Annotated in this window: 395 protein-coding genes, 6 tRNA genes, 5 pseudogenes and 2 riboswitches (1 of these 408 only partly in view); of the genes and pseudogenes, 261 read left to right on the top strand and 145 right to left on the bottom strand. The window is 71.8% G+C overall.

All coding sequences use genetic code 11. The annotated features are described in order from the left end of the window. Nucleotides 1-681: the 3' portion of an endopeptidase La gene (gene lon, locus ACF07N_RS07505; RefSeq protein WP_392109548.1), read on the top strand. It extends 1,734 nt beyond the left edge of the window; the window shows 681 of its 2,415 coding nt (coding positions 1,735-2,415); its start codon lies off the left edge, out of view; its stop codon occupies nt 679-681. A 307-nt stretch (nt 682-988) separates the two neighbouring features. Further along, nucleotides 989-1,423 (top strand): MarR family winged helix-turn-helix transcriptional regulator, encoded by a 435-nt coding sequence (locus ACF07N_RS07500; protein ID WP_392111065.1) that lies wholly within the window; start codon nt 989-991, stop codon nt 1,421-1,423. 30 nt (nt 1,424-1,453) lie between these two features. Here the strand turns inward: ACF07N_RS07500 and ACF07N_RS07495 are convergent, their stop codons facing one another. Continuing rightward, nucleotides 1,454-2,236: a protein phosphatase 2C domain-containing protein gene (locus ACF07N_RS07495; protein ID WP_392109545.1), complete on the bottom strand. Its 783-nt coding sequence runs from the start codon at nt 2,234-2,236 to the stop codon at nt 1,454-1,456. Nucleotides 2,237-2,604: 368 nt separating this feature from the next. Here ACF07N_RS07495 and ACF07N_RS07490 point away from each other — a divergent pair, with 368 nt between their 5' ends. From ACF07N_RS07490 to ACF07N_RS07470, 5 genes are read left to right on the top strand one after another with little or no spacing between them, the layout of a single operon-like run. Further along, nucleotides 2,605-5,427: a nitrate- and nitrite sensing domain-containing protein gene (locus ACF07N_RS07490; protein WP_392109542.1), complete on the top strand. Its 2,823-nt coding sequence runs from the start codon at nt 2,605-2,607 to the stop codon at nt 5,425-5,427. After that, complete coding sequence (locus tag ACF07N_RS07485) at nt 5,424-5,948, top strand: roadblock/LC7 domain-containing protein (protein WP_392109539.1); 525 nt, start codon at nt 5,424-5,426, stop codon at nt 5,946-5,948. Before ACF07N_RS07490 ends, ACF07N_RS07485 begins: the two co-directional genes overlap by 4 nt. Further along, complete coding sequence (locus ACF07N_RS07480) at nt 5,945-6,367, top strand: DUF742 domain-containing protein (RefSeq protein ID WP_383323778.1); 423 nt, start codon at nt 5,945-5,947, stop codon at nt 6,365-6,367. Before ACF07N_RS07485 ends, ACF07N_RS07480 begins: the two co-directional genes overlap by 4 nt. Continuing rightward, nucleotides 6,348-6,995, top strand: coding sequence for an ATP/GTP-binding protein (locus ACF07N_RS07475; protein WP_362278597.1), 648 nt, complete (start codon nt 6,348-6,350; stop codon nt 6,993-6,995). The genes ACF07N_RS07480 and ACF07N_RS07475 overlap by 20 nt, the downstream gene beginning before the upstream one ends. A gap of 12 nt (nt 6,996-7,007) precedes the next feature. Further along, the gene (locus ACF07N_RS07470) at nt 7,008-8,270 is read left to right on the top strand and encodes a styrene monooxygenase/indole monooxygenase family protein (RefSeq protein WP_392109535.1); all 1,263 of its coding nucleotides are present in this window, start codon (nt 7,008-7,010) and stop codon (nt 8,268-8,270) included. Here the strand turns inward: ACF07N_RS07470 and ACF07N_RS07465 are convergent. The 10 genes from ACF07N_RS07465 to ACF07N_RS07420 all read right to left on the bottom strand — a co-directional run bounded on the left by ACF07N_RS07465 (nt 8,267) and on the right by ACF07N_RS07420 (nt 18,376). Then, on the bottom strand, nt 8,267-9,439 hold the full coding sequence (locus ACF07N_RS07465) for an NlpC/P60 family protein (RefSeq protein ID WP_392109532.1): 1,173 nt from the start codon (nt 9,437-9,439) through the stop codon (nt 8,267-8,269). The genes ACF07N_RS07470 and ACF07N_RS07465 overlap by 4 nt on opposite strands. A gap of 106 nt (nt 9,440-9,545) precedes the next feature. After that, the gene (locus tag ACF07N_RS07460) at nt 9,546-9,860 is read right to left on the bottom strand and encodes a hypothetical protein (protein WP_392109529.1); all 315 of its coding nucleotides are present in this window, start codon (nt 9,858-9,860) and stop codon (nt 9,546-9,548) included. A gap of 10 nt (nt 9,861-9,870) precedes the next feature. Continuing rightward, entirely contained in the window at nt 9,871-10,527 is a 657-nt protein-coding gene (locus ACF07N_RS07455) for a TetR/AcrR family transcriptional regulator (protein ID WP_383323763.1), read from the bottom strand. Between the two features lie 330 nt (nt 10,528-10,857). Next, nucleotides 10,858-11,796 carry a diiron oxygenase gene (locus ACF07N_RS07450; RefSeq protein WP_383337506.1) on the bottom strand — a complete coding sequence of 313 codons (939 nt, stop codon included), beginning with the start codon at nt 11,794-11,796 and terminating at the stop codon, nt 10,858-10,860. Nucleotides 11,797-12,055: 259 nt separating this feature from the next. After that, nucleotides 12,056-13,534 (bottom strand): penicillin-binding transpeptidase domain-containing protein, encoded by a 1,479-nt coding sequence (locus tag ACF07N_RS07445; RefSeq protein WP_392109525.1) that lies wholly within the window; start codon nt 13,532-13,534, stop codon nt 12,056-12,058. After that, the gene (locus ACF07N_RS07440) at nt 13,531-14,895 is read right to left on the bottom strand and encodes an FtsW/RodA/SpoVE family cell cycle protein (RefSeq protein ID WP_392109522.1); all 1,365 of its coding nucleotides are present in this window, start codon (nt 14,893-14,895) and stop codon (nt 13,531-13,533) included. Before ACF07N_RS07440 ends, ACF07N_RS07445 begins: the two co-directional genes overlap by 4 nt. Before the next feature lie 52 nt (nt 14,896-14,947). After that, entirely contained in the window at nt 14,948-15,355 is a 408-nt protein-coding gene (locus ACF07N_RS07435) for an SH3 domain-containing protein (RefSeq protein ID WP_383337508.1), read from the bottom strand. Between the two features lie 113 nt (nt 15,356-15,468). After that, on the bottom strand, nt 15,469-16,938 hold the full coding sequence (locus ACF07N_RS07430) for an ATP-binding protein (RefSeq protein ID WP_392109518.1): 1,470 nt from the start codon (nt 16,936-16,938) through the stop codon (nt 15,469-15,471). Next, nucleotides 16,935-17,753, bottom strand: a complete 819-nt coding sequence (locus tag ACF07N_RS07425) for a hypothetical protein (RefSeq protein ID WP_392109515.1) — start codon at nt 17,751-17,753, stop codon at nt 16,935-16,937. Before ACF07N_RS07425 ends, ACF07N_RS07430 begins: the two co-directional genes overlap by 4 nt. A gap of 119 nt (nt 17,754-17,872) precedes the next feature. Next, complete coding sequence (locus tag ACF07N_RS07420) at nt 17,873-18,376, bottom strand: dual specificity protein phosphatase family protein (RefSeq protein WP_383323739.1); 504 nt, start codon at nt 18,374-18,376, stop codon at nt 17,873-17,875. A 160-nt stretch (nt 18,377-18,536) separates the two neighbouring features. Here ACF07N_RS07420 and ACF07N_RS07415 point away from each other — a divergent pair, with 160 nt between their 5' ends. Next, on the top strand, nt 18,537-19,340 hold the full coding sequence (locus ACF07N_RS07415; protein ID WP_392109512.1) for a nuclease-related domain-containing protein: 804 nt from the start codon (nt 18,537-18,539) through the stop codon (nt 19,338-19,340). Nucleotides 19,341-19,704: 364 nt separating this feature from the next. Here ACF07N_RS07415 and ligD read toward each other — a convergent pair whose 3' ends face one another. Next, nucleotides 19,705-20,586 (bottom strand): non-homologous end-joining DNA ligase, encoded by an 882-nt coding sequence (gene ligD / locus ACF07N_RS07410; protein WP_392109509.1) that lies wholly within the window; start codon nt 20,584-20,586, stop codon nt 19,705-19,707. 54 nt (nt 20,587-20,640) lie between these two features. Here ligD and ACF07N_RS07405 point away from each other — a divergent pair, with 54 nt between their 5' ends. Further along, nucleotides 20,641-21,669, top strand: a complete 1,029-nt coding sequence (locus tag ACF07N_RS07405; RefSeq protein WP_383324994.1) for a Ku protein — start codon at nt 20,641-20,643, stop codon at nt 21,667-21,669. Nucleotides 21,670-21,751: 82 nt separating this feature from the next. Beyond that, nucleotides 21,752-22,630: an MBL fold metallo-hydrolase gene (locus ACF07N_RS07400; protein ID WP_392109506.1), complete on the top strand. Its 879-nt coding sequence runs from the start codon at nt 21,752-21,754 to the stop codon at nt 22,628-22,630. 32 nt (nt 22,631-22,662) lie between these two features. On the opposite strand, the gene ACF07N_RS07395 is transcribed toward ACF07N_RS07400, so the two are convergent. Continuing rightward, nucleotides 22,663-23,139 (bottom strand): Asp23/Gls24 family envelope stress response protein, encoded by a 477-nt coding sequence (locus ACF07N_RS07395; protein ID WP_383323727.1) that lies wholly within the window; start codon nt 23,137-23,139, stop codon nt 22,663-22,665. Between the two features lie 412 nt (nt 23,140-23,551). On the opposite strand from ACF07N_RS07395, the gene ACF07N_RS07390 reads away from it, so the two are divergent. Then, nucleotides 23,552-24,220, top strand: coding sequence for an esterase/lipase family protein (locus tag ACF07N_RS07390; RefSeq protein ID WP_392111062.1), 669 nt, complete (start codon nt 23,552-23,554; stop codon nt 24,218-24,220). 846 nt (nt 24,221-25,066) lie between these two features. On the opposite strand, the gene ACF07N_RS07385 is transcribed toward ACF07N_RS07390, so the two are convergent. The 4 genes from ACF07N_RS07385 to ACF07N_RS07370 form a co-directional block, all read right to left on the bottom strand. Beyond that, nucleotides 25,067-30,523 (bottom strand): DEAD/DEAH box helicase, encoded by a 5,457-nt coding sequence (locus tag ACF07N_RS07385; RefSeq protein ID WP_392109502.1) that lies wholly within the window; start codon nt 30,521-30,523, stop codon nt 25,067-25,069. After that, a complete protein-coding gene (locus tag ACF07N_RS07380) occupies nt 30,520-31,413 on the bottom strand; it encodes a hypothetical protein (RefSeq protein WP_392109499.1) in 894 nt (297 codons plus the stop codon). Before ACF07N_RS07380 ends, ACF07N_RS07385 begins: the two co-directional genes overlap by 4 nt. Beyond that, a complete protein-coding gene (locus ACF07N_RS07375; protein WP_392109496.1) occupies nt 31,400-33,445 on the bottom strand; it encodes a hypothetical protein in 2,046 nt (681 codons plus the stop codon). The genes ACF07N_RS07380 and ACF07N_RS07375 overlap by 14 nt, the downstream gene beginning before the upstream one ends. Nucleotides 33,446-34,474: 1,029 nt before the next feature. After that, nucleotides 34,475-35,335, bottom strand: coding sequence for a DUF7019 family protein (locus tag ACF07N_RS07370; RefSeq protein ID WP_392109493.1), 861 nt, complete (start codon nt 35,333-35,335; stop codon nt 34,475-34,477). A gap of 545 nt (nt 35,336-35,880) precedes the next feature. Here ACF07N_RS07370 and ACF07N_RS07365 point away from each other — a divergent pair. Both ACF07N_RS07365 and ACF07N_RS07360 read left to right on the top strand, forming a co-directional pair. Further along, entirely contained in the window at nt 35,881-36,261 is a 381-nt protein-coding gene (locus tag ACF07N_RS07365) for a hypothetical protein (protein ID WP_392109490.1), read from the top strand. Continuing rightward, on the top strand, nt 36,258-37,733 hold the full coding sequence (locus ACF07N_RS07360) for a caspase domain-containing protein (protein ID WP_392109487.1): 1,476 nt from the start codon (nt 36,258-36,260) through the stop codon (nt 37,731-37,733). The genes ACF07N_RS07365 and ACF07N_RS07360 overlap by 4 nt, the downstream gene beginning before the upstream one ends. A gap of 412 nt (nt 37,734-38,145) precedes the next feature. Here ACF07N_RS07360 and ACF07N_RS07355 read toward each other — a convergent pair whose 3' ends face one another. From ACF07N_RS07355 to ACF07N_RS07345, 3 genes are read right to left on the bottom strand one after another with little or no spacing between them, the layout of a single operon-like run. Continuing rightward, nucleotides 38,146-38,526 carry a hypothetical protein gene (locus ACF07N_RS07355; RefSeq protein ID WP_392109484.1) on the bottom strand — a complete coding sequence of 127 codons (381 nt, stop codon included), beginning with the start codon at nt 38,524-38,526 and terminating at the stop codon, nt 38,146-38,148. Beyond that, on the bottom strand, nt 38,526-38,951 hold the full coding sequence (locus ACF07N_RS07350; RefSeq protein ID WP_392109481.1) for an ATP-binding protein: 426 nt from the start codon (nt 38,949-38,951) through the stop codon (nt 38,526-38,528). Before ACF07N_RS07350 ends, ACF07N_RS07355 begins: the two co-directional genes overlap by 1 nt. A gap of 46 nt (nt 38,952-38,997) precedes the next feature. After that, nucleotides 38,998-39,405 carry an NUDIX hydrolase gene (locus tag ACF07N_RS07345; RefSeq protein ID WP_030851880.1) on the bottom strand — a complete coding sequence of 136 codons (408 nt, stop codon included), beginning with the start codon at nt 39,403-39,405 and terminating at the stop codon, nt 38,998-39,000. 107 nt (nt 39,406-39,512) lie between these two features. Here ACF07N_RS07345 and ACF07N_RS07340 point away from each other — a divergent pair, with 107 nt between their 5' ends. The 10 genes and pseudogenes from ACF07N_RS07340 (at nt 39,513) to ACF07N_RS07295 (ending at nt 46,691) form a co-directional block, all read left to right on the top strand. Next, a complete protein-coding gene (locus ACF07N_RS07340) occupies nt 39,513-40,301 on the top strand; it encodes a GntR family transcriptional regulator (RefSeq protein ID WP_392109478.1) in 789 nt (262 codons plus the stop codon). A gap of 165 nt (nt 40,302-40,466) precedes the next feature. Continuing rightward, nucleotides 40,467-40,823 (top strand): annotated as a pseudogene (locus ACF07N_RS07335) (hypothetical protein). Continuing rightward, entirely contained in the window at nt 40,823-42,199 is a 1,377-nt protein-coding gene (locus tag ACF07N_RS07330; RefSeq protein ID WP_392109475.1) for an FtsK/SpoIIIE domain-containing protein, read from the top strand. Before ACF07N_RS07335 ends, ACF07N_RS07330 begins: the two are co-directional and overlap by 1 nt. Nucleotides 42,200-42,283: 84 nt before the next feature. Next, nucleotides 42,284-42,955: a DUF2637 domain-containing protein gene (locus ACF07N_RS07325; RefSeq protein WP_392109472.1), complete on the top strand. Its 672-nt coding sequence runs from the start codon at nt 42,284-42,286 to the stop codon at nt 42,953-42,955. An 11-nt stretch (nt 42,956-42,966) separates the two neighbouring features. Then, entirely contained in the window at nt 42,967-43,158 is a 192-nt protein-coding gene (locus ACF07N_RS07320; protein WP_020274974.1) for a mobile element transfer protein, read from the top strand. A 14-nt stretch (nt 43,159-43,172) separates the two neighbouring features. Beyond that, nucleotides 43,173-43,367: a hypothetical protein gene (locus ACF07N_RS07315; RefSeq protein WP_392109469.1), complete on the top strand. Its 195-nt coding sequence runs from the start codon at nt 43,173-43,175 to the stop codon at nt 43,365-43,367. Nucleotides 43,368-43,391: 24 nt separating this feature from the next. Next, a complete protein-coding gene (locus tag ACF07N_RS07310; RefSeq protein ID WP_392109466.1) occupies nt 43,392-43,637 on the top strand; it encodes a SpdD protein in 246 nt (81 codons plus the stop codon). A gap of 158 nt (nt 43,638-43,795) precedes the next feature. After that, entirely contained in the window at nt 43,796-45,094 is a 1,299-nt protein-coding gene (locus tag ACF07N_RS07305) for a replication initiator (RefSeq protein ID WP_392111059.1), read from the top strand. Beyond that, nucleotides 45,070-45,264, top strand: coding sequence for a helix-turn-helix transcriptional regulator (locus ACF07N_RS07300; RefSeq protein ID WP_392109463.1), 195 nt, complete (start codon nt 45,070-45,072; stop codon nt 45,262-45,264). The genes ACF07N_RS07305 and ACF07N_RS07300 overlap by 25 nt, the downstream gene beginning before the upstream one ends. Then, a complete protein-coding gene (locus tag ACF07N_RS07295) occupies nt 45,261-46,691 on the top strand; it encodes a tyrosine-type recombinase/integrase (protein WP_392109460.1) in 1,431 nt (476 codons plus the stop codon). The genes ACF07N_RS07300 and ACF07N_RS07295 overlap by 4 nt, the downstream gene beginning before the upstream one ends. A 72-nt stretch (nt 46,692-46,763) precedes the next feature. On the opposite strand, the gene ACF07N_RS07290 is transcribed toward ACF07N_RS07295, so the two are convergent. Together ACF07N_RS07290 and ACF07N_RS07285 are read right to left on the bottom strand one after the other, a co-directional pair. After that, on the bottom strand, nt 46,764-47,060 hold the full coding sequence (locus ACF07N_RS07290; RefSeq protein ID WP_362505330.1) for a hypothetical protein: 297 nt from the start codon (nt 47,058-47,060) through the stop codon (nt 46,764-46,766). A gap of 356 nt (nt 47,061-47,416) precedes the next feature. Beyond that, a tRNA-Arg gene (locus tag ACF07N_RS07285) sits at nt 47,417-47,488 on the bottom strand. Nucleotides 47,489-47,621: 133 nt separating this feature from the next. On the opposite strand from ACF07N_RS07285, the pseudogene ACF07N_RS07280 reads away from it, so the two are divergent. The 26 genes and pseudogenes from ACF07N_RS07280 to ACF07N_RS07155 form a co-directional block, all read left to right on the top strand. Beyond that, nucleotides 47,622-48,083: pseudogene (locus ACF07N_RS07280) on the top strand (response regulator); the annotation flags it as partial. A 310-nt stretch (nt 48,084-48,393) separates the two neighbouring features. Next, nucleotides 48,394-49,713 carry an ArgS-related anticodon-binding protein NrtL gene (gene nrtL, locus ACF07N_RS07275; protein WP_392109457.1) on the top strand — a complete coding sequence of 440 codons (1,320 nt, stop codon included), beginning with the start codon at nt 48,394-48,396 and terminating at the stop codon, nt 49,711-49,713. A gap of 25 nt (nt 49,714-49,738) precedes the next feature. After that, entirely contained in the window at nt 49,739-51,130 is a 1,392-nt protein-coding gene (gene lysA / locus ACF07N_RS07270) for a diaminopimelate decarboxylase (RefSeq protein WP_383337530.1), read from the top strand. Between the two features lie 148 nt (nt 51,131-51,278). After that, nucleotides 51,279-52,571, top strand: a complete 1,293-nt coding sequence (locus ACF07N_RS07265; RefSeq protein ID WP_392109454.1) for a homoserine dehydrogenase — start codon at nt 51,279-51,281, stop codon at nt 52,569-52,571. 6 nt (nt 52,572-52,577) lie between these two features. Beyond that, nucleotides 52,578-53,636: a threonine synthase gene (gene thrC / locus ACF07N_RS07260; protein ID WP_383325154.1), complete on the top strand. Its 1,059-nt coding sequence runs from the start codon at nt 52,578-52,580 to the stop codon at nt 53,634-53,636. A gap of 360 nt (nt 53,637-53,996) precedes the next feature. Then, nucleotides 53,997-54,926: a homoserine kinase gene (gene thrB, locus ACF07N_RS07255; protein WP_383325157.1), complete on the top strand. Its 930-nt coding sequence runs from the start codon at nt 53,997-53,999 to the stop codon at nt 54,924-54,926. A 402-nt stretch (nt 54,927-55,328) separates the two neighbouring features. Beyond that, entirely contained in the window at nt 55,329-57,365 is a 2,037-nt protein-coding gene (gene rho, locus ACF07N_RS07250) for a transcription termination factor Rho (RefSeq protein ID WP_383325161.1), read from the top strand. Nucleotides 57,366-57,489: 124 nt separating this feature from the next. Further along, on the top strand, nt 57,490-59,286 hold the full coding sequence (locus ACF07N_RS07245) for a trypsin-like serine protease (RefSeq protein ID WP_383325987.1): 1,797 nt from the start codon (nt 57,490-57,492) through the stop codon (nt 59,284-59,286). Nucleotides 59,287-59,494: 208 nt separating this feature from the next. Next, nucleotides 59,495-60,631 (top strand): LCP family protein, encoded by a 1,137-nt coding sequence (locus tag ACF07N_RS07240; RefSeq protein ID WP_392109449.1) that lies wholly within the window; start codon nt 59,495-59,497, stop codon nt 60,629-60,631. A 186-nt stretch (nt 60,632-60,817) separates the two neighbouring features. Further along, on the top strand, nt 60,818-61,039 hold the full coding sequence (gene rpmE, locus ACF07N_RS07235) for a 50S ribosomal protein L31 (RefSeq protein ID WP_365087534.1): 222 nt from the start codon (nt 60,818-60,820) through the stop codon (nt 61,037-61,039). Between the two features lie 109 nt (nt 61,040-61,148). After that, the gene (prfA, locus tag ACF07N_RS07230; RefSeq protein ID WP_392109446.1) at nt 61,149-62,225 is read left to right on the top strand and encodes a peptide chain release factor 1; all 1,077 of its coding nucleotides are present in this window, start codon (nt 61,149-61,151) and stop codon (nt 62,223-62,225) included. A 217-nt stretch (nt 62,226-62,442) separates the two neighbouring features. Then, the gene (prmC, locus tag ACF07N_RS07225) at nt 62,443-63,288 is read left to right on the top strand and encodes a peptide chain release factor N(5)-glutamine methyltransferase (protein WP_392109443.1); all 846 of its coding nucleotides are present in this window, start codon (nt 62,443-62,445) and stop codon (nt 63,286-63,288) included. A gap of 88 nt (nt 63,289-63,376) precedes the next feature. After that, nucleotides 63,377-64,024 carry an L-threonylcarbamoyladenylate synthase gene (locus ACF07N_RS07220; protein WP_383325173.1) on the top strand — a complete coding sequence of 216 codons (648 nt, stop codon included), beginning with the start codon at nt 63,377-63,379 and terminating at the stop codon, nt 64,022-64,024. Next, on the top strand, nt 64,021-64,698 hold the full coding sequence (locus ACF07N_RS07215; RefSeq protein WP_383325176.1) for a protein-tyrosine-phosphatase: 678 nt from the start codon (nt 64,021-64,023) through the stop codon (nt 64,696-64,698). Before ACF07N_RS07220 ends, ACF07N_RS07215 begins: the two co-directional genes overlap by 4 nt. Nucleotides 64,699-64,766: 68 nt before the next feature. Further along, nucleotides 64,767-66,005, top strand: a complete 1,239-nt coding sequence (glyA, locus tag ACF07N_RS07210; RefSeq protein WP_392109439.1) for a serine hydroxymethyltransferase — start codon at nt 64,767-64,769, stop codon at nt 66,003-66,005. A gap of 129 nt (nt 66,006-66,134) precedes the next feature. Beyond that, nucleotides 66,135-67,481, top strand: coding sequence for an MraY family glycosyltransferase (locus ACF07N_RS07205; protein ID WP_392109436.1), 1,347 nt, complete (start codon nt 66,135-66,137; stop codon nt 67,479-67,481). Between the two features lie 298 nt (nt 67,482-67,779). Continuing rightward, nucleotides 67,780-68,217 carry a hypothetical protein gene (locus ACF07N_RS07200; protein WP_392109433.1) on the top strand — a complete coding sequence of 146 codons (438 nt, stop codon included), beginning with the start codon at nt 67,780-67,782 and terminating at the stop codon, nt 68,215-68,217. Nucleotides 68,218-68,490: 273 nt separating this feature from the next. Beyond that, nucleotides 68,491-69,258 carry a F0F1 ATP synthase subunit A gene (gene atpB / locus ACF07N_RS07195; protein ID WP_383325990.1) on the top strand — a complete coding sequence of 256 codons (768 nt, stop codon included), beginning with the start codon at nt 68,491-68,493 and terminating at the stop codon, nt 69,256-69,258. Between the two features lie 73 nt (nt 69,259-69,331). Beyond that, nucleotides 69,332-69,568, top strand: coding sequence for an ATP synthase F0 subunit C (gene atpE, locus ACF07N_RS07190; RefSeq protein WP_141313222.1), 237 nt, complete (start codon nt 69,332-69,334; stop codon nt 69,566-69,568). A 39-nt stretch (nt 69,569-69,607) separates the two neighbouring features. Next, nucleotides 69,608-70,156, top strand: a complete 549-nt coding sequence (locus tag ACF07N_RS07185; protein WP_383325191.1) for a F0F1 ATP synthase subunit B — start codon at nt 69,608-69,610, stop codon at nt 70,154-70,156. Next, nucleotides 70,153-70,968 carry a F0F1 ATP synthase subunit delta gene (locus ACF07N_RS07180; RefSeq protein ID WP_392109429.1) on the top strand — a complete coding sequence of 272 codons (816 nt, stop codon included), beginning with the start codon at nt 70,153-70,155 and terminating at the stop codon, nt 70,966-70,968. Before ACF07N_RS07185 ends, ACF07N_RS07180 begins: the two co-directional genes overlap by 4 nt. Nucleotides 70,969-71,092: 124 nt before the next feature. After that, nucleotides 71,093-72,682, top strand: coding sequence for a F0F1 ATP synthase subunit alpha (gene atpA / locus ACF07N_RS07175; protein WP_365087516.1), 1,590 nt, complete (start codon nt 71,093-71,095; stop codon nt 72,680-72,682). A gap of 20 nt (nt 72,683-72,702) precedes the next feature. Beyond that, nucleotides 72,703-73,617: a F0F1 ATP synthase subunit gamma gene (locus ACF07N_RS07170; protein ID WP_094055915.1), complete on the top strand. Its 915-nt coding sequence runs from the start codon at nt 72,703-72,705 to the stop codon at nt 73,615-73,617. 3 nt (nt 73,618-73,620) lie between these two features. Further along, a complete protein-coding gene (gene atpD / locus ACF07N_RS07165) occupies nt 73,621-75,069 on the top strand; it encodes a F0F1 ATP synthase subunit beta (protein WP_311679364.1) in 1,449 nt (482 codons plus the stop codon). Between the two features lie 132 nt (nt 75,070-75,201). Then, nucleotides 75,202-75,579, top strand: a complete 378-nt coding sequence (locus tag ACF07N_RS07160; protein ID WP_094055913.1) for a F0F1 ATP synthase subunit epsilon — start codon at nt 75,202-75,204, stop codon at nt 75,577-75,579. 130 nt (nt 75,580-75,709) lie between these two features. Continuing rightward, the gene (locus ACF07N_RS07155; protein WP_383325199.1) at nt 75,710-76,156 is read left to right on the top strand and encodes a DUF2550 domain-containing protein; all 447 of its coding nucleotides are present in this window, start codon (nt 75,710-75,712) and stop codon (nt 76,154-76,156) included. A gap of 100 nt (nt 76,157-76,256) precedes the next feature. Here ACF07N_RS07155 and ACF07N_RS07150 read toward each other — a convergent pair whose 3' ends face one another. The 3 genes from ACF07N_RS07150 to ACF07N_RS07140 all read right to left on the bottom strand — a co-directional run bounded on the left by ACF07N_RS07150 (nt 76,257) and on the right by ACF07N_RS07140 (nt 80,048). Beyond that, the gene (locus ACF07N_RS07150; RefSeq protein ID WP_383337538.1) at nt 76,257-78,083 is read right to left on the bottom strand and encodes a glycosyl hydrolase family 18 protein; all 1,827 of its coding nucleotides are present in this window, start codon (nt 78,081-78,083) and stop codon (nt 76,257-76,259) included. A 133-nt stretch (nt 78,084-78,216) separates the two neighbouring features. After that, nucleotides 78,217-78,858, bottom strand: coding sequence for a response regulator (locus ACF07N_RS07145; RefSeq protein WP_392109422.1), 642 nt, complete (start codon nt 78,856-78,858; stop codon nt 78,217-78,219). Beyond that, complete coding sequence (locus ACF07N_RS07140; RefSeq protein ID WP_392109419.1) at nt 78,855-80,048, bottom strand: sensor histidine kinase; 1,194 nt, start codon at nt 80,046-80,048, stop codon at nt 78,855-78,857. Before ACF07N_RS07140 ends, ACF07N_RS07145 begins: the two co-directional genes overlap by 4 nt. A 152-nt stretch (nt 80,049-80,200) precedes the next feature. On the opposite strand from ACF07N_RS07140, the gene ACF07N_RS07135 reads away from it, so the two are divergent. Continuing rightward, nucleotides 80,201-80,782 (top strand): hypothetical protein, encoded by a 582-nt coding sequence (locus tag ACF07N_RS07135; protein ID WP_392109416.1) that lies wholly within the window; start codon nt 80,201-80,203, stop codon nt 80,780-80,782. 28 nt (nt 80,783-80,810) lie between these two features. Here the strand turns inward: ACF07N_RS07135 and ACF07N_RS07130 are convergent, their stop codons facing one another. The 3 genes from ACF07N_RS07130 to ACF07N_RS07120 are packed head-to-tail and all read right to left on the bottom strand — an operon-like array spanning nt 80,811 to nt 82,939. Continuing rightward, nucleotides 80,811-81,383 (bottom strand): cob(I)yrinic acid a,c-diamide adenosyltransferase, encoded by a 573-nt coding sequence (locus ACF07N_RS07130; RefSeq protein WP_383337546.1) that lies wholly within the window; start codon nt 81,381-81,383, stop codon nt 80,811-80,813. A gap of 13 nt (nt 81,384-81,396) precedes the next feature. Continuing rightward, nucleotides 81,397-82,146 carry an ABC transporter permease gene (locus tag ACF07N_RS07125; protein ID WP_383325216.1) on the bottom strand — a complete coding sequence of 250 codons (750 nt, stop codon included), beginning with the start codon at nt 82,144-82,146 and terminating at the stop codon, nt 81,397-81,399. A gap of 10 nt (nt 82,147-82,156) precedes the next feature. Beyond that, nucleotides 82,157-82,939 (bottom strand): ATP-binding cassette domain-containing protein, encoded by a 783-nt coding sequence (locus tag ACF07N_RS07120; protein WP_392109412.1) that lies wholly within the window; start codon nt 82,937-82,939, stop codon nt 82,157-82,159. 81 nt (nt 82,940-83,020) lie between these two features. On the opposite strand from ACF07N_RS07120, the gene ACF07N_RS07115 reads away from it, so the two are divergent. The 4 genes from ACF07N_RS07115 to ACF07N_RS07100 all read left to right on the top strand — a co-directional run bounded on the left by ACF07N_RS07115 (nt 83,021) and on the right by ACF07N_RS07100 (nt 87,877). Next, the gene (locus tag ACF07N_RS07115) at nt 83,021-83,662 is read left to right on the top strand and encodes a TetR/AcrR family transcriptional regulator (protein WP_383587787.1); all 642 of its coding nucleotides are present in this window, start codon (nt 83,021-83,023) and stop codon (nt 83,660-83,662) included. A 126-nt stretch (nt 83,663-83,788) separates the two neighbouring features. Next, complete coding sequence (locus ACF07N_RS07110; RefSeq protein WP_383325226.1) at nt 83,789-84,637, top strand: 3-hydroxyacyl-CoA dehydrogenase family protein; 849 nt, start codon at nt 83,789-83,791, stop codon at nt 84,635-84,637. A gap of 151 nt (nt 84,638-84,788) precedes the next feature. Then, nucleotides 84,789-85,112 carry an STAS domain-containing protein gene (locus tag ACF07N_RS07105; protein WP_003993003.1) on the top strand — a complete coding sequence of 108 codons (324 nt, stop codon included), beginning with the start codon at nt 84,789-84,791 and terminating at the stop codon, nt 85,110-85,112. Between the two features lie 266 nt (nt 85,113-85,378). Beyond that, nucleotides 85,379-87,877, top strand: coding sequence for an ATP-binding protein (locus ACF07N_RS07100; protein ID WP_392109407.1), 2,499 nt, complete (start codon nt 85,379-85,381; stop codon nt 87,875-87,877). 61 nt (nt 87,878-87,938) lie between these two features. On the opposite strand, the gene nucS is transcribed toward ACF07N_RS07100, so the two are convergent. Further along, on the bottom strand, nt 87,939-88,610 hold the full coding sequence (gene nucS, locus ACF07N_RS07095) for an endonuclease NucS (protein ID WP_392109404.1): 672 nt from the start codon (nt 88,608-88,610) through the stop codon (nt 87,939-87,941). Between the two features lie 252 nt (nt 88,611-88,862). Between nucS and ACF07N_RS07090 the strand changes: the two genes are divergently transcribed. After that, entirely contained in the window at nt 88,863-89,255 is a 393-nt protein-coding gene (locus ACF07N_RS07090) for an SCO5389 family protein (protein WP_383325232.1), read from the top strand. 84 nt (nt 89,256-89,339) lie between these two features. Here the strand turns inward: ACF07N_RS07090 and ACF07N_RS07085 are convergent, their stop codons facing one another. Beyond that, complete coding sequence (locus ACF07N_RS07085) at nt 89,340-90,368, bottom strand: LLM class flavin-dependent oxidoreductase (RefSeq protein ID WP_383325235.1); 1,029 nt, start codon at nt 90,366-90,368, stop codon at nt 89,340-89,342. Nucleotides 90,369-90,643: 275 nt separating this feature from the next. Here ACF07N_RS07085 and ACF07N_RS07080 point away from each other — a divergent pair, with 275 nt between their 5' ends. Further along, a complete protein-coding gene (locus ACF07N_RS07080; protein ID WP_383325238.1) occupies nt 90,644-90,973 on the top strand; it encodes an ATP/GTP-binding protein in 330 nt (109 codons plus the stop codon). A gap of 6 nt (nt 90,974-90,979) precedes the next feature. On the opposite strand, the gene ACF07N_RS07075 is transcribed toward ACF07N_RS07080, so the two are convergent. The 7 genes from ACF07N_RS07075 to mce all read right to left on the bottom strand — a co-directional run bounded on the left by ACF07N_RS07075 (nt 90,980) and on the right by mce (nt 100,880). Further along, nucleotides 90,980-91,858, bottom strand: coding sequence for an ABC transporter permease (locus tag ACF07N_RS07075; RefSeq protein WP_383325241.1), 879 nt, complete (start codon nt 91,856-91,858; stop codon nt 90,980-90,982). Then, a complete protein-coding gene (locus tag ACF07N_RS07070) occupies nt 91,855-93,189 on the bottom strand; it encodes an ATP-binding cassette domain-containing protein (RefSeq protein WP_392109399.1) in 1,335 nt (444 codons plus the stop codon). The genes ACF07N_RS07075 and ACF07N_RS07070 overlap by 4 nt, the downstream gene beginning before the upstream one ends. A 125-nt stretch (nt 93,190-93,314) precedes the next feature. Next, nucleotides 93,315-94,085 (bottom strand): ABC transporter permease, encoded by a 771-nt coding sequence (locus tag ACF07N_RS07065; RefSeq protein WP_392109396.1) that lies wholly within the window; start codon nt 94,083-94,085, stop codon nt 93,315-93,317. A 2-nt stretch (nt 94,086-94,087) separates the two neighbouring features. Further along, nucleotides 94,088-95,053, bottom strand: coding sequence for an ABC transporter ATP-binding protein (locus tag ACF07N_RS07060; RefSeq protein ID WP_392109393.1), 966 nt, complete (start codon nt 95,051-95,053; stop codon nt 94,088-94,090). 86 nt (nt 95,054-95,139) lie between these two features. Beyond that, nucleotides 95,140-96,075, bottom strand: coding sequence for a cellulose-binding protein (locus ACF07N_RS07055; RefSeq protein WP_094055892.1), 936 nt, complete (start codon nt 96,073-96,075; stop codon nt 95,140-95,142). 184 nt (nt 96,076-96,259) lie between these two features. Then, entirely contained in the window at nt 96,260-100,207 is a 3,948-nt protein-coding gene (gene scy / locus ACF07N_RS07050; protein WP_392109390.1) for a polarized growth protein Scy, read from the bottom strand. A 232-nt stretch (nt 100,208-100,439) separates the two neighbouring features. Beyond that, a complete protein-coding gene (mce, locus tag ACF07N_RS07045; RefSeq protein ID WP_383325256.1) occupies nt 100,440-100,880 on the bottom strand; it encodes a methylmalonyl-CoA epimerase in 441 nt (146 codons plus the stop codon). Between the two features lie 148 nt (nt 100,881-101,028). Between mce and ACF07N_RS07040 the strand changes: the two genes are divergently transcribed. Both ACF07N_RS07040 and meaB read left to right on the top strand, forming a co-directional pair. After that, nucleotides 101,029-102,237, top strand: a complete 1,209-nt coding sequence (locus ACF07N_RS07040; protein ID WP_392109387.1) for an acetyl-CoA C-acetyltransferase — start codon at nt 101,029-101,031, stop codon at nt 102,235-102,237. A 33-nt stretch (nt 102,238-102,270) separates the two neighbouring features. After that, on the top strand, nt 102,271-103,227 hold the full coding sequence (gene meaB, locus ACF07N_RS07035) for a methylmalonyl Co-A mutase-associated GTPase MeaB (RefSeq protein WP_383325262.1): 957 nt from the start codon (nt 102,271-102,273) through the stop codon (nt 103,225-103,227). A gap of 368 nt (nt 103,228-103,595) precedes the next feature. On the opposite strand, the gene ACF07N_RS07030 is transcribed toward meaB, so the two are convergent. After that, nucleotides 103,596-104,252: a PepSY domain-containing protein gene (locus ACF07N_RS07030; RefSeq protein ID WP_392109384.1), complete on the bottom strand. Its 657-nt coding sequence runs from the start codon at nt 104,250-104,252 to the stop codon at nt 103,596-103,598. Nucleotides 104,253-104,368: 116 nt separating this feature from the next. On the opposite strand from ACF07N_RS07030, the gene ACF07N_RS07025 reads away from it, so the two are divergent. Next, nucleotides 104,369-105,037, top strand: a complete 669-nt coding sequence (locus ACF07N_RS07025) for a response regulator transcription factor (protein ID WP_383325268.1) — start codon at nt 104,369-104,371, stop codon at nt 105,035-105,037. Next, nucleotides 105,034-106,443, top strand: coding sequence for a sensor histidine kinase (locus ACF07N_RS07020; RefSeq protein ID WP_392109381.1), 1,410 nt, complete (start codon nt 105,034-105,036; stop codon nt 106,441-106,443). Before ACF07N_RS07025 ends, ACF07N_RS07020 begins: the two co-directional genes overlap by 4 nt. A gap of 10 nt (nt 106,444-106,453) precedes the next feature. Here ACF07N_RS07020 and ACF07N_RS07015 read toward each other — a convergent pair whose 3' ends face one another. The 4 genes from ACF07N_RS07015 to ACF07N_RS07000 all read right to left on the bottom strand — a co-directional run bounded on the left by ACF07N_RS07015 (nt 106,454) and on the right by ACF07N_RS07000 (nt 109,128). Continuing rightward, nucleotides 106,454-106,930: a MarR family winged helix-turn-helix transcriptional regulator gene (locus ACF07N_RS07015; RefSeq protein ID WP_383325274.1), complete on the bottom strand. Its 477-nt coding sequence runs from the start codon at nt 106,928-106,930 to the stop codon at nt 106,454-106,456. Nucleotides 106,931-107,046: 116 nt separating this feature from the next. Then, entirely contained in the window at nt 107,047-107,847 is an 801-nt protein-coding gene (locus ACF07N_RS07010) for an AIM24 family protein (RefSeq protein WP_392109378.1), read from the bottom strand. Next, on the bottom strand, nt 107,844-108,494 hold the full coding sequence (locus ACF07N_RS07005) for an AIM24 family protein (RefSeq protein WP_392109375.1): 651 nt from the start codon (nt 108,492-108,494) through the stop codon (nt 107,844-107,846). The genes ACF07N_RS07010 and ACF07N_RS07005 overlap by 4 nt, the downstream gene beginning before the upstream one ends. Before the next feature lies 1 nt (nt 108,495). Next, complete coding sequence (locus tag ACF07N_RS07000) at nt 108,496-109,128, bottom strand: AIM24 family protein (RefSeq protein ID WP_094055881.1); 633 nt, start codon at nt 109,126-109,128, stop codon at nt 108,496-108,498. A 169-nt stretch (nt 109,129-109,297) separates the two neighbouring features. Between ACF07N_RS07000 and ACF07N_RS06995 the strand changes: the two genes are divergently transcribed. From ACF07N_RS06995 to ACF07N_RS06980, 4 genes are all read left to right on the top strand, one after another. Next, entirely contained in the window at nt 109,298-109,642 is a 345-nt protein-coding gene (locus tag ACF07N_RS06995; protein ID WP_383325283.1) for a DUF3817 domain-containing protein, read from the top strand. After that, nucleotides 109,639-109,932: an MTH1187 family thiamine-binding protein gene (locus tag ACF07N_RS06990; protein ID WP_383325286.1), complete on the top strand. Its 294-nt coding sequence runs from the start codon at nt 109,639-109,641 to the stop codon at nt 109,930-109,932. Before ACF07N_RS06995 ends, ACF07N_RS06990 begins: the two co-directional genes overlap by 4 nt. Before the next feature lie 203 nt (nt 109,933-110,135). Beyond that, nucleotides 110,136-111,959 (top strand): glycosyltransferase family 2 protein, encoded by a 1,824-nt coding sequence (locus ACF07N_RS06985; protein WP_392109370.1) that lies wholly within the window; start codon nt 110,136-110,138, stop codon nt 111,957-111,959. 3 nt (nt 111,960-111,962) lie between these two features. Beyond that, nucleotides 111,963-113,918, top strand: a complete 1,956-nt coding sequence (locus ACF07N_RS06980; protein WP_383325292.1) for a galactose oxidase-like domain-containing protein — start codon at nt 111,963-111,965, stop codon at nt 113,916-113,918. A gap of 12 nt (nt 113,919-113,930) precedes the next feature. Here the strand turns inward: ACF07N_RS06980 and ACF07N_RS06975 are convergent, their stop codons facing one another. Then, entirely contained in the window at nt 113,931-114,917 is a 987-nt protein-coding gene (locus tag ACF07N_RS06975; protein WP_392109366.1) for a glycoside hydrolase family 6 protein, read from the bottom strand. A gap of 179 nt (nt 114,918-115,096) precedes the next feature. Here ACF07N_RS06975 and ACF07N_RS06970 point away from each other — a divergent pair, with 179 nt between their 5' ends. From ACF07N_RS06970 to ACF07N_RS06960, 3 genes are all read left to right on the top strand, one after another. Then, nucleotides 115,097-115,606 (top strand): MarR family winged helix-turn-helix transcriptional regulator, encoded by a 510-nt coding sequence (locus ACF07N_RS06970; protein WP_383325298.1) that lies wholly within the window; start codon nt 115,097-115,099, stop codon nt 115,604-115,606. A gap of 43 nt (nt 115,607-115,649) precedes the next feature. Next, nucleotides 115,650-115,988, top strand: coding sequence for a DUF3817 domain-containing protein (locus ACF07N_RS06965; RefSeq protein WP_383325301.1), 339 nt, complete (start codon nt 115,650-115,652; stop codon nt 115,986-115,988). A gap of 75 nt (nt 115,989-116,063) precedes the next feature. Next, the gene (locus ACF07N_RS06960) at nt 116,064-117,764 is read left to right on the top strand and encodes a methylmalonyl-CoA mutase (protein ID WP_392109362.1); all 1,701 of its coding nucleotides are present in this window, start codon (nt 116,064-116,066) and stop codon (nt 117,762-117,764) included. 182 nt (nt 117,765-117,946) lie between these two features. On the opposite strand, the gene ACF07N_RS06955 is transcribed toward ACF07N_RS06960, so the two are convergent. Beyond that, on the bottom strand, nt 117,947-118,555 hold the full coding sequence (locus ACF07N_RS06955) for a TetR/AcrR family transcriptional regulator (RefSeq protein ID WP_383325307.1): 609 nt from the start codon (nt 118,553-118,555) through the stop codon (nt 117,947-117,949). A gap of 237 nt (nt 118,556-118,792) precedes the next feature. Here ACF07N_RS06955 and ACF07N_RS06950 point away from each other — a divergent pair, with 237 nt between their 5' ends. The 4 genes from ACF07N_RS06950 to ACF07N_RS06935 all read left to right on the top strand — a co-directional run bounded on the left by ACF07N_RS06950 (nt 118,793) and on the right by ACF07N_RS06935 (nt 123,051). Further along, complete coding sequence (locus tag ACF07N_RS06950; protein ID WP_383325310.1) at nt 118,793-119,767, top strand: tetratricopeptide repeat protein; 975 nt, start codon at nt 118,793-118,795, stop codon at nt 119,765-119,767. A gap of 621 nt (nt 119,768-120,388) precedes the next feature. Then, the gene (locus ACF07N_RS06945; protein ID WP_094055872.1) at nt 120,389-121,021 is read left to right on the top strand and encodes a DUF6230 family protein; all 633 of its coding nucleotides are present in this window, start codon (nt 120,389-120,391) and stop codon (nt 121,019-121,021) included. Between the two features lie 118 nt (nt 121,022-121,139). After that, nucleotides 121,140-121,703: a DUF6114 domain-containing protein gene (locus ACF07N_RS06940; RefSeq protein ID WP_392109357.1), complete on the top strand. Its 564-nt coding sequence runs from the start codon at nt 121,140-121,142 to the stop codon at nt 121,701-121,703. Next, on the top strand, nt 121,693-123,051 hold the full coding sequence (locus ACF07N_RS06935; protein ID WP_392109354.1) for a hypothetical protein: 1,359 nt from the start codon (nt 121,693-121,695) through the stop codon (nt 123,049-123,051). The genes ACF07N_RS06940 and ACF07N_RS06935 overlap by 11 nt, the downstream gene beginning before the upstream one ends. Before the next feature lie 109 nt (nt 123,052-123,160). On the opposite strand, the gene pyk is transcribed toward ACF07N_RS06935, so the two are convergent. The 3 genes from pyk to pta all read right to left on the bottom strand — a co-directional run bounded on the left by pyk (nt 123,161) and on the right by pta (nt 127,964). Continuing rightward, the gene (pyk, locus tag ACF07N_RS06930) at nt 123,161-124,585 is read right to left on the bottom strand and encodes a pyruvate kinase (protein WP_392109351.1); all 1,425 of its coding nucleotides are present in this window, start codon (nt 124,583-124,585) and stop codon (nt 123,161-123,163) included. 74 nt (nt 124,586-124,659) lie between these two features. After that, nucleotides 124,660-125,874, bottom strand: coding sequence for an acetate kinase (locus ACF07N_RS06925; RefSeq protein ID WP_392109348.1), 1,215 nt, complete (start codon nt 125,872-125,874; stop codon nt 124,660-124,662). Beyond that, nucleotides 125,871-127,964: a phosphate acetyltransferase gene (gene pta, locus ACF07N_RS06920; RefSeq protein ID WP_392109346.1), complete on the bottom strand. Its 2,094-nt coding sequence runs from the start codon at nt 127,962-127,964 to the stop codon at nt 125,871-125,873. The genes ACF07N_RS06925 and pta overlap by 4 nt, the downstream gene beginning before the upstream one ends. 219 nt (nt 127,965-128,183) lie before the next feature. Here pta and ACF07N_RS06915 point away from each other — a divergent pair, with 219 nt between their 5' ends. Further along, on the top strand, nt 128,184-129,209 hold the full coding sequence (locus tag ACF07N_RS06915; RefSeq protein ID WP_383325329.1) for an ATP-dependent 6-phosphofructokinase: 1,026 nt from the start codon (nt 128,184-128,186) through the stop codon (nt 129,207-129,209). On the opposite strand, the gene ACF07N_RS06910 is transcribed toward ACF07N_RS06915, so the two are convergent. Continuing rightward, nucleotides 129,206-129,973 (bottom strand): helix-turn-helix domain-containing protein, encoded by a 768-nt coding sequence (locus tag ACF07N_RS06910; protein WP_383586231.1) that lies wholly within the window; start codon nt 129,971-129,973, stop codon nt 129,206-129,208. The two genes, ACF07N_RS06915 and ACF07N_RS06910, sit on opposite strands and share 4 nt — an antisense overlap. Before the next feature lie 499 nt (nt 129,974-130,472). On the opposite strand from ACF07N_RS06910, the gene ACF07N_RS06905 reads away from it, so the two are divergent. Continuing rightward, nucleotides 130,473-131,810: an enolase C-terminal domain-like protein gene (locus tag ACF07N_RS06905; protein ID WP_392109341.1), complete on the top strand. Its 1,338-nt coding sequence runs from the start codon at nt 130,473-130,475 to the stop codon at nt 131,808-131,810. Between the two features lie 41 nt (nt 131,811-131,851). On the opposite strand, the gene ACF07N_RS06900 is transcribed toward ACF07N_RS06905, so the two are convergent. The 4 genes and pseudogenes from ACF07N_RS06900 to ACF07N_RS06885 all read right to left on the bottom strand — a co-directional run bounded on the left by ACF07N_RS06900 (nt 131,852) and on the right by ACF07N_RS06885 (nt 135,589). Next, nucleotides 131,852-132,772, bottom strand: coding sequence for a zinc-binding dehydrogenase (locus tag ACF07N_RS06900; RefSeq protein WP_392109338.1), 921 nt, complete (start codon nt 132,770-132,772; stop codon nt 131,852-131,854). Nucleotides 132,773-132,854: 82 nt separating this feature from the next. Beyond that, nucleotides 132,855-133,222, bottom strand: a pseudogene (locus ACF07N_RS06895) (hypothetical protein); the annotation flags it as partial. Further along, nucleotides 133,155-133,853, bottom strand: coding sequence for a response regulator (locus ACF07N_RS06890; protein ID WP_392109335.1), 699 nt, complete (start codon nt 133,851-133,853; stop codon nt 133,155-133,157). The gene ACF07N_RS06890 and the pseudogene ACF07N_RS06895, both read right to left, overlap by 68 nt. Beyond that, a complete protein-coding gene (locus ACF07N_RS06885; protein ID WP_392109332.1) occupies nt 133,850-135,589 on the bottom strand; it encodes an ATP-binding protein in 1,740 nt (579 codons plus the stop codon). The genes ACF07N_RS06890 and ACF07N_RS06885 overlap by 4 nt, the downstream gene beginning before the upstream one ends. A 208-nt stretch (nt 135,590-135,797) precedes the next feature. Between ACF07N_RS06885 and ACF07N_RS06880 the strand changes: the two genes are divergently transcribed. After that, a complete protein-coding gene (locus tag ACF07N_RS06880; protein WP_383325346.1) occupies nt 135,798-137,192 on the top strand; it encodes a cation:dicarboxylate symporter family transporter in 1,395 nt (464 codons plus the stop codon). Between the two features lie 91 nt (nt 137,193-137,283). Here ACF07N_RS06880 and ACF07N_RS06875 read toward each other — a convergent pair whose 3' ends face one another. Beyond that, complete coding sequence (locus tag ACF07N_RS06875) at nt 137,284-137,901, bottom strand: TetR/AcrR family transcriptional regulator (protein ID WP_392109328.1); 618 nt, start codon at nt 137,899-137,901, stop codon at nt 137,284-137,286. A 107-nt stretch (nt 137,902-138,008) separates the two neighbouring features. Between ACF07N_RS06875 and ACF07N_RS06870 the strand changes: the two genes are divergently transcribed. The 4 genes from ACF07N_RS06870 to ACF07N_RS06855 all read left to right on the top strand — a co-directional run bounded on the left by ACF07N_RS06870 (nt 138,009) and on the right by ACF07N_RS06855 (nt 142,852). Then, nucleotides 138,009-139,682 (top strand): DHA2 family efflux MFS transporter permease subunit, encoded by a 1,674-nt coding sequence (locus tag ACF07N_RS06870; protein ID WP_392109325.1) that lies wholly within the window; start codon nt 138,009-138,011, stop codon nt 139,680-139,682. Nucleotides 139,683-139,724: 42 nt separating this feature from the next. Further along, nucleotides 139,725-140,138 (top strand): MerR family transcriptional regulator, encoded by a 414-nt coding sequence (locus tag ACF07N_RS06865; RefSeq protein WP_094055854.1) that lies wholly within the window; start codon nt 139,725-139,727, stop codon nt 140,136-140,138. Then, complete coding sequence (locus ACF07N_RS06860) at nt 140,132-140,449, top strand: thioredoxin family protein (RefSeq protein WP_392109322.1); 318 nt, start codon at nt 140,132-140,134, stop codon at nt 140,447-140,449. The genes ACF07N_RS06865 and ACF07N_RS06860 overlap by 7 nt, the downstream gene beginning before the upstream one ends. Before the next feature lie 171 nt (nt 140,450-140,620). Next, complete coding sequence (locus ACF07N_RS06855; RefSeq protein ID WP_392109319.1) at nt 140,621-142,852, top strand: HelD family protein; 2,232 nt, start codon at nt 140,621-140,623, stop codon at nt 142,850-142,852. A 12-nt stretch (nt 142,853-142,864) separates the two neighbouring features. On the opposite strand, the gene ACF07N_RS06850 is transcribed toward ACF07N_RS06855, so the two are convergent. The 7 genes from ACF07N_RS06850 to ACF07N_RS06820 all read right to left on the bottom strand — a co-directional run bounded on the left by ACF07N_RS06850 (nt 142,865) and on the right by ACF07N_RS06820 (nt 153,748). Beyond that, the gene (locus ACF07N_RS06850) at nt 142,865-143,275 is read right to left on the bottom strand and encodes a hypothetical protein (protein WP_392109317.1); all 411 of its coding nucleotides are present in this window, start codon (nt 143,273-143,275) and stop codon (nt 142,865-142,867) included. Continuing rightward, nucleotides 143,272-143,742, bottom strand: coding sequence for a hypothetical protein (locus tag ACF07N_RS06845; RefSeq protein ID WP_392109314.1), 471 nt, complete (start codon nt 143,740-143,742; stop codon nt 143,272-143,274). Before ACF07N_RS06845 ends, ACF07N_RS06850 begins: the two co-directional genes overlap by 4 nt. 125 nt (nt 143,743-143,867) lie before the next feature. Continuing rightward, nucleotides 143,868-146,843, bottom strand: a complete 2,976-nt coding sequence (gene glgB, locus ACF07N_RS06840; protein WP_392109311.1) for a 1,4-alpha-glucan branching enzyme — start codon at nt 146,841-146,843, stop codon at nt 143,868-143,870. Nucleotides 146,844-146,875: 32 nt separating this feature from the next. Beyond that, on the bottom strand, nt 146,876-148,318 hold the full coding sequence (locus ACF07N_RS06835) for a maltokinase (protein WP_392109308.1): 1,443 nt from the start codon (nt 148,316-148,318) through the stop codon (nt 146,876-146,878). Nucleotides 148,319-148,510: 192 nt separating this feature from the next. Next, a complete protein-coding gene (treS, locus tag ACF07N_RS06830) occupies nt 148,511-150,211 on the bottom strand; it encodes a maltose alpha-D-glucosyltransferase (RefSeq protein WP_383325373.1) in 1,701 nt (566 codons plus the stop codon). Continuing rightward, nucleotides 150,208-152,331, bottom strand: coding sequence for an alpha-1,4-glucan--maltose-1-phosphate maltosyltransferase (locus ACF07N_RS06825; protein WP_392109305.1), 2,124 nt, complete (start codon nt 152,329-152,331; stop codon nt 150,208-150,210). Before ACF07N_RS06825 ends, treS begins: the two co-directional genes overlap by 4 nt. A 214-nt stretch (nt 152,332-152,545) precedes the next feature. After that, nucleotides 152,546-153,748 (bottom strand): S8 family peptidase, encoded by a 1,203-nt coding sequence (locus ACF07N_RS06820; RefSeq protein ID WP_392109302.1) that lies wholly within the window; start codon nt 153,746-153,748, stop codon nt 152,546-152,548. A 276-nt stretch (nt 153,749-154,024) separates the two neighbouring features. Here ACF07N_RS06820 and ACF07N_RS06815 point away from each other — a divergent pair, with 276 nt between their 5' ends. Beyond that, nucleotides 154,025-156,643, top strand: coding sequence for a glycosyltransferase family 1 protein (locus tag ACF07N_RS06815; protein WP_392109299.1), 2,619 nt, complete (start codon nt 154,025-154,027; stop codon nt 156,641-156,643). Between the two features lie 7 nt (nt 156,644-156,650). Here the strand turns inward: ACF07N_RS06815 and ACF07N_RS06810 are convergent, their stop codons facing one another. The 6 genes from ACF07N_RS06810 to glgX form a co-directional block, all read right to left on the bottom strand. After that, nucleotides 156,651-157,187 (bottom strand): DUF1990 family protein, encoded by a 537-nt coding sequence (locus ACF07N_RS06810; RefSeq protein ID WP_392109296.1) that lies wholly within the window; start codon nt 157,185-157,187, stop codon nt 156,651-156,653. 62 nt (nt 157,188-157,249) lie between these two features. Continuing rightward, nucleotides 157,250-158,893: a M4 family metallopeptidase gene (locus ACF07N_RS06805; RefSeq protein ID WP_383325993.1), complete on the bottom strand. Its 1,644-nt coding sequence runs from the start codon at nt 158,891-158,893 to the stop codon at nt 157,250-157,252. Nucleotides 158,894-159,102: 209 nt separating this feature from the next. After that, the gene (locus tag ACF07N_RS06800) at nt 159,103-161,163 is read right to left on the bottom strand and encodes a M4 family metallopeptidase (protein WP_392109293.1); all 2,061 of its coding nucleotides are present in this window, start codon (nt 161,161-161,163) and stop codon (nt 159,103-159,105) included. A 380-nt stretch (nt 161,164-161,543) separates the two neighbouring features. Continuing rightward, a complete protein-coding gene (locus ACF07N_RS06795; RefSeq protein ID WP_392109290.1) occupies nt 161,544-163,394 on the bottom strand; it encodes an ABC transporter ATP-binding protein in 1,851 nt (616 codons plus the stop codon). Next, nucleotides 163,391-165,184, bottom strand: a complete 1,794-nt coding sequence (locus ACF07N_RS06790; protein WP_392109287.1) for an ABC transporter ATP-binding protein — start codon at nt 165,182-165,184, stop codon at nt 163,391-163,393. Before ACF07N_RS06790 ends, ACF07N_RS06795 begins: the two co-directional genes overlap by 4 nt. A gap of 132 nt (nt 165,185-165,316) precedes the next feature. Then, a complete protein-coding gene (gene glgX / locus ACF07N_RS06785) occupies nt 165,317-167,569 on the bottom strand; it encodes a glycogen debranching protein GlgX (protein WP_392109284.1) in 2,253 nt (750 codons plus the stop codon). Nucleotides 167,570-167,757: 188 nt separating this feature from the next. Here glgX and ACF07N_RS06780 point away from each other — a divergent pair, with 188 nt between their 5' ends. The 9 genes from ACF07N_RS06780 (at nt 167,758) to ACF07N_RS06740 (ending at nt 176,013) form a co-directional block, all read left to right on the top strand. Beyond that, nucleotides 167,758-169,002 (top strand): Ig-like domain-containing protein, encoded by a 1,245-nt coding sequence (locus tag ACF07N_RS06780; protein WP_392109281.1) that lies wholly within the window; start codon nt 167,758-167,760, stop codon nt 169,000-169,002. Nucleotides 169,003-169,159: 157 nt separating this feature from the next. Next, the gene (locus tag ACF07N_RS06775; RefSeq protein ID WP_392109278.1) at nt 169,160-170,392 is read left to right on the top strand and encodes an Ig-like domain-containing protein; all 1,233 of its coding nucleotides are present in this window, start codon (nt 169,160-169,162) and stop codon (nt 170,390-170,392) included. Nucleotides 170,393-170,472: 80 nt separating this feature from the next. Then, entirely contained in the window at nt 170,473-171,240 is a 768-nt protein-coding gene (locus tag ACF07N_RS06770; RefSeq protein ID WP_383586064.1) for an enoyl-CoA hydratase/isomerase family protein, read from the top strand. A gap of 168 nt (nt 171,241-171,408) precedes the next feature. After that, entirely contained in the window at nt 171,409-172,017 is a 609-nt protein-coding gene (locus tag ACF07N_RS06765) for an ATP-binding protein (RefSeq protein WP_392109275.1), read from the top strand. 81 nt (nt 172,018-172,098) lie between these two features. Then, nucleotides 172,099-173,274 (top strand): YncE family protein, encoded by a 1,176-nt coding sequence (locus ACF07N_RS06760; protein ID WP_392109272.1) that lies wholly within the window; start codon nt 172,099-172,101, stop codon nt 173,272-173,274. Between the two features lie 91 nt (nt 173,275-173,365). Further along, entirely contained in the window at nt 173,366-173,968 is a 603-nt protein-coding gene (locus ACF07N_RS06755) for an ADP-ribosyltransferase (RefSeq protein WP_392109269.1), read from the top strand. Between the two features lie 45 nt (nt 173,969-174,013). Further along, nucleotides 174,014-174,928, top strand: coding sequence for a MerR family transcriptional regulator (locus tag ACF07N_RS06750; protein WP_392109266.1), 915 nt, complete (start codon nt 174,014-174,016; stop codon nt 174,926-174,928). A gap of 47 nt (nt 174,929-174,975) precedes the next feature. After that, nucleotides 174,976-175,188: an EF-hand domain-containing protein gene (locus ACF07N_RS06745; protein WP_311685626.1), complete on the top strand. Its 213-nt coding sequence runs from the start codon at nt 174,976-174,978 to the stop codon at nt 175,186-175,188. A 126-nt stretch (nt 175,189-175,314) separates the two neighbouring features. Next, nucleotides 175,315-176,013: an NADPH-dependent F420 reductase gene (locus ACF07N_RS06740; protein ID WP_392111055.1), complete on the top strand. Its 699-nt coding sequence runs from the start codon at nt 175,315-175,317 to the stop codon at nt 176,011-176,013. A gap of 12 nt (nt 176,014-176,025) precedes the next feature. Here the strand turns inward: ACF07N_RS06740 and ACF07N_RS06735 are convergent, their stop codons facing one another. From ACF07N_RS06735 to gcvT, 6 genes are all read right to left on the bottom strand, one after another. Continuing rightward, nucleotides 176,026-176,583 (bottom strand): glycoside hydrolase family 25 protein, encoded by a 558-nt coding sequence (locus tag ACF07N_RS06735; protein ID WP_383337632.1) that lies wholly within the window; start codon nt 176,581-176,583, stop codon nt 176,026-176,028. A gap of 85 nt (nt 176,584-176,668) precedes the next feature. Then, nucleotides 176,669-178,081, bottom strand: a complete 1,413-nt coding sequence (locus ACF07N_RS06730; protein WP_392109262.1) for an MFS transporter — start codon at nt 178,079-178,081, stop codon at nt 176,669-176,671. Between the two features lie 102 nt (nt 178,082-178,183). Continuing rightward, the gene (locus ACF07N_RS06725; protein ID WP_383337636.1) at nt 178,184-179,551 is read right to left on the bottom strand and encodes an L-serine ammonia-lyase; all 1,368 of its coding nucleotides are present in this window, start codon (nt 179,549-179,551) and stop codon (nt 178,184-178,186) included. A 101-nt stretch (nt 179,552-179,652) separates the two neighbouring features. After that, the gene (gene glyA / locus ACF07N_RS06720; RefSeq protein WP_392109258.1) at nt 179,653-180,915 is read right to left on the bottom strand and encodes a serine hydroxymethyltransferase; all 1,263 of its coding nucleotides are present in this window, start codon (nt 180,913-180,915) and stop codon (nt 179,653-179,655) included. 14 nt (nt 180,916-180,929) lie between these two features. Beyond that, nucleotides 180,930-181,307: a glycine cleavage system protein GcvH gene (gcvH, locus tag ACF07N_RS06715; RefSeq protein WP_086562694.1), complete on the bottom strand. Its 378-nt coding sequence runs from the start codon at nt 181,305-181,307 to the stop codon at nt 180,930-180,932. 98 nt (nt 181,308-181,405) lie between these two features. Further along, a complete protein-coding gene (gene gcvT, locus ACF07N_RS06710) occupies nt 181,406-182,575 on the bottom strand; it encodes a glycine cleavage system aminomethyltransferase GcvT (protein WP_392109255.1) in 1,170 nt (389 codons plus the stop codon). A 98-nt stretch (nt 182,576-182,673) separates the two neighbouring features. Beyond that, nucleotides 182,674-182,773, bottom strand: a riboswitch (glycine riboswitch). A gap of 222 nt (nt 182,774-182,995) precedes the next feature. Between gcvT and ACF07N_RS06705 the strand changes: the two genes are divergently transcribed. The 9 genes from ACF07N_RS06705 to ACF07N_RS06665 all read left to right on the top strand — a co-directional run bounded on the left by ACF07N_RS06705 (nt 182,996) and on the right by ACF07N_RS06665 (nt 193,731). Continuing rightward, nucleotides 182,996-183,664, top strand: coding sequence for an AAA family ATPase (locus ACF07N_RS06705; protein WP_392109253.1), 669 nt, complete (start codon nt 182,996-182,998; stop codon nt 183,662-183,664). A gap of 913 nt (nt 183,665-184,577) precedes the next feature. Beyond that, nucleotides 184,578-185,366, top strand: coding sequence for an enhanced serine sensitivity protein SseB (locus ACF07N_RS06700; RefSeq protein WP_392109250.1), 789 nt, complete (start codon nt 184,578-184,580; stop codon nt 185,364-185,366). A 183-nt stretch (nt 185,367-185,549) separates the two neighbouring features. Continuing rightward, nucleotides 185,550-186,350, top strand: coding sequence for an enhanced serine sensitivity protein SseB C-terminal domain-containing protein (locus ACF07N_RS06695; RefSeq protein ID WP_383325442.1), 801 nt, complete (start codon nt 185,550-185,552; stop codon nt 186,348-186,350). 340 nt (nt 186,351-186,690) lie between these two features. After that, nucleotides 186,691-187,689, top strand: coding sequence for an ABC transporter permease (locus ACF07N_RS06690; protein WP_383325446.1), 999 nt, complete (start codon nt 186,691-186,693; stop codon nt 187,687-187,689). Between the two features lie 8 nt (nt 187,690-187,697). Further along, nucleotides 187,698-189,464 (top strand): ABC transporter substrate-binding protein, encoded by a 1,767-nt coding sequence (locus tag ACF07N_RS06685; RefSeq protein ID WP_392109246.1) that lies wholly within the window; start codon nt 187,698-187,700, stop codon nt 189,462-189,464. A 90-nt stretch (nt 189,465-189,554) separates the two neighbouring features. Then, nucleotides 189,555-190,565, top strand: a complete 1,011-nt coding sequence (locus ACF07N_RS06680; protein WP_383325452.1) for an ABC transporter permease — start codon at nt 189,555-189,557, stop codon at nt 190,563-190,565. Next, a complete protein-coding gene (locus ACF07N_RS06675) occupies nt 190,562-191,644 on the top strand; it encodes an ABC transporter ATP-binding protein (protein WP_392109243.1) in 1,083 nt (360 codons plus the stop codon). Before ACF07N_RS06680 ends, ACF07N_RS06675 begins: the two co-directional genes overlap by 4 nt. Continuing rightward, nucleotides 191,641-192,936 carry an ABC transporter ATP-binding protein gene (locus ACF07N_RS06670; RefSeq protein WP_392109240.1) on the top strand — a complete coding sequence of 432 codons (1,296 nt, stop codon included), beginning with the start codon at nt 191,641-191,643 and terminating at the stop codon, nt 192,934-192,936. Before ACF07N_RS06675 ends, ACF07N_RS06670 begins: the two co-directional genes overlap by 4 nt. A gap of 120 nt (nt 192,937-193,056) precedes the next feature. Next, complete coding sequence (locus tag ACF07N_RS06665) at nt 193,057-193,731, top strand: trimeric intracellular cation channel family protein (RefSeq protein ID WP_383325460.1); 675 nt, start codon at nt 193,057-193,059, stop codon at nt 193,729-193,731. Here ACF07N_RS06665 and ACF07N_RS06660 read toward each other — a convergent pair. Then, nucleotides 193,622-194,857, bottom strand: a complete 1,236-nt coding sequence (locus tag ACF07N_RS06660) for an alpha/beta hydrolase (RefSeq protein WP_392109236.1) — start codon at nt 194,855-194,857, stop codon at nt 193,622-193,624. The genes ACF07N_RS06665 and ACF07N_RS06660 overlap by 110 nt on opposite strands. Before the next feature lie 144 nt (nt 194,858-195,001). Here ACF07N_RS06660 and ACF07N_RS06655 point away from each other — a divergent pair, with 144 nt between their 5' ends. After that, nucleotides 195,002-195,862, top strand: coding sequence for a thioesterase family protein (locus tag ACF07N_RS06655; protein ID WP_392109233.1), 861 nt, complete (start codon nt 195,002-195,004; stop codon nt 195,860-195,862). A 112-nt stretch (nt 195,863-195,974) separates the two neighbouring features. Here the strand turns inward: ACF07N_RS06655 and ACF07N_RS06650 are convergent, their stop codons facing one another. After that, entirely contained in the window at nt 195,975-196,613 is a 639-nt protein-coding gene (locus ACF07N_RS06650; RefSeq protein WP_383337649.1) for a TetR family transcriptional regulator, read from the bottom strand. Nucleotides 196,614-196,728: 115 nt separating this feature from the next. Here ACF07N_RS06650 and ACF07N_RS06645 point away from each other — a divergent pair, with 115 nt between their 5' ends. From ACF07N_RS06645 to ACF07N_RS06630, 4 genes are all read left to right on the top strand, one after another. Then, nucleotides 196,729-196,893 (top strand): hypothetical protein, encoded by a 165-nt coding sequence (locus ACF07N_RS06645; protein WP_383337651.1) that lies wholly within the window; start codon nt 196,729-196,731, stop codon nt 196,891-196,893. A gap of 38 nt (nt 196,894-196,931) precedes the next feature. Continuing rightward, entirely contained in the window at nt 196,932-197,198 is a 267-nt protein-coding gene (locus ACF07N_RS06640; protein WP_383325475.1) for a DUF4190 domain-containing protein, read from the top strand. 140 nt (nt 197,199-197,338) lie between these two features. Next, complete coding sequence (locus tag ACF07N_RS06635; protein WP_392109228.1) at nt 197,339-198,508, top strand: cysteine desulfurase family protein; 1,170 nt, start codon at nt 197,339-197,341, stop codon at nt 198,506-198,508. Between the two features lie 177 nt (nt 198,509-198,685). Then, complete coding sequence (locus ACF07N_RS06630; RefSeq protein WP_392109225.1) at nt 198,686-199,060, top strand: DUF1304 domain-containing protein; 375 nt, start codon at nt 198,686-198,688, stop codon at nt 199,058-199,060. Nucleotides 199,061-199,076: 16 nt separating this feature from the next. On the opposite strand, the gene ACF07N_RS06625 is transcribed toward ACF07N_RS06630, so the two are convergent. Beyond that, on the bottom strand, nt 199,077-199,742 hold the full coding sequence (locus tag ACF07N_RS06625; RefSeq protein ID WP_383325484.1) for an N-acetylmuramoyl-L-alanine amidase: 666 nt from the start codon (nt 199,740-199,742) through the stop codon (nt 199,077-199,079). Nucleotides 199,743-199,802: 60 nt separating this feature from the next. On the opposite strand from ACF07N_RS06625, the gene mnmA reads away from it, so the two are divergent. After that, on the top strand, nt 199,803-200,933 hold the full coding sequence (gene mnmA / locus ACF07N_RS06620) for a tRNA 2-thiouridine(34) synthase MnmA (protein ID WP_383337657.1): 1,131 nt from the start codon (nt 199,803-199,805) through the stop codon (nt 200,931-200,933). 45 nt (nt 200,934-200,978) lie between these two features. Here the strand turns inward: mnmA and ACF07N_RS06615 are convergent, their stop codons facing one another. Continuing rightward, nucleotides 200,979-201,761 (bottom strand): alpha/beta fold hydrolase, encoded by a 783-nt coding sequence (locus ACF07N_RS06615; RefSeq protein WP_383325490.1) that lies wholly within the window; start codon nt 201,759-201,761, stop codon nt 200,979-200,981. Nucleotides 201,762-201,822: 61 nt separating this feature from the next. Then, complete coding sequence (locus ACF07N_RS06610; RefSeq protein ID WP_392109220.1) at nt 201,823-202,146, bottom strand: DUF427 domain-containing protein; 324 nt, start codon at nt 202,144-202,146, stop codon at nt 201,823-201,825. 81 nt (nt 202,147-202,227) lie between these two features. Between ACF07N_RS06610 and ACF07N_RS06605 the strand changes: the two genes are divergently transcribed. The 6 genes from ACF07N_RS06605 (at nt 202,228) to ACF07N_RS06580 (ending at nt 210,073) form a co-directional block, all read left to right on the top strand. Further along, complete coding sequence (locus ACF07N_RS06605) at nt 202,228-203,031, top strand: class I SAM-dependent methyltransferase (RefSeq protein ID WP_392109217.1); 804 nt, start codon at nt 202,228-202,230, stop codon at nt 203,029-203,031. Then, nucleotides 203,028-203,567, top strand: a complete 540-nt coding sequence (locus ACF07N_RS06600; RefSeq protein WP_392109214.1) for a TIGR00730 family Rossman fold protein — start codon at nt 203,028-203,030, stop codon at nt 203,565-203,567. The genes ACF07N_RS06605 and ACF07N_RS06600 overlap by 4 nt, the downstream gene beginning before the upstream one ends. Before the next feature lie 27 nt (nt 203,568-203,594). Further along, on the top strand, nt 203,595-204,284 hold the full coding sequence (locus ACF07N_RS06595; protein WP_392109211.1) for an SDR family oxidoreductase: 690 nt from the start codon (nt 203,595-203,597) through the stop codon (nt 204,282-204,284). 30 nt (nt 204,285-204,314) lie between these two features. Continuing rightward, complete coding sequence (locus tag ACF07N_RS06590; RefSeq protein WP_383325506.1) at nt 204,315-205,322, top strand: methionine synthase; 1,008 nt, start codon at nt 204,315-204,317, stop codon at nt 205,320-205,322. A 15-nt stretch (nt 205,323-205,337) separates the two neighbouring features. Further along, nucleotides 205,338-207,533 (top strand): NAD-dependent DNA ligase LigA, encoded by a 2,196-nt coding sequence (gene ligA / locus ACF07N_RS06585; protein ID WP_383325509.1) that lies wholly within the window; start codon nt 205,338-205,340, stop codon nt 207,531-207,533. Between the two features lie 257 nt (nt 207,534-207,790). Continuing rightward, a complete protein-coding gene (locus ACF07N_RS06580; RefSeq protein WP_392109207.1) occupies nt 207,791-210,073 on the top strand; it encodes a putative bifunctional diguanylate cyclase/phosphodiesterase in 2,283 nt (760 codons plus the stop codon). 74 nt (nt 210,074-210,147) lie between these two features. Here ACF07N_RS06580 and ACF07N_RS06575 read toward each other — a convergent pair whose 3' ends face one another. After that, nucleotides 210,148-210,735, bottom strand: a complete 588-nt coding sequence (locus ACF07N_RS06575) for a TetR/AcrR family transcriptional regulator (RefSeq protein ID WP_392109204.1) — start codon at nt 210,733-210,735, stop codon at nt 210,148-210,150. A gap of 84 nt (nt 210,736-210,819) precedes the next feature. Between ACF07N_RS06575 and ACF07N_RS06570 the strand changes: the two genes are divergently transcribed. From ACF07N_RS06570 to gatB, 5 genes are all read left to right on the top strand, one after another. Further along, a complete protein-coding gene (locus ACF07N_RS06570) occupies nt 210,820-211,191 on the top strand; it encodes a DUF4267 domain-containing protein (protein ID WP_392109201.1) in 372 nt (123 codons plus the stop codon). A gap of 103 nt (nt 211,192-211,294) precedes the next feature. Further along, nucleotides 211,295-211,591 (top strand): Asp-tRNA(Asn)/Glu-tRNA(Gln) amidotransferase subunit GatC, encoded by a 297-nt coding sequence (gene gatC / locus ACF07N_RS06565; RefSeq protein ID WP_031117542.1) that lies wholly within the window; start codon nt 211,295-211,297, stop codon nt 211,589-211,591. Between the two features lie 6 nt (nt 211,592-211,597). Further along, entirely contained in the window at nt 211,598-213,091 is a 1,494-nt protein-coding gene (gene gatA, locus ACF07N_RS06560; protein WP_392109198.1) for an Asp-tRNA(Asn)/Glu-tRNA(Gln) amidotransferase subunit GatA, read from the top strand. Continuing rightward, a complete protein-coding gene (locus tag ACF07N_RS06555) occupies nt 213,088-213,327 on the top strand; it encodes a hypothetical protein (RefSeq protein ID WP_086601598.1) in 240 nt (79 codons plus the stop codon). The genes gatA and ACF07N_RS06555 overlap by 4 nt, the downstream gene beginning before the upstream one ends. 15 nt (nt 213,328-213,342) lie before the next feature. Then, a complete protein-coding gene (gene gatB / locus ACF07N_RS06550; RefSeq protein ID WP_383337666.1) occupies nt 213,343-214,857 on the top strand; it encodes an Asp-tRNA(Asn)/Glu-tRNA(Gln) amidotransferase subunit GatB in 1,515 nt (504 codons plus the stop codon). Nucleotides 214,858-214,921: 64 nt separating this feature from the next. On the opposite strand, the gene ACF07N_RS06545 is transcribed toward gatB, so the two are convergent. Further along, entirely contained in the window at nt 214,922-215,725 is an 804-nt protein-coding gene (locus ACF07N_RS06545; RefSeq protein ID WP_392109194.1) for a methyltransferase domain-containing protein, read from the bottom strand. Between the two features lie 190 nt (nt 215,726-215,915). Here ACF07N_RS06545 and ACF07N_RS06540 point away from each other — a divergent pair, with 190 nt between their 5' ends. The 7 genes from ACF07N_RS06540 to ACF07N_RS06510 all read left to right on the top strand — a co-directional run bounded on the left by ACF07N_RS06540 (nt 215,916) and on the right by ACF07N_RS06510 (nt 223,963). Further along, on the top strand, nt 215,916-216,248 hold the full coding sequence (locus ACF07N_RS06540) for a hypothetical protein (protein ID WP_392109191.1): 333 nt from the start codon (nt 215,916-215,918) through the stop codon (nt 216,246-216,248). A gap of 168 nt (nt 216,249-216,416) precedes the next feature. Further along, nucleotides 216,417-218,663: an MMPL family transporter gene (locus ACF07N_RS06535; protein WP_392109188.1), complete on the top strand. Its 2,247-nt coding sequence runs from the start codon at nt 216,417-216,419 to the stop codon at nt 218,661-218,663. Then, the gene (locus ACF07N_RS06530; protein ID WP_392109185.1) at nt 218,641-219,213 is read left to right on the top strand and encodes a GNAT family N-acetyltransferase; all 573 of its coding nucleotides are present in this window, start codon (nt 218,641-218,643) and stop codon (nt 219,211-219,213) included. Before ACF07N_RS06535 ends, ACF07N_RS06530 begins: the two co-directional genes overlap by 23 nt. Nucleotides 219,214-219,248: 35 nt before the next feature. Beyond that, on the top strand, nt 219,249-219,773 hold the full coding sequence (locus ACF07N_RS06525; RefSeq protein WP_392109182.1) for a hypothetical protein: 525 nt from the start codon (nt 219,249-219,251) through the stop codon (nt 219,771-219,773). A 200-nt stretch (nt 219,774-219,973) separates the two neighbouring features. Then, a complete protein-coding gene (locus tag ACF07N_RS06520) occupies nt 219,974-220,159 on the top strand; it encodes a hypothetical protein (RefSeq protein ID WP_383325536.1) in 186 nt (61 codons plus the stop codon). A 455-nt stretch (nt 220,160-220,614) separates the two neighbouring features. Beyond that, nucleotides 220,615-223,725 carry an AAA family ATPase gene (locus tag ACF07N_RS06515; protein ID WP_392111052.1) on the top strand — a complete coding sequence of 1,037 codons (3,111 nt, stop codon included), beginning with the start codon at nt 220,615-220,617 and terminating at the stop codon, nt 223,723-223,725. Between the two features lie 49 nt (nt 223,726-223,774). Continuing rightward, nucleotides 223,775-223,963, top strand: a complete 189-nt coding sequence (locus ACF07N_RS06510) for a DUF6191 domain-containing protein (RefSeq protein WP_383325539.1) — start codon at nt 223,775-223,777, stop codon at nt 223,961-223,963. 23 nt (nt 223,964-223,986) lie between these two features. Here the strand turns inward: ACF07N_RS06510 and ACF07N_RS06505 are convergent, their stop codons facing one another. Together ACF07N_RS06505 and ACF07N_RS06500 are read right to left on the bottom strand one after the other, a co-directional pair. Next, nucleotides 223,987-225,156: a PQQ-dependent sugar dehydrogenase gene (locus ACF07N_RS06505; protein ID WP_392109179.1), complete on the bottom strand. Its 1,170-nt coding sequence runs from the start codon at nt 225,154-225,156 to the stop codon at nt 223,987-223,989. Between the two features lie 137 nt (nt 225,157-225,293). Then, nucleotides 225,294-226,292, bottom strand: coding sequence for an aldo/keto reductase (locus ACF07N_RS06500; protein WP_392109176.1), 999 nt, complete (start codon nt 226,290-226,292; stop codon nt 225,294-225,296). Nucleotides 226,293-226,369: 77 nt separating this feature from the next. On the opposite strand from ACF07N_RS06500, the gene ACF07N_RS06495 reads away from it, so the two are divergent. From ACF07N_RS06495 to serA, 6 genes are all read left to right on the top strand, one after another. Then, nucleotides 226,370-227,320, top strand: a complete 951-nt coding sequence (locus ACF07N_RS06495) for a 2-hydroxyacid dehydrogenase (protein WP_392109173.1) — start codon at nt 226,370-226,372, stop codon at nt 227,318-227,320. A 421-nt stretch (nt 227,321-227,741) separates the two neighbouring features. After that, nucleotides 227,742-230,750, top strand: coding sequence for a putative bifunctional diguanylate cyclase/phosphodiesterase (locus ACF07N_RS06490; protein WP_392109170.1), 3,009 nt, complete (start codon nt 227,742-227,744; stop codon nt 230,748-230,750). Nucleotides 230,751-230,981: 231 nt separating this feature from the next. Then, a complete protein-coding gene (locus tag ACF07N_RS06485; RefSeq protein ID WP_383337678.1) occupies nt 230,982-232,829 on the top strand; it encodes an acetolactate synthase large subunit in 1,848 nt (615 codons plus the stop codon). A 22-nt stretch (nt 232,830-232,851) separates the two neighbouring features. Then, nucleotides 232,852-233,376, top strand: coding sequence for an acetolactate synthase small subunit (gene ilvN / locus ACF07N_RS06480; RefSeq protein WP_358561389.1), 525 nt, complete (start codon nt 232,852-232,854; stop codon nt 233,374-233,376). Between the two features lie 122 nt (nt 233,377-233,498). Next, entirely contained in the window at nt 233,499-234,497 is a 999-nt protein-coding gene (ilvC, locus tag ACF07N_RS06475) for a ketol-acid reductoisomerase (protein ID WP_392109166.1), read from the top strand. Between the two features lie 220 nt (nt 234,498-234,717). Next, nucleotides 234,718-236,307: a phosphoglycerate dehydrogenase gene (serA, locus tag ACF07N_RS06470; RefSeq protein WP_383337682.1), complete on the top strand. Its 1,590-nt coding sequence runs from the start codon at nt 234,718-234,720 to the stop codon at nt 236,305-236,307. Between the two features lie 106 nt (nt 236,308-236,413). Here serA and ACF07N_RS06465 read toward each other — a convergent pair whose 3' ends face one another. Beyond that, complete coding sequence (locus ACF07N_RS06465; protein WP_392109163.1) at nt 236,414-237,949, bottom strand: MFS transporter; 1,536 nt, start codon at nt 237,947-237,949, stop codon at nt 236,414-236,416. An 86-nt stretch (nt 237,950-238,035) separates the two neighbouring features. Between ACF07N_RS06465 and ACF07N_RS06460 the strand changes: the two genes are divergently transcribed. Beyond that, nucleotides 238,036-238,614, top strand: a complete 579-nt coding sequence (locus ACF07N_RS06460) for a TetR/AcrR family transcriptional regulator (protein WP_383337685.1) — start codon at nt 238,036-238,038, stop codon at nt 238,612-238,614. Here ACF07N_RS06460 and ACF07N_RS06455 read toward each other — a convergent pair. The 6 genes from ACF07N_RS06455 to ACF07N_RS06430 all read right to left on the bottom strand — a co-directional run bounded on the left by ACF07N_RS06455 (nt 238,589) and on the right by ACF07N_RS06430 (nt 246,490). Next, the gene (locus ACF07N_RS06455; RefSeq protein WP_392109160.1) at nt 238,589-239,281 is read right to left on the bottom strand and encodes an ATP-binding cassette domain-containing protein; all 693 of its coding nucleotides are present in this window, start codon (nt 239,279-239,281) and stop codon (nt 238,589-238,591) included. The two genes, ACF07N_RS06460 and ACF07N_RS06455, sit on opposite strands and share 26 nt — an antisense overlap. Next, complete coding sequence (locus ACF07N_RS06450) at nt 239,278-240,246, bottom strand: ABC transporter ATP-binding protein (protein ID WP_392109157.1); 969 nt, start codon at nt 240,244-240,246, stop codon at nt 239,278-239,280. Before ACF07N_RS06450 ends, ACF07N_RS06455 begins: the two co-directional genes overlap by 4 nt. Next, nucleotides 240,236-241,999 carry an ABC transporter permease subunit gene (locus tag ACF07N_RS06445; RefSeq protein ID WP_392109154.1) on the bottom strand — a complete coding sequence of 588 codons (1,764 nt, stop codon included), beginning with the start codon at nt 241,997-241,999 and terminating at the stop codon, nt 240,236-240,238. The genes ACF07N_RS06450 and ACF07N_RS06445 overlap by 11 nt, the downstream gene beginning before the upstream one ends. Continuing rightward, nucleotides 241,996-243,489 (bottom strand): ABC transporter substrate-binding protein, encoded by a 1,494-nt coding sequence (locus ACF07N_RS06440; protein WP_392109151.1) that lies wholly within the window; start codon nt 243,487-243,489, stop codon nt 241,996-241,998. Before ACF07N_RS06440 ends, ACF07N_RS06445 begins: the two co-directional genes overlap by 4 nt. A 115-nt stretch (nt 243,490-243,604) precedes the next feature. Then, the gene (locus ACF07N_RS06435; protein ID WP_392109148.1) at nt 243,605-244,906 is read right to left on the bottom strand and encodes a vanadium-dependent haloperoxidase; all 1,302 of its coding nucleotides are present in this window, start codon (nt 244,904-244,906) and stop codon (nt 243,605-243,607) included. A 102-nt stretch (nt 244,907-245,008) separates the two neighbouring features. After that, a complete protein-coding gene (locus tag ACF07N_RS06430; protein WP_392109145.1) occupies nt 245,009-246,490 on the bottom strand; it encodes a PucR family transcriptional regulator in 1,482 nt (493 codons plus the stop codon). Nucleotides 246,491-246,681: 191 nt separating this feature from the next. Here ACF07N_RS06430 and ACF07N_RS06425 point away from each other — a divergent pair, with 191 nt between their 5' ends. The 4 genes from ACF07N_RS06425 to ACF07N_RS06410 all read left to right on the top strand — a co-directional run bounded on the left by ACF07N_RS06425 (nt 246,682) and on the right by ACF07N_RS06410 (nt 250,313). After that, nucleotides 246,682-247,608, top strand: a complete 927-nt coding sequence (locus ACF07N_RS06425; RefSeq protein WP_392109142.1) for a proline dehydrogenase family protein — start codon at nt 246,682-246,684, stop codon at nt 247,606-247,608. A 54-nt stretch (nt 247,609-247,662) separates the two neighbouring features. Further along, nucleotides 247,663-249,294, top strand: a complete 1,632-nt coding sequence (gene pruA, locus ACF07N_RS06420) for an L-glutamate gamma-semialdehyde dehydrogenase (RefSeq protein ID WP_392109139.1) — start codon at nt 247,663-247,665, stop codon at nt 249,292-249,294. Nucleotides 249,295-249,392: 98 nt separating this feature from the next. Then, a complete protein-coding gene (locus ACF07N_RS06415; RefSeq protein WP_383325594.1) occupies nt 249,393-249,926 on the top strand; it encodes a GNAT family N-acetyltransferase in 534 nt (177 codons plus the stop codon). Nucleotides 249,927-250,181: 255 nt separating this feature from the next. Continuing rightward, complete coding sequence (locus ACF07N_RS06410; RefSeq protein WP_311685510.1) at nt 250,182-250,313, top strand: hypothetical protein; 132 nt, start codon at nt 250,182-250,184, stop codon at nt 250,311-250,313. A 51-nt stretch (nt 250,314-250,364) separates the two neighbouring features. Here the strand turns inward: ACF07N_RS06410 and ACF07N_RS06405 are convergent, their stop codons facing one another. Further along, a complete protein-coding gene (locus ACF07N_RS06405) occupies nt 250,365-251,942 on the bottom strand; it encodes a purple acid phosphatase family protein (RefSeq protein WP_392109137.1) in 1,578 nt (525 codons plus the stop codon). A 144-nt stretch (nt 251,943-252,086) separates the two neighbouring features. On the opposite strand from ACF07N_RS06405, the gene ACF07N_RS06400 reads away from it, so the two are divergent. Beyond that, on the top strand, nt 252,087-253,130 hold the full coding sequence (locus ACF07N_RS06400) for a 3-isopropylmalate dehydrogenase (protein ID WP_392109136.1): 1,044 nt from the start codon (nt 252,087-252,089) through the stop codon (nt 253,128-253,130). A gap of 242 nt (nt 253,131-253,372) precedes the next feature. Further along, nucleotides 253,373-254,461, top strand: coding sequence for a branched-chain amino acid aminotransferase (locus ACF07N_RS06395; protein WP_383325604.1), 1,089 nt, complete (start codon nt 253,373-253,375; stop codon nt 254,459-254,461). 129 nt (nt 254,462-254,590) lie between these two features. Here ACF07N_RS06395 and ACF07N_RS06390 read toward each other — a convergent pair whose 3' ends face one another. Further along, nucleotides 254,591-256,045 carry a cytosine permease gene (locus ACF07N_RS06390; RefSeq protein WP_392109134.1) on the bottom strand — a complete coding sequence of 485 codons (1,455 nt, stop codon included), beginning with the start codon at nt 256,043-256,045 and terminating at the stop codon, nt 254,591-254,593. Nucleotides 256,046-256,160: 115 nt separating this feature from the next. On the opposite strand from ACF07N_RS06390, the gene ureA reads away from it, so the two are divergent. From ureA to cimA, 5 genes are all read left to right on the top strand, one after another. Next, nucleotides 256,161-256,865 (top strand): urease subunit gamma, encoded by a 705-nt coding sequence (ureA, locus tag ACF07N_RS06385; protein WP_383325610.1) that lies wholly within the window; start codon nt 256,161-256,163, stop codon nt 256,863-256,865. After that, nucleotides 256,862-258,574, top strand: a complete 1,713-nt coding sequence (locus ACF07N_RS06380; protein WP_392109131.1) for an urease subunit alpha — start codon at nt 256,862-256,864, stop codon at nt 258,572-258,574. Before ureA ends, ACF07N_RS06380 begins: the two co-directional genes overlap by 4 nt. Before the next feature lie 8 nt (nt 258,575-258,582). Continuing rightward, complete coding sequence (locus ACF07N_RS06375; protein ID WP_392109128.1) at nt 258,583-259,629, top strand: agmatine/peptidylarginine deiminase; 1,047 nt, start codon at nt 258,583-258,585, stop codon at nt 259,627-259,629. Between the two features lie 398 nt (nt 259,630-260,027). Further along, nucleotides 260,028-260,642, top strand: coding sequence for a TetR/AcrR family transcriptional regulator (locus ACF07N_RS06370; RefSeq protein ID WP_392109125.1), 615 nt, complete (start codon nt 260,028-260,030; stop codon nt 260,640-260,642). Nucleotides 260,643-261,020: 378 nt separating this feature from the next. Further along, nucleotides 261,021-262,625, top strand: a complete 1,605-nt coding sequence (cimA, locus tag ACF07N_RS06365) for a citramalate synthase (protein WP_392109122.1) — start codon at nt 261,021-261,023, stop codon at nt 262,623-262,625. 55 nt (nt 262,626-262,680) lie between these two features. Here the strand turns inward: cimA and ACF07N_RS06360 are convergent, their stop codons facing one another. Further along, nucleotides 262,681-263,340, bottom strand: a complete 660-nt coding sequence (locus tag ACF07N_RS06360; RefSeq protein ID WP_392109119.1) for an SLATT domain-containing protein — start codon at nt 263,338-263,340, stop codon at nt 262,681-262,683. 184 nt (nt 263,341-263,524) lie between these two features. Between ACF07N_RS06360 and ACF07N_RS06355 the strand changes: the two genes are divergently transcribed. Then, complete coding sequence (locus ACF07N_RS06355) at nt 263,525-264,880, top strand: hypothetical protein (protein ID WP_383325628.1); 1,356 nt, start codon at nt 263,525-263,527, stop codon at nt 264,878-264,880. Nucleotides 264,881-265,535: 655 nt separating this feature from the next. Here the strand turns inward: ACF07N_RS06355 and ACF07N_RS06350 are convergent. Together ACF07N_RS06350 and ACF07N_RS06345 are read right to left on the bottom strand one after the other, a co-directional pair. After that, a complete protein-coding gene (locus ACF07N_RS06350; protein WP_392109116.1) occupies nt 265,536-266,726 on the bottom strand; it encodes a Cmx/CmrA family chloramphenicol efflux MFS transporter in 1,191 nt (396 codons plus the stop codon). Nucleotides 266,727-266,896: 170 nt separating this feature from the next. After that, nucleotides 266,897-267,853: a DMT family transporter gene (locus tag ACF07N_RS06345; RefSeq protein ID WP_392109113.1), complete on the bottom strand. Its 957-nt coding sequence runs from the start codon at nt 267,851-267,853 to the stop codon at nt 266,897-266,899. Between the two features lie 72 nt (nt 267,854-267,925). Here ACF07N_RS06345 and ACF07N_RS06340 point away from each other — a divergent pair, with 72 nt between their 5' ends. Both ACF07N_RS06340 and ACF07N_RS06335 read left to right on the top strand, forming a co-directional pair. Further along, nucleotides 267,926-268,510 carry a TetR/AcrR family transcriptional regulator gene (locus ACF07N_RS06340; protein WP_392109110.1) on the top strand — a complete coding sequence of 195 codons (585 nt, stop codon included), beginning with the start codon at nt 267,926-267,928 and terminating at the stop codon, nt 268,508-268,510. Between the two features lie 71 nt (nt 268,511-268,581). Next, on the top strand, nt 268,582-269,145 hold the full coding sequence (locus tag ACF07N_RS06335; protein ID WP_392109107.1) for a YdeI family protein: 564 nt from the start codon (nt 268,582-268,584) through the stop codon (nt 269,143-269,145). Nucleotides 269,146-269,288: 143 nt separating this feature from the next. Here the strand turns inward: ACF07N_RS06335 and ACF07N_RS06330 are convergent, their stop codons facing one another. Together ACF07N_RS06330 and ACF07N_RS06325 are read right to left on the bottom strand one after the other, a co-directional pair. Then, the gene (locus ACF07N_RS06330; RefSeq protein ID WP_383337719.1) at nt 269,289-270,074 is read right to left on the bottom strand and encodes a S1 family peptidase; all 786 of its coding nucleotides are present in this window, start codon (nt 270,072-270,074) and stop codon (nt 269,289-269,291) included. Between the two features lie 219 nt (nt 270,075-270,293). Beyond that, nucleotides 270,294-270,899: a YceI family protein gene (locus ACF07N_RS06325; protein WP_383325645.1), complete on the bottom strand. Its 606-nt coding sequence runs from the start codon at nt 270,897-270,899 to the stop codon at nt 270,294-270,296. A 366-nt stretch (nt 270,900-271,265) separates the two neighbouring features. Between ACF07N_RS06325 and ACF07N_RS06320 the strand changes: the two genes are divergently transcribed. From ACF07N_RS06320 to ACF07N_RS06305, 4 genes are all read left to right on the top strand, one after another. Further along, nucleotides 271,266-272,117 (top strand): SDR family NAD(P)-dependent oxidoreductase, encoded by an 852-nt coding sequence (locus ACF07N_RS06320; RefSeq protein ID WP_392109103.1) that lies wholly within the window; start codon nt 271,266-271,268, stop codon nt 272,115-272,117. Nucleotides 272,118-272,234: 117 nt separating this feature from the next. Further along, nucleotides 272,235-274,604 carry a polysaccharide lyase 8 family protein gene (locus ACF07N_RS06315; protein ID WP_392109100.1) on the top strand — a complete coding sequence of 790 codons (2,370 nt, stop codon included), beginning with the start codon at nt 272,235-272,237 and terminating at the stop codon, nt 274,602-274,604. 154 nt (nt 274,605-274,758) lie between these two features. Then, nucleotides 274,759-276,342: an acyl-CoA carboxylase subunit beta gene (locus ACF07N_RS06310; protein WP_383325654.1), complete on the top strand. Its 1,584-nt coding sequence runs from the start codon at nt 274,759-274,761 to the stop codon at nt 276,340-276,342. Nucleotides 276,343-276,377: 35 nt separating this feature from the next. After that, on the top strand, nt 276,378-276,572 hold the full coding sequence (locus tag ACF07N_RS06305) for an acyl-CoA carboxylase epsilon subunit (protein WP_383325657.1): 195 nt from the start codon (nt 276,378-276,380) through the stop codon (nt 276,570-276,572). Between the two features lie 150 nt (nt 276,573-276,722). Here ACF07N_RS06305 and ACF07N_RS06300 read toward each other — a convergent pair whose 3' ends face one another. The 8 genes from ACF07N_RS06300 to ACF07N_RS06265 all read right to left on the bottom strand — a co-directional run bounded on the left by ACF07N_RS06300 (nt 276,723) and on the right by ACF07N_RS06265 (nt 287,368). Further along, on the bottom strand, nt 276,723-277,304 hold the full coding sequence (locus ACF07N_RS06300; protein ID WP_014675207.1) for an ATP/GTP-binding protein: 582 nt from the start codon (nt 277,302-277,304) through the stop codon (nt 276,723-276,725). After that, nucleotides 277,285-277,860, bottom strand: coding sequence for a DUF742 domain-containing protein (locus tag ACF07N_RS06295; protein ID WP_094056228.1), 576 nt, complete (start codon nt 277,858-277,860; stop codon nt 277,285-277,287). Before ACF07N_RS06295 ends, ACF07N_RS06300 begins: the two co-directional genes overlap by 20 nt. Before the next feature lie 94 nt (nt 277,861-277,954). After that, nucleotides 277,955-278,368: a roadblock/LC7 domain-containing protein gene (locus ACF07N_RS06290; protein ID WP_004983065.1), complete on the bottom strand. Its 414-nt coding sequence runs from the start codon at nt 278,366-278,368 to the stop codon at nt 277,955-277,957. A gap of 10 nt (nt 278,369-278,378) precedes the next feature. Then, a complete protein-coding gene (locus ACF07N_RS06285; protein WP_392109094.1) occupies nt 278,379-281,660 on the bottom strand; it encodes a nitrate- and nitrite sensing domain-containing protein in 3,282 nt (1,093 codons plus the stop codon). A gap of 378 nt (nt 281,661-282,038) precedes the next feature. Beyond that, the gene (locus tag ACF07N_RS06280; protein ID WP_020271455.1) at nt 282,039-282,614 is read right to left on the bottom strand and encodes an ATP/GTP-binding protein; all 576 of its coding nucleotides are present in this window, start codon (nt 282,612-282,614) and stop codon (nt 282,039-282,041) included. Beyond that, nucleotides 282,595-282,990: a DUF742 domain-containing protein gene (locus ACF07N_RS06275; RefSeq protein ID WP_031121441.1), complete on the bottom strand. Its 396-nt coding sequence runs from the start codon at nt 282,988-282,990 to the stop codon at nt 282,595-282,597. The genes ACF07N_RS06280 and ACF07N_RS06275 overlap by 20 nt, the downstream gene beginning before the upstream one ends. 112 nt (nt 282,991-283,102) lie before the next feature. Then, nucleotides 283,103-283,516 carry a roadblock/LC7 domain-containing protein gene (locus ACF07N_RS06270; RefSeq protein ID WP_005479910.1) on the bottom strand — a complete coding sequence of 138 codons (414 nt, stop codon included), beginning with the start codon at nt 283,514-283,516 and terminating at the stop codon, nt 283,103-283,105. Between the two features lie 9 nt (nt 283,517-283,525). Continuing rightward, nucleotides 283,526-287,368, bottom strand: coding sequence for a nitrate- and nitrite sensing domain-containing protein (locus ACF07N_RS06265; RefSeq protein WP_392109091.1), 3,843 nt, complete (start codon nt 287,366-287,368; stop codon nt 283,526-283,528). 599 nt (nt 287,369-287,967) lie between these two features. Here ACF07N_RS06265 and ACF07N_RS06260 point away from each other — a divergent pair. The 10 genes from ACF07N_RS06260 to ACF07N_RS06215 all read left to right on the top strand — a co-directional run bounded on the left by ACF07N_RS06260 (nt 287,968) and on the right by ACF07N_RS06215 (nt 294,297). Beyond that, entirely contained in the window at nt 287,968-288,159 is a 192-nt protein-coding gene (locus ACF07N_RS06260) for a hypothetical protein (RefSeq protein ID WP_392111142.1), read from the top strand. 172 nt (nt 288,160-288,331) lie between these two features. Beyond that, a complete protein-coding gene (locus ACF07N_RS06255; RefSeq protein ID WP_362281880.1) occupies nt 288,332-289,108 on the top strand; it encodes a fumarylacetoacetate hydrolase family protein in 777 nt (258 codons plus the stop codon). After that, nucleotides 289,101-290,585 (top strand): glutamate--tRNA ligase, encoded by a 1,485-nt coding sequence (gene gltX / locus ACF07N_RS06250; protein WP_392109088.1) that lies wholly within the window; start codon nt 289,101-289,103, stop codon nt 290,583-290,585. Before ACF07N_RS06255 ends, gltX begins: the two co-directional genes overlap by 8 nt. 170 nt (nt 290,586-290,755) lie before the next feature. Continuing rightward, the gene (locus ACF07N_RS06245; RefSeq protein ID WP_392109085.1) at nt 290,756-292,966 is read left to right on the top strand and encodes a hypothetical protein; all 2,211 of its coding nucleotides are present in this window, start codon (nt 290,756-290,758) and stop codon (nt 292,964-292,966) included. 29 nt (nt 292,967-292,995) lie between these two features. Further along, a complete protein-coding gene (locus ACF07N_RS06240) occupies nt 292,996-293,727 on the top strand; it encodes an HAD family hydrolase (protein ID WP_392109082.1) in 732 nt (243 codons plus the stop codon). A gap of 91 nt (nt 293,728-293,818) precedes the next feature. After that, a tRNA-Gln gene (locus tag ACF07N_RS06235) sits at nt 293,819-293,890 on the top strand. 21 nt (nt 293,891-293,911) lie between these two features. Then, nucleotides 293,912-293,984: transfer RNA gene (locus tag ACF07N_RS06230), tRNA-Glu, on the top strand. Nucleotides 293,985-294,031: 47 nt separating this feature from the next. Then, nucleotides 294,032-294,104 (top strand) — tRNA-Glu (locus tag ACF07N_RS06225). 20 nt (nt 294,105-294,124) lie between these two features. Further along, nucleotides 294,125-294,196 (top strand) — tRNA-Gln (locus tag ACF07N_RS06220). Nucleotides 294,197-294,224: 28 nt separating this feature from the next. After that, nucleotides 294,225-294,297 (top strand) — tRNA-Glu (locus ACF07N_RS06215). Between the two features lie 145 nt (nt 294,298-294,442). On the opposite strand, the gene ndgR is transcribed toward ACF07N_RS06215, so the two are convergent. Beyond that, on the bottom strand, nt 294,443-295,156 hold the full coding sequence (ndgR, locus tag ACF07N_RS06210; RefSeq protein ID WP_094055732.1) for an IclR family transcriptional regulator NdgR: 714 nt from the start codon (nt 295,154-295,156) through the stop codon (nt 294,443-294,445). A gap of 194 nt (nt 295,157-295,350) precedes the next feature. On the opposite strand from ndgR, the gene leuC reads away from it, so the two are divergent. The 4 genes from leuC (at nt 295,351) to ACF07N_RS06190 (ending at nt 298,669) form a co-directional block, all read left to right on the top strand. After that, nucleotides 295,351-296,781, top strand: coding sequence for a 3-isopropylmalate dehydratase large subunit (gene leuC, locus ACF07N_RS06205; protein ID WP_383325681.1), 1,431 nt, complete (start codon nt 295,351-295,353; stop codon nt 296,779-296,781). Between the two features lie 6 nt (nt 296,782-296,787). Then, entirely contained in the window at nt 296,788-297,381 is a 594-nt protein-coding gene (gene leuD / locus ACF07N_RS06200) for a 3-isopropylmalate dehydratase small subunit (RefSeq protein ID WP_392109077.1), read from the top strand. A 277-nt stretch (nt 297,382-297,658) separates the two neighbouring features. Continuing rightward, nucleotides 297,659-297,889: a hypothetical protein gene (locus ACF07N_RS06195; RefSeq protein WP_383325687.1), complete on the top strand. Its 231-nt coding sequence runs from the start codon at nt 297,659-297,661 to the stop codon at nt 297,887-297,889. A 135-nt stretch (nt 297,890-298,024) separates the two neighbouring features. Next, nucleotides 298,025-298,669, top strand: coding sequence for an HU family DNA-binding protein (locus ACF07N_RS06190; protein WP_392109073.1), 645 nt, complete (start codon nt 298,025-298,027; stop codon nt 298,667-298,669). A gap of 80 nt (nt 298,670-298,749) precedes the next feature. On the opposite strand, the gene ACF07N_RS06185 is transcribed toward ACF07N_RS06190, so the two are convergent. Then, nucleotides 298,750-298,965, bottom strand: coding sequence for a hypothetical protein (locus ACF07N_RS06185; protein ID WP_383337739.1), 216 nt, complete (start codon nt 298,963-298,965; stop codon nt 298,750-298,752). 9 nt (nt 298,966-298,974) lie between these two features. After that, nucleotides 298,975-299,613, bottom strand: coding sequence for a 2-phospho-L-lactate guanylyltransferase (gene cofC / locus ACF07N_RS06180; RefSeq protein ID WP_392109070.1), 639 nt, complete (start codon nt 299,611-299,613; stop codon nt 298,975-298,977). Between the two features lie 158 nt (nt 299,614-299,771). Here cofC and ACF07N_RS06175 point away from each other — a divergent pair, with 158 nt between their 5' ends. From ACF07N_RS06175 to ACF07N_RS06165, 3 genes are read left to right on the top strand one after another with little or no spacing between them, the layout of a single operon-like run. After that, complete coding sequence (locus tag ACF07N_RS06175; RefSeq protein WP_392109067.1) at nt 299,772-300,593, top strand: lysophospholipid acyltransferase family protein; 822 nt, start codon at nt 299,772-299,774, stop codon at nt 300,591-300,593. Next, a complete protein-coding gene (locus ACF07N_RS06170) occupies nt 300,590-301,600 on the top strand; it encodes an NAD(P)H-dependent glycerol-3-phosphate dehydrogenase (RefSeq protein WP_383325701.1) in 1,011 nt (336 codons plus the stop codon). The genes ACF07N_RS06175 and ACF07N_RS06170 overlap by 4 nt, the downstream gene beginning before the upstream one ends. 59 nt (nt 301,601-301,659) lie before the next feature. After that, on the top strand, nt 301,660-302,817 hold the full coding sequence (locus ACF07N_RS06165; protein WP_392109064.1) for a D-alanine--D-alanine ligase family protein: 1,158 nt from the start codon (nt 301,660-301,662) through the stop codon (nt 302,815-302,817). 28 nt (nt 302,818-302,845) lie between these two features. On the opposite strand, the gene ACF07N_RS06160 is transcribed toward ACF07N_RS06165, so the two are convergent. Beyond that, on the bottom strand, nt 302,846-303,370 hold the full coding sequence (locus ACF07N_RS06160) for a DUF3515 domain-containing protein (protein ID WP_383337743.1): 525 nt from the start codon (nt 303,368-303,370) through the stop codon (nt 302,846-302,848). Between the two features lie 20 nt (nt 303,371-303,390). Beyond that, complete coding sequence (locus ACF07N_RS06155) at nt 303,391-303,624, bottom strand: Lrp/AsnC family transcriptional regulator (RefSeq protein ID WP_003997603.1); 234 nt, start codon at nt 303,622-303,624, stop codon at nt 303,391-303,393. Nucleotides 303,625-303,833: 209 nt separating this feature from the next. Between ACF07N_RS06155 and ACF07N_RS06150 the strand changes: the two genes are divergently transcribed. Together ACF07N_RS06150 and thiD are read left to right on the top strand one after the other, a co-directional pair. After that, the gene (locus tag ACF07N_RS06150) at nt 303,834-304,799 is read left to right on the top strand and encodes a thiamine-phosphate kinase (RefSeq protein ID WP_383325711.1); all 966 of its coding nucleotides are present in this window, start codon (nt 303,834-303,836) and stop codon (nt 304,797-304,799) included. Beyond that, nucleotides 304,796-305,587, top strand: a complete 792-nt coding sequence (thiD, locus tag ACF07N_RS06145; RefSeq protein WP_383325714.1) for a bifunctional hydroxymethylpyrimidine kinase/phosphomethylpyrimidine kinase — start codon at nt 304,796-304,798, stop codon at nt 305,585-305,587. Before ACF07N_RS06150 ends, thiD begins: the two co-directional genes overlap by 4 nt. A 95-nt stretch (nt 305,588-305,682) precedes the next feature. On the opposite strand, the gene rpmB is transcribed toward thiD, so the two are convergent. Then, nucleotides 305,683-305,868: a 50S ribosomal protein L28 gene (gene rpmB, locus ACF07N_RS06140; RefSeq protein WP_003993230.1), complete on the bottom strand. Its 186-nt coding sequence runs from the start codon at nt 305,866-305,868 to the stop codon at nt 305,683-305,685. A 267-nt stretch (nt 305,869-306,135) separates the two neighbouring features. On the opposite strand from rpmB, the gene ACF07N_RS06135 reads away from it, so the two are divergent. Continuing rightward, nucleotides 306,136-308,004 (top strand): DAK2 domain-containing protein, encoded by a 1,869-nt coding sequence (locus ACF07N_RS06135; protein ID WP_392109059.1) that lies wholly within the window; start codon nt 306,136-306,138, stop codon nt 308,002-308,004. Here ACF07N_RS06135 and ACF07N_RS06130 read toward each other — a convergent pair. Continuing rightward, nucleotides 307,988-311,041, bottom strand: a complete 3,054-nt coding sequence (locus ACF07N_RS06130) for a tetratricopeptide repeat protein (RefSeq protein WP_392109056.1) — start codon at nt 311,039-311,041, stop codon at nt 307,988-307,990. The two genes, ACF07N_RS06135 and ACF07N_RS06130, sit on opposite strands and share 17 nt — an antisense overlap. Then, nucleotides 311,038-312,870, bottom strand: coding sequence for an HSP90 family protein (locus ACF07N_RS06125; protein WP_392109053.1), 1,833 nt, complete (start codon nt 312,868-312,870; stop codon nt 311,038-311,040). Before ACF07N_RS06125 ends, ACF07N_RS06130 begins: the two co-directional genes overlap by 4 nt. 188 nt (nt 312,871-313,058) lie before the next feature. On the opposite strand from ACF07N_RS06125, the gene recG reads away from it, so the two are divergent. The 8 genes from recG (at nt 313,059) to mutM (ending at nt 320,453) form a co-directional block, all read left to right on the top strand. Next, nucleotides 313,059-315,296: an ATP-dependent DNA helicase RecG gene (recG, locus tag ACF07N_RS06120; RefSeq protein ID WP_392109050.1), complete on the top strand. Its 2,238-nt coding sequence runs from the start codon at nt 313,059-313,061 to the stop codon at nt 315,294-315,296. An 86-nt stretch (nt 315,297-315,382) separates the two neighbouring features. Beyond that, nucleotides 315,383-315,970: a 16S rRNA (guanine(966)-N(2))-methyltransferase RsmD gene (gene rsmD, locus ACF07N_RS06115; RefSeq protein WP_383325729.1), complete on the top strand. Its 588-nt coding sequence runs from the start codon at nt 315,383-315,385 to the stop codon at nt 315,968-315,970. 26 nt (nt 315,971-315,996) lie between these two features. After that, nucleotides 315,997-316,476, top strand: coding sequence for a pantetheine-phosphate adenylyltransferase (gene coaD, locus ACF07N_RS06110; RefSeq protein WP_392111049.1), 480 nt, complete (start codon nt 315,997-315,999; stop codon nt 316,474-316,476). 122 nt (nt 316,477-316,598) lie between these two features. Continuing rightward, nucleotides 316,599-317,672, top strand: a complete 1,074-nt coding sequence (locus ACF07N_RS06105) for a cell division initiation protein (RefSeq protein WP_392109046.1) — start codon at nt 316,599-316,601, stop codon at nt 317,670-317,672. Between the two features lie 129 nt (nt 317,673-317,801). After that, nucleotides 317,802-318,446: a YceD family protein gene (locus tag ACF07N_RS06100; RefSeq protein ID WP_383325735.1), complete on the top strand. Its 645-nt coding sequence runs from the start codon at nt 317,802-317,804 to the stop codon at nt 318,444-318,446. Between the two features lie 2 nt (nt 318,447-318,448). Next, the gene (rpmF, locus tag ACF07N_RS06095) at nt 318,449-318,622 is read left to right on the top strand and encodes a 50S ribosomal protein L32 (RefSeq protein ID WP_007493396.1); all 174 of its coding nucleotides are present in this window, start codon (nt 318,449-318,451) and stop codon (nt 318,620-318,622) included. Between the two features lie 7 nt (nt 318,623-318,629). Next, complete coding sequence (gene rnc / locus ACF07N_RS06090) at nt 318,630-319,481, top strand: ribonuclease III (RefSeq protein ID WP_383325739.1); 852 nt, start codon at nt 318,630-318,632, stop codon at nt 319,479-319,481. Between the two features lie 111 nt (nt 319,482-319,592). After that, nucleotides 319,593-320,453 (top strand): bifunctional DNA-formamidopyrimidine glycosylase/DNA-(apurinic or apyrimidinic site) lyase, encoded by an 861-nt coding sequence (gene mutM / locus ACF07N_RS06085; protein ID WP_392109041.1) that lies wholly within the window; start codon nt 319,593-319,595, stop codon nt 320,451-320,453. Here the strand turns inward: mutM and ACF07N_RS06080 are convergent. Then, the gene (locus ACF07N_RS06080; protein WP_383325745.1) at nt 320,426-320,830 is read right to left on the bottom strand and encodes a winged helix-turn-helix transcriptional regulator; all 405 of its coding nucleotides are present in this window, start codon (nt 320,828-320,830) and stop codon (nt 320,426-320,428) included. The two genes, mutM and ACF07N_RS06080, sit on opposite strands and share 28 nt — an antisense overlap. 108 nt (nt 320,831-320,938) lie before the next feature. On the opposite strand from ACF07N_RS06080, the gene ACF07N_RS06075 reads away from it, so the two are divergent. The 3 genes from ACF07N_RS06075 to ACF07N_RS06065 all read left to right on the top strand — a co-directional run bounded on the left by ACF07N_RS06075 (nt 320,939) and on the right by ACF07N_RS06065 (nt 322,539). Continuing rightward, entirely contained in the window at nt 320,939-321,523 is a 585-nt protein-coding gene (locus tag ACF07N_RS06075) for a flavodoxin family protein (RefSeq protein WP_392109037.1), read from the top strand. A 154-nt stretch (nt 321,524-321,677) separates the two neighbouring features. Next, nucleotides 321,678-322,229, top strand: a complete 552-nt coding sequence (locus ACF07N_RS06070; RefSeq protein WP_392109034.1) for a hypothetical protein — start codon at nt 321,678-321,680, stop codon at nt 322,227-322,229. An 88-nt stretch (nt 322,230-322,317) separates the two neighbouring features. Beyond that, a complete protein-coding gene (locus ACF07N_RS06065; protein ID WP_392111046.1) occupies nt 322,318-322,539 on the top strand; it encodes a hypothetical protein in 222 nt (73 codons plus the stop codon). 180 nt (nt 322,540-322,719) lie between these two features. Here ACF07N_RS06065 and ACF07N_RS06060 read toward each other — a convergent pair whose 3' ends face one another. Next, complete coding sequence (locus ACF07N_RS06060) at nt 322,720-323,874, bottom strand: CAP domain-containing protein (protein WP_392109031.1); 1,155 nt, start codon at nt 323,872-323,874, stop codon at nt 322,720-322,722. A gap of 161 nt (nt 323,875-324,035) precedes the next feature. On the opposite strand from ACF07N_RS06060, the gene ACF07N_RS06055 reads away from it, so the two are divergent. The 5 genes from ACF07N_RS06055 to ftsY all read left to right on the top strand — a co-directional run bounded on the left by ACF07N_RS06055 (nt 324,036) and on the right by ftsY (nt 332,005). Continuing rightward, the gene (locus ACF07N_RS06055) at nt 324,036-324,317 is read left to right on the top strand and encodes an acylphosphatase (protein ID WP_356522618.1); all 282 of its coding nucleotides are present in this window, start codon (nt 324,036-324,038) and stop codon (nt 324,315-324,317) included. Between the two features lie 377 nt (nt 324,318-324,694). After that, nucleotides 324,695-324,898, top strand: coding sequence for a hypothetical protein (locus tag ACF07N_RS06050; protein ID WP_003993245.1), 204 nt, complete (start codon nt 324,695-324,697; stop codon nt 324,896-324,898). Between the two features lie 212 nt (nt 324,899-325,110). Continuing rightward, the gene (gene smc / locus ACF07N_RS06045) at nt 325,111-328,689 is read left to right on the top strand and encodes a chromosome segregation protein SMC (RefSeq protein WP_392109027.1); all 3,579 of its coding nucleotides are present in this window, start codon (nt 325,111-325,113) and stop codon (nt 328,687-328,689) included. 222 nt (nt 328,690-328,911) lie between these two features. Next, nucleotides 328,912-330,330, top strand: a complete 1,419-nt coding sequence (locus tag ACF07N_RS06040) for a sugar porter family MFS transporter (RefSeq protein WP_383337757.1) — start codon at nt 328,912-328,914, stop codon at nt 330,328-330,330. Between the two features lie 475 nt (nt 330,331-330,805). Continuing rightward, entirely contained in the window at nt 330,806-332,005 is a 1,200-nt protein-coding gene (gene ftsY / locus ACF07N_RS06035; RefSeq protein ID WP_392109023.1) for a signal recognition particle-docking protein FtsY, read from the top strand. Between the two features lie 109 nt (nt 332,006-332,114). Here ftsY and ACF07N_RS06030 read toward each other — a convergent pair whose 3' ends face one another. Beyond that, nucleotides 332,115-332,780, bottom strand: a complete 666-nt coding sequence (locus ACF07N_RS06030; RefSeq protein ID WP_392109020.1) for a bifunctional DNA primase/polymerase — start codon at nt 332,778-332,780, stop codon at nt 332,115-332,117. 445 nt (nt 332,781-333,225) lie between these two features. On the opposite strand from ACF07N_RS06030, the gene ACF07N_RS06025 reads away from it, so the two are divergent. From ACF07N_RS06025 to ffh, 5 genes are all read left to right on the top strand, one after another. Next, on the top strand, nt 333,226-334,716 hold the full coding sequence (locus ACF07N_RS06025) for a hypothetical protein (RefSeq protein ID WP_392109017.1): 1,491 nt from the start codon (nt 333,226-333,228) through the stop codon (nt 334,714-334,716). A 338-nt stretch (nt 334,717-335,054) separates the two neighbouring features. Beyond that, nucleotides 335,055-336,398, top strand: coding sequence for an ammonium transporter (locus tag ACF07N_RS06020; protein WP_383325776.1), 1,344 nt, complete (start codon nt 335,055-335,057; stop codon nt 336,396-336,398). Next, the gene (locus ACF07N_RS06015; protein WP_030231663.1) at nt 336,395-336,733 is read left to right on the top strand and encodes a P-II family nitrogen regulator; all 339 of its coding nucleotides are present in this window, start codon (nt 336,395-336,397) and stop codon (nt 336,731-336,733) included. The genes ACF07N_RS06020 and ACF07N_RS06015 overlap by 4 nt, the downstream gene beginning before the upstream one ends. A 28-nt stretch (nt 336,734-336,761) precedes the next feature. Beyond that, entirely contained in the window at nt 336,762-339,209 is a 2,448-nt protein-coding gene (locus tag ACF07N_RS06010; protein WP_392109013.1) for a [protein-PII] uridylyltransferase, read from the top strand. 83 nt (nt 339,210-339,292) lie between these two features. Continuing rightward, nucleotides 339,293-340,837 (top strand): signal recognition particle protein, encoded by a 1,545-nt coding sequence (ffh, locus tag ACF07N_RS06005; RefSeq protein WP_383325783.1) that lies wholly within the window; start codon nt 339,293-339,295, stop codon nt 340,835-340,837. A gap of 78 nt (nt 340,838-340,915) precedes the next feature. Here ffh and ACF07N_RS06000 read toward each other — a convergent pair whose 3' ends face one another. Then, complete coding sequence (locus ACF07N_RS06000; RefSeq protein ID WP_392109009.1) at nt 340,916-341,770, bottom strand: methyltransferase domain-containing protein; 855 nt, start codon at nt 341,768-341,770, stop codon at nt 340,916-340,918. A gap of 198 nt (nt 341,771-341,968) precedes the next feature. On the opposite strand from ACF07N_RS06000, the gene proS reads away from it, so the two are divergent. The 18 genes from proS (at nt 341,969) to ACF07N_RS05910 (ending at nt 356,618) form a co-directional block, all read left to right on the top strand. Beyond that, nucleotides 341,969-343,384, top strand: coding sequence for a proline--tRNA ligase (gene proS, locus ACF07N_RS05995; protein WP_392109006.1), 1,416 nt, complete (start codon nt 341,969-341,971; stop codon nt 343,382-343,384). 270 nt (nt 343,385-343,654) lie between these two features. Then, entirely contained in the window at nt 343,655-344,257 is a 603-nt protein-coding gene (locus ACF07N_RS05990) for a hypothetical protein (RefSeq protein WP_094055768.1), read from the top strand. 287 nt (nt 344,258-344,544) lie between these two features. Next, nucleotides 344,545-344,964: a 30S ribosomal protein S16 gene (gene rpsP / locus ACF07N_RS05985; RefSeq protein ID WP_365094391.1), complete on the top strand. Its 420-nt coding sequence runs from the start codon at nt 344,545-344,547 to the stop codon at nt 344,962-344,964. A gap of 2 nt (nt 344,965-344,966) precedes the next feature. Next, nucleotides 344,967-345,206, top strand: coding sequence for an RNA-binding protein (locus ACF07N_RS05980; RefSeq protein ID WP_003973401.1), 240 nt, complete (start codon nt 344,967-344,969; stop codon nt 345,204-345,206). An 84-nt stretch (nt 345,207-345,290) separates the two neighbouring features. After that, a complete protein-coding gene (gene rimM, locus ACF07N_RS05975; protein ID WP_383325793.1) occupies nt 345,291-345,833 on the top strand; it encodes a ribosome maturation factor RimM in 543 nt (180 codons plus the stop codon). Next, nucleotides 345,833-346,666: a tRNA (guanosine(37)-N1)-methyltransferase TrmD gene (gene trmD, locus ACF07N_RS05970; RefSeq protein WP_392109001.1), complete on the top strand. Its 834-nt coding sequence runs from the start codon at nt 345,833-345,835 to the stop codon at nt 346,664-346,666. Before rimM ends, trmD begins: the two co-directional genes overlap by 1 nt. 136 nt (nt 346,667-346,802) lie before the next feature. Beyond that, nucleotides 346,803-347,153, top strand: coding sequence for a 50S ribosomal protein L19 (gene rplS, locus ACF07N_RS05965; protein WP_030852073.1), 351 nt, complete (start codon nt 346,803-346,805; stop codon nt 347,151-347,153). Nucleotides 347,154-347,198: 45 nt separating this feature from the next. Continuing rightward, the gene (gene lepB, locus ACF07N_RS05960; protein ID WP_392108998.1) at nt 347,199-347,927 is read left to right on the top strand and encodes a signal peptidase I; all 729 of its coding nucleotides are present in this window, start codon (nt 347,199-347,201) and stop codon (nt 347,925-347,927) included. Next, a complete protein-coding gene (lepB, locus tag ACF07N_RS05955) occupies nt 347,920-349,011 on the top strand; it encodes a signal peptidase I (RefSeq protein ID WP_392108995.1) in 1,092 nt (363 codons plus the stop codon). The genes lepB (ACF07N_RS05960) and lepB (ACF07N_RS05955) overlap by 8 nt, the downstream gene beginning before the upstream one ends. Continuing rightward, nucleotides 348,899-349,861: a signal peptidase I gene (lepB, locus tag ACF07N_RS05950; RefSeq protein ID WP_392108993.1), complete on the top strand. Its 963-nt coding sequence runs from the start codon at nt 348,899-348,901 to the stop codon at nt 349,859-349,861. The genes lepB (ACF07N_RS05955) and lepB (ACF07N_RS05950) overlap by 113 nt, the downstream gene beginning before the upstream one ends. A 75-nt stretch (nt 349,862-349,936) precedes the next feature. After that, a complete protein-coding gene (gene lepB / locus ACF07N_RS05945) occupies nt 349,937-350,716 on the top strand; it encodes a signal peptidase I (RefSeq protein ID WP_392108990.1) in 780 nt (259 codons plus the stop codon). Beyond that, a complete protein-coding gene (locus ACF07N_RS05940; RefSeq protein ID WP_392108987.1) occupies nt 350,706-351,230 on the top strand; it encodes an NUDIX hydrolase in 525 nt (174 codons plus the stop codon). The genes lepB (ACF07N_RS05945) and ACF07N_RS05940 overlap by 11 nt, the downstream gene beginning before the upstream one ends. 56 nt (nt 351,231-351,286) lie before the next feature. Next, a complete protein-coding gene (locus ACF07N_RS05935; protein WP_003993268.1) occupies nt 351,287-351,595 on the top strand; it encodes a DUF2469 domain-containing protein in 309 nt (102 codons plus the stop codon). 87 nt (nt 351,596-351,682) lie between these two features. Continuing rightward, the gene (locus ACF07N_RS05930) at nt 351,683-352,075 is read left to right on the top strand and encodes a YraN family protein (protein WP_392108983.1); all 393 of its coding nucleotides are present in this window, start codon (nt 351,683-351,685) and stop codon (nt 352,073-352,075) included. Further along, nucleotides 352,075-353,700 (top strand): YifB family Mg chelatase-like AAA ATPase, encoded by a 1,626-nt coding sequence (locus ACF07N_RS05925; protein ID WP_392108980.1) that lies wholly within the window; start codon nt 352,075-352,077, stop codon nt 353,698-353,700. The genes ACF07N_RS05930 and ACF07N_RS05925 overlap by 1 nt, the downstream gene beginning before the upstream one ends. Continuing rightward, complete coding sequence (gene dprA / locus ACF07N_RS05920; protein WP_392108977.1) at nt 353,697-354,857, top strand: DNA-processing protein DprA; 1,161 nt, start codon at nt 353,697-353,699, stop codon at nt 354,855-354,857. Before ACF07N_RS05925 ends, dprA begins: the two co-directional genes overlap by 4 nt. A 272-nt stretch (nt 354,858-355,129) precedes the next feature. Continuing rightward, a complete protein-coding gene (gene whiG, locus ACF07N_RS05915) occupies nt 355,130-355,966 on the top strand; it encodes an RNA polymerase sigma factor WhiG (protein ID WP_383325825.1) in 837 nt (278 codons plus the stop codon). 94 nt (nt 355,967-356,060) lie between these two features. After that, complete coding sequence (locus ACF07N_RS05910) at nt 356,061-356,618, top strand: TetR/AcrR family transcriptional regulator (RefSeq protein WP_392111043.1); 558 nt, start codon at nt 356,061-356,063, stop codon at nt 356,616-356,618. Nucleotides 356,619-356,698: 80 nt separating this feature from the next. On the opposite strand, the gene ACF07N_RS05905 is transcribed toward ACF07N_RS05910, so the two are convergent. Then, nucleotides 356,699-357,394: a murein hydrolase activator EnvC family protein gene (locus ACF07N_RS05905; RefSeq protein ID WP_392108974.1), complete on the bottom strand. Its 696-nt coding sequence runs from the start codon at nt 357,392-357,394 to the stop codon at nt 356,699-356,701. Nucleotides 357,395-357,692: 298 nt separating this feature from the next. On the opposite strand from ACF07N_RS05905, the gene rpsB reads away from it, so the two are divergent. From rpsB to ACF07N_RS05855, 10 genes are all read left to right on the top strand, one after another. Continuing rightward, nucleotides 357,693-358,583, top strand: coding sequence for a 30S ribosomal protein S2 (rpsB, locus tag ACF07N_RS05900; protein ID WP_392108971.1), 891 nt, complete (start codon nt 357,693-357,695; stop codon nt 358,581-358,583). Between the two features lie 177 nt (nt 358,584-358,760). Then, on the top strand, nt 358,761-359,597 hold the full coding sequence (gene tsf, locus ACF07N_RS05895) for a translation elongation factor Ts (RefSeq protein WP_383325834.1): 837 nt from the start codon (nt 358,761-358,763) through the stop codon (nt 359,595-359,597). A 184-nt stretch (nt 359,598-359,781) separates the two neighbouring features. Then, entirely contained in the window at nt 359,782-360,540 is a 759-nt protein-coding gene (gene pyrH / locus ACF07N_RS05890; RefSeq protein WP_383325837.1) for a UMP kinase, read from the top strand. Between the two features lie 165 nt (nt 360,541-360,705). Continuing rightward, entirely contained in the window at nt 360,706-361,263 is a 558-nt protein-coding gene (gene frr, locus ACF07N_RS05885; RefSeq protein ID WP_006136598.1) for a ribosome recycling factor, read from the top strand. Further along, nucleotides 361,263-362,435, top strand: a complete 1,173-nt coding sequence (locus ACF07N_RS05880; protein ID WP_392108966.1) for a phosphatidate cytidylyltransferase — start codon at nt 361,263-361,265, stop codon at nt 362,433-362,435. Before frr ends, ACF07N_RS05880 begins: the two co-directional genes overlap by 1 nt. 124 nt (nt 362,436-362,559) lie before the next feature. Next, nucleotides 362,560-363,009 carry an SRPBCC family protein gene (locus tag ACF07N_RS05875; RefSeq protein WP_383326008.1) on the top strand — a complete coding sequence of 150 codons (450 nt, stop codon included), beginning with the start codon at nt 362,560-362,562 and terminating at the stop codon, nt 363,007-363,009. A gap of 56 nt (nt 363,010-363,065) precedes the next feature. Beyond that, a complete protein-coding gene (gene rlmN, locus ACF07N_RS05870) occupies nt 363,066-364,172 on the top strand; it encodes a 23S rRNA (adenine(2503)-C(2))-methyltransferase RlmN (RefSeq protein WP_392108963.1) in 1,107 nt (368 codons plus the stop codon). Nucleotides 364,173-364,196: 24 nt separating this feature from the next. Beyond that, nucleotides 364,197-364,301, top strand: a riboswitch (TPP riboswitch). 124 nt (nt 364,302-364,425) lie between these two features. Next, nucleotides 364,426-365,463: a thiamine ABC transporter substrate binding subunit gene (locus ACF07N_RS05865; RefSeq protein ID WP_383326011.1), complete on the top strand. Its 1,038-nt coding sequence runs from the start codon at nt 364,426-364,428 to the stop codon at nt 365,461-365,463. Then, nucleotides 365,439-367,103, top strand: a complete 1,665-nt coding sequence (locus ACF07N_RS05860) for an ABC transporter permease (RefSeq protein WP_392108960.1) — start codon at nt 365,439-365,441, stop codon at nt 367,101-367,103. The genes ACF07N_RS05865 and ACF07N_RS05860 overlap by 25 nt, the downstream gene beginning before the upstream one ends. Continuing rightward, nucleotides 367,104-368,138, top strand: a complete 1,035-nt coding sequence (locus ACF07N_RS05855) for an ABC transporter ATP-binding protein (RefSeq protein WP_392108957.1) — start codon at nt 367,104-367,106, stop codon at nt 368,136-368,138. A gap of 173 nt (nt 368,139-368,311) precedes the next feature. Here the strand turns inward: ACF07N_RS05855 and ACF07N_RS05850 are convergent, their stop codons facing one another. The 7 genes from ACF07N_RS05850 to ACF07N_RS05820 all read right to left on the bottom strand — a co-directional run bounded on the left by ACF07N_RS05850 (nt 368,312) and on the right by ACF07N_RS05820 (nt 375,469). Next, entirely contained in the window at nt 368,312-369,034 is a 723-nt protein-coding gene (locus tag ACF07N_RS05850) for an LAETG motif-containing sortase-dependent surface protein (protein ID WP_383584244.1), read from the bottom strand. A gap of 147 nt (nt 369,035-369,181) precedes the next feature. After that, complete coding sequence (locus ACF07N_RS05845; protein WP_383337795.1) at nt 369,182-370,303, bottom strand: LOG family protein; 1,122 nt, start codon at nt 370,301-370,303, stop codon at nt 369,182-369,184. A 24-nt stretch (nt 370,304-370,327) separates the two neighbouring features. Further along, nucleotides 370,328-370,735 carry a VOC family protein gene (locus ACF07N_RS05840; RefSeq protein WP_383325856.1) on the bottom strand — a complete coding sequence of 136 codons (408 nt, stop codon included), beginning with the start codon at nt 370,733-370,735 and terminating at the stop codon, nt 370,328-370,330. Nucleotides 370,736-370,860: 125 nt separating this feature from the next. Then, nucleotides 370,861-372,609 (bottom strand): hypothetical protein, encoded by a 1,749-nt coding sequence (locus ACF07N_RS05835; protein WP_392108953.1) that lies wholly within the window; start codon nt 372,607-372,609, stop codon nt 370,861-370,863. Continuing rightward, the gene (locus tag ACF07N_RS05830; RefSeq protein WP_311685291.1) at nt 372,591-373,340 is read right to left on the bottom strand and encodes an ATP-binding cassette domain-containing protein; all 750 of its coding nucleotides are present in this window, start codon (nt 373,338-373,340) and stop codon (nt 372,591-372,593) included. The genes ACF07N_RS05835 and ACF07N_RS05830 overlap by 19 nt, the downstream gene beginning before the upstream one ends. 208 nt (nt 373,341-373,548) lie before the next feature. After that, nucleotides 373,549-374,910 carry an aspartate aminotransferase family protein gene (locus ACF07N_RS05825; RefSeq protein WP_031120894.1) on the bottom strand — a complete coding sequence of 454 codons (1,362 nt, stop codon included), beginning with the start codon at nt 374,908-374,910 and terminating at the stop codon, nt 373,549-373,551. Nucleotides 374,911-374,929: 19 nt separating this feature from the next. After that, the gene (locus ACF07N_RS05820) at nt 374,930-375,469 is read right to left on the bottom strand and encodes an Lrp/AsnC family transcriptional regulator (protein WP_383337801.1); all 540 of its coding nucleotides are present in this window, start codon (nt 375,467-375,469) and stop codon (nt 374,930-374,932) included. A gap of 164 nt (nt 375,470-375,633) precedes the next feature. On the opposite strand from ACF07N_RS05820, the gene ACF07N_RS05815 reads away from it, so the two are divergent. Together ACF07N_RS05815 and ACF07N_RS05810 are read left to right on the top strand one after the other, a co-directional pair. Further along, nucleotides 375,634-377,073, top strand: a complete 1,440-nt coding sequence (locus tag ACF07N_RS05815) for a gamma-aminobutyraldehyde dehydrogenase (RefSeq protein WP_309096145.1) — start codon at nt 375,634-375,636, stop codon at nt 377,071-377,073. 120 nt (nt 377,074-377,193) lie between these two features. Continuing rightward, nucleotides 377,194-377,721 (top strand): hypothetical protein, encoded by a 528-nt coding sequence (locus tag ACF07N_RS05810; RefSeq protein WP_392108948.1) that lies wholly within the window; start codon nt 377,194-377,196, stop codon nt 377,719-377,721. Nucleotides 377,722-377,759: 38 nt separating this feature from the next. On the opposite strand, the gene ACF07N_RS05805 is transcribed toward ACF07N_RS05810, so the two are convergent. Both ACF07N_RS05805 and ACF07N_RS05800 read right to left on the bottom strand, forming a co-directional pair. Further along, nucleotides 377,760-378,503, bottom strand: coding sequence for a glycerophosphodiester phosphodiesterase (locus tag ACF07N_RS05805; protein WP_392108945.1), 744 nt, complete (start codon nt 378,501-378,503; stop codon nt 377,760-377,762). Beyond that, nucleotides 378,500-379,615 carry an adenosine deaminase gene (locus tag ACF07N_RS05800; RefSeq protein WP_392111039.1) on the bottom strand — a complete coding sequence of 372 codons (1,116 nt, stop codon included), beginning with the start codon at nt 379,613-379,615 and terminating at the stop codon, nt 378,500-378,502. The genes ACF07N_RS05805 and ACF07N_RS05800 overlap by 4 nt, the downstream gene beginning before the upstream one ends. A 258-nt stretch (nt 379,616-379,873) precedes the next feature. Here ACF07N_RS05800 and ACF07N_RS05795 point away from each other — a divergent pair, with 258 nt between their 5' ends. Next, nucleotides 379,874-380,503 carry a DUF4190 domain-containing protein gene (locus ACF07N_RS05795; RefSeq protein WP_383325874.1) on the top strand — a complete coding sequence of 210 codons (630 nt, stop codon included), beginning with the start codon at nt 379,874-379,876 and terminating at the stop codon, nt 380,501-380,503. A gap of 69 nt (nt 380,504-380,572) precedes the next feature. Next, nucleotides 380,573-381,037: a DUF4190 domain-containing protein gene (locus ACF07N_RS05790; protein WP_383325877.1), complete on the top strand. Its 465-nt coding sequence runs from the start codon at nt 380,573-380,575 to the stop codon at nt 381,035-381,037. Nucleotides 381,038-381,086: 49 nt separating this feature from the next. On the opposite strand, the gene ACF07N_RS05785 is transcribed toward ACF07N_RS05790, so the two are convergent. After that, nucleotides 381,087-381,662: an NADAR family protein gene (locus ACF07N_RS05785; protein WP_392108941.1), complete on the bottom strand. Its 576-nt coding sequence runs from the start codon at nt 381,660-381,662 to the stop codon at nt 381,087-381,089. A gap of 200 nt (nt 381,663-381,862) precedes the next feature. On the opposite strand from ACF07N_RS05785, the gene ACF07N_RS05780 reads away from it, so the two are divergent. The 7 genes from ACF07N_RS05780 to ACF07N_RS05750 all read left to right on the top strand — a co-directional run bounded on the left by ACF07N_RS05780 (nt 381,863) and on the right by ACF07N_RS05750 (nt 389,632). Continuing rightward, nucleotides 381,863-383,398: a gamma-aminobutyraldehyde dehydrogenase gene (locus ACF07N_RS05780; RefSeq protein WP_392108938.1), complete on the top strand. Its 1,536-nt coding sequence runs from the start codon at nt 381,863-381,865 to the stop codon at nt 383,396-383,398. 55 nt (nt 383,399-383,453) lie between these two features. Beyond that, nucleotides 383,454-384,701, top strand: coding sequence for a spermidine/putrescine ABC transporter substrate-binding protein (locus tag ACF07N_RS05775; protein WP_392108935.1), 1,248 nt, complete (start codon nt 383,454-383,456; stop codon nt 384,699-384,701). Continuing rightward, on the top strand, nt 384,698-385,852 hold the full coding sequence (locus ACF07N_RS05770) for an ABC transporter ATP-binding protein (RefSeq protein WP_392108932.1): 1,155 nt from the start codon (nt 384,698-384,700) through the stop codon (nt 385,850-385,852). The genes ACF07N_RS05775 and ACF07N_RS05770 overlap by 4 nt, the downstream gene beginning before the upstream one ends. Next, a complete protein-coding gene (locus ACF07N_RS05765) occupies nt 385,852-386,781 on the top strand; it encodes an ABC transporter permease (protein ID WP_383325893.1) in 930 nt (309 codons plus the stop codon). Before ACF07N_RS05770 ends, ACF07N_RS05765 begins: the two co-directional genes overlap by 1 nt. Further along, nucleotides 386,782-387,582 (top strand): ABC transporter permease, encoded by an 801-nt coding sequence (locus ACF07N_RS05760; RefSeq protein ID WP_383325896.1) that lies wholly within the window; start codon nt 386,782-386,784, stop codon nt 387,580-387,582. Between the two features lie 18 nt (nt 387,583-387,600). Continuing rightward, a complete protein-coding gene (locus ACF07N_RS05755) occupies nt 387,601-389,019 on the top strand; it encodes an NAD(P)/FAD-dependent oxidoreductase (RefSeq protein ID WP_392108927.1) in 1,419 nt (472 codons plus the stop codon). Between the two features lie 157 nt (nt 389,020-389,176). Beyond that, entirely contained in the window at nt 389,177-389,632 is a 456-nt protein-coding gene (locus ACF07N_RS05750) for a hypothetical protein (protein WP_383325901.1), read from the top strand. On the opposite strand, the gene ACF07N_RS05745 is transcribed toward ACF07N_RS05750, so the two are convergent. Beyond that, on the bottom strand, nt 389,629-390,309 hold the full coding sequence (locus ACF07N_RS05745; RefSeq protein ID WP_392108924.1) for a phosphatase PAP2 family protein: 681 nt from the start codon (nt 390,307-390,309) through the stop codon (nt 389,629-389,631). The genes ACF07N_RS05750 and ACF07N_RS05745 overlap by 4 nt on opposite strands. Nucleotides 390,310-390,381: 72 nt before the next feature. Here ACF07N_RS05745 and ACF07N_RS05740 point away from each other — a divergent pair, with 72 nt between their 5' ends. Further along, nucleotides 390,382-390,984 carry a DinB family protein gene (locus ACF07N_RS05740; RefSeq protein WP_392108921.1) on the top strand — a complete coding sequence of 201 codons (603 nt, stop codon included), beginning with the start codon at nt 390,382-390,384 and terminating at the stop codon, nt 390,982-390,984. A 26-nt stretch (nt 390,985-391,010) separates the two neighbouring features. Here ACF07N_RS05740 and ACF07N_RS05735 read toward each other — a convergent pair. Then, a pseudogene (locus tag ACF07N_RS05735) lies at nt 391,011-391,225 on the bottom strand (phosphoesterase); the annotation flags it as partial. 163 nt (nt 391,226-391,388) lie between these two features. After that, entirely contained in the window at nt 391,389-392,723 is a 1,335-nt protein-coding gene (gene gabT, locus ACF07N_RS05730; RefSeq protein WP_392108918.1) for a 4-aminobutyrate--2-oxoglutarate transaminase, read from the bottom strand. A gap of 257 nt (nt 392,724-392,980) precedes the next feature. On the opposite strand from gabT, the gene ACF07N_RS05725 reads away from it, so the two are divergent. The 3 genes from ACF07N_RS05725 to ACF07N_RS05715 all read left to right on the top strand — a co-directional run bounded on the left by ACF07N_RS05725 (nt 392,981) and on the right by ACF07N_RS05715 (nt 398,486). Next, complete coding sequence (locus tag ACF07N_RS05725; protein ID WP_392108915.1) at nt 392,981-395,113, top strand: ATP-binding protein; 2,133 nt, start codon at nt 392,981-392,983, stop codon at nt 395,111-395,113. Nucleotides 395,114-395,245: 132 nt separating this feature from the next. Next, the gene (locus ACF07N_RS05720) at nt 395,246-396,919 is read left to right on the top strand and encodes a PucR family transcriptional regulator (RefSeq protein WP_392108912.1); all 1,674 of its coding nucleotides are present in this window, start codon (nt 395,246-395,248) and stop codon (nt 396,917-396,919) included. Between the two features lie 121 nt (nt 396,920-397,040). Then, nucleotides 397,041-398,486 (top strand): aldehyde dehydrogenase family protein, encoded by a 1,446-nt coding sequence (locus ACF07N_RS05715; RefSeq protein ID WP_392108909.1) that lies wholly within the window; start codon nt 397,041-397,043, stop codon nt 398,484-398,486. A 112-nt stretch (nt 398,487-398,598) separates the two neighbouring features. Here the strand turns inward: ACF07N_RS05715 and ACF07N_RS05710 are convergent, their stop codons facing one another. Beyond that, on the bottom strand, nt 398,599-401,436 hold the full coding sequence (locus tag ACF07N_RS05710) for a glycoside hydrolase family 3 C-terminal domain-containing protein (protein ID WP_392108907.1): 2,838 nt from the start codon (nt 401,434-401,436) through the stop codon (nt 398,599-398,601). Nucleotides 401,437-401,762: 326 nt separating this feature from the next. On the opposite strand from ACF07N_RS05710, the gene ACF07N_RS05705 reads away from it, so the two are divergent. The 7 genes from ACF07N_RS05705 (at nt 401,763) to ACF07N_RS05675 (ending at nt 412,666) form a co-directional block, all read left to right on the top strand. Continuing rightward, the gene (locus ACF07N_RS05705) at nt 401,763-403,454 is read left to right on the top strand and encodes an extracellular solute-binding protein (protein ID WP_392108904.1); all 1,692 of its coding nucleotides are present in this window, start codon (nt 401,763-401,765) and stop codon (nt 403,452-403,454) included. A gap of 27 nt (nt 403,455-403,481) precedes the next feature. Then, a complete protein-coding gene (locus tag ACF07N_RS05700; protein WP_383325926.1) occupies nt 403,482-404,516 on the top strand; it encodes an ABC transporter permease in 1,035 nt (344 codons plus the stop codon). Further along, nucleotides 404,513-405,448 (top strand): carbohydrate ABC transporter permease, encoded by a 936-nt coding sequence (locus tag ACF07N_RS05695; protein WP_392108900.1) that lies wholly within the window; start codon nt 404,513-404,515, stop codon nt 405,446-405,448. The genes ACF07N_RS05700 and ACF07N_RS05695 overlap by 4 nt, the downstream gene beginning before the upstream one ends. 115 nt (nt 405,449-405,563) lie before the next feature. After that, nucleotides 405,564-407,756: a WD40/YVTN/BNR-like repeat-containing protein gene (locus tag ACF07N_RS05690; protein WP_392108897.1), complete on the top strand. Its 2,193-nt coding sequence runs from the start codon at nt 405,564-405,566 to the stop codon at nt 407,754-407,756. Then, a complete protein-coding gene (locus ACF07N_RS05685; protein WP_383325935.1) occupies nt 407,756-409,723 on the top strand; it encodes a beta-galactosidase in 1,968 nt (655 codons plus the stop codon). The genes ACF07N_RS05690 and ACF07N_RS05685 overlap by 1 nt, the downstream gene beginning before the upstream one ends. Further along, nucleotides 409,720-411,912 (top strand): glycoside hydrolase N-terminal domain-containing protein, encoded by a 2,193-nt coding sequence (locus ACF07N_RS05680; RefSeq protein WP_392108894.1) that lies wholly within the window; start codon nt 409,720-409,722, stop codon nt 411,910-411,912. The genes ACF07N_RS05685 and ACF07N_RS05680 overlap by 4 nt, the downstream gene beginning before the upstream one ends. Nucleotides 411,913-411,952: 40 nt before the next feature. Further along, nucleotides 411,953-412,666, top strand: coding sequence for a hypothetical protein (locus ACF07N_RS05675; protein ID WP_392108891.1), 714 nt, complete (start codon nt 411,953-411,955; stop codon nt 412,664-412,666). Between the two features lie 48 nt (nt 412,667-412,714). On the opposite strand, the gene ACF07N_RS05670 is transcribed toward ACF07N_RS05675, so the two are convergent. Both ACF07N_RS05670 and ACF07N_RS05665 read right to left on the bottom strand, forming a co-directional pair. Beyond that, nucleotides 412,715-414,757: a TIM-barrel domain-containing protein gene (locus tag ACF07N_RS05670; RefSeq protein ID WP_392108888.1), complete on the bottom strand. Its 2,043-nt coding sequence runs from the start codon at nt 414,755-414,757 to the stop codon at nt 412,715-412,717. Nucleotides 414,758-414,864: 107 nt separating this feature from the next. Continuing rightward, a complete protein-coding gene (locus ACF07N_RS05665) occupies nt 414,865-415,878 on the bottom strand; it encodes a LacI family DNA-binding transcriptional regulator (RefSeq protein WP_392111036.1) in 1,014 nt (337 codons plus the stop codon). 337 nt (nt 415,879-416,215) lie between these two features. Here ACF07N_RS05665 and ACF07N_RS05660 point away from each other — a divergent pair, with 337 nt between their 5' ends. The 7 genes from ACF07N_RS05660 (at nt 416,216) to ACF07N_RS05630 (ending at nt 425,517) form a co-directional block, all read left to right on the top strand. After that, nucleotides 416,216-418,156 carry an acyl-CoA dehydrogenase family protein gene (locus ACF07N_RS05660; RefSeq protein ID WP_392108885.1) on the top strand — a complete coding sequence of 647 codons (1,941 nt, stop codon included), beginning with the start codon at nt 416,216-416,218 and terminating at the stop codon, nt 418,154-418,156. A 92-nt stretch (nt 418,157-418,248) separates the two neighbouring features. Further along, nucleotides 418,249-419,505 carry a 1-deoxy-D-xylulose-5-phosphate reductoisomerase gene (gene dxr, locus ACF07N_RS05655; protein WP_392108882.1) on the top strand — a complete coding sequence of 419 codons (1,257 nt, stop codon included), beginning with the start codon at nt 418,249-418,251 and terminating at the stop codon, nt 419,503-419,505. A gap of 8 nt (nt 419,506-419,513) precedes the next feature. Further along, nucleotides 419,514-420,806 (top strand): M50 family metallopeptidase, encoded by a 1,293-nt coding sequence (locus tag ACF07N_RS05650; RefSeq protein ID WP_392111033.1) that lies wholly within the window; start codon nt 419,514-419,516, stop codon nt 420,804-420,806. A gap of 168 nt (nt 420,807-420,974) precedes the next feature. After that, nucleotides 420,975-422,132 (top strand): flavodoxin-dependent (E)-4-hydroxy-3-methylbut-2-enyl-diphosphate synthase, encoded by a 1,158-nt coding sequence (ispG, locus tag ACF07N_RS05645; protein WP_383325954.1) that lies wholly within the window; start codon nt 420,975-420,977, stop codon nt 422,130-422,132. 189 nt (nt 422,133-422,321) lie between these two features. Further along, nucleotides 422,322-423,170 carry a GNAT family N-acetyltransferase gene (locus ACF07N_RS05640; RefSeq protein ID WP_392108879.1) on the top strand — a complete coding sequence of 283 codons (849 nt, stop codon included), beginning with the start codon at nt 422,322-422,324 and terminating at the stop codon, nt 423,168-423,170. Nucleotides 423,171-423,213: 43 nt separating this feature from the next. Beyond that, nucleotides 423,214-423,744 carry a GNAT family N-acetyltransferase gene (locus ACF07N_RS05635; protein WP_383337841.1) on the top strand — a complete coding sequence of 177 codons (531 nt, stop codon included), beginning with the start codon at nt 423,214-423,216 and terminating at the stop codon, nt 423,742-423,744. Between the two features lie 72 nt (nt 423,745-423,816). Continuing rightward, nucleotides 423,817-425,517, top strand: a complete 1,701-nt coding sequence (locus ACF07N_RS05630; protein ID WP_383325963.1) for a proline--tRNA ligase — start codon at nt 423,817-423,819, stop codon at nt 425,515-425,517. A 45-nt stretch (nt 425,518-425,562) separates the two neighbouring features. Here ACF07N_RS05630 and ACF07N_RS05625 read toward each other — a convergent pair whose 3' ends face one another. Genes ACF07N_RS05625 through ACF07N_RS05615 form a run of 3 tightly spaced genes read right to left on the bottom strand, consistent with a single transcriptional unit; the run spans nt 425,563 to nt 427,544 of the window. Continuing rightward, complete coding sequence (locus ACF07N_RS05625; protein WP_392108874.1) at nt 425,563-426,501, bottom strand: aminoglycoside phosphotransferase family protein; 939 nt, start codon at nt 426,499-426,501, stop codon at nt 425,563-425,565. A 48-nt stretch (nt 426,502-426,549) separates the two neighbouring features. Beyond that, nucleotides 426,550-427,014 (bottom strand): DUF4439 domain-containing protein, encoded by a 465-nt coding sequence (locus tag ACF07N_RS05620; protein WP_392108871.1) that lies wholly within the window; start codon nt 427,012-427,014, stop codon nt 426,550-426,552. After that, nucleotides 427,011-427,544 (bottom strand): hypothetical protein, encoded by a 534-nt coding sequence (locus tag ACF07N_RS05615; protein ID WP_392108868.1) that lies wholly within the window; start codon nt 427,542-427,544, stop codon nt 427,011-427,013. Before ACF07N_RS05615 ends, ACF07N_RS05620 begins: the two co-directional genes overlap by 4 nt. Before the next feature lie 218 nt (nt 427,545-427,762). Between ACF07N_RS05615 and rimP the strand changes: the two genes are divergently transcribed. The 9 genes from rimP to ACF07N_RS05570 all read left to right on the top strand — a co-directional run bounded on the left by rimP (nt 427,763) and on the right by ACF07N_RS05570 (nt 439,561). Then, nucleotides 427,763-428,263 carry a ribosome maturation factor RimP gene (gene rimP, locus ACF07N_RS05610; RefSeq protein ID WP_392108865.1) on the top strand — a complete coding sequence of 167 codons (501 nt, stop codon included), beginning with the start codon at nt 427,763-427,765 and terminating at the stop codon, nt 428,261-428,263. A 2-nt stretch (nt 428,264-428,265) separates the two neighbouring features. Continuing rightward, a complete protein-coding gene (nusA, locus tag ACF07N_RS05605) occupies nt 428,266-429,252 on the top strand; it encodes a transcription termination factor NusA (protein WP_383325978.1) in 987 nt (328 codons plus the stop codon). A 122-nt stretch (nt 429,253-429,374) separates the two neighbouring features. After that, nucleotides 429,375-429,671: a YlxR family protein gene (locus ACF07N_RS05600; RefSeq protein WP_392108862.1), complete on the top strand. Its 297-nt coding sequence runs from the start codon at nt 429,375-429,377 to the stop codon at nt 429,669-429,671. Between the two features lie 147 nt (nt 429,672-429,818). After that, a complete protein-coding gene (infB, locus tag ACF07N_RS05595; RefSeq protein WP_392108859.1) occupies nt 429,819-432,905 on the top strand; it encodes a translation initiation factor IF-2 in 3,087 nt (1,028 codons plus the stop codon). Nucleotides 432,906-433,086: 181 nt separating this feature from the next. Continuing rightward, nucleotides 433,087-433,380 carry a DUF503 domain-containing protein gene (locus ACF07N_RS05590; RefSeq protein ID WP_356929477.1) on the top strand — a complete coding sequence of 98 codons (294 nt, stop codon included), beginning with the start codon at nt 433,087-433,089 and terminating at the stop codon, nt 433,378-433,380. A 44-nt stretch (nt 433,381-433,424) separates the two neighbouring features. Then, a complete protein-coding gene (rbfA, locus tag ACF07N_RS05585; protein ID WP_311688512.1) occupies nt 433,425-433,877 on the top strand; it encodes a 30S ribosome-binding factor RbfA in 453 nt (150 codons plus the stop codon). After that, nucleotides 433,874-434,779 carry a tRNA pseudouridine(55) synthase TruB gene (gene truB, locus ACF07N_RS05580; protein ID WP_383349700.1) on the top strand — a complete coding sequence of 302 codons (906 nt, stop codon included), beginning with the start codon at nt 433,874-433,876 and terminating at the stop codon, nt 434,777-434,779. Before rbfA ends, truB begins: the two co-directional genes overlap by 4 nt. 256 nt (nt 434,780-435,035) lie before the next feature. Then, the gene (locus ACF07N_RS05575; RefSeq protein WP_392108854.1) at nt 435,036-438,461 is read left to right on the top strand and encodes a trypsin-like peptidase domain-containing protein; all 3,426 of its coding nucleotides are present in this window, start codon (nt 435,036-435,038) and stop codon (nt 438,459-438,461) included. 146 nt (nt 438,462-438,607) lie between these two features. Further along, nucleotides 438,608-439,561, top strand: a complete 954-nt coding sequence (locus ACF07N_RS05570; RefSeq protein ID WP_383336472.1) for a bifunctional riboflavin kinase/FAD synthetase — start codon at nt 438,608-438,610, stop codon at nt 439,559-439,561. Here the strand turns inward: ACF07N_RS05570 and ACF07N_RS05565 are convergent. The 8 genes and pseudogenes from ACF07N_RS05565 to ACF07N_RS05530 form a co-directional block, all read right to left on the bottom strand. Next, the gene (locus ACF07N_RS05565) at nt 439,558-440,622 is read right to left on the bottom strand and encodes an ABC transporter ATP-binding protein (protein WP_392108850.1); all 1,065 of its coding nucleotides are present in this window, start codon (nt 440,620-440,622) and stop codon (nt 439,558-439,560) included. The genes ACF07N_RS05570 and ACF07N_RS05565 overlap by 4 nt on opposite strands. Next, nucleotides 440,619-441,638, bottom strand: coding sequence for an ABC transporter ATP-binding protein (locus ACF07N_RS05560; RefSeq protein ID WP_392108847.1), 1,020 nt, complete (start codon nt 441,636-441,638; stop codon nt 440,619-440,621). Before ACF07N_RS05560 ends, ACF07N_RS05565 begins: the two co-directional genes overlap by 4 nt. Continuing rightward, nucleotides 441,635-442,549, bottom strand: coding sequence for an ABC transporter permease (locus ACF07N_RS05555; protein ID WP_392108844.1), 915 nt, complete (start codon nt 442,547-442,549; stop codon nt 441,635-441,637). Before ACF07N_RS05555 ends, ACF07N_RS05560 begins: the two co-directional genes overlap by 4 nt. Beyond that, nucleotides 442,546-443,592: an ABC transporter permease gene (locus ACF07N_RS05550; protein WP_392108841.1), complete on the bottom strand. Its 1,047-nt coding sequence runs from the start codon at nt 443,590-443,592 to the stop codon at nt 442,546-442,548. The genes ACF07N_RS05555 and ACF07N_RS05550 overlap by 4 nt, the downstream gene beginning before the upstream one ends. A 10-nt stretch (nt 443,593-443,602) precedes the next feature. After that, nucleotides 443,603-445,453 carry an ABC transporter substrate-binding protein gene (locus ACF07N_RS05545; RefSeq protein WP_392108838.1) on the bottom strand — a complete coding sequence of 617 codons (1,851 nt, stop codon included), beginning with the start codon at nt 445,451-445,453 and terminating at the stop codon, nt 443,603-443,605. A gap of 306 nt (nt 445,454-445,759) precedes the next feature. Then, complete coding sequence (locus ACF07N_RS05540) at nt 445,760-449,029, bottom strand: AAA family ATPase (protein ID WP_392111031.1); 3,270 nt, start codon at nt 449,027-449,029, stop codon at nt 445,760-445,762. Between the two features lie 528 nt (nt 449,030-449,557). Continuing rightward, a pseudogene (locus ACF07N_RS05535) lies at nt 449,558-449,719 on the bottom strand (SCO5717 family growth-regulating ATPase); the annotation flags it as partial. A gap of 407 nt (nt 449,720-450,126) precedes the next feature. Next, entirely contained in the window at nt 450,127-450,423 is a 297-nt protein-coding gene (locus ACF07N_RS05530; RefSeq protein ID WP_383336466.1) for a DUF397 domain-containing protein, read from the bottom strand. 268 nt (nt 450,424-450,691) lie between these two features. Here ACF07N_RS05530 and rpsO point away from each other — a divergent pair, with 268 nt between their 5' ends. The 5 genes from rpsO (at nt 450,692) to ACF07N_RS05505 (ending at nt 456,151) form a co-directional block, all read left to right on the top strand. Continuing rightward, complete coding sequence (gene rpsO / locus ACF07N_RS05525) at nt 450,692-450,979, top strand: 30S ribosomal protein S15 (protein ID WP_010042739.1); 288 nt, start codon at nt 450,692-450,694, stop codon at nt 450,977-450,979. A gap of 327 nt (nt 450,980-451,306) precedes the next feature. Then, a complete protein-coding gene (locus tag ACF07N_RS05520) occupies nt 451,307-453,526 on the top strand; it encodes a polyribonucleotide nucleotidyltransferase (protein WP_383336465.1) in 2,220 nt (739 codons plus the stop codon). After that, nucleotides 453,523-454,902, top strand: a complete 1,380-nt coding sequence (locus ACF07N_RS05515) for a M16 family metallopeptidase (RefSeq protein ID WP_392108833.1) — start codon at nt 453,523-453,525, stop codon at nt 454,900-454,902. The genes ACF07N_RS05520 and ACF07N_RS05515 overlap by 4 nt, the downstream gene beginning before the upstream one ends. Nucleotides 454,903-454,930: 28 nt before the next feature. Beyond that, nucleotides 454,931-455,683 carry a 4-hydroxy-tetrahydrodipicolinate reductase gene (gene dapB, locus ACF07N_RS05510; RefSeq protein ID WP_383336463.1) on the top strand — a complete coding sequence of 251 codons (753 nt, stop codon included), beginning with the start codon at nt 454,931-454,933 and terminating at the stop codon, nt 455,681-455,683. Nucleotides 455,684-455,695: 12 nt separating this feature from the next. Further along, on the top strand, nt 455,696-456,151 hold the full coding sequence (locus tag ACF07N_RS05505; protein WP_392108830.1) for a hypothetical protein: 456 nt from the start codon (nt 455,696-455,698) through the stop codon (nt 456,149-456,151). 72 nt (nt 456,152-456,223) lie between these two features. On the opposite strand, the gene ACF07N_RS05500 is transcribed toward ACF07N_RS05505, so the two are convergent. Both ACF07N_RS05500 and ACF07N_RS05495 read right to left on the bottom strand, forming a co-directional pair. Then, nucleotides 456,224-456,778, bottom strand: a complete 555-nt coding sequence (locus ACF07N_RS05500; RefSeq protein WP_383336461.1) for a hypothetical protein — start codon at nt 456,776-456,778, stop codon at nt 456,224-456,226. A 113-nt stretch (nt 456,779-456,891) separates the two neighbouring features. Further along, nucleotides 456,892-457,131, bottom strand: a complete 240-nt coding sequence (locus tag ACF07N_RS05495) for a hypothetical protein (RefSeq protein ID WP_383336460.1) — start codon at nt 457,129-457,131, stop codon at nt 456,892-456,894. A 158-nt stretch (nt 457,132-457,289) separates the two neighbouring features. Here ACF07N_RS05495 and thyX point away from each other — a divergent pair, with 158 nt between their 5' ends. From thyX to ACF07N_RS05480, 3 genes are all read left to right on the top strand, one after another. After that, on the top strand, nt 457,290-458,027 hold the full coding sequence (gene thyX, locus ACF07N_RS05490; RefSeq protein ID WP_392108827.1) for an FAD-dependent thymidylate synthase: 738 nt from the start codon (nt 457,290-457,292) through the stop codon (nt 458,025-458,027). A gap of 211 nt (nt 458,028-458,238) precedes the next feature. Beyond that, nucleotides 458,239-459,138 (top strand): 4-hydroxy-tetrahydrodipicolinate synthase, encoded by a 900-nt coding sequence (dapA, locus tag ACF07N_RS05485; RefSeq protein ID WP_392108825.1) that lies wholly within the window; start codon nt 458,239-458,241, stop codon nt 459,136-459,138. Between the two features lie 153 nt (nt 459,139-459,291). Continuing rightward, nucleotides 459,292-460,977, top strand: coding sequence for a ribonuclease J (locus tag ACF07N_RS05480; protein ID WP_383336457.1), 1,686 nt, complete (start codon nt 459,292-459,294; stop codon nt 460,975-460,977). Nucleotides 460,978-461,373 lie beyond the last annotated feature (396 nt).

Genomic DNA, 461,373 nt, shown 5'->3' with positions numbered 1-461,373 from the left:
ACCGTCACCGAGGAGCACCTGCGGGACCTGATCGGCCGGCCGCACCACGTGCCCGAGTCCGCCCAGGACCCGGCCGAGCGCCGGACGTCCGTGCCGGGCGTGGCCACCGGGCTCGCGGTGACCGGCGCGGGCGGCGACGTGCTCTACGTCGAGGCGTCGCTGGCCGACCCGGAGACCGGCGCGGCCGGGCTGACCCTGACCGGTCAGCTGGGCGACGTGATGAAGGAGTCCGCGCAGATCGCGCTGAGCTTCCTGCGCTCCCACGGCGCCGAGCTCGAACTGCCGGTGGGCGACCTGAAGGACCGGGGCGTGCACATCCACTTCCCGGCGGGCGCGGTCCCCAAGGACGGCCCGAGCGCGGGCATCACGATGACCACGGCCCTGGCGTCCCTGCTGTCCGGGCGGCTGGTCCGCACGGACGTGGCCATGACCGGTGAGGTCTCGCTGACCGGGCGGGTCCTGCCGATCGGAGGCGTCAAGCAGAAGCTGCTCGCGGCGCACCGGGCGGGCGTCACCACGGTGATCATCCCCAAGCGCAACGAGCCCGACCTGGACGACGTCCCGGCGGAGGTGCTGGACAAGCTCGACGTCCACACCGTCACCGACGTCCGTCAGGTCCTGGAGCTGGCGCTCGCGCCCGCGACGAACGGCGCGGCGCCGGAGGTCCCGGTCGCGGCGTGACGGACGCGGCCGGCAGGGAAGGCCCGGGTTCCCGTGAGGGAGGCCCGGGCCTTCACCGTGTGGTGCCCCTGTGGACACGGACGCCCTGACCTGGGAATACTTGCCGGGCTGCGGCGCCGAGGGCGACCGGCGGACAATCTCAGTAGTGACGACCTAGGCAGGGACTGACGTGCACGAGGACGGCGACGACCACGGACACCGGGCCGGACCCGGTGGGTCCGCGGATGCCGGTGCGGCCGGAAGCGGCACGGCCGCCGAGGGCACGGCCGCGAACGGTACGGGCGGCGCCGCGGAGGCCGGCAGCGGTGTGGACCGGCCCGCCTTCCTCGCGCTGGAGCGGGAGCTGACCGTACTGCTGCGGCGGGCCCGGGCCAGCCAGGGCGAGATGGCCCGCGAGGTCCACCCCGACCTGGAGTCATCCGCTTACGGACTGCTCGTGCGGCTGGACGAGTGCGGCAAGCAGCGGGCCACCGAACTCGCCGCGTACATCGGAGTCGGCAAGGCCACGATGTCCCGCCAGCTGCGCGCCCTGGAGGAGCTCGGCCTGGTCGCCCGCGAGCCCGACCCGGCCGACGGCCGGGCCTGGCTGGTCGCCCTCACCCAGGAGGGCCACGACCGCGTCCGCCGGGTCCGCGAGGCCCGCCGCGCCCGCTACGCCGGCCGGCTGGCCGACTGGGAGACGGGTGAGGTCACGGAACTGGCCCGGCTGCTGCACCAGCTCAACCGCGGCATGGAGAAGTAGCACCCGTCCAGGGCTCCGCGGGGCGGGCCGTCAGAACTCGACGTACACGACCGTCGCGTCGTCGTGCCGCTTGCCGCGGCCGCCCGGCGCGGCGGCATCCGCCCGTTCCAGCGCGCGCACCCGGTCGACGAGCGCCTGCGGTCCCTCCTTGCGCACGAGAAGGAAGCAGTCCGTCCAGTCGCCCTCCTCGAACCGCTCCACCCAGCGGGTCGCCCCGTCCGTCAGGGCGGCCAGGGCGCGGACCTCCCGGCGGGGGAGGGCTCCGGTCACGGCCAGCCGGGCCACCGAGGGATCGGCCGCCGCCGTGAAGAAACCGCCCTCCTTGTTCCGCAGCGTCGCGTCCACCACCGCGTCCGTGGCCAGGGCCGAGCGGGGCAGCAGGGCCAGCCGGTCGTCCAGGACGGGCGTCACCGCGCCGTCCGGGGACTCCAGGAGCAGGGCCGAGTCCGACAGGACGAGGTACTCCACCGTGTCCGGATCCCAGCGGGCCACGACCACCGTGGCCTGCGGCGTGCGGGGGTGAGAAAGGTCACAGGTTGAAGCGTGCGCCGCGGCGGTACGCGCGATGGCGCTGGACAGGGCTTCGACCAGAGGAACATCCGGGAGTGAAACGGTCAGTTCGGTCAGTGCGCCCCCGAGGCGCGCGGTGTACCAGGGAACGGAATGCAGACAGCCCGTCCCGGCCTTCGGCGGCGTCACCCCGTCCAGGACGACGAGCGCGCCGCCCTGTCCTGAAGCCGGTAGCCCGACACTGGCGAAGTCCTCGTTGGGGCGGCCGGCGTCTCCCGGCTCCGAGGCGAGTTCCGTACGCATCCAGCCAGTCTGCACGAGCCCTTCACAAGGTCGGCAAAAGGCTGGCAATGGTTGCCCTGTGGGCGCACCCGCGCAGGTCAGGTGCCGGGTTTGGGGTGGAATGATGTGTTCCGGGAAGGCGTGGTGGCGAATATTGCCACCGCCCGCTCCCGGCGTCCAACCGGCGTGCCGCGCACGGCTGCTGCAAGAGCCTGCGGAACTTGCCCCTCAACTCCCGTCCGGGGTTCACTCCTTCGGGTGGCGGGTCAGGTGATGCGCGTGCGCTGCCCACCGGCGCTGGGAGGGTCGGGAAGTGTACCGGGAGTACGCGCCAGTTGACGGAGCGTCATCCGGGCCCAAGGGTTCACGAGTCAGGAATGCGAGCACCGGTGCAGAAGACGCGGCCTCGTCGCACAGGCAAGCAGACGGCCCCCGTTCAGGGCGCTGAGCCGACGCCCCCCACCGGCAAGGGCCGCCCCACACACGTACGCAACCGGCTCATCGTCGCCGTTGCCGTGGTCGCGGCGGCCATCGCCGGCGCCGGCACCCCCTCGGTGCTGGCCGCCTCCGGGGAACTGCACGACTCCCAGGAGCTGGTGACGCTCGCGCAGCAGACGCAGAACGCCCTCGCCCTCGCGCACTCCCTCGCCGACGAGCGCGACGACGTCACCGCCTACATCGCGGCCGGGCGCCCCAAGTCCAAGGCCCCCACCGAGCAGCACAGCGAACGCGTGGACCGGCAGGTCGAGGAGCTGCGGGCCGACACCGACACGCCCGCCGCGCTCCGCTCGGGCCTCGACGGCATCGCGGCCGTACGGCGGGCGGCGCTCACCGGCAAGAGCAGCGCCCTCGAAGCGCACCAGGCGTACTCCGCCGCCATCACCGAACTCCACCGGCTCGCCGAGCAGCTGGCGCAGCGGACGCCGCCCCGCGCGGGCGCCGGCGGTCACGCCCTGGCCGAGCTGGACTCCGCCGTCCAGCAGGCCGCCGCGGCCCGGGGACTGCTGCTCGCCGCCCTCAGCGTGCCGCGCGGCACCGAGACGGTCATCGACCCGGTCACCGGCCTGCCGACCGAGACGGCCACCTCCTCCGGCGCCGACGCCCGGCAGCGCGACGCCCTGAGCGCCGCCGCCCAGCAGGCCCGGCTGCGCTCCGACGCGGCCCTGGCCGACTTCCGCGCCACCGCCCCCAAGGCGGCCCGCACCTCCTTCGACAACACGGTCACCGGCACCGAGGTCAACTCCGCCGAGAAGTACCTCGCCACCCTGACCGACCAGCCGTCCATGACCGGCGGCGAGCTGAACACCGACACCAAGCGCCTGGACGCGGCCCTGTCCGCCCGGGTCGACCTGATGCGCGGCGTCGAGTCCGCCCTCTACGACCGCCGCACCAAGGACCTGGAGGCGCTGCGCGACGACGACGTCACCGCGCTGGAGATCCGCATCGCGATCCTCGGCGCCCTGATGCTGCTCGCCGTCGGTGTCGCCACGGGCATGGCCCGCAGCCTGACCCGCCCGCTCGCCGTGCTGCGCCTGGGGACCAAGCGCCTCGCCGAGGCCGAGGACCCGGCGGCCGAGGAACCGGTGAAGTTCACCGGCCGCAACGACGAGTTCGCGCAGGTCGTCCGCTCCGTGAACGCCCTGCACGCGCACGCGGCCGCCCTCACGGAGCGCGTCACCACGCTGGAGTCCGACCGCAAGCACCTGGTGGGCCAGCGCCAGAAGATGGCCGACGCGCGCGAGGAACTGCGCGGGGAACTCGCCGAGTCCGCCGCCCAGCTGGAGCGGCTGCGCACGGCCATCGGCAGCACCTTCGTCAACCTCGCCCTGCGCACCCTCGGCCTGGTCGAGCGGCAACTGGCCGTCATCGAGAACCTGGAGGAGCGCGAGCAGGACCCGGACCGGCTCGCCACGCTCTTCAAGCTCGACCACTTCGCGACCGTCATGCGCCGGCACAGCGAGAACCTCCTCGTCCTCGCCGGCACCGAGCACGTCCAGCACGCCGCCGGGCCCGTGCCCCTGGTGGACGTCGTGCGCGCCGCGGTCAGCGAGATCGAGCGGTACGAGCGGGTCCGGATCGCCGCGCTGCCGCCGCACGCGCACATCGCCGGGTTCGCCGCGGACGACCTGTCGCACCTGCTGGCCGAACTCATGGAGAACGCCACCTCGTTCTCCCCGCCCGACCTGCCCGTCGAGATCTCCGGCTGGCTGCTGGAGAACGGCGAGGTCATGCTCTCCGTCCAGGACGAGGGCATCGGCATGACCGAGGACCGGCTGGAGCGCCTGAACACCCGCCTGTCCGACTTCGACCCGGAGGCCTCCTACGACCAGGAGGGCGAGGACGGTCTCGGCCTCGGCCTGTACGTCGTGGCCCGGCTCGCGCACCGCCACGGCGTCCGCGTCCAGCTGCGCGAGCAGAAGCAGGGCGGTATCGCGGCGGTCGTCGTCCTGCCCAGGACCCTGCTGGCCGCCGCGGCGCCCGCCGCCGTCCCGGCCTCCGGACCGCTCTCCGGCACCACCCACTCCTTCTCCCTGCCGGGCGCCGACTCGGAGGCCAACTCCAACGTCCTGCACGGCCGCACCAGCGGCGGGGACCCGCTGGTGGCCCTGGCGGAGAAGGCCGTACGGCGGGAGGAGGCCGGCCGCGGCAGCACCGCGGCGGAGCACCCGGAGCCGGCCGGGACCGCGGCCACCGACGACGCGGCGGAACCGGCCGGGACCGCCGAGGGCACCACGGCACCGGCCGAGACCCCCGCCGAGACCACGATGGAACTGCTGGCCCCGATACCCCAGGAGGAGCCGGAGCCGACGCGGCACGAGACCGCGGCCGACGACGGCGAAACCGCCGCGCGGGGTCCGGCCGACCACGCTTCCGCGACCCGCACGGGGGGTGCGGGCGGGAGCGAACACGCCCAGGACGGGACCGAGCCCGACGCCGAGCACGAACGCGTCACCGACAAGGGCCTGCCCAAGCGCACGCCCAAGATCACCGCACCGGCCACCGCTCCGCGCCAGCGCAGCGGCTCGGTCGACGCCGAGGCCCTGCGCCGCCGCCTCGGCGGCTTCCGCCAGGGCGCTCAGGCCGGCTACCGCGAGGTGGAGGCGGAGATCGCCGAGCAGACGGCTTCGCACCAGCGGCCGGCCGCCGGCACATCTGGACCAGCTGATTCCGAAGAAGCCACGGGGGGCACAGTCGAGGAGGCAAGCAGTTGACCGCGCCCAGTACCTTCGGACTGATCGGACTGAGCAGTGAGGCCCGCAACCTGCACTGGCTGCTGACCAACCTCGTCGAGGAGGTACCCGGCATCCTCTCGGTCGCGGTCGTCTCCTCCGACGGACTGCTCCTGCTGTCCTCCGACGCAGACCGCAACAAGGAGGCCCGGGAGGCCCTGCAGACCAGCGGGACCCGGGCCACCGGCCCCCGCGGCTCCGCCGCCGACCTCGCCACCATCGTCTCCGGCATCGGCAGCCTCACCATCGGCGCCGCCAAGCTCATGGACTACGGCGGCGTCAAGCACACCATGATCGCCATGGAGGAGGGCAGCCTGTTCGTCATGTCGATCAGCGACGGCTCGCTGCTCGGCGTGCACGGCTCCGCGGACTGCGACATGAGCGTGGTGGCGTACCACATGGCCCTGTTCGTCGGCCGGGCCGGTCACGTCCTGACGCCGGAACTGCGCAGCGAACTCCGCAAATCCCTGGAGGAGTCCCAGACGACGGGGAGTGCCCGATGAGCAGTACGCCCAAGCAGCACCTCCCGGTCCGCGGCGGGGACCGCAAACCCGCCCGGGTCCGCCCCTACTCGCTCACCGGCGGCCGGACCCGCTTCGGCCACGTCCTCCTCGTGGAGACGTTCGTGGCCAGCACGGCCGCGCTGGACGCCCCGGAGGAGCGCAAGGAACTGACGAACGGCAACCTCTCCAGCCGCGTGATGCCGGAGCTGCGGGCCATCGTCGAACTGTGCCGCCGGATGCGTACGGTGGCCGAGATCGCCGCGCTGCTGAAGATGCCGCTCGGCGTGGTCCGCGTGCTCCTCAGCGACCTCGCGGACCAGGGAAAGATCCGTGTGTACGGAACGGGCACCGGCCACGGAACGGGCCGCCCGGACCGCGCTCTGCTGGAAAGGGTGCTGAGTGGACTCCGTCGTCTCTGACGCCGCTCACGGCGTCGCTGCTTCCTCCCCGCTCGCCCAGCCCGACGCGGGCATGCACGCCTGGGAGACGGACCGCACCCGGGCCCCCATAGCCACGAAGATCGTGGTGGCGGGCGGCTTCGGCGTGGGCAAGACCACGCTGGTCACCTCCGCCTCGGAGATCACGCCGCTGCAGACCGAGGCGCTGATGACCGAGGCGAGCGAGGCCACCGACGACCTCACCGCCACGCCGGGCAAGACCTCCACCACCGTCGCCATGGACTTCGGGCGCATCACGCTCGACGACGACCTGGTGCTCTACCTGTTCGGCACACCGGGCCAGCAGCGCTTCTGGTTCATGTGGGACGACATCGTGCGCGGTGCGATCGGCGCCGTCGTGCTGGCCGACACCCGGCGGCTGAAGGACTGCTTCCCGGTCCTCGACTACTTCGAGAGCTCCGGGCTGCCGTACGTGGTCGCGGTCAACCACTTCGACGGCGCCGAGCTGTTCGAGCCGGAGGACGTGCGGGAGGCCTTGACCATCCCGCAACACATACCTGTCATGATCATGGACGCGCGTCGCCGGATCTCCGTGATCGAGACCCTCCTGGCCCTCGTCGGCCACGCGCTGGACGAAACCCCCGAGTAGAGGACAGCCCGCATGCGGAAGATACTCGTCGTCGGAGCCGGCCAGTCCGGTCTCCAGATCGCCCTCGGCCTCCAGTCGCAGGGGTACGAGGTCACCCTGATGTCGAACCGGACGGCGGACGAGATCCGCACCGGCCGGGTCATGTCGACGCAGTGCATGTTCCACACGGCCCTGCAGCACGAGCGCGATCTCCAGCTGAACTTCTGGGAGTCCCAGGCCCCGAAGATCGAAGGACTCGGCGTCTCGGTCGCCGCCCCCGGCTCCTGGGCCGAGGGCCCCGCCGCGCGGGCCATCGACTGGCTGGGCCGCCTCGACGGGTACGCGCAGTCGATCGACCAGCGCGTGAAGATGGCCGGCTGGATGGAGACCTTCGCCCAGCGCGGCGGCCAGCTCGTCATCCACGGCGCGGCCGTCGGCGACCTCGACTACTTCTCCCGCACCTACGACCTGGTGCTGGTCGCGGCCGGCAAGGGCGAGCTGGTGCAGATGTTCGCCCGCGACCCGGAGCGCTCCCCGTACAGCGAGCCGCAGCGCGCGCTGGCCGTGGCGTACGTCCACGGCCTGGGCCCGCGCCCCGAGCACCCGGACACCGAGGCGGTCCGCTGCAACCTCGTGCCGGGCGTCGGCGAGCTGTTCGTCATGCCCTGCCTGACCACCTCCGGCCGGGCCGACATCCTCTTCTGGGAGGGCATACCCGGCGGCCCGCTCGACGTCTTCGCCGGAGTCAAGGACCCCGCGGAGCACCTCTCCCTGACCCTGGAACTCATGGAGCGGTACGTCCCCTGGGAGTACGCCCGGGCCACCAAGGTCGAACTGACCGACGCCGGCGGCACTCTGGCCGGGCGCTACGCCCCCACCGTCCGCAACCCCATCGGGCGCCTGCCCGGCGGCGGCCTGGTGCTCGGCGTCGCCGACGTGGTGGTGGCCAACGACCCGATCACCGGGCAGGGTTCCAACTCCGCGTCCAAGTGCGCCGCCGCCTACCTCGCCTCCATCGTCGAGCACGGTGACAAGCCGTTCGACGAGGAGTGGATGCGGGCCACCTTCGACCGCTACTGGAACACCGCCCAGCACGTCACCAAGTGGACCAACGCGATGCTCGCGCCGCCGCCCGAGCACGTGCTGAACCTCATCGGCGCCGCCGGGGAGATCCAGCCGGTCGCCGACCGCTTCGCCAACGGCTTCGACAACCCGGCCGACTTCGAGAACTTCTTCTACGAGCCGGAGAAGGCGCAGGCGTACCTGGTGGAGGCGTCGGGCGCGGGCGCCGCCTAGTCCTCGTCGCCCGTGTCGTCACTGGGGCCGTCGGGGCCGTCGTAGCCCTCGTCGGACCCGTCCGTCGCGCCCGCCGGGAGCTCCGGCGGCTCGTACCGCCGCAGGGGCTTCCCGTCCGGGTCCGGGCGTACGGCGCCCAGGACGGGGTTCGCCGCGATCGGTGACACCTTCACCTTCGCGCCCGGGCGCGGCGCCTGGACGACCTTGCCGTCGCCGAGGTACAGCGCCACGTGCGTGGCCTCCTCGAAGTACACGACCAGGTCGCCCGGGCGCAGCTCGTCCAGCTCGATCCGCTCCAGCCGCCTCCACTGCTCCTGGCTGGTGCGCGGGACGGGCGTGCCGGCCGCGGCCCAGGCCTGCGAGGTGAGGCCGGAGCAGTCGAACGACTCCGGGCCCTCCGCGCCCCACTCGTACGGCTTGCCGAGCTGCCGCAGGGCGTAGCGCACGGCCCGGTCGCCCGCGGCCGTCGGCCTGCGGACGGCGTTGGCGCTGCCGCCGGCGCCTAGCGCGCCGGACGCCAGGAGGCGCTTCTGCGCCTTCGCGACGCCGGCCTCCTCCAGCTCGGCGACGGCCGTGAGCTGGTCGTCGTCGAGGGAGGCGAGCAGTTCCTCGACGTCGTGCAGCCGCCCGCGCACGGTGTCGCGTTCCTCCTTGCGCCGCTCGGCGAGCACGAGCTGCTCGTCGAGGGCCGCGCGGGCCTTGCGGGCCAGGTCCCGGGCCTTGCGTTCGCTGCCGGTCAGCCGGCCGACGGTGCCGGCCCGCTCCCGTGCGATGCGGCCGATCACCCGGCCCTGGTCCACCGCGCGCTCCGGGTCGCGGGCCAGCAGCAGCCGGACGTACGGGGAGAGGCCGGTGCTGCTCTGGTACTGCTGCCGGGCCAGCCGGCCGGCCGCGCCCCGGCTGTCGTGCAGGGAGAGCCGGGCGCGGGCGAGGGCGCGCTCCAGCCGATCGGTCTCCGCACGCTGCCTCTTCAGCTTCTCCTCGGTGGCGTTGTACGCCTCGGTGGCCTCCTCGGCCTCCCGGTACAGGCGCTGAAGGTCGGTCAGGAGGCGGGCGACGGAGGGTGGTTGCTCGTCCGGTTCGGGAGCGGCCGCGGCGGGCAGGGGCGCGAGGGCCGTCCCGGCCGCCGTCGCCGCGACGCAGACCAGACGCAGCAGGCTTCCTGACATGGCGTCACCTCCGATGCGGGGGCGGCCCACTGCCGCCGGACACCGTGAGGATCGGGCGCGTGCGCGGGGTGCGCGCGGTGAGTGTGCGCGGTTCGGCGCAACGGCGTCACCCGTCGGCGTCGTCCCGCTTGCCGGGCGGCGTGGCGTCTGGCTTCGTGGCGTCCGGCTTCGACCACGGCCAGTTGAGCCGGCGGGTGGGGGCGCCCTCCGGGTCGTAGGCGTACTTCCAGCGGTTCGTCAGGCCCACCTTGCCCGGCCCGCGGGGCACGCGCCGGTAGACCAGCACCGTGGGCGGTCCGCCGTGCGGGTCAGGGACGGGGATGCGGTAGGTCTTGGGCGGGTGGCCGGTGATGCCGAGCAGGACGGGCAGCACCCTGCCGTCCATGGGGCCGCCCTCGAAGGGGGTGTCTTCGCTCTTCACGGGATCAGTGTCAGACATCCTCGGCGAGCGCCTGGACCAGGGCGTCCGTCTGCGGGTCGCGGCGGGCGGTCACCGTCAGCATGGCGACGAACTGCTCGACGAGCCAGTCGCGGAGCTCCTCCGCCGGGGGGTCCTTGTCCTCGTCGAGCCAGATCAGCGAGGACGCCTCGACGGCGGTGATCCACATGCGGATGGTCATGCGCAGCCGGGGGCCCGGGCCGGTGACGCCCAGGTGGCTGAGGATGTGCTCGGCCGCGACGCGGCGGACGCCGTCGACGATGGCGGTGGTGCGTGACGTCTCGACGACGCTGCCGCCCTGGAGGAGGGCGCTGAAACCGGCGTCGTGCTCGTCGACGAAGGCGAGGTAGCGGTCGAGGGCACGGGACAGGCGGGACAGGAGCGGGCCCTCGCGGGGTTCGTCGAAGCAGTGCTGGAGCTCGTCGGCGGCGGAGCGCAGGGCGGCCTCGTACAACTGCTGCTTGCCGCCGGGGAAGTACCGGTACACCAAGGGCCGGGAGACGCCGGCCGCCTCGGCGACGTCGTCCAGGGAGACCTCCTCCGGCGCGCGGTGCGCGAAGAGGCCCAGCGCGGCGGTGAGCAACTGGCTGCGGCGCTCCTCGACGCTGAGTCGCCGGTAGGCGGGGGTGGGGGCGGCGGCTGGTGTCATGCTCCGCAGCGTAATCGGGGGGTCGGAGGGCTGCGTAGCGGTGGGTGGGGGCGTGCGGTGGCCTGCGGCGGTGGGGTGGGGCGGCTGCGGTGGCTTGTCGCTGGTGGGGGGGTGGCTCTGGGCCTGGGCGTGATGGGTGGGGGTGCGCGTCCTTCGCTCTTCGCCGGTGGGAGGTCGGGGCCGCGCCGGGGGGGTGTCCGTCCTCGGAACGGCGCGATGGGGTTGCGGACCGGCTCGCTGTCCGTCGACGCGCCAACCGCTGCGGGCGCCCCCCGGCACGGCCCCTTCCGCGCGACGGCGGGTGCGGGGCCGTCGGGGCGTCCGCGGGTCTCAGGCCAGCAGCCCCGACGACTTCCACAGCCGGCGGCCCACGCCCCGCAGCACCCCGATGTCGTCGAGGAAGTCCGTGAGCCGCTTGGAGCCGGTCTGCATGACCTCGCGGCGGTGGCCGCTGGCCTTGACCTGGGCGAGGGCCTCCCGCTTGTCGAGGCCCACGTTCGTGTAGACCTCAGGGTTCACGAACGCCACCGAGAAGACCCGGGCGAACTCGCCCGAGGTGATGCGGGTGAACTCCTGGGACCACTTGGGGGCCGTCACCATCTGGCGGCGGAGTTCCTCGCGGGCGTAGCGGACGTGGCGGGCCTCCTCGACGACGTGGATGCGGGTGACGCCGCGGATCAGGGTCTGGACCCGCTCGTCCGGGAAGGTGAGGCGCTGCATCCAGTCGAGGACCTCCTCGCCCAGCAGGGTGGCCGTGAAGGAACCCGGGGTGGTGGAGATGGTCTTGAACAGGCGGCCCAGCTGCTGGTGGACGCGGCTGACCGGGTACCAGGGCGTGCCGCCGTGGGAGATCAGCCGGGCGAACATCTTGGAGTGACGGCACTCGTCCTCGATCTCGGTGAGGGCGTAGCGGACGTGCGCGCTGGTGGCCGCCTTGTCGTAGATGTGGCGGACCAGGAGCTGCATGAGGATGATCTCGAACCAGATGCCGAGGGAGGCGAGGGCGGCCGCCTCGTGCTGGGAGAGCAGGATGCGCTGCTCCTCGCTCATGCGCTTCCACAGCGGGGTGTCGTAGAGGGAGACCAGCTCCGGGGGCCAGAACCACTTGCCCTCCTCGAAGGGCGCGTCCCAGTCCAGCTCCTTGTCCGGGTCGAAGGAGTGCTTGGCGGAGGAGTCGAGCAGCCGCTGGGCCACCTGCTCCCGGTCCTTCAGCAGGCCCAGGGCGTCGCGCAGGCCGTCGAGCGCGTCGGCTTCCGTCAGGGTCGTCATCGCTGCCCACCTCGTTGTGCACACGTCACCGTCCCTTTTATGAGACTGCCTGTCAGTAACGCCGTCAATCCCTCGTGCGCGACTTGTTGACCCGGCGTCTACTTCGTGTGGGCCTGCGGGGCATGCCGTACCCGGGCATGCAGGTGCTGATCGAGGGCCTGGCGCCGGCCGCGTTCGGCATGAGGAGCGGGGGCGGGTGGCGCAGGTGTGCGACGCCGTCGACGCCGGGCGGGACGGCGACGGCCGGGCGGCGCCCGGGTCAGGAACCGGGCGCGCGCTCGCGTGACGTCAGCACCGCCTTCATCACCGCCCGCGCGATCGGCGCCGCGTCACCGCCGCCGCTGATGTCCCGGCGCTGCTCCTCCGCGTCCTCCACGACGACCGCGACCGCCACGCTCGGCGTCAGGTCCCGGGGGCCCTGCGCCCAGGAGACGAACCAGGCGTACGGCATGCCGGAGTTGGCGAGACCGTGCTGGGCGGTGCCGGTCTTGCCGCCGACCTTCGCGCCGCGGATCGCGGCCCGGCGGCCGGTGCCCTCCTCGACGACCTCCCGCATCAGGGCGCGCAGCCGTACCGCGGTCGAGGGGTACATCGCCTGGCGCACCCCACGGGAGCCCGCGGTCGCGAGGACGCTCCCGCCCGGCCGGGTCGTGCGCTCCACCAGATACGGCTCGCGCACCTGCCCGCCGTTGGCCACGGCCGCCGCGACCATCGCCATCTGCAGGGGCGTGGCGCGGGTGTTGTACTGCCCGATCGACGACAGCGCCAGCTGCGCCCGGTCGAGCGTGGTGTCGAAGGTGGAGCGGGCCACCGGGAAGGGGACGGCCAGCTCGGCGTCGTTGAAGCCGAAGGCGTGCGCCGTGGCCGTCATGTCCCGCACGCCCACCTCCACGCCGAGCTTGGCGAAGACCGTGTTGCAGGAGAGCCTGAAGGCCGTGCGCACCGAGGCGTTCGCGCAGCCCCGGGACGCGTTCTTCAGCCGGGTCCGCGTCCCGGGCAGGGTGTACGGGTCGGGGGAGTCGGTCCGCGCGTCGAGATCCGTGACCACCCCGGCGTCCAGCGCGGCGGCCGCGGTGACGACCTTGAAGGTGGAGCCCGGCGGATACGTCTGCCGCACCGCCCGGTTGAGCATCGGCCGGTCCTCGTCCGCGGTGAGCCGGGCCCAGGCCCGGGCCGCCGCCGTCCCGTTCCCGGACAGCGGCTGGGGGTCGTAGGAGGGCGCGGAGACCAGGGCCAGGATCCGGCCGGTCGCGGGTTCCACGGCCGCGACCGCGCCCTTGAGGCCCGCGAGCCCCTTGAACGCCGCCCGCTGCGCGGCCGGGTCGAGGGTCGTCTCGACATGGCCGCCGGAGCTGCGCGCCCGGGTGAAGTCGTTCCACAGCGGGAAGGGCGCGAGCATCGGGTCCGAGCCGGACAGCACCCCGTCCGCGGCGTCCTCCAGCAGCGTCGTGCCGTACAGCTGGGAGGCGAAACCGGTGACCGGGGCGTACAACGGGCCGTCGGCGTAGGTGCGTTCGTAGCGCAGGTGCTCGCGGGTGTCCTTCGAGCCGGTGACCGGCCGGCCGCCGACCAGGATGTCACCGCGCGGCCGCTCCCAACGGCTGATGTCGGGCCGCCGGTTGGCCGGGTTGCGGTCGTACTCCGGGGCCTGGACGACCTGGACGCGGGCGGCGTTGACCAGCAGGGCCACCAGCAGCAGGGCGCAGAAGTACCCGGCGTGCCGGATGTGCCGGGTCACGGCGCGTCCTGCCCGTCGTGCTGGCGCCGTGCCGAGTCGCTCACCCGGACCAGCAGCGCCACGATCGCCCAGTTGGTCACCAGCGACGAGCCGCCCTGGGCGAGGAACGGCATCGCCATGCCGGTCAGCGGGATCAGCCCGGTCACACCGCCCGCGATCACGAACACCTGGAGCGCCACGAGCGAGGCGAGGCCGACGGCCAGCAGCCGGCCGAAGGGCTCGCGCAGGGCGAGGCCGGCCCGGTAGCCGCGCTCCACCAGCAGGCCGTACAGGAGGATGACGGCCGACAGGCCGGCCAGGCCCAGTTCCTCGCCCGCCGTGGCCAGGATGAAGTCGGACTTCACGGCGAAGCCGATGAGGACGGAGTGGCCGAGGCCCAGGCCCGTGCCGAGCAGGCCGCCCTCCGCGAAGGCGAACAGCGACTGCGCGAGCTGGTTCGCGCCCTGGCCCGCCTCGATCGAGGCGAACGGGTGCAGCCACGTCTCGATCCGGCCGTGCACGTGCGGCTCCAGCCGCCCGACCGCGACCGCGCCCAGCGCCGCCAGCAGCAGCCCCACGGCGATCCAGCCGGTGCGGCCGGTGGCCACGTACAGGAGGACCACGAACAGGCCGAAGAAGAGTAGCGAGGTGCCGAGGTCGCGTTCCAGGATCAGCACGCCCACGCTCACCAGCCAGACGGCGACGATCGGGCCGAGGACCCGGCCGGTGGGCAGCCGGAGCCGCCAGACGCGACGGCCCGTGCAGGCCAGGGCGTTGCGGTTGGCGGCCAGGTACGCGGCGAAGAACACCGCCAGCAGCACCTTGGCGAACTCGCCCGGCTGGATGGAGAACCCGGCGACCCGGATCCAGATGCGGGCCCCGTTCACCGCCGGGAACAGGATCGGCAGGGTGAGCAGCACCAGCGCGGCCACGACGCAGACGTAGGTGTAGCGCTGCAGCACCCGGTGGTCGCGCAGCAGCAGGACCACGAGGATGAACAGCGCCACGCCCAGCGTCGACCACACCAGCTGCGCCGGTGCCGCCCGGTCGCCCGGGGTCTCCAGGTCGAGCCGGTAGATGAGCACCAGGCCGAGACCGTTGAGCAGCACGCCGATGGGCAGCAGCAGCGGATCGGCCCAGGGGGCGCGCAGGCGAACGGCCAGATGGGCCAGCAGCGCGAGCACACCGAGCCCGGCGCCGTAGCCTGCCGCACCGGGCGGCAGCGTCCCGTGCCGGGCCAGGCCCACGGCGCAGTAGCCGTACACGGACAGCAGTACGGCCAGGACGATGAGGGCGAGTTCGACGCCCCGGCGCCGGGGGAGGCGGCGGACGGCGGGCGTGGGCGGGTCCGCCGTCGCCACGGTGATTCCGGCCTTGCTCATGTCCGGAACCTACCCAAACGGTGCGTGTTGTGTGCCTTTGGGTGACGGAGTGTCAGCACCAGCGTGGCGCGGGACCGATGTTGTCGATGTAGCGGGCCGCGCCCCAGGCCCAGGTGCCGTCCGTGAGCAGGTACCAGAGCGGATTGCCCTTGACGGTCTCGCCGCCGGTCTTGCAGAAGATCTTGACGATCTCGCCCTTGTGGGCGTACCGGATGACCTGCGAACCGCGGTTCGGGGCGCTGCGCAGCGCCAGCGTGTTCGCCGTGACGACCCCCTTGTAGAGGTGCCTGCCGTGGTGGCCGTGGTGGTCGCCGTTGCCACCGGCCGGGTCGTACTGGTGGTGGCCGTCGCCGCCGGCCGGGTCCCAGTCGTCGTGCGCCGCGGCGGCGGGCGTGACGGCGGCCGCGGCGGCGAGGAATCCGGCGGCGGCGACTATGCAGAGGCGGGAGCGCAGGGACATGGGGAATACCTCCATGTGGGGGCGAAGGTGCCGAAGCTGACTATTCGCCACGTTAGGAGCGGCTGGCCGGGGGCGCCCCTCACAGTGGGCCATAGGAGGACCGGCCCGACGGCTCAGTCCACCGCCAGGTACAGGGTCGCCACCGCCCCGCCGTCCGGGGCGTTCGCGAACTCCAGCCGCGCCCCCAGCACCTCGGCCTGCCCCAGCGCGATCGTCAGCCCGAGCCCGTGCCCCCGGGCTCCCCCCTCGGTACGGAACCGCTGCGGCCCGTGCGCCACCAGGTACTCCGGGAAACCGTCCCCGTGGTCCCGCACGGTGACCACCGGCCCGTCCACGGTCAGCACCACCGGCGCCCGCCCGTGCCGGTGCGCGTTCGCCACCAGATTCCCCAGCACCCGCTCAAGCCGCCGCCGGTCCGTCTCCACGGACACGTCCCGTACGACCACGATCCGCGTGCCGCTGCCCGAGGCGCGCACCACCCGCTCGGCCAGCGGCCCCAGCCACTCGGTGTCCAGCTCCAGCCGCTCCCGCCCGGTGTCCAGCCGCGAGATCTCCAGCAGGTCCTCGGTCAGGGTGCGCAGCGCCGCCACCCGGTCGCGCACCAGCTCCGTCGGACGGCCCGGCGGCAGCAGCTCGGCCGCCGCGTGCAGCCCGGTCAGCGGGGTGCGCAGCTCGTGCGCGACGTCCGCCGTGAACCGCTGCTCGGCGAGCAGCCTGCGCTGCAGCGACGCGGCCATCGAGTCCAGCGCGGCGGCGACCGCGGCCACCTCGTCCTGCGGACGCGCCGAAGCCTTGGGGCGCGCCGAGGCCTTGGGCCGCGCCGGAGCTTCGGGGCCCGCCGGAGCCTTGAGGCGCGCCAGAGCTCTGAAGCGCCCCGGAGGGCTGGGGTGCCCCGGCACGCTGGGATGGCCCGACCCGGTGGGACGGCCCGACCCGGTGGGACGGCCCGACCCGGTGGGACGGCCCGACGCGTCGGGGCGCCCCTGGGCGTCGGGACGCTTCGGTTCTTGTGGGCGGGGCCGGGTGCGGGGGTCGTTCACGCGCGCGTCCAGGTCGCCCGCTGTGATCCGCCGGGCCACCAGCGCCGTGGTGTGCAGCCGCCGCGTCACCCGGGTCACCGCGAACGCGCCGACCAGCAGCGTCGCCCCGATCGCCAGCGCCGACGACCACAGGATCGCCCGGTCCAGGCCGTCGATGGTGCGCGCCTGCTGCGCGTAGTCGACCGCCACCGCCAGGGCCCGGCCCCCGTCGGCCGGGCCCGCCGCCCACATCGTGGGGCGCCCCTCCAGGTCGGCGACCATCGTGCCCCGCTCCCCGCCCGCCGCCAGCTCCCGCAGCGGCCCGGGCAGCCCCGGCGGATCCACCCCGGCGCCGCGCCGCAGCGCGTCCCCGGCCTCGTACCGTTCCGTCGCCTGCGCCAGCCGCTGCAGTGCCTGGTCGCGGGCCTGGCCGACGGTCTGGTTCGTCACCTGCACGTGCACCAGGACACCGAGCAGCGCGGCGAGCGCGCAGCACATCACCGTGATGAAGACGGCGGCCTTCACGGCGAGCGTCCCCCACCACCGGGGCAGCGCGGCTCTCATCCGCCGCTCGCGGAAGGCGAGACGGAGGGCGAGACGGAAGCCGACGCGGAGGGCGAGGCCGGCGGGGAGCCGGAGCCGGAGGCGGACGGGTGCCGGGAGTGCCCGCGCGGTCCGGTGCGCAGCATCTCGTCGTGGGTGAGGAGCATGGCCCGCTGGTCCCGGTCCCAGGTCCACTGCAGGCGGTACTCGTAGCCCGCGACCTCCGACGGCGACCGGATGACCAGGGAACGCCCCGCCAGCTCGACACCGCTGAGCGCGTCCTCCCACGCCATCACCTGCAGGAGCCGGTGCCGCTCGACGGTGTAGACGCGCACGGCCGTGGTCTTGCCCGGCAGCAGCCGGAAGCCCAGCGTCAGGTCGTCGCGCCCGTCGCCGGTCAGATCCCGGTAGTACGGCTTCAGCACCGGGCACGTCCCGTGCCCCGGGCCGTCGGCGCACTCGGCCATCAGCCGGTTCGTGTCGCGGTGCGGTGCCTTGGCGCCGGCGTAGTCGCCGCGGTGCGCGTCGATCTCGGCCCGGACGATGCCGACCGGGTCCACCCGGCGGATGTCGCCCCCGGCGGGGACGTCGACCCCCTTGACCGGCTCGGTGTTCACCTCGCCGATCTCGAAGGCCGGACTGGATGCCGGGGTCAGCTCGGGCCAGAGCCGGACCGGGCCGGCCGCCGTGGGGGTCGGCCCCGCGCCCGCCAGCCCTCCGGCGTCCCCGCACCCCGTCACGGCGAGCACCGCCGGCAGGACGAGGGCGGCGGCCCGGAGAGCGACGGAACCCCGGGCGCGGGGGCCGGGACGGCTTCCGGGGCGGCTGCGGGGCACTGCACTCCTACGGTTCACGGTTCCTCACGTGGCGCGGACACGACCGTCGGCCCCGTACACCTTATTCGCGGGGAAGTCCCATTTGCGCGCGAGGGCGTCCGTGTGCCCCGTGTGCCGTGCTACTCGGTCAGCTCCTCCAGCAGCCGGGCCGTGGCCAGCCCGGCCCGCAGGTACGCGACGAACAGGTCGTTGTGCAGCGCCCAGGGCGAACGGCGCTCCCGGATTAGCCGGATCGCCTCCTCGGCCGAGCAGCCCCGGCGCATCAGGGCGTGCGCGACGACCAGACCCGAGCGGTTGTACCCGTGGAAGCAGCGGACCAGGACCGTACGGCCCTCCTCCAGCGCCTCGCAGGCGGCCTCGGCCAGCCGGATCACCCCCGCCAGCTGCGTGCCGTCCAGCGGCCCGTCGGGGATCGGCCACACGTGGTGCCGCACGCCGGGATCAGGCCCGTGCCCCGGCAGCCGCAGCAGCGTCTGCACCACGTCGAACTCGTCCCGCACGACCGCGAGCTCCGACCGGCCCAGGGATCCGGTGTACTCGTGCCCGCCCATCCACAGGCCCGGGACGACCTCGTCCCACGCGCTCTGCGGAGTCGGCACGTCGGGTTCACTGCGGGTACGCAACGGCGCCTCCCACCCTCACGCCGGAGGCCGGCGCGGCGCCGACCGGGCACGCCGTGCCGTCCGGCGGCCACTTTGCCGGCAGGCCCAACTGCTCCCCACGGTATCCGGGTTCTTGCACCGGCAGCACCCCGCCTGTTCCCATGGTCGGGGGTGATGCTGCATGGACGGACTGCGCGTCGTACCGACCTGGCGGCACGGCCGTGAGCGGCTGTACGTCTGTCTCCCGGACGGCAGGAACATCGCCTGGTACGACCGTGAGGCGTCCCGGGTCAACCTGCTCGGCGCGGACCGCGAGCACGACGTCATGAGGGCCCTCGGCCCCTTCATCACCGGCCCGGTCACGGTCGGACCGCCTCCCGTGCCCACCCCGGCCGAGCTGGCCCGCCTCACCCTCCACCCCGACGACGACCTGGCCCCCAACCGCCCCGGCGAGGCCCTGCTCGTCGCCCTCGACCGCGACCCCGGCCCGGCCCGCAGGCTGCGGCCCGACCCGCGCCGCCGGGCCCTGGAGGCCGAGCAGCGGGTCGGGGAGGCGCTGGACCGGCTGGACGGCGCGGGCTGGCACGCCCTGCACTCGGTGCCGCTCCCCGGCGGCGACCGCGTCCACCACCTGCTGATCGGCCCCGGCGGCCTGTTCGCCCTGCACACGCTGCACGCCCGGCGGCACCGCGTGACCGTCGCCGACCCCGTGGTCACCGTGGGCCGCCGCGATCCCCTCCCCCTCCTGCGCGGCGTCCGCGCCGCCGCCGACCGGGCCTCCTACGCCCTGACGGCCGAGGTCCGCCCGGTCCTCGCGCTGGTGGAACCGGCGACAGTGACCGTCCCGGAAGCGCCCCGCGATGTCCACGTCCTGACCGACACCCAGCTGCCCGACCTGGCCCGGCAGGGGGGCGTGCTGAAACCGGCGGACGTGGAGGGCCTGCACGCGATGGCCAGGGACCGGAACACGTGGGCGAGGGTCTGAGGAAGCAGCCAGGCAGCCCTGTCCGCCGCCCTCGGGAGGCCCGGAGGCCCGGACATCCCTGGACTCGTGACGGCCCCTTCCCGCCGCTCTCGGACACCCGTGGGCCTGCCCTGGCCGTTCTGCGCTGTCCTCGGACAACCGTGGGCCTGCCCTGGCCGTTCTGCGCTGTCCTCGGACACCCGTGGGCCTGCTCCGGCCGCTCCGCGCTGTCTTCGGACACCCGTGGGTCCGCCTCGGCCACTCCCCGCCGCCCTCGGACACCGTGAGCCCGCCACGGCCCCTCCCACCCCACCCTGCCAGTGGACCCTCGCCCCACCCTGCCAGTCGGCCCTCGCCCCACCCTGCCAGTCGGCCCCCGCCCCGCCTACGGCAGCTCCCCGGCCCGCTCCCCGTCGAGCAGCGGCGCCAGCAGGTCGCCGAAATCCTGCACCCTCGGAGCGACGTCCCGCGCGTGGAAGTCCAGCCGGCCAGGTGCCCGGCACTCCTCGATCTCCTCCCAGGTCACCGGCGCCGAGACGGTCGGTTCGGCCCGGGCGCGCAGGGTGTACGGCGTCGCCGTCGTCTTGCGGGCGGCGTTCTGGCTCCAGTCGACGAACACCTTCCCGGGGCGCAGGCTCCTGGTCATCCGGTGCAGCGCCAGCCGCGGCATGGCCTTCTCCGCCTCCACGGCCAGCTGTTTGGCGTACTCGGACACCCGCTCGGAGGAGGCCCCGCGCACGGCGGCGAGCAGATGCAGCCCCTTGGAGCCGGAGGTCTTGCCGTAGGCCTCGATCCCGTCCCGCGCCAGCCGCTCCCGCAGCCACAGCGCGACCTCGCAGCACTGCACAATCCCGGCCGGCGCCCCCGGGTCCAGGTCGAAGACGATACGGTCGGCCTCGTCAGGGGAGCCGACCAGCCACTGGTGGGTGTGGAACTCGGTGACCAGGTTGGCCGCCCACATCAGGCTCGGCAGGTCCTGCACCAGCACCATCCGCGACGGCCCCTCCACCCGCGGCACCTCGGCGGTCACGACCCACTCGGGCGTACCCGGAGGCACGTTCTTCGTGAAGAACACCTGCCCGTCCGGCCCGTCGGGATACCGCAGGAAGGACACCGCCCGGTCCCGCAGGTGCGGCAGCAGGACCTCGGCGACGGTCGCGTAGTAGTGCAGTACCTCGCCCTTGGTGAAGCCGTCGGCGGGATAGAGCACCTTGTCCAGATTGCTGAGCGCGAGCCGTCGCCCCTCCACCACTGTGATAGGCGCCATACGATAAGAATCCCACGCAAACCATGACGAACGCTCCCGAGCGTGACCGGAAGGGTGCAGCACGTGAGATCCATCTGGAACGGCGCCATCTCGTTCGGCCTGGTCAGCATTCCGATCAAGCTGGTGAACGCCACCGAGAGCCACTCGATCTCCTTCCGCCAGATCCACACCGAGGACGGCGGCCGCATCCGCTACCGCAAATTCTGCGAACTGGAGGACCGCGAGGTCACCCAGGGGGAGATCGGCAAGGGGTACGAGGACGCGGACGGCTCGATCATCCCGATCACCGAGGAGGACCTGTCCAGCCTGCCCCTCCCCACCGCCAAGACGATCGAGATCGTCGCCTTCGTGCCGGCCGACCGGATCGACCCCCTCCAGATGGACGCCGCGTACTACCTCCAGGCGAGCGGGGCTCCCGCGGCGAAGCCGTACACCCTGCTGCGGGAGGCGCTCAAGCGCAGCAACAAGGTGGCGATCGCCAAGTTCGCCCTGCGCGGCAGGGAGCGGCTGGGCATGCTCCGGGTGGTCGGCGACGCGATCGCCATGCACGGCCTGCTGTGGCCCGACGAGGTACGCGCCCCCGAGGGCCTCGCACCCGACACGAACGTCACGGTCCGCGACAAGGAACTGGACCTCGCCGACGCGCTGATGGACACGCTGGGCGAGGTCGACCTGGAGGACCTGCACGACGAGTACCGCGAGGCCGTGGAGGAGGTCATCGCCGCGAAGGTCGCGGGCGAGGCCCCGCCCCAGGCGCCCGAGCCCGCCGCCGGAGGCAAGGTCCTGGACCTGATGGCGGCCCTGGAGAACAGCGTCCGCGCCGCCCGCGAGTCCCGCGGCGAGGAGGCCGGGGACCACGCCGAGGTCAAGCCGCTGCCCCGCAAGACGTCCCGCGCGGCCCCCAAGGAGACCGGCGGCAAGAAGTCGACGTCCACGGCGAAGAAGACGGCCGCCAAGAAGACGACGGCCTCGTCGAAGAAGTCGACCGCCAAGTCGGCGCAGGGCGCGAAGAAGACGGCGGCCAAGAGCACCGCGAAGAAGACACCGGCGAAGAAGTCGACGCCCCGCAAGCGTTCGGCCTGATCGACGCCGGCCGGGTACCCGGCCCTGTGGGGGAGACGGCCCTGCAAGGGAGACGCCCCTGTGGGGGAGACGGGAGAGCACCATGCCGCGACCGCCGGACCACGCCACCGGCACCGAGAGCGACACGGCCGACGACACCCTCGACGTGCACTTCATCGGCAACGCGACGGTGCTGCTGTCCTACGGCCCGCTCACCCTGCTCACCGACCCGAACTTCCTCCACCGGGGCCAGTACGCCTACCTCGGGTACGGCTTGCTCAGCCGCCGCCTCACGGAACCGGCCCTGGACGTGAGCGAACTGCCCCGCCTCGACGGGATCGTGCTCTCGCACCTGCACGGCGACCACTGGGACCGCCGGGCCCGCAGGCACCTGGACCACTCGGTGCCGATCCTCACCACCCCGCACGCGGCCCGCCGCCTGCGGGTCCTGCACCGCTTCCCCCGCACGGCCGGCCTGCGCACCTGGACGTCCCTCACCCTGGAACGCGGCGGAGCCCAGGTCGCCGTCACGGCCCTGCCCGGCCGCCACGCCGGCCACCCGGCGCTGCGCACGCTCCTGCCGCCGGTCATGGGCAGCATGCTGGAGTTCGGCCCCACCGGCGGCCCGCCCCGCCTGCGCCTGTACGTCTCGGGCGACACCGTCCTCCACGACGGCCTGGACGAGATCACCCGGCACTTCCCCGCCGCCGACCTGGCCGTCCTGCACCTGGGCGGCACCACGCTCCCCGGCGGCTTGGTCGTCACCATGGACGGCGCGCAGGGCGCCGAACTCGCCCGCCGCCTGCGCCCCCGCCTCGTCCTGCCGGTCCACTACGGCGACTACACGGTGATGCGCTCACCGCTGTCGGCGTTCCTGGCCGAGACCGACCGGCTCGGCCTCGGCGACCGCGTCGTCCACTGCGCCCACGGCCGGCGCGCACGCGTCACCGCCACACCCGGCGCGGCACCCACTGTGTCCTGACGCGTCAGCCGGTCAGCCGGTCAGGCAGGCCCTCAGGCCACGCGCCTGCCCTCCTGCCCGGCCCCGGACTCCTCGTCCTCCGGCTCGTCCGGCAGATGGACGTCGCCGACGGCGATGTTGACCTCCACGACCTCGAGACCGGTCATCCGCTCCACCGCGTTGACGACGTTGCTCCGGATGTCCGCGGCCGTGTCGGCGATGGCGGCGCCGTACTCGACGACGACGTCGAGATCGACGGCGGCCTGACGCTCGCCGACCTCCACCTTCACGCCCTGGGTGACACCACTGCCGGAACCGGTGCCCGGCACACGCTGGCGCACGGCGCCGATGGCCCGGGTCATCCCGCCACCCAGGTGATGCACCTCCGGCACTTCCCGGGCGGCCATCCCGGCGATCTTCGCGACGACCGTGTCGGCGATCGCGGTACTGCCCCGGGTCTCAGGAGCACCTCTCTGCCCCTGCGATGCCGTGGCCCCGTTCTGCTGCGTGCGCTGAGTGGTCTCGGTCATGACCGTCACCTCGATGGGGGTGAGGGGGTGAGCAGCGTCGTTCCTCTCCACGGTAGAACAACGGTTCCTATGGGGCGAAAGTGACAATCTGCGGCACGGCGCACGCCACTCCGGGGCGCGGCACGACAGGCGCTCAGGCATGGTGCGCGCCAGTGACGCGTGGCTGCGGTCCAGCCGGTCCTCGACCTGCGGCCCTCGACCGTTCCAGAAGCCCACCGCGCACGGCCGGAGGCTCGGGTCCGGCCGCGACGGCCACGCTCATAAACGCTACGACATGGAGCGAAACCGCAGGTGGCAGGCACTGCGCCAATTCCCGCACGGCTATTGACTCTGCTGACCTACTGGGAAGTAACCTCCTCCCGGCCTCCCCCACAGAGCCGCCGATCACCAGAGGTACGCGTTGAAGAAGTACGTGCTTCCCGCCGTCGTGAGCACTCTGCTCGCATTCACGTCCGCCGCTCCGGTCCTCGCCGCCGATGCATCGACTTTCGGCCCGCCCAGCCACCCTGTCCTGTTCGTTCACGGATACAGCTCGTCCGGCTCCTACTGGAACACCATGGCCGACGCCTTCCGAGCCGACGGCTGGCCGTCGTCCCACCTGGACCAGTGGAGCTACGACTGGCGCCAGTCCAACGCCACCACCGCCCAGCAACTGGCAGCCGAGGTGGATCGCCTGCTGGCGGCCACCGGCGCATCCAAGGTCGACGTCGTCACCCACTCCATGGGCGGGCTGTCCAGCCGGTACTACGCCAAGAACCTGGGAGGCAGCGGAAAGATCGATGCCTGGGTCTCGCTGGCCGGCCCCAACCACGGCACCGACTGGGCCAACGGTTGCGGCTACACCTCCTGCTTCGAGATGCGCATCGGGTCCGCCTTCCTCACCTCGCTGAACTCCGGCGACGAGACCCCGGGCACCCCGCGTTACGGCACCTGGTGGTCGCCCTGCGACACCATCATCAACCCGGACAGCAGCGTCTCCCTGAGCGGGGCGACCAACACCCAGGCCGCCTGTCTCGGTCACAACACCATCGGCTCGGATCCGACGGTCTACGGCCAGGTGCGCGACTTCATCAACGGCTGAGGCGTCGCCTTACGGCCGGGCAGCGGCGCGGACACCGCCCGGCCGTGAACCGCACTCCGCAGGAACCGGCACGACCGCGACGGTCACTCCGGTGACCAGGTGAACGCCGCAGAACGACGGGGGCGCCGCATCAACTCCCGACTGAATGCCCGTCAATTGAGCTGCATGGGATGAGAACAAACGGGTCGTCCGGTGATCGTTCGCCGGGATGGCCAGCGTAAGGTCCTGCACGCACTGGTGCTGTTCTGATGCTCACGAAGTGGTACCTGGAACGGAAGCCGGCCTCCGAACTCGCCAAGTCCTTCGCCTGCTCGTCGCCCTCCTACCCATCGCCGACACTCGCAGCCGGACACTGCCTTGAGCCGGGCGGATGTGACCACGCTGTTGAGTAGGCAGGATCAGGGAGTCAAGACGGGGCTGTCGGCATACGCGGACATGACTCCGGGCCGTGCACGCCTGCACATACGCGAAGACCCCGCACTCAGCGTTTCCGCTGGTGGCGGGGTCCTTGGGCACCTCATGCTTGGTGCCCCCGGCAGGATTCGAACCTGCGCACACGGCTCCGGAGGCCGCTTGGGTCCTGGGCAACGCGGCAGGTCACGGCCCTGCACGTGGCGCATCAGACGGGGTGAGTCCACGAATGGTCCACGGTTCTCGGAGAACCTAGGAGTTGGATCCGATCGCGGTCCGCCTGCTGCCGCCGACTGGTGCGACGGCCGGACAGGGGCGCTGGCGTACGCCCCTCGTCCGGCGTCGTTGAGGTCAGCCGTGGATGTCAGAGCCTTCTAAGTTGCAGCTTGTAGTACCGGTAGGACACAGCATCCGGAGACCCGCGGCCCACATCTGTCACCGTCGTCGGGCAGCCTCCAGGCAGTCCAGGATGCGGACAGGGCTTTTCTCTAGGGTGAACCAGTCGGCGACAAGGACCCGTGAAGCGTTCTGAGTGTGCGCTCGCGCGGCGTTCAGAGCAGTGTCGAGCCGAGGGCTGACTAGCCTCCCCTCGCATGCCTCGAGCGGATGCTTAGCAATGACCACCCACGGCTCCCTGCGGTAGGTCAGTTGGAGCATTGAAGTCGGTCCCTCCAATAGCACTTCCCCTCCGAAGAGCGACTGGAGTGCGGAGAGCGACCGGGCGCCGCGTTGCGCGTCGTCGGGGAGGTTGCTACTGCGCAGGACCTCAAGCAGATCCGCGGCCAGCCTCCAGTCCAGTAGGGGGTGAACCGCCATGTTGGAGTAGTCGCGCAGACACCGGGGGCAGGAGGACTTGCAGATGCCTGCATGTCCAGGCTTCCGAAGCTCCATGATCAGTTCGGTGACGTCGTCCATGAAGGGGGCAAGACCCGGCGACGTGCCCAGGTGTGTGCTGAAGCCGGCCCCGTTCTCTAGGGAATCAGCGAGGAAGGCGTACATGGCGTGGCCATCCGAGTGAGGGCCCGTGTGCACGCCTGCGACCAGCTCCTGCCGAGCCATATCGAGATGCAGTGCTGCCGCTGCGCGGAGCAGGAACGCGAGGGAATACCAGGCAGCCCGGCGGCCCTCGCTCAGGTCCTGCGCGTACAGCGGATTCGATTCCTGGGTGAAGTTGAGCCGAAGGCCGCGTTCAGCGTCGGTGGTTGCCTGGGGGCCGATGAATAGGAAGTCCGTCTGGAGTCGTGTGCTGAGTGCTACCTCGAAGGGATCGCCGTGGGCTCCGAAGCCTTTCGTCTGGTCGACGCTCGTGGTGGCGATGTATCCGCCCCAGTTCCCGGTAGCGCGGCGGAACGAAAAGAGTTTGCCGCCGTTGTCATTGATCACGTAGCGCGTCGCAGGACCTGCATAGACGTCTGCCTCGTGCCAGGAGTTCCTCGTCAGGTCGGGGAGATTGACCGACGCTCGTGAGGTCACGGTCCTCGGTGACCACGTGAAGTTCCCGTCGAAGTCCCGGTCGTACCGGGCTCGGAACCCAGCTGGCTCCCGCAGGTCGACGACGGTGTACTCGCTGGATCCGCAGACTTTGCAGACGGCCCTATCTCCCGTGGGAGTGGTGTCGATGGAGTTGCAGGTCTGGCACAGTCCGACCGTCTGGTGGTGTTCGAGGGGTTCGTCGATATACCTGGGCTCGCGGGACAATTTTGCCTCGAACTCCGTGACGCCAACTGCGACGTACACCTCGCCGTCCCGGATGGACTCGGCACCGGGGGAGAATTCGGAGACAGCGATGGCGATGTCCCGGTCGATCGTCATGTCCGGCGGCCAGGGATAGGAACGCTTGGGCCGTTCCAGGTAGAGCTGGCGCACTCTCGTGGGGAAGCCGAACATCGGAAGGATGCCAGCGTGGGCCAGGCGCTCGCTGAGCTCCTGAGCACCAACAGGCTGGGCTGCGATGTTCGTGATCGCCTTGATGACGTGATCTACCCACGCACCGTCGGGGCTTGAGTCGTGCTCGAAGGGAGTGAACGCGGTCAGGGCGCGCGCGGCCGAGGTGATCTCGTTTGGGTGTTTGGTCAGCCAGTCACGTACGTGCGGCTCGGCAGCGAGCCAGGAGTTGGCGAGCCCGAACTCTCCGTGGGGATTGCTTGTTCCGCCGATGGCGGGAAGTGCTGCATAGGCGAGGCGCAGTACCTCGGCGGTCAGGGCACGTTGGAAGATCTCCTTGCGGTCCAGGGTGAGGTACGGCGGCTGGGTCGGTTCGTTGGTGATCGCATCAGGGTTGGCGAAGTAGTGCTCGTCGTGACTGCGGCCGCGGCAGACCGTGAGCGCAACAGCCACCGGGTTGGACCGGCGGCCAGCGCGACCGACGCGTTGCTGATAGTTGAACCGGCTTGGCGGCATGTTCGCCATCACAACTGCGGACAGCGGGCCGATGTCGACGCCGGCCTCCATCGTGGTAGTGACGGAGAGTAGGTCGAGTTCGTGTACCTTCTCGATTTCGTCTTGAAGAAAGACGCCCTGGAAACGGGCCTGCCGCGCCTGTGCTTCGCTGCGGCCAGTCTGACCGGTGAGTTCCGCGCTATTCATGGGAAACTCACCGCGTCGGCTGTGTGCTTTCCACGCGTAGTAGTCGTCCTCCCACGCTCGTTCGACAGGGGCTGAATCGGCGGGGAGCGTCGCATGACAGCGGATGCAGACGTCAGCGGCGTCGGTGAGGTGCCTGCAACCACACGTCGAGCAGACTTTCATGGTGGGGCCTGGCTGCCGGATACATACCTTGGCCGGGTCGATGAGGTATTCCCGTACGGAGTTACCCCATGCCTTCTCCGCTTCCTGCTGGACGCTGTCCTCGTCCCATGCAGGGCCGCGAAGGAGGGCGACCGCTTTCCAGTAGGTTCGAAGCTTGCTGGGGGCTTTGGTGCGCGGATCCCGGTCCATGCCGTTGAAGCGTCGCATGCCGGCCAGGAGCCGGAGGCTTGCCTGGCCAAGTGACGTCGGGTCTGGCGCCGGTTGAAGGATGGAGATGTAGCCGAGCCCAATGGACTCAACATCGCGCCCTCCGCCGGAGAACAGCGATTCGAGAGCGTTCTCGAGTAGCCCGCCCTCCGAGCTGAATGCAGCTGCTTTGTCGGCTGCACTCGCATAGTTGCTGAGCTTGGGCTGGTCGCCCGTCCAGTCGTAGATGGAGTACCAGTCAGTGCCATTATGGCCTTGGGTGGAACGCATCGTGCCTGCAGGATTCACGCCCAGCCGGAGAAGCCTCGGGTGAACTCTGCTGCGTACGAGGTCCCACAGTGATGGAGCGGTGGCGAGCTGGGCTTCCGCACTCAGGACAGCTTCCTCGTCGCCGCGCATCACGGCGAAGAGGAGTTCTCTTACCGCCTCGGGCATAACCTCTTCGAGTTGTGCCACGGCATCCTTGACCTCTGCGGACTTGTCGCCGTTGGCCAGAGCACGGACTGCTGCGATACCCGTGGCCGAGGCTTCGAGTTTGCTCAGCTCATCGAGAGTGACGAGGCGTACGAGGTCTTGGTAGTGGCGGAGTGCAATGCCCGGCGCCAGTTTCGCCGCGTCGCGGCGGCTGTCCGTGAAGATCAGCAGTTTTCGGTCACGTCGTTCGCGGAACTGCTCGGCCAGCTCGTCGGCGAGCAGCTGGTTGACCTTCTCGAAACCGGTTCTCATTCCGCGAATTGGGGACACAAACCGGGCTGGGTCTAGCGGAGGCAGCGTCGCTTTCGTGGCGGGGTTCCATGTGCGCTCCCAGTCTGCACCGCAGCACGGGCACCTTGTGGGGAACGCAGGAATCCGGCCGGTGTCGGCCTTGGGTTGTTTGCTGCTGTCCCGGCTTCGCTGGCTCCTGACGTGGAAGCTCCAGCCGGTCCAGTTCTCGCCGTCGTTCTCAAGTTGGCCAGAGCCCGGCTCCAGGCGGCTGCGCCGGAAGGCGAAGGTGACCTTCCCGCCGTCTGCCGTCCACTTGCCGTCGTCGTCGGCGCGCTGGATCTGATCCGTCGGCCAGTAGACGACGTAGTTGTCCGCTGTACGGTCGCTCCTGGATGCGTCGGGAATGCGGCTCAGATCAGGGCTGTCGGGGAGCAGAAAGGAGGAGAAATTGGTCCGGCCAAAGGCGTTGCGCGGGGCGTAACCGCCCAGCATTGCTTCGCCGCAGGAGAGGCAATAGACGAGCTCCAGAACCCGTGCTCCGCAATCGCATGTGCTGCGGGGCACGGTGTACAGACGACCGATGCGCCGCTCCGGCGAAGCGTACTCTGCGGACACTGCCGAGCAGGTTGGGTCCGTGCAGGCCCAGATGCCGGCAACGTTGCGGAAGAACAGATGGATCCGTAGTTGCGGCCGTGCGTGCTTTTCGCCTGTAGTGGCAGTGCGGATGGCCGTCGCGGCGCCCCGCAGCGCGGTCAGCGCCCCCCGAGGACTGCTCTCCGGGAAGAGCCTCGCGGCCAGCTCCGTGGCAGGGATTGCTGGTGGAGCAACGGCAGTCCCGTCTCCTCCCAGCGCCTTGAAGACCGCAGTGTCAGCCCCTGTCTGCTTCAGGAGTTCGGCGGCTTGGTCAGAGGTCAGGTCCCGTTCTGCGGCTTCTGCCAGTACCTGAGCAGCAGTCTGGATAGCCGGGGGGCCCACCGGACGGGGAGCGGGCAGGCCTGGAATGAACTCGAAGGTCTCCTTGCCAACGGCAAAGAACTCCTGGAGGAACTGCCGGTCCTCTGCCCGCTTCTCGTCGAGTGAGGCGGACGCGGCGAGGATGCGCAGCTTCTCAGAGTGGCCTGCGAGGCCAAGGCGTTGTTTAAGGTTTCTGATGAGGTAGGCGACTTCGGTGCCGGCTGTGCCGCGGTACATGTGTAGTTCGTCGACGACGAGTGTGAAGCGAGCATCGGGAGTTGTATCGAGCCACTCGGCGGTGCTGTCGAAGAAACCTCGGTCGCGGCTCCGCTGCAGCATGACGTTTAGCATTGAGTAGTTGGTGATGAGGATGTCCGGAGGGGCGTCGTACATGTCCCACCGAGAGCGCATTTCAGCGCCATCCAGACTAGGGACAAAATACTGCCGCCCCTGCTGGTCCATCTTCGCCCGGTCGACCTCCACCGCCTTTGCATGCCGGGCTTCCGTGGCGCTCAGATGCTTCCGCAGCTCTTCGAGCGAGCCGTTGGAACGGTTCCCCCCTCTCGGGGCGTCGTCCGGCCGCACACCGGTAACAGGCGTAGCCCCGGTGAAGCGGCCGAAGTAGAAGCGGTGGCCCTGGCGGTTTCCCCGCAGCCAGGCCCGGGCAGTTGCGCTGTCAAGAGTCCGGCGCAGACGCACCAGTTGGTCATCGACCAAGGCGTTCATGGGATAGAGGACCATCGCACGGACCGCCTTGGGCCGATGCCCACTCTCTCCTTCGCGCTGGCTGCGGAAGGGCCTGGATGACTCCTGCCACCAGGGGTCAAATGGTGCCGGACCGCCAGTCCAGGACCGAGATTCCCGGATGAGATCCGCAATGATCGGCAGCATGAACGCCTCGGTCTTGCCGGATCCCGTTCCGGCGGTGACTACCGCGTTTTTCCCGGGAGCGGCGGTACCGGTAAGCATGCGCTCCTGGTGTGTGTACAGCTTCATCTCGGGTCTGTCGAAGAGGCCGCATGCGGTGAAAGCACCGAGTTCTCCTGTTGGGTCAGCGTCCCTCATGGACGCCTGAAGATCGCGGTCGACCTGCCGATATTGCGGCCGCAGTTCGATGTAGGGCTCGGCGGAGATACTTCCAGCCTGCTCAAGCAGAGCGCGCCGTTCTGCTTGGAGGTGGTCATCACGTAGCCGGAAGGCCGTGTCGTAATAGCGCAGGTAGGCATCCCGCAGAGCGTCCACGGCTCTGAAGGCATCAAGTCCGGCAGGCGTGGTCACGTGGTCTCCAGCTTTCGGCGAAGGGAACGGGCTATCTTTTCGGCGACGCGGAAGGGAACACCGTCATATTCCGTTGTCTGCCCAGTGAGGCGCGGTGGGAGGCCGGTGCACAGGATCGCGGCTTCGGCATGAGCGGCAGGCAGGTGCATCCGGCGGCCAACGACAAGGGTGCCGAGAGAACTGCTGGTTCTATAGCGCGACTCGGACCGCCAGACGAGCGGGTGGCTGTTGGGCGACAGCACATAGTAGGCGCCTTCCCAGCGATCACTCCTGTACCAGTCGTGTCCGTCGAAGATGGCGTAGCGGGTCCGGTTGCCGTCGATATGGCCCTTGTAGAGGCCATTCCGCGGTTGAGCTCCCACTTCGATCCGCTCGAAGGAGAGGCTGTCCGGGTTGAACCAGTCGGCCACTCGGCCTGTCGGCGGCGCAGTAGTCGCGCCGAGCTTCAGTACGGCCAAAGTATCGGCGAGCCTGTCGGCGGCGCAGGGTTCGGACCGAATACCGAGGGACGTAGCGAGTTCCTCGCGCTCGCCCGATCCGCTGAGATGCCACCACACGGTGGAGGGGTGCGGCATCTGCCAGTCCAGTGAGACCTCGCGGTGCACGACAGCGCCACGGCTGATGTATTCCTCAGCGATCACCGGGCGGGCACCGCTGAGAAGGGTTGTCTTGAAGTTACTGGGCAGCGGGGTGAGTACACACGGCCGCGATTTCCATCGATCGGCCTGCCAGTCGATGTCTGCGATCCCGAGTCGCTGGAGCTGGGCAACCCAGCTCCGGGCCGCTTTTCGGTCCCGAGATGCGGCCCACTCTACGCTCTTGACAAGGCGTGAAAGGTTCCCGGACTGGTGCTCCGCCATCCAGGCAACAATGAGGTCAGGGTCGAACACGGTGGAATCCTGTCTGGGCTGCATGGGCGAGGACGCTTGTGCAGTATCGAGTCCACAGTCGCCTGTGCTGGCCGTTGCGGGGTCCGACAAGAACGAGGCGCGCCCAGTAATGCCGGGCGGCGTCGCTGAGCATGCCTATTTCCGGCTCTCGCTCCTGCAGAAGCGTAATAGTCGTCTCTCCCGTTTCGGGGGTGATGACCAGCCATACCGCCTCCTCAGGGAGGTCGACATAGCACTGGGCTGACTTATCGAGCCCGGTTGCCCTTGCAGTCCACCAGCGTGGTTGCGCAGGACGGTGGGGGAACTCGAACTTGCCCTGCGCTGTCAGAAATCGGACGTCCCCGTTGACGGGTACGGCGATGCGACGGCCGTCCGCCACAGGGTGGCGAGCCGCCACGTGCCTGGTGCCGGATAGATGTTCGTGCAGTTCGTGGAGCGAGAAGTTGACGGACTGCCCGCAGTACTCCAGGCGATAGCTCCCTGGCCGCAAGTCCCGTCCGCGTAGCGGTACATATCCCGGGGCGCTGAGACGCACAGGGCTGCCTCCCAGGCTGGGGTGAAGAAGGGCCTCCCCGCTGCTGTCACCGGACAGCACGACGTCAGGTTCGCCGCCTACGAGGTAACAATGGTGCGCAATGGATCCCGAGATCTTGGCTCGGAGACCACCCACGAGCCGCGCCCGCCGCCCGGCCCGCGTGTGCACACCACTCATTCCAGCTGCAGCCAACGCATTGCTGAGATGCTGCTCTTCAGTGAATTCAACCTCATCCGTCAAGCACCAGCCTGGGACGGATGTCTCGTCCGGCCGGTACCACCGCTCCCCTGCCTCCGCAAAGAAACGCCGGGCTGCCGCTTCCCCTGCGGCATCGAACAGAAGGCGATACGGCTCTCCTACAGCTACGGAGGAGACCTCTACCAACCCTCCCGCCTCTTCGTGCTCACCAAGGAGCACGAGGTTCCGGGGCGGCAAGCAAACTTCTGCAGTCGCGCTTGCGGCTGAGAAACCGCCCGGCAGCGCGTCCTCGATCGAGGGCAGGCTGCCAGGCAGCGTGTAGCGCTCGGCATCAGGCTCGGCGATGTCGACGGTAATGCTGCCGACCGAATGCCTGAGCGTGTCATGCGGAACGTCAGGAGCGCTCGGCGCGTACCAGCTCAGCAGCCACCCATCGACGAAGTCATCGCGTGCGCGGACCAGCAGGCGGATCTCCCGAAGCCCGGACTCCGTCACAACGTCGGGGATGCCCTCGGCAGCGAGTTTCTCCAGGAGCGGCTCGAGCACCTCGTAGTCCGCCCGGTTCTCCAATGCATCTCTGAAACGCCGGGAAAGCCCCCGTTTGTTCGTACTCCAGCGTCTGAGGTGATCCAGCAGCTGGAAACCGGGAACGTGAGCGGCATCGGGAATGGAGTGCAGAAACTCGGCCAAGGCCGGTCGATCCGTCATGCGCACGACGGCCTGGGACTTTGCGTAGTCGATGAACGAGGTCTTCGCCACTCGCCGTAGCGTGCTGACTCCCCGCTCACCACCCTGGGCAGTCATCCAATCATCAAGATCGTGCCAGAGGAGCTGGACGGTCCCCCGATGATCCTTGAGGAGCTTGACGTGGTGGTCCACGGGTACGGCAGGCCTGAGGATCTCAGCGAGCCGGTCGTAGTACGCCGGCGCGCCGGCACCCCGTCGAGCCCGCATCTGGACCGCCGCATACACCGTGGCCGCCAGGAGAGGGAGGCAAGGTGGGGGTTCCTCGCGAGATCCATGCCTCCAGAGCTCCGTGCGCAGAGCGACCGGCTCATACGGGTTGCCCCGCCAGTTCAGCAGCGCCGAGACGGCGTCGCCCAGCAGCGCAGGCCGGGCCTGCTCAACATCACTGCTCTCCAACTCGTAGGAGCCGACGAAGAACAGGACTGGCCTGCCGGCCTGCTCGGGTCCGAAGTACTGCCGGGCGAAGTGTGCCTGCCACCACTCATAAGACGCGACGGGCAACATGTCCGCAGAGCCAGTACTGCCGCCGGACTGCCCATTGTTCCCGTCCACGGCCCACCCCCGCCTTCACAATTCGTGCACGCTTGGCAACAGGATAGGGACTGCCGCTGACATCGCAGCCAATCTGCCTCAAAATCTTACTGCGCGATGGGATGAAATATCCATATTTGTGCGTGGAGGTAGTTTTCTGCAGAGATGTTTCAGGCTGTTGCCCGCGGTCTTCACGGCACTCGCCACGGTGGGCACCGTCATTGGCCGGTCAGTGATGGACGGCCCGTCACCGTCATGCGCAACGCAGACTGGCAGCCGTGCGGGACACGAGTATGTGATCTCGGTGGAGCGCAAGGTCCCGTTCTCATGCATCCCGCGCTGGGCCCCGAGGCCGACGGAGTCCAATGGACAAGGCAAGCGATGTCCACTTGCCCTGGGTGTTGTCGGGGATCTTGGGGAGCTGGGCTTTCGCAGGTCAGGGTGGTGTTCGTGAGCGGCCGAGCGGTCGTCATTGGCCACCGTTGAGCCGCCGCGGACGGCCCAGCCAGCACCGTCATGAGCGCCGACATACCGCGTTGCGCAGTGCCTCGAACCAACCCAGGAGGAGCCACCGCAGCCACCAGAACCAGCCTCTCCGCCTACCTTGTGGCTGCGGCTCCAGACGCGCCGGCATGCGAGGAAGCCGGGGAGGAGTAGAGACACCTGGGCTTTGGCTTCGTCGGCCTCCACCACCGTGCAGATGGCAGTAGCCGTTCCGTCCGGCGTGGTTTCCGCACGCTCGTCCCTGCCGTGTCACCCCAGCGCAATGCCCCATGCAGCGACTCTGGCAGAGCGTGCGCGGGCAGGGGCGGCTGTGGGGCAACTGCTGGCGAAGGCTGCTGAGTTCCGCATATGGAGCCATCAGCTTGGGAAGCTGCGAGCGTTTGCGGCTCATTGAGGCATTGACCTGGGCGAACGGTGGGGATGTGGCCTCCCTCGGCTGCGTCGCTTTACCCGTGGTTCCCCGCTGTTTCCCTCCTGATCTGGTGCGCTTGTGGTGCAGGGCGAACGACAGCTCATCGTCACGGGTCTGCCCGACCTGCTCTGAATTCACCGAAGGAACGGCAGACGGCGACGATCGGCACCAGTAGCCCGGCTACGCAGGTCCGCGTAGCGGGTGACTGATGCCTGGCTCGCGGTTCGGACCCAGACAGGAGCCCCAACCAGAATTCGCTGTGCCCCGCTCATGCTGCCTCTGAGGCGCCAGCGACCCTCGGTCAGCACAACGTCGGTGTAGATCTGGGCGAACCACTCGCTGTCATCGGCATGCCCGAGCGTGTACCCACGCGTCCAGGGTTGGCCGTCCTGCTCTCCTTGATCATCGGAGCTCCCCTGGTACAGCGCTACCTTCAGGGCCTCGACGGACAGCGACTCTGGATCGTCCCACTGCGAGGTGTTCTCTCTACCTCGACTCTCCAGCAACTCAGCGATGGCGTACCAGGCGGACGAGAACCAACCTGTCTCGGGCGCATCTTCTGGACGAAGTACTCGGCCAAGGAAGTTGTCCATGCTCCCGAACAGCACGAGATCGACCTGCTGGCCTCTGACACTGGCCGTCCTGATGTGAAACAGTGCTCCCTTGTCGCGCTCGGGTCCCGCCGTGAACCTGGCCATGTGGACCTGTCCGACTCCCTTTGCGAAGCGGGCACGTGGCGGCGTGTCGAAGCCAACGACGGCATGAGCACCGAGGGCTTTCTCGATCTTGCGTGCAGTTTCGAAGCGGGATAGGTCTCCACGTTCCTTGTTGCTGACCTCTGCTCCAACGCCCTGGGGAGCGGCCTTGACCGCCCAGTTGAATCGACCTTTGAAGTTGATGCCGTTGTCGGATGCAATCGCAGCCACACGGCGATCTGACCAGTACAAGTAGCTGCCTACACCGTCTCCGCGCACCGCTAACTCTCCCTGCGTCATCGTTCGCGTCCACCGGGCTGGCTGGGACAACTACGTACTATCCCAGTGAAGGGCTGGAGTTGCGGCGTCCTTGGTCAGAGGGGCTCTCTGACTGGCATGGTCCAACACCGCTTTAGGAGAGAGGCTGGGGCGTATGGCTGGCGACCTGGAGTTTCAAGGCCTGGTGCGACACCCAGCAACTCAACCGCTAGACACTCTCGTTGACCGTGGCTGACCCCTGGATCTGGCACGGCAGTGGCACGAACCTCAGCCGACGACAGCCGGCCACGACGGCGGGTACGCCGGCCGACTACGCACGCGTGTGCCTCGCTGCACCCCCACCGGCCTCAGCCACGCTGCCGCTGCCGTCGACCAGAGCAAGCCGCGACGGCCGTCCCGTATCGACGATGCCTGAGCCCCTAGCTTGGGTAACTGCGAGACGCTCTCCTTGACTGTGGCTAGGACTGCTCCGTGTTGACCAAATTGCCCAAAGCAGCCACGAGACCCCACGTTGACAGTAGAATCACGAAAAGCCCCAATCGTCTACCTGGAGGGTAAACAAACCGTTGACTCCCAAATGGCCTGTCGAGGCTCAGATTAGTGTCACCGAACTTGACGAACGGAAGCAGCTTGAATCTCTGGATTCTTGGCTGCGGCTGGATTCAGCTTTCAGGGGGCGAACAAGGCTTTCCGGTACGCCTTCAGAAGGTGATCTAGGTACGGCGGTTGAGCTACTCGCTGTCGCCATCGGTAGCGGCGGCGTAATCTCGGTTCTCGCAACCTCGCTGAGCACATGGCTTCAGCAACCGAAAAAAGCTGACATCATATTGAAGGTCACAGGGCCGAACGGAACCACCGTGGAGATTGACGCCAAGCGTGCTACTCCACAAGAAGTAACTGAGCTACTTAATAAAACACTCGGAACTGAAGAGGGGGCGACCGAATGAGACTTCCGGATAGTGAAAAATCCCGCATCGTTTTAATCGGCTCCTCTCGCTACGAATCGACAGAACTTCCCAACGTTCCAGCCATTGAGAATAATGTATCGACGCTGTTCGACACTTTTACAGCAAAAACCACAGGCATTATTGCTCCACAAAATTGCACCACCCTGCTGAATCCCGGAGATCAGTCCAGTGTCGGCGAATTAGTAACCTCCGCATCAGAGGAAGCGGAAGATCTCCTTCTGATCTATTATGCGGGGCATGGACTTCTTAGTGCGGCTCGTCATGAACTATTCTTGTCCACCACTAACACGTCACCGGGTTTGCGGCTTCCGTTCACTGGAGTGGACTATTCGCATATTCGCGACGCGTGCGTGGAAAGCCGCGCCAGGACTCGCGTAGTAATTCTAGATTGCTGTTATTCGGGTCGAGCAATCTCGGGAGCTCTATCAGCCTCCGAATCAGATGCCTTCTTCTTTAATCAGATTCAAGTGGCTGGCACCTATGTGCTTGCCGCCTCGCCAGGTCATGGGGTAGCAAAGGTCCACCCTGGGCAGCGGTTCACAGCATTTACTGGTGAATTTCTGCGTATTCTGCGGCAGGGGATCTCAGGAGCCGAGAGCCTGTTGACGCTGAATTCCATCTATAAGCATCTGCAATCTTCGCTCCGGGCTAGCGGAAATCCTATTCCTCAACAGCAGATCACCGAAAATGCAGACGTTATGGCTTTAGCTAGAAACGCAGCATTCGATCATAGCGTTCGAGATTACGAGAAATCCGTGATCGTATCTCCTGTCAGCATTGCGTCCGGTGTGCATCCTCTAAGTTCAGGCACATTTATCGATGATGCTGTGGTGGAAGTGCCGCGCGTTCCGCGAACCCTTGCGGGACGGGAAGAACTGGTTCGCGCCAAGCCGCCGAAATGGGATTATCTCCTTTATGCGTCTTCCTTGCGGCTCGGAGTGGAGTCCTTGAATGAAAAGTGGGCGCAATACGAAGCTGGTCGCTCATCTCGGTCTCGCCATATGAGTGTTGCGCAACTTTGCCACTGCGTCGATAATTCACTAGAAACGCTACAGAAAATTACCCACCGAATCGAGGGATGTCTGAGTCAAGAGCTGCAAGATAGAGCCTTCGAGCAGTCGGCAGATCAGGCTGATCCTGGCCTCATCATGCGCATGGCGAGCGATCTGGTAGGCGTTTATGAAGACTACATGGACTGGGCTATGGCAATCAGGGGAATTGTTGCGCCTCACAAGGCTGCCCGCCTGATCGAAATGACTGCTCTCATTGCAGACACTCCGGTCCGCGAAGTGAAGGATTTTATCCAGCAGTACTTTGATGAAATTGACGCGCTGGGTGACCGGTATGCGTCCAGTGAAGTGGCATCGATCAATATTAGCTTGAAGCTCGAAATCACCCTCAATCAAGAGGTACTCGACGCATTCTTGGAGGAGCGGACAAAGCTAAACTAGCCCGCGATACTCTGACATGCCTGGTGCTGGACCGCTGGCTCTGGAAGGTTGGTTCGGAGTGAAACCGATCGGGTCAGTCGCGCGAGCTGCGCAGCGAGCCCCTGGCGCTCGGCCGGTAACCGTTCACAACCCCTTTCAACCGTCCGAGCATGCTTCAAGCGTTGGACAGCACCCGGATTCTCGCTCATCGAGGCTCGCGCCAAAGTGGCTTTGCAAAGCCGTGGAGCCGGCTGCCCCAGCCACGACGTACCCCTCCACCCCCTTCTGCGGCAGGCGGCTGATTGTTGTGCCCGCGGCCTGGCCCCCGGCCGGGCTGGAGCGGGACGGAGGCAGGAGCGCAGGCCCGGCCGGGGGCCGGGCCGCGCGCGGTGAGCGGAGCGAGCCGCCTTGAACCAGTAGAGAAAGTTGTAACTCAATCGGTGGCTCGGGGCGTGAAGCCGTATGCGCAGGCTGGGAGTTCCACCCCTTGGCGGTGGGCCAGCGGTAGGAAGACCACTGGTCGGATCGTCCATGTGATGCGGGTGCTGGCGTGGGCCAGAGAGACTGTGCAGGGTTCCATGCGTAAGAGGGCTCGTCGCGTGTCGATGCGGCCGTCGTAGAGCCAGGCCCAGGCCTCGTCGGAGGCGTCCGGGTCGAGTGCCGGTGAGATCGTGCGCAGAGCGACTGCTACCCATCTGTCGGCCTGTGGTGCTGAGTAGGCGTCGAAGGATGCCGGGAGTGCCGGCCACCCCGTCTCGTCGTTGACGTCTTGCGTCCAGCACTCGCACCAGAAGCCCCGCTGTGGCTTGTCCATCAGCACGGGTGTCCTCCGGGCTGGGTGTCCGTGAAGAGTTCGGCGGTGACGGTGTAGCCGCTGTGGCTGCCGTGGACGATGACCCGGTGTGCGATGACGCTGACCATGCCCAAGCCGCGGCCGTGTACGGCGTCCTCGCTCGGCTGCTCGACCTTCGGGGCGGTGCCCGTCCCTCCCTCGTCTGTGACTGACAGGGCGACCACCTTGGGGGAGACCGCGAGGGCCAGGTGGAAGCTGCCGAGTCCGCCGCTCGCGGTGTGGAGGATCGCGTTCGCGCTCAGCTCGCTCACGATCAGCTCGGCGTCATCGGCCAGGGGCGATCCCCGCAGGATGTCCCGCGTCCAGCGGCGGGCCCGGCTCACCTCTTCTGGAAAACCTGGGCAAGTGAGTCCCCAGACCCGGGCGGTGCTCGTATACTCGTGCATACAAGTTTCTTCGTGCTGGTAGGCCGCCATGTGCAGCGGGTTCGGGCTAGACGAGTTTCACGCCGTCGTGCGCGCGGATGGCCGGCGGGGACACCGCGTCGAGTGCGTCCAGGACGCGGATCGCGTATGCCTCGTCGGCGAGTTCGATGACCTCTTCGCGGGTGGCCCAGCGCAGTGCACGCGTCTCGTCCCCGGTGGTGGGCGTGCCGTCGGCGGCCTCACAGCGGAAGACCATGGAGACGATCAGGCCCTTCATGTTCTTGTAGATCCCGGTCAGGGTCGCGGGAAGCGCGATCTTGATGCCGGTCTCTTCGAGGACTTCGCGCTGGAGGGCCTCGGGGATGGTTTCCTCGCGTTCGAGGACTCCGCCCGGGGGTTCCCAGTGGCCGTTGTCGCGGCGTTTGATCAAGAGGGCTCGGTCCTGGTCGTCGACGATGACTCCGGCGACGCTCACGGAGTGCGGACGGTCGGTGCTCACGTTCCTCTGCCTTCTCGGATGGCTAGGCTCTCCACCGTAGCAACAAAGCTCGCCCACTCGTCTAGATACCTAAAGGAGTACACGTGCCCTCTCTTTCCTCCGGCCTCCTCGGCGATCTCGACCCCACGAGCGATCGTGCGGTCTTCCGGCAGATCGCCGACCAGCTGCGCGAGGCCATCGACCGTGGGCGATTCAAGGAAGGCGAAAAGCTGCCCTCCGAGGCCGAACTGGTCGAGCATTACGGGGTTTCCCGCATGACGGTTCGAAACTCCTTCTCCGTCCTCCAGGGCGAGGGCCTGGTGCATGCCGAGCACGGCAAAGGCGTCTTCGTGCGACCACGACCGCCTGTCAGGCGGCTCGCCTCCGACCGGTTCGCCCGGCGCCACCGCGAGCAGGGGAAGTCCGCCTTCATCGTCGAGGCCGACGCCGCCGGCAGTCACCCGCAGGTGGACAGCCTGGAGGTCAAGGAAGAGAAGGCCAGCCAGGACGTCTCCACCCGGCTCGGATCCGTGCGGCGAGTGCTCGCCCGGCGTCGCCGGTATCTGCTGGACGGGCGGCCGGTGGAGTTCGCCACCTCGTATCTGCCGCTCGACATCGCACGGGGCACACCGATCGCCGAGCCCAACCCCGGACCCGGCGGCATCTACGCTCGGCTTGAGGAGCTGGGCCACCGCCTCGACCACTTCGAGGAAGAGATCCGTGCCCGGATGCCCTCGCCCGACGAGGTGCGCACGCTGCGGCTGGCCTCTGGTGTGCCGGTCCTTCACCTGATCCGCACCGCCTTTGACCAGGAGGGGCGAGCCGTGGAGGTCTGCGACACGGTCATGGCGGCCGATGCGTACGTCCTGTCGTACCAGCTCCCGGCGACGTGAGCGCCTGATCGGCGGTGGTGCGCGGGGCTGCTTTCCCGAACTCGTACACCCCAACAGGCTTACTCGTATAGACGAGTGGGCAAGTTGTGTGGCATGGTGGTTGCCGTTCCCGGGGATCGGGTTCGAACGCCGCATCTTGTATAGACGAGTAGATGGAAAGAAGTCTTGCGTACCATCCGTGTAGAGACCTCGGCCGCAACGATCCTGCTGACCGAGGCGCCCGAGCCCAAGGTCCGCGACCGGCAGACCGGCGAGATCGCCAAGGACGCCACCAGCGGAGAGGCCCTGATGACGATCGGCGTCGTCTACCTGGAGGACGGCGAGTCGTCGCTGATCAAGGTCACCGTTCCCGAGAGCGGAGTGTACTAGGGGCTCGCGCTCGGAGCTCCGGTCTCGCTGCCGGGGCTGGTCGCCCGGCCGTGGGAGAGCGTCTTCAACGGGCAGCAGCGCCACGGCATCGCCTACCGAGCAGCCGCCGTGACACCGGCCGCCTTCCCGGCCGCCACCGGGGCCGCTGCCTGATGACCGACCTGACGACACTCCTGGAGGTGGGTGGTCCTGTCGCCGCACTCGGCGGCGGGGCCGCCTACGCCCGGGCCAACCACCCCGGCGTGTACTGGTCCACAGTCGGCCTGCCGATATCCACCGCCCGGCTCCTCAGCTCCTACGGCTCGGTCATGGAGGCCTGCGGCCTGACCGTGGCTCCGTCCCGGCTGCGGATGCTGGCGGTCAAGGCCACCACTCGCCGTGAAGTCCGGCCCGTACCGCCGCGACGGGGCATCATCCGGCTCACCTCGACCGGGCTGCGGCTGCGGCTCCGGCTCGCTCCGGGGCAGGAACCCGCCGACGTCGCCGCCTCGGCGGAACGGCTGCGGCACGCCTGGGGCGTTCACGCCGTGTACGTCTCGACGATCAAGCCCGGTGTGGTCGAACTGCGGCTGGTCGGCTTCGACGTGCTGCGGCGGGTACGGATGCCCCGCAAGGTGGACGCCGGGTTGCTTCAGGTGCCGGTGGCGCTGCGGGAAGACGCAATGCCCTTCGTACGCGACTACCGGGCCGTACCCCACCAACTCACCCTCGGCGCCACGCTGTCGGGCAAATCCATGTACCTGCGGCACCTGATCGCCGGGCTCGCCTCCCAGCCGGTCGCCCTGGTCGGGATCGACTGCAAGCGCGGTGTGGAGCTGGCGCCGTTCGCGGCCCGGCTCTCCGCGCTGGCGACCGAACCGGAACAGGCAGCAGAGCTACTGCCCGTGCTCGTGAAGGAGATGGAGGACCGATACGACCTGATTAAGGCCCGGCAGGGCATCGCTCCGGACACTCCGGCCGAAGAGATCACTTCCGACATCTGGGGACTGCCCGAGTCCGAACGCCCCGTTCCCCTCGTGCTGTTCGTGGACGAGGTGGCCGAACTGTTCCTCGTCGCCACCAGGAAGGACGAGGAACGCCGGGATGAGATGGTCACCCAGCTCATTCGCCTTGCCCAGCTCGGCCGCGCGGCCGGCATCTACCTAGAGGTCTGCGGGCAGCGCTTCGGCGCCGAGCTGGGCAAGGGCGCCACCATGCTGCGAGCCCAGCTGACCGGCCGCGTCTGCCACCGAGTGAACGACGAAGCCTCCGCGAAGATGGCGCTCGGCGACATCGCACCCGAGGCAGTCTCGGCTGCCTGTGCCATCGCACCTGAACGCCCCGGCCTGGCCGTCGCGGGTGACACCTCCGGCGGCTGGTCGCGCATCCGCACGCCGTACTTGTCCCTCAGCGATGCGGCGGCGGCCTGCCGAGAGTCCGCACACCTGGTGCCGGATGTGCCCGCGCTCAAGCCCTTCCTGCCAGAGGTGGCCGTACGGCCGGTCGCATCTCCGGCCTCGGTCGTCGAACCCCGCCCAGCTACCGGCTGACCTCCTCCACCAACCCCGGCCGGCGCGACCGCCTCACGCCAAATCCCTACCCCTCCCATGCCTGAATCCGGAAGGAGCCGCATCATGCGCGCCCAACTGGCCCGCGTTGACGCGGTGCTCATCCAAGCCGTCATTGCTGCCGCGCTGTCCTTCGCCCACCTGCACGACATCGCCTCGGCGGCCGGGCAGGACGGATGGAAAGCGTGGGCCTACCCGATCAGCGTCGACCTGTTGCTCGTCGCCGCCTGGCGCCGACTGCGGTCCGGGGAAGCCAAAGCGGCCGGGTGGTGCTGGTTCGTCATCGCGCTCACCGCCTCCCTCGGAGCCAATGTCGCAACCGCCGGCCTCCTCGACATGAATCACGTACCGGCTTGGCTGCGCATCCTCGTCGCGGGCTGGCCCGCGGTCGCCTTCCTCGGCGGCACGCTGCTCGCGCACTCCTCACCGACAACGCTCGACCAGGCCGCTGGCTCCGGCAGGGACAGCGAGGTCCATGACCGCGCGGTGACGCCAGAACCCCGTCCCGAGCTGCCTGCACACCCGGCCGCCGAACAAGCCCCGCCTCAGCAACCGGCCGACGAGCAGGAGCCACCCGAGCATCGTGCAGTGCCCGTTCCGGCCGCCCTCGTCACACACGCCCGCAAGGTCGCTGCCGACCACCAAGCCCGTACCGGAACACCCATCGACACTCCGACCCTCCGCGCCCGCCTTGGCGTCCCCGCGCCCATGGCCGAAGCCATCGCCACCCACCTCTGAAGGAGACCTGCGTGACCGCCAATCGCCGCTTCCGCAACGTCGTCCGCATCGGCCCCGTCCGGGTCGGCACGTACTACGACGGCCGGGGCCAGGAGAAGCACACCGCCGCCTGCACCGCCCCGCGCTGCGGCTTCTCCACCGACTACGACGGCCGCGCCGCCGCCGAGCTGGCCGCCCGCACTCACCGCTGCCCCGTGCGCTGAAAGGATCCTCGCCCGTGACCGTCAGCTTGCCGCTCGTCGTCGTCCTCGGTTTCTTCGCCTGGGGAGCAGTCAGGTTCCTCGGCGTCCGCGTCTGGATCGTCGTCCTGATCGCCCTCTTCGGCTTCTGGCTCTCCCGCACCTTCCTCGCCTCCGCCATCGAGTCCGGCACGCGCTCCGGCGTGACCGTCATAAACGGCTCACACGCCTAGACGAGTAGATAAGAAGAGGCAACCATGTTCCTGCCGAAGTACCCCGACAGCCCGACCCCGCCGCCCGCGCACACCCACACCCCGACCGAGCCGACACCCATACGGCGCTCGCTCCCGTCGGTCTCCATTGATCAGAAGACTGTCGTGGCCCTGGTCGTCGGCGGGGTCGTCCTCACCACGCTCCTGGCGGCCGTCGCCGTCACGGCCATCTCCGTAGCCGTCGCCGCCGTCGTCCTGCGCTCCATGCTCCGCGACCACCACCGCCGCTGAACCGCACTGGCCTCCGGGGCGACGGCACACGACCAAGCATCTCGCCGCCCCGGGGCCCCCTCCTCCCGACCGAGCCAGTCAGAAGGGGAATCGCCATCTTCACCCGCACCACTCCGGCACCACTTCCCGAACTCGCGAACCTGGCCGCTCAGGGCACGCTGCCGGGTATCCTCCGCCAGCTCTCCGGACTTGGCGGCTGCACTCACCCGATCCGCCTCGACGGCCACCGCACCGAGTACGACGTCGACACCCGCACTGGCGAGATCGGCACCGTCCTCCACCGCCTCGACTCGACCAGCCTCCCGGCCGGACAGGTCCTCGTCCGGTGCAACAACCGCCGCACGACCCGCTGCCAGGCCTGCGCCGAGGTCTACCGCCGCGACACCTTCCACCTGATCACCTCCGGCCTGCGCGGCGGCAAGGGCACCCCCGAACACGTCGCCACGCACCCTCGCGTGTTCGCCACCTTCACCGCGCCGAGCTTCGGCCCGGTTCACAACCGCCCCTCCAGCGGTCGCCCCTGCCGCTGCGGCACCCACCACGACCAGGACGACGACGAACTCGGCTCCGCACTCGACCCGGACACCTGCGACTACGAAGCCGCCGTGCTCTGGAACGCCCACGCCGGTCCGCTCTGGCGGCGCTTCTCCACCTACCTGCGCCGAGAGGTCGCCAAGCGCGCCGGCCTCTCCCAGCGGCGCTTTCGCGAGCACGCCCGGGTGAGCTTCGCCAAGGTCGCCGAGTACCAGAAGCGCGGCGCGGTCCACTTCCACGCCGTCATCCGCATCGACGGCCCCAGCGGCGGCGACACCCCGCCCCCGGCATGGGCAACCGCCGAACTGCTCACGGACGCCATCCGCGCTGCCACCGCCAAGGTCCGCGTGGACGGACCGACGATCGACGGCCGCACCCACACCTTCACCTTCGGCCGCCAACTCGACGTACGCACCATCCGCTCGGCTGACTTCAACGACGGCCAGGAGCTGACTGAACGGGCCGTCGCCGCCTACATCGCCAAGTACGCCACCAAGGGTGCGGAGACCGCGACGGGAGCTCTCGACCGGCCGCTCAAGTTCGCCGCCGAACTCGCCCAGCTCGACATCAGCGACCACGCACGCCGCATGATCCGCACCGCATGGTTCCTCGGCGCACGCAAGGACCTCGAACACCTGCGGCTCCGCGCGTGGGCCCACATGCTCGGCTTCCGCGGCCACTTCTCCACCAAGTCCCGCCGCTACTCCACCACCCTCGGCGCCCTCCGCGACGCCCGCGCCGAATGGCGCCGCGCCCAGGCCGCAGCATCCACCGGCCCCGAGCCCGAGACGACGTACGTCCTCGCCCACTGGGTCTTCGCCGGAACCGGTCTGTCCGACGCCGAATCCTGGCTGGCCGCATCCCTCGAACCCGCCCCCGGAACGGAAGGAGAACCGACATGGACCGCCGACAGGACGAACTGATGACTGTCCCGCAGATCCTGGCCGAGTTCGGCGGAGTGTCCCGCCGAACCTTCTACCGTTGGCGCGAGCTGGGGCAGGCTCCGGAAGCGATCAAGCTGCCGAATGGTGAGCTCCGCGTCTGGCGCAGCGACTTCGACGCGTGGCTCCACGGGCTCGCGGAGGCGGCGTGAAGTCGCACGACGTGAGGGTGTGGGGCATCCGCAAGCGGCCGTACAAGACGCCGTCGTACGACGTGCGATGGAAGGTCGGCGATGCCCAGCCGTTCTCCGAGACCTTCCGGACGAAGGCACTCGCCGACAACTTCCGGGCCAAGCTTCTTCGAGCAGCGCAGAAGGGCGAGGCATTCGACACGGAAACCGGTCTACCGGACTCCATGGCACCCGCCAAAGCGTCTTGCACCTGGTACGACTTCGCACGGGCGTACGTCGCCATGAAGTGGCCGCACGCGGCTCCAAACTCCCGCGACAGCTTGAACGAGACGATGACGCTCGTCACGACTCAGCTGCTGGGTGATCGGCCTGGGCGTCCAGCTGACGACGTATTGCGCCGTGCGCTGCGTGGCTACGCTTTCGTAGTCCAAGCCTCGGGCGAGGAAGATCCGCCGGTCGATATCGCGAACGCTCTTCGCTGGGTGGCCAAGGCCTCGCTGCCGTTGGCGACACTCAAGAATCCGGCAGACATCCGCCGCGTCCTCGACTCGCTCAAGCTCAAGCTGTCCGGCGCTCCAGCAGCCGCCGAGACTGTACGGCGCAAGCGCGCGGTCCTCTTCAACGCCCTCGCCTACGCGGTCGAACTGGGGGAGCTTCCGGAGAACCCGGTCACGCTCGTGAAGTGGAAGCCGCCGAAGGTGGCCAAGGAAGTCGACCGCCGGGTCGTGGTGAACCCTCGGCAGGCACGCGAACTCCTGGCCGCAGTCTCTTACGTCGGCGGCTACCGCAGAGCCCGTGGGCGGCGCCTGGTCGCGCTCTTCGCCTGCATGTACTTCGGTGGGCTTCGGCCGGCGGAAGCTGTGGCGCTGCGTCGTCCGGACTGCACGCTGCCGGAGACCGGATGGGGTTCGCTGATCCTGGAGAAGACCCGCCCGACCGTGGGGAAGCGCTGGACCGGGACCGGGGAGGTTCACGACAATCGCGGCCTCAAGAATCGCCCCGCGAACGAAACCCGCATCGTCCCGATCCCGCCTCGCCTCGTCCGCATGCTCCTCGCCCACATCGAGGAGTTCGGCACCGCCAAGGACGGGCGGCTGTTCGCCAACGAACGCGGGGGAGTGGTCGCCTCCACCACGTACTGGCGCGTCTGGGACGAGGCTCGGCACCTGGCGCTCACGCCCGAGCAGGTGGCCTCGCCGCTGGCCGCTCGGCCGTACGACTTGAGGCACGCCGCGCTCTCCTCTTGGCTCAATGCCGGCGTCGACCCCACCGAGGTTGCAGAGCGGGCGGGCAACAGCGTCGAAGTGCTGTTGAGCCGGTACGCGAAGTGCCTCGACGGTCGCCAGGACATCGCCAACCGTCGGATCGCCGAACTCCTCGGTGAGGACGACGGCCAGGAGGACGAGCCCAGCCACGGGGTGGCGCTGCACTCCACGCTTCCTAGTTGAGCCGGGGAAGGCTGGCTGTTACGGCCGGGGCCTGCTTCGGACGGACCCCGGCTGGTCGCGACCTTCGACGTCCTACAGGTGTCGCTCACCGGTCGGCAGCGTCACGCCCCGGTCTTCGGGATGCGGGTAGTAGATGGTCGTTTCCCCGGTGCGCGGATGATCCCGGAAGAGAGCGTGATCGAGGCTCGCTCGAGCCTGGTTGAGTGCTTGCTCGGCCGCCCTGAGCCTGCGATAGGGCTCGCCCTCGACTCCGCTCCTCGGGTAGGCGTTGGCGACCTGAGTGACACGGTGGACGAGTTCGGTATGGATGGCCGCGAGAGTGCGGCCGAGGTCCTCGTGTTCTTCGAGGGACAGGCGTGGCTTGGTCACGGATTCTTTTTCCTCCCGTTCGGATGGCGCTGGCTGTGTGGTGACGGTACGACCGGGGAGGGCGCGCCGTCCGGGAGTTGGATCAGACGGCGGTGATGGTGATAGTGGGCGAGATGATCCGAAGGAAACGGCCTAACCCCGACACGCGCACCTGCGGCATGATGGCCCCTGGACTACGGTCCGGGGGCCTCGGCGTTTTCGGGCCTGACCTGCGGATTCCTACCCTGTAGCCAGTCCACGGATAGTCCACAGCCCCCGACATACAGCCGCTCCAAGCGGCACACGCTTGCACATACGCGAAGACCCCGTCCCAGCTAAAGCGCTGATGGCGGGGTCTTTGGGCACCTCATGCAAGGTGCCCCCGGCAGGATTCGAACCTGCGCACACGGCTCCGGAGGCCGTTGCTCTATCCCCTGAGCTACGGGGGCGTGTCGGGCGGGAGCTGCTCGCTCGCGGCGACGGGTAGAACACTACCAGCTCCCTCGGGGTGGTCATGAACGGGTTTCCGCTGCCGGGGGCGGGGGCGGGGGCGGGGATACGGGTCGCTCGTGCCGGGTGGAAGTGGGGAAAACCCGGACGCGATGGCCGGGGGAGACCTACTCTCGAGTTGTGCCAGGCGCGTGGGGCCGGGTGCTTGTTGTGGACGACAACAAGGTCATCCGGCAGCTGATCAGGGTCAACCTCGAGCTGGAGGGGCTTGAGGTCGTGACCGCGGCCGATGGTGCCGAGTGTCTTGATGTCGTCCATCAGGTGCGGCCCGATGCAGTGACCCTCGACGTTGCCATGCCGCGGCTGGACGGGCTGCGGACCGCCTCCCGGCTGCGGGCCGATCCGCGGACCCGGGACGTGCCCCTCGCCATCGTCAGTGCCTGCACCCAGTACGAGGTCGAGGCCGGACTGGACGTCGGTGTCGACGCCTTCCTCGCCAAGCCCTTCGAGCCGGCCGAGCTGGTCGCCATGGTGCGGCAGTTGGTCGAGCGGGCGCGGAGCCGGGGGCGGCAGGGTGGCGGTCCTGCCACCGGTCCCACCACCGGCGGTGGTGACGGCGTCGACCCGGGCGGCCTCTCCCGTGAGGCCGTGTCCCGTGAGGCGCTCTCTCACGAGGCGCTCTCCCACGAGGTGCTCTCCGACAAGGCCCGCTCCCGTGACGCCCTCGATCATCAGGATCAGCCGGCTGTGCCGTAGGGACAGGCGTACGGCAGGGACTCCAGGGACGGCCACGAGCACAGGTGTGACGCACGGCCGGCCGGAGCGGCGGGCTCCGCGTCCATATCCCGGGACCGCCCGGAAACCAGCTCGCCCACCCACCCCCCTCCTCCCCTAGGCTTGTCCCGTGACCCCCGTCGAGCTCTCCCGCACCGTGCTGCACGCCGTGCGCCGTGCTGTCGACGAGGGGGAGCTCAGCGTGACCGTGCCGGAGCGGGCCGTGGTGGCTCCGCCGGGGCCCGGGGGGTGCGGCGACTACGCCACGAACATCGCCCTCCAGCTGGCCCGCGCGGCCGGGCGGCCGCCCCGGGACGTCGCCGAGATCCTGAAGGCGCGGCTCCTGGACGACGAGCAGCGTTTCGCCGACGTCGTCGTCACCGGGCCGGGGTTCCTCAATCTGAGCCTGCGCGGCGACGCCGCCACCGGGCTCGTGGAAGAGATCCTGCGGCGCGGGCGGCGGTACGGCCACACCGAGGTCGCCGGGGCCGGCGAGGCCGGCGGGGGTGAGCGGGCCGACGAGGCCGGTGTCCGGCTCGTCTGCGCGGCCGAGGTGCGTGCTGTCGTGGTCGCGGACGCCGTGGCCCGGGTGCTGCGCAGTCAGGGGCACGCCGTCCGGGTCGAGTGCGATGGGCCCCTCGCCCCCGAGTGGGAATCCGTCCTCGGCGCGGACGCCACCCCCACAGATGCGCACCCCGGTTCTGATCCCACCTCCGGTTCCGATTCCTGCTCCGGTTCCGATCCCACCTCCGGTTCCGATTCCTGCTCCGGTTCCGATTCCGCCTCCGAAGCCGATTCCACCCCCGCGCCCGCCCCGGGCCCCGGCCGCACCCCCTACCCCGACCGTCCGGTCACCGTCCGCCCCACCCCCGCGCCAGCAGACCCCACCCCCCTCGGCCGCGACGCCGCCCGCTGGGCCCTGTTGCACCCCGCCCCCCATGACCGGCCCCGCATCACCCGCGATCACCTGGTGCAGCGGGAGACCAACCCCCTCTTCCGCGTCCGGTACGCCCACGCCCGCACGCGAGCCCTCCTGCGCAATGCCGCCGACCTGGGCTTCCGCCCGGAGCCCGGCCCCGTCGCCTTCCTGGGCACGGCCTCCGCCCCGGACCACCGTCCGCAGCCCGGCCCGGCCGCCCCCCTGGGCACAGCCGCCGACCACGGTTCCCGCGCCGTCCGCGACGCAGCCCCCACCTCCCTCCTCACCCTCCTCCGCGACCACCCCCGCGTCCTCGCCGCCACCGCGGCGCACCGCGGTCCCGACCGTCTGGCCCGGCATCTCGTCGCCGTCGCCGACGCCACGCTGCCCCTGCTGCATTCCGTGCTGCCCCTGGGCGAGGAGAAACCCTCGGCCGCCCACCGTGCCCGGCTCGCTCTCGCCGAAGCCGCCGGGACGGTGCTGGCCGGTGGCCTGTCCCTGCTCGGCATCGACGCACCCGAACACCTCTGAGAGCCAAGAAGAGGCACACGAGACCATGAGCCGTTCCGCACATCCCGCCGGGCCCCGCCACGCCGATGTCCTGCCCGAGGGTCACTACTCCGCCCCGCCCGCCGACCTCAACGCGCTCGACCCCAAGGTGTGGGCCGAGACCGTCACCCGCGACGAGGACGGTGTGGTCACCGTCGGCGGGATCCCCGTGACGCGGCTGGCCGAGGAGATCGGGACCCCGGCGTACGTCCTCGACGAGGCCGACTTCCGGGCCCGGGCGCGCGCCTGGCGGACCGCCTTCGGGAGCGACGCCGACGTGTTCTACGCCGGCAAGGCGTTCCTGTCCCGGGCCGTCGTGCGCTGGCTGCACGAGGAGGGGCTGAACGTGGACGTCTGCTCCGGCGGCGAGCTGGCCACCGCGCTGTCCGCCGGCATGCCCGCCGAGCGGATCGCCTTCCACGGCAACAACAAGTCCGTCGGCGAGATCACCCGGGCCGTCGAGGCCGGCGTGGGGCACATCGTGCTCGACTCCTTCCAGGAGATCGTCCGAGTCGCGCACATCGCGCAGGGCCTCGGCAAGCGGCAGAAGGTGCTGATCCGCATCACCGTCGGCGTCGAGGCGCACACCCACGAGTTCATCGCCACGGCCCACGAGGACCAGAAGTTCGGCATCCCGCTGGCCGGCGGGCAGGCCGCCGAGGCCGTGCGGCGGGCCCTGCAGCTGGACGGTCTGGAGCTGGTCGGCATCCACAGCCACATCGGCTCCCAGATCTTCGACATGTCCGGGTTCGAGGTGGCCGCCCACCGGGTGGTGGGGCTGCTGAAGGACATCCGCGACGAGCACGGTGTCGAACTGCCCGAGATCGACCTGGGCGGCGGGCTCGGGATCGCGTACACGAGTGACGACGACCCGCGCGAGCCGCACGAGATCGCCAAGGCGCTGACCGAGATCGTCACCCGGGAGTGCGAGGCCGCGAAGCTGCGCACACCGCGCATCTCCGTCGAGCCGGGGCGGGCCATCGTCGGGCCGACGGCCTTCACGCTCTACGAGGTCGGCACGATCAAGCCCCTCGACGGGCTGCGCACGTACGTCTCCGTCGACGGCGGCATGTCGGACAACATCCGCACCGCGCTGTACGACGCCGAGTACAGCGTCGCCCTGGTCTCGCGCACCTCCGACGCCGCGCCGATGCTCGCCCGGGTCGTCGGCAAGCACTGCGAGAGCGGGGACATCGTGGTCAAGGACGCGTTCCTGCCGGCCGACCTGGCGCCGGGCGACCTGATCGCCGTGCCCGCGACCGGCGCCTACTGCCGGTCCATGGCCAGCAACTACAACCACGTGCTGCGCCCGCCGGTCGTCGCCGTGCGCGACGGCGAGGCCCGGGTGATCGTCCGCCGCGAGACGGAGGAGGACCTGCTCCGCCTGGACGTCGGCTGAAACCTGTCCACCCGGGGGTGGAAGATCTCCTGTCTTCCACCCCCGTACAAATGAAATAGATGTCTCACGATCCGGACCATGGGCAGAAAGTCCCGTTCGGTGGGTGAGACTGGTTGCACCGCAGACGGTAATGAGGAAACGAGGTCGGATGATGCGTACGCGTCCGCTGAAGGTGGCGCTGCTGGGCTGTGGAGTGGTCGGCTCAGAGGTGGCGCGCATCATGACGACGCACGCCGACGACCTCACGGCCCGGATCGGGGCCCCCGTGGAGCTGGCCGGTGTCGCCGTCCGCCGGCCCGACCGCGTACGCGAGGGCATCGACCCCGCGCTCATCACCACGGACGCCACCGCCCTGGTCAAACGCGGCGACATCGACGTCGTGGTCGAGGTGATCGGCGGCATCGAGCCGGCCCGCTCCCTGATCATCACCGCCTTCGAGCACGGCGCCTCCGTCGTCTCCGCCAACAAGGCGCTGCTCGCCCAGGACGGCGCCGCGCTGCACGCCGCCGCCGGGGAGCACGGCAAGGACCTCTACTACGAGGCCGCCGTCGCCGGGGCCATCCCGCTGATCCGGCCGCTGCGCGAGTCCCTCGCCGGCGACAAGATCAACCGGGTGATGGGCATCGTCAACGGGACCACCAACTTCATCCTCGACAAGATGGACTCCACGGGCGCCGGGTACCAGGAGGCCCTCGACGAGGCCACCGCCCTGGGCTACGCCGAGGCCGATCCGACCGCCGACGTCGAGGGCTTCGACGCCGCCGCCAAGGCCGCCATCCTCGCCGGCATCGCCTTCCACACGCGGGTGCGCCTCGACGACGTCTACCGCGAGGGCATGACCGAGGTGACCGCGGCCGACTTCGCCTCCGCGAAGGAGATGGGCTGCACCATCAAGCTGCTCGCCATCTGCGAGCGAGCCGCGGACGGCGGCTCCGTCACCGCGCGCGTGCACCCGGCGATGATCCCGCTCAGCCACCCGCTGGCCTCCGTGCGCGGCGCCTACAACGCCGTGTTCGTCGAGTCCGACGCCGCCGGGCAGCTCATGTTCTACGGCCCCGGAGCGGGCGGTTCCCCGACGGCCTCCGCCGTGCTCGGCGACCTTGTCGCCGTCTGCCGCAACCGCCTCAGCGGCACGACCGGACCGGGGGAGTCCGCCTACGCCGCCCTCCCCGTGTCGCCGATGGGCGACGTCGTCACGCGGTACCACATCAGTCTCGACGTAGCTGACAAACCGGGTGTCCTCGCCCAGGTCGCGACCGTCTTCGCCGAGCACGGCGTCTCGATCGACACGGTCCGCCAGCAGGGGAAGGACGGCGAGGCGTCCCTCGTCGTCGTCACGCACCGCGCGTCCGACGCCGCCCTCACCGGGACCGTCGAGGCGCTGCGCAAGCTCGACACCGTGCGTGGTGTCGCCAGCATCATGCGGGTTGAAGGAGAGTAACCAGCAATGACCCACCAGTGGCGCGGAATCATCGAGGAGTACCGGGACCGGCTGCCGGTATCCGACACCACGCCGGTCGTGACGCTCCGCGAGGGCGGCACGCCCCTCGTGCCCGCGCAGGTGCTCTCCGAGCGCACGGGCTGCGAGGTCCACCTCAAGGTGGAGGGCGCGAACCCCACGGGCTCCTTCAAGGACCGTGGCATGACCATGGCCATCACGCGGGCCAAGGAGGAGGGCGCCCAGGCCGTCATCTGCGCCTCCACCGGCAACACCTCGGCCTCCGCCGCGGCCTACGCCGTGCGGGCCGGGATGGTCTGCGCCGTGCTCGTGCCGCAGGGCAAGATCGCGCTCGGCAAGATGGGCCAGGCCCTCGTCCACGGCGCGAAGATCCTCCAGGTCGACGGCAACTTCGACGACTGCCTCACCCTGGCGCGCGGCCTCAGCGACAACTACCCCGTCGCGCTGGTCAATTCCGTCAATCCGGTGCGTATCGAGGGCCAGAAGACGGCCGCCTTCGAGATCGTGGACATGCTCGGCGACGCGCCCGACATCCACGTCCTGCCGGTGGGCAACGCGGGCAACATCACGGCCTACTGGAAGGGCTACACGGAGTACGCCGCGGACGGGATCGCCTCCCGCAAGCCCCGCATGTGGGGTTTCCAGGCCTCCGGCAGCGCCCCGATCGTGCGCGGCGAGGTCGTCAAGGACCCCTCGACCATCGCCACCGCGATCCGCATCGGCAACCCGGCCTCGTGGCAGTACGCGCTCGCCGCGCGGGACGAGTCGGGCGGCGCCATCGACGAGGTGACGGACCGTGAGATCCTGCGCGCCTACCGGCTGTTGGCCGCCCAGGAGGGCGTTTTCGTCGAGCCGGCGTCCGCGGCGTCCGTCGCCGGTCTGCTGAAGGCCGCCGAGCAGGGCAAGGTCGACCCGGGCCAGCGCATCGTCTGCACCGTCACCGGCAACGGGCTGAAGGACCCCGACTGGGCCGTCGCCGGTGCCCCGCAGCCGGTCACCGTCCCCGTCGACGCGGCGGCAGCGGCGGAGCGCCTGGGGCTCGCCTGAGGGCGCTCGGACCGGCCTGACGTGCGCCGACGCGCTGAGCGCCGGTCTCACGCCCGGCCGGTTCCGGCATAAGACGGGGCCGGTCCGGGAAGATTCCCCACCGGGGGTGCACAGGGGGCTTACGACACGCATCGTGCGCCTCCTGTGCGCCCTATGTCGCCACAGAACCTTCCTTCGATAGGCTGTACTGAACCCGCCCGCCGCATATGCCTCCGCCGGAGCGCGGTGCCGCGCCGTCTCCGCGGCCGGGGCAGCGGCCGGCCCCACCGGTCGGCAGCGGCCCCCCGGGTTCTCGTACGTCATCGGATGTCCATCGAACGTCATTCGACAATCACGCAGCTCAAGGAGAGTCATCGAGCGATGGCCGGTCCAGCGTTCCGCGCCGCCGCTGTCCGGGTGCGCGTCCCCGCCACCAGCGCCAATCTCGGCCCGGGCTTCGACGCCCTCGGCCTCGCGCTGGGCTTGTACGACGACGTGGTCGTCCGGGTGGCCGACTCCGGGCTGCACATCGACATCGCGGGTGAGGGCAGCGAGACGCTCCCGCGTGACGAGCGGCACCTTCTCGTGCGGTCCCTGCGCACCGCCTTCGACCTGCTGGGCGGGCAGCCCCGCGGCCTGGAGATCGTCTGCGCCAACCGCATCCCGCACGGCCGGGGCCTGGGCTCCTCCTCGGCCGCCATCTGCGCCGGCATCGTCGCCGCCCGTGCCGTGACCATAGGCGCTGAGGCCAAGCTCGACGACACCGCGCTGCTCGAACTCGCCACGGAGATCGAGGGCCACCCCGACAACGTCGCCGCGTGCCTGCTGGGCGGCTTCACCCTGTCCTGGATGGAGGGCGGCGCGGCCCGCGCGATCAGGATGGACCCCGCCGATTCCATCGTTCCGGTGGTTTTCGTGCCCGGAAAGCCGGTACTCACCGAGACGGCGCGCGGCCTGCTCCCGCGCACCGTCCCGCACGTCGACGCCGCCGCCAACGCGGGCCGGGCCGCCCTGCTCGTCGAGGCCCTGACCCGGCGCCCCGAACTGCTGCTGCCCGCCACCGAGGACCGGCTGCACCAGGAGTACCGCGCCCCGGCCATGCCGGAGAGCGCCGCCCTGGTGGAGCGGCTGCGGGGCGACGGCATCCCCGCGGTCATCTCCGGCGCCGGCCCCACGGTCATGGCGCTGGCCGACGCGGACACCGCCGACAAGGTCGAGGCGCTGGCGGGCGCGGACTGGGCCGCCAACCGGCTGAGCCTCGACGCGCACGGTGCGAGCGTGCTGCCGCTCGCGACCCCCGGTGACATGTGACAGCGCGCGGTCACCGGATTTCGAGAGGGGGAATGTTTGTTGGATCCGGTAGTGTTAATCTCAAGTCTGCACCCGACCCCACCATGGCGAGGTGCCTCGTGTCCCCGTCCGGGACAGACATTCTTCCGGGAGCCCCCCAAGCCGCACTGTGTGCCGTACGTCGGACCGTACGCCGTACGTGGACACTGAGCGGGGCGCAGGGCACGCTCCGGAACCGGTGCGACCACGCCGCGTGACACCGATACCGGGTGCCACGCCTCAAGGAAGCGCCATCACCAGATTCCTCCGCCGCTTAGGCGGACCACCGCCCCGGCACGGTTCACACCACACGGACCGAAGCCGGACAGCACAACCGGTCGCCGAGCCAGACAGGCCGACGTCCGCTCCAGGGAAGGACCCTTCGTGAGCGACACCACCGATCTGATGGGCGCACGTGTCGAGGAGACCGCTGCCGCGCCCGCCACGGACGCCTCCGCGCCTGCCACCGGTGCCGGCTCCCGGCGGCGCCGCGGTACCGGCCTCGAGGGCATGGTGCTGGCCGAGTTGCAGCAGGTCGCATCCGGCCTCGGCATCAGGGGCACCGCGCGCATGCGCAAGAGCCAGCTGATCGAGGTCATCAAGGAGGCGCAGGCGTCCGGCGGCGCCGCTCCGGCCGCGAAGGCCGACGCCACCGCCGAGACCAAGCCCAAGCGCCGCGCCACCTCGCGGGCCCGTACGGGCGACAACGCTGACAAGGCGGAGAAGAAGGCCGACGCGAAGGAGGCCCCCGAGGCCCCCGCGGAGAAGGCCGACAAGGCCACGGCCCAGCAGCAGATCGAGATTCCCGGCCAGCCCGCGGCTTCCGACGACGCGCCCTCCGAGCGCCGCCGTCGCCGCGCCACCGCCGACGCCGGATCCCCCGCTTCCGCTCCCGAGACGGTCGCCGCCGAGGCGAAGAACGAGGCCAAGGCCGAGACGCCGGTGCAGCAGCAGTCCCAGCAGTCCCAGGGCAACGACGCCAAGTCCGACGGCGACGGCGGCGAGGGCCGCAGGCGCGACCGCCGGGAGCGCGACCGTGACCGGGACCGCGGGCGGGACCGCGACCGCCGCGGCGGCAAGGGCGACGACCAGCAGGGCGGCGGCCGTCAGGACCGCGGCCAGCAGCAGAACCAGCAGGGCGGCGGCGGCCGTCAGGACCGCGGCCAGCAGGACGACGACGACTTCGAGGGCGGCCGGCGCGGCCGTCGCGGGCGCTACCGCGACCGCCGGGGCCGTCGCGGCCGCGACGACATGGCCACCGAGCCGCAGATCAACGAGGACGACGTCCTGATCCCCGTCGCGGGCATCCTCGACATCCTCGACAACTACGCGTTCATCCGGACCTCCGGCTACCTGCCCGGCCCGAACGACGTGTACGTCTCCCTCGCCCAGGTCCGCAAGAACGGCCTGCGCAAGGGCGACCACATCACCGGCGCGGTCCGCCAGCCCAAGGAAGGCGAGCGGCGCGAGAAGTTCAACGCGCTGGTGCGCCTGGACTCCGTCAACGGCATGGCGCCCGAACACGGCCGCGGCCGACCGGAGTTCAACAAGCTCACCCCGCTGTACCCGCAGGACCGCCTCCGTCTGGAGACGGACCCGGGCGTGCTCACCACCCGCATCATCGACCTCGTGTCGCCGATCGGTAAGGGCCAGCGCGGTCTGATCGTGGCCCCGCCGAAGACCGGCAAGACCATGATCATGCAGGCGATCGCCAACGCGATCACGCACAACAACCCCGAGTGCCACCTGATGGTCGTCCTGGTCGACGAGCGTCCGGAAGAGGTCACCGACATGCAGCGGTCGGTCAAGGGCGAGGTCATCTCCTCGACCTTCGACCGCCCGGCCGAGGACCACACCACGGTCGCCGAGCTGGCCATCGAGCGTGCCAAGCGCCTGGTGGAGCTGGGCCACGACGTGGTCGTGCTGCTCGACTCGATCACCCGCCTGGGCCGTGCGTACAACCTCGCCGCCCCGGCCTCCGGCCGCATCCTGTCCGGTGGTGTCGACTCGACCGCCCTGTACCCGCCGAAGCGGTTCTTCGGTGCCGCGCGCAACATCGAGGACGGCGGCTCGCTGACCATCCTCGCCACCGCGCTCGTCGACACCGGCTCCCGCATGGACGAGGTGATCTTCGAGGAGTTCAAGGGCACCGGCAACATGGAGCTCAAGCTCGACCGGAAGCTCGCCGACAAGCGCATCTTCCCGGCGGTGGACGTCGACGCGTCCGGCACCCGCAAGGAGGAGATCCTGCTCGGCAACGAGGAGCTCGCGGTCGTCTGGAAGCTGCGCCGGGTGCTGCACGCGCTCGACCAGCAGCAGGCCATCGAGCTGCTCCTCGACAAGATGAAGCAGACGAAGTCGAACGTCGAGTTCCTGATGCAGATCCAGAAGACCACCCCGGCGCCGGGCAACGGCGACTGAGGCAGTCACCACGCACAGGGCCGCTCCCCGCGAGGGGGGCGGCCCTTTGTGATGTCCATGTACAGGTAGGATCACGCTCTCTTCGAACCTGTGATCCCGAGGGGGGACATCCGTGGGTAGATCCATGCCCGGGGGCGGCCGGCACAGACGCCGGATACGCATCGCACTGCCCGTGGCCGCGGCCGGCGTGGCCGCCGCCGTGGCCGCCGCACTGCTGACGACGTCGGCCGGCGCGGCCACCCCGCTGCCGCAGCCCGCCGTCAAGCCCGCCGTGGCCGGCTCGCCGTCCCTTGCCGAGCTGGAGCAGCGCGTCGCCGGTGCCATGGCCGGCGACGACGTCGCCGGCAAGACGAGCAAGGCCTCGCTCAGCGCGGGCACCGTCACCGGCAGCGTCGACGCGAAGATCATCGGTGGCAGCCAGACCACCATCACCTCGGCGCCGTGGATGGCCCAGCTCCACTACTACGACGACCGGGGCACCTCCAGCACCGGCGACGACATCGGCTTCTTCTGCGGCGGCGCCGTCGTCGCGCCGACGAAGATCCTCACCGCCGCGCACTGCGTCAAGGGCTACGACTGGCACGGCAACGGCGCCGTCGTCACCGGCACCTCCCAGCTCCCCTCGGCGGACGGCACCGACCTGCACGGCGGCACCGCCACCGGTGTCTGGCGGCAGTGGAGCCACCCGTCGTACAGCGCGACGACCATCGACAACGACATCGCGGTGCTCACCCTGCCCGTCCCGGTCAAGGCCACGCCGATCCGCATGACGACGTCCGGTGACACCGCCTCGTACGCGACCGGCACCAGCGCCAAGGTCTACGGCTGGGGCCGCACCAGCTCCACCAGCGACGACATCTCCGAGACGCTGAAGACGGCCACGCTGCCCATCCAGTCCGACGCGACCTGCTCCGCCGCGTACGGCGCGGACTTCGTCAAGGGCCACATGGTCTGCGCGGGCAAGCCCGCCTCCGGCAGCGACAGCGGCACCACCACCGCCTGCAACGGCGACTCCGGCGGCCCCCTAGTCGTCAACAACCGCATCGTCGGCGTCGTCTCCTGGGGCGTGACCGACTGCGTCGCCAAGGGCGCCTACAGCGTCTTCAGCAAGGTCAGCACCTACGTGGGCGCCGCCTACCCGCGGGTCGACGACACCAACATCAACGGCGACCACCGGGCCGACGTGTGGGTGCGCAACGCCTCCACCAAGACCGGCTACTCCAAGAACTCCAACGGCACCACCCTCGCCGCCCGCGAGTCCTGGGGCGACTGGAGCGGCGTCAACGTCGTCCTGCAGACCGACCTCGACCGCGACGGCTACCAGGACCTGGTCTACCGGGTCAGCTCCACCGGTGACGTCTACTGGACCCACTACGTGGTCTCCAGCGGCACCTGGTCCACCAAGCAGATCGCCGACAACTGGGCGAGCCGCACCCGCATCATCACCCCGGGTGACGTCACCGGCGACTACCTGCCCGACCTGCTCTCGGTCGACTCCGCCGGCGCCCTGTGGATCTACCCCGGCAAGGGCAACGGCACCTTCGCCTCGCGCGTGAAGGTCGGCACCGGCTGGAACCAGTACAACTCCGTGCGCGGCAAGGGCGACTTCACCGGCGACGGCAAGACCGACCTGATCGCCCGCAGCAAGACCGGCGGCACGATCTACCTGTACAAGGGCACCGGCAAGTCCGGCACCGGGGCGTTCTCCGGCCGGATCAAGGTCCGCACCTGGAGCAGCACCACGTACAACGCCTTCGACGCGGTCGGTGACATGACCGGCGACGGCAAGGCCGACTTCCTGGCCCGCACCCCCGGCGGCACGCTGTACCTGTACCCGGGCACCGGCAAGGCGACCAGCGAGATCTTCGCCACAAGGAAGTCCGTCGCCACCGACTTCAAGCAGTACGACATCTTCGGCTGAAACAGCAGGTGAGCCGGGTCCCTCCGGCCCCACCGGCCACACACTGTGCCCACTGCCCCACGCGGTGGGCACAGTCCGTTGTGCAACCCTTTCCCGAGTTTCCCCGTCTGACCAGGCGGAGCGACGATGGTGCGAGGAAGGGTTCCCGACCGGCCACGCCTGGCACCGACCGCAGGGGGTAAGCGACCGTAGACGAGCTGAGGAGCACATGTCTGCCGAGAGCACGCCGGATCCGGGCATACCGGGCGAGACCGGCTCCAAGGGAGCGCGTCACCGCGCCACGGGCCGCCGCCGCGCCCCCCGCAAGCGCCCCAAGGGCCTGATCATCACGGCCTGGACCGCGGCGGGCATCGTCGTGCTGGGCGGCGCCGGCATGGGGTACGTGTACTTCAAGCTCAACGGCAACCTCAAGAGCGTCGACATCGACCAGGCCCTCGGCACCGACCGCCCCGAGGCGGCCGACAACGGCTCGCAGAACATCCTGGTCCTCGGTTCGGACACGCGCTCCGGCAGCAACAAGAAGCTCGGCGGCGGCACCGACGACGGCAGCGCCCGTTCCGACACGGCGATGATCGTGCACCTCTACAAGGGCCACAAGAAGGCCAGCGTGGTCTCCATCCCGCGCGACACCCTCATCGACCGGCCCGCCTGCACGGACACCGAGGGCAACGAGCACCCCGCCGCGCGGAACGCCATGTTCAACTCCGCCTACTCCACCGGCGGGGCCGCCTGCGCCGTGAAGACCGTCGAGTCCCTCACGGACCTGCGCATGGACCACTACCTGGAGGTCGACTTCGCCGGCTTCCAGAAGCTCATCGACGATCTCGGCGGCGTCGAGATCACCACGACCAAGAGCATCGACGACCCCGACAGCCACCTGAAGCTGAAGGCCGGCACGCACAGACTCGACGGCGAGCAGGCCCTCGGCCTGGTCCGCACCCGGCACGGCGTGGGCGACGGCTCCGACCTCGGCCGCATCCAGCTCCAGCAGGCCTTCATCAAGGCCCTGGTCAGCCAGGTCAAGGACGTCGGCGTCTTCGGCAACCCCAAGAGGCTGCTCGACCTCGCGGAGACCGCGACCAAGACGGTGACCACCGACTCCGACCTCGGCTCGGTCAACAAGCTCGCGTCCTTCGCGAGCGGCCTGCGCGGCATCAGCCCGTCCCACATGCACATGGTCACGATGCCGGTCGTCTACGACCCGGCCGACCCCAACCGCGTCCTGCTCCAGGAGAAGAAGGCCGACCAGATCTGGAAGGCCCTGGCGAACGACCGGCCGATCCCGGAGAGCGCGACGAAGGACACGGCGACCGGCGAGGCCAAGGGCGTCGTGAACGCCCCCTGAGGGACACGTCCCCAGGGGGCGCGGGGAACTGCGCGAACGCCCCCACCGGCCCGCGGGGAATAGATCACCGCAACCCCCGGTTTTGGGGGATGGCCCCAGTCCTGGCAGACTGGTACGTCGGCTCCGGTTCACGCTCCCGCACCCCGCGGCGGCGACCCGGCGCCCTCCCGAAACCTAGGAGACACCTTGAAGCGCGACATCCACCCCGAGTACGTCGAGACGCAGGTCAGCTGCACCTGCGGCGCGTCGTTCACCACGCGCAGCACCATCCAGTCCGGCACCATCCGGGCCGACGTGTGCTCCGAGTGCCACCCGTTCTACACGGGCAAGCAGAAGATCCTCGACACCGGTGGCCGTGTGGCCCGCTTCGAGGCCCGCTTCGGCAAGGCCGCCGGCTCCAAGAAGTAGCGAGCCCCATTTCGCCGGTCCACGGCAGTGTCCCCACCGAGGGGCGCGCCGGGACCGGCGTTTTTGGTCGCCCGCCCCTTCACCCCCGTCCGTACACAGGAGCCCCAAGATGTTCGAGGCCGTCGAGGAACTCGTCGCCGAGCACGCCGACCTGGAGAAGAAGCTCGCCGACCCGTCGGTCCACGCCGACCAGGCCAACGCGCGCAAGCTGAACAAGCGTTACGCCGAGCTGACCCCGATCGTCGCGACGTACCGCTCCTGGAAGCAGACGGGCGACGACATCGAGACCGCGCGGGAGTTCGCCGCCGACGATCCCGACTTCGCGGCCGAGGTCAAGGAGCTGGAGAAGCAGCGCGAGGAGCTGACGGAGAAGCTGCGCCTGCTGCTCGTCCCGCGCGACCCCAGCGACGACAAGGACGTCATCCTGGAGATCAAGGCGGGCGCGGGCGGCGACGAGTCCGCCCTGTTCGCGGGCGACCTGCTGCGCATGTACCTGCGGTACGCCGAGCGCGTCGGCTGGAAGACCGAGATCATCGACGCCACCGAGTCCGAGCTGGGCGGCTACAAGGACGTCCAGGTCGCCGTGAAGACCAAGGGCGGCCAGGGCGCCACCGAGCCCGGCCAGGGCGTGTGGGCCCGGCTGAAGTACGAGGGCGGCGTGCACCGCGTGCAGCGCGTGCCCGCCACCGAGTCCCAGGGGCGCATCCACACCTCGGCGGCCGGCGTGCTCGTCACGCCCGAGGCCGAGGAGGTCGACGTCGAGATCAACCCCAACGACCTGCGCATCGACGTCTACCGCTCCTCCGGTCCCGGCGGGCAGTCCGTCAACACCACCGACTCCGCCGTGCGCATCACGCACCTGCCGACCGGAGTCGTCGCCTCCTGCCAGAACGAGAAGAGCCAGCTGCAGAACAAGGAGCAGGCACTGCGTATCCTGCGCTCCAGGCTGCTCGCCATGGCGCAGGAGGAAGCGGAGCGGGAGGCCGCCGACGCCCGCCGCAGCCAGGTCCGCACCGTCGACCGCTCCGAGAAGATCCGCACGTACAACTTCCCGGAGAACCGCATCTCGGACCACCGCGTCGGCTTCAAGGCGTACAACCTGGACCAGGTCCTGGACGGCGACCTCGACGCGGTGATCCAGGCCTGCGTCGACGCGGACTCCGCGGCGAAGCTGGCGGCTGCGTAGGGGGTGTCTCATGGGTCGGGCCGGAGGAGAGGTGCGGTACCTGGTTAGCTGAGTCGAGCGGGGTCTGGTGCGTGCAGCTGCAAGGCGGAGGAGGGCGTCGACGCGGAGCGTCGGCAACCGACGACAACGCGGCAGATGTGCGTGCCAGACCCCGCGACCCCGGCTCGACCCATGAGACACCCCCTGAGGCACGAACGAGCACACTCGGAGGACTTGCGTGAATCTGCTGCTCGCCGAGGTGGCCCAGGCCACCCAGCGGCTCGCCGACGCCGGCGTGCCCTCGCCGCGTACCGACGCGGAGGAGCTCGCCGCGTTCGTGCACGGCGTCAAGCGCGGCGAGCTGCACACCGTCAGGGACTCCGACTTCGACGCCCGGTACTGGGAGGTCATCGCCCGCCGCGAGGCCCGCGAGCCGCTCCAGCACATCACCGGGCGCGCCTACTTCCGCTACCTGGAACTCCAGGTCGGCCCGGGCGTGTTCGTGCCGCGGCCCGAGACGGAGTCCGTGGTCGGCTGGGCCATAGACGCCGTACGGGCCATGGACGTCGTCGAGCCGTGCATCGTCGACCTGTGCACCGGCTCCGGCGCCATCGCGCTCGCGCTCGCCCAGGAGGTCCCGCGCTCGCGCGTGCACGCCGTGGAGCTGTCCGAGGACGCCCTGCGGTGGACCCGCAAGAACATGGAGGGGTCCAGGGTCGAGCTGCGCCAGGGCGACGCCCTGACCGCCTTCCCGGACCTCGACGGCCAGGTCGACCTGGTCATCTCCAACCCGCCGTACATCCCGCTCACCGAGTGGGAGTACGTCGCCCCCGAGGCCCGCGACTACGACCCCGACCTGGCCCTGTTCTCCGGCGAGGACGGCCTCGACCTCATCCGGGGCCTGGAGCGGACCGCGCACCGGCTGCTGCGCCCCGGCGGCGTCGTGGTCGTCGAGCACGCCGACACCCAGGGCGGCCAGGTGCCGTGGATCTTCGCCGAGGACCGCGGCTGGACCGACGCGGCCGACCACCCGGACCTGAACAACCGCCCCCGCTTCGCCACGGCCCGCAAGGCGCTGCCGTGAGCACCCGGGGCATCCCGCGGTCCCCGCAGACGGCGCGGGCCTCGCGGACTTCATCCCAGCAGCACGTGTACGAGGAGGCCAGCTAAAGATGGCACGGCGATACGACACCAACGACGCGACCGACCGAGTCACCGGTCTGCGCGAGGCAGCGTCCGCCGTCCGCCGTGGCGAGCTCGTGGTGCTGCCGACGGACACGGTCTACGGCATCGGCGCCGACGCGTTCTCCTCGGAGGCGGTCTCCGACCTGCTCCAGGCCAAGGGCCGGGGCCGCAACATGCCCACGCCCGTCCTCATCGGCTCCCCGAACACGCTGCACGGGCTCGTCACGGACTTCTCCGAGCTGGCCTGGGAGCTCGTCGACGCCTTCTGGCCGGGCGCCCTGACGCTCGTCGCCAAGCACCAGCCGTCGCTGCAGTGGGACCTCGGCGACACCCGGGGCACCGTCGCCGTGCGCATGCCGCTGCACCCGGTCGCCATCGAGCTGCTCACCGAGGTCGGCCCCATGGCCGTGTCCTCCGCCAACCTCACCGGCCACCCGGCGCCGGAGAACTGCGACGCCGCGCAGCAGATGCTCGGCGACTCCGTCTCCGTCTACCTCGACGGCGGCCCGACCCCCGGCAACGTGCCCTCGTCGATCGTCGACGTGACCCGGGAGGTGCCGCTGCTGCTGCGCGCGGGCGCGCTCTCGGCGGACGAGCTGAGGAAGGTCGTACCCGACCTCGAGGTGGCGAATTGACGGCCCCTGAGGGGCGTGGCATAGGCAACGGGGAACGCGCGGCGGAGATCACGACGACCTTCGTGGGACTTCCGCGCGACAGCTTCCGCATCCTCCACGTCAGCACCGGCAACGTGTGCCGCTCGCCCATCACCGAGCGGCTGACCCGCCATTTCGTGCAGGAGCGGCTGGGCATCCTGGGCGGCGGCCTGATCGTGGAGAGCGCCGGCACCTGGGGCCACGAGGGCGCGCCCATGGAGGCCCACGCGGAGACCGTCCTGGCCGACTTCGGCGCGGACGCCTCCGGCTTCACCGGGCGCGAGCTCCTCGACGAGCACGTGATCCGCGCCGACCTGGTGCTGACCGCCACCCGCGACCACCGGGCGCAGGTCATCTCGATGGGCCACTCGGCGGGTCTGCGCACCTTCACGCTGAAGGAGTTCACCCGCCTGGTCAAGGCCATCGACCCGGCGACCCTGCCGCCCCTGGAGGACGGCGTGGTCGTCCGCGCGCGTGCCCTGGTGCGGGCCGCGGCGGCGCTGCGCGGCTGGCTGCTCGCCCCGAACGCCGAGGCGGACGAGGTCTACGACCCGTACGGGGCGCCCCTGACGTTCTTCCGTTCCATCGGGGACGAGATACACCAGGCGCTCGACCCGGTGGTCACGGCGCTCACCGGCGTCCCCGCACGGACGTAGCGGCCGAGCGCACCGGGGGCCCCGGGCCTACATTGGTCGTACGTCACCGTCGACGCCCGGAGCCCACCATGACGGTCACCCCTGCCATCGAGGACGACGTCCTGCGCCGTCAGGACCCCGAGCTCGCCGACGTCCTGCTCGGGGAGCGGGAGCGGCAGGCGACGACGCTCCAGCTGATCGCCGCCGAGAACTTCACCTCCCCGGCCGTGCTGGCCGCCCTCGGCTCACCGCTCGCCAACAAGTACGCCGAGGGCTACCCCGGGGCGCGTCACCACGGCGGCTGCGAGTTCGCGGACGTCGCCGAGCGCCTCGCCGCCGACCGGGCCAGGGCCCTGTTCGGCGCCGACCACGCCAACGTGCAGTCCCACTCGGGCTCTTCGGCGGTGCTGGCCGCCTACGCCGCCCTGCTGCGCCCCGGTGACACCGTCCTCGCCCTGGGCCTGCCCCACGGCGGCCACCTCACCCACGGCTCCCCGGCGAACTTCTCCGGCCGCTGGTTCGACTTCGTCGGCTACGGCGTGGAGGCCGAGTCCGGGCTCGTCGACCACGAGCAGGTGCGCACCCTGGCCCGCACGCGCCGGCCCAAGGCGATCGTGTGCGGTTCCATCGCCTACCCCCGGCACATCGACTACGCGTTCTTCCGCGAGGTCGCCGACGAGGTGGGCGCCTACCTCATCGCGGACGCCGCGCACCCGATGGGTCTGGTGGCCGGGGGAGCGGCGCCCAGCCCGGTGCCGTACGCGGACATCGTCTGCGCGACCACCCACAAGGTGCTGCGCGGCCCGCGCGGCGGCCTGATCCTGTGCCGGGCGGACCTGGCCGAGCGGGTGGACCGGGCCGTGTTCCCCTTCACCCAGGGCGGTGCCCAGATGCACACCATCGCCGCCAAGGCCGTCGCGTTCGGCGAGGCGGCGACACCGGCGTTCGCCGCGTACGCCCATCAGGTGGTGGCGAACGCGCGGGTTCTCGCGGCGAGCCTGGCCGCCGAGGGCCTGGCGGTCACCACCGGCGGCACCGACACCCACCTGATCACCGCCGACCCGGCGCCGCTGGGCGTCGACGGACGCACCGCACGCGGCCTGCTCGCCGCCGCCGGCCTGGTCCTCGACTGCTGCGCCCTGCCGCACGGCGACGCCCGGGGCCTGCGGCTCGGCACGGCCGCGATCACCACGCAGGGCATGGGCGAGGCGGAGATGGCACGGATCGCCGAGCTGCTCGCCGGAGTGCTGCGGGGCGTGAAGGAGACCGCGAGGGCCCGTGAAGAAGTGCGGGAGCTGGCCGCTGCGTTTCCGCCGTATCCGCGTTGAGCGGGGGTAGGCGCACCGGGGTGCACGGCCACTCGTGCAACCATCTTCGCTACCCGGAAGTCCTCACCCACATGCGCGCATCGCTAGGGTGTGGAGCTGAGATGGCCAGCGAGACCTGTGGGGAAGCCCGTGCGTGAATACCTGCTGACGCTCTGCATCACGGCCGCGGTGACGTATCTGCTGACAGGGCCGGTACGGAAGTTCGCGATCGTGGCCGGGGCGATGCCGGAGATCCGGGCCCGTGACGTGCACCGGGAACCCACTCCGCGACTCGGCGGTATCGCGATGTTCTTCGGCCTGTGCGCGGGCCTGCTCGTCGCCGACCACCTGACCAATCTCAATCAGGTCTTCGAGCGCTCCAACGAACCCCGGGCACTGCTGTCCGGGGCGGCGCTCATCTGGCTGATGGGCGTGCTCGACGACAAGTTCGAGCTGGGTGCCCTGATCAAGCTGGGCGGCCAGATGATCGCGGCCGGCGTGATGATCCTCCAGGGTCTGACCATCCTGTGGCTCCCCATCCCCGGCGTCGGCACGGTGGCCGTCACCTCGTGGCAGGGCAATCTGCTCACGGTGGCGCTCGTCGTCATCACCATCAACGCGGTGAACTTCGTGGACGGCCTGGACGGTCTGGCGGCGGGGATGGTGTGCATCGCCGCAGCGGCGTTCTTCCTCTACACCTACCGGATCTGGTACGGCTACGGCGCCGAGGCGGCGGCCCCCGCGACTCTGTTCTCCGCTGTGCTGATGGGCATGTGCCTCGGTTTCCTGCCGCACAACATGCACCCCGCCCGGATCTTCATGGGGGACTCCGGGTCGATGCTCATCGGCCTGGTGCTCGCCGCGAGCGCGGTCTCCGTCACCGGCCAGCTGGACGTCGAGGCGCTCAACGTCAACCTCGGCGGCACGAGGGAGACCACCCACGCGATGCTCCCCGTCTTCATTCCGCTGCTGATGCCGTTGACGATCATCGCCATCCCGGCCGCGGACCTGATCCTCGCGATCGTGCGGCGCACCTGGCGCGGTCAGTCGCCCTTCGCCGCCGACCGCGGTCACCTGCACCACCGGCTGCTGGAGATCGGCCATTCCCACAGCCGCGCGGTGCTGATCATGTACTTCTGGTCCGCGCTCATCGCCTTCGGCGCGCTGGCCTACTCGGTCAACTCCACGTCCATGTGGATCGTCCTCGGTGTCGTGTTCTTCAGCGCGATCGGTCTGATCCTGCTTCTGCTGCCGCGCTTCACGCCTCGTACCCCGCGCTGGATGGAGCGGTTCGTACCGCCTCGCTACCGCCGTCACGGCGCCGTCGAGACCCTGACCCCGGAAGAAGCTTCGACCCCGCCGTCGGCGCCCGCCCCGGACCGGTCCGGCGCCGTCGGCCGCACCCCCGTGGCGCCCGGGGTCTCCGGGGTCAACGGAGCGACGGCGGTCGGCACCCGCTCCCACCTGCCGGACCGGCGCACGGCGGGGACAAGGTAAGAATCTGACGAGAGCATTGCCAAGTCGTGGGATGCTGATGGGGGTGCGAAGCGCCTCAATAGCAGACATCTCGACCAGGTTCACGCTCAGACGCGCAGATTCACTCTCATGTGTGACCGTACGCACACCGTCAGGTAAAGACTGCATCAAATAGTTTGTGATACGGTTCACGAGAACCCCCCGGATAGAGCCGAAGGACCGCAGTGCGACGGTCCAGCGGTGTGAGGTCTCCACTCAGCCCGGGACTACGCTCGTCCATGACGACACCCCTGCCCCCTGCGAAAGCGGAGTTGCCGCCATGCCGTCCAATGACGCCCGGAACCTTCTGCAGTGCGCTGTGCCCACAGCCGCTGCCGGTGTGGTCACGGCCGCCGTCAGTGGCGTGGTGGCCGGCGGAAAGGGAGCCGTCGGCGCCGGCATCGGCGCACTGCTGGCCGTCCTCTTCATGGGGATCGGTCTGTACGTCCTCCAGTGGACGGCAAAAACGCTCCCGCAGTTGTTCCAGGCGATGGGGCTGATGCTCTACGGCGCCCAGTTGCTGCTTCTCATGATCTTCGTCGCCCTCTTCAGGGACACCTCTCTCTTCAACGCGAAGGCGTTCGCCGTCGGGCTCGTCGTCGCGACCGTCGTGTGGATGGCTGCGCAGGCCCGTGCGCACATGAAGGCCAAGATCTTCTACATCGACCCGGACTCCGAGAAGAGCGAGAAGCCCGAGAAGACCGGGTCGTCGTCGTGACGAGTAGGGGCGCGATAAAGGGCAGTACGAACTCCTGCTATCGTCCGGTGCCAACTGCGGCATCGCGGGCGCGGGCATCTGAGCTGACGCCTGCTCGAACGCGAGGCTCGATGCCCCCCAGCCGCCCTCACATCCGTAACACCAGTCCGGTGCCGATCCGCGGCTGCGCGCCGCGCCGACACAACGAGGTTGCCGTACCTATGCGTCACACCGAAGGAGCCCGCGGTGAGTGCTGACCAGACCCAGCTCGCCTTCGACTGGAGCTGTCGGATCATGTCCGACGGGTGTGGTTTTCCGGCACCGGGCCTGCACTCGTTCCTCTTCAAGCCGATCGCCACGGTCGGGGGGTTCGAGTTCAACAAGGTGATGCTGCTCGCCCTCATCACCACCCTCCTCGTCATCGGCTTCTTCTACGCGGCCTTCGGCAAGGCGAAGGTGGTGCCGGGCAAGCTGCAGATGGTCGGTGAAGCCGGATACGACTTCGTCCGCCGCGGCATCGTCTACGAGACCCTCGGCAAGAAGGAGGGCGAGAAGTACGTCCCCCTGATGGTCTCGCTGTTCTTCTTCATCTGGATCATGAACGTCTGGTCCGTGATCCCGCTGGCCCAGTTCCCGGTCTCGTCGATCATCGCGTACCCGATCGTCCTGGCCGCCATCGTCTACATCGTGTGGGTCGGGCTGACCTTCAAGCGGCACGGCTTCGTCGGCTTCTTCAAGAACGTCACCGGCTACGACAAGTCGCTGGGCGCCGTTCTGCCGCTCGTCATGATCATCGAGCTGTTCTCGAACCTGCTGGTCCGCCCGTTCACGCACGCGGTCCGACTGTTCGCCAACATGTTCGCCGGTCACCTGATGCTGGTCATGTTCACGGTCGCCTCCTGGTACCTGCTGAACAGCTGGATGATCCCGGCGGCAGGCGTCTCGTTCGTCATGACGATCGCCATGATCCTCTTCGAGCTTTTCGTGCAGGCCGTCCAGGCGTACGTCTTCGTACTGCTGGCCTGCTCGTACATCCAGGGTGCTCTGGCCGAGCACCACTGAGCACCCAACCCCCCGCCCCAGATCGTCCGGTGGCCAACCCCCGCCGGTCCGTGAAAGAGAAGGAAGATTCAGCATGGCTGCCACTGAGACCCTCGCCGCTGTCTCCGGTTCGCTCGGCTCCATCGGCTACGGCCTCGCCGCCATCGGCCCCGGCATCGGCGTCGGCATCATCTTCGGTAACGGCACCCAGGCCCTCGCCCGTCAGCCCGAGGCCGCCGGCCTGATCCGTGCCAACCAGATCCTCGGCTTCGCGTTCTGTGAGGCGCTCGCCCTCATCGGCATCGTTATGCCGTTCGTGTTCGGTCGCTAAGTCTTAGCCACCTGACACTTTTCGACGAAAGGCACTGATGTGATCGCCAACCTGGTGCAGCTGGCGGCCGAGGAGGAGCAGAGCCCGCTCGTTCCTCCGGGCCCCGAGCTGCTCGTCGGCACCATCGCCTTCGCCATCGTGTTCTTCTTCTTCTGGAAGAAGCTGCTTCCGAACATCAACAAGGTTCTGGAGGAGCGCCGCGCGGCGATCGAAGGCGGTATCGAGGAGGCCGAGACCATGAAGGTCGAGGCCCAGAGCGTCCTTGAGCAGTACAAGGCACAGCTCGCCGAGGCCCGGCACGAGGCCGCGCGTCTGCGCCAGGAGGCGCAGGAGCAGGGTGCCGCGCTCATCGCCGAGATGCGGGCCGAGGGCCAGCGTCAGCGCGAGGAGATCGTCGCCGCGGGTCACGCCCAGATCGAGGCCGACCGCAAGGCCGCCGCGTCCGCGCTGCGCCAGGACGTGGGCAAGCTCGCCACCGACCTGGCCGGCAAGCTCGTCGGCGAGTCCCTGGAGGACCACGCCCGGCAGAGCCGCGTGATCGACCGGTTCCTCGACGAGCTCGAGGAGAAGGCCGAGGCCGGCCGATGAACGGAGCGAGCCGCGAGGCCCTGGCAGCCGCACGGGAGCGTCTCGACGCGCTGACGGACTCCACGTCCGTCCAGGCGGGCTCGCTCGCCGACGAGCTGGCCGCCGTCACCGCGCTGCTCGACCGCGAGGTGTCGCTGCGTCGGGTCCTCACCGACCCGGCGCAGGCCGGCGAGGCCAAGGCGGAGCTGGCCCAGCGCCTGCTCGGCACCCAGGTCAGCGGCCCGGCCGCCGACCTGGTGGCGGGCATGGTGCGCTCCCGCTGGTCGCAGTCGCGCGACCTGGTGGACGCGCTGGAGGAGCTGGCCGACACCGCCGACCTCACCGCCGCCCAGCAGGCCGGCAAGCTCGACGACGTCGAGGACGAGCTGTTCCGGTTCGGCCGGATCGTCTCCGGCAGCACCGAGCTGCGTGCCGCGCTGACCGACCGCAAGGCCACCACCTCGGCCAAGGGCGAGCTGCTGCGCAGCCTGCTCGGCGGCCGTGCGCAGCCGGCCACGGAGCGTCTGGTGACGCGCCTTGTGACCGCGCCGCGGGGACGTAGCCTGGAGTCGGGACTGGAGTCCCTGTCCAAGCTCGCCGCCGACCGGCGCAACCGCATGGTCGCCACCGTGACCTCGGCGGTGCCGCTGAGCGACGCGCAGAAGCAGCGCCTGGGCGCCGTGCTCGCGAAGCTCTACGGCCGCACCATGCACCTCAACCTGGACGTGGACCCCGAGGTCCTCGGCGGTATCCGGGTGCAGGTCGGCGACGAGGTGATCAACGGCTCCCTCGCGGACCGCATCGAGGACGCCAGCCGCCGGCTCGCCGGCTGAGCAGCAACTCAATAGGCACAACGTACTTACGACGGCCCTGGTTGGGCCGTGCAGAAGAATCCTGGGGGTCGCCCCCAGACCCCCTAAGAAACTTCGGGCCCAACAAGGAGAGCAGGGAACCCAGATGGCGGAGCTCACGATCCGGCCGGAGGAGATCCGGGACGCGCTGGAGAACTTCGTCCAGGCGTACAAGCCGGACGCGGCCTCGCGCGAGGAGGTCGGTACGGTCACCTTTGCCGGCGACGGCATCGCGAAGGTCGAGGGCCTGCCCTCGACCATGGCCAACGAGCTGCTGAAGTTCGAGGACGGCACCCTCGGCCTCGCCCTCAACCTCGAGGAGCGCGAGATCGGTGCCATCGTCCTCGGCGAGTTCAGCGGCGTCGAGGAGGGACAGCCGGTCTCCCGCACCGGTGAGGTTCTCTCCGTCGCGGTGGGCGAGGGCTACCTCGGCCGCGTGGTGGACCCCCTCGGCAACCCGATCGACGGCCTCGGCGAGATCGAGACCGAAGACCGTCGCGCCCTGGAGCTGCAGGCCCCGGGCGTCATGGTCCGCAAGTCGGTGCACGAGCCGATGGAGACGGGCTACAAGGCCGTCGACGCGATGACCCCGATCGGCCGCGGTCAGCGTCAGCTGATCATCGGTGACCGCCAGACCGGCAAGACCGCCCTGGCCGTCGACACGATCATCAACCAGCGCGACAACTGGCGCACCGGCGACCCGAACAAGCAGGTCCGCTGCATCTACGTCGCCATCGGCCAGAAGGGCTCCACCATCGCCGGCGTGCGCGGCGCTCTGGAGGAGGCCGGCGCGCTGGAGTACACGACCATCGTCGCCGCCCCGGCGTCCGACCCGGCCGGCTTCAAGTACCTGGCGCCCTACACCGGTTCGGCCATCGGCCAGCACTGGATGTACCAGGGCAAGCACGTCCTGATCATCTTCGACGACCTGTCGAAGCAGGCCGACGCCTACCGCGCCGTGTCGCTGCTGCTGCGCCGCCCGCCGGGCCGTGAGGCCTACCCGGGTGACGTCTTCTACCTGCACTCCCGCCTGCTGGAGCGCTGCGCCAAGCTCTCCGACGAGATGGGCGCGGGTTCGATGACCGGTCTGCCGATCGTCGAGACCAAGGCCAACGACGTCTCGGCGTTCATCCCGACCAACGTCATCTCCATCACCGACGGCCAGTGCTTCCTGGAGTCGGACCTGTTCAACGCCGGTCAGCGCCCCGCGCTGAACGTCGGTATCTCCGTCTCCCGAGTCGGTGGTTCCGCGCAGCACAAGGCGATGAAGCAGGTCTCCGGCCGTCTGCGCGTGGACCTCGCCCAGTTCCGCGAGCTGGAGGCGTTCGCCGCCTTCGGTTCCGACCTGGACGCCGCGTCGAAGGCGCAGCTGGAGCGCGGTCAGCGCATGGTCGAGCTGCTGAAGCAGCCGCAGTACCAGCCGATGGCCACCGAGGACCAGGTCGTCTCCGTCTGGGCCGGCACCACCGGCAAGATGGACGACGTCCCCGTCGCCGACATCCGCCGCTTCGAGAAGGAGCTGCTGGAGTACCTGCACCGCAAGGAGCAGGGCCTGATGACCTCCATCCGTGAGGGCGGCAAGATGTCCGACGACACCCTGCAGGCCGTCGCCGACGCCATCGCGGAGTTCAAGAAGCAGTTCGAGACCTCCGACGGCAAGCTGCTCGGCGAGGACGCCCCGGCTGCCGGCAAGTGACGACGGAAGGGACCTGACTCATGGGAGCCCAGCTCCGGGTCTACAAGCGTCGCATCCGATCCGTCACCGCGACCAAGAAGATCACCAAGGCGATGGAGATGATCGCCGCCTCGCGCGTCGTCAAGGCGCAGCGCAAGGTGGCGGCCTCCACCCCGTACGCGACCGAGCTCACCCGTGCGGTCACGGCGGTCGCCACCGGGTCTAACACCAAGCACCCGCTGACGACGGAGCCGGAGAACCCGACCCGTGCCGCGGTCCTGCTCCTCACGAGCGACCGCGGTCTGGCCGGCGCCTTCAACTCCAACGCCATCAAGGCCGCGGAGAAGCTCACGGCGAAGCTGGAGGCCGAGGGCAAGGAGGTCGTCAACTTCATCGTCGGCCGCCGCGGTGTCGCCCACTACAACTTCCGCGAGCGCAAGATCGCGGAGTCGTTCACGGGCTTCACCGACGACCCGTCGTACGCGGACGCCAAGAAGGTCGCGGCACCGCTGATCGAGGCCATCGAGACGGAGACGGCCGAGGGCGGCGTGGACGAGCTCCACATCGTCTACACCGAGTTCGTGTCGATGATGACGCAGACGGCGATCGAGGCCCGGCTCCTGCCGCTCAGCCTCGAAGAGGTCGAGGCGGAGGCCAAGCCCAAGGGCGAGATCCTCCCGCTGTTCGACTTCGAGCCCTCGGCGGAGGACGTCCTGGACGCCCTGCTGCCGCGTTACGTGGAGAGCCGCATCTACAACGCGCTGCTCCAGTCGGCCGCCTCCAAGCACGCCGCCACGCGGCGCGCGATGAAGTCGGCCACCGACAACGCCGGCGAGCTCATCGAGACGCTCACCCGGCTTGCCAACCAGGCCCGCCAGGCCGAAATCACCCAGGAAATCAGCGAGATCGTCGGTGGCGCCAGTGCCCTGGCCGACGCGACCGCGGGGAGTGACTGACAAATGACCACCACTGTTGAGCCGACCGCTCCTGCTGGCGTGGCCACTGGCCGCGTCGCGCGGGTCATCGGCCCGGTCGTCGACGTGGAGTTCCCCGTCGACGCGATGCCGGAGATCTACAACGCCCTGCACGTCGAGGTCGCCGACCCGGCGCTCGCGGGCGAGAAGAAGACGCTGACCCTCGAGGTCGCCCAGCACCTGGGTGACGGCCTGGTCCGCGCCATCTCCATGCAGCCCACCGACGGCCTGGTCCGCCAGGCCCCGGTCGTCGACACCGGTGCGGGCATCACCGTCCCGGTCGGCGACTTCACCAAGGGCAAGGTGTTCAACACCCTCGGTGAGGTGCTGAACAGCGACGAGGTGCACGACGGCGAGCGCTGGTCCATCCACCGCAAGGCCCCCGCGTTCGACCAGCTCGAGTCGAAGACCGAGATGTTCGAGACGGGCCTGAAGGTCGTCGACCTGCTGACCCCGTACGTCAAGGGCGGCAAGATCGGTCTGTTCGGTGGCGCCGGTGTCGGCAAGACCGTGCTGATCCAGGAAATGATCATGCGTGTCGCCAACCTCCACGAGGGCGTCTCCGTCTTCGCGGGCGTCGGCGAGCGCACCCGTGAGGGCAACGACCTCATCGCGGAGATGGAAGAGTCCGGCGTTCTGGACAAGACCGCGCTGGTCTTCGGCCAGATGGACGAGCCCCCGGGCACCCGTCTGCGCGTGGCCCTGGCCGGCCTGACGATGGCGGAGTACTTCCGCGACGTCCAGAAGCAGGACGTGCTGTTCTTCATCGACAACATCTTCCGCTTCACCCAGGCCGGTTCCGAGGTGTCGACCCTGCTCGGCCGTATGCCCTCCGCGGTGGGCTACCAGCCGAACCTGGCCGACGAGATGGGCATCCTGCAGGAGCGCATCACCTCGACCCGTGGTCACTCGATCACCTCGATGCAGGCGATCTACGTCCCCGCGGACGACCTGACCGACCCGGCCCCGGCCACCACCTTCGCCCACCTCGACGCGACGACGGTGCTCTCCCGTCCGATCTCCGAGAAGGGCATCTACCCGGCCGTGGACCCGCTGGACTCGACGTCCCGCATCCTCGACCCGCGGTACATCTCGGCGGACCACTACAACGCCGCGATGCGCGTGAAGAACATCCTGCAGAAGTACAAGGACCTGCAGGACATCATCGCGATCCTCGGTATCGACGAGCTCGGCGAGGAGGACAAGCTCGTCGTCCACCGTGCCCGTCGCGTGGAGCGCTTCCTGTCCCAGAACACCCACGCCGCCAAGCAGTTCACCGGCGTGGACGGTTCGGACGTGCCGCTGGACGAGTCGATCGCCGCGTTCAACGCGATCTGCGACGGCGAGTACGACCACTTCCCGGAGCAGGCGTTCTTCATGTGCGGTGGTCTCGAGGACCTGAAGAAGAACGCGAAGGAGCTGGGCGTCTCCTGAGCCTCGCGCTCGATGTGAGCCTCGTGCTCACAGCCGGAGGGGGCGGGGATCGTCCCGCCCCCTTCGTCACGCCCATTAGACTTGTAACCAACACCCGGCACTCCCGCCGGGTGGTGACCCGAGGAGCCACCCTTGGCTGCTGAGCTGCACGTCGCGCTGGTCGCGGCCGACCGTGAGGTCTGGTCCGGCCAGGCCACCCTGGTCGTCGCGCGCACCACGTCCGGCGACATCGGCGTCATGCCCGGTCACCAGCCGCTGCTCGGTGTGCTGGAGTCGGGCCCGGTGACCATCCGCACGAGCGACGGCGGGACGGTCGTCGCCGCGGTGCACGGCGGATTCATCTCGTTCGCCGACGACAAGCTCTCGCTGCTGGCGGAAGTCGCCGAGCTGTCGGACGAGATCGACGTCCAGCGTGCGGAGCGGGAGCTGGAGCGCGCGAAGGCGGAGGACGACGCGGAGGCCCAGCGCCGCGCGGACGTCCGTCTGCGGGCTGCGACGGCGGCGCGCTGACCGCGTCCGCCGTGTGAAGACGTCACTCAGCCGCGGCTGGGTACCGGAGAGATCCGGACCCGGCCGCGGCTGAGGCGGATGTGGGTGTTTTTTACGTTCCGTTACCTAGGAGACGAGGAGGTCGGTGTCGATGGTCCTCGCTCTGACTGTGTGCGGAATCGTGGTGGCCCTCGTGGTGGTGGGCCTGTTCGTCTTCGGGCTGCGCCGCCGGCTCATCCAGCGTTCGGGTGGCACCTTCGACGCCAGCCTGCGCTGGGACGTCCCCGAGCGGAGCGAGCCGAACGGCAAGGGCTGGGCGTACGGCGTGGCCCGGTACAACGGCGACCGCGTCGAGTGGTTCCGTGTCTTCTCGTACTCGCCGCGCCCGCGCCGCGTGCTGGAGCGGTCCTCGATCGAGGTGGCCGGCCGCCGGGTCCCGGAGGGCGAGGAGGAGCTGGCGCTCCTCTCCGACCATGTGATCCTGGCCTGTGTGCACCGGGGCACGCGTCTGGAGCTCGCGATGAGCGAAGACGCGCTGACCGGTTTCCTCGCGTGGCTGGAGGCAGCCCCGCCCGGACAGCGGGTGAACGTGGCGTAGCCACGTTCACCCGCTGGGTGGGGGTCCCCCCGGACGAAGTCCGGGGGAGCGTCAATGTCGCCTAGGGCCTGTGGCCCTTGGAACTTCTCTTTGAAGCGGTCTACTTCAGGCCGCTGTCGATCGCGGTCGCCAGTTCTCCGTTCGCGGTGTCACCGCTGAACTCCCAGAAGAACGCACCGCCCAGGCCCTGGTTCTTGGCCCAGCTCATCTTGCCCGCGATGGTCGCCGGGGTGTCGTAGGACCACCAGTTGCTGCCGCAGTGGGCGTACGCCGTGCCGGCGATGGTGCCGGTGGCCGGGCAGGAGTTCTTGAGGATCTTGTAGTCCTCGATGCCCGCCTCGTAGGTGCCCGGGGCCGCGCCGGTCGCCGAGCCGCCCGGGGCGGACTGGGTGACGCCGGTCCAGCCACGGCCGTAGAAGCCGATGCCGAGCAGGAGCTTCTTGGCCGGGACGCCCTTGGCCTTGAGCTTGGCGATCGCGTCGGCCGAGTTGAAGCCGGCCTGCGGGATCCCCTGGTACGAGGTCAGCGGGGAGTGCGGGGCGGTCGGGCCGTCCTTGTCGAAGGCCCCGAAGTAGTCGTACGTCATCACGTTGTACCAGTCGAGGTACTGGGCGGCGCCGCCGTAGTCGGCCGCGTCGATCTTGCCGCCGTCGGAGCCGTCGGCGGTGATGGCAGCGGTGACCAGGTAGTCCGGGCCGAACTCGTTGCGCAGGGCCTGGGAGAGGGTCTTGAAGGCCGCCGGACCGGACGTGTCACAGGTCAGGCCGCAGGCGTTCGGGTACTCCCAGTCGATGTCGATGCCGTCGAAGACGTCGGCCCAGCGCGGGTCCTCCACGACGGCCTTGCAGGACTTGGCGAACGCGGCCGCGTTCTGTGCGGCCTGGCCGAAGCCGCCGGAGTAGGTCCAGCCGCCGAAGGAGTACAGCACCTTGATGTGCGGGTACTTCGCCTTCAGCTGGCGCAGCTGGTTGAAGTTGCCGCGCAGCGGCTGGTCCCAGGTGTCGGCGGTGCCGCTGACGGACTGGTCGGCGGTGTAGGCCTTGTCGTAGGCGGCGTAGGTGTCGTCGACGGTGCACTGACCGTTCTTGACGTTGCCGAACGCGTAGTTGATGTGGGTGATCTTCGACGCGGTGCCCGACGTCACGAGGTTCTTGACGTGGTAGTTGCGGCCGTAGACGCCCCACTCGGTGAAGTAGCCGAGCTTGACCTTGTCGCCGGTGGGCGGGGGCTCGGTGGTGCCGCCGGTGGTGCGGACGCGGACGGAGCCGCTGACCGGGCCGGTCTGGTCGGCGGTGTCCCGCGCCTGCACGGAGTAGGAGTAGTCCGTGCCCTTGGTCAGGCCGGTGTCCGTGTACGAGGTCGTCGTCACGGTGGCGACCTTGGTGCCGTCGCGCAGGACGTCGTAGTTCTTCACGCCCTTGTCGTCGGTGGCGGCGGACCAGGTCAGCTTCACCGAGGTGTCGGTGATGCCGGAGGCGGTCGGGGTGCCGGGGGCGCTCGGGGCGCTGTCGCCGGGCTGAGTGGTGCCGCCGTCGCAGCTGCCGCCGTTGAGCTTGCAGTTGGCCGGGGAGCCGGAGCCGGAGCCGTTGAAGCCGAAGGTGACGGACGCCCCGGGGGCGAGGGTGCCGTTCCAGGACTTGTTCTTCGCGGTCCAGTGGGAGCCGGAGGAGGTGACGTCGGCGTCCCAGGCGGAGGTGACGGAGGTACCGGAGGGGAAGTCCCACTCGACGGTCCAGGAGCTGATGCTGGTGGTGCCGGTGTTCTTCACCGTCCACTTGCCCTCGAAGCCGGAGCCCCAGTCCTGGGTCTTGGCGTACGTCGCGGTGGCGGACGTCGCGGCCTGGGCCGGGCTCGCCAGGCCGACGAGGCCGGCGAAGGGGAGCAACAGGGTCGCGAACCCTGCCGCGGCTCTGTGTCTGAAGCGCATGCTGCGCCTCCTTGATGGAGTTGTGGGGGGCGTGACTGAGCCTCACGCCACACATGGTGCGGTGAGAATAGAAAGGTCTGGACCACCGGTCAATAGGTCTGGACCACCCTCACCCGCTGTGACGCGGGCCGGATCACACCCGCAACTCCTGCGCGAGCACCGCCGCTTGCACCCGGCTGCGCAGCTCCAGCTTGGCCAGCAGGCGGCTGACGTGGGTCTTCACCGTCGCCTCCGCCATGTCGAGCCGCTCGGCGATGCCCGCGTTGGACAGACCCTCGCCCAGACAGGACAGCACCTCGCGTTCCCGGCGGGTCAGCCGGTCCAGCACCGCCGGGTCGGCCGCCGGTTCCCGCGCGGGCTTCGCGGCGAACTCCGCGATCAGCCGCCGGGTGACCGCCGGGGCGATCAGCCCCTCCCCGCGCGCCACCGTCCGTACCGCCTCCAGCAGGTCCCGCGCCTCGGTGTTCTTCAGCAGGAAACCGGAGGCGCCCGCGCGCAGCGCGCCGAAGACGTACGCGTCCAGGTCGAAGGTGGTCAGCACGAGCACGTCCGCCAGCCCTTCCGCGACGACCTGCCGGGTCGCCGACACGCCGTCCAGGCGCGGCATCTGAACGTCCATCAGCACCAGGTCGGGCCGCAGCGCGCGGGCCAGCGCCACTGCCTGCTCGCCGTCCGCCGCCTCGCCGACCACCTCGATGTCGGGCGCGCTGCGCAGGATGAGGACCAGACCGGCGCGGACGGCCGACTGGTCCTCGGCGACCAGGACGCGGATCATGCGGTGTCTCCTTCGGCGGTGTCGCTGACGGGCAGGGTGGCGCGGACGGCCCAGACCTTGCCGTCCTGCGAGTCCTCGGGGCCGGCCTCGAAGGTGCCGTCCAGCAGCGCGGCGCGCTCGCGCATGCCGACCAGACCGGCGCCCGAGCCGGGGGCCGTGGGCCCGTCGCGGTCACCGTAGGGGCTGGTGACCTCGACCGCCAGGACACCGTCGCGCCGGGCGAGGGACACGGCGACCCGGCCCGCCCCGGCGTGCTTGAGGGCGTTGGTGAGGGACTCCTGGACGATGCGGTAGGCGGCGAGCTCCACGGGCGCCGGGACCGTGCCGGGGGCGGCGTCGAGGGTGACGTCGAGGCCGTTGGTGCGGGCGTTCTCCACCAGGGCGCCGAGACCGTCGAGGGTGGGGGCGGCGACCGGCTCGGTGTCGCCGCTGGAGTCGCGGAGGATGCCGATGAGCCGCCGCATCTCCGCGAGCCCTTCCACGCTGTTCTCGCGGATGACCACCAGTGCCTCCTGCGAGGTCCTGGGGTCCTGGAGGGAGAGGGCTGCCGTGGAGTGGATGGCGATGGCGGAGAGGTGGTTGGCGACCATGTCGTGCAGTTCGCGGGCCATCCGGGCGCGCTCGGCGGTGACGGCCTGGGCGCGGTCCATCTCGGCGAGCAGCGCGGTCTGCTCGGCGCGCAGCCGGGCCGCCTCGGCGGCGTCGCGATGGTTGCGGACGATCAAGCCGGTGGCGGCGGGCCCGAAGGTGATCAGGCCGGTGAGCACGCCGATGAGCAGCGCCTCCGGCTCGCGCCAGACGGCGAACGGCACGACGGCCCCGGCCACCGTGAGCAGCCCGGTGATCCGCGGGATGCGGTGGGCCGAGGCGGGCGGCCCGTACAGGACCGCCGCGTACATCAGGTCGGTGTACATCAGCAGGGTGACCAGGCTGCCCTGGGTGACGAGGTCCAGCACCAGTGCCGGCGTGCCGATCAGCAGGGCCGCGCGCGGGGCGCTGCGGCGCAGCAGCTCGCAGCCCGCCATCACGACGAGCGGCAGCAGCAGCGGCCAGCGCCCGGGCAACAGCACGTACGGCTCGGTGTCCGGACGGGTCGCCAGGCCGACGCCCCACAGCAGCAGGCCGCCGAGGAGCCCGCCCAGCGCCACGTGGACGTCGAAGCGGCGGGGGCGGGGGAGTCGTACGGCCATGGGCTCATCCAACACGGCCGCCGCGCCTCCTGCCTGATTCCCGCGGAGGGTCCTCGACTGCATCTTTCGATGTACCGGGGGTTCGTCAGTCGCGACGACGACTCCGGCCGCGCCGCCCGGGAGCCTGGAAGGGTGACCGAGAGGAGCGAACCGTGATCGTCGCCTTGATCGCCGCCTGTGAGATCGGCTTCTGGGTGCTGCTGGCGGCCGGACTGGCCTTCCGCTACGTGCTGCGCATGCCGCGCACGGGGCTGGCGCTGCTGCTGTGCGAGCCGCTGCTGGAGGTCGTCCTGCTGGTCGCCACCGCGCTGGACCTGAAGAACGGCGCGGAACCCAACTGGACGCACGGACTGGCCGCGCTGTACATCGGCTACACCGTCGGACACGGCCACCGCACCGTGAAGTGGCTCGACGGGCACGCGGCCCACCGCTTCGGCGGGGCCCCGCCGCCCCGGAAGCCGCCGCAGTACGGCATGGCCCGGGCGCGTCACGAGGGCACGGTGTGGCTGGGCACGCTGCTGGGCGCCGCCGTCGCGACCGCGCTCCTGCAGCTCGCCATCTGGTACGTGGACGACCCGGGCCGCGTGACGTCCCTGGAGAGCTGGCGCTACGTGGCCTGGCGTGCGGCCGGGATCCACGGACTGATCGCGCTGAGCTATCTGATCTGGCCGCGGAAGGCACCCGCGGGCGCGGTGGACGCGGTCACCGACCCGAAGGAGAGGCTCCGCCGATGAGGCCGGCCCCCGGCCGGGGCCGGTGAGGTCAGCGCTCGCCGCCCGGCACCCACAGCACGTCTCCGGTCTCCTTGTTCGCCGTCCTCGCGAGGATGAACAGGAGGTCGGAGAGGCGGTTGAGGTACGTCGCCGTCAGGGGGTTCATCGTGTCGGCGTGGACCTCGAGGGCCGCCCAGGTGGAGCGCTCCGCCCGGCGGACCACCGTGCAGGCCTGGTGCAGCAGGGCCGCGCCCGCGGTGCCGCCCGGCAGGATGAAGGAGCGGAGCTTGTCCAGCCGCTCGTTGAAGCGGTCGCAGTCCGCCTCCAGCCGGTCGATGTAGAACTGCTCGACCCGCAGCGGCGGGAACTGAGGGTTCTCCACCACCGGCGTCGACAGGTCCGCGCCCACGTCGAACAGGTCGTTCTGCACGCGGGTGAGGACCGTGACGACCTCCTCGTCCAGACCGCCCAGGGCGATCGCCGTGCCGATCACGGCGTTCGCCTCGTTGGCGTCGGCGTACGCCGAGATCCGCAGGTCCGTTTTGGCGACCCGGCTCATGTCGCCGAGGGCGGTCGTGCCCTGGTCACCGGTCCTGGTGTAGATGCGCGTCAGATTGACCATGCGGCCAGCGTAGTTACGCTCCGGCGGATCGGAACACGCGTGTGCCCACCGTCACGGAGAGCACGGTGAGACCGAGGGCGACCAGGACGCCGTACAGCATGGCGGCCGTCGCGTACTCGCCGACGTAGGCGTCCCGCACCGCGTCCACCAGATAGCGGAACGGCATGAGGTGCGACAGGACGTCCAGCCACGCCGGGCCCAGGGTCATCGGCAGCATCAGGCCGGACAGCAGCATCGAGGGCATCGTGAGCGCGTTGACCGCCGGGCCGAACCCCTGCGGGGTGCTCAGCTTCATCGCCAGCGCGTACGACAGCGCCGACAGCGACACGGTGAGCAGCGCGACGAAGCCGAAGCCGATCAGCACCCCGGCCAGCGGTGCCCGCAGGCCCATCGCCACCGCCGCCAGTACCAGCAGCACCGCCTGGAAGACGAAGACCGTGGCCTCCCGCAGCACCCGCCCGAGCAGCAGGGCCAGGCGGCTCACCGGGGTGACCCGCATCCGCTCGACCACCCCCTGCCCCTTCTCCAGGATGATCGCGAAGCCGGCGAAGGACGCTCCGAACAGCCCCAGTTGGAGCAGCAGCCCGGGAACCAGCACCTGCCAGGAGCTGCCGCGCTCGCCGAGCGGCAGACCGGTCAGCAGGGGGCCGAAGAACAGCAGGTACAGCAGCGGCATCAGGACGCCGAAGAGCAGCGCGAAGCGTGAGCGCAGGGACTGGCGGAGGTAGCGGCCGTAGACGAGGGCCGTGTCGTGGAGCAGCATCGGTGACTTCCTAGACGGCTACGGGGGCGGTGTCGGCCGGAGTGGAGCTGCGGCCGGTGACGGCGAGGAACGTGTCCTGGAGCGAGGCGTCGAGCGAGCCGCCGTAGCGCAGCTTCAGCGCGCCAGGGGTGCCCTCGGCGGCGACCACGCCCCGGTCGACGATCACCAGCCGGTCGGAGAGGGCGTCGGCCTCGTCGAGGTAGTGGGTGGTCAGGAAGACGGTCGTGCCGTGCTCGTCGCGCAGCCGCCGCACCAGGTCCCACAGGCCGGCGCGGCTGCCCGGGTCGAGCCCGGTCGTCGGCTCGTCCAGGAACAGCACCTTCGGGCGGTGGGTGAGCGCCATCGCGATGTCCAGCCGCCGCCGCTGCCCGCCGGAGAGCGCGCCGCACTTGCGGTCGAGCAGCTCGGCCAGGCCCAGCTCACGGGCCAGCTCCTCGGCGCGCTCAGCGGCCCGCGCCCGGGGCAGCCGGTACAGCCGCCCCTGCGTGACGAGTTCCTCGCGCACGCTGATCTGCGGGTCGACCCCGCCGGACTGGGCCACGTAGCCGCAGGCCCGCCGTACTCCGGCCGGGTCGGCCACCAGGTCGTGGCCCGCGACGGTGGCGGCGCCGCCGGTCGGTTCCAGCAGGGTCGTCAGCATGCGCAGGGTCGTCGTCTTGCCGGCGCCGTTCGGGCCGAGGAAGCCGAGGATCTCGCCCTCGCGGACGGTCAGGTCGATGCCGCGCACGGCCTGGACGGGGCCGTGCTTGGTCCGGAAGGTACGGGCCAGGCCGGCCGTACTGATGATTGCCATGCCGCCCAGAAAAACAGAGTCCCTTAAATTTTGCAACGCCCCCAAAATTTGGCAGCCTCCAGGAACCGCTACGATGCGGACATGGCAGAGGGGCTCAGGGAACGGAAGAAGCGCGAGACCAGGCAGCGCATCTCCGACATCGCCACCGGGCTGTTCCTGGAGCGCGGGTTCGTGACCGTGACGATGGCGGACGTGGCGGAGGCGGCCGACGTCTCCGTGAACACCGTCTACAACTACTTCCCGGCCAAGGAGGACCTCTTCTTCGACCGCTCCGAGGGGGTCGTCGACCGGCTCTCGCGCTGGGTGCGCGGCCGGGACGCGGGGGAGTCGGCCGCCCGTGCGGTACTGCGCGAGCTGCGCGCCGAGATCGAGGCCGTCTCGCCCCGTATGGGCCTCATGGCGGGGTACGACCGGTTCATGCGCTGCATCGAGGAGGCACCGCCGCTGCGCTCGCGGCTGTGGCGCATCCAGCAGGAGGTCCAGGACAACCTGGAGGCGGCCCTCCGCCAGGAGACGGGCGCCGCCGCCGACGATCCGCTGCCGGGCCTGATCGCCGGTCAGATCTGCTGGGTCCACGGCACCGTCTTCGCCGCCATCGGCCGCGAGATGGCGGAGGGGCGCGACCCGGGCGAGGTGTCCCGGGAGATGCTGGTCCTCCTCGACGACATCGAGGCGCTGTTGAGTGACGAGGTGCTCAACTACGCCGTCCGTGGCGCGGAATGACCCTCGCTGGTGTGATGTCCGTCATGTGAGACGTGACGCGCATTACTTACTGGTCACACGGGCCCTCACGAACGCTAGTGTCCGCCGGAGAGGCAGACATAAGCAGCGCGTCAGGGGAGTCGCACAGTGGCACGGAAGCTCGCCGTCATCGGAGCCGGCCTCATGGGATCCGGCATCGCCCAGGTCTCCGCGCAGGCGGGCTGGGACGTCGTCCTGCGCGACGTGACCGACGAGGCGCTGAAGCGGGGAACCGACGGCATCAAGGCGTCGTACGACAAGTTCGTCGCCAAGGGCAAGCTGGAGGCGCACGACGCCGACGCCGCCCTCGCCCGCATCACCGCGACCACCGACCTGGACGCCGCGGCCGACGCGGACGTGGTCGTCGAGGCCGTGTTCGAGAAGCTCGAGGTCAAGCACGAGATCTTCCGGGCGCTCGACAAGATCGTGAAGGACTCGGCGATCCTCGCCTCCAACACCTCCGCCATCCCGATCACCAAGATCGCGGCCGCCACGGAGCGCCCCGAGCGGGTCGTCGGCACGCACTTCTTCTCGCCGGTGCCCATGATGCAGCTGTGCGAACTCGTGCGCGGCTACAAGACCAGTGACGAAACCCTCGCCACGGCCCGGGAGTTCGCCGAGTCGGTCGGCAAGACCTGCATCGTCGTCAACCGCGACGTGGCCGGCTTCGTGACGACCCGCCTCATCTGCGCCCTGGTCGTCGAGGCCGCCAAGCTGCAGGAGTCCGGCGTGGCCAGCGCCGAGGACATCGACCTCGCCTGCAAGCTGGGCTTCGGCCACGCCATGGGCCCGCTGGCGACGGCGGACCTGACGGGCGTCGACATCCTGCTGCACGCCACGAACAACATCTACACCGAGTCCCAGGACGAGAAGTTCGCCGCCCCCGAGTCGATGCGCCGGATGGTTGACGCCGGTGACATCGGCCGCAAGAGCGGGCAGGGCTTCTACAAGCACTGAAACCGCACATGCCCCGGGGCCCATCACACCCTGGAGTGAATTCGGTATCGGTTCGCTTACAAGAAGCAACCTCTGACTCCTCCACACAGTCAGAGGTTGCATCACCCAAAACCAGAACGCGGAGCACGATTCGCACGCACGGGGAGCGCATATGCACATCAGGGGCGACCACGCCGAGCTGGTCGTCGGGGGCCGCCTCGACGTCCGCAGCGCGGCGGACGCCCGTACGGTCCTGCACTCGGCCGTCGACGACGGAGTCGGTGACCTCGTGCTCGACCTGTCCGAACTGGACTCCTGGGACGCCACCGGCCTGGGCGTGATCATGGGGGCCCACCGGCGGGCCGGCCGCTGCGGCCGGCGCCTGGTGCTGCGCGGCGTGCCGCCGCAGATGCAGCGCCTGCTGGTGGCCACGCGCCTGCACCGGATCCTGGCGATCGAAGGGGGCATCGGGGTGGAGACCCTTCCCCGCGTGTGACGCCGTGTACGGGTGTGAACCGGGCGACCGGGGAGACCCGGACGGACGTCGTCGAACCGTGCGACGCGCACAATCCTCACGAGACCGTGACGTTACGGACGGCGCGGTACCCCGGACTGTCGTAGATACTGTGCGAAGGTTTAGGGTTCGGCTGCCCGCTGCCATGACACCCTTCTAGCGGGCCCGGACCAGAAGCGACAGCGCGGTGTGCAGCAAGGCCGGGAGGGGCTTTCACAGCACACACCCGCTTTTGGGGGGCTTGACCTATGGACCCGAACACCCGGGGACCCGAGGAGTACGGCCACGAAGGCGACGGCCAGGGGCCGCGCCAGCGCCCGCCCCGGGAATCCCTCACACCCGACTTCGGACAGCACGCGCCCGCGCTCGCCCGCACGGTGCAGCTCGTCTCCGGCGACTTCCTGCTGACGGTCAACCCCGTCGACGGCAGCGAGATAGAAGTCTGCCCGCCCGCCGAACGGCCCGCCCGGCCCGTGAAGCTCACCCCGGCCGCACGCGCCGAAGCCGCCCGCGCGGCCCGGCCGCCCGTGCCGCCCGGACCCGCGCAACCCGCCCTGCCGCTGCTCGCCCGGCAGGACGAACGCGAGCAACTGGTGCGCCTGCTCGCCCGCGGCCGTTCCGCGCGCCTCACCGGCCCGGCCGGCTCCGGCCGCACCCGGCTGCTCGACCTCGTCGCCGAGGACTGCGCGGACCTCGCCCCCGACGGAGTGATCCGCCTCAACGGCTTCGGCCGCACCTCGGGCGAGCTGCTGTACGACCTCTTCCACGCGGTGTTCGACGCCCCCCTGCACCGCCCGGACCGGGACGAACTGCTCACCCACCTCGGTGAGATCGGCGCGGTCGTCGTCCTCGACGACCTCCAGTTCGGCGGCGCCGCGCTCGACGAGCTGCTGGAGGCCACCCCCGAGTGCGCCTTCCTGCTGGGCGCCACCCCGGACGTGCCCGCCCCCTCCGCCGGCGCCGCCGTCGAGGAGGTCACCCTCGGCGGCTTGGAGCGCGCGGACGGACTGGACCTGCTGGAGCACGCCGTCGGCCGCCCCCTCACCGAGGAGGAGTCCAACTGGGCGGGCGACCTCTGGTTCGAGTCCGAGGGACTGCCGCTGCGCTTCGTCCAGGCGGGTGCCCTGCTGCGGCAGCGCGACCGGCTGCGCGCCGGCGCCGGGGCCGTCGACGAGTTCGGCGTCTTCGAGGACGCGCCCCCGGCCGACGCCGCCGACACCTACGACCTCGGCGACGACGTCCCGCTGCCCTCCCTCGGCGAGGCCGCCGCGCCCGCGCCGCTGCTCGCCTCCCGGCTGAGCGCCTCCGCGCGGGCCACCCTGCGGTTCGCCGTCGCCCTCGACGGCGAGATCCCGCACCAGGCGCATCTGCCCGCCCTGGTCGGCGACACCCACGCGGACGCCGCGCTCGGGGAACTGGCCGCCTGCGGGCTGGTCTCCGCGGTCGGCTCCCGCTACCGGCTCGCCGCGGGCGTCCCCGCGCAGCTGGAGGCCGCCGGATACGCCGACGAGGCCGAGGCCGGCGCCCGCAGCGCCGCCCAGCACTACTCCTGGTGGGCCGGCCACCCCTCGGTCACCCCCGAGCGCGTGTGCGCCGAGGCCGACGCGATCCTCGCCGCCCTCGCCGTGCTCGGGCCGCTCACCACCCCGCCCGCCGAGGGCGAGGAGAGCCCGGCGCTGCACCTGGCCCGCACCGCGGCGCCCGCCTTCGCCGCCGGACTGCACTGGAGCGCCTGGGAGCGCACCCTGCGGACCGGCGCCGAGGCCGCCCGGCTCGCCGGGGACGTCGCCGAACAGGCCTACTTCCACCACGAGCTCGGCGTCCTCGCCCTGTGCGGCGGCTCGCTGGACCGCGCCCGCAGCGAACTGGAAACCTCCATCGGCCTGCGCGGCGCCCTCTCCGACAAGCGCGGCACGGTCGCGGGCCGGCGCGCCCTCGCCCTGGTCGCCGACCGCTCGGGCACGCCCATCGGGCTCGGGCCGACCGCGGCCGAGGAGGTGCCCGACGCCCGGTACGAGGAGTCGGTGTCCCCGGCCGGCGGTGTCCCGGCGGCCTTCCCGACGCTCCAGCCGCCCACGACACCGGCGCTGGTCACCCACCGCAGCGCGCCCGCGCCCTCGCGCAAGGCCCGGGGCGGGCTCAGGGGACTGGCCCGGCGCAACCTCGTGGCCGCCGGCGCGGGCGCCCTGCTCGTCGCCGTGCTCGGCACGGTCGTCACGCTCGGCGCCACCTCCGACAACGAGCCGAACACGCCGTCCGACCAGGTCGGCGTCAACCCCTCGGCCAGCCAGGGCGCGGGTGACGGCAGCCTGGGCGCCGACCCCGCGGCCAACGAAGGCGACAGCGGACCCGGCGCACCCACCAGCCGCCCGACCGACCCGGGCCCGGACGGCACCCTCGGCACGTCCGACGATCCGGCCCCGACCGGCTCCCCGAGCGGCTCGGCGGACCCGAGCGGCTCCGCCTCGCCGTCGGAGTCGCCGTCGTCCACCAGGCCCCCGTCCTCGTCCAGGCCGCCGTCCTCGTCGAAGCCGCCCACGACGTCCAAGCCGCCGACGACGTCCAAGCCGCCCACCTCGGAGCCGCCGACCTCCGAGCCGCCCACCTCGGAGCCCCCGACCTCCGACCCGCCGTCCTCGCCGTCCACGTCGGACTCGGCGAGCGGGCCGGCCTCCAGCGCCCCCGCCAGCACCACGGCGAGCGCGCCGGAGAGCGGGGCCCCGAGCAGCTCCCCGTCGGTGATCTGACGCCGTACGCGAAAGGGGCCGGGTCCGCTCGGCGGACCCGGCCCCCTCGTGTGTGGAGGCGTCAGAACAGGCGCAGCTTGTCGTCCTCGATGCCGCGCAGGGCGTCGTAGTCGAGGACCTGGCAGCCGATGCCGCGGTCGGTGGCCAGGACGCGGGCCTGGGGCTTGATCTCCTGGGCGGCGAAGATGCCGCGGACCGGGGCGAGGTGCGGATCGCGGTTCAGCAGCTCCAGATAGCGCGTCAGCTGCTCCACACCGTCGATCTCACCGCGCCGCTTGATCTCCACGGCGACGGTCTTCCCGTCGGCGTCCCGGCACAGGATGTCCACCGGGCCGATGGCCGTCGGGTACTCGCGGCGGATGAGCGTGTAGCCCTCACCGAGTGTCTCGATGCGGTCGGCGAGCAGCTCCTGCAGGTGCGCTTCCACGCCGTCCTTGATCAGGCCGGGGTCGACGCCCAGTTCGTGCGAGAAGTCGTGGAGGACTTCCTCCATCGTGATGATGAGCTTCTCGCCCGCCTTGTTGATGACGGTCCAGACGCCCTCGTCCTCCCCGGTGCCCTCCTTCAACGTGCAGGGCGGCGACATCCAGTTCAGGGGCTTGTAGGCCCGGTCGTCGGCGTGGATCGAGACGCTGCCGTCCGCCTTCACCAGGATCAGGCGCGGGGCCGAGGGAAGGTGGGCGGTGAGCCGCCCGGCGTAGTCCACGGAGCAGCGGGCAATGACGAGACGCATGGTCGGCAACGCTACTCGACGGGCACGGGTCGACGCGATTCGCCCTGGAAAACACGTGTTCGGTGTTGGCCGATTGTGTGCAGGGTGTGCTCACTGGGAGTGTCTCATCTGCGCATTTTCCTGGTGCCGCCCCCGGCCGTTGCTTACCGTATGAGCGGGAGGTCGCGGTGCGTGTACGCAGCGTGTCCGGTATCGCGCTCTCCCTCATCTGTCAGGCAACCCCTGCTCCTTGGGGGTGCGAGAGGAGAACTCATGTCGCTCGACGTCTCACCGGCCCTACTCGAACAGGCCGAGCGAGGCGAGGTCGACGAAGCGGAATTCGTCGACTGCGTCCGGACCTCCCTGCCCTATGCGTGGGAGATGATCAGCTCCCTGGTGGCCCAGCTGAAGGTGGACGGCGGTGCGTTCGCCGACAACCAGACGCCTCCGCCGGACGAGCAGGCACGCGGCCAGCTGCTGCGTGCACTTGCGAGTGACGCGATACGCGGAGCGCTGCAACGCCACTTCGGTGTCCGCCTGGCCTTCCAGAACTGCCACCGGGTGGCCGTCTTCCCGCTTGACTCCTCGGTCGATGCGACGCTGACCCGCTTCACCTCGGTCCGCAGTCAGGTGCTGAACCAGTCGCCCGAGTTCCGGGACTGCTGACGCGGCGCCGCTTGCTTGCCGCTCCGTACGCGGGAGGTGCAGTTCTGTACCGGAGCGGCAAGCGACAGGGAACGCACCGCGCACTCAGACGAGTTGGGGGAGCACCTCGGCCCCCAGCCGCCGGACGTTCTCCTCGGTCGCCGCCAGGTCGCCCGAGCCCTCGACGAGCAGCGCGAAGCGGGAGATGCCGGTCCGCTCACTGGTCGCCGCCAGCCGGTCGGCGCACAGCCGCGGGGTGCCCACCGGGTGCAGCCCGCAGAGCAGTTCGGTGTAGGCCAGCGGGTCGCGCATCCGGCGGGTGCGCCCGTCGACCGTGACATGGGCCTCCAGGCCCTGCTTCAGCCAGCCCGGCATCGCCTTCATCAGCGTCTCCGCCGCGTCGACCCGCCGGTCCGCGATCTGGCAGACACCGGCCGACACATGGGACGCGCGGTCGATCTCCTCCGCCGGCCGACCGCACGCGCGCGCGTGCCGCCGCCACAGGGCGACCATCTCGGCCTTCTCCTCGTCGCCCACGTGCATCCCGAGCAGCATCGACAGCCCGCGCTCGGCCGCCAGCCGCACGCTCGCCGGGGAGGTGCACGCGACCACCAGCTCCGGCCCGGCGACCTCCGTGAGCGCCTCCGACGGCCGGGGCACCACCGGCACCTCGCGAAAGCGGAACCGCTCGCCGTCGGCCGCCACGGACGGCTCCCGCAGCCACCGGTCCAGCAGGTCCAGGGCTTCCGGGAACCCCGTCTCGTACGCCTCCAGGCCCGCGCCGAACACCTCCAGGTCGACCCACGGCCCGCCACGCCCGACGCCGAGCGTGAAACGGCCGCCGCTGGTGTGGTGCAGCAGCGCCGCCTGTTCCCCGAGGGCCACGGGATGGACGGTGGGCAGGACGCTCACCGCCGTACCGACCCGGATGCGGCGGGTGCGGCCCAGCAGAAAGGCGGCCAGGGTGACGGCCGACGGGCACGTGCCGTACGGCACGAAGTGGTGCTCGGCCAGCCAGACCGTGTCGAGCCCGGCCTCCTCGGCCACCTCGGCCGAGCGGACCGCGCGGTGCAGCGCCTCTCCCTCACCCTGACCGGGGAACTGGGCCGCCAACACGAAACTTCCAACGCGCATTGCTTTCCTGCTTCCTTGGCTCCGACACGGAGCTCCCCCGCAGGGCATAACCGTCTGACACGTGCCGAGGACACGGCCGGTCGGGGTAATTTGCGGATTGTCTGCAGAATGGGGCGCTCCGCGAGGGGCCGGGCGCGGACCCCGCGCGCGGACCCGGGGAAGAGCCCGCCCCGCCCGGCGAGGGACTTGCGGCGTTTGGTGCCGTACGCGTACCCGTCCGCCCGCCGCGTAGGCTGGACACGGCCCGCTTCCTGTATAGCCCCGAGAGGTGTCCCGTGTCCCCGCGTCGCAACCGACCCAAGGGCGCCGGATCGTCCGGCCGGACTTCCGAGGACGACCGCGGCCGCTACGGCGGCTGGCAGTCCTCGGAGCACTGGCGGGGCGAGAACTGGAGCGTGCGGCACGTGGCCGGCGCGAGCGCGCAGGGCAAGTCGTACCGCTGCCCCGGCTGCGACCAGCTGATCCCCGACGGGGTGCCGCACGTGGTGGCCTGGGCCGAGCACACGGGCGTCGACGACAGACGGCACTGGCACAAGGCCTGCTGGAACGCGCGGGACCGCCGCACCCCCGGGGTGCAGCGGTCCCGTAACGCGCCGAGGTTCTGACCGGGCTCAGACGTCCCGCTTCTCCAGCAGCGCGAAGGCGGCGGCGAAGGCGACGGCCGTCGCGCCGAGAATGATCCACAGCGGGTCCCAGCCCGACGGCCCGGACTGGCTGAGGGAGTTGGAGTAGAAGACGCTCAGCTGGTTCGGGATCGAGTACTCGAACAGCGCGTCGCGGACGCCCTGCAGCGACTCCGAGTACATGAACAGCGCGATCACCAGCGGGGCCAGGACGGCACCGATCATGATGGTGATGGCGCCCGCCGAGTGCCGGATGATCGAGCCGATGGCCAGCGAGAGCAGGCCCAGCATCGCCACGTACGCGGCGATGCCGACCGTGCCCTTCAGCCACTCCCCGCCGGAGGGGGACTTGGCGCCGTCGCCCTCCAGCATGGCCACGTGCATGAAGGCGACGAGGGACGCCGACACCAGCGTCACGACGAACGCGACCAGGAAGAACACCACGCCCTTCGCCGCCAGCACCCGGCCGCGGCTCGGGCACGCCACCATCGTGGTGCGCACCATGCCCGTGCCGTACTCCGAGGCCGTGGTCAGCACACCCAGCGTGATGATGCACATGCTGCCCAGCAGCAGTCCGAAGAAGCCGAGCCCGAGCGGGCTCTCGCCGTCCAGGGCCGGGTCGGACTTGGCGACCACCGCGCCGGTCAGCGTGCCGATGCCCACGACGAGCAGCACGAAGACGCCGAGCGTCCACAGCGTGGAGCGCACCGACCTGATCTTCGTCCACTCCGAGGCGATGGCGTGCCCGAGGTGGGTGCGCACGACCGGGATCGGCGAGGTGTAGCCGGGGCCGGCGGGGAACGCGGCGCCGGGCGCCGCCTGCCAGGCGGGCGCGGCCTGCGGCATCTGGGACTGGGGGCTGCTCATCGGGCGTCCTCGGGCTTGGTCAGGTCGGAGGTCGGGGCGGCGGCGGGCGCGGACGGCGCCGCTGCGGGCTGCGCGGGCACGGCGGGCGCCTGCGGGGCGCCGGCACCGGCCGCGGGCCCGGACGGAGCGTCCGCGGCGGGGGCCTGCTGCGCCGGAGCCTGCGGGGTGCCCTGGGGCGTCTGCGGCGCGGGCTGGGCGTACGGGTTGGGGGTTCCCGGGCCGGGAGCCGCCTGGGCGGCGCCGTACGGGCCCGCCGGGGCCTGTGCCGGGGCGCCCTGCGGCGGCATCGGGAACGGCTGCCCGCCCTGCTGGGGCGGCGGCGGGGCGTACCAGCCCGGCTGGCCCTGGCCCGGCACCGGCATCGGCGGCTGCGCGCCGGGCGGCAGCGGCTGCTGGAGGCCTTCCTTCTGGTCGATGGTCGAGCGGTAGTCGACCGCGCCCTGCGTCATCCGCATGTACGCCTCCTCCAGCGAGGCCTGGTGCGGCGACAGCTCCCACAGACGCACGTCCGCGCGGTGCGCGATGTCGCTGATGCGCGGAAGCGGCAGACCCGTCACGCGCAGCGCGCCGTCCTGCTCGGGCAGCACGTGCCCGCCCGCCTCGGTGAGCGCCGACGACAGCTTCTCGCGCTGCTGCGGCTCGGTGTCCGGCGTCCGCACCCGGGCGAAGTCCGCGGAGTTCGCCGAGATGAAGTCCGTCACGCTCATGTCGGCGAGCAGCTGCCCGCGCCCGATCACGATGAGGTGATCGGCCGTCAGCGCCATCTCGCTCATCAGGTGGGAGGAGACGAAGACCGTCCGGCCCTCCGCCGCGAGCGCCTTCATCAGGTTCCGCACCCAGAGGATGCCCTCGGGGTCGAGGCCGTTGACGGGCTCGTCGAACAGCAGCACCTGCGGGTCCCCGAGCAGCGCCGCGGCGATGCCGAGCCGCTGTCCCATGCCGAGCGAGAAGCCCTTGGACCGCTTCTTCGCCACGTCCTGCAGGCCGACGACTCCCAGCACCTCGTCCACCCGCCGGGCCGGGATGCCCGACAGCTGTGCCAGGCACAGCAGGTGGTTGCGGGCGGAGCGGCCGCCGTGCACCGCCTTGGCGTCCAGCAGAGCGCCGACCTGGCGGGCGGCGTTGGGCAGCTTGCGGTAGGGGTAGCCGCCGATCGTCACCTGCCCGGCCGTCGGGTTGTCGAGCCCGAGGATCATCCGCATCGTCGTCGACTTGCCCGAACCGTTCGGCCCGAGGAAGCCCGTGACGGCTCCGGGCCGCACCTGGAAGGAAAGGTTGTACACAGCGGTCTTGTCGCCGTAGCGCTTCGTCAGGCCGACTGCTTCGATCATGCTCCGCACCCATCGCAAGGTTCAGGACAGCGGGGCACACGCCCCCGTAAGGGTTAGGAGGATATCGAGGCGCTGACGGTTCCGCCCAAGAGCAGGTAAAAGGTCACGCCGCGTCCGCCCCGGTTCTAGGCGTCACGCTTCTTCAGCAGCACGAATCCGCCGATCAGGGCGGCGAGCACCCACAGCCCCATGATCCCCAGGCCGCCCCACGGCCCGTACGGCGTGTCGTCGTCCAGGGGCGGGACCACCTGCATGATCTTGCTGCCGGCCTGGTCGGGCAGGAACCGGCCGACCTTCTTCGTCGCGTCGACGTTCCCCAGGATGTTGGAGATCAGGAAGAAGAACGGCATCAGGATGCCCAGCGACAGCATCGGCGAGCGCAGCATCGCGGCGACGCCCATGGAGAACATCGCGATCAGCGCCATGTAGAGGCCGCCGCCCAGCACCGCCCGCAGCACCCCGGGGTCGCCGATCTCCGCCCGGTGCTCGCCCAGCATCGCCTGCCCCAGGAAGAAGGCGGCGAAGCTGGTGACCAGCCCGACCAGCAGGGCGAGGGCCGTGGCGACCGCGATCTTGCTGAACAGGAAGGAGCCCCGCTGCGGCACCGCCGCCAGCGAGGTGCGGATCATGCCGGTGCTGTACTCGTTCGACACGACCAGCACCCCGAACACGATCATCGCGAGCTGGCCGAGACTCATCCCGGCGAAGCTGATGAACGTCGGGTCGAACTCCGCGCGCTCCTGCGCGTTCATCGAGTCGAACTCGCTCTTCGACAGGGCCGAGATGAGCATGCCGAGGGCGACCGTCACGACCAGCACCAGCGACAGCGTCCACACCGTGGACGGCACCGACCGGATCTTGGTCCACTCCGACCGCACGACCTGGGTCACCGCCATGGTCAGCCCCTCTTCCAGCCGTCGCCCCACTGCTGCTGCTGCGGTGGTGGCTCGGCGCTCGTCCCGCTCTGTGCGTGGTACTCCACCGACTCCGCCGTCAGCCGCATGAACGCCTCCTCCAGCGACGCCTGTTGCGGGCTCAGCTCGTGCAGCGTGAGACCGTGCTGCGCCGCCAGCTCGCCGACGTGCTCGGCCTTGCCGCCGTCCACCTCCAGCACCCCCTCGCCGCTCTCGACGGCCACCACCCCCGCCTGGTGCAGCACGTCCAGCAGCCGTTCCCGCTGCGGGCTGCGCACCCGCACGTACGAGCGCGAGTTGCGCGCGATGAAGTCGGCCATGGAGGTGTCCGCGAGCAGCCGCCCCTGCCCGATGACGACCAGGTGATCGGCCGTCAGGGCCATCTCGCTCATCAGGTGGGAGGAGACGAACACGGTCCGGCCCTGCGCGGCCAGCGACTTCATCAGGGTGCGGATCCAGTGGATGCCCTCGGGGTCGAGGCCGTTGACCGGCTCGTCGAACATCAGGATCCGCGGATCGCCGAGGAGCGCGGCCGCGATGCCCAGCCGCTGCCCCATGCCCATGGAGAAGCCCTTGGTCTTCTTCTTCGCGACCGCCGTCAGCCCGACCGTCTCCAGCACCTCGCCGACCCGGGCGCGCGGGATGCCGTTGCTCTGCGCGAGGCACAGCAGGTGGTTGTACGCGCTGCGCCCGCCGTGCCAGGCCTTGGCCTCCAGCAGGGCGCCGATGTACGTCAGCGGATCCTTCAGCTGCTGGTAGTGCTTGCCGTCGATCCGGACGTCGCCCGCGGTCGGGTGGTCGAGGCCCAGGATCATCCGCATGGTGGTGGACTTGCCCGCGCCGTTCGGCCCGAGGAAGCCGGTGACGATGCCCGGCCGGACGGTGAAGGACAGGTTGTTGACCGCCACCTTCTCGCCGTACCGCTTGGTCAGCCCCTCCAGCTCAATCATGCCCGCCACGCTAGAACGGGACAAAGCCCTCTGCCACCCGAGCGGCAGAGGGCTTTGCGGAGGTTCGGACTCCGTATGCCGGGCTGTTACCGGGACTGCTGGGCCGGGACCCCGCGGGAGATCGGCTCGTCCTCGGCCGGCGTGCCGGCGGCGGCCACCGCGGCGCCCGTGAGCGTCGCGAGCATCTCGCGGACGTTCGTCAGCTGGGCGTTGATGCTGTCGCGGCGGTTGGTGAGGGCGGCCAGCTCGCGCTCGGATTCCGAACGGATGCGGTCGGCCTTGGCGTTGGCGTCGGCCACGATGTCCTCGGCCTGGCGCTGGGCGGTCTCCACCGTCTGGCGGGCGCGGCGCTCGGCGTCCGTGCGCAGCTTCTCGGCCTCCAGGCGCAGCTGCTCGGCGCGGTGCTCGATCTCGGCGAGGCGCTTCTCGGCCTTGGCCTGACGCGAGGCCAGGTCCCGCTCGGACTGCTCGCGGCGCTTGGCGAGGTTCGTCTCGAAGTCGGCGGCGGCCTGAGCGGCCTTGGCGCGGGTCTCCTCGAAGAGGGCGTCCGCCTCCTCACGCTTGGACTGCGCGTCCTTCTGTGCCTCGGCCCGCAGCTGGGCGGCGTCACTCTTGGCCTTCTCGACGATCCGCAGGCCCTCGTCCTCGGCCTTCGCCTTGCGCTCGGCGGAGTACGACTCGGCGTCGTTGCGCACCTGCTGGGCGGCCGACTCGGCGAGCTCGCGGTGCTGCTCCGCCGCGCGCCGGGCCTCCTCGCGCAGGTCCTTCGCCTCTTCCTCGGCGAGGCGGAGGATCTTCTCCACACGCGCGCCGAGACCCGCGTACGACGGCTCGGCGTCGGTGATCTGGGCCTGGGCGTTCTGCGTCTCGAGGTGGAGCTCTTCGATGCGCTTTTCCAGAGCGGTGATGCGGGCGAGAGCGCTGTCACGGTCGGAGACGAGCTTGGAGATACGTTCGTCCACCTGAGCGCGGTCGTACCCACGCCGCACAAGCTCGAAGCCGTAGGGGGAAGTGTCGCTCATGGGGTTCCTGTCGAATGAGACCGGTGAGGTGATAGGTGGAATCCTAGGGGCCGAAACGGTGTGTCATCGAGCGGATGCGCGTTTGATCTGGAAAATGACACCCCTTTTGAGTGGCTAACCGTCGGACTGCTTGCCAAAAACTTGGTCAAAGCTCCTCAGCACACACCGGATTCGCCCCGCTTCGCTAGCTTTCCGGGCTCTTGCCACCCGATCGGGGTGCACCGACCGTCGCACCCGCCTTGACCCCGTTGTCCTTGCCCGCGGCCGGGGCCTCGAAGGACTCCAGCGCCTCCAGCACGTCCTGGACCCGGGAGATCTCGGCGTTGATGTCCTCGCGGCGGCGGACCAGCACCTCCAGCTCGCGCTTGCCCTCCTCGACCGTGCGCTTGGCCTCGCGGATCGCCTCGGCCTTCAGCTCCTCGGCCTCCCGGACGAGCGTGTTCTTCTTCTGCTCGGCCTCCTTGAGCAGGCCCTCCGCCTTCTTCACCGCGGCGATGCGGACCTTGCCCGCCTCGGAGTTGGCCTCCGAGACGATCTCCTTGGCCTTCGCCTGGGCCTTCGCGAGCTGCTCCTCGGCCGCCTTGACGAGCGCGTCGCAGCGGTCGCCCGCCGTCTTCATCGTCTCGGCCGACTCCCGGCGGGCCCGCTCGTGCAGCTCCTCGATCTCCGAGGTGATGCGGTCGCGCAGCTCCTCGGCGCGCTCCCTTATCTGCGTGGCGTCCCGGCGCGCGCCGACCAGCAGCTCGTCCGCGTCCGTCCGGGCCTTCTCCACCAGGGAGTTGCCCTCGACCGTCGCCTCGGCGACGATCCGGTCGGCCTCCGTGCGGGCCGCGCCCACCATCGTGTCGGCCTGTGCCTCGGCCTCCGCGGTGGTCTTGTGGGCCTGCTGCTGCGCCTCGGTGAGCAGCTTGTCCGCCTCGGCCGTGGTCTCCGTGATGAGCTTGTCGACCTGCTCGGCCGCCTCCGAGCGCCGCTTGTTGGCGTCCTTGCGGGCCTCGTCCAGGGTGCGGTCGGCCTCCTCGCGCGCGGTGGCGACGAGCCGCTCCGCCTCCGCCTGAGCGTCGGCCTTGACGCGCTCGGCCTCGGAGCGGACCCGCTCCGCGTGCTGCTGCGCCGAACCGACCGTCTCGGCGGCCTCGGCCCGCAGCCGCTCCGCCTCGCCGGTGGCCTCGCCGACCAGCTGGTCGGCCGTGGCGACCGACTCGGCCCGCAGCCGCTCGGCCTCCGCGGCCGCCTCGGAGCGGACGCGCTCGGCCTCGGAGAGGGCCTCCGTGCGGACCCGCTCGGCCTCGGTGACCGTCTCCATCCGCAGCCGGTCGGTCTCCTGGACCGTCTCGGTGGTGAGCCGCTCCGCCTCGCTGCGCGCCTCGGTGATGAGGGCGTCCGCCTGCGCCGCCGCGTCCGATCGGATGCGGTTGGCGTCCTCGCGGGCGTCCGCCCGGGTGCGCGAGGCGCTCTGCTCCGCCTCGGCGATCGTGTCCGACGCCTCGGTGCGCACGCGCTGGGCGTGCTCGGCGACCTCGGTGCGGATCCGCTCCGCCTCCGCGATCGCCTCGGACATCGTCCGCTCGGCGAGCGCCTTGGCGGCCTCGGACTCCTCGTGAGCCTCGCGCCGCAGCCGGCCCGCGTCCTCGCTCGCCCGCTCCCGCTCGGCGTAGGCGTCGGAGCGGACCCGGTCCGCCTCCTCCTGGGCCTCCCTGCGCGTGCGGTCCGCCGCGTGCTCGGCGGCGGAGCGCAGGCCGGCGATCTCCTCCTGCGCCTGCTCGTGCAGCCCCGCGACGGAGTCCCGGACCTGCTGCGCGTGCTGCTCGGCCGCCGACACCATCTCCGTGGCGCGCCGGTCGGCCTCCTCGACCAGCCGGACGGCCTCGGTCTGCGCCTCCTCCACGCGCTTGCGCGCCGAGGCCAGCAGTTCCTCGCTCTGCTCCCGGGCCCGCTCGCGCTCCTGGTCCGCCTCCTGCCGGGCGCTGCCCAGGACCTCCTCGGCCTCGCGGCGGCGCCGGTTGGCCTCCTCCTGGGCGGCGGCCAGCGTCTCGGAGGCCTCCGTGGCGAGCCGCTCGGCGGCGGCCTGCGCCTCCGCGCGCATCCGGTCGGCGCTCTCCTGCGCCTCCGACCTCAGCCGCTCGGCCTCGGCTGCGGCCTCCGAGCGCAGCCGGACGGCGACGGCCTCGCCCTCGGCCCGCGCCGCGGACGCGTCCGACGCGGCCTCGTCGCGCAGCCGCTCGGCCTCGGCCTCGGCCTGCTGCTGGAGCGTGCGGATCCGCTCGGCGGCCTCGGCGCGCAGCCGCTCGTTCTCCTCGGCGGCCTCGCGGCGGATCCGCGCGGCCTCCTCCCGGGCGTCGGACAGGGCCTGCTCGGCCGCCGTCAGCCGCTCCTCGGCCTCGCGCTGGAGCCGCGCCAGCTCCTCGGCGGCCTCCGCGCGCCGGGCCTCCACGGCCCGCTCGGTCTCCTCGTGCAGCTCGCGCGCGGCGCGCTCGGCCTCCGCCTTGAGGGCCTCGGCCTGCTCGACGACCTCCTCGCGGTGCCGCTCGGCCTCCTGCCGGGTGCGCTGGAGGGTCTCCTCGGCCTGCCGGCGCAGGGTCGTCGCCCGCTCGATGGCCTCGGTGCGGACCTTCTCGCTGTCCGTCTGGGCCGTCGTGCGCAGCTCGTCCGCGTCCGCCTTGGCCTTGGCGAGCAGCTCCTCGGCGGACTTCGCCGCCTCCTCGATCTGCGCCACGGCCTCCTTGCGGGCCTCGGCGCGGATCTTCTCGCCCTCCTCGACGGCGTCCGCCCGCAGCTGCTCGGCCTCGCCGCGCAGCCGGCGGGCCTCCTCCTGCAGCTCGACCGTCTTGGCGCGGTACTCCTTGGTGTCGTCCTTCGCCGCGCCCTTGAGCTGCTCGGCGATGTCGTGCGCCTCGGCGCGCAGCCGGTCCGCCTCGGCCTCGGCCTCCTTGCGGATCCGCTCGGCCTCCTCGGCGGCGGCCTTGGTGGTCTTCTTGGCGTCCTCCGACGCCTTGTTGAGGACCTCCTCGGCCGTACGGGCCGCCTTGGACAGCTGGGTCGCGGTCTCCTCGGCGGTGAGCGTGCGGGCCTTCTCGGCGGCCTCCGCGACGATCTTCTCGGCCTCGGCCCGGGCGTCCGCGACGATCTGCTCGGCCTCGGACTTGGTGCTCTCGGCCTCCTTGGTGGCCTCCTCGACCAGCCGGGCGACCTGCTCCTTGGCCGTGCGCGTGCGCGTCTCGTTCGCGGACTCGGCGCTGGCCAGGGCCTTGGCGGCGGCCTCCTTGGCCTCCGCGACCAGCTTGTCCGCCTCGGTCTGCGCCTTGCGCAGCGCCTCCTCGGCCTCGGCCATCCGCTGCTCGGCGGCCTTGCTCAGCTCCTGGGCCCGGCGGCGCGCCGACTCGGACTCCGAGACGGTGGAGGTGCGCAGCTGCTCGGCGTGGTCGGTGGCCTCCTGGGCCTGCGTGGAGGCGGCGTTGAGGAGCCGCTCGGCGTCCGTGCGGGCGCGGCGCAGGATCTGCTCGGCCTCGGCCCGGGCCTCCTCGGCCGCGTTCGTCAGCCGCTGCCGTGCCTCGGTCGCCAGCCGCTCGGCCTCCGCGCGGGCGGCGGCAAGGGCCTGCTCGGCCTCCGCGCGGGACTCCTCCAGCAGCCGGCGGGCCTGCTGCTCGGTGCGGGCGCGCAGCTGCTCCGCCCATGCCACGTTCTCGTTGACGTGCGACTCGACCGTCTGGCGGCGCTCGGCCAGCTCCTGGTCCAGCTGCTGGCGGCGGGTGACCGCCTCCTGGTGCAGCTCCGCCTGGAGGCGGGCCGCCTGCTCGGCGTGCTCCTGGAGGATCCGCTGGGTCTGGGCCCGGGCCTCGCTGAGCTCCCGGTCGGCGTCCGCGCGGATCTGGTCGGCCTGCATCTGCGCGTTGCGCAGCAACTGCTCGGCCTGCCAGCCGATGTCGCCCCCGTCGAAGGAGGGCCGGGACATGATGGTGCGCCGCGCCTCGTGCAGCTTGGCGCGCAGCACCTCGACCTGGTAGCCGAGGTCCTCGGCGTGCTGGATCGCCTTTTCCCGTTCGGTCTTCAGCCGCTTCATCTCGGCTTCGAACCGAGAGAGGTGGTCGACGTCAGCCGCCGGCTCTCGCTCCTGGCTCTCGTAGCCCCGCACTGCGCGGTCCCATCCGTCCCCTGGTCGCAACTCTTTCCGAACGAGCTCCGTCCATTCGCCGAACGGGGCCCCCGGGGAATGGTGTCAGATCATCGGCGGAGCAGAGGCTGCTGCCCCGGCGCTCGTCCCCCGAAACCCGGACCCCGGTGGTCCTGCCGTCGCACGGCGGGACCGCGGTCACCCTGGCTGAGCGGCGACCGCACCCAACCCTACCGGCCCCTATGTACGAGGGTCAGTGCTCAGGTGACTCAACAGGCGCCGAAGTGACCAGTTCTGTCAGTACGCCATGGCAGTCCTTGGGGTGCAGGAAGGTGATCCGTGACCCCATGGAACCGCGTCGCGGCTCTTCGTAGAGCACGCGTACGCCCTTGTCGCGGATGTCCGCGGCGTCCGCGTCCACGTCCGCCGTACCGAAGGCGATGTGGTGGACGCCCTCCCCGTTCTTCGCCAGCCACTTCGCGACGGTGGAGTCCTCGCGGGTCGGCTCCAGGAGCTGCAGGTAGGTGGCGCCGCCGTCGGACGTTTCGTTGATCTTGAGCATGGCCTCGCGCACGCCCTGCTCCTCGTTGACCTCGGAGTGGAACACCTCGAAGCCGTAGGTGGCACGGTAGAACTCGACGGTCTTGTCGAGGTCGTGGCAGGCGATTCCGATGTGGTCGATTCGCGTCAGCATGGTTTCAGTGCAGCGCCCCCGAGGTGGTTACGCAACGTGCGCGCGATCACACCGACAGCCCGATGACGGCACGGAGTGCCACTCAGTACATTCGAAGTAAACCCTCGTTCACTCCTCGGCTGTGCAGCCGGTAAGGGGATCGCAGCTCATGACTTCTGGAACATCTGAGGCGAACAGCTCGGTGATCGTCGCGGGCGCGCGTACGCCCATGGGACGGCTGCTCGGCTCGCTCAAGTCCTTCTCGGGGGCCGACCTCGGCGGCTTCGCGATCAAGGCCGCCCTCGACCGTGCGGGGATCGGCGGCGACCAGGTGCAGTACGTGATCATGGGCCAGGTGCTGCAGGCCGGGGCGGGGCAGATCCCGGCGCGCCAGGCCGCGGTCAAGGCCGGCATCCCGATGAACGTGCCGGCGCTGACCATCAACAAGGTGTGCCTGTCCGGCCTCGACGCCATCGCGCTGGCCGACCAGCTGATCCGCGCGGGCGAGTTCGACGTGGTCGTCGCCGGCGGCCAGGAGTCGATGACCAACGCCCCGCACCTGCTGCCCAAGTCCCGCGAGGGCTTCAAGTACGGCGCGGTGCAGATGCTCGACGCCATGGCGTACGACGGCCTCACCGACTCCTTCGACGGCGTCGCCATGGGCGAGTCGACGGAGAAGCACAACACGCGCCTGGGCATCGGCCGGGCCGAGCAGGACGAGATCGCCGCGCTGTCGCACCAGCGGGCCGCGGCGGCGCAGAAGAACGGCCTGTTCGAGGCCGAGATCACGCCGGTCGAGATCCCGCAGCGCAAGGGTGACCCGGTGCTGTTCAGCAAGGACGAGGGCATCCGCGGCGACACGACCGCGGAGTCGCTCGCCAAGCTGCGCCCGGCGTTCTCCAAGGACGGCACGATCACGGCCGGTTCCGCCTCGCAGATCTCCGACGGCGCCGCCGCCGTGGTCGTGATGAGCAAGGCCAAGGCGCAGGAGCTCGGCCTGGAGTGGATCGCCGAGATCGGGGCCCACGGGAACGTGGCCGGGCCGGACAACTCGCTGCAGTCGCAGCCGTCCAACGCGATTCTGCACGCGCTGAAGAAGGAGGGGCTCGAGGTCGCGGACCTCGACCTCATCGAGATCAACGAGGCGTTCGCGGCGGTGGCCGTGCAGTCCATGAAGGATCTCGGAGTGTCCACCGAAAAGGTGAATGTCAACGGCGGCGCCATCGCCCTGGGTCACCCGATCGGGATGTCCGGAGCCCGTCTCGTGCTGCACTTGGCGCTGGAACTGAAGCGTCGGGGCGGTGGCGTGGGCGCGGCCGCGCTGTGCGGTGGCGGTGGTCAGGGCGACGCGCTGATCGTGCGTGTGCCCAAGGCCTGAGTTTCGGTACTCGCTGATCTGAACGGAGCTGTGATGCAGGACGTCTCCACGCTGGTGGCCCAGGCCAGGGAGGGGCGGCCGCGGGCCGTCGCCCGGCTGATCTCGCTGGTGGAGGGGGCGTCCCCGCAGCTGCGGGAGGTCATGGCGGCGCTGGCGCCGCTGACCGGCGGGGCGTACGTGGTGGGTCTGACCGGGTCGCCCGGGGTCGGCAAGTCGACGTCGACCTCGGCGCTGGTCTCCGCCTACCGCAAGCAGGGCAAGCGGGTCGGCGTGCTCGCCGTCGACCCGTCGTCCCCGTTCTCGGGCGGTGCGCTGCTCGGGGACCGGGTGCGGATGTCGGAGCACGCGTCCGACCCGGGCGTGTACATCCGCTCGATGGCGACGCGCGGGCACCTGGGCGGGCTGGCGTGGGCCGCGCCCCAGGCGATCCGGGTGCTGGACGCGGCCGGCTGCGACGTGATCCTCGTCGAGACGGTCGGGGTCGGGCAGTCCGAGGTGGAGATCGCCTCGCAGGCGGACACGTCGGTGGTGCTGCTCGCGCCGGGGATGGGGGACGGGATCCAGGCGGCCAAGGCCGGGATCCTGGAGATCGGCGACGTGTACGTCGTGAACAAGGCGGACCGGGACGGGGCCGACGCGACGGCCCGCGAACTGAACCACATGCTGGGGCTGGGCGAGGCGCGGGGGCCGGGCGACTGGCGCCCGCCGATCGTGAAGACCGTCGCCGCGCGGGGGGAGGGCGTGGACGAGGTCGTCGAGGCGCTGGAGAAGCACCGGGCCTGGATGGAGGAACGGGGGGTCCTCGCGGAGCGGCGGATGTCCCGGGCCGCGCGCGAGGTCGAGACGATCGCGGTGACGGCCCTGCGGGAGCGGATCGGCGACCTGCACGGCGACCGGCGCCTGGGGGCGCTGGCGGAGCGGATCGTGGCGGGGGAGCTGGATCCCTACCGCGCGGCGGACGAACTGGTGGCGGGGCTGACGGAGGGCTGAGCCCGCCGGGCCGGTGGGTGGTTCCGCCCGTTGCCGTGCGGGGGTCGGGGCCGCGCCGGGGGTGTCCGTCCTCGGAACGGCGCGATGGGGTCGGACGCCGACCGACTGTCCGTTGACGCGCCAACCGCTGCGGGCGGACACCCCCCGGCACGTCCCCTTGCGCCGTCCGGCGGGTGCGGGTCCGCGTAGCTGCGGGCACGCGTGCCGCCAGGGGTGGCACGGGTGGGCGCAGCGGCACTCCGTTCCGCCGGATTGCGGACCCACCGGGTCCAGCACCGGCGCAGTGGCACCCCGCGAGGCAGGGCTGCGGACCCCGCTCGGCCCGGCGTCCGTGGGGATGCCGGGCCGTGAAGAGGGACAGCTGCTGATCAGTCCTGGTCGTCAGCGTCGTCCGCGTCGTCCTGCGTGTCCGCACGGTCCGCCGTGACCTTGCCCGTCTTGAGGTCGACCTTCCAGTCCTGCCCGGCGCCGCCGGGCGTACGGGTCTCGGCCTCCCAGGACCGGTCCTCGCCGTCCTCGTCCAGGTCGACGGAGGTCACCGCACCCTTGCCGGCCACGGCCTTCGCGGCCTCCTCGGCCGTCACCGAGGAACCCTTCAGCGCCGTCCGGACCCGCGCCGTGTCGTCCTCGTCGTCCGTGTGCGAACCGAGCACCTTGCCGTTCGCGGGGTCGACGCTCACGCTGTGCCAGGCGTCGTCGCCGGACAGGACGTCGACCTTCCAGACCACCTTGCCGCCGTCGTCCTCGTCGTCCAGCTCGGCGGAGACGGCCGTACCCGGCGTGCGCTTCAGCGCGGCGGCGATCGCCTCGGGCGCCGAGACGTCGGTGGAGGCGGCCCGTGCGGCGTCGTCGTCGCGGTCGTCGCGGTCGTCGCGGTCGTCCCGGGCGTTGTCGCCCGTCAGCCGGGTGTCCGCCGCCTGACGCGCCGCGCCCTCGTCGTCTCCCGTGGTCGCGAGAGCCGTGGCCGTGCCGCCTCCGATCAGAGCGGCGGCGGTCACAGCGGCGATCACGATGTTGCGCTTCATGCGGAATCCTCCCGAGTCGTTTCGTTTGCGATGTCCTCGACTCTGGCCGACGCAGGCTGAGGGGAAGCTGAAAGCCCCTGAAGGGATCTTCAGGTTCCCTTTGCGACTCTTGACGCATGCGCCTGTTGATCGTGGAGGACGAGAAGCGGCTGGCCCTGTCGCTCGCCAGGGGCCTGACGGCCGAGGGGTACGCCGTGGACGTCGTCCACGACGGCCAGGAAGGGCTGCACCGGGCCTCGGAGGGGACGTACGACCTGGTCGTCCTCGACATCATGCTGCCCGGGCTTAACGGCTACCGGGTCTGCGCCGCCCTGCGCGCCGCCGGGCACGAGGTGCCGATCCTGATGCTGACCGCGAAGGACGGCGAGTACGACGAGGCCGAGGGGCTCGACACGGGCGCGGACGACTATCTGACCAAGCCGTTCTCCTACGTCGTGCTCGTGGCCCGGATCAAGGCGCTGCTGCGGCGGCGCGGGCAGGGGGCGCAGGCCTCGCCCGTGCACGTGCACGGGGACCTGAGGGTGGACACGGCCGCGCGCCGGGTGTTCCTCGGGGACGACGAGATCGCGCTGACCGCCAAGGAGTTCTCCGTGCTGGAGCAGCTCGTGCTCCGGGCCGGCGAGGTGGTGTCCAAGGCGGAGATCCTGGAGCACGTCTGGGACTTCGCGTACGAGGGTGATCCGAACATCGTCGAGGTGTACGTCAGCACCCTGCGGCGCAAGCTGCGGGCGGAGCTGATCCGGACCGTGCGCGGCGCCGGGTACCGGCTGGAGACCTCGCCGTGAGGCGGCTGTTCGGGTCCGTGCGGGCGCGGGCCACGCTCGGTGCCACGCTGGTGGTCGCGGTGGCGCTGGTCGCGGCCGGGGCCGCCGTGCTGCTGTCCTTGCGGTCCAACCTGATGGGCGAGGCCGGTACCCAGGCGGAGCGTTCCGCGCGGGCCGTCGCCTCCGAGCTCGCCGCCGGGACGCCGTACGGCAAGCTGTCCGGGCTGGACGGGGACGTCGGGCCGGTGCAGGTCCTGGACGAGGACGGGCGGCTGGTCGCGGTCAGCGAGGACCTGGAGCGGATCAGCGGCACGGACAGCGACCGGGTGAAGGCGCAGCCCGCCGCGAAGCCGGCCGGGGACGACGAGGACGACTCCGAGACCCCGGGCGAGACCCTGGAAACGGGGGAGATCTCCTCGGAGACCGTCTTCAGCAACGGGTCCGCGACCGTCGACGGGGACACGGAGGACTACCGGTACGCGGCCGTGGAGGTGGAGACGCCCGACCGCGGCACCCTCACGGTCCACGCCGGCGCCCCGCTGGCCGCCGAGCACGGGGCGGTGCGGACCGCGCTGACCGTGATGCTGATCGGGTTCCCGCTGCTGCTCGCCGTCGTCGCGGGCGTCACCTGGCTGGTCACCCGGCGGGCCCTGCGGCCGGTGGAGGGCATCCGGCGCGAGATGGCCGCGATCACCCGGTCCGAGGACCTCGCGCGGCGCGTTCCGGAGCCGGACACCCATGACGAGATCGCCCGGCTGGCGAGCACCACCAACGAGACGCTGGCGGCGCTGGAGACGTCCGTGGAGCGGCAGCGGCGGTTCGTCGCCGACGCCTCCCACGAGCTGCGCAGCCCGATCGCCTCGCTGCGCACGCAGCTGGAGGTGGCCGCCGCCCATCCCGAACTGCTGGACCTCGACGGGGCCGTGGAGGACACCGTGCGGCTGCAGCGGCTCGCCGCCGATCTGCTGCTGCTCGCCCGGCTGGACGCGGGGGAGCGGCACGGTGACACGCGCGTCGACCTCGCCGGGCTGGCCCGGCAGGAGGCCGAGGGGCGCTCCGGGGTGACCGTGGACGCGGAGCCGGTCGAGGTGACCGGCTCGCGGGGGCAGCTCGGGCGGGTGCTCGCCAACCTGCTCGACAACGCCCAGCGGCACGCCCGGTCGGCCGTCACGGTGAGCGTGCGGCGGGAGGGCGGCCGTGCCGTGGTCGGGGTGGCCGACGACGGGAACGGGGTGCCGGAGGCCGACCGGGAGCGGATCTTCGAACGGTTCGTCCGGCTGGACGACGCCCGCAGCCGCGACGACGGCGGTGCCGGGCTCGGGCTCGCCATCGCCCGGGACGTCGCCGTCCGGCACGGCGGGACGCTCACGGCGGGACGGGGACCGGCGGGCGGAGCCCTGTTCGAACTCCGCCTGCCGCTCGCCTAGGGGACCGTGCTCACGGACGCCCGCGCTGCCCGCGCAGGTGCTCGGCGATGGGCTTGAGTGCCTTGTCGAGCTCCGTCAGGGCCTCGGGGGACAGCAGGTCGATGAAGTGCCTGCGCACGGATGCCACGTGGTGCGGCGCGACCTTCCGCATCGTCGCCATGCCGTGGTCGGTGAGGACCGCGTAGAGCCCCCGGCGGTCCGACTCGCAGTTCTCCCGCCGGACCAGGTGCGCGTTCTCCATGCGGGTGATCTGGTGCGACAGCCGGCTCTTGGACTGCATCGTGGCCGAGGCGAGGTCACTCATCCGCATCCGCAGGTCCTCGGACTCGGAGAGATTCACCAGGATCTCGTAGTCGTTCATTGTCAGGCCGAACGGCTGCAGGTCCTTCTCGAGCTGGTACGTCAACAGCCTGTTGACCTCCAGGTGGGTGCGCCAAGCGCACTGCTCCGCATCGGTCAGCCAGCGGGTGGCCGTCTCGGTCTCCATGAATGAAGTCTACCTAAAAGGTTGAAAGGCGAACTAGTGAGGGGTGGCGTGTGACCGCGCCCACCTGGCGAACAACAGTGCGCAGGCGTTCGATGTCACACTCCGCAGACTACCGCTCACAGCCCGAAGCGACGCTGGAGGTCTCCCAGCTGTCCGGGAAGACGCGGTACCCCGGACTGGCCCGGCTGATGCCCGGAAGGACCGCCTCCGGGCACGCCCGCCTGCTGCGGCACGGCCCCCGTGGCCTGCTCCGCCATCAGGGTCTCGGACGACTGCAGCAGGACCGTGCCGGCGCCGACGAACTCGAACTGGTGCTCCTCGCCGGAGGCCCCGCCCAGACCCGTCAGCGCACGTAGGCCGCCCATCACGCCGGTCATGTAGCCGTGGTCGTAGTGGTGGCAGGGCGAGGGGCAGTCCGCCCAGCCGACCAGGGCCTGGGGGTCGACCCGGATCGGGGGTTCCATGAACACCACCGGGCCGTTCGACGCGGCCACGAACTTTCCGGTTCCGATGAGGGTCAGGAAACCCGGCACGATGGACTGCTTCAGCGACAGAGTTGGCTGAAAAGCAAGCAAGTTGCCCGAGCGAATGGTCAGGTTGCCGTCTTCGAGGTCGTACGAATTGACGTCGAAGGCCCGGTCGGCGAGGAGCATCTTGCCCGAGCCCTCCGCCACGACCCAGTCGCTCGCGTGCAGTGGCGAATGGAACGAGGTGCGCACGAGACGGTCCAGCCGGCCGTGTCCGACGCCGTTGAAGTCGATCGAGCCGTAGTAGGCGATCATCTTCCCCTTCTGCAGGAACCACTGGCTCCCCTTGAGCTCCACGCAGAAGGTGTGGGGATTGACGTTGTCGTCGGGCGGCAGGGTCGCCGGGTCGAAGACCGCGGGGCCGGCGCCCGGGGTTCCGTAGGTGCTCACAGCTTCTCCTCCGACGCCTGGACGTACACCGCACCGCTGCCGCTCAGCTCCAGCTGGAACGCCTCGCCCGAGCCGCGGCCCACCATGTCCCGCCAGCCCAGCGCCGTGGACAGCTTGTTGCGGACCTCGCCGTGGTGGGCGACGTAGGCCTGCGGGTCGACGTGCACCGGGCGCTGCGGGGTGATCGGGATCTCGATGACGCCGCCGTGGGCCATGACCGCGACGGCCCCGTGCCCCTTCAGCGTGGTCGTGAACAGCCCCTGGCCGCTGACCTGCCCGCGCACCATGCCCATCACACCGCCCTGGGAGCCCAGGAACATCGTGCCCTGCTGGAGCGTGCCCTCGAAGGCCAGCAGCCGGTCCGCCTCGACGTACAGGGTGTCCCCGGTGAGCCGGATCACCTGGACGTGGTGCCCGCCGTGCCCGAACAGGACCGTGCCGCTGCCCTCGACCGTCATCAGGGGCGTGTCCTCGTCGGCGACCCGGCGGCCGATCATCGACATGATCCCGCCCTGGCCACCGGCCATGTTGGGCGTGAACGACACCTCGCCCCGGTACGCGAGCATCGCGCCGCGCTGACTGAACAGCCGCTGTCCCGGTGCGACCGTCGCCTCGATCATCTTCGCGTTGATCTCCCGGAAGGCCATCTCACACGTCTCCCGCGATCGTGTTGCGCTCGCTCGGCTGCACGTACACCAGGCCGTCCCCCTCGAACCGCATCTGGAAGGCCTCGCCGCCGCCCTCCCCGAGCAGCGTGCGGAACGTCACACCGGACTGGAAGGACTGCCGCAGGTTCCCCTGGTGCGCCACGTAGGCCCCCGGGTCCACGGTCAGCGGGTACTGCGGGCTGACCCGCAGCACCACGGCCGGGCCGTCCGACATGATGGCCGCCTGGCCGTGGCCCTCGACGGTCGTCGTGAACAGCCCGTTGCCCTGCGAGGCCCCGCGCAGGCCCGTGAACTCGGTCCCCGTGCGCAGCCCGCCGTCGGTCGCGAGCAGGTTGCTCGACTCGACGTAGAGCTTGTCGCCCTGGAGGCCGACCAGGTTGATCTCGGAGGCGCGGTCGGCGAACCAGCAGGTCCCCCGCCCCTTCACCTCCATCAACGTCATCTGCTCGCCGGTGAGCCGCCGGGTCACCATCCCCCGTATGCCCTCGCCGCCGCCGCTGAGCTTCTTGAAGGCCATCTCGCCGTCGTACGCGACCATCGAGCCGTTCTTCGCCTTGACGGCGTCTCCGGTCATGTCGACGGCGAGCACCTTGCTGCCTTGGAGTCGGAACATCGCCACATACGGGAAGGTAGCCGCAGGTCCGGCCCTTCCGACAGGTCCCCCGGGTGGAGAACGACCCTGAGCGCACCCCTAGGGGCCGGGGCCCTCGGTGGTTTGCCACAATGGGCGGGACGCTTGTGCGTGCGTTCACAAACCGTTTCTCTCCCACCGAAGGTGACCCGTGGACCTCAAGACCGCCACCGCCCTCCGCCGCCTCCGCCTGGTCTCGGCCCCCGAGGCGATCTCGTTCCTGCTCCTGCTGGTCTGCTCGGTGCTGAAGCGGACCACGGAGTTCAACGCCGTGCCGGTGATGGGAGCGGTGCACGGGGCGCTGTTCGTCCTGTACGTGATCTTCTGGGCGGACGCGTGGAACCGGGCGAAGTGGCCGCTGCAGACCGCCGCGCTGTACTTCGTGCTCTCGGTGCTGCCGGCCGGCGGGTTCTTCGCGGAGAAGAAGCTGCGGCGTGAGGCCGAGGACGCGGTCATCGCGTCCCGGGCGCGCAACGAGGGAGTGGTGAACGCGTGATCGTCGCCTTCTCCGTGACGCCGCTGGGGGTCGGTGAGGACGTGGGGGAGTACGTCGCCGACGCCGTGCGGGTGGTGCGGGAGTCCGGGCTGCCGAACCGGACGGACGCGATGTTCACCTCCGTGGAAGGGGAGTGGGACGAGGTGATGGACGTCGTCCGGCGCGCGGTCGCCGCGGTCGAGCGGCGCGCGCCGCGGGTCTCCCTGGTCCTGAAGGCGGACATCCGGCCCGGTGTGACGGACGGCCTCACGTCCAAGGTCGAGACGGTGGAGCGGCATCTCGCGGGATAGCCCCGGCGGGTCCTGCGACGCCGACGAAACCCCGGTTCTTCCGAGAACCGGGGTTTTCGCGTACCCGGCGTGGTCCGCGGCCGCACGGTCCCGGCGCCCCACCCGCCTGGACGCCCCCAGTTCGACAGCGCCTCAAAGGTCCACTTTCGTATGGGTATCGGGGTATTGCGCTTCGATCAGGTCTCGACCATCTGGAGGGCGCTGTGCGGCCGGAGGGCTACGACTACGACTCCCACAGCCGACTCGCCGGACCGCTCACGGAGCCGTCCGGTGAGGCGTACCGGGTGCAGTACGCCTCGCTCCTCGCCCGCGAGCCCCGCCGAATACGAGCCGTCCTGCTGATGTGCCTCGCCCCGCTGCTGACCGGCGCCCTGCTGGTCTACCTCGTGTGGCCCACCCACTGGGTGGAGCGCGAGGGCGGCGACCGCTGGCTCGTCGGCCTCGACACCGCCATGCTGATCTCGATCGGCCTCATCGAGATCTTCATGCTGATCAACGTCGCCTCCGTCGCCCACGCCACGATGGTCGCCCGCGACCCCGTGCCCGTCGTCCCCGAACCGGGCACCCGCGTCGCGTTCCTCACCACCTACGTCCCCGGCAAGGAACCCCTCTCCATGGTCCGCGCGACCCTGGAGGGAGCCGTCCGCATCCACCACACCGGCCCCTTCGACGTCTGGCTCCTCGACGAGGGCGACGACCCCGACGCCAAGGCCCTGTGCGCGGAACTCGGCGTACGGCACTTCACCCGGCTCGGCGTCCCGGAGTGGAACCGCCCCGAGGGCGTCCACAAGGCCCGCACCAAGCACGGCAACTACAACGCCTGGATCGCCATGCACGGCGACGCCTACGACTTCTTCGCGTCCGTCGACACCGACCACGTCCCGCTCCCGAACTTCCTGGAGCGGATGATGGGTTACTTCCGCGACCCGGACGTCGCCTTCGTCGTCGGCCCCCAGGTGTACGGCAACTACCACAACCCCGTCACCAAGGCCGCCGAGTCCCAGCAGTTCCTCTTCCACGCCCTGATCCAGCGGGCCGGCAACCGCTACCGCGCACCCATGTTCGTCGGCACCAACAACGTCGTGCGCATCTCCGTCGTCAAGCAGATCGGCGGCCTGTACGACTCCATCACCGAGGACATGGCCACCGGCTTCGAGATCCACCGCCACCGCAACCCGGCCACGCACCACCACTGGCGTTCCGTCTACACCCCGGACGTGCTCGCCGTCGGCGAGGGCCCCGCCTCCTGGACCGACTTCTTCACCCAGCAGATGCGCTGGTCCCGCGGCACCTACGAGACGCTCCTGAAGCAGTACTGGAAGGCGCCCTTCAGCATGCCCCCGGGCCGCCTGCTGTCCTACACGCTGATGCTCGTCTACTACCCGATGACGGCCGTCAACTGGCTGCTCGGGATCGTCAGCTGCGTCCTGTTCCTCTGGTTCGGCGCCTCCGGCACCCAGGTCTCCGCGTCGGTCTGGATGATGCTGTACAGCGACGCCGCCGCCCTCCAGGTGGGCCTGTACCTGTGGAACCGCCGGCACAACGTCTCCCCGCACGAACCGGAGGGCTCCGGCGGCCTGGCCGGCATGGCGATGTCGGCCCTGTCCGCGCCGATCTACCTCAAGTCCCTCGGCGAGGCCCTGCTGCGCCGGCCCAGCCGGTTCGTCGTCACCCCCAAGGGCGGCGACGCCAGTCCCGACCGGCCGGCCACCTTCCGGATCCACCTCTTCTGGGCGGGCCTGCTGGCCACGTCCCTGGCCGCCTCGGTCGCCCTCGACCACACGCACGCCGCGATGCGCACCTGGGCCGTCCTCGCCATGGTCATCTCCCTGGCGCCGGCCGGGGTGTGGGCCGCGACCGTCCTCAAGGAGTACCGCGAGCGCCGCCCGCAGCCCGTGCCGGCCCCGCAGTCCGCACAGGCACCCGCCGCCGCGCGCGTGCCCGAATCCAAGGAGCCCGCCCCGGCGCTCGCCACCGTGTCCCCGGCGGCGGCCCCGGCGACCGGCACCACGACAGGAGGCAACTAGGCCATGGCCTACCAGCCCTCGCAGAAGACCAGGAAGACCGTCCTCGGCATCGGCGGCATCGCGGTCCTCGCGGGCCTGAACGCCCCGGCCGCACTGGACTTCGCCTCGGAGCAGTACCACGAGTACAAGATCGCCCAGCCCGGGTACAAGGCGAAGTACGGCTCCTGGGACCAGGTCGCCATCCCCGAGGAGTACCGCACCAACGCCATCCACGCCGCCCTGCTGCACACCGGCAAGGTGCTGATCGTCGCCGGATCGGGCAACGAGCAGCGCAAGTTCGACAAGGGCGAGTTCGACACGGTCCTGTGGGACCCGGAGAAGAACACCTTCAAGAAGGTCCCCACCCCGGAGGACTTCTTCTGCGCCGGTCACGCCCAACTGCCCGACGGGCGCCTGCTGGTGGCCGGCGGCACCGCGCGCTACGAGCTCCTCGACGGCGAGGTGACCCGGGCGGGCGGCGGCATGCGCGTGAAGAACGAGAGTCCCGACAAGGCGGTGCACCTGAAGAAGGGCACCCGCTTCCGCTCGCCGACGGGCGTCGAGTACGTCACCAGGTTCGACGTGACCGTGCCCAAGGCCAAGCGCACCTTCAAGGTCACGTACAACAGCCGCGGCGTGATGCAGCCCTGGAAGACCAAGGTCACCGCCAGCGAGGCCCGCGTCTTCGTGGAGGCCGTCAAGAAGGGCAAGCGGTCGGTCACCGACAAGCAGGCGCAGTACGCGGTCGTCGGCCTGAAGGGCAGGGCCGCCGAGAACGTCTACGGCCTCTCCGAGAAGATCACCCTCGACAAGCAGGACTTCCAGGGCATCCGCGCCGCCTACGAGTTCGACCCGAAGGCGGAGAAGTACGTGCCGGTCGACCCGATGGACAAGGCCCGCTGGTACCCGACGCTGGTCGGCCTGGACGACGGCCGGGTCCTCGCGGTGTCCGGCCTCGACGACGTCGGCATGATCGACCCGGGCGACAACGAGATCTACGACCCGGAGACCAAGAAGTGGTCGCCCGGTCCCAAGCGCTACTTCCCGACCTACCCGGCCCTGTTCCTCACCAAGGGCGGCAAGCTGTTCTACTCGGCCTCCAACGCCGGGTACGGGCCCGCCGACCAGGGGCGTGAGCCGGGGCTGTGGGACCTGGAGACCAACACGTTCCGCAAGGTGCCGGGCCTGAAGGACGTCGACCAGACCGAGACGTCGGCCTCCGTGCTGCTGCCGCCGGCGCAGGACCAGAAGGTGATGATCCTGGGCGGAGGGGGCGTCGGCGAGTCGCGCAAGTCCACCCCGCGCACGGCCGTCGTCGACCTGAAGAAGGACAACCCGGCCTTCGAGACCGGCCCCGACCTGCCGCAGGGCACCCGCTACCTGAACAGCGTGATCATGCCGGACGACACCGTCTTCACGTCCAACGGCTCGAAGGACTACCGCGGCCGCAGCGCCAGCAACATCCTCCGGGCGCAGTTCTACGACCCGAAGGCCAACGCCTTCCGGGAGGCCGCCGCGCCCAAGGTGGGCCGCAACTACCACTCCGAGGCGCTGCTGCTGCCCGACGGCCGGATCGCCACCTTCGGCTCCGACCCCCTCTTCGACGACCAGCAGAACACCAAGCTGGGCCACTTCGAGCAGCGCATGGAGGTCTTCACCCCGCCCGCGCTGCACAAGAACGCCCGCAGCCGTCCCGTGCTGAAGGACGGGCCGCGGAAACTGGACGAGGACCACCGGATCACGTTCCGCACGGACCACCCGGAGCGGGTGGCCGCGGCCCGGCTGATGCGGCCCAGCGCCGTCACGCACACCACGGACGTCGAGCAGCGCTCCATCGAGCTGGACATCACCAGGAAGGGCGGCACAGTGACGTTCGACGTGCCGCGCGACCCGGCGCTCGTGCCGCCCGGCTGGTACATGCTGTTCGTGACGGACGCCGAGGGCACGCCCTCCAAGGCCAAGTGGGTCCACGTGGAGTGAGCGGGGCCCGGGTCAGCCCTTGGCGTTGCGCGCCAGCTCCAGGGCGTACTCGGGCCACCAGCGCCCGGCGGCCGGACCGCCCTCGCAGGTGCCGTCCGACTCGCCGGGCCGCTTGATCCACAGGTAGGCGTCGACGACGGGACGGCCGGTGGCGGTGGTGGGCGGGGTGCCCAGCGCCCTGCCCGGCGGGTTGCACCAGACGCCGGACAGGGGGCCGTTGCCGTTGCGGCTGGTGTCGACGACGAAGTGCTTGCCGCCGAGCGCCTCGGCGAGCCGGCCGCCGTAGTCGGTGCTGACCTGGTCGGTCTGGAAGTTGGACACGTTGACGGCGAAGCCGTCGGCCCGCTCGACACCGGCCCGCCGCAGCGGCTCGACCAGCTTCCGGTGGTCCCTGATCCAGTCGGCGTTGCCCGCGTCCAGGTAGACCTTGGTGTGCGGCTGCTGCTTCAGGCGGGTGATGGCCTCGGCGAGCAGCTGCTCGCGCTCGGCGTGGTACTCGGCGGGGGTGCAGCCGTCCACCACGTGCGCGACCGCGTCGGGCTCCAGGACGACCAGGGCGTCGGCCTCGCCGAGGGCCTCGGCGAACTTCCCGATCCAGTCCCGGTAGGCGTTCGCGTCCGCGGCCCCGCCCGCCGAGTGCTGGCCGCAGTCGCGGTGCGGGATGTTGTACGCGACGAAGACCGCCGTCCTGCCCTCCCGGCTCGCGGCCGAGGCCGCCGCCCGGACCGCCGGTGCCGGATCCAGCTCGCCGGCCGGCCACAGCGCGACCGGCTGGTCGGCGATCCGCTCGATCAGCTCGGCGTCCTCCTCCCGGCCCTGCTGCCGCCAGAGCCGCGCCTGCCGGGCGGCGGGGCTCTGCGGGTCGACCCAGAACGGGGAGGCCGCGTAGCCGGCCTGTGTCGTGTCGACGTCGGCGGCTTCGTCGCGGGGCGAGGACGAGCAGCCCGCGGCGAGACCGAGCGCCGCGAGCGCCGCGAGGGCGTGGATCAGCCGAGTCATGCCGCTCCCTGGAGAATGGTGACGGTGGGTGACGAACGCTAGGCAATCGTGACACACCGGAACGAAGCGCCATGGAAGGGACATGGCTCGGCCGCACTCCCGCCGGCATCCCCTCGTCGGCCCGACCGAAGGGCGAGACAGGGCTGACCGCCATGTGACCGGCCGGTAAGGTCGGGTTCGTGCCGAAGCCGCTCAGTCTCTCCTTCGACCCGATCGCGCGCGCCGACGAACGCTGGAAGCAGCGCTGGGGAAACGTGCCGTCCATGGCCGCGATCACCTCGATCATGCGGGCCCAGCAGATCCTCCTCGCGGAGGTCGACGCGGTGGTCAAACCGTACGGGCTGACGTTCGCGCGCTACGAGGCGCTGGTGCTGCTCACCTTCTCCAAGTCGGGCGAGCTGCCGATGTCCAAGATCGGCGAGCGGCTCATGGTCCACCCCACCTCGGTGACGAACACCGTGGACCGGCTGGTGCGGTCCGGTCTGGTCGCCAAGCGGCCCAACCCGAACGACGGCCGCGGCACCCTCGCCAGCATCACCGACAAGGGCCGCGAGGTCGTCGAGTCGGCCACCCGCGACCTGATGGCGATGGACTTCGGGCTCGGGGTGTACGACGCCGAGGAGTGCGCGGAGATCTTCGCGATGCTGCGCCCGCTGCGCGTCGCCGCGGGGGACTTCCAGGACCAGTGACCCGGGGCAAGATCTCCCGGAACGGGTCGTTACGCTCGACGGCATGAAAAAGAGCGTGCTGACCCGCTACCGCGTGATGGCCTACGTCACCGGCGTCCTGCTGGTCCTGCTGACCTTCGGCATGATCGGCAAGTACGTGCTCGACCTGGACGGCGCGGCCGACTTCACGCGCGTCGTCAGCATCGCGCACGGCTGGCTCTACGTCGTGTACCTGGTGTTCGCCTTCGACCTGGGCTCCAAGGCCAAGTGGCCGGTGGCCAAGCAGCTGTGGGTGCTGCTCGCGGGCACCATCCCCACCGCCGCCTTCTTCGTGGAGCGCAGGATCAGCCACGAGCTGCAGGGCCGGGTCGCGGAGGACGCGCCCGCGCCCGCCAAGGCGTAACCGCACCGCCGTACGGGCGAACGTACGGCGGTCTGCCATCGACATTTACTAGGACGTCCTAGTAACTTCGAGGGTATGGACGCTCACGCCATAGAGGAAGGCCGCCGTCGCTGGCAGGCCCGGTACGACGCCGCGCGCAAGCGCGAGGCCGACTTCACGACGCTCTCCGGCGATGCCGTGGAGCCGGTGTACGGGCCCCGGCCCGGGGACACCTACGAGGGCTTCGAACGGATCGGCTGGCCGGGGGAGTACCCCTTCACCCGCGGCCTGTACGCCACCGGCTACCGGGGGCGGACGTGGACGATCCGGCAGTTCGCCGGGTTCGGCAACGCCGAGCAGACCAACGAGCGCTACAAGATGATCCTCCGCAACGGCGGAGGCGGGCTCTCGGTCGCCTTCGACATGCCGACGCTGATGGGGCGCGACTCCGACGACCCGCGCTCGCTGGGCGAGGTGGGGCACTGCGGCGTCGCCATCGACTCGGCCGCCGACATGGAGGTCCTGTTCAAGGACATCCCGCTCGGTGACGTCACGACGTCCATGACCATCAGCGGCCCGGCCGTCCCGGTCTTCTGCATGTACCTGGTCGCCGCCGAGCGGCAGGGCGTCGACCCGTCCGTGCTGAACGGCACGCTCCAGACGGACATCTTCAAGGAGTACATCGCGCAGAAGGAGTGGCTCTTCCAGCCCGAGCCGCACCTGCGGCTCATCGGCGACCTGATGGAGCACTGCGCGGCCGGCATCCCCGCGTACAAGCCGCTGTCCGTCTCCGGCTACCACATCCGCGAGGCCGGGGCGACGGCCGCGCAGGAGCTGGCGTACACCCTGGCCGACGGCTTCGGATACGTGGAGCTGGGGCTCTCCCGCGGGCTGGACGTGAACGTCTTCGCGCCCGGCCTGTCCTTCTTCTTCGACGCCCACGTCGACTTCTTCGAGGAGATCGCCAAGTTCCGCGCGGCCCGCAGGATCTGGGCCCGCTGGATGCGCGACGTCTACGGCGCCACCTCCGAGAAGGCCCAGTGGCTGCGGTTCCACACCCAGACCGCCGGCGTCTCGCTCACCGCGCAGCAGCCGTACAACAACGTCGTGCGCACGGCCGTGGAGGCCCTGGCGGCGGTGCTCGGCGGGACCAACTCGCTGCACACCAACGCCCTCGACGAGACCCTCGCCCTGCCGAGCGAGCAGGCCGCCGAGATCGCACTGCGCACGCAGCAGGTGCTGATGGAGGAGACCGGCGTCGCCAACGTGGCCGACCCGCTGGGCGGCTCCTGGTACGTCGAGCAGCTGACCGACCGGATCGAGGCCGACGCGGAGAAGATCTTCGAGCAGATCAAGGAGCGGGGGCTGCGCGCGCACCCCGACGGGCAGCACCCCATCGGGCCGATCACGTCCGGCATCCTGCGCGGCATCGAGGACGGCTGGTTCACCGGCGAGATCGCCGAGTCGGCGTTCCGGTACCAGCAGGCGCTGGAGAAGGGTGAGAAGAAGGTCGTCGGCGTCAACGTCCACACCGGCTCGGTCACCGGCGACCTGGAGATCCTGCGGGTCAGCCACGAGGTGGAGCGCGAGCAGGTGCGGGTCCTGGCCGAGCGCAAGGCGGCCCGGGACGACGCGGCGGTGCGCGCCGCGCTGGACGCGATGCTGGCCGCCGCGCGCGACGGCTCCAACATGATCGGGCCCATGCTGGACGCGGTGCGCGCGGAGGCCACGCTGGGCGAGATCTGCGGGGTGCTGCGGGACGAGTGGGGGGTCTACACGGAGCCGCCCGGCTTCTAGGGCCTGTCGTTCGGATCACGCCGCAGACGCGTGGTCCGGCACGCACATCTGCGGCGTTGTCGTCGGTCACCGACGCTCCGCGTCGACTCCCTCCTCCGCCTTGCAGCTGCACGCACCGGACCACGCTCACCGGCATGGAACAGCAGGGTCACTTTCCTGCGACCTGATCCGAACGACAGGCCCTAGACGAGGCCGTGCAGCAGCACCTGGGTGAAGCCGCGGACCCACTCCTCGTCCACCGGCTGTCCGCTCACCAGGGTGCGGTGCACCACCGCGCCCGCCACCATGTCGAAGATCAGGTCCACCGTGCGGGCGGCCGCCCCGGGGTCCGGTTCCGGCGGGAGTTCGCCTCTCGCCTGGGCCCGGGCGCGGCCCTCCAGGACCAGGCGTTTCTGGCGGTCGACGACCGAGGCGCGCACGCGTTCGCGCAGGGCGTCGTCGCGGGTGGCCTCCGCCACCACCGCCATCAGGCCGCTCTTCGCCTCGGGGAGGGCCAGGATCGTCGCGAACTGCAGCACCACGCCCTCGATGTCCGCCGCCAGGGAGCCGCGGTCGGGGAGTTCCAGCGCGTCGAAGAGTTCCGCCACCGCGTCGACGACCAGTTCGTTCTTGCCCGCCCAGCGGCGGTAGAGGGTCGTCTTCGCGACGCCCGCGCGGGTCGCGACGTCTCCCAGGGTGAGTCCGGACCAGCCCAGTTCCACGAGCGCCTCCCGCGTCGCGGCCAGGATCGCGGTGTCCGCCGCGGCGCTGCGCGGGCGCCCGGTGCGGCTGGCGGGGCTGCGGCTCTGCATGTCCCGACGATAAACCGGGGGTTCCCCCGCGGCGCCGTGAGGGAGATCACCGGAACACGGTGTCCCGGCGGCCCGGTGGGGCATTACGCTACGACGCGTAGCGAAAGCCCGTGCGGGACGTGCGCGGGCTGCGCACAGCACGGCGTGGGGTGGGGACCCGGCGCCGAAGGGGCACCCGGTCGCCCTTGCCTTGACACCGTTTTCACACGCGCGCGCAGTACGGGGGAGGATAGGCGCATGCAGCCACGGAACATGTCCATGAGCGGAGTCGTCGACCTCGCCGCGGTGAAGGCGGCCCAGGAGGCCAAGGCGAAGGCGGAGCAGGCGCGCGCCCAAGCAGCCCGTGAGGGCGGGACCGGGGCGATCTCCCCGGCCGATCTCGTCATCGACGTCGACGAGGCGGGGTTCGAGCGGGACGTCCTGCAGCGGTCCGCCGAGGTGCCGGTCGTCATCGACTTCTGGGCCGAGTGGTGTCAGCCCTGCAAGCAGCTGAGCCCGGTCCTGGAGCGGCTGGCCGTCGAGTACAACGGCCGCATCCTGCTCGCCAAGATCGACGTCGACGCCAACCAGATGCTGATGCAGCAGTTCGGCATCCAGGGGATCCCCGCGGTCTTCGCGGTCGTCGCGGGGCAGGCACTGCCGCTCTTCCAGGGTGCCGCGGGCGAGGCGCAGATCCGGCAGACCCTGGACCAGCTGGTGCAGGTCGCCGAGCAGCGCTTCGGCCTGACCGGCCTCACCGTCGACCCCGAAGCCGAGCCCGGGGGCGCCCCGGCGGCCCCGGAGCGGCCGGCCGGCCCGCACGACGCGCTCCTCGAAGCCGCCGTCCAGGCGCTGGACTCGGGTGACCTGGGCGGTGCCGTCCAGGCGTACAAGAACGTGCTGAACGAGGACCCGGGCAACGAGGAGGCGAAACTGGGTCTCGCCCAGGCCGAGTTGCTCCAGCGGGTGCAGGGCGTCGACCCGCAGCTGGTGCGCAGGGAGGCGGCCGAGAAGCCCGCCGACGTGCAGGCGCAGATCGCCGCCGCCGACCTGGATCTGGTGGGCGGCCACGTCGAGGACGCCTTCGGCCGGCTGATCGAGACCGTGCAGCGTACGGCCGGGGACGACCGGGACACGGTGCGGGTGCGGCTGCTGGAGCTGTTCGAGGTGGTCGGGCCCGAGGACCCGCGGGTGACCGCGGCGCGCCGGGCCCTGGCACGCGCCCTGTTCTGACCAGTCGTTAAACGCGGGGGCCTGTGGTGCCCGCGTGAAAACTTCGCCCGAAGAGGGTCACTGCGGCCGCGCTTTACCAAAACTTGGTAATCGCGGCCGCTGTTACTGCGAGTAAGTCATGGGCGTTGATCTGTCGGATTCTGTCCAGCGATCAACAGCTTTGTACCGCCACCCCGGGCCACCCTGTGTCGCCGACCGAGACCGATGGGTCGTTGTTCGGTTATCCCCCCGTTACTAGCGAGTAACGAACCCCCTTGTGCGGGCGGCGAGAATGCACCACGATCGGCCACGCTCGGTCCAATCCCGTACCCCGGCAGCCGGTTGGGTCGCGGGACGTCCTGGGTCCCCACCGAGCAGAGCCGGCGGCAGTGGCGCCGGCTCTTGGACAGGGGGGTCTTCGCCCACTCGGCGAAGCCTGTCCAGCAGGTTGTGCGTGATGCGTGTCAGGCGCGACCAGTGGTTGTCGCTCGGGGGTGATCGCCGGTGATTCGGGCGCTAGTTGCGCCGCCGAGTGCAGGCGCTCTCCTTCCCGAGGACGTAGCACTTCTCCCATCCCTGCCCGGCTGAGCCACGACTCGGGGCGAGCCAGGACAGGAGATGTACGTCCGAGAAGGAGGAAATATGGAGTCCCAGGTGCGTGGCGGGACCAGATGGAAGCGGTTCGCTGTGGTCATGGTGCCCAGCGTCGCCGCCACGGCTGCGATAGGTGTCGCCCTCGCTCAGGGTGCTCTGGCCGCGTCGTTCAGCGTCTCCGGCCAGTCGTTCAAGGTCACGACCGACCAGCTCGTCGGTGAGGGCTTCTCGCAGTACGGCGCCCTCGACGAGGGATACACGCTCGACGGCAAGAAGTCGGTGCACCCGGTCGCGGTCTCGTCGTTCAAGTCGGCGACGATCAAGAACCTGTGCCAGTCGGTCGTCACCCCGAACATTCCGGTGCTCGGGAACGTCAGCCTGATCCTGCGCGCAGGCCAGGGTGCGAAGCCGGTCGAGGCCCAGAACCTCTACATCGACGTCGCCGACCTCAGCGCGGACGCGACGTTCGAGAACATCGACATCGGTGTGGCCGCCAAGGACGCCACCAAGGGTCCGGCCATGAGGAAGGGCGAGACGGCGAACCCGTACGGCTTCGCCCAGCAGGCCGACCGGGCGACCCTGACCGACGTGAAGCAGACGGCGTGGGCGACCACCGCCGGAACCTTCAAGCTCAGCGGCCTGAAGATGTCGCTGTCGACGGGTGTCAAGGAGTGCTACTAAGCACTCGCTGACGGGCGGGGGAGCCGATGGCGCCCCCGCCCGTCCACCTCCCGGCCGCGCCTTCACGCGCGGCCCACATCTCCACCACAGCAACGCCGTACCAGGGAGCTGTTTTTCCATGAGCGCCGAGACTCCTGCCGCAGGCGGCCAGTTCACTCTCCGGAGGCAGCAGTTCCGCGCCTGGCGGGGTACGCGGCCGTTCTGGGCCGGGCTGTTCGTCCTGCTCAGCGGGCTGCCCATCGCCTACTTCCCGTACGCCAACCTCCAGATCGGTCACCTGACGCTGGCGATGGCGACCACCGCGGGTGCCGGGTCCCTGATCATCGGCGTGCTGCTCGTCGTCCTGGGCGTCAGCCTCTGGTTCCAGAAGCACGTCCGCGTCTTCGCGGGAGTCGCGGCCATCCTGCTGGCGCTGGTGTCCATCCCCGTGTCCAACCTCGGCGGCTTCCTCATCGGCTTCCTGCTCGCCCTCGTGGGCGGCGCGATGGCCGTGGCCTGGGCGCCGGGCGCACCGCCGGCCGGGCAGCTCGCCACCCACGCCGGCACGGGCGCGGGCGGGGCTCCCGAGGCCACGGACCACGACACCACGGCGGCGGGGCCCGTGGGCGCGGCGGACGAGCCGAACGATCTGTCAGGAACGAACCCGGCCAACGGGGCGAACGGGAGGCACAGTGCCGGCTGACGAGGTGACCCACGGGGCTGATGTGGAGGCGTCCCGTGTGAGAACCGGGCCGCGCCACGCGGCACCCAAGAAGCCGCTGTTCACCAGGTTCAACAGGCCGGCCGGCAAGGCGATAGCCATGGCGGCGATGCCGACGGCGGTGCTCATGGGGATGGGCTTCACGTCGACGCTCGCCATCGCGGACAGCGACAGCCCGGCGAAGCCGACCTCCAGGAGCCTGACGGCCGAGGAGTACAAGGACTGCGTGGCGGCCCTGGAGGACGAGGGCAAGACCGCCGGGGACGACGCCTCGGCCTCGCCCACGCCGTCCCCCTCGGCCAGTGACGGCGCGGCGGACGGCAAGGACGACCAGAGCGGCCCGGCCCCGAAGCCGTCGCCCTCCACCGGCACGGGCGGCACGGACACGAGCGAGGGCGGTTCCTCTTCGCCGGATTCAGGTTCCGACGACAAGGACGAGCCCGCGCCCGCCCCGTCCGCGAGCGACCCGGCCCCGGGCGACGACGCGACGGCCACGCCGTCCCCTTCGCCGTCGCAGAGCGGCGGCGGTCTGCTGGAGGGCATCGGCGACGCCATCGACGGCATCCTGGGCGGCGGGGACAAGGCGGAGGCGAGCCCGAGCCCCACCCCGTCCGCCACGGCGTCCGAGACGGCCGAGCAGCCCGCCGAGGACGCGACCGGCACCGCCCGGGAGACGACCGACAAGGCCACCGGCTCCGCCGAGGACACCGTCGGGGACGGCGCGGGGAAGGCCGAGGAGCCGGCCCGCGACGCCGAGGACGCCGCGAAGGCCGTCGAGAAGGCGGCGAAGGAGAAGGCCGCGGAGGCCACCGCCTCGCCCAGCCCGACGCCCAGCGCGAGCGCCACCACGGACCCCGACGACTGCCCGGCCGCCACCGACGCCGAGGGCGGCGTCGACAACAAGGTGCCGCTGCCCGACGACCCCTGGTACCTCAACGCCAGCTCGCTGACGCTCAAGGGCGCCGACTACAAGGGCGTCGTCGAGGTGCGCACCGCCAACGGCTCGGTCAAGAAGGTCCTCAAGTACGTCATCTCCGGCGGCACCGACATCGGTGACCTCCACCAGACGGTCAAGGACAAGCAGTCCGGCAAGACCTACCACGTGCAGGCGGCCAAGGGCTCGACGTCCACGATCCGCGACGGCGACACGGTGATGTACACCGAGAGCATCTCGGGCAACCTGCTCGGGCTGATCCCGATCACCTTCGACCCGGAGCACCCGCCGCCGCTGAACATCCCGCTGATCTACTTCACCAACGTGAAGGTCACGCAGGCGGGCCAGTTCGGCGGGACCCTGCACGTGCCCGGACTGCACAACTACATCGACTGAGCGTCACCAGAGCCCGTTCGGGAGCCGCACACACGAGGGCGCCCCCTGGATCCCAGGGGGCGCCCTCGGCCTCGTGCGGAGCTCACGGGCCCCGGCGGTCAGCTCATGGTCAGTTCATGGTGCCCAGGTGGTGCACCCGCACCATGTTGGTGGTGCCGGGGACGCCGGGGGGCGAACCTGCCGTGATCACCACGACGTCGCCCGTGCTGAAGCGGTTGAGCTTGACCAGTTCCTGGTCCACCAGGTCGACCATCTCGTCGGTGCTGTTCACGAACGGCACCACGTACGGCTCCACGCCCCAGCTCAGCGCCATCTGGTTGCGGGTGCCCTCGTCGGTGGTGAAGGCGATGATCGGCTGCTGCGCGCGGTAGCGCGACAGGCGGCGGGCGGTGTCGCCGGACTGGGTGAAGGCCACCAGGCCGCGGCCGCCGAGGAAGTCGGCGATCTCGCAGGCGGCACGGGCCACCGAACCGCCCTGCGTGCGCGGCTTCTTGCCCGGCACGAGCGGCTGCAGGCCCTTGGACATCAGCTCCTGCTCGGCCGCGGTGACGATCTTCGACATCGTCTTGACGGTCTCGATCGGGTACGCGCCCACGCTCGACTCGGCGGAGAGCATGACCGCGTCGGCGCCGTCCAGGATCGCGTTGGCCACGTCGGAGGCCTCGGCGCGGGTCGGACGGGAGTTGGTGATCATCGACTCCATCATCTGGGTCGCCACGATCACCGGCTTGGCGTTGCGCCGGCACAGCTCGATCAGGCGCTTCTGCACCATGGGGACCTTCTCGAGCGGGTACTCGACGGCCAGGTCACCGCGGGCGACCATGACACCGTCGAACGCCATCACGACGTCCTCCATGTTCTGCACCGCCTGCGGCTTCTCCACCTTGGCGATGACCGGGACGCGGCGCCCCTCCTCGTCCATGACGCGGTGCACGTCCTGGACGTCCTTGGCGTCCCGGACGAACGACAGCGCGACCAGGTCGCAGCCCATGCGGAGGGCGAAGCGCAGGTCCTCGATGTCCTTCTCCGACAGGGCGGGCACGTTGACGGCCGCGCCGGGCAGGTTGATGCCCTTGTGGTCGGAGATGACGCCGCCCTCGATGACGATCGTCTTCACCCGGGGGCCCTCGACCTCGGTGACCTTCAGCTCGACGTTGCCGTCGTTGATGAGGACCTGGTCGCCCTTGTTGACGTCGCCGGGCAGGCCCTTGTAGGTCGTCCCGCAGATCGTCTTGTCGCCGGGGACGTCCTCGGTGGTGATGGTGAACTCGTCACCGCGCACCAGCTCCACGGGACCCTCGGCGAAGGTCTCCAGACGGATCTTCGGGCCCTGGAGGTCGGCGAGGACACCGACGGCCCGGCCGGTCTCCTTGGCGGCGGCCCGGACCCGGTCGTACCGGCCCTGGTGCTCGGCGTGCGAGCCGTGGCTGAAGTTGAAGCGGGCCACGTTCATGCCGGCTTCGATCAGCGCGACAAGCTGATCGTGGGAGTCGACCGCGGGGCCGAGAGTACAGACGATTTTCGAACGGCGCATGGGGGCGATCCTATCGGTTTGTTTCCCAGCGGAATATTCCGTCTGGCGGAAAATACAAAAGGGCGGGATGCCGCTCAGGTGTGATTCCCCGAACCATTTACCAGCGCGTAGGTCTGTGTCGCGATCTCCAATTCCTCGTCGGTCGGGACCACCGCCACCGCCACCCGGGCGCCCTCGGGCGAGATCAGCCGCGCGTCGTCGCCGCGTACGGCGTTGCGCTCGGCATCCACCGCGAGGCCCAGCCCCTCCAGGCCCGCCAGGGCGGCCTCGCGCACCGGGGCCGCGTTCTCGCCGACACCCGCGGTGAAGACGACCGCGTCCACCCGTCCGAGCACGGCGTAATAGGCGCCGATGTACTTCTTCAGCCGGTGAATGTAGATGTCGAACGCCAGCTTGGCGCGCTCGTCGCCCGCGTCCACGCGGCGGCGGATCTCCCTCATGTCGTTGTCGCCGCACAGACCGATCAGACCGCTCTTCTTGTTGAGGAGAGTGTCGATCTCGTCGGCGGACATTCCACCAACACGCATCAAATGGAAGATGACGGCCGGGTCCATGTCTCCGGAGCGCGTACCCATCACGAGCCCCTCCAAAGGCGTCAGTCCCATGGAGGTGTCCACACAGCGGCCGCCCCGCACGGCCGACGCCGACGCCCCGTTGCCCAGGTGCAGCACGATCACGTTCACCTCGGACGGGTCCTTGCCCAGCAGTTCGGCCGTGGCCCGGGAGACGTAGGCGTGGGAGGTGCCGTGGAAGCCGTAGCGGCGGACGCGGTGCGCGTCGGCCGTCTCGACGTCGATCGCGTACCGGGCGGCCGGCTCCGGCATCGTGGTGTGGAAGGCCGTGTCGAAGACGGCGACCTGCGGCAGGTCGGGCCGCAGTGCCTGCGCCGTGCGGATGCCGGTGAGGTTGGCCGGGTTGTGCAGCGGGGCCACCGGGATGAGCCGCTCGATCTCGGCGAGCACCGCGTCGTCGACGACGGTCGGCTCGGTGAAGGACTTGCCGCCGTGCACCACCCGGTGCCCGATCGCGGCCAGCTCGGGCGAGTCAAGGCCCAGGCCGTCCCTGGCCAGCTCCTCGGCCACGGCCTTCAGGGCGGCGTCGTGGTCGGCGATCGCCCCGCCGCGCTCGCGGCTCTCCCCGCCGGCCGGGGTGTGCTTGAGCCGGGAGGTCTGCTCGCCGATGCGCTCGACCAGGCCCATCGCCAGCCGGCTGCTGTCGCGCATGTCGAGCAGCTGGTACTTCACCGACGAGGAACCGGAGTTGAGGACGAGGACACGGGTCGGGCTCACTGGGCTGCCTTCTCGCTCGGGGACGGGGTCTGGGCCTGGATCGCCGTGATGGCGACGGTGTTGACGATGTCCTGGACGAGGGCGCCCCGGGACAGGTCGTTGACCGGCTTGCGCAGGCCCTGCAGCACCGGCCCGACGGCGATCGCGCCGGCCGAGCGCTGCACGGCCTTGTAGGTGTTGTTGCCGGTGTTCAGGTCGGGGAAGATCAGCACGCTCGCCTGCCCGGCGACCTCCGAGCCGGGCAGTTTGGTCGCCGCGACCGAGGGTTCCACGGCGGCGTCGTACTGGATCGGGCCCTCGATCTTCAGGTCGGGCCGGCGCGAGCGGACCAGCTCGGTGGCCTCGCGCACCTTGTCGACGTCGGCGCCCGAGCCGGACGTGCCGGTGGAGTACGACAGCATGGCGATCCGCGGCCGCACGCCGAACCGCGCTGCCGTGGTCGCCGACTGGACGGCGATGTCGGCGAGCTGCTCGGCGTCCGGGTCGGGGTTGACCGCGCAGTCGCCGTAGACGAGGACCTTGTCGGCCAGGCACATGAAGAACACCGACGAGACGATGTCCGCGTCCGGCTTGGTCTTGATGATCTCGAAGGCCGGGCGGATCGTCGCGGCCGTGGAGTGCACCGAGCCCGACACCATGCCGTCGGCGAGACCCTCCTGGACCATCAGCGTGCCGAAGTAGTTCACGTCCGAGACGACGTCGTAGGCCAGCTCCACCGTGACGCCCCGGTGGGCGCGCAGGGCCGCGTACTTCTCGGCGAAACCGTCCCGCAGCTCGGAGGTGGCCGGGTCGATCAGCTGCGTCTCGCCGAGGTCCACGCCGAGGTCGGCGGCCTTCTTGCGGATCTGGTCGACCGGGCCGAGCAGGGTCAGCTCGCACACGCCCCGGCGCAGCAGCACCTCGGCGGCGTGCAGCACGCGCTCCTCGGTGCCCTCGGGCAGCACGACCCGGCGCAGGTCGCTGCGGGCCTGCTCCAGCAGCTTGTGCTCGAACATCATCGGCGTGACCCGGTCGCTGCTCGGCGCGGAGACGCGGCGCGCCAGGTCGCCGGTGTCGGCGTAGCGCTCGAACAGGCCGAGGGCCCGCTCCGCCTTGCGCGGGGTGGCCGCGTTGAGCTTGCCCTCCAGGGAGAACAGCTGCTCGGCGGTGGGGAAGCTGTTGCCGGTCACGGACAGCACGGGGGTGCCGGGCGCGAGACGGTCGGCGAGGGTGAGGATGTCCGTGCCGGGCACCTCGTTCAGGGTGAGCAGGACACCGGCGATCGGCGGGGTGCCGGCGCTGTGCGCGGCGAGCGCGCCGACGACCAGGTCCGCCCGGTCGCCCGGGGTGACGACGAGGCAGCCCGGGGTGAGGGCGCCGAGGAAGTTCGGCAGCATCGCACCGCCGAAGACGAAGCCGAGCACGTCCCGGGCGAGCCCGGAGTCGTCGCCCAGCACCACCTTCGCGCCGAGGGCGTGGCTGATCTGCGAGACGGTCGGCGCGGACAGGGCCGGCTCGTCGGGCAGGACGTAACAGGGCACCGGGAGCCGGGAGTCCAGCTGGCGGGCGATCTCGTCGCGGTCCTCGCGGGCGACCCGGTTGGCGACCATGGCCAGGACGTCGCAGCCGAGGGTGTCGTAGGCGCGGTAGGCGTTGCGCGTCTCGGCCAGCACCGACTCCACCGTCTGCTTGCGGCCGCCGACGACCGGGAGCACGGAGGCGCCGAACTCGTTGGCCAGCCGGGCGTTGAGCGACAGCTCGTCCGGGAGCTGGGTGCCGGCGTAGTCGGTGCCGAGGACCAGGACGACGTCGAAGTCGCGGGCGACCCGGTGGAAGCGGTCGACGAGCGTGGACACCAGCTCGTCCGTGCCCGCCTCGGCCTGGAGGGCGGACGCCTCGTGGTAGTCCATGCCGTACACGGTCGCCGGGTCCTGGGTGAGCCGGTAACGGGCGCGCAGCAGCTCGAAGAGGCGGTCCGGCCCGTCGTGGACCAGGGGACGGAAGACGCCCACCCGGTCGACCTGCCGGGTGAGGAGTTCCATGACCCCCAGTTCGACGACCTGGCGGCCGTCACCGCGGTCGATGCCGGTCACGTACACGCTGCGGGTCACGCGAGCTCTCCGTTTCGTTCCGAATGGGGGTGCTCATCAGCCCACGGCTGTCCAGCCAGGGGCACAAAAATCGCCCACCGAGGTGAGCAGAACCCTCTTGACAATACCTCTGTCGCTATATAAGGCGCCCGTCAGGCCGGGGTGCCACGGCGTTCTCCGGAGCGTGAAAGAATCGGCAGTGGCTCACCGGTGTCAACAGCGAGCAGGAGACACAGCACGATGCGTATCGGAGTTCTCACCGCAGGCGGCGACTGCCCCGGCCTGAACGCCGTGATCCGGTCGGTCGTGCACCGGGCGGTCGACAACTACGGGGACGAGGTCATCGGCTTCGAGGACGGCTACGCGGGCCTCCTCGACGGCCGCTACCGCACCCTCGACCTGGAGTCCGTCAGCGGCATCCTGGCCCGCGGCGGCACCATCCTCGGGTCGTCCCGGCTGGAGCGCGACCGGCTGCGCGAGGCCTGCGAGAACGCCTCCGACATGATCCACCAGTTCGGCATCGACGCCCTCATCCCGATCGGCGGCGAGGGCACGCTGACGGCGGCCCGCATGCTGTCCGACGCGGGCCTGCCCGTGGTGGGCGTCCCGAAGACGATCGACAACGACATCTCCTCCACCGACCGCACCTTCGGCTTCGACACCGCGGTCGGTGTCGCCACCGAGGCGATGGACCGGCTGAAGACCACCGCCGAGTCCCACCAGCGTGTGATGGTCGTGGAGGTCATGGGCCGGCACGCGGGCTGGATCGCGCTGGAGTCCGGCATGGCCGCCGGCGCGCACGGGATCTGCCTGCCGGAGCGGCCCTTCGACCCGGCCGACCTGGTGAAGATGGTCGAGGAGCGCTTCGCCCGCGGCAAGAAGTTCGCGGTGGTCTGCGTCGCCGAGGGCGCCCACCCGGCCGACGGCACCATGGACTACGGCAAGGGCGCCATAGACAAGTTCGGTCACGAGCGCTTCCAGGGCATCGGCACGGCCCTCGCCCACGAGCTGGAGCGACGGCTCGGCAAGGAGGCCAAGCCGGTCATCCTCGGCCACGTCCAGCGCGGTGGTACGCCGACCGCGTACGACCGGGTGCTCGCCACCCGGTTCGGCTGGCACGCGGTGGAGGCCGCGCACCAGGGCCGGTTCGGCCACATGACCGCGCTGCGCGGGACGGACATCGTGATGGTGCCGCTCGCCGAGGCCGTGACCGAGCTGAAGACCGTGCCGAAGGACCGCATGGACGAGGCCGAGTCGGTCTTCTAGGCCGTTGGTCCTCCCGGCTGCTGGGCGCCCTCCCGGCCGGGGTCGTCCCGGAGCTTCGCCCAGAAGTGCTCCACGATCCGGTCGAGGAAGTCCTGGCCGGCGCCGCCCGCGTCACCGGCGCCGCCACCCCAGCTGAGGGTGGCGGCCATGTGCCCCTGGTACTCCTCGTGCAGGCTCCGCAGTGCGCCCTCCAGAAACCGCCGGTCCAGGGGCACGAGCCGGGCCACCGGGCGCACGTACGCCTGCCAGCGGGTGGTCGCGGCGCTGCGCAGCAGCTCGCCGAGGCGGGCGTCGCGGCCCGTGACCGTGACGACGTCGGGCAGGCCGAGGCCGAGCAGGTCCGCCAGCGCCGCGGACTGGCGCTCGGTGCCGCGCCAGCTGTCCGTCTCCTCCATGCGCAGATAGGCGTGCACGTCGTGCCCGACGGCCCGGGCCACGTCCTCGGGGGCCAGGCAGCGGGCGATGCGGTGCTCGCGCAGGGTGCGCGGTCTGCCGATCAGCTCGGCCGGGGAGCACCACAACACGCCGGCCAGAGCGGTCAGTTCGGAGTTGCTCGGGGCCGCGATCCCGCGCTCCCAGGCGATCACGTGATCCGGGGAGACGTGCGGGTGCCCGTAGGACACACGCATGCCGTGGGCGACGTGCTCGGGGGCCATGCCGAGGGCCGCGCGCAGCCGGCGGGCGGCGGGGGCGTTGAAGGGCGGACTCGTGGTCGTGGGGGAGGGCTCGCTCGGGCTGGGTGAAGGTCGGCGCACGCGCCACAAGCTAGGGGCGCGGGGCTGCGGCGACTACGGTCGGTTCGGCCAGGATCACGGATTGTAGGAAGCTACGGCTACCGGCGGGTTCGCCGGGGCCGGGGGGTCGCCTGTGCGGCGGACGGACGTGCGGGCGGGGCGGCGTCCGGTGCGGCGGCCGCGGCAGCCCGAGCGGCCATGGCTCCCGCGAACGGCACGCTCAGCGGGCATATGCGCGCGCCGGCGGCGCGGAGGCGCCTTGCCCGGAGGTCCCGTGCGGGGCGCCGTGGGCGTCGCTCAACCGGGCGGCTGTCGAAACCGTGTGCCTCACTGTCTGTCGCCCGGCAGGGCGGATCCGGGGAGGATTCCGCGGCGCGATCCGTACGGTCCGCTGTCTCGGCGGGGCACCTTCCCCGCAGATCGATGATCGCCGGACCATTGACCCCGGCTGTTCACCCACCTAGCCTCCATCTGCATACGTAGACGTCGTGTGCTGACCTCTCCGTCATCGAGGCAGGAAGGGCACCTGATGGGCATCGGGCAGCAGCCGACCGTCACGGCCTACGCCGTCTACCCCGTCGCCGGCCGGGACAGCATGGAGCTGAACCTGTCCGGCGCGCACGGGCCGTACTTCACCCGCAACGTCGTCGTGCTCACCGACTCCGAGGGGAGGACCGGGCTCGGGGAGGTGCCCGGAGGGGAGGCCATCACGCGCACCCTGCGGGACGCCGAGCCGCTGGTCGTCGGGGCGAGGGTCGGGGATCACAAGCGGGTGCTGCGGGAGATCGGGGAGCGGTTCGCCGACCGGGACGCGGGCGGGCGTGGTGCCCAGACCTTCGACCAGCGGACCACCGTCCACACGGTGACGGCGGTCGAGTCGGCGCTGCTGGACCTGCTCGGGCAGCACCTCGACGTGCCGGTCGCCGCGCTGCTGGGCGACGGGCAGCAGCGGGAGTCCGTGCGGGTGCTGGGCTATCTGTTCTACGTGGGCGACGCGGACCGGACCGACCTGGAGTACGTGCGCGAGCCCGGCTCCCAGGTCGACTGGTACCGGGTGCGGCACGAGGAGGCGCTGACGCCCGAGGCGATCGTCCGGCAGGCCGAGGCTGCGTACGCGCTGTACGGCTTCCGGGACTTCAAGCTCAAGGGGGGTGTGCTGGAGGGGGCCGAGGAGGTCGCGGCCGTCCGGGCGCTCAAGCGGCGCTTCCCCGGCGCCCGGATCACCCTCGACCCCAACGGCGCCTGGTCGCTGCGCGAGGCGGTCGCGCTGTGCCGGCCGCTGGTGGGGACCCTGGCCTACGCCGAGGATCCGTGCGGGGCGGAGGAGGGCTACTCGGGGCGGGAGGTCCTCGCGGAGTTCCGCCGGGCGACCGGGCTGCCGACGGCGACCAACATGGTCGCGACGGACTGGCGGCAGCTGGCGCACGCGCTGGCTCTGCAGTCGGTGTCCATCCCGCTGGCCGACCCGCACTTCTGGACGATGCAGGGGTCGGTGCGGGTGGCTCAGCTGTGTCACGCGACAGGGCTGACGTGGGGGTGCCACTCCAACAACCACTTCGACATCTCGCTGGCGATGGTGACGCACTGCGGGGCGGCGGCGCCGGGGGAGTACAACGCCCTGGACACGCACTGGATCTGGCAGGAAGGGCTGGAGCGGCTCACGGTGGAGCCGCCGCGGATCGTGGACGGGCAGGTCGCGGTCCCGGACGGGCCGGGGCTGGGCGTGACGCTCGACCGGGACCGGCTGCTGGCGGCGCACGAGCTGTACCGGGAGAAGGCGCTGGGGGCGCGGGACGACACGGTGGCGATGCGGTACCTGGTCCCGGGATGGACGTTCGACGCGAAGCGGCCGTGTCTCGTGCGGTGACCGCCCGGAACGGCACCCGTGCCGGGGGGGGCGCCCCGCGGTCAGCGGGACGTCACCTCCAGGACCGCCTTCCCGCGGATCCGGCGTCCGCGCAGTGCCTCGGCCGCCTCGTCGAACCGGTCCCAGGAGCCCTGCCAGCCGGTCTCGACGGTGAGGGCTCCCTCGGCGGCCAGCCCGGCGAGGACGGCCAAGTCCGCGCCCGCGGCCGAGTCGATGACGAAGGAGGACAGCGACTTGGCCGGGCCGACGGTCGCGTACGGCGGGAAGACCGCCGGTTCTCCCGAGGTCCAGCCGACGCTCTGGACGCTGCCGCCGGGCGCGAGCAGGTCCCAGGCGGCGACCAGCTGGGGGCCGCCGACGCTGTCGATGACGATGTCCACCGGCTCGCGCAGCCCTTCCAGCCCGGTCAGCACCTCGTCGGCGCCGGCCCCGGCCAGCCCTTCGGCGCGGGCGGCCGAGCCCACGGACGCGATCACCTGGGCCCCGGCCCGGGCCGCGAGCTGGACGGCGAACCGCCCGACCCCACCGGACGCCCCGGTGACCAGCACCCGCTTGCCGGGCCCGAGTCCGGCGGCCCGCAGCGAACGCAGGGCCGCCACTCCGGCGACCGGCAGGGCCGCCGCCTTCGCCGGATCCAGACCCCGGGGCACCTCCGCGAGGGCGGCCACGTCCACCGCGACGCGTGCGGCGAACGCCCCGGAGGTCAGGGCCACCACCGGTGTGCCGGCCCCCGGCCCGGTCCCGTCGGCCGCGGCCCGGACGACCACGCCGGCGGCGTCCGACCCGAGCACCGCCCCCACCGGGACGCGACCGGAACGGGCGTCGTTGAGGTCGCCGTGGTTCAGCGAGGCGTGCGAGACCTCCACCAGGACCTGACCGGGTCCGGGCTCGGGCTCGGGGACCCGGCCCAGACGGACGGCGGCGGGCGCGGCCGGATCGACGACCAGAGCGCTCACGGACATGTCTCCCCCTTCGGTCGATCGCGACGGCCGTCACGATCACGACGTGCAACAGCCGGAGCCCCCGGTCGCTTCCCGGCCCCGCTCAGCCCTTGACCGCACCGCCCAGGGCGAAGCCGCCGCCCAGGCGTTTCGCGACCAGGACGTACAGGAGGACGACCGGCGTCGAGTACACGACGGAGAACGCCGCGAGCCGCTCGTACGCGGCAGTTGCGAGGCGGCGAAGAAGGGGATCGTGCCGTGCACGGTGTCGAAGAGGTCGACCCGCACGAAGAGCGCGTGGACGGGCACCATGATCGCCGTGATGGGCAGGCTGGTGGCGAAGAGGATCGTCAGCAGGAACGGCCGGTTGAAGCGGGAGCGGAATCGGCCGGCTGATGGGCCGTCACTGGCCGGTGACCCAGCGGTACTGCAACTCCGGCCGCCCGACGGTGCCGTACTGCGGGCGGCGGGCCGCGCGGCCCGCCTCGACGAGGTGCTCCAGGTAACGGCGGGCGGTGATGCGGGAGATGCCCACGCTCTCGGCCACGCCCGCCGCCGTCAGGCCCTCCGCGCTGTCGCGCAGGGTGAGCGTGACGCGCTCCAGCGTCGGCGCGCTCAGGCCCTTGGGCAGGGCGGCCGGGCCCGGGGCGCGCAGGGCGGCGAGCGCCCGGTCCACCTCGTCCTGGCCGCTGGCCTCGCCGACCGCCGCGTGGAACTCGGCGTACCGCACCAGCCGGTCGCGCAGGGTCGCGAAGGTGAACGGCTTCAGGACGTACTGCACGACGCCGAGCGAGACGCCCTCGCGCACCACGGCCAGGTCGCGGGCCGACGTCACCGCTATCACGTCGGCGTGGTGCCCGGCCGCGCGCAGAGAACGGGCCAGTTGCAGCCCGTGCACATCGGGCAGGTGCAGGTCCAGCAGGAGCAGGTCGACGGGGGTGCGCTCCAGGGCCCGGCGGGCCTCCGCGCCCGTGTGGGCCTTGCCGACGGCGACGAAGCCGGGCACCCGGCCGACGTAGAGGACGTGCGCGTCGGCCGCGACCGGGTCGTCCTCCACGACCAGGACGCGGATGGCCTGCTGTCTCGTCGGGTCGCTCGTCATGCGTCGCCTCCAGAGGCCTTGGACGTCGGTCCCCCGGTCCGGGGCGCGGGCCCCGCGGACAGCGGGAGCGCGGCGGCCGGGTCCGCCGGTGCCGAACCGTCCCGGGTGGGGTCGCCGGGCGTCGCGCCCGCCGCCCGGCTCAGCGGCAGCCGTACCTCGAACTGTGCCCCGCCGCCGTCGGCCTCCGCCACCGCCAGCGTCCCGCCGTGCCGGTGCGCCGCCTGCCGGACCAGGGCCAGGCCCAGCCCCCGCCCGCCCGGCCCCGCCGGCTTGGTCGAGAAGCCCCGCTGGAAGACGGCCTCGGCGTGCTCGGGGTCCACGCCGGGGCCCGTGTCCGACACCCGCAGCACCAGCTCCGGGCGGCCGCCCGCGGTCTCGGTGTACGCGGCCACCGTCACCCGGGCCCGCACGCTGCCCTGCGCCGCGTCCACGGCGTTGTCGATCAGGTTGCCCAGGATGGTCACCAGGTCCCGCGCCGGCAGGGACTCCGGCAACAGTCCGTCGTCGAGGCTGCTGTCCTCCGACACCACCAGTTCCACGCCCCGCTCGTTGGCCTGGGCGGTCTTGCCCAGCAGCAGCGCGGCCAGCACCGGCTCGCTCACCGCCGCCACGACCTGGTCGGTCAGCGCCTGTGCCAGCTCCAGCTCGGCCGTCGCGAACTCCACCGCTTCCTCCGCCCGGCCCAGCTCGATCAGCGAGACGACCGTGTGCAGCCGGTTCGCCGCCTCGTGCGCCTGCGAGCGCAGCGCCTGGGTGAAGCCCCGCTCGGAGTCCAACTCGCCCATGAGCGACTGGAGTTCGGTGACATCACGCAGGGTCACGACCGTACCGCGCCGCTCCCCGCCCGACACCGGCGAGGTGTTGATCACCAGGACCCGGGAGGCCGTCAGATGCACCTCGTCCACCCGCGGCTCCGAGGCCAGCAGCGCCCCCGTCAGCGGGGCGGGCAGCCCCAGCTGGGCCACCGACCGGCCCACCACGTCCCCGGCCACGCCGAGCAGCTCCCGTCCCCCGTCGTTGATCAACGCCACACGGTACTGCCCGTCCAGCATCAGCAGCCCCTCGCGCACCGCGTGCAGGGCGGCCTGGTGGTAGTCGTGCATCCGGCTCAGCTCGGCCGCGTTCATCCCGTGGGTGTGCCGGCGCAGCCGGGCGTTGATGACGTACGTGCCGACCGCGCCCAGCACCAGCGCGCCGGCCGCGACGCCGAGCAGGGCCGTGAGCTGCTCCTGGACCCGCTGCGTGATCTCCTCGACCCGGATGCCGGCGCTCACCAGGCCGACCACGCGCGAACCGTCCTGGATCGGCGTGACCGCCCGGACGGACGGGCCGAGCGTGCCGGTGTAGGTCTCGGTGAAGGTCCGGCCGCGCAGCGCCTTGTCGGTGTGGCCCTGGAAGGTCTGGCCGATCTGCCTCGGGTCCGGGTGCGTCCAGCGGATGCCTCGCGGATCCATGATCGTGATGAAGTCGACCTCCGTGTCCCGCATCACCCGCAGCGCGTAGGGCTGCAGCTCGGCGGTCGGGTCGGGGGTGCGGGTCGCCGCCAGCACGGACGGGGAGTCGGCGACGGACCGCGCCACCGCCCTGGCCTGGCGCGCCGCGGCCTCCTCGGCCTGGCTGCGGTCGCTGACGTAGGTGAACAGCGCGTATCCGGCCACGACGACCGCTATCAGCACGGCCTGCATGGCGAAGAGCTGGCCCGCCAGGCTGCGGGGTCGGGGGACGGTGAGGCGCATGCCGTCAGTCTGCCTGGTGGCCGATTGTGAACTAAATGAACGGAAGGGTGACCGCGCTCACAGGGGACGACATAGTCACGGCATTCCCCATCACGCATCTCCGGGAGCCCCGCTCCCTGTTTCTCGCGGTTCCCCGGAGGTGCCCGGAGTTTTCCCGGACGTGAGCCGCACGCCGGTGATGCCGACGACGTCGTCAAGGAGGGCCGCCGTGACCAGCGCAGCCGATACGGCACCTGCCGCACCCAAGGCCAAGCGGGACCGCACGCACTATCTCTACATCGCGGTGATCATCGCCGTCGCCGCCGGTATCGCGGTGGGTCTGGCCGCACCGGACTTCGCGGTCGAGCTGAAGCCCATCGGCACGGGCTTCGTGAACCTGATCAAGATGATGATCTCGCCGATCATCTTCTGCACGATCGTGCTGGGCATCGGCTCGGTGCGCAAGGCCGCCAAGGTCGGCGCCGTCGGCGGTATCGCGCTCGGCTACTTCATGGTGATGTCGCTGGTCGCCCTGAGCATCGGCCTGGTCGTCGGCAACATCCTGGAGCCGGGCACGGGTCTGGCGGTGACCGACGCGGTCAAGGACGCCGGTCACGCGCAGGTGGACGCCGAGGCCAAGGACACCACCGAGTTCCTGCTCGGCATCATCCCGACCACGATCGTCTCCGCCTTCACCAACGAGTCGGTGCTGCAGACCCTGCTGATCGCGCTGCTCGCCGGTTTCGCGCTGCAGGGCATGGGCGCGGCCGGACAGCCCATCCTGCGCGGCATCGAGCACATCCAGCGGCTCGTCTTCCGCATCCTCGCCATGGTGATGTGGGCCGCCCCGATCGGTGCCTTCGGCGCCATCGCCGCCGTCACCGGTTCCGCCGGCCTGGACGCGCTCAAGAGCCTCGCCGTGCTGATGCTCGGCTTCTACGTCACCTGCTTCCTCTTCGTCTTCATCGTGCTCGGCGCCCTGCTGCGCGTGATCTCCGGCCTGAACATCCTCACGCTCTTCAAGTACCTGGGCCGTGAGTTCCTGCTGATCCTGTCCACCTCGTCCTCCGAGTCCGCGCTGCCGCGCCTCATCGCGAAGATGGAGCACCTGGGCGTCAGCAAGCCGGTGGTCGGCATCACCGTCCCGACCGGCTACTCCTTCAACCTCGACGGCACCATGATCTACATGACCATGGCCTCGCTGTTCATCGCCGACGCCATGGGCACCCCGATGTCGATCGGCGAGCAGATCCCGCTGCTGCTCTTCCTGCTGGTCGCTTCCAAGGGCGCCGCCGGTGTCACCGGTGCCGGCCTGGCGACCCTGGCCGGTGGTCTGCAGTCGCACAAGCCGGCCCTGGTGGACGGCATCGGCCTGATCGTCGGCATCGACCGCTTCATGAGCGAGGCCCGCGCCCTGACCAACTTCGCCGGCAACGCCGTGGCCACCGTGCTGATCGGCACCTGGACGAAGGAGATCGACAAGGAGCGGGTCAACCAGGTCCTCGCCGGTCAGCTGCCCTTCGACGAGAAGACCCTGCTCGACGACGGGCACGGCGGCCCCGCCTCCGACGACCACGTCGAGGTGCCCGAGCCGGGCGGCGAGAAGGAGCTGGCCAAGGCCTGACGGCCGCGCCGCCCCGGTGAGACCCCGGGCGGCTGGGTGTCCCCCCGTCGCTCAGCCGCCCGGTCCCCACACCGCAGTCATCGCGGAAGAATCAGTCGTTCAGCTCCGCCACCAGCCCGGTGGCGGTCGAGGCGGGCACGCCCGCCGCGGTCAGGATGGTGACCGCGGCGCAGCGGCCCGCCTCTCGCGCTGCCACCAGCCCGTCGTTCACCGCCTCCATCAACGCGACCAGCATCTGCTCGTGCACGTACGCCAGGGCCGGGGCGGGCAGCGGCGAGCTGAAGACGCCTTCGTCGAGGCCGCGCCGCAGCATGCCGGTGGCGGTCTCCCGGACCGGGGCGAGCCGTTCGCGGATGCCCTGCATGGTCACGGTGCGCTGGGCGAGCGCGATCAGCAGCCGGTACCGGTCGGCGATCTCCCACACGGCCAGCACCGAGCGGGCCACCGCCTCCGCCGGGTCCCCGACGCCCTCGCGGCCCGCGGCGTGCGCGGCCGCCAGGGCCTCCACCGCCTCGTCGACGAGGGTGCTGATGAGCGCCTCGCGGTTCGGGAAGTGCCCGTACACCGTGCGCCGGACGACGCCCGCCGCGCGGGCGATCTGGTCCATGGACGCGTCGGGGTCCCGCAGCAGCTCGGCGAGGGCGACGTCGAGGATGCGGCGCCGGTTGGCGTCGGCGCGGCTGGTGCTGCCCGTGGTCATGGACGTCATTGTGCCCCTTCCCCCGTGACTTGCACAGTGCTGTGCAACGACGTAGATTGCACATCGTTGTGTAAATGCACAGCCATGTGCAAATCAGCGAGGAAGGCACCCCTGCCATGCGACTCGTCGTGACCGAACCGGCCGAGAGGACGGGCCACCCCTACCCGCGCCGCTGGTGGGCGCTGCTCGTGCTCTGCCTGAGCCTGCTGATCATCGTGATGGCGAACACCGCCCTCACCGTCGCCGCGCCCGCCATGACCGAGGACCTCGGCCTGTCCAGCGCGGATCTGCAGTGGGTCATCGACGGCTACACCGTCCCGTACGCAGCCCTGATGCTGCTGCTCGGCGCGATCGGCGACAAGTACAGCCGCCGGGGAGCGCTGGTGCTCGGGCTCCTCGTGTTCGGCGGCGGTGCCGTCTCCGGCTACCTCGCCGGCAGCGCCACGGCGGTGATCGCGGCCCGGGCCGTGATGGGCGCCGGCGCCGCCATGATCATGCCCGCCACGCTGTCCCTGCTCGCCGCGACCTTCCCGCGGGCCGAGCGCGCCCGGGCCATCACCCTGTGGACCGCCACGGCCGGACTCGCCATCGCGGCAGGGCCGCTGGTCGCCGGGGCGCTGCTGGAGCGGCACGGCTGGTCGTCCACGTTCCTGATCAACGTCCCCGTCGCCGCGCTGGCCCTCGTCGGCGCGTTCGTCCTGGTCCCGCCGTCCAGGGCCGCCGACCGCGGGCGCATCGACTACGGCGGCGGGCTGCTGTCCGTGGTGTGGATCGCGGCACTGGTCTACATGATCATTGAGGGGCCGCACTTCGGCTGGGGCGCCAAGGCGGTCACGGCCGCGGTCGTCGCGGGGGCCGGACTCGCCGCCTTCGTGGTGTGGGAGCTGCGCCACCCGCGCCCGCTGCTGGACGTGCGCCGCTTCACCGACCGGCGGTTCGCGGGCTCCAACCTCGCCGTCGCCCTGTTCTTCCTGGCCGTCTTCGGGGCCTTCTACTACCTCACGCAGCACCTGCAGTTCGTCCTCGGCTACGACGCCCTGGACACCGGCGTGCGGATGCTGCCGCTGGCGGGCGCCGTGTTCGCCGGCTCGGCCCTCACCGGGTACCTCACGCCCCGGGTCGGCATGAAGTGGACCGTCACGGCCGGCATGGTCGGCGGCACGGCGGCGCTGGCCCTGCTCACCCGGGTCGACTCCGGCTCGGCGTACGGCGACTTCGTGGTGCCCCTGGTCGTCCTCGGCCTCGCGATCGGGCTCGCGCTCTCGCCCTGCACGGACGCGATCATGGGGGCGTTCCCGGAGTCGGAGCTGGGCGTCGGCGGCGCGGTCAACGACACGTCCCTGGAGCTGGGCGGATCGCTCGGCATCGCCGTCCTCGGCTCGCTGCTGGCCACGTCGTACTCCGGTCACCTCTCGGACGCGACGGCCGGCAGCAAGCTGCCCGCGTCGTCACTGGAGACGGCCCAGGACTCCGTCGGGGCCGGGTACGCGGTGGCGCAGGGCATCGGCGACAGGGCGCGGCAGCTGGCCGAGCAGGCCGCCGGTGCGAGCGACCCGCAGCAGGCCGAGCGGCTCAAGGCGCAGGCCGGGCAACTCGCGGACGGAGCGCGGCAGATGGCCGACGCGGTCGGCTCCTCCTTCGCCGACGCGGTCGCCCACACCAGTCTGGTCGGGGCGGTGGTCCTGGGCGCCGGCACGGTGATCGTGGCGCTGCTGCTGCCCGGCCGGGGCGAGCCGGAGACGGAACAGGCCGTCGAGGAGCGGGAGCCGGAGAACGCCGGGGCGCGCTGAGGTGTTGCCTTGACCTCGGCGTCAAGGACTACGTTCGGTGCCATGCGAATCGGCGAGCTGGCCGCACGCGCCGGGACCACCACGCGGACGCTGCGGTACTACGAGGCACGGGGGCTGCTGCCCGCGAGGCGTGCGGACAACGGGTACCGGACGTACGACGAGTGCGATCTGAAGCTGCTGGAGCAGATCCGGACGCTGCAGGACTTCGGGTTCGGCCTGGAGGAGACCCGGCCCTTCGTGGAGTGCCTGCGCGCCGGGCACCCCGAGGGCGACTCCTGTCCGGCGTCCCTCGCGGTCTACCGGCGCAAGCTGGATGAACTCGACGCGTTGATCGGCGAGTTGAGCGCCGTGCGCGACACGGTGGCGCGGCAGCTGGCGCGGGCCGAGCTGAACGCCGAGGCCGAGGCTCCGGGCGGTCCGGAGCCCCGCTGTGAACTGGGGAGGCACCCATGGTGACCGAGGTGACGGACGCCGATTTCGAGGCCGAGGTGATCGGCGCGGACCTGCCGGTCCTGGTGGAGTTCACCGCCGACTGGTGCCCGCCCTGCCGGCAGATGGCGCCGGTACTGAAGGCCCTCGCCTTCGAGGAGGGCGACCGGCTGAAGGTCGTGCAACTGGACGTGGACCACAATCCGCTGACCACCAACGCCTACAAGGTGCTCTCCATGCCGACGTTCCTGGTGTTCCGCGACGGCGAGCCCGTGAAGTCGATGGTGGGCGCGCGGGCCAAGCGGCGGCTGCTGGAGGAGCTGTCCGACGTGCTGTGAACGACGGGCCCGGAGAACGGAAAAAGCCCCCGAGTAATTGGCTCGGGGGCTTTTCTCGCGTATATTGATTCATTCGTGACTTCACATGCGTGACGTCACGGAGAAGTTCAGTGAGCACAGTATATCCGGGCGGGAGTGGAATTGTCAAACACCGAATTTCCGGACGATGAATTGCGCCAGGAACAGGAATTCATCGACGGGTTGTACGCGCGCGTGGACGCGCTGCGCGGCGACGCCGAGACCTCCGTCACGGACGCCCTCGCGCAGGGCAACACCCCCATGCAGGCCAGACTCGAGCGGGACATCCTCGTCGCCGAGCGCTCCGGGCTGCTCGCCGCGCTCAACGCGGTGGACGGCTCCCTGTGCTTCGGCCGGATCGACCTCACCTCGGGCGTCACCCACCACATCGGCCGCATCGGCCTGCGCACCGACGACGCCGAGCGCACGCCCGTCCTGATCGACTGGCGCGCCGACGTCGCCCGCCCCTTCTACCTGGCCACCGGCCACACCCCGATGGGCCTCAGGCGCCGGCGGCACATCGCCACCGAGGGCCGTCGCGTCACCCACCTGCACGACGAGATCCTCGACCTCGGTGACGAGACCCGCACCGGCCACGAGGACCCGACGGGCGACGCCGTGCTGCTCGCCGCGCTGAACTCGGCGCGCACCGGCCGCATGAGCGACATCGTGCAGACCATCCAGGCCGACCAGGACCGCATCATCCGCGCCCCGCACCGCGGCGTCCTGGTGGTGGAAGGCGGCCCGGGCACCGGCAAGACGGCCGTCGCCCTGCACCGCGCCGCCTACCTGCTCTACGAGCACCGCGAGCTGCTGGCCAAGCGGGCCGTGCTGATCGTCGGCCCCAACCCGGCGTTCCTCGGCTACATCGGCGAGGTGCTGCCCTCCCTCGGCGAGACCGGCGTGCTCCTCGCGACCGTCGGCGAGCTGTACCCCGGCGTGAAGGCGACCGGCACCGACACGCCCGAGGCGGCCGCCGTGAAGGGCCGGGCCGGCATGGCCGACGTGCTCGCCGAGGTCGTCCGCAGCCGGCAGGCGCTGCCCGACCCCGTCATCACCGTCGAGCACGACCGCGAGGTCCTCATGCTCGACGACGGCCTGGTCAACGTCGCCCGCGAGCGCACCCGCGCCGCCAAGCTGCCGCACAACGCCGCCCGCGAGCACTTCGAGGGCCACATCCTCAACACCCTCACCGAGCTGTACGCCGAACGCATCGGCACCGACCCCTTCGACGGGTCCAGCCTGCTCGACCCCAGCGACATCATCCAGATCCGCGACGACCTCGCCGAGAACCCCGAAGTGTGGTCCGCGATCGACCGGTTGTGGCCGGTGCTGACCCCGCAGCGGCTCGTCGCGGACTTCCTCGCGGCACCCGAGGAGTTCCTGCCCGCCGAGGACGCCGACGCCGTGCGCCGCCCGGTGACCCGGCACTGGACCGTCGCGGACGTGCCGCTGCTCGACGAGGCCGCCGAACTCCTCGGCGAGGACGACCGGCTGGCCCGGGAGCGCGCCGCGCGCGAGCGGGAGCGGCAGATCGCCTACGCGCAGGGCGTGCTGGACGTGTCGTACGCCTCCCGGACCTACGAGTTCGAGGACAAGGAGGAGGACGACCCCGAGGGCTCCGAGGTGCTGTCCGCGCACGACATCATCGACGCCGAGCGGTTCGCCGAACGGCACGAGGAGGACGACCACCGCAGCGCCGCCGAACGGGCCGCGGCCGACCGCACCTGGGCGTTCGGGCACATCATCGTCGACGAGGCGCAGGAGCTGTCGCCGATGGCGTGGCGGCTGCTGATGCGGCGCAGCCCGACCCGCTCGATGACCCTGGTCGGCGACCCGGCGCAGACCGCGGAGGCCGCCGGGGTCGGCTCCTGGTCGGGCATCCTCGCCCCGTACGTCGAGGACCGCTGGGAGCACACCCGGCTGGGCGTCAACTACCGCACCCCGGCCGAGATCATGGACGTCGCCGCCGCCGTGGTCCGCGCCGAGAACCCGGCGTTCGAACCGCCCAGCTCGGTCCGCTCCACGGGCGTACGCCCCTGGGCCCGGGTCACCGACGACCTGCCCGGCGCCGTCGCCAAGGCGGTCGGGGAGCTCACCCCGGCCGAGGGGCGGCTCGCGGTGATCGCGCCGCGCGACCTCCACCGGGGCATCGCCGCCCGGCTGGACGGCGTGACGGCGGGCGCCGAACCCGACCTCACCCAGACGGTCGTCCTGCTCGATCCGCGCCAGGCCAAGGGCCTGGAGTTCGACTCGGTCCTGGTGGTCGAGCCCGGCCGGTACGGCACCAGCGACCTGTACGTGGCGCTGACCCGGGCCACCCAGCGCCTCGGCGTCCTGCACACCGGGGAGCTGCCCGCGTCCCTGGCGCAGGCACTCGGGTAGCTCTCGATCCGCCTACTGCAGCTGCGACGTCGGATCCCGCAGGGCGTGCCACAGCCCGGCGCCGAGGGGGACGACCGTCAGGGCGAAGAAGACCCAGAACAGGAACTCGGCGCAGGGAACGAGGTCGTGGACGGTGCCGTCCTCCCACACGCAGTAGGCGCGTGGGGGGAAGGCCTCGGAGACCCCCGACACCTCGCCGCCGCCGATGACGCCCTCCTGGAAGGGCTCACGCGGGCAGGGGGCGGTCTCCGGGAACAGGAACGCATCGTCCGCGGCCATGATGTACGCCCAGGTGGCGGCCGAGAGCGGCGCCGCCCAGAACACCGAGGTCCGCACCCACCGGGGCAGCAGCGGATGGGTCAGCAGCCCGCGCAGCGCGACCAGGGCGACCACCAGCCCGGCGAAGACCGGCAGCAGCGTCATGACGCCACGGGCGCCCTGCGCGCCCGCAGCTCGCTCGCGCCGCCGGCGCCGATGGCGAGCAGGGCGGCGGACAGGGCCAGGGCCGCCGTCGCCCCGTTCATCCACCCGTAGTCCGGGTCACTGGCGTAGACGGAACCGTCCTCGCGGACGCAGTCGAAGCGCAGCGGCAGGTAGGAGGACCGGTGGTGGCTCAGCCCCTCGACCGTGGCCGGGTCGAAGCCGTCGCGGCAGGCCGGGGCCGGGACCGAGTTCGCGCCGTCGTTGAAGGCCGACTCCGAGTCCAGCACGGCGAAGAGGCCGAGGCAGTACACGGCGGCGGCCGCCCACGCGGCAGCCGCCGCGGCCCGGCGCATGAGATGCACGGACCACGGCTCGGGGCGCCCGGGCAGCGCCATGGCGAGGGCCCCCGCCGCGGCGACGAGCGCGGCGACGGCACAGAACGCCGAGAGACCGAGACCCACCAGCACGGGCCTCAGCCCTTTCCGGACCGGCGGGGGAGTGGGGTGGCTCGCATGCGGCCACCCCACCACTTCCGCGCAGGACGGGCTGTGACGGAGATCACTCCTGAGGTCACACCCCTGTCACAGGACGGCTAGGCCGGGCGCAGCCAGACCGTCGCCAGCGGCGGCAGGGTCAGGCGGATGCTCGCCGGGCGCCCGTGCCAGGGCTGGGCCTCGGGCTTGACCGGGTCCGGGTTGGTGACGCCGCTGCCGCCGTAGCGGGCCGCGTCGGTGTTCACGGCCTCGTGCCAGGCCGGGATGTCCTCCGGCACACCCAGGCGGTAGTCCGGGCGGACGACCGGCGCGAAGTTCGACACCGCCAGCAGCGGGTTGCCCTCCGGGTCCAGCCGCAGGAACGCGACGACGTTGTCCTCGGCCGCGTCCCCGGCGATCCACTCGAAACCGGCCGGATCCGTGTCCAGCCGCCACAGCGCCGGGGTGGCGCGGTAGACGGCGTTGAGGTCGCGGACCAGGTCCCGCACCCCCCGGTGCTCCGCCTCCGCCCCATAGCCCGGATCCAGCAGCCACCAGTCCGGGCCGTGCGCCTCGGACCACTCCGCGCCCTGTGCGAACTCCTGGCCCATGAACAGCAGTTGCTTGCCCGGGTGGGCCCACATGAAGCCCAGGTAGGAACGGACCCCGGCGCGCTGCTGCCACCAGTCGCCCGGCATCTTCGACACCAGGGACCCCTTGCCGTGCACGACCTCGTCGTGGGAGATCGGCAGGACGTAGTTCTCGCTGTACGCGTACACCATCGAGAACGTCATCTCGTGGTGGTGGTACTTGCGGTGCACCGGCTCGTGGCTCATGTACTGCAGCGAGTCGTGCATCCAGCCCATGTTCCACTTCAGCCCGAACCCGAGCCCGCCGAAGCCGCTCGGGCCCTTGTGGTGGGTGGCGCGGGTGACGCCGTCCCAGGCGGTGGACTCCTCGGCGACCGTCACCACGCCGGGCACCCTGCGGTACACCGTGGCGTTCATCTCCTGCAGGAACGCCACCGCGTCCAGGTTCTCGCGGCCGCCGTGCTCGTTGGGCGTCCACTGGCCCGGCTCGCGCGAGTAGTCGAGGTAGAGCATCGAGGCGACCGCGTCCACCCGCAGCCCGTCGATGTGGAACTCCTCGCACCAGTACACGGCGTTGGCGACGAGGAAGTTGCGCACCTCGTTGCGGCCGAAGTCGAACTCCAGGGTGCCCCAGTCGGGATGCGCGGCCCGCTGCGGGTCCGCGTGCTCGTACAGGGGCCGGCCGTCGAACTCCGCGAGCGCCCAGTCGTCGCGCGGGAAGTGCGCCGGGACCCAGTCCATCAGGACGCCGATCCCGGCCTGGTGCAGCTTGTCGACCAGGTACCGGAAGTCGTCCGGCGTGCCCAGGCGGGCCGTCGGGGCGTAGAAGCCGGTCACCTGGTAGCCCCAGGAGCCACCGAAGGGGTGCTCGGCCACGGGCATCAGCTCCACGTGCGTGAAGCCCAGGTTCTTCACGTAGCCGGGGAGCTGCTCGGCCAGCTGACGGTAGGTCAGCCCCGGTCGCCAGGACGGCAGATGGATCTCGTACACCGAGAACGGCGACTCGTGCGCCGGGGCCTCGGCGCGGCGGGCCAGCCACTCGGCGTCGCCCCACTCGTAGTGCGAGGACGTGATGACCGACGACGTGGCGGGCGGCACCTCGGTGCGGCGGGCCAGGGGATCGGCGCGCATCGTCTTCGAACCGTCGTGCCGGGTGATCTCGAACTTGTACAGCTCGCCCTCGCCGACGTCCGGCAGGAACAGCTCCCACACGCCGGACGAGCCGAGCGAGCGCATGGCGTGCCCGGTGCCGTCCCAGAAGTTGAAGGTGCCGGCCACGCGCACGCCGCGCGCGTTCGGCGCCCACACCGCGAACCGGGTGCCGGTCACGCCCTGGTGCGTCATCGGGTGCGCGCCCAGCGCCGTCCACAGCTCCTCGTGCCGGCCCTCACCGATCAGGTGCAGGTCGAGATCGCCGAGCGTGGGCAGGAAGCGGTAGGCGTCCTCGGTGTCCAGCAGCGTGCCCTCGTACTGCACGAGCAGCCGGTACTCCGGCACCTCGCGCAGCGGCAGCAGCCCGGAGAAGAAGCCCTCCCCGTCGGCGTGCAGCTCCGCCCGCACCTCACCGGCGACGACGGTCACGGACAGGGCGTACGGCCGGAACGCCCGGAAGGCGATGCCGCCGGGCACCGGGTGCGCGCCGAGCACCGAGTGCGGGTCGTGGTGCGTGCCGTTCAGCAGCCGCTCGCGGTCGCCGGCGTCCAGGGCGGGCGAGACGGCGATCTCCATCTCCGGCGGCACGACCTGGCCGGCGGCGCCCTGCTCCGGGGCGCCCGTGCCGGAAGCGGCCGGCGCGACGGAAGCCGTCCTGGCGGGTGCTTTCTTCGCCGCGCTCTTCTTCGCGGCGGTCTTCTTCGCCGCGCTCGTCTTGCCGGCGGCCGCCGCGGTGGTGGCGGCCTTGGCCGCAGCCGCCTTGGTGGTGGCGGCCTTCGCGGCGGTCTTGGTGGCTGCGGCCTTGACAGTGGTCGCCTTGGTGGACGCCGCCTTCGTGGTGCTCGCCTTGGTGGCGGTGGCCTTCTTGGCAGCGGCCTTGGTGGCGGGGGTCTTGGCGGCGGCGGTCTCAGTGCTGGCCGCCTTTGTGCTGGCCGCCTTTGTGGTGGCTGCCTTCGTGGCGGCTGCCTTGGTGGTGGTCGCCTTGGCGGTGGTGGCCGCCTTGGTGGCCGCAGCCTTCTTGGCTGTGGCCTTCTTGGCCGTGACCTTCTCAGCGGCGGCCTTCTTCGCGGTGTCTGACTTCGCGGCCGTGTCCTTGGCCGCCGCCTTCCTGGCGGTGGCCTTCTTGGCGGTGGCCTTCCTGGCGACAGCCGTCTTCGCCGTCGTCTTCGCCGGCGCCGTCTTCTTGGCGGCAGCCTTCTTCGCGGGGGCCGTCCCCTTCTTGGCCGCTGCCTGCTTCGGCACCGCCGTCTTCTGCGCGGCGCTCTTCTTCTGCGCGGCCGTGGGCTGCTCGGGGATCTTCTCCCCGGCCGTCCCCTGGGGACGCGGGCCGCTGGATTCAGGGCGGGGGGTCACGGGCGGAGCCTCCTGGGCGAAGGGTGGGTCAGTCAGGTCAGGTGGCCGGACGCGGCGAGCCGGTCTATGGCGGCCAGCGGCACCGGCAGCCAGTCGGGGCGGTGCCGGGCCTCGTAGACCACCTCGTAGATCGCCTTGTCCGTCTCGTAGGCACGCAGCAGCACCGGGTCGGTGCGCGGATCCTGGCCGGAGGCGTCCGCGTAGCCGGAGCAGTACGCGGAGCGGCAGGTCTCGGCCCAGTCCGGCTGGGGCGGGTCGACCGAGCGCGCCGCGTAGTCGAAGGAGCGCAGCATCCCGGCGACGTCCCGCGCGGTCGGCTGCGGCATGCGCCGCTCGGCCAGCGGCCGGGCCGGCTCACCCTCGAAGTCGATCAGTTTCCACTCGCCGGCCGGTGAGCGCAGGCACTGCCCGAGGTGCAGATCGCCGTGCACGCGCTGCGCGGTCCAGGTGCGGCCCTCGGCGGCCAGGTCGCCCAGCGCCGTGAACGCCGACCGCAGGCCGCCGGCGTACGGCCGCAGCGCGGGCACCGCCTGCACGGCCGCGTCCAGCCGCTCGATCATGCCGTCGACCATCAGCCGCATCTGCACATGGCCGAGCGTGACCGTCGGCAGGGCACGGGCCAGCGCGGTGTGCACCTCGGCGGTGGCCCGGCCCAGCGCCCGCGCCTCCGCGGCGAAGTCCTCACCCTTGGCCAGCTCGCGCAACGCCAGCTCCCAGCCGTCCGAGGCACCCTGCACGAACGGCTGGAGCACCCCCAGCACGTACGGCTGGCCGGCCGGGTCGGCCGGGCCCGTCGAGACGACCGGGTCCGCGGCGGGGTCCACGTCGGCCACCATCCAGGCCGTCGGCGCGGGCACCCGGGGGCAGCCCTCGCGGGCGAGGGCCAGCGGCAGCTCCAGGTCCGGGTTGACCCCGGGCACGATCCGCCGCAGCAGCTTCAGGATGAACGTATCTCCGTAGACGATCGACGAGTTGGACTGCTCCGCGGTCACCACGCGCGGCACCAGACCCGACCGGATGTCCTGGCCGGGGTCCCGCTCGAAGCGGAGCGAGCCGATACGGGCCCGGGTGCGCAGCGCCTCCAGGAGCAGCTCGGCGGGCCGGGTGTCGTGCAGGGCGTCGTACACCGTCCGGCCGGCCAGCGGGCCCGACGGCACATGTCCGATGAGCGCGGGCGCCAGCCGAGGCGGCAGCGCCTCGCGCACGCCTATGAGCAGCTGGTAGCAGTCACCGGGGTGGGCGGGCGCCCCGTGGGACGGCACGAAGGGCTGGTGGGCGCGCACGAGCAGGTGGTACAGACCGAGCTTGGCCGAGGGCGGCAGCAGCTCGGTGGCCTCGACGAGGGTGAACCCGGTGACCGGCCGTCCCTTGCCCGCGAACCAGCGCTGTCGCGGCAGCCATTCCCGCAGCAGTGGATCGAGGGAGGCAAGAAGGCCGGGCGGGGTGGTGACGGTGCGTGTGACGGCTTCCGACATGTCGTCGCGTCCTTTCACCCATTTCTGGTGCGCCTCCGGACACCTGCGGAGGGCCCCGGACGGCGCTCCTCCGGCTCACGCGGGTGGGCGGGGTGTTACTGATGCGTGCCCCGGGCGGGGCGGAGGAAACGCCCCGCCGCGGGACTTTGCGCCTCGGTCCGCGCATCGAGCCTGATCAGGCCGGAACCGGCCTCATACGGCGTCCTTGCGCAGCCGGAACCAGTAGAACCCGTGCCCCGCCAGCGTCAGCAGGTACGGCAGCTCGCCGATCGCCGGGAAGCGCACCCCGCCGAACAGCTCCACCGGGTGCCTGCCCTCGAAGGCGCTCAGATCCAGCTCCGTGGGCTGCGCGAACCGTGAGAAGTTGTTCACGCAGAGCACCAGGTCGTCCTCGTACTCGCGCAGGAACGCCAGCACCGCCGGGTTCGTCGACGGCAGCTCGGTGTAGGAGCCGAGACCGAAGGCCGGGTTCTGCTTGCGGATCTCGATCATGCGGCGGGTCCAGTGCAGCAGCGACGACGGCGAGGCCATCGACGCCTCGACGTTCGTGACCTGGTAGCCGTAGACCGGGTCCATGATCGTGGGCAGGAAGAGCCGCCCCGGATCGGACGAGGAGAAGCCCGCGTTGCGGTCGGGCGTCCACTGCATCGGCGTGCGTACCGCGTCCCGGTCGCCGAGCCAGATGTTGTCGCCCATGCCGATCTCGTCGCCGTAGTACAGGATCGGCGAGCCCGGCAGGGACAGCAGCAGGGCCGTGAACAGCTCGATCTGGTTGCGGTCGTTGTCCAGCAGGGGGGCCAGGCGCCTGCGGATGCCGATGTTGGCGCGCATGCGGGGGTCCTTGGCGTACTCGGCCCACATGTAGTCGCGCTCTTCGTCGGTGACCATCTCGAGCGTGAGCTCGTCGTGGTTGCGCAGGAAGATGCCCCACTGGCAGTTCGACGGGATCGCCGGGGTCTTGGCGAGGATCTCGGAGACCGGGTAGCGGGATTCCCGCCGGACGGCCATGAAGATGCGCGGCATGACCGGGAAGTGGAACGCCATGTGGCACTCGTCGCCGCCGGCGGCGTAGTCGCCGAAGTAGTCGACGACGTCCTCCGGCCACTGGTTGGCCTCCGCGAGCAGCACCGTGTCCGGGTACTGCGCGTCGATCTCCTTGCGCACGCGCTTCAGGAAGTCGTGCGTCGCCGGGAGGTTCTCGCAGTTGGTGCCCTCCTCCTGGTACAGGTACGGCACCGCGTCGAGCCGGAAACCGTCGATGCCCAGGTCCAGCCAGAACTTCAGCGCGGAGATCATCTCCTCCTGCACGGCCGGGTTCTCGTAGTTGAGGTCCGGCTGGTGGGAGAAGAAACGATGCCAGTAGTACTGCTTGCGGACCGGGTCGTAGGTCCAGTTGGAGGCCTCGGTGTCGACGAAGATGATCCGCGCGTCCTGGAACTGCTTGTCGTCGTCCGCCCACACGTAGTAGTCGCCGTAGGGCCCGTCGGGGTCCTTGCGCGACTCCTGGAACCAGGGGTGCTGGTCGCTGGTGTGGTTCATGACGAAGTCGATGATCACGCGCATGCCGCGCTGGTGGGCGGCGTCGACGAACTCCACGAAGTCCGCGAGGTCGCCGAACTCCGGCAGCACGGCCGTGTAGTCGGAGACGTCGTAGCCGCCGTCGCGCAGGGGCGACTTGAAGAAGGGCGGCAGCCACAGGCAGTCCACGCCGAGCCACTGCAGGTAGTCGAGCTTGGCGGTCAGGCCCTTCAGGTCACCGACGCCGTCGCCGTTGCTGTCCTGGAAGGAACGGACGAGCACCTCGTAGAAGACGGCGCGCTTGAACCACTCCGGGTCGCGGTCCCTCGCGGGGGTGTCCTCGAAGGTGTCCTGAACGGGTTCGTTGACGATCATGTTGTGGGTGACCCTCCGATCTGCGGGTTGGACGGTCGCAGAACCGAGAAGACGTGCGCGGGACGGTGGCCCGGTTCGAGGCGCACATAGTTGGCCCTGCCCCAGTGGTAGGTCTCGCCGGTGAGCTCGTCGCGCACCGGCACCGACTCGTGCCAGTCCAGGCCGAGTTGCGGCATGTCCAACGAGACCGTGGCCTCCTGGGTGTGGTGCGGGTCGAGGTTCACGACCACCAGAACCGTGTTCGAACCCTTCCGCTTCGAGTAGACGATCACCGCTTCCTGGTCCGCGTGGTGGAAGTGGAGGTCGCGCAGCTGCTGCAGGGCCGGGTTCTCCCGCCGGATGGTGTTGAGCCGGGTCAGCAGGGGGGTGATGGTGCGGCCCTCGCGTTCGGCGGTGTCCCAGTCGCGGGGCCTGAGCTGGTACTTCTCCGAGTCGAGGTACTCCTCGCTGCCTTCGCGCAGCGGGGTGTTCTCGCACAGTTCGTAGCCGGAGTAGACGCCCCAGGTCGGTGAGAGCGTGGCGGCGAGGACGGCGCGGACCTCGAAGGCGGGCCGGCCGCCGTGCTGGAGGTAGGCGTGCAGGATGTCGGGGGTGTTGGCGAAGAAGTTGGGCCGCATGTAGCTCGCGGCCTCGCCCGACAGCTCCGTGAGGTACTCGGTGAGCTCTTCCTTGGTGTTGCGCCAGGTGAAGTAGGTGTAGGACTGCTGGAAGCCGATCTGGGCCAGGGTGTGCATCATCGCCGGGCGGGTGAACGCCTCGGCCAGGAAGATCACGTCGGGGTCGGTGCGGTTGATGTCCGCGATGACCCGCTCCCAGAAGACGACCGGCTTGGTGTGGGGGTTGTCCACCCGGAAGATGCGCACCCCGCAGTCCATCCAGTGCCGCAGCACCCGGCAGGTCTCGGCGACCAGGCCGTCCATGTCCGCGTCGAAGGCGATGGGGTAGATGTCCTGGTACTTCTTCGGCGGGTTCTCCGCGTAGGCGATGGTGCCGTCGGGCCGGTGGTGGAACCACTCGGGGTGCTTGTGCACCCAGGGGTGGTCCGGGGAGCACTGCAGCGCGAAGTCCAGGGCGATCTCCAGGCCCAGCTCGCGGGCCTGCTGAACGAACCAGGTGAAGTCCTCCAGCGTGCCCAGATCGGGGTGGACGGCGTCGTGCCCGCCCTCGGGCGAGCCGATCGCCCACGGCACCCCCACATCGTCCGGCCCGGGGGAGAGGGTGTTGTTCTTGCCCTTGCGGAACGTGGTGCCGATCGGGTGGATCGGCGGCAGGTACACCACGTCGAAGCCCATCGCCGCGATCGCCGGCAACCGCCGCGCGGCCGTCCGGAACGTCCCGTGCGGTTGCTCCGGGGTGCCCTCCGACCGCGGGAAGAACTCGTACCACGACCCGTACAGCGCCCGCTCCCGCTCCACCAGCAACGGCAGCGGCTCGCTGCTCGTGACGGGGTCCCGCAGCGGATACCGGGACAGGACGGCGTCGACCTCGGGCGTCAGCGCCGCCGCCAGCCGCGTGGCCGGAGGCAGCGTGTCGTCGCGCAGCGCCTCGACGGCGGCCAGGAGCACCTCCCGCGGGCCCTCCTCCTCGGGCACGCCGCCGGCCGCCCGCTCGTACAGCCGCGCGCCCTCCTCCAGGACGACGTCCGTGTCCATGCCCGCCGGGATCTTGATCTGCGCGTGGTGGCGCCAGGTGCCGATCGGGTCGCCCCACGCCTCCACCGTGAACGTCCACAGGCCCGGCTCCCCGGCCGTGACCGTGGCGCCCCACCGGTCCGTCCCGGGCGCGAGTTCCCGCATCGGCGTCCACGGGCCGGGGCGGCCTCCGGGGTCCCTCAGGACGACGTTCGCGGCGACCGCGTCGTGCCCCTCCCGGAACACGGTCGCCGAGATCTCGAAGCTCTCTCCCGTCACGGCCTTGGCCGGCCTGCGCCCGTGCTGGACGATCGGGCGGACGTCGAGGACGGGTATGCGCCCGACGGCGGTCGTCCCGTCCGCGGGGGGTGGGTGCGGCACGGGTGGACCGGCGTCGGCCGGGCGCGCGGGGCGTGCTTCGCCGCCGGGTGCGCGCGCCCCGGTGGTGCGGTGGTCGGGGGGTGCTGGCGAGTGGTGCTTGGCGGGCATGACCGCTCCTGTCCGCGTCAACGTGGGTGGGCGGATGTGTATGGGGAGGTGGGTCCTGCGTGGTGCTCCTGAGAGGGGTACCCGGAGGAGCCTTCCCACCCTATTCGGGTGGGCAATCCGGCACTTTGTTAACTACTCACGCGTATGTCGACACACAAGACCGGCCTCGTCCGCGGCGGACGAGGCCGGTCCTGCGCGTCTTCGCTGCTTCCGCCTACCCCCGCGGCACCCGCAGTAACTTGTTCGGTGAACCGATTCCCCGGCCGGCGACCTTCCCGGTCGCCGCCGCGGCGGTCAAAGCCGCGCTGACCTGGGCCGGAGTCGCCTTCGGGTGAGCGGACAGATGAAGCGCCGCCGCACCCGCGGCATGCGGGGACGCCATCGAGGTACCCGAGTAGGCGGCCCGCGCGGTGTCGCTCGCGGCGGTCGCGGAGGTGATGGCGACGCCCGGCGCGAACAGATCGAGGGCCGCGCCGTGGTTGGAGAAGGCCGGTTTTGCATCCCTGCGGTCGGTCGCCCCGACCGTGATCGCCTGGTCGACGCCCGCCGGGGAGTACAGTCCGGCCGGCCTGCCGTCGTTGCCCGCGGCGACCGTGTACGTGACGCCGGAGGCGATGGAGGCGCGCAGGGCGGCGTCCAGCCGGTCGTTGCGCGGCCCGCCCAGGCTGAGGTTGGCGACCGCCGGTCTCCTCGCGTGCCGGGTGACCCACTCGATCCCGGCGATCACCCGGGCCGTGGTGCCCCCGCCCGCGGCGTCCAGCACCCGCACGGAGACGATCCGGGCCTTCTTGGCGACTCCGTGGGCCGCGCCCGCGACCGTGCCGGCGACGTGCGTGCCGTGCCCGTTGGCGTCCGAGGCGACCCCGTCCCCGCCGACGAAGTCCCAGCCGTGACCCGCCCGACCGCCGAAGTCCCGGTGCGTGGTGCGCACGCCGGTGTCGATCACGTAGACCGTCACCCCGGCGCCCGCCGCGGCGGGCCAGGTGTAGCCGCCGTCCAGCGGCAGCGCCGGCTGGTCGACCCGGTCGAGACCCCAGGAGGGAGGGTTGCGCTGGGTGTCCTCCAGCCGGACCCGGGTGTCCTGCACCACCGAGGCGACCCGGGGGTCGGCGGCCAGCCGCCGCGCCCGTCTCTCGTCGGCCCGGACCGCGTAGCCGTTCAGGACCGTGCCGTAGACATGGCTGATCTCCACCCCGTACCTCCGGGCCAGGCGCTGCCCCGCCGCCGACCCGGACCGGGTGCCCTCCTTCAGTGTCACCAGGTAACTTCCGTGCACGGAGCCGGGTGTTCCAGCGCCGGTTATCCGCCCCTCCGGTACGGCGTGCGCGGGCAGGCAGGTGGCCGAAAACGCGAGGGCGCACAGCGCCGCTGCCAGACCCCCCGCCCCGCGCAGACGCCGCTGTCGCGTCCGTGCCATGGTCCGCATTCCCCTCCTCGACTCGGCGTACGGCTGCCGCGCGGGGCCGCGTGCGGCCGGCGCGGGCCGGTACGCCAGGGGCAGCCTCTCGTGACGTGTGAAGCCACCACAAGGACGCCTATGGGGGCGGAATCGGCCATATCCGCACACGGGCCTGTTCAGGCCGTTCGGAGGCGCGGTGCCGGAGCTTCGGCGGTGACGCGGCCGTCGCCGGTACTGTCGTAGGAGACGTCGTTGAACCCCTGCGTCATCCAGCAACGCGCCGAGGTGGAACCCGTGAAGGCGATCCGTCGATTCACCGTCCGACCCGTGCTCCCCGAACCCCTCCGGCCACTCAGCGATCTGGCCCGCAACCTGCGCTGGTCCTGGCACGCGGAGACCCGTGACCTGTTCCAGTCCGTCGACCCCGAGCGGTGGGCCGCCTCCGGCGGTGACCCGGTCCGGCTGCTGGGCGGCGTGCCGCCCGCGCGGCTCGCCGAGCTGTCCGAGGACCGCCGTTTCCTGCGCCGCCTCGCCGCGGTCGCGGGCGACCTGAACGACTACATGACCGGCGACCGCTGGTACCAGGCCCAGTCCGAGGACCTGCCGGCCGCCGTCGCCTACTTCTCCCCCGAGTTCGGCATCACCGCCGCCCTGCCCCAGTACTCCGGCGGCCTGGGCATCCTGGCCGGCGACCACCTGAAGTCGGCCAGCGACCTCGGTGTCCCGCTGATCGGCGTCGGCCTGCTCTACCGGCACGGCTACTTCCGCCAGACCCTGTCCCGGGACGGCTGGCAGCAGGAGCACTACCCGGTCCTCGACCCGAACGAGCTGCCCGTCGTCCAGCTGGAGGAGCCCGACGGGACACCCGCCCAGGTCGCCCTCGCGCTGCCCGGCGGCAGGCAGCTGCACGCCCGCATCTGGCTGGCGCAGGTCGGCCGGGTCCCGCTGCTGATGCTGGACTCCGACGTCGAGGAGAACGACCTCGGCGAGCGCGGCGTCACCGACCGGCTCTACGGCGGCGGCAGCGAGCACCGGCTGCTCCAGGAGATGCTGCTGGGCATAGGAGGGGTCCGGGCGGTGCGCACGTACTGCCGGCTGACCGGGCATCCCGCGCCGGAGGTCTTCCACACCAACGAGGGGCACGCCGGCTTCCTCGGTCTGGAGCGCATCGCCGAACTCTGCGCCGAGGGGCTGGACTTCGACTCCGCGCTGGAGGCGGTGCGGGCGGGCACGGTCTTCACCACCCACACCCCCGTCCCGGCCGGCATCGACCGCTTCGACCGCGAACTGGTCGCCCGTCACTTCGGTCCCGACGCCGAGCTGCCCCGCATCGACGTCGACCGCGTCCTGCGGCTCGGCATGGAGAGTTACCCCGGCGGGGAGCCCAACCTGTTCAACATGGCCGTGATGGGCCTGCGCCTGGCCCAGCGCGCCAACGGCGTCTCCCTGCTGCACGGCAACGTCAGCCGCGAGATGTTCTCCGGCCTGTGGCCCGGCTTCGACGCGGACGAGGTGCCGATCACCTCCGTCACCAACGGCGTGCACGCCCCGACCTGGGTCGCCCCCGAGGTGTTCCGGCTCGGTGCCCGGCAGATCGGCGTGCAGCGCGCCGAGGACGCCCTGACGGTCGGCGGCTCGGAGCGCTGGGACTCCGTGGCCGACATCCCCGACCAGGACATCTGGGACCTGCGGCGGGTGCTGCGCGAGCAGCTCGTCGAGGAGGTGCGCAAGCGGCTGCGGGCCTCCTGGCGGCAGCGCGGCGCCGGTTCGGCCGAGCTGGGCTGGATCGACGGCGTGCTCGACCCGGACGTCCTGACCATCGGCTTCGCCCGGCGTGTCCCGTCGTACAAGCGTCTGACGCTGATGCTGCGCGACCGCGACCGGCTCATGGAGCTGCTGCTGCATCCCGAGCGGCCGGTCCAGATCGTCGTCGCGGGCAAGGCGCACCCCGCGGACGACGGCGGCAAGCGGCTGGTGCAGGAGCTGGTGCGGTTCGCGGACGACCCGCGGGTGCGGCACCGGATCGTGTTCCTGCCCGACTACGGCATGGGGATGGCGCAGAAGCTCTACCCCGGCTGTGACATCTGGCTGAACAACCCGCTGCGGCCCCTGGAGGCCTGCGGCACGTCCGGCATGAAGGCGGCGCTCAACGGCTGTCTCAACCTGTCCGTCCTGGACGGCTGGTGGGACGAGTGGTTCCAGCCGGACTTCGGCTGGGCCATCCCCACGGCGGACGGGGCCGGGACCGACCCGGACCACCGCGACGACATAGAGGCCGCGGCGCTGTACGACCTGCTGGAGCAGCGGGTGACGCCCCGCTTCTACGAGCGGGGCCGCAGCGGGCTGCCCGACCGGTGGATCGAGATGGTCCGCAGCACGCTCAGTCTGCTCGGGCCGAAGGTGCTGGCCGGGCGGATGGTCCGGGAGTACGTCGAGCGGCTCTACGCCCCGGCGGCGCTCGCGCACCGGTCGATGGACCCGGACGCGGCCCGGGACCTCGCCGAGTGGAAGGCACGCGTGCGGGCGGCGTGGCCGGGCGTCACGGTCGACCACGTGGAGACGTCGGCGTCCGAGGCGCTGGCGGAGCTCGGCACGACGCTGGGCCTGCGCGTGCGGGTCGGCCTGGGCGATCTCGGGCCGGACGACGTGGAGGTGCAGGCCGTCTCGGGCCGGGTGGACGAGGAGGACCGGATCGCGGACGCGACGATCGTGCCGCTGAAGCCGGTGGGCTCCGCCGAGCAGGACGGGCAGTGGGTCTACGAGGGGCCCTTGTCGCTGGATCGCACCGGGCCCTTCGGGTACACGGTGCGGATCCTTCCCGCGCACCGGCTGCTGGCTTCGAGCGCGGAGCTGGGCCTGGTCGCCGGGCCGTCCGAGGAGCTGGTGGCGGCCGGGGGGCTGCTGATGCGCTGAGTCCGGCTCAGGGCGTCTCGGCGCCCCGGGTGGCGAGGGCGCGCAGGACGCTGCCGCACCGGCGGGCGTACGCGTGCTGGAAGCCCCTGGTCGCCGGGCCGCCCGCCCTCGCGTACCACTTCGCCGCCCGGCTGAACGCGTTCACCGTCAGCCACACCGTGCCGTCGCCCGTGCGGTCGACGACGAAGGACTCCTCGCCGCTCTCCGGGTGGCCGGGCAGGGTGCCGTAGGCCCAGCCGGCGCGGCGGGGTTCCTCGACAGTCCAGACGACACGGCAGGGGGCCTTGATCATGCCGGCCAGCGTGACGGTGACGTCGACGCCCGGGGCGGCCCGGTCGGCGGTCGCGTCGAGGCCGACGCCCAGGGACCGGTGCAGTTCCCAGGTGAGGACGGCTTCCGACGCCCGGCGGAAGACCTCCTCGCCCTCGCCGAGCCGGGTGCGGACGTGCAGGGGGTGGAAGCCCGGCGGGCAGAAGCCCTGGTCGCGGGTGGCGCCGACATCGGCGTAGGTGAAGTCTTTCGGATCCGGATGAGACACGGGCACCAAGAGTAGGGCGGTACCCGGACCCGCCTTCGGTCCGGGTACCGCCCGTGGTCGTTCTCCGGTCAGCCGACGTTGACGGCGGACCAGGCGGCGGCGACCGCCTTGTACTCGGTGCTGGACGCGCCGTACAGCGCCGAGGCCGCGTTCAGGGTCGCCGTGCGGGCGGCCGCGTACCTGGTCGTCGACGTCATGTACGTGGTCAGCGCCTTGTACCAGATCTGCAGCGCCTTGGTGCGGCCGATGCCGGTGACCGTGGAGCCGTTCGACGTGGGGGAGTTGTAGGTCACGCCGTTGATCGTCTTCGTGCCGCTGCCCTCCGACAGCAGGTAGAAGAAGTGGTTGGCGGGGCCCGAGGAGTAGTGCACGTCCAGGCTGCCCAGGCCGGAGGACCAGGCGTCCCTGGACGAGCCGTCCTTGCTGGGCTTGTCCATGTAGCGCAGCGGCGTGCCGTCGCCGTTGATGTCGATCTCCTCGCCGATGAGGTAGTCACCGACGTCGGCGGAGTTGTTCGCAAAGAACTCCGCGCCCGCGCCGAAGATGTCGCTGGTCGCCTCGTTCAGACCGCCGGACTCGCCGCTGTAGTTGAGGCCGGCCGTGGCCGAGGTCAGGCCGTGGCTCATCTCGTGGGCGGCCACGTCGAGCGAGGTCAGCGGGTTGGCGTTGCCCGCGCCGTCGCCGTAGGTCATGCAGAAGCAGCTGTCGGACCAGAAGGCGTTGACGTAGTTGTTGCCGTAGTGGACGCGGGAGTAGGCGGCCCTGCCGTCGTTGCGGATGCCGCTGCGGCCGAAGGTGCTCTTGTAGAAGTCCCAGGTGACCTGGGCTCCGTAGTGCGCGTCGGCGGCGGCGGTCTCCAGGTTGGAGGGGCTGCCGTTGCCCCAGATGTCGTCGGCGCCCGAGAAGAGGGTGCCGGTGCCGGAGGTGCCGCGGTTGAGGTTGTACGTCTTGTGCCCGCCGCGGGTGCCGTCGGTGAGGTTGTACGAGGTGCCGGACTGGGTGGTGGTGAGGTTCACCGTGCCGCTGTACGTGGTGTTGCCGGTGCCGGTCTCGACGGCCTGGTACTCGTAGAGCTTCTTGCCGGTGGCCGCGTCGGTGACGACGTGCAGCTCGTTGGGCGTGCCGTCCTCCTGGAGGCCGCCGACGACCGTCTCGTAGGCCAGGACGGGCTTGCCGCCGGCCGCCCAGATCACCTTGCGGGGAGCGGAGTCCGCCTCGGTCTGCTCCGAGCCGGCCGCCTTGGCGAGGGTCACGGCCTGCTTCTCGGCCTTGGCGGCGGGCACGGCCGGCTTGAGCGAGGCGACCTTGATCGCGGCCTTCGTGGCTCTGGTGACGCCCTGCCGCTCGCCGGACTTCGACTCGTGCACGACGAGGTCGCCGCCGAGGACGGGCAGGCCCGCGTAGGTGCGCTCGTAGCGGGTGTGGACGGTGCCGTCGGCGTCCTTCACGACGTCCTTGACGACCAGCTTCTCCTGCGCGCCGAGGCCTATCTCGCCGGCGGTCGCGGCGGCGTCCGCCTGCTGCTCCTGGATGAGGGCGGCGCGGGCGGGAGCGCTGAGGAGGACGGGGGCGGCGGCGAGGGCCGGCTTGCTCCGCGCGTCGGCGGCGACGCTGCTGGAGGAGGTCAGGCCGGTGGTGAGCAGGGCGCCGGCGGCGACCGCGGTGGCGACGGCCAGCGTGGTGCGCTTGTGACGCGCGTAGCGGGGGCTGATCACACGAGCTCCTAGGTGTGGGGAACTGCTGGGTGCTGTGCGGCGGGTGGGGGAAGAGTGGCACCTGCGACGCGTACATGTCAGGAGGGCCACGTGATGTTGGCCGGAAATCGACGGCTCGGAGACGTCCCGGGCACGTGAAACGGGCGCCGCCCCGGGGGATTCGAACCCGCCGGGGCGACGCCCTGACTCGGGGACCTGCCCGGGGCCTACGGGAAGGTGAGCTTCCAGCTGTTGATGTAGCCGGTGTCCGCGGCCGCGTTGTCCTGGACCCGCAGCTGCCAGACGCCGTTGGCGACCTCGGAGGACGCGTTCACCGTGTACGTGGTGTTCAGGTTGTCCGCGCTGCCGCCGGTGCCGTACGCCTTCAGCGTGTACGCCGTGCCGTCGGGGGCCACCAGCTGCACCTGGAGGTCACCGATGTAGGTGTGGACGATGTCCACGGCGACCTGGAGGTTGGACGGCGCGTTGCCGGTCCGGCCGGAGACGGTGATCGACGAGGTGACCGCCGCGCCCCGGTCCGGGATCGCCACGTCGGCGGTGTTCTCGAAGGACGTGCCCCCGCCGCCTCCGCCGCCCGAGCGGGTGCCGACGTTCACACCCGCCCACGCGTCCTGGACCGCCTTGTACTCGGCGCTGTCGGTGCCGTAGAGCTCACCGGCGGCCGCGAGGGTGCCGGTGCGGGCGCCCGCGTAGTTGGTGGTCGAGGTGAACTTGGTGGTCAGCGCGCGGAACCAGATCTTCTCCGCCTTGTCCCGGCCGATGCCGGTCACCGGAAGGCCGTCCGAGGTGGGCGAGTCGTAGGCGACACCGTTGATGGTCTTGGTGCCGCTGCCCTCGCTCAGCAGGTAGAAGAAGTGGTTCGCCGGGCCCGAGGAGTAGTGCACGTCGATCGAGCCGATGCCCGAGTACCAGGCGTCCTTCGACGAGCCGTCCCTGCTGGGCTTGTCCATGTAACGCAGCGGCGTGCCGTCGCCGTTGATGTCGATTTCCTCGCCGATGAGGTAGTCACCGACGTCGGAGGAGTTCTTGGCGTGGAACTCGACGGTCGCGCCGAAGATGTCGCTGGTCGCCTCGTTCAGGCCGCCGGACTCGCCGGAGTAGACGAGCTTGGCCGTGTTCGAGGTGAGCCCGTGGGTCATCTCGTGCGCGGCCACGTCGATCGACGTCAGCGGGTTGGCGTTGCCCGAGCCGTCGCCGTACGTCATGCAGAAGCAGCTGTCCGACCAGAAGGCGTTGACGTAGTTGTTGCCGTAGTGCACCCGCGAGTACGCGCCCACGCCGTCGCCGCGGATGCCGGAGCGGCCGTGCACGTTCTTGTAGTAGTCCCAGGTGAGGGCGGCGCCGTAGTGGGCGTCGGCGGCGGCCGACTCCAGGTTGGACGGGCTGCCGTTGCCCCAGACGTCGTCCGGGCCGGAGAAGAGGGTGCCGGTGCCGGAGGTGCCCCGGTTGAGGTTGTAGGTCTTGTGGCCGCCGCGGGCGCCGTCGGTGAGGTTGTACGCCGACCCGGACTGGGTGGTGGTGAGGTCGACCGTGCCGGAGTACACCGTGTTGCCGGTGCCGGTCTCGATGGCCTCCCACGCGTACAGCTTCTCGCCGGTGGTGGCGTCCGTGACGACGTGCAGTTCCTGCGGGGTGCCGTCGTGCTGGAAGCCGCCGACGACCGTCTCGTATGCCACGACGGGCGTGCCGCTCGCGGCCCAGATCACCTTGCGGGGCTCGCGGTTGATGCCGGGGCTCTTCGCCTCCTCGGCCTTCCCGGCGGCCAGGGCCTGCTGCCGGGCCTTCGCCGCGGGCACCGCCGTCCTCGTCGTGGCCGGCTCGATGGCGGCGCGGGTGGCCTTCACGACGGCGGCGGTCTCGTCCGCCTTCGTGCTCTCCACGACGAGGTCGCCGCCGAGGACCGGCAGGCCGTCGTAGGTACGCTCGTAGCGGGTGTGCACGGTGCCGTCCCGGTCCTTCAGGACGTCACGGACGACCAGCTTCTCCTTCGCGCCCAGGCCCAGGTCCTTCGCGGTCTCCGCCTTGGCGGCGTCGGCCTCGCGGATCAGCGCGGCCCGCTGGGCGGGGGAGAGCTCGACCGGCTCCGAGCCGGGGATCGCCTTGCTCGCGGCCTGCGGTGCCTTCTCCGGGGCTGCGACGGCGGTGCCGCTCTGTACGGCCGCGGCGACCAGCGCGGCGACGCCGGCGAGGGCCACGGCCGCGGTGCGGCGGGGGGTGTGGGGAGTGCGTCTGTGGGAGGTGCCTCTGCCGGAGGAACTGCTACTCAACACGGACTCCTTCTGCGGGACCGGGGGTCGCCCGGCCTGGGGAGGTGGAGGTGTTGCTGTGGGGTTGCTGTGGAGCAGTCGTGGGAAGCGTGGCAGGCGACCGCGCTTTCTGTCAGGAGCGCGTCAATACAATGGCCGGAAACGGTTCGTTGACCGGAAGTTCATGTTCGCTATACGGACACTTAGGAGTCCCTTGCAGATCCGTTTCACGCCCGACAGCAGCAGGGACATCGGTTCCGGCTGGGAACGGGCCTGGCAGGCCGGCCGGGTGGACCTGGCGGCCCTCACGGCGACCGACCTGCGCTATGGATTCCGTCGGCATCCGGCCCTGGCCCGGAACCCGGCGATGGCCGCTCTGCGTGAACTGGCGGGCGTCCGGGCTACGCCAGACTGTCCCGCCACGCCCGGTGCAGATCCGCGAAGCGGCCCGTGCCCGCGATGAGTTCGCCCGGCTCCCCGTCCTCCACGATCCGCCCGTGCTCCATGACCAGAACCCGGTCCGCGATCTCCACCGTCGACAGCCGGTGCGCGATCACCACCGCCGTGCGGCCCTTCAGCACCGTCGCCATGGCCCGCTGCACGGCCCGCTCGCCGGGGACGTCCAGCGAGCTGGTCGCCTCGTCGAGGATCAGCACCGCCGGGTCGGCCAGCAACGCCCGCGCGAAGGCGACCAGTTGCCGCTGGCCGGCCGAGATGCGGCCGCCCCGCTTGCGGACGTCGGTGTCGTAGCCGTCGGGCAGGGCGCTGATGAAGTCGTGCGCGCCGATCTCCTTCGCCGCCTGCTCCATCTCCGCGCGGGTCGCGTCCGGCCGGCCGATCGCGATGTTGTCGGCGACCGTGCCCGAGAACAGGAACGCCTCCTGCGTCACCATCACCACGCCGCGCCGCAGTTCGGGCACGGCGAGGTCGCGCAGGTCGACGCCGTCGAGCAGCACCCGCCCGTCGGACGGGTCGTAGAACCGGGCCAGCAGCTTGGCCAGCGTCGACTTGCCGGCGCCCGTGGAGCCGACGACCGCGACCGTCTGCCCCGCCGGGAGCGTCAGGTCGAAGCGCGGCAGCACCTCGCCGCCCGTGCGGTAGCCGAAGCTGACCCCGTCGAAGACGACCTCGCGGCCCGGGTGCTCGCTGCGCAGGGGCGGGAGCGGCCGGGGCTTCTCGGGCTCGGGCACGGACGGCGTCTGGGCCAGCAGCCCGGCGATCTTCTCCAGGGAGGCCGCCGCCGACTGGTAGGAGTTGAGGAACATGCCCAGCCGGTCGATGGGGTCGTACAGCCGCCGCAGGTACAGCACGGCCGCCGCCAGCACACCGAGGGCCAGGGTGCCGCCGGCGACCCGGTAGGCGCCCCACAGCACGATCGCCGCCACCGCCGTGTTGGCGACCAGCCGCGAGCCGGTGACGTACCGGGCCATCTCCAGCAGCGCGTCGCCGTTGGTCCGCTCGTGCCGCTCGTTGAGCCGGCCGAAGTCGGTGTCGTTGACGGCCTCGCGGCGGAAGGCGCGCACCGGCCGGATGCCGTTCATGGTCTCGACGAACTTGACGATGACGGCGGCGATCGCGGTCGACCGGGCCCGGTACACCCGCGCGGCCCGCCGCTGGTACAACCGCACGAGCCCGTACAGCGGCACCATCGACGCCACCGCCACGCCGCCGAGGCCGAGGTCGAGCCAGAGCAGCATCGCCGAGATGTAGACGAACGACAGCACGACCGTCACGAGCTCCTGCAGGCCCTCGTCGAGCAGTTCGCGCAGCGACTCCACGTCGGTCGTGGAGCGGGAGATGAGCCGGCCCGAGGTGTAGCGCTCGTGGAAGTCGACGCTGAGCGCCTGCGCGTGGCGGAAGATCCGGCCGCGCAGGTCCAGCAGCACGTCCTGGTTGACGCGGGCCGCCGCGGCGATGAACGCCCACTGCAGGGCCCCCGCGGCCAGCGCGCACCCCAGGTAACCGGCCCCCACCGCGATCAGCGGCCCGTGGTCGTCCGCCCGGAACGCGGGGACGGCCCGGTCGATGGCGTACGCCACGAGCAGCGGGCCCGCCTGCACCACCGCCTGCTGGAGCAGCAGCAGGAGCGTCGTGACCGCGACCCGTGCCTTCATGGGGGCGAGCAGGGACCGGAGCAGGGCCGCGGTGGCGCCCGGGGGAGTGGGCAGGAGGTCCTGGTCGAAGGAGTCGCCCGGGGCGGGGCGCTGGTCGCCGGACGTTCCGCCGGCCGGTGCCGTGGTGGCCGCGGTCATCGGGCTCCCTCCGTTTCCCCGGACTCCGCTCCGGACATCAGGTGCGCGTACTCGGCGTTGGTGCGCAGCAGTTCGTGATGGGTGCCGACCGCGGCGATCCGGCCGCCGGACAGCAGGGCGACCCGGTCGGCCAGCAGCACGGTGGACGGGCGGTGGGCCACGATCAGGGCGGTCGTGTCGGCCAGGACCTGCCGCAGGGCGGCCTCCACGGCGGCCTCGGTGTGCACGTCCAGCGCCGACAGCGGGTCGTCGAGCACCAGGAACTCCGGCTGTCCCACGACCGCCCGGGCCAGGGCGAGACGCTGCCGCTGGCCGCCGGAGAGGCTGAGCCCCTGCTCGCCGACCCGGGTGCCGGTCCCCTGGGGCAGGTCGTGCACGAAGCCGGCCTGGGCGACGGCCAGGGCGCGCTCCAGTGCGGCGGTGTCCGCCGAATCCCCGGCCCCCATGAGAACGTTGTCGCCGACCGTGGCCGAGAAGAGCGTGGGCTCCTCGAAGGCGACGGCGACCTTGGCGCGCAGGGTCTCCCGGGGCAGGGCGGTGATGTCGACGCCGTCGAGGGTGATGCGGCCCGAAGTCACCTCGTACAGGCGGGGCACGAGCGCGGTGAGCGTCGTCTTGCCGCTGCCGGTGGTGCCGACCAGGGCCATCGACTCGCCGGAGCGGATGTGCAGGTCGACGTGGTCGAGCACGGGCGGGGAGCCGGGCGGGGCGTCGGGGTAGCGGAAGGTGACGCCGTGGAAGCGCAGTCCCCGGTCCGCCGGGCCGGCCGGGGCCGCCGCCGGTGCCGGATCCGTCTCCTCGGCCTTCTCGTCCATCACCTCGAAGTACCGCTCCGTCGCCGTGGCCGCCTCCTGGGTCATCGCCAGCAGGAACCCGATCGACTCGACCGGCCAGCGCAGCGCCAGCGCCGTCGACAGGAAGGCCACCAGCGTGCCCGCCGACAGGTCCCCGTCGGCGACCTGCACGACCCCCACCACCAGCGCGGCGCCGATCGCCAGCTCCGGCAGCGTCACGATGACGCCCCAGATCGTCGCCAGCAGGCGCGCCTTGCGCAGTTCCGTCCCGCGCAGCGTGCGCGACAGCTCGCGGAAGGCCCGCGCCTGGGCCCGGTGACGGCCGAAGCCCTTGATGATCCGGATGCCGAGCACGCTCTCCTCGACGACCGTCGTCAGATCCCCGACCTGGTCCTGGGCGCGCCGCGCCGCAGCGGCGTAGCGCTTCTCGAAGACCACGCAGGTGACCAGGACGGGCACCGCGGGGCCGAGGATGACCAGCCCCAGCGTCCAGTCCTGCAGCAGCATGATGATCACGCCGACCACGATCGTCACGCCGTTGACCAGCAGGAACGTCAGCGGGAAGGCGAGGAACATGCGCAGCAGCATCAGGTCCGTCGTCCCCCGGGACAGCAACTGCCCCGAGGCCCACCGGTCGTGGAAGGCCACGGGCAGCCGCTGCAGGTGCCGGTACAGCGCCGCCCGCATGGAGGCCTCGACGTGGGACAGCGGACGCGCCACCAGCCAGCGCCGCAGCCCGAACAGCAGCGCCTCGGCGAAGCCGAGCAGCAGCAGGTACAGCGCCCCGAGCCACACCCCGGCCGGGTCCCGCTCGGCGACCGGCCCGTCCACCATCCACTTCAGCACGAGCGGGATGACCAGGCCGACGCAGGAGGCGAGTATCGCGACGAACGCGGCGGTGAAGAGCCTCGCGCGCACGGGCCGGACATACGGCCACAGGCGCAGCAGCGTACGCACGACGGAACGGTCCTGGGCGGGTGCGGGTGTCGTGGCCATCAGCAGCGAGCCTACGGTTCACCACTGACACTGCCCACCGAGTTTTCGCCCGGCCCGTATCGGCCGTCGGTCCTGCGACCTGCGGCTCACCGCCGTCTCCACCCGGACGGCGGCTTGCCCCGCGGCGGTGCCTCAGCCCGCCACCCGCAGCAGCAGCACCGCCCGCGCCGGCACGGTGATCTCCGTCCCGGCCGGGTGCTCCACGCCCGGCGCCTCCCCCTGCTCCTCCAGACTCGTGTCGACCACGACCTCGTAGCGCGCCGCCCACGGCGGCCCCGGCAGCACGAAGCTCACCGGCCCCTCGCCCGCGTGCAGCACCGCCAGGAAGCTGTCGTCGAGGATCTGCTCCCCGAGCTCGTCCCGGCCCGGGATGTCCCGGCCGGAGAGGTACATGCCGAGCGTGGCGGCGGGCGCGTACCAGTCCTGCTCCGTCATCTCGGTGCCCCGCGAGGTGAACCAGGCCAGGTCGCGCAGTCCGTCCGCGGTCTGGGCCCGGCCCGAGAAGAACGCCCGGCGGCGCAGCACCGGGTGCCGGTGGCGCAGCGCGATCAGCCGGGAGGTCAGCTCGAACAGGGCGCGCCAGCCGGGCTCCTGGAGCAGGCTCCAGTCCACCCAGCTGATCTCGTTGTCCTGGCAGTAGGCGTTGTTGTTGCCGCGCTGGGTGCGGCCCAGCTCGTCGCCCGCGACCAGCATGGGCACGCCCGTGGACAGCAGCAGCGTGGTCAGCAGGTTGCGCAGCTGCCGGCGCCTGAGCGCCCGCACGCCCTCGTCGTCCGTCTCGCCCTCGGCGCCGCAGTTCCAGGCCCGGTTGTCGTCCGTGCCGTCCCGGTTGCCCTCACCGTTGGCCTCGTTGTGCTTGCGCTCGTAGGACACCAGGTCGCGCAGCGTGAATCCGTCGTGCGCGGTGACGAAGTTGACCGACGCGTACGGCCTGCGCCCGCCCCAGGCGTACAGGTCGCTGGAGCCCGACAGGCGGTAGCCCATCTCGCGGACGTCCGGCAGCGCGTGCCGCCAGAAGTCCCGCACGGCGTTGCGGTACCGGTCGTTCCACTCCGTCCACAGCGGCGGGAACGCGCCCACCTGGTAGCCGCCGGACCCCACGTCCCACGGCTCGGCGATCAGCTTCACCCGGCGCAGCACCGGGTCCTGGGCGATGACCGCGAGGAACGGGGAGAGCATGTCGACGTCGTGCATCGAGCGGGCCAGCGCCGCCGCCAGGTCGAAGCGGAAGCCGTCCACGCCCATCTCGCTGACCCAGTACCGCAGCGAGTCCGTGATCAGGCGCAGCACCTGCGGCTGGACCACGTGCAGGGTGTTGCCGCAGCCGGTGTAGTCGGCGTAGCGGCGGGCGTCGTCCTGGAGGCGGTAGTAGCCGCGGTTGTCGATGCCCTTGAGCGACAGCGTCGGGCCGAGCTCGCCCGCCTCGGCGGTGTGGTTGTAGACCACGTCCAGGATGACCTCGATCCCGGCCGCGTGCAGGGCGCGCACCATGCGCTTGAACTCGCCGACCTGCTGGCCCCGCGTGCCGGAGGCGGCGTAGGCCGCGTGCGGGGCGAAGTAGCCGATGGAGTTGTAGCCCCAGTAGTTGCGCAGGCTCCTGCGCAGCAGGTGGTCCTCGTGCGCGAACTGGTGGACCGGCAGCAGCTCCACGGCCGTCACGCCGAGCCGCACCAGGTGCTCTATGGCCGCCGGGTGGGCGAGGCCGGCGTAGGTGCCGCGCAGCTCCTCGGGAATGTCCGGGTGCAGCCGCGTGAAGCCCTTGACGTGCAGCTCGTAGATCACCGAGTCGGCCCACGGCGTCTTCGGGCGGCGGTCGTCGGACCAGTCGTCGTCGTCGTGGACGACGACGCCCTTCGGCACGAACGGCGCCGAGTCCCGGTCGTCGCGCACGGTGTCGGCGATGTGCTGCTGCGGCCAGTCCCGGACGTGCCCGTACACCTCGGGCGGCAGGCCGTAGTCCCCGTCGACCGCGCGCGCGTACGGGTCGAGCAGCAGCTTCGCCGGGTTCCAGCGGGCGCCCGTCCAGGGGTCCCAGCGGCCGTGCACCCGGTATCCGTAGCGCTGCCCGGGCAGCACGCCCGGTACGAAGCCGTGCCAGATCTCGTGGGTCAGCTCGGCGAGCCGGACCCGCGACTCCTTGCCCGCCTCGTCGAAGAGGCACAGCTCGACCCCCTCGGCCCCGCCCGCCCACAACGCGAAGTTCGTCCCCGCCACCCCGTCGGGGCCGACCCGGAACCGGGCGCCCAGCGGGGTCGGCGCGCCCGGCCACGCGGGCACGGCGGGCGGCGGCGCGGCCCGCCGCGTGCCGTTGACGGCGGCGGCCTGGCGCCCGTTCCCGGCGGCCTGATGACCGGCCACCGCCTCCTGCTCGGCTGCGCTGGACACCTGTCAGCCTCCCGCGGCTCGTGGGACGACGGGGGACAGAGGGGTGCGGCCCTGTGCTGCGGCCCGGGTCGCGGCTCCCCTGCGCGTCGTCCTCCCCACTGTTCTGCCCAGAGCATGGGTCGCACTCACGTTTCCCCGGGGGCGGGCATGGTCGTTTCCCGGGGACGCGGCCGGTCGTTGGGCACCTCGTGAGGCACGTACAAGGGCGCGCGCGGCGCGCGAGGGCCGCGCTGGCCGCCGTAGTGACATGGGCAGGGCTCCTCGCCGGGGCCACCGGCTGTACTTCGGACGACGGCGGCGGCGTCGCCGGGGTGTTCGGCGCGCCCCCGGCGCCCGGGGACGTCATCGAGATCACGCCCGGCGACGGCAGCAGGGGCGTGCGCCCCGGGGAGGACCTGCGGGTGCGCGTGCCCGACGGCCGGCTGGAGTCGGTGAAGGTCGTCCGGTCGCAGGACGCGCGGGAGACCCCCGTGCCCGGCCGCCTCTCCGCCGACGGCCTGACCTGGGAGCCCGACGAGCGGCGGCTCGCGCTGGGCGCCGAGTACATGGTCGACGCGGTCGCCGTGGGCAGCGACGGACGCCGCTCGGCCCGGCACACCTCCTTCACGACGTACGTCCCGAAGGAGCGTTTCATCGGCTACGTGACGCCGGAGCACCGCGCCACGGTCGGCACCGGGATGATCGTCTCGCTGCAGTTCAGCCGGCGGATCACCGACCGGGCGGCCGTCGAACGCGCGGTGCGGGTCTCCGCCCGCCCGGCCGTCGAGATCCGCCCGCACTGGTTCGGCCGGTCCCGGCTCGACTTCCGTCCCCAGCACTACTGGAAGCCCGGCACCCGGGTCACCGTCGCGTTGCGCCTGCGCGACGTGAAGGGCGGGCCGGGCCTGTACGGCCTGCAGGACAAGCGGTTCTCCTTCACCGTCGGCCGCAGCCAGATCTCCGTCGTCGACGCCGCCCGGCACTCCATGGAGGTGCGGCGCGACGGCGAGCCGCTCGCCACCGTGCCGGTGACGGCCGGGGCCCCGAAGACCACCACGTACAACGGCAAGATGGTGGTGACCGAGATGCTGGAGGTCACCCGGATGAACGGCGCCACGGTCGGCTTCAAGAAGCGCGACGGCAAGGGCGAGTACGACATCCCCGACGTCCCGCACGCCATGCGCCTGACCGACTCGGGCACCTTCCTGCACGGCAACTACTGGGCCCACCGCAGTGTGTTCGGCCGCACCAACGTCAGCCACGGGTGCGTCGGCCTGCGCGATGTGAAGGGCGGCGGCTCGGACACCCCGGCCGGCTGGTTCTTCGACCGCAGCCTCGTCGGGGACGTCGTCGAGGTGGTCAACAGCAACGACAAAACGGTCGCTCCCGACAACGGGCTCGGAGGATGGAATATGGGCTGGAACGCATGGAAGGCGGGCAGTGCGGTGAAGTAACCGGACAGGGGGGCCGGTTGACCCGGCGTTCCGTTGGGACCGAACGGTGACATTCGCGGGCGGCCGGGGCCGCTCACTTGGTGGTTACTATTCGCCGGTGCGCGGGGGACACGCGCCGGGGAGCGGGCCTGACCAGGTCCGGGGAGGGGAGTACCACTTGAACGTGCGACCGATATCGGGGGCGTCGGTTGGACGCGGGAACGGCAGGCTCGCGCTGGTCGTCGGCGCGCTGCTGTTCGCCGTGACGGCGTGCGGCGGCGGGGACGGCGGCTCCGGTTCCGGCGCGGACGGCGGCAAGGGCAAGGACGCGGGCACCGCGCAGAGCAAGCAGTCCGAGGCCGTCGTCAGCATCGCGCCGAAGGACGGGGCCAAGTCCGTCGAGACCAGCGGCGCGCTGAAGGTCACCGCCGCCAAGGGCAAGCTCTCGGAGGTCGTCGTCAAGGACGCCGAGGGCAGGAAGATCGACGGGAAGATATCCGGCGACGGCGCCACCTGGACGCCGTCCACCCACCTGGCCGGTGCCACCAAGTACACCGTCCACGCGGTCGCCAAGGACTCCGAGGGCCGCACGGCCGCGGAGGACGCCGGCTTCACCACGCTGACGCCGAAGAACACCTTCATCGGCACCTTCACGCCCGAGGACGGCTCCAAGGTCGGCGTCGGCATGCCGTTCTCCATCCGCTTCTCCCGGGGCATCACCAGCCCGGAGGCCGTCGAGAACGCCATCCGCATCAAGACCGAGCCGGCCGTCGACGTCGAAGGCCACTGGTTCGGCAACGACCGGCTCGACTTCCGCCCCGAGAAGTACTGGAAGCCCGGCACCAAGGTGACCGTCGACCTGAACCTCGACGGCGTCGAGGGCCGCCCCGGCGTCTACGGCGAGCAGGACAAGAAGGTCGAGTTCACCATCGGCCGCAACCAGGTCTCGGTCGTCGACGCCAAGAAGCTGACCATGAAGGTCACGCGCGACGGCAAGGTCGTCAAGACCATCCCGGTCACCACCGGCAAGCCCGGCATGGAGACCTGGAACGGCCAGATGGTCATCAGCGAGATGCTCACGGTCACCCGGATGAACGGCGAGACCGTCGGCTACGGCGGCGAGTACGACATCAAGGACGTCCCGCACGCCGTCCGCCTCACCACCTCCGGCACGTTCCTGCACGGCAACTACTGGGCGAGCGGCGCCTTCGGCAACTACAACGCCAGCCACGGCTGCATCGGCCTGCGCGACGTGCGCGGCGGCTGGGACAAGAAGGTGCCGGCCGCGTGGTTCTTCAACAACTCCATGGTCGGTGACGTGGTCGTCGTCAAGAACTCCGAGGACCGGATCGTCGACCCGGACAACGGGCTCAACGGCTGGAACATGTCGTGGGAGAAGTGGAAGAAGTAGCACTCCGGCGCTGACGGAGGGCCCCGGTGTGACGGACCGCACCGGGGCCCTGTCCGTTAGTCCCCGTTAACCTGCTGCCCATGACCGTCTCTCTCGAAGTCGCTGAAGGCGTCGGCACGCTCCGGCTGGACCGACCGCCCATGAACGCGCTGGACATCGCCACGCAGGACCGGCTGAAGGAACTCGCCGAGGAGGCCGCGCGCCGCGAGGACGTGCGGGCCGTGGTGGTCTACGGCGGCGAGAAGGTGTTCGCGGCCGGCGCGGACATCAAGGAGATGCAGGCGATGGACCACACCGCGATGGTCCTGCGCGCCCGCGCCCTGCAGGACTCCTTCACGGCCGTGGCCCGCATCCCCAAGCCGGTCGTCGCGGCCGTGACGGGCTACGCGCTGGGCGGCGGCTGCGAGCTGGCGCTCTGCGCGGACTACCGCATCGCCGGCGAGAACGCCAAGCTCGGCCAGCCGGAGATCCTGCTCGGCCTGATCCCCGGCGCCGGCGGCACCCAGCGCCTGGCCCGCCTGGTCGGCCCCTCCAAGGCCAAGGACCTCATCTTCACGGGCCGGATGGTCAAGGCCGACGAGGCCAAGGAGATCGGCCTGGTCGACCGGGTCGTGCCCGCCGAGGAGGTCTACGCGCAGGCGCACGCCTGGGCCGCGAAGCTCGCCCAGGGCCCGGCCCTGGCGCTGCGCGCCGCCAAGGAGTCGATCGACGCCGGCCTGGAGACGGACATCGACACGGGCCTGGCGATCGAACGGAACTGGTTCGCGGGCCTGTTCGCCACCGAGGACCGCGAGCGCGGGATGCGCAGCTTCGTGGCGGAGGGGCCGGGCAAGGCGAAGTTCCTCTGAACATCCCTCCAGGGGGTTGCAATTGACGCCGTGTCTGATCCGGGTCCCTCGATGGAGCGGTTTATGGCAGCCTTAAGGCAACCTTAAGCGTGCCGGATCGAGGGAGTCCGCCGATTGCCCCGGAATGACTCGTTCCAGCAGGTCAGCCGGGGTGCGCGAGGTCCCGATGTGCCCGTGGCATATGACGGACGGCCACCGCTTCGGAGCCCGTCCCCGGGGGCGTATTCCCCGGGAACGGCCCCGGCGGACGCCCTGGGCGGCCATGATGGGGGCATGGCGGGGCTGGAGGGTATGGAACAGCCGCGGGGACACGCTCATGCGGCCGCGGCGCGCTGGTCGCCGACCGTCGAGGACGAACACGCGCTCAAGGTGCTGGAGTTGTACGGCAACCCGACGGAGGCGGAAGTCCCACTGCCGTCCCGCCCCGAGTCCGCCGCGACCGCGCGGCGCCTCACCCAGGTCGTGGTGCTGCGGCACTGGGGACTCACGCCCAAGACCACCGAGGACGCGGTCCTCCTCGTCTCCGAACTGGTCGGCAACGCCGTGCGCCACACCGGTGCCCGTGTCTTCGGGCTGCGTCTGCACCGCCGCCGCGGCTGGATCCGGGTCGAGGTCCGCGACCCCTCGCGCGGGCTGCCGTGCCTGATGCCGGTGCAGGAGATGGACGTCAGCGGCCGGGGCCTGTTCCTCGTCGACAAGCTCGCCGACCGCTGGGGCGTCGACCTGCTGCCCCGCGGGAAGACCACCTGGTTCGAGATGCGGGTCGCCGACCGCTGAGGGCCACCGGTCGCGAGGCTCACCCGGCCGCCGGTCGGGCGAATGGCCCGTTTCCGGATCATCCGCGCCTTAAATGGTGGAATGCACCGTCACCTCGTCAAGAGTGCCCTGGTCACGGGTGCCGCACTCGCCGTCCTCGCCGCCTGCGGCACGGACGGCGAGCGGACCTCCGAGGCGCGCGGCACCAAGGCCGCCGTGCCCGCCCCGCGCGAGAAGAAGCCCGTGGCGGGACTGCCCGGCATGCCGCCGGTCCTCGACCCGGAGGACGTCTACGCGGCCGACCGCCCCGGCAAACTGTCCCCCGTCGTCAAGGACTTCCCCTCCCGGGTCTACGTCCCCAACACCGAGTCCGACACGGTCTCCGTCATCGACCCGGAGACGTACGAGATCGTCGAGACGATCCCCGTGGGCCGGCAGCCCCAGCACGTGGTGCCCTCCTGGGACCTGAAGACGCTCTGGGTCAACAACAACCGCGGTCACACCCTCACCCCGATCGACCCGAGGACCGGCAAGGCGGGCAAGGAGGTCGAGGTCCACGACCCGTACAACCTGTACTTCACGCCGCACGGCAAGTACGCCGTCGTCATGGCCTCCCTCGACCGCGAGCTGGTCTTCCGCGACCCGCACACCATGGCGGTCAGGAAGACCGTCCCGGTCTCCTGCTACGGCGTCAACCACGCCGACTTCTCCCTCGACGGACGCTACTTCATCGTCTCCTGCGAGTTCAGCGGCGAACTGCTCAAGGTCGACACCGAGAGGATGGAGGTCGTCGGGCAGCAGCGGCTGCCCTTCGAGGGCGCCATGCCGCAGGACGTGAAGATCTCACCCGACGGCAAGCGGTTCTACATCGCCGACATGATGGCCCACGGCATGTGGGTCCTGGACGGCGACACGTTCGCCGAGCCCACCCTGCTGCCCACCGGCAAGGGCTGCCACGGCCTCTACGTCAGCCGCGACTCCCGCGAGATGTACGTGTCCAACCGCGGCGAGGGCACGGTCTCCGTCTTCGACTTCACGCAGAACAAGCTCACCAAGAAGTGGCGGCTGCCCGACGGCGGCAGCCCCGACATGGGCGGCGTCTCCGCCGACGGCAAGGTGCTGTGGCTCTCCGGCCGCTACGACGCCGAGGTGTACGCCATCGACACCCGCACCGGCACCCAGCTCGCCCGCATCCCCGTCGGCAGCGGCCCGCACGGCCTCGCCGTCTACCCGCAGCCCGGCCGCTACTCCCTCGGCCACACGGGCATCTTCCGCTGACCCCATCGGCCGTCCACATCAGCGCAGTTGACACGCCCTGATCGGGTGAGGATCCCGGGCCCGCCGCGGCGGAACCGCGATCGTGCTCCGCATGATCACTCTCCGCAAGCGGCGCGCCACGGCCGCCGCCCTCTCCCTCGCGGCCGTCCTCACCACCACGGCCGCCACACCGGACCGCACCCCCGCCCGGCCCGCCGCCCCCGCGCCCGCCGCCTGCCCCGTCCAGTTCGACGACAAGGCCGAGGCCGCCGCCGACCGCCGGGTGGACCTCGCCCGGATCACCCCCGCCCCGTCCTGGCGCACCACCTGCGGCACCCTCTACCGCGCCGACGGCCGCGGCCCCTCCGTGATCTTCGAGGAGGGCTTCCGCCCCAGGGACGTCGTGAACGGCCAGTACGACCTGGAGAAGTACGTCCTGGTCAACCAGCCGTCCCCGTACGTGTCGACCACGTACGACCACGACCTGTTCAAGAAGTGGAAGTCCGCCTTCAACTACTACGTCGACGCCCCCGGCGGCGTCGACGTCAACAAGACCATCGGCGACACCCACAAGTACGCCGACCAGCAGGAAGTCGCCTTCCCCGGCGGCATCGCCCGGCAGTACGTCGTCGGCGTCTGCCCGGTCGACAAGGCGACCAGGACGGAGATCATGAGCGAGTGCGAGAGCAACCCGCACTACAAGCCCTGGCACTGACCGCGCCTTGAGTCTCCGGCCGCTGGAGGGTCCAGACTTCCGGGCATGACCGACGACGGCACCGGACTGCTCACCATCGGCGCGCTGGCCCGGGCCACCGGACTGACCGTACGCACCATCCGCTACTGGTCGGACGAGGGCGTCGTGCCCCCGGTGGCCCGGTCCGAGGGCGGATACCGGCTCTACGACGCCGCCGCGGTGGCCCGCCTGGAGCTGGTACGGACGCTGCGCGAGCTGGGGCTCGGCCTCGCGGACGTCCGCCGGGTGCTGGCGGGCGAGGCGACGGTGGCGCAGGTGGCGGCCGCGCACGTGGTCGCGCTGGACGCGCGGATCCGGTCGCTGAAGGTGACCCGTGCGGTGCTGTCGACGGTCGCGCAGCGGGGTTCCGACGCGGAGGAGACGACCCTGATGAACAGACTGGCACGGCTGTCCGCGGCCGAGCGGCGGCGCATTCTGGAGGAGTTCGTCGATGAGACCTTCCACGGGCTGGACACGGCGGACCCGGTGATCCGCGAGCGCATGCGGAGCATCGCCGCAGACCTGCCCGACGAACCGACGCCCGAACAGGTCGACGCCTGGCTGGAACTGGCCGAGATGCTCCAGGACCCCGGCTTCCGGGCCGAGATGCGCCGGGTCGCCGAGTCCAATGCGGCCGACCACGGCCACGGCACCCCCGCCGGGGCGTCCCTGTGGTTCTCCCGGCGTCTCGTACGGCTCGGAGCCGAGGCCCGCGAGCGGGGCATCGCCCCCGGCTCCCCGGAGGCCGGCCCGGTGCTGGACGCCGTGCTGGGCACGGCCGACCCCGCCCTCGTCCTGGACCGGCTGCGCTCGCACGCCACCCACCGGGTCGCCCGCTACCGGGAGTTGCTCGCCGTCGTGAAGGGCACCGGGCCCGGGGCGGCCCACCGGGAGGAGTTCGCCTGGGTGGTCGCCGCACTGGAAGCCCGCGTGGCCGGATAATCTGACCTGCGTCAGTACGACGTACAGCACGAGACGAGGGGCGATCGGTGGCGGACATCGAGGAAGCACGCAAGCAGTTCGAGCGGATCGATACGGACGGTGACGGATTCATCACCGCTGCCGAGTTCAAGACCGCCCTGGCCCAGTCGGGTGACTGGAACGTCACCGAGTCGGTCGCCGAGGTCGTCATCAAGAGCCGCGACCTGGACGGCGACAAGAAGCTGAGCTTCGACGAGTTCTGGGGCTACCTGAACAAGTAGGCCGCCCGGGAATCCGAGCGAGGGGGCCCGGTCCGTGCCCGCACGGACCGGGCCCCCTCGGCATGCCGGGTTCCGCCCCCGGCCCGGAATAGCCCGTCCGCTCCCGAGGTTGCCGGGATCACAAGGATCAGTGAGCGCTGTCCATCCCGGAGGGGCGACGACATGAAGATCGGCATCATCGGAGCGGGCAACATCGGCGGCAACCTGACCCGGCGGCTCACCGCCCTCGGTCATGACGTGTCCGTCGCCAACTCCAGGGGCCCGCACACCCTCACGGCCCTCGCGGAGGAGACCGGCGCGACGCCGGTACCGGTCGAGGAGGCCGCGCGCGGCGCGGAGGTCGTGGTGGTGACCATCCCCGTCAAGGCGGTCCCGGACCTGCCGTCCGGCCTGCTCGACGGGGCCGCCGAGGGCGTCGCGGTCATCGACACCGGCAACTACTACCCCCGCGAGCGCGACGGCCGGATCGCCGCGATCGAGGACGAGGGGCTGACCGAGAGCCGCTGGACGGAACGGCAGTTGGGCCACCCCGTCGTCAAGGCCTTCAACGGCACCTACGCCCAGGACATCCTGGACCGCCACCGCCCGGCCGGCGATCCCGGCCGCCTGGCCCTGCCGGTGGCCGGGGACGACGAGGCGGCCAAGCGGAAGGTGCGCGAGCTGATCGAGGAACTCGGCTTCGACACGGTCGACGCGGGCGGCCTCGACGACTCCTGGCGCCAGCAGCCCGGCACCCCGGTCTACGGCCTGCGCGGCGGGGTCCAGGAGGTCACGAAGGCCCTGTCGGAGGCGTCCCCGGAGCGCACGGCGGACTTCAGCGGCTAGCAGCCCGGCGCGTCAGGCGCCGGTGGCCCACTTCCGCAGCGCCGCCCTGCTCTCGAACGCGGCCACGTTCTTGTCCAGCGGGTCGTCGGTGTACTGGTGGAAACGCCACTTCGCCTTGATGCGGGGCTTTCCCGCGGAGACGTAGTCGGCTATCCACAGCCCGTCGCCGGCGTAGGAGGTCGTGTCCACGTTGAGCCAGAAGTTCCGGTTGCAGTAGAGCACCACACGGTTGTCCGGACGCAGTTCCTTCAGCTTCCGTATGAACCGGTCCTTCTCCGCGTTGCTGGCGTGGGTGCCGTCGCCGGTCGTCTCCCAGTCCACGGCGAGGATGTCGCCCGCCCGGTCCGGCGCCCTGCCGACGAAGTACTCCGCCTGGGCGGTGAGGTTGCCGGGCCACAGGAAGTGGTAGAAGCCGACGACCAGGCCGGCGTCCCGCGCCCGCTCGGTCTGGGCGGCCAGCTTGGGGTTCACGTAGGACCGCCCCTCCGTCGCCTTCACGAAGACGAAGGAGAGGCCGTCGGTGTCGTAGGAGGAGGACTGGTAGGCGCTCACGTCGATGCCGCGCAGCATGGGGGGCTCCCTGACGTGCCGGTGGGGGAGGGGGAGTTGGTGCCCACCACCATGGCACGGGCTGCCGCGGCCCGATGTGCAGATGTCAACTTCCGCCGGTCGCGGTCACGGAGCGTGCCGGGTCTTCGGTACGGGAGGTCTCCCCGTCGTCCAGGGAGACGTCCTTGGTCTCCTTGCCGAGCAGCAGCGCGACCAGCGTCAGCACGGCCATCGCCGAGAGGTAGACGCCGACCAGCCACGGCGAGCCGTCCCCGGCCTCCCACAGCGCCACGGCGATGAACGGGGCGACGGCCGCTCCCAGGATCGAGCTGACGTTGTACGAGATGCCCGAGCCGGTGTAGCGCACGCTGGTCGGGAACAGCTCGGGCAGCAGCGCGCCCATCGGGCCGAACGTCAGGCCCATCAGGGTGAAGCCGAGCACGAGCCACAGCAGCACGCCCCCGGTGCCCAGACCGATCAGCGGCTCCCAGACCAGTCCGAAGACCACGATCGCGGCGGTGATCCAGGTCAGCGTGGAGCGCCGCCCGTAGCGGTCGGCGAGCGGACCGGAGACCAGGGTGAAGGCGGCGAAGAACAGCACACCGAAGATCAGCATCAGGACGAAGGTGGTGTAGCCGTAGCCCAGTCCGGGCACGGCGGCGTCCTCCGCGGTGCGTCCGTAGCTCAGCGAGAACGTGGTCATCAGGTAGAAGAGCACGTAGGTCGCCAGCATGATGAAGGTGCCCAGGACCAGCTGCCTGCCGTGGCCGCGCACCACGGTGGCCAGCGGCAGCCGGCGCACCCCGCCCGAGGCGCGGGTCTTGGTGAACACCGCGGACTCGACGAGCCGGGAGCGCACCCACAGGCCGATGGCGACCATCACGGCGGAGAACAGGAACGGCACGCGCCAGCCCCAGTCGAGGAAGGCGTCCGAGGGCTGCGTGGGGTCGGCGCCGGCCGCGGAGGGCAGCAGCGCGCCCATGAGCAGGAACAGGCCGTTGCCGATGATGAAGCCCAGCGGGGCGCCCAGCTGCGGGAAGGTGCCGTACAGGGCGCGCTTGCCGCTGGGGGCGTTCTCGGTGGCGACCAGGGCGGCGCCGCTCCACTCGCCGCCGAGCGCGAAGCCCTGCGCGAGCCGCATCAGCACGAGCAGCGCGGTGGCCACCCAGCCGGCCTGGGCGTAGGTGGGCAGGACGCCGATGAGGAAGGTGGCGAGCCCCATGGTCAGCAGCGAGACGACGAGCGTCTTCTTGCGGCCGAGCCGGTCGCCGAGGTGCCCGAAGACGACGGCGCCGACCGGGCGGGCCACCATCGCGGCGCCGAAGACCGCGAACGACGACAGCAGCGCGGTGGTCGGGTCGCTGCTCGGGAAGAACAGCTGCGGGAAGACGAGCACCGCGGCGGTCGCGTAGATGTAGAAGTCGTAGAACTCGATCGTCGTGCCGATGAGGCTGGCGACGAGGACCCGGGAGCGGGGGTTGACGGGCGTCGGGGCGGAACCGGTGGCTGGTGCGGGCATCGCTCGGTCTTTCACGCGTGAAACATGGCTGCTGCAACGATGTCAGCCATCTTGTTTCGCGGTACAGCCTTCTCGCGATGTGAGACGCCTTCGCCGGCGCCGTCAGCACTCGATGATGTTCACCGCGAGACCGCCCCGGGCCGTCTCCTTGTACTTGACGGACATGTCCGCGCCGGTGTCCTTCATCGTCTTGATGACCTTGTCCAGGGACACCTTGTGCGAGCCGTCGCCCCGCATCGCCATACGGGCCGCCGTGACCGCCTTGACCGCCGCCATGCCGTTGCGCTCGATGCACGGGATCTGGACCAGACCGCCGACCGGGTCGCAGGTCAGGCCCAGGTTGTGTTCCATGCCGATCTCGGCCGCGTTCTCCACCTGCTCGGGCGAGCCGCCGAGGACCTCGGCGAGGGCGCCCGCGGCCATGGAGCAGGCCGAGCCGACCTCGCCCTGGCAGCCGACCTCGGCGCCGGAGATGGAGGCGTTCTCCTTGAACAGCATGCCGATCGCGCCCGCGGCGAGCAGGAAGCGGACCACGCCCTCCTCGTCGGCGCCGGGCACGAAGTTCATGTAGTAGTGCAGGACCGCCGGGATGATGCCGGCCGCGCCGTTGGTCGGGGCGGTGACGACCCGGCCCCCGGCGGCGTTCTCCTCGTTCACGGCCATCGCGTAGAGGGTGATCCACTCCATCGACAGGGCCAGCGGGTCGCCCTCGGAGCGGAGCTTGCGCGCGGTGTTGGCGGCCCGGCGGCGCACCTTCAGACCGCCCGGCAGGATGCCCTCGCGGGACATGCCGCGCGCCACGCACGCCTGCATGACCCGCCAGATCTCCAGCAGGCCCTCCCGGATCTCCTCCTCCGTGCGCCAGGCCCGCTCGTTCTCCAGCATCAGCGCCGAGATGGAAAGCCCCGTCTCCCGGGCCATGCGCAGCAGCTCGTCACCCGTGCGGAAGGGGTACTTCAGGACGGTGTCGTCGAGCTTGATGCGGTCGGCGCCGACCGCGTCCTCGTCCACGACGAACCCGCCGCCGACCGAGTAGTAGGTCTTGGTCAGCAGCTCCGCGCCCGAGGCGTCGTACGCCCACAGGGTCATGCCGTTGGCGTGGTACGGCAGGGCCTTGCGGCGGTGCAGGACCATGTCGTCGTCGAAGGAGAACGCGATCTCGTGCTCGCCGAGCAGGTTCAGCCTGCCGCCGGCCTTGATCTTCTCCACCCGCTCGTCGGCGGTCTCCACGTCCACCGTGCGCGGCGAGTCGCCCTCCAGGCCGAGCAGCACCGCCTTGGGCGTGCCGTGGCCGTGCCCGGTCGCGCCGAGCGAGCCGTACAGCTCCGCCCGGACCGAGGCGACGGACCCGAGCAGCTCCTCGTTGCGCAGCCGCCGGACGAACAGGCCGGCCGCGCGCATCGGGCCGACGGTGTGGGAGCTGGACGGGCCGATGCCGATCGAGAACAGGTCGAAGACCGAGATGGCCACGGGGGAACTCCTGACTACGGGGGTGGTGCCAAGGGGGTGGGCGCCGCGCCGCTTGTGGCGGCACGGCACCCGAAAGGTTTCTTCGCGGCCGTTGTCCGGCGCTACTTGTCCAGACCCGGGTACAGCGGGTGCCGGTCGGCCAGGGCCTTCACCCGGGCCTTGAGGGCCTCCGCGTCGTACGACGGCTTCAGCGCCTCGGCGATGACGTCCGCGACCTCGGCGAAGTCCTCCGCCTGGAATCCGCGGGTGGCCAGGGCCGGGGTGCCGATCCGCAGACCGGACGTCACCATCGGCGGACGCGGGTCGTTCGGGATCGCGTTGCGGTTGACGGTGATGCCCACCTCGTGAAGGCGGTCCTCGGCCTGCTGGCCGTCCAGCTCCGAGTGGCGCAGGTCGACCAGGACCAGGTGCACGTCGGTGCCGCCGGACAGGACGTCCACGCCCACGGCCCGGACGTCGTCCTTCACCAGACGCTCGGCCAGGATGCGGGCACCCTCCAGCGTACGGCGCTGGCGCTCCTTGAACTCCTCCGAGGCGGCGACCTTGAACGCGACGGCCTTGGCGGCGACCACGTGCTCCAGCGGACCGCCCTGCTGACCGGGGAAGACGGCGGAGTTGATCTTCTTGGCCAGTTCGGCCGTGGAGAGGATCACACCGCCGCGCGGGCCGCCGAGGGTCTTGTGGGTCGTGGTGGTGACCACGTGCGCGTGCGGCACCGGGTTGGGGTGCAGCCCGGCCGCGACCAGCCCGGCGAAGTGGGCCATGTCGACCATCAGGTACGCGCCGACCTCGTCCGCGATCCGGCGGAACTCGGCGAAGTCCAGCTGCCGCGGGTACGCCGACCAGCCGGCCACGATCAGCTTCGGCCGGGACTCCTTGGCGAGCCGCTCGACCTCGGCCATGTCGACCCGGCCGTCCTCGCCCACGTGGTAGGCGACGACGTCGTAGAGCTTGCCGGAGAAGTTGATCTTCATGCCGTGGGTCAGGTGACCGCCGTGGGCGAGGTTCAGACCCATGATGGTGTCGCCCGGCTTGAGCAGCGCGAACATCGCCGCCGCGTTGGCCTGGGCGCCGGAGTGCGGCTGCACGTTGGCGTGCTCGGCGCCGAACAGCTCCTTCACCCGGTCGATCGCGATCTGCTCGACCACGTCGACGTGCTCGCAGCCGCCGTAGTAGCGGCGGCCCGGGTAGCCCTCGGCGTACTTGTTGGTGAGGACCGAGCCCTGCGCCTCCATGACCGCCACCGGGGCGAAGTTCTCGGAGGCGATCATCTCCAGCGTGGACTGCTGGCGGTGCAGCTCGGCGTCGACCGCGGCGGCCACGGCCGGGTCGAGCTCGTGCAGGGGGGTGTTCAGGACGGACATACGGCTACGACTCCTCAGCCGGCGGAGAACGCGGTGTACTCGTCGGCGGAGAGCAGGTCGCCCGGCTCGTCCGTGACCCGGACCTTGAACAGCCAGCCGCCCTCGAAGGGGGCCGAGTTCACCAGGGACGGGTCGTTCACGACGTCCTCGTTGACCTCGGTGACCTCACCGGAGACCGGCGAGTACAGGTCGGACACCGACTTGGTCGACTCCAGCTCACCGCAGGTCTCTCCCGCGGACACCGTGTCCCCGACCTCGGGAAGCTGGACGAACACGACATCGCCGAGCGCGTTGGCCGCGTGCTCCGTGATGCCGACCGTCGACACGCCGTCCTCGGCGGCCGACAGCCACTCGTGCTCCTTGCTGTAGCGCAGCTGCTGGGGGTTGCTCATGGCCTGAATTCTCCTGTACGCGCGGGAGTGCTGGTGAAGGGACCGCTGGTGAGCGGGGTGGAGGTGCCCCGGGCGCTCGTGGCGCCCGTGGCCAGTGTCTACTTCTGCCGCTTGTAGAACGGCAGCGGCACGACCTCGTACGGCTCGTGACTGCCCCGGATGTCCACGCCCACGCCGGGCGTGCCGGGCGCGGCGTGCGCGGCGTCGACGTAGGCCATGGCGATCGGCTTGCCGAGGGTGGGGGAGGGGGCGCCGGAGGTGACCTCGCCGATCACCTCGCCGCCGGCGACGACGGCGTACCCGGCGCGCGGGACCCGGCGGCCCTCGGCGACCAGGCCGACCAGCACGCGCGGCGGGTTCTGCTCGGCCCGGGCGGCGGCCTCGCGCAGGGCCTCGCGGCCCACGAAGTCGCCCTCCTTCTCGAACTTCACCACGCGGCCGAGACCGGCGTCGAAGGGCGTCAGGGCGGTGGTCAGCTCGTGCCCGTACAGCGGCATGCCCGCCTCGAGGCGCAGCGTGTCGCGGCAGGACAGCCCGCACGGGACCAGGCCGGAGGCCTCGCCCGCCTTGGTCAGCGCCTGCCAGAGCTCGACGGCGTGCTCCGGCTTCACGAACAGCTCGAAGCCGTCCTCGCCGGTGTAGCCGGTGCGCGCGATCAGGGCCGGGACCCCGGCGACGGTGCCGGGCAGGCCGGCGTAGTACTTCAGCCCGTCGAGGTCGGCGTCCGTGAGGGACTTCAGGATGCCGGGGGACTCGGGACCCTGGACGGCGATCAGCGCGTAGGCGTCCCGGTCGTCGCGCACCTCGGCGTCGAAGCCGGCGGCCCGCTCGGTCAGCGCGTCCAGGACGACCTGGGCGTTGGAGGCGTTGGCGACGACCATGTACTCGGTCTCGCCCAGGCGGTAGACGATCAGGTCGTCGAGGATGCCGCCGTCGGCCCGGCAGATCATGGTGTAGCGGGCGCGGCCCGGCTTCACGCCGCCGATGTTGCCCACCAGGGCGTAGTCGAGGAGTGCGGCGGCCTGCGGGCCGGTGACGGTGATCTCACCCATGTGGGAGAGGTCGAAGAGCCCGGCCTTCGTGCGCACGGCGAGGTGCTCGTCGCGCTCGGAGCCGTAGCGCAGGGGCATGTCCCAGCCGGCGAAGTCGGTCATCGTCGCGCCGAGCGAGCGATGCAGGGCATCGAGCGCGGTGTGACGGAGTTCTCCTGTACTGCTCACGGTCGGTCGTCTCCCAGGGCAATGAGGGGCGAGGGCGTTCCTCCCCATCTGTCATCGGAACCTGAGAGGTTCGCCATGACCGCGCCGGTCCATGACTTGCACCTTGGGTGGGACCGCTGTGGCAGCGGCCCGCTTTTCAGATGTGCCTCGCCCGCGCGGTAACGGGGCCTGAGAGATTCAAGGGAGGGACTTGCTCCTTCGGCGCCCCAGCGTCAGCGGTGCTGGGAACTCTCCCGCGCGGATTCAAACGGCCGGTATGCAGTTGGCGCGCACATCATTGCACGCATCCTTCCGGCGCGGCAGGGGGACCTTTCCCAGGGGGTGCGCGCGTCCCGCGCACCGGACACGGTGACCTGTAGCAGCCCTGTTGCAGGAAGAGTACGGAAATGAGAGGCCTGCGGCATTACCTTCTTTTTACACTCGGCGGGGATGGGACTCCGTACCTGGCCCCAGGGGAGGACGATCACGGTGAACAGGACCAGGGCGTACGCCACGACCACGGGCATGGCGCTGCCCGAGCAGCCGGCCGCGCCGGCCCGGGCGGTGTGCGGCCCGGTGCCGGCGCCGGTCGTCCGCGATCTGCGCGACCGCGCCGGACGCGGCCCGCACGCGCTGCTGTTCGGCCCCCGGGACATCGTCGTGGTCACGGGGCTGCCCGGCAGCGGCAAGTCCACGCTCATGCGGCGTACCGTCCCGGGCCGGCGCGTCGACTCCCAGGACACCCGCGACCGCTGGGAGCGCCGCATGCCGGGCTTCCTGCCGTACGCGGTCTACCGCCCGCTCGTCCGTCTCGCCCACTACGCCGGGCTGCGCCGCGCGCTGCGCACGGGTGAGGGGATCGTGGTGCACGACTGCGGCACGCAGGCCTGGGTGCGCCGCTGGCTCGCCCGCGAGGCCCGCCGCCGGGGCGGCAGCATGCATCTGCTCCTCCTCGACGTCACGCCCGAACAGGCCCTGGCGGGCCAGCGCGACCGCGGCCGCGGCGTCTCGCGCTACGCGTTCGTACGCCACCGCGCGGCGACGGCCCGGCTGCTGCGCGCGGTGGAACAGGGCGACCTCCCCTCCGGCTGCGGCTCGGCCGTGCTCGCCGACCGCGCGGCGGCGAACGCGCTCCGCCGCATCGGCTTCACGGGGTGACGGGTGCTGCGTTGTGCGACGGGGTGGCGGTACGTGGCGTGACGACGGCCGGGCCGTGAGTCCGAGGCGACGGATGCGACGCAAGCGCCCCGTCCGGCCTGCCCGCAGGTGACTCCGGACTCCCTGCCCCCGCCGCCCGGGGCCCCCGACCCGGGGCCCGCTGACCCAAGCCCCGCCGACCCGGGCCCACCGACCCGGGGCCGGTGGGCGTCGCCTCCGCGGGTGGATCTCGTGCGCTTGCCCGGTTGCTGCGCCCGGGGCGGTGGGTTTCGAACCGGCAGGCCTGGGGCGGCGGGTTCGGGGGCGGCGGGCCTGGGCGGGCGGGCCCGAACCGGCGGGCGGGCCTCGCACCGGCAGGCCCGGGACGACAGGCCCAGGGTTGGCCGCCCCGGGTCGGCGGCCCAGGGTTGGCCGCCCCGGGTCGGCGGCCCAGGGTTGGCCGCCCCGGGTCGGCGGTCCCGGGTCGGCGGTCCCGGGGCGGCTGGCCCGGACGACGGGCCCGGATGACGGGCCTCAGAGCGGCGGGCCCACGCCGGTGGGCCAGGTCGCTGGCCCCGGCGCGGTGGGCCCCGGCGCGGTGGGCCCCGGGTCGGCGAGGTCAGGGGGCGTGGGCGCACTCGGCGGGCGAAGCCGACGGGCGGGGGCCCGCGGGGCGGGCGGTGTGCCGGCCGGTGCCGTCGACGCGGACAGCCGGGCGGTCAGCGGCCGGTCAGCCGCCGGTCAGCCGCCGGTCAGCCGCCGGTCGGCGGCCGGGCGGCGCCCTGCGTGTGCCGGCCGAGGGACCCCGTCGGCGGGCCGCGGGGACGGCGGCCGGCGCCCGAGCCGTGAGCGGTCCCTCCCGGCCCGGCCCCTTCCGGCCCCCGAGCCGTTAGCCTTTCAGCCTCAGCAGTGGTTCCAGGCAGGGGTTAGGCAGATGGACTTCCCGGCGGACTTCTCCGCGGACCTCCCGGCGCAGACGCAGACCCACCCGCACGGTGGCTGGCCCGGCAACGAGCTGGAGGAGGTGCTCTCGGCCGCCCTCGGCGCCGGACCCGCGGCCGGCGGGCGCATCGTCGAGGTGCTCGGCCGGAGCTTCGTCTGGGTCCCGCTCCCCAGCGGCGGCGGCCCGCACAGCGGCCCCCTCGACCTGCCGGCCGTCGAGATCGACGGCCAGGCGTACGTGCCGGTGTTCAGCTCCGAGGAGCAGTTCCGCCAGGTCGTCGGCGCACACATGTCGTACACCATCGCCCCCGCCGTGGAGTTCGCCCGCGGCCTGCCCCCGCACGCGGGGATCGTCGTCAACCCCGGCGGTGTGGTCGGCATACCCCTGCCGCCCCCCGCGGTCGCCGACCTGTGCCGGGCCGGCCGGACCCCGCTGGACGGCCCCGCGAGCGGCGGCCGGGTCCGCCTCTTCGAGCCCGACTGGCAGGACGACCCGGTGGACTTCCTGGCCGCCGCCTCCGCCGAGTTCGAGGCGACCGGCGTCGTGCTCACCGCCCGCCGCTGCCTCGCGGCGATCGAGACCGCCGACCCCGTGATGTTCGTCGGCGTCGAACTCTCCCAGTGGGAGGGGGACTTGAGGGCCCTTCCACTGGAGGCGCTGACCCGGGCCGTCACCAGGGCCCCGGCGCCCTGGCCCGTCAACCTGGTCCTCCTGGACGTGGCGCAGGACCCGGTGGGCGACTGGCTGAAGGACCGGGTCCGGCCCTTCTACCAGCGGTAGGACGGCCGCTCCGGGAACGCGGGCCGTGACACCGTGCACGCGGGCCGTGACACCGTGCGGCGCCACCACGTGGACGCGCCGCGCCGCGCGCGGACCCGCACGCGCCGGCGAGGTCAGGTCCCGAGTCGGTGGGCGGGCTTAAGCTAGGTCACGGTCGAGGCGTTGTACGAAGGGGCGGTAAAGGTGAGCGCGAGCGGCACGGCCGCGGCCGGACAGGTCGAGCACATGCTGCGCCAGGTCACGCCCGGGCGCTACGACGCCTACGAGGCACTCCTGCGCGCGCTCGCCACCCCGCACACCGGGCAGATCTGGATGCTCCTGTGGCAGGGCCAGGCCGGCTCCCCGGACGCCCAGTACGGAAGCATGGAGGTCGACGGCTACGGCTACGCCCCCTGCGTGACCTCCGCCCAGGAGCTGTCGGCCAGCGGCTGGAACCGCTCGTACGAGGTGGTCGACGGCCTCGACGTCGCCCGCGCCCTCTACCCCGACCGCTACGGCCTCTGGCTCAACCCGCACGCCCCCGGCGGCGGCGTCGGCATCCCCTGGCTGGACCTGCGCAGAATCGCCACGGGCCTGGACCGCCAGCCCGCCGGGCCGCTGCGGCTGTCCGAACCGGCCATCGAGGTCCCGCAGTTCTACGCCCTGCTCGCGCAGAACGCCCACCGCACCCCGGCCGTCCGCTCGCTGCGCCGGGCCTGGGTGCAGCCCGCGCTGGGCGCGCCGTACCTGGCCATCGGGCTGGACGTGTACGACACCTCGCCGCAGGCCGTGGACTCCGTGCGCGCGATGATGCAGCAGTCCCTCGGCGCCGTCCCGGACGGGCTCCCCGTCTCCACCGTCGCGATGTCCGACGAACACGACCCGGTCGCCATGTGGTTGCGGGCGAACGCCCGCCCGTTCTACGACCGCGAGGCCCACGCCACCGCCCCCGTCCAGGCCCCCGCGTCCGGCTACGGATACCCGCCCGCCCAGGGCCGGTTCTGAGCCGCCCGGAGTCCCCGCCGGCACTGGTTCGACGCCCTCCGGAAGGCGACATCAGCCGCACTCTTCGCGCGTAGATAAGGGTGAAAAAGGCGGCTATGTCCTAAAATGCCCCTAGCTCGACGCGTCCGACCCCTGTTACCCGTTGTCCGGATAACGGAACCCCCCAGACAGCATCACGTTTACGCATCCTTTCACCGCCAAGTCTGGCAACTGATCGCCAAAGCGTTGAAGACTCCCGGCAAGACGCGGGCCGGTCGGTCTCGTGTACGAGTCAAACAAAACCGCTACAGCGGCAGCCAGGGGCTAGGCGATCGCCGGCCCGAGAGGGGTCAATCGCACCGTGACCGCACCGATCGAGACCACCGGGGCGGAAGCCGGAGCACAGCCCGAGGCCGTGCTCTCCGGGGTCAAGAAGAGCCAGATCGAAGGGCGTTCGCTCACCCAGATCGCCTGGATGCGCTTCAAGCGGGACAAGGTGGCGATGGCGGGTGGCGTCATCGTCGTGCTGCTCGTGCTGATGGCGGTGTTCTCCAAGCCGATCCAGTGGATCTTCGGCCTCGATCCCAACAAGTTCAACCAGGACCTCATCGACCCCGCGCTGCTCGCTCCCAAGGGCGGCTGGGGCGGCATGAGTTGGGACCACCCGCTGGGCGTGGACCCGCAGTACGGCCGCGACATGCTCGCCCGCATCATCGACGGCTCCTGGGTCTCCCTGCTGGTCGCCGGCGGCGCCACGCTGCTGTCGGTGGTCATCGGAACCGTCCTCGGCGTGATCGCCGGGTACTACGGCGGCTGGGTGGACAGTGTCATCAGCCGGCTGATGGACACCTTCCTCGCCTTCCCGCTGCTGCTGTTCGCCATCTCGATCTCCGCCTCCGTGCAGGACGGGTTCTTCGGACTCGACGGCCTGTCGCTGCGCATCTGCGTGCTGATCTTCGTGATCGGCTTCTTCAGCTGGCCGTACATCGGCCGGATCGTCCGGGCGCAGACCATGACCCTGCGCAAGCGGGAGTTCATCGAGGCCGCCACGAGCCTCGGAGCCCGCGGCCCGTACGTCCTGTTCCGGGAGCTCCTCCCGAACCTCGTCGCGCCGATCCTCGTCTACTCGACGCTGATCATCCCGACGAACATCCTGTTCGAGGCCGCGCTGAGCTTCCTCGGCGTCGGTATCGCTCCGCCGCAGGCCTCCTGGGGCGGCATGCTCAGCAACGCTGTGGATCTCTACACGGCTGATCCGCAGTACATGTTCGTGCCCGGACTGGCGATCTTCATCACCGTCCTGGCCTTCAACCTGCTGGGTGACGGGCTGCGTGACGCCCTCGACCCTCGCAGCAAGTGATCCATCGAATGAGGGGGCTTCCTCAGGTGAAGACGAGAAGGGTGACCGCCGGCGTTGCGTCGGTCCTGGCACTGTCGCTGGGTGCTGCCGCGTGCGGCGGCGGCGGTGACGACAACGACGGGGGAGGCAGCGGCAAGAAGGACGCCGCGCTGAACTCGATCGTCAACGCGTCCGACAAGAAGGGAGGGACGGTCACGTACGAGCACTCGGACGTGCCGGACTCCCTCGACCCGGGCAACACGTACTACGGCTGGGTGCAGAACTTCTCCCGCCTCTACGGCCGGACGCTCACCACGTTCAAGCCGGCGGCGGGCAAGGAAGGCCTGGAGGTCGTGCCGGACCTCGCCGAGTCCCTCGGCAAGTCCAGCCCGGACGCCAAGACCTGGACGTACAAGCTGCGTGCGGGTGTGAAGTTCCAGGACGGCACCCCGGTGACGTCCAAGGACGTCAAGTACGCCATCGAGCGCTCCAACTTCGCGCCCGAGGCACTGTCCAACGGCCCGACGTACTTCAAGGCCTACCTCGAGGGCGGCGACAAGTACCAGGGCCCGTACAAGGACAAGTCGGCCGACGGCATCAAGTCCATCGAGACGCCGGACGACCGCACGATCGTCTTCAAGCTGAAGCAGCCCTTCGCTGACTTCGACTACCTGGCGACGTTCTCGCAGACGGCGCCCGTGCCGAAGGCGAAGGACACCGGCGCGAAGTACGTGCAGGCCATCCAGTCCACCGGCCCGTACCAGTTCCAGTCCTACGAGGAGGGCCGCGGCGCCACCCTCGTGCGCAACAAGAACTGGGACCCCAAGACGGACCCGATCCGCAAGGCCCTGCCGGACAAGATCTCGATCAAGTTCAAGGTCAACCAGGTGACGGTCGACAACGACCTGCTCTCCGACAAGATCACGGCTGACGCGGCGGGCACCGGTGTGGCCCCGCAGACCCAGCCGAAGGTGCTGCGCGGCAAGAACGCCGACCAGACGGACAGCTCCTACGCCGGCGCCACGCAGTACATCGCGCTGAACCTCAAGGTCGCGCCGTTCGACAACATCCACTGCCGCAAGGCCGTGCAGTGGGGCCTCGACAAGCAGTCGGTGCTCGACGCCATGGGCGGCGCGCCGAAGGGCGACGTGGCGACCACGCTGCTGCCCCCGTCGGTCAACGGCTACACCAAGTTCGACGCCTACCCGACCGAGGGTCACAAGGGCGACGTGGCCAAGGCCAAGGCGGAGCTGAAGGCGTGCGGCAAGCCGAACGGCTTCAACACGATCCTCACGGCCCGCTCGGACCGTCCCGCCGAGGTCGCGCAGGCCACGGCCGTCCAGGCGTCGCTGAAGAAGATCGGCATCAACGTCGAGATCAAGCAGTTCCCGGCCGGTAAGTACTTCTCCAACTTCGCCGGTGTCCCGAGCTACGTCCACGAGAACAAGCTCGGCATGCTCTCGATGGCGTGGGGCGCCGACTGGCCGACCGGCTACGGCTTCCTCGACCAGATCGTCAACGGTGCGGCCATCAAGCCCTCGGGCGGCAACAACCTGATGGAGCTGGACGACCCGAAGATCAACAAGGCCCTGACGGACGCGATCGCCAACACCGACGACGCGGCCCGCACCAAGGCCTGGGGCGACATCGACAAGATGGTGCTCGACAACGCCTCGGTCGTCCCGGTGATCTACCGCAAGAACCTGCTGCTCCGGCCGCAGTCCGCGACCAACGTCACGGTCACGCAGGCCTACCTCGGCATGTACGACTACCTGCTGATGAGCTCCTCGAAGTAACCAGCAGGCCGGAACCTTTCGAAAGGCAGGTGAAGGCACCGGGTGGCCGCGGCGGACGATCCCGCCGCGGCCACCCGGGGCCGTACAGCTGTGGCTGCGTACATCCTCCGACGCGTCATGGGCGCGGTGCTGTTGCTGCTGGTGGTCAGCGCAGTCACCTTCGCCATCTTCTTCCTGGTGCCCCGCCTCGGGGGCCAGACGGCCGATCAGTTGGCCACCCAGTACGTCGGCAAGGACGCGAACCCCGAGTCCGTCGCCGCGATCAAGAAGAACCTGGGACTGGATCAGCCCGTCTACGAGCAGTTCTGGAACTTCCTCAAGGGCCTCGTGGCGGGTGCCGACTACCGGTTCGGTCCCGAGGCGACGCACTGCAGCGCACCCTGCTTCGGGTACTCCTTCAAGAGCCACATCGAAGTCTGGCCGCAGCTGGAGCAGCGGATCCCGGTCTCCTTCTCGCTGGCCGTCGGTGCCGCGGTGATCTGGGTCGTCTCCGGTGTGACCATCGGTGTCATCTCCGCCCTGCGCAAGGGCAGGCCCATCGACCGCGTCTCCATGTTCATCGCGCTCGCCGGCGTCTCGCTGCCGATCTTCTTCACCGGCCAGGTGCTCAACGCGCTCTTCGTCTACGAGATCCCCATCTGGGACAGCATCGAGTACGTCCCGTTCACCGAGAACCCCGCCGACTGGGCCTGGCACCTGATGCTGCCCTGGATCAGCCTCGCCTTCCTCTTCTCCGCGCTGTACGCCCGGCTCACCCGGGCGGGCATGCTGGAGACGATGAGCGAGGACTACATCCGCACGGCCAGGGCCAAGGGCCTGAAGGAGACCACGGTCGTCACCAAGCACGGCCTGCGCTCCGCGCTCACCCCGATCGTCACCATCTTCGGCATGGACTTCGGCACGCTCGTCGGCACCGCGGTGCTCACCGAGACCGTGTTCTCCCTCCAGGGCATCGGTGCCTACTCGGTCCAGGCCATCAAGGACAACGACCTGCCCATCGTGATGGGCGTGACCCTGGTCGCCGCGTTCTTCATCGTCTTCTGCAACTTGATCGTCGACCTGGTGTACGCCGCCATCGACCCCCGGGTGAGGTACTCGTGAGCAAGCTCGACAAAGCCGCGCTCGGCGAACCGGACACCACCGCCCCGTCCGTCCCGGACGACGTGTTCCTGTCCGTCCGTGACCTGCGCATCCACTTCGACACCGACGACGGCCTGGTCAAGTCGGTCGACGGTGTCAGCTTCGACGTGCGCAAGGGCAAGACCCTGGGCATCGTGGGCGAGTCCGGCTCCGGCAAGTCCGTCACCTCGCTCGGCGTGATGGGCCTGCACCGCTCGGCGCGCGCCCACGTCTCCGGCGAGGTCTGGCTGGACGGCCAGGAGCTGATCGCGGCCGACCCCGACGAGGTGCGGCGGCTGCGCGGCCGGAAGATGGCCATGATCTTCCAGGACCCGCTGTCCGCGATGCACCCGTACTACACGGTCGGGCACCAGATCGTGGAGGCGTACCGCGTCCACCACGACGTGAGCAAGAAGGCCGCCAAGCAGCGCGCGATCGAGATGCTCGACCGGGTCGGCATCCCCGAGCCCGCCAAGCGCGTGGACGGCTACCCGCACGAGTTCTCCGGCGGCATGCGCCAGCGCGCCATGATCGCAATGGCGCTGGTGAACAACCCCGAGCTGCTCATCGCGGACGAGCCGACCACCGCCCTGGACGTCACCGTGCAGGCGCAGATCCTGGACCTGATCCACGACCTGCAGAAGGAGTTCGGCTCCGCGGTCATCATGATCACCCACGACCTGGGCGTGGTCGCCGAGATGGCCGACGACCTGCTGGTCATGTACGGCGGCCGGTGCGTGGAGCGCGGTCCCGCCGAGGACGTCTTCTCCTCGCCCCGCCACCCCTACACCTGGGGCCTGCTCGGCTCGATGCCGCGGCTGGACCGGGAGGAGACCGACCGGCTCATCCCGATCAAGGGCGCGCCGCCCTCCCTGATCAACCTCCCGTCCGGCTGCGCCTTCCACCCGCGCTGCCCGTACGCGGACATCCCGAAGGACAACGTCACCCGCACGGTCCGCCCCGAGCTGACCGAGGTCGGCGGCTCGCACTGGGCCGCCTGCCACTTGAGCCAGGAGCAGCGGGAGCGTATCTGGACCGAAGAGATTGCGCCGAAGCTGTGAGCGACGACAAAACGGTGAGCGAACCGGACACCAGCGCACCCACCCTCACCAAGGACACCGCCGACGGCGAGATCCTGCTCAAGGTGAGCGGCCTGCAGAAGCACTTCCCGATCCGCAAGGGCCTGCTCCAGCGGCAGACCGGAGCGGTCCGGGCCGTCGACGGCATCGACTTCGAGGTCCGCAGGGGCGAGACGCTCGGCGTCGTCGGAGAGTCCGGCTGCGGCAAGTCCACCATGGGCCGGCTGATCACCCGCCTGCTCGAACCGACCGGCGGCACGGTCGAGTTCGAGGGCAAGGACATCACGCACCTCAACACCGGCGACCTGCGTCCCATGCGCCGTGACGTGCAGATGATCTTCCAGGACCCGTACTCCTCGCTGAACCCCCGGCACACGATCGGCACGATCGTCGGCGCCCCCTTCAAGCTCCAGGGCGTCGAGCCGGAGGGCGGGGTGAAGAAGGAGGTCCAGCGGCTGCTGTCGGTGGTCGGCCTCAACCCCGAGCACTACAACCGCTATCCGCACGAGTTCTCCGGCGGCCAGCGGCAGCGCATCGGCATCGCCCGCGCCCTCGCGCTCAACCCCAAGCTCGTGGTCGCCGACGAGCCGGTCTCCGCGCTGGACGTGTCGATCCAGGCGCAGGTGGTGAACCTGCTGGACGACCTCCAGCAGGAGCTCGGCCTGACGTACGTGATCATCGCGCACGACCTGTCGGTGGTCCGCCACGTGTCGGACCGGATCGCGGTGATGTACCTGGGCAAGATCGTCGAGCTGGCGGACCGCGACAAGCTCTACAAGTCGCCGATGCACCCGTACTCCAAGGCGCTGCTGTCGGCCGTGCCGATCCCGGACCCGAAGCGCCGGGGCGTCAAGAGCGAGCGCATCCTGCTCAAGGGGGACGTGCCCTCGCCGATCGCCCCGCCGAGCGGCTGCCGCTTCCACACCCGGTGCTGGAAGGCGACGGAGATCTGCAGGACGACCGAGCCGCCGCTGGTGGAGCTGCGGCCCGGGCAGCGCGTCGCCTGCCACCACCCGGAGAACTTCGAGGACCAGCAGCCGCAGGACACCGTGCTGCTCACCGAGGCGCGGCAGGCCGCCGGCCAGGTGCCGGCCGCGGCCGTGGAGAAGTCCGCGCAGACGTCGGCCGCCGTGGCCGCCGAGACGTCCTCCGGTACGGCCGGCTCCGAGGGCGCGCCTTCCGCCGAGGCCGAGCCCACGGCGGAGGCCGAGCCCACGGCCGAGGGCGGCTGCCGGCCCGAGGAGTCCCCCGAGACCGGGAACGCCAAGGCCTGACCCCGTCCGCGTCACCGAGGCCCCCGGTTCACCGCCTGGACCGGGGGCCTCGGGCATGAGCGGGGGCGGCGCCCGGACGCCCCCGGCGCCCCCGGCGCGTCCACCGGCGACAATGTCGGCGTGCTCCAGCAACTGTTCAGTCCGTCCGTCCAGCACACGCTCGACCTGATCGGCATCTTCGTCTTCGCGATCTCCGGCGCCCTGCTGGCCGTGCGCAAGAACTTCGACGTGTTCGGCATGGCCGTACTCGCCGAGGTGACCGCGCTGGGCGGCGGGCTCTTCCGCGACCTGGTCATCGGGGCCGTACCGCCCGCCGCCTTCACGGACCTGGGGTACTTCCTGACCCCCCTGCTCGCCACGCTCCTCGTCTTCTTCCTGCACCCGCAGGTGGAGCGCATCCAGGTCGCCGTGAACGTCTTCGACGCGGCGGGCCTCGGCCTGTTCTGCGTCGCGGGCACGATCAAGGCGTACGAGTACGGGCTCGGCCTGACCGCCTCGGCCGGGCTCGGGCTGACCACGGCGGTGGGCGGCGGTGTGCTGCGGGACGTCCTCGCCAACGAGGTGCCCTCCCTGCTGCGCTGGGACCGCGACCTGTACGCGGTCCCGGCGATCGTCGGCTCCGCCCTGGTCGCCCTGTGCATCCGCTACGACGCCCTGAACCCGTTCACCAGCGCCCTCGCGGTGGTCACGGCCTTCGTGCTGCGTCTGCTCGCCATGCGGTTCCACTGGCGAGCTCCGCGGGCGTGGCACCGGCGCTCGACGGTGAGCGAGGAGGAGCAGCCCGTGCTGCCGTGACGGGCCGGGCGCCGGTCTCCCGCGTCAGCCACGCGAAGGCGGGCACGACCTGCGGTCGCCACAGCGCCATGGTGTGCCCGCCGGCGCTGTCCGGGACGTACACCACGTGCACGGTCGTCGGGGCCTGCGCGATCCGCTCCAGCGCCCGGCCCGCCTCGTAGCCGTCGCCCGGCTGGCCGGAGACGTAGAGCGCGATCCGCGGCGGGACGGGGGCCCTGTTCAGCAGCAGCCAGGGGTTGTTCGCGTCGCGCAGCGCGGGGGTCCGCGCGGCGAGCGAGCCGCGTTCGCCGATCGGGTCGTTGTAACCCGACAGGCTCACGGCGGCCCGGTAGCGGTCGGGGTGGGCGACGGCGAGCTTGGCCGCGCAGTGCGCCCCGGCCGAGTAGCCGGCGACGGCCCAGCCCCCGGGCGCGGGCTGGGCGCGGAAGTTGTCCGTGACCATTCTCGGCACGTCGACGCTGAGCCAGCTGTCGGCGTTGACCGTGCCCGGGACGTTGGCGCAGCCGGTGTCCGTCCCGGGCAGCAGGTTGGTGCGGGGCGCGACGAGGATGAACGGGGCGACGCGGCCGTCGCGCATCAGCGGCTCCAGTTGCTCGTGCGCGTGCAGCGGACCGAACCAGGCCTTCGCCGAGCCGGGGTAGCCGGGCAGCAGCTCCACCACCGGGAACCTGTGGTGCCGGTAGGCGGGGTCGTCGTACTGGGGCGGCAGCCAGACGTAGACCTCGGCGGTCACGCCGGACACCCGTCCCTCGAGCCGGGTGACGCGCACCCCGCCGGCCGCGCGCATCCCGGGCCCCCGGGCGGGCTCGAAGCTCTGCCGCACCTTGGGCAGTGCGTGCAGCGCGATGCCGCCGGTGCCGTCGGCGCCCAGGTCGGCCGCCTGCCGCACGTGGTCGCCGGTGCCGAGCAGGTCGGCCCAGTCGTCGTACAGGCCGTTGGAGTTGTTCACCAGCGTGAAGACCAGGGATACGGCCGTGACCTGCGCGAACAGCAGCATCAGCAGCCGCGCGGCGGCCCGCGGCAGCCGGGGGCCGGGCACACGCGACCAGAGGGCCAGCGGCAGCACGAGGGCCACGACGGACAGCACGGCCAGCGTGCAGAGGAACGGGGTCCCGGTGAGGCTCATGCCCCTACAGAGGGCGGAACCGGCCGCGAGGTTTACGGACGAGTCGGGCACTCGCCAAGAAGTTGCCCATGTCTCACGCCCGCGCCGATGCGCGGCCCAGGTACAAAGCTACCGCTTAGTAGTCACTTCTTGTACTGTTCAGCCATGCCAGAAGCAGCTTCCGCCCCGGCCGTCCGGGCCGCGATCGGCGACAGCGAGTTCGACCGCGACACCGCGCTCACCCGCCGCGCGCCCGGCGTCTACGACATCGACCTCTCCGCCGGCTGGACGATCATCAGCGCCGTCAACGGCGGCTACCTGCTGGCCGTGCTCGGCCGGGCGCTCGCGGACGCCCTGCCGCACGCCGACCCGTTCACGATCTCGGCGCACTACCTGACCGCGTCCCAGCCCGGCCCCGCGGTCGTCCGCACGGACGTCGTCCGCACCGGCCGCACCCTGTCCACGGGCCAGGCCTCGCTCTTCCAGTACGACGACGAGGGCCGCGAGGTCGAACGCATCCGCGTGCTCGCCTCCTACGGCGACCTGGACGCCCTGCCCGACGACGTCCGGACGACGGCCCGGCCGCCCGCGATCCCGCCGATCGAGCACTGCTTCGGCCCGGAGGACGGGCCCGCCCCCGTCGACGGCAGCTCGGCGATCACCGACCGGCTCATGCTCAAGCTCGACCCGTCGACCCTGGGCTGGGCCCTCGGGCAGCCCTCCGGCAAGGGTGAGATGCGGGCCTGGTTCGGCCTCAAGGACGGCCGCGACCCCGACCCGCTCTCCCTGCTGCTCGCGGTGGACGCCCTGCCGCCCACCGCCTTCGAACTCGGCCTCAAGGGCTGGGTGCCGACCGTCGAACTGACCGTGCACGTGCGCTGCCGCCCGGCGCCGGGTCCGCTGCGTGTGTCGATCACCACGCGCAACCTCGCCGGCGGCTTCCTGGAGGAGGACGCGGAGGTGTGGGACAGCGCCGACCGGCTGGTGGCGCAGTCCCGGCAGCTGGCGCGGGTCAGGCTGAGCTGAACCGCGGGCCGCGTCCGTGCGGCCGGCGACCGGCGGGGGCGGCACGCGTGAACGGGCGTGCCGCCCCCGCTCGTTGTGCGGGGCGTGCCCCCAGGGTGTCGTGCGGTGCGGCTCAATCCAGCCAGTGATGGCGGCCGAGGCCGATGAGCCGCATCTGACGGGTCGCCACCCGGGCGACCTCCCGCTTCCGCTCCTCGCGCGCCTCCTCCGGCCCTTCCAGCGCCTCCAGGAAGAGCGACGCCGTGATCAGCATCTGGTCGACGTAGAGCTGCGCGAGCATCAGCAGGTCGTCCTCGCTCCAGCCCGCGGAGACCGGGTCCTTGGCCAGCTCGTCCTTGACCTCCCCGGCGAACCGCGTCAGTTGGTCCCGTATGGCCTTCCGGACCGGCTGGACTCCGCCGTGCCGCTCCCGGGCGATGAACCGGACGTGGGCGGGGTACCCGTCGACGTGACGGGCGATCAGCTCGATGGCGCGCGTGATGCGTTCCTCCTGGTCACCCGTTCCGGACACCGTCGTCCGGATCATCGGGTGCAGGCTGCCCAGCGCCTCCTCGACCAGGGCCACGCCCAGGTCCGCCGTGGAACGGAAGTGGCGGTAGAAGGCGGTCGGGGCGACCCCGACGGCGCGGGTGACCTCGCGCAGCCCGAGGCTGCTCAGGCTCTGCTCCTCCAGCAGCCCCAGGGCCGCGTCGAGGAGGGCCTGCCGGGTCTTCTGTTTCTGCGCCTGCCGGATGCCGAGGGTGTGACTCATGCCATGCAGTTAACAACTGTTCTCCGGAATTGGAAAGTCATGAGAGGCGCTAGACTGGGAAGTCAGTGAACAACTGTAACTACAACCGTTCACCGAATCTCTGGGGGTTGTCTCCGTGCTGTTCATCGTCGCCGCGCTCCTGCTGCTGGGGGTCGTCCTCGGCACCGTCGCCCACGCGCCGCTCGGCTTCTCCCTCGCCGCCGGTGCCGTCATCGCCGTCTGGCTCGGCGTCTTCGCGGTGCGCGAGCGCGGCCGCCGGCGCCACCCGCAGGCCCACTGACCACCGCACCCCCGACCCGACCACGGGAGTCGATCACCATGCAGCTCACCGCTCCGGCCTCGCGCCGCACCGGGATCCGCGACACCGACGGCATGGCCGTCGCGTCCTTCGTCCTGGGTCTGCTCGGCCTGCTCGTGCTCAACATCTTCCTCGGCCCGATCGCCATCGTGCTGGCGAGCGTCGCCCTGTGGCGCGGCACCGAGCGCCGCGGCCGCGCCCTGCTGGGTCTCGGCCTGGGCGTCGCCGACCTGCTGGTCCTGGCGGCGTTCATGGCGTCCGACAGCACGGTCTCCTGGAGCTTCTGAGCCGCCGTCGGCCGCTCCCGCGCGGACGCGCCGCGGCCGGGCCCGGGGACGACGGGCCGCCGCCGCGCCGGACAGCGGTTCACCTTCGGCCGGCCTTGATCTGAGGCCCGCGGAACGGGAGCCGTAGAATCGGGCTCACCATGGCTTACCTCGACCACGCCGCGACCACCCCGATGCTCCCGGAGGCGGTTGAGGCGTTCACCGCCCAGCTGGGTGCCACCGGCAACGCGTCCTCCCTCCACGCATCCGGCCGGCAGGCCCGCCGCACCGTCGAGGAGGCCCGCGAGACCCTCGCCGAGGCCCTCGGCGCCCGCCCCAGCGAGGTCGTCTTCACCTCGGGCGGCACGGAGGCCGACAACCTCGCCGTGAAGGGCCTGTACTGGTCGCGCCGCGACGCCGACCCCGCCCGCACCCGCGTCCTCGCCAGCCCCGTCGAGCACCACGCCGTCCTCGACGCCGTGCACTGGCTCGGCGAACACGAGGGCGCCACCATCGAGTACCTGCCGGTCGACGCGCACGGACGCGTCCACCCGGACACCCTGCGCGAGGCCATCGCCCGCAACCCCGGCGACGTCGCCCTGGCCACCGTCATGTGGGCCAACAACGAGATCGGCACGATCCTGCCGATCCGCGAACTGGCCGACGTCGCCGCCGAGTTCGCGGTCCCCCTGCACTCGGACGCGGTGCAGGCCTTCGGCCAGATCCCCGTCGACTTCGCCGCCTCCGGCCTCGCCGCGATGACGGTCTCCGGCCACAAGATCGGCGGCCCCTACGGCATCGGCGCGCTGCTCCTCGGCCGCGAGCACACCCCCGTGCCGGTCCTGCACGGCGGCGGCCAGGAGCGGCACGTGCGCTCCGGCACCCTGGACGTGCCCGCCATCGCCTCCTTCGCCGTCGCCGGGCGGCTGGCCGCCGAGCAGCGCCCGTGGTTCGCCCGGGAGATCGGCGCCCTGCGCGACGCCCTGGTCGCCGCGATCCGCTCGGCCGTGCCGGACGCGATCCTCGGCGGCGACCCCGACCCCGAGGGGCGCCTGCCGGCCAACGCGCACTTCACCTTCCCCGGCTGCGAGGGCGACTCCCTGCTGCTGCTGCTCGACGCCCAGGGCATCGAGTGCTCCACCGGCTCCGCCTGCACCGCCGGCGTCGCCCAGCCCAGCCATGTCCTGCTCGCCACCGGCACCGACCCCGACCTGGCCCGCGGCACCCTGCGCTTCTCCCTCGGCCACACCTCCACCGAGGCCGACATCGAGGCCCTGGCCAAGGCCATCGGGCCCGCGGTGGAACGGGCGCGGGCGGCGGGGCTGACGTAGGCCGGGACGGAGGAGCCCTCGGCGGAGGAGGCCGGGACGCAGGCCGGCCCCGGCCCGAGTGGCCCGGGCTGACGGGGGCCCGGGCGGAGGCCGACCCGGCGCCCGGCGCGCGTGAGGGGCGTGCGGCCCTCGGCGCGTGCCCTTGCCGGGGGCCCGTGCCGGGCGGACACTCCGGACGTGAACGTCGTCACGCAGGTCTTCGCCCTGCTCGCCGCCCTGATCCACCTGGTGGTGGGCGTCCTGGAGCGCTTCTTCTACCACCGCCCGCCTGTCCGGCAGTTCCTCACCACGTCCACCGCGGACGCGCCCGAGGTGACGCTGTGGCGGTCGGGCGTCGCCGTCTGCAACATCCTGCTCGGACTCGGGCTCGTCGCCGGGGTCGTGACCCTGCACACCGGCCATGAGACCGCCGGGCGTGCCCTGATCCTGTACCTCTGCGCCTTCCTGGTGGTGTCCGCCGCCGTCTTCGCCGTGTCCTTCCCACGGCTGTGGCGCGGGGCCCTCGGCCAGGGGCCGGCACCCGCCGTCGCCCTCGTCGCCGCCCTCTTCTGACGCCGCCGGGCCGGGCTCACACGGGCGCCGTGCGCGCCCGGCGCACCAGCCGCATGTACCTGTCCCAGTCCCAGTGCGGCCCCGGGTCCGTGTGGTCCGTGCCCGGCACCTCCACATGGCCGATGATGTGCTCGCGGTCGACGGGGATGCCGTACCGGGCGCATATCCGGGCGGTCAGGCGCGCCGAGGCCTCGTACATCTCGTCCGTGAGGTCCTGCGGGCGGTCCACGAAGCCCTCGTGCTCGATGCCCACACTGCGTTCGTTGTAGTCGCGGTTGCCCGCGTGGTACGCCACGTCCAGCTCACGGATCATCTGCGTCACGTGCCCGTCCTGCCGGACGATGTAGTGCGTGGCCGCCTTGTGCCCGGGGTCCTGGAACGCCTTCACCGCGCTGTCGAAGCTGCCCTGCGTGACATGGACGATCACCATGTCTATGCCGAAGTCGTCGGGCCGGTCCGCGCGCCGCCAGTTCGCGTCCGACGCCGCCACCCAGCGCGCGCCCGCGAAGTCGACCTCCCCCTCCTTGCGCGGCTTCTCCACGCCCGGGGTGCGCCACCACAGCCGCGCCAGCTCGTCCCGGGCCAGCACGGCCGTGCCCGCCGCGGCCGCCGCGCCGCCGATCAGCAACGCGCGACGCCCGACCTTCCGGTCGCCGTCCTTCGGAGCGTTCCGCTGTCCCATGTGATCGTCAACGGATACCCGCGGGTCCTGGTTCCCGCGCCCCCTTACCCTGGAGGGGTTATGACTGACACCCCGCAGCGCCCCCGCCCCCTCCGCGTCCTCGCCGCCATGTCCGGCGGTGTCGACTCCGCCGTCGCCGCCGCCCGCGCGGCCGAGGCGGGCCACGACGTGACCGGCGTCCACCTCGCGCTCTCCGCCAACCCCCAATCCTTCCGCACCGGCGCGCGGGGCTGCTGCACCATCGAGGACTCGCGCGACGCCCGCCGCGCCGCCGACGTCATCGGCATCCCGTTCTACGTGTGGGACCTCGCCGACCGCTTCCGCGAGGACGTCGTCGAGGACTTCGTCGCCGAATACGAGGCCGGCCGCACCCCCAACCCCTGCCTGCGCTGCAACGAGAAGATCAAGTTCGCCGCCCTCCTCGACAAGGCGCTCGCCCTCGGCTTCGACGCGGTCTGCACGGGCCACTACGCGAAGGTGATCGTCCGCGAGGACGGCACCCGCGAGCTGCACCGCGCCTCCGACCTGGCCAAGGACCAGTCGTACGTCCTCGGCGTGCTCGACGACCGGCAGCTCGCCCACGCGCTGTTCCCGCTCGGCGACACGGTCACCACCAAGGACGAGATCCGCGCCGAGGCCGAGCGCCGGGGCCTGGCGGTCGCCAAGAAGCCCGACTCGCACGACATCTGCTTCATCGCCGACGGCGACACCCAGGGCTTCCTGGCGAACCGGCTCGGCCGCTCCGAGGGCGACATCGTCGACGAGGCCGGCAACAAGCTGGGCACCCACGAGGGCGCCTACGGCTTCACGATCGGCCAGCGCAAGGGACTGCGCATCGGCACGCCCGCCGCCGACGGCAAGCCCCGCTACGTCCTCGACATCTCCCCGGTGGACAACACGGTGACGGTCGGCCCGGCCGCCGCGCTGGACGTCAGCGCCCTGACCGCGATCAAGCCGCGCTGGTGCGGTGCCGCCCCCACCGGCCGCGGCACCTACACGGCCCAGCTGCGCGCCCACGGCGGCGAGACCGAGGTGACCGCCGAGCTCGTCGACGGCACCCTGGAGGTCACCTTCAGCGAGCCGGTCCGCGGCGTCGCCCCCGGCCAGGCGATCGTCCTGTACGACGGCACGCGCGTGGTGGGGTCGGCGACGATCGCCTCGACCCGGCGGGCGACGGCGGGCGTCGCCTGACGCCCGCCCGCCAGGCCGTCGCCCCGCCGCCGCGGGGCGCGGCCCTCAGCCCCGGCTGAAGAACTCCGTCAGCACCGGCGCCAGCACGTTCGGCTCCACCATGTGCGTCTGCCCCTGGAGCGTGCGGTACGACCCGTCGGGCACACAGTCCGCGATCGCCCGGGCCGCCTCGCGCAGCCAGGCCGGACTCGCGTCGCCCGCCACCGCGAGCGTGGGCACGCCGACCGAGGCCAGCCGCTCGCGGGGGACCCGGCCGTCGCGCATGACGGCGTCGTCGTGGGCGAGGCTCGGGGCGAGGGTCTCCATGCCCGCCCACATGGGGGACTGGCGGGCGCCCTGGATCACCTGCTCGGCCAGTCCGGTCAGCCGCAGGAACAGCTCGACCGCGTCGCCGCGCCGTCCCTCGCCGAGCGCCTCCGTCAGCCGCCGGGTGTACTCCGCACGCTCCCTGGCGCCCTCCTCGGACATCGCGAACGGCGTCTCGTACACCGCCACGCGCCGTACCGGCAGCCCGCTCGCCGCCGCCTCCAGGGCGAGCGCACCGCCCGAGGAGATGCCGTACAGGAACGCCTCGCCGCCCACCGCCTCGATCACCGCCGCCAGGTCCTCGACCTCGCGCTCCACCGCGTACGGCGCGGTGTCCCCGCTGGCGCCGCGGCCCCTGCGGTCGTACACCACGGCCTGGAAGCGCTCCGAGAGCGACACCGCCAGCGGCGCCAGGGTGCCGCCCGTCGACATCGCACCGCTCACCAGGACGACCGCCGGACCCCGGCCGGTGCTCTCGTAGGCGATGCGGGTGCCGTCGCGCGAAAGGATCTTCTTGTCCATGCCTGTCGAGACTGCCGCACCGCGCGGTGTTCCTGGGTGAGGCGGGCCGTGCGTCAGCCGATCACGTCACTTCCACGTCGTAGAAGCACAGGTGGTCCTTGATCCCGGCGACGTCCGGCTTGGGGTCCGGATACGCCCAGACGAGGTCCTCGGCGCCCGGCAGCGACCAGTAGGACGCCGTGCCCTTGAAGGGGCAGTACGTCCGTGTGCCGGACGGGGTCAACAGGTCCAGGCGCACGTCCTCGGCCGGGATGTAGTACCGCTCGGGACAGCCCGTCTCCCGCAGCAGCAGCGCCCGGTCGCTCTCCGCGAGGACCTGCCCCGCGCGCACCACGCGCACGTGCCGCCCGCTCCGTTCGACGGTGATGCGGTGCCCTGTCGTCACGATCGCCCCTCCTCGGGTAGCCGACTCCCGTGCTACAGCGCAGGCTGAAGCGGAGTTCTTCCCTCGCCGCAGGAGGCCCCGATGCGCGCCGAGCGACCGGCCAGGAACCGCACCAGCCCGCTCCACCAGATCCGCTACGCCCTGCGCCACCCGGAGCGGGTGCCCGCCCACGCCCGGCGGATGCTGCGGGACGCCCTGCTGCGGCTGCGCTACCGCGACCACATCGCCTACTACCGGGCCGTGATGGCCTCGGACGCGGCCCGCAGCCCGCTGGCGGCGGTGGGGCACAGTCCCTCACGCGAGGCGTGGACGCGCATCGGCCGCATGCAGTTCGAGTACCTGGTGGGACACGGCCTGCGGCCGCACCACCGCATGCTGGACATCGGCTGCGGCAACCTGCGCGCCGGCCGGCTGTTCATCGACTACCTCGACACCGGCCACTACTACGGCATCGACATCTCGCCGCACATCCTGCTCGCCGCACAGGACACCCTGGTCGCGGAGAAGCTCCAGCCCAAGCTGCCCCACCTGACCCTCGCCGACGACCTGACCTTCGCCTTCCTGCCCGAGGCGCACTTCGACGTGGTCCACGCGCACAGCGTCTTCTCGCACTCGCCGCTGCCGGTCATCGAGGAGTGCTTCGCGCACGTCGGACGGATCCTCGCGCCCGGCGGGTTCTTCGACTTCACCTTCGACCGCACGGAGGGTGAGGAGCACCAGGTGCTGCACGAGGACTTCTACTACCGGACGCGGACCCTGACCGAGCTGGCCGCCAGGCACGGCCTGGACGCCCGGTTCATGGACGACTGGGAGCGGCTGCCGCACCGCCAGTCCAAGATCCGCCTGACCGCGGCGGAGGACCGGGCCCGTACGGTGGGCTCATGAACATCTGCGTCTTCCTGTCCGCCGCCGACCTCGACGAGCGCTACACCCGCCCCGCGCGCGAGTTCGCCGAACTGCTGGGCAAGGGCGGTCACACGCTCGTGTGGGGCGGCTCCGACGTCGGCCTGATGAAGGTCGTCGCCGACGGCGTGCAGGAGGCGGGCGGCCGGCTGACCGGCGTCTCCGTGCGGTTCCTCGCGTCCAAGGTCCGCCCCGGCGTCGACGAGATGGTCATCGCCGAGGACCTCGCCGAGCGCAAGAAGCTCCTCCTGGAGAAGGCCGACGCCGTGGTCATCATGGTCGGCGGCACGGGCACGCTCGACGAGGCGACCGAGATCCTGGAACTGAAGAAGCACGGCCACACCGACAAGCCGGTGGTCCTGCTCAACACCGCGGGCTTCTACGACGGCCTGAAGGAGCAGTTCCGCCGCATGGAGGACGAGGGCTTCCTGCCCCGCCCGCTGGCCGACCTGGTGTTCTTCGCGGAGGAGCCGGTGGGGGCGATGGCCTACCTGGAGGAGAGCCGGGGCATCGTGTGACCCGGCCCTGATGCGAGCATGGCGGGCATGGCTACTCATGTGATCACCGGGGCCGGATCCGGCATCGGCGCGGCCGTGGCCCGCCGGCTGCACGCGCGCGGGGACGACCTCGTCCTGCACGCGCGCGACGCGGGCCGCGCCAAGGAGCTGGCGGCCGGGTTCCCGGGCGCCCGGACCCTGGTCGGGGACCTGGCGGACCCCGACAAGCTCTCCTGGGCCTTCTCCCACCAGTCGCTGCCCGACCGGGTGGACTCGCTGCTGCACATCGCCGGCGTCGTCGACCTCGGCCCGGTCGGCGAGCTCACCCCGAAGACCTGGCGCCACCAGCTCAACGTCAACCTCGTCGCCCCCGCCGAGCTGACCCGCCACTTCCTGCCCCAGCTGCGCGCCGCCCGCGGCCACGTCCTCTTCGTCAACTCCGGCGCCGGCCTCAACGCCCACGCCGACTGGTCCGCCTACGCCGCCTCCAAGCACGGTCTGAAGGCCCTCGCCGACTCCCTGCGCCACGAGGAGCACGGCAACGGCGTGCGGGTCACCTCGGTCTACCCGGGCCGCACGGCCAGCCCCATGCAGGCCAAGGTGCACCAGCAGGAGGGCAAGGAGTACGACGCCGCGCGGTGGATCGACCCCGAGTCGGTGGCGACCACGATCCTGATGGCCCTGGACCTGCCGCGCGACGCGGAGGTCAACGACCTGACGGTCCGACCGGGGAACTGACCCGCGCGGGCGGTTCCGTAGGCTTCTCGGGTGAGCGAAAACAGCCAGTTCAGGTTCGGTCCGGCCACCGGCGTCGGCTCCCTGCCCGGGGGCGACGCCCGGGAGGCCGCCAAGACCGCCACCGGGTCCTTCGAGGACTTCCCCTTCCTGCCCGAACTGCCCGCCCGGGGCCCCGGCGCCGACATGATCGGCCGGACCGCCGGGATGCTCGTCGAGCTGTACGCGCGCGTGGAGCCCAGCGGCTGGCGGCTCGGCGACCGGCCCGGGCGGGACACCAAGCGGGCCCGCTCCTGGCTCGGGGAGGACCTCGACGCGCTGGAGGAGTTCACGCAGGAGTACCAGGGGCCGCTGAAGGTGCAGGCCGTCGGGCCCTGGACCCTCGCGGCCAACCTGGAGCTGCGCAACGGCGAGGCGGCCCTGTCCGACCCCGGCGCCTGCCGGGACCTGGCCGCCTCCCTCGCCGAGGGGCTGCGCGGGCACCTCGCCGAGGTGCGGCGGCGCGTTCCCGGCGCACAGCTCGTCCTCCAGCTCGACGAGCCGTCCCTCACGGCCGTGCTGCGCGGCCGGGTGAAGACGGCCAGCGGCTACCGCACCCACCGGGCCGTCGACCGGCAGGTCGCCGAGCAGACGCTGCGCGACCTGGTCGGGATCCACACCGCCGGCCCGGTCGTCGTCCACTCCTGCGCCCCGGACGTGCCGTTCGCCCTGCTCCGCCGGGCGGGCGCCGCGGCCGTGTCGTTCGACTTCTCCCTGCTCACCGAGCGTGACGACGAGGCGATCGGTGAGGCGGTGGAGGGCGGGACCCGGCTGTTCGCCGGTGTCGTCCCGTCCGTGGAGGGCCCATTGTCAGACCCTGCCGGTAGCGTCATGGGTGTCAGGACGCTGTGGCGCAGGCTGGGGCTGTCTCCGGGGCTTCTCGCGGAGGCGGTCACGCTCACCCCGGCGTGCGGGCTCGCGGGGGTCTCCCCGGGGTACGCGCGCCAGGCTCTCGCCCACTGTGTCAAGGCGGCGAGATCCCTCGCGGACAACCCAGAGTAACGGGAGGACGACACGGTGGCCGGCGACAAGCAGGCGGAGACGACGACGGTGCCCGCCGAGGCACGGGAGAAGCACGCGCGCCTCGCGGAGCAGATCGAGGAGCACCGCTTCCGCTACTACGTGAAGGACGCTCCCGTCGTCAGCGACGCGGAGTTCGACCAGCTGCTGCGGTCCCTGGAGGCGCTGGAGGAGGAGCACCCGGAGCTGCGCACGCCGGACTCGCCGACCCAGAAGGTCTCCGGGTCCTACGAGACGGAGTTCACGGCGGTCGCGCACCGCGAGCGCATGCTCTCGCTGGACAACACGTTCAACGACGACGAGATGGCCGCCTGGACCGAGCGCATCGCCCGCGAACTGGGCGAGCAGGACTACCACTTCCTGTGCGAGCTCAAGGTCGACGGCCTCGCCGTGAACCTCACCTACGAGCGCGGCCGCCTCACCCGCGCGGCGACCCGCGGCGACGGCCGCACCGGCGAGGACATCACGCCGAACGTGCGCACGATCGCGGAGATCCCCGACCGCCTCGGGGGCGACGACGTCCCCGACCTCGTGGAGATCCGCGGCGAGGTCTACTTCCCGATGGAGAAGTTCCAGGAGCTCAACGCCCGGCTGGTCGAGGCCGGCGACAAGCCCTTCGCCAACCCGCGCAACGCGGCAGCCGGTTCGCTGCGCCAGAAGGACCCCCGCGTCACCGCCACCCGCCCCCTGCACATGGTCGTCCACGGCATCGGCGCCCTGGAGGGCTTCACCGGCCTGACCCGCCTCTCCCAGGCCTACGACCTGCTGAAGACCTGGGGCCTGCCCACCTCCCGGCACAACAGGGTGGTCGACGGCCTGGAAGGGGTCCGGGAGTTCATCGCCCACTTCGGCGAGAACCGCCACTCCGTGGAGCACGAGATCGACGGCGTCGTCGTCAAGCTCGACGAGATCCCGCTCCAGGGCCGCCTCGGCTCCACCTCGCGCGCCCCGCGCTGGGCCATCGCGTACAAGTACGCGCCGGAGGAGGTCAACACCAAGCTCGTCAACATCCGCGTGGGCGTGGGCCGCACGGGCCGGGTCACGCCGTACGCCCAGGTCGAGCCGGTCACGGTCGCCGGCTCCGAGGTCGAGTTCGCCACGCTGCACAACCAGGACGTGGTCAAGGCCAAGGGTGTCCTCATCGGTGACACGGTCGTGCTGCGCAAGGCCGGTGACGTCATCCCGGAGATCCTCGGCCCCGTCGCCGACCTGCGCGACGGCAGCGAACGCGAGTTCGTGATGCCGAGCGAGTGCCCCGAGTGCGGCACGCCGCTCAGGCCGATGAAGGAGGGCGACGTCGACCTGCGCTGCCCCAACGCCCGCACGTGCCCGGCCCAGTTGCGCGAGCGCCTGTTCTACCTCGCGGGCCGCAAGGCGCTGGACATCGAGCACTTCGGCTACGTCGCAGCGGCCGCCCTCACGGCACCGCTGGAGCCCGAGACCCCGCCGCTGGCGGACGAGGGCGACCTGTTCGACCTCACCGTCGAGCAGTTGCTGCCCATCAAGGCCTACGTCCTGGACCAGGACAGCGGCCTGCCCAAGCGGGACCCGAAGACCGGCGAGGAGAAGGTCGCGACGGTCTTCGCGAACCAGCAGGGCGAGCCCCGCAAGAACGCGCTCGCCATGCTGGAGAACATCGCGGCGGCCAAGGAGCGCCCGCTCGCCCGCATCCTCACCAGCCTGTCGATCCGTCACGTCGGACCGGTCGCGGCCGAGGCCCTGGCCCGGGAGTTCCGCTCGATCGAGCGCATCGACCAGGCCACGGAGGAGGAGCTGGCGAACACCGAGGGCGTCGGGCCCACCATCGCCGCCTCCCTCAAGCAGTGGTTCGCCGAGGACTGGCACCGCGAAATCATCCGTAAGTGGAAGGCCGCCGGCGTCCGCATGGAGGCGGAGAGCACCGGCGAGGACGAGGGACCGCGCCCGCTGGAAGGCCTCACGGTCGTCGTCACCGGCACCCTGGAGCACTTCACGCGGGACGGCGCCAAGGAGGCCCTGCAGAGCCGCGGTGCGAAGGTGACCGGTTCCGTTTCGAAGAAGACGTCGTTCGTCGTCGTCGGTGACAGCCCAGGGTCGAAGTACGACAAGGCGATGCAGCTGAAGGTTCCGGTTCTGAACGAGGACGGTTTCGGCGTCCTGCTGGAGCAGGGGCCGGAAGCGGCGGCCGAAGTCGCCCTTTCGTCCGAGGAGTAGCGGTTGAAGGCCACCCGTTCGGCGCATACCAGATGCATACGGGTGGCCGGGGCGCATTCGGGCAACCGTCGGCGACCGCTGCCCGTGGAAGCCTTCTGCGGCCTACTGTTGAGATGTGCGCCTGCCGTGCCCAGCTCGGTCGGGGCATCTTCGTGCTCGGGCGGAGCGCGGGGAAGGGATTTCCGGCGCGGGCCGCCCAGGGTTGTCGGGCACCGGGCCGCGGGGCGTGGGCACCGCCGGCTGTGAGAGGGACGGGAATGGAACCGACCGAGAGCGCCGTGCCGGGCGCGCGGCTGCGCCGCATGGCGGTCGCCTGGCGCGCAGTCCGCGGGACCGGCCGGCCGGCGGGGCGTCCGGGCGCGGAGGGGCGTGCCGTCGGACAGTACCCCGCGGACGCGCGCGCCGCCGGTGGGCGCGCCGCGGCGGACGGACGCGGCACCGCACAGCAGGCCGCCGAGCACCCACCGGTGATGACCGGCGCCGGCCCGGAGGGGGACACCGAACGTCACGCGTCCTGGCCCGCGCTGCCCGCGGCGATCGTCGCGGCCGCCGGGTTCGTCCTGGGCGCCGGTTTCTACCGCGCCTTCACCGGCGGCCACGCCCTGTTCCCCTCGGGCACGACCGGCTGGGCGCTGGCCCTGCTGACCGGCGTCATCGTCGGCCACCTCGTCATGCTCGGCCGCTCCCGCTGGTGGGGCGGCACCGGCTCGGGTGCCGCCCTGACCCTGGCCGTGCTGCTGCTCTACGGCTGGCTGCCGGCCGGCCTGGTCAGCCTCACGGTCGTGGTGCTGGTCGGCATCGCCCGCCGCAACCGCTGGCGCCAGGGCGTGCTGCACGGGGCGGTCGACCTGCTCGGGATCGGCGCCGGCGCCCTGGTGCTGGCCGCGTTCGGGACCGTGCCGTCCGTCGAGTCCCCCACGGACCCGGCCGCCTGGACGCTCACCACCGCGCCCGAGGTGGCCCTGGTCGCCGTCGCCTACCTGGCCGTCACCCGCGTCCTGCTGTGGTACCTGCACGCCCCGCGCCCCGGCGTGCCCACCGTCGCCCGCACCGCCCTGGTCAGGCAGGGCCTGGTCGCGGTCGCGCTGCTGGGCATCGCGCCGCTGGTGTGCGTGGTGGCGGTGGCCAAGCCGATCCTGCTGCCGCTGTTCGCCATCCCCCTCATCGCCCTGGACTCCACCCTGTGGATAGCCCGGGCCCGGGCGGAGGAGCAGTTGCGCGACCCGCTGACCGGGCTGCCCAACCGGCAGTGGCTGCTGGAGCGCATCTGGACCGCGCTGGACGACGCCGAGCGGATCGACGCGCGCGCCGCCCTGATGCTGATCGACCTCGACCGTTTCCGATCGGTCAACGACACCCTGGGGCATCTGGCCGGGGACCGGCTGCTGCTGCAGATCGCCGACCGGCTGCGGGTGGCCCTGCCGCGCGGGGCGGAGGCGGCGCGGCTCGGCGGGGACGAGTTCGCGGTCTTACTGCCGGTCGCCGACTCCACGACGTCCGCGACCCGTGTCGCCCGCCAGCTGGTCGCCGCGCTCAGCTCCCCCCTCGACCTCGACGGCCTCACGCTGGTGCTGGAGGCCAGCGCCGGAGTCGCCGTCTTCCCCGACCACGCGCTCGACGCCGAAGGGCTGCTGCGCCGGGCGGACGTGGCGATGTACCAGGCCAAGCGGGACCGCACCGGCGTCGAGGTGTACGAGTCCAAGCGCGACTCCAACACCCCCGACCGGCTCGGCCTCCTCGGTGATCTGCGCCGGGCGCTCGACGCGCACGAGGTGCACCTGCACTACCAGCCCAAGGTCCGCTTCGACGGGCAGGTCGCGGGTCTGGAGGCGCTGGTCCGCTGGGTGCACCCGGAGCGGGGCAAGGTGCCGCCGGACGAGTTCATAGCGATCGCCGAGTCCTCGGGCCTGATGCCCCACCTCACCGAGTACGTCCTGGAGACCGCGCTCGGGCAGGTCGCCCGCTGGCGGGCCCAGGGCCTGTTCGTGCCCGTCGCGGTGAACGTCTCCCCGCGCGACGTGCACACCCCCGGTTTCGCCGGCTCGGTCGCCGCCCGGCTGGCCCGGCACGGAGTGCCCGCGGGAGCGCTCCAGCTGGAGATCACGGAACACGTCCTGCTGGAGGACCCGCAGCGCGCCGCCGACACCCTCAACGGGCTGACCGGGCACGGCGTGAAGATGTCCCTGGACGACTTCGGCACGGGGTACTCCTCGCTCGTGCACCTGCGCCGGCTGCCGGTCAGCGAGCTGAAGATCGACCGCTCGTTCGTGGCCCGGCTCGCCCTGGACCACGAGGACGCGGAGATCGTGCGCTGCACGGTCGATCTCGCGCACTCCCTCGGCCTGCTGGTCGTCGCCGAGGGCGTCGAGGACGACGAGACCTGGGAACGCCTGCGCGACCTCGGCTGCGACGCGGTGCAGGGCTGGCTGGTCGCGGCGGCGATGCCCCCGGAGGAGACCACGGCCTGGCTCAGGGCCCGGGGGCCGCGGGGGTGGCAGCGCCCGCGCGCCGCGCTGCCCGCGGCGACGGCCGACGAGTGACCCTTCCGCTTCCGTGCCGTCCGTGCCGCCCGTGAGGCCCGGGGGGCCTTCCGGGGGATGAGGCGCGGTGTCGCTCAGTCCGTGCCCGGCGGCACGAAGTGGCCGATCAGCAGCGCCAGCCGCCGCTCGTGTGCCTCCTCGGGCAACCGGCCGCTGCGCATCAGGGTCACCAGGCCGTGCAGCCCGGCCCAGTACGTCTCCGTCAGCAGTGCCGTGTCCTCGCCGTCGGCCGCGATCGGCCGGACGGCCAGCAGCAGTTCCTCGAAGGCGTCCTGAAGGGGTGCGGGGGCCTCGGGCGTGGCGAACGGCAGGTCCACCGCGAGCGTGAACATCGCGTCGTAGAGGGCGGGCCGCCGCCGGGCGAAGGCGGTGTACGCGGCGCCCACCGCCGCCAGCGCCTCGCGGGGGCTCCCGGCGGCCGTGCGCGCGGCCCGGAGTTCGACGGCCATGTCCGCGCAGCCCTGCACGGCGACCGCCGCCATGATCGCCCCTTTGCCCTTGAAGTGGCTGTAGAGGACCGGCTGGCTGTACTCGATCTCGTCGGCGAGCCGGCGCGTGGTCACCGCGTCCCAGCCCTCCGCCTCGGCCAGTTCCCGCGCGGCCGTCACGATCAGCCGCTCGCGCTCGGCTCGTTCGCGCTCGCGGCGCGTCTGGATCGTCATGCCGAGATCCTAGCACCGCTAGCGTTCCTGTCGGCGCTCTGCTAGCGTCGCTCACATCCCTAGCGCTGCTAGCAAGGAGAGAGCATGACCGTCACCGCCTACACCCTGGCCGTCGGGCTCAACCTGTTCTGCCTGTTCCTGGGCTACCGCTTCCTGTTCCGGCCCGCCGCCTCCGCCGCCGGTTACGGCGTCCCGGCCGACCCCCGCGGGGACGCCGGCGCCTACCTCACGATCAAGGGCCTGCGCGACGGCACCCTCGGCCTGGTCGGCCTGGCGCTGCTCGCCTTCGCCGGAGCCCGCGCCGAGGCCTGGTTCCTGCTCGCCGTGGCGCTCGTGCCGCTCGGTGACACGCTGATCGTGCTGCGTCACGGCGGCGCGAAGGCGGTGGCCTTCGGGGTCCACTTCGCCACCGCGGTCGTCGTCCTGATCGGCGCCGCACTCCTGTTCGCGGTCTGAGCGCCCCGCCCCGCCGTCCGGCCCCGAATCCGTTTCACGGGCACGGCCCCCCGCCCCATAGGATTGGGCCACACCACATTCACTCACCCCAGAGGATCGCTGCATGCCTGGCATCACGCGCGAGGAGGTCGCCCACCTCGCCCGGCTGGCGCGTCTGGAGCTGAAGCCCGAAGAGCTCGACCACTTCGCGGGACAGCTGGACGACATCATCGGCGCGGTCGCCCGCGTCAGCGAGGTCGCCGACCAAGACGTACCGCCGACCTCGCACCCGCTCCCGCTGACCAACGTCATGCGCCCGGACGAGGTCCGTCCCTCGCTCACCCCCGAGCAGGCGCTCTCCGGCGCCCCGGCCCAGGAGCAGCAGCGTTTCAAGGTGCCGCAGATCCTGGGGGAGGACTAACAAGCCATGACGGACATCATCAAGCTCACGGCCGCCGAGACCGCCGCGAAGATCGCCTCCGGCGAGCTCACGGCCGTCGAGGTCACCGAGGCCCACCTCGCCCGCATCGAGGCCGTCGACGAGAAGGTGCACGCCTTCCTGCACGTCGACCGCGAGGGCGCCCTCGCCCAGGCGCGTGCCGTCGACGCCAAGCGCGAGCGCGGCGAGAAGCTCGGCCCCCTGGCCGGCGTCCCCCTCGCGCTGAAGGACATCTTCACCACCGAGGGCATCCCGACGACCGTCGGCTCCAAGATCCTCGAAGGCTGGATCCCGCCGTACGACGCGACGCTCACCAAGCGGCTGAAGGCCGCCGACGTCGTCATCCTCGGCAAGACCAACATGGACGAGTTCGCCATGGGGTCCTCCACCGAGAACAGCGCCTACGGCCCGACCGGCAACCCCTGGGACCTCACCAAGATCCCCGGCGGCTCCGGCGGCGGCTCCTCCGCCGCGCTGGCCGCGTACATGGCGCCCCTGGCCATCGGCACGGACACCGGCGGCTCCATCCGCCAGCCCGCGGCCGTCACCGGCACGGTCGGCGTCAAGCCGACCTACGGCGCGGTCTCCCGGTACGGCATGGTCGCCTTCTCGTCCTCCCTGGACCAGGGCGGCCCCTGCGCCCGCACGGTGCTGGACGCGGCCCTGCTGCACGAGGCCATCGCCGGGCACGACCCGCTCGACTCGACGTCCATCGACGCCCCGGTCCCGCCGGTCGTCGAGGCCGCCCGCAACGGCTCGGTCGAGGGCATGCGCGTCGGCGTCGTCAAGCAGTTCCGCGGCGAGGGCTACCAGGCCGGCGTCATCCAGCGGTTCGACGAGTCCGTCGCGCTGCTCAAGGAACTGGGCGCCGAGATCGTCGAGCTGGACTGCCCCTCCTTCGACCTGGCGCTGTCGGCGTACTACCTGATCGCGCCGTCCGAGTGCTCCTCCAACCTCGCCCGCTTCGACGGCCTGCGCTACGGCCTGCGGACCGGCGACGACGGCACGCACTCCGCCGAGGAGGTCACCTCCCTCACCCGTGAGGCGGGCTTCGGCCCCGAGGTCAAGCGCCGCATCATGCTCGGAACCTACGCGCTCAGCTCCGGCTACTACGACGCGTACTACGGCAGCGCCCAGAAGGTCCGCACCCTCATCAAGCAGGACTTCGACAAGGCGTTCGAGCAGGTCGACGTGATCGTCTCCCCGACGACCCCGACCACCGCCTTCGCGATCGGCGAGCGTGCCGACGACCCGATGGCGATGTACCTCGCCGACCTGTGCACCATCCCGACCAACCTGGCGGGCAACGCGGCCATGTCGCTGCCGTGCGGCCTCGCCCCGGAGGACAACCTCCCGGTCGGTCTGCAGATCATCGCCCCCGTCATGAAGGACGACCGCCTGTACAAGGTGGGCGCCGCCGTCGAGGCCGCCTTCGTGGAAAAGTGGGGCCACCCGCTGATCGAGGAGGCTCCGTCGCTGTGAGCGCACTGTCCAAGGCCAAGGGCTTCAAGAGCTCCAAGTCCGGTCTGTACATCTCGATGGCCACGTCGGCGTTCGGCGCCGTCGGTGTCTACAAGCAGATCAAGAAGGCCCGCGGGGACAACGACACGCTGCGGCTGCTCGACGCCGTCGTCACCGGAGCGGCGGTCGTCACCAACCTGGCCATTCTCTACCGCGAGCTGAAGCGGCTGGGCGACGACGACGTCCTGCTGGGCTGAGAGGGAACCTTCACCGTGACCACCACGACCGACCTGGTGTCGTACGAGGACGCACTCGCGTCGTACGACCCCGTCATGGGCCTCGAGGTCCATGTCGAACTCGGCACCAAGACCAAGATGTTCTGCGGCTGCTCGACCGCCCTCGGCCAGGACGCCAACACCCAGACCTGCCCGGTCTGCCTGGGCCTGCCCGGCGCGCTCCCGGTCGTCAACGCGACCGGCGTCGAGTCCGCCATCAAGATCGGCCTCGCGCTGAACTGCGAGATCGCCGAGTGGTGCCGCTTCGCCCGGAAGAACTACTTCTATCCGGACATGCCGAAGAACTTCCAGACCTCCCAGTACGACGAGCCGATCGCCTTCAACGGCTACCTCGACGTGCAGCTGGAGGACGGCGAGACCTTCCGCGTGGAGATCGAGCGCGCCCACATGGAGGAGGACACCGGCAAGTCGACGCACGTCGGCGGCGCCACCGGCCGTATCCACGGCGCGTCCCACTCCCTGCTCGACTACAACCGCGCGGGCATCCCGCTCATCGAGATCGTCACCAAGCCGATCGAGGGCGCCGGCGAGCGGGCCCCCGAGGTCGCGCGGGCCTACGTCCGTGAGCTGCGCGAGGTCATCCGCGCGCTGGGTGTCTCCGAGGCCCGGATGGAGATGGGCCAGATGCGCTGCGACGTGAACCTGTCGCTGCGCCCGCACGGCACCGAGAAGTTCGGCACGCGTTCGGAGACGAAGAACGTCAACTCGCTGCGGTCCGTGGAGCGCGCGGCCCGCTTCGAGATCCAGCGGCACGCGGCCGTGCTGTCCTCCGGCGGCACGATCGTGCAGGAGACCCGGCACTTCCACGAGGACACCGGGTCCACGACCTCGGGCCGCGTGAAGGAGGAGGCCGAGGACTACCGGTACTTCCCGGAGCCGGACCTGGTGCCGGTCGCCCCGTCCCGCGAGTGGGTCGAGGAGATCCGGGCCTCCCTGCCCGAGCTGCCGCTGGTGCGCCGCAACCGGCTGCGCGAGGAGTGGGGCGTCTCCGGCACCGACATGCAGGCGATCCTCAACGCCGGCGCGCTGGAGCCGATCGTCGCCACCATCGAGGCCGGGGCCGACGCCGCGTCCGCCCGCAAGTGGTGGATGGGCGAACTGGCCCGCAGCGCCAACGAGTCGGGCAAGGCGCTCGACGAACTGGCGATCACGCCCGCACAGGTCGCCCGCGTCACCGAGCTGGTGGCCAAGGGTGACCTGAACGACAAGCTGGCCCGTCAGGTCATCGAGGGCGTCCTCGCGGGCGAGGGCACCCCGGACGAGGTCGTCGACAAGCGCGGTCTGAAGGTCGTCTCCGACGAGGGCGCGCTGACGGCGGCCGTCGACGAGGCGATCGCCGGGAACCCGGGCGTCGCGGACAAGATCCGTGGTGGCAAGGTGGCCGCGGCCGGCGCCCTGGTCGGCGCGGTCATGAAGGCGACCCGGGGCCAGGCCGACGCGGCGCGCGTCAAGGAGCTGATCCTGGAGAAGCTCGGCGTCAGCGAGGGCTGAGCCCTCAGGCGGACACGCGGGAGGGGGGATGCGCCGGAGCCGGCGCATCCCCCCTCCCCGTCGTCTACGGGCGGCGGCCCACCACGCGGGCGAAGCCCAGCGTGCGGCCCCGGTCCACACGGAGCATCTCGGCCGACCGGCCGGCCATCTCGACATGCCAGGCGTCCGTGTGCTCGTCGGCGACGACCTCGCTCCACAGCAGCCAGTCGCGCCAGCCGTCCTCCAGCCAGTCCGCCGTCTCGACCTCCACGGCCCCGCTGCGGGTCCAGTGGCGGCGCCACCAGGCGGCCGTGTGGAAGCACCAGAAGGCGGGCTCCCAGTACGGCCTGAGGTGCTCCGGCGGCTCGACGCCGTCGATCTCCTCGCGCAGCGCCGGTACGACGACGCCGATCCGCCCGCCCGGCTTGAGCAGTCGCGTCAGCGTGGGCAGGTACAGGTCGTCGGTGCCGAAGTACTGGTAGGCGTCGACGGAGACGATCGCGTCGAAGGTGTTCTCGCCGAACGGCAGGTCGTGCGCCTCGGCGAGCACGGGCAGGACGCGACCGGCGACACCGGCCTCGGCGATGCGCGCGGCGTTCTCGCCGGGCTTGATCCACAGGTCGGCGGCGGTGACCTGGACGTCGTACTCCCTGGCCAGGAAGATCGACGTCATGGCGCGGCCGCAGCCCAGGTCGAGCACGCGCGAGCCAGGGCTCAGGGTGTCGAGCCCCAGGGCGGGGGCCAGCCACTCCAGCAGCCACAGCGCGTTCGGGCCCATCTGGTTCTCGACGGCCCAGCGGGCGTCGTAGCCGTTGCTGCGCGGGTGGCCGGGGTGGCGCACGCGGTCAGCGAGGGGGTCGTTCGGGGTCCGGGACGTGATGTCCTTCATCGGTGGACGGGCTCCTTGAGTCCTTGAGGAAGAAAGGGATGGCGGAGGAGCTCGGTCGGACCGTCAAACAACGCACCTGCTTCGGCCGGGCGGCGGGATGCCGCGGGGGTTCCTCGGACGCGCGGACGCTAGCAGGGGGTGCCCGGCCCCCGCACCCGGTTTACCGGGCCGACGCGCTACCGTCTCGGCCATGAGTGGACGCGCTGTTTCCGACACCGACCCGGAGATAGCGGACTCGGAGACGGCCGTTGAGCAGGACGATGCCGAGGACCTGTGGGAGGACGCCCGCCGGGCCCGCTGGACCGCCACCGGCACCGGCGCCGCCCTGACCCTCGCGGGCCTGGCCGCCGCACTGCTCCGCCTCACCCGCTCCGCACCCGCCCTCGTCCCGGCCGCGTACGCCGGCGGCGCCGTCGTCTGCGCGGCCGCCGCCGTCCTGGGCTCCCGGGGCCGCACCCGGCGCGCGCTGTGGCTGCTGATCGCCGGGGTCATGATCATGGCGCTGGGGGACCAGGCGGACTGACCGCGACGGACCGCGGCCGCTGTGAAGAAGCCCACGAAACAGACAAACGATCTCGTTCGCCTGTAAGAGTGGCTTTCGCATTGCTCATGCGTTCTTTGCGGGCCGTTCAGTTCATGGACGACTGTTCCCGGTCAAAGATCCACAAAAGTAACTCCGGGAGCACGTTCCGTGGCAGCCCTCGCACGCTGGTGTGTCCGACGCCGTCTGGTCACCGTACTGCTGTGGCTCCTCGCCTTCGCGGGGGTCGCCACCGGCGCCGCCGTCGCCGGCAGCACGTACTCGAACGACTACCAGGTCCCCGGCACCGAGTCCGGGCGCGCCACCGAGCTGCTGCACGAGGGCTTCCCGCAGCTCGGCGGTGACAGCGACACCGTCGTCTGGCACACCGCATCCGGCAGCGTCCGCGCCGCCGACGTCGAGCAGACGATGACCCGCACTCTGGACCGCATCGAGAACCTCCCCGGCGTGGCCTCGGTCACCAGCCCCTACGACGGGCCCGGCACGGGCCGGATCAGCGCAGACGGCCGGACCGCCTACGCCACGGTCACCTTCGACGAGCAGGCCCAGGACATCGACGTGGGCGAGGCGCGGGCGGTCGTGGACACCGCCGCAAGCGCCCGGGCCGACGGTCTCCAGGTCGAGCTGGGCGGCAGCGCCGTCGCGCTCACCCAGTCCTCCGGCGGGCACACGGCGGAGATCGTCGGCGTGCTCGTCGCCGCGGTCGTGCTGTTCCTCGCCTTCGGCTCGCTCGCCGCCTCGCTGCTGCCCATCGCCACCGCCCTGGTCGGCGTCGGCACCGCCTACGCCGGGATCGTCCTGCTCGGGCACGCCATGACCGTCGCCGACTTCGCCCCGATGCTGGGCATGCTGGTCGGGCTCGGTGTCGGCATCGACTACGCGCTGTTCATCGTCACCCGGCACCGGCGCGGCCTGAAGCGCGGACTGTCCGTCGCCGAGGCCGCCACGAACGCCGTCCAGACCACGGGACGAGCCGTCGTCTTCGCGGGTGCCACCGTTTGCATCGCCCTGCTGGGCATGCTCATCCTCCGCCTGAGCTTCCTCAACGGCGTCGCGATAGCCGCCGGCCTGACCGTCATCCTGACCGTCGCGGCCTCCGTGACCCTGCTGCCCGCCCTGCTGTCCCTCATCGGCATGCGCGCGCTCAGCCGCCGCGAACGCCGTCGCCTCGCCGAGCACGGGCCGCAGCCCGAGCTGCCCACCGGGTTCGCCGCCCGCTGGTCGGCCTTCGTGGAGCGCCACCCCAAGCTGCTCGGCGCGGTCGCCCTGGTCGTCATGGCCGTCCTCGCGCTGCCGACGCTCTCCCTCCACCTGGGCACCTCCGACCAGGGCAACGACCCGGCCACGGCCACCACCCGGCAGGCCTACGACCTGCTCGCCGACGGCTTCGGACCCGGCGTCAACGGCCCGCTCACCCTGGTCACCGAGGTCGACGGAGGCGCCGACAGGCTCGCTTTGGACAACCTGGACGCCACCCTGCGGGCGACCGACGGTGTCGCCTCGGTGACCCCGGTGACCTTCGACTCCGGCGGCCACACCGCCTACCTCACCGTCGTACCCGAGTCCTCCCCGCAGTCGAAGCGGACCAGCGACCTCGTCGACCGGCTGCGCGGGGAGGTGCTGCCGCGCGCCGAGTCCGGCACCTCCCTCGACGTGCAGGTGGGCGGCATGACGGCCGGTTACGACGACTTCGCCGACGTCATCGTCGCCAAGCTGCCCCTCTTCGTCGGGGTGGTCATCGGCCTGGGCTGCCTGCTGCTCCTGCTCGCCTTCCGGTCGATCGGCATCCCGCTGAAGGCCGCCGCGATGAACGTCGCCGCAGTGGCCGGCGCCTTCGGCGTGGTCGTGGCGATCTTCCAGTGGGGCTGGGGCAGCGAGCTGCTCGGCCTCGGCAGTGCGGGGCCCATCGAGCCCTTCCTGCCGGTGATCATGGTGTCGGTGCTCTTCGGCCTCTCCATGGACTACCAGGTCTTCCTGGTGAGCCGCATGTACGAGGAGTGGCTGGAGACCGGCGACAACCGGCGGGCCGTGCGGGTCGGCCTCGCGGAGACCAGCCGGGTCATCAACTCGGCGGCGGTCATCATGATCTCCGTCTTCCTGGCCTTCGTGCTCACCGGCGACCGCGTGATCGCCATGTTCGGCATCGCCCTCGCGGCCGCCGTCGCCCTGGACGCCTTCGTCCTGCGCACGCTTCTGGTCCCCGCCCTGATGCACCTGCTGGGCGGCGCCAACTGGTGGCTGCCCCGCTGGCTCGACCGGCGCCTGCCGCGGATCAGCATCGAACCGCCCGAGAGCCGGGCCGCCCATGAGAGGCTGGCCGCCGCGACGGACGCCGAGGTGGCGGACGTCCTGGCGGAGGAGGAGCGGCAGCGGGATGTACGCGATATCCCTGGGTGACGGCGCGGAACTGCGGCCGCTGGAACCCTGGCACGCCGGGGAGTTCCTGGCGCACCTGGACCGCGGGCGGGAGTTCATCGGCCGGTACATCCCGTTCGGCACGACCGAGACGGACCTGCCCTCGGCGCGGGCGAAACTCCAGCTCTACGCCGACATGCGGGCCGCCGACACCGGCTCCCTGCACGGCCTGTGGCTGGACGGCACCCTCGTCGGCGGTGTGCTGTTCCTCAACTTCGACGCGGCGAACGGCACCTGCGAGGTCGGCTGCTGGCTGGAGCCCGCCGGGACCGGCCGGGGCCTGGTCACCCGCGCGATGCGGGTGCTGATCGACTGGGCCGTCGGCCAGCGCGGCATCCACCGCGTCGAGTGGGTCGCCGCCTCCGGCAACCAGCCCAGCCTGAACGTGGCGCGGCGGCTCGGCATGACCCGCGACGGTGTGCGCCGCGCGGCACACCACTACGGTGGCGTACGGCACGATCTCGAGGTCTGGTCCGTGCTGGCGCCCGAGTGGCGCGAGGCACGCGCGCGTGCCGGTCACAACGATCATTAAGAGACCTCTCAGACAGCGACCCTACGGTGCGAGACATGGCAACGAACGCAGTGGACGAGACCGAGGCCACCGAGGCCACGACCGACGAGAAGGCGGTGGACATCACCGAGTCCGACGAGGTGGTCGGGTCCGGGGCCCAGGCCCCCGAGACCGAGGAGGACCGCTCCCAGGGAGTCGGCCAGGGCGCCGCTGCCGTGGTCTCCGCCGCGCTGGGCGTCGTCTCGCTCACCGGCAGCTGGGTCGGCACCGTGGCGGCCGCCCGCCGCAACCTGATCGGCCAGCTGGAGACCGCGCAGAACGCGAGCGTGGCCAAGCAGATCCAGGCCGTGTACGGCGACGCCTGGCAGACCACAGCCCTGTGGGCCGGCCTGTTCGCGCTGACCGCGCTGGTCGTCGGCGTCGTGGTGCTGGCCCGGCCGGCGTTCGGCACGCCCGGGCGGGTGCAGGCCCCCTGGATCAAGTCGGTCGCCTGGGCGGGTGTCGCGCTCGGCGTCATCGGCCTGTTCCTGGCCGTCCTCAAGTACACCGGCGTGCTGCTCGGACTGCCGTCCGCGAGCTGACCCGCAAACGCCGATCCTGAGGGGTCTTAGGCCCTCCGTGAGCACCTTACGGAGGACCTGAGGCCCCTCAGGCGCGTCTAAGGCCCCGCCGGCCTCGCAAGATGCGGAACTCTCCCGATGTGGCCGCCCCGCCTGGGAGACGAAGGTGGAGACATCGCGGAGGAACCCCTCCGGGAACGGTCTCCCACCGAGGACACGCCATGTACGAGTACGAGTTCCAGCAGCTGCGCACCGCCGAGCTCATCCGCCGTGCCGACCACGAGCGCCGCGTCCGCGAGGCCGCCCGCGCCCGCCGTGCCGCCCGCCACGCAGCCGGCCACGACTCCGCCGAGCACGAGAGCCATAGCCGCCTCTTCCGGCGGGCCCGATCGGCCCGGCCCGCGTGAACGGGCCGGCGGGAACGGCCGGTGCCGACGGGGGGACGGCCGGCGCAGGGCACAAGGACACAGGGGCCGCGGCCGCCGACACGGCGACCGCGGCCCGCCGCTTCCCCGCGGCCGTTCCTCCGGCAACCGACCCGCAACCGACGGCCCCTCCCGCCGCCGGTGCAGAGCCCGGGACTGCGTCCGGGGCTGCGTACGGGGCTGACGGTGCGGGGTGTGTGACTTCCTCCGAGGCTGTCGGTCCGGAGCGCGTGAACCGTTCGGGGACTCCCGGTGCGGGGCGGGCGCCCGGTTTTGGGGCGGCCGTGCCGGGGGCCGCGACCGGCTCCCGGGCCGTTTCCGTCGCAGGGGCCGGCGGTGTCCGGGCCGTCGCCGGGGCGAGCTGTGCCGGGGGCGGGGCGAGCCGTGCCGGGGGCGGGGCCGTGAAAACCGATGCCGCCCCGTCCGACCCGCGTGCGATGCTCGGGGCCGTGGAGACCAGGTCCGTCAGCCCCGTGTTCGTCGGCCGCGCCGAGGAGTTGGGCGCGCTGCACGACGCGCTCGTGCGCTCCCGCGAGGGAGAGCCGCAGGCACTGCTCATCGGCGGGGAGGCCGGCGTCGGCAAGACCCGCCTGGTGGAGGAGTTCGCCGACGCCGCCCGCCGCGACGGCGCGGTGGTCGCGCTCGGCGGCTGCGTGGAGATCGGCGCCGACGGGCTGCCCTTCGCCCCGTTCTCCACCGCCCTGCGCGCCCTGCGCCGCGCGCTGCCCGCCGAGCTGGCCGCCGCGGCCGCCGGGCAGGAGGGGGAACTGGCACGCCTGCTGCCCGAGCTGGGCGAGTCGGGGACCGGCCGCCACGACGAGGACGGCACGGCCCGCCTCTTCGAACTCACCGCGCGCCTGCTGGAGCGCGTCGCCGCCGAGCACACCGTCGTCCTCGCCCTGGAGGACCTGCACTGGTCGGACGCCTCCACCCGCCACCTGCTGTCGTATCTGTTCCGCACCCTGCGCACCGGCCGCCTCGTCGTCCTGGCCACCTACCGCTCCGACGACATCCACCGCCGCCACCCGCTCAGGCCGCTGCTCGCCGAGCTCGACCGGCTCCGCACCGTCCGCCGCCTCGAACTCGCCCGTTTCACCCGCGACGAGGTCTGCCTCCAGGTCGCCGGCATCCTCGCCCACGAACCCGACCCGGACCAGGTCGACGCGATCTTCGCCCGCTCCGACGGCAACGCGTTCTTCGTCGAGGAACTCGCCGTCGCCGCCCACGAGGGCTGTGCCACGGGCCTGACGGACTCCCTGCGCGACCTGCTGCTCGTCCGCGTCGAGGGACTGCCGGAAACCGCCCAGCAGGTGGCCCGGATCGTCGCCGAGGGCGGCTCCACCGTCGAGTACCGGCTGCTGGCCGCCGTCGCCCGGATCGCCGAGGACGATCTCATCGAGGCGCTGCGGGCCGCCGTGAACGCCGGCATCCTCACCCCCGCGCCCGGCGGCGACGGCTACCGCTTCCGCCACTCCCTGGTCCGCGAGGCCGTCAGCGACGACCTGCTCCCCGGCGAGCGCTCCCGGCTCAACCGCCGCTACGCCGAAGCCCTGGAGACCGACCCCACACTCGTCCCCGCCGACCAGCGGGCCACCCGCCTGGCGAGCTACTGGTACCACGCCCACGACGCCGCCAAAGCCCTGCCCGCCGTCCTGGACGCCGCCGTCGAGGCCCGCCGGCGCCACGCCTACTCCGAGCAACTGCGGCTGCTGGAGCGGGCGATGGAGCTGTGGGACAGCGCGCCCGGCGCCGTGCGCGCCACCCTGCGGCCCGTGGACTACACCGAGGCCTACCCGCCGGAACTCCCCGAACGGGACGCGGCGGCCGCCCCCGGCGCCGACCCGGCCGGCACCCCGCTGAGCCACCTCGACCTGCTCGCCGAGGCGGCCGTGGCCGGACGGCTCGGCGGGGAGCGGGAACGCGCCCTGAAGATCACCAAGCGGGCGCTGCGCCTGCTGGACGAGGAGGGAACCCCGCCCCCGCATGCGCCACCCCGCGCGAGCCGGGGAGACCGCCAGCGTGCCGCCTGGTTCTGGATCCAGCGCTCCCGGCTGGTGCAGGGGCTCGCCCGCGGTGACGGCTGGAAGGAGATCGCCACCGCCCAGGACCTGGTCCGCGGACTGCCACCGTCCGAGGTGCACGCCGAGGTGCTCGCCACCGCAGCCCACTGGGCGATGCTCCACGAGCCCGGCCCCGACGCCCTCACGGCCGCCGAACGGGCCGTGGAGTACGCGCGCATGGTGGGCGCCGACGCCATCGAGTCCAACGCCCGGCTCACCCTGGGCGGCCTCATGGTGGACGCGGGGCAGATCGAGGCCGGTCTGGCGCACATGTACGAGGTCAAGGACGAGGTGGTGGCCCGGGGACTGGCGCCGGTCGTGGGCCGCAGCCATGTGAACCTGCCGTCCGCCCTGGAAGGCGTGGGCCGCTCCGGGGAAGCCGTCGGCATCCTGCGCGAGGGCCTGCGCCTCACCTCCGAGATGGGCCTGCGGGACCCCGAGGCCTGGGTCTGGAGCAACCTCGCGGAGTCGCTCATCTCGCTGGGCCGCTGGGACGAGGCCGCCGAGGCCGCCGCCAACGCCCAGCGGCGCGGGCAGTCGGCGGGGCCGCACGGGTCCGGCGCCAACAGCCTGGCCTTCCTCGCGCTCGCCCGCGGCCGGGTGCCCGAGGCGGCCCGGCACCTCGCCGACAGCCGCGACCTGTACGGCCCCCACGACCCCATGCCCCAGCACGACCTGCCGGTCTCCTGCCTGACCCTCGCCGTCGCCGTCGCCGAGGGCCGCCTCGCCGACGCCCGCGCCGAACTGCTGCGCACCCTGGAGTCCGGCTTCCCGCCCGGCACCCAGCGCTACGCCTGGCCGCTGCTGCTCGAGGCGGCCACCGCCGAGGCCGACAACCGCGGGCTGCCCGCGGCGCGCGAGGGCCGGGACGAGGTGCTCGACCACCTCTTCGCCGCGGTCAAGCGCCTCACCACGAACGCCCCCGTCTGGTGCGCCCACGAGCGGTGGGTCCGCGCGGAACTGCACCGCGCCACCGGCCGCTCCGCCCCGGGCCTCTGGTCGGAGGTGGTCACCGCCTTCGAACCCCTGGGGCGCCCCTACGACCTCGCCCGGGTCCGCCACCGCCTCGCCGAGTCCCTGCTCACGGACGGCGGCGAGGACGGACGCGACCGTGCCGCGGAACTGCTCCGCCTCGCCCACACCGTCGCCCGCCACCTGGGGGCCCGGCCCCTCGCCGACGCCACCGGCGCCCTCGCCCGGCGGGCCCGTCTCGCCCTGGCCCCGGTGCCCGCCGCGGCCGCCTCCGCGGATCCCGCTCAGGCCCTCGGCCTGACCAGCCGGGAACGGGACGTGCTGCGTCTGGTCGCCGCCGGCCACACCAACCGCCGGATCGCGCAGGAACTGTTCATCTCCCCGAAGACCGCGAGCGTCCACGTCTCCAACATCCTCGCCAAGCTCGGCGTCTCGGGCCGCGGCGAGGCGGCCGCGGTGGCGCACCGGCTGGGGCTGTTCCCGGCCGGACAGCTCACGTCCGGCCCGGCAGGCTGAGGTATACGCTGTAAAGGACGGCGGGGGTGCCAGGGCCCAGGGAGGCTCCGTGTTCAACCTGTTCGAGGAACTCTTCTCGCCCGGCCGCAAACACACCCGTGACGAGCACAGACGCCTGGAGCTGACCCGGGAGGACGTCGGCGACGCCGATCCCGGACGCGGCCCGATAGACCTGGCGTCCGGGAAGGTCGTCGTCCGGCCCCCGGCGGACTCCGGGGACGACGCCGAGCAGGACTAGGGCCGCGCCGTCACCCCCGGGTGCTACCTCACCCGCACCTCCAGGATGCGGTCGTCACCGTCCTTCGGGGCGCCCCGGCCGTCCGTGTTGCTGGTCACCAGCCACAGCCGGTCGCCGCCCGCCGGGACGACCGTGCGCAGCCGGCCGTACTCGCCCTCCAGGAACGCCTGCGGCTCCGCCGAGGCCGCCGTGCCGTTCAGCGGGATGCGCCACAGCCGCTTGCCGCGCAGGCCCGCCATCCACACCGACCCCTCGGCGTAGGCGATGCCGCTGGGGGAGGCCTCCGCCGTCGACCACTGCTCGACCGGGTCGCGGAAGTCCGCGTCGTCGGACTCGCCTTCCGCCTCCGGCCAGCCGTAGTTGCCGCCCGGCGCGATCGCGTTGAGCTCGTCCCAGGTGTCCTGCCCGAACTCCGCGGCGAACAGCCGCTGCTCGGTGTCCCAGGCCAGGCCCTGCACGTTGCGGTGCCCGTAGGAGTACACCGGCGAGCCGGAGAACGGGTTGCCGGGGGCCGGCTCGCCCTCCGGGGTCAGCCGCAGGATCTTGCCGCCCGTGGAGTCCCTGTCCTGGGACAGGCCGGTGTCCCCGCTCTCGCCCGTGCCCACGTACAGCATCCGGTCCGGGCCGAAGGCGATCCGGCCGCCGTTGTGGACGAAGCCCTTGGGAATGCCCCGGAAGACCGTGTCGGGCGCGCCGAGCTGCTCGCCGGCGGGCTTGCCGGCGTCGTAGAGCATGCGGACGACGCGGTTGTCGCCGGCCGAGGTGAAGTACGCGTAGATCATGTGGTCGGAGGCGAAGCCGGGGGAGAGGGCGATGCCGAGGAGGCCGCCCTCGCCCTCCGCCGCGACCCCGGGCACCTCGCCCAGCTCCGTCTTCTTGCCGGTCTTCTCGTCGATCCGGACGATCGTCCCCTCGTCCCGGGAGGAGACCAGCAGGCCGCCGCCCGGCAGCGGGGCGAGACCCCAGGGGGAGTCGAGGCCCTCGGCGACGGTGCGGACCACCGTGACCGAGCCCTTGGCGGGGGGTGTCGGTCCGGCGGCCTGCCGCGGCGGTGCGGAGGAGCCCGTCGCCGTACGGCTCGGGGAGGCGCTCCGGTCGCCGGACGGGTCCCCGTCGCCGGAGGAGCAGCCGGCGGTCAGCAGGAGCGCTGCGGCGGCCAGCACGGCCGGGACGGCTCGACGTTGCACGATCATGGTCCCTTCGACGCGGCAGGGTTCTCCCTGTCATACACCGCTCGCGCCCCTCAAGTTCCCGATCACGAAACCTCGAACCGTGAACAAGGGGTATGCCCCCTACGCCCCGGGGGGCCGGTGCCCCCGCGTTCGGGCGCTCAGTCCCAGGACCCCTGCGCCGCCGGCAGCTCCGCGATCTCCCTGAGGTCCTCGGGCTCCAGCCGCAGGGCCGCTGCGGCCGCGTTCTCCGCCACCCAGCGCTCCTGCTTCGTGCCCGGGACCGGCACCACGTGCCGCCCCTGGGCGAGCACCCACGCCAGGGCGATCTGGCCGGGCGTGACGCCACCGCCGTGCCGGCCGGCCACCCGGCGCAGGCCCGCGACGATGGGCTGGTTCGCGGCCATCATCTCGGCCGTGAAGCGCGGGTGCCGGGCGCGCAGGTCGTCCGCCTCGAAGCCCGCCCCGGGCCGCAGCCGCCCGGTCAGGAAGCCGTTGCCCAGAGGCATCGCCGCGAGGAAGCCGACGCCCCGGGTCTCGCACCACGGCAGCAGCGTCTCCAGCGCCTCCGGCGACCACACCGACAGTTCCGCCTCCACCGCGCCGACGGGGAAGACCTGCTGCACCCGCTCCAGTTGCCGGATCGTCGCGTCGTGCAGCCGGGTCCCGCCCCTGCGCGAGGACCGGGCGCCCACCGCGCACAGCCCCAGCGCCCGCACCTTCCCGGCCTGGACGAGTTCCGCCATGGCGCCCCAGGTCTCCTCCACGGGCACCTCCGGGTCGGCCCGGTGCAGCTGGTAGAGGTCGATCACGTCGGTCTGCAGCCGCCGCAGCGAGGCGTCACAGGCCCGCTTCACGTACCCGGGACGGCCGTTGGCGACGATGTGCTGGTCGCCCACGAGCAGGCCGACCTTCGTCGACACGAAGGCGTCGGACCGCCGCTCCTTCAACGCCCGCCCCACCAGCAGCTCGTTGGTGAAGGGCCCGTACATGTCGGCCGTGTCCAGCAGGGACACCCCCAGGTCCAGCGCCCGGTGCACCGCCCTGAGCGACTCGTCGCCGCGCTGCCGCGAGGTGCTGTACGCCCAGCTCATCGGCATGCACCCGAGTCCGACGGCCCCCACGGCGAGTGCGCCCGCGCCGATCGTCCTGCGCTCCACCTGGTCGTGACCCTCCCTGTTCCGGCCACCCCAACCTAACCTCTGCCGTGGCGCGCTCCTGACATAGCCTCCGGAGCATGACTGCTGACGTGTGGCTGCCCATCCCGCCGGACGAGATCGAGGGACTCCCCGAGGGGCCGGACTACCGCTTCTGGGACGGCGCGGACGACTTCCCCGCCGACCCGGCCGACTGCGCCTTCTACGTCGTCCCCTATATGAAGCCCAGCCCCCTGTGCGTACGTCCCCTGCCGCGGATGAGCCGCGTGGAGGTCGTGCAGACCCTCTCCGCCGGGATCGACCACGTCGAGCCGGGGCTGGGACAGCTGCGTCCGGGGGTGCGCCTGTGCAACGCCCGCGGGGTGCACGAGGCCAGCACCGCGGAGCTCACCCTCGCCCTGATCCTCGCCTCGCTGCGCGGCATCCCCGACTTCGTCCGCGCCCAGGACCGGGGGGAGTGGCTCGGCGGTTTCCGGCCCGCGCTCGCCGACAGGAGCGTGCTCATCGTCGGGTACGGATCGATCGGCGCGGCCATCGAGGACCGGCTCGTTCCGTTCGAGCCCGCGCGGGTGGCGCGCGTCGCGCGCTCCGAGCGCACCACGGCGCGCGGTCCGGTGCACCCGCTCACCGAACTCCCCGCGCTGCTGCCCGCGGCGGACGTCGTCGTCCTGTCCACCCCGCTCACCGAGGCCACCCGCGGCCTGGCCGGAGCCGACTTCCTGTCCCGGATGAAGGACGGAGCGCTGCTGGTCAACGTGGCCCGCGGCCCCGTCGTGGACACCAAGGCCCTGCTCGCCGAGGTGGAGAACGGCCGCATCACCGCGGCCCTGGACGTCACCGACCCCGAGCCCCTGCCGCGCGAACATCCACTGTGGCGTGCGCCGGGGGTACTGATCAGCCCCCATGCCGGCGGCCCCACCTCCGCGTTCCTGCCGCGCGCCCGGCGGCTCCTGGTGGACCAGTTGAACCGTCATGTGAACCGGGAGCCGCTGCGCAACGTGATCCTTACGACGGGTGCACCCACGGACTGACGGAGTTTCGAGTACCGTCCGCAATCCTCCGGGCGCGGTGGGTACTCATATATCTGTTGATCGTCACGGAGAGTAGAGAACCTATGTCCCTGAGTGACGAGACTGGTGTATCGTCCCGGCAGGGGCTGCGCCGGGGACCGTTCGGCGCCGGGGACGGACACTTCAGACTGTGAGGGGGGCGACAGGCGATGCACGGCCTTTGGACGAGCGATCCGACGGGGCGGGGCGGCCGGCGGCGACCCTGGCGGACGGCCGCGAGCAGACGCGGTCAGCACGCCGATCACGGCGGCCACCACACCCACCACAGCACACACCGCACCGACCACCACCATCACCGCGGGGCGGGGAGCCGCCGAAGGCAGGCCCCGCCGGTGCACCGGCGCCCGCGGGACCCGGGAGCGACACGGACCGGGAGGGTCCGGTGAGCGCGCCCCCGACCACCACGCTGGACGGAGCGCTGCGGGCACAGCCTCCGGCCACGAGCGCGCTGCTGCCCCGCACGCCGGCCCCCGGCCCCCGGCCGGGCCCGGCCCTCCAGTTCGTGCTGGCCCTGCTGTGCGCGGGATACGCCGTCGGTGCCGCGCTCGGCTGGGGCTCGCACGACATGGCCCTGATCATGGGCGACTTCGGGCTGAGCGCCGCGGCGGCCACCGCCGCCGTCTCGTGCTTCCTCTACGCCCGCAGCCGCCGCACCCGCTTTCGATCCGCCTGGCTGCTGTTCGGCCTCTCCTCGGCCATGGCGTCCCTGGGCAACCTGGTCTGGGGGTGGTACGAGGTGGTCCTGGGGCTGCCCGTGCCCAGCCCCAGCTACGCCGACCTGTTCTTCCTGTGCTTCGCTCCGCCCGCCATCGTCGGACTGCTGGTCCTCGCCAAACGGCCGGTGACCAAGGCCGGCTGGGTCTGCCTCGGGCTCGACGCCTGGCTGATCGGCGGCTCGCTGCTCACCCTGGCCTGGAGCCTCGCCCTCGCCCAGGCCGCCAGGTCCGAGGGGCCCGGCGTGGCGCACACCGCGCTGTCGCTGGCCTACCCGCTCCTCGACATCGCGCTGGTCAGCATGGTGCTCGCGCTGCACTTCCGGCGGTCGGCGGTGAACCGCTCGGCGGTCAACACCGCCATCGGCGCCCTCGCGCTGACCGTGATGTGCGACGCCCTGTTCACCTCGCCGCTGATGCACCACGACTACCGCTCGGGTCAGCTGCTCGACGCGGGCTGGTTCGCCGGCTCGCTGCTGCTGGCGTACGCCCCGTGGGCCGCGCCCCGCTCGGCCGACAGCGACCGGCAGGGCCCGGACCGGCACGGCGGGGCGGGGCACACCCGCGTGGTCCACGAGCACGTCCCCGGACAGCGCAGCGGACCCCACCACCCGCCGCCCGGAGGGGAGCACAGCCGCTACCCGGCCGCCCGGCCCATCGCCGGCTCCCTCGCCGCCCTCACGCCGTATCTCGCGGCCGCCGTGTGCACCCTGGGCATCCTCTACAACGTCCTCAACGGCCGCAGCGTCGACCGCGTGGTCCTGCTGACCGGGGGCACGGTCGTGCTCGCGCTGGTCGTGCGCCAGGGCATCATGCTGCTCGACAACATCACCCTCACCCAGGAACTGGCCCAGAAGGAGAACCACTTCCGCTCCCTGGTGCAGGGCTCCAGCGACGTCATCATGATCGCCGCGCCCAGCGGTGTGCTGAGGTACGTCTCCCCGGCCGCCGCCGGCGTCTACGGCCGCCCGGCGGAGGAACTGGTGGGCACGGAACTGGCCCATCTCATCCACCCGGAGGACCTCGGCTGCGTCGTGCACGAGGTGCGCCGGTTCCTCGCCGCCAACCCGGTCGAGGAGCCCACCACGCGCATCGAGTGCCGCTTCCGCTCGGGCGACGGAGGCTGGCTCAACGTGGAGTCGACCGTCAACCGCCATCACGGCGGCCTCATCTTCAACAGCAGAGACGTGACCGAACGGGTCAGGCTGCAGGCGCAGTTGCAGCACAACGCCGAGCACGACCCGCTCACCGACCTGCCCAACCGCGCCCTGTTCACCAAGCGCGTCCAGCACGCGCTGTCGGGCCGCCGCGCCTCCGACCGGGGCGTGGCCCTGCGGAACACGGCCGTGCTCTTCATCGACCTCGACGGCTTCAAGGCCGTCAACGACACGATCGGGCACCAGGCCGGGGACGAGCTGCTCGTCCAGGCCGCCCGCAGGCTCCAGGACTCGGTCCGCCAGGGCGACACCGCCGCACGGCTCGGCGGCGACGAGTTCGCGGCCCTGATCGTCGGGGACAACACCCGCGACCGTCAGGCCCGGGAGCGGCACATCCTGGAGCTCGCCGACCGCCTCAGGACGACGCTGTCCCAGCCCTACCTCATCGACGGCAACGATGTCCGCGTCAACGCCTCCATCGGTGTGGCCTTCGCGGAGGCGGGCCTCGGCGCGGGCGAGCTGCTGCGCAACGCCGACCTGGCGATGTACCGGGCCAAGGCCGGCGGCAAGGGCCGCGTCGAGCTGTACAAGCCGCAGATGCAGCAGGACGTCGTGCGCAAGGCGGAGCTGGCCACCCGCCTGCGGGCCGCGCTGCACGACGGCGAGTTCGCCCTGCTCCACCAGCCGGTGGTGTGCCTGGAGGACGGCCGGATCACGTCGGTGTCCGCGCAGGCGCGCTGGCGTTCCTCCCAGGGGGTGCTGTTCACCCCGGCGGAGTTCCTGCGCGTGGCCGAGGACGGCGACCGGACCGCCGAGCTGGGCCGCTGGATGATCGAGGAGGCCGTCGAGCAGGCGGCCGAGCGGCACGCGAGCGGGCTGTCCGTGCCGGTCGTCGTCCGGATGAGCGCCCGCCGGCTGCTGGACAAGTCCATGCCGCTGGACACGATCGAGGCGCTGCTCACCCGGCACGGCCTGCCGTCCGGCTCACTGGTCATCGAGCTGTCCGACGCCGACCCGAGCGTCCCGCTGGACGAGCTGGAGCGGCGCCTGGGCGCCCTGCGGCGGGTCGGCGTACGGATCGCGCTCGACGGGTTCGGCAGCGGCTGTGCGGCGATCACGGCCCTCAGGAGGCTGCCCGTCGACATCCTCAAGCTCGACCGCGGCCTGGTCGAGGGCGTCGTCGAGTCCGCCCGGCTGCACAAGATCACCGGCGGGCTGCTGCGCATCGCCGGCGACCTCGGGCTGCAGTCCGTGGCCGAGGGGGTCGATCTGCCCGAGCAGGTCCTCGCCCTGCGCGCCATGGGATGCACGCACGGGCAGGGCATGGCCTTCTCCGGGCCGCTGGACGAGTACCGGCTGCGCCGGGCGCTCGCGGCAGGCCACTATCCGCTGCCGCAGACACCGGCCGAGCCGGCCCTCACGGGCGGTGCCCCGCGTGTGTACAGCGCGAACGTGTCCGCCGTCATCGGAGGCGGCACGGCCCTCCGTTCACATAATGAGACTCCCGTCCCACCCACTTGACAGTGAGTGGGCGCCGGGGGGAGGGTCTGTGCCATGCGCACCCGAATTCTCGTACTTGGAAAGCGCGTCGGCTGACGCTGAGCCTCGACCGCTCAGCGACCCCACCCGGCGCGCTCCCCTCGCTTGCCCTACGGCACGAGGGGTTTTTTGTTGCACAGACACCGTCCGTGCAGCAGCCGAAGCCCGTCCAAACCTCGCAAAAAACCCTCAGCATCTGAGAAGAGAATGCCGATGACCGAGCAGGCCACCGGGGCCCACCACCCGCAGCCCCGGCCCCGATCCGGAGGACAGCACTCCGCCCCCGAGCACGTCACGGGCGCGCAGTCCCTCATCCGCTCTCTCGAGGAGGTCGGCGCCGACACGGTATTCGGCATTCCCGGCGGTGCGATCCTTCCCGCCTACGACCCGCTGATGGACTCCACCAGGGTGCGCCACGTCCTGGTCCGTCACGAGCAGGGCGCCGGACACGCCGCCACCGGCTACGCGCAGGCCACCGGCAAGGTCGGCGTCTGCATGGCCACCTCGGGCCCGGGCGCCACCAACCTGGTCACGCCGATCGCCGACGCGCACATGGACTCCGTGCCGCTGGTCGCGATCACCGGCCAGGTGGCGTCCAAGGCGATCGGCACGGACGCCTTCCAGGAGGCGGACATCGTCGGCATCACCATGCCGATCACCAAGCACAACTTCCTGGTCACCAAGGCCGAGGACATCCCGCGGATCATCGCGCAGGCCTTCCACATCGCCTCCACCGGCCGTCCCGGCCCGGTCCTGGTCGACATCGCCAAGGACGCCCTCCAGGCGAAGACGACCTTCTCCTGGCCGCCCACCATGGACCTGCCCGGCTACCGCCCGGTGACCAAGCCGCACGCCAAGCAGATCCGCGAGGCCGCCAAGCTGATCACCCAGGCCCGCCGGCCCGTGCTGTACGTCGGCGGCGGCGTGCTCAAGGCCCGGGCCACCGCCGAGCTGAAGGTCCTCGCCGAGCTGACCGGCGCGCCCGTCACGACCACCCTGATGGCGCTCGGCGCGTTCCCGGACAAGCACCCGCAGCACCTGGGCATGCCCGGCATGCACGGCTCGGTGGCCGCCGTGACCGCCCTGCAGAAGGCGGACCTGATCGTCGCCCTCGGCGCCCGCTTCGACGACCGCGTCACCGGCAAGCTGGACAGCTTCGCGCCCCTGGCCAAGATCGTCCACGCGGACATCGACCCGGCCGAGATCGGCAAGAACCGCGCGGCCGACGTGCCGATCGTCGGGGACGCCCGCGAGGTCATCGCCGACCTGATCCAGGCGGTGCAGAAGGAGCACGCCGAGGGCCACCGGGGCGACTACGGCATGTGGTGGAACGACCTGAACCGCTGGCGCGAGACCTACCCGCTCGGCTACGACCAGCCCGGCGACGGCTCCCTGTCCCCGCAGGCGGTCATCGAGCGCATCGGGCAGCTCGCCCCGGAGGGCACGATCTTCGCGGCGGGCGTCGGCCAGCACCAGATGTGGGCCGCCCACTTCATCGAGTACGACAAGCCCGGCACCTGGCTCAACTCCGGCGGCGCCGGGACCATGGGCTACGCCGTCCCGGCCGCCATGGGCGCCAAGGCCGGGGCCCCCGACCGGGCCGTCTGGGCCATCGACGGCGACGGCTGCTTCCAGATGACCAACCAGGAGCTCACCACCTGCGCCCTGAACAACATCCCGATCAAGGTCGCCGTCATCAACAACGGCGCCCTCGGGATGGTCCGCCAGTGGCAGACCCTCTTCTACAACCAGCGGTACTCCAACACCGTCCTGCACTCCGGCCCGGACGACGTGAACCCGGAGGCCCGCGGCACCCGCGTCCCCGACTTCGTGAAGCTGTCGGAGGCCATGGGCTGCCACGCCATCCGCTGCGAGTCCCCGGACGACCTGGACAAGGTCATCGAGGAGGCGAACTCCATCAACGACCGCCCCGTCGTCGTCGACTTCATCGTCCACGAGGACGCCATGGTCTGGCCGATGGTCGCCGCCGGCACCTCCAACGACGAGATCATGGCCGCCCGGGACGTCCGCCCCGACTTCGGCGACAACGAAGACGACTGAGCGAGAGAGACGTAAAAAGACCATGTCCAAGCACACGCTCTCCGTCCTGGTGGAGAACACCCCCGGCATCCTGGCCCGGATCGCCGCCCTCTTCTCCCGCCGCGGCTTCAACATCGACTCGCTCGCCGTCGGTGTCACCGAGCACCCCGACATCTCCCGCATCACCATCGTCGTGGGGGTGGAGGACCTGCCGCTGGAGCAGGTGACCAAGCAGCTCAACAAGCTGGTCAACGTGCTCAAGATCGTCGAACTGGAGCCGGCGCAGGCCGTCCAGCGCGAACTCGTCCTGGTGAAGGTGCGCGCCGACAACGAGACGCGCTCCCAGATCGTCGAGATCGTCCAGCTGTTCCGCGCCAAGACCGTCGACGTCTCCCCGGAGGCCGTCACCATCGAGGCCACCGGATCCGGCGAGAAGCTCTCCGCGATGCTCAAGATGCTGGAGCCGTACGGCATCAAGGAACTCGTCCAGTCCGGCACGATCGCGATCGGCCGCGGTGCCCGTTCCATCACGGACCGGTCGCTGCGCGCCCTGGACCGGTCGGCGTAAGACGGAAAAAGGGCGGTCGGCGCGCCCGTCGGCCGCCCGTATTCCGAGACCCTCAGACTTCCCTTCCGCCCCCCGTCATACGGTGGGACGCAACACCTGCACTCCCGAGGAGAGAACCCAAAGTGGCCGAGCTGTTCTACGACGCCGACGCCGACCTGTCCATCATCCAGGGCCGCAAGGTCGCGGTCATCGGGTACGGCAGCCAGGGCCACGCCCACGCGCTGTCCCTCCGTGACTCGGGTGTCGACGTCCGCGTCGGTCTGCACGAGGGCTCCAAGTCCAAGGCCAAGGCCGAGGAGCAGGGCCTGCGCGTGGTGACCCCGGCCGAGGCCGCCGCCGAGGCCGACGTCATCATGATCCTCGTCCCGGACCCGATCCAGGCCCAGGTCTACGAGGAGCACATCGCCCCGAACCTGAGCGACGGGGACGCGCTGTTCTTCGGCCACGGCCTGAACATCCGCTACGGCTTCATCAAGCCCCCGGCCGGCGTGGACGTCTGCATGGTCGCCCCGAAGGGCCCGGGCCACCTGGTCCGCCGCCAGTACGAGGAGGGCCGCGGCGTTCCGTGCATCGCCGCCGTCGAGCAGGACGCCTCCGGCAGCGCCTTCGCGCTGGCCCTGTCCTACGCCAAGGGCATCGGCGGCACCCGCGCCGGCGTCATCAAGACGACCTTCACCGAGGAGACCGAGACCGACCTGTTCGGTGAGCAGGCCGTCCTGTGCGGTGGCACCGCGGCGCTGGTCAAGGCGGGCTTCGAGACGCTGACCGAGGCCGGCTACCAGCCGGAGATCGCCTACTTCGAGTGCCTGCACGAGCTGAAGCTGATCGTGGACCTCATGTACGAGGGCGGCCTGGAGAAGATGCGCTGGTCGATCTCCGAGACCGCCGAGTGGGGCGACTACGTCACCGGCCCGCGCATCATCACGGACGCCACCAAGGCCGAGATGAAGAAGGTCCTCGCCGAGATCCAGGACGGCACGTTCGCCAAGAACTGGATGGACGAGTACCACGGCGGTCTGAAGAAGTACAACGAGTACAAGAAGCAGGACTCCGAGCACCTGCTGGAGACCACCGGCAAGGAGCTGCGCAAGCTCATGAGCTGGGTCGACGAAGAGGCGTGAGCCCCCGGGCCCGGCCGCGGCACCGACGCCGCGGCCGGGCCCTTTCCCGTCCGGGTGATCCTTCCGCCAAGGCGCCGGGCGCCCCCTGTCGCACCACTACACTGCTGCATATATACGCGTCAGGCCCACAGCGTCGTGCGTCTTCCACGCGGCAAGCACCCCTCCACCGCCTGCGGCCGTCGGGACGGCCGTCCGCAGCACTGGACTTGTGAGGACTCACGTGAGCTCGAAACCCGTCGTACTCATCGCTGAAGAGCTGTCGCCCGCCACCGTCGACGCCCTGGGCCCGGACTTCGAGATCCGGCACTGCAACGGCGCGGACCGAGCCGAGCTGCTCCCCGCCATCGCCGAGGTGGACGCGATCCTGATCCGGTCGGCCACCAAGGTCGACGCCGAGGCGATCGCCGCCGCGAAGAAGCTCAAGGTCGTCGCACGAGCCGGCGTCGGCCTGGACAACGTGGACGTCTCCGCCGCCACCAAGGCCGGCGTGATGGTCGTCAACGCCCCCACCTCGAACATCGTGACCGCCGCCGAACTGGCCTGCGGTCTGCTCCTCGCCACCGCCCGCAACATCCCGCAGGCCAACGCCGCGCTGAAGAACGGCGAGTGGAAGCGCAGCAAGTACACGGGTGTCGAGCTGGCCGAGAAGACCCTCGGCGTCGTCGGCCTCGGCCGCATCGGCGCGCTCGTCGCACAGCGCATGTCCGCCTTCGGCATGAAGGTCGTCGCCTACGACCCGTACGTGCAGCCCGCCCGGGCCGCGCAGATGGGCGTGAAGGTGCTGTCGCTGGACGAGCTGCTGGAGGTCTCCGACTTCATCACCGTCCACCTGCCCAAGACGCCCGAGACCCTCGGCCTGATCGGCGACGAGGCGCTGCGCAAGGTCAAGCCGAGCGTGCGCATCGTCAACGCCGCGCGCGGCGGGATCGTCGACGAGGAGGCGCTGTACTCGGCGCTGAAGGAGGGCCGGGTCGCCGGCGCCGGTCTCGACGTCTACGCGAAGGAGCCCTGCACGGACTCCCCGCTGTTCGAGTTCGACCAGGTCGTCGCCACCCCGCACCTCGGTGCCTCCACGGACGAGGCGCAGGAGAAGGCCGGCATCGCCGTCGCCCGCTCGGTGCGCCTGGCCCTCGCCGGTGAGCTCGTGCCGGACGCGGTGAACGTGCAGGGCGGTGTCATCGCCGAGGACGTCAAGCCCGGTCTGCCGCTGGCCGAGCGCCTGGGCCGGATCTTCACCGCCCTCGCCGGTGAGGTCGCCGTCCGCCTCGACGTCGAGGTCTACGGCGAGATCACCCAGCACGACGTGAAGGTGCTGGAGCTGTCCGCCCTCAAGGGTGTCTTCGAGGACGTCGTCGACGAGACGGTCTCCTACGTCAACGCCCCGCTGTTCGCCCAGGAGCGCGGTGTCGAGGTGCGGCTGACCACCAGCTCCGAGGCGACCGACCACCGCAACGTCGTCACGGTGCGCGGCACCCTCGCCGACGGCGAGGAGGTGTCGGTCTCCGGGACCCTGGCCGGCCCGAAGCACCTGCAGAAGATCGTCGCCGTCGGGGACTACGACGTGGACCTCGCGCTCGCCGACCACATGGTGGTGCTGCGCTACGAGGACCGGCCGGGTGTCGTCGGCACGGTCGGCCGCATCCTGGGCGAGGCCGGCATCAACATCGCCGGTATGCAGGTCGCGCGTGCCACCGTCGGCGGCGAGGCGCTCGCCGTGCTCACCGTGGACGACACGGTGACCGCCTCCGTGCTGGCCGAAGTGGCCGCGGAGATCGGCGCCACGTCCGCCCGCTCGGTGAACCTGGCGTGACCTTCCCGGGGGCTCCGCCCCCGGGCACCCGTTCGCCCTGAACTCAAGCGCCGGAGGGGCTGACCCGATCAGCCCCTCCGGCGCTTCGGCGTACTGCGAGGGGCCGTCAGACGGCCGCCTTCTCCCGCTCCGGCGCCATGGGGTCCTCGACCTGGGCCCGGCGCAGTGCCGGGACCGCCGCTGCCGCCGCGCCGGCCAGCAGCACCGCCCCGGTGACCGCCGCCGCGTGCATGCCGCTGGTGAAGGCCTCGCGTGCCGCCGCCGCCAGGGCGTCTCCCGCGCGCCCCGGGAGCTGTTCGGCCACCGCCAGCGCGCCGCCCAGCGTTTCGCGGGCCGGACCGGGTGCGGCGTCCGGAATCCGGTGGCGGTAGACAGCCGTCCCGATCGAGCCGAGGAACGCCATGCTCAGCGCGCCGCCGAACTCCGTGCCGGTCTCCAGCAGGGACGAGGCGGCGCCCGCCTTCTCCACCGGGGCGACGCTCATGGCCATGTCGACCACCAGGGACATGACGGCGACGATGCCGCAGGCCAGGACGGCACACGCGGCCAGCAGCAGCCAGAGGGACCGGGTCCCGGTCAGGGCCAGCAGCACGTAGCCGCACGCGGTGACCGCGAAGCCGCCGCCGACGACGTACGCGCGGGGCACGCCCCGCTGCACGAGCTGGGCGCTGACCGGGGCCGCGAGTCCGATGGGCACCGACGGCAGCAGGCTCCACAGCGCCGCCTCGAGAGGACTCTTGTCCAGGACCGACTGGATGTACTGGGTGGTGAAGAAGGCCGAGCCCATCATGCCGAAGGCCGCCACGAGGTTGAGGACCAGCGCCGGGCTGAAGCCGCGGCGCCGGAACAGCTCCGGCGAGATCAGCGGGGACGCCGCCGTGCGCTGGCGGTGGACGAACAGCGCGGCGAAGAGCAGGCCCGCCGACACCGACATCGCGTACCGGACGTGCCAGCCCTCCGACGCGAGTTCCTTGAGGCCGTAGATCACCGGGAGCACCGCGGCCATCGAGAGGGGGACGCTCAGCCAGTCGAAGCGGCCGGGGTGCGGGTTCCTGGATTCCGTCAGCAGCAGGGGGCCCAGGATCAGGAGCATCACCATCGCGGGCAGGTTGACCAGGAAGACGGAGCCCCACCAGAAGTGCTCGACGAGGACGCCGCTCATCACGGAGCCGAGTGCGATACCGGCCGTCATCACGCCCGACCACAGGCCGATCGCCTTCGCGCGCTGCCCCGGATCGGTGAACATCGTGCGGACCAGCGCCATCGTCGCGGGCATCAGTGTCGCGCCGCCGATGCCGAGCAGGGCCCGGGCCGCGATCAGGGTCTCCGCGCTGTTCGCGTAGGCCGCCACCAGGGAGGCCGTACCGAAGGCGGCGGCGCCGATCAGCAGGAGCCGGCGGCGGCCGATGCGGTCGCCCAGCGCGCCCATCGTCATCAGCAGGCCGGCCAGGACGAAGCCGTAGATGTCGAAGATCCACAGCTGCTGGGTGGCGCTCGGTTCCAGGTCGGCGCTGATCGCGGGGATCGCGAAGTAGAGGACGGACACGTCCATCGAGACCAGCAGCAGCGGCAGCATCAGCACGCCGAGAGCCGTCCATTCGCGGCGGCCGGCGAGGGCGGGAGGGGACAGGTTCGTCGTCATGCGCAGGACTGTACGAGCGTCTTAAACGTCTGTCTAGTACGGCTGTATAAGACGGCTGTCTGGACGCGGGAGTAGGGTGGCGGACCATGGGACACCGTGAGGATCTGCTCGAAGGCGCCCAGCGCTGCCTGCTGGCCAAGGGCTTCCTGCGCACCACCGCGCGCGACATCGTCAAGGAGTCGGGGACCAACCTGGCGTCGATCGGCTACCACTACGGCTCGAAGGACGCGCTGCTCGCGCGGGCCTACATCGAGATGGTGGAAGGGATGTCCGCCGCCTTCGACGGCGGTGGTGAGCTGCGCGGCGAGCCGGGCTCGCTGGAACGGTTCGCCGAGGTGTGGACGAACATCATCGGCACCATGCGGGACCCCGGCTCGCTGTGGCGGCTCAGCCTGGAGGTCGTGGCCATGGGGGACCAGCTGCCGGAGGTGCGCGAGCATCTCGCGCGGGCCCAGCGGGAAGGGGCACGCGGCATCGTCACCCTCTTCCACGGCGGGCTCGAGGACGACGTGCCGGAGGAGCGGGTGGACACCCTCGGGTACTTCTACCTGACGCTGATGATGGGCCTGATGGCGCAGTGGACGTTCGACCCGAAGAGCGCGCCCGAGGCCGGTCAGCTCGCCGAGGGGCTGCGCCAGGTCATCGAGGCGGCCGCCCGGACGTGATCCGCCCCTCGCGCATCTCCAGCACCCGGTCCGCCATGTGCCGGACCACCGCCCGGTCGTGGCAGATGAACAGGTAGCCGAGGCCCAGGTCGTCCTGGAGGCCGGTGAGCAGGTTCAGCACGCCCGCGCGGACCGACGGGTCGAGCGAGGACACCGGTTCGTCCAGCACCAGCAGCCTCGGCCCGGAGGCCAGGGCGCGTGCGATGCCGGCGCGCTGGCACTGGCCGCCGGACAGCTCGTGCGGCCGGCGGTCGCCGTACGCGGGGTCGAGGCCGACCCGGTCGAGGAGCTCGGCGACCCGGGCGGGTCCGTCGTCGGGGTGCCAGCGGCCCTGGACCTTCAGGGGTTCGGCGATGGCGTCCCGGATGCGGTGGCGGGGGCTGAGCGAGCCGTAGGGGTCCTGGAAGACGGGCTGCATCCGGGGCCGCAGCGGGCGCAGTTCGCGTTCCGGGAGGGTGGTCAGCTCCCGTCCCTCGAAACGGACCCGGCCGCCGTCCGGGCGGCGCAGCTGGAGCACCGCGAGGGCCGTGGAGGACTTGCCGCAGCCGGACGGGCCGTTCAGGGCGAGGGTCTCACCGGCGTTCAGGGTGAAGGAGACGCCGTCCACGGCGGTGACCGGGCCGTGACGGACGACCAGGTCGCGGACGTCGAGCAGGGGATCGCTCATGCGGGTTGCCGCCCCTCGGAGAACAACTCGGCCGCCGGGTGGGGGAGTTCCGCCCAGCGGTGACAGGCGACCAGGCGGCCGTCGGCGGCCTGGGACTCCGGCTCCGCCGTGTGGCAGATCCGGTCCGCGAGCGGGCAGCGCGGGGCGAACGCGCAGCCCGGCGGGAGGGTGCCCGGGACGGGCGGGGTGCCGCGCAGGGCGGGCAGGCGGCGGCCCGGCGGTGCGTGCTGGGGCAGCGACGCCAGCAGACCGGCCGTGTAGGGGGCGCGGGGACGGGCCAGCACCTCCCGCGCCGGGCCGAGTTCGGCGAGGCGCCCCGCGTACAGGACCAGCACCCGGTCCGCGTGGCACCGGACGGCGTCCATGTCGTGCGTGACCAGGACCAGCGCGGCACCGGTCGCCGCACGCTGCTCGGCGAGCAGCCCCAGCACCTGGTCGCGGCGCTCCTCGTCGAGGGCGGTGGTGGGTTCGTCGGCGACGACGACGTCCGGTGCGTTGATCGTCGCCATGGCGATCACCGCGCGCTGCCGCATGCCGCCGGAGTACTCGTGCGGACGGGCCCGCGCCCGGCGCGCGGCGTCCGGGATGCCGACCCGGTCCAGCGCCGCGACCGCCCGGGCCCGGGCCTCCTTGCGCGAGACACCGGTCACCGACCGTACGGCGGCGGCGAGTTGGTCGCCGACCGGGTGCACGGGCGACAGGGCGGACAGGGCGTCCTGCGGGACCAGGGAGATACGGCGGCCGCGGTGGGCCGAGAGGTCCGGGCTGATCGTGCCGCTCACCGTGGCGTCGCGCGGCAGCATCCCGAGGAGCGCGCGGGCCGTGAGGGACTTGCCGGCTCCCGACTCACCGACGATCGCCAGCACTTCACGCCGGCGGACGTCGAAGGACAGGCCGCGCACGGCCTCGGTCCCGTCGAACGCGATCCGCAGCCCGCGCACCGACAGCAGTGCCTCAGACTCCAACGGGGTTCTCCTTGCGGGCCGGTGAGGGGGCGAGGCGCCGTGCCCGGCGGCCCTGAGCGAGTGCCGCGCCCGACACCGCGAGCCCTGCCAGCAGGGCCAGCGCCACCGCCGGGGCGAGGGCCGCCCACGGGGCGCGCTCCACGTAGGCGCGGGACTCGTCGAGCAGCAGGCCCCACTCGGGGGCGGGCGGCTGGGCGCCCAGGCCGAGGAAGCCCAGCGAGGCCAGGGCCAGGGCGATGCCCGGCAGGCGCAGCAGGGCGTGGCGGGCGACCGGGCCGGCCACCGACGGCAGGACGTGCCGGGTGAGGATCCAGGACGGGCTCGCGCCGATGGCCCGTTGGGCGGTCAGGAACGCCGAGGCGCGCACCTCCCGCACCAGCGCCGCCGCGTGCGCGGACAGGGCCGGCCAGGAGATCAGCGCGACGGCGAGGGCCGCGCCGCCGGTGCCCGGTCCGACGGCCGCCGCGACCAGGATGCCGACGATCACCGGGGGCAGGGCGTTGGCGATGTCCGCCGCGCCCTCCGCGACCCGGGGCAGGAAACCCAGGGCGAGGGCGACCAGCAGGCTCAGCAGGCAGACCGCCGCCGCGGTACCGACGGTGGAGGCGGCGCCGTGGCCGAGGCGGGCCAGGACGTCACGGCCCAGCCCGTCGGTGCCGAGCGGATGGGCCCGGGAGGGGGCGGCCAGCCGGGCCGCGGTGTTCACGGCGTACGGGTCGCGCAGCAGACCCCAGCCGATCGTCACCGCCAGCACGGCGAACAGCGCCGACGGGATCAGCGGACGGGCGCGCGCCGGCCGGGCCGGGGGCAGGGCCAGCGAGCCGTCCCGCAGGGCCGGGCCCAGCAGCCGCCGCCGCACCAGCGCCGCGACCGCGCCCGTGGCCAGGCCCAGCGCGAGCAGTGCCAGCACCGCGCCCTGGAGCAGCGGCAGGTCCTGGGACTTGGCCGCGCCCAGGGCGGTACGGCCGATGCCCGGCACGGCGAACACCGTCTCCACGGCGACCGCGCCACCGGTGAGCCCCACGGCGACCATCCCGAACTGGGGGACCAGGGGCGGCAGGACGCGCCGCAGCGCCGCCGCCGCGATCCGCGTCCGGCTCACCCCGGCACCCCGCCACAGCTCCGCCCACCGCTCGTCGAGCGCGGCGGGCAGCGCGTCCGCGACCAGCCGGCCGAGCAGCCCGCCCGCCGGAACGCCGAGGGCCACGGCGGGCAGGACCATGTTCCGCGGACCCGCCCAGCCCGACGTCGGCAGCCAGCCCAGCCACACCCCGAAGACCAGCAGCGCGACTGTGGCCAGCAGGAACTCGGGCACGGCGGCCAGCATCGCCGCCCACGCCCCGGCCGACGCCCGGCCCCGCACCAGCACCGGCGCGACGAGCGCGCAGGCCAGCAGCAGGGCCACGGCCAGCGCGGCGCCCATCAGCGCCAGCGACACCTGGAGCCCGGAGACCACCGAGGGCAGCACCTCGCCCCCCGACACCCAGGACCTGCCGAGGTCACCGCGCAGCAGGCCGGCGGCCCAGCCGCCCAGCAGGGACAGGGGGCCGGCGTCCAGTCCGAGGTCCCGCCGTACGGAGTCGAGGGCCTCCCGCGTCGGGTCCTGTTCGGCGGACCGGGCCCGCAGCACGGCCAGGGCCGGGTCCCGGCCGGACAGCCAGGGCAGCAGCCCGACGGCGGCCACGACGGCGGCCAGGCAGAGCAGGCGGGTCAGCGCGGCGGCGCCGGCCGACCGCCGTATGCGGGGCCTCACTTGACGTAGGTGTCCGCCGTGACCAGTTCCCGCTCGCGCGGGTCGTGGGCGGCGCCGGTCACGCCGGCCGCGTCGCCCTGGATCACGCGCTCGTGCAGCATGGGCACGGCCGCGTCCGTGCCGACCACGGCGGCCTCGGCGGCGATGACCGCCTCGCGCCGGGCGTCGCCGGTCGGCGTCTCGCCCGCCTTCCGCAGGGCCTTGTCCACGGCCGGGTCCGCGAGCTGGGAGATGTTGAAGGAGCCGTCGGAGGCGAAGTCGCTGTAGAGGTAGGCGGCCGGGTCACCGGAGTCCAGGACGGTGGCCCGGGAGAGGATGAACGCGTCGAACCGGCCCGCCAGCGCGTCGGACTCGATGTGGGCGTACTCGCGGACGTCGAGCTTCACCCTGAACCCGGCCTTCTGCAGCTGCTGTTGCAGCGCGGCGGCGACCTCGGGCAGTTCGGCGCGGTCGGTGAAGGTGCCCAGGGTGATCGTCCGGCCGGCCGGGTCCCCGGCCTCGGCCCGCCGCACCGGCCCGCGCAGGCCGGCCGCCCACGGCAGGGCGGGGCCGAGCAGTCCCTCGGCCACGTCGGCGCGTCCCTCGTAGACGCCCTTCACGATCGACGCGGCGTCGATCGCCTCGCGGGCCGCCGCCCGCAGCGCGGGGTCCTTGAACGGGCCCTTGCGCGTGTTGAGGTACAGGGTGTTGGTGCGGGGCATCGGGACCTCGGTGATCAGGTCCTGGTCCAGGACGGCGGCCTGGGACACCGGGACCGCCTCGACGATGTCGGCCTCGCCGCTGCGCAGGGCGGCGGCCCGGGCGGTGCCGTCCGGCACGAACCGGACGTCGATGCCGGGGGCCTTGGCCTTCTTGCCCCAGTAGCCGTCGTAGCGGTCGAGGGTGGCGGCGGAGGTGCCGTCGACCTTCGTCAGCTCGAAGGGGCCGGTGCCCGCGCCGACGGGGTTCACGGTCTTCCCCCGGTAGGCCCTGGCGGCCAGGATCGACAGCTGCGGGGAGCTGAGCCGCTGCGGGACGAGGGGGTCCTCGGTGGCGGTGGTGACGACGACCTTGCCGCCGTCGGCCTTCGCGGTCAGGTCCACGCCGTCGAGGATGCGGGGCTTGGGGGACGCCGCGGCGGCCTCGGTGAGGGAGGTGACGACGGCGTCGGCGGTGAGCTTCGTGCCGTCGTGGAAGGTGACGCCCTCGCGCAGGGTGAAGGTCCACGTCCGGCCGGACTGCACCCACTCGGTGGCCAGCGCGGGCCGGGCGTCGCCGTCCGCGTCCAGTTTCACCAGCGTCTCCGCCGTCGACCAGCGCGACAGCTTGAAGGCGTCGTCCGACAGCGGGGACAGCCCGGAGCGCGGTGGCTGCATCATCGCGACGCGTATGCGCCCACCCCCCGCCCCGGAGTCGTCCGCGGCCGTCTGCCCGCCGGAGAAGCAGCCGGTGAGCAGGGTGGAGGCCGCGGCGAGGGCGGCGAGGGGAGTGAGACGGGCGGGGACGCGCACGGGGACACCTCGGTCAAGGCATGGTCAAGGCAAGGTCAATGGTTGAATGCGCCACGACCGTAGCATGATGACAATCATTTTCATAAGTGTCCCGGGGTCCGCCCGTGCTGCGAGGTCAGCCGACCGGACGGAAGTACGAGCGCAGCGCCCAGTCGGCGAGCCGGCGACCGGTGGCCACCCCCACCTCGTCGGCCGTCCGGGTGTGGATGCCGCCCCAGACCCGGGCGTCGCTCACCTCCCGTTCGTAGTCGCGGGCGTAGCGGTAGTGGCGGGTCGTGCCGGTGGTGGCGGACCGGATGCGCAGGTCGACGCGGGAGGTCCCGAGGACCCCGGTCAGCATGCGCATCAGCGCGCCGCCCATCGTGGCGTGGCCGCTGAGGTAGTCGGGGTGCGCCGGGGTGGTGAGCAGCGGTTCCCAGCGCCGGTGGGGCCGGGTCGCCGGGTTGCCGTCGGTGTCCGCCTCGCGGAGGGCGGTGACGGGCCGCCAGGTGCCGTAGTGGAGTTTGGCGTCCCAGGCGGTGATGACGGCGTCCGCCTGAACCGTGTTGGCCGCCGCGTACAGGCGAGCCGTCTCGGCGATGCCGAGGCCGTGCCGCACGGCGCGGTCGCCCAGGGCCCCTTGCAGGTCCAGGGCGACGAAGAACCGTGCGGTGTCGGTCTGCCCGGGGGTGCGGTGCGAGCCGGTCCGCCCTCCGTAGGCGGCCAGTTCGTGCAGGTCCCTGGCGTAGCGGGCGGAGCGCAGCGAGGGCGGCGGGCCGGGGCGGAACCGGCTCGGGGAGTCCAGCAGCAAGGGCCGCATCCGGCCGAGCCAGGCGGTGGTGAAGGGCTCGTGCCCGGGCGGGGTGGGCCGCCAGAGGCCGGGGCGCGGGCGCACGGGGAAGGACACCGGCGCACCGCGGCCGTCGTCGCGGCGGAGGCCGATGACATGGGCGGCGGCACGCCGGCCGAAGGCCACGCCCTCGTCCTCGGCCCGCCCGTCGGGGACCCGCGCGAGGGTCTCGGCCAGGGCGTCGTCCAGCCGGGGCGCCGCGCCGGGGAAGTGGTGGCGCAGCATCCGGTGCGCCGCGGCCGCGGCGGCCGCCGCCGAGGAGGCCGTACGGGGCGCCCGCTCGTGCCACTTGTAGGGGGCGAAGCGGCCCTCGACGCCGACGACCGCGTTGTAGACGGCGGCGGACACGTACGCCTGCCAGACGAACGTGTCGGCCGGGCCCGGCCGGGCCTCGGCGTCGATGACGGCCTCGGCCGTGCGCATCCAGTCCACGACGACCGCGGCGCCCCGATCGTCCGGGCGGCCGTCCGGGCCGTCGGCGTCGGGCCCGGCACTCGCCCGGGAGCCCGGCAGCGCCAGGGCCAGCATCCCGCAGGCCAGTCCCGCCACCACCGTTCGCGACGCAGACCAGGCACGTCGGTTCCGCACGTGAGCTCCTCCCAGCCGATGGCACACCGGGAGAACCGTGACCGGGCGGGGTGGGCGACGGCACGGGTCCGTCCCGTGAACCGCCCGTCCGGGCGAGGGGCCTCACCCGGACGGCCCCGCGGCCTCACCGGGGAAGAGCCGGGCCCCCTTCAGCGCCATGTGCAGCAGCAGCCGGTCCTCGCCGTCGTCCAGGTCGAGTCCGGTCAGCTTCTCGATCCGGGACAGGCGGTAATAGAGGGTCTGGCGGTGGATGCCCAGCTCGGCGGCGGCCCGGGCGGCCTGACCGGCGCGGTCGAGGTAGACCTCGGCGGTACGGGCGAGTTCGCGGTGCACGGGGGTGAGCAGGGACCGGACGGCCGCGTCGCGGGCCACCTCCGGCGGCAGGGCGGTCAGCAGCCGGAACGGCCCGATCGCCGCCCACTCCGCGACGGGACCCAGCCGGGGCTCCGCGAGCGCGGCCCGGGCCGCAGCCGACGCCTCCCGCCAGGCCGCGCCCAGCCCGGCGAGCCCGGAACGGGGCGTGGCGACACCGGCGGCTGGCCCGCGGGCTCCCCGCGCGCCGGCGCCCGCGCCTGCGACACCGTGCCCGGGACGATTCGCTCCGCGCGAGCCCGGGCCCGTGGGTGGGGTGGTCCCTCCGGTTCCGCCCGTGCCCGGGCCCGCGGGGGTGGTGGTCCCCGAGGCCGTTGCCGCGTTCGGGCGCTCACCCGCCCCGCGTGAACCCGTGAGCGGCGTGGAGGCCGCGCCCGGTCCGCGCGCGCCGGGGGACGCCGCGGTGTGCCCGGGCTCGCCCGCGGCGCTGCCTCCGGCGGGGTCCGCCGGAGCGCCGCGCGCCCGCTCCAGCAGCCGGCCCGCCGCCGTCGTCGCCGGGGTCAGGACGTCCGCCGAGCGGAGACGGACCAGCACCGCCACGCACTGGGACGCCGTGTCCCAGGGCAGCGTGCACAGCGCCGCCGCGCCCGGCACGGTCCGTACCGACGGCGCGTCGTCGGGGTCGGCCGAGGGCCACGGCGCGACGCACACGACGGTGTGCGGGGCGTCGGCCCGCGGGCCGAGGGCGGCGCGCAGCTCGGCGACGGCCATGTCGCGCTGCCAGTCCCGCTCCGCGGTGAGCACCGCCCTCAGTTCGCGGCTGAGGTCGGCGCCGTGCTGGGCCTCGTCGGCGAGCAGGGCGCCGATCCGGGCCGTCACCCCCATGGCGGCGGACAGCTGCCGTTCGCTCGGGCCGGGGTCGTCGTCCAGCAGCCACACGTAGCCGTGGACCACACCCCGGTGGCGGACCGGCAGGCAGATCCGGCCCCGGTACACCCCCGCCTCGGGTGTCGGCGGGATACGGACCGGGCCCGTCGCCCGCGTGATGCCGAAGCCCTCGAACCAGGCCCGGACCGCGGCGGTCGAGCGCCGGGTCAGGATCGAGCGGGCGCGGACGGGGTCCAGGGCCGACGGGTCGAGGTCGCCCTCGCTGTCGTACGCGCCGAAGGCGATCAGCTCGAAGTCGCGGTTCTCCAGCGTCGCGGGCGCGCCGAGCAGCTCCGAGATCTCGTCGACCAGCTCCTCGTAGTCGCCCCTGTGTTCCGAGGTCACCCCGGCATTCTCCCTCACCACCGGGGTGGCCTCATACATCTGTCTGAGATCTGCGGCACGGATGCGTGACAGCTGTCGATGGCCGAGGATCGGAGGGATCCTTAGGTTTCACGGTGGTTCTCCGTGCCGTACCCGAGGCATCATCCGCCTGGGATACGGCCTTCACGTTGCTTGTGCTCTGGAGGTGCCCCGTGCTGGGTCCCGTGATTCTCGCCGCGTCTCGCAGCGACCGTATGCGACGTCTGATCTCGGCGGCTCCGGTGACCAAGCAGGTCGTCGACCGGTTCATCCCGGGCGAGGACGTCGACGACATCGTCCCCGTCGTCCGGGACCTCGCCGGGCGGGGCCTGGAGCTGACGATGGACGTCGTCGGCGAGGACATCACCAACCCGGAGCAGGCCGCCGCCGCCCGGGACGCCTACCTGGAGCTGATCGACCGCCTCAAGCCGCTGGAGCTCGGCACCCGCGCCGAGATGTCGGTGAAGCTGTCGATGTTCGGGCAGTCGCTGGAGGACGGCCACGAGCTGGCGCTGAAGAACGTCCGCCCGGTCGTCGAGGCCGCCGCCGGGATCGGCACGACCGTCACGCTCGACGCCGAGGACCACACCACCCTCGACTCGATGTTCGCCATCCACGAGGAGCTGCGGAAGGACTTCCCGCAGACCGGCTGCGTCATCCAGGCCTACCTCTTCCGCACCGAGGACGACGCCCGCCGCCTCGCCGCGAGCGGCAGCCGGGTCCGCCTGGTCAAGGGCGCGTACAAGGAGCCGGCCTCCGTCGCGTACCAGGACAAGCACGAGATCGACCGGGCGTACGTGCGCATCCTGCGGACCCTGATGGAGGGCGAGGGGTACCCGATGATCGGGTCCCACGACCCGCGCCTCATCGCGATCGCCCAGGAGCTGGCCCACCGCGCCGGCCGCAAGCCCGGCGACTACGAGTTCCAGATGCTCTACGGCATCCGCGCCGAGGAGCACCTCCGGCTGGCCGCCGAGGGCCACCGCATGCGCGTCTACACCGCCTACGGCACCGACTGGTACGGCTACTTCATGCGCCGCCTCGCGGAGAAGCCGGCCAACCTGCGCTTCTTCGCCCGCTCGATGCTCACCAAGGGCTGACAGCTCTTCAAGGGCTGAGACCGAACCACCGCTCAGTAAGGAGTTACGGAACCCATGGACGCTGTGACCCAGGTCCCCACCCCCGTCAACGAGCCGGTGCACGGCTATGCCCCCGGCTCGCCCGAGCGGGCCCGGCTGGAGGCCAGGCTCAAGGAGCTGGCCGACAACCCGATCGACCTGCCCTGCACCATCGGCGGCGAGAAGCGGATGGGCGGCGGCGAGGCCTTCCAGGTCGTCCAGCCGCACAACCACAAGGCCGTGCTCGGCACGTACCGCAACGCCACGCAGGCCGACGCCCAGGACGCCATCGACGCGGCCCTGGCCGCCGCGCCCGCCTGGCGCGCGCTGTCCTTCGACGACCGCGCAGCGATCATCCTGCGCGCGGCCGAGCTGCTGGCCGGCCCCTGGCGCGAGACCCTCGCCGCCTCCACCATGCTCGGCCAGTCCAAGACCGCCCAGCAGGCCGAGATCGACACGCCCTGCGAGCTGGTCGACTTCTGGCGCTTCAACGTCTCCTACGCCCGCAAGCTGCTCGCCGAGCAGCCGCCGGCCAACGCCCCGGGCGTGTGGAACCGTCTGGACCACCGTCCGCTGGAGGGCTTCGTCTACGCGATCACGCCCTTCAACTTCACCGCCATCGCGGGCAACCTGCCCACCGCTCCGGCCCTGATGGGCAACGTCGTGGTGTGGAAGCCGTCCCCGACGCAGACCCACGCCGCCGTGCTGCTGATGCAGCTGCTGGAGGAGGCCGGCCTGCCCAAGGGCGTCATCAACCTCGTCACCGGCGACGGCATCGAGGTCTCCAAGGTCGCCCTGGAACACCGCGAACTGGCCGGCATCCACTTCACCGGCTCGACCAAGACCTTCCAGTACCTGTGGAAGACGGTCGGCAACAACATCGAGAAGTACCGCACCTACCCGCGCCTGGTCGGCGAGACCGGCGGCAAGGACTTCCTCGTCGCCCACCCGTCGGCGGACCGCGCGATCCTGAAGACCGCGCTCACCCGGGGTGCGTTCGAGTACCAGGGCCAGAAGTGCAGCGCCACGTCCCGGGCGTACATCCCCGCCTCGATCTGGAACTCCGGCTTCAAGGAGGAGTTCGCGGCCGAGGTCGACGGCATCAAGATGGGTGACGTCACCGACCTGTCGAACTTCATCGGCGCCGTCATCGACGAGCGCGCCTTCGCCAAGAACAAGGCCGCCATCGACCGGGCCGAGGAGGACGCCTCCTGCACGATCGTCGCGGGCGGCACCTACGACGACTCGACCGGGTACTTCGTCCGGCCGACCGTCATCGAGTGCACCGACCCGGAGAACGAGGTGTTCCGCACCGAGTACTTCGGCCCGATCCTCGCGGTGCACGTCTACGAGGACGACAAGTACGACGAGATGCTCACCCAGATGGAAGCCGTCTCCGACTACGCCCTGACCGGCTCGGTCATCGCCAACGACCGCGTGGCCGCCGCGTACACGGCGAACAAGCTGCGCTACGCCGCCGGCAACTTCTACATCAACGACAAGTCCACCGGCGCCGTCGTCGGCCAGCAGCCCTTCGGCGGCGGCCGCGCCTCCGGCACCAACGACAAGGCCGGTGCCCCGCAGAACCTGATGCGCTGGACGCTGACCCGCGCCATCAAGGAGACGCTGGTCCCGCCGACCGACTACACCTACCCGCACATGGGCTGAGCCCCGCGCGTACCGACGGGCCGGGTCGCCGATCGACCCGGCCCGTCGGCATGCCGGGCGGCGAGCGCCGCGGTCGCGGCGGTCTCCATACTGGGGCGATGACCACCCGTGTGCGCACCGACCACACCGCCCGGCTCACCCCGGCCGAACTCGCCGCCGTGCGGGGCCTGCTGCACGACGCCTTCGACGGCGACTTCGGCGACGACGACTGGGACCACACCCTGGGCGGCATGCACGCCCTGGTGCACGACGGGCACGGGCTCGCCGCGCACGGGGCGGTGGTCATGCGACGGGCGCGGTACCGGGGACGCTGGCTGCGCGTCGGCTACGTGGAGGGCGTCGCCGTCCGCCGCGACGTGCGGCGCCGAGGGCTCGGCGGCGCGGTCATGGACGCCCTGGAGGAGATCGTCGTGCGCGCCTACGACGTCGGGGCCCTGTCCGCGAGCGACGACGGCGCCGCGCTGTACGCCGCCCGTGGCTGGCGGGCCTGGCCCGGGCGGATCCACGCCCTCGGCCCGGACGGCGGCGTCCGTCTGCCGGACGAGGAGGGCAGCACCTACCTGTGGCCCGCTCTCGCGGCCGAACCCGGGGAGGAACTGCTCTTCGACTGGCGCGACGGGGACGTGCTCTAGGAATCACCGCAGCTCAGCGCGGTGTGAGCCACTCCGCCGTCTCAGATAGTAGGAAGTCCGAGTAATTGTGGAGACAGACGCTCCGGCCTCCCTTAGCTTTGTAGGAGCCGAACGTCTCGCTCGACCAAGCGAATGGCGGTCGTGAGCCGGGCCCCCGTGCAGGCAACCCCTGCGGCACCGCTCCCCGCCCCTTCCGGCGTCTCGAAACCACCCCTCCCCTTGCACTCCACGTGCTGTCGAAGGAGCCGATGTCCCATGGCCGAGACGACCGTCCGCCGCCGAGTCCGTCACGTTTCCCGCGCCACCGAGTCCGACCGCAAGAACGCCGCCGCCGCGCTGCAGCGCGCCCTGGACCGCAGGGACAACGGCGGATCCACCGGACACTGAGCCGCACCACCCCGACCGGGAGCCGCGCCCGCCGGGGTGCGGCGCGGGGCCTCACACCCCGCGCCGCACCTCGAAATGGTCGATCCGCTCACCGCTCGACGTCAGCGCCGACACCTCGAGGCGCGGCGCGGCGCCGCTCACCGCCTCCACCGAGAGGAACGAGAAGCCGCGGTAGCGCACCCGCGACCACTGCGCCGACTCCGCCTTCGTCCCCCGCGACTTGGTCCAGCTGAACGTGTCCACCGGCTCGTGGGCGGCGGTGTTCCCCTCGTAGCTCTCCTTCACCCCGCCCGGGAAGCCGTACAGCTCCTTGCCGCCGCCGCCCGCGGTGACGTAGACGATCCCGTCCCGGCGCGGATCGGTCGTGCCGCCGATCGGTACCGGCCTGCCCACCTCGCCGTTCCGGACGGCGTCGGTCCGCTCGTAGACGTGGTTGTGCCCGTTGACGACCAGGTCCACCTCGTGCCGCGCGAACAGCGGCAGCCACGCGGCGCGCACCCCGCCGTCGGAGGCGTGCGAGGACGTCGAGTACGCGCAGTGGTGGAAGAAGACGACGATGAAGTCGACGTCCTCCGCGGCCCTCAGCTCCCCGAGCGTGCGGTCCAGCCACCGCGTCTGCCGGCCCTCCGTGTAGCCGAAGTTGGCGGGGATCTCGTACGAGACGTCGTTCGCGTCGAGCGCGACCACGCCGACGTTGCCGTACGTGAAGGAGTAGACGCCCGGAGCCGTGCGCGCGTCGAAGCCGCTGTCCGGCAGGGAGAAGCGCGCGAGCTGGCCGCCGTAGCCGTCGGGGGAGTACCAGGCCTCCATGTCGTGGTTGCCGGTCGTCACCATCCACGGCACCGACCGGGCCACCGGCTCGGTCTGCTTCAGGAACCGGTCCCACTGGCTCGCGTCGAACACGTCCGACTCCTTGCCCTTGCCGGTCGGGTCGGCGTAGCAGATGTCGCCCGCGTGGAGGTGGAAGGCGGGCTTCCGGCGCAGCAGCGTACGGTCGTTGAGGGCCGCCTCGTCGCCGACGCCCTGGTCGCCGAACGCGGTGAACACGAACCGGCCGGGCGGACTCGCCGGCGCCGTGCGGAACGACGTGACGGTCGAGCGGTGGCGCGGGGAGGCCGGGTCGAAGCCCTCGTGGCCGACGCCGTAGTAGTACGTCGTGCCCGGACGCAGGCCGTCCAGCGCCGCGTGCAGGTAGTACTGCTCGACCGCCGGCCGGACGCCCTTCAGGCCCGGGGTGTGCAGGGCGCGCAGTTCGGCCTCGACTCTGCGGCCGAGGTCGTCGGGGCGCAGGCCCACCCGGACGTACGGCTTGCGCACCGCGAGCGGCACCTGCCAGGAGATCCGCATCTGGGTCTTGGGGTCGGCCCCGAAGGCGAGGTGGCGGCCGAAGGGCGTGATGAAGGAGCCGGGTGCCTTCGAGGTGCTCGGCGACGGACTCCGCGTCGCCGCGGCGCCGCCCTGCCCGGCGGACGGGCCGGAACCGCAGCCGGTCAGCAGCCCGCTCGCCACCGCGCCCGCGGTCACCAGAGTGCGCCGCCGCGACAGACGCGTGCGCAGGTACTCGTGCTGCTCCGCCATGCTCATCCGGCGGGCGAGCTCGGGCGGGATGCCGAAGTGGGGGATCTCCATGTCCAGTGAACTTCCCAGCGGAGGCCAACGGCCGCACCACATACGGGTGAACGGCCGTCGACGGCCGCGTGCGCTCACCCGGTCGGGTGTCCGTATGACGGACACCTCGTGTCATCCCATGGGACGAGGAGTAGGGTGCCGGGCATGTCTCGCAGCATCGATCTCGCAGTGATCCCCGGTGACGGCATCGGCCAGGAGGTCGTGGCCGAAGGCCTGAAGGTCCTCTCCGCCGTCCTTCCGCAGGATGTGAAGCTGGAGACCAAGGAGTACGACTTCGGCGCCCGGCGCTACCACGCCACCGGTGAGACCCTCACCGACGCCGACCTCGACGCCCTGAAGCAGCACGACGCCATCCTGCTCGGCGCGATCGGCGACCCGTCCGTGCCGTCCGGCGTCCTGGAGCGCGGCTTCCTGCTCAAGCTCCGCTTCGCCTTCGACCACCACGTCAACCTGCGCCCGTCCAGGCTCCTGCCGGGCGTGGACACGCCCCTCAAGGGCGAGCCGGCCATCGACTTCGTCGTGGTCCGCGAGGGCACCGAGGGCCCGTACACCGGCAACGGCGGCACGATCCGCAAGGGCACCGAGCACGAGGTCGCCACCGAGGTCTCCGTGAACACGGCCTTCGGTGTCGAGCGCGTGGTCCGGGACGCCTTCGCGCGCGCCCAGGCCCGTCCGCGCAAGAAGCTGGCGCTGATCCACAAGAACAACGTGCTGACCTTCGCCGGCCACCTGTGGACGAACGTCTTCAACAAGGTGGCCGAGGAGTACCCGGAGGTCACCACCGAGTACATGCACGTGGACGCGGCGACGATCTACCTCGTCACGCAGCCCGAGCGCTTCGACGTGATCGTCACCGACAACCTCTTCGGCGACATCGTCACCGACCTCGCCGCGGCCGTCTCCGGCGGCATCGGCGTCGCCGCCAGCGGGAACATCAACCCGTCCGGCGAGTTCCCCTCGATGTTCGAGCCCGTGCACGGCTCGGCCCCGGACATCGCCGGCCAGGGCAAGGCCGACCCGACCGCCACCGTGCTGTCCGTCGCCCTGCTGCTGCGCCACCTCGGCTACGAGGCCGAGGCCGCCCGCATCGACGAGGCGGTCGCCGCCGACCTCGGCGAGCGGGCCGGCAAGCCCGCGCGTTCCACCTCGGAGATCGGCGACGCCCTCGCCGTACGCGTGGCCGGCTGACCCGCCGCCGCTTACCGCAAGCCGCCGGGTCGCATCCGCACCCGGCGGCTTCCGCATGTTCCCGCCGGGTGCCACCATCGACCACCGGGCCGGATCCACCCCGTTCCTTCCGCCGCCGCCCCCGGGCGATAATCGAACGCGAGGCCGCGGAATGAGGGAATGCTCGGACGTCCTAGCACTGGTCACCATCAGCGCAGTACCGAGCGCGGCCCGTCACTACAACCGGTGAAGGACATCAGCCCATGACGACGCCCACGATCGAGCTCAAGCCCTCCGCCCACCCGCTCTCCGCGAGCGAGCGTGAGGCGATCCTGGCCAACCCCGGGTTCGGCCGCCACTTCACCGACCACATGGTGACGATCAAGTGGACGGAGGGCCGCGGCTGGCACGACGGCCAGCTCGTGCCGTACGCGCCGATCTCCCTCGACCCGGCCACCACGGTCCTGCACTACGCGCAGGAGATCTTCGAGGGCCTGAAGGCCTACCGCCGCCCCGACGGCTCGGTCGCCACGTTCCGCCCGGAGAAGAACGCCGAGCGCTTCCAGCGGTCCGCGCGCCGGCTGGCGATGCCCGAGCTGCCGGTGGAGACGTTCATCGAGGCGTGCGACGCGCTGGTGCGGCAGGACAAGGCGTGGGTGCCGGCCCATGGTGGCGAGGAGTCCCTCTACCTGCGCCCGTTCATGATCGCGACCGAGGTCGGGTTGGGCGTGAAGCCGGCCAACGAGTACCTGTTCCTGGTGATCGCCTCGCCGGCCGGTGCCTACTTCCCGGGCGGCGTGAAGCCGGTCTCCATCTGGGTCTCCGAGGACCGGGTCCGCGCGGTGCCCGGCGGCATGGGCGACGCCAAGACCGGCGGCAACTACGCGGCGTCCCTGCTCGCGCAGGCCGAGGCGGCGGCGAAGGGCTGCGACCAGGTCTGCTACCTCGACGCGGTGGAGCACACCTGGGTCGAGGAACTCGGGGGCATGAACCTGTACTTCGTGTACGGGAACAAGATCGTCACGCCGTCCCTCACCGGCTCGATCCTGGAGGGCGTCACGCGCGACTCCCTGCTCACCGTCGCCCGTGACCTCGGCTACGAGGCCGAGGAGGGCCGGATCTCGGCCGAGCAGTGGCAGCGGGACTCGGAGAACGGGACGCTGACCGAGGTGTTCGCCTGCGGTACGGCCGCGGTCATCACGCCGGTCGGGACGGTGAAGCGGGCCGGGGCCGAGTGGAAGCAGAGCGGGGGCGAGCCGGGCGAGGTCACGCTGAGGCTGCGGCAGGCGCTGCTGGACATCCAGCGGGGCACGGCCGAGGACAAGCACGGCTGGATGCACCAGCTGGGCTGAACCCCCTCCTGGTCCCGGGGGCTCCGCCCCCGGACCCCCGGCCTTCGCCCACCCACCACCCGGATCGGCCGGACGGAGAAGCCGGGCCCGCCTCACGGACACCCGGCTTCCGGGCGCCCCCGCGACGCATCACCGCGTCGCGTGCGACGCGTCTTCCGTGCCGGCCGGGTGGGCGGGCGTCCCGTCCACCCCGAAGTCGCGTCGCAGGGTCCCCGGGGTCGCCAGCGCGTACGCCACGCCGCCCACCAGCCCCGACAGCAGGAAGCTGACGTCCACCCCGCCTGTCAGGGCCAGCAGCGGGCCCTCGTACGACGGCAGGGACACCGCCAGGACGCCCACCGTGGCGCCGGCCGCCCAGGAGAGGGTCGCCGGGACGTGCCAGCCGGCGCGGTACCAGTAGACGCCGCCCTTCGCGCGGCGGTTGAAGACCTGGAGGGCGTCCGCGTCGTAGACCCCGCCGCAGCGGGCGAAGCCGATGAGGGTGATGACCGCCCACGGCGTGCCGATCGCGGTCAGGAGCAGGACGAACGACGTCATGGCGTCCTGTGCGGTGGAGTGGTGATGCCCGGCGAAGACGGCGGCCGTGGCGACGACGGCGACCGTGTACGTCGCCCTCGCCCGGGACGCGCGCGGCAGGATCGCGTCCAGGTCCAGCCCCATCGAGTACAGCATCAGACCCGCGTTGCCGGCCGAACCCGCCGAGGCCGCGAGCAGCAGCGGCAGCAGGTACCAGGCGGGGGCCGCCTCCACCAGCGGGCCCGCGTAGTCCAGGGCGGCCCGGGCCGCGTACGCCGTGAAGGTGCCGAACAGCTGCGGCACCAGCAGGCCCAGCATCAGGCCGAGCCAGGTCGCGTGCAGCACCCGGCGCGAGGAGTGGCGGGCCGGTGAGATGTAGCGGGTGTAGTCGCCGAGCAGCGTGATGAAGGCGATCGGTCCGGACAGCCCGGCGGCCACCGCCGCGAGCAGCCACGTCGGCCAGAACCCCCCGAGCAGGTAGCCGCCGGCCTCCGGCAGCGCGGCCGTCGTGAAGCCGGGGGCGTAGGCGATCACCCCGAGGACGAGCAGGGCCGTCATGCCGAACGCCAGGGCCCGGGACATCGCCAGCAGCACCCGGTAGCCGTGGACCGCGCCCGCGACGGTGGCCGCCGCGAGGAGCCCGTAGACGATCCCGTACGACAGGTCGCCCTGCGGCAGTCCGGTCAGGCGGCCCAGCACGCGCACCATCACGTCCCCGCCGATCCACACGGTCAGCGCGGTGTAGCCGAGGGCCAGCAGCAGCCCCACCACCGAGCCGACCAGGCGGCCCCGCACCCCGAACTGGGCGCCGGAGGACGTCGACAGGTTGGTGCCGGTGCGCAGCGAGACCAGTGCCAGCGGAGCGGTGAACACCACGCCCACCACCGTGCCCGCCACCACCGCGCCGACCGAGGACCACCAGTCCAGGCCGAAGGACGGCGGCAGCCAGCCGAAGACGATCACGCCGAGGCAGAGGTTGGAGCCGAGCAGGATCGACACCAGGTCGCGTGGTCCGCTGGTGCGTTCCTCCTCGGGGATGGTGTCGACTCCGCGCTGTTCGATCGGCATGCTGGTCTCCCTCGGTTAGAGCGACGTTCAATGTGATGTGCGCGGAGGTCCGCCGTCAACCTTCCGGTCAAGGGAATTTCATGTTTAGAGTGATGCTCTAAACGGAGGGAGTGACATGCGGCTGACCCCGACCGAACGCGACCGGCTGCTGCTCTTCGGCGCCGCCGAGCTCGCCCGCGCCCGCAGGGCCAGGGGGCTGAAGCTCAACGTCCCCGAGGCGACCGCGATCATCGCCGACACCGTCTGCGAGGCCGCCCGGGACGGCCGGCGGCTCGCGGAGGCCGTCGAGGCGGCCCGGTCCGTCCTCGGGCCCGGAGACGTGCTGCCCGGTGTCGCCGACGTCGTCACCGAGGTGCACGTCGAGGCGGTCTTCGACGACGGCTCGCGGCTCGCGGTCGTCTCCGGCCCCCTCGGCGGCGGCTCGGGCCCGGACGCCCCGGGCGCGCTGCTGCCCGGCCCGGAGCACACCGAGCCGGAGCCGGACGTACGGCTGACGGTCACCAACACCGCGACCGTGCCGGTCTCCGTCACCTCCCACTTCCACTTCTTCGAGGCCAACCCACGCCTCGACTTCCGCCGCGAGCGGGCCTACGGAATGCGGCTGGCCGTGCCCGCCGGGTCGTCGGTGCGCTTCGGCCCGGGCGAGAGCGCCGAGGTCGGGCTGGTGCCGATCGGGGGCGACCGGATCGCGATCGGCTTCGCCGGGCTGGTCGACGGGCCGCTGGACGCCCCGGGCGCCCGCGAGGAGGCACTGCGCCGCGCCGCCGCCTGCGGCTACCTCGGCGTACCGGACACCACCGAGCAGGAGGCCGCACGATGAGCCGACCGGGAGGCCACCCCGCCGAGGCCCGCCGCCTCACCCCCCACGAGTACGCCGCCACCCACGGCCCCCGCGCCGGCGACCGCGTCCGCCTCGGCGACTCGGGGCTGGTCGTCCGCGTCGAGTCGGACTCCCAGCGGCACGGGGACGAGTTCCTCGCCGGGTTCGGCAAGACCGCCCGCGACGGACTGCACCTCAAGGCCGCCGCTGTCCGGGACACCTGTGACGTCGTGATCAGCAACGTCGTGGTCATCGACGCCGTGCAGGGCGTCCGCAAGGTCTCCCTCGGCATCCGCGAGGGCCGCATCCACGCCATCGGGCGGGCCGGGAACCCCGACACGCTCGACGGGGTCGACGTCGTCGTCGGCACGGGCACCTCGATCGTCTCCGGGGAGGGGCTCATCGCCACCGCCGGAGCCGTCGACACCCACGTCCACCTGCTGTCGCCGCGCGTCATGGAGGCCTCGCTCGCCTCCGGCGTGACCACGATCATCGGGCAGGAGTTCGGGCCCGTGTGGGGCGTCGGCGTCAACTCGCCCTGGGCGCTGCGGCACGCGTTCGGCGCCTTCGACGCCTGGCCGGTCAACATCGGCTTCCTCGCCCGGGGTTCCTCCTCGCACGAGGCGCCCCTGGTGGAGGCCCTCGCCGAGGGCGGCGCGTCCGGCTTCAAGGTCCACGAGGACATGGGCGCCCACACCCGCGCCCTGGACACCGCCCTGCGCGTCGCCGAGGAGCACGACGTCCAGGTCGCCCTGCACAGCGACGGCCTGAACGAGTGCCTCTCCGTGGAGGACACCCTGCGCGTGCTGGAGGGGCGGACCATCCACGCCTTCCACATCGAGGGCTGCGGCGGCGGGCACGTCCCCAACGTCCTGAAGATGGCCGGCGTCCCGAACGTCATCGGCTCCTCCACCAACCCGACCCTGCCCTTCGGCCGGGACGCCGTCGCCGAGCACTACGGCATGATCGTCTCCGTCCACGACCTCAAGACCGACCTGCCCGGCGACGCCGCCATGGCCCGGGACCGCATCCGCGCCGGGACCATGGGCGCCGAGGACGTCCTGCACGACCTGGGCGCCATCGGCATCACCTCCTCCGACGCGCAGGGCATGGGCCGCGCGGGTGAGACGGTCCGCCGCACCTTCGCCATGGCCGGGAAGATGAAGGCCGAGCTGGGCGACCCCGGCGCCGGCCACGACAACGAGCGCGTCCTGCGCTACATCGCCAAGCTGACCATCAACCCCGCCCTCGCCCACGGCCTGGCGCACGAGGTCGGGTCGCTGGAGGTGGGCAAGCTCGCCGACATCGTGCTGTGGCGCCCGGAGTACTTCGGCGCCAAGCCGCAGCTGGTGCTCAAGGCCGGCTTCCCGGCGTACGGCGTGACCGGCGACCCGAACGCGGCGACCGACACCTGCGAACCCCTCGTGCTCGGACCGCAGTTCGGCGCGCACGGGGCGACCCCGGCCGAGATCTCGGTGGCGTTCGTCGCGCGGGCCGCCGCCGACCAGGGGCACGACCTGCTGCCCACCCGCCGCCGCCGGGTCGCCGTGCGCGGCACGCGCGGCATCGGCCCGGCCGACCTGCGCCTGAACTCCCGCACCGGGTCCGTGGACGTGGACCAGCGCACCGGCCTGGTCACCCTCGACGGCGAGCCGCTGCGTTCGGCGCCGGCCGAGTCCGTCTCCCTCAACCGTCTCTACTTCCTCTGAGGTCAACGATGTCCGCAGCCGCCGACGGCTTCCGCATGCCCGCCGAGTGGGTCCCGCACGAGCGCACCTGGATGGCCTGGCCGTCCCCCAACCCCACCTTCGGCGACCCCGGGGAACTCGCCGCCGCCCGCGCGGCCTGGGCGTCGGTCGCCCGCGCGGTGCGCCGCTTTGAGCCGGTGACGGTGGTGTGCGCGCCCGGGCAGGTGGCGGAGGCCGCCGCGCTGCTCGGACCGGACGTCGACACCGTGGAGCGGGACCTCGACGACGCCTGGATGCGCGACATCGGCCCCACCTTCCTCACCGACGGGCGAGGCCGACTGGCCGCCGTCGACTGGACGTTCAACGGCTGGGGCGCCCAGGAGTGGGCCCGCTGGGAGCACGACGGGAAGATCGGCGCACACGTCGCGGACCTCGCCGGTGCCCGGACGTACGCCTCGCCACTGGTCAACGAGGGCGGGGCGATCCACGTGGACGGCGAGGGCACGGTCCTGCTCACCGAGACGGTCCAGCTCGGCCCCGAGCGCAACCCCGGGTGGACCCGCGAGCAGGTCGAGGCCGAGATCCACGCGCAGCTCGGCACCCACAAGGCGATCTGGCTGCCGCGCGGCCTGACCGGCGACTACCCTCCCCACGGCTTCGGCACCCTGGGCCACGTCGACATCGTCGCGGCGTTCGCCCGCCCGGGCGTCGTCGTGGCGCACTCCCAGCCCGACCCCGCCCACCCCGACCACGAGGTGACCCGGGAGGTCATCGGCCTGCTCAAGTCCCAGACGGACGCCCGCGGCCGGCGCCTCGAGGTCGTGGAGGTCCTCGCACCGACCGTGCTGGAGACCGACGGCCACTGGGCCGACTACTCGTACATCAACCACTACCTGTGCAACGGCGGCGTGGTGCTGTGCGCCTTCGACGACCCGCGCGACGAGCTCGCCGCGGGCGTCTTCCGCCGCCTCTTCCCGGAGCGGACCGTGACGCTGGTCGACGCCCGGACGATCTTCGCCGGTGGTGGCGGCATCCACTGCATCACCCAGCAGCAGCCGAGGACGGCCGTCGGGTAGAACGTACGGGTGAACGAAACGCTGCGCCGCACGTCCCGCGGCCACCACCCGCCTGCGCGCCCCGGGCTGCCGGTACGGCCCGGCCCCGCCCCGCGCCGCCACCCGGCCCCGACGCGGCCCGCCCCCGGGCGGCCCGCGGCGCACGCGGCCCGGGCGGGCGCGGCCCCGGCGGAGCCCCACGCGGTGGGTGCGGCGACCCGGGGGCCGGCCGGGCCGGCGACCGGTGCCGCCGGAGCGCTCGGCGGGGCGGGCGCGGCCACTTCGGCCGCCGCCCGCGGACTGAAGCCGGTGGCCTCGGGGGCGGCGGATCGTGGGGCGGGGTCCGAGGCGGGCCCGGTGGACCCGGCGCCGCGCGGGACGGCCCCCGCCACCCGCAGGCCCGGCCCGGCGGTGGGCCGATGAATTCTGCCGCCGCCCCCCGCCGCCGTACCCCGGCCCCGCCCCGCGAGGACGTGCTCGCCGCCGCCATGGCGATGATCGCCGAGCGCGGGCTGGAGAAGCTCACCATGGCCGCGCTCGGGCGCGAGGTCGGGATGAGCAGTGGCCATCTGCTCTACTACTTCGGCTCCAAGGACGAACTGCTGCTGCGCACCCTGGAGTGGAGCGAGGGCCGGCTCGGGGCCGAGCGGGCCCGCCTGCTGACCCGGGCGGTGCCCGCGCGCGAACGGCTGGACGCCTACGTCGACCTGTACGTCCCCGAGGGGCACCGCGACCCGCACTGGACCCTGTGGCTGGAGGTCTGGAACCGCTCGCAGGGCGCCGACGAGGACGCCCGCGACCGTCAGGCCGCCATCGAGGGGGCCTGGCACCGCGACCTGGTCGCCCTGCTCGCCGAGGGCGTCTCGCGCGGCGAGTTCCGCCGCGTCGACCCGGACCGCTTCGCCGCCCGCCTGCGCGCCCTGCTGGACGGCCTGTCCATCCACGTGGCGATCGGCCTGCGCGGCACCGACCGGGCGCAAGTCCTCGGCCATGTGCACGAGTTCCTCACCGAAGGCCTCTTCACGGAGGCCTGAACGCCCGCCCGGGCCCCGGCCTGGTGCCCGGCGACACGTACGACGCCACGCACGTCCACGTCCGTCACACGAGGTGACCGACCGCATCCTGAGACAACCGTGAGCGGGGCGCGGGGGTTGTGCCAGACTGCCTCCGTGCTCTCGTTCGCCATGATTATTGGCAGCAGGCGCGCCGGTCCGCAGTGACCGCCACGTACGACCAGGTACGGGCGGACACCGTCGTCCTCGACCCGCGCGCAGACCTCTCGCACCCGCGAGAGGTTTTTCGCATTTCTGGCCCACCCACAGCCGGAGGCGAGAGCGCGAGGGAGTATGTGAGGGCGGTGGAGCCGGTCATTCCGGTACGACCGAGATCCCATCCTCAGGAGCCTTGACACCATGACCGCTACCAGCGAGCTCGACGATTCGTTCCACGTCTTCGACACCACCCTGCGCGACGGCGCCCAGCGGGAGGGCATCAACCTCACCGTCGCGGACAAGCTCGCCATCGCACGGCACCTGGACGACTTCGGCGTGGGCTTCATCGAGGGCGGCTGGCCCGGCGCGAACCCCCGGGACACCGAGTTCTTCGCCCGCGCCCAGCAGGAGATCCACTTCCGCCACGCCCAGCTGGTCGCGTTCGGCTCCACCCGCCGCGCCGGCACCACGGCCGCCGAGGACCCGCAGGTCAGGGCCTTGCTGGAGTCCGGAGCCCCGGTGATCACCCTGGTCGCCAAGTCGCACGACCGCCACGTCGAACTCGCGCTGCGCACCACGCTGGACGAGAACCTGGAGATGGTGCGGGACACGGTCTCCTTCCTGACGGCGCAGGGCCGCCGGGTCTTCGTCGACTGCGAGCACTTCTTCGACGGCTACCGCGCCAACCCCGAGTACGCCAAGTCGGTCGTCCGCACGGCGTCCGAGGCCGGCGCGGACGTCGTCGTCCTGTGCGACACCAACGGCGGCATGCTCCCCGCCCAGATCCAGGCGGTCGTCGGCACGGTCCTGGCCGACACCGGCGCCCGGCTCGGCATCCACGCCCAGGACGACACCGGCTGCGCGGTGGCCAACACCCTCGCTGCCGTCGATGCGGGCGCGACCCACGTGCAGTGCACGGCCAACGGCTACGGCGAGCGCGTCGGCAACGCCAACCTCTTCCCCGTGGTGGCGGCCCTGGAGCTCAAGTACGGCAAGCGGGTCCTGCCCGAGGGGCACCTGCGCGAGATGACCCGCATCTCCCACGCCATCGCCGAGGTCGTCAACCTCACGCCCTCCACGCACCAGCCCTACGTGGGCCTGTCCGCCTTCGCCCACAAGGCCGGACTGCACGCCTCCGCCATCAAGGTCGACCCGGACCTGTACCAGCACATCGACCCCGAGCAGGTCGGCAACACCATGCGGATGCTGGTCTCCGACATGGCCGGGCGCGCCTCCATCGAGCTCAAGGGCAAGGAACTCGGCATCGACCTCGGCGGCGACCGCGAGCTGGTCGGCCGGGTCGTCGAGCGGGTCAAGGAGCGCGAGCTCAGGGGCTACACCTACGAGGCCGCCGACGCGAGCTTCGAGATCCTGCTGCGCACCGAGGTGCAGGGCGAGCCGCTGCGCTACTTCGAGGTCGAGTCCTGGCGGGCCATCGTCGAGGACCGGCCCGACGGGTCCCACGCCAACGAGGCGACGGTGAAGCTGTGGGCCAAGGGCGAGCGGATCGTCGCCACGGCCGAGGGCAACGGCCCGGTCAACGCGCTGGACCGGGCCCTGCGCGTCGGGCTGGAGAAGATCTACCCGCAGCTCGCCAAGCTGGAGCTGGTGGACTACAAGGTCCGCATCCTGGAAGGCAAGCACGGCACCAACTCGACGACCCGCGTGCTGATCTCCACGTCCGACGGCTCGGGCGAGTGGTCGACGGTGGGCGTCGCCGACAACGTCATCGCGGCGAGCTGGCAGGCCCTGGAGGACGCGTACACGTACGGCCTGCTGCGCGCGGGAGTGGAACCGGCGCAGTAGCCGGAGGCCGTCCACGGGCGGGCCCGGCCGGGACAGGGCCCGCCCCGGGCGGGCGTCACATCGCCGTGTCGCGGGAACGGGGTCCGGGCAGGTCGCCGTTGCGGTCACGGCCGGGCGTGCGGTCGAGACGGAACAGGCCCGCGGCGTGGGGGCGCTGAGCGGCGGCGTGGGACGTGGAGCGGGTCAGCTCCTCGACGCCGTCGGCCAGGTAGCCGACCCACGCCGTGCCCTCCTCCTCGATGATCCGCTGGGCGTCGGTGCGCAGCCGCTCGATCACCCCGAGCAGCGTGGCCTGCTCCTTGTCGCTGGGGGAGTCGGTGGTGCGCAGATACGCCTGCGCCCAGTCGGACTGCGCCTTCTTCAGCAACTGCTGGAGCGCCAGTTCCGTGCGGATGTAGCGGGTCCAGGAGGCGGAGAAGCCGAAGATGCGGTCGAACAGGACGCAGCCCGCCCCGCCCGCCAGGAAGACGAAGCCCCACTCGGGCCGCACGGCCGTGGGCGCCGCGGCGTGCACCAGCGGCGTGATCGTGCCGACGATGCCCAGCAGCGCGGCCAGCGCCCGCAGCGACCGCGACCACATCGCCGGGCCCCGGCGCCGGGCCAGGTACCAGCCGATCGCCGCCGTCACCTCGGCCTCCGCGTGCCGGAACAGCTCCCACAACAGGTCCGCCCGCGTCCGCGACCGGTCCAGCTCGGCGAGTGCGGACACCGTCATGTCCGCCGCTCTGCGTCTTCCGAACATGCCCTTTTTCCCGCCCCTCCCGCTGCGACCGCCCGGCCGGACCGGCCGGAACCGGCCCACCGCAGTGGGCCAGGAGGCATCGTAGGCGCAGCCGTGCCCCCAAATCCCTGCCCTCACGGATATCCGTTTCTGTACCGATTCAGGTAGCTTCGAACATATGAGGCCCGCACTGGTGCGCACTGTCGTACGCCTGCTGATCGTGCCGGTCGCCGCCGTCCTGGCGGTGCTGCTGGCCGGTGCGCCCGGGGCGCACGCGGCCACCGACCTGACCAAGATCGCCCAGGAACTGCGCGAGAACCCCGTCTACGTCGATCCGGCCGCCGCCGGCCAGCTGGCCGCGTCGGACGCGGAGGCGCTCGCCGACAAGATCAGGGACGCGGACAAGCCGGTCTTCGTGGCGGTCCTCCCGGCCGGCTATCCCACGCAGGACCTCTTCCGGAACCTCCGCACCGAGACCGGTGTGACCGGCCTGTACGGCATCCGCCTCGGTGACGCGTTCGACGCGCGCGCCGACCGCGCGGTGATGAGCCCGCAGGGCGTGTCCAACCTGGTCACGGCCGTGCGCGGGGCGGGCGACGCCAAGGCACAACTGAACGACTTCGTCGACGACGCCCTGCGCAACATGCGCGGCTCGGCGCCGAGCGGCTGGAGCGACGGCTCGGGCGGCGATGTCCCGGTCGGCGGGCTGATCACGGTCGGCGCCCTGGTCGCGGCCGGCGGCGCGGGCGCCTACGCCCTGGTCAGGCGCAACCGGCGCCGCCACGAGGAGGAGCAGCGGGCCGCGCTGGAGAAGCTGCGCGTGGTCGTCGACGAGGACATCACCGCCTTCGGCGAGGAACTCGACCGCCTGGACTTCCATCCCGGTGAACCCGGCGCCGACGACGCGATGCGCGGCGACTACGAACGCGCGCTGGACGCGTACGAGCAGGCCAAGTCCCTGATGGCCGCGGCGGTGCGGCCGGAGGACGTCAAGGCCGTCACCGAGGCCGTCGAGGACGGGCGCTTCTCCCTGGCGCGCCTCGCCGCCCGCCGCGAGGGCAGGCCCCTGCCCGAGCGCCGCCCGCCCTGCTTCTTCGACCCGCGGCACGGGCCGTCGGTGACCGACGCGACCTGGACGCCGCCGGGAGGCGCCGCACGCGAGGTGCCGGTCTGCGCGGCCGACCGCACGCGGCTCGCCGAGGGCCGCGACCCGGTGATCCGCGAGGTCGACACGGACTACGGGCGCCGCCCGTACTGGGAGGCCGGCCCGGCGTACGGCCCCTGGGCCGGCGGCTACTTCGGCGGCGGCCTGCTGCCCGGCCTGCTCGTCGGCACCATGCTCGGCAGCATGATGGCCGGCCCCGCCTACGCCGCCGACTACGGCTCCGGCTACGGCGACTTCGGCGGCTACGAGGGCGGCGACGTCTCGGGCGCCGACTTCAACACCGGTGACTTCGGCGGCGACTTCGGGGGAGGCGGCTTCGGCGGCGGCGACTTCGGCGGCGGGGGAGGCGACTTCGGCGGCGGCTTCTGAGAAGCCCCACCCCTGCCGGGAAACGGACCGCAAAGACACGGCAGCGACCCTTACGGCTCGCGCCGCGTGGCTCCCGGTAGAACGCTCTGGCCGGCCACTCAGCGCCGGGCGGCTCCTGACTGGCCGCTCGACCCGGCCGGGCCGAGCGGCGCGAGGCGCCCACCGGCCGCTGCGGTTGCCGCCGCCGGGCGCCGGGTGACACTTGCCGGCCGCTGCGCCCGGCCACTCAGTGCCGCGAGGTGCCCGTCGGCTGCTTCACCCGGCTGGGTTCAACGGCGCGAGGCGCCCACCGGCCGCTGCAGTTGCCGCCGCCGGGCGCCGCGTGACACCTGCCGGTCCGCTCCACCCGGCCATGCAGCGCCGCGAGGCGCCCACCGGCCGCTCCAGTGGCCGCCGCCGGACGCCGCACGGCACCTGCCGGTCCGTTCCGCCCGCGTTATCCAGCGCCGCATGGCTCTCGCTGGCCGCTTCGCCCGACCGGGGCCAGCGGCGCGATGCGCCCGTGGGCCGCTGCGCCCGGCCGAACTCGGCGTCGCCCGGCCCCGCCGGCCGCTCCGCCCTGCCGGCTTCGGCGTCGTGAGGCCCCCGCCGGCCACGCCGCCGAGCCGGACTCAGCGGCGTAAGGCCCCCCGCCGGTCACTCCGACCCGGCCGGTTCAGCGGCGCTCGGCGTCAACCGGCCGCTTCGCTTGCCGCCGCCGGGAGTGCCGGGCGGCCGCTGTCCCTGCCGCCGCCACGCCCCCCGCCAGCGCGACCAGCCCCGCGCTGACCCACACGGGCGACCGGTAGCCGAACCCGGCGCCGATCGCCGCGCCGCCCGCGAACGGGCCGACCGCCGCGCCCACGTTGAACGCCGCCGTGGCGAAACCGCCGGCCAGCGTGGGCGCCTCCGGGGCCGCGTAGAGGACCTGGGAGATCAGGGTCGAGCCGACGCCGAAGGACAGCGCCCCCTGTACGAAGACCAGCGTGAGCGTCAGCGCCGGGTGCCCGGCGCCCAGTGCCGTCAGGCACCAGCCCGCGCACACCGCCACGCCCCCGCCGGCGAGCACCGGCACGGGATGCCGGTCGGCGACGCGCCCCGCGACGGTCACCCCCGCGCACGACCCCGCCCCGAACAGCGCGAGCACCCCGGGAACCCAGCCGCTGCCCAGCCCCGTCACCTCCGTGACCAGCGGCGCGAGATAGGTGAAGGTGCAGAAGGTCGCGGCGTTCACCAGGGCGCCCAGCAGCAGCGTCACCACCAGCCGCGGGCTGCGCAGGGAGCGCAGCTCACCCCGCAGCGCGGGCGGCGCGTCCCCGGCCGAGCCGCCCGGCACGGACCGCGCCACCGCCACCAGCGCCGGCAGCGACACCAGCGCCACCGCCCAGAACGCGGCCCGCCAGCCCCACAGTTCGCCCAGGACGGCCCCGGCGGGCACCCCGGCCACGCAGGCCAGTGTCACCCCGCCCAGCAGCAGGGACGTCGCCCGCCCCTTCGCGTCCGGCGGGACCATGCCGACAGCGGACACGAGCGCCACGGCGAGGAACCCGGCGTTGGCGAACGCGCCCACCGCCCGGGTGACGAGCAGGACCTCGAAACTGCCGGTGAGCGCACCGGCGACATGGACGGCGAGGAAGACGACGAGGAAGGCGAGCAGCGCCTCCCGGCGGGGCCAGCGCCGGGAGAGACCCGCCGCCAGTGGCGCCCCGAGGACCATCCCCGCGGCGAACGCGGAGGTCAGCGCCCCCGCCGCGGGAACGGACACCCCCAGGTCCCGCGCGATGTCCGGCACCAGCCCGGACAGCATGAACTCGGACGTGCCTTGCGCGAACACGGCAAGGCCCAACAGCACAAGAGCCAACGGCATGGGGAAACTCCGCACCCGGAAGTCGAACGACGGACACGACTCGTCGGACGGCACACCGGCGGCGGAGCGAGCCGGGGCGGCCTCAGCGGCCCGGCATCGGCGTCACGAGCAGCCACCGGAGTGCCGGTGGCCGCGGTCTGGACGCCTCGGGGCTGGACATGCCCCGCAGGCTAGGCACGGCCGGGCGACCGGGTCCACCGGTTTTCCGCCCGCTCGCCCCCGGCCGCGATCACGCCCCCGCCCCCGCCCCCGTCCCCGCCCTCATTCCGGCTCCCGCGGTGCACGACGACGACCGCCGTGAGGCAGACCGCCAGTCCGATGGCGGTCTGGACGCCGAACGGCTCCCCGAACATCAGCGCGCCCCAGACGGCCGTCACCGGCGCCATGAGGAACATCAGGGTGTTGACCTCGGTGACCCCGGAACGCTGGAGGATGAGCCAGTACAGCCCGTACCCGCCGAACGTGGCCAGGCCCACCAGCCAGGCCACCGCGACCCAGAACCCGGGCTCCGCCGGCGGCACGGCGGCCCCGGCGCCCAGCGCGAGCACACTGAACAGGACGGCGCTGCCGGCGCAGTGCACGGTGAGCGACACCGACGGGGCGACCCGGGCGCGGGACCGGCTCTCCAGGAACGTGGCGGCGACCAGCGACAGCATGCCGAGCAGCGGCACGGCGTACGCCCACCAGGCCACGCCGGTGCCGGCGGCCGCGTCGGCCAGGGTGACCACGGCGACGCCGCTCAGCCCCAGGGCCAGGCCGAGCCACTGCCGGCCCGAGACGTACTGCCCGAGCAGCGGTCCCGCGAGGGCCCCGGCGACCAGCGGCTGGACCCCGTCGATCAGAGCCGTGGTGCCACTGGAGACGCCGAGCTGGATGGCGTAGTAGACGCTGAGCAGATAGCCGCTCTGCGACAGCAGGCCGATGACGGCCTGCCGGGTGACGTCCCGCGCGGTGAGCCCCCGCCAGGCCGATCGCATGACGACCGCGACGGCGGCGAGGACGACGGCCAGCGGCAGGAAACGCCACATCAGGATCGTGAGCGCGGACGCGCTGCCCGCACCGAGCTTGGCGCCGATGAAGCCGGAGCTCCAGCACAGGACGAAGGCGAGCGAGAGCAGGATGTTCACGACATCACAACCAGTAGACAGATCGGTATACCCGTTCTCCGCCCACTATACAGATCGGTATACTCTGGTGTCATGGGTGCCACCGCTGAGACCCCGCGCCGGATCGTCATGACCCCCGCCGCCCGCCGCGCCCTGGACGCCGCCGCCCGGCTGTTCTACGAGCGCGGCATCCACGCGGTCGGAGTCGACCTGATCGCCGCCGAGGCGGGGGTGACGAAGAAGACCCTCTACGACCGGTTCGGCTCCAAGGAGCAGATCGTCGTGGAATACCTCGCGGACCGCGACGAGCGCTGGCGCGCGTTCCTCGCCGAACGCCTCGACGCGGCGGGCCCGGACCCACGCGACCGCGTCCTGGCCGTCTTCGACGCCACCCGCGACTGGGCACGCGATCTCAGTCCCAAGGGGTGCAGCATGGTCAACGCGCACGCGGAGATCAGTGACCCGGCCCATCCGGCCCACCCGGTCATCACCGGCCAGAAGCGGTGGATGCTCGACCTGTTCACCCGTCTCGCCGCGGACCTCGCGCCCGGGCGGGCGGACGCGACGGCCCGGGCCCTGATGCTGCTCCACGAGGGCGCCCTCGTGGCGCACGGCCTCGGCATCTTCCCGGACGCCCTCACCGGGGCACGCGAACAGGCGGCCGCGCTCCTCACATAGAGGACGGCGCACATAGAGGACGGCGCACATGGAGGACGGATCCCGGCCTCGACACCTCCTACGGTGGCGGCATGACGACCTCCGAGGCGCCCGTCCCCTTCGCCACCGCCGCCGACCTGGACTCCTGGCTGACCGACCATCCCGCCCCGCACCCCGGCCTCTGGGTCAAGGTGGCCAAGAAGGGGTCGGGCATCGCCTCCCTCAGTGCCGCCGACGTCAACGACGTGGCGCTGTGCCACGGGTGGATCACCGGGCAGCGCAAGGGCCTCGACGCGTCGTACTACCTGCAGCGGATCACTCCCCGGCGCCCCGGCAGCCTCTGGTCTCTGGTCAACGTCCGCCGCGTCCAGGAGCTGACCGAGGCCGGGCGGATGCGGCCCGGCGGGCTCGCGGAGGTGGCGGCCGCGCGGGCGGACGGCCGGTGGGAGGCGGCCTACGCGTCGCAGAAGGAGGCCGAGGTTCCACGGGAACTGGCCGCGGCGCTGGCCCGCAGCCCCCGGGCCGCGGCGGCCTTCGAGAAGCTGGGCCGGACGGAGCGCTACCTCGCGATGCTCGGAGTCCTCCGCGCCCGTACACCGGACGCCCGGGCGGCCCAGGCGGACGCGGCGGTCAGGAAGCTGGAGTCCGGGCGGTGAGCCGGCCCGGACGGTGGGCCGGCCCGGGCGGGTCGGCCCGCTGGGTCAGCCCCGTGCGTTTCCCGCGGTGGGTCCCCCCTGCCTGGCCCTTCGAGCGGAACGGGCCCGGCGCCGCACGGCACCGGGCCCGCCAGGCAGAAGACTCAGAGGGTGGCCGCAGCCGAGGCGATGGCGGAGGCGAACGTCGAGACCTCCGTGTAGACGCCGGGCGCCTCGGGCCTGGCGCAGCCCTCGCCCCAGCTGACGATGCCGACCTGGATCCAGGCGCCGGCGTTGTCCTTGCGGAACATCGGGCCGCCGGAGTCGCCCTGGCAGGTGTCCACGCCGCCCGCGTCGAAGCCGGCGCAGATCTCCTCGCTCGCGACCAGGCCGCTGTAGAGACCGCCGTAGGCCTTGCACGCGGCGTCGCTGACGAACGGCACGGTCGCCTTCAGCAGGTACCGCTGCTGCGCGCCGCCCTCGCGGTTCGCGCCCCAGCCGGCGACGGTGAAGTCACCGGTGTTGTACTGCGTGGTGGTGGCGATCTTCAGGGTCGGCAGATTGATGGGCTGGGCGAGCTTGATGAGCGCCCAGTCCTTGCCGGTGCCGTTGTAGCCGGGGGCGCGCAGCACCTTGGTGGAGCGGACCTGGACGCGGCCGCTGGTGGACTGCAGGTCGACGACCCCCGCGGTGGCGGTGATGCTCGTGTTGTTGCCGGAGCCGCCCACGCAGTGCGCGGCCGTCAGCACGATCTGCTGGGTGTAGAGCGCGCCGCCGCAGCCCATGGAGAGCCGCACCATGAACGGGAACTCGCCCTGCGCGGCGCGGGTTCCGCCGACGACGGGGGAGGGGGCGGCCTGTGCGGTGGAGACGGGCTGGAGGCTGGCGATCGCGAGGGCGGCGGCGCCCAGGACCGCGCATCTCTTGAGTGCGGTGAGGAGTCTCTTCAACGTGATGCCTTCCGTGGGGGGTTGACCGGGGAGACGTGCAACCGAAGCATCAATTTGACGAGTACATGACAGCATTGCGGCAAAAAAGAACGTCCATGTGCTGGCATGGACTGGTCAAAATTCTGCTGCTGGATTATGGGAACGCCGACGGTTCTCGCACAAGGGGCGTGATCCGGCCAGGCCGGCCCGGCGAGGAGTCGCCGGGCCGGTGCCGCGGGTTCACGCGTTCCTGATCGCCGAGATGTCGAAGCTGAGCTTGATCTTGTCGGAGACCAGCACGCCGCCGGTCTCCAGCGCGGCGTTCCAGGTCAGGCCCCACTCGGAGCGCAGGATCTGCGCCTTGCCCTCGAAGCCGACGCGCTCGTTGCCGAAGGGGTCCTTCGCGGCGCCGTTGAACTCGAGGTCGATGGTCAGCGGGCGGGTCGTGCCGAGGATCGTCAGGTCGCCGGTGATGCGGTAGTCGTCACCGCCGAGCGCCTCGGCCTTCGTGGAGCGGAACGTCATGGTCGGGAACTCGTCCGCCTTGAAGAAGTCCGCGCTCTTGAGGTGCCCGTCGCGGTCGGCGTTGCCCGTCTCGATGCTGTCCATCACGACGTCGAGGGAGGCCGTGGAGCGCGAGGGGTCGGTGCCGTCGAGGTGCAGCGTGCCGGTGAAGTCCTGGAAGCTGCCCTTGACGTTCGTGACCATGGCGTGGCGCGCGACGAACCCGATCGTCGAGTGCGCGGGGTCGATCGTGTAGTCGCCGGTCAGGGCGGCGAGCTCCGGGGTGACGGCGGTGCCCGTGGCGGTCGCGGTCTCGGTGTCGGTGCGGCTGAAGATGCTCATGGGGTGCCTCCTGCGGCGTATGTTGAACGTTGAACTACCCAACGCGCACCACCGTAGACCTATTCCGTTCAACCTTCAACATCTTCGGCGGGTGTGTTCGCATCGGATCTCGCGCGGGTCGTCCGTACCGCCGCGGGGCGGCCCCGTACCGCCGCCTGGCGGCACGGGGCCGCCCCGCGAGGGTGGTTCCGCGCCGCCCGGGGGAGCGGCGCCGCGACCTGCGGTTCAGCGGGGCGGCGGGACCCGGCGGACGGCCGGCGCACACCCCGGGGACGGCGAGGTGCGGTGGCGGTGCCCCGGAAGTCGGGGTTCCGTAGCAAAGGACCGTAGGGAGACAGACGAGGCACAGCGCAGGGGAGACGACTCGTGACACTCACCGGCTCCGGCCCGGCCTACGACCCGCCGGCCGACGCGACCCCACGCCGTGCCGGCGCCCCCGCGCCCGCCCGGACGCGCGTGTACGGGCCCGAGCGCCGCCTCGACCGGCGCGTGGCCCTGGTCACCGGGGCCTCGTCGGGCATCGGGGCGGCCACGGCACGGCGCTTCGCCATGGACGGCTGGCAGCTCCTGCTCAACGGGCGCGACCGGTACCGGCTGGAGCGGACCGCCGCCGGCACGTCGGCCGTCGTGCTGCCCGCCGACCTCGCCGCCCCGGACGGACCGCGCCTGCTGGCCCGGTCCGCGCTGCACACGACCGGCCGGATCGACGTCCTGGTCGCCGGCGCGGGCATCGGCTGGACGGGCCCCTTCGACACCATGCCGCACACCGACATCGACCGGGTGCTGACCCTGGACCTCAACGCCACGCTCCACCTCGTGCGCGAGGTGCTGCCGACCATGATCGCGGCAGGACGGGGCCGCGTGGTGCTGCTCGGCGCGCGCGAGGGCCGTACCGGCGTGCCGCGGGAAGCGGTGCACTCGGCGGCCAGGGCCGGACTCGCCGCCTTCGCCGAGGCACTCCGCCGGGAACTGCGTGGCACGGGCGTCGGAGTGACCCTCGTCGACCCCGGCCCCGCGGACCCGGAGTCCCGCACCCGGCGCGGCGGGCCCCGGGACGGCTCCGGCACCGGCCTCCTCACCCCCGGCCACGTCGCCGGCACCATCTTCGAGGCCGTCGCACACCATCACGACGAGGCGTACGCCGGCCCGGCGGTCCAGGACCGCGCCCGGGGAATCGGACCGGGCCTGTACCGACGTCTGCGGGACCGCTTCACCTGACCGGCCGTCCGTGCGGCTCGCCGCTGCCCGGACGGACGGTCCACCCGTTGCGCCATCCCGGTCACTCCGGCCGGATCCTCCGTTCAGGTGAGTGGCCGGCCATGGTAGGGCAGGGGCATGACTCCCCGGCGTCGCGTGTTCCCCCGTCGTGCGGGCAGGGCCGCCCGCCTGCCCCGCCCGAGCCGGCGTGCCCTGCTGCTGGCCGCCGCCGCACTGGCGGCGACCGGGGGAGCCACGCCCCGGGACCGGGGCGGCGAAGCGCCCGGCGACCCGTACGACACCCTGCGCCGGCGCTGGCTCGGCATCGCCCTGGGCACGGGCTACGACCCGGCCGCGGAGCCGTACGCCTCCCGGCTCGCCCGGACCGGCGCGCTCGCCCGGGATCTGCTGGCGACCATGGCCCCGGCGGCGCACTCCCTCTGGGATGGGCACCCCTTCGACCCGCCGGCCGGCATCACCCGCAGCTACAGCCGCCTGTGGACCATGACCCAGGCCTACGTCCAGCCGGGCACCGGCTCGACCGCCGACCCGGAGCTGCTCGCCGGCGTCCTGCGCGGCCTCGACCACGTCTCCGGCGCCGTCTACCACCCCGGCACCACCCGCTACGGCAACTGGTGGGAGTGGCAGATCGGCAGCCCCCGCCTCCTGCTGGACATCACGGCCGCCCTGTACGAGCACCTGGGCGAGGCGCGGATCCGGGCCGTCTGCGCCGCCGTCGACCACTTCGTCCCCGACTCGGCCCTCGGCGACTACTCCGGCACCTCCACCGGCGCCAACCGCGTCGACCTGTGCCGCTCCGTCGCCCTGCGCGGCATCCTCGGCCGCGCCCCGGACAAGATCGCCCTCGCCCGCGACGCGCTCTCCCCGGTCTTCCCGTACGTCACGCGCGGCGACGGCCTCTACGAGGACGGCTCCTTCGTCCAGCACACCTGGGTCGCCTACTCGGGCACCTACGGGCAGGTCATGCTCGACGGGCTGGGCAGACTCCTCGCCCTGCTCGCGGGGTCGGACTGGGAGGTCACCGACCCGAACCGGCAGACCGTGTACGACAGCGTCGAGCGGGCCTACGCGCCGCTCATCCACGACGGCCTGGTGATGGACAGCGTCAACGGCCGCGCCATCAGCCGGGGCCGGCTCGCCTCCGGCGACCGGCAGGTGCTGCGCTCGGACCACTTCCACGGCGGCCAGCTCATCGCCGCCATCGCACTCCTCGCACAGGGCGCGAGCCCGGCGGAACGCGACCGGTGGCACGCCCGCGTCAAGGGCTGGATCGAACGCGACACCGTGACGCCGCTGCTGACGGCCCCCCAGTTCGGCGTCGCCGACCTCGCCCGGCTGCACGCCGTCGCCGCCTCGCCCGTCCCGGCCGCGCCGGAACCCCCCGGCCACCACCTGTTCGCCGCCATGGACCGCGCCGTCCACCGCCGCCCCGGCTTCACCGTGAACATCGCCATGGCCAGCGACCGCATCGCCCACTACGAGTGCGGCAACGGCGAGAACCCGCGCGGCTGGCACACCGGCGCCGGCATGGTCAGCTGGTGGTCCGGCGCGAGCGACCAGTACACGGACTGGTACTGGCCGACCGTCGACTGGTACCGGCTGCCCGGCACCACCGTCTCCACCCGGCGCCTGGCCGACCGGGAGGGCGGCGAGTGGGGCACGGCCCGCCCGGACGCCCGCTGGGTGGGCGGCACGACCGACGGCACGTACGCGGCGCTCGGCCAGCACCTCAAGGGCCTCGGCTCCACCCTCGAAGCCCGCAAGTCCTGGTTCTGCGCCGCGGACGCGGTGATCTGCCTGGGCGCCGGCATCAGCTGCTCCGACGGCGTCCCCGTCGAGACGGTCGTCGACAACCGCAACCTCGGCGCGCACGGCACCCAGCGCTTCGTCCGGGGTCCGGGCTGGGCCCACCTGGAGGACCACGGCGGCTGGCTGCTGCTCGACGGCGAGCCGCACACCCTGCGCGAGGACCGCACCGGCGCCTGGTCCGACATCAACACCGGCTCCTCCACCGAGCGCCGCACCCGCCGCTGGCAGACCCTCTGGCTCGACCACGGCACCGACCCGGCCGACGCCCGCTACGCCTACGTCCTCATGCCCGGGGCGTCCCGCCGCACGGTCGCCCGCCGCGCCGCCGGCCCCGGGTGGCTGTCGGTCCTCGCCAACGACGCCGCGTGCCAGGCGGTGCGGGTGCCCGCGCTCGGCCTGACGGCGGCGAACTTCTGGCGCCCCGGCACCGCCGGTCCCCTCACCGCCTCGGCAGGCGCCAGTGTGCTGGTCGTCCGCCAAGGCCGTACCGCTAGGCTCTGCGTGAGCGAACCACCCCGCACGGGCGAACCGCTGGAGATCACCTGGGACCACCCGGTGGGCCGGGTCGTCCGCGCCGACGAGACCGTCGAGATCCTGGCCACGGGCCGCCGGCTCCGGCTGCGCGTCACCCCGGGGACGGCGTGCGCCACCCACCGATGTGACGTGACCCTCCACTGAGCCGCTTGTGTGACCCCTACAAGGTGCACGCCCCCTGAGCAGTCGGAAAGGCTGCACGCCACCATGGTTCTGTTCAGGGGTACCAGGAAAACACGCCGGAGACTGTGAGGAGTCGACGGCCCGCTTTCCTCGGTCGGCTTCGTAAGGTCGCTACATGACCGTTTTGGATGAGGCGCCGGGTGAGCCGACCGACGCGCGCGGACGCGTGGCCGAACTGCACGAGATCCGTGCGCAGGCGGTGGCCGGACCGAGCGAGAAGGCGACCGAGGCGCAGCACGCCAAGGGCAAGCTGACCGCGCGCGAGCGCATCGATCTTCTCCTCGACCCGGACAGCTTCCGCGAGGTCGAGCAGCTCCGCCGGCACCGGGCCACCGGCTTCGGCCTGGAGACCAAGAAGCCGTACACCGACGGTGTGATCACCGGCTGGGGCACGGTGGAGGGCCGGACGGTCTTCGTCTACGCCCACGACTTCCGCATCTTCGGCGGCGCGCTGGGCGAGGCCCACGCCACGAAGATCCACAAGATCATGGACATGGCCATCGCGGCCGGTGCCCCGCTGGTCTCCCTCAACGACGGCGCCGGCGCCCGCATCCAGGAAGGCGTCTCCGCCCTCGCGGGCTACGGCGGCATCTTCCAGCGCAACACCAAGGCCTCGGGCGTCATCCCGCAGATCAGCGTCATGCTCGGCCCGTGCGCCGGCGGCGCCGCCTACAGCCCGGCCCTCACCGACTTCGTCTTCATGGTCCGCGAGACCTCGCAGATGTTCATCACCGGCCCGGACGTGGTCAAGGCGGTCACCGGCGAGGAGATCACCCAGAACGGCCTGGGCGGCGCCGACGTGCACGCCGAGACCTCCGGCGTCTGCCACTTCGCCTACGACGACGAAGAGACCTGCATCGCCGAGGTCCGCTACCTGCTGTCCCTGCTCCCGCAGAACAACCGCGAGAACCCGCCCCGCGCGGAGGCCTCCGACCCGGTCGACCGCCGTTCGGACGTCCTGCTGGACCTGGTCCCGGCGGACGGCAACCGGCCGTACGACATGACCAAGGTCATCGAGGAGATCGTCGACGACGGCGAGTACCTGGAGGTCCACGAGCGCTGGGCCCGCAACATCATCTGCGCCCTGGGCCGGATGGACGGCCAGGTCGTCGGCATCATCGCCAACCAGCCGCAGGTGCTGGCGGGCGTCCTGGACATCGAGGCCTCCGAGAAGGCGGCCCGCTTCGTCCAGATGTGCGACGCCTTCAACATCCCGATCATCACCCTTCTGGACGTCCCCGGCTTCCTCCCGGGCGTCGACCAGGAGCACGGTGGCATCATCCGCCACGGCGCGAAGCTGCTGTACGCCTACTGCAACGCGACCGTGCCGAGGATCTCCCTGATCCTGCGCAAGGCCTACGGAGGTGCGTACATCGTCATGGACAGCCAGTCCATCGGTGCCGACCTCACCTACGCCTGGCCGACCAACGAGATCGCGGTCATGGGCGCGGAGGGCGCCGCCAACGTCATCTTCCGCCGCCAGATCGCCGAGGCCGAGGACCCCGAGGCCATGCGCTCGCGCATGGTCAAGGAGTACAAGTCCGAGCTCATGCACCCCTACTACGCGGCCGAGCGCGGCCTGGTCGACGACGTCATCGACCCCGCCGAGACCCGCGAGGTGCTGATCAAGTCCCTCGCCATGCTCCAGACCAAGCACGCGGACCTGCCGTCCCGCAAGCACGGCAACCCGCCGCAGTAACCCGGCGGACATCTCAGCCACGGAGACTGACACCCATGGACACGCCTGACATCCGCGTCGAGAAGGGGCACGCCGAGCCCGAGGAGGTCGCCGCCATCACGGCCCTCCTCCTGGCCCGCGCAGCCGCCCGCCCCACGGACCCCACCCCGGCCCACCGAGGCCGCGTCAAGGCCGGCTGGCGCCGCCTGGAACGCGAGCCGGGCTTCCGCGCCCCGCACAGCTGGCGCTGAGCACAGAACCAGCAAGCAGGCCCCTCACAGAGGGGCCTGCTTTTTTTGGGGGCGCGGGGAACTGCGCGACAAGCCCCCACCGAACCGCACCCGGCAACGCGACAGCCCCCGGCAGCACACTGGCCGCCGGGGGCTGTCCCACAGTCCGTATCAGCGCAGACGCGCCATCAGGGCATGCTCCACCAGCGTGATCAGCGCCGACTTCGCGTCGGCCCGGTGCCGGGCGTCGGTGGTGATGATCGGGGTGTCCGGACCGATCTGGAGCGCCTCCCGGACCTCGTCCGGGGTGTAGGGCTGCTGGCCGTCGAAGCCGTTGAGGGCGATGACGAACGGCAGACCCGAGTTCTCGAAGTAGTCGACGGCGGGGAAGCAGTCGGCGAGCCTCCTCGTGTCGACCAGCACGATCGCGCCGATGGCGCCGCGCACCAGGTCGTCCCACATGAACCAGAAGCGGTCCTGACCGGGCGTACCGAAGAGGTACAGGATCAGGTCCTGGTCCAGGGTGATACGGCCGAAGTCCATGGCCACCGTGGTGGTGGTCTTGTCCCCGGTGTGGGTGAGGTCGTCGATCCCCGCGGAAGCGGACGTCATGACGGCCTCTGTGCGCAGCGGATTGATCTCCGAGACGGCGCCGACGAACGTGGTCTTGCCCACGCCGAAGCCGCCAGCCACCACGATCTTCGCGGACGTGGTGGAGCGGGAAGGCCCTCCGCTAGAGCTTGCGAAGTCCACTGAGCACCCTTTCGAGCAGTGTCACGTCTGGCTGGCCGCCGGCGTTCTCGTCGCCGCCGGGCTGATGAATGGCGACCAGTCCCGCCTCCGCCAAGTCGGCGACGAGGATCCTGGCCACGCCGAGAGGGATCGTGAGGAGCGCCGAGATCTCGGCGACCGACTTGATTTCCCGGCAGAGGTTGCAGATCCGCTGATGCTCGGGCAGTTGGCCCTGCATCTGGTGCGGCTGCGCAGTGGTGTGCACCAGCGCCTCGATGGCGAGCTGGTAACGCGGGCGGGTCCGGCCACCGGTCATGGCGTACGGACGCACCAGCGGATTGTTCGACGCCCCGGCGGGCGCCGGCTCGGGGGTGCGGCGCTGCGGCTGCACGGGCTGGATGCGCGGAGCCGGCGGCTGGTCGTACGGCGACGGGCCGGGGCCCTGCGGCGCGTACGGCTGCCGGTGGCTGGGTGCGGAGGGGAAGTTGTAACGGTTCGGGTTCTGACCACCGTCGCCCTGACCCTGGGCAGGGCCGTACGACCAGTTGCCCGACGAACCGCCTGGGGGTGTTGCCACTTTCTCCTCCTCCGACTGTGCCTGGCACCCATCGCTGTGGAGCCGCGTCCCGAAACCTTACGGCCACGGGACGCCAAAACGCACCGTCCGTCGATTAGTTGAGCAGGCTCCCCTGGAGCTCCGCGCGAAGGTCCGGGGTCAGGACCGTCCCCGCCCGGTCCACCAGCAGGGCCATCTCGTACCCGATGAGGCCGATGTCCGCCTCGGGGTGGGCGAGAACCGCGAGCGACGATCCGTCGGAGATGGACATGATGAAGAGGAATCCCCGCTCCATCTCCACAACCGTCTGGTTCACGCTGCCGCCCTCGAAGATCCGGGACGCGCCTGCCGTCAGAGACGTCAGACCGGAGGCGACGGCCGCGAGCTGGTCGGCGCGGTCGCGGGGGAAGCCTTCGGACATCGCCAGAAGGAGTCCGTCGGCGGAGACCACCACCGTGTGGGACACCCCCGGGGTGTTGTCCACGAAGTTGGTGATCAACCAGTTCAGGTTCTGTGCCGCCTGGCTCATCGGGCTCACACTAACGCTCCTGGTTGTAGGTGCTGTCAGGACCGAAGCCCTGGCCGTTCGTTTCACTGCCTGCGCTGCGTCCGCGTTGGACACCCCGGCGCAGGTTGCTCAGCCTGCCCCGGACGTCCTCCGGGGCGCGGGAGACCTGTGGGCCTCCCTGGGGAGTGCTCTCGGCGGACCCCTCGATCAGGTTGGCCTTGGGGACCCGCCGCGGCAGGCCGGAGGAGGTGACCCCGCCCGCCTTGGGCTTCCGGAGCTGCGAGGCCTGCTGCCACCGCTCGTCGTTGGCCGAGCGCCAGTCGCTGTCGCCGTTGCTCTCCTGCGTGGAGGCCGGCGGCTCCTGGCTCACGTGCCGTGCGCCACCCGTGCCGTTCGCACCGCCGGCGGTGGCTCCGCGGCGGGGAAGCCCGGCGTCGGTCAGCGCGTGTGCGGCGGGGGAGGCCGGTCCCGGACGGTCGAAGCCTACGCGGTCCTGCTCACTCGCGTCAGCGGCCTGCGCAGATTCCGTTTCCTGGGCCTCAGAAGGGTACTGGTTCGGGTAGCCGTTCTGGTAACCCTCCTGCTGCGGCCAGTCGTCCTGGTGACGCCGCTGCTCGAACGCGGGGAAGCTGTCGGGCACGCCCGCGCCCTGCCCCCCGGGCTCCTCGCGGGACGGCTCCGCATAGGCGGGGTCCGGGTAGCCCCCGTTCGGCGAGAAGGTGTCGTTCTGCGGCAGGCCGCCGTTCGGCGCGTAGTACTGCTCGTCGTACGCCGCCCGCTGCGGCTCCTCGTACGCCGCCTGCTGCCCCTCGTACGCCTGCTGGGAGTCGTACGGGGAGGGCTGCTGCTCCGGGTAGCCGGTCCGGCCGGTGTCGTAGTTCTGGCCGTAGTCCTGCTGCCCGCCGAACTCGTCCTGGTAGGCGGGCGCTTCGGCCTGCTCCTGGGCGTTGCCGCCGGGCAGGGCGGTCTGCTCGCCCTGGTTGTGGGCCTCCAGGGCCGCCCGGCGCTCCTCACGCATCAGGGAGCGGCCGACCGGGTCCAGCTCGCGTATGTCGTCGGGGACGTCCGCGTAGCGGCTGTCGTCGAAGCCCAGCTCCGCGGCCGTGCGCATCGGCTGGCCGAAGTTCTCGCCGCCGAAGTTCTGCTCGGGGATGATCTGCGAGACGGTGAACTCGTCGCGGTCCACGTGCTGCTCGCCGCCACCGCCGTGCGTGATCGCGTCGGGCAGCATGACCAGCGAGGTGGTGCCGGCCTGCTCGCCCGAGGGGCGCAGCTGGACGCGGATGCCGTGCCGGTCCGACAGCCGGCCGACCACGAACAGGCCCATGCGCTGGGAGATCGCGGCGTCCACGGTCGGCGGGTTGGCCAGCTTGTGGTTGATGTCCGCGAAGTCCTCGGCGGTCAGGCCGATGCCCTTGTCGTGGATCTCGATCATCACGCGGCCGTCGGGCAGCCGGGTCGCGGTGACGCGGACCTTGGTCTGCGGGGAGGAGAACGTGGTGGCGTTCTCCAGCAGCTCGGCGAGCAGGTGCACGAGGTCGGTCACGGCCCGGCCGTGGATCTCGGCCTCCGGCACGCCCGACAGCTCGATGCGCTCGTACTGCTCCACCTCGGAGGAGGCGGCGCGCAGCACGTCGACCAGCGGCACCGGCTGGTCCCAGCGGCGGCCGGGCTCTTCGCCGGCGAGGACGAGGAGGTTCTCGCCGTTGCGGCGCATACGGGTCGCCAGGTGGTCCAGCTTGAAGAGGTTCTCCAGCTGGTCCGGGTCGGCCTCGTTGTTCTCCAGGTCGGTGATCAGGGTCAGCTGGCCCTCGATCAGCGACTGGTTGCGGCGCGAGAGGTTGGTGAAGATCGCGTTGATGTTGCCCCGCAGCAGGGCCTGCTCGGCGGCGAGCCGGACGGCCTCGCGGTGGACCTGGTCGAAGGCGCGGGCGACCTCGCCGATCTCGTCGGTGGTGGTGATCGGGATGGCCTGGACGCGGGTGTCGACGCGGCCCGGGTCGGTGCGCGAGAGCTGGTCGACCAGCATCGGCAGGCGCTGCTCGGCGATGCCGAAGGCGGCGTTGCGCAGCTGGCGCATCGAGCGGCTCATCTGGCGGGCGACCGCGCCGGCCAGGATGAAGGCCAGCAGCAGGGCGACGACGACGGCGGCACCGGTGATGTAGGCGTCGCGCTGGGCGCTGTCGGCGATGTCGGACGCTTCGCTCACGGCCTTGTCGGCCAGGTCCGTCTCGATCTTCTCGTACGCGTTGAACTTGAGCGTGTTGACCGCCCACCAGTTCTCGGCGGTGATGCCCCTCTCGGCGAGGGCGGCGCGGGCGCTCGGGTCGGTGCTCTGCAGCGTCGCGACGGCGGAGATCATCGTCGTCGGGTTGGCCGGCGGGGGGACGTAGTCCGGGTTCTTGGCCTTGGCCTCGCGGGCCATCGCGGCGCCGTCGGCCTTGAGCTTGGCCTCGGCCTCCTCGAGCTTGGCCGCGTCCTGCTCGGTGCCACCGCCGATGTACTCCTGCACGGCGATGCGCTCGAGGTAGGCGTACGAGGACAGGGCGACGCGCTGGCTGGCCAGGTTGCCGTCGTCGGGGCCCGGCTTGATCAGGATGTGCATGCCGATCGAGCGCTGCAGCGACAGGGCCGCCTTGGTGAGCTCGATGGCGTACACGGTCCGGCCGTAGCTGGTGATGTTGCCGGTGCCGAGACCGAGCTCGTTGGCGAACTCGGTCAGCGGGTGGGCGACCTCGACGTAGCCCTCTTCGGTCTGGACGCCCTTCAGCTTGGAGGTGTAGGCGACCTGGCGCAGCGTCTGCAGCTTCGGCTCCGCCTCGCGGAACAGCTTCAGCCGGCGCTCCAGGCCGGGTTTGGCCGGCATGTTCTGGGCGGCGGCGTCGAAGGCGTCGGCGGCCTCGTCGGTGGCCTTGCGGACCTGGGTGACGGTCGCCTTGTCCTGGGCGGTCTGGGCGCTGCCCTTCAGCAGCGGCGCGGCCGAGGCGTCCCGCTCGTTGTAGAGGGCGTTGGCGTAGAGCAGCGAGGCGCGGACCAGGCGCGCCGTGTTCTCGGCGTCCTCGGCCTCCTGCCAGGTGTCGATCGAGCTCTTCACCTGGAAGCCGCCCATGACGAGGCCGACCAGCACGGGTATGAGCAGGATCGCGTTCAGCCGGGTCGCCACGCGCCAGTTGCGGGGGGAGAGGCGGCCACCGCTCCGGGCGGGCGCGGCCGACGGCTCCGAACCGGGCACGGGGGCGGGCGCCGCTGTGCGCGGCGGCGGGGTGAAGTTGCCCCGGGCCGACGGCTCGGGACTGTTCTTGCTTCGCCTCACTCGACCAACAACCTCTCGGCGGTCGGCACCAACCATGTGCCGCAGTGTCTCAGAGCCCAACCACGTCCTCGTCGGACGAGTACGTCATTGACTATTGGGCAGTTCAGGCATTCCAGCACGACGACCTGCGCTCTTCCAAACAGTCGAGGGCAGGGATTCAGGGGGGTGTGAGCCCCAGATAAAACGGTCATAAAGAGCGAGCCCCGCCAAAAGGCGGGGCGATCGTGCGCGCAGCGAGACCGGATGTGCGCGACGCGTGGCCGTACCACCCCATTCCTCTGCCGAAACGTTATGAACACCGTGGCCGACCGTGTCAAAGGACACAGCCGGCTCCGGTGTATCTACGACAACTGCCGTATAGCGCTTCAGAATTGGGTGCTACCTCAGCCGAGCCATCAGAGCGTGCTCCACCAGCGTGATCAGGGCACTCTTCGCATCGGCGCGGTGCCGGGCGTCGGTGGTGATGATCGGGGTGTCCGGACCGATCTGGAGCGCCTCGCGCACCTCGTCCGGGGTGTAGGGCTGCTGGCCGTCGAAGCCGTTGAGGGCGATGACGAACGGCAGACCCGAGTTCTCGAAGTAGTCGACGGCCGGGAAGCAGTCCGCCAGGCGCCGGGTGTCCACGAGCACCACCGCGCCGATGGCGCCGCGCACCAGGTCGTCCCACATGAACCAGAAGCGGTCCTGACCGGGCGTACCGAAGAGGTACAGGATCAGGTCCTGGTCCAGGGTGATACGGCCGAAGTCCATGGCCACCGTGGTGGTGGTCTTGTCCCCGGTGTGCGTCAGGTCGTCGATCCCCGCGCTGGCCGAGGTCATCACGGCCTCGGTGCGCAGCGGGTTGATCTCCGAGACGGCGCCGACGAACGTGGTCTTGCCCACGCCGAAGCCGCCCGCCACCACGATCTTCGCGGAGGTGGTGGAACGACCCGCGTCAGAGCTTGCGAAGTCCACTGAGCACCCTTTCGAGCAGTGTCACGTCCGGCGCACCGGTGGCCTCGTCGCCGCCCGGCTGGTGGATCGCGACGAGACCGGCCTCAGCGAGGTCCGCGACCAGGATGCGCGCCACACCCAGCGGCATGTTGAGCAGGGCGGAGACCTCGGCCACCGACTTGACCTCACGGCACAGGTGGCAGATCCGCTGGTGCTCCGGGAGCAGTCCCATGAGCGCGGCGGGGTCCGCGGTCGTACTGATCAGTGCCTCGATGGCGAGCTGATAGCGCGGCCGGGTCCGGCCGCCGGTCATGGCGTACGGCCGTACCAGCGGCTGGTCGCCCTCGTCCTCGTACGGCTCCGCGTACGGATCATGAGAGGCGGTGGGCGGGGTCATGGGTCCTCCGGGCGGGACAGCAAGTCGGTCAGATCAAGCCGTCTGACGGGGCCTGTGTGGGGTGTGTGGCGGCCGGACGGTGATGTGGTGAGACGGGTGGTGCCGGGGCCGATCAGTGGAGCAGACTGCCTTGGAGCTCGGCTCGCAGGTCGGGGGTCAGGACCGCGCCGGCGCGGTCGACCAGGAGCGCCATCTCGTAGCCGACGAGGCCGATGTCGCACTCGGGGTGCGCGAGGACGGCCAGGGACGAGCCGTCGGAGACGGACATGAGGAAGAGGAATCCCCGCTCCATCTCCACGACCGTCTGCGCCACGTCGCCGCCCTCGAAGATCCGGGAGGCGCCCGCGGTCAGGGACGTCAGCCCCGAGGCGACGGCCGCGAGCTGGTCCGCGCGGTCGCGCGGGAAGCCCTCCGACATCGCCAGGAGGAGGCCGTCGGCGGACACGACGACGGTGTGGGACACCCCGGGGGTGTTGTCCACGAAGTTGGTGATCAACCAGTTCAGGTTCTGTGCCGCCTGGCTCATCGGACTCAACTAACGCTCCTGCTGGTGAGTGGGCCGCGGGAAGCTGCCGGTCTGGGTGGATCCGGCCTGACGACCCTGTGCGATACCTCGACGGAGGTTGGTCAGCCGGCCGCGCACGTCATCAGGGGCGCGCGAGACCTGCGGACCGCTTTGGTGCGGTTGCTGCTGAGCCGTGCCCGGGACGAGGTTCGCCCGGGGCACCCGGCGGGGCAGGCCGGAGGTGGTGACCCCGCCCGCCGCGGGCTGGCGGACGCGCTCTGCCTGGCGGACGAGGTCGTCGTTCGGCGAAGTGCGCCAGCCGGCGGGGGTGGACCGCTGAGGACCGGTGGGTCCCTGCGGCTGCTGCGGTTGCTGGGGAGCGGCCGGAGCCGAGCCGTTGCCCTGCGAAGGCTGCTGCTCCTGCTGCCCGTGGAACCAGTTGGTCTCGAGCGTGTCGTACAGCGGGGTACGCCCGTCGCCCGGGCCGGTGGCCGGCGGCAGCGCCTCGGGCTCCTGCCGGACGGGCCGGGGCTGCGGGGCGGGCGGACGCGGGGCGCCGAAGTCGGAGCCGTCGCGGCCGCCGTTGACCTGAGGCCGCTCGAACTGGCCCGTGCCCGCCGGGTCGGCCGGGGTGGCCGGACCGGGCAGCGGGGGACGGCCGGAGCCGTTGCCCTGCCGCTGTGCGGGGTACTGGCCCGTGGAGCCGTTGTCCTGGCGGGGAGCCGGGTACTGCCCGGTCGAGCCGTTGTCGTAGGCCTGCGGAGCCTGCGGGGCCGGGTACTGGCCCGTGGACCCGTTGTCGTAGGCCTGCGGGGCCTGCGGGGCCGGGTACTGGCCCGTCGCGGGGGACGGGTCGCGGCGGCCGGCCGGGGCGCCGAAGACGTCCGGCCGGACGAACTGGCCCGTGTTCGGGTCGTACTGGTCCTGGGAGCCGCCGAAGTCGGCCGGGTTCTGGCGGTCGCCGCCGCGCGGCACGGCCGGCATCTCCGCCGTCGAGCCGGGGCCCTGGCGGTCGTCGACGCGCGGCAGGGCGGACGTCCGGGAGACGTCCGGCTCCTCGTGGCCGCGCGGGGCGTCCGCGGAGGGGCGCACCTGCGGCTGGGCGTTCTCGTCGCTCCAGCTCGGCACGCGCGGCTGCGGGTCGCCGCCGGGCAGCTCGGCCCGCGGGCCACCGCGCGGCGGCAACTGCGGCCGACGGCCCTTGCCCTGCTCGCGGTTGCCGCCCTGCTGCGGCCGGCCGCGGCCGCGGCCGCCGCCGAAGGCGTCCTGCGGCCCGCCGGTGCCCGCGGCCTGCAGGCCCTGCGGGGCGCCCGGCGCCTGGCCGAACCCACCCGCACCCGCCGATGCGGGCGCCCCCTGCTCGAACGGGGCCGAGGGCTGGGGGGAGGGGCGGCCCTGCGCGGGCGGACCCTGCTCGAACATCGAGGTGCCCGGACCCTGCGGTCCGCGCGCGCCCCCCTGACCGGCCGGCCGGCCGGCGTCGCCGTCGCGTCCGGGCAGCGCGGCCCGCGGGCCCTGGCCGGCACCGAGCCGGCCGCCGGCGTTCGCGCCGCCGCCGAAGGCACCGCCGCCGGAGGCCCCGGCGCCGAGGGCGCCGCCGTTCTGGCCGGCACCGGCGGCCCGCCGGGCCGCCGCCGCACCGGCCGCGGCCTGCGCCGCGGCCGGACCGCCACCGCCGAGCGGCGGCTGGCCGGGCTGCTTGGGCTGGGGCTTCTTGCCGCCCTGGGCGACGTCGACGGGGAGCATGACCAGCGCGGTCGTGCCACCGGAGTCGGACGGGCGGAGCTGGATGCGGATGCCGTGCCGCTGGGACAGCCGGCCGACCACGAACAGACCCATGCGCCGGGAGACGGAGACGTCCACCGTCGGGGGAGAGGCGAGCCGCTCGTTGATCGCCGCGAGGTCCTCGGGGGACAGGCCGATACCGGTGTCGTGGATCTCGATCAGCACCCGGCCGTCGGGCAGGGCGTGACCGGTGACCTTGACCTTGGTCTGCGGCGAGGAGAACGAGGTCGCGTTCTCCAGCAGCTCGGCGAGCAGGTGCACGAGGTCGTTGACCACGCGGCCGGCGACCTCGGTCGTCGGCACGGAGGCCAGCTCGATGCGCTCGTACTGCTCCACCTCGGACGCGGCGGCGCGCAGCACGTCGACCAGCGGGACCGGGCGGGTCCAGCGCCGGCCGGGCTCCTCACCGGCGAGGACGAGGAGGTTCTCGCCGTTACGGCGCATGCGGGTGGCGAGGTGGTCGAGCTTGAACAGCGACGACAGCTGGTCCGGGTCGGCCTCGCGGGACTCCAGTTCGGAGATGAGCGACAGCTGACGCTGGATGAGGCCCTGGGAGCGGCGCGAGAGGTTGGTGAACATCGCGTTGACGTTGCCCCGCAGCAGGGCCTGCTCGGCGGCGAGGCGGACCGCCTCGCGGTGCACGTCGTCGAAGGCCGCGGCCACCCGGCCGATCTCGTCCCGGGAGTGCACACCGACCGACTCCACGGACGTGTCGACGTCCTGCGGGTCGGACTCGGACAGCTGCTTGACCAGCTCGGGCAGCCGGTCGGAGGCGACCTTGGTGGCGGTCTCCTCCAGCCGGCGCAGCGAGCGGATCATGGAGCGGGCCACCACGAAGGCGCCGACCAGCGACACACCGAGCACGATGAGGATCAGGGCACCGGAGATGATCGCGTCGCGCTCGGTGGCGCTGCGCAGCTCGCGGGCCTTCTGTTCCATCTCCTCGAGCAGGGTGTGCTCGATGTTCTTCATCTGCTGGATCTTGGTGGAGCTGTCGTCCAGCCAGTCGCGGTAGGAGCGCTTGTCCTGCTGGGCGAGACCGCCCGCGGAGATCAGGGCGCGGCCCGCGTAGGTGTCGGTCGCCTTGATCGTGGAGTTGCCGCCGTCCTCGATCGGCTTGAGCAGCTCGGCGGCGGTGTCCTCGCCGTAGATGCTCTTGAAGCTGCGGATCTCGGACTTCTGGCTCTCCAGGGCCGACTGGGCGTAGAGCCGGTCGTTAGGGGAGAGCTTGCCGGTCGTGGTGTTGCTGGCGGGCAGCGCCGCGGCGAGGGCCGCGCGCTGGATCGAGGAGTACTCCTTGGCGGAGGAGAACGCGGCCAGCGCACGCGTGCGCTGGATCATGTCCGGGTTGCTGGTCGCCTCGGCCATGTCCTGGGAGAGGTCGATCAGGTTCTCGATCAGACGGTGGTAGGCCTCGATCGTCTGGGTCGAGTTGTCCTCGGACGCGTAGGCGTTCTTGCGGATCTGCTCCAGGTCGCCGAGCTCGCCGGCGATCTGGATGAGGTACTCGCGGACGCCCCTGAGGTTGCCGTCCTTGCTGGCGCTGTCGATCTCCTCTGAGCTGTCGAGGAAGTTCTTGCGCGCCCGGTCGGTCTTCTCCCGCAGGCCCTTGACCGTGAAGTCGGTCGCCTTGCCGCCGTGCGCGAGCGGGCCGGCCGACTGGTCGCGCTCCTCCTGGAGGGCGGCGGACAGCTCGGTGGCCTGCTTCGTCATGTCCGTCAGCAGCTTCATGTTGTCGAGCTGCTGGATGTCGTCCATGGACTGGTTGATGCGCAGCGCGCCCAGCGAGGTGGCCGCGACCACCGGGAGCGCGAGCAGCGACACCAGACGGGTGGAGATGCGCCAGTTGCGCAGGGCTATTCGCGGGCCGGGGCCGGTGGGGCCGGCCGGCGGCTTCAGGGGCGGGGCCGGGTTCGCGGGCCCCGAGGGGGCCGACGTGCCGGGGCGCCCGGGGCGCTCACCGCCGTCACCGGCGGGGCCCGGGTTCTGGGCGTGCTGGGGCGAGGGGCCGCCATTCATGGGGCCAGTCCCGCCGTGCGGCTCCGGCTCCGCCGAAGCGTTGCCATCCCTCTTGAAACGTCCCTGCACTAGCGTCGCAACCTCTGGACCAGGCACCCCGTCGGATGAACGGCGGGGCACGGTGTCGGCGTTCTGGGGACGCCCTGAGTACGCCCCCGTGGTGGTCGTGAGTGACCGGCGCTGGCTCCCCCTTCTGGCCGCCACTCGGCGCGTCTGTGCGCCCCCTGTGCGCCGGCTCGATCCCGCGGCGGTCCGTGGCATTCCAGCACAGCACAGGATCTCCAACAAGGCTCGTAGGCCAGGCCGTGACATAGGTGACACCACGTGAGGACCGGATCACCGGTCGTAGAAAGGGAGTTGCCCATTTCGGGCATATGCCCGCGAGTCGCTGAGCGGTGACAGGTGTCCCAGTCGCCATGATCAGGAGCGGAATGATGGCTTCAGGGGGTCAATGTCCGCTTCGTCGCAGTGCGGCGTGCGTCCGGATTGACCGTTTCGCCCCCTACTTCGTGAGCAAACTCACACGCTGATCGCGACCTCTCCGCGATCCGGCCGGGAATCCCATGTTTAGCCTGACGCTTTACAGAGATGGCAAAACCGACAACCCGCGCCCGGGCGGGGGTCACGCACCCTCGCGGCGCCCGTCACAGGACAGGGTCACGTAAACAGTGAAGACGACGACGATGTTCCACAAGATCGCCAACCCGCGGCGCACGACGCTGGCGCACCTCGCCGGTGCCGACGCACTGCAGACGCCGGAACAGCCGGAGCACCGTGTCGAACTGCCCACCCAGACCGCCAACCCCAAGCGCACCGTCCTCATGGAGATCCCCGTCGCGGCCGGCGCGGCCGCGGAGTGACACCGGGACATACGCGTGCCGGCCGCGGGATGCTCACCGCGGCAGGATACGAACTTCGAGGGGCGCCCCCGCGACGGGGGCGCCCCTCGGTCGTGCGCGCTGCGGGGACACCTCCCCGCGTTAGCCTGGAGCGTCAGACTCCAGCCGCTTCAGTCAAGGGGCCAAGCATCCCGTGCGCATCGCCAGATTCTCCATCGACGGGAACGTCGCCTTCGGCGCCATCGAGGGTGAGAAGCAGGACGAGCTCGTCCTGGACATCATCAAGGGCATCCCGTTCGCGGACTACGAGCTCTCCGGCACGAAGGTCCCGGTCGGCAAGGTGAGGCTGCTGCCGCCGGTGCTCCCCAACAAGGTCGTGGCCTTCGGCCGCAACTACGCGGAGCACGCGCGCGAGCTGGGCAACGAGGTGCCCGAGGCCCCCTTCGCCTTCTTCAAGCCGTCCACCTCCGTGATCGGCCCCGGCGACGAGATCCAGTACCCCTCCTTCTCCGAGGAGGTGCACCACGAGGCCGAGCTGGCCGTGGTCATCGGCCGGATGTGCCGCGAGGTCCCGCGCGAGCGCGTCAAGGACGTGATCTTCGGCTACACCTGCGCCAACGACATCACCGCCCGCGACGTCCAGAAGCGCGAGAAGCAGTGGGCCCGCGCCAAGGGCTTCGACAGCTCCTGCCCGCTCGGCCCCTGGGTGGAGACCGACCTCGACCCCTCCGACCTGACCATCCAGCTCACGGTCAACGGGCAGCAGCGCCAGCTCGGCCGCACCAGCGAGATGATCCACTCCGTCGAGGACCTGATCGTCAACATCTCCGAGGCCATGACGCTGCTCCCCGGCGACGTGATCCTCACGGGCACCCCGGCTGGGGTCGGCCCCCTGAACGTCGGCGACGAGGTCGCCGTCACCATCGAAGGCATCGGCACTCTCACCAACAAGGTTGTCAAGCGTGGCTAGCGCATCCGCCCCAGCAGTCCGTGTCCGTTTCTGCCCGTCGCCCACCGGCAACCCCCACGTGGGCCTGGTGCGCACCGCCCTGTTCAACTGGGCGTTCGCCAAGCACCACCAGGGCACCCTGGTCTTCCGCATCGAGGACACCGACGCGGCCCGCGACTCCGAGGAGTCGTACACCCAGCTGCTCGACTCGATGCGCTGGCTGGGCTTCGACTGGGACGAGGGCCCCGAGGTCGGCGGCCCGCACGCGCCGTACCGCCAGTCGCAGCGCATGGACCTGTACAAGGACGTCGCCGCCAGGCTGCTCGACGCCGGCCACGCCTACCACTGCTACTGCTCCCAGGAGGAGCTGGACACCCGCCGCGAGGCCGCCCGCGCCGCCGGCAGGCCCTCCGGCTACGACGGCCACTGCCGCGAGCTGACCGACGCGCAGGTCGAGGAGTACAAGGCCCAGGGCCGCGAGCCGATCGTCCGCTTCCGGATGCCCGACGAGACGATCACCTTCACCGACCTGGTCCGCGGCGAGCTCACCTTCACCCCGGAGAACGTCCCGGACTACGGCATCGTCCGCGCCAACGGCGCCCCGCTGTACACCCTGGTGAACCCGGTCGACGACGCCCTGATGGAGATCACCCACGTCCTGCGCGGCGAGGACCTGCTCTCCTCCACCCCCCGCCAGATCGCCCTGTACAAGGCGCTGATCGAGCTGGGCGTCGCCCAGGAGATCCCCTCCTTCGGCCACCTGCCGTACGTGATGGGCGAGGGCAACAAGAAGCTCTCCAAGCGCGACCCGCAGTCCAGCCTGAACCTGTACCGGGAGCGCGGCTTCCTCCCCGAGGGCCTGCTCAACTACCTCTCCCTGCTCGGCTGGTCCCTCTCGGCCGACCAGGACGTCTTCTCCATCGACGAGATGATCGCCGCGTTCGACATCTCCGACGTGAACCCGAACCCGGCCCGCTTCGACCTGAAGAAGTGCGAGGCCATCAACGGCGATCACATCCGCATGCTGGACGTGAAGGACTTCACGGAGCGCTGCCGCCCGTGGCTCCAGGCGCCGTTCGCCCCATGGGCCCCGGAGGCCTTCGACGAGGCGAAGTGGCAGGCCATCGCCCCGCACGCGCAGACCCGCCTCAAGGTGCTCTCCGAGATCACCGACAACGTCGACTTCCTCTTCCTGCCGGAGCCGGCCGAGGACGAGGCCTCCTGGAACAAGGCCATGAAGGAGGGCTCGGACGCCCTGCTGCGCACGGCCCGCGAGAAGCTGGAGGCGGCCGACTGGACCTCCGCCGAGTCGCTGAAGGAGGCCGTCCTGGCCGCCGGTGAGGCCCACGGCCTCAAGCTCGGCAAGGCCCAGGCGCCCGTCCGGGTCGCCGTCACCGGCCGCACGGTCGGCCTGCCGCTGTTCGAGTCCCTGGAGATCCTGGGCAAGGAGAAGACCCTGGCCCGGATCGACGCGGCGCTGGCGAAGCTGGCCGCGTAACGACACGGTTCCCCCGAGGGCGGCGTCCGGTTCGGGCGCCGCCCTCGCCGTGTCCGCCCAGCCGTCACCCGGAGTTCACCGGTCCGGCCGACTTCCGTCCCCGATGGGGACGTTGGATGCCTCCTGTGCACACGGAACGCGTGTGCGCCCTGGTGCAGGGGGAGAGGAACATGAGCCGTTCACGAAGACTCGTCCACGCGGCCGCGGGCGGGGTGCTGGCCCTGGCCTGCTCCGTGCAGGCCGTGCCCGCGCAGGCCGCCGCGGCGGCGGGCGAACCGGCCGGCACGGTGCAGCTCGTCACGGAGAAGCGCGTGACCGTCGACTACCCGTGGGCCGGAGCGTCCGGCTTCCAGTACCGGCCGGGCACCACCTCGGTCACCACGGTGGACTACCCCGACGCGGTCCCGCCCGCCCACGCCGGCCCCGAAGACCCGGCGAGCGGCACGGACGTCGTGACCACGCGCGACGGGCAGAAGGTCGTGCAGAAGCACCGCTCCACCGGGGTCACCGCCACCGTCACCGTCCCCTCCGGCCAGACCTACCGGGCCGCCGTGGGCTGGAGCGTGCTGACCCTGGACTCCGCCGGCGCCCTGCACGTCCTGCGCGCCGACGGCACGGCCACCGCGGACACCCCGGTCACCGGCTTCCCCACGGGCGCCCGGCCCGTCCTCTACCGCACCGGCGGCTCGGCCACCCGCCTGGCGATCGTGCACGTGCTGGACGGCAGGACATCCGTGGGCCTGGTCGACCTCACCGACGGCACCTTCCGCACCTACGTCACCGGAGACGAGCCCACCCCGGAGTTCGCCTTCAACGACCGCTGGCTCGTCGCCGACTGGCGGGCGATCCGGGTCGACTCCGCGCCCGGCACCGAGCCCACCGCCCTGACCAGGACCGACGGCCGGCCGGAGGCGGTCGTGGGCGACTGGCTCCTGATCGGCAACCCGAGCTTCGTGCTGGGCGGCACCGAGGCGGCCCTGACCGCCCGCTCCCTGACCACCGGCGCCACCGAGACCGTGCTGCGCTCGTCGTTCGGCGGCATCGGCCCGACGCTGGACGGCGGCGCCCTGGCCACCGCGGGCCCGTCCAGCCTCGACTGGAACATCCACCGCATCCGCCTCACCGCCGACGGCGGCCTCACCACCACCGAGGCGGCCCGGGTCCCCGCCGCCCCGACCGCCGTCCAGGGACTCGCCGTCGCCGGCGGCGAACTGCTCCTGCACGGCGCCACGCCCGGGGCCGCACTGCGCTACAGCGGCTTCCAGCTGGACGCCACCGGCCGGCCCACCGGCCGTCAGACCCCCCGCAGCCCGGCTCTGTCCGCCCCCACCTGCCTCGGCGGCGACGCCGCCTGCCCCCAGCTCGAAGCCCTGGGCGACGGCCGGGTCAGCCACCTGCACACCGACGCGAACGGGGAGGAGTCCGTGGTGAACACCGGCCTGGACACCACCACCCTCCTCACCGCGCCCACCGACGGCGACTCCGGCGGCCGCATCGCCGGCAGCACCGGCCGCTACGTGCTCTACAACGGCGCCTCCGGCAAGCAGCGGGTCGTCGACTTCCCGCGCGGCGCCACGAGCGGCACGACCGTCCTCACCCGCGACCGCACCGCCGCCGCGGTCTGGGGCCAGACCCTGTGGACCCCGGGCACCGCCCAGGGCACCGCCACCGGCCGCAACCTCAAGACCGGCACGACCACCACCGTCACCACCGGCGCCCCCTGCACCCCCACGGACCTGCAGGCCGTCAACGCCTGGCTCTACTGGACCTGCGGCGGCACCGCCGGCGTCCTCGACCGTGCCACGAACCGCAGGATCACGGTCCCGGCCGACCACGGCCCGGCCCGCCTCGGCGACGGCTTCCTGCTCCGCGAGAACCGCACCACGCACGAACTGCTGCTCACCGACTTCCACACCGGCACCGCCACCACCCGCACGCTGGTCACGCTGCCCGCCACCGACCAGAACACCGGCGGCAGCAACGGCCGCTGGGCCGTCGACCGCTTCGGCGGCCACATCGCCTACCTCAACGGCACGTACGGCGAGGTGTCGATCGTCCCCGGCGGCGTCCCCACCTCGCCCCTCGCGCAGATGGAGGCCCAGGTCCCCTCGCCGTCCGTGATCGGCAGGTCGTTCCCCTGGGCGCCGGTGTGGCAGCTGAACAAGCCGTCCACCTGGACCCTGACCCTCACCAACGCCTTCGGCACGGTCGTGCGCACCCTGACCGGCTCCTCCACCGGAGCCGCCGTGCGCCCCGCCTGGGACGGCACCACGGACACCGGAAGCCCCACGGGCGGCACCCACACCTGGAAGCTCACCGCCCACCCCCGTGACAGCCAGGGACCGGACCTCACGCTCACCGGCACCATGACCGTGGGCTGAGAACGGGAGGCGGCGGGTACGGTCGGACCATGAGCATCCGAGCCGTGGTCTGGGACGTCGACGACACCCTCTTCGACTACACCTCCGCCGACCGCCTCGGCATGCGCGCCCACCTCACGGCCGAGGGCCTGCTCGACGACCACGGCAGCGTCGAGCAGGCCCTCGCCCGCTGGCGGGAGATCACCGAGGCGCAGTGGGCGCGCTTCGCCGCCGGGGAGGCCACCTTCGAGGACCAGCGGCGCGACCGGGTGCGGGTCTTCCTGGGCCGGGAGCTCACCGACGCCGAGGCCGACGCCTGGTTCCAGCGGTACGTCGCCCACTACGAGACGGCCTGGACCCTCTTCCCTGACGTCCTGCCCGTCCTCGACGCCCTCGCCGCCAGCCACCGGCACGCCGTGCTCTCCAACTCCAGCCTGCACGTCCAGGACCGCAAGCTGCGCGCCCTCGGAGTCCACGACCGCTTCGAGCGCATCCTGTGCGCGGCCGAGCTCGGCGTCTCCAAGCCCGACGCCGGCGCGTTCCTCGCCGCGTGCGAGGCACTGGCCCTGCCGCCGCACGAGGTCGCCTACGTCGGCGACCACCCGGAGATCGACGGACGGGGCGCCGCGGACGCCGGGCTGCTGTCGGTGTGGATCGACCGCGGCGGCCTCCACGCCACGATCGACCCGCCCGCCGGGCCGCACCGCATCGCGTCCCTGGCCGAACTGCCCTCTGTGCTGGGTGCGGATACTCGTTTTGGAGCCCCGTCCACCTTCGGGTAATGTTCTTCCTGCGCCGCGGGGAGCGGGCCGGAAGGCCGGAACCCCAGGGCGCAAAGCTAGAACACGATCCCCCCAGGGGCTTGCGTTCCAGTGGCCTATGGTGTAATTGGCAGCACGACTGATTCTGGTTCAGTTAGTCTTGGTTCGAGTCCAGGTAGGCCAGCTCGCAGAGTTCATCTGCAAAGCCCCCGTTGTGTAGCGGCCTAGCACGCTGCCCTCTCAAGGCAGTAGCGCCGGTTCGAATCCGGTCGGGGGTACTGGTTCCGAAGATCGGCAGATCGGCGATCGTCTCGGGACTGCTAGGGCCCCCGTTGTGTAGCGGCCTAGCACGCCGCCCTCTCAAGGCGGTAGCGCCGGTTCGAATCCGGTCGGGGGTACTGACTGGTCTAAACCACATTGGTCTATGGTGTAATTGGCAGCACGACTGATTCTGGTTCAGTTAGTCTTGGTTCGAGTCCAGGTAGACCAGCTCGGACCTGCGGAAACGCAGGCTCCACGCCCCCGTTGTGTAGCGGCCTAGCACGCCGCCCTCTCAAGGCGGTAGCGCCGGTTCGAATCCGGTCGGGGGTACACAGGGAAAGGCCCTCCACTTCGGTGGAGGGCCTTTTCGCGCTCAGCCATGGACGGGCCGCAGCCGACGACCAACCCGCCACTGTCGCGGCGCCGACTCGGGGAAGACCTGCCGCGGCGTCGAGGCCGGCCTTCCCCGTGTCGCTCAGCCGCGTCGCAGCGCCTCGGAGAGACGCCCCGCCGCGTCGATCACCGCCTGCGCGTGCATCCGCCCCGGGTGCCGCGTCAGCCGCTCGATGGGCCCGGAGACGGACACCGCCGCCACCACCCGGTTCGACGGACCCCGCACCGGCGCGGAGACCGACGCGACGCCCGGCTCCCGTTCACCGATCGACTGGGCCCAGCCGCGCCGCCGTACGCCCGACAGGGCCGTCGCCGTGAAGCGTGCCCCCTGCAGGCCGCGGTGCAGCCGCTCCGGCTCCTCCCAGGCCAGCAGGATCTGCGCCGAGGAACCGGCCTTCATCGTCAGCGTCGAACCCACCGGGACCGTGTCCCGCAGTCCGGACAGCCGCTCCGCCGCGGCGACGCAGATGCGCATGTCGCCCTGGCGGCGGTAGAGCTGCGCGCTCTCGCCCGTGACGTCCCGCAGATGCGTGAGCACCGGGCCGGCGGTGGCGAGGAGACGGTCCTCACCCGCGGCCGCGGCCAGCTCGGCCAGGCGAGGGCCGAGAATGAAACGGCCCTGCATGTCACGCGCCACCATGCGGTGGTGTTCCAGGGCCACGGCCAGGCGGTGAGCCGTGGGTCGAGCCAGTCCGGTGGCGCCGACCAGGCCCGCGAGGGTGGCCGGACCGGACTCCAGAGCGCTCAGGACGAGGGCCGCCTTGTCCAGAACGCCGACGCCGCTACTGTTGTCCATGCAACGATACTCGCGTCTCACTCTGTGAAACGCAAGTTCAAATTTCTCCGGAACCCGCCACCCTGGAATCACGAAGTCACAACGGCCCGTGACGTAAGGGCCTGGTGGTGTGTGCCCGCGAACAGGGGAACGGGCACCGCCTCTCAAGATCTCTAGTTGGGTCGGCGGATGGCCGTCGGCCGGAGGGAACAGCGATGGGTAGGACACTCGCGGAGAAAGTCTGGGACGACCATGTCGTCCGCCGCGCGGAGGGCGAGCCCGACCTTCTCTTCATCGATCTGCACCTGCTGCACGAGGTGACCAGCCCGCAGGCCTTCGACGGTCTCCGCAAGAGCGGCCGCCCCGTGCGGCGCCTCGACCTCACCATCGCGACCGAGGACCACAACACCCCGACGCTCGACATCGACAAGCCCATCGCCGACCCCGTCTCCCGGGTCCAGCTGGAGACGCTGCGCAAGAACGCCGCCGAGTTCGGGGTGCGCCTGCACCCGCTGGGCGACGTCGAGCAGGGCGTCGTGCACGTCGTCGGCCCGCAGCTGGGCCTGACCCAGCCCGGCATGACCGTCGTCTGCGGCGACTCCCACACCTCCACGCACGGTGCCTTCGGCGCACTGGCCTTCGGCATCGGCACCTCCCAGGTCGAGCACGTGCTGGCCACCCAGACGCTGCCGATGGCCCGCCCGAAGACCATGGCCATCACGGTCGACGGTGAACTGCCCGAGGGCGTCACCGCCAAGGACCTGATCCTCGCGATCATCGCGAGGATCGGCACGGGCGGCGGCCAGGGCTACGTCCTGGAGTACCGCGGCGAGGCCATCGAGAAGCTCTCGATGGAGGCCCGCATGACCATCTGCAACATGTCGATCGAGGCCGGTGCCCGCGCGGGCATGATCGCCCCGGACGAGACGACGTTCGCGTATCTCAAGGGCCGTCCGCACGCCCCCGAGGGCGAGGACTGGGACGCGGCCGTCGCCTACTGGAAGACCCTGAAGACGGACGAGGACGCCGAGTTCGACGCCGAGGTCGTCATCGACGCCGCCGAGCTGTCGCCGTTCGTCACCTGGGGCACCAACCCCGGGCAGGGCGCACCGCTTTCGGCGTCCGTCCCCGATCCCGCTTCGTACGAAGACGCATCGGAGCGCCACGCCGCCGAAAAGGCCCTGGAGTACATGGGGTTGGAGGCCGGGCAGCCGCTGCGCTCCATCAAGGTGGACACCGTCTTCGTAGGCTCGTGCACCAACGGCCGCATCGAGGACCTGCGGGCCGCCGCCGAACTGCTCCAGGGCCGCAAAGTCGCCGACGGCGTACGGATGCTGGTCGTCCCGGGCTCGGCGCGGGTCGGTCTGCAGGCCGTCTCCGAGGGGCTGGACGTGGTCTTCAAGGAGGCCGGCGCCGAGTGGCGGCACGCGGGCTGCTCGATGTGCCTGGGCATGAACCCGGACCAGCTGGCCCCGGGGGAGCGCTCCGCCTCCACCTCCAACCGCAACTTCGAGGGCCGGCAGGGCAAGGGCGGCCGTACGCACCTGGTGTCGCCGCAGGTCGCGGCGGCCACCGCCGTCCTGGGCCACCTGGCCTCCCCGGCCGACCTGGCCGACGCCGACGTCCCGACGCCCGCTGGAGTCTGATCAGTCATGGAAGCATTCACCACCCACACCGGCCGGGCCGTCCCGCTGCGCCGCAGCAACGTCGACACCGACCAGATCATCCCCGCCCACTGGCTCAAGAAGGTCACGCGCGACGGGTTCGAGGACGGGCTGTTCGAGGCCTGGCGCAAGGACGCGTCGTTCGTGCTCAACCAGCCCGAGCGGCAGGGCGCGACCGTGCTGGTCGCGGGCCCCGACTTCGGCACCGGCTCCTCCCGTGAGCACGCCGTCTGGGCGCTGCAGAACTACGGCTTCAAGGCCGTGATCTCCTCCCGCTTCGCCGACATCTTCCGCGGCAACTCGCTCAAGAACGGCCTGCTCACGGTCGTCCTGGAGCAGAAGATCGTGGACGCGCTGTGGGAACTCACCGAGAAGGACCCGCAGACCGAGATCACGGTCGACCTGGTCGCCCGCGAGGTGCGCGCCGAGGGCATCACCGCCGCCTTCGAGCTGGACGAGAACTCCCGCTGGCGGCTACTGAACGGCCTCGACGACATCTCGATCACCCTGCAGAACGAGGCGGACATCGCCGCGTACGAGGCGAAGCGCCCGTCGTTCAAGCCGCGGACGCTTCCGGTCTGATCCGGAGCACGGTCCGCCGCCCCTGAGCAAGGCGACTTTCGGCCACCGCAACACCCCCGCCGTACCCCCGATCAGCCCGATCGGGGGTACGGCCGTTTCTGCACCCGAACGGCCCTGTCCGCCCCCGAGACGGCAGTCAACTGGCCACGTGTCACCGGTGGTTGCCTGGGTACGTGAGGGGTACAGCCGTGACTTCCAGGTGTGCCCGGAAGGCCGTATGAGGCGGCAGTTGTCCCCTGCGCAGGCGACAACTCGCCCCAGATGGCACAATCTGTGCATGGAACACGACGGCCAACTCGAGCTCTATGCGGCGGTCGCGGACCAACTCAAAGAAGCGCACGCAAGAGTGCGCGCACTGCAAGTCCCGGAGGGCGTACGGATGGCGCTGACCCGGAAGCTGCTGGTCATTACGGCCGCGGCCAAGCACGATCTCGCCGACGCGGCAAGGCGGCTGGAGCGGTTCACCGCGGACCTCGACGAGGGGCGTCTCCCCGGCGAGGAACGCTGAACCCCCGGCACCGCCGAGTTCGTTGCGGCACAAGGGTGATAAGCCCGTTTCGTGTTTGATTTGCGGTATATATCTGCCTAACGTGCGAAAAAGCTTGAACACTTTCGTTCGGGCGATGTCTCCGAAGGGGAAGACGTGAACAAGGCGCAGCTCGTAGAAGCGATTGCCGACAAGATGGGCGGCCGCCAGCAGGCCGCCGATGCTGTCGACCATGTACTGGACGCCATCGTCCGCGCGGTGGTCGCGGGGGACCGGGTCTCGGTCACCGGCTTCGGTTCCTTCGAGAAGGTCGACCGTCCGGCACGCTACGCCCGTAACCCTCAGACGGGCGAGCGGGTTCGGGTCAAGAAGACCTCCGTTCCGCGTTTCCGCGCGGGTCAGGGCTTCAAGGACCTGGTCAGCGGCTCGAAGAAGCTCCCGAAGGGTGACATCGCCGTCAAGAAGGCCCCGAAGGGCAGCCTGTCCGGCCCGCCCCCCACCATCGCCAAGTCCGCGGGCAAGAAGGCCGCGGCGAAGAAGACGGCGGGCGCCGCGAAGACCACCACGGCGCGCAAGACCGCCGCGAAGAAGGCCACCACCACGAAGACGGCGGCCGCGAAGAAGACCACGGCGAAGAAGGCGCCCGCCAAGACCACGGCGGCGTCCAAGGCCACCGCGGCCAAGAAGACCACGGCCAAGAAGTCGTCCCCGGCGAAGAAGGCCACGGCCACGAAGGCGCCGGCCAAGAAGTCGACCGCGCGCAAGACCACCGCCAAGAAGACCACCGCCCGCAAGAAGTAGGGCGCCCCGGTACTCACGCGACGGGCCGGACTCCATGACGGAGTCCGGCCCGCGGCGTGTTCGGGAAGTGCTGCGTGTGCTCAGAGAGTCTGCAGGGTCACCAGGGTGATGCGAAGGTCCTGGTCGGAGCCGCCGGCCGGGCGCTCCACCTCGATGCGCACCCGCTGCCCGGGGCGCAGCAGCAGCAGTCCGCCCGCGTCGAACGCCGCCGCGTCGAAGGGCACCGGCGTGCCGTCGTCCAGGAGGACCTGCCCGCTGCGGCTGTCGGGGTCGTAGGTGTACGCGGTCGCCTGCATGCCCGCAGCCTACTGCCCGGGGATCAGCAACCGCGCGGCGGCCGCGGCCGTATGAGGGCCCACGCCCAGGGCCAGCGCGCTGCGCAGGTCGTCGCCGGTGTCCACGTCCTGGCGTACGGAATCCACGGCGGTCAGGGACAGTTCCACGGCCCCCGACGCCCGGTGCCGGGCCCGTGAATCGGTGCCGAAAGCCGGGGCCAATTCCCGGCCCGGGGCGGCGGTCAGCAGGGTGGTGCCGATTGCGGCCGCATCCGGGAGAAAAGCACGCGGGAATTCCGCCGCGGCGTCGAGTACCCGGGACAATTCCCCGGGGCGCAGCGCCGGCAGATCGGCGTTGAGCGCGGCCACCGGACTCGCCGGCCGCGCCGCGCGCACGGCCGCCGCCGCGTGTGCGAGTGCGGCGTTGAGGCCGCCGCCGGGCTCGTCGGCGACGATCGCGGCGCCGAGCGCCGCCAGCGCGCGGCCCGCCCGGGCGTCGTGCGTGACGACTGCCACACCCCGTACCCGCGGACAGGCCAGCACGGCCGCCACCGTGTCCTGTGCGAAGGCCAGCGCCAGGTCCGGCCGCAGCCCGTCGTCGGCGGTGTCCGCCAGCCTGCTCTTGGCCCGGGCCAGGGGCTTCAGGGGTACGACCAACGTCCACTGCACAGGGGTTCCGTCCTCCTCTTGTCGCGGTCATTGTCACCCGGGGCCTGAGGGGCGCGGCGTGCCGGGGCGTACGGTGTTCTCGACAGACCGGCGGCCTGGGGCGACACTTGTGCGGCCCCCCGTGGCCGCCACTTCAGGCCCTAGAGGAAGGTGTCCGCGTGCCCCGCCGCAGAATCGGCTTCTGGTACCGCTTCGCCGCGGTGATCTGCAAACCGCCGCTGGTGGTACTGCTCAGGCGGGACTGGCGCGGAATGGAGCACATTCCGGCTGAAGGTGGATTCATCACCGCGGTGAACCACAATTCACACATCGATCCTTTCGCTTACGCGCACTTTCAGTACAACACCGGACGCGTCCCGCGTTTCCTCGCGAAGAGCGGGCTATTCAAGAAGGGATTCGTCGGTGCCGCGATGCGCGGCACCGGGCAGATCCCCGTCTACCGGGAGAGCACGGACGCGCTCAGCGCCTTCCGGGCCGCCATCGACGCCGTGAACCGCGGGGAATGCGTCGCCTTCTATCCCGAGGGCACCCTCACCCGCGACCCGGACGGCTGGCCCATGACGGGCAAGACCGGGGCCGCCCGCGTCGCCCTGCAGACCAAGTGCCCGGTGATCCCCGTGGCCCAGTGGGGCTGCAACGAACTGCTGCCGCCGTACGCGAAGAAGCCGCACCTGCTGCCGCGCAAGACGCATCGGGTCCTCGCCGGGCCGCCGGTCGATCTCTCCCGGTTCTACGACCGGGAGATGACCGCGGACCTGCTGAAGGAGGCGACGGAGGTCATCATGGCCGCCATCACCGCCCAGCTGGAGGAGATCCGCGGGGAGAAGGCGCCCGAGACGCCCTACGACCCGCGCCGGGAGCGGATCGAGCAGCGGCGGCGCACACAGGCGCAGACACAGCGGGGCGGGCAGGAGCCGGGGCGGCCGGTGCGGTCGGCGCGGTCGCCGAAGTCGGTGCAGGAAGAGGGGCTGGGCACGTGAGCAAGCCGGTCAAGGCAGCGGTTCTGAGCGCCGGTTCGTGGGGCACGGCCTTCGGCATGGTGCTCGCGGACGCGGGGTGCGAGGTCACCCTGTGGGGGCGCCGCCCGGAGCTCGTGGAGGCGATCAACTCCACACGCACCAATCCCGACTACTTCCCGGGCGTCGAGCTCCCGGAGCGCGTGCGGGCCACCACGGACCCCGCCGAGGCCGCGGCCGACGCCGACTTCACGGTCCTGTCGGTCCCCTCGCAGACCCTGCGCGGCAACCTCGCCGAGTGGACCCCGCTGCTCGCCCCGGACACGGTCCTCGTGTCGCTGATGAAGGGCGTCGAGCTCGGCTCCGCGATGCGGATGAGCGAGGTCATCGACGACGTCGCCAAGGTCGGCCAGGAGCGGATCGCCGTGGTCACCGGGCCCAACCTGGCCCGGGAGATCGCCGCGCGGATGCCGGCCGCCGCCGTGGTCGCCTGCACCGACGAGGCCGTCGCCCAGCGGCTCCAGGCCGCCTGCCACACGCCCTACTTCCGCCCCTACACCAACACGGACGTGGTCGGGTGCGAACTGGGCGGAGCCGTGAAGAACGTCATCGGCCTGGCCGTCGGCATCGCGGACGGCATGGGGCTCGGCGACAACGCCAAGGGCTCGCTCATCACCCGCGGCCTCGCCGAGACCACCCGGCTGGGCATGGCGCTCGGCGCCGACCCGCTGACCTTCTCCGGACTGGCGGGCCTGGGCGACCTGGTGGCGACCTGCTCCTCGCCGCTGTCGCGCAACCACACCTTCGGCACCAACCTCGGCAAGGGCATGACGCTGCAGGAGACCATCGCGGTCACCAAGCAGACCGCCGAGGGCGTCAAGAGCTGTGAGTCGGTGCTGGACCTGGCCCGCAGGCACGGCGTCGACATGCCGATCACCGAGACGGTCGTCGGCATCGTCCACGAGGGCAAGCCTCCGGTGGTCGCCCTCAAGGAGCTGATGTCGCGCAGCGCGAAGCCCGAACGACGCTGAGCGACGCGAGGCGGAGGCCGCTGTCTCCGGGCCCTACCACCGGGTACTCTCAACGCGATATGAGCACCGAGAACCTCCCCCAGAGCCCCGAGCAGCCGCCTCGCAAACCGCGTGTGGCCGTCGTGTTCGGCGGGCGCAGCTCCGAACACGGGATCTCCGTGGTCACCGCCGGAGCCGTCCTCAAGGCCATCGACCGGACGAAGTACGACGTCCTCCCGATCGGCATCACCCAGGACGGGCGTTGGGCGCTCACGGCGGACGAACCGGAGCGGATGGCGATCGTCGACCGGCGCCCGCCGAGCGTCGACGCCCTCGCCGAGTCCGACGAGGGCGCGGTGATCCTCTCCGTCGACCCCGCCAGCCGCGAAGTCGTCTACAGCGAGCCGGGGTCGGTGCCCAAGGCGCTCGGGGACGTCGACGTGGTCTTCCCGGTGCTGCACGGCCCGTACGGCGAGGACGGCACCCTGCAGGGCCTGCTGGAGCTGTCCGGTGTGCCGTACGTGGGTTCGGGAGTGCTCGCCTCGGCCGTGGGCCAGGACAAGGAGTACATGAAGCGGGTGTTCGCCTCCTTCGGGCTGAAGGTGGGCCCGTACGTGGTGATCCGGCCGCGCGAGTGGGAGCGGGACGAGGCCGCGGCCCGCAAGAAGATCGTCGACTTCGCCGGCGAGCACGGCTGGCCGCTGTTCGTGAAGCCCTCGCGAGCCGGTTCGTCGATCGGCATCACCAAGGTGGACGAGCTGTCCGGCCTGGACGAGGCGATCGCCGAGGCGCAGCGCCACGACCCCAAGATTCTGGTCGAGGCGGCCCTGCGCGGCCGCGAGATCGAGTGCGGTGTCCTGGAGTTCGAGGACGGTCCCCGGGCCTCCGTGCCCGCGGAGATCCCGCCGCCCCAGGCGCAGGCGTACTACGACTTCGAGGCCAAGTACATCGACTCCACGCCCGGGATCGTGCCGGCGCCGCTGACGCCCGAGGAGACGGCCGAGGTGCAGCGCCTGGCGGTCGACGCCTTCGAGGCGGCCTCCTGCGAGGGCCTGGTCCGCGCGGACTTCTTCCTCACCGAGGACGGGGAGTTCGTGATCAACGAGATCAACACCATGCCCGGCTTCACGCCCATCTCGATGTACCCGCAGATGTGGCAGGCGAGCGGGGTGGGCTACCGGGAGCTGATCGACCGGCTCGTGAGCGCGGCGCTGCGGCGTTCGACGGGTCTGCGCTGAGGCAGCCGCCCGAGCGGCCGGCAGGTGATCAGGAGGCGATCCCCTCGGGGATCGCCTTTTTCACAGCCGGGGCCAGATCGATCAGGACACCGGAGCTGTCCACGCCCTCCGGCACCCGGACCTCGACGTAGGCCTTGCGGCTCGCGGTGGTGAACCGGTGGCCGTCGCCCTGCTTCTCCATCAGCCAGTCGACGCCGTTCACACCCCCCGCGACGGCGTCCGCGTCCCGCCCCTCCGCCACCTTCGGATCGACCATCTTCGGCGGCTGCGGCACACCGCAGCGAAGTATGATCGCCGGGCTGCCCCAGCCGGCCGTCAGCGCCGACGCGGGCTCGGGGTCCTCACGGCGCTCACCGCCCACCTTCGCGGGCAGTACCTTGTCCAGGTTCCGGCACAGTTCCGTGACCCCGGCGTCCGGAGTGGGAACCGCCGCCGACGCGCTGTCGTCTGCTGAGGAGCAGCCCGCGGCGGTGATCAACAGCGCGAGAGCGGGCAGGCGGAAGACGCGGAACACGCGGAAGACACGGCGGTGCCGGGGACGCAAAGAGTTCACCGGCACAGGGTAGACGGGGGCTACAGATGGACCACCGGGCAGGTCAGGGTGCGGGTGATGCCGTCCACCTGCTGCACCTTGGCGACCACCATGCGGCCGAGGTCGTCGACGGTGTCGGCCTGGGCCCGCACGATCACGTCGTACGGTCCCGTGACGTCCTCGGCCTGGATGACCCCAGGGATCTTGCTGATCGTCTCGGCGACGGTCGACGCCTTGCCGACCTCCGTCTGGATCAGGATGTACGCCTGTACCACGGAACCTCCAGGGCGGCCACGAGGATCATGTGGGGAAAAGGAACGCCACGGTATCGCGTTGCCGCTCGCCGCGGGGAGACCTGCGGATACCGGGTCTTGCGCGCCGGGGTGCGGGTCCGGCAGAACGTGACGGTCACCTCGACCGTAGCGAGGACCGAGATGCCCCGCGACCGGCGGGCACGGACAGGGACAGAAGGGGAGAAAGGGCAATGAAGGGCACTGTTGGTGAGCTCGGTGAGTTCGGGCTCATCAGGGAGCTCACCTCCCGTCTGACCACCACCCCGGCGGTCCGGGTCGGCCCCGGCGACGACGCCGCCGTGGTGGCCGCGCCCGACCGCAGGGTCGTGGCGAGCACGGACATCCTGGTGGAGGGCCGGCACTTCCGCCGGGACTGGTCGACGGCCTACGACGTGGGCCGCAAGGCCGCCGCGCAGAACCTCGCCGACATCGCCGCCATGGGCGCGGTGCCGACCGCGCTGCTGCTCGGTCTGGTCGTCCCGGCCGAACTGCCGGTGACCTGGCCGAGCGAGCTGATGGACGGCCTGCGCGACGAGTGCCAGGTGGCGGGCGCGGCCGTGGTCGGCGGGGACGTCGTCCGCGGCGACTCGATCATGGTGTCCATCACCGCGCTCGGCGATCTGCGCAACCAGGAGCCGGTGACCCGGGCGGGCGCCCAGCCCGGCGACCTCGTCGCGGTGACCGGCTGGCTCGGCTGGTCGGCGGCCGGGTACGCGGTGCTGTCCCGGGGGTTCCGCTCGCCGCGCGCGTTCGTGGAGGCCCACCGGCGGCCCGAACCGCCGTACCACGCGGGGCCGGCCGCGGCCGGGCTCGGGGCGACGGCCATGTGCGACGTGAGCGACGGGCTGATCGCCGACCTCGGGCACATCGCCGAGGCCAGCAAGGTCCGCATCGACATCCGCTCCGGGGCGATCGACATCCCGTCCCAGATGAACGACATCGGGCAGGCCGTCGGGGTCGACCCGATGCAGTGGGTGCTGACCGGGGGAGAGGACCACGCGATCGTGGCGACCTTCCCGCCGGACGTGAAGCTGCCCGCCCGCTGGAAGGTCATCGGCGAGGTCCTCAACCCGTCGGCGCTGCCCCAGGTGACGGTCGACGGGGCGCCGTGGACCAGCAAGGGCGGCTGGGACCACTTCGGAGACCTGGACTCATGATCCCCAACGTCCTCACGGTGGCCGGCTCCGACTCGGGCGGCGGCGCGGGCATCCAGGCCGACCTGAAGACGATGCTCGCGCTCGGCGTGCACGGCATGAGCGTGATCACGGCGGTGACCGCGCAGAACTCCCTCGGCGTCCAGGGCGCCTGGGAGCTGCCCGTGGAGGCCGTGCGGGCCCAGTTCCGCAGTGTCGTCGACGACATCGGCGTCCACGCGGTCAAGACCGGCATGCTCGCCTCGGCGGAACTCGTCGAGACCGTCGCCGAGTTGATCGCCGGGACGGACGCGCCGGCGGTCGTCGACCCGGTCGGCGTCTCCAAGCACGGGGACTCCCTGCTCGCCGCCTCCGCGCTGGACTCCGTGCGTACGAAGCTGCTGCCGGTGGCGACGGTCGCCACCCCCAACCTCGACGAGGTGGCCCAGCTGACGGGGGTGCGCGTCGAGTCGGAGGAGCAGATGCGGCGGGCCGCGGCGGCCGTGCTGGCGTACGGGCCGCGCTGGGCGCTGATCAAGGGCGGCCATCTCGCGGGGGACGCCGTGGACCTGCTCACGGACGGCTCCGAGGAGCACTGGCTGCGGGCGCCCCGGCATGACAACCGCCACACCCACGGCACCGGCTGCACGCTCGCCTCCGCGATCGCGGCACGGCTCGCCCGGGGCGACTCGGTGCCGGAGGCGGTGGCGGCGGCGAAGGAGTACGTCACCGGGGCCGTCGCGGCCGGGTTCGCGCTCGGCGGCGGCATCGGGCCGGTGGACCACGGCTGGCGGTTCCGCGACGGCTCGTGACCGCAGGCCCAGCCTGCGGTCACGCCAAAGAGCCGGTCCACCTGGGGTGGACCGGCTCTACAGCGAACCAGCAGTGGTTGCGCGCTAGCTGAGCGTCAGCGCGAGACCTTGCCGGCCTTGATGCACGAGGTGCAAGCGTTCACGCGCTTCGGCGTCCCGCCCACCACGGTACGCACACGCTGGATGTTCGGGTTCCAGCGGCGGGACGTACGGCGGTGCGAGTGCGAGATGTTGTTGCCGAAGCCCGGCCCCTTGCCGCAGACGTCGCAGTTGGCAGCCACGGGTCACTCCAAAGACTTCAGATGCACTTACGGTTAATCCCGGCATGCCGGGATCGAGATCCTGTGGCTCCAGGAGCCGGCGAGATCTGAGTGGCGCTGCCAGGTGGGAAAGCCCGATCGGATCGGGCAACCGGAGCAGCATACAACGGCTGCACCCGTACAAGAAAACTAGCACGGCAGCTCAGGGGCCCGCCCCCGGCCCTCTTCCGGCGGGGACCGTCCCAAGGTCTACGCTGCCTGCCACGTCCAGCAGCTCAGGGAGGCGCGGTGGCGCAGGTGCCGCAGACATTCTTCGATGCTCTCGCGGTGCGCACCTGGTGCGGTCTCGCGCTCGAGACACTGGGCCGGGCGCGTGAGGAGATCGACGCGATCAACGTCTACCCGGTGGCCGACGGGGACACCGGCACGAACCTGTACCTGACGGTGGAATCCGCGGCCGCGGCGGTCGAGGCGGTGTTCGCGGGGCACGCGGCGGGCTCCCCCGCGGCCGGGGCGCAGGACCGTGCTCCGGAGGGGCCGACCCTGGCCGACGCGGCCCGGGCGATGGCGCACGGGGCGCTGATCGGTGCCCGCGGGAACTCCGGCACGATCCTCGCCCAGCTGCTGCGCGGCATGGCACAGGTCCTGGCGGACGGCTCCGGCGCCCGGGCCGACGGCCCGGGGCTGCGGCAGGCCCTGCGGCACGCGGCCGATTCCGCACGCCAGGCCGTGTCCCATCCCGTGGAGGGCACCGTCCTCACGGTCGCCTCGGCCGCCGCCGACGCCGCCCGCGCTGCCCCGGGCGACTGCGGGAGCGTGGCCCGGGCCGCCTACGAGGGAGCGCGCGAGGCGCTCGCCGCGACCCCGCACCAGCTGCCCGTGCTGGAGCGCGCGGGAGTGGTCGACGCGGGCGGGCGGGGACTGGTGGCGGTGCTCGGAGCGCTGGTGGAGACGTTCACGGGGGAACGGCCGCGCGGACCGGCGCCGGGCACGGGACGCGTGCCGGAGACGAGGGGGTCCGGGACGGAGGCGTGGACGTCCGCAGTGGGCCCCGGGGAGCCGGCCGGGGCGCACGCGCGCGGGGCGGGCGGCCCGGTGAGCGAGGAACCGCTCGTGACCGCCGCGCCCACGCCGGTCGAATCCGCGGAGCCCGCGGAGTCGGCGGACGGTCCTGTGGCGGCCTGTGCCGAGCCGGGCGGGGGCAGCGGCACGGCCGTCATGTCCCACCGGGACGGGCCCGCTTTCGAGGTGATCTACCTCCTGGAGGCCGAGGACGCGGCCGTCGCGCGGCTGCGGCGGCGGCTCGACTCCCTCGGGGACTCCCTGGTCGTGGTCGGCGGTGACGGGCTGTGGAACGTCCACGTCCACGTCGACGACGCGGGTGCCGCCGTCGAGGCCGGTATCGAGGCCGGGCGCCCCCACCGGATCCGGATCACCCACTTCGGCGCCGGTGACGTGCACACCACGGGCGCCGAGCGGCCGCCCCGGGAGCGCGCGCAGCGGGCCGTCGTCGCCGTCGTGCCCGGCGAGGGCCTGGCCGGGCTGTACGCGGAGGCCGGCGCGACCACCGTGCTCGCGCGCCCCGGGGAACCTCCGGTGAGCGGCGAGCTCGTCCAGGCCGTACGCCGGGCCCACGCGCGCGAGGTCGTGCTGCTGCCCAACGACGCCGAGCTGCGCCACACCGCCGCGGCGGCCGCCGAGCAGGTCCGTGCGGAGGGCGTCCGAGTCGCCCTCATCCCGACCCGCTCGGCGATCCAGGGGATCGCGGCGCTGGCCGTGCACGAGCCGGGGCGCCGCTTCGACGAGGACGTCGTGTCGATGACCTCGGCCGCCGGGGCCACCCGCTACGCCGAGGTCACCGTCGCCGAGGCCGAGTCCTGGACGATGGCCGGCATCTGCCAGGCCGGTGACGTCCTCGGCCTGATCGACGGAGACGTGGCCGTGATCGGCTCGGACGTGACGGCCACCGCCGAGGCCGTCCTGGACCGGATGCTCGCGGCCGGGGGAGAGATGGTCACCCTGGTGCTCGGCGACGACGTCCCCGGCACTGTCGCCGAGCGTCTGGAGGGCCGGGTCCGCGAGGGTTACCTCGCCGTCGACACGGTCGTGTACCGGGGCGGGCGGCAGGGGGCGCTGCTGCTCATCGGTGTCGAGTAGGGGGAGGCGTTCCCTCCGGGTCCTCCGCCGCGAGGCGGAGCAGCCGCCGGGCCTCCGACCGCCGGGAGCGGACCATCCGGGCTTCCGCGTCTTCGCCGTCCGCGCCGTCCGCGCCGTCTTCGTCGTCTTCGCTGCCTTCGTTGCCTTCGCCGGTGCTGCCGGTGCTGCCGGTGCTGCCGGTGCCGGACGCGTCGGCACCGGCGTACGCCGCCAGCACCGCACGCGCGCGTGCGGTCGCGTCGGTGCGGCGGCCCGTCTCGATCTCCAGCCATCCCGCGGTGAGTTCGGCCGCGGTGCGGTCGTGCAGGGCGGCGTCCCCGAGACCGGCGAAGACCTCGGCGGCCCGGTGCAGTTGCCACAGGGCCTCCTCGTGCGCCGCGGGGTGCGTGGGGGCACCGGTGGCGCTCCCGGCGCCGGACGGCGCCAGCAGCTTGCCGAACTGCAGGTGTGTGTGCCCGAGTTCGGCGGTGAACCCTTGCCGGGAGACCTGGTCGGCCGCCGTGTCCCGGGCCGTCTCGCACGCCCGGACGGCGTCCGCCATCAGGGCACGGGCCTCCGCTGTGCCGTCCGGTGCCCGCAGCGCCAGCCAGGCCCGGGCCCGCAGGGAGCGGACGAGCCCGGTGACGTCGCTCAGGGAGCGCCAGAGCTCCCCCGCGCGCGCGTAGGCACGGTCCGCCTCGGCGGTCAGCCCGGCCTCCGCGAGCGACTCCCCGGCCAGGTGCGCGAGGGTCGCGTGGTCGTGCTGCTCCGGCCAGGCGCGGGCGAACTCGGCGGCCCGCAGACGCCGTTCGGCGGCCGCGCGGTGCTCGCCGAGTTCGCTCAGGCAGTCGCCGAGCCACCACAGCGTCTGCACGACCGCCCCGTCGCCGTGCGTCTCCGCGGTCAGGTCCGGCAGCGCCGACTCCAGCACCTCCGCCGCCTCGGCCCACCGCCCCTGCCGCAGCAGGAAGCCGCCGAGCTGCTGCCGCGCCCAGGCGCCCAGCGTGGGGCCCAAGCCCGCCGCGTCGGCCCAGTGCGCGGCCTCCAGCGCGTGCCGCGCGGCCTCCACGGCCTCGTCCCGGTCGCCGAGCAGCTCCGCGAGCTGGAGGTGCAGCTGGGCCCGCCCGGGTGCCTCCAGCTGCGCGCCGCCGTGCTCCAGGGCCGCCCGCACCGCCCGTTCCGCCTCGGCCATGTCACCCAGGTGGTGCGCCAGGGACGCCAGCCGGGCCTCGTACTCCACCGCGAACCAGGGCAGCCCCGCCGCGACGAACGCCGCCGCGCCCCGCGCGAACAGCTCCACGGAGGCGGCCAGGTCCCCGCGCAGTCCCGCCAGTTCGCCGAGCATCGCCTGCCCCTCGGCGGCCCGCGCGGCCAGCCGCACGTCCTCCCCGGTGCGCCCGTCGACGAGCGCCAGCAGTTCACGGACGGCGGTCTCGGCGGCGCCGTACACCGCCTCCGCCCCGGGCCCCTGTGCCGCGTGGGCCCGGCGCAGCAGGACCCGCGCCCGGCCCATCAGGACGCCCGCCGTCTGCCGCAGACCCGTGCCGCCGGCGGCGTACAGCGCGAGGACCTCCTCGTACGGCTCCTCCACGGCCGCGACCGCCGCGGCGACGTCACCCCCCAGGGCACGGACGTACGCCGCACGCGCGCGTGCCGCCAGGGCCTCGCCCGGGTCGCCGGCCCGCGTGTACAGCGCGGCGGCCCGTTCGAACAGCTCGGCACCCTCCGGGCCGAGGCCCATGGCCTCGTGGTCGGCGATCTCGGCCCGGTCGCGGGCGTCCAGCTCGGCGCCCTCCGCGGCCCGGGCGACGGCCGCCCACGCCTCCACGGCGTGCGGTCGCAGGTGGTCCGACAACCGCCGCGCCTCGGCCAGCAGCGCGGGCAGGTCCGGCTGCTCACCGGCGCGGGCCGGGGCCGGCGGGGGAGCGGGCGCCGGGACCGGCCCGGCCGACCGCACGCCCAGCGGCAGCCGCTCGGCGAGCGGCTGCCGCGCCATGCGCGCGCGTGCCCGCTCGCCGACGTGGGCCGTGCCGTTGCGCGCGTCGAAGCGGGCCGCCAGCGCGAGGGCGTCCGCGCGCGCGTGTGCGGCCAGTTCCCGGGCGGTCCACTCCCGGCCGGCCGGGCCAGGCACCGCCCGGTCGCCGAGACCGAGCGCGGTGAGGCGGTCCATGAGCAGGGCCACCACGCTCAGGAAGTCCAGCCTGCTCTGCGGCTGCCCGTCGTCCGTGAAGTACGCCGGCCGCTCCGCGAGCAGTTCCAGCCCCCGTGCCTCGTTGCCGGTCAGCGCGCAGAACTCCACGTGCTCCGCGTAGGCGCCGCGCATGGACTCCATGCCGCGGACGAGCCGGAGTCCCCGCAGATGGTTGCCGCGGGCCTCCTCGAGGCGGCCCAGCCGCAGCAGCGGCAGCAGGGACGACGCCAGGACCGTGTGCGGCTCGTGGGCACAGGTGTAGCGGCCCTCCAGCACCGGCCCCCACAGCTCCAGGGCCTGTGCGTCCCTGCCCTGCTCGGCCTGCCACCAGCCCCGCGCGTGCAGTTCGCACGCGTGGCAGTCGGACATGGCGTCCCGGTCGGCGGCCAGCCACGCGGCGTACGCCCGCTCCGCGCGCGCCACGTCCCCGACATGCGCGGCCACGTTGTGCTCGGCGCGGCGCACGGCTGCTTCGGAGTATCCGGCGAGCCGGTGGCGGCGCTCCATCTCGCCGAGCCACTTCTCGATGGAGGCGAGCGGGATGTGCGGCTGGTCGAGCATGCCGGACGACACCCACTTGAAGACCCAGTGCAGGGAGTGCGCCTCGAACTCGTCGAAGTCCTCGGGCCGTTCGTCCCACATGCGCAGCAGCCGCGAGAAGGGGACGAACATCTTCCCCTTCTCGGAGCTGTAGTTGTACACCTTCAGCTGGTGCCCGAGCGCCTCGATCACGGCGAGCGGGACGTTCAGCTTCTCGGCCGCCGCCAGCAACTGCTCCGCGCGCGCGTTGCGGGCCGGCCCCTCCGGCTGCCCGGCGTTCTCCGCCATCGCCGAACGCAGCGCGTCGACATCCGTGATCTCCGTCATGCCGGGCCGTCCTCGCTGTGAGTGGCCCACTCCAGCAGGCCGGTGAACGCGCGGTCGAGCAGTGCCGAGTCGGCGGGTCCGAGCGGCCGCTGCGCCCTCAGCAGCGCCTGCCCGTAGAGCGACTCCATGGCCGTGCCGGCGAGCTCCGCGTCGGTCAGGGAGCCGATCCGCCGCACGAGCGGGTTGAGGTGGTTGAGCACCAGACGCGCCCGGGGCGCGCCGCCGCGCAGGGACCCGAGGATGCCCGCCCACAGGTCGTCGGCCCGCTCCTCGGCGTCCGCCCGGGCCCGTTCGTGCCGGGCGTCCCGGTCGTCGAGGTGCAGCGCGGGCACGGACAGCGGATGGAACGCCCGCAGGACGACGTCACAGCCCAGCGGGTCGAGTCGGGCCCGCGCCACGGCCAGGAAACCGGACAGGGCCAGTTCCTCGGCCGGGTCCACCGCGTCCAGATGCGCGGTCACCGTCTCGGCGTCCAGCTCGGCGACCACGGTCCCCGGCCGCACCGACGGCAGTGCCTCCACCAGCTCGCCGTCGTACGTGTAACCGCCGTTGATCACGCCGATGCCCTGCGCGGAGGCGATCGGCGCGACCTGCCGGTACTCCTCCACCGTCCGCGTGAAGTGCACCACCGGGTGCCGCCGCGCGAACTCCTCCAGCGACAGCCGCCCGTCCGTCGTCTCGAACGGCAGCCACGGCAGCATCGTGCGCAGCATCTCCCGGTCGTGCCGGGCCAGGGACTTCACGCCCAGGTGGTGCACCGCGAGGAACGCGGCGAGCCGTTGCGGATCACCGGTCGCGAGGCCCGTCAGCCACGCCCGGATCCGCTCGCCCAGCGCCTCCCGCACGGCCGCCAGCGTCTCGTCCTCGTACAGCGCCTCGCGCGAGGCGGTCGGCCGCAGGCTGTCCGTGTCGAGCACGCAGCGCACGAAGAACGCCCAGCCGGGCAGCAGCTGTTCGGCCCGGTCGGTCAGCAGCATGCCCTTGAGGTGCACGCGATGCCCCGCGCGCTGCGCCGGGCTCACCGCCGCCGGCAACACGTACGCCACCCCGCGGACCCCCGCCACCGGCACGGACAGGTCGACCGTGTCCAGCGGCGCGAAGCCGAACAGCTCCTGGCAGTGCCGGGCGAGGGCGGCGCGGCGGGCGGCCGGGCCCGGGTACGGGCGGTCCCAGGGCGCGGGCAGGCCGGTGACCGCCTCGCCGCCCACCCGGACGTCGTACGGCAGCAGCGACCCGAAATCCCGGGCCAGCGCCTCGACCCGCTCGGGCGTGAGCCACTCGGCGGCCCCGGGCCGGGCCACCAGGTGCACGGTGGTGCCCGGTTCGGGCCGCTCGGCGTCCGGCAGGGTCCGCACGGTGTACGAACCGTCGTCGGACGCCGTCCACTCCACCGGCGGTGCCCCGGGCGTACGGGCGCTGCGGCTGACCACCCGGATCCGCTCGGCGACGACGAAACAGGCCAGCAGGCCGATGCCGAACTGCCCGAGGAAGTCCGACCGGGCCTCCTGGAGCCCCTCGGCCCGCTTGGAACTGCGCCCGATCGTGGCGAGCAGGCTGTGCACGTCCGCCTCGGTGAGCCCCACACCGGTGTCCTCGACGCGCAGCGCGCCGTCCTCCGCGTGGAGCCGGACCCGGGCCGGAGCGTCGGGTTCCGCCGTGCGTCTCGCGGTGATCGCGTCCACGGCGTTCTGCAGCAGCTCCCGCAGATACACCTTGGGGCTGGAGTAGAGGTGGTGGGAGAGCAGGTCCACCAGGCCGCGCAGGTCGACCTGGAAGGTGTGTGGGGGCGGAGGGGGAGGCGGGGATGCCGGTGAGGTCTGGGAGTCCATCTTCACGGCGCCGGTGGGGGACTCGCGACGGCGCGGGGTCGGGCGGTCCCTGAGCGTGCGGTGACCGCGAAAGAGGGCCGGGAGCGCGTCATCCTACGGCCCGGACGAACCGCCTGACCAGGGATTTCCGCGATCTTTACAGCGACGGGGCCGAGGCCCGCGGGTCATTGTCAGTGGCGTGGTGTGCAATGGATCTCGTGCCCGCACTGGAAGAACCGCTGCAACAACCCCTGAAGTCGGTGCTCGGCCCCGCCACCGCGAAGGTGATGGCCGAGCATCTCGGCCTGCACACCGTCGGCGACCTGCTCCACCACTACCCGCGCAGATACGAGGAGCGCGGCCAGCTCACCCACCTCGCCGACCTCCCCATGGACGAGCACGTCACGGTGGTCGCCCAGGTCGCCGACGCCCGGCTGCACACCTTCGCCTCGGCCAAGGCGCCGCGCGGCAAGGGCCAGCGCCTGGAGGTCACGATCACGGACGGCAGCGGCCGCGTCCAGCTGGTCTTCTTCGGCAACGGCGTGCACAAGCCCCACAAGGAGCTCCTGCCGGGCACGCGCGCGATGTTCGCGGGCAAGGTGTCCGTCTTCAACCGCCGGTTGCAACTCGCCCACCCGGCCTACGAGTTGCTGCGCGGCGACCCGGACGAGCCGGGCGCGTCCGTGGAGACCTGGGCGGGCGCCCTGATCCCCATCTACCCGGCCACCGCCAAGCTGGAGTCCTGGAAGATCGGCAAGGCCCTGCAGACGGTCCTGCCCACGGCCCGCGAGGCCGCCGACCCGCTCCCCGAGAGCCTGCGCCGGGGCCGCGGCCTGATCCCGCTCCCGGAGGCCCTCCTCAAGATCCACCGCCCGCACACCAAGGCGGACATCGAGGACGCCCGCTCCCGCCTGAAGTGGGACGAGGCCTTCGTCCTCCAGGTCGCCCTCGCCCGCCGCCGCCACGCCGACGCCCAGCTCCCCGCCGTCCCCCGGAAGCCGGCCCCCGACGGTCTCCTCACGGCGTTCGACGCGCGCCTGCCCTTCACCCTCACCGAGGGCCAGCAGCACGTCTCCCGCGAGATCTTCGCCGACCTGGCCACGGACCATCCGATGCACCGGCTGCTGCAGGGGGAGGTCGGCAGCGGAAAGACCCTGGTGGCGCTGCGCGCCATGCTCGCCGTCGTCGACTCCGGCGGGCAGGCCGCGATGCTCGCGCCCACCGAAGTGCTCGCCCAGCAGCACCACCGGTCGATCGTCGAGATGATGGGCGAGCTGGCCGAGGGCGGCATGCTGGGCGGGGCCGAGCAGGGCACCAAGGTCGTGCTCCTCACCGGCTCCATGGGCACGGCCGCCCGCCGCCAGGCCCTGCTCGACCTCACCACCGGCGAGGCCGGCATCGTCATCGGCACGCACGCGCTGATCGAGGACAAGGTGCAGTTCCACGACCTGGGCCTGGTCGTCGTGGACGAACAGCACCGCTTCGGCGTCGAGCAGCGCGACGCCCTGCGCGGCAAGGGCAAGCAGCCCCCGCACCTGCTGGTCATGACGGCCACGCCCATCCCGCGCACGGTCGCCATGACGGTCTTCGGCGACCTGGAGACCTCCGTCCTCGACCAGCTCCCGGCCGGCCGCTCCCCGATCGCCAGCCATGTCGTCCCGGCCGCCGACAAGCCCCACTTCCTGGCCCGTGCCTGGGAGCGGGTCCGTGAGGAGGTGTCCAACGGCCACCAGGCCTACGTCGTCTGCCCCCGCATCGGCGACGAGGAGGACGACCCGAGGAAGGCCGGCCGCAAGAAGCCCCCGGAGTCCGCGGAGGACGCCGCCGAGAAGCGCCCGCCCCTCGCCGTCCTGGAGGTCGCCGACCAGCTCGCCAAGGGCCCCCTGAAGGGCCTGCGCGTCGAGGTGCTGCACGGCCGTATGCACCCGGAGGACAAGGACGCCGTCATGCGCCGCTTCGCCGCGGGCGACACCGACGTCCTGGTCGCCACCACGGTCGTCGAGGTCGGTGTGAACGTCCCCAACGCCACCGCCATGGTGATCATGGACGCCGACCGCTTCGGCGTCTCCCAGCTCCACCAGCTGCGCGGCCGCGTCGGCCGCGGCTCGGCCCCCGGCCTGTGCCTGCTGGTGACCGAGATGCCCGAGGCGAGCGCCGCCCGCCAGCGCCTGAACGCGGTGGCCTCCACGCTCGACGGCTTCGAGCTCTCCCGCATCGACCTCGAACAGCGCCGCGAGGGCGACGTCCTCGGCCAGGCCCAGTCGGGCGCCAGGACCTCCCTGCGCATGCTCGCCGTCATCGACGACGAGGAGATCATCGCGGAGGCGAGGCAGGAGGCGACGGCAGTGGTCGCCGCCGACCCGGAGCTGACCCGCCTCCCGGCCCTCCGGACGGCTCTGGACGCCCTGCTGGACGAGGAGAGGGAGCAGTACCTGGAGAAGGGGTGAGGGTGACCGACTCTCCTTCAGGAGCGCGAGGAACCGCGCGACCAGCCACACTGATACCCAAAGCCGCCCACGACCAAGGACCGAAGATGACCCGCGTGATCGCCGGCGCCGCCGGCGGACGTCGCCTGGCCGTACCCCCAGGCACCGGCACCCGCCCCACCTCCGACCGCGCACGCGAGGGCCTCTTCTCCACCTGGCAGTCCCTCCTGGGCGGCCCTCTGGACGGCGAACGCGTCCTCGACCTCTACGCGGGCTCCGGCGCGGTCGGCCTGGAGGCCCTGTCCCGGGGCGCGGGCCACACGCTCCTGGTCGAGGCCGACGCCAGAGCCGCCCGCGTCGTCCGCGAGAACGTGAAGAGCCTCGGCCTCCCCGGCGCCGAGGTCAGAGCGGGCAAAGCGGAACAGATCATCCGTACCGCGCCCCCCGGTGACCCGTACGACCTGGTCTTCCTCGATCCCCCGTACGCCGTGACGGACGACGATCTTCGCGAGATCCTCCTCACACTCCGCTCGGAAGGGTGGCTCGCCGGGGAAGCCCTCGTCACCGTGGAGCGCAGCACCAGAGGCGGCGAATTCCGGTGGCCCGAGGGGTTCGAACCCCTGCGGGCCCGTCGCTACGGCGAGGGAACGTTTTGGTACGGTCGCGCCGCCTCTACGTGCGAAGACGCACGATGACCGGACCGGAGAGCGAGGGATCACAAGTGCGCCGTGCCGTCTGTCCCGGGTCGTTCGACCCGATCACCAACGGACACCTCGACATCATCTCCCGCGCCTCCAGGCTGTACGACGAGGTCTACGTCGCGGTGATGATCAACCAGGCCAAGAAGGGCCTGTTCGAGATCGAGGAGCGGATCGACCTGATCCGCCGGGTCACCGCCGAGTACGGCAACGTCCGCGTGGAGGCCTTCCACGGCCTCCTCGTCGACTTCTGCAAGCAGCGCGACATCCCCGCCATCGTCAAGGGTCTGCGCGCCGTCAGCGACTTCGACTACGAGCTGCAGATGGCCCAGATGAACAACGGCCTGTCGGGCGTGGAGACCCTCTTCATGCCCACCAACCCCACCTACAGCTTCCTGTCGTCCTCCCTGGTCAAGGAGGTCGCGACCTGGGGCGGCGACGTCTCCCACCTGGTGCCGGCCGAGGTGCTCCGGGCCCTGACCGGGCGGCTGCGCAAGGACTGACCGCGTCCCGCCGCGTCCCGCGCGGACCTGACCACCCGTCACCCGGTGTCCGGCGGGTACCCCGTGGCCGTACAGTCGTCCCGTCCGTCTCCAACGCATCTGTAGAGAGTGGCGAGCACACGGTGGACGTGCAGAAGAAGCTCGACGAGATCGTCACCACGATCTCCGGCGCCCGGTCCATGCCCATGTCGGCCTCGTGCGTGGTCAACCGCGCCGAGCTGCTCGCGATGCTGGAAGAGGTGCGCGCGGCGCTGCCCGACTCCCTGGCCCAGGCCCAGGAGCTGATCGGCGGCCGTGAGCAGATGGTCGAGCAGGCCCGCCAGGAGGCCCAGCGGATCATCGAGAGCGCCCACGCCGAGCGCGGCTCGCTGATCTCCGACACCGAGATCGCCCGCCGCTCCCAGGCCGAGGCCGACCGGATCCTCGCCGAGGCCCGCAAGGAGGCCGAGGAGGTCCGCGCCGAGGCCGACGAGTACGTCGACTCCAAGCTCGCCAACTTCGAGGTCGTCCTCACCAAGACCCTCGGCTCCGTCGGCCGCGGCCGCGAGAAGCTCCTCGGCACCGGCCCCGGCACCGACGAGCAGGGCTACCAGGACGAGGACGCCCCCGAGCGCAGCCACGACCCGGAGACCCAGCGCCGCACCGCCGACGAGTACGTCGACGCCAAGCTCGGCGCGTTCGAGGCGGTCCTCGCCAAGACCCTGGAGGCCGTCGGCCGCGGCCGGCAGAAGCTGCACGGCCGGATCGCCACCGACGACCTGGGCGCCCTGGCCGACGACACCAGCACGGTCCAGCACTCCAGCGACGCCGACTACCTCGCCGACCTGGCCGCCCTCGCCGAGCAGCCGCCGGCGCCCGCCGAGCGGCCCGCGCCCCAGCAGCAGGACTACGCCCGGTCCCAGCCGGCGTACGGATACCAGCAGCAGCCCGACCCGTACGGCGGCTACCCGCAGCAGCCCTACGCGGCCCAGCAGGACCCGTACGGCTACCAGCAGGCCGATCCGTACGCCTACCAGGGCTACGACTCGCAGCAGGCCGCCTACGACCCGGCGCAGGCGCAGCAGCAGCCGCAGCAGGACCACCAGGGCCACCAGAGCCACCAGGGATACGCTCTAGACGAGACCAGCCTCTTCGACACCGGCATGATCAGCGCCGAGCAGCTGCGGGCCTACGAGCAGGGCCGCGGTCAGGGCTGAGCACCGGATTGGGCCGACAGCGAAAGGTCCAGTATCCTGGCTCTTCGGTCGCGTGTACGTCCGCGATCAACGCTGCCCGGGAACACCGCAGGGCGGCGTTTCCTCCGAGCTCGAAGATCGAAAGCAGGAATGGCTCTGAACGCCCGCCTCGACCACCGCAACCCCCTCGTGTTCGACACGCACGAGCTGGGTCGGCGGCCTGGTGCGCTGCAGCGCCTGACCCGCACGGTCGACGCTCCCCAGGACCTCGGTATCAAGGGAGTCATCGGAGTGCCGCAAGGCGCCCCGGTCGAGCTCGAACTCCGGCTGGAGTCGGTCATGGAAGGGGTGCTCGTCACAGGCACCGCCCGTGCCACGGCCGAGGGGGAGTGCGTAAGGTGTCTGGAGCCGCTGGAGCAGGAGCTCGAAGCGGACTTCCAGGAGATGTTCTCGTACCCTGACGCCGACGACCGGGGCCGTGTGATCGCGGAACCGGGCGACGACGCCGAGGACGACGAGGACAGGCTCTTCCTCGAGGACGGCTTGTTCGACCTCGAGCCCGTGCTGCGTGATGCGGTGGTGCTCGCACTGCCGATGCAGCCGGTGTGCCGGGAAGACTGCCCCGGGCTGTGCGCCGAGTGCGGCGCGCGGCTGGCGGACGACCCGGACCACCACCATGACGCCGTCGACATCCGTTGGGCGGCATTGCAGGGACTCGCCGGCACCATGTCGGACGGCGAGAAGGACGAGATGAGCGGCGCCGAAGCGGGCGTCGACGAGAAGCAGGAGAAGTAGCCGTGGCTGTTCCGAAGCGGAAGATGTCGCGCAGCAACACGCGCCACCGCCGGTCGCAGTGGAAGGCTGCGGTCCCCACCCTGGTTGCGTGCGAGCGCTGCCACGAGCCCAAGCTGCAGCACATCGCGTGCCCGTCGTGCGGCACCTACAACAAGCGCCAGGTCCTCGAGGTCTGAGCGGTCGGTGAGAGGCACTGTGTCCACGCCTAAGAACAAGACTTCCCGCGTGAGCGGGAGTGCTCCGGCGGACAACCAGGCCTCGTCCCACACGCTTCTGGAAGGGCGGCTCGGCTACAAGGTCGAGTCCGCCCTTCTGGTGCGCGCGCTGACCCACCGGTCGTACGCATACGAGAACGGCGGTCTGCCGACCAACGAGCGCCTGGAGTTCCTCGGGGACTCCGTGCTCGGCCTCGTGGTCACGGACACGCTGTACCGCACCCACCCCGATCTGCCGGAAGGCCAGCTGGCCAAACTCCGGGCCGCGGTGGTCAACTCGCGTGCGCTCGCCGAGGTGGGCCGCGGGCTCGACCTGGGCTCCTTCATCCGGCTCGGCCGCGGTGAAGAGGGCACGGGCGGGCGGGACAAGGCGTCCATCCTCGCCGACACCCTGGAAGCGGTGATCGGCGCGGTCTACCTCGACCAGGGCCTGGACTCGGCGGCGGAGCTGGTGCACCGCCTGTTCGACCCCCTGATCGAGAAATCCTCGAACCTCGGAGCCGGCCTGGACTGGAAGACCAGTCTCCAGGAGCTCACCGCGACCGAAGGACTCGGCGTCCCCGAGTACCTGGTCACGGAGACCGGCCCCGACCACGAGAAGACCTTCACTGCTGCCGCCCGCGTCGGAGGCGTCTCGTACGGCACCGGCACCGGCCGCAGCAAGAAGGAGGCGGAGCAGCAGGCCGCCGAGTCCGCCTGGCGGTCCATCCGGGCCGCCGCGGACGAGCGCGCCAAGGCGGCGAAGGCCGCCGAGGAGACGCAGTCGGCGGCGGCCCAGGCCGCCCACACGGCCGTCGACGGCAGCACCGTCGACGGCTGACGAGCCGGCCGCCCGTACCGGGTGTCCGGCCACAGCACAGCGCACCCGAGCGCCCGCCCCTGCCCGGGGCGGGCGCTCGGGTCGTCCGCAGGTTCGTGACGGGGGATCCCCATGCCCGAGTTGCCCGAGGTCGAGGTCGTACGGCGCGGTCTGGAGCGGTGGGTCGCCCACCGGACCGTCGCCGAGGCCGAGGTGCTGCACCCGCGCGCGGTGCGCCGCCACCTCGCGGGCGCCGACGACTTCGCGCACCGCCTCAAGGGCCACCGCATCGGCGTACCGAGCCGCCGCGGCAAGTATCTGTGGCTGCCCCTGGAGGACACGGACCAGTCGATCCTGGCCCACCTCGGCATGAGCGGCCAGCTCCTGGTCCAGCCGCACACGGCCCCCGACGAGAAGCACCTGCGCATCCGGGTCCGCTTCACCGACACCGCGGACACCGAACTCCGCTTCGTCGACCAGCGCACCTTCGGCGGACTGTCGCTGCACGAGAACACCCCGGCCGGGCTGCCCGACGTCATCGCGCACATCGCCCGCGACCCGCTCGACCCGCTCTTCGACGACGAGGCCTTCCACCAGGCGCTGCGCCGCAAGCGGACCACCATCAAACGGGCCCTGCTCGACCAGTCGCTCATCAGCGGCGTCGGCAACATCTACGCGGACGAGGCCCTGTGGCGCTCCCGCATCCACTACGAGCGCCCCACCGCGACCTTCACCCGCCCGCGCACGCTGCTCCTGCTCGGACACGTACGGGACGTGATGAACGCGGCCCTGGCGGTGGGCGGCACCAGCTTCGACAGCCTGTACGTCAACGTCAACGGCGAGTCGGGCTACTTCGACCGGTCCCTCGACGCGTACGGCCGCGAGGGCCTGCCCTGCCGGCGCTGCGGCACTCCGATGCGGCGACGGCCCTGGATGAACCGGTCGAGCTACTTCTGCCCGCGGTGTCAGCGGGCGCCGCGCGTGGCGTCGTAGCGCTCGCGGGCGGCGAGCACGTCGTCCATCTGCCCCTCCACGAAGTGGATGAGGCTCAGCAACCGCTCGGCGACACCGCGCCCGAGCGGCGTCAGCTCGTAGTCGACCCGTGGCGGGTTGGTGGGCTGCGCCTCGCGGTGCACCAGGCCGTCGCGCTCCAGGGCGTGCAGCGTCTGGGAGAGCATCTTCTCGCTCACGCCGTCGACGCGGCGGCGCAGCTCGTTGAAGCGCAGCGGGCCCTCGTACAGGGCGCCGAGGGTCAGCCCGCCCCAGCGGCCCGTGACGTGCTCGAGCGTGCCGCGCGAGGGACAGGCCTTGGCGAACACGTTGTACGGGAGGTCGTCCAGCCCCTCCGTGAGCTCCTGGGTGGTGGTCATGAGGCCAGCCTACGCCAGCACAGCGCTAACCGACAGGTTGCACTAACTAGTAGTTAGTGCTTTCCTTTGGTCACCGTAAGCCATCTGCCGTGTTCGAGGAGCCCTTCCATGACCACTCCCGTCGTCTCCCTCGCCTACCACTCCGGCTACGGCCACACCGCCGTCCTCGCCGAAGCCGTCCGGGCCGGGGCCGTCGAGGCCGGGGCCGAGGTGCACCTGATCAGCGTCGACGAGATCACCGAGGAGCAGTGGGCCATCCTCGACCGCTCGGATGCCATCGTGTTCGGATCGCCGACCTACATGGGCACCGCGTCCGGCGCCTTCCACGTCTTCGCCGAGGCCACGTCCAAGCGCTGGGCCACGCAGGCCTGGAAGGACAAGCTGGCCGCCGGCTTCACCAACTCGGCCTCCAAGAGCGGGGACAAGCTGCACACCCTGCAGTACTTCCAGATCCTCGCGGCCCAGCTCGGCATGCACTGGGTCAACCTCGGCCTGCTCCCCGGCTGGAACAGCAGCACCGCGTCCGAGAACGACCTGAACCGCCTCGGCGTCTTCACGGGCGCCGCCGCGTCGACCAACGCGGACGAGGGCCCGGAGGCCGTCCACAAGTCCGACATCGCCACGGCGGAGCAGCTGGGACGCCGGGTGACGGAGACGGCGAGGACGTTCCTCAGGGGCTCGGCCGCGGCGTGAGCCCCGCGGGCTGTCCCACGCGGATCTCGAAGCCGGCCCGGGCATGGGCGCCGCCGTGCGGTCGGCCGACCGCGGACTTCCGGACGCCGTGCCGAGCCGTCCCACCGCTACGCTCATCGGGGCAGTCCACACTGAGCCGTACCCGGGGGAGACCGTGAACCGACCGCTGCTGTTCCTCGACGTGGACGGGCCACTCAACCCCTACGCCGCCCGGCCGGAGAGGCGCCCCCACGGCTACACCACCCTCAGGGTCCCCCGGAACAACGCCGATGAGGACGACAGGAGCCTCTCGTCCCGACGACGTCCCCTGCGTGTCTGGCTCAACCCGGAGCACGGACGAATCCTGTTCCAGCTCGGCTTCGACCTGTGCTGGGCCACCACGTGGATGGACGACGCCAACCGGTGGATCGCTCCGGTCCTCGGCCTTCCGGCACTCCCCTTCGTGGACTTCGGCGACGCCCTGCTCAAGGAACGCCCTGATGGAGTGCACTGGAAGACCGGACCGCTGGTGGACTACGCGGCAGGCCGCCCCTTCGCCTGGGTCGACGACGAGCAGAGCGAGCTGGATGAGACGTACGTGATCGCCCACCACCAAGGCCCCGGGCTCCTCCACCACGTCAATCCGCGAGTCGGCCTACGGGAGGACGACTTCCGTGCACTCGCCGACTACGCCCGGTCCCTGAACGCCTCCCGGACCACCGGCTAGGCGCGGTTCCCGGCTCGTGCGGTACCGACGAGCTGATCGACGACCTTGATCTGCTCACGGACGGCTTCCTGGAGGGGTGCGAGTGGACATGCTCGAGCTGATGGCGTGGCTGGCGGAGCGGGGAGTCACGTCCGTGTTCAAGGTCGACGGTGATCGCATGACCGAGCACAGGCAGGCCTGGATGGTCATCGTCAGTGGGGGGTCGCTCGGTGAGGACTCGTTCTTCCGCGCGGACCTGGCCACGGCAGACGCGTGCCTCGATGCGTTGCTCGCTCACCTTGAGCGCAAGGGCTTGTCGCCGTTCGCATGACCGCGTGTCTCCGGCCGCACTGTGTGCGAAGGGCGAGATCAAGCGACTCCGGAGCGAACGTCGCCCGGCACAGGTCGCGGACTTCAGCGGAGAGCGGCATACCCCGAGGATGAACGCTGCGGGCCCCGAACGGCAGAGAACGGCCCGGGAAGGCAGTCAGCTCTCTGACCTCCGGCTGTCTCAGTAGCCGAAGTTCTGCGTCCACCACGGACCGCCCGAGCCGAGTTCCACGCCGACGCCCAGGGTCTTGAAGTCGCAGTTCAGGATGTTGGCGCGGTGGCCGGGGCTGTTCATCCAGGCGTCCATCACGGCCGCCGCGTCGGCCTGGCCGCGGGCTATGTTCTCGCCGCCGAGATTGCTTATGCCGGCCTTCTCCGCCCGGTCCCACGGAGTCCGGCCGTCCGGGTCGGTGTGGTCGAAGAAGCCCCGCGCGGCCATGTCCTCGCTGTAGCTCTGGGCCAGGTCGGTCAGGGCGCTGTTCGCGGCGACCGGGCTGCAGCCCACCTTGGCCCGCTCCTCGTTCACGAGCGCCAGCACCTGCGCGGCGGCCGCGGTCTCCCCGGGGAGCGCGACGGAGGCGCCGGGGCTGCGCGGTGCCTTCGTGGCCGTGCGGGACGGCGTGCTGTCCGGCTTCTTGCTGGGCGTGGCGGCCGGCTGCTTCTTCTCCGGTGCCTTCTCCGGCGTCTCGTCGGCCTTCTCCGGCGTCTTCGTCGGCGCTGCCGACGACTTCGAGGCGGAGGGCGAGGGCGGGACGGAACGCCCGCTGTCCCGGCTGGCCGGGGCGTCGTCCCGGCTCTCGGCGCTGCCGGAGGTGCCGCCCTGCTCCGTCGGGAAGCTCGTCGCCGTGTCGCCGGCCTGGACGTCCTCGGTGTTGCTGCCGCCGCCGAGCTTGTAGTTCTCCAGGCCCGGGACCGCGCCCGTGGCCACCGCGACCGTGCCGAGCGCGACGGCGGCGGACACGCCGAGCAGTCCGGTGCGCATCGGGCGGGCGGTCTTCTTCCGGCGGCGGTGCGCGCCCGCGCGGCGGGTGCCGCCGTCGGGAGTGAAACCGTCCGACGCGAAACCGTTTGAGGCGAATCCGTCCGAGCCGAAACCGTCGCTCGCGAAGACGGCCGTCTCCGTGAAGCGGTCACCGGGCGCGGACGCCTCCGCCCCGTACAGGTACGCCTCGCTCCTGGCGTAGGTCTCGGCGTACGCCTCCGGGTTCAGGTAGGGCGCGATGCCCATCGTCGGGGCGTCGTCCGCGGTGGAGTGCAGCGGGTCGTGGCCCTCCGCGAAGCCGTCGGCGTGGCCCGTGGCGGCGCGGCCGTCGGCGGAGCGTCGGTGGCGTCCCATGTCCTGGCCTTCCTCGTCCTGGCGGTCGACTCGTCCTCGAGATCAACACCAAACTCACTCGATCGTGTGAGTTTCATATGAGATTCGTTGATGGGGGACGGTACCGCATGGCGCAAGGGGAGGAAGTGCCCGGAGGGAGATCGGGCGGTTAGGTTGCAGTCATGAGCGAGGATGTGCGACTGGTCGCCTGGGTGCGGGGACGCGTCCAAGGTGTGGGTTTCCGCTGGTTCACGCGGGCCAAGGCCCTGGAGATCGGCGGCCTGAGTGGTTTTGCTCTCAATTTGGGCGACGGACGGGTCCAGGTCGTCGCCGAGGGCGCGCGCGAGGGCTGCGAAGGGCTGCTGGAGTGGCTCCGCGGTGACGACACGCCCGGCCGCGTGGACGGTGTCACAGAGATCTGGGACACACCCCGAGGCGGCTACGAGGGCTTCGCCATCCGCTGACCCCGCCCGGGCGGACGGCCTCCGGGCCGCCCCCGAAGAGGCCCGGGGCCGTCGGCCCGCCCGGAAAGTCGCTGGTGATTGCGGGAACCGCTTGCCTCGGCGGGCTCCAGACGCAAGGATGATCGCCACGCCCCGAGGGCCCACTGAAACCGCCGCGCCGCCGTTCCAGGCCGTGTGCGCCAGGGATGCCCGCCAATACGGGGCGTGATCGTGTTGACCGTCAAACTTTTTGGTGAGACGCTGAAAGCACCCCGCGCACCTTAGCTGTTTGGCATGGCTGAACGGCAGCACAACTGAAGGCCCTGCCAAGCTGCGGGTGCGAATCCCTCACGACCCAACCGCATCGGTCGGTCACTCATTGTGGAGGACCATCCATCATGGCAAAGGCGCTTCTCGGTTACGTCGGCGGCTCCGACCCTCGACTCCTCGCCGAGATGCGACGGCTCCAGCAGCGCGTCCAGGACCTGGAATCCGAGCTCGTACGGATCCAGGCCGAGAACGAGGCGCTGACGGCTGCCGCTTCTCACGACAGGATCATGGAGAGCGTTGACGCACACCAGGCGGAGCCTGCGCTCACCTGATCACTGCACCGCTCCACATCGGCACGCAGTGGTGAAGGAAGCCCGTCACAACCGCTGAGTTGTCAGAAGTGCAAGGGACGCCACCGGCGTCCCTTCTTTCTTTCCCCCGCGCATCCTTTCACCGTCTTTAACGTCTGGTCTGCCCTGCGCGTTCAGGGGCGAAACCGCGGGTTCATGGAGTGAGACGAAGCCGGGCGGTAAAGTCCGGCGGCGTGCACCTCAAGGCCCTGACCCTCCGCGGGTTCAAGTCGTTCGCCTCGGCGACCACCCTCCGGTTCGAGCCGGGGATCACGTGTGTCGTCGGACCGAACGGCTCGGGCAAGTCCAACGTCGTCGACGCGCTCAGCTGGGTCATGGGGGAGCAGGGCGCCAAGTCGCTGCGCGGCGGCAAGATGGAGGACGTCATCTTCGCCGGCACCACCGGCCGCCCGCCGCTCGGCCGCGCCGAGGTGTCCCTGACCATCGACAACTCCGACGGGGCCCTGCCCATCGAGTACGCCGAGGTCACCATCACGCGGATCATGTTCCGCAACGGCGGCAGCGAGTACCAGATCAACGGCGACACCTGCCGTCTCCTCGACATCCAGGAACTGCTCTCCGACTCCGGCATCGGCCGCGAGATGCACGTCATCGTCGGCCAGGGCCAGCTCGACTCCGTGCTGCACGCCGACCCCATGGGCCGCCGCGCCTTCATCGAGGAGGCCGCGGGCGTCCTGAAGCACCGCAAGCGCAAGGAGAAGGCGCTGCGCAAGCTCGACGCGATGCAGGCCAACCTCGCGCGCGTGCAGGACCTCACCGACGAACTCCGGCGGCAGCTCAAGCCCCTCGGCCGGCAGGCCGCCGTCGCGCGCAGGGCCGCCGTCATCCAGGCCGACCTGCGGGACGCCCGCCTGCGCCTGCTCGCCGACGACCTCGTACGGCTCCGGGCGGCGCTCCAGGCCGAGGTCGCCGACGAGGCCGCGCTGAAGGAGCGCAAGGAGGCCGCCGAGCAGCAGCTGCGCCGGGCGCTGCAGCGCGAGGCCCTGCTGGAGGACGAGGTCCGGCGGCTCGCGCCGCGCCTGCAGCGCGCCCAGCAGACCTGGTACGAGCTCTCCCAGCTCGCCGAGCGGGTGCGCGGCACGATCTCGCTCGCCGACGCCCGCGTGAAGAGCGCCACCTCCGCGCCCCCCGAGGAGCGGCGCGGCCGCGACCCCGAGGACATGGAGCGCGAGGCCGCCCGCATCCGCGAGCAGGAGGCCGAGCTGGAGGCGGCCCTGGAAGCCGCCGAGCGGGCCCTGGAGGACACGGTCGCCCACCGCGCCGAGCTGGAACGCGAACTGGCCCAGGAGGAGCGGCGCCTGAAGGACGCCGCCCGTGCCATCGCCGACCGGCGAGAGGGCCTGGCCCGGCTCAGCGGCCAGGTCAACGCGGCCCGCTCCCGCGCGGCCTCCGCCCAGGCCGAGATCGAGCGCCTGGCCGCCGCCCGCGACGAGGCGCGGGAACGTGCCGTCGCCGCCCAGGAGGAGTACGAGGCCCTCAAGGCCGAGGTCGACGGCCTCGACGCCGGCGACGCGGAACTCGCCGAACAGCACGAGGCGGCCAAGCGGCAGCTCACCGAGGCCGAGGCCGCCCTCACCGCGGCCCGGGAAGCCGCCACCGCCGCCGAACGCAGGCGCGCCGCCACCCAGGCCCGCCACGAGACCCTGGCCCTCGGCCTGCGCCGCAAGGACGGCACCGGGATGCTGCTCGCGGCCAAGGACCGCCTCTCCGGCCTGCTCGGCCCGGCGGCGGAACTCCTCACGGTGAGCCCCGGCCACGAGGTCGCCCTGGCCGCCGCGTTCGGGGCGGCGGCGGACGCCGTCGCGGTCACGTCCCCCACGTCCGCGGCCGACGCGATCCGGCTCCTCCGGAAACAGGACGGTGGCAGGGCCACCCTGCTCCTGGCGGGCGATGACGTCCCCGGGGACGCGGGGAACGACGCGACCGGTCACACCGACGCCGCGGACGCCCGCCACCGCTACGCCGCGGACCTGGTCCGCGGCCCCGCGAACCTCATGCCCGCCGTCAGGCGGCTCCTCCACGGCGTCGTCGTCGTCAGCACGCTCGAAGAGGCCGAGGACCTCGTCTACGCGCACCCCCACCTCACCGCTGTGACCGCCGAGGGCGACCTCCTCGGCGCCCACTTCGCCCACGGCGGTTCGGCCGGCGCACCCAGCCTCCTCGAAGTGCAGGCCTCCGTGGACGAGGCCGCCGCCGAGCTGGCGGAGCTGGCCGTGCGCTGCGAGGAACTCGCCGAGGCCCAGCGGGAGGCCGGGGAACGGCGCAAGGAGTGCGCCGCGCTCGTCGAGGAGCTGGGGGACCGGCGCCGGGCCGCCGACCGGGAGAAGTCGGCCGTGGCCCAGCAGCTCGGCCGGCTCGCCGGGCAGGCGCGGGGCGCGGCGGGGGAGGCCGAGCGGTCCAGCGCCGCCGCGGCCCGTGCCCAGGAGGCCCTGGACAGGGCGCTGCAGGAGGTCGAGGAACTCGCCGAGCGGCTCGCCGTCGCCGAGGAGATGCCGATCGAGGAGGAGCCCGACACCTCCGTGCGGGACCGGCTCGCCGCCGACGGCGCCAACGCCCGCCAGACCGAGATGGAGGCCCGTCTCCAGGTCCGTACGCACGAGGAACGGGTCAAGGGCCTGGCCGGCCGGGCCGACTCCCTGGACCGGGCCGCCCGCGCGGAGCGCGAGGCACGCGCGCGTGCCGAGCAGCGGCGGGCCCGGCTGCGCCACGAGGCGGCCGTCGCGGAGGCCGTCGGCTCGGGCGCCCGGCAGCTGCTCGCGCACGTGGAGGTCTCGCTCGCCCGCGCCGAGGAGGAGCGCACCGCGGCCGAGGCCGCCAAGGCCCGCCGTGAGCAGGAACTCGCCCGCGCCCGCACCGAGGGGCGTGACCTCAAGGCCGAACTCGACAAGCTGACGGATTCGGTCCACCGCGGTGAGGTACTCGGCGCCGAGAAGCGGCTGCGGATCGAGCAGCTGGAGACCAGGGCACTGGAGGAGCTGGGTGTGGAACCGGCCGGGCTGGTGGCGGAGTACGGTCCGCACCAGCCGGTGCCGCCCTCGCCCCCCGCCGAGGGCGAGGAGCTGCCGGAGGACCCCGAGCACCCGCGCAACCGCCCCAGGCCGTTCCACCGCGCCGAGCAGGAGAAGCGCCTCAAAGCCGCCGAGCGCGCCTACCAGCAGCTCGGCAAGGTCAACCCGCTCGCCCTGGAGGAGTTCGCCGCGCTGGAGGAACGCCACCAGTTCCTCAGCGAGCAGCTGGAGGACCTGAAGAAGACCCGCGCCGACCTGCTCCAGGTGGTGAAGGAGGTCGACGAGCGCGTCGAGCAGGTCTTCACCGAGGCCTACCGGGACACCGCCCGGGAGTTCGAGGGCGTCTTCAGCAGGCTCTTCCCCGGAGGGGAGGGGCGGCTGGTGCTGACCGACCCCGACAACATGCTCACCACGGGCGTGGACGTCGAGGCCCGGCCGCCGGGCAAGAAGGTCAAGCGGCTGTCGCTGCTCTCCGGCGGGGAGCGGTCGCTGACGGCGGTCGCGCTGCTCGTGTCGATCTTCAAGGCGCGGCCCAGCCCGTTCTACGTCATGGACGAGGTCGAGGCCGCTCTGGACGACACCAACCTCCAGCGGCTCATCCGGATCATGCAGGAGCTGCAGGAGGCCTCGCAGCTGATCGTGATCACCCACCAGAAGCGCACGATGGAGGTCGCCGACGCGTTGTACGGCGTCTCCATGCAGGGCGACGGTGTGTCGAAGGTCATCTCCCAGCGCCTCCGCTAGATCGGTGTGCTCTACACCGGTCTCACCTGCACCGCTTCATGGCTTCAACACTTGAACACATTCCTGTCACACTGCTGCCGCAGATTCACAGCAGCCGACCTATTGACTTCGAAACTTGAAGGCATAGTCTCGGCAACGTTCCTTTTACCTTCAGGTACCTTCAGGTGGACCTCGAAGGGCTGACCCCCTCCGGCAGCGTTGCCGGTGGCCCGAGGAGTACACGTGACCAGCACAGCGCAGGCACCCAAGTCAGGAGCCGGGACGGCTCACCCCGATCATCTCGGGCACGTCATCTTCATCGCGGCGGCGGCCGCGATGGGCGGTTTCCTCTTCGGCTACGACAGCTCCGTCATCAACGGTGCCGTCGAGGCCATCCGTGACCGCTACGACGTCGGCTCCGCGGCCCTCGCCCAGGTCATCGCCATCGCCCTCATCGGCTGCGCCATCGGCGCCGCCACCGCCGGCCGGATAGCCGACCGCATCGGCCGCATCCGGTGCATGCAGATCGCCGCGGTCCTCTTCACCGTCAGCGCCATCGGCTCCGCGCTCCCCTTCGCACTGTGGGACCTCGCCTTCTGGCGCGTCGTCGGCGGTTTCGCCATCGGCATGGCCTCGGTGATCGGCCCGGCCTACATCGCCGAGGTCGCCCCGCCCGCCTACCGCGGCCGGCTCGGCTCCTTCCAGCAGGCCGCGATCGTCATCGGCATCGCCGTGTCGCAGCTGGTCAACTGGGGCCTGCTCAACGCCGCCGACGGTGACCAGCGCGGCAAGCTGATGGGCCTGGAGGCCTGGCAGGTCATGCTCGGCGTCATGGTCGTCCCGGCCGTGCTGTACGGCCTGCTCTCCTTCGCGATCCCCGAGTCCCCGCGCTTCCTCATCTCCGTCGGCAAGCACGAGCGCGCCCGGCAGATCCTTTCCGAGGTCGAGGGCAAGGACGTCGACCTGGACGCCCGTGTCGCCGAGATCGAGGGCGCCATGAAGAGCGAGCACAAGTCCAGCTTCAAGGACCTGCTCGGCGGCAGCTTCTTCTTCAAGCCGATCGTCTGGATCGGCATCGGCCTGTCGGTCTTCCAGCAGTTCGTCGGCATCAACGTCGCGTTCTACTACTCCTCGACGCTGTGGCAGTCGGTCGGCGTGGACCCGACGGACTCGTTCTTCTACTCCTTCACCACGTCGATCATCAACATCGTCGGCACCGTCATCGCGATGATCTTCGTCGACCGGGTCGGCCGCAGGCCGCTCGCGATCATCGGCTCGATCGGCATGGTCGTCGGCCTGGCGCTGGAGGCCTGGGCGTTCTCCTACCACCTGGTCGACGGCAAGCTGCCCGCCGCGCAGGGCTGGATCGCCCTGATCGCCGCGCACATCTTCGTGCTCTTCTTCGCCCTGTCGTGGGGTGTGGTCGTCTGGGTCATGCTCGGCGAGATGTTCCCCAACCGGATCCGCGCCGCCGCCCTGGGCGTGGCCGCCGCCGCGCAGTGGATCGCCAACTGGGCCATCACCGCGAGCTTCCCGTCGCTGGCCGACTGGAACCTGTCCGTGACGTACGTGATCTACACGGCGTTCGCCGCGCTCTCCATCCCGTTCGTCCTGAAGTTCGTCACCGAGACGAAGGGCAAGTCCCTGGAGGAGATGGGCTGAGCCCGTCCCGCGCACTCGGGGAGAAGGGCCAAGTCCCCGCTGCCCCTCTCCCCGTAACCCGCCGCCGCCCCGGTTCGGCCACTGCCCGAGCCGGGGCGGCGGTCCGTCGTTCCGACGGGACGACACGTCCCACCGGACGATGACGCCGCCCGCGATCACCCGCGCGTGACCTCCAGGCCGTCACCGGACGGCACCGGCGACGTCGACCAGCGGTCCGTCCGGCTCGCGCAGGAACACGTCCACCGGCGAGGTCGTGCCCCCAGTGGAGCACCGGGCGGACACCGCGGGCCGCCTTTGGCCGAGGCCCGGCCGCGCACTGCGGGCGCGGGGATCCGGTACGGCCGGGTGGTGTCCGGGGGGACGCAAGGCTGACGGAGTGTCAGGCATCCAGGGGTGTGCAGATCCGGCGGCCCCGGCCTTTCGGGGCGGTGCGCGCAGGGTGACCCGGGGCCCCATGACTGATACTGGACGCGTTATGGACATCGTCATCCTTGCTGTAGTCATCGCCGTGGTCGTGCTCGGCGCGCTCGGCGGGCTCATCGTCGGCAGCCGGCGCACGAAGCAGCTGCCGCCGCCCCCGCCCGCGGCGCCCGACATCACCGCCCCACCGGCCGAGCCGCACGTCGGCGACGAGGCCGAGACGCCGCGGGAGGAACCGCGGCGCACGATAGAGGAGGTTGATCTCCCGGACGGCTCGGCTCCGGTCGTCGTCGAGGAGCCGCCCGCCGAGGCTCCCGCGATCGAGATCCCGGAGCCCACCGCCGGCCGCCTGGTCCGGCTGCGGGCCCGGCTCTCCCGCTCGCAGAACGCCCTCGGCCAGGGCCTGCTGACCCTGCTGTCCCGCGAGCACCTCGACGAGGACACCTGGGAGGAGATCGAGGACACGCTGCTCACCGCCGACGTCGGCGTGCAGCCAACCCAGGAGCTGGTCGAGCGGCTGCGCGAGCGTGTGAAGGTGCTCGGCACCCGCACCCCCGAGGAACTGCGCACCCTGCTCCGCGAGGAGCTCATCACCTTGGTCGGCCGCGACATGGACCGCGCGGTCAAGACCGAGCCGGAGGACCGCAAGCCCGGCATCGTGATGGTCGTCGGCGTCAACGGCACCGGCAAGACCACCACCACCGGCAAGCTCGCCCGCGTCCTGGTCGCCGACGGCCAGAGCGTGGTGCTCGGCGCCGCCGACACCTTCCGGGCCGCCGCCGCCGACCAGCTCCAGACCTGGGGCGAGCGCGTCGGCGCCTACACCGTGCGCGGACCGGAGGGCGGCGACCCCGCCTCCGTGGCCTTCGACGCGGTCAAGGAGGGCAAGGAGATGGGCGCGAACGTCGTGCTCATCGACACCGCCGGCCGCCTGCACACCAAGACCGGCCTGATGGACGAGCTCGGCAAGGTCAAGCGGGTCGTCGAGAAGCACGCCCCGGTCGACGAGGTGCTGCTCGTCCTCGACGCCACCACCGGCCAGAACGGCCTGGTCCAGGCCCGGGTCTTCTCCGAGGTCGTGGACATCACCGGCATCGTGCTCACCAAGCTGGACGGCACGGCCAAGGGCGGCATCGTGGTCGCGGTCCAGCGTGAGCTGGGCGTCCCGGTCAAGCTCATCGGGCTCGGTGAGGGCGCGGACGACCTCGCGCCGTTCGAGCCGGAGGCGTTCGTTGACGCCCTTATCGGGGAGTGAGCTCGGCACCAGCCGCCGCACGACCTGCGAAGAACCGTACCTGCGCGAGAAGCGCCCGCCCCCGAGGTGCAGTCGGGGACGGGCGCTTCGCTCTGTGTCCCGGCCGCCGCTACGCGCGTGAGCGATGGGCCACGTACGCCAGCGTGCCCAGCACCAGCCGGGCCTCCGGCGGCCGGGAGGCGGAGTCCAGGGCGGGGGAGCGCAGCCAGCGGACCGGGCCGAGGCCCCCGCGGTCCGAGGGCGGCGCCGTGATGTGCGTGCCCGGGCCGAGGCCGCGCAGGTCGAGGGCGTCCGGGTCGTCCCAGCCCATGCGGTAGAGCAGCCCGGGCAGGTCAGCGGCGGCGCCGGGGGCGACGAAGAAGTGGGCGCGGCCGTCCGGCGTGGCCGCGACCGGGCCGACGGGCAGGCCCATGCGCTCCAGCCGGGCCAGGGCACGGCGGCCGGCCGGTTCGGCCACCTCGATGACGTCGAAGGCGCGGCCGACCGGCAGCATCACCGAGGCGCCGGGGAACTCGCCCCAGGCGTCCGTCACGTCGTCGAGCGTCGCCCCGGCGGGGATCACCGGGGCGAAGGCCAGCGGGTGCGCGCCGGGAGCGGCGCAGTCACGGCGTCCGCAGGAGCAGGCGCCTCCCGCGGCCCGGGCCCCCGGCACCACGTCCCAGCCCCACAGCCCGGTGTACTCGGCCACCGCCGTGCCGTCCGGCGTACGGCTGCGGCGGCGCGAGCCGGACCGGATGTCGCGCATGCCCCGGCTGATGCCGATCGTGAAGCCCATACCCCCTCCAACGGGTCCGGCGCACCCGTGGTTACGCAGCGGACGCGATACGTGACTCTCTGTTTCCGCCTTCCCGGCGGCGGTCCGTTCACTCCGCGCCAGGAAGTGCCCAGGGTGGTGTGCCCGACGGCGCGCGCCCCTGCGTGCCTCGCTGCACCCGCTCCTGGGTGTGCTGTGTCAAGTGAATCGCGCGTTGACGCACAGGAGTTCATCCGATGGGGTGGCGAATGGTGGCGTTTCCGTGTGAGCCATGGCTGGACGGGTGATCGTAGGATTACTTTGTGTGCACGAGGCCTGGGGGCACATGCACTCGCGGGTATGCCGGAGGCAAGTCGTCTTTCCGTTCGAAGGGTGACAAGGCCCGGACGGGCGGCCGTACGAACCGGCATGCTGATAGGGCTTGGCGCACTCGGCGACAAGTGGTCTCAGGGATGGGGGCGTTCCAGTGAGCGGCAACGGCGAGAGCGGGACGAACGCTGCGAGCGCGACGCACGCCGACAAGCGCCCCAACGAGCTGCTCACCTCCTGGTTCGTGCGCAGCGGCTGGTCCAAGGGCGAACTCGCCCGCCAGGTCAACCGCAGGGCACGGCAGTTGGGCGCCAACCACATCTCCACGGACACCTCGCGCGTGCGCCGCTGGCTCGACGGGGAGAACCCGCGCGAGCCGATCCCCAGGATCCTGTCCGAGCTGTTCTCGGAGCGCTTCGGCGTCGTCGTATCCGTCGAGGACCTGGGCCTGCGCACCGCGCGCCAGTCACCCTCCGCGACCGGCGTCGACCTGCCCTGGACGGGCCCGCAGACGGTGGCCCTGCTCAGCGAGTTCTCGCGCAGCGACCTGATGCTGGCGCGGCGCGGCTTCCTCGGGAGCTCGCTGGTCCTGTCTGCGGGCCCGGCCCTCATCGAGCCCATGCAGCGCTGGCTCGTGCCCTCGCCCCCGGCTCCGCGCTCCGAGCCGGAGGCGGCCGCCTCCGGCCGTCGCGGCCGCCTGTCCAAGCCGGAGCTGGACCTCCTGGAGTCCACCACGGTGATGTTCCGGCAGTGGGACGCCCAGTGCGGCGGCGGGCTGCGCCGCAAGGCGGTCGTCGGCCAGCTGCACGAGGTGACCGACCTGCTCCAGGAGCCCCAGCCGGAGGCGACCACCCGGCGCCTGTTCAAGGTCGCCGCCGAGCTCGCCGAGCTGGCCGGCTGGATGTCCTACGACATCGGGCTCCAGCCGACCGCGCAGAAGTACTTCGTCCTCGCGCTGCACGCGGCCAAGGAGGCCGGTGACCGGCCCCTCGGCTCGTACGTGCTCTCCAGCATGAGCCGTCAGATGATCCACCTCGGCCGGCCCGACGACGCGCTGGAGCTGATCCACCTCGCGCAGTACGGCAGCCGGGACTGCGCGAGCCCGCGCACCCAGTCGATGCTGTATGCGATGGAGGCCCGCGCCTACGCCAACATGGGCCAGCCCGGCAAGTGCAAGCGGGCGGTGCGGATGGCCGAGGACACCTTCGCCGAGGCCGACGAGTGGGACGAGCCGGACCCCGACTGGATCCGCTTCTTCTCCGAGGCCGAGCTCCACGGGGAGAACTCGCACTCGTACCGCGACCTCGCCTACGTCGCCGGCCGCAGCCCCACCTACGCCTCGCTGGCCGAGCCCTTGATGAAGCGGGCGGTGGAGCTGTTCGCCGAGGACGGCGAGCACCAGCGGTCGTATGCGCTGAACCTGATCGGCATGGCCACGGTGCACCTCCTGCAGCGCGAGCCCGAGCAGAGCACGGTCTTCGCCACGCAGGCCATGCAGGTCGCCAAGAAGGTCCGCTCCGAGCGTGTCAACACCCGCATCCGCAAGACCGTGGACACCGCCGCACGCGACTTCGGCGACCTCGGCGAGGTCGTCGACCTCACCGAACGGCTCGCCGCCGAACTGCCCGAGACCGCCGAGGCGGTCTGACCAGCCGCACCCCCCAAGACCCCGGCCGCGGCCGGCCCTCCCGAACTGCCCGACTCGGCTCCCCCAGCCAGGTCATCGGAAGGCCGACCGCGGCCGGTCCGTGTGCCCCGCGGACAGCGGGCGCGCCGAAGATTGCGCCACGATAACGATCGGCGCGCCCGCCCTCCGGCAGTTCATCGACGCGTAACACGCCACGCGCCTTCGTCACGGCCGCGAAACAACGAGGGGCCTCCACCGAAACCGCGCTGCGCCAATCTCGTGGCGCATAACCGGCCCACCCCCTCACTCCGCTCCAGGCTTCGCCCGCACGGGGCCGTACCAATGACGAGGAGACGCCGATGGCACCAGCCATCACCCTTGCCGCAGAAGCGCCCAAGCTGTCTGCCGCGAACACAGGGTTCATGCTCATCTGTTCCGCCCTGGTGATGCTCATGACCCCGGGCCTGGCCTTCTTCTACGGAGGCATGGTCCGCGTCAAGAGCACCCTGAACATGCTGATGATGAGCTTCATCAGCCTCGGGATCGTCACCGTCCTGTGGGTGCTGTACGGCTTCTCCATGGCGTTCGGCACCGACTCCGGCAGCCTCATCGGCTGGAACTCCGACTGGGTCGGCCTCGGCAACATCGGCCTGACCGAACTGTGGGACGGCTACACCATCCCGGTGTTCGTCTTCCTGGTCTTCCAGCTGATGTTCGCGATCATCACGCCCGCCCTGATCAGCGGCGCCCTCGCGGACCGCGTGAAGTTCAGCGCCTGGGCCCTGTTCGTCGCCCTGTGGGCCACGGTCGTCTACTTCCCGGTCGCGCACTGGGTCTGGGGCGCCGGCGGCTGGGCCTTCGAACTGGGTGTGATCGACTTCGCCGGCGGTACGGCGGTCCACATCAACGCCGGTGCCGCCGCGCTCGGCGTGATCCTGGTCATCGGCAAGCGCGTCGGCTTCAAGAAGGACCCGATGCGCCCGCACAGCCTCCCGCTGGTCATGCTCGGCGCCGGTCTGCTGTGGTTCGGCTGGTTCGGCTTCAACGCCGGCTCCTGGCTCGGCAACGACGACGGCGTGGGCGCGCTGATGTTCGTCAACACCCAGGTCGCCACCGCCGCCGCCGTCCTCGGCTGGCTCGCCTACGAGAAGATCCGGCACGGCGCGTTCACCACCCTCGGCGCCGCCTCCGGCGCGGTCGCGGGCCTGGTCGCCATCACCCCGGCCGGCGGCGCGATCTCCCCGCTGGGCGCCATCGCCGTCGGTGTCATCGCCGGTGTCCTGTGCGCCATGGCCGTCGGGCTGAAGTACAAGTTCGGCTACGACGACTCCCTCGACGTCGTCGGCGTCCACCTGGTCGGTGGCATCCTCGGCTCCCTGCTCATCGGCTTCTTCGCCACCGGCAAGGGCCAGTCCGACGTCGCGGGCCTGTTCTACGGGGGCGGCCTGGACCAGTTCTGGAAGCAGTGCGCCGGTGTCTTCGGTGTCCTCGCCTACTCCCTGATCGTCTCCGCGATCCTCGCCTTCCTCCTCGACAAGACCATGGGCATGCGGGTCTCCGAGGACGACGAGGTCGCCGGCATCGACCAGGCCGAGCACGCCGAGACCGCATACGACTTCAGCGGCGCCGGTGGCGGTGCCGCCAAGACCGCCGCCGTCGCGGCCGCCGTGGCCGGGGCCGAGAGTAAGAAGGTGGACGCATGAAGCTCATCACCGCCGTCGTGAAGCCGCACCGGCTCGACGAGATCAAGGAGGCCCTCCAGGCCTTCGGCGTACACGGCCTGACGGTCACCGAGGCCAGCGGCTACGGTCGTCAGCGGGGGCACACCGAGGTCTACCGGGGTGCCGAGTACACCGTCGACCTCGTCCCCAAGATCCGCATCGAGGTCCTGGTCGAGGACGACGACGCCGAGCAGCTGATCGACGTCGTGGTCAAGGCCGCCCGCACCGGCAAGATCGGTGACGGCAAGGTCTGGTCCATCCCGGTCGAGACGGCCGTACGGGTCCGGACCGGCGAGCGCGGTCCCGACGCGCTCTGAGGCAGGAAAACAGAACAGGAGTCGCCGGGTGACGGGTACGGACGTGCGGAACGAAGCAGAGGACTCGGGACCCAGCGGCTACGCGGCGGCCCGGCTGCGCCTCCTCACCGAGGAGGTGCGGTCCGGGCCGCCGCGCCGTGCGGCCCTGGCCGAACTGACCGACGAGTGGCTCGCGGGCCTGTTCACCGCGGGCGCCGAGGGACTGCGCGGCGCCTCCCTGGTCGCCGTCGGCGGGTACGGCCGCGGTGAGCTGTCCCCGCGCAGCGACCTCGACCTGCTCCTGCTGCACGACGGCGGCGACACCAAGGCGGTCGCCGCCCTCGCCGACCGGCTCTGGTACCCCGTCTGGGACCTCGGCCTCGACCTCGACCACTCCGTGCGCACCCCGGCCGAGGCCCGCAGGACCGCCGGCGAGGACCTCAAGGTCCAGCTCGGCCTGCTGGACGCCCGGCACATCGCCGGTGACCTCGGCCTCACCGCGTCCCTGCGCACCGCCGTCCTCGCGGACTGGCGCAACCAGGCGCCCAAGCGCCTGCCCGAACTCCAGGAACTCTGCGCCGAGCGCGCCGAGCGGCAGGGCGAGCTGCAGTACCTGCTGGAGCCCGACCTGAAGGAGGCCCGCGGCGGGCTGCGCGACGCCACCGCCCTGCGGGCCGTCGCCGCCTCCTGGCTCGCCGACGCCCCGCGCGAGGGCCTCGCCGACGCCCGGCGCCGCCTCCTCGACGTCCGCGACGCCCTGCACCTGGCCACCGGGCGGGCGACCGACCGGCTCGCCCTCCAGGAGCAGGACCAGGTCGCCGCCGAGCTCGGCCTGCTCGACGCGGACACCCTGCTGCGGCAGGTCTACGAAGCCGCCCGGGTCGTCTCGTACGCCAGCGACGTCACCTGGCGCGAGGTGGGGCGGGTGCTGCGGTCACGCGCCGTGCGGCCCCGGCTGCGCGCCATGCTGGGCGGCGGGAAGCCGACCGCCGAGCGCTCCCCGCTGGCCGAGGGCGTCGTCGAGCAGGACGGCGAGGTGGTGCTCGCCCGCGCCGCGCGCCCCGAGCGTGACCCCGTCCTGCCGCTGCGCGCCGCTGCCGCCGCCGCGCAGGCCGGACTGCCGCTGTCGCTGCACGCCGTACGGCGCCTCGCGGCCACCGTGCGCCCGCTGCCCACGCCCTGGCCCGCCGAGGCGCGCGAGCAGCTCGTCACCCTGCTCGGCTCCGGCCGCCCGACCGTGGAGGTCTGGGAGGCGCTGGAGGCCGAAGGGCTGATCACCCGGCTGCTGCCCGACTGGGAGCGGGTCCGCTGCCGCCCGCAGCGCAACGCCGTGCACCTGTGGACCGTCGACCGGCACCTCATCGAGACCGCCGTGCGCGCCTCCGCGTTCACCCGCCGGGTCAGCCGCCCCGACCTGCTGCTGGTCGCCGCGCTGCTGCACGACATCGGCAAGGGCTGGCCCGGCGACCACTCGGTGGCCGGCGAGATCATCGCCAAGGACGTGGCCGCCCGCATCGGCTTCGACCGGCACGACGTGGCCGTCGTCGCCACCCTCGTCCGCCACCACCTGCTCCTCGTCGAGACCGCCACCCGGCGCGACCTGGAGGACCCGGCCACCGTGCGCGCGGTCGCCGACGCCGTCGGCTCCCCGGGCACCCTGGAGCTGCTGCACGCGCTCACCGAGGCGGACGCCCTGGCCACCGGCCCGGCCGCCTGGTCGTCCTGGCGCGGCTCGCTCGTCACCCAGCTGGTCGAACGGGTCGCGGCGGTGCTCGCCGGCGACCTCCCGGACGACCCCGAGGACGCGGCGCCCACCGCCGAGCAGGAGCGGCTCGCCCTGGAGGCGGCCGCGACCGCCAGCCCCGTGCTGTCCCTGCGCGCCCAGACCGAGCCGCCCGCCGGGCAGGAGCCGTCCGGCGACCCCGAGCCGCTCGGCGTGGAGCTGCTCATCGCCGTCCCCGACCAGCCCGGGGTGCTGCCCGCGGTGGCCGGGGTCCTCGCCGTGCACCGGCTGACCGTACGCACCGCCGAGCTGCGGTCGCTGACCCTGCCCGACGGGGTCGACGGATCCGTCCTGCTGCTGGACTGGCGGGTCGCCGCCGAGTACGGCTCGCTGCCGCAGGCCGCCCGGCTGCGCGCGGACCTGGTCCGGGCCCTGGACGGCTCGCTGGACATCGCCGCCCGCCTCGCCGAGCGGGACGCGGCCTATCCGCGCCGCCGGGGCGTGGTCGCGCCCCCGCCGAGGGTGTCGGTCCACCCCGCCGCCTCCCGGCTGGCCACCGTCATCGAGGTCCGTTCCCAGGACGCCCCCGGCCTGCTGTTCCGCATCGGCCGCGCCCTGGAGGACGCGGGCGTGCGGGTGCGCAGCGCCCACGTCTCCACGCTCGGCGCCAACGCCGTGGACGCCTTCTACGTCACCGGCCCGGAGGGCGCGCCGCTGCCCGGTGACGAGGCCGAGTCGGTGGCGCGGAAGCTGGAGGAGACACTGCGCGGGTGAGGGCGACCCGGCGACTTGTCACGCCGGGATACCCTGGAGGGCGATTCCCCAGTCTGTCTCCGACCCCGAGGACCGCGAGCGCCGTGTTCGATACTCTCTCCGATCGCCTCTCAGCGACCTTCAAGAACCTGCGCGGCAAGGGACGGCTCTCCGAGGCGGACATCGACGCCACGGCGCGCGAGATCCGCATCGCGCTGCTCGAGGCGGACGTGGCGCTCCCGGTCGTCCGGACGTTCATCAAGAACGTCAAGGAGCGCGCCCTCGGAGCCGAGGTCTCCCGCGCGCTGAACCCGGCCCAGCAGGTCCTCAAGATCGTCAACGAGGAACTGGTCACCATCCTCGGCGGCGAGACGCGGCGCCTGCGCTTCGCCAAGCAGCCGCCCACCGTGATCATGCTGGCCGGTCTGCAGGGTGCCGGTAAGACCACCCTCGCGGGCAAGCTCGGCCGCTGGCTGAAGGAGCAGGGCCACTCGCCGCTGCTCGTCGCCTGCGACCTGCAGCGCCCCAACGCCGTGAACCAGCTCAGCGTGGTCGCCGAGCGCGCCGGTGTCGCCGTCTACGCCCCGGAACCGGGCAACGGCGTGGGCGACCCGGTCAAGGTCGCCAAGGACTCCATCGACTTCGCCAAGTCCAAGGTCCACGACATCGTGATCGTGGACACCGCCGGCCGGCTCGGCATCGACCAGGAGATGATGCAGCAGGCCGCGGACATCCGCGACGCCGTCTCCCCGGACGAGATCCTCTTCGTCGTCGACGCGATGATCGGCCAGGACGCGGTCAACACCGCCGAGGCCTTCCGCGACGGCGTCGGCTTCGACGGCGTGGTGCTCTCCAAGCTCGACGGCGACGCCCGCGGTGGTGCCGCCCTGTCGATCCGGCAGATCACCGGCAAGCCGATCATGTTCGCCTCGAACGGCGAGAAGCTCGACGACTTCGACGCCTTCCACCCGGACCGGATGGCCTCCCGCATCCTCGACATGGGTGACCTGCTCACCCTGATCGAGCAGGCGGAGAAGACGTTCAGCCAGGAAGAGGCCGAGAAGATGGCCTCCAAGCTGGCGTCCAAGAAGGGCCAGGACTTCACCCTGGACGACTTCCTGGCCCAGATGGAGCAGGTCCGCAAGATGGGCTCCATCTCCAAGCTGCTCGGCATGCTGCCGGGCATGGGCCAGATGAAGGACCAGATCCAGAACCTGGACGAGCGGGACGTCGACCGCACGGCGGCCATCATCAAGTCGATGACCCCGGGCGAGCGCCAGGACCCGACGATCATCAACGGCTCGCGCCGCGCCCGTATCGCGCGGGGTTCCGGTGTCGAGGTCAGCGCGGTGAAGAACCTGGTCGAGCGGTTCTTCGAGGCCCGCAAGATGATGTCCCGCATGGCCCAGGGCGGCATGCCGGGGATGCCCGGGATGCCGGGCATGGGCGGCGGTCCCGGCCGGGCGAAGAAGAAGCAGAAGCAGGCCAAGGGCAAGCAGCGCTCCGGCAACCCGATGAAGCGCAAGCAGCAGGAGCAGGAGGCCGCCGCCCGCCGCGCGGCCGCCGCCGAAGGCGGTGCGTTCGGTCTGCCCCAGCAGGGCGCCAAGGACTTCGAACTTCCCGACGAGTTCAAGAAGTTCATGGGCTGACGACCCGCTCCCGTACGACGACGCCGAGGGCGCTCCTTCCCTGAAGGGGCGCCCTCCGGTCGTGTCAGGCGCCGTACGTCACGGCGTCCGGGCGATCAGGTAGCGGAACACGTTCGGCATCCACACGGTGCCGTCCCGGCGCTGGTGCGGGTGCAGGGCCTCGGTCAGCTCCTTGTCCACCTGCACCTGGTCCGTGGCCCGCATCGCCGTGTCGAAGAGCCCGGTCGACTTCAGTCCGCGCACCGCGCTGTCCACGTCGGCGTAGCCGAACGGGCAGGCCACCCGGCCCGAGCCGTCCGGCTTGAGCCCGGCCCGCCGGGCCACGTCCTCCAGGTCGTCGCGCCGGGCCGGGCGCCAGCTGCCCGGGGTGCGCAACGGCTCCGCCAGCTTCGTCGCGACCCGCAGCACGGACGCGGTGGCGCACCGCTCCGGCGGACCCCAGCCGGCCAGCACCACGGCGGCACCGCGCTCGGCGAGCGGTGTCGCCTCCGCGAGCAGTCCGCCCAGTCCCTCCGAGTCGCCCGCCAGGCACCCGATCGGCTCGAAGGCCGTCACCAGGGTGTAGCCGGCGGCGTCCGGCTGCGCCGTGTCCCCGGGGGAGCCGTCCACCAGCCGGGTGTCCGGACGTGTACCGGTACCGGACGCCCCGGGCAGCAGCCGCTCCCGCGCGAGGGCCACTCTTTCGGGGGATGTGTCGACACCGGTGACCGCCGCTCCCCGGGCGGCGGCCATCAGCAGGGCGAGTCCGGAACCGCAGCCGAGGCCGAGCAGCCGCGTGGCAGGACCCACTTCCAGTCGCTCGTAGACGGCCTCGTAGAGCGGTACGAGCATCCGCTCCTGGATCTCGGACCAGTCACGCGCGCGTGCACGCAGGTCCACGCGGGGTGCCGCCCCCGCGTGAGGCTGGTGCTGCCGCACGAGCGTAGGTGTCATAAGTAAGCGCCCCAATCCGCCGAGAGTTGCCTCTTGCCGCTTCCATGGCCCCCGTGACAGTGCGCTCGCACTACCCCCGTATGCCAGGAAACTCCCCCCTCGACCCGTCGTCCAGTGGAATGCGGCAGGGCTTGTGAGATGTCATGTGCCGGTGGCGAGATTTCACATTCCGGCAACCTCCGCCCGTACCATCGCGCCATGGCCAAGGCACCCGTACTCACGCCCCGCGCGGACGATTTCCCGCGCTGGTACCAGGACCTGATCACCAAGGCGGAGCTCGCCGACAACGGGCCGGTGCGCGGCACCATGGTCATCCGGCCGTACGGGTACGGGCTGTGGGAGCGGATGCAGTCCGAGATGGACGCGCGCATCAAGGCCACGGGCACCCAGAACGCCTACTTCCCGCTGCTCATCCCGCAGTCGTACCTCACCAAGGAAGCCGAGCACGTCGAGGGCTTCGCGCCGGAACTGGCCGTGGTCACCCACGGCGGCGGCAAGGAACTCGAAGAGCCCGCGGTGGTCCGCCCCACCTCCGAGATGATCATCAACGATTACTTCTCCAAGTGGGTGCAGAGCTACCGCGATCTGCCGCTGCTCATCAACCAGTGGGCGAACGTCGTGCGCTGGGAGCTGCGGCCGCGTCTCTTCCTGCGCACGACCGAGTTCCTCTGGCAGGAGGGCCACACCGCGCACGCCACGTACGAGGAGGCGCGCGACTTCGCCGCGCACATCCACCGGCGGGTCTACGAGGACTTCATGGTGAACGTCCTCGCGATGGACGTCGTCCCCGGCCGCAAGACGGCCAGGGAACGCTTCGCGGGCGCGGTCAACACCCTCACGCTCGAAGGCATGATGGGCGACGGCAAGGCCCTGCAGATGGCCACGAGCCACGAACTGGGCCAGAACTTCGCCAAGGCGTTCCAGACGCAGTACCTGTCGAAGGACGGCAGGCAGGAACTGGTCTGGCAGACCTCCTGGGGATCCACCACGCGCATGATCGGCGCGCTGGTGATGATGCACGGCGACGACGACGGCCTGCGCGTCCCGCCCCGGCTGGCGCAGATCCAGGCCGTGGTGCTCGCGATCAAGGGCGACGAGCCGGTTCTGGCCAAGGTCCGCGAGGTCGGCGACCGGCTGCGGGCGGCCGGGGTCCGCGTGCACGTCGACGACCGCACCGACACCCCCTTCGGCCGCCGCGCGGTCGACTGGGAGCTCAAGGGCGTGCCCGTCCGCATCGAGATCGGCCCGCGCGACCTGGAGAACGGCACCGCGATGCTGGCCCGCCGCATCCCGGGAGGCAAGGAGCCGGTTTCCCTGGACGACCTGGCGGAGCTGCTGCCCAAGGTCCTGGAGGAGGACCAGGGCCTGCTGCTGAGGCAGTCCCGCGAGCGCCGCGAGTCCCGCACGGCCGACGTCACGACGACCGAGGAGGCCGTCGAGGCCGCCACGGCCGGCGGCTGGGCGCGCATCCCGTGGGCGGTGCTCGGCGAGGCGGGCGAGGCCGCGCTCGCCGAGCACGGGGTGACCGTACGGTGTCTGGTCGCCGAGGACGGGTCGGTGCCGGCCGACGGTGACGCACCCGGTAACGTCGCGGTCGTCGCACGCGCTTACTGAAGCGCGCACCCAACGGCCGGCCGAGGCGCAAGGCGACCGAAACGCCTCTTGCGTCCCGGCGGACCCCTGGCTCCCCGGCGCGCGGACATCCCCTACGCGCCGGGGCGTACGCGTGGCTACGCACCACCTTGTGGTGAGCTGTGAGGCTTCTCCACAGATCAGCGCACGCGCCCTCGTCAGGACGCATCAGAGGCAACTGACGGGTACGTGCAAATTATTTGGGATGGCCCGGAATCGGAACACTGGGGCACCCCGGCTCGTTGTCATTACGTGAGCACGACACAGACACCACCTGTTCTCGCCGCAGAGCTGGCACAGGCGTGGGCCGACATTCAGCGGTACCACCCCGAGCTGCCCGACCTTGCCGCGCCAGAGTCCCTGATCGGGGAGTCGTCGTCCGCGTGCGGTCACGAGCTCTCCTTCGAGCGACTGCTCCATGAGGCAGTCCATGGCATCGCCGCCGCGCGCGGCGTCCGCGACACGTCCCGTGCCGGCCGCTACCACAACCGCAGATTCCTCGCGATCGCCGAGGAGCTGGGCCTTGACCACCCCGAGGAACCGCACCCCAGCAGCGGCTTCTCCCTGGTCACGCTCACGCCCGAGGCGAAGCGCCGCTACCGCCCGACGATGGAGCGCCTCCAGCGCGCCCTCAAGGCCCACACCGCCGCGACCTCCTCCGACACCTCCCGTACCTTCCGGGGCCCGGCCGCGCGGCACGGCTCCTCGGGCGGCGGCGTGCGCGTCAAGGCGGTCTGCGACTGCGGGCGCAACGTCCGCGTCGTCCCGTCGGTCCTCGCCCAGGCCCCCATCGTCTGTGGTGGCTGCGGCAAGCCGTTCCGGATCCCCGAGGTCGTGGGAGCCGTCGCGAGCTGACGTCGCGCACCGGCATCTCGTGGCTGCCGGTCGAGACGGACCGCCGGAACGGGCCGGCACCCGGCGTGCCTCACCCGCACGCCGGGTGCCGCTTCGGCGTGCCCGGGCGCGGCACACCCCTGGCCGGAGCGACCCCCGGGGTGTGGCACAATGGCTAGCTGTACTCGACAGCCGCACAGGAACCCTCTCGCCTCCGGCTGACGCGTCCATCGGGCACTCGGGTACCGCAACCCCACGCGGCTCTCTCGCCGTGCCCAACCACGTCAAATCCAGGAGAACCCACTCCCGTGGCAGTCAAGATCAAGCTGAAGCGTCTGGGCAAGATCCGTTCGCCTCACTACCGCATCGTCGTCGCCGACTCCCGCACCCGTCGTGACGGCCGTGCGATCGAGGAGATCGGCAAGTACCACCCGACGTACAACCCGTCGGTGATCGAGGTCGACGCGGACCGTGTCGCGTACTGGCTGGGTGTCGGCGCGCAGCCGACCGAGCCCGTGCTCGCCATCCTCAAGAAGACCGGCGACTGGCAGAAGTTCAAGGGCGAGCCGGCTCCGGCCCCGCTCCTGACGCAGCCCGAGAAGGCCGCGCGTCCGTCGTTCGAGGCTCTCGGCGGCGACGACGAGGGCAAGGGTGAGGCCATCACCCAGAAGAAGAAGGCTGAGAAGAAGGACGACGCCGCCGCTGAGTCCGCTTCGACCGAGGCCTGAGCATGCTCGAGGAGGCTCTCGAGCACCTCGTGAAGGGCATCGTCGACAACCCTGACGATGTGCAGGTCGCCTCGCGCAACCTGCGTCGCGGGCGGGTGCTCGAGGTCCGGGTCCACCCGGACGACCTCGGCAAGGTGATCGGCCGCAACGGCCGCACCGCACGCGCCCTGCGCACCGTCGTGGGCGCCATCGGCGGTCGCGGCGTCCGCGTCGACCTCGTCGACGTGGACCACGTCCGCTGACGCTTATCGCGCAACCGGCTCGGGCCGGGGAGGGCCACAGGGCCGTCCCCGGCCCGCAGTCGTATGACAAGGAGACTTGGACAGGTGCAGCTGGTAGTCGCACGGATCGGCCGTGCCCATGGCATCAAGGGTGAGGTCACCGTCGAGGTACGGACCGACGAGCCCGAGCTGAGGCTCGCCCCCGGGGCCGTCCTCGCCACCGATCCCCCCTCCGCGGGACCGCTCACCATCGAGACGGGCCGCGTCCACAGCGGCCGTCTCCTGCTGCGCTTCGAGGGCGTCCGCGACCGCACCGGCGCCGAGGCCCTGCGCAACACCCTCCTGATCGCCGAGGTCGACCCGGAGGAACTGCCCGAGGGCGAGGACGAGTACTACGACCACCAGCTCGTCGACCTCGACGTGGTCACCGCCGACGGCACGGAAGTGGGGCGGATCACGGAGATCTCGCACCTGCCCACCCAGGACCTGTTCATCGTCGAACGGCCCGACGGCAGCGAGGTGATGATCCCCTTCGTGGAGGAGATCGTCGCCGAGATCGACCTGGAGGAGCAGAAGGCCGTCATCACCCCGCCGCCGGGCCTGATCGACGACCGCGCCGAGATCGCCTCCAGCCGGGACGAGTCCTGATGCGCCTCGACGTCGTCACGATCTTCCCCGAGTACCTGGAACCGCTGAACGTCTCCCTCGTCGGCAAGGCACGCGCGCGAGGACAGCTCGACGTCCACGTCCACGACCTGCGGTCCTGGACCTACGACCGCCACAACACCGTCGACGACACCCCCTACGGCGGCGGCCCCGGCATGGTGATGAAGACCGAGCCCTGGGGCGACGCCCTGGACTCCGTCCTGGCCGACGGCTACGAGACCGGCTCCCGCGAGCCCGCGCTCATCGTGCCCACCCCCAGCGGCCGTCCCTTCACCCAGGAACTCGCCGTCCACCTCTCCGAACGCCCCTGGCTGATCTTCACCCCGGCCCGCTACGAGGGCATCGACCGGCGCGTCGTCGACGAGTACGCCACCCGGATGCCGGTCTACGAGGTCTCCATCGGCGACTACGTCCTGGCCGGCGGCGAGGCGGCCGTGCTCGTCGTCACCGAGGCCGTGGCGCGGCTGCTGCCGGGCGTCCTGGGCAACGCCGAGTCCCACCGGGACGACTCCTTCGCGCCCGGCGCCATGGCCAACCTGCTCGAAGGGCCCGTCTACACCAAGCCGCCCCAGTGGCGCGGCCGGGACATCCCCGACGTGCTGCTCAGCGGGCACCACGGGAAGATCGCCCGCTGGCGCCGGGACGAGGCCCTCAGGCGCACCACCGCCCACCGGCCCGACCTCATCGAGCGGTGCGACCCGAAGGCCTTCGACAAGAAGGACCGCGAGATGCTCTCCATCCTGGGCTGGGCCCCGGACCCGGCGGGGGAGCCGTACGGCCGATTTTGGCGCAGGACCGAGGGCATGGAAGAATAGCCAGCTGTTGTGCGTCCGTCCGGCGTGCGCCCCTGCCACAGGGGGAGACGACGTCCGCCCCGACCCGCACACACCTGATCCCGAAACACCTAGTTTCCGTTGATGACCTGTGGCATCAGCGAGGAAAGCAGACGAAATGTCTCACCTGCTCGACACCGTCGACTCCGCGTCGCTGCGCAGCGACGTCCCCGCCTTCCGCCCGGGCGACACGGTCAACGTGCACGTCCGCGTCATCGAGGGCAACCGCTCCCGTGTGCAGCAGTTCAAGGGCGTCGTGATCCGCCGCCAGGGCTCCGGCGTGCGCGAGACCTTCACGGTCCGCAAGGTCTCCTTCTCCGTCGGCGTCGAGCGCACCTTCCCGGTGCACACCCCGATCGTGGAGAAGATCGAGCTCGTCACCAAGGGTGACGTCCGCCGCGCCAAGCTGTACTACCTGCGCGAGCTGCGCGGCAAGGCCGCGAAGATCAAGGAGAAGCGCGAGAACTGAGCGCTCTCCGGGGTTCACGTCGGAGCCGGATAGCATCTGGCTCCGATGGACACCGAAGCACAGCACACGGAGCGCGACCGCTCCTCCCGCCCTTCCGGCTCCGGGGACACCCCCTCGGACTCCGCGGGGCCGGAGGAACGGTCGCGTTCCGCGTTGCTGTCGCGGGCCGGCTCCTGGCTGCCGGGCGGCCGGATCACCCTCACCCTGCTGACCTGCCTGCTGTTCCTGCTGTTCCTCAGCACCTTCGTGCTGCGGCCCTTCCAGATCCCGAGCGGATCCATGGAACGGGGATTGAGGATCGGGGACCGGGTTCTCGTAAATAAGTTGGCGTACCGTTTCGGTGCCGCGCCGCAGCGGGGAGACATCGTCGTGTTCGACGGGACCGGGTCCTTCGGGCACGCGGACTACATCAAACGCGTTGTCGGCGTGGGGGGAGACCACGTGGTCTGCTGCGACAAGGAGGGGAGGATCCGGGTGAACGGCCGGCCGGTCGACGAGTCGGGCTTCCTGTACCCCGGGGACAGCCCGTCCGAGGTGTCCTTCGACGTCGTGGTGCCCGACGCCAGGCTCTTCGTCCTCGGCGACCACCGCGGCGACTCCAGCGACTCCCGCGACCACCTCGGCTCGCCCGGCGGCGGCATGGTCCCGGTCGGCGACGTCATCGGCCGCGCCGACTGGATCGTCTGGCCCTTCGCGCACGCCACCCGGCTGCACCGCCCCGACGCCTACGCGCGCGTGCCCGCCCCCGCCGCGAAGGCGGGCGCCCATGGGTAACCGCGGCAAACCGCGCGGGGTGCCCGCGAGCCCCGCGGACAACCTGCTGCCCACCGGCGCCCGGCGCGCCTCCGGCCCGTCCACCGGCCGCTCCCGCGCCGAGCGGCGCAAACTGCAGAAGAAGGTCAAGCGGCGTCGCAGGCGCGGTGCCGTCAAGGAGATACCCCTTCTCGTCGGCGTCGCGGTCCTCATAGCCCTGGTGCTGAAGACCTTCCTCGTGCAGGCCTTCGTGATCCCGTCGGGCTCCATGGAGCAGACGATCCGGATCGGCGACCGTGTCCTGGTCGACAAGCTCACCCCGTGGTTCGGCTCGGAACCGAAGCGCGGGGACGTCGTCGTGTTCAAGGACCCCGGCGGCTGGCTTCAGGACGAGCAGCCCACGGCCAAGAAGGACGACCCGGTCGTCATCAAGCAGATCAAGGAGGGGCTCACCTTCATCGGTCTGCTGCCGTCGGAGAACGAGAAGGACCTCATCAAGCGGGTCGTCGGCGTCGGCGGCGACCGCGTCAAGTGCTGCGACGCGCAAGGACGCGTGACCGTCAACGACGTCCCGCTGAACGAGGACTACCTGTACCCGGGCGCCGCGCCGTCGGACACGCCGTTCGACATCACCGTCCCCGAGGGGCGCCTGTGGGTGATGGGCGACCACCGCAACAACTCCGCCGACTCCCGCGCCCACCAGGACACCGACTACGGCGGCACCGTCTCCGAGGACGAGGTCGTGGGCCGCGCCATGGTCATCGCCTGGCCGCTGGGCCACTGGACCACCCTGGAGGAGCCGAACACCTACGCCTCGGTGTCCGACTCGGGCACCGGGTCGACCGCCGCTCCCCGGCTGTCGCATAGGGTTGCCTCCGACGATTCGAACGAGACGATCCAGCTCCCGACCCCTGCGGAACTCCCGCTCGTTATGGGAGTGGTGGGCCTGCGTCGTGTGTGGGGCAGGCGGCGGCACAGAGTGAGGAGTTGGCGTGGGGGATGTGGCGGTTGGCGCACGGTCCGGACACGACGGCGAGGAGGACCGCGGACGCCCCGCGGAATCCGCCGTCCCGGCCGCGGACAGCGCCGTGACCTCCGGGAGTGACTCCGGGACAGCCGAGGGCGACAGGGTGACGGACGAGCACAGCACGGCCGAGGGCCAGGAGCCGGGCGGTACCGCCCGGACACCGAAGAAACCGCGCTCCTTCTGGAAGGAGCTGCCCATCCTGATCGGTATCGCGCTGGTGCTGGCGCTGCTGATCAAGACGTTCCTGGTGCAGGCGTTCTCCATCCCCTCCGACTCGATGCAGAACACCCTCCAGCAGGGCGACCGCGTGCTCGTCGACAAGCTCACCCCCTGGTTCGGCTCCGAGCCCGAGCGCGGCGAGGTCGTCGTCTTCCACGACCCGGACAACTGGCTGGCGGGCGAGCCGACCACGGACCCGAACGCCCTGCAGACGTTCCTCAGCTGGATCGGCCTCATGCCGTCGGTGGAGGAGAAGGACCTCATCAAGCGCGTCATCGGCGTCGGCGGCGACACGATCGAGTGCAAGAACACCGGCCCGCTGACGGTGAACGGCAAGGCCCTGAACGAGGCGTCGTACGTCTACCCCGGCAACACGCCGTGCAGCGTCGACGACCAGGGCGGCCAGTTCAAGGTCAGGGTCCCCGCGGGCTACATCTGGGTCATGGGCGACCACCGGCAGAACTCCCGGGACTCCCGCTACAACCAGTCGGACAAGAACCACGGCATGGTGCCGGTGAAGGACGTCGTCGGCCGGGCCATCGTCGTCGCCTGGCCGGTCAACCGCTGGGACACCCTGCCGGTGCCCGACACCTTCGGCCAGCCCGGTCTGAACGCCCAGCCGGCCGTCTCCCCCCTCCCGATGGCGCCGCAAGGGCTGGCGCTGGCCGCGATGGTGCCCGTGGTGTGGTGGCGGCGCCGCAAGCCGTAGCCCGCCCGGGCAGGGAAGCGCTGATTCCACCCGTCTGCTGACCCCGGCCCGTACCCCCGGGTAGGGTGCGGACCCATGGGTGGCGAGAGCATGACGCACACGGCCCCGCGCGGCAGCGGCGCGGGCACGGGCCCGGTGGGCAGCCGGACCGGACAGCGGTTGTCCGGGCTGGCCGTCGCACTGGGCCTGGTGCTTTTCCTCGGCGGGTTCGCCTGGGGCGCGGTGGTCTACCGGCCGTACACCGTGCCGACCAGCTCGATGACGCCGACGATCGACGCCGGCGACCGCATCCTCGCGCAGCGGATCGACGGCGACGCGGTCCGCCGCGGTGACGTCGTCGTCTTCAAGGACGCCACCTGGGCCAACGCACCCATGGTCAAGCGCGTGGTCGCCGTCGGCGGCGACACCGTCTCCTGCTGCCAGGACGGCAGGCTGCGCGTCAACGGCAAGGAGATCGACGAGACGTACCTGCCCGCGGACACGCCCGCCGGGACGAACAACTTCCCCACCGTGACCGTCCCCGAGGGCCGTCTCTTCCTGCTCGGCGACGAGCGCGGCAATTCCGTGGACTCCACCGCCCACCTCACCGACGCCGCCGGCGGCACGGTGGCCCGCTCCGCCGTGGACGCGCGCGTGGACGCCGTCGTCTGGCCCATGAAGGGCATGCTGGAGCGCCCCACCGGCTTCGCACCGCTCGGCGCCCTCTCCTCGCCGGGCCCGCTGCGCACGATCACCCTGCTCGTGATCGCCGGCGCCGTGCTCGTCCTGGGCGGTGGCGCGTACGGGCCCATCGCCAAGCGGACCGGCGCGGCCCGGGCCCGCCGGGCCGGCACGGAGCCCGCGGGTGTCCGCTGACGCCGTGCCCGTGGGCCAGGACACCTACGCGGGCGGGCTGCGCAAGGTCGCCCGGGTGGTCCTGCTCGACCCGCGGGACCGCATCCTGCTGCTGCACGGGCACGAGCCGGACGATCCGGCCGACGACTGGTGGTTCACCCCCGGCGGCGGCGTCGAGGGCGACGAGACCCGTGAACAGGCCGCCTTGCGGGAACTGGCCGAGGAGACGGGCATCACCGAGGTCGAGCTGGGGCCGGTGCTGTGGCGGCGGACGTGCTCCTTCCCGTTCGCGGGCCGCCGCTGGGACCAGGACGAGTGGTACTACCTCGCCCGGACGGAACGCACGGAGATCGCCGCCGCAGGGCTGACCGAACTGGAACGGCGCAGTGTCGCCGGAGCGCGCTGGTGGACGTGTCCGGAACTGAGCCGGGCACATGAGACGGTGTATCCGACCAGACTCGCCGGGCTGCTGCGCACGCTGCTCGACGAGGGTCCCCCGGCCAGGCCTGTGCTCCTCGACACGGAAATCGTCTAGGGGCTCACGGTACTGGCGCACAATGGGGGGATCGCACGGCTGAAGGGGAACATGCCATGAGCGCCGAGGACCTCGAGAAGTACGAGACCGAGATGGAGCTGAAGCTCTACCGGGAGTACCGCGATGTCGTCGGTCTGTTCAAATACGTGATCGAGACCGAGCGGCGCTTCTACCTCACCAACGACTACGAGATGCAGGTGCACTCGGTTCAGGGCGAGGTGTTCTTCGAGGTGTCCATGGCGGACGCCTGGGTGTGGGACATGTACCGGCCGGCGCGCTTCGTGAAACAGGTCCGGGTGCTGACGTTCAAGGACGTGAACATCGAGGAGCTGAACAAGAGCGACCTGGAGCTGCCGAGCGGGTGAGGCCGGGTGAGGTTCACCCCCGCGGGTGACGGGGTTGTCCACAACCGCTGAGCCGTCCACCAAGATCCACTTCGTGGTGGCGGCTGCGTGATCGTTGGCACCGGAGGTGGTGCCGACATGAACGCACGCGGTGCGATGGGCAGGTACGGAGAGACCCTGGCGGCCCGGCGGCTGACGGAGAGCGGCCTGACGGTCCTGGAGCGCAACTGGCGCTCCGGCCGTGCCGGGGAGATCGACATCGTGGCCAGGGACGGGGACGTCCTGGTCGTCTGCGAGGTCAAGACCCGCAGGGAAGGTCCCTTCGAGCATCCGATGGCAGCCGTCACCCCGCGGAAGGCGGCACGGCTGCGGGACCTCGCCGAGCGCTGGATCCAGACCCACGGAGGCGCGCCGCCCGGCGGAGTGCGCATCGACGTGGTCGGGGTGCTGCTGCCGTCCCGCGGCGCGGCCGTGGTCGAACACGTGCGGGGGGTGGCCTGATGGCGTTCGCCCGTACGTGTTCGGTGGCTCTGGTGGGCGTGGAGGGCGTGGTCGTCGAGGTCCAGGCCGACCTCGAACCGGGAGTGGCGGCGTTCACGCTGGTGGGGCTGCCCGACAAGAGCCTCACGGAGAGCCGGGACCGGGTGCGCGCCGCGGTCGTCAACTCGGGAGCGGCCTGGCCGCAGAAGAAGCTCACGGTGGGACTGAGCCCCGCCTCGGTGCCGAAGTCCGGCAGCGGCTTCGACCTGGCCGTCGCGGCGGCGGTCCTGGGCGCGGCGGAGCGCATCGATCCCCGGGTCCTGGCCGACATCGTGATGATCGGCGAACTGGGACTGGACGGCAGGGTGCGGCCGGTCCGGGGGGTGCTGCCGGCGGTGCTGGCGGCGGCGGACGCCGGGTACGAGCAGGTGGTGGTGCCGGAGTGCGCCGCCGCCGAGGCCTCGCTCGTGCCCGGAGTGTCCGTGCTGGGTGTCCGCAGCCTGCGTCAGCTGATCGCCGTCCTGGCCGACGAACCCGTACCCGAAGAGGAACCCGACGAGCGGGGACGCCCGGACCCGCTCCTCGCCGGTCTGCGGGTGCCGGGCACGGGCGCGGCCACCGGCATGCACAGCGCAGGCGCCGCCCAGCACGACCACGGGCAGGATCTCGCGGACGTCGTCGGCCAGACCTCGGCGCGCACGGCGGTGGAGGTGGCCGCGGCCGGTGGGCATCACCTCTTCCTGGAGGGGCCACCGGGGGCCGGCAAGACGATGCTCGCCGAGCGGCTGCCGGCCATCCTGCCCCGGCTCGGCCGCCAGGAGTCGCTGGAGGTCACGGCGGTCCACTCGGTGGCGGGACTGCTGCCGCCGGGCAAGCCGCTGATCGACGTCGCCCCCTACTGCGCCCCGCACCACTCGGCCACCATGCAGGCCCTCGTCGGCGGCGGCCCGGCCGTCGCACGGCCCGGCGCGGTGTCGCTGTCCCACCGAGGCGTGCTGTTTCTGGACGAGACGCCCGAATTCAGCAGCCGGGCGCTGGACGCGCTGCGCCAGCCGCTGGAGGCCGGGCACGTCGTGATCGCCCGCAGCGCCGGCGTGGTGCGCTTCCCGGCGAAGTTCCTCATGGTGCTGGCGGCCAACCCCTGCCCGTGCGGCCGCTTCTCGCAGCGCGACGACCTGTGCGACTGCCCGCCCTCGGCGATCCGCCGCTACCAGGCCAGGCTGTCCGGCCCCCTCCTCGACCGGGTCGACCTGCGCGTCGAGGTGGACCGCGTCACGCGCACGGAATTGACCGCGCGCGGCGCCCGCGGCGAGACCACCGCGACGGTCGCCGACCGGGTCCGGGCCGCCAGGGAGCGCGCGGCGCAGCGCCTGGCCGGAACCCCCTGGCGCACCAACAGCGACGTGCCCGGACGGGAGCTGCGCAGCCGCTGGTACGCCCTGCCCGGTGCGATGGACGAGGCCGAGCGGAACCTGGAGCGGGGCGTCCTGACCGCCCGCGGCCTCGACCGGGTCCTCCGGGTGGCCTGGACCGTCGCCGACCTGGTGGGCCACGACCGCCCCGACGCCACGGACGTCGCCCTGGCGCTGCAACTGCGCACCGGAGTGCCCCGGGGCGTGCCCATGGCCATCGGGGCGCTGACATGAGCGCCGTCGACGCACCGGACGACGACCTGCTCGCCCGCGTCTTCCTCACCCGGGTCATCGAGCCCGGCGACGAGGCCGGAGGGCGCTGGGTGCGGGAGTTCGGGGTCCGGGAGGTGGCGCGGCGGCTCCGGAAGGGCGGGACGGCCCTGCCGGGCGTCAGCGGGAAGCGGTGGGCCGGGCTCCTCGCCCGGGCCGCGGTCGCGCGGCCGGGCCAGGACCTCGCCGCCGCCCGCGACGCCGGGGTGCGGTTCGTGCGCCCCGGCGGCACCGAGTGGCCGGCCCAGCTCGACGACCTCGGGGACGCCCGGCCCCTCGGACTCTGGGTGCGGGGCGGGGCCGCCCTGCGGATGTGGGCGCTGAGGTCCGTGGCCGTCGTCGGCGCCCGCGCCTGCACCGAGTACGGGGCGCACATGGCGGCCGGCCTCGCCGCCGGCCTCGCCGAACAGGGCTGGGTCGTGGTCTCCGGCGGCGCCTACGGCATCGACGGCGCCGCCCACCGCGGAGCGCTCGGCGCGGGCGGCGCCACGATCGCCGTCCTCGCCTGCGGGGTCGACCGTCCCTACCCGCGCGGACACACGCAGCTGATCGGCAGGATCGCCGAACAGGGCCTGGTCGTGGGCGAGCTGCCGCCCGGTGAGCATCCGACCCCCAGCCGGTTCATCCTGCGCAACCGCGTGATCGCGGCCCTCACCCGCGGCACCGTGGTCGTCGAGGCCGCCCACCGCAGCGGTTCCCTCGTCACGGCCCGGGCCGCCCAGCGGCTCGGGCGGCACACCATGGGCGTCCCGGGGCCCGCCACCAGCGCCCTGTCCGCCGGAGTGCACGAGCTGCTGCGCGGCGAGGCCACCCTGGTCACCGACGCCGCGGACGTCGTGGAGCTGGTCGGAGCCATCGGGCAGCTGGCGCCGGACCGGCGCGGCCCCGTGCTGCCCCGGGACCTGCTGGAGCCCGCCACCCGGCAGGTGCTCGCCGCGCTGCCGGGGCGCGGGGCCGCCCCACCGGACGAGATCGCGCGCCGCGCGCAGACCGCGCGGGACGACGCGATCGCGAGACTGTACGAACTCCGAGCACTCGGTTACGTCGAACGACACGGCGACGGCTGGAAGTTGACACGCCAGGCGGTGATGTCGGTGCGCGGTGATCCGGGGCCTGGCTGACCGCCCGGGTTCGGCCGTCCGGGGGAACCCCTACACCCCTTGGAAATGCGCCCAGTTGGGCCTCTCGGGTGATCAGGCCGGGCGACCGTTAGGGCCTGGCGGAGCGCCTTCCGGAACGTATCTGCGCCCCCCTCGACCTCCCTCCTTCGCGCACCGCGACGCCGCAGTCACGCTACGCTCACGAGGATCCCGACACGGACAGGCAACGCGACATCAGACAGACAGCTCACCTCGGCAGCACCACTCCGCAGCAGAACGGCACAAGGCGACGAATGCCCCAGCACACCTCCGGGTCCGACCGGGCGGCGATCCCCCCAGCCGCCCGTGACGGTGGCAGCGTGCGGCCGCCCGCTCCCTCGACGCTCGACGAGCTGTGGCGGTCGTACAAGGCGACGGGGGACGAGCGGCTGCGGGAGCAGCTGATCCTGCACTACTCGCCGCTCGTGAAGTACGTCGCGGGCCGGGTCAGCGTGGGCCTGCCGTCCAACGTCGAGCAGGCGGACTTCGTCTCCTCGGGAGTGTTCGGGCTGATCGACGCGATCGAGAAGTTCGACCTCGACCGGGAGATCAAGTTCGAGACGTACGCGATCACGCGCATCCGCGGCGCGATGATCGACGAGTTGCGGGCGCTGGACTGGATCCCCCGCTCGGTGCGGCAGAAGGCGCGCAACGTCGAGCGGGCCTACGCCACGCTGGAGGCGCGGCTGCGCAGGACGCCGACCGAGGGCGAGGTCGCGGCCGAGATGGGCATCGCGGTGGAGGACCTGCACGCCGTGTTCAGCCAGCTGTCGCTGGCCAACGTGGTGGCGCTGGAGGAACTGCTGCACGGCGGGGCCGACGACGGCCTGAGCGTCATGGACACGCTGGAGGACACCGCCGCCGACAACCCCGTGGAGGTCGCCGAGGACCGTGAGCTGCGGAGGTTCCTGGCGCGGGCGATCAACACGCTGCCCGAGCGGGAGAAGACCGTGGTCACGCTCTACTACTACGAGGGCCTGACCCTGGCCGAGATCGGCAACGTGCTGGGCGTGACCGAGAGCCGGGTCAGCCAGATCCACACCAAGTCCGTGCTCCAGCTGCGAGCCAAACTGGCCGGTTTCGGCCGCTGACCAGGTCGGTCGGGGCCGGGCGGGCAGGAGCCACTCCCGCCGGGCCCGGCGCGTCCGTAGAGTGGTTGACGTGCCAAGGATTCGAGCGGCCTCCGTGGCCGAGCACCGGTCGATGCAGCGAGCCGCCCTGCTGGACGCGGCTCGTTCCTTGTTGTCCGAGGGTGGTACGGAGGCGCTGACCTTCCCGGCCCTCGCCGAGCGGACGGGCCTCGCGCGGTCGAGCGTCTACGAGTACTTCCGGTCACGGGCGGCCGTGGTCGAGGAGCTGTGCGAGGTCGACTTCCCGCTGTGGGCGGCGGAGGTGTCGGCCGCCATGGAGCGGGCGGAGACGGCTGAGGCCAAGGTCGAGGCGTACGTGCGGCAGCAGCTGGAGCTGGTCGGGGACCGGCGGCACCGCGCCGTGGTCGCGATCTCGGCGAGCGAGCTCGACGCGGGGGCCCGGGAGAAGATCCGGGCGGCGCACGGCGGGCTGGTCGCGATGATCGTCGAGGCGCTGGCCGAGATGGGGCACGAGCAGCCGCGGCTCGCGGCGATGCTGGTGCAGGGAGTGGTGGACGCGGCGGTCCGGAGGACCGAGCTCGGAGCGGCGGAGGAGCCCGGGGCGATCACGGAAGCCGCCGTGTCCATGGTTCTGCGGGGCGTGCGGGGCTGAGGTCGTCCGGGCCGGGGTGCGCGGGGCCCGGACCGTTTCTGCCGGTCCCGGTCCGAGCCGGGTCCCGCGGGGGCTCGTCGTCACGCCGGTACCGGGAGCAGCCTGGACGGTCCGCCGCGCAGCAGCCACGGAGGCAGGAGCGTCAGCGGGTTCAGGTACGTCCCGTCCCTGCGCAGGCCCCAGTGCACGCACGTGGCCGCGCAGTGCGAGCCCCTCGCGTCCACCGTGCCGATCACCTGGCCCGGAGCCACCTGGTCGCCTTCCTCGACGGACGCCGTGACCGGCTCGTACGTCGTGCGCAGCGGGGGATCGCCGGTCCCGGTGAGCTCCACCGAGACCACCCCCTTGCCCGCCACCCGGCCCGCGAAGGTCACCCGCCCGGCCGCCACCGCCCGCACCGGTGCCCCGGGCGCCGCCGCCAGGTCCACGCCCCGGTGGCCCGGCCCGTAGACCGTCGCCGGCGGTTCCCAGCCGCGCAGCACCGGGGGGCGCAGGCCGACCGGCCAGGCACGCCCCACCGCCGGCACGGTGCCGCCCGCGCCCGGCCCCGTGCCGCCCGCGCCCGGCCCCGTGTCGTCCGCGGCCGCCCCGGTGCCCTCCCCGGCCGCCACAGCGACTGCCGCGGCCGTGACGTCAGCGGCCGTGACGTCAGCGGCCATGACGTCCGCGGACGGCGGCCCGGCGGCCGGCCGCGGGCCCGCGGCGAACAGGGGTGGCGGGGGTGCCAGCAGGACGGCCGCCGTGAGGGTCGGCAGCAGGACCAGACGCGTGGTCACGCGCACACATCGCTTCGCTCGCATGGCCCGAAGCCTTCCGGAAAGCCGCACTCACCGCCCGGGCCTGTGGACCGGCACCCGGTTGTGGACAACGGCGTCACCCGGGGCCTCGCCGGTCCCGTACACTTCTGGTGGCGACCCGGGCCACCGGGTCGACTTCGCACGCCCCGATACGACGTCCGGCAACGGGCCGTATCTGCGCCCCTCGGTCCCTCGTGGCACGGCGCGCAGCGGGCGTCAGGCGCGGAAGCCGTCCGGCATCCGCGGCACAACCGAGAACATTCAAGGAGATACGGCCATGGCCGTCGTCACGATGCGGGAGCTGCTGGAGAGCGGCGTCCACTTCGGTCACCAGACCCGTCGTTGGAACCCGAAGATGAAGCGCTTCATCTTCACGGAGCGCAACGGCATCTACATCATCGACCTGCTCCAGTCGCTGTCGTACATCGACCGCGCCTACGAGTTCGTCAAGGAGACCGTCGCCCACGGCGGCACGGTCATGTTCGTCGGCACCAAGAAGCAGGCGCAGGAGGCCATCGCCGAGCAGGCCACCCGCGTCGGCATGCCCTACGTCAACCAGCGCTGGCTGGGCGGCATGCTCACCAACTTCTCGACCGTCTACAAGCGCCTGCAGCGCCTGAAGGAGCTCGAGCAGATCGACTTCGAGGATGTGGCCGCGTCCGGCCTCACCAAGAAGGAGCTGCTGGTCCTCTCCCGCGAGAAGGCCAAGCTGGAGAAGACCCTCGGCGGTATCCGCGAGATGCAGAAGGTGCCCAGCGCCGTCTGGATCGTGGACACCAAGAAGGAGCACATCGCCGTTGGTGAGGCCCGGAAGCTGAACATCCCGGTCGTCGCGATCCTCGACACCAACTGCGACCCCGACGAGGTCGACTACAAGATCCCGGGCAACGACGACGCGATCCGCTCCGTCACCCTGCTCACCCGCGTCATCGCCGACGCCGTCGCCGAGGGCCTCATCGCCCGCAGCGGTGTCGCCACCGAGGGCAAGGGCGAGAAGGCCGCCGGCGAGCCGCTGGCCGAGTGGGAGCGCGACCTGCTCGAGGGCGAGAAGAAGGCCGACGAGGCCGCCCCCGCCGCCGAGGCCGCTCCGGCCGCCGAGGCTGCCCCGGCCGCCGAGGCCGAGCAGCCGGCCGAGGGCGAGAAGCCGGCCGAGGCCGAGCAGGCCTGACCCGTCAGTCCGCGTTGACGGCGGGAGCGGCACTCCATCACCAGGCGCCTTCGGCGCGATGAAGTCCGCTCCCGCCGTTCACCCGTAGGTCAGCGGAAGGACAGCACCCCCGGGCTCCATGGGGGTGCATCCCGCAGATCTTCGATCTTCCAGACTTCGAGAAAGATTCACAGACTCATGGCGAACTACACCGCCGCCGACGTCAAGAAGCTCCGCGAGCTCACGGGCGCCGGCATGATGGACTGCAAGAAGGCGCTGGACGAGGCCGACGGCAACGTCGAGAAGGCTGTCGAGGCGCTCCGCATCAAGGGCCAGAAGGGCGTCGCCAAGCGCGAGGGCCGCTCCGCCGAGAACGGCGCCGTGGTCTCGATCATCGCCGACGACAACTCCTCCGGCGTCCTCGTCGAGCTGAAGTGCGAGACGGACTTCGTCGCCAAGGGCGAGAAGTTCCAGGCCGTGGCCACCGCCATCGCCGAGCACGTCGCCAAGACCTCCCCGGCCGACCTGGAGGCCCTGCTCGCCTCCGAGATCGAGGCCGGCAAGACCGTCCAGGCGTTCGTGGACGAGGCCAACGCCAACCTGGGCGAGAAGATCGTCCTGGACCGCTTCGCGCAGTTCGCCGACGGCTACGTCACCGCGTACATGCACCGCACGATGCCCGACCTGCCCCCGCAGATCGGTGTCCTCGTCGAGCTGGACAAGCCGAACGCGGAGATCGCCAAGGGCGTCGCCCAGCACATCGCCGCCTTCGCGCCGAAGTACCTCTCCAAGGAGGACGTGCCGGCCGAGGTCGTCGAGTCCGAGCGCCGCGTCGCCGAGGAGACCACCCGCGCCGAGGGCAAGCCCGAGGCCGCCCTGCCGAAGATCGTCGAGGGTCGCCTCAACGGCTTCTTCAAGGACGCCACGCTGCTCGGCCAGCCGTACGCGCTCGACAACAAGAAGTCCGTCCAGAAGGTTCTGGACGAGGCCGGTGTCACCCTGAAGCGCTTCACGCGCATCAAGGTCGGCATCTGAGTCCGTACCGCGATCGACGCGCGACCCCGATAGGGTCGACAGCAGTCGTCCGCGTACGCCGTCACAGGGGTGACGGACGACAGCAGATCTGACGAGGAGGCCATTGCCGTATGGGATGCGAAACACGCCCCACCGGCAATGGCCTTCCTCGCATGTGCACCACGTGAAAGAGGCGGGATCCCCCATGACCACCAAGGCCCAGAAGAGCGACGACGGCAAAGTACGCGGCCGGTTTCTGCTGAAGCTGTCCGGAGAGGCCTTCTCCGGCGGTGGGGGCCTGGGCGTCGACCCCGACGTGGTGCACAAGATCGCCCGCGAGATCGCGGCCGTCGTGCGCGACGGAGCGCAGATCGCGGTGGTCATCGGCGGCGGCAACTTCTTCCGCGGCGCCGAACTCCAGCAGCGCGGCATGGACCGGGCCCGCTCCGACTACATGGGCATGCTCGGCACGGTCATGAACTGCCTCGCCCTGCAGGACTTCCTGGAGAAGGTCGGCGTGGACTGCCGCGTGCAGACCGCCATCACCATGGGCCAGGTCGCCGAGCCCTACATCCCGCTGCGTGCCGTACGGCACCTGGAGAAGGGCCGTGTGGTGATCTTCGGCGCCGGTATGGGCATGCCGTACTTCTCCACCGACACCACCGCCGCCCAGCGTGCCCTGGAGATCGACGCCGAGGCGCTGCTGATGGGCAAGAACGGTGTGGACGGGGTCTACGACTCCGACCCGAAGACCAACCCGGACGCCGTGAAGTTCGACCACCTCGGCTACGGCGAGGTCATCACCCGCGACCTGAAGGTCGCCGACGCCACGGCCGTGACGCTGTGCCGCGACAACAAGCTCCCGATCGTGGTCTTCGAGCTGCTCGCGGAGGGCAACATCGCGCGCGCCGTCAAGGGTGAGAAGATCGGCACGCTGGTGGGGGAACCCGGCAGCCGGGACTGAGGCACCGCACCAACCCCGTCCGGGGGACGGACGGGACGGAGCCGGGCCGGGGGATGGACAATGTCCTGCCGGTCGGGAACCGTGCAGGAAGAAGACGCGACGCAGCCGGCCGCCGCCCCACATGGAACCGCAGCCGGGCCTACTCAAGACACGCAGGAGCAAGTGGTGATCGAAGAGACCCTCCTCGAGGCCGAGGAGAAGATGGAGAAGGCCGTCGTGGTCGCCAAGGAGGACTTCGCCGCGATCCGCACCGGCCGTGCGCACCCGGCGATGTTCAACAAGATCGTGGCCGACTACTACGGCGCGCCGACGCCGATCAACCAGCTGGCCTCGTTCTCCGTGCCCGAGCCGCGCATGGCCGTGGTGACGCCGTTCGACAAGAGCGCGCTGCGCAACATCGAGCAGGCCATCCGCGACTCCGACCTGGGCGTCAACCCCAGCAACGACGGCAACATCATCCGGGTGGTGTTCCCCGAGCTGACCGAGGAGCGCCGCCGCGAGTACATCAAGGTCGCCAAGGGCAAGGGCGAGGACGCGAAGATCTCGATCCGCTCCGTGCGCCGCAAGGCCAAGGAAGCCATCGACAAGCTGATCAAGGACGGCGAGGTCGGCGAGGACGAGGGCCGCCGTGCGGAGAAGGAGCTCGACGACACCACCGCGAAGTACGTCGCGCAGGTGGACGAGCTCCTGAAGCACAAGGAAGCGGAGCTTCTCGAAGTCTGATGAACGACTCTTCCTGGGGGGCGCCGCCACAGGCCGGGTACTGGGGGCCCACCGATCAAGGGCTCGGCCACGGACCCGCGCAGGGTCATGGCCCGGGGCCTGTGCACGGTCATGGCCACGGGACCGTGCAGGGGCAGGGCCACGGACACGTCCGGGGGGCGGCCCCGGCGGGTCCCGCATACGATGCGCGAGAAGCGCCTCACACTCGCCCCATGCCCATCGTGCCCGACGTAGCCGCACACGGCGGAAACCAGGACGACGACCGGGGGGCCGCTTCGCCGAGCGGCCCCCCGGTCCGGAACGAGACGAACCCGGAGCCCATGCCCGACGCCTCGCAGCCGGCACCCAAGCCGAAGAAGAGCGCGGGTCGCGACCTCAGTGCCGCGATAGGGGTCGGCGTCGGGCTCGGCGCGGTGATCGTCGCCTCGCTGTTCATCGTCAAGGCCGTGTTCGTCGGGGTCGTCGCGGTCGCCGTGGTGGTGGGCCTGTGGGAGCTGACCAAGCGGCTCGACGAACGCAAGGGCATCCGGGCACCGCTCGTGCCGCTCGCGCTCGGCGGTGCCGCGATGGTCGTCGCCGGGTACGTCCGGGGCGCCGAGGGCGCGTGGGTCGCGATGGCGCTCACGGCGCTGGCCGTCCTCGTCTGGCGCATGACGGAACCGCCTGAGAACTACCTCAGGGACGTCACGGCCGGCGTCTTCGCGGCGTTCTACGTGCCGTTCCTGGCGACGTTCGTCGCGATGATGCTGACCGCGGACGACGGCCCGCAGCGGGTGCTCACCTTCCTGCTGCTCACCGTCGTCAGCGACACCGGCGCCTACGCCGTCGGCTGGCGCTTCGGCCGGACGAAGCTCGCGCCGCGCATCAGCCCCGGCAAGACCCGTGAGGGCCTGCTCGGGGCGGTCTCCTTCGCCATGGCCGTGGGCGCGCTGTGCATGCAGTTCCTCATCGACGACGGCGCCTGGTGGCAGGGCCTGGTCCTGGGCCTCGCGGTCGCGGTCAGCGCCACGCTCGGCGACCTCGGCGAGTCCATGATCAAGCGGGACCTCGGCATCAAGGACATGGGCACGCTGCTGCCGGGGCACGGCGGCATCATGGACCGGCTCGACTCGCTGCTGCCGACGGCTCCGGTCGTCTGGCTGCTGCTGGTCCTCTTCGTCGGCTCCGGCTGAGCCGACCGGTACACGTGAGGCGAGCTCCTGCCCGGTCCCGGGCGGGGGCTCGCCGCCGTTTCCGCGGGTGCCGCCGAGGGCCCCGGGTGGGACGATGCAGATATCCCTCCCCGAGGAGGCCATCGTGTCCGCCATCAAGGAAACCGTCGACGTCGACTGCCGTCCCGAGGACGTCTACGACTACGTCACGAACACCGAGAAGATGCCGGAGTGGCAGCTGAGCGCCGTGTCCGCGGAGCGCCTCGACGAAGGGCCCGTCGGCGTCGGCACCCGGGTCCGCGTCACCCGGCACGTCGGCCGTCGTGTCATGCCGATGACCATGGAGGTCACCGAGTACGACCCGCCGCACAGCTGGGGCATGCGCGGGGTCGACGGCCCGGTCCGCGCCCGGGTGCACGGCGAGGTCGAGCCGTTCGACGAGGGCCGCCGCTCCCACGTCACGATCGCCGTCGACTTCGAGGGCCACGGCGTCGGAAAGGCCCTGGTCCCGCTCGTCGTCCGTCCCCAGGTCCGCAAGGAGCTGCCGCGCAATGAGCGGCTGCTGAAGGAGCGGCTGGAGCACGCGGGCGGATAGGCCGGGGCGCCCGATGCCGCGGGTCACCCGATTTGATCTGCGACACTGGTACAGCCATGCCTAAGCCCGGAGAACTCACTTTCGTAGCCCCGCGCGGAGCCAAGAAGCCGCCGCGGCATCTCGCCGATCTCACTCCTGCCGAGCGCAAGGAGGCCGTCGCTGCTGCCGGGGAGAAGCCGTTTCGCGCCAAGCAGCTCTCGCAGCACTACTTCGCGCGGTACGCGCACGATCCGGAGCAGTGGACCGACATCCCGGCCGGGTCCCGCGAGCGGCTGCGGGAAGCGCTGCTGCCCGAGCTGATGACCGTCGTGCGGCACCTGTCGACCGACCAGGGCACCACGCGCAAGACCCTGTGGCGGCTGTTCGACGGGACGCTCGTCGAGTCCGTGCTGATGCGCTACCCGGACCGGGTGACCATGTGCATCAGCTCGCAGGCCGGATGCGGGATGAACTGCCCGTTCTGCGCGACGGGGCAGGCGGGTCTCGACCGGAACCTGTCCACCGCCGAGATCGTGCACCAGATCGTGGACGGGATGCGCGCCCTCAGGGACGGCGAGGTGCCCGGCGGTCCCGCGCGGCTCAGCAACATCGTCTTCATGGGCATGGGCGAGCCGCTCGCCAACTACAACCGGGTCATCGGGTCCATCCGGCGGCTCACCGACCCCGAGCCCGACGGGCTGGGGCTCTCGCAGCGCGGCATCACCGTCTCGACGGTCGGGCTCGTCCCGGCCATCCACCGGTTCGCCGACGAGGGCTTCAAGTGCCGCCTCGCCATCTCGCTGCACGCCCCGGACGACGAGCTGCGCGACACCCTCGTGCCGGTGAACACGCGCTGGAAGGTGCGCGAGGTGCTGGACGCCGGCTTCGAGTACAGCGCCAAGTCCGGGCGCCGGCTGTCCATCGAGTACGCCCTCATCCGGGACATCAACGACCAGGCCTGGCGCGGCGACCGGCTCGGCCGGATGCTCAAGGGCCGTCCCGTGCACGTCAACCTCATCCCGCTCAACCCGACGCCGGGGTCGAAGTGGACGGCCTCGCGGCCGGAGGACGAGAAGGCGTTCGTGGAGGCCATCGCCGCGCACGGTGTGCCGGTGACGATCCGGGACACCCGTGGTCAGGAGATCGACGGGGCGTGTGGTCAGCTCGCGGCCACCGAACGGTAGTCTGATCGCCGTACCCACACCTTCATATTCCGACAGGGGAGCGCCACAGCGCTGAGAGTGCGGCACGGCCGCAGACCCTCCGAACCTGGCCCAGGTCATTCTGGGTAGGGAGATCGGTCATCACTCGAGCTGTTGCGCCCTGCCCGGGACCTCGGACGTCCCGGGCGGGGCCGCGTCTTCTCCTGGTCACTCCAGGAGGAATCCAGTGATCCACACCATCAAGCGGCTGACGGCGACGGTCGTCGGACTCGGCATGGCCGGCACGCTCGCCGCGTGCGGCTCGTCCGGCGGCGACGAGGCCTCCGGCGACTCCAAGACCGTGACGCTCGTCAGCCACGACTCGTGGGCCGCGTCCAAGGACGTGATCGCGGCGTTCGAGAAGCAGTCCGGCTACAAGGTCCGCGTCCTCGAGGACGGCGACGCCGGGCAGGCCGTGAACAAGGCCATCCTGACCAAGGACAACCCGCAGGGCGACGTCTTCTTCGGCGTCGACAACACCCTGCTGTCCCGCGCCCTCGACAACGGCCTGTTCCAGCCGTACCGGGCGAAGGGCTCGGAGCGGATCAAGGCCGAGTACCGGGCCGATCCGGAGCGGCACCGTGTCACGCCCGTCGACACCGGCGACATCTGCGTCAACTACGACAAGAAGTACTTCGCCGACCGCGACCTGGAACCGCCGCGCAGCTTCGACGACCTGGCCAAGCCCGCGTACAAGAACCTGCTGGTCACCGAGAACGCCTCCGCGTCCTCGCCCGGCCTCGGCTTCCTGCTCGGCACCGTCGCACGGTACGGGGACGACGGCTGGGAGGGCTACTGGCTGAAGCTCAAGGCCAACGGCGTGAAGGTCGTCGACGGTTGGGAGCAGGCCTACAACGAGGAGTTCTCCGGCTCCGCCGGCGGCAGGAAGGCCAAGGGCGACCGGCCGCTCGTCGTGTCGTACGCCTCCTCGCCGCCCGCCGAGGTCCTCTTCGCCGACCCCAGGCCTGGCACCGCCCCGACCGGGGTGGCCGAGGGCACCTGCTTCCGGCAGGTCGAGTACGCCGGTCTGCTGAGCAACGCCCGCAACGCCGAGGGCGGCAAGGCCCTGCTCGACTTCCTGGTCGGCAAGCGGTTCCAGGAGGACATGCCGCTCAACATGTTCGTCTACCCGGTGACGGAGGATGCCCAGGTGCCGCCGGAGTTCGGGAAGTACGGGCCGCAGGCGAAGGCCCCGGAGACCATGGACCCGGCGAAGATCGCCGACCGCCGTGACCAGTGGGTCAAGTCGTGGACCTCGCTCGTCCTCAAGTGACCGGCCGCACGCGGGGCGCGGCGGCGCGGCTCGGTCTGCTGGCCGTGCCCGTCGCGTTCTTCGCGGTCTTCTTCGCCTACCCCGTCGCCGCGATCGTCGCGCGCGGTCTGAAGGCCGACGGGGTGTGGCACCCCGGGCGGATCGCGGAGGTGCTCGCACAGTCCGACGTGCGGCACGTCCTGTGGTTCACCACCTGGCAGGCGCTCGTCTCCACCGCGCTCACCCTGCTGCTCGCGCTCCCCGGCGCGTACGTCTTCGCGCGCCTGGAGTTCCCCGGCAAGCAGGTGCTGCGGGCGGTCGTCACCGTGCCGTTCGTGCTGCCCACGGTCGTCGTCGGCACGGCGTTCCTGGCGCTGGTCGGGCGCGGGGGGCTGCTCGACGAGCTGTGGGGCGTACGGCTGGACACCACCGTGTGGGCGATCCTGCTCGCCCACGTCTTCTTCAACTACGCGGTCGTCGTGCGGACCGTCGGCGGGCTCTGGGCGCAGCTGGACCCGCGGCAGGAAGAGGCCGCGCGGATGCTCGGCGCGTCCCGTGCGCGAGCCTGGCGGCAGGTCACCCTGCCGGCCCTCGCCCCGGCCGTGGCGGCCGCCGCGCTCATGGTTTTCCTGTTCACCTTCACCTCCTTCGGGGTCGTCCAGATCCTCGGCGGGCCCACCTTCTCCACCTTGGAGGTGGAGATCTACCGGCAGACCTCCGAGATCTTCGACCTGTCCACGGCGGCCGTGCTGACGCTGATCCAGTTCGGCGCGGTGGGCGCGATCCTCGCCCTGCACGCCTGGACCGTACGGCGGCGCGAGACCGCGCTGCGGCTGGTGGACCCGTCCGTGACCGCGCGCCGGCCGCGCGGCGCCGGGCAGTGGGCGCTGCTGGGCGGGGTCCTCGCCACCGTCGCCGTCCTGCTCCTGCTGCCGCTCGCCGTGCTGGTGCAGCGGTCCCTGGACGCGCCCGGCCTCGGCTACTACCGGGCGCTGACCCGGGAGGACGGGGGAGTGTTCCTGGTCCCGCCGATCGAGGCGATCGGCAACTCCCTGTCGTACGCGGTCGCCGCCACGCTCATCGCCGTGGTGATCGGCGGGCTGGCCGCCGTCGCGCTGACCCGGCGGGACGCCGGGCGGTTCGTGCGCGGCTTCGACGCGCTGCTGATGCTGCCGCTCGGGGTGTCGGCGGTGACCGTCGGGTTCGGCTTCCTGATCGCCCTCGACGAGCCGCCGCTGGATCTGCGCTCCTCGTGGATCCTGGTGCCGCTCGCGCAGGCGCTGGTCGGGGTGCCGTTCGTGGTGCGGACCATGCTGCCCGTGCTGCGGGCCGTGGACACCCGGCTGCGGGAGGCGGCCGCGGTGCTCGGGGCCTCGCCCTGGCGGGTGTGGCGGGAGGTGGACCTGCCGCTGGTGCGGCGGGCGCTGCTGATCGCGGCCGGGTTCGCCTTCGCGGTGTCGCTCGGGGAGTTCGGGGCGACGGTGTTCATCGCGCGGCCCGACAACCCGACGCTGCCGGTGGCGGTGGCCCGGCTGCTGGGACGGCCCGGGGAGCTCAACTACGGGCAGGCGATGGCCCTGTCGACGATTCTGATGGTGGTGTGCGCGGTGGCGCTGCTGGTGCTGGAGCGGCTGCGCACGGACCGGACGGGGGAGTTCTAGATGCTGCTGAGCCTGGAGGGCGCGACGGTCCGTTTCGGTGGCCGGGCCGCGCTGGACGCCGTCGGTCTCGAGGTCGCCGAGCACGAGATCGTGTGCGTGCTCGGGCCGAGCGGCAGCGGCAAGTCGACGCTGCTGCGGGTGGTGGCCGGGTTGCAGCCACTGGACTCCGGCCGGGTCCTGCTCGACGGGCGTGACCAGGCCGGCGTGCCCGCGCACCGGCGGGGCGTGGGGCTGATGTTCCAGGACCACCAGCTCTTCCCGCAGCGGGACGTGGGCGGGAACGTCGCCTTCGGCCTGCGCATGCACGGGGCGTCCAAGCGGGAACAGGGCGAACGCGTCCGGGAGTTGCTGGAGCTCGTCGGGCTGCCGGGTGCGGGGCGCCGGGCCGTCGCCGCGCTGTCCGGCGGGGAGCAGCAGCGGGTGGCGCTGGCCCGGGCCCTGGCGCCCAGTCCCCGGCTGCTGATGCTGGACGAGCCGCTGGGCCAGCTCGACCGCTCGCTGCGGGAGCGGCTGGTCGTCGAACTGAAGGAACTGTTCGGGAGACTGGGCACCACCGTGCTCGCCGTGACGCACGACCAGGGCGAGGCCTTCGCGCTCGCCGACCGGGTCGTGGTCATGCGGGACGGGCGGATCGCCCAGTCCGGCACGCCGCTGGAGGTGTGGCAGCGGCCCGCCGACGCGTTCGTGGCCCGCTTCCTCGGCTTCGAGAACGTCGTCGAGGCGACGGTCGGCGCGGCGGCGGCGGACACGCCGTGGGGCAAGGTGCCGGTGCCCGAGGGCGCGCCGCAGGGCACGCGAACGCTGCTCGTGCGGCCGGCCGGGGTGCGGCTGGTGCCCGCCGACGCGGGACTGCGCTGCACGGTGGCCGCGCGCACCTTCCGGGGCACGCATGTCGCCGTCCACCTCCAGCCCGCCGGCGCCCCGCGCCTGGAGGCGGCGTGCGCGCTGCGGGCGGCGCCCGAGGTGGGGGAGGAGGTCGGCGTGGAGTTCGATCCGGCGGACATCGTGGTGCTCGACCGGGGGCCGGCCGCCTAGGGCGCCGGGCATTGCCGGAGTTCTGGCTGGAGCGGGCGACGTCCGGCCGAGGGCGGACCCGGCGACGGCCACCCGCGGGACGCGGCCCGCCTCCCGATCGGAGGACGGGCCCCGTACGGGACGTGGCCCGCCCCCCGGTCGGGGAACGGGCCACGCGTGGATCGGGGGAGGCGTCAGCTGTCGCTCTTCGCCCCGCGGCGGCGCATGCCGAAGAACACGGCACCGCCACCGACGACGACCAGGGCCGCCGCGATGCCGGCGATGACGCCGGTGTTGGAGTCGGCACCCGTCTCGGCGAGGTTCGAGTCACCGGCCGCCGGGGCGGGCGCGTTGCCCGCCGGCGTGGTGCTCGCGCTCTCCGACGGCTCGGGGGCCGGCGTCCCGGGCTCCTCGGCCGGCTTCGACGGGGAGGCCTCCGGGGCCGACGGGGCCGGAGTCGCCGGCGGGGTCGAAGCCGGGGGCTCCTCCTCCTTCTTGCAGGCGGTGGCCGGGGTGACGAGGTTCGGCTTGATGTCCTCGTCGACGTACGGGGTGGCCTTGACGTGGATGCGGTACTCCGCGTTCGGCTTCCAGTTCTCGGTGAAGGTGATGGTGGTGCCCTCACGCGAGCCCTTGACGACCTGCTCGCCGACCTTCTTCGCGTCGGCGCCGTTGTTCTGCAGGTACACGGAGACGGTGGCCGGGACACCGGCGGGGTCCACGTCGGTGACGGTGATGACGCCCTTGTCGCCGTCGCACTTCGCCTCGGCGGAGAACTCGTTGATGTTGCAGGCGAGCGCGGTGCCGGAGGCACCGAGCGCGAGCGCGGCCGAGGCCGAGGCGACGCCGAGGACGCGCAGGGAGCGTGCGACGGTACGGCGCGAGGCCGTACGGCGGGATACGGACAGAACTGCCACGTTTGTCCTTACGGGGATGCGTAATGCGGGGGGTTGGAGGCAGTGGTGACAGAGCATCAGCACTACCGGGAGGCTCACAGGTCTATAAGCGCTGCATAAGTAGTGTCAACGCATATGCTGCTTGCAAGCACTTGCTTTGCCAGCTTATTAACCACCGAGACGTTTCAACGCCCCGGGCGCCTCCTCGATCCGGTCCACCAGCGCGATCCGCGTCTCCATCGACCGCTCTGCCGCGAGGGACTTGAGCAGCGGCCAGGCCGGCAGCCGGTCCGTCCAGTGCGCGCGGTTCACGAGCACCATGGGCGTCGGCTCACCGCGGGACTCGTAGTAGTTCGGCGTCGCGTTGTCGAAGATCTCCTGCACGGTCCCGGCGGCGCCGGGCAGGAACACCACACCCGCGTTGCACCGGGCCAGCAGGCCGTCCTCGCGGGTGGCGTTGGCGAAGTACTTGGCGATGTGCGAGGCGAAGGCGTTCGGCGGCTCGTGGCCGTAGAACCAGGTCGGGATGCCGACGGAACGCCCGCCGCGGGGCCAGCGGGCGCGTATCTCGAAGGCGGCCGTCGCCCACTGGGTGATCGACGGGGTGAAGTGCGGTGCCTTGGCGAGCAGTTCGAGGGACTCGGTGAGCATCTCCGCGTCGAACGGGGCGGCGTAGGCGCCGAGGTTGGCCGCCTCCATCGCGCCGGGGCCGCCGCCCGTGGCGACCGTGAAACCGGCCCGGGCCAGTTCCCGGCCGAGCCGGGCGGCGCCCGCGTACTCCTCGGTGCCGCGGGCCATCGCGTGGCCGCCCATCACGCCCACCACCCGGGCGCCGGCCAGGAGTTCGTCGAGGGCGTCCGAGACGGAGTCGTCGTGGATCGCGCGCAGCATGGACGCGTGGATGTCGCGGTCCGCCTTGGTGCGCTGGAACCAGGCGTAGGCGCGGGCGTCGGGCGTGGCCTCGTAGCCGTCCGCGAGGGACGCGAACAACTCGTCCGGCGCGTACACATGGCCGCGGTACGGGTCGAAGGGCAGGCCGGGCACCGGCGGGAAGACCAGGGCACCGTCGGCGCGGATCTTGGCGGCCGCGTCCTCCCGCATGGCACAGCCGAGGAAGACCGCGCCGGCCGTGTCCGTGGAGAGCAGTTCGCGCGTACGGTCCGTCAGGTCGACCGCCTGGACGCGGTAGCCGGCGAGTGTGCCGCGCGCCGAGACGGTCGCGTCGAACTCGTCGAGGGTCTCTATCTCACGGTCGTCGTGGTGGGCCGCATGGGCGGGCATCGTCTGCACCCGCCCATGCTGGCACAGCGGCCCTCAGCCCTGGACGGCCGCCGGGTCCATCCACACGACCTCGAAGGTGTGGCCGTCCGGGTCGTCGAAGGCGCGGCCGTACATGAAGCCGTGGTCCTGGGTCTCGCCGCTGACGGAACCGCCCGCCGCGACCGCCTTGTCCACGAGCTCGTCGACCTTCTCGCGGCTCTCGGAGCTCAGCGCGATCAGCACCTCGCTGGTCTTCGTCGCGTCCGCGATCTGCTTCTTCGTGAACTGCGCGTACTTGTCCTTGGTGTGCACCATCACGACGATGGTGTCGCTGATCACGACCGAGGCGGTCGACTCGTCACTGAACTGCTCGTTGATCGAGTAGCCCAGCTCCGTGAAGAACTTCTTCGAGACGTCCAGGTCGGCGACGCACAGGTTCACGAAGATCATCTGCTGGTACATGCGGGGTCGCTCCCAACGGGTCCGTGTCGTTACGTGGAATCAGACCGGACCTGCGGGCCGGACTCATCGCTGTTTGGGATTTTTTTCGTACGAGTTTTTCCGCGGGCCCCCGCGGGCACGGCCGTTCAGCGTGCCAGGGGCAGGGCCGCCAGCTCGGCGACCGTCAGGGTGAGCGGTCCGAACAGGGCGAGCAGCGCGCCCGCGCGCAGGGCCGCGGCGCTGCGCAGCATCGTCGCCGGGGCGCCGAGGCGCAGCAGGGCGGACGTCGTGTCGGCGCGCGCCTGCCGCGCCTCGACGGCGGCCGTGAGCAGCGTCCCCAGCGTGCAGCCGGCCACCAGGAGGACGCCGAGCAGGGTGAGCGGGCCGAGGGACAGACCGTCGGGGGCGTGCAGCAGCGCCATCGCCCACGCGGCCGACAGCACCGCGCTGACCACGCCCAGGGGACGGCCGATGCGCCCCGCCTCCGCCATGAGGATGCGTCCGGCCAGCAGCCGCAGGGCGCCGGGCCGGGCCGACTGGAGCAGCCGTCCGCACAGGTGGGTCAGGCCCGGTCCGGCCACCGCCAGCCCGACGGCGGCCAGGGCCCAGCCGGCCAGGACGCCGGGGGAGGCACCGGAGAAGGTGAGGTCGGGGGCCGCCGGCGCGGTGCGGCTGGTGTAGGTCTCGACGGCGAGGCCCGCGGCCAGCAGGGTGACGCCCCAGGGCAGGCCCGTCGGGGCGGCGGTGGGGGAGCCGCCGGTCCCGGGCACCTCCGGCAGGGCCGCCGCGAGGGCGGCGGGATCGTCGGCGCCGCGCGCCAGGGCCGGGAATGCGGCGGACCGCGGGACGGGGCTTCCGTCCGTGCCCGCCGCGTCCGCCGGGTCCGGTGCCTGCGGGTTCCGGGCGGCGACGCCTTCGGGTCCTTCCGGGGCGTCCGCCACCGGCGGCCGGGCCGGGGCGGCGCCGGGGCCGGATGCCGCCGGGGACCGGACGGCATCACCGACGGGCGGGACAGCTCCTCGCGGGTCCGGCGCGGACGGGTCCCGGTCCGGGCCGCCGTACGGGATCACCGCGCTCACCGTGTCGCGTGCGGCGGGGTCCGCGAGCGCGCTCACCGCGCCGCCGGAGCCCGGGCCCTCGGCCGGGCCGCCACCGGCAGCCGAGGCGGAACCCGTGCCGGCGACGGTCGCCGCCGAGGCGGGTTCGCCGGTGCGTGCCTGCGGAGGACCGCCCTGCGCGGCGGAGTCCGTGTCCTGGCCGGGCGCGGGCCGGACGATCTGCCGCCCGAACCTGCCGTACGCCCCGAAGGTCTCCCGCGCGCTCTCACGCCGGTACGCGCCGAACCGGCCGTACGTCCGGGGAGCCCGGGGCGCGGCCGGGGCCGCCTCCCTCGGGCGCAGGACCAGTGCCACGGCCGCCGACGCGCCGACGGGGACGATCGCCAGCAGGGTCAGGGTGCCCGCCAGCGGCAGGGGCCGGCCGGAGGCGAGGGGCCCGGCGGCCGCGCCGTCGAAGGGCAGGCCGGACAGATCGCCGCGCAGGTGCAGGAAGACCAGCAGGGCCAGCATGGAGCCGAGCGTGCAGGACAGTGCCGTCGTCGCCGCCGAGACGGCCATCAGCCGCAGCGGGCCGAGACCGATCGCGGACAGGCCGGGCCGGGGTTTCGTGGCGGGGTCGGTGCGCGCCACCGCGACGGCGAAGTAGACCGTGGCGGCCAGCGGGGCCGCGCACCACGCCAGGCGTGTCACGGACTCGCCGCCGGCGCCGGGGTGCCCGAGGGCGTGGCCCAGGGCGCACAGCAACAGGAAGCTCGTGCCCGCCGAGGCCGCCGCGACCAGGAGGCGGCGCAGCTGGACGGCGGGGTGGGCGCCGCGGGTCAGACGGAGAGCGAGCACGCGGCCCGGCCTTCCGGCTCGGCGGTCTCGGCGACCGGCGGCAGGTGCACCGTCTGCACGCGCCGCCCGTCGAGCAGTGAGACCGTGCGGTCGGCGAGCGCCGCGGTGTCGGGGTCGTGGGTGGCCAGGACCACGGTGATGCCGTGAGAGCGGGCCGCGGTGGTGAGGGTGCGCAGCACGTGCGAGCGGTCGGCGCGGTGCAGGGGCGCCGTGGGCTCGTCGGCGAACAGCACCGAGGGGGCGGTGGCGAGCGCGCGGGCGATGCACACCCGCTGCCGCTCGGCCTGCACCAGCTGGTGCGGGCGCTTGCGGGCGCCGTCGCCGATGTCGAGGCGCTCCAGCCACTCCAGGGCCGCGGTCTTGGCGCGGCGGCGGCCGGTGCCGCGCAGCATCAGCGGCAGGGCGGTGTTCTCCCAGGCGTTGAGCTCCGGGACCAGGGAGGGGGCCGGGTCGATCCAGCCGAAGCGGTCGCGGCGCAGCCGTTCCCGGGTGAGCGGGCCCATGGTGTGCACGGGCACGCTGTTGAACCAGACCTCGCCGCGCCGCACGGGCACCAGGCCGGACAGGCACCGCAGCAGGGTCGTCTTGCCGCTGCCGCGCGGGCCGCTGACGGCGAGGATCTCGCCCTCGCGGACGCCGAGCGAGACACCGCAGAGCGCGGGCGAGCCGTCGTCGTGCTGGAAGTGCAGGGCACGTGCCCAGAGCACGTCGTTGTCCGGCGGGGCCTCCATGGGCGTACACCTCGGTTCAGATCCGTAGTTCCCGTGCCATCCCCCGTGCGGGGGAACGAAGGCAGGGCCGATCGGTCACTGGGCACGCTAGGCAGAAAGGCGGCCCGGCTCCGGACAGCACGCGGCCCCGGGCCGCCGTTTCTCACTCGAACGGGCGGCACCGGGGCCGGTGTTGATCATCCAGGCAGACGATCGGAGCGACGGCCGGTCAGAGCTTGGTCCACGCCTCCGAGAGGGTGGCCCGCAGGATCTGCTCGATCTCGTCGAACGTCGACTGGTCCGAGATCAGCGGCGGGGCGAGCTGGACGACCGGGTCGCCGCGGTCGTCGGCCCGGCAGTACAGGCCGTTCTCGTACAGCTTCTTCGAGAGGAAGCCGTACAGGACGCGCTCGGTCTCGTCCGCGTCGAAGGACTCCTTGGTGGCCTTGTCCTTGACGAGCTCGATGCCGTAGAAGAAGCCGTTGCCGCGGACGTCGCCGACGATCGGCAGGTCGTGGAGCTTCTCCAGGGTCGAGCGGAAGTTGCCCTCGTTGTCCAGGACGTGCTGGTTGAGGTTCTCGCGCTCGAACAGGTCGAGGTTGGCCAGGCCGACGGCCGCGGAGACCGGGTGGCCGCCGAAGGTGTAGCCGTGCAGGAAGGTGTTGTCGCCCTTGTAGAACGGCTCGGCCAGGCGGTCGGAGATGATGCAGGCGCCGATCGGGGAGTAGCCCGAGGTCATGCCCTTGGCGCAGGTGATCATGTCCGGCACGTAGTCGAACTTGTCGCAGGCGAAGTACGTGCCCAGGCGGCCGAAGGCGCAGATGACCTCGTCCGAGACGAGCAGCACGTCGTGCCGGTCGCAGATCTCGCGCACCCGCTGGAAGTAACCGGGCGGGGGCGGGAAGCAGCCGCCCGCGTTCTGCACGGGCTCCAGGAAGACCGCGGCGACCGTGTCCGGGCCCTCGAAGAGGATCTGCTGCTCGATCTGGTCGGCGGCCCAGCGGCCGAAGGCCTCCGGGTCGTCGCCGAAGAGCGGGGCGCGGTAGATGTTGGTGTTCGGGACCTTGTGCGCGCCCGGCACCAGCGGCTCGAACGGGGCCTTCAGGCCCGGCAGGCCGGTGATGGACAGGGCGCCCTGCGGTGTGCCGTGGTAGGCCACCGCGCGGGATATGACCTTGTGCTTGGTGGGCTTGCCGACCAGCTTGAAGTACTGCTTGGCGAGCTTCCAGGCGGTCTCGACGGCCTCGCCGCCACCGGTGGTGAAGAAGACCTTGTTCAGGTCGCCCGGCGCGTGGTGGGCCAGGCGCTCGGCCAGCTCGATCGCCTTGGGGTGGGCGTACGACCACACGGGGAAGAACGCCAGCTCCTGCGCCTGCTTGAAGGCGGTCTCGGCCAGCTCGACGCGGCCGTGCCCGGCCTGCACCACGAACAGGCCGGCGAGGCCGTCCAGGTAGCGCTTGCCCTGGTCGTCGTAGATGTACGTGCCCTCGCCCCGGACGATGGTGGGGACGGGGGCCTTCTCGTACGACGACATGCGCGTGAAGTGCATCCACAGGTGGTCGTACGCGGACTGGGAGAGGTCCTTGCTCACGGCTATCGGGTCCTCACGGTTATCGGGTTCCCCACATGTAGGTCTGCTTCTTGAGCTTGAGGTAGACGAAGCTCTCGGTGGAGCGCACTCCGGGGACGGCCCGGATGCGTCGGTTGATGACCTCGAGAAGGTGGTCGTCGTCCTCGCAGACGATCTCGACCATCAGGTCGAAGGAGCCTGCGGTCATCACCACGTACTCGCACTCGGACATGGCCGTCAGCGCGTCGGCGACCGACTCCACGTCCCCCTCGACGTTCACGCCGACCATCGCCTGTCTGCGGAAGCCCACGGTGAGCGGGTCCGTGACGGCGACGATCTGCATCACGCCCTGGTCGAGCAGTTTCTGGACGCGCTGGCGCACGGCCGCCTCGGACAGGCCGACGGCCTTGCCGATGGCGGCGTACGGCCGGCGGCCGTCCTCCTGCAGCTGCTCGATGATGGCGAGGGAGACGGCGTCCAGCTGGGGCGAGCTGCCGTTCCTGGACTCGCGGGAGGGCTCGCGGTGCTCCCGCGTGCCCTTCTGGTCTGCGCTTCGACTGGCCACGGGGTCACTGTGCACGAGGTCTCGACACTTCCGCAAGCCTCGATCGATGAAATCCGTTGTTTCGATAGTCCAGTCCTGCGGATTCCGCACCAGCGGAGGGAGTGGGGGTGTTGAAAACGTGGGACTGCCGACTAGGGTGGGTGTCTCAAGTGATGGACATCCGAACTGGAGGGCCGGCAGTGAGCACCGAGCTGCGTCGTCTGCGCAACTACATCGGCGGTGAGTTCCGGGACGCCGCCGACGGACGGACCACCGAGGTGGTCAATCCCGCGACGGGCGAGGCGTACGCGACCGCTCCGCTGTCCGGGCAGGCGGACGTGGACGCCGCCATGGCGGCGGCCGCCGAGGCCTTCCCCGGCTGGCGCGACACCACGCCCGCCGAGCGTCAGAAGGCCCTGCTGAAGATCGCGGACGCCTTCGAGGAGCGCGCCGAGGAGCTGATCGCGGCCGAGGTGGAGAACACGGGCAAGCCGGTCGGGCTGACCCGCTCCGAGGAGATCCCGCCGATGGTCGACCAGATCCGCTTCTTCGCGGGTGCCGCGCGGATGCTGGAGGGCCGCTCGGCCGGTGAGTACATGGAGGGCCTCACCTCCATCGTGCGCCGCGAGCCGGTCGGTGTCTGCGCCCAGGTCGCGCCGTGGAACTACCCGATGATGATGGCCGTGTGGAAGTTCGCCCCGGCGATCGCGGCGGGCAACACGGTCGTGCTGAAGCCGTCGGACACCACCCCGGCCTCCACGGTCCTGATCGCGGAGATCCTCGGCGGCATCCTGCCCAAGGGCGTCTTCAACGTCATCTGCGGCGACCGCGAGACGGGCCGCATGATGGTCGAGCACCCGGTCCCGGCGATGGCCTCCATCACCGGCTCGGTGCGCGCCGGCATCCAGGTCGCCGAGTCCGCCTCCAAGGACGTCAAGCGCGTCCACCTGGAGCTGGGCGGCAAGGCGCCGGTCGTGGTCTTCGAGGACACCGACATCGCCAAGGCCGTCGAGGACATCTCGGTCGCGGGCTACTTCAACGCCGGCCAGGACTGCACCGCGGCCACGCGCGTGCTCGTCCACGAGTCCATCCACGACGAGTTCGTCTCCGCGCTGGCGAAGGCCGCCGCCGACACCAAGACGGGGCAGCCGGACGACGAGGACGTGCTGTACGGGCCGCTGAACAACCCCAACCAGCTCAAGCAGGTCGAGGGCTTCATCGAGCGCCTGCCCGCGCACGCGCGCGTGGAGGCGGGCGGCAAGCGGGTCGGCGACCAGGGCTACTTCTACGCGCCGACCGTCGTCTCGGGCCTGAAGCAGGACGACGAGATCATCCAGAACGAGGTCTTCGGCCCGGTCATCACCGTGCAGTCCTTCCGCGACGAGGACCAGGCCGTGGAGTGGGCCAACGGCGTGGAGTACGCGCTGGCCTCCTCGGTGTGGACCAAGGACCACGGCCGTGCCATGCGGATGAGCAAGAAGCTCGACTTCGGCTGCGTGTGGATCAACACGCACATCCCGCTGGTCGCGGAGATGCCGCACGGCGGCTTCAAGAAGTCCGGCTACGGCAAGGACCTGTCGGCGTACGGCTTCGACGACTACACGCGCATCAAGCACGTGATGACGTCGCTGGACGCGTAACCCCCGGCGCAGTGCCGAGCGGCCCCGGACGGTTCTCCTCCGTCCGGGGCCGCTCGTGCGTCCGGGGCCGGGGAACCGCCGTTTTTGAACATGTTCAATTGTCGGCGTAGGGTGCGCTCCATGAGCGACAGAGCCGCCCTGCTCAAGGGCATCCGCGCGTGGCTGGTCTTCTTCGTCGTGTGTCTGGTGCTGAGCGGCGCCACCGCCTTCCCGCTTGTCCACGAACTGCGGTGGGCCGAGAGCCTGTCGGAGGCGCTGTCCGTGGGCGAGTACCTGCCCGGCCTGACGGAGTGGATCGGGCGGGTGCGCGAAGGGCTCGACCAGGCGGACGCCGAGTACCCGTTCCTCCTGTACGGCACGGACTGGCTGGCCTTCGCGCACCTGGTGATCGCGGTCGCCTTCTACGGGCCCTACCGCGACCCGGTGCGCAACATCTGGGTCGTCGAGTTCGGGATGATCGCCTGCGCGGGCATCGTCCCTCTCGCCCTCGTCTGCGGGCCGATCCGCGACATCCCCTTCTGGTGGTCGGTGATCGACATGGCGTTCGGCGTGTTCGGGGTGGTCCCGCTGTACGTGGTGCGGCGGCGGATCAAGCTGCTGGAGGCGCTGACCGCGCCGGTGGCCGCTGTTCCGGTGCCGGGTGCCTGACGCGGCCGGCCGTCATGCGGCCGGCCGTGGCACGGCGGTCAGGCGTGCGGTCCCCGCCGGTCCAGGGCCGGGACCGTGTCCGCGCGCAGCGCGCACAGCACGTCGACGCGGTTGGTCGTGATCGAGTCCACGCCCGCGGCCAGGAGCCGGCGCATCGAGCGGCGGGTGTCGGGGGTCCAGACCGACAGCAGGTAGCCGTCGCGGTGGACGCGGTCGGCGAGGGGGCGGTCCACCAGGGGGAAGCGGTAGTTGAGCCAGCGCGGGCGGATCGCCTCCAGCAGCACGGGCCGCGGCGGGGCCAGGGTCGTCCAGGTGAGGGCGATCTCGGCGGCCGCGTCGGCCGCGCGCACCGCCAGCATGGCATCGGCGCCCGCGCAGTAGTAGACGCGGTCCGCCGCCCCGGCCTCCCGGGCGGCGTCCATCACCCGCCGCACCGCCCGCACGTCGGGCGAGCCGGGCAGGTCGATCATCACCCGGTGCCCGCCGGTCGCGGCCAGTGCCTCCGTCAGCGTCGGCACCCCGCCGCCGGTCAGCCCGCGCACCTCGGCCAGGGACAGCGCGAGCACCGGCCGCTCGTGGTCCCAGAGCCGCTTGAGCGTCGCGTCGTGCAGCAGCACCGGCACGCCGTCCCGGGTGAGCCGTACGTCGACCTCCACCGCGTCCGCGCCCCGGGCCAGCGCGGACCTGAGCGAGGGCACGGTGTTCTCGCGGACGCGGTAGGGGTCGCCCCGGTGGGCCACGGCGGTCACCGGCCGCCCGGGGCGCTGTGCGGCGGAGGTCACCGGCCGAGCCACCCGGCGGTGTACGTGTCGATCTCGCCCTTGATGCGGGCCTTGCCGGCGTCGTCCAGGAAGGACACGTCCACGGCGTTCTTCGCCAGGTCGGCCAGGCCCCGTTCGTCGAGGCCGAGCAGCCGGGCCGCGACGGCGTACTCGTTGTTCAGGTCGGTGCCGAACATCGGCGGGTCGTCGGAGTTGATCGTGACGACGACCCCGGCCTCCGCGAACTCCCTGACCGGGTGCTCGTCGAGGGTGCGGACCGCGCGGGTGGCGATGTTCGAGGTGGGGCACACCTCCAGGGCGATCCGGTGCTCGGCGAGGTGCGCGAGGAGCTTCGGGTCCTGCGCGGCGCTCGTGCCGTGCCCGATGCGCTCGGCGCGCAGGTGCGTCAGCGCGTCCCACACCGTCTCCGGGCCGGTGGTCTCGCCGGCGTGCGGCACGGAGTGCAGCCCGGCCGCGATCGCGCGGTCGAAGTAGGGCTTGAACTGCGGCCGGGGCACGCCGACCTCCGGGCCGCCGAGCCCGAAGGAGACCAGGCCCTCGGGGCGCAGCCGGTCGTCGGTGGCGAGCCGGGCCGTCTCCTCGGCGGCCTGGAGACCCGCCTCGCCGGGGATGTCGAAGCACCAGCGCAGTACGGTCCCGAACTCGGCCTCGGCCGCCTTGCGGGCGTCCTCGATCGCGTCCATGAAGGCGCGCTCGTCGATGCCGCGCCGGGTGGAGGAGAACGGCGTGATGGTCAGCTCGGCGTACCGCACCTGCTGCCGGGCGAGCTCCCTGGCCACCTCGTAGGTCAGCAGCCGGACGTCCTCCGGGGTGCGGATCAGGTCGACGACCGACAGGTACACCTCGACGAAGTGCGCGAAGTCGGTGAAGGTGAAGTAGTCGGCCAGGGCCTCGGGGTCGGTCGGCACCTTCGAGTCGGGGTGCCGGGCGGCCAGCTCGGAGACGATCCGGGGAGAGGCGGAGCCCACGTGGTGCACGTGCAGTTCGGCCTTGGGCAGGCCGGCGACGAAGGCCTTCAGGTCGCGCGGGGCCTGGGGGTCGACGAGTTGCTCGGTCAAGGTTCCTCCCCGGAACGGCGCCGGGCCGGCACGAGGGCGGCGGGCGCGGGTGATCGGCTGATCGATGACTCGGACTCATCCTAGGCGGGACGGTGGCGCCCCACGGGCGGCGGGGCCGTACGGCACCGCATCGCCGGGCCGGTCCTCGGCTCGGCCGTCGGGGGGGAGGGGGACGGGCCGCCGCGGGCCCCGGCCGGCCTGCTCGGCTTCCGGTTCGCCGAGGAGCGCGCACCACCCCGCGCACCCGCCCTGTGGTCCGCGCCGAACGGCCCCGTAGCATGACGGCACGATCGACCCAGGGGGGATGCACAGATGACGGACCCGACGCAGCCCGGCGGGGGCGGCGGCCACGACCCGTGGGCGCCCCCGGAGCACCAGCCGTCGCTCGACAAGGACCAGCCGCCCGTCCAGGGGCCGCCCTCCGTGCACGACCAGGCCACGGTCACCTCGATGCCGAGCGCCGGTTTCACCCCGCCCGCCGGCACGCCCCCGTACGACGCCTCCGGCACCGGGGCCCTCCCGCCCCCGCCGGTCGCCCCGGGCGGTCCCGGCGGTTACGGGTACCCGGGCTATCCCCAGTCGGGTTACGGCTGGCCCGGCATGCCCCCGGCGCCCCAGAACGGCATGGGGATCGCGGCGATGGTGCTCGGCATCGTCTCCTGCACCCTCTTCTGCCTGTACGGCGTGGTCTCCCTGGTCACCGGCATCCTCGCCGTCGTGTTCGGCATCAAGGGCCGCAAGCGGGCCGAGGCGGGTGTGGCCACCAACCACGGGCAGGCCCAGGCCGGTCTCATCATGGGCATCATCGGGATCATCCTCGGCATCACGGTGATCGTCCTGATCGCGGTCGGCATCACGGCCGCGATCAACAGCGACGAGTACGACGACGACCCGTACTACGGTGCCGTGGGTCCCACCGTCACCGCACCGGTCCTGCGCTGAAACTCCCGTACTCCCCGGCCCACTTGACCACTACGATTCCCTGGTCTGACAACGGAGGGGAGCTCGTCCATGTCCAACACCAATCCCATGCCCGGTGGCTTCGGCCCGCCGTCCCAGCCTCCGCAGCAGCCGGCCCCCGGCTACGGCTACCCGCAGCAGTCCGGTCCGGGCTACGGCTACCCCCAGAGCGGCCCCGGCTACCCGGCCGCGCCGCCCGTGGGCTACCCGCCGGCCGCCGGCTACGGGATGCCGGCGCAGCCGAGCAACGGCATGGGGACCACGGGCCTGGTGCTGGGCATCATCGGCGTGGTGTGCAGCGTGACCTTCCTGCTGTGGTTCTTCGGCGTGATCCTCGGCATCCTGGCGATCATCTTCGGCGCCGTCGGCCGGGGCAAGGCCATCCGCGGTGAGGCCACCAACAAGGGCGCGGCGACCGCCGGCCTGGTCTGCGGCATCATCGCCACCGTGATCCTTCCGCTGCTGGGCTTCCTGCTGTTCGCCAGCATCATGGGCGGGCTCGGCGCGGCTTCCTGAGCGAGGCCGCCGCGTCACCGAGGGGGCCGGTCCTGGACCGGCCCCTCACTCATGCCCCGGCCGCCCGCAGCCGCTCACGCGCCGCCATCAGCGCGAAGCCCAGCAGGTTCGGGCCCCGCCACCGCTCCGGGTCCGCCGCCGCCTCGTCGTCCGCGGCCAGCCCGATGCCCCACACCCGGTCCACGGGGCTCGCCTCGACCAGCACCCGGTCGCCCGTGCCGAGCAGGAAGCCCTGGAGCTCCGGATGCGCCGCGAACTTGTGGACGCTGCCCGCCACGACGATTGCGAACCGCTCCCGGGCCCACGCCGCCTCGTCGAAGCCGCGCACCAGCCGCCCGGCCTTCTTCGCCTCGGCGGGATGAGCGGCGGCCAGCACGGCGCGCTCGGCCGCCGCGTCCTCGAAGAGCCGGGCCTTGCCGGCCATCATCCAGTGCTCGGCGGTCGCGTACTCCACGCCGTCCACCGTGAAGGGCGACGGCCACCACTGGCTCAGGCAGCCCGGGCCGATCCGGCCGTCCGGCCGCGGCCGGTGCCCCCAGAAATGCAGATACTTGACCCTGGCCCCCGCGCGAACCGCCCTGATCAGGGCTTCCCGCGAGTCGACCGCCCCCGTGATCTTCTCCATGCACGGGAGTCTGGCACGCACCACTGACACAGCGTCCTGCCTTTTCCTGGCGGACTCGACACCTGGTCGACAGATTCCGTCGCGTAACCAAAAATCAACAACGGAATCACTTGTTGGAGTCCCATCCCTCTGTCAGGATCGGCACTCAAATCGAGCCTGAGCCACGCCGGCCCCATCGTGGGGACACGGAGGAGAGCGACATGCACAACCCGGGCAACGCCACCCCGGACCGATTTCCGGCCGAGGAGCGCTTCCAGCAGGGCGCGCAGTACATCGCGGGCCGCCTGAGCAGGGGCACCTCCGGCCGTACGCACGCGGTCGTCGACCCGGCGTCGGGCGAGGAGGTGCTCCGCTACGAGCTGGCGGGCACGGCCGACGTCGACCGGGCCGTCGCCGCCGCCCGCGAGGCCTTCCCCGGCTGGGCGGGTGCCACCCCCGGCGAGCGGTCCGACGCCCTGCACCGGTTCGCCGCCGTGCTGGCCGACCGGGCCGAGGACTTCGCCCGTGCCGAGTCCCTCCAGTGCGGAAAGCCGCTGAAGCTGACCCGTGAGTTCGACGTCCCCGGGACCATCGACAACACGGAATTCTTCGCCGGTGCCGCCCGGCATCTGCAGGGGCAGTCCGCGGGCGAGTACTCCGGCGACCACACCTCCTACGTCCGGCGCGAGCCGATCGGGGTCGTCGGGTCGATCGCGCCCTGGAACTACCCGCTGCAGATGGCCGCCTGGAAGATCCTCCCGGCGATCGCGGCGGGCAACACCATCGTGCTGAAGCCCGCCGAGCTCACTCCGCTGACCTCGCTGCTCTTCGCGCAGGCGGCCACCGACGCCGGGATCCCGGACGGCGTGATCAACATCGTCACCGGCACCGGGCGGGAGGCCGGGGAGCACCTCGTCGGCCACCCCGACGTGGCCATGACCTCCTTCACCGGCTCCACCGCCGTCGGCAAGCGCGTCGCCGAGGTCGCCACCGCCACCGTCAAGCGCCTCCACCTGGAGCTCGGCGGCAAGGCGCCCTTCGTGGTCTTCGACGACGCCGACCCGGAGGCCGCCGCGCACGGCGCGGTCGCCGGCGCCCTCATCAACACCGGGCAGGACTGCACGGCCGCCACGCGCGCGTACGTGCAGCGGCCGCTGTACGACGCCTTCGTGGAGCGGACGGCGACGCTGATGGAGACCGTGCGGCTCGGCGACCCGTTCGCCGCCGGAACCGACCTCGGCCCGCTCGTCTCGCACGCGCAGCGCGACCGGGTCGCCGGCTTCGTCGACCGGGCGCGCGGCTACGCGCGCGTGGTGACCGGCGGCGAGGCGCCCGGGGGCGAGCTCGCCAAGGGCGCCTACTACCGGCCCACCCTGATCGCCGACGCGGCCCAGGACAGCGAGGTCGTCCAGTCGGAGATCTTCGGACCGGTCCTGGTCGTGCTGCCGTTCGACACCGACGACGAGGGCATCGCCCTCGCCAACGACACCCCCTACGGGCTGGCCGCCTCCGCCTGGAGCCGGGACGTGTACCGGGCCAACCGGGCCACGCGCGAGATCAAGGCCGGCTGCGTGTGGGTCAACGACCACATCCCGATCATCAGCGAGATGCCGCACGGCGGCTACAAGTCCTCCGGCTACGGCAAGGACATGTCCGCGTACTCGTTCGAGGAGTACACCCAGATCAAGCACGTCATGTTCGACAACACCGCGGTGGCCGCCAAGGACTGGCACCGCACCGTCTTCGGGGACCGCTAGCCGTATCAGGCCGCCTGACCAGCGGCCGCCCACCCTCCGAAAGGGCACCACGCGCATGGAGCAGTACGAGCCCGACCGCCTCTCCGCGGCCCAAGTGGCCGCGATGCGGCGCAGCCTCACCAACGGCAGGGCCGCCCTCACCCGGCGGTCGCTGCTGCGCGCCTCCGCGGGCGGCGCGCTCGCCGTCGGCGGTCTCGGGAGCCTGAGCGCCTGCGGCATCCCGGCGGCCGGTCAGTCGCAGGGCGGCGTCCCGGCCGAGGACCGCTCGGCCAAGGAGAAGACCGTGAACTTCTCCAACTGGACCGAGTACATGGACGTCGACGACAGCGGCAAGCACCACCCCACGCTGGAGCAGTTCACGAAGCGCACCGGCGTCAAGGTCAAGTACACCGAGGACATCAACGACAACAACGAGTTCTTCGGCAAGATCAAGCCGCAGCTCGCCGCGGGCCAGGACACCGGCCGTGACCTGATCGTCCTCACCGACTGGCTGGCCGCCCGCCTCATCCGCCTGGGCTGGGCGCAGAAGCTCGACGCGAGCAACCTGCCGCACGCCTACGCCAACCTGTCCGCCCAGTTCCGCAACCCCGACTGGGACCCGGGCCGCGCCTACTCGTACGTCTGGCAGGGCATCTCGACGGTCATCGCGTACAACAAGAAGGCCCTCGACGGCGTCGAGGTGACGTCGGTCTCCGACCTGCTCGACAACCCCAAGCTCAAGGGGCGCGTCGGCTTCCTGTCGGAGATGCGCGACAGCGTCGGCATGACCTTGCTCGACATGGGCAAGGACCCGGCGGACTTCACCGCCGACGACTACGACGCGGCCATCGCCCGGCTGCAGAAGGCCGTCGACAAGGGCCAGATCCGCCGCTTCACCGGCAACGACTACACCTCCGACCTGACCAGCGGCGACTTCGCCGCCTGCGTCGCCTGGGCCGGGGACGTCGTCCAGCTGAAGGCGGACAGCCCCGACATCGATTTCCTCATCCCGGACAGCGGCTACATGACGTCCACGGACAACCTGCTGGTCCCCAACAAGGCCCGGCACAAGACGAACGCCGAGCGGCTCATCGACTTCTACTACGAGCCGAAGCCGGCCGCCGAACTGGCCGCGTACATCAACTACGTGTGTCCCGTCGACGGTGTGAAGGCCGAACTGGCGAAGATCGACGAGGACGCGGCGAACAACCCGCTGATCATCCCCGACAAGGCCATGGCGGCCAAGTCGCACGCCTTCCGCTCGCTGAGCTCGAAGGAAGAGACCGAGTTCGAAGAGAAGTTCGCGAAGCTGACGGGGGCGTGACCACCATGACGAACACGACGGACCCCGGCGGCGACGTCCGCCTCACGGGCATCAGCAAGACCTACGGCTCCTTCACCGCCGTCCACCCGCTCGACCTGACCGTCCCGCAGGGCTCCTTCTTCGCCCTGCTCGGCGCCTCCGGCTGCGGCAAGACCACCACCCTGCGCATGATCGCCGGGCTGGAGGAACCCTCCGCCGGCACCGTCTTCCTGGGCGACCAGGACGTGACGGCCCTGCCGCCGTACAAGCGGCCGGTGAACACGGTCTTCCAGTCCTACGCCCTCTTCCCGCACCTCGACATCTTCGAGAACGTCGCCTTCGGCCTGCGCCGGCGCGGCCTGAAGTCGGTGAAGAAGCAGGTCGAGGAGATGCTGGAGCTGGTCCAGCTCGGCGAGCAGGCCCGCAAGAAGCCGCACCAGCTCTCCGGCGGCCAGCAGCAGCGCGTCGCCGTGGCCCGCGCGCTGATCAACCACCCCAAGGTGCTCCTGCTGGACGAGCCGCTCGGCGCCCTCGACCTGAAGCTGCGCCGCCAGATGCAGCTGGAGCTCAAGCGCATCCAGACCGAGGTCGGCATCACCTTCATCCACGTCACGCACGACCAGGAGGAGGCCATGACCATGGCCGACACGGTCGCCGTGATGAACGGCGGCCGCGTCGAGCAGCTCGGCACACCCGCCGATCTGTACGAGAACCCGCGCACCACGTTCGTCGCCAACTTCCTCGGCACCTCCAACTTCATCGAGGCCGAGGTCGACGCCAGGAGCGGCGGGGACATCGTGCTGAAGGCGGGCGGCGGCAAGCTCGTCCTGCCCGAGGCGCGATGTTCCGCCCCCGCGACCACCGGCGGCAAGGTCCTGGCCGGCGTCCGCCCGGAGAAGATCGCCCTCACCCACGCGGACGACGCCGGCGAGATCCCGGAGGGCCGCAACCGCATCACCGGCCGGATCGCGGACTCCAGCTTCATCGGCGTCTCCACGCAGTACGTCGTCGACAGCCCGGTCTGCCCGGACTTCGAGGTCTACGCCCAGAACATCGACCGCGACCCCCGGCTCGTGCCCGGAACCGAGGTCGTCCTGCACTGGAACCCGGCCCACACCTTCGGCCTGGACGCCGCGCAGGACGCCGACGCCGGAGTGGAAGAGGCGGCCTGATGTCGACCCTCACCGAGGCGCCACCGCCGCTCACCCCGCAAGCACCCGAGGCGAAGCCGCCCAGGCGCCGGGGCCGTCTGACCCCGTACTGGCTGCTGCTCCCGGGCATGCTCTGGCTGGTCGTCTTCTTCGCGCTGCCGATGATCTACCAGGCCTCCACGTCCGTGCAGACGGGCTCCCTGGAGACGGGTTACGAGGTCACCTGGCACTTCGCCACCTACTGGGACGCGCTGTCGGCCTACTGGCCGCAGTTCGTCCGCTCGGTGCTCTACGCCGGCACCGCCACGATCCTGTGCCTGCTGCTCGGCTACCCGCTCGCCTACCTGATCGCCTTCCGGGCGGGCCGCTGGCGGAACCTGATCATGATCCTGGTGATCGCGCCCTTCTTCACCAGCTTCCTGATCCGCACCCTGGCCTGGAAGACGATCCTCGCGGACGGCGGCCCGCTCGTCGGCGCGCTCAACTCGCTGCACGTGCTGGACGTGACCAGCTGGCTGGGCCTGACCGCGGGCGACCGTGTGCTGGCCACCCCGCTGGCGGTCATCTGCGGCCTGACGTACAACTTCCTGCCGTTCATGATCCTGCCGCTGTACACCTCGCTGGAGCGCATCGACGGCCGGCTGCACGAGGCCGCCGGCGACCTGTACGCCCGGCCCTGGACGACGTTCCGCAAGGTCACCTTCCCGCTGTCGATGCCGGGTGTCGTCTCCGGCACCCTGCTGACCTTCATCCCGGCGGCCGGTGACTACGTCAACGCCGACCTGCTCGGCTCGACCGACACCCGCATGGTCGGAAACGTCATCCAGACGCAGTTCCTCCGCGTGCTCGACTACCCGACCGCGGCGGCACTCTCCTTCATCCTCATGGCGGCCATCCTCCTCATGGTCACCTTCTACATCCGCAGGTCCGGGACGGAGGATCTGGTCTAAATGCCCTTCGTCAACTGGCTCAAGAGGAATCTCGTCGTCATCGCGGGTCTCTTCACCCTCGCCTATCTGCTGCTGCCGAACGTCATCGTGACGGTGTTCTCCTTCAACAAACCGAAGGGGCGCTTCAACTACGAGTGGCAGCAGTTCTCGCTGGACGCCTGGAAGGACCCGTGCGGGGTCTCCGACCTGTGCGGCTCGCTGTCCGTCAGCCTCCAGATCGCCTTCTGGGCGACCCTCGGCGCCACGCTCCTCGGCACGCTGATCGCCTTCGCCCTGGTCCGCTACCGGTTCCGCGCCCGCGGCGCCGTGAACTCGCTGATCTTCCTGCCCATGGCGATGCCCGAGGTCGTCATGGCCGCCTCGCTGCTCACCCTGTTCCTCAACATGGGCGCACAGCTCGGCTTCTGGACGATCCTCATCGCGCACATCATGTTCTGCCTGAGTTTCGTGGTCACGGCCGTGAAAGCACGTGTGATGTCGATGGACCCGAAACTGGAGGAGGCGGCACGCGACCTGTACGCGGGCCCGTTCCAGACCTTCGTCCGGGTCACCCTGCCGATCGCCGCGCCGGGTATCGCGGCCGGTGCGCTGCTCGCCTTCGCGCTCTCCTTCGACGATTTCATCATCACCAATTTCAACGCGGGCTCGACCGTCACCTTCCCCATGTTCGTCTGGGGCTCGGCGCAGCGCGGAACGCCCGTCCAGATCAATGTCATCGGTACGGCCATGTTCATCGTCGCCGTCCTGCTCGTCCTGATCTCGATGGTCATCGGAAATCGCCGCAACAGACAAAAGGCATAACCGTAGGGAGTTGAAATCATGGCCGCTGGCGCCATGAATCAGTGGACCCGTTCGCTCTCCGACGCCCAGCCGGTCCCGTACTGGCTGGACGACCCCGGCCGGCCCCGCCCCGAACCCGCCCTCACCACCTCCGAGACCTGTGACCTGCTGGTCGTCGGCGGCGGCTACAGCGGACTGTGGACGGCGCTGATCGCCAAGGAACGCGACCCGCGGCGGGACGTGGTGCTGGTGGAGGGCCGCGAGGTGGGCTGGGCCGCCTCGGGCCGCAACGGCGGGTTCTGCGCCGCCTCCCTCACCCACGGCCTGCCCAACGGCCTCGCCCGCTGGCCCGGCGAGATCCACACGCTCCAGCGGCTGGGCGCCCGCAACCTCGACGCCATCGAGGCGGCGGTCGCCCGCCACTCCATCGACTGCGATTTCGAGCGCACCGGCGAGATCGACGTCGCCACGGAGCCCTACCAGGCGCGCGAACTGCGCGCATGGCACGAGGAGACGGTCCGCCGGGGCCTGTCCGAGGGCGTCGAGTACCTGGACGCGGACGCCGTACGGGAGCAGGTGAACTCACCGACCTTCCAGGCGGGGCTCTGGGACCGCACGGGCGTCGCCATGCTGAACCCGGCGAAACTCGCCTGGGGCCTGAAACGGGCGTGCGCCGCCCTCGGCGTCCGCGTCTACGAGCACACCCCCGCGCTGGACCTGAGGCCCTACGGCGCGGGCATGGCCGTCCGCACCCCCTACGGCCGGATCCGCGCCCGCCGGGTCGCCCTCGGCACCAACATCTTCCCGAACCTGGTCCGCCGCGTGCGCTCCTACACCGTCCCGGTCTACGACTACGCCCTGATGACCGAGCCGCTCACCGGCGACCAGCTCGCCTCCATCGGCTGGAAGAACCGCCAGGGCCTCGGCGACAGCGCCAACCAGTTCCACTACTTCCGGCTGTCCGCCGACAACCGGATCCTGTGGGGCGGCTACGACGCGATCTACCCCTACGGCGGACGCGTCCGCGCCGAGTACGACGACCGCCCCGAGACCTACGCCAAGCTCGCCGGGCACTTCTTCACCTGCTTCCCGCAGCTGGAGGGCGTCCGCTTCTCCCACGCCTGGGGCGGAGCCATCGACACCTGCTCCCGCTTCTCGGCGTTCTTCGGCACGGCCCACCAGGGCAAGGTGGCCTACGCGGCCGGGTACACGGGCCTCGGCGTCGGGGCCACCCGGTTCGGCGCCGAGGTGATGCTGGACCTGCTGGCGGGGGAGCGCACCGAGCGGACCGCACTGGAGATGGTCCGCAGGAAGCCCCTGCCGTTCCCGCCCGAGCCGTTCGCCTGGACGGGCATCGCCCTCACCAAGTGGTCACTGGCCCGCGCGGACGCCCGGGACGGCCGGCGCAACCTGTGGCTGCGGACGATGGACCGGCTGGGGCTGGGCTTCGACAGCTGAACGGGCCCCCTGTGCGGGTGTGAGCCGGTTCACTCCAACGAGAGGCCGGAACCCGCGTAATGACCCCGGCGGACCCCCTTCTCCCTCGTGACGCCCTCGGGACGCGCCGCGCGTCCGCGAGAACCACGCGCTTCACGGAGAGAAGGGGGTCCTCCTCATGACAGGGGCCAAGACGGCGGTCGAGTGGCTCGCATCCGTCGCACCCGATCCCGAGGCCTGCCGCTGGGAGTGGGAGCGCAACCCGCTCGGGGTCGCGCTGCTGCCCGCCGGCAGTGCCTGGGACGTGCTCATCCTGCCCGGCGAGCTCGGCTACGCCACGCTCGACGTGCTCAGCCGCGTCCTCGACCGGCCGGGGCCCGTGCTCGTCGACTTCGGCGACGCGCGGATGGGGTTCTTCGTACCGCCGGGCACCGCGGCCCGCTGGCTCGGCACGGGCATCCGCACGGCGGGCGCCGGCACCTGGATCGTCGTGCCGTACCCGGGCCGCTCCTCACCCGGCGGCGTTCGCTGGCTGGTCCCGCCGGACGGCTCGGGACTGCTCACGGACCCCGCCCTGCTGGAACTGGCGATGCACGAGGCGGCGGCGGGGCTGGCGACGGAGAACGGTGACTAGGCGCTGCCCGGCGGACGGCCCGGGCGCGCCGTCCGCCGCCGCAGGAAGAGCCACAGCCCCGTCAGCAGCACCGCGCACAGACACCAGCTGCCCACCACGTCAAGCGGCCAGTGGTAGCCGCGGCGGACCAGGCCGTAGCTCACGGCGAGCACGAGGGCCGCGCAGACGGTGACGAGTGCGCGGCGGGCGAGGGCGGTGCGCAGCCCGGGCAGCAGGAGCAGGGTCGCGCCGCCGTAGGCGACGGCGGCCGTGGCGGTGTGACCGGAGGGGTAGTAGCCGGTGCCCGAGGGGACGACCGGCGGGCCCGGGCGGTCGGTGAGTTCCTTCAGCGGGACCACCAGTGCCGGAACCAGCGCCATGAGCAGGGCGGCGGCGGCCACCGGCAGCCACCAGCGGCCGGTGCCGTCCCGGCGGCCGCGTACGGCGGCGTAGCCGAGGGCGGCGGCCAGGACCGGGACGGCGACGCCCACGTTGCCGAGGTCCGACAGCAGTTCGGAGAACCGGTCGGGGTTGAGCAGCACCCGGCTCAGGCGCGCGTCGAGCCGCAGCAGCGGGCCGTCGGCGACGACCTGCCAGGTGATGAGCGCGAACAGCAGGGCGGGAAGGCCGAGCAGCAGGACCAGGGCGCCGGGGTGTGCGCGGGAGGGGGCGTGTTCCCGCTGCGCAGAGATCGGCATGGGGCACAGCTTTCCACGAGCGCGGACGCCCGCGAGCGCGCCCTGTCAGTGCCGGGTGCGACACTGCCCGGCATGACCGCATCGAACGCGAAGGCGGACCTCCTGCGCTACCTGCAGGAGGCCCGGGACGCGCTGCTCTGGAAGCTCGAAGGGCTCTCCGAGTACGACGCCCGCCGCCCGCTCACCCCGACCGGGACCAACCTCCTCGGGCTGGTCAAGCACGTCGCGGGGGTGGAGCTCGGATACCTCGGCGACACCTTCGGACGGCCGTACTTCGAGACGGAACCGCCACCGCCGTGGTGGTACACGCGGGACCCCGGGCCCAACGCGGACATGTGGGCCACCCCGGACGAGTCACGCGAGCAGATCACGGAGCTCTACCGGCAGGCGTGGCGGCACTCGGACCGGACGGTCGAGGCGCTCGCCCTGGACGCGACCGGGCAGGTGCCGTGGTGGCCCGAGGAGCGGCGGGAGGTGACGCTGCACCACGTGCTGGTGCGGGTGATCTCCGACACGCAGCGGCACGCCGGACACGCGGACATCGTGCGCGAGCTCATCGACGGGAGCGCCGGCCACATCCCGGCCGGGGACAGCCTGCCGGAGGGCGACCCGGCCTGGTGGGACCGGTACCGGGACCGGCTGGAGCGGTCCGCGCGGGAGGCCTCGGACGGCTGAGCGGCGGGGAGAGCGGAGAAGGAGGTCGGCCGCCCCGGAACAGGGGGGGTGGTTCCGGGGCGGCCGCTGGACCGGAACGTCGCGCGCCCCGGGGGGTTTGGGGCGGGCGACCGTCCGATCGGTGAGGAGATCCAGAGCCTCAGGCTCCGGTTGTGTGCGCGAGGGCACGACCAGGTCGAAGCTGGGGAGGCCCCGGCCTGATGTCACCCACAGTCCCCTGTGGGCGGGGTGTATCTCTCATCTGGGTAGAACCTACGACAGGGGCAGGGCTCAGGACAGGCCGTGGGGCGCCCTGTCATCCACCCCGCACACCTTCTTCACACGCTCTGCCGCTCGCCGCCCCGGTGACGGAACCGGGGCGGCTCACCTGCCCCGGCGAGGGCTCAGATGCGCGCGGCGCGGGGTCAGATGCGGGCGAAGCCCTGCTCGATGATGTCGAGGCCCTCGTTCAGCAGGTCCTCGCCGATCACCAGCGGGGGCAGGAAGCGGAGGACGTTGCCGTAGGTGCCACAGGTCAGGACCAGCAGGCCCTCCTGGTGGCAGGCCTTGGCGAGGGCGGCGGTCGCCTCCGGGTTCGGCTCCTTGGTGGCGCGGTCCTTGACCAGCTCGATGGCGATCATCGCGCCGCGGCCGCGCACGTCGCCGATGATGTCGAACTTCTCCTGCATGGCCGAAAGGCGCGCCTTCATCACGGCCTCGATGGACTTGGCCCGGGCGTTGAGGTCGAGTTCCCTCATGGTCTCGATCGCGCCGAGCGCACCCGCGCAGGCGACGGGGTTGCCGCCGTAGGTGCCGCCCAGGCCGCCCGCGTGCGCGGCGTCCATGATCTCGGCACGCCCGGTCACGGCCGCGAGCGGCAGCCCGCCCGCGATGCCCTTGGCGGTCGTGATCAGGTCCGGGACGATCCCCTCGTCCTCGCACGCGAACCACTGGCCCGTGCGGCAGAAGCCGGACTGGATCTCGTCGGCGACGAAGACGATGCCGTGGTCGGAGGCGAACTCGCGGATCGCCGGCAGGAAGCCCTTGGCCGGCTCGATGAAGCCGCCCTCACCGAGGACCGGCTCGATGATGACCGCGGCGACGTTCTCGGCGCCGACCTGCTTGCTGATCTGGTCGATCGCCTGGGCGGCGGCCTCGGGGCCGGCGTTCTCGGGGCCGGTCGGCCAGCGGTAGCCGTAGGCCACGGGCACCCGGTAGACCTCGGGCGCGAACGGGCCGAAGCCGTGCTTGTACGGCATGTTCTTGGCGGTGAGCGCCATCGTCAGGTTGGTGCGCCCGTGGTAGCCGTGGTCGAACACGACGACGGCCTGCCGCTTGGTGTAGGCGCGGGCGATCTTCACGGCGTTCTCGACGGCCTCGGCGCCGGAGTTGAACAGCGCGCTCTTCTTGGCGTGGTCACCCGGGGTCAGCTCGGCGAGCGCCTCGGCGACCTCGACGTACCCCTCGTACGGCGTGACCATGAAACAGGTGTGGGTGAAGTCGGCGAGCTGGGCCGACGCCCGGCGCACGACGGCCTCGGCGGAGGCGCCGACGGACGTCACGGCGATGCCGGAGCCGAAGTCGATCAGACGGTTGCCGTCGACGTCCTCGATGATCCCGCCGCCCGCGCGCGCGGTGAACACGGGCAGCACGGAGCCGACACCCTGCGCGACCGCGGCGGTACGGCGGGCCTGCAGCTCCTGCGACTTCGGGCCGGGGATGGCGGTGACGACGCGACGCTCCTGCGGCAGTGCGCTCATGCGGGGCTCCTGGGGGGGGTGGTGCGGACGGACCTGTACGGACACTGTGACTTCTTTTCCCGCAGGCTAGGGCGGGGGGAGGGGAGTGGGCATGCTCCATGTGGGCGTTGTCGGCGCCGCGGCTTGTCCGGGGTGGACATGGCACTCCCGGCCACCCGTGCCCACGACGCGGCCGTGCAATCGGTGAACTCCCCAGGGGAGGGCGTTAGATTGACTCGCTGATGGTGGACGGCGCGGCTGGTCAGGGGGCAAGAGGGATGGACAGCGACGGGACGCAGGAGGCCCGGGGCACGCACGCGAACCCGGTGCCGCGTCCGGCGGGGCCGCCGGAGGTGCCCGCGATGCCTCCCCGGCCGCCCCTGGCACCGGCGGCGCCACCGCCGCCGGACGGCTCGGCCTTCCTCGCGTGGCTGCGCACGCCGCGCCCGGAGGCCGCGCCGGGCGTGTGGCGGTTCGGGCACCGGCCCCGCCCCGCGGAGGAGCCCGACATCACGCCCACCCGTCAGTTGCTGAGCGGGGCGGTGATCGCCTTCCTCGTGGGGTGGCTGATCTGGTCGCTGCTGCAGAACGGGTACCTCGGCAACTGGTGGTGGGTGCCCTTCGACCTGATCGTCCCCGACGCCTGGCGCGGCGCCGACAGCGACCTCGGCGAGACGGGCACGTTCATGGTCTACCGGGGGTACGAGCTGCTCGTCGCCCTGGCGATCATGGTCGGGGTGGCCCGGCTCGGCCGCTGGGGCGAGATCTGGCGCCGCTTCGTCGCCCCGCGTTTCCGCCGGCCCGAGGCGCCGGTGGACCCCACGGCACCCCAGGACGACCCGGCCCAGTGGAACGAGCTGCGCGCCGCCGGTGCCGTCGACGCCGCCGAGCGGCTCGCGGCCGACGCCCGGTCCGGCCTCATGCGGGACGTCGACCACGCCCGGATCCAGCGGGCCTGGCAGGGCGTGCGCACCGGACGGCACAGCCTCGCCACCTTCAGCGGCGCGGTCCTGAAGGACGGCGCCGCCGCCTGCCTCCACCCCTCCGGCGCTCGCGACCTGCCCGCCCGGCTGGCCCGTCACGACCTCCTCACCGGGCAGGTGAGGCTGGGGCTCAGCGCCGACGACCCCCGCAACCCGTACGCCTACCGCGGTGCCGGCCTGGCCCTCGGCCCCGAGCTGCTGGGGACCTCCCTGCTCGCCGTCGGCCCTGCCGGATCAGGCAAGACCGGGGCCGTCGTGCGGCCGGTCGCCGAGTCGTTGTGCCTGCACGCGCTGGCCGGGCGGGCCGCCGTGGTGGTGGTCGGGGCGGCCGGGGCCGGGCTCGGACCCGCCGACGCCTACGACGTCGTCGTACGCATCGGCAACCAGGACTCCGCGTACGACCTCGATCTGTACGGCGGCAGCAGTGACCCGGACGAGGCCGCCGCGGTGCTCGCCGAGGGGCTGGTCGGGGACCTCGCCGACCCGCATCCGGGCAGCGACAGCCGGCGTTCGACCACCGTGCTGGCGCAGCTGCTCGGCCCGTTCCGCGCCGTGCACGGGCGTTTCCCCTCCGTTCCGGAGCTGCGGCAGCTGCTGGACGGGGCGCCGGGGCCGTTCGCCGCGCTGCGGCAGGAGCTGGCGGAGTCCGGGCAGGAGTCGCTGCTGCGGGAGCTCGACGCCAGGGAGCGGCAGATGGGGCAGCCCGGCGACGTCGGCGGGGTGCTCGCCGACCGGGTCGCGCTGCTCGACCGGCCGGCCTTCGCCGGGTTCTTCGACACCTCCGGGCAGTCCCGGCCCTTCACGCTCAAGGCACTCGACCATCCGGTGCGGGTCCGTATCGACCTGCCCGAGCGGGGGCACGCCGACGCTTCCCGGATGCTCGCGCGGCTGGTGCTCGCGCAGTTCACGGCCAGTGTCGCCGTGCGCGAGGACCGGTCGCTGTTCGCCTGCCTGGTGCTCGACGACGCGACCGGCGTGATCACGCCCGAGGCCGTGCGCGGCATCCAGCGGCTGCGGTCCGGGAACGCCGGCGCGGTGCTGACCCTGCGGACGCTGGACGACGTGGCCCGGCCCCTGCGCGGGCCGCTGCTCGGCGCCACGGGCTGCCGGATGGCGCTGTCGGGGCTCACGCCCTGGGACGGTCAGGACTTCGCCGAGGTGTGGGGCAAGGAGTGGACCGAGGCCCGCGACGTGACCGACCGGCAGATCATCGCCGAGACCCCGGCGGGCAAGGCCCTGCACGCGGTCCGGCGGGTGATCACCGGCAAGGCGCCGACCGCCCGGGCGGTGACCGTGCGGCAGGTCGAGCGCGAGCGCTGGTCCGCCTCCGAGCTGGCCCATGCGGTTCCGGCCGGGCACGCGGTGCTGTCGCTCACCACCGTGCAGGGCGAGCACGCGCCTCCCCTGCTGGTGAACCTCCGGGCCTGAGATCGTCACCGGCTGTGCACCGGCGCGGTACGCGGAGACCGTACGGTGAGGCAGAATCGTCACAGGTCGTTCATACGCGGCGGCCAAAAGAGCACAACGATCACACAGCCCTGACGCAGACCTGAAGGCCTCATGCCCCCGACGCTCGCCTCGCTCGTCCACCACTCCGCGCTGAAGCTGACCGTGCGGGCGGGCGGGGACCGCCTCGACGTGCCGGTCCGCTGGGCGCACGTCAGCGAGCTCGCCGACCCCGTGCCCTACATGGAGGGCGGGGAGCTGCTGCTGATCACCGCGCTCAAGCTGGACGCCGAGGACCCGGAGGCCATGCGGCGCTACGTACGGCGACTGGCCGGCGCCGGTGTGGTGGGGCTCGGCTTCGCCGTCGGTGTCAACTACGAGGAGATCCCCGAGGCGCTCGTCGACGCGGCCGAGGAGGAGGGCCTGCCGCTGCTGGAGGTGCCGCGCCGCACCCCGTTCCTCGCCATCAGCAAGGCCGTGTCCGCCGCGATCGCCGCCGACCAGTACAAGGCCGTCACCGCCGGCTTCGCCGCCCAGCGCGAGCTGACCCGGCAGGCGCAGAGCGGCGGGCCGGAGGGGCTGCTGGCGGCGCTGGCCGCCCAGGTCGACGGCTGGGCGGCGCTGTACGACGCGTCGGGTGCCGTCGTCGCCGCGGCCCCCGAGTGGGCGGGGCGGCGGGCGGCACGGCTCACCGGTGACGTGCAGCGGCTGCGCGACCGCCCCGCGCCGGCCTCGTCGGTGGTCGGCGGGCCGGAGAACGAGGACCGGGTCGAACTGCACACCGTCGGGACCGGACGGCGGCCCCGCGCGGCCCTCGCCGTGGGCACGGCCGCCACCCTGGGCACCGCCGAGCGGTACGCCGTCCACTCGGCGATCGCCCTGCTGACCCTGACCACCGAGCGCTCCCGGTCCCTCCAGGCGGCCGAGCAGCGCGTCGGCGCGGCGGTGCTGCGCATGCTGCTGGCCGGGGAGCCGGACCACGCGCGCGCGGTCGCCGGAGACCTGTACGGCGGGCTGCTGGACGCGCCGTTCCGGATGATGGTCGCCGAGCGCGTGCCGGTGTCGGCCTCGGCGGCGCTGGCCCGTGCCGAGGCCCGGCCGGGCGCACCCGCCCTCGACCGGCCCTCGGCCGCCGCCCTCGCCGCGGCCGGCCCGGGCGGCGATCCCCTCGCGGCGCTCGCCGACGTCGTGGAGTCCGCCGCGGCCCGGGCGGGCGAGGCCGTGCTGGTCGTGCCGGAGGGGGAGCGGCTGGTGGTGCTGGCCGCGGACGGCGGTGCCGCGGCGGCGGCCTGCGCCGCGTACGCCGCCGCCCTGGAGACGGGCAGGGCCGGACCGCGCGAGAAGGTGCCGGGCGGCGAGGAGGACGAACTGGTCGTGGGCCTGTCGGCCCCGGCCGGGCCCATTGCCGCCTCCGCCGCGTACAAGCAGGCCGAGCAGGCCCTGTCGGTGGCCCGGCGGCGCGGGCGGGTGCTGGTGGAGCACGAGCAGATGGCGGCCGGGTCCGTGCTCCCGCTGCTCGCGGACGACGCCGTACGGGCGTTCGCCGACGGCATGCTGCGCCCGCTGTACGAGCACGACGCCACCGGCCGCGGCGATCTGGTCGCCTCCCTGCGCGCCTGGCTGTCCAAGCACGGCCAGTGGGACGCGGCGGCGGCCGAGCTCGGTGTCCACCGGCACACCCTGCGCTACCGCATGCGCCGCGTGGAGGAGATCCTCGGCCGTTCCCTGGACGACCCGGACGTGCGCATGGAGCTCTGGCTGGCTCTCAAGGCGACCCACTCCGACTAGCCAAACCGTAGTGTCCGCGGCTTCCACTGCTACGCGCCGGACAAACGCTGTTCGGCCGCTGCGCCCCTACCGTTGGTCCGTAGCTCAGGATCACCCCCAACGCCGAAGGGCCGGAACGAACATGACCTCCACCCACGCCTTCTGGCTCGCCGGCCGCCAGGCCACCGGCGAGGACACCTTCGACGTCACCTCCCCGTGGGACGGGCGGGTCGTCGGCAAGGTCAGCGTGCCGACGGACGCGCAGGTCGAGGAGGCCGTGGCCGCCGCGTACGCCGTGCGCGACGAGTTCGCCGCCACCCCGGCGCATGTCCGCGCCGCCGCCCTCGACCACGTCAGCCGCCGCCTCGCCGAGCGCACCGAGGAGATCGCGCGGCTGATCTCCGCCGAGAACGGCAAGCCCATGAAGTGGGCGCGCGGCGAGGTCGGCCGGGCCGTGTCCGTGTTCCGGTTCGCGGCCGAGGAGGCCCGGCGGTTCAACGGCGGCGAGGCCCAGCGCCTCGACACCGACCTCGGCGGCCAGGGCCGGCTCGCCTTCACGCGCCGCTTCCCCAAGGGCGTCGTGCTGGGCATCGCCCCGTTCAACTTCCCGCTGAACCTCTGCGCCCACAAGGTCGCCCCGGCCATCGCCGCCGGCGCCCCGATCATCCTCAAGCCGGCCCCGGCCACCCCGCTGTCCGGCCTGATCATCGGCGACCTGCTCGCCGAGACCGAGCTGCCCGCCGGCTCCTGGAGCATCCTGCCGGTCGCCAACGACAAGATGCCCGCGCTGGTGCAGGACGAGCGCCTGCCCGTGATCTCCTTCACCGGCTCCGAGAAGGTCGGCTACGCGATCATGGACTCGGTGCCGCGCAAGCACTGCACCCTGGAGCTGGGCGGCAACGGCGCGGCCGTCGTCCTGGCCGACTGGGCGAGCGACGAGGACCTGGACCGGGCGGCGAACCGCATCGCCACCTTCTCCAACTACCAGGGCGGCCAGTCCTGCATCTCCGTCCAGCGCGTCATCGCCGACGCCTCGGTGTACGACCGGCTGCTGCCGCGCATCGTCGCCGCCGTCGAGGCCCAGGTCACCGGCGACCCGAGTGACGACGCCACCGACGTCGGCCCGCTGGTCAGCGAGGACGCCGCCCAGCGCGTCGAGAAGTGGGTCCAGGAGGCCGTCGACGCCGGGGCCCGGCTGCTCACCGGCGGCAAGCGCGACGGCGCCACCTACGCGCCGACCGTCCTGGCCGAGGTCCCGGCCGATGTGACGATCTCCTGCGAGGAGGTCTTCGGGCCGGTCCTCACCGTGCAGAAGGTGGACGGCGAGGCGGCGGCCTTCGCCGCCGTCAACGACTCCAAGTACGGCCTCCAGGCGGGCGTGTTCACGCACGACCTGCAGACCGCCTTCCGCGCCCACCGGGCCCTGGAGGTCGGCGGCGTGGTCATCGGGGACGTGCCGTCCTACCGCGCCGACCAGATGCCGTACGGCGGCGTGAAGCAGTCCGGCGTGGGCCGCGAGGGCGTGCGCTTCGCCATGGAGGACTACACCTACGAGCGCGTGATGGTCCTGACCGGCATCACCCTCTAGCCTCCGCCCCCTGGCTCATGGGAACCATTTTCATATAGGCTCCGCGAAGGGGCCCGGCACCGATGCCTTCCGGTGCCGGGCCCCTTCTGTGCGCCGGCCTGTGTCCGGACCCTCAACCGGAGAAGCCGGCGTGCGCGAGCCGCAGCGGGCCGCGCAGCCCGAGGTGCAGGTCGTGGACGCCCGCGGCGGCGACGGCGGCCACGAGCGGGACGTAGTCGTACGGGCCCGCGGTGGGCACCGCGGTCGACAGCACCGCGAGCACCGGGCCGCCGTCCAGGGACAGCTCGACGGTGCCCGAGCCGGACACCAGGAGCGTCACCCCGGAGACGCCGCTGCCGAAGTCGCAGGCGCGGTAGACCAGTTCGCCGCCGGCCGGATCCGCCGGCGTCACGGCGTCGCCCGACACCTTCGTCCGGTCGACGATCTCGATGCCGCGCTGCTCGTCGAAGGAGGCCGCGTCCACGCCGTCGCTGACCACCGGGCGCGGCAGGGCCGGCTCGCCGGGCAGCGTGACGGTCGTCCGCAGCCGGATGTCCTCGCTGGACGCCCCCGCCAGCAGTTCGTACGCGCCCGGCTCCACCCGCCACCGCCCCCGGGCCACGTCCCAGAAGGCGAAGGCGGACAGCGGGACGTCGAAGGCCGCCTCCGCCGACTGCCCCGGGGCGAGCGTGATCCGCCGGTGGTCCAGCAGCTCGCGGCGCGGACGGGGGACGGCGGGACCGAGGGCCCGCAGGTACACCTGGGCGACCTCGTCGGCGGTGACCTCGCCGGTGTTGGTGACGGAGAAGGAGACGCGCACCGACCCGTCCCCCACCCGGGCGGTGAGGCCGTCGTAGGAGAACGCGGCGTAGGACAGGCCGTGCCCGAAGGGGAACAGGGGCGTGCCCTCGAAGTAGAGATACGTCTGGCGGCTGCCGATCACGTCGTAGTCGAGCAGGTCCGGCAGGTCGGCGTCGGAGGCGTACCAGGTCTGCGGGAGCCGGCCGCCGGGGGAGACGTCGCCGGCCAGGACCCGGGCCAGGGCGGTGCCGGCCGCCTGGCCGCCGTGCGCGGTCCACAGCACCGCCGGCAGGTCCGCCGGGTCGACGGCGTAGGGGTAGGCGGAGACCAGGGCCAGCACGGTGGCCGGGTTCGCCGCGCGGGCCGCGCGCAAGAGCCGCTGCTGGTGTTCCGGCAGGCGCAGCGTCGTACGGTCCTCGGTCTCCCGGCCGTTGAGGTGCGGGTCGTTGCCCGCGACCACCACGACCACGTCGGCCGCCGCGGCGACGCGCGCCACCGCCTCCTCGCCGCGCTCGGTCACGACCAGCTCGAAGACCTCCGGTTCCCCGTCGGCAACCTTCACGCCGCCGGCGGAGACACAGACGTGGCGACCCGTTCCCAGGTGCTTGAGGAGGTGCCCGTCCCCGTGCGGTTCCAGGGTGAAGGTCTCCTGCACGACCCAGCCGCCCGGCTGGTCGGCGGAGGCGCGGACGTACCCGTCCCCGGCGACGGAGAGGTAGCGGCCGTCGGGCGCCCGCAGGGTCAGCACGCCCCCGCCCCAGTCGACGAGCGCCAGTTCGGTGCCGGACGCGTCGGTGGTCAGCGGCGGCAGGTCGGTGCGGCCCGCGAGCAGCGCCGGGTCGAGCGCGCCTTCGGCGCCGCGTACCCCGTCGCCGGTGTCCCCGGCCTCCGGCACGTGCAGGAACGCGCCCGCGGACGTCCGCAGCCGCACGCGGTCCACGCCCTCGGCGAAGTCGACCCGGTCCGCCCCGAACCGCTCGTACAGGCCCTCCAGCGGCGTCGAGCGGTGGATGAGCGTCCCGCTGTACCAGTCGAGCTTGCACTCGTCGGCGAGCAGTCCGGCCACCGCGACGCGGGCGCCGGCGGCCAGCGGCAGCAGCCCGTCGTTCTTCAGCAGCACGATCGCCTGCTCGGCGGCCTCCCGGGCGAGGGCGCGGTGCTCCGGGGTGTCGAACGCGGCCGTCGCCTCGTGCGGGTCGTCGCGGGGGTCGAACTCGCCGAGCCGGAAGCGCACCGAGAGCTGGCGGCGGACGGCCCGGTCGAGGTCCGCCTCCGTCAACAGGCCGCGCTCCAGGGCCCGGCGCAGCCGTCCGGTGATCTGCGAGGAGTCCGTGCCGTGGTCGGTGAAGCTGTCGACGCCCGCGACGAGCGAGGCGGCGGTCGCCTCCTCGTGCGTGTCGAAGTAGTGCTCGGAGTCGACCAGGTTGCTCGGCGCGCCCGCGTCCGAGCAGACCAGCAGCTCCTCGCCGGTCCAGGTGCGCAGGTGCTCGCGCAGATACGGGGAGACGTGGTTGGGGCGGCCGTTGACCAGGTTGTACGCGGGCATCACCCCGGCCACCGCGCCCGCCTCGACGGTGTCCCGGAAGGCCCGCAGGTCGTACTCGTGCAGCACGCGCGGGCGCACCGAGCTCGACGTGGTGGCGCGGTCCGTCTCGTTGTTGTGCGCGAGCCAGTGCTTCAGCACGGGCGCGGTGCGCCAGTACACCGGGTGGTCGCCGCGCAGGCCGTGCGTGTAGGCGGTGGCGATCGCGGAGGTCAGCTTCGGGTCCTCCGAGTAGCCCTCCTCGTTGCGCCCCCACAGCGGGTGGCGCAGCAGGTTGACCGTCGGGGCCCACACGTTGAGGCCGACCCGGTCGTCCTTGGCGCGCATCGCACGGACCTCCCGGGACACCGCGTCGCCGACCCGCCGTACCAGGTCGGTGTTCCAGGTCGCGCCGAGCCCGACGGCCTGCGGGAACACCGTCGCCGGGCCCATCCAGGCGACGCCGTGCAGCGCCTCCTGGCCGGTGCGGAACGCGGCGATGCCGAGCCGCTCGACGGCGGGAGCGAACTGGTGCAGGAAGGAGATCTTCTCGTCCGGGGTGAGCCGCCCCAGCAGGTCGTCGACGCGCTCCGCGAACGGCAGGCGCGGATCGCGGAACGGTTCGGTGGGCGGCGTGTGTGCGGTCACGTGGGGATCCCTTGCACTGGATCGGCGAGGCGCTTTCGAAGCGCTTCGATGCTCAATCGGCAAGCAGTCGCTGTCAAGAGACCGGTGCCATCCCGTCAAGTCGTGCATGAGAAAAGGTCGGCCTCCGAGGTCGGGAGGAAGTTTGGGAACGACTCTTGTGCGCCCTGGGGCGTTCACTTAACCTCGCAGCAACATCGAAGCGCTTCGACTGCGGAACCCCCGGGTGCAGCGGCCGAGAGCGCGCCTCAGCTCAGCCAGTTCCACTCGAGACACCGCAGCCGACGGCCTCCGCCGGGTGTCCTGGTGTGCCATGAAGGGTTGACGCAATGACGCCGAACGCCGCCTCCGCCTCCTCGGGACCGAGCCGGAGAAGTTTCCTCGCCTCCACGGCGGTCGCCACCGCAGCGGTCGCGGGCGGGATGCCCCTGCTCGCCGCGTGCGGCGGATCGGACAGCGGATCGCGGGACGGCACCACCTCGGGCAAGGACGCCGAGAAGATCCTGCCCGCCTTCGTGGCCAGCAACGTGGTGAAGCCGGACATCCCGTCGAAGAACGGCTCGGCCGCCGGCTTCACCGGCAAGCTGGACCTCGCCACCCTCAAGACGTCCGTGCCGAAGAAGCTCGGCAAGGGCGGCAAGGTCACCGTCATGGCACCGTTCTGGGGCTCGCCGCCGAAGCAGGGCAACGCCTACTACACGGCGATGAACGACCTGATCGGCGTCGACGTCGTCTGGCAGAACCAGGACGGCAACACCTACGACCAGAAGCTCGGCGCGGTCCTCGCCTCCAGCGACGTCCCGGACGTGGTGGTCGTCCCCGGCTGGAACATGGGCGGCAAGATACCCAGCGCCATCATCAGCAAGTTCGCCGACCTCGGCCCCTACCTGTCCGGGGACGAGGTCAAGCGGTACCCGAACCTCGCCGCGATCCCGACCGACGCCTGGCGGCGCTCCATCTTCGGCGGCAAGCTGCGCGGCCTGCCCATGCCGGCGCCGTCCGCCCCCTCCATGGTGCCCCTGTACCGGCAGGACATCTTCGAGAAGGAGGGCTACGAAGTCCCCAAGTCCTGCGACGAGTTCATGGAGCTGGCCAAGGAGATCACCAACGCCCGGGCCAGGCGGTGGGCCTGCCTGGACATGAAGTGGACCGCCTTCCAGGCCTTCGGTGTGCTCTCCGGCAGCGAGAAGCCGCTCGGCTGGAACCTCGTCGACGGCAAGCTGATCAACCGCATCGAGACCGAGGAGTTCCTCGAGGCGCTGGAGTGGTCCCGCAAGCTCTTCGCCGCCGGGGTCGTCCACCCCGACTCCAAGATGGGCAAGAACGCCCCCGACGCCGGCCCGAAGTTCGCGGCGGGCGAGTTCCTGATCTACCCCAACAACATCTCCCAGTGGTGGGGCCGCACCGCCGAACAGGCCACCCAGAACCCGGACTTCAAGATCTGGGGCATGGACGTCTGGGGCCACGACGGAGGCGACCCCGTCCTGTGGGCCGATCAGCCCGCCGGCATCTTCGCCTTCGTCAACAAGAAGGCCTCCGAGTCGGTCGTGCGCGACGTGCTGGCCGTCGCCAACGTCACCGCGGCGCCGTACGGCACCAAGGAGTACATGATGACCAACTACGGCGTCGAAGGCACCCACTACACCGTCAAGGACGGCGTCCCCGTCAAGACCGACAAGGGCAACATCGAGGTGATGAACGCCTACGTCATGGTCGCGTCCCCCGCCGCGACCCTCGCGCACCCCGACTTCCCCGAGGTCGCCAGGGGCCAGGTCGAGTGGCAGCAGCGGATGGGCGCGTTCACCAGGAAGTCCGCCTTCTGGGGCATGCAGATCACCGAGCCCGCCCGGTACACCAACCTCACCAACGACGTCGAGCAGCTGGAGGACGACATCGTCCGCGGCCGCAAGAAGATCGGCGACATGCAGCAGTTCGTCTCCGACTGGAAGAGCAAGGGCGGCGACAAGCTCCGCGACTGGTACCGGAAGCTCCTCGACGAGAACGGCTCGGCGGCGAGCTGACCCGGCCCTGAGGCAAGGAGAACAGCCGTGTCGCACAGCACGGTGCCTCGGAGCGGTACCGAGGCCGCAACGCCCCGGAAGACCCCGGTGGCCTCCGCCGGCGCCACCGGTTCCCCCAAGAAACCGCCCGAGGGCAGGCTCAGCCTCCGGCACCGGTTCCGACGCGACCGCGTCCTGGTCCTCATGACCCTGCCGGCCGTCCTGCTGGTGCTGGTCTTCAACTACCTGCCCATCCTCGGCAACGTCGTCGCCTTCCAGGACTACGACCCCTACATCAGCGACAACGGCGTCGTCTCCATCCTGAACAGCCCCTTCGTGGGCATGGAGAACTTCCAGCGGATCGTCGAGGACTCGGCCTTCTGGAACGCCGTCGAGAACACGCTCGTGCTGTTCTTCGTCCAGCTGGTGCTGTTCTTCCCGATCCCGATCCTGCTCGCGCTGCTCATCAACAGCGTGGTCCGGCCCCGCGTGCGGGCCGTCGCGCAGGCGGTGCTCTACCTGCCGCACTTCTTCTCGTGGGTGCTGGTCATCGCCGTCTTCCAGCAGATGTTCGGCGGCGCGGGCATGCTCTCGCAGCTGCTGCGGCAGAACGGGTACGACGGCATCGACATCATGACCAACCCGGACACCTTCGCCTTCCTGCTCACCGCGCAGAGCGTGTGGAAGGACGCCGGGTGGGGGATCATCGTCTTCCTCGCCGCCCTGGCCTCGGTGTCCCAGGACCACTACGAGGCGGCCGCCATGGACGGGGCCGGACGCTGGCGCCGCATGTGGCACGTCACGCTGCCCGCCCTGCGCCCGGTGATCGCGCTCCTGCTGGTGCTGCGCGTCGGTGACGCCCTGACCGTCGGGTTCGAGCAGATCCTGCTGCAACGCGACGCCGTCGGGCCGGGAGCGGGGGAGGTCCTCGACACCTTCGTGTGGTGGAACGGCGTGCGCAACCAGGACTTCGGCTACGCGGCCGCCGCGGGTCTGATCAAGGGCGTGGTCAGCATCGGCCTGGTCCTCGCCGCGAACAAGGTGGCCCATCTCATGGGCGAGCAGGGGGTGTACAAGAAGTGAGCACCGTCGTCGGGAAACCGGTGGACAAGCCGCGCCCGTGGGCCGCACCGCCCCGGCCCGCGTGGGAGGAGGAGCCCTCGAAGGCCGGTCTGGCGGGCAAGGGCATCGCCCTGTCGTTCGCCTGCCTGGCGATCCTCTTCCCCCTGTGGATCGTCATCGTCACCAGCCTCTCCTCACGGAAGACCATCGACGAGGCGGGCGGCCTGGTGCTGGTGCCCGAGGGCATCACCTTCATCGCGTACCGGGAACTGCTCAGCGGCGGCCAGGTCACCCGCGCCGCGGTCATCAGCATCCTCGTCACCCTGGCCGGCACGCTGTTCTCCATGGCGGTGTCCGTGCTGTGCGCCTACGGCCTGTCCCGCAGCGGGTCCCTCGGCCACCGCTGGATCCTGATGACGCTGCTGGCGACCATGTTTTTCAGCGCCGGCCTCATCCCCACGTACCTGCTCGTGCAGTCCCTCGGCCTGACGGACAGTTACCTCGCGCTGGTCCTGCCGAGCGCGGTGAGCGTCTTCAACATCCTGGTGCTGCGCGGCTTCTTCATGGGGATCTCGCAGGAACTCGTCGACAGCGCGCGCATCGACGGTGCCGGGGACTTCCGCATCCTCTGGCAGATCGTCATGCCGCTGTCACGGGCCGTCCTCGCGGTGATCACGCTGTTCTACGCCGTCGGCTACTGGAGCGCCTGGTTCAACGCCTCGCTCTACCTGAACGACCAGGACATGATGCCGTTGCAGAACGTGATGATCCAGCTCGTGCAGAAGCAGGAGGCACCGGTCGGTCTCGGCCAGGCCATCAAGACGGGCCAGCTATCGGGGCTGGCGGTGCAGATGGCGGTCATGGTGATGGCCCTGCTGCCGGTCGCCGTGCTGTCGCCCTTCGTGCAGAGGCACTTCAAGAAGGGGATGCTGACCGGCGCGGTGAAGGGCTGACGCCCCCGGGCCGTCCGTCGCCGTACCGGTGCGGCTCCCGCCGTGGCTGATCGCGCAGTTCCCCGCGCCCCTTCCGGGCGCTTCCCCCCTCCCCCCAGATGCCGAGGTGTGTGTCATGCATGCGTCCAGCCCGAGCAGAAGAACCGTCCTGGCCGGGACCGCCGTCGCCGCGCTCACCGTCCCCTTCCTGCCCGGGCGCGCGCACGCCGCCGTCCCGGCCGCGAGCGGTGCCTACCGCTGGCGCAACGTCGTCCAGGGCGGCACCGGATTCATCACCGGCGTGCTGTTCCACCCGGCCGTGCGCGGCCTCGCCTACGCCCGCACCGACATCGGCGGCGCCTACCGCTGGGAGGACCGGGCCGGCCGCTGGGTGCCGCTCGTCGACCACCTCGGCTGGGACGACTGGAACCTCCTCGGCGTGGAGGCCATGGCCGTCGACCCGGCCCGTCCGGACCGGCTCTACCTCGCCCTCGGCACCTACACCCAGTCCTGGGCCGGCAACGGGGCCGTGCTGCGCTCCGACGACCGCGGCGCGACCTGGCGGCGCACCGACCTCGCCGTGAAGCTGGGGGCCAACGAGGACGGCCGCGGCTGCGGTGAGCGGCTGCTCGTCGACCCGCGCGACAGCGACACGCTGTGGCTCGGCACCCGGCACGACGGGCTGCTCAAGTCGGCCGACCGCGGCGCCACCTGGCAGGCGGTGGACTTCCCCGCCGCACCGAGCGCCACCGGCCAGGGCGTCACGCTCCTGGTCGCGGCGGGCCGCACCGTCTACGCCGGCTGGGGCGACTCCGATGGCACCACCGCGAACCTCTACCGCACCGCCGACGGCACCACCTGGGAGGCCGTCCCCGGACAGCCCACGGGCAGGGCCGCCAAGGTGCCGGTCCGCGCCGCGTACGACCGGCACACGCGCGAGCTGTACGTGACATACGCCGACGCCCCGGGCCCGAACGGCCAGTCCGACGGCAGCGTGCACAAGCTGCGCACGCCCGACGGGAAGTGGACCGACGTCACCCCGGTGCGGCCCGGCGGCACGACGGGCGACGGCGGCACCGACTCCTTCGGGTACGGCGGTGTCGCCGTCGACGCCCGCCGCCCCGGCACGGCCGTCGTCTCCACCAACAACCGCTGGGCGCTGGTCGACACCCTGTACCGCACCACCGACGGCGGCCGCACCTGGACCTCCCTGAAGGACACGGCCGTCCTGGACGTCTCCGAGACGCCGTACCTCGCGTGGGGCGCCGACAAGCCCAAGTTCGGCTGGTGGATCCAGGCCGTCGGCCTCGACCCGTACGACTCGAAGCACATCGTCTTCGGCACCGGCGCCACCCTCTACGGCACCCGCGACCTCACCCACTGGGCCCCGCAGATCCGGGGCCTGGAGGAGGCCTCCGTCCGCCAGCTCCTCTCGCCCCCGGCCGGCGAGGCGCACCTGCTCAGCGGGTCCGGGGACATCGGTGTGATGTACCACGAGCGGCTCACGGCCTCGCCCTCGCGCGGCATGGCGTCGAACCCGGTGTTCGGCACGTCGACGGGTCTGGCGCTGGCCGCCGCCAGGCCCGCGTACGTGGTCCGGGCGGGCTGGGGCGACCACGGCAACGGAGCCCGGTCGGACGACGGCGGCAGGACCTGGGCCCCGTTCGCGTCCCAGCCGGCCGTGGCCGCGAGCGCCCCCGGGCCGATCGCCACCAACGCCGACGGCAGCGTGCTGCTGTGGTCCTTCGGCCCGGGCAACCCCGGTTTCCGCTCGGCGGACGACGGCGGCACGTGGTCCGAGGTCGCCTCCTTCCCCCGGGGTGCCGTCCCGGTCGCCGACCCCGTCGACCCCTCGCGCTTCTACGCCTTCGACACCACCACCGGCACGCTCTTCGCCAGCACCGACGGCGGCCGCACCTTCTCGGCCCGGGCCACCGGTCTCAGCTCGGGGGACACCGAGTTCCAGCTCGCCGCCGCCCCGGGCCGCTCCGGCGACCTGTGGCTCAGCCTGAAGGGGAACGGGCTGTACCGCTCCACCGACGGGGGCGCGACCGTCGGCAGGGTCGGCAGCTGCCGGGCCTCGTACACCCTCGGCTTCGGCAAGGCAGCCGAGGGCGCCTCCTACCCGGCGCTCTACATGGTCGGCTCCACCGGGAGCATCACCGCCGTGTACCGCTCGGACGACGAGGCGAGGACCTGGGTGCGCGTCAACGACGACCGGCACCAGTGGGGCTGGACCGGCGCCGCCATCACCGGCGACCCGCGCGTGTACGGCCGGGTCTACGTCGCCACCAACGGGCGCGGTGTCCAGTACGGGGATCCCGTCTGATGCCCGGCCTGAGCGACGCCACCCGGGGCCGGCTGCTCTTCGGCGGCGACTACAACCCGGAGCAGTGGCCGGAGGAGACCTGGCACGAGGACGTCCGGCTGATGAAGGCCGCCGGGGTCAACTCGGTCACGCTCGGGGTGTTCTCCTGGTCGAAGCTCGAACCGGAGCCCGGGGCGCGCGTGTTCGGCTGGCTGGACACGCTGATGGACCTGATGCACGACAACGGCATCGGCGTCGTCCTCGCCACCCCGACCGCCTCGCCCCCGCCCTGGATGGGCCGGCTGCACCCCGACACCCTGCCCGTCACCGAGGACGGCCGCACCGAGTGGTGGGGCGGCCGGCAGCACTTCTCCCACTCCAGTGCCACCTACCGGCGCTACGCCGCCGCCATCACCGAGGACCTGGCCGCCCGCTACGGCGGCCACCCGGCCCTGACCCTGTGGCACATCAACAACGAGTACTGCACCTACGACTACGGCGACGAGGCCGCGGCCGCCTTCCGGCGCTGGCTGCGCGCCAGGTACCGCACGCTCGACGCCCTCAACGAGGCCTGGGGCACCGCCTTCTGGAGCCAGGGCTACGACACCTGGGACGGCATCCTGCCGCCCCGCCTGCCGCACTACCTGCGCAACCCCGGCCAGGTCCTGGACTTCCGGCGCTTCACCTCCGACATGCTCCTGGAGTGCTTCACCGCCGAGCGGGACATCGTCCGCCGCCACACCCCGCACACCCCGGTCACCAGCAACTTCATGCCGCTGTGGTCCGGACAGGACGCCTGGCGCTGGGCCCGGGAGGAGGACGTCGTCTCCGTCGACCTCTACCCCGACCCGCGCGACCCGCTCGGCGCGCAGAGCGGCGCCCTGGTCCAGGACATGACCCGCTCCCAGGCGCGCGGGCCCTGGATGCTCATGGAGCAGGCGGCCGGGCCGGTCAACTGGCGGGGCGTGAACCACCCCAAGCCCCGCGGCCTGAACCGGCTGTGGTCGCTGCAGGCCGTGGCCCGGGGCGCCGACGCCGTCTGCTACTTCCAGTGGCGGCAGTCCCGGCAGGGCGCCGAGAAGTTCCACTCCGGCATGGTCAGCCACGCGGGGGAGGAGGGCCGGACCTACCAGGAGGTCAAGCGGCTCGGCGCCGATCTGGCCCGGATCGCCCCGGAGGTGGCCGGCCGGCACGTCACGGCGCACATCGCCGTCCTGCACGACTGGCACGCCTGGTGGGCCGGCGACCAGGACGGCCGCCCGTCCCGCCGCGTGCAGTACCCGGACGTCCTGCGAACCTGGCACCGGGCCCTGTGGCAGGCGCACCTGGCCACCGACTTCGCCCACCCGGAGCACGACCTGACGCCGTACGCGGTCGTCGTCGCGCCGCAGCTGTACGCGCTCACCGACACCGCGATCGGCAACCTCCTCGCCTACGTCCGCCAGGGCGGCACCCTCGTCTGCGGCTTCCAGACCGGAGTCGCCGACGAGGACGACCGGATCCGCCCCGGCGGCATGGACGCCCGGCTGCGGGCGCTGTTCGGCATCCGCACGCTGCACGAGTGGTGGCCGCTGGAGGAGGGGGAGACTGCCGCCTGCGAGGGCTTCCATGGCACGCTGTGGTCCGAAGAACTGGAGGGCGACGGCACCGCCGACGAGACCCTGCCCTACCAGGGCGGTGAGCTCGACGGACTGCCCGCCGTGCTGCGCAAGGGCCGGGCCTGGTACGTGTCGACCCTCCCCGAGGAGGGGGCACTGCGCGGCCTGCTGGCCCGGATCGCCGAAGGCGCGGGTGTCCGGCCGGTGCTGGAAGCGCTGCCCGACCAGGTGGAAGCCCTGCGCCGGGGAGAGGTGCTGTTCGTGCTCAACCACGGCCGTGAACCGGTCACCGTCGAGGTGCCCGGGACCCACCACGACCTGCTGACCGGGACCGAGGTCACCGACCGGATCACGCTCGGCCGCCACGGGGCGGCGGTGCTCCGGCCATGACCAGCTCCGCCCCCGTCCACGGCACCTGGGAGCCGCACCCCGCCGGCCGCTGGGAGGACGCCTTCCTCAGCGGCAACGGCCACCACGGCGTCCTCGTGTTCGGTGACCCGAACGCCGAGCGGGTCGTCGTCACTCATCACACCCTCGTGCGGCCCAACGGCCGGAACGCCGCTCCACCACAGCTCGCGGCCGGTCTCGCCGCGCTCCAGGACCGCCTCCTGGCGGGCGACACGAGCGCCGCCGAGAGCTTCACGGACGGCCGCCCGCTGGAATGGGTGCAGCCCTTCCACCCCGCCTTCCAGATCCGTGTGAACCGGCCGCCCGGTGAGCACCCCGGCTACCGCCGGGACGTCGACTTCACCACGGGCGTGGTGAGCGCCACCTGCGAGGGCTGGACCGGGCGGGTCTTCGTCTCCCGCGCCGACGACGTGATCGTCCAGCACGTCACGGGCCCCGCCCTCACCCTCGACATCGACCTGGACCACCGGCTGCCCGGCGCCCCCGCCGGACTCGGGGTCGGCCACGGAGCCGTCCTCACCCCCGAAGGCGCCCTGCTCAGCCTGCGCGCCCGCTACCCGGACAGCGACCGCGCCTGCACCGGCGTCACCCAGGTCACCGTCACCGGCGGCACGACCACCCTGGTGCCCCCGGGCGTGCACATCGAGGGCGCCCGGTCGGTGCTGCTCCTCACCCGGGTGTTCCGGCACACCGGTGACCTCGACGTGGTCGCCGAGGGCCGTGCCCTGCGCGACCTGCCCGGCCACGGCGAACTCCTCGACCGCCACACCGCCCTGCACCGCACCGCCTACGAACGCGTCACCCTCGACCTCGGCGCCGACCCCGCCGAACGCGCCCTGCCCGGCTCCGGGCTGCTCGACCGGCCGGACAGCCCCGCCCTGCTGGAACGCCTCTTCGCCGCCGGCCGCTACCACCTGCTCAGCGCGAGCGGCCTCTTCCCGCCCCGCCTGACCGGACTGTGGACCGGCGACTGGAACACCGCATGGTCGGGCGCCTTCACCCAGGACGCCAACCTCAACCTCCAGACGGCCTCGGCCGCCGCAGCGGCCCTCCCCGAGGTCACCGAGGCCCACGCGCGCCTGGTCCAGCGCCAGTTGCCCGACTGGCGCGACAACGCCGGCGCGATCTTCGGCACCCGCGGCGCCGTCGCCCCCGCCCACACGGACGGCGAGTCGGGCCACTCCTACCACTTCGACCGCGAGTACCCGCTGCACCTGTGGACCGCCGGCGCCGACTGGCTGCTCAAGCCGCTCGTCGACCACGACGAGACCCGGGGCGCCCGCGACCCGCGCACCGCCGCCGCCCTCGCCGAAGTCGCCCTGTTCTACCAGGACTTCCTCACCCGCACCGACGACGACGGCCACCTCGTCGTCGTCCCGTCCTACTCACCCGAGAACCGCCCCGCCAACGCGAGCTGGGGCACGATCAACGCCGCCATGGACCTCTCCGCGGCCCGCCACGCCCTGCGCACGGCCGCCGCCTACCACCCGGGCACCCCGGACGCCGAGCGCTGGAACGCCCTCGCCGACCGGCTCCCGCCGCACCGCGTCAACGCCGACGGGGCGCTGGCCGAATGGGCCTGGCCGGGCCTGGAGGACTCCTACGACCACCGCCACCTCAGCCACCTCTACGGCGTCTGGCCGCTCGACGAGATCACCCCCTACGACACCCCTGCCCTCGCGGCCGCGGCCCTGCGTGCCCTGGAACTGCGCGGCGCCGAGAACGACTCCGCACACGGCCACCTGCACCACGCCCTCGTCGCGGCCCGGCTGCGCGACGGCGACCGTGTCGCACACGCCCTCGGCCGGGTCCTGCACGGCGACTTCTTCCACGCCTCCCTGATGAGCGCCCACTACCCGGGGCGGGACGTCTACAACGCCGACGCGGCGCACACCCTGCCCGCCGTGCTGATCGAGATGCTCGTGCAGTCCACCCCCGGCCGGTTGGTGCTGCTGCCCGCGCTTCCGGCGGACTTCCCCGGCGGAGCGCTGCGCGGCGTGCGCACCCGCTTCGGCGCCGCACTCGACCTCACCTGGAGCCGGGACGGCAGCGCCACCGCCGTGCTCCGGCCGAGCCGCAGTGTCCGCGTCGAACTCAGGACTTCCTCCGGTGGCGAGCCCCTCGACCTCGTCGCCGGAGAAGACCGCGTCCTCACCGTGAGAGCGCGGTGACCCCACCTCCGCGATTCCCCCCACCCATGGAAGGGACACCATGGCAACACGCACCCTGAGCAGGTTCGGCAAGGCCCTGCTGGCCCCGGCCCTGGCGCTCGGCGCCACCGTCGGCCTCGCCGCCGCCCCCGCCTCCGCCGCCGTCTGGAACTCCTGCGACCAGTGGGGCAACACGAGCCTGAACGGCTACACGCTCTACAACAACATCTGGGGCTCCGGCGCCGGCAGCCAGTGCGTCTGGGCCAACTCCGGCACCAACTGGGGCGTCTGGGCCGACCACCCCAACACCGGCGGCATCAAGTCCTACCCCAACTCCAAAAAGGTGATCAACAAGACGATCACCTCGCTGACCTCACTCACCAGCAGCTACAACGTGACGGTCCCGTCGTCCGGCGCGTACAACACGTCGTACGACATCTGGGACACCGACTACGACTACGAGATCATGCTCTGGGTCAACCACAACGGTGCCGTCGGGCCCCTGGGCACCTTCCAGGGCAGCGTCACCCTCGGCGGTCACACCTGGAACGTCTACAAGGGGAACAACGGCGCCAACGAGGTCTTCTCGTTCCTGCGGACCTCCGACTCCACCTCCGGCAGCGTCAACATCCTGCCGATCCTGAAGTGGATCAAGGACACCAAGAAGTGGATGGGCAACGAGACCATCGGTGACGTGCAGTTCGGCTACGAGATCACCTCGTCGTCGGGCGGCCTGAACTTCACCACCAACAATCTGACGGTCAGCGGCGGCTGACCCGCGGGAACCGGGGCCGGCCACGCCGGCCGGCCCCGGCCGGGGCGGCTACTCCACCACCGGCAGCCGTGCCCCGTCCCGCAGGAACAGCGGGATCCGGTCCAGCGGGGCGTCGACGGTCACGGCCCGGCCGCCCTGGTACGTCTCACCCGTCCAGGCGTCCGTCCAGACGGCCCCCGCCGGCAGATAGGCGGTCCGGGTGGTGGCGCCGGCCGTCAGCACCGGGGCGACCAGCAGGTCCGGGCCGAAGAGGTAGCAGTCGTCGACCGGCCAGGCGGCCTCGTCGCCGGGGAACTCCAGGAACAGCGGCCGCATCACCGGCAGCCCCTCCTCGTGAGCCGCGCGCATCACGTCCAGCACGTACGGCTTCAGCCGCTCCCGCAGCCGCAGGTACCTCTCCAGCACGGCCCCGGCCTCCTCGCCGTAGGACCACACCTCGTTCGGGCCGCCGGTCATGTCCGGGCCCAGGGGCATGCCCGGGTCGCGGAAGCCGTGCAGGCGCATCAGCGGGGACAGCGCGCCGAACTGGAACCAGCGCACCATCACCTCCCGGTACGCCGGGTCGTCCGGGTCGCCGCCGTGGAAGCCGCCGATGTCGGTGTTCCACCACGGGATGCCCGACAGCGCGGTGTTGAGGCCGGCCGCGATCTGGCGGCGCAGGGTGGGGAAGTCCGTGCCGATGTCGCCGGACCACAGGGCGGCGCCGTAGCGCTGACTGCCCGCCCACGCCGAGCGGTTGAGGGTCACCACCTCGCTCTCGCCGGACGCGGTCAGGCCCTCGTGGAAGGTGCGGGCGTTCTCGGCCGGGTACAGGTTGCCGACCTCCAGGCCCGGACCCGCCCAGTAGCGCAGGTTCTCCTGGAATCCCGGCTTCAGCTCCGGCTCGCAGGCGTCCAGCCAGAACGCCGTGATGCCGTACGGATGCAGGTAGTTCTCCTTCACCTTCGACCACACGAACGCCCGGGCTTCGGGGCGGGTGGCGTCGTAGAAGGCGACCTGGACCGTGGAGGCGACTCCCTTGTCCGGCCAGTCGGCGTGCGCCGTCGGGCCGTACTGGGTGCCGATGAAGTACCCGCGCTGCTCCATGACCGGGTGGTTCTCGCTCAGCGGCGACACCGACGGCCAGACGCTCACCACCAGCTTGACGCCGAGCTCGTCCAGCTCCCGCACCATCGCCGCCGGGTCCGGCCACTCCTTCGGGTCGAACCTCCACTCGCCGAGGTGCGTCCAGTGGAAGAAGTCGCAGACGATCGCCGAGATCGGCAGGCCACGCCGCTTGTACTCGCGGGCCACCGCCAGGAGTTCGTCCTGCGTGCGGTAGCGCAGCTTGCACTGCCAGAAACCGGCCGCCCACTCGGGCAGCATCGGCGTCCGCCCGGTCACCGCGCTGTAGCGGCGCTGACCGTCGGCCGGGGTGCCCGCGGTGATCCAGTAGTCGATCTGGCGGGCCGAGTCGGCGACCCACCGGGTGCCGTTGTGCGCCAGCTCCACGCGGCCGATCGCCGGGTTGTTCCACAGCAGCGTGTAGCCGCGGCTGGAGGTCAGCACCGGGATGCCGACCTCGGCGTTGCGCTGCACCAGGTCCAGCACCAGGCCCTTCTGGTCCAGCCGCCCGTGCTGGTGCTGGCCGAGGCCGTACAGCTTCTCGCCGTCGTATGCGGCGAAGCGCTGCTCCAGGCGGTGGTGGCCGTTGCCTACGGCCGTGTAGAGGCGGGGGCCGGGCCACCAGAAGTGGGCGCGCTCCTCGGCGAGCAGCTCGCCGCCGTCCTCGGTGCGCAGGAAGCGGATCATGCCCTCGGCGTCCACCTCCACGGTGAGCGCGCCCACGGTCAGCCGGCCCGCGCCGTCGCCGGTCCACACCGCGGACGGCGCCGCCGGGGCCTCGTCGAGCAGGGCGCCCGGCAGCCCGTCGAGCAGGGGGCCGCCGAGCCGGGCCCGCACCCGGACCGCGTCGGGACCCCACGGCTCGATCCGTACGGTCTCCTGGCGGCCGCTCCACTCCAGCGCGCCGTCCCGCTCGCGGCACGTGCCGACGGTGGGGGAGGACTGCGCCAGGCTCACCTGGGGCTGGATCTCAGCAGGCTGGTTCACGCGTGCTCCTGTGCTCCTGGAGGAGTGCGGACAGGGTGCCCCCGGGGAGGGGGCGAGGTGCGCAACGAGGCCGGGGAGAGCAGAAGCAGGCAGGGGGCAGGGGGTGCCTACGGGCGGCTCGGCGCCGGTCCCGTGCTGGCCCGTACCGTCAGCTCGGGTGCGAGCAGCACGACCTCGTCGCTGCCGCGTCCCTCCAGCTTGGCGACCAGGTGTTCCACCGCGCGCCGGCCCATCTCCTGCGCGGGGAGGGCGACCGACGTGAGCCGCACCGAGGCCTGCGTCGCCACCTGGTCGGGGCAGATCGCGACCACCGACACGTCCTCGGGCACGGCCCGGCCCTGCTGCCGCAGCAGGGCGAGCAGCGGCTCGATGGCCGACTCGTTCTGCACGATGAGCCCCGAGGTGCCCGGGCGTTCGTCGAGGATCCGGGCGAGCGTGACCGCCACGGCGTCGTACCCGCCCTCGCAGGGCCGGTGCAGCAGCCGCACGCCCAGTTCCCGCGCCCGGGACCGCAGCCCGTCCAGGGTGCGCTCGGCGAAGCCCGTGTGCCGTTCGTAGACCGCCGGTGCCTCACCGATGACAGCGATGTCGCGGTGGCCCTGCCCGGCCAGGTGCTCCACGCACAGCGCGCCCGTCGCCCGGAAGTCCAGGTCGACACAGGTCAGTCCGGCGGTGTCGGCGGGCAGCCCGATGAGCACGGACGGCTGGTCCGTCGCCCGCAGCAACGGCAGCCGCTCGTCGTCGAGTTCGACGTCCATCAGGATCATCCCGTCGGCGAGCCCGCTGCCCGCGACGCGGCGCACCGCGTCGGGCCCCTCCTCGCCGGTGAGCAGCAGCACGTCGTAGCCGTGGGTCCGCGCGGCGGTCGCCACCGCGATGGCGATCTCCATCATCACGGGCACGTACATGTCCGTGCGCAGCGGGACCATCAGCGCGATGATGTTCGACTTGCTGCTCGCCAGGGCGCGGGCCCCGGCGTTCGGGTGGTACCCGAGTTCGCGGATGCTCCGCTCGACCCGCTGCCGGGTGGGCGAGGAGATCGACCGCTTGCCGCTGAGGACATAGCTCACCGTGCTCGCCGAGACTCCGGCGTGCTGGGCGACCTCGGCGAGGGTGACCATCCAGCTCTCCAAGTTTTTTGTGAAGCGCTTCGACAGCGCGCCTTGCTGATAGGGAGGGGCGAGGGTGGTTCGACAGTAGCTCCAGCGCGAGTGGGTGTCCATAGGCTGTCGAAGCGCTTCGATTCCGGTTTCCGGGAGCGGTCCCGGCCTCCGGGAAGGCACCTCGATGCAACACCGTCCGCGTCCCCCCGGGCAAGTCTCGCGCCCGCCGCGCCCCTTCGGCCGAACGGACGCGCGAGGACTGGTGAGGGCGTCCGCTTTCGGGTACCAACGATCCAGTAGCACCGGTCGGTAACGTCAAGTCATCACTCATCCTAGATGCGGCGAGGTGACCCTCATGTCCGCTTCCACCACCCCCTCATCCCGTCCCGCCGTCACCGAGCGGGAGGCCCGAGAGGTGGCGGAGGCCGCCCGGGAACAGCACTGGCGCAAGCCCAGCTTCGCCAAGGAGCTGTTCCTCGGCCGCTTCCGGCTCGACCTCATCCACCCCCATCCCGTCCCCGAGGACGAGGCGGCCGAGCGCGGCGAGGAGTTCCTCGCCAAGCTGCGCGACTTCGTCGAGACGAAGGTCGACCCGGCCCTCATCGAGCGTGAGGCCCGGATCCCCGACGAGGTGATCACCGGGCTGAAGGAGCTCGGCGCCTTCGGCATGAAGATCGGCACCAGGTACGGCGGCCTCGGCCTCACGCAGGTGTACTACAACAAGGCACTCGCCCTGGCCGGCTCCGCCAGCCCCGCGATCGGCGTGCTGCTCTCCGCGCACCAGTCGATCGGCGTGCCCCAGCCGCTGAAGCTGTTCGGCACCGAGGAGCAGCGCGAGCGCTTCCTGCCGCGCTGCGCCCGCACGGACATCAGCGCCTTCCTGCTCACCGAGCCCGACGTCGGCTCCGACCCGGCCCGGCTGGCCACCACGGCCGTGCCGGACGGCGACGACTACGTCCTGGACGGCGTGAAGCTGTGGACCACCAACGGCGTCGTCGCCGACCTGCTGGTCGTCATGGCCCGCGTGCCGAGGTCCGAGGGCCACCGGGGCGGCATCACCGCCTTCGTCGTCGAGACCAACTCGCCGGGCGTCACCGTCGAGAACCGCAACGCCTTCATGGGCCTGCGCGGCATCGAGAACGGCGTCACCCGTTTCCACCAGGTCCGCGTCCCCGCCGCCAACCGGGTCGGCGAGGAGGGCCAGGGCCTGAAGATCGCCCTGACCACCCTCAACACCGGGCGGCTGTCCCTGCCCGCGTCCTGCGTGGCGGCCGGCAAATGGTGCCTGAAGATCGCCCGCGAGTGGTCGGCGGCCCGCGAGCAGTGGGGCAAGCCCGTCGCGCACCACGAGGCGGTCGGCTCCAAGATCTCCTTCATCGCGGCGACCACCTTCGCCCTGGAGGCCGTCACGGACCTCGCCTCGCAGATGGCCGACGAGGACCGCAACGACATCCGCATCGAAGGCGCCCTGGCCAAGCTGTACGCCTCCGAGATGGCCTGGACGATGGCCGACGAACTCGTCCAGATCCGCGGCGGCCGCGGCTTCGAGACGGCCGCGTCCCTGCGGGCCCGCGGCGAACGCGGCGTCCCCGCCGAGCAACTGCTGCGCGACCTGCGCATCAACCGCATCTTCGAGGGCTCGACGGAGATCATGCACCTGCTGATCGCCCGTGAGGCCGTCGACGCCCACCTCTCGGTCGCCGGCGACCTCATCGACCCCGAGAAGTCCCTCGGCGACAAGGCGAAGGCCGGCGCCAACGCCGGCGCCTTCTACGCCAAGTGGCTTCCCAAGCTGGTCGCGGGACCGGGCCAACTGCCCACCTCCTACGCCGAGTTCAAGCACGGCGTGGACCTCTCCGGGCACCTGCGCTACGTCGAGCGCACCTCCCGCAAGCTCGCCCGCTCCACCTTCTACGCCATGTCCCGCTGGCAGGGCCGCATGGAGTCCAAGCAGGGCTTCCTCGGCCGGATCGTCGACATCGGCGCCGAGCTGTTCGCCATGAGCGCGGCCTGCGTCCGGGCCGAGCTCCTGCGCAGCCAGGGCGACCACGGCCGCGAGGCCTACCAGCTCGCCGACGTCTTCTGCCGCCAGGCCCGCATCCGGATCGAAGAGCTCTTCACCCGCCTGTGGACCAACACCGACGACCTCGACCGCAAGGTCGTCAAGGGCGTCCTGTCCGGCACCTACGCGTGGCTGGAGCACGGCATCGTCGACCCGTCCGGCGACGGCCCCTGGATCGCCGACGCCACCCCGGGACCGTCGCGGAGGGAGAACGTCCACCGGCCCGTCCGGTAGCTCAGGCCTGGGGGCGCGAACCACTGCGGCGCGCGCCCCCGGGAAGGGGACGCGCTGTCCTCACACACGGGGCTTACGGCAACAATGGAGGGATGAGCGACAGTCCAGCCCCCCTCGCCGACCCGCACCTCGTCTACGACCCGGTGGCGGGCGACGGCCCCAAGGACGTGGTGATCCTCGGCTCCACCGGGTCCATCGGCACCCAGGCCATCGACCTCGTGCTGCGCAACCCCGACCGGTTCCGGGTCACCGGCCTCTCGGCCAACGGCGGCCGGGTCGCCCTCCTCGCCGAGCAGGCCCACCGGCTCCGCGTGCGCACGGTCGCCGTGGCCCGGGAGGACGTCGTACCGGCCCTGCGCGAGGCGCTCACCGCGCGGTACGGCACCGGCGAGCCGCTGCCCGAGATCCTCACCGGCCCGGACGCCGCCACGCAGCTCGCCGCCGCCGACTGCCACACCGTCCTGAACGGCATCACCGGCTCCATCGGACTCGCCCCGACCCTCGCCGCCCTGGAGGCGGGCCGCACCCTCGCGCTCGCCAACAAGGAGTCGCTCATCGTCGGCGGCCCGCTGGTCAAGGCCCTGGCCAAGCCCGGCCAGATCATCCCGGTCGACTCCGAGCACGCCGCCCTCTTCCAGGCCCTGGCCGCCGGCACCCGCGCCGACGTGCGCAAGCTGGTGGTCACCGCCTCCGGCGGCCCCTTCCGCGGCCGGACGAAGGAGGAGCTGTCCCACGTCACGGTGGAGGACGCCCTCGCCCACCCCACCTGGGCCATGGGGCCGGTCATCACGATCAACTCCGCGACCCTCGTCAACAAGGGCCTGGAGGTCATCGAGGCGCACCTGCTCTACGACATTCCCTTCGACCGCATTGAGGTCGTCGTGCATCCCCAGTCGTATGTCCACTCGATGGTTGAGTTCACGGATGGATCGACACTGGCCCAGGCGACCCCGCCCGACATGCGCGGGCCCATCGCCATCGGCCTCGGCTGGCCCGAGCGCGTGCCCGACGCGGCGCCCACCTTCGACTGGAGCAAGGCCTCGACCTGGGAGTTCTTCCCGCTCGACAACGAGGCGTTCCCCTCGGTGAACCTCGCCCGGCACGTCGGCGAGCTCGCGGGCACAGCCCCGGCGGTGTTCAATGCGGCCAACGAGGAGTGCGTCGAGGCGTTCCGCGCAGGCGCACTGCCGTTCAACGGGATCATGGACACCGTCACCCGGGTCGTCGAGGAGCACGGCACCCCGCGCGCGGGAACCTCGCTCACCGTGTCGGACGTCCTCGAAGCGGAGACCTGGGCGCGCACCCGGGCCCGGGAACTGGCGGCACAGACGGCGGAGGCCCGTGCATGACGACCCTGATGTTCATCCTCGGCATAGTCCTCTTCGCGGTCGGCCTGCTGTTCTCGATCGCGTGGCACGAGCTGGGGCACCTGTCGACCGCCAAGCTCTTCGGCATCCGCGTGCCGCAGTACATGGTCGGCTTCGGCCCGACGCTCTTCTCGCGCACGAGGGGCGAGACCGAGTACGGCGTCAAGGCCATCCCGTTCGGCGGCTACATCCGCATGATCGGGATGTTCCCGCCCGGCCCCGACGGCCGCCTGGAGTCCCGCTCCACCTCCCCGTGGCGCGGCATGATCGAGGACGCCCGCTCCGCCGCGTACGAGGAGCTGCGGCCCGGCGACGAGAACCGCATGTTCTACACGCGCGCCCCCTGGAAGCGCGTGATCGTGATGTTCGCCGGCCCCTTCATGAACCTCATCCTCGCGGTGGTGCTGTTCCTCACCGTGCTGATGGGCTTCGGCATCACCCAGCAGACCACCTCGGTCAGCTCGGTCTCCCAGTGCGTCATCGCCCAGAGCGAGAACCGCGACAAGTGCGAGAAGGGCGACCCGGCCTCCCCGGCCGCCGCGGCGGGCCTCAAGGCGGGCGACAAGATCGTCTCCTTCGGCGGCACGCCCACCGACGACTGGAACGAACTGTCCGACCTGATCCGCGCCAACCCCGGCAAGGAGGTGCCGATCGTCGTCGAGCGGGACGGCCGCGAGGTCACCCTGCACGCGAAGATCGCCTCGAACCAGGTCGCCAAGAAGGACGCCGGCGGCCAGATCGTCGAGGGCGAGTACGTCCAGGCCGGCTTCCTCGGCTTCAGCGCCGCCACCGGCGTGGTCAAACAGGACTTCGGTGACTCCGTGACCTGGATGGGCGACCGGATCGGCGAGGCCGTCGACTCCCTCGCCGCCCTCCCCGGCAAGATCCCGGCCCTGTGGAACGCGGCCTTCGACGGCGCCGAGCGCGAGGCCGACTCCCCGATGGGCGTGGTCGGCGCGGCCCGCGTGGGCGGTGAGATCTTCACCCTCGACATCCCGCCCACCCAGCAGCTGGCCATGGCCCTGATGCTGGTCGCCGGCTTCAACCTCTCCCTGTTCCTGTTCAACATGCTGCCGCTGCTGCCGCTCGACGGCGGCCACATCGCGGGCGCGCTGTGGGAGTCGCTGCGCCGCAACACGGCCAAGCTGCTGCGCCGGCCCGACCCGGGCCCCTTCGACGTGGCGAAGCTCATGCCGGTCGCCTACGTGGTCGCGGGGATCTTCATCTGCTTCACGATCCTGGTCCTGATCGCGGACGTGGTGAACCCGGTGAGAATCTCCTAGTCATACAGAGTTCACGGCGGCCCGGCAGGCTTTTCGCCGGGCCGCCTCCCATCGGGTGGCACCACGGGTGGGATGTGCCCGTGCCCGCGCCCGTGCCGTAATCTCGAAGCTCGGAGCCCGCTGCTCACGGGACCGGACCTTGATCCACGACTTGGGGTTGCACAGCAGATGACTGCGATTTCTCTCGGCATGCCGTCCGTTCCGACCAAGCTCGCCGAGCGCCGGAAGAGCCGCCAGATCCAGGTCGGGTCCGTCGCGGTCGGCGGAGACGCCCCCGTCTCGGTCCAGTCGATGACCACCACGCGCACGTCCGACATCGGCGCGACCCTCCAGCAGATCGCCGAACTGACCGCCTCCGGCTGCCAGATCGTCCGCGTCGCCTGCCCGACCCAGGACGACGCCGACGCCCTGTCGACCATCGCCCGCAAGTCGCAGATCCCGGTCATCGCCGACATCCACTTCCAGCCCAAGTACGTCTTCGCCGCGATCGAGGCCGGCTGCGCGGCGGTCCGCGTCAACCCCGGCAACATCAAGCAGTTCGACGACAAGGTAAAGGAGATCGCCAAGGCGGCCCGCGACCACGGCACCCCCATCCGCATCGGCGTGAACGCCGGCTCCCTCGACCGCCGCCTGCTGCAGAAGTACGGCAAGGCCACCCCCGAGGCCCTGGTCGAGTCGGCCCTGTGGGAGGCGTCCCTCTTCGAGGAGCACGACTTCCGCGACATCAAGATCTCCGTCAAGCACAACGACCCGGTCATCATGATCGAGGCGTACAAGCAGCTCGCCGAGCAGTGCGACTACCCGCTGCACCTCGGCGTCACGGAGGCCGGCCCCGCCTTCCAGGGCACCATCAAGTCGGCGGTCGCCTTCGGCGCCCTGCTCTCCCAGGGCATCGGCGACACGATCCGGGTCTCCCTGAGCGCGCCGCCCGCCGAGGAGGTCAAGGTCGGCATCCAGATCCTGGAGTCGCTGAACCTGCGCCAGCGCGGCCTGGAGATCGTCTCCTGCCCCTCCTGCGGCCGCGCCCAGGTCGACGTCTACAAGCTGGCCGAAGAGGTCACCGCCGGCCTCACCGGCATGGAGGTCCCGCTGCGCGTCGCCGTCATGGGCTGCGTCGTCAACGGTCCCGGCGAGGCCCGCGAGGCCGACCTCGGCGTCGCCTCCGGCAACGGCAAGGGCCAGATCTTCGTCAAGGGCGAGGTCATCAAGACCGTCCCCGAGTCCAAGATCGTGGAGACCCTCATCGAGGAGGCCATGAAGCTGGCCGAGCAGATGGAGAAGGACGGCGTGGCCTCCGGCGAGCCGTCGGTGGCGGTCGCGGGCTGAGGCGGGTCTCCCGCGCCCCGCAAGGGGCGCGGGGCCGTGCCGCCACGCGGCTCCGCCGCGTGGGCGCGACAGGCCACAGGCGTCCCCCGACCGCCCGGCGACCACGAGCCCTGAGCTCCGGGACGCCCCGCCCGGGCACCGCAGCTATAGTGCGGAGACCAGCCGACCCCAGTGTGTGAGGCCCCGCACGTGTTGACCCAGACCACTTCACGGGTCCTCGAACCGAGCGACCTGGACGCCGCGCTCGCCGTCCTCGACCGCGAGCCGGTCACGAACGCCTTCGTGACGTCCCGGGTGCAGATCGCCGGACTCGACCCGTGGCGGCTCGGCGGCGAGATGTGGGGCTGGTACGAGGACGGCATCCTCACCTCCCTGTGCTACGCGGGCGCCAACCTCGTGCCGATCTGCGCCGGACCGCGCGCCGTCCGCGCCTTCGCCGACCGCGCCCGCCGCTCCGGCCGCCGCTGCTCCTCCATCGTCGGCCCCGCCGGCCCCACCGCCGACCTGTGGCGCCTCCTGGAGCCGCACTGGGGCCCGGCCCGTGAGGTCCGCCGCCACCAGCCCCTCATGGTCACCGACCGGCTGCCGGACGGAGTCACCCCCGACCCCTACGTGCGCCGCGTCCGCAAGGACGAGATGGAAACGATCCTGCCGGCGTGCGTGGCCATGTTCACCGAGGAGGTCGGCGTCTCGCCGCTGGCCGGCGACGGCGGGCTCCTCTACCAGGCCCGCGTCGCCGAACTTGTCGGCTCCGGCCGGTCCTTCGCCCGTTTCGACGCGGACGGCAAGGTCGCCTTCAAGGCCGAGATCGGCGCCGCGACCGACCGGGCGTGCCAGATCCAGGGCGTGTGGGTGGCCCCCGAGTACCGGGGGACCGGCCTGGCCGCCCCGGGCATGGCGGCCGTCCTGCGCTACGCCCTGGCGGACGTCGCCCCGGTCGTCAGCCTCTACGTCAACGACTTCAACACCGCGGCCAGGAGGACGTACCAGCGCGTCGGCTTCCAGGAGGTCGGCGCGTTCATGAGCGTTCTGTTCTGAAGCGCCCGGACGACGACCGGAAGCCCCCTGTAGGCTCCCCGCCATGGACCTGGTGATCGGCCCCCTCGACCTCTCCGCCCACGTTGACGAGGCCCTGGCCGTCCAGGCCGTGGCCTTCGGTCTCGGCCCCGACGAAGTCGCCGTCCGCCGCCAGATCGTCCTGCGCCACATGACCTACCCCGGCGCCCGGGCCCTCGGCGCGACCGTGGGCGGACGCCTCGTCGGGTTCGTGTACGGCATGCCCAACGACCGCACCCACTGGTGGTCCACCGTCGTGGAGCCCTACCTGCGCGCCCAGCACCACGACCACTGGCTCGACGACTCCTTCGTGATCACCGAGCTGCACGTGCACCCCGGCCACCAGAACCGCGGCATCGGCCGCTCCCTGATCACCGAGATCACCGACGGCGCCGCCGAACCCCGCTCGATCCTCTCCGCGATCGACACCGACAGCCCCGCCCGCGCCCTGTACCGCTCCCTCGGCTACCGGGACCTGGCCCGCCAGGTCCTCTTCCCGAGCGCCCCGAAGCCGTACGCCGTGATGGGCGCCCCGCTCCCGCTGCTGCGCCGCTAACCGATTTCCGCCGCCCCGTGCCGCCCGGCTAACCTCCTGCCATCACCTACACGTAGCAGGAGCAGACGAACCATGGCGAACGCACCGGTCCAGCGCATGTCCCAGTTGTTGGCGAAGACGTTGCGCGACGACCCGGCCGACGCCGAGGTCCTCAGCCACAAGCTCCTCGTCCGCGCCGGCTACGTCCGCCGCACCGCCGCCGGCATCTGGAGCTGGCTCCCCCTCGGCAAGAAGGTCCTCGCCAACGTGGAGCGCATCGTGCGCGAGGAGATGGACGCCATCGGCGCCCAGGAGGTCTCCCTGCCCGCCCTGCTGCCGCGCGAGCCCTACGAGGCGACCGGCCGCTGGAACGAGTACGGTGCCGAGCTGTTCCGCCTCCAGGACCGCAAGGGCGGCGACTACCTCCTCGGCCCCACCCACGAGGAGATCTTCACCCTGCTGGTGAAGGACCAGGCGTCCTCCTACAAGGACCTGCCCGTGATCCTCTACCAGATCCAGAACAAGTTCCGCGACGAGGCCCGGCCCCGCGCCGGCATCCTGCGCGGCCGCGAGTTCCTGATGAAGGACTCCTACTCCTTCGACACCGAGGACGAGGGCCTCGCCCGGTCCTACGCCCTGCACCGCGAGGCCTACCAGCGCGTCTTCGCCCGGCTCGGCCTGGACTACCGCATCTGCGCCGCCACCGCCGGCGCGATGGGCGGCTCCAAGTCCGAGGAGTTCCTCGCCCCGGCCGAGGCCGGCGAGGACACCTTCGCCGACTGCCCGAACTGCGACTTCGCCGCCAACACCGAGGCGATCACGTACGAGCTGAAGCCCGTCGACGCCACGGACGTCCCGGCCGCCGAGGACATCCCCACCCCGGACACCCCGACCATCGAGACCCTCGCCGCCTCCCTCGGCGTCCCGGCCTCGGCCACGCTGAAGAACCTCCTCGTGAAGGTCGACGGCGAGATCGTCGCGGTCGGCGTCCCCGGCGACCGCGAGGTCGACCTGGACAAGGTCGAGGCGCACTTCGCCCCGGCCACCGTCGAGCTGGTCACCGAGACCGACTTCGCGGCCCGCCCCGACCTGGTCCGCGGCTACGTCGGACCGCAGGGCCTGGACAAGGTCACGTACATCGCCGACCCGCGCGTCGCCCCGGGCACCTCCTGGATCACCGGCGCGAACAAGCCCGGCACGCACACCAGGAACGTCGTCGCGGGCCGCGACTTCGAGGTCGACCAGTACGTCGACGTCGTTGTCGTGCAGGAGGGCGACCCCTGCCCGAAGTGCGGCACGGGCCTCGTCCTGGACCGCGCCATCGAGATCGGTCACATCTTCCAGCTGGGCCGCAAGTACGCCGACGCCCTCAAGCTCGACGTCCTCGGCCAGAACGGCAAGCCGGTCCGCGTCACCATGGGCTCCTACGGCATCGGCGTCTCCCGCGCGGTCGCCGCCCTCGCCGAGCAGAGCGCCGACGACAAGGGCCTGTGCTGGCCCAAGGAGGTCGCCCCGGCCGACGTCCATGTGGTCGCCGCCGGCAAGGCCCTGCAGACGGAACTGGCCCTCGACATCTCCGGCAAGCTGGCCGCGGCGGGTGTCCGTGTCCTGGTCGACGACCGTGCCGGCGTCTCCCCGGGCGTGAAGTTCACGGACTCCGAGCTGATCGGCGTCCCGCAGATCCTGGTGGCGGGCCGCCGCGCCGCCGAGGGCGTCGTCGAGCTGAAGGACCGCCGCACCGGCGAGCGCGAGGAACTGACGGTCGAGGAGGCCGTCGCCCGCCTCACGGCGTAAGGGCCCGGGGGGTGCAGGCGTGAGCGCTCCGCGCGGCCGGGGCGCTCACAGCCAGCCCGCGAACTCCAGCAGCAGCTCGGCGTCGCGGGGCCGCCCCACCCGCCCCGCGCGCACACCCGACTCCACGGCCCGGAACAGGGTCCAGCCGCGCAGCCGTTCCTGGTCCACGTCCAGCGACTCGGCCAGCCGCTTGATCCGGCGCCGGGTCGTCGCCGCGCCGGACGGCTGGGCGATCAGGTCCTCCACCCGGTCACGGACCAGCCGGGCCAGGTCGAACGCGCACTCGCCGACCACCGGGTCCGGCCCCACGGCCAGCCAGGGCATCCGTTCCCCGGCGAGCACCTTGCTCTGCCGGAACGTGCCGTGCAGCAGCCGGTGTTCGGGCGGTGCGGCCAGCAGCTCCTCGCGTGCCGCGAGCGCCAGATCGACCAGCGGGGCCACCTCGGGATCGGTCCGCGCCCGGGCCCGCATCGCCTCGGCCTGCCGCCCGGTCCGCTCGGCCACCGTCTCGAAGGGGAAACCGGCGGGCGGCTCGACCCACAGCCGCCGCAGCGTCCCCGCCGCCTCCAGCAGCGCCTTCGCCTCCGGCAGCGACCGCACCGACACGTCCGGGTGCAGCCGCTCCAGCAGCAGCACCCCCTCGGCCGACGGGGCTCCGTCACCGTCCGCCGCGAGCCCGGCCCCCGGCGCCGCTTCGAGCAGCTGCACGGCTCCTCGCCCGGCCCAGTGCGCGAGCGCGGCCCGCTCCGCCTCCGGCCGGGCCCGCCCCGGCGCCAGCTTGAGCACGGCGGGCGTTCCGTCGGCCGTCCGCACGAGCACGACCAGACTGCTGCGCCCGCCGGGCACCTGCACCCGCTCCACGGTCAACTCGCGTAGCGCGACGGCCCGCCGCGCCGTCTCCGGCAGCTTCTCCAGCCAGTCGTCGCCGTCCGGGGCCGTCTCACCGAGCGCCCTGACCAGGCGCTGCGGCGGTTCGAGAACCATGCGCGAGTCGTTCCCTTCGTGCTCGTGGCGGTGCGTGCCCCGCGCGGGTCACGCCGTGGGCGCCGCCGAGGGCGGAGCCGTGCCCGCCCGCTCGGCGAGCCCAGGGAAGGCTACGCTCTCCCCGCGCCAGCGCACCGCCCGGACCGCCGCCTCGCGCAGCGCCTCGGCGGCCAGCGCCCGCCGCTCACCGGCCGCGGCCCGCACCAGGTCGGAGTAGACCCCCGCCACCCGGTCCTCCAGCTCGGCGGCCAGCCGCGCGGCCGCCGCCGCGTCCGCCACCGGGAAGGGAAGCGCGTACCCGGCGGCCGCCGCCACGGGCCGCCCGCCCGAATCCTTCACCTCGCGCACCAGCGCGTCCCGGCGCGCCCGGTGCGCGTCGTACGCCGTCCGTGCCTCCGCGCGCCGCCCGTCGCCGATCCTGCCGCCGACGACGCCGTACCCGTACACCACCGCGTGCTCGGCCGCCAGGGCCGCCTGCAGGGCCCGCAGCTCCCGGTCCTTCGCCTCGCTCACGCGTCCCCCTCCGTCAGCAGATACACGTGCGCCGCCCCGGCCGCCGCCGCCGACGCCAGCAGCCGCGCCAGCTCGCCCGGGACGCCGAGCAGGTCCTCCGACCGCCGGTCGGCCAGCTCCCGCTCCGCGGCGGCCAGCCCGGCCAGGGCCTCCTTGTCGTTCCCCGGCACGCCGGCCGGCGGGGAGGCGGAGGCCGAGGGCGCCGCCGAGGCCGACCCCGACGGCGATGCTTTCCGGCCACCTCCGAACGCCTGGGCGTGCCGTTCGACGTTCTCGCGCAGCGGTCCCAGGCGCCCCGCCAGAGCCGGCCGCGCGGCGATCACGGCGTCGTACCGCTCCAGGAGCCTCTCGCTGTCCCGCGCCGCACGCGCGCGTGCCCGGCGCTCCGCGGCCGAGGAGCCGTCTCCCGCGCCCGCGGACTTCTCCGTGCCCGCCGTGCAGCCCGCCAGGGCGAGGGCCGCGGGCGCGGCAGCGAGCAGACTCCTTCTGCGCGGCCCCGAACGGGCGCGCGGCGGTGAGGGGAACGGCACGTCAGACGTCCTCGGGGGCTCGTGGCGGGAAACATGCGGGAAGGCAGGGAAACCACTGGGCTGCATGCCCGTGATCACGGTACCCGGGCCGTCGCCCGGGACCACTCAGCGGCACCGTTCGTGACCGGGTGGACGGCAACACTCCCCGCGACCGGATACCCTTTGACCAGACACGCGACCCATCCCACAACAGCACACGCGGCCGAGGAGTCACCCGGATGAGCACCACCCAGAGCGAGAGGCTGCGAGAACTGCTGGAACCGCTCGTCGCCTCCCAGGGTCTGGACCTCGAAGAGATCGAAGTGGACTCCGTCGGCCGCAAGCGTGTGCTGCGCGTCGTCGTCGACTCGGACACCGGTGCGGACCTGGACCAGATCGCCGATGTGAGCCGCGCGCTCTCGGCGAAGCTCGACGAGACGGACGCGATGGGCGCGGGGGAGTACACCCTCGAGGTCGGCACCCCGGGCGCGGAACGCCTCCTCACGGAACACCGGCACTACGTCCGGGCCACCGGCCGGCTGGTGAGGTTCCAGCTGGCCGAGGGCGGCGAGCTGGTCGCCAGGATCCTGAAGGTCGACGACGACGGCGTCGACACCGAGGTGCCCGGAGTCAAGGGCCGCAAGGCCACCGCGCGCAGACTCGCCTTCGACGAGATCGTCCGGGCACGCGTCCAGGTCGAGTTCAGCCGCAAGGACAACAAGAAGGAAGAGGAGGCGTAGCCGTGGACATCGACATGAGTGCCCTGCGGGGCTTGGTTCGGGAGAAGGAGATCTCCTTCGACCTGCTGGTCGAGGCGATCGAGTCGGCCCTCCTCATCGCCTACCACCGCACCGAGGGAAGCCGCCGTCACGCGCGCGTGGAGCTCAACCGGGAGACCGGCCATGTGACCGTGTGGGCGAAGGAGGACCCGGACGACCTCGAGGAGGGCCAGGAGCCCCGCGAGTTCGACGACACCCCGTCCGGCTTCGGCCGTATCGCCGCGACCACGGCCAAGCAGGTCATCCTGCAGCGCCTGCGCGACGCCGAGGACGACGCGACGCTCGGCGAGTACGCCGGCCGCGAGGGCGACATCGTCACCGGTGTGGTCCAGCAGGGCCGCGACCCGAAGAACGTGCTGGTGGACATCGGCAAGCTGGAGGCCATCCTGCCGGTGCAGGAGCAGGTGCCGGGCGAGACCTACCCGCACGGCATGCGGCTGCGCTCGTACGTCGTCCGGGTGGCCAAGGGCGTCCGCGGCCCGTCCGTGACGCTGTCGCGCACGCACCCCAACCTGGTGAAGAAGCTGTTCGCCCTGGAGGTGCCGGAGATCGCCGACGGAAGCGTGGAGATCGCCGCGATCGCCCGTGAGGCCGGTCACCGCACCAAGATCGCCGTACGGTCCACCCGTTCGGGCCTGAACGCCAAGGGTGCCTGCATCGGCCCCATGGGCGGCCGGGTGCGCAACGTGATGGGCGAGCTGAACGGTGAGAAGATCGACATCGTCGACTGGTCGGACGACCCGGCGGAGATGGTCGGCAACGCGCTCTCCCCGGCCCGCGTCTCCAAGGTCGAGATCGTCGACATGTCGACCCGTTCGGCCCGGGTGACCGTGCCGGACTACCAGCTGTCCCTGGCCATCGGCAAGGAAGGCCAGAACGCCCGTCTCGCGGCCCGGCTGACCGGCTGGCGGATCGACATCCGCCCGGACACCGAACCGGCCGCGGAGTAGGCCGCACGGTCCGGGAATGGATCCCGGCCGTGGGTCGTTCAGATCACGACAGGTTCACGCGCTGCAACTGATCGAATGCTGCCCCGCAGGAGTGAGGCGCGTACGGGGAGGTAGACTTAACTGTGTCTGGCCGGACACGCGACCGCGTGTGCCCTGAACGTACCTGTGTGGGGTGCCGGGAGCGAGCGGCCAAGGCTGAACTGCTGCGGATCGTGGCGATCGAGGACGCGTGCATCCCTGATCCTCGCGGTACGCTGCCCGGCCGGGGTGCGTACGTACACCCCGCCCAGGTCTGTCTGGACCAGGCGGTACGCCGCCGGGCGTTCCCGAGGGCACTGCGCGTCCCGGGACCGCTCGACACAAAGGCGTTGCGCCGATACGTCGAGCAGACAACAGTTGCCGATCAGGCAACACCGTAAGAACGTGCCGCACGGAACCCCGTGTGGTCTAGGTACCTCGCGAGTCGAAAGCAGGTCGAGATTGCGATGAGCACTCGATGAGTACGCGATGAGTACGCCCATGAACTAGCGACGGTCCGGACGCAACCCGGACCTCAAAGGAGCGAAGTGGCTAAGGTCCGGGTCTACGAACTCGCCAAGGAGTTCGGTGTCGAGAGCAAGGTCGTCATGGCCAAGCTCCAGGAACTCGGTGAATTCGTCCGTTCGGCGTCTTCGACCATCGAAGCGCCCGTTGTACGCAAACTGACGGACGCCCTCCAGCAGGGCAACGGCGGCGGCAAGTCCGCCCCCGCCCGCAAGGCTGCCCCGGCGAAGCCGGCAGCCCCCTCCCCGGCGCAGGCTGCCCGTCCGGCCGCCCCGCGCCCGCCGGCCCCCAAGCCGGCAGCCGCCGAGAAGCCCGCGGCTCCCGCCGCGCCGGCGACTCCCGGCCCCCGTCCCACCCCGGGCCCGAAGCCCGCGCCGCGGCCCGCCCCGGCGTCCCCGGCTCCGACCACGCCCGAGTTCACGGCACCGCCGTCGGCTCCCGCCGAGCCGTCCCAGGGTTCCGGCCCGCGTCCGGGCGCCCCGCGTCCGGCCGGTCAGGCCCCGCGTCCCGGTGCCCCCCGTCCGGGTGGTTCCGGCCAGGGCGGCCAGGGCCGCGGCGACCGTGCCGGAGCTCCGCGCCCGGGTGGCGGCGCTCCGCGTCCCGGTGCCCGTCCGGCGGGTCCCCGTCCGGGCAACAACCCCTTCACCTCCGGCGGCTCCACCGGCATGGCGCGCCCGCAGGCGCCCCGTCCCGGCGGCGCCCCGCGTCCCGGCGGTCCCGGCGCACCCGGTGGTGCCCCGCGCCCGCAGGGCCAGGGCCAGGGCGGTCCCCGTCCCCAGGGCGCCGCGGGCGGTCCCCGTCCGCAGGCTCCGGGCGGCGCGCGTCCCACGCCGGGCGGCATGCCCCGTCCGCAGGGCGGCCCGCGTCCCGGCGGCGGCCCCGGCGGTCCGCGTCCCAACCCCGGCATGATGCCGCAGCGTCCGGCTGCCGGCCCGCGTCCCGGTGGCGGCGGCCCCGGTGGCCGCGGTCCCGGTGGCGGCGGTCGTCCCGGTGGCGGCGGCGGTCGCCCGGGTGGCGGCGGCTTCGCCGGCCGTCCCGGTGGCGGCGGTGGCGGTTTCGCCGGCCGTCCCGGTGGTCCCGGTGGCGGTGGCGGCGGTTTCGCCGGCCGTCCGGGTGGTCCCGGCGGCGGCGGTGGCCGTCCCGGCTTCGGTGGTCGTCCCGGTGGTCCGGGTGGCCGTGGTGGCACGCAGGGCGCCTTCGGCCGTCCCGGCGGTCCCGCGCGTCGTGGCCGCAAGTCGAAGCGGCAGAGGCGCCAGGAGTACGAGGCCATGCAGGCCCCGTCGGTCGGCGGCGTGATGCTGCCTCGCGGCAACGGCGAGACCGTTCGCCTGTCGCGCGGTGCGTCCCTCACCGACTTCGCGGAGAAGATCAACGCCAACCCGGCGTCGCTCGTCGCGGTCATGATGAACCTCGGCGAGATGGTCACGGCCACGCAGTCCGTCTCCGACGAGACGCTCCAGCTCCTCGCCGACGAGATGAACTACACGGTTCAGATCGTCAGCCCGGAGGAGGAGGACCGCGAGCTGCTCGAGTCCTTCGACATCGAGTTCGGCGAGGACGAGGGCGACGAGGAGGACCTGGTGGTCCGCCCGCCGGTCGTCACCGTCATGGGTCACGTCGACCACGGTAAGACCCGGCTCCTCGACGCCATCCGCAAGACGAACGTCATCGCGGGCGAGGCCGGCGGCATCACCCAGCACATCGGTGCCTACCAGGTCGCGACCGAGGTCAACGACGAAGAGCGCAAGATCACCTTCATCGACACCCCGGGTCACGAGGCGTTCACCGCCATGCGTGCCCGTGGTGCCCGGTCGACCGACATCGCGATCCTGGTCGTCGCGGCCAACGACGGCGTCATGCCGCAGACGGTCGAGGCGCTCAACCACGCCAAGGCGGCCGAGGTCCCGATCGTCGTCGCGGTCAACAAGATCGACGTCGAGGGCGCCGACCCGACCAAGGTGCGCGGCCAGCTCACCGAGTACGGGCTGGTGGCCGAGGAGTACGGCGGCGACACGATGTTCGTCGACATCTCCGCCAAGCAGGGTCTGCACATCGACTCCCTGCTGGAGGCCGTGATCCTCACCGCCGACGCCTCGCTCGACCTGCGGGCCAACCCGCACCAGGACGCGCAGGGCATCGCGATCGAGTCCCGTCTCGACCGCGGCCGCGGTGCCGTGTCGACGGTCCTCGTCCAGCGCGGCACGCTGCGGGTCGGCGACACCATGGTCGTCGGCGACGCGTACGGCCGGGTCCGGGCGATGCACGACGACAACGGCAACCTCGTCACCGAGGCGGGCCCGTCGACGCCGGTCCAGGTCCTGGGCCTGACCAACGTCCCGGGCGCGGGCGACAACTTCCTGGTGGTCGACGAGGACCGTACGGCCCGTCAGATCGCCGAGAAGCGCGCCGCCCGCGAGCGCAACGCCGCGTTCGCCAAGCGCACGCGCCGCGTGTCGCTGGAGGACCTGGACAAGGTGCTCAAGGCCGGCGAGGTCCAGCAGCTGAACCTGATCATCAAGGGTGACGCGTCCGGATCGGTCGAGGCCCTGGAGTCCTCCCTGCTCCAGCTGGACGTCGGCGAAGAGGTCGACATCCGCGTCCTGCACCGCGGCGTCGGTGCGGTCACGGAGTCCGACATCGACCTGGCCATGGGCTCCGACGCCATCGTCATCGGCTTCAACGTGCGCGCCGCCGGGCGTGCGCAGCAGATGGCCGAGCGCGAAGGCGTGGACGTCCGGTACTACTCGGTCATCTACCAGGCGATCGAGGAGATCGAGGCGGCCCTCAAGGGCATGCTCAAGCCGGAGTACGAAGAGGTCGAGCTCGGTACGGCGGAGATCCGCGAGGTCTTCAAGTCGTCCAAGCTGGGCAACATCGCGGGTGTTCTCATCCGCTCCGGCGAGGTCAAGCGGAACACCAAGGCCCGCCTCATCCGCGACGGCAAGGTGGTCGCGGAGAACCTCAACATCGAGGGCCTGCGTCGCTTCAAGGACGACGTCACCGAGATCCGCGAAGGGTTCGAGGGCGGTATCAACCTCGGCAACTTCAACGACATCAAGGTCGACGACGTCATCGCGACGTACGAGATGCGCGAGAAGCCGCGGGTGTGACACCCACGGTTCGCCAGCCGGCCGACGCGGCACCCGCCGCGTCGGCCGGCTGGCCGTTGGGGCGCGGTGCGCACCGGAAAACCCGATCGAGCCCCCGGCCCGTTCGCGGTAACGTTCCTGGTGTTCCCGCGCCTCGACGCGCGGGCCATCGATCCCGTACCGGCGGGTCATCCGGACACACATGTACGTGGGGACTCTGTCCTTCGACCTGCTTCTCGGCGACGTACGGTCGCTGAAGGAGAAGCGCTCCGTCGTCCGCCCGATCGTCGCCGAGCTCCAGCGCAAGTACGCGGTGAGCGCGGCCGAGGTGGACCACATGGACCTCCACCGCAGGGCGGTCATCGGCCTCGCGCTGGTGTCCGGCGACGCGGGGCACGTGAGCGAGGTGCTCGACCGGTGCGAACGGCTGGTCGCCGCCCGCCCCGAGGTGGAGCTGCTGTCCGTCAGGCGGCGCTTCCACGGCGAAGACGACTGACGAACCGAGAACGAACCGGACAGGAAAGAACGGGAGACGGACCAGTGGCCGACAACGCGCGGGCTAAGAGGCTGGCGGACCTCATCCGAGAGGTGGTGGCCCAGAAGCTGCAGCGCGGGATCAAGGACCCGCGGCTCGGCTCGCACGTCACCATCACGGACACCCGGGTCACGGGTGACCTCCGGGAGGCGACCGTCTTCTACACGGTGTACGGGGACGACGAGGAGCGCGCGGCGGCCGCCGCCGGCCTGGAGAGCGCCAAGGGCATCCTGCGCTCCGAGGTGGGACGGGCCGCCGGTGTGAAGTTCACGCCGACCCTGACCTTCGTCATGGACGCCCTGCCGGACAACGCCCGCACCATCGAGGACCTCCTCGACAAGGCGCGCCAGTCCGACGCGAAGGTGCGCGAGGCGTCCGCCGGGGCGAAGTACGCCGGTGAAGCAGACCCGTACCGCAAGCCGGACGAGGACGACGAGACGGACGACACCGCCGAATGACCCGGAAGCACACCACGCCCGACGGCCTCGTCATCGTCGACAAGCCGTCGGGCTTCACTTCGCACGACGTCGTCGCCAAGATGCGCGGCATCGCCAGGACCCGCCGCGTCGGGCACGCCGGCACCCTCGACCCGATGGCGACGGGCGTCCTCGTCCTCGGCGTCGAGAAGGCCACCAAACTCCTCGGCCACCTCGCGCTGACCGAGAAGGAGTACCTGGGCACCATCCGCCTCGGGCAGAACACCCTCACGGACGACGCCGAGGGGGACATCACCTCCTCCGCCGACGCCTCCGGGGTCACCCGGGACGCCATCGACGCCGGCATCGCCGAGCTGACCGGCGAGATCATGCAGGTGCCGTCCAAGGTCAGCGCCATCAAGATCAACGGCGTGCGCTCGTACAAGCGGGCCAGGGAGGGCGAGGAGTTCGAGATCCCGGCCCGGCCCGTGACGGTCTCCTCCTTCGGCGTGTACGACGTACGCGACGCCGTCGCCGAGGACGGCACGCCCGTGCTCGACCTGGTCGTGTCGGTCGTCTGCTCCTCCGGCACCTACATCCGGGCCCTCGCCCGCGACCTGGGCGCCGGCCTCGGCGTCGGCGGTCACCTCACCGCCCTGCGCCGCACCCGGGTCGGCCCCTACAAGCTGGACGCGGCCCGCACCCTGGACCAGCTCCAGCAGGAGCTGACCGTGATGCCGGTCGCCGAGGCCGCCGCGGCCGCGTTCCCCCGCTGGGACGTCGACGACCGCCGCGCCAAGCTGCTCACCAACGGTGTGCGGCTGGAGATGCCCGACCAGTACGCGGGCTCCGGCCCGGTCGCCGTCTTCGACCCGGAGGGCCGCTTCCTCGCCCTCGTCGAGGAGCAGCGGGGCAAGGCCAAGAGCCTGGCCGTCTTCGGCTGAGCGCCTGCCCGGGGCGGTCCGCCCGTGGAGCGGCGGTCACGGGGTACCTCCACTGCCGCCGCTCCACGGTCCCCCCTCGGTTCCCCCACCCCTAGGGTGTATCCAGCCGCCCCCGTCCGTTCACCCGTCCGTGCGGGCGCTCGGAGTGAACCGGGGGAGCGGAAGGGGGCGCTTTCGCGAAGCGATCTGTCCCGCTGATCATCCCGCCCCTAACGTCGAACACGAGGGCACGGGTGTACGGCGGGGAGGCTCGACGATGACGTCGCGGAACCGGTCCCGGGAGACGGACGACAGCGCACCGGACCCCCCGGACCGCCCCGGACCGACGGAGTGCGAGGACCGGGCGGTCCCGGACGGGGCGCTCGTGCGTATCCACGACCTGGCGGGCCGCCCGCGGGGCACCGGGTTCCTCGCCGACCACCACGGCACCCTCGTCACCAGCCACGAGGCCGTCGACGGCCTGCCCCGGCTGGTGCTGCACGGAGCGGGGGAGCGCCGCCGGGTCGTGGCCGCCGACGCGATCACGCCGCTGCCCGCGCTCGATCTGGCCCTGGTGCGGACCGAGGGTCTCGGCGTGCCGCCGCTGCCCGTCACCGCGCGGGGCGGGGCCCGGACGGGCACCTATGTGCGGATCGCCGCCGGCGGCTGGCGCGAGGCGCGGGTCCTGGGAGCGACGGGCGTGACATACGCGGCCACGGACCGCTTCCACCGCATCGACGGGGCGCTGGAACTCGCGGTCGGCACGGCGGGCCGGGACGCGCTGCGGCTCGGCGGGGGAGCGGCCGGCGGTCCGGTGCTCGACGCCGCGACCGGGGCCGTCGTCGCCGTCCTCGGCACCGCGCTCCGCTCCGGCCACAGGGACGTCGGCTTCGCCGTCCCGCTGCATCCGGAGATGCCCGGTGCGGCCGGCCCGCTCGCCGACCTGCTGGCCGAGAACGCGGCCACGGTCCCCGCGTACGGCGACGACCTCAACCTGGCGGCGGTGCTGGCACTGACCGGCGTCCCGGTGGGGCTGGACGGCCCGCCCTGGCCGCCGGGCCTCGCCGAACCGGTCGAACGGGCGGCCCTGGCAGCCGGGTTCCATGCCTTCACGACAGGCCGTGAGACCGTCCTCGGCCTGGTCGGTGCCCCCGGCAGCGGCCGTACGACGGAACTGGCGGCGCTCGCGGCCCGCCGCGCCCGCGACGGGCACCCCACCCTGTGGCTGCGCGGCTGCGACCTAGGGGACGACGACACGTCGGTGGCGGACGCGGCCCGCCGGGCGCTGACCCGCGCGGCCCCGCTCGTGGCCGCCGCCCGGGCGTCCTTCCCGCCCGGCCCGGGCGACCTGTCACCGGACCGTCTGGCCCGCCACGCCGACGCGCTCGGCCGCCCGCTGCTGCTGCTCCTCGACGGCACCGAGGAGATGCCGCCCGCCCTTGCACGCCGGTTCGCCGCGTGGGCGGACGGGACGCTGCGGTGGCTGCGGGAGACGGGGGCGCGGCTCGTGACGGCCTGCCGGCCCGAGTTCTGGGAGGAGGCGGCGGAGGCGCTGCACCGGCCCGCATGCGTGCGCGCGGGCGACCTCACCGAGGACGAGGCCCGCGAGGCGCGCGAGCGCCTCGGCATCCCGGAGGGCGCGCTGAGCGGCCCCGACGCCCGGCATCCGCTCACGCTCCGGCTGCTCGCCGAGATCCGGGCCGCGCTCCCCGAGCCCCCGGACCGGCCCGCCGCCACCGTCGACCGGCACGACGTCTTCGCCGCCTACGTGGACCTGATGTCCCTGCGGATCGCCACACGCCTCGCCACCGTCGACGGCCTGCGCGGCACCGCCGTCCGCAGGCTGGCCGCGAAGGTCGCCCGTCAGGTGCACGAGGCCGCCCGGCGCAGTCTCGGCCCGGGCGGCGGCGACCTGGACGCGGAGGCGTTCGCGGCCCTGTTCCCCTGGGGACGCGCCCCGGACCGGCTCGGGGGCGGCACCGGCTGGGCCCCGGCCGTGCTCGCCGAGGGCCTGCTCGTGCCCTCCGGACCGGGCTACCGCTTCGCCCACGAGGAACTCGCCGACTGGCTCCACGGCCTCCACCTCGACCTCGACGAGGCCCTGCACGCTCTCGTCCACCGCGGCCGGGAGGACGAGACCGGCGAGCCCGTGCCGCACCATCGCATCGGGCCCGTCCTGCAGGCCCTGCTGTGCCTGGAGCGGCAGCACGGCAGCGGACCGCCGGCCTCCCGCCTGGCCGACCTGGTGCACGCCCTGGACGCCGACCCGGGGTCCTGGTGGGCGGCCCGGCTGCTCGCGGGGACGCTGACGGCCGTGCCCGACGCGACGCCGTACACGGACGTGCTGCGGCTGCTCGCGGACCGGCTGGTGGCCTGGCGGCGGCAGGAGCGGCCCGTGCCGGACGTGTTCGGGCCGGACTTCTGGACCGGCCTGCGGCTGGCCGACGGGGCGCGCTTCGGGCTGCTCAGGCGGCTCGTGCACGCCGACGGGCCGCCGTGCGAGGCCGGCCCGCGCTTCCTGGACGCCGTCGCGCGGCTGCTGGCGGCCGACCCGGTCACGGTGCAGCCGCACCTCGTCCGCTGGTTCGACGACGAGCAGCCGCTGCCCGCCACCCCGCACGCGACCGTGGCCCTGGCCGCGCAGGCCCTGCTGCACACCCACCGCGGCCGGGCCCCGGACGAACTGGCCGACGTGCTCGCCGACCGCGCGCACCGGCGGGCCGACGAACTGCTCGCGGTCCTGGCCGAGGAGGAGCCGTCGGTGCTGTGCCGGGCCGCCGACCGGTGGGCGCGCGACGAACGCCCGGCCCGACGGGCCGCCGCCGTGACCCACGGCCTGCGCGTCGCCCCGTACGTGAGCACCGGGGCCGACCGGGCCCTCCTGCGCTACGCGGCCCTCACCCTGCTCGCCCGCCCCGCCGACCGGGCCCTGCACGGCGGGGCCCTCGCCCTCCTCGTGCAGGACCCGCACACCCGGATCCGCTACCTGCCCCGGGCGCTCGAGCACTTCGCGGCCGGTGACCCGCACCTGCCGCCGGACGCCCTGGCCGGGGCCCTGCTCACCCACCCCGAGCCGGTGCTCGGCGCCTTCGCCGCACGGCTTCAGCGGCCCGGCGCGGACGAGGCGCTGCGAGCGCTCGCCGACGCCACCCCACCCGGCCTGGCCCGGCCCGTCGCGGCGCTGCTCCGCCAGGCCGAGGAACGGCGACCGGAGCTGGCCGGGCAGATCGCCGCCTACACCGACCAGCGGCTCGACCGGGGGCCCGCCGCACGCGCCGTGCTCCTGCCCCTGGTCACCGGCCTGCTGGAGGGCGGATCCGTACGGCTGCGCTGCGCCCTGGCCGGTGTCCTCACCCCGCCCGGCATCCCGGCCTCCCGCCCGCTGCGCCGGGAACTGCGTGAGGCGCTCCTGGCCCGCGAACACGACACCGACGTCCTGGACGCGCTGCTGCACGCCGCCGCCCGCAACGGCGGTGAGGACCTGCGCGACCTCGTCCACCGCATCGGCCTGCTGCTGGGCCGCACCCCCGAGGGCGCGGGCCGCTTCGACCGCGCCCTGGTCGACCTCGGCCGGCACGTGCCCGGCTTCGCCGCCCGCGTGGCCGGCTGGCTCGCCGAGGAGCCGGGGGAGTGGGCGGCGCTGGTCGGGCCGAGTTCCCACCGCACGATCGAGCACCTGGCGGGCGCCGGCGTCCCCGCCTGACGGCGCGGGGGCCGTGCGCCCGGTCACACCTTGATGCCGATGCGGGCGGGGGCGACCCGGCATGGCACCCTTAGACCTGCGTACGCGTCACCACGGACAACCGACCGGACACGGGTTCGACGAGCTTTCGACAAGGAGCAGGCACAGTGCAGCGCTGGCGTGGCTTGGAGGACATCCCCCAGGACTGGGGGCGCAGCGTCGTCACCATCGGCTCCTACGACGGAGTCCACCGCGGACACCAGCTGATCATCCGGCATGCCGTGGACCGCGCCCGGGAGCTGGGCGTGCCCGCCGTCGTCGTCACCTTCGACCCGCACCCCAGCGAGGTGGTCCGCCCCGGCAGTCACCCGCCCCTGCTCGCCCCGCACCACCGCCGCGCCGAACTCATGGCGGACCTAGGCGTGGACGCGGTGCTCGTCCTCCCCTTCACGACCGAGTTCTCGAAGCTGTCCCCGGCCGACTTCGTCGTCAAGGTCCTCGTCGACAAGCTGCACGCCAAGGCGGTCGTCGAGGGCCCCAACTTCCGCTTCGGCCACAAGGCCGCCGGCAACGTGGAGTTCCTCGCCACGCAGGGCAAGACCTACGACTTCGAGGTCGAGGTCGTCGACCTGTACGTGACGGGCGAGGCCGGCGGCGGGGAGCCGTTCTCGTCCACGCTGACGCGGCGTCTGGTCGCCGAGGGCGACGTCCGGGGCGCGGCGGAGATCCTCGGCCGGCCGCACCGGGTGGAGGGCGTCGTCGTCCGCGGCGCCCAGCGCGGACGCGAACTGGGCTTCCCCACCGCCAACGTGGAGACGCTGCCGCACACGGCCGTCCCGGCCGACGGGGTGTACGCCGGCTGGCTGCACGCGCAGGGTGAAGCGATGCCCGCGGCGATCTCCGTCGGCACGAACCCGCAGTTCGAGGGAACCGAGCGGACGGTGGAGGCGTACGCCATCGACCGGGTCGGGCTGGACCTGTACGGCTTGCATGTCGCGGTCGACTTCCTGGCGTTCGTGCGGGGGCAGGCGAAGTTCGACACGCTGGACGCGCTGCTGGAGCAGATGGGGCGGGACGTGCAGAAGTGCAAGGAGCTGGTGGCGGCCGAGCCGGCTGCCTAGTCCGCTCGTGGAGCGTCCGAGGGTGCGTTGGGGCTCGTCGCGCCGTTCCCCGCGCCCCTGAGGGACGTCGCCCAGTGGCAGGCGACCTGTGACTCCCCGCCCCCGCCCAGCACCTCCAGGTCCCGGTTCCTGCACGCCTCCGCCACGCCCGCTGCCTCCGCCTCTCCACCGGCCAGGACCTGGCAGCGGGCGTGGAAGCGGCAGCCGGACGGCACATGTGACGGGTCCGGGGGCTCGCCCGTGAGGATCACCGGGGCGCCCGGGGCCTCCGGGAGGACCGACAGCAGCGCCTGGGTGTAGGGGTGCCGGGGAGCCGTCAGGACCTGCTCCACCGGCCCCGTCTCCACGATCCGGCCCAGGTACATCACGGCGACCCGGTCCGCGATGTTCCACGCGAGGCCCAGGTCGTGCGTCACCACCAGGGCGGACAGGCCCAGTTCGGTCCGCAGCCGGAGCAGCAGGGCGAGGATCTCGCCGCGCACCGAGGCGTCGAGGGACGCCACCGGCTCGTCGGCCACGAGGAGTTCGGGTTCCAGCACGAGCGCGCCCGCGATGACGACGCGCTGGCGCTGCCCGCCGGACAGCTCGTGCGGGTAGCGCAGGAAGAACCGCTCCGGGGGACGCAGCCCGGCCCGGGACAGGGCCCCGGCGACCGCCGAGCGCTCGTCGCCTCCGTGACCGTGGATGCGCAGTCCCTCGGCGACCGCGTCGTACACCGTGTGCCGTGGGTTGAGCGAGCCGCTCGGGTCCTGCAGGACGAGTTGGACGCGCTTGCGGTAGGCCTTGAGGGAGCGGCCCGAATAGTCCAGGGGGCGGCCGTCGAAGGTGACGGTGCCCGCGGTCGGCTCGACCAGGCCCAGCAGGCTGCGCGCCAGGGTCGTCTTGCCGCAGCCGGACTCGCCGACGAGCGCGACGATCTCGCCGGGCCGGATGTCGAGGTCGACGCCGTCGACCGCGCGGGCCCGGGGACCGCCGTGCCGCCCGGGGAAGGTGACGTGCAGGCCCCGGGCGCTCAGCAGGGGTGCCGTGGCGACCTCGGGGGCCGTGGGGGAGAGGGTCATGGCGTGCCGGGCCTCGCTTCCTCGAGCGCTTCCGGATCCTGCGGGTCCGGGCGGGGCTCCCGCGGCGGTGGTCCGGCCAGGACACAGGCGGCCCGGCGCTCCGTCCCCGCCTCCCGCAGGGCCGGGTCCTGCTCGGCACACGACTCCAGCGCCACGGGGCAGCGCGGGTGGAACGTGCACCCGGACGGCAGCGCGGCCGGGTCGGGCGGGTCGCCCGCCAGCCCTTGCGGCGCGAACCGGGAGGCCGGGTCGCCGATGCGCGGGAACGCCGCCGACAGGGCCCTGGCGTACGGGTGCCGGGCGTCCTCGTACACCTGGGCCGCCGGGCCTTCCTCGACCACCCGGCCCGCGTACATCACCGCCAGCCGGTCGCATGTGTCGGCCAGGACCGCCAGGTCGTGGCTGATCATGATCAGGCCCAGGTCCTGGTCCGCGACCAGCTGCTCGATGAGCCGGAGGATCTGCGCCTGGATCATCACGTCGAGCGCGGTGGTCGGCTCGTCGGCGATGACCAGCCGCGGGTCGCAGGCCAGGGCCATGGCGATCATGACGCGCTGGCGCTGGCCGCCGGACAGCTCGTGCGGGTAGGCGCCGGCGCGGGCCGCGGGCAGGCCGACCTGCTCCAGCAGCTCGCCGGTCTTCTTCTTCGCCCCGGCCGGGGTCGCCTTCCGGTGCAGCAGGATCGGTTCGGCGATCTGGTCGCCGATGCGGTGCACGGCGTTCAGCGAGTGCATCGCGCCCTGGAAGACGACGGAGGCCCCGGCCCAGCGGACCGCCCGCACCCGGCCCCACTTCATCGTCAGCACGTCCTCACCGTCGAGCAGGACCTCCCCGGTGACGCGTGTCCCGGCCGGCAGCAGCCGCAGCAGGGCCAGCGCGAGGGTGGACTTGCCGCAGCCGGACTCCCCGGCCAGACCGAGCTTGCGCCCCGCCTCCAGACGCAGGTCCACCCCGCGCACGGCGGCCGCGCCGCCCGGGTACGTCACGGTCAGGTTCCTGACGTCGAGCAGAGTCAACGCGACACCCCCAGCCTGGGGTTGAGGACGGACTCCACGGCCCGTCCGCACAGCGTGAACGCCAGCGCCACCACGGCGATGGCGATGCCCGGCGGCACCAGGTACCACCAGTCCCCGGCGCTGACCGCGCCCGCCTCACGGGCGTCCTGGAGCAGCCCGCCCCACGACACGACCGTCGGGTCGCCCAGCCCGAGGAAGGCCAGCGTCGCCTCGGCGAGGATGGCCGAGGAGATGATCAGCGTCGTCTGCGCGAGCACCAGCGGCATCACGTTGGGCAGCACGTGCCGGGACATGACGTGCCAGTGGCCGCCGCCGAGCGCCCTCGCCCGCTCGATGTACGGCCGGGTCTCCACGGCGAGGGTCTGCGCGCGCACCAGACGGGCCGTGGTCGGCCAGGTGGTGACGCCGATCGCGACGACGATCGTGGTCAGCGAGCGGGACATCACCGTCGCCAGGGCGATCGCCAGCACCAGCGTCGGCATGACCAGGAACCAGTCGGTGATCCGCATCATCACCGTCGCGTACCAGCCCTTGAAGTGCCCGGCCGTGACCCCGATCAGGGTGCCGATCGCCACCGACAGCACGGCCGCGAGCAGCCCCACCAGCAGCGACACCCGCGAGCCCCAGATCACCAGGCCCAGCAGGTCCCGCCCGAACTGGTCGGTGCCCAGCGGGAAGGCGGCGCTCGGGCTCTGCATCGGACGCCCCGGCGCAGCGGTCACGCTGCTCACGTCGGAGCCCACGAACAGGGGTGCGCACAACGCCAGCAGCGCGCACAGGGCGAGCACGGCCAGGCCGTACAGCCCCGCGCGTTCGGCGCGGTACTGCCGCCAGAAGCGGGCGACGGAGGCCCGGCGGCGCTGCCGGGCGAGGGCACGCGGGCCCGTGCCCGCGCCGGTCGACGTCGTCATCGGGCCACCCGGGGGTCCAGCAGCGGATAGACCAGGTCGGCGAGGGTGTTCATCAGGATCACCGCGGCGGCGAACACGAAGAACAGGCCCTGCACCAGCGGCAGGTCGGGCACGCTCAGCGCCTGGTAGAACAGCCCGCCCAGGCCCGGCCAGGAGAACACCGTCTCCACCAGGATCACGCCCGCCACCGTCCGCCCCAGGTTGATGAAGACCAGGGTCACGGTCGGCAGCAGCGCGTTCGGCACGGCGTGCCGGCGGCGCACGAGGTCGTCGCGCAGCCCCTTGGCCCGCGCGGTCGTCAGATAGTCGCTGCCCATCTCGTCCAGCAGCGCCGACCGCGTGACCAGCAGCGTCTGCCCGTACTCCACCGCCACGAGCGTCACCACCGGCAGCACCAGGTGGTGCGCCACGTCGAGGACGTACGCGAAGCCCTCCTCGCCGCCGGACTCCATGCCGCCGGTCGGGAACAGGCCCGGCAGCGGGCCGACGCCGACCGACAGCACGATGATCAGCAGCAGTCCGAGCCAGAAGGACGGGATCGAGTACAGAGTCAGCGCGAGCCCTGTGTTGACCCGGTCGCCCAGGCCGCCGCGCCGCCACGCCGAGCGCGTGCCCAGGAGGATGCCCAGCGCGGTGTAGAGGACGAAGGCCGTCCCGGTGAGCAGCAGGGTGTTCGGCAGCGCCTCGGTGATCTTGTCGACCACCGGCGCGCGGAACTGGTACGACGTCCCGAAGTCGCCCGTGAGGGCCTTGCCGCAGTAGTCGGTGAACTGCCGCCACAGCGGCAGATCGAGCCCGAACTCCTCGCGGTACGCGGCCAGTTGCTCCGCCGAGACCTGGCGGCCGCCGGTCATGGTCTTCACCGGGTCGCCGGGGATGAGCCGGAAGAGGAAGAAGCTGGTGACGAGGACGGCCAGCAGCGACACGGCCGCGCCGGCCACCTTGCCGGCCAGGTAGCGCGGGTACGCGGAGCGCTTGCGCACCCGCGGTCCGGCCGCCTGCTGTCTGTCCTCGACCAGCGCGGGGGTCGCGTCGGCGGTCATCGGCGCCCGGTCATTCCCGGTCGTCGGCACTGGCCCGGCGACGCACCGCCACGACCGTGCCGAGACCGATGAGCAGGACGAGACTCGTGGCGACGACGGCCACGACCGTGGTGGACGAGCCGCTGGAGGAGTCGCCGGAGTCCGCCGGGACCGCCGACCACCAGCTCCAGTAGCCGTCCTGCCCGTAGATGTTCCCCGCCTTCGCCGGCATCGTCGTGATCGACTCGATCTGGTCCGTCCGGTAGGCCTCGACCGCGTTCGGGTACGCCATGACGTTCATGTACCCGAGGTCGTACAGCCGCGACTCCATCTGCTTGACGATGTCCGCCCGTTTGGCGGGGTCGTACTCGGCGAGCTGGCGGGCGTAGAGCTCGTCGTAGGTCCTGTCGCAGATGAAGTTGTCGGTCGCGCCCGTGTCCTCGGGGGTGGCCGGGAGCGCGCCGCAGGTGTGGATGGAGAGCACGAAGTCCGGGTCGGGGTTCACGGACCAGCCGTCGAACGCCAGGTCGTACGTGCCGGCCAGCCACGGGTCGGTGACGTTGTCCAGGCAGGTGAGCCGGACGCCGATGCCGAGGTCGCCCCACCACTCCTGGAGGTACTTGCCGACCGCCTTGTCGTTCGGGTCGGTGGCGTGGCACAGGACGCGGTAGGAGATCGGCTTCCCGTCCTTCCCGACGCGCTTGCCGTCACCATTCTTCCGGTAACCCGCCCGGTCGAGCAGCTGAGCGGCCTTCGCCGGGTCGTACGCCAGCTTCTGGCTCGCGGAGGGCTTCCAGAAGTAGTCCTGGAAGCGGGGCGGGATGTACCCCTCGCCCTCCACCGCGTGGCCGCGGAACACCTTCTCGATGATGGCCTCGCGGTCCACGGCCATGAACAGCGCGTTGCGCACCCGCCGGTCCAGCAGGGACGGGTGGCCGTCGCCGAACTTCTCGCCGTTCTTCGCCCTCGCGCCCGGGTTGGTGGCCAGGGCGTAGAAGCGGCGGCCGGGGGCGTCGTTGACCTTGATGTCCTCCGCGCCCTTCAGGGACTCCGCCTGGGCCGGCGTCAGGGACGGCGACCCGGCGACGAACGACACCTCGCCCTTGCGCAGCGCCGAGACGGCCGCGTCCTGGTCCTTGTAGTAGCGGAAGACCAGCTCGTCGAACTTCGGCGCCCCGCGCCAGAACGTCTTGTTGGCCTTCAGCCGGACATAGCTGTCGGCCTTGTAGCCGGTCAGCACGAACGGCCCGTTGCCCACGACCGGGAAGCTCTTGTCGTTGTTGAACTCGGAGAAGTCCGAGACCTTCTCCCAGACGTGCTTCGGCACGATCGGCACGTCCAGCGCGGTCATCGTGGCCTGCGGCTTCTTCAGCCGGATCACCAGCTTGGTGGGGCTCGGCGCCGTCACCTTCTCGAAGTTCCCGACGTAGCTGCCGTTCGCGGTGGCCGCGCCGTCGTCCGTCATCATCGTGTTGAACGTCCACGCCGCGTCCTCGGCCGTGACCTGCCGCCCGTCGGACCACTTCGAGTCCGAGCGGATCGTGTACGTCCAGGTCAGCTTGTCCGCCGACGGCTCCCACTTGGTGGCCAGGCCCGGGACCGCGTGACTGTCCTTCGGGTCGTAGTTCGTCAGGTACTCGTACATGAGCCGGTGGATGCTCGTGCTGAGCAGCCGGACCGCCAGGAACGGGCTGAGCGAGTCCACGCTCTGCGCGACCGCGACGGTCAGCACCTTCTTGCCGTCGTCGGCCGCGCGGGCCTGCCGGGGCGCCGGATCGAGCGGGGTCGCGAGCCCGGCGGTGAGGGTGAGCGCCGCCGCACCGGCCGCGGCGACGAGCCTGAGGCCGCGCGGGAGGCTGCGTGTCTGATCGTTCGTGCCCATGGTCGGACCTCGCGTCATCGCTCGGACGGGAAGGACGGGTTGATCAGCTGTCAGGGGATGCTGAGTGTGTATCAGCGGCCGTCTCCACCCGTCAACGGCGCGTTCACCCCTTGTGGCCTGCGGAAATAACGAATTGGCGAGCTTTTCCGGCCCATTGGTGGAGACCACTGACGCGCCCCTGGCCAGGGCCTGGCAACGGATTTCACGCCGGACGGTCCCCGAACGGAGGACGGCCCGCGCCGAATCGGAACGGCGCGGGCCGGAACGGGGATCGGCCCCTCGAAAGGGGCCGACCGGGTGAGGCGATTACTGCATCGGGGGCGGGGGCGGCGGGGTCTGACCCGGACCGCCGGGCTGCCCCGGGTCACCGGGCTGCCCCGGCTGCGGGTAACCGTAGCCGGGCTGCGGCGGGACGGCCGGGGGCTGTCCCGGCTGTCCTGGCTGGGGCTGCTGCGGGTAGGGCGGCTGCCCCGGCTGACCCGCGGCCTGGGGGTACGGCTGCTGGCCCGGCTGGGCGTAGGGCTGGCCGGGCTGGGGGTACGGCTGCCCCGGGTGCTGCGGGTGTTGCGGGTACGGGCCCGGCTGCTGCTGTCCGGGGTGGGGAGGCTGACCGGGAACCGGCTGACCGGGAACCGGCTGACCGGGAACGGGCTGGCCCGGAATCGGCTGGCCGGGGACGTGCTGGCCCGGCAGCGGCGGGGCGGCGACCGGCGGCGGGTTGCCGTCGGAGGTCCACAGGCCGTGCGACTGCTGGTGCCGGACGAAGTCCTCGGCCACCATCGCCGCGAGGTTGAAGTACGCCTCGCGCACCTTCGGCCGCATCATGTCGAGGTCGACCTCCGCACCGGCGGCCAGGTGCTCGTCGAACGGCACGACGATGACGCCCCGGCAGCGCGTCTCGAAGTGGGACACGATGTCCTCGACCTTGATCATCTTTCCGGTCTCGCGTACCCCGGAGATCACGGTGAGGGACCGCGAGACGAGGTCGGCGTACCCGTGCGCCGACAGCCAGTCCAGCGTGGTGCTCGCACTGCTCGCCCCGTCCACGGACGGCGTCGAGATGATGATGAGCTGGTCGGCGAGGTCGAGGACCCCGCGCATGGCGCTGTAGAGCAGGCCGGTGCCCGAGTCGGTCAGGATGATCGGGTACTGCTTGCCGAGCACGTCGATCGCGCGCCGGTAGTCCTCGTCGTTGAACGTGGTGGACACGGCCGGGTCGACGTCGTTGGCGATGATCTCCAGACCGGAGGGCGCCTGTGACGTGAAGCGCCGGATGTCCATGTACGAGTTCAGGTACGGGATCGCCTGGACGAGGTCGCGGATGGTCGCCCCGGTCTCCCGCCGCACCCGGCGCCCGAGGGTGCCCGCGTCCGGGTTGGCGTCGATCGCGAGGATCTTGTCCTGCCGCTCGGTGGCGAGCGTGGAGCCGAGCGCGGTGGTCGTGGTCGTCTTGCCGACGCCGCCCTTGAGGCTGATCACCGCGATCCGGTAGCAGGACAGGACGGGCGTGCGGATCAGCTCCAGCTTGCGCTGCCGCTCGGCCTCCTCCTTCTTGCCGCCGATCTTGAAGCGCCCGCCACCGGCCGCCGGACGGCTGCTCTTCGCCTTCTGCTTCTTGCTGTTGAGCAGACGGTCCGAGGACAGCTCCACGGCAGCGGTGTAACCGAGCGGTGCGGCGCCGGGGTTGGTCGGCTGCCGCTGGTCGTGCTGCATCGGCTGCGGCCAGGCGGTACCGGTGCGGGGGTCGACCGGGGGCTGCGGCTGACCGGGGTGCCCCGCCTGGACGGGCTGCCCGGACGGCTGCGGGCCACCCGGCTGCGGGGGCTGGGCCTGCGGGGGCACGCCGGGGTGCTGAAGGGGCACACCGGGCTGGGGCTGGGACTGCGCGGGCTGAGGCTGCGCGGGCTGGGGCTGCTGAGGGAAGCCGTAGCCGCCCTGGGGGCCCGGCGCCACAGGGGCCGGGGCCGGGGCGCCGGGGTGCGGGAACCCGTATCCGCCCTGCGCGTCGGGGGCGGGGGCGGGCGGGGTGCCGGGCTGCTGCGCCGCTGCCGCCGGCGGTTGCGGCGTGCCGGCGGGGGCGGGGCCGCCGGGGTGCGGGAACCCGTATCCGCCCTGCGGGTTCGGAGCAGGGGTCGACGCGGCGGGCTGCTGCTGGGCCGGGGGCATGCCGGGCTGCGGCTGCGGGCCGGCGGGGGCGGGTGCGCCGGGGTGCGGGAAGCCGTAACCGGCCTGGGCGTCCGGGGCCGGGGCCGACGGCTGCGGGGCGGTGGTTGGAGCCGGGGCGCCGGGGTGGGGGAAGCCGTAGCCGCCGGGCTGAGGCGCGGGCGCGGGCTGAGCGGGCGGCTGGTTCGGCGGCGTCGGCATGCCCGGCTGGTTCCACGCGGCGGGCGCGGGCTGCGGCGCCTGCGGCTGGAACGGCGGCTGCTGGGCCGGCACCGACGGCTGAGGCGGCACCGGCGGCTCTCCCTGGGCAGCGGCCGGCTGGGGCTGGGGCTGCGCGTCCGTCGGCCGGGCCGGCGGTGGGGACTGCTGCGGTTGCTGCTGAGGCTGAGCGGGCCACTCGCTCGCCGGTGCCGGAGCGGCCGGCTGATACGAGGGCGGCAGCGGGGGGACGCCCTGCGGGGCCGGGGGAGTCCAGGCCTGCTGGGCATCGGACGGCGCGGGCACGGCGGCGTCCTGCGGCGCGCGGTGCTCGTCCTCGTCCTTGTCCCCGGCTTCGGGAGAGGCCTCGGCGGGCACGGCGTCCGACGGCTCGTCGTCCGCGGGCCCGGCGTCCTCGGGCACGAGGTCCGCCGGCTCGGCGTCCGAGAGGGGGGCGTCGTCGGTCACCGGCGAGCCGGCGTCCGCGGCGTCGGCCATCTCGGCGACGGCCGGGGGCTCACCCGCGGGCACGGCATCGGCCGGGGCCGCGTCGGCCGGGCCCTCGCCCGTGTCGTCCGCAGGGACGGCGTCGGCGGGAACCGCGTCCGTGGGGGCGGCTTCCTCGGGCACCGCGTCCCCGGGAACGGCGTCGACCGGCTCGGCGTCCGCGGATGCCGTCTCCTCCTCCGGCGCGGCGTCCTCCGGCGCGGCGTCCTCGGACACCGGCTCGTCGCTCTCCGCCTGCGGGCCTTCTTCATCTGGAGCGCTGTCCGCCACGACGGTCACCGCAGGTTCGGCGTCCCCGGACCCGGTGTCCCCGGACCCGGTGTCCCCGGACCCGGCGTCCTCGGCCCCTGCCCCTTCGGAAACGGCGCTGTCCACACGGTCGCCCGCGCCGGACGCGTCGACGGCATCCGCCGCTTCCTCCGCGCTGTCGTCCGCAGCCCCCTTCTCCACGTCCCGGCCCTCGTCGGCCGAGTCCGACCGCGCCTCGGCCGCCTCGGCACGCTCCGCGATCTCCCGCTTCAGCGCGACGGCGGAGAAGCGCATGGTCGCGCCGCTCTCCAGGTCACCGTCGGAGGACCCGGACTCTTCGGGGGCAGGCGCGTCCGGAGCGCCCGGAGCGTCCTGCGGGGCCGGAGCCGCCGGAGCCGCCTCCGGCTGAGCGGGCGGCGTCCACTGCGCCTGATAGCCACCGACCGGGATGTTCGGCACGGCCGTGGGAGACGCCGGACCGGATACGGGCTCCTCCGCCCGCCCGTCGGACTGGTCGGACCGGGCCGCCTGCGGCTCGAACCCCGTGGGCAGCCTGGGAACGCCGGACGGCCCCCCGGCAGACGGCGCGGGAGGCGTGAAGGGCGCACCCGGAGCGGGCGCGGGAGGAGTGAAGGGCGCACCCGGAGCAGGCGCGGGAGGCGTGAACGGAGCACCCGGAGCGGGCGGAGGCACAGGAGGCGTGAAGGGCGCCCCGGGCGCCGGAGCCGGCCCGGGAACGGACGCGTGCCCACCGGAGGGGGACGGCCCACTGGAAGGAACAGGCGGATACGCGTACCCCCCGGAGGGATTCGCGTGCGGCGGCGGCGTCAGACCGGGCAGCGGAGGAACCGGCCCCTTCGGCGCACCGGCAGGGCCACTCCCGGCGGCATCCCCGGACGCGCCGGGCCCTGCGGCCGCACCCGGGGAAGAGGACTCCCCGGACGCCCCCGCGCCCGGCCCCTGCCCCGAACTCCCCGAGGCGTTCTGCGTGTACCAGGCGGGCGGCGCGTAGTCGATGGTGAACTCGCCCGTCACCTCTGCCGCGGACTCCGCGTCGGGCTGGTCATCGCCGGGTGTCGCCCAGCCCCCGCGGATCCCGTCCCGATCGCTGCTCACAGTGTTCCTCCTGGTGTGGTCGAGCACCCTCATGCCGTGCTGGGGCGACCCTTGCTTGTCGTCCGACGTCGTGCGAAGCCGTGCGAAGTCGTATGAGGCGTACCGAGGTCGTCCGAGGCAGTCGATCCACAAACTCCCCCGTGTTCCCCCTGGGACACCGACGCCCGCTCCACGGATTCCGGCGCCGCGCCCCGTCCCAGCCTAATCACCACAAGCCCCGCCCCGGCAGGCCCGTCCACCCCCGAGCACCTGTCCGCCGCGTCACAACCTGCACGGAAGGTGCCCCGAAGTGACGTACACGGCACACACGTTGCGGAACAAAAAGGGGCGAGAAACGTGAAGAACCCGAAACCCCCTTGTCCGGAAGGCCGTTGCGCCCCCGGACAGCACAACGAGGGGCGGCCGTCCTCCGGCTCACCCCTCGCTCCGCGTCCGCGCGTCTACTGCCCGGCCGGGGACCCTCCGCCCCGCTGCCGCGGCTCCAGGTCGAACTCCCCGTCCCGCGCTCCCAGCACGAAGGCCCTCCACTCCGCCTCCGTGTACCGCAGCACCGTCCCCGGGTCGAGGGAGGACCGCATCGCGACGGCCCCCTCGGGCAGGTACGCGATCTCGACCCGCTCCTCGTGCTCCTCGGTGCCCGGCGCGCAGTGCCACTCCACTCCGGAGATGTCGAGGGCGTAGAGCTCGTCCCGCTCCCGCTCCTTGCGTGCCTTGATCTCCTCAGCCGTCTCCGCCATGCCGCAGCGACCCCTTCCCGACGTACGAACGATCCGAGCCCGCCCACCCTAGTGGCCCCCTCCGCCCCGGCCGGGAGCTTCCGGGACCAGGGCAAAAAGGCCCCCGACCACCTGGTACTCTGGTCGACGGCCGTTTGTGTACGCACCCCCGGAACCAGCCGTTCTGGAGGCCGCGCCCAGCGGATCCCCGCCTTCCGAGTCATGGAAGCTCCCCCGAGAAGCAGACCGGGGGCACTCGGTGGCCATCGCAGACCAATGAGGAGTACGCGTGTCGCTCGACGCCGCTACGAAGAAGCAGATCATGTCCGAGTTCGGTACCAAGGAGGGCGACACCGGCTCCCCCGAGGTCCAGGTCGCTCTGCTGTCCCGTCGGATCTCCGACCTGACCGAGCACCTCAAGACCCACAAGCACGACCACCACTCCCGCCGTGGCCTGCTGATCCTCGTGGGTCAGCGTCGCCGCCTTCTCCAGTACCTGGCGAAGAAGGACATCCAGCGCTTCCGTGCGCTGGTCGACCGCCTCGGCATCCGCCGCGGTGCGGCGGGCGCCAAGTAAGACGCCGTGAAGGGAGCGGTTCCCGGGAGAAACGGGGCCGCTCCCTTTGCTGTACGCGCGCACCTGTACGTCCTGTACGTGCGGAGTGTCACCGCCCCTTTGTAGTGTGGTAGCACAACGCACGACGGACGACACAGCACGACCAGAAGAAGAGGAGAGGCGCACCACGCCGCCGCCGGTCCTCGGTAGTGGCCCCCGGGGGGAAGCGAGCCCCGGGTGCTTCGATCGAAGACCGGCCCGCACAGCACGGCGCGCATCTCCGGAATGTCCCCCTGCCACACGGGCAGTCGAGGGACAGAAGACGACAAGCAAACGGAGAGATCGCTAGTGGAGAACGAGACCCACTACGCCGAGGCCGTCATCGACAACGGCGCCTTCGGCACCCGCACCATCCGCTTCGAGACGGGCCGCCTGGCCAAGCAGGCCGCCGGCTCCGCCGTGGCGTACCTGGACGACGACACCATGGTGCTGTCGGCCACCACCGCCTCCAAGAACCCCAAGGACCAGCTCGACTTCTTCCCGCTCACGGTGGACGTCGAGGAGCGGATGTACGCCGCCGGCAAGATCCCCGGCAGCTTCTTCCGCCGTGAGGGCCGCCCCTCCGAGGACGCCATCCTCACCTGCCGCCTCATCGACCGCCCGCTGCGCCCGTCCTTCAAGAAGGGCCTGCGCAACGAGATCCAGGTCGTCGCCACGATCATGGCGCTCAACCCCGACCACCTGTACGACGTCGTGGCGATCAACGCCGCCTCCGCGTCCACGCAGCTGGCCGGCCTGCCCTTCTCCGGCCCGATCGGCGGCGTCCGCGTCGCGCTGATCAACGGCCAGTGGGTGGCCTTCCCGACGCACACCGAGCTCGAGGACGCCGTCTTCGACATGGTCGTCGCGGGCCGCACGCTGGAGGACGGCGACGTCGCGATCATGATGGTCGAGGCCGAGGCCACCGAGAAGACGATCCAGCTGGTCAAGGGCGGCGCCGAGGCCCCGACCGAGGAGGTCGTCGCCGCCGGTCTGGAAGCCGCGAAGCCCTTCATCAAGGTGCTCTGCAAGGCCCAGGCCGACCTCGCCGCGAAGGCCGCCAAGCCGACCGCCGAGTTCCCGATCTTCCTCGACTACCAGGACGACGTCCTGGAGGCGCTCACCGCCGCGGTCAAGCCCGAGCTCGCCCAGGCGCTCACCATCGCCGGCAAGCAGGAGCGCGAGGCCGAGCTGGACCGCGTCAAGCAGCTCGCCGCCGAGAAGCTCCTGCCGGAGTTCGAGGGCCGCGAGAAGGAGATCTCCGCCGCGTACCGCTCGCTCACCAAGCAGCTGGTCCGCGAGCGCGTGATCAAGGAGAAGAAGCGCATCGACGGCCGCGGGCTGACGGACATCCGTACGCTCGCCGCCGAGGTCGAGGCCATCCCGCGGGTCCACGGCTCCGCCGTGTTCGAGCGTGGCGAGACCCAGATCCTGGGCGTCACCACCCTGAACATGCTCCGCATGGAGCAGCAGCTGGACACCCTCTCCCCGGTGACCCGCAAGCGCTACATGCACAACTACAACTTCCCGCCGTACTCGACCGGCGAGACCGGCCGCGTCGGCTCCCCGAAGCGCCGCGAGATCGGTCACGGCGCCCTCGCCGAGCGCGCCCTGATCCCGGTCCTGCCGACCCGCGAGGAGTTCCCCTACGCGATCCGCCAGGTCTCCGAGGCGCTGAGCTCGAACGGCTCGACGTCCATGGGCTCGGTCTGCGCCTCCACCATGTCGCTGCTGAACGCCGGTGTGCCCCTGAAGGCCCCCGTCGCCGGTATCGCCATGGGCCTGATCTCGCAGGAGATCGAGGGCGAGACGCACTACGTCACCCTCACCGACATCCTCGGTGCGGAGGACGCCTTCGGCGACATGGACTTCAAGGTCGCCGGCACCAAGGAGTTCGTGACCGCCCTCCAGCTCGACACCAAGCTGGACGGCATCCCCGCCTCCGTCCTGGGCGCGGCCCTGAAGCAGGCCCGTGACGCCCGCCTCCACATCCTCGACGTGATGATGGAAGCGATCGACACCCCGGACGAGATGTCCCCGAACGCCCCGCGGATCATCACCGTCAAGATCCCCGTGGACAAGATCGGTGAGGTCATCGGCCCCAAGGGCAAGATGATCAACCAGATCCAGGAGGACACGGGCGCCGAGATCACCATCGAGGACGACGGCACGATCTACATCGGTGCCGCCGACGGCCCCTCCGCGGAGGCCGCCCGCGCCACGATCAACGGCATCGCCAACCCGACGATGCCCGAGGTCGGCGAGCGCTACCTCGGTACGGTCGTGAAGACGACCACCTTCGGCGCGTTCGTCTCCCTGCTGCCCGGCAAGGACGGTCTGCTGCACATCTCGCAGATCCGCAAGCTGGCCGGCGGCAAGCGCGTGGAGAACGTCGAGGACGTCCTCGGTGTGGGCCAGAAGGTCCAGGTCGAGATCGCCGAGATCGACTCCCGCGGCAAGCTCTCCCTGATCCCCGTGATCGAGGGCGAGGAAGGCGACGAGACGAAGAAGGACGACGCCGACCAGTGACGTCCCGTGGCTCCAAGGCGACGGCCCGCACCTCCTCGGAGGCGCGGGCCGTCGCCCGTACCCAAACCCTCATCAAGGGCGAGAACGGCATCGGCACGGTCCGCAAGACCACCCTCCCGGGCGGCCTGCGCATCGTCACCGAGACCCTGCCCTCGGTCCGCTCCGCCACCTTCGGCATCTGGGCGCACGTCGGCTCCCGCGACGAGACCCCGGCCCTGAACGGCGCCACCCACTACCTGGAGCACCTGCTCTTCAAGGGCACGAACCGCAGGTCCGCCCTGGACATCTCCTCCGCCGTCGACGCGGTCGGCGGCGAGATGAACGCGTTCACGGCGAAGGAGTACACGTGCTACTACGCACGCGTGCTCGACACGGACCTGCCGCTCGCCATCGACGTCGTCTGCGACATGCTGACCGGCTCGCTCATCCTCGAAGAGGACGTCGACGTCGAGCGCGGCGCCATCCTCGAAGAGATCGCCATGACCGAGGACGACCCGGGCGACTGCGTGCACGACCTGTTCGCGCACACGATGTTCGGCGACAACCCCCTCGGCCGCCCGGTCCTCGGCACGGTCGACACGGTCAACGCCCTCACCGCCGACCGCATCCGCCGCTTCTACAAGAAGCACTACGACCCGACCCACCTGGTCGTCGCCTGCGCCGGCAACATCGACCACGCCAAGGTCGTCCGGCAGGTCCGCGCCGCCTTCGAGAAGGCCGGCGCGTTCCAGGACCTCACGGCCGAGCCCGTCGCCCCGCGCGGCGGCAAGCGCGCCGTGCGCACCGCCGGCCGCGTCGAGCTGGTCGACCGCAGGACCGAGCAGGCCCACGTCGTGCTCGGCATGCCGGGCCTGTCCCGCACCGACGAGCGCCGCTGGGCCCTGGGCGTGCTGAACACCGCCCTCGGCGGCGGCATGTCCTCCCGCCTCTTCCAGGAGGTACGGGAGAAGCGCGGCCTGGCTTACAGCGTGTACTCGTACACGTCCGGCTTCGCCGACTGCGGCCTCTTCGGCGTCTACGCCGGCTGCCGGCCCTCCCAGGTGCACGACGTGCTGAAGATCTGCCGCGACGAACTCGACCACGTCGCCGAGCACGGCCTCACCGACGACGAGATCGCCCGGGCCATCGGCCAGCTCCAGGGCTCCACGGTCCTCGGCCTGGAGGACACGGGCGCGCTGATGAACCGTATCGGCAAGAGCGAGCTGTGCTGGGGCGAGCAGATGTCCGTCGACGACATGCTGTCCCGGATAGCGTCGGTCACCCCGGACGACGTCCGCGCGGTCGCCGGCGAGATCCTGGGACGCAAGCCCTCCCTGTCGGTCATCGGCCCGCTGAAGGACAAACAGGCGGCCCGCCTGAACGACGCCGTCGCCTGACCAACCCCTGGTGAAAGAAGCACAAGAGATGAGCAAGCTGCGCGTGGCGGTCCTCGGCGCCAAGGGCCGGATCGGCTCCGAAGCCGTCCGGGCCGTCGAGGCCGCCGAGGACATGGAGCTGGTCGCCGCCCTCGGCCGGGGCGACAAGCTGGAGACGCTGACCGAGGCCGGCGCCCAGGTCGCGGTCGAGCTGACCACGCCCGACTCGGTCATGGCCAACCTCGACTTCCTGGTCGGCCACGGCATCCACGCGGTCGTCGGCACCACCGGCTGGACCGAGGAGCGCCTCGCGCAGCTGACCAGCGGGCTGGAGAAGTCCCCGGGCACGGGCGTGCTCATCGCGCCGAACTTCTCCATCGGGGCCGTCCTCACCATGAAGTTCGCGCAGCTCGCCGCCCCGTACTTCGAGTCCGTCGAGGTCGTCGAACTGCACCACCCGAACAAGGTCGACGCCCCCTCCGGCACCGCCACGCGCACCGCGCAGCTCATCGCCGAGGCCCGCCGCGCCGCCGGCACCGCCCCGGCCCCCGACGCCACGGCCACCGCCCTCGACGGTGCCCGCGGCGCCGACGTCGACGGCGTCCCGGTGCACGCGGTCCGGCTGCGCGGACTCCTCGCCCACCAGGAGGTCCTGCTCGGCGGCGAGGGCGAGACCCTGACGATCCGGCACGACTCGCTCCACCACAGCAGCTTCATGCCGGGCATCCTGCTCGGCGTCCGCCGCGTGGTGGGCACCCCGGGCCTGACCTTCGGCCTGGAACACTTCCTGGACCTGAACTGAGCCCCTGACGTCATGCGCGCGAAGCTCACCTACGCCCTCACGGCAGCCGTCCTGGTCGTCTACTTCGTCCTGGTCGGCAGCCGCGGCGTCCTGCTCATCGAGACCGGCACGCCCGTCACCGTCACCTTTGGCGTGGCCGTGCTGATCCTGCCGGGCATCGGCCTGTGGTTCCTGTGGAAGAACACCCAGTTCGTCCGCAGGGCCAACGCCCTCGCCGCCGAACTCGACGCCGAGGGCGGCCTGCCCGTCGACGAGTTGAAGCGCACCCCCAGCGGCCGTATCGACCGGGACTCGGCCGACGAGGTCTTCGCCCGGCGCAAGGCCGAGACGGAGGCCGCCCCCGACGACTGGCGCACCTGGTTCCGCCTGGCCGTGGCCTACCACGACGCCCGCGACACCCCGCGCGCCCGCAAGGCGATGCAGCGCGCCATCGCCCTGCACGACGGCAGGCAGCCCGGGACGGCCTGAGACCGGACCTCCTCATGCCGATGGGGCCGGACCGCACAAGCGGTCCGGCCCCATCGGCACGACAGCGGGACGTCAGTGCGGGCGGTACTCGTCCGCCCAGGCCTCCACCGAGTCGGCCGCCCGGTCGAAGGCCTCCGTGCGGCCCAGGAAGTCCAGGTCGTGCGTGGACATCAGCGGCGGCACACCGTCCGCCGCCCGGCCCTGCCACGTCAGCAGCAGCGCCTGTCCCTGCACGGTCCGGGGGAGCCCCAGCCAGCGCACCGGCTGCTGCGCCGTGCGCACGGAGACGACCTGCTCCCAGGGCGCCGTACGCGTGGTCAGGAAAGCCACCTGGCGCAGCCCGCGCGCACTCACCCACACGCCCACGCGCAACAGCCGCAGCGCGGCGGCGATGACCAGCAGCGCGAGGCCGAAGACCAGACCGGCCGAACCCAGGTCGGCCGTCGCCGCGATGATGACGGCGGCGAACAGCACGAAGGAGGCGAGCAGCAGCGCGAGCGCCGCGGCCGCCACCCGCCAGGGCCCGGGCCGGTACGGCCGCCGCCACCGGTCACGGTCGTCGTAAGGGAGCGGAACGTCGTCCGCCGCCTCGAAAACGCGGTCGGCCGTCAGAAAGGGCAGGGGCACGGCGGGTCCTCACTCGATCCATGCGCGGGCTGTGCCCGGTGAGGCTACCGATCTGTGTCCCGGGTCACCACCGGCGGGGGGCCGGATGGAGTCACCGCCGGCCCTGGGGCGGTTCAGCGCCTCTCGGACGCCTGGGAGTGCTGCGGCTGCTGGGCCGAGTGGTCGGGCGACAGCGCGGGCGTCCCGATGACCAGGGACCCCACGAGTCCCGCCACGATGGTGAGTCCCATGAGCCATCGGCCGGCCATCTGGCCGACGGACAGCCGCTCGGGCGGCGGGGGAGTGACATTGCTGCGGAACCTGTCGGCCTCGGCGACGAAGGCGAACGGTACGGGTTCACGCCGACCGGACATCAGGGGTGCGTCTCCCTTCGAGGGTGGAACGGATCACGTGCATCTGTAGAGACGAACGAACTCCCACAGAGGTGCCCTGTTTCACCGACTTCATTGCGGCCCGTCACCAAACGTAGAGTGGCGTCGCCAAGAGACGCGATGGGAAGGCCCTGCGAACCGTGACCGACACCCCCGACGACTTCAAGATCGACCTGCGCAGTGATGTCACCGTCGAGCTGGTGAAACACAGCGCGGCCGACTCCGACGTGCTCTTCGCGGCACGGGTTTCCACCCTGGGGGAGCAGTCCCTTGACGAGCTGAAGAAGGACCCCGAGCGCTCCAAGGGCCTGATCAACTACCTGATGCGGGACCGGCACGGTAGCCCCTTCGAGCACAACTCGATGACCTTCCTCATCAGCGCCCCGATCTTCGTCTTCCGCGAGTTCATGCGGCACCGCGTCGGCTGGTCGTACAACGAGGAAAGCGGCCGCTACCGGGAGCTCCAGCCGGTCTTCTACGTCCCGGACACCTCCCGGAAGCTGATCCAGCAGGGACGGCCCGGCAAGTACGAGTTCGTCGAGGGCACCCCCGAGCAGCACCGGCTGGTCGGCGAGGCCATGGAGGCCTCCTACCGCCAGGCCTACGTGAGGTACCAGGAGATGCTCGCCGCCGGCGTCGCCCGTGAGGTCGCCCGCGCGGTCCTGCCCGTCGGCCTGTACTCCTCCATGTACGCCACCTGCAACGCCCGCTCGCTGATGCACTTCCTCGGCCTGCGCACCCAGCACGAGCTGGCCAAGGTGCCGTCCTTCCCGCAGCGCGAGATCGAGATGGTCGGCGAGAAGATGGAGGCCGAGTGGGCCCGGCTCATGCCGCTCACCTACGCCGCCTTCAACGCCAACGGACGCGTGGCGCCGTAACACGGCCCGCTTCCCCGGTCAGGCACAGATGTACGGTTCAGCCGTGCGAAGTGTCCGTATTGCGGCATTTCTAGAAGTTCATCTAGCCTGATCAAACGGGTCCGGCACTGCTTGAACCCCCGAGCAGGCAGTGCCGGGCTCCACCTTTGTCACGACCTGTCGCCCGCCCCGAGGGCAGACCCGGTCCTGAGCAACGAGTAGCGTGTAACCCATGGCTCCGACCTCGACTCCGCAGACCCCCTTCGGGCGGGTCCTCACCGCCATGGTCACGCCCTTCACGGCGGACGGCGCACTCGACCTCGACGGCGCTCAGCGACTCGCGACCCACCTGGTGGACGCAGGCAACGACGGCCTGATCATCAACGGCACCACCGGCGAGTCCCCGACCACCAGCGACGCGGAGAAAGCGGACCTCGTACGGGCCGTCCTGGAAGCCGTCGGCGACCGCGCCCACGTCGTGGCCGGAGTCGGCACCAACGACACCCACCACAGCATCGAACTCGCCCGCGCGGCGGAGCGCACCGGCGCCCACGGCCTGCTCGTCGTGACGCCGTACTACAACAAGCCCCCGCAGGAGGGCCTGTACCGGCACTTCACGGCCGTCGCCGACGCCACCGGCCTGCCGGTCATGCTCTACGACATCCCCGGCCGCAGCGGTGTCCCGATCAACACCGAGACGCTCGTCCGCCTCGCCGAGCACCCGCAGATCGTCGCCAACAAGGACGCCAAGGGCGACCTCGGCCGCGCCAGCTGGGCCATCGCCCGCTCCGGCCTCGCCTGGTACTCCGGCGACGACATGCTGAACCTGCCGCTCCTCTCCGTCGGCGCGGTCGGCTTCGTCTCCGTCGTCGGCCACGTGGTCACGCCCGAGCTGCGCGCCCTGGTCGACGCGTACACCTCGGGCGACGTCCAGAAGGCCACCGAGATCCACCAGAAGCTGCTCCCCGTCTACACGGGCATGTTCCGCACCCAGGGCGTGATGACCACCAAGGCGGCGCTCGCCCTCAAGGGCCTGCCCTCCGGACCCCTGCGCGCCCCCATGGTGGAGTGCGCGCCGGACGAGATCGAGCAACTCAAGATCGATCTTGCCGCCGGCGGGGTAGAGCTCTGACACCAGACTTCGCGCGGCCTCCGCGTATGTGCTTCACAACTGAATAAGCGGGCCACCGGTGCCCGCACACCCCACACGACAACTGCTTCTGCACGAACGTCACGCGCGCCACGTGCCCCACCGGTACGTGGCGCGCGTGGTGAGGAGAGTCTTTTGAGTCATCCGCACCCCGAACTCAGCCCGCCCCCGCCCCTCCCCGAAGGCGGCCTGCGGGTCACCCCGCTCGGCGGCCTCGGCGAGATCGGCCGCAACATGACGGTCTTCGAGTACGGAGGCCGCCTGCTGATCGTCGACTGCGGAGTGCTCTTCCCCGAGGAGGAGCAGCCCGGAATCGACCTGATCCTGCCGGACTTCTCGTCCATCAGGGACCGCCTCGACGACATCGAGGGCATCGTCCTCACGCACGGCCACGAGGACCACATCGGCGGCGTCCCCTTCCTCCTGCGCGAGAAGCCGGACATCCCGCTGATCGGCTCCAAGCTGACCCTCGCCCTCATCGAGGCCAAGCTCCAGGAGCACCGCATCCGCCCCTACACCCTGGAGGTGGCGGAGGGGCACCGCGAGCGCATCGGCCCCTTCGACTGCGAGTTCGTCGCGGTCAACCACTCCATCCCGGACGCGCTGGCCGTGGCCATCCGCACCCCCGCGGGCATGGCCGTCCACACCGGCGACTTCAAGATGGACCAGCTCCCGCTGGACGGCCGCCTCACGGACCTCCACGCCTTCGCGCGCCTGAGCGAGGAGGGCATCGACCTCCTCCTGTCGGACTCGACGAACGCCGAGGTCCCCGGGTTCGTCCCGCCGGAGCGGGACATCTCCAACGTCCTGCGGCAGGTCTTCGCCGGAGCCCGCAAGCGCATCATCGTCGCGAGCTTCGCCAGCCACGTCCACCGCATCCAGCAGATCCTGGACGCCGCGCACGAGTACGGCCGCCGGGTCGCCTTCGTGGGCCGCTCCATGGTCCGCAACATGGGCATCGCCCGTGACCTCGGCTACCTCAAGGTCCCGCCGGGCCTGGTCGTGGACGTCAAGACGCTCGACGACCTCCCCGACAGCGAAGTCGTCCTGGTCTGCACGGGCTCCCAGGGCGAGCCGATGGCGGCCCTGTCCCGGATGGCCAACCGCGACCACCAGATCCGCATCGTCCAGGGCGACACGGTGATCCTGGCGTCGTCCCTGATCCCCGGCAACGAGAACGCGGTCTACCGCGTGATCAACGGCCTCACCCGCTGGGGCGCCAACGTGGTCCACAAGGGCAACGCCAAGGTCCACGTCTCCGGCCACGCCTCCGCGGGCGAACTGCTGTACTTCTACAACATCTGCCGCCCCAGGAACCTGATGCCGGTGCACGGCGAATGGCGCCACCTGCGCGCCAACGCGGAACTCGGCGCCCTGACCGGCGTCCCGCACGACCGCATCGTCATCGCGGAGGACGGCGTCGCCGTCGACCTCGTCGAGGGCAAGGCCAAGATCTCCGGCAAGGTCCAGGCGGGCTACGTCTACGTCGACGGCCTCTCGGTCGGCGACGTCGGCGAGCCGGCCCTGAAGGACCGGAAGATCCTCGGCGACGAGGGCATCATCTCGGTCTTCGTCGTCATCGACGCCTCCACCGGGAAGATCACCGGAGGCCCGCACATCCAGGCCCGCGGCTCGGGCATCGAGGACTCCGCCTTCGGCGACGTGATCCCCCGGATCACCGAGGTACTCGAACGCTCGGCGCAGGACGGCGTGGTCGAACCCCACCAGCTGCAGCAGCTCGTGCGCCGCACGCTGGGCAAGTGGGTCTCCGACACGTACCGGCGCCGGCCGATGATCCTGCCCGTGGTGGTGGAGGTCTGACGGTCCGTCGGCTCCGAGCCGGGACCAATTGGGAGCGGGGCGCCTCGATTTGCATCGGGGCGCCCCGCTCCAGTACGTTTACAACTCCTCCCGACGGGGCACCCGAGCCAACTCAGGCAACGGGGACCATGCCCGGCCGGGGCGGGAAAATCCGACTCAGAACTTCTGATAAAGTCGGAACCGCCGGAAAGGGAAACGCGGAAGCGGAAACCTGGAAAGCACCGAGGAAATCGGGTCGAGAAAAGATCTGATAGAGTCAGAAACGCAAGACCGAAGGGAAGCGCCCGGAGGAAAGCCCGAAAGGGTGAGTACAAAGGAAGCGACCGTTCCTTGAGAACTCAACAGCGTGCCAAAAGTCAACGCCAGATATGTTGATACCCCGTCCATCGGACAACC

Source organism: Streptomyces sp. NPDC015242 (assembly GCF_043079125.1).
Lineage (GTDB): Bacteria > Actinomycetota > Actinomycetes > Streptomycetales > Streptomycetaceae > Streptomyces.
This window is presented reverse-complemented; position numbering and strand designations above follow the sequence as displayed.

Excerpts from the sequence above, each read along its gene's own strand:
- ACF07N_RS07495 (WP_392109545.1), bottom strand. The coding sequence starts at position 2,236 with ATGCGTACGGAACTCGCCTCGGAGCCGGGAGACGCCGGCCGCCCCAAC.
- ACF07N_RS07480 (WP_383323778.1), top strand. The coding sequence starts at position 5,945 with ATGAGCAGTACGCCCAAGCAGCACCTCCCGGTCCGCGGCGGGGACCGC.
- ACF07N_RS07470 (WP_392109535.1), top strand. The coding sequence starts at position 7,008 with ATGCGGAAGATACTCGTCGTCGGAGCCGGCCAGTCCGGTCTCCAGATC.
- ACF07N_RS07465 (WP_392109532.1), bottom strand. The coding sequence starts at position 9,439 with ATGTCAGGAAGCCTGCTGCGTCTGGTCTGCGTCGCGGCGACGGCGGCC.
- ACF07N_RS07455 (WP_383323763.1), bottom strand. The coding sequence starts at position 10,527 with ATGACACCAGCCGCCGCCCCCACCCCCGCCTACCGGCGACTCAGCGTC.
- ACF07N_RS07450 (WP_383337506.1), bottom strand. The coding sequence starts at position 11,796 with ATGACGACCCTGACGGAAGCCGACGCGCTCGACGGCCTGCGCGACGCC.
- ACF07N_RS07440 (WP_392109522.1), bottom strand. The coding sequence starts at position 14,895 with ATGAGCAAGGCCGGAATCACCGTGGCGACGGCGGACCCGCCCACGCCC.
- ACF07N_RS07435 (WP_383337508.1), bottom strand. The coding sequence starts at position 15,355 with ATGTCCCTGCGCTCCCGCCTCTGCATAGTCGCCGCCGCCGGATTCCTC.
- ACF07N_RS07430 (WP_392109518.1), bottom strand. The coding sequence starts at position 16,938 with ATGAGAGCCGCGCTGCCCCGGTGGTGGGGGACGCTCGCCGTGAAGGCC.
- ACF07N_RS07415 (WP_392109512.1), top strand. The coding sequence starts at position 18,537 with ATGGACGGACTGCGCGTCGTACCGACCTGGCGGCACGGCCGTGAGCGG.
- ligD (WP_392109509.1), bottom strand. The coding sequence starts at position 20,586 with ATGGCGCCTATCACAGTGGTGGAGGGGCGACGGCTCGCGCTCAGCAAT.
- ACF07N_RS07400 (WP_392109506.1), top strand. The coding sequence starts at position 21,752 with ATGCCGCGACCGCCGGACCACGCCACCGGCACCGAGAGCGACACGGCC.
- ACF07N_RS07395 (WP_383323727.1), bottom strand. The coding sequence starts at position 23,139 with ATGACCGAGACCACTCAGCGCACGCAGCAGAACGGGGCCACGGCATCG.
- ACF07N_RS07370 (WP_392109493.1), bottom strand. The coding sequence starts at position 35,335 with ATGACGCAGGGAGAGTTAGCGGTGCGCGGAGACGGTGTAGGCAGCTAC.
- ACF07N_RS07360 (WP_392109487.1), top strand. The coding sequence starts at position 36,258 with ATGAGACTTCCGGATAGTGAAAAATCCCGCATCGTTTTAATCGGCTCC.
- ACF07N_RS07355 (WP_392109484.1), bottom strand. The coding sequence starts at position 38,526 with ATGGACAAGCCACAGCGGGGCTTCTGGTGCGAGTGCTGGACGCAAGAC.
- ACF07N_RS07350 (WP_392109481.1), bottom strand. The coding sequence starts at position 38,951 with ATGCACGAGTATACGAGCACCGCCCGGGTCTGGGGACTCACTTGCCCA.
- ACF07N_RS07330 (WP_392109475.1), top strand. The coding sequence starts at position 40,823 with ATGACCGACCTGACGACACTCCTGGAGGTGGGTGGTCCTGTCGCCGCA.
- ACF07N_RS07325 (WP_392109472.1), top strand. The coding sequence starts at position 42,284 with ATGCGCGCCCAACTGGCCCGCGTTGACGCGGTGCTCATCCAAGCCGTC.
- ACF07N_RS07310 (WP_392109466.1), top strand. The coding sequence starts at position 43,392 with ATGTTCCTGCCGAAGTACCCCGACAGCCCGACCCCGCCGCCCGCGCAC.
- ACF07N_RS07300 (WP_392109463.1), top strand. The coding sequence starts at position 45,070 with ATGGACCGCCGACAGGACGAACTGATGACTGTCCCGCAGATCCTGGCC.
- lysA (WP_383337530.1), top strand. The coding sequence starts at position 49,739 with ATGAGCCGTTCCGCACATCCCGCCGGGCCCCGCCACGCCGATGTCCTG.
- ACF07N_RS07265 (WP_392109454.1), top strand. The coding sequence starts at position 51,279 with ATGATGCGTACGCGTCCGCTGAAGGTGGCGCTGCTGGGCTGTGGAGTG.
- thrC (WP_383325154.1), top strand. The coding sequence starts at position 52,578 with ATGACCCACCAGTGGCGCGGAATCATCGAGGAGTACCGGGACCGGCTG.
- thrB (WP_383325157.1), top strand. The coding sequence starts at position 53,997 with ATGGCCGGTCCAGCGTTCCGCGCCGCCGCTGTCCGGGTGCGCGTCCCC.
- ACF07N_RS07245 (WP_383325987.1), top strand. The coding sequence starts at position 57,490 with ATGCCCGGGGGCGGCCGGCACAGACGCCGGATACGCATCGCACTGCCC.
- ACF07N_RS07240 (WP_392109449.1), top strand. The coding sequence starts at position 59,495 with ATGTCTGCCGAGAGCACGCCGGATCCGGGCATACCGGGCGAGACCGGC.
- prfA (WP_392109446.1), top strand. The coding sequence starts at position 61,149 with ATGTTCGAGGCCGTCGAGGAACTCGTCGCCGAGCACGCCGACCTGGAG.
- ACF07N_RS07220 (WP_383325173.1), top strand. The coding sequence starts at position 63,377 with ATGGCACGGCGATACGACACCAACGACGCGACCGACCGAGTCACCGGT.
- glyA (WP_392109439.1), top strand. The coding sequence starts at position 64,767 with ATGACGGTCACCCCTGCCATCGAGGACGACGTCCTGCGCCGTCAGGAC.
- ACF07N_RS07200 (WP_392109433.1), top strand. The coding sequence starts at position 67,780 with ATGCCGTCCAATGACGCCCGGAACCTTCTGCAGTGCGCTGTGCCCACA.
- atpB (WP_383325990.1), top strand. The coding sequence starts at position 68,491 with ATGTCCGACGGGTGTGGTTTTCCGGCACCGGGCCTGCACTCGTTCCTC.
- atpE (WP_141313222.1), top strand. The coding sequence starts at position 69,332 with ATGGCTGCCACTGAGACCCTCGCCGCTGTCTCCGGTTCGCTCGGCTCC.
- ACF07N_RS07180 (WP_392109429.1), top strand. The coding sequence starts at position 70,153 with ATGAACGGAGCGAGCCGCGAGGCCCTGGCAGCCGCACGGGAGCGTCTC.
- atpA (WP_365087516.1), top strand. The coding sequence starts at position 71,093 with ATGGCGGAGCTCACGATCCGGCCGGAGGAGATCCGGGACGCGCTGGAG.
- ACF07N_RS07170 (WP_094055915.1), top strand. The coding sequence starts at position 72,703 with ATGGGAGCCCAGCTCCGGGTCTACAAGCGTCGCATCCGATCCGTCACC.
- atpD (WP_311679364.1), top strand. The coding sequence starts at position 73,621 with ATGACCACCACTGTTGAGCCGACCGCTCCTGCTGGCGTGGCCACTGGC.
- ACF07N_RS07155 (WP_383325199.1), top strand. The coding sequence starts at position 75,710 with ATGGTCCTCGCTCTGACTGTGTGCGGAATCGTGGTGGCCCTCGTGGTG.
- ACF07N_RS07150 (WP_383337538.1), bottom strand. The coding sequence starts at position 78,083 with ATGCGCTTCAGACACAGAGCCGCGGCAGGGTTCGCGACCCTGTTGCTC.
- ACF07N_RS07145 (WP_392109422.1), bottom strand. The coding sequence starts at position 78,858 with ATGATCCGCGTCCTGGTCGCCGAGGACCAGTCGGCCGTCCGCGCCGGT.
- ACF07N_RS07140 (WP_392109419.1), bottom strand. The coding sequence starts at position 80,048 with ATGGCCGTACGACTCCCCCGCCCCCGCCGCTTCGACGTCCACGTGGCG.
- ACF07N_RS07130 (WP_383337546.1), bottom strand. The coding sequence starts at position 81,383 with ATGGTCAATCTGACGCGCATCTACACCAGGACCGGTGACCAGGGCACG.
- ACF07N_RS07125 (WP_383325216.1), bottom strand. The coding sequence starts at position 82,146 with ATGCTGCTCCACGACACGGCCCTCGTCTACGGCCGCTACCTCCGCCAG.
- ACF07N_RS07120 (WP_392109412.1), bottom strand. The coding sequence starts at position 82,939 with ATGGCAATCATCAGTACGGCCGGCCTGGCCCGTACCTTCCGGACCAAG.
- ACF07N_RS07115 (WP_383587787.1), top strand. The coding sequence starts at position 83,021 with ATGGCAGAGGGGCTCAGGGAACGGAAGAAGCGCGAGACCAGGCAGCGC.
- ACF07N_RS07105 (WP_003993003.1), top strand. The coding sequence starts at position 84,789 with ATGCACATCAGGGGCGACCACGCCGAGCTGGTCGTCGGGGGCCGCCTC.
- ACF07N_RS07100 (WP_392109407.1), top strand. The coding sequence starts at position 85,379 with ATGGACCCGAACACCCGGGGACCCGAGGAGTACGGCCACGAAGGCGAC.
- nucS (WP_392109404.1), bottom strand. The coding sequence starts at position 88,610 with ATGCGTCTCGTCATTGCCCGCTGCTCCGTGGACTACGCCGGGCGGCTC.
- ACF07N_RS07090 (WP_383325232.1), top strand. The coding sequence starts at position 88,863 with ATGTCGCTCGACGTCTCACCGGCCCTACTCGAACAGGCCGAGCGAGGC.
- ACF07N_RS07085 (WP_383325235.1), bottom strand. The coding sequence starts at position 90,368 with ATGCGCGTTGGAAGTTTCGTGTTGGCGGCCCAGTTCCCCGGTCAGGGT.
- ACF07N_RS07075 (WP_383325241.1), bottom strand. The coding sequence starts at position 91,858 with ATGAGCAGCCCCCAGTCCCAGATGCCGCAGGCCGCGCCCGCCTGGCAG.
- ACF07N_RS07070 (WP_392109399.1), bottom strand. The coding sequence starts at position 93,189 with ATGATCGAAGCAGTCGGCCTGACGAAGCGCTACGGCGACAAGACCGCT.
- ACF07N_RS07065 (WP_392109396.1), bottom strand. The coding sequence starts at position 94,085 with ATGGCGGTGACCCAGGTCGTGCGGTCGGAGTGGACCAAGATCCGGTCG.
- ACF07N_RS07060 (WP_392109393.1), bottom strand. The coding sequence starts at position 95,053 with ATGATTGAGCTGGAGGGGCTGACCAAGCGGTACGGCGAGAAGGTGGCG.
- ACF07N_RS07055 (WP_094055892.1), bottom strand. The coding sequence starts at position 96,075 with ATGAGCGACACTTCCCCCTACGGCTTCGAGCTTGTGCGGCGTGGGTAC.
- mce (WP_383325256.1), bottom strand. The coding sequence starts at position 100,880 with ATGCTGACGCGAATCGACCACATCGGAATCGCCTGCCACGACCTCGAC.
- ACF07N_RS07040 (WP_392109387.1), top strand. The coding sequence starts at position 101,029 with ATGACTTCTGGAACATCTGAGGCGAACAGCTCGGTGATCGTCGCGGGC.
- meaB (WP_383325262.1), top strand. The coding sequence starts at position 102,271 with ATGCAGGACGTCTCCACGCTGGTGGCCCAGGCCAGGGAGGGGCGGCCG.
- ACF07N_RS07030 (WP_392109384.1), bottom strand. The coding sequence starts at position 104,252 with ATGAAGCGCAACATCGTGATCGCCGCTGTGACCGCCGCCGCTCTGATC.
- ACF07N_RS07025 (WP_383325268.1), top strand. The coding sequence starts at position 104,369 with ATGCGCCTGTTGATCGTGGAGGACGAGAAGCGGCTGGCCCTGTCGCTC.
- ACF07N_RS07015 (WP_383325274.1), bottom strand. The coding sequence starts at position 106,930 with ATGGAGACCGAGACGGCCACCCGCTGGCTGACCGATGCGGAGCAGTGC.
- ACF07N_RS07005 (WP_392109375.1), bottom strand. The coding sequence starts at position 108,494 with ATGGCCTTCCGGGAGATCAACGCGAAGATGATCGAGGCGACGGTCGCA.
- ACF07N_RS07000 (WP_094055881.1), bottom strand. The coding sequence starts at position 109,128 with ATGTTCCGACTCCAAGGCAGCAAGGTGCTCGCCGTCGACATGACCGGA.
- ACF07N_RS06980 (WP_383325292.1), top strand. The coding sequence starts at position 111,963 with ATGGCCTACCAGCCCTCGCAGAAGACCAGGAAGACCGTCCTCGGCATC.
- ACF07N_RS06975 (WP_392109366.1), bottom strand. The coding sequence starts at position 114,917 with ATGACTCGGCTGATCCACGCCCTCGCGGCGCTCGCGGCGCTCGGTCTC.
- ACF07N_RS06965 (WP_383325301.1), top strand. The coding sequence starts at position 115,650 with ATGAAAAAGAGCGTGCTGACCCGCTACCGCGTGATGGCCTACGTCACC.
- ACF07N_RS06960 (WP_392109362.1), top strand. The coding sequence starts at position 116,064 with ATGGACGCTCACGCCATAGAGGAAGGCCGCCGTCGCTGGCAGGCCCGG.
- ACF07N_RS06955 (WP_383325307.1), bottom strand. The coding sequence starts at position 118,555 with ATGCAGAGCCGCAGCCCCGCCAGCCGCACCGGGCGCCCGCGCAGCGCC.
- ACF07N_RS06950 (WP_383325310.1), top strand. The coding sequence starts at position 118,793 with ATGCAGCCACGGAACATGTCCATGAGCGGAGTCGTCGACCTCGCCGCG.
- ACF07N_RS06945 (WP_094055872.1), top strand. The coding sequence starts at position 120,389 with ATGGAGTCCCAGGTGCGTGGCGGGACCAGATGGAAGCGGTTCGCTGTG.
- ACF07N_RS06940 (WP_392109357.1), top strand. The coding sequence starts at position 121,140 with ATGAGCGCCGAGACTCCTGCCGCAGGCGGCCAGTTCACTCTCCGGAGG.
- pyk (WP_392109351.1), bottom strand. The coding sequence starts at position 124,585 with ATGCGCCGTTCGAAAATCGTCTGTACTCTCGGCCCCGCGGTCGACTCC.
- ACF07N_RS06915 (WP_383325329.1), top strand. The coding sequence starts at position 128,184 with ATGCGTATCGGAGTTCTCACCGCAGGCGGCGACTGCCCCGGCCTGAAC.
- ACF07N_RS06905 (WP_392109341.1), top strand. The coding sequence starts at position 130,473 with ATGGGCATCGGGCAGCAGCCGACCGTCACGGCCTACGCCGTCTACCCC.
- ACF07N_RS06900 (WP_392109338.1), bottom strand. The coding sequence starts at position 132,772 with ATGTCCGTGAGCGCTCTGGTCGTCGATCCGGCCGCGCCCGCCGCCGTC.
- ACF07N_RS06890 (WP_392109335.1), bottom strand. The coding sequence starts at position 133,853 with ATGACGAGCGACCCGACGAGACAGCAGGCCATCCGCGTCCTGGTCGTG.
- ACF07N_RS06885 (WP_392109332.1), bottom strand. The coding sequence starts at position 135,589 with ATGCGCCTCACCGTCCCCCGACCCCGCAGCCTGGCGGGCCAGCTCTTC.
- ACF07N_RS06875 (WP_392109328.1), bottom strand. The coding sequence starts at position 137,901 with ATGACGTCCATGACCACGGGCAGCACCAGCCGCGCCGACGCCAACCGG.
- ACF07N_RS06870 (WP_392109325.1), top strand. The coding sequence starts at position 138,009 with ATGCGACTCGTCGTGACCGAACCGGCCGAGAGGACGGGCCACCCCTAC.
- ACF07N_RS06865 (WP_094055854.1), top strand. The coding sequence starts at position 139,725 with ATGCGAATCGGCGAGCTGGCCGCACGCGCCGGGACCACCACGCGGACG.
- ACF07N_RS06860 (WP_392109322.1), top strand. The coding sequence starts at position 140,132 with ATGGTGACCGAGGTGACGGACGCCGATTTCGAGGCCGAGGTGATCGGC.
- ACF07N_RS06850 (WP_392109317.1), bottom strand. The coding sequence starts at position 143,275 with ATGACGCTGCTGCCGGTCTTCGCCGGGCTGGTGGTCGCCCTGGTCGCG.
- ACF07N_RS06835 (WP_392109308.1), bottom strand. The coding sequence starts at position 148,318 with ATGTCGGAAGCCGTCACACGCACCGTCACCACCCCGCCCGGCCTTCTT.
- treS (WP_383325373.1), bottom strand. The coding sequence starts at position 150,211 with ATGATCGTCAACGAACCCGTTCAGGACACCTTCGAGGACACCCCCGCG.
- ACF07N_RS06825 (WP_392109305.1), bottom strand. The coding sequence starts at position 152,331 with ATGCCCGCCAAGCACCACTCGCCAGCACCCCCCGACCACCGCACCACC.
- ACF07N_RS06820 (WP_392109302.1), bottom strand. The coding sequence starts at position 153,748 with ATGGCACGGACGCGACAGCGGCGTCTGCGCGGGGCGGGGGGTCTGGCA.
- ACF07N_RS06795 (WP_392109290.1), bottom strand. The coding sequence starts at position 163,394 with ATGACCGCGGCCACCACGGCACCGGCCGGCGGAACGTCCGGCGACCAG.
- ACF07N_RS06790 (WP_392109287.1), bottom strand. The coding sequence starts at position 165,184 with ATGGCCACGACACCCGCACCCGCCCAGGACCGTTCCGTCGTGCGTACG.
- ACF07N_RS06770 (WP_383586064.1), top strand. The coding sequence starts at position 170,473 with ATGACCGTCTCTCTCGAAGTCGCTGAAGGCGTCGGCACGCTCCGGCTG.
- ACF07N_RS06760 (WP_392109272.1), top strand. The coding sequence starts at position 172,099 with ATGCACCGTCACCTCGTCAAGAGTGCCCTGGTCACGGGTGCCGCACTC.
- ACF07N_RS06755 (WP_392109269.1), top strand. The coding sequence starts at position 173,366 with ATGATCACTCTCCGCAAGCGGCGCGCCACGGCCGCCGCCCTCTCCCTC.
- ACF07N_RS06750 (WP_392109266.1), top strand. The coding sequence starts at position 174,014 with ATGACCGACGACGGCACCGGACTGCTCACCATCGGCGCGCTGGCCCGG.
- ACF07N_RS06735 (WP_383337632.1), bottom strand. The coding sequence starts at position 176,583 with ATGCTGCGCGGCATCGACGTGAGCGCCTACCAGTCCTCCTCCTACGAC.
- ACF07N_RS06730 (WP_392109262.1), bottom strand. The coding sequence starts at position 178,081 with ATGCCCGCACCAGCCACCGGTTCCGCCCCGACGCCCGTCAACCCCCGC.
- glyA (WP_392109258.1), bottom strand. The coding sequence starts at position 180,915 with ATGTCCGTCCTGAACACCCCCCTGCACGAGCTCGACCCGGCCGTGGCC.
- gcvH (WP_086562694.1), bottom strand. The coding sequence starts at position 181,307 with ATGAGCAACCCCCAGCAGCTGCGCTACAGCAAGGAGCACGAGTGGCTG.
- gcvT (WP_392109255.1), bottom strand. The coding sequence starts at position 182,575 with ATGGGGAGGAACGCCCTCGCCCCTCATTGCCCTGGGAGACGACCGACC.
- ACF07N_RS06700 (WP_392109250.1), top strand. The coding sequence starts at position 184,578 with ATGGACTTCCCGGCGGACTTCTCCGCGGACCTCCCGGCGCAGACGCAG.
- ACF07N_RS06685 (WP_392109246.1), top strand. The coding sequence starts at position 187,698 with ATGAGGGGGCTTCCTCAGGTGAAGACGAGAAGGGTGACCGCCGGCGTT.
- ACF07N_RS06660 (WP_392109236.1), bottom strand. The coding sequence starts at position 194,857 with ATGAGCCTCACCGGGACCCCGTTCCTCTGCACGCTGGCCGTGCTGTCC.
- ACF07N_RS06655 (WP_392109233.1), top strand. The coding sequence starts at position 195,002 with ATGCCAGAAGCAGCTTCCGCCCCGGCCGTCCGGGCCGCGATCGGCGAC.
- ACF07N_RS06650 (WP_383337649.1), bottom strand. The coding sequence starts at position 196,613 with ATGAGTCACACCCTCGGCATCCGGCAGGCGCAGAAACAGAAGACCCGG.
- ACF07N_RS06640 (WP_383325475.1), top strand. The coding sequence starts at position 196,932 with ATGCAGCTCACCGCTCCGGCCTCGCGCCGCACCGGGATCCGCGACACC.
- ACF07N_RS06635 (WP_392109228.1), top strand. The coding sequence starts at position 197,339 with ATGGCTTACCTCGACCACGCCGCGACCACCCCGATGCTCCCGGAGGCG.
- ACF07N_RS06625 (WP_383325484.1), bottom strand. The coding sequence starts at position 199,742 with ATGGGACAGCGGAACGCTCCGAAGGACGGCGACCGGAAGGTCGGGCGT.
- mnmA (WP_383337657.1), top strand. The coding sequence starts at position 199,803 with ATGACTGACACCCCGCAGCGCCCCCGCCCCCTCCGCGTCCTCGCCGCC.
- ACF07N_RS06615 (WP_383325490.1), bottom strand. The coding sequence starts at position 201,761 with ATGGACAAGAAGATCCTTTCGCGCGACGGCACCCGCATCGCCTACGAG.
- ACF07N_RS06605 (WP_392109217.1), top strand. The coding sequence starts at position 202,228 with ATGCGCGCCGAGCGACCGGCCAGGAACCGCACCAGCCCGCTCCACCAG.
- ACF07N_RS06600 (WP_392109214.1), top strand. The coding sequence starts at position 203,028 with ATGAACATCTGCGTCTTCCTGTCCGCCGCCGACCTCGACGAGCGCTAC.
- ACF07N_RS06595 (WP_392109211.1), top strand. The coding sequence starts at position 203,595 with ATGGCTACTCATGTGATCACCGGGGCCGGATCCGGCATCGGCGCGGCC.
- ACF07N_RS06580 (WP_392109207.1), top strand. The coding sequence starts at position 207,791 with ATGGAACCGACCGAGAGCGCCGTGCCGGGCGCGCGGCTGCGCCGCATG.
- ACF07N_RS06575 (WP_392109204.1), bottom strand. The coding sequence starts at position 210,735 with ATGACGATCCAGACGCGCCGCGAGCGCGAACGAGCCGAGCGCGAGCGG.
- ACF07N_RS06570 (WP_392109201.1), top strand. The coding sequence starts at position 210,820 with ATGACCGTCACCGCCTACACCCTGGCCGTCGGGCTCAACCTGTTCTGC.
- gatC (WP_031117542.1), top strand. The coding sequence starts at position 211,295 with ATGCCTGGCATCACGCGCGAGGAGGTCGCCCACCTCGCCCGGCTGGCG.
- gatA (WP_392109198.1), top strand. The coding sequence starts at position 211,598 with ATGACGGACATCATCAAGCTCACGGCCGCCGAGACCGCCGCGAAGATC.
- ACF07N_RS06545 (WP_392109194.1), bottom strand. The coding sequence starts at position 215,725 with ATGAAGGACATCACGTCCCGGACCCCGAACGACCCCCTCGCTGACCGC.
- ACF07N_RS06540 (WP_392109191.1), top strand. The coding sequence starts at position 215,916 with ATGAGTGGACGCGCTGTTTCCGACACCGACCCGGAGATAGCGGACTCG.
- ACF07N_RS06530 (WP_392109185.1), top strand. The coding sequence starts at position 218,641 with ATGTACGCGATATCCCTGGGTGACGGCGCGGAACTGCGGCCGCTGGAA.
- ACF07N_RS06525 (WP_392109182.1), top strand. The coding sequence starts at position 219,249 with ATGGCAACGAACGCAGTGGACGAGACCGAGGCCACCGAGGCCACGACC.
- ACF07N_RS06520 (WP_383325536.1), top strand. The coding sequence starts at position 219,974 with ATGTACGAGTACGAGTTCCAGCAGCTGCGCACCGCCGAGCTCATCCGC.
- ACF07N_RS06515 (WP_392111052.1), top strand. The coding sequence starts at position 220,615 with ATGCTCGGGGCCGTGGAGACCAGGTCCGTCAGCCCCGTGTTCGTCGGC.
- ACF07N_RS06505 (WP_392109179.1), bottom strand. The coding sequence starts at position 225,156 with ATGATCGTGCAACGTCGAGCCGTCCCGGCCGTGCTGGCCGCCGCAGCG.
- ACF07N_RS06495 (WP_392109173.1), top strand. The coding sequence starts at position 226,370 with ATGACTGCTGACGTGTGGCTGCCCATCCCGCCGGACGAGATCGAGGGA.
- ACF07N_RS06485 (WP_383337678.1), top strand. The coding sequence starts at position 230,982 with ATGACCGAGCAGGCCACCGGGGCCCACCACCCGCAGCCCCGGCCCCGA.
- ilvN (WP_358561389.1), top strand. The coding sequence starts at position 232,852 with ATGTCCAAGCACACGCTCTCCGTCCTGGTGGAGAACACCCCCGGCATC.
- ACF07N_RS06465 (WP_392109163.1), bottom strand. The coding sequence starts at position 237,949 with ATGACGACGAACCTGTCCCCTCCCGCCCTCGCCGGCCGCCGCGAATGG.
- ACF07N_RS06460 (WP_383337685.1), top strand. The coding sequence starts at position 238,036 with ATGGGACACCGTGAGGATCTGCTCGAAGGCGCCCAGCGCTGCCTGCTG.
- ACF07N_RS06455 (WP_392109160.1), bottom strand. The coding sequence starts at position 239,281 with ATGAGCGATCCCCTGCTCGACGTCCGCGACCTGGTCGTCCGTCACGGC.
- pruA (WP_392109139.1), top strand. The coding sequence starts at position 247,663 with ATGGACGCTGTGACCCAGGTCCCCACCCCCGTCAACGAGCCGGTGCAC.
- ACF07N_RS06415 (WP_383325594.1), top strand. The coding sequence starts at position 249,393 with ATGACCACCCGTGTGCGCACCGACCACACCGCCCGGCTCACCCCGGCC.
- ACF07N_RS06410 (WP_311685510.1), top strand. The coding sequence starts at position 250,182 with ATGGCCGAGACGACCGTCCGCCGCCGAGTCCGTCACGTTTCCCGCGCC.
- ACF07N_RS06405 (WP_392109137.1), bottom strand. The coding sequence starts at position 251,942 with ATGGAGATCCCCCACTTCGGCATCCCGCCCGAGCTCGCCCGCCGGATG.
- ACF07N_RS06400 (WP_392109136.1), top strand. The coding sequence starts at position 252,087 with ATGTCTCGCAGCATCGATCTCGCAGTGATCCCCGGTGACGGCATCGGC.
- ACF07N_RS06395 (WP_383325604.1), top strand. The coding sequence starts at position 253,373 with ATGACGACGCCCACGATCGAGCTCAAGCCCTCCGCCCACCCGCTCTCC.
- ACF07N_RS06390 (WP_392109134.1), bottom strand. The coding sequence starts at position 256,045 with ATGCCGATCGAACAGCGCGGAGTCGACACCATCCCCGAGGAGGAACGC.
- ureA (WP_383325610.1), top strand. The coding sequence starts at position 256,161 with ATGCGGCTGACCCCGACCGAACGCGACCGGCTGCTGCTCTTCGGCGCC.
- ACF07N_RS06380 (WP_392109131.1), top strand. The coding sequence starts at position 256,862 with ATGAGCCGACCGGGAGGCCACCCCGCCGAGGCCCGCCGCCTCACCCCC.
- ACF07N_RS06375 (WP_392109128.1), top strand. The coding sequence starts at position 258,583 with ATGTCCGCAGCCGCCGACGGCTTCCGCATGCCCGCCGAGTGGGTCCCG.
- ACF07N_RS06370 (WP_392109125.1), top strand. The coding sequence starts at position 260,028 with ATGAATTCTGCCGCCGCCCCCCGCCGCCGTACCCCGGCCCCGCCCCGC.
- cimA (WP_392109122.1), top strand. The coding sequence starts at position 261,021 with ATGACCGCTACCAGCGAGCTCGACGATTCGTTCCACGTCTTCGACACC.
- ACF07N_RS06360 (WP_392109119.1), bottom strand. The coding sequence starts at position 263,340 with ATGACGGTGTCCGCACTCGCCGAGCTGGACCGGTCGCGGACGCGGGCG.
- ACF07N_RS06355 (WP_383325628.1), top strand. The coding sequence starts at position 263,525 with ATGAGGCCCGCACTGGTGCGCACTGTCGTACGCCTGCTGATCGTGCCG.
- ACF07N_RS06350 (WP_392109116.1), bottom strand. The coding sequence starts at position 266,726 with ATGCCGTTGGCTCTTGTGCTGTTGGGCCTTGCCGTGTTCGCGCAAGGC.
- ACF07N_RS06340 (WP_392109110.1), top strand. The coding sequence starts at position 267,926 with ATGGGTGCCACCGCTGAGACCCCGCGCCGGATCGTCATGACCCCCGCC.
- ACF07N_RS06335 (WP_392109107.1), top strand. The coding sequence starts at position 268,582 with ATGACGACCTCCGAGGCGCCCGTCCCCTTCGCCACCGCCGCCGACCTG.
- ACF07N_RS06325 (WP_383325645.1), bottom strand. The coding sequence starts at position 270,899 with ATGAGCATCTTCAGCCGCACCGACACCGAGACCGCGACCGCCACGGGC.
- ACF07N_RS06315 (WP_392109100.1), top strand. The coding sequence starts at position 272,235 with ATGACTCCCCGGCGTCGCGTGTTCCCCCGTCGTGCGGGCAGGGCCGCC.
- ACF07N_RS06310 (WP_383325654.1), top strand. The coding sequence starts at position 274,759 with ATGACCGTTTTGGATGAGGCGCCGGGTGAGCCGACCGACGCGCGCGGA.
- ACF07N_RS06305 (WP_383325657.1), top strand. The coding sequence starts at position 276,378 with ATGGACACGCCTGACATCCGCGTCGAGAAGGGGCACGCCGAGCCCGAG.
- ACF07N_RS06290 (WP_004983065.1), bottom strand. The coding sequence starts at position 278,368 with ATGAGCCAGGCGGCACAGAACCTGAACTGGTTGATCACCAACTTCGTG.
- ACF07N_RS06275 (WP_031121441.1), bottom strand. The coding sequence starts at position 282,990 with ATGACCCCGCCCACCGCCTCTCATGATCCGTACGCGGAGCCGTACGAG.
- ACF07N_RS06270 (WP_005479910.1), bottom strand. The coding sequence starts at position 283,516 with ATGAGCCAGGCGGCACAGAACCTGAACTGGTTGATCACCAACTTCGTG.
- ACF07N_RS06245 (WP_392109085.1), top strand. The coding sequence starts at position 290,756 with ATGAGCCGTTCACGAAGACTCGTCCACGCGGCCGCGGGCGGGGTGCTG.
- ACF07N_RS06240 (WP_392109082.1), top strand. The coding sequence starts at position 292,996 with ATGAGCATCCGAGCCGTGGTCTGGGACGTCGACGACACCCTCTTCGAC.
- ndgR (WP_094055732.1), bottom strand. The coding sequence starts at position 295,156 with ATGGACAACAGTAGCGGCGTCGGCGTTCTGGACAAGGCGGCCCTCGTC.
- leuC (WP_383325681.1), top strand. The coding sequence starts at position 295,351 with ATGGGTAGGACACTCGCGGAGAAAGTCTGGGACGACCATGTCGTCCGC.
- leuD (WP_392109077.1), top strand. The coding sequence starts at position 296,788 with ATGGAAGCATTCACCACCCACACCGGCCGGGCCGTCCCGCTGCGCCGC.
- ACF07N_RS06195 (WP_383325687.1), top strand. The coding sequence starts at position 297,659 with ATGGAACACGACGGCCAACTCGAGCTCTATGCGGCGGTCGCGGACCAA.
- ACF07N_RS06185 (WP_383337739.1), bottom strand. The coding sequence starts at position 298,965 with ATGCAGGCGACCGCGTACACCTACGACCCCGACAGCCGCAGCGGGCAG.
- ACF07N_RS06165 (WP_392109064.1), top strand. The coding sequence starts at position 301,660 with ATGAGCACCGAGAACCTCCCCCAGAGCCCCGAGCAGCCGCCTCGCAAA.
- ACF07N_RS06150 (WP_383325711.1), top strand. The coding sequence starts at position 303,834 with ATGAAGGGCACTGTTGGTGAGCTCGGTGAGTTCGGGCTCATCAGGGAG.
- thiD (WP_383325714.1), top strand. The coding sequence starts at position 304,796 with ATGATCCCCAACGTCCTCACGGTGGCCGGCTCCGACTCGGGCGGCGGC.
- ACF07N_RS06130 (WP_392109056.1), bottom strand. The coding sequence starts at position 311,041 with ATGACGGAGATCACGGATGTCGACGCGCTGCGTTCGGCGATGGCGGAG.
- ACF07N_RS06125 (WP_392109053.1), bottom strand. The coding sequence starts at position 312,870 with ATGGACTCCCAGACCTCACCGGCATCCCCGCCTCCCCCTCCGCCCCCA.
- recG (WP_392109050.1), top strand. The coding sequence starts at position 313,059 with ATGGATCTCGTGCCCGCACTGGAAGAACCGCTGCAACAACCCCTGAAG.
- rsmD (WP_383325729.1), top strand. The coding sequence starts at position 315,383 with ATGACCCGCGTGATCGCCGGCGCCGCCGGCGGACGTCGCCTGGCCGTA.
- ACF07N_RS06100 (WP_383325735.1), top strand. The coding sequence starts at position 317,802 with ATGGCTCTGAACGCCCGCCTCGACCACCGCAACCCCCTCGTGTTCGAC.
- mutM (WP_392109041.1), top strand. The coding sequence starts at position 319,593 with ATGCCCGAGTTGCCCGAGGTCGAGGTCGTACGGCGCGGTCTGGAGCGG.
- ACF07N_RS06080 (WP_383325745.1), bottom strand. The coding sequence starts at position 320,830 with ATGACCACCACCCAGGAGCTCACGGAGGGGCTGGACGACCTCCCGTAC.
- ACF07N_RS06075 (WP_392109037.1), top strand. The coding sequence starts at position 320,939 with ATGACCACTCCCGTCGTCTCCCTCGCCTACCACTCCGGCTACGGCCAC.
- ACF07N_RS06065 (WP_392111046.1), top strand. The coding sequence starts at position 322,318 with ATGCTCGAGCTGATGGCGTGGCTGGCGGAGCGGGGAGTCACGTCCGTG.
- ACF07N_RS06060 (WP_392109031.1), bottom strand. The coding sequence starts at position 323,874 with ATGGGACGCCACCGACGCTCCGCCGACGGCCGCGCCGCCACGGGCCAC.
- ACF07N_RS06055 (WP_356522618.1), top strand. The coding sequence starts at position 324,036 with ATGAGCGAGGATGTGCGACTGGTCGCCTGGGTGCGGGGACGCGTCCAA.
- ACF07N_RS06050 (WP_003993245.1), top strand. The coding sequence starts at position 324,695 with ATGGCAAAGGCGCTTCTCGGTTACGTCGGCGGCTCCGACCCTCGACTC.
- ftsY (WP_392109023.1), top strand. The coding sequence starts at position 330,806 with ATGGACATCGTCATCCTTGCTGTAGTCATCGCCGTGGTCGTGCTCGGC.
- ACF07N_RS06030 (WP_392109020.1), bottom strand. The coding sequence starts at position 332,780 with ATGGGCTTCACGATCGGCATCAGCCGGGGCATGCGCGACATCCGGTCC.
- ACF07N_RS06020 (WP_383325776.1), top strand. The coding sequence starts at position 335,055 with ATGGCACCAGCCATCACCCTTGCCGCAGAAGCGCCCAAGCTGTCTGCC.
- ACF07N_RS06015 (WP_030231663.1), top strand. The coding sequence starts at position 336,395 with ATGAAGCTCATCACCGCCGTCGTGAAGCCGCACCGGCTCGACGAGATC.
- ACF07N_RS06000 (WP_392109009.1), bottom strand. The coding sequence starts at position 341,770 with ATGACACCTACGCTCGTGCGGCAGCACCAGCCTCACGCGGGGGCGGCA.
- proS (WP_392109006.1), top strand. The coding sequence starts at position 341,969 with ATGGCCAAGGCACCCGTACTCACGCCCCGCGCGGACGATTTCCCGCGC.
- ACF07N_RS05980 (WP_003973401.1), top strand. The coding sequence starts at position 344,967 with ATGCTCGAGGAGGCTCTCGAGCACCTCGTGAAGGGCATCGTCGACAAC.
- trmD (WP_392109001.1), top strand. The coding sequence starts at position 345,833 with ATGCGCCTCGACGTCGTCACGATCTTCCCCGAGTACCTGGAACCGCTG.
- rplS (WP_030852073.1), top strand. The coding sequence starts at position 346,803 with ATGTCTCACCTGCTCGACACCGTCGACTCCGCGTCGCTGCGCAGCGAC.
- lepB (WP_392108998.1), top strand. The coding sequence starts at position 347,199 with ATGGACACCGAAGCACAGCACACGGAGCGCGACCGCTCCTCCCGCCCT.
- lepB (WP_392108995.1), top strand. The coding sequence starts at position 347,920 with ATGGGTAACCGCGGCAAACCGCGCGGGGTGCCCGCGAGCCCCGCGGAC.
- lepB (WP_392108990.1), top strand. The coding sequence starts at position 349,937 with ATGGGTGGCGAGAGCATGACGCACACGGCCCCGCGCGGCAGCGGCGCG.
- ACF07N_RS05935 (WP_003993268.1), top strand. The coding sequence starts at position 351,287 with ATGAGCGCCGAGGACCTCGAGAAGTACGAGACCGAGATGGAGCTGAAG.
- ACF07N_RS05925 (WP_392108980.1), top strand. The coding sequence starts at position 352,075 with ATGGCGTTCGCCCGTACGTGTTCGGTGGCTCTGGTGGGCGTGGAGGGC.
- dprA (WP_392108977.1), top strand. The coding sequence starts at position 353,697 with ATGAGCGCCGTCGACGCACCGGACGACGACCTGCTCGCCCGCGTCTTC.
- whiG (WP_383325825.1), top strand. The coding sequence starts at position 355,130 with ATGCCCCAGCACACCTCCGGGTCCGACCGGGCGGCGATCCCCCCAGCC.
- rpsB (WP_392108971.1), top strand. The coding sequence starts at position 357,693 with ATGGCCGTCGTCACGATGCGGGAGCTGCTGGAGAGCGGCGTCCACTTC.
- tsf (WP_383325834.1), top strand. The coding sequence starts at position 358,761 with ATGGCGAACTACACCGCCGCCGACGTCAAGAAGCTCCGCGAGCTCACG.
- pyrH (WP_383325837.1), top strand. The coding sequence starts at position 359,782 with ATGACCACCAAGGCCCAGAAGAGCGACGACGGCAAAGTACGCGGCCGG.
- ACF07N_RS05880 (WP_392108966.1), top strand. The coding sequence starts at position 361,263 with ATGAACGACTCTTCCTGGGGGGCGCCGCCACAGGCCGGGTACTGGGGG.
- rlmN (WP_392108963.1), top strand. The coding sequence starts at position 363,066 with ATGCCTAAGCCCGGAGAACTCACTTTCGTAGCCCCGCGCGGAGCCAAG.
- ACF07N_RS05865 (WP_383326011.1), top strand. The coding sequence starts at position 364,426 with ATGGCCGGCACGCTCGCCGCGTGCGGCTCGTCCGGCGGCGACGAGGCC.
- ACF07N_RS05855 (WP_392108957.1), top strand. The coding sequence starts at position 367,104 with ATGCTGCTGAGCCTGGAGGGCGCGACGGTCCGTTTCGGTGGCCGGGCC.
- ACF07N_RS05840 (WP_383325856.1), bottom strand. The coding sequence starts at position 370,735 with ATGTACCAGCAGATGATCTTCGTGAACCTGTGCGTCGCCGACCTGGAC.
- ACF07N_RS05830 (WP_311685291.1), bottom strand. The coding sequence starts at position 373,340 with ATGGAGGCCCCGCCGGACAACGACGTGCTCTGGGCACGTGCCCTGCAC.
- ACF07N_RS05810 (WP_392108948.1), top strand. The coding sequence starts at position 377,194 with ATGAGCGACAGAGCCGCCCTGCTCAAGGGCATCCGCGCGTGGCTGGTC.
- ACF07N_RS05795 (WP_383325874.1), top strand. The coding sequence starts at position 379,874 with ATGACGGACCCGACGCAGCCCGGCGGGGGCGGCGGCCACGACCCGTGG.
- ACF07N_RS05790 (WP_383325877.1), top strand. The coding sequence starts at position 380,573 with ATGTCCAACACCAATCCCATGCCCGGTGGCTTCGGCCCGCCGTCCCAG.
- ACF07N_RS05785 (WP_392108941.1), bottom strand. The coding sequence starts at position 381,662 with ATGGAGAAGATCACGGGGGCGGTCGACTCGCGGGAAGCCCTGATCAGG.
- ACF07N_RS05780 (WP_392108938.1), top strand. The coding sequence starts at position 381,863 with ATGCACAACCCGGGCAACGCCACCCCGGACCGATTTCCGGCCGAGGAG.
- ACF07N_RS05775 (WP_392108935.1), top strand. The coding sequence starts at position 383,454 with ATGGAGCAGTACGAGCCCGACCGCCTCTCCGCGGCCCAAGTGGCCGCG.
- ACF07N_RS05765 (WP_383325893.1), top strand. The coding sequence starts at position 385,852 with ATGTCGACCCTCACCGAGGCGCCACCGCCGCTCACCCCGCAAGCACCC.
- ACF07N_RS05760 (WP_383325896.1), top strand. The coding sequence starts at position 386,782 with ATGCCCTTCGTCAACTGGCTCAAGAGGAATCTCGTCGTCATCGCGGGT.
- ACF07N_RS05755 (WP_392108927.1), top strand. The coding sequence starts at position 387,601 with ATGGCCGCTGGCGCCATGAATCAGTGGACCCGTTCGCTCTCCGACGCC.
- ACF07N_RS05750 (WP_383325901.1), top strand. The coding sequence starts at position 389,177 with ATGACAGGGGCCAAGACGGCGGTCGAGTGGCTCGCATCCGTCGCACCC.
- ACF07N_RS05745 (WP_392108924.1), bottom strand. The coding sequence starts at position 390,309 with ATGCCGATCTCTGCGCAGCGGGAACACGCCCCCTCCCGCGCACACCCC.
- ACF07N_RS05740 (WP_392108921.1), top strand. The coding sequence starts at position 390,382 with ATGACCGCATCGAACGCGAAGGCGGACCTCCTGCGCTACCTGCAGGAG.
- gabT (WP_392108918.1), bottom strand. The coding sequence starts at position 392,723 with ATGAGCGCACTGCCGCAGGAGCGTCGCGTCGTCACCGCCATCCCCGGC.
- ACF07N_RS05725 (WP_392108915.1), top strand. The coding sequence starts at position 392,981 with ATGGACAGCGACGGGACGCAGGAGGCCCGGGGCACGCACGCGAACCCG.
- ACF07N_RS05720 (WP_392108912.1), top strand. The coding sequence starts at position 395,246 with ATGCCCCCGACGCTCGCCTCGCTCGTCCACCACTCCGCGCTGAAGCTG.
- ACF07N_RS05715 (WP_392108909.1), top strand. The coding sequence starts at position 397,041 with ATGACCTCCACCCACGCCTTCTGGCTCGCCGGCCGCCAGGCCACCGGC.
- ACF07N_RS05705 (WP_392108904.1), top strand. The coding sequence starts at position 401,763 with ATGACGCCGAACGCCGCCTCCGCCTCCTCGGGACCGAGCCGGAGAAGT.
- ACF07N_RS05690 (WP_392108897.1), top strand. The coding sequence starts at position 405,564 with ATGCATGCGTCCAGCCCGAGCAGAAGAACCGTCCTGGCCGGGACCGCC.
- ACF07N_RS05685 (WP_383325935.1), top strand. The coding sequence starts at position 407,756 with ATGCCCGGCCTGAGCGACGCCACCCGGGGCCGGCTGCTCTTCGGCGGC.
- ACF07N_RS05680 (WP_392108894.1), top strand. The coding sequence starts at position 409,720 with ATGACCAGCTCCGCCCCCGTCCACGGCACCTGGGAGCCGCACCCCGCC.
- ACF07N_RS05675 (WP_392108891.1), top strand. The coding sequence starts at position 411,953 with ATGGCAACACGCACCCTGAGCAGGTTCGGCAAGGCCCTGCTGGCCCCG.
- ACF07N_RS05665 (WP_392111036.1), bottom strand. The coding sequence starts at position 415,878 with ATGGTCACCCTCGCCGAGGTCGCCCAGCACGCCGGAGTCTCGGCGAGC.
- ACF07N_RS05660 (WP_392108885.1), top strand. The coding sequence starts at position 416,216 with ATGTCCGCTTCCACCACCCCCTCATCCCGTCCCGCCGTCACCGAGCGG.
- dxr (WP_392108882.1), top strand. The coding sequence starts at position 418,249 with ATGAGCGACAGTCCAGCCCCCCTCGCCGACCCGCACCTCGTCTACGAC.
- ACF07N_RS05650 (WP_392111033.1), top strand. The coding sequence starts at position 419,514 with ATGTTCATCCTCGGCATAGTCCTCTTCGCGGTCGGCCTGCTGTTCTCG.
- ispG (WP_383325954.1), top strand. The coding sequence starts at position 420,975 with ATGACTGCGATTTCTCTCGGCATGCCGTCCGTTCCGACCAAGCTCGCC.
- ACF07N_RS05635 (WP_383337841.1), top strand. The coding sequence starts at position 423,214 with ATGGACCTGGTGATCGGCCCCCTCGACCTCTCCGCCCACGTTGACGAG.
- ACF07N_RS05630 (WP_383325963.1), top strand. The coding sequence starts at position 423,817 with ATGGCGAACGCACCGGTCCAGCGCATGTCCCAGTTGTTGGCGAAGACG.
- ACF07N_RS05625 (WP_392108874.1), bottom strand. The coding sequence starts at position 426,501 with ATGGTTCTCGAACCGCCGCAGCGCCTGGTCAGGGCGCTCGGTGAGACG.
- rimP (WP_392108865.1), top strand. The coding sequence starts at position 427,763 with ATGAGCACCACCCAGAGCGAGAGGCTGCGAGAACTGCTGGAACCGCTC.
- ACF07N_RS05590 (WP_356929477.1), top strand. The coding sequence starts at position 433,087 with ATGTACGTGGGGACTCTGTCCTTCGACCTGCTTCTCGGCGACGTACGG.
- truB (WP_383349700.1), top strand. The coding sequence starts at position 433,874 with ATGACCCGGAAGCACACCACGCCCGACGGCCTCGTCATCGTCGACAAG.
- ACF07N_RS05575 (WP_392108854.1), top strand. The coding sequence starts at position 435,036 with ATGACGTCGCGGAACCGGTCCCGGGAGACGGACGACAGCGCACCGGAC.
- ACF07N_RS05565 (WP_392108850.1), bottom strand. The coding sequence starts at position 440,622 with ATGACCCTCTCCCCCACGGCCCCCGAGGTCGCCACGGCACCCCTGCTG.
- ACF07N_RS05555 (WP_392108844.1), bottom strand. The coding sequence starts at position 442,549 with ATGACGACGTCGACCGGCGCGGGCACGGGCCCGCGTGCCCTCGCCCGG.
- ACF07N_RS05550 (WP_392108841.1), bottom strand. The coding sequence starts at position 443,592 with ATGACCGCCGACGCGACCCCCGCGCTGGTCGAGGACAGACAGCAGGCG.
- ACF07N_RS05545 (WP_392108838.1), bottom strand. The coding sequence starts at position 445,453 with ATGGGCACGAACGATCAGACACGCAGCCTCCCGCGCGGCCTCAGGCTC.
- ACF07N_RS05530 (WP_383336466.1), bottom strand. The coding sequence starts at position 450,423 with ATGGCGGAGACGGCTGAGGAGATCAAGGCACGCAAGGAGCGGGAGCGG.
- dapB (WP_383336463.1), top strand. The coding sequence starts at position 454,931 with ATGAGCAAGCTGCGCGTGGCGGTCCTCGGCGCCAAGGGCCGGATCGGC.
- ACF07N_RS05505 (WP_392108830.1), top strand. The coding sequence starts at position 455,696 with ATGCGCGCGAAGCTCACCTACGCCCTCACGGCAGCCGTCCTGGTCGTC.
- ACF07N_RS05495 (WP_383336460.1), bottom strand. The coding sequence starts at position 457,131 with ATGTCCGGTCGGCGTGAACCCGTACCGTTCGCCTTCGTCGCCGAGGCC.
- dapA (WP_392108825.1), top strand. The coding sequence starts at position 458,239 with ATGGCTCCGACCTCGACTCCGCAGACCCCCTTCGGGCGGGTCCTCACC.